The organism is Lelliottia sp. AC1, assembly GCF_023278595.1.
GTDB lineage: Bacteria > Pseudomonadota > Gammaproteobacteria > Enterobacterales > Enterobacteriaceae > Enterobacter > Enterobacter nimipressuralis.
This window is the reverse complement of sequence record NZ_CP025699.1, coordinates 2,278,942-2,740,314: the sequence shown is the minus strand read 5'-3', so window position 1 is coordinate 2,740,314 and position 461,373 is coordinate 2,278,942. Positions and strand designations below refer to the sequence as shown.

448 protein-coding genes, 5 tRNA genes, 1 other RNA gene, 4 pseudogenes and 1 other annotated feature (2 of these 459 cut by a window edge) are annotated in these 461,373 nt (G+C 55.2%); of the genes and pseudogenes, 256 read left to right on the top strand and 202 right to left on the bottom strand.

Annotation, left to right across the window (positions count from 1 at the left end; translation table 11 throughout):
* Together fumA and C0560_RS13095 are read right to left on the bottom strand one after the other, a co-directional pair.
* Positions 1-224: the 5' portion of a class I fumarate hydratase FumA gene (fumA, locus tag C0560_RS13100; protein ID WP_123427498.1), read on the bottom strand. Its footprint begins 1,426 nt before the window's first position; only the first 224 of its 1,650 coding nucleotides appear in the window; the start codon lies at positions 222-224; its stop codon lies off the left edge, out of view.
* A gap of 55 nt (positions 225-279) precedes the next feature.
* Positions 280-1,788, bottom strand: a complete 1,509-nt coding sequence (locus tag C0560_RS13095) for an anion permease (protein ID WP_187469907.1) — start codon at positions 1,786-1,788, stop codon at positions 280-282.
* Between the two features lie 616 nt (positions 1,789-2,404).
* Between C0560_RS13095 and C0560_RS13090 the strand changes: the two genes are divergently transcribed.
* Together C0560_RS13090 and C0560_RS13085 are read left to right on the top strand one after the other, a co-directional pair.
* Positions 2,405-5,182, top strand: coding sequence for a flavocytochrome c (locus tag C0560_RS13090; RefSeq protein ID WP_248858690.1), 2,778 nt, complete (start codon positions 2,405-2,407; stop codon positions 5,180-5,182).
* A 94-nt stretch (positions 5,183-5,276) separates the two neighbouring features.
* On the top strand, positions 5,277-6,242 hold the full coding sequence (locus C0560_RS13085; RefSeq protein ID WP_248858688.1) for an FAD:protein FMN transferase: 966 nt from the start codon (positions 5,277-5,279) through the stop codon (positions 6,240-6,242).
* Here C0560_RS13085 and dcuR read toward each other — a convergent pair.
* Both dcuR and C0560_RS13075 read right to left on the bottom strand, forming a co-directional pair.
* Positions 6,223-6,942, bottom strand: a complete 720-nt coding sequence (gene dcuR, locus C0560_RS13080) for a two-component system response regulator DcuR (RefSeq protein ID WP_100779675.1) — start codon at positions 6,940-6,942, stop codon at positions 6,223-6,225. The genes C0560_RS13085 and dcuR overlap by 20 nt on opposite strands.
* On the bottom strand, positions 6,939-8,555 hold the full coding sequence (locus C0560_RS13075) for a sensor histidine kinase (RefSeq protein WP_102104040.1): 1,617 nt from the start codon (positions 8,553-8,555) through the stop codon (positions 6,939-6,941). Before C0560_RS13075 ends, dcuR begins: the two co-directional genes overlap by 4 nt.
* A 164-nt stretch (positions 8,556-8,719) precedes the next feature.
* Between C0560_RS13075 and C0560_RS13070 the strand changes: the two genes are divergently transcribed.
* The 5 genes from C0560_RS13070 to C0560_RS13050 all read left to right on the top strand — a co-directional run bounded on the left by C0560_RS13070 (position 8,720) and on the right by C0560_RS13050 (position 12,763).
* Positions 8,720-9,583, top strand: coding sequence for an N-acetylmuramic acid 6-phosphate etherase (locus tag C0560_RS13070; RefSeq protein WP_248858686.1), 864 nt, complete (start codon positions 8,720-8,722; stop codon positions 9,581-9,583).
* A 211-nt stretch (positions 9,584-9,794) separates the two neighbouring features.
* Complete coding sequence (gene drpB, locus C0560_RS13065; RefSeq protein ID WP_102104038.1) at positions 9,795-10,064, top strand: cell division protein DrpB; 270 nt, start codon at positions 9,795-9,797, stop codon at positions 10,062-10,064.
* Between the two features lie 48 nt (positions 10,065-10,112).
* Positions 10,113-10,808 (top strand): phosphohydrolase, encoded by a 696-nt coding sequence (locus tag C0560_RS13060; protein ID WP_100779679.1) that lies wholly within the window; start codon positions 10,113-10,115, stop codon positions 10,806-10,808.
* Between the two features lie 49 nt (positions 10,809-10,857).
* Positions 10,858-12,291: a DNA cytosine methyltransferase gene (locus C0560_RS13055; protein ID WP_228483380.1), complete on the top strand. Its 1,434-nt coding sequence runs from the start codon at positions 10,858-10,860 to the stop codon at positions 12,289-12,291.
* Positions 12,272-12,763: a very short patch repair endonuclease gene (locus tag C0560_RS13050; RefSeq protein ID WP_248858684.1), complete on the top strand. Its 492-nt coding sequence runs from the start codon at positions 12,272-12,274 to the stop codon at positions 12,761-12,763. The genes C0560_RS13055 and C0560_RS13050 overlap by 20 nt, the downstream gene beginning before the upstream one ends.
* On the opposite strand, the gene yedA is transcribed toward C0560_RS13050, so the two are convergent.
* Positions 12,735-13,649 (bottom strand): drug/metabolite exporter YedA, encoded by a 915-nt coding sequence (gene yedA, locus C0560_RS13045; RefSeq protein WP_102104035.1) that lies wholly within the window; start codon positions 13,647-13,649, stop codon positions 12,735-12,737. The two genes, C0560_RS13050 and yedA, sit on opposite strands and share 29 nt — an antisense overlap.
* A 177-nt stretch (positions 13,650-13,826) precedes the next feature.
* Here yedA and C0560_RS13040 point away from each other — a divergent pair, with 177 nt between their 5' ends.
* From C0560_RS13040 to dgcQ, 3 genes are all read left to right on the top strand, one after another.
* Positions 13,827-14,738, top strand: coding sequence for a DUF808 domain-containing protein (locus C0560_RS13040; protein WP_100779682.1), 912 nt, complete (start codon positions 13,827-13,829; stop codon positions 14,736-14,738).
* A 78-nt stretch (positions 14,739-14,816) separates the two neighbouring features.
* Positions 14,817-14,999 (top strand): YodC family protein, encoded by a 183-nt coding sequence (locus tag C0560_RS13035; protein WP_100779683.1) that lies wholly within the window; start codon positions 14,817-14,819, stop codon positions 14,997-14,999.
* Between the two features lie 126 nt (positions 15,000-15,125).
* The gene (gene dgcQ / locus C0560_RS13030; RefSeq protein WP_248858682.1) at positions 15,126-16,817 is read left to right on the top strand and encodes a cellulose biosynthesis regulator diguanylate cyclase DgcQ; all 1,692 of its coding nucleotides are present in this window, start codon (positions 15,126-15,128) and stop codon (positions 16,815-16,817) included.
* Here dgcQ and C0560_RS13025 read toward each other — a convergent pair.
* Both C0560_RS13025 and yodD read right to left on the bottom strand, forming a co-directional pair.
* Entirely contained in the window at positions 16,784-17,611 is an 828-nt protein-coding gene (locus tag C0560_RS13025; RefSeq protein ID WP_102104032.1) for a mannosyl-3-phosphoglycerate phosphatase-related protein, read from the bottom strand. The genes dgcQ and C0560_RS13025 overlap by 34 nt on opposite strands.
* Before the next feature lie 293 nt (positions 17,612-17,904).
* Positions 17,905-18,132, bottom strand: a complete 228-nt coding sequence (yodD, locus tag C0560_RS13020) for a YodD family peroxide/acid resistance protein (RefSeq protein ID WP_100779685.1) — start codon at positions 18,130-18,132, stop codon at positions 17,905-17,907.
* Between the two features lie 128 nt (positions 18,133-18,260).
* On the opposite strand from yodD, the gene dsrB reads away from it, so the two are divergent.
* Positions 18,261-18,455 carry a protein DsrB gene (gene dsrB / locus C0560_RS13015; RefSeq protein WP_181826524.1) on the top strand — a complete coding sequence of 65 codons (195 nt, stop codon included), beginning with the start codon at positions 18,261-18,263 and terminating at the stop codon, positions 18,453-18,455.
* 89 nt (positions 18,456-18,544) lie between these two features.
* Here the strand turns inward: dsrB and rcsA are convergent, their stop codons facing one another.
* From rcsA to fliF, 14 genes are all read right to left on the bottom strand, one after another.
* Positions 18,545-19,168 (bottom strand): transcriptional regulator RcsA, encoded by a 624-nt coding sequence (rcsA, locus tag C0560_RS13010; protein ID WP_100779687.1) that lies wholly within the window; start codon positions 19,166-19,168, stop codon positions 18,545-18,547.
* Positions 19,169-19,454: 286 nt separating this feature from the next.
* Positions 19,455-20,249 (bottom strand): flagellar biosynthetic protein FliR, encoded by a 795-nt coding sequence (fliR, locus tag C0560_RS13005; protein ID WP_100779688.1) that lies wholly within the window; start codon positions 20,247-20,249, stop codon positions 19,455-19,457.
* A gap of 8 nt (positions 20,250-20,257) precedes the next feature.
* Positions 20,258-20,527, bottom strand: a complete 270-nt coding sequence (gene fliQ / locus C0560_RS13000; protein WP_039032550.1) for a flagellar biosynthesis protein FliQ — start codon at positions 20,525-20,527, stop codon at positions 20,258-20,260.
* A gap of 10 nt (positions 20,528-20,537) precedes the next feature.
* Positions 20,538-21,275, bottom strand: coding sequence for a flagellar type III secretion system pore protein FliP (gene fliP, locus C0560_RS12995; protein ID WP_100779689.1), 738 nt, complete (start codon positions 21,273-21,275; stop codon positions 20,538-20,540).
* On the bottom strand, positions 21,275-21,649 hold the full coding sequence (gene fliO, locus C0560_RS12990) for a flagellar biosynthetic protein FliO (protein WP_100779690.1): 375 nt from the start codon (positions 21,647-21,649) through the stop codon (positions 21,275-21,277). The genes fliP and fliO overlap by 1 nt, the downstream gene beginning before the upstream one ends.
* A 2-nt stretch (positions 21,650-21,651) precedes the next feature.
* A complete protein-coding gene (fliN, locus tag C0560_RS12985; RefSeq protein WP_100779691.1) occupies positions 21,652-22,065 on the bottom strand; it encodes a flagellar motor switch protein FliN in 414 nt (137 codons plus the stop codon).
* Positions 22,062-23,066: a flagellar motor switch protein FliM gene (gene fliM / locus C0560_RS12980; RefSeq protein WP_100779692.1), complete on the bottom strand. Its 1,005-nt coding sequence runs from the start codon at positions 23,064-23,066 to the stop codon at positions 22,062-22,064. The genes fliN and fliM overlap by 4 nt, the downstream gene beginning before the upstream one ends.
* Positions 23,067-23,070: 4 nt before the next feature.
* A complete protein-coding gene (fliL, locus tag C0560_RS12975) occupies positions 23,071-23,538 on the bottom strand; it encodes a flagellar basal body-associated protein FliL (protein ID WP_100779693.1) in 468 nt (155 codons plus the stop codon).
* 105 nt (positions 23,539-23,643) lie between these two features.
* The gene (gene fliK / locus C0560_RS12970; protein WP_181826523.1) at positions 23,644-24,870 is read right to left on the bottom strand and encodes a flagellar hook length control protein FliK; all 1,227 of its coding nucleotides are present in this window, start codon (positions 24,868-24,870) and stop codon (positions 23,644-23,646) included.
* Entirely contained in the window at positions 24,867-25,310 is a 444-nt protein-coding gene (gene fliJ, locus C0560_RS12965) for a flagellar export protein FliJ (protein ID WP_100779695.1), read from the bottom strand. The genes fliK and fliJ overlap by 4 nt, the downstream gene beginning before the upstream one ends.
* A gap of 21 nt (positions 25,311-25,331) precedes the next feature.
* Complete coding sequence (fliI, locus tag C0560_RS12960) at positions 25,332-26,702, bottom strand: flagellar protein export ATPase FliI (protein WP_100779696.1); 1,371 nt, start codon at positions 26,700-26,702, stop codon at positions 25,332-25,334.
* Complete coding sequence (fliH, locus tag C0560_RS12955) at positions 26,702-27,409, bottom strand: flagellar assembly protein FliH (RefSeq protein WP_100779697.1); 708 nt, start codon at positions 27,407-27,409, stop codon at positions 26,702-26,704. Before fliH ends, fliI begins: the two co-directional genes overlap by 1 nt.
* Positions 27,402-28,397, bottom strand: coding sequence for a flagellar motor switch protein FliG (gene fliG / locus C0560_RS12950; protein WP_100779698.1), 996 nt, complete (start codon positions 28,395-28,397; stop codon positions 27,402-27,404). Before fliG ends, fliH begins: the two co-directional genes overlap by 8 nt.
* On the bottom strand, positions 28,390-30,072 hold the full coding sequence (gene fliF / locus C0560_RS12945; RefSeq protein ID WP_100779699.1) for a flagellar basal-body MS-ring/collar protein FliF: 1,683 nt from the start codon (positions 30,070-30,072) through the stop codon (positions 28,390-28,392). Before fliF ends, fliG begins: the two co-directional genes overlap by 8 nt.
* 228 nt (positions 30,073-30,300) lie before the next feature.
* Here fliF and fliE point away from each other — a divergent pair, with 228 nt between their 5' ends.
* Entirely contained in the window at positions 30,301-30,615 is a 315-nt protein-coding gene (fliE, locus tag C0560_RS12940; RefSeq protein ID WP_100779700.1) for a flagellar hook-basal body complex protein FliE, read from the top strand.
* Positions 30,616-30,894: 279 nt separating this feature from the next.
* On the opposite strand, the gene C0560_RS12935 is transcribed toward fliE, so the two are convergent.
* Positions 30,895-31,482 (bottom strand): DapH/DapD/GlmU-related protein, encoded by a 588-nt coding sequence (locus C0560_RS12935; protein ID WP_248858680.1) that lies wholly within the window; start codon positions 31,480-31,482, stop codon positions 30,895-30,897.
* Positions 31,483-31,692: 210 nt separating this feature from the next.
* Between C0560_RS12935 and yedD the strand changes: the two genes are divergently transcribed.
* Positions 31,693-32,106 carry a lipoprotein YedD gene (gene yedD / locus C0560_RS12930; RefSeq protein WP_123427523.1) on the top strand — a complete coding sequence of 138 codons (414 nt, stop codon included), beginning with the start codon at positions 31,693-31,695 and terminating at the stop codon, positions 32,104-32,106.
* Between the two features lie 45 nt (positions 32,107-32,151).
* Here yedD and amyA read toward each other — a convergent pair whose 3' ends face one another.
* The 4 genes from amyA to fliD form a co-directional block, all read right to left on the bottom strand.
* Positions 32,152-33,639 carry an alpha-amylase gene (gene amyA / locus C0560_RS12925; RefSeq protein ID WP_248858678.1) on the bottom strand — a complete coding sequence of 496 codons (1,488 nt, stop codon included), beginning with the start codon at positions 33,637-33,639 and terminating at the stop codon, positions 32,152-32,154.
* 101 nt (positions 33,640-33,740) lie between these two features.
* Positions 33,741-34,100, bottom strand: coding sequence for a flagella biosynthesis regulatory protein FliT (gene fliT, locus C0560_RS12920; protein ID WP_102104022.1), 360 nt, complete (start codon positions 34,098-34,100; stop codon positions 33,741-33,743).
* The gene (fliS, locus tag C0560_RS12915; protein ID WP_102104021.1) at positions 34,100-34,510 is read right to left on the bottom strand and encodes a flagellar export chaperone FliS; all 411 of its coding nucleotides are present in this window, start codon (positions 34,508-34,510) and stop codon (positions 34,100-34,102) included. Before fliS ends, fliT begins: the two co-directional genes overlap by 1 nt.
* Before the next feature lie 24 nt (positions 34,511-34,534).
* Positions 34,535-35,938, bottom strand: coding sequence for a flagellar filament capping protein FliD (gene fliD, locus C0560_RS12910; RefSeq protein WP_123427527.1), 1,404 nt, complete (start codon positions 35,936-35,938; stop codon positions 34,535-34,537).
* A 239-nt stretch (positions 35,939-36,177) separates the two neighbouring features.
* Between fliD and C0560_RS12905 the strand changes: the two genes are divergently transcribed.
* The 4 genes from C0560_RS12905 to C0560_RS12890 all read left to right on the top strand — a co-directional run bounded on the left by C0560_RS12905 (position 36,178) and on the right by C0560_RS12890 (position 43,073).
* A complete protein-coding gene (locus C0560_RS12905) occupies positions 36,178-37,083 on the top strand; it encodes a flagellin (RefSeq protein ID WP_102104019.1) in 906 nt (301 codons plus the stop codon).
* A gap of 182 nt (positions 37,084-37,265) precedes the next feature.
* Positions 37,266-38,171, top strand: a complete 906-nt coding sequence (locus tag C0560_RS12900; RefSeq protein ID WP_102104018.1) for a flagellin — start codon at positions 37,266-37,268, stop codon at positions 38,169-38,171.
* Positions 38,172-38,354: 183 nt separating this feature from the next.
* Positions 38,355-39,257, top strand: a complete 903-nt coding sequence (locus tag C0560_RS12895; protein WP_102104017.1) for a flagellin — start codon at positions 38,355-38,357, stop codon at positions 39,255-39,257.
* A gap of 174 nt (positions 39,258-39,431) precedes the next feature.
* Positions 39,432-43,073, top strand: a complete 3,642-nt coding sequence (locus C0560_RS12890) for a glycosyltransferase (RefSeq protein ID WP_248858676.1) — start codon at positions 39,432-39,434, stop codon at positions 43,071-43,073.
* A gap of 38 nt (positions 43,074-43,111) precedes the next feature.
* Here C0560_RS12890 and C0560_RS12885 read toward each other — a convergent pair whose 3' ends face one another.
* Positions 43,112-46,666: a glycosyltransferase gene (locus C0560_RS12885; protein ID WP_248858675.1), complete on the bottom strand. Its 3,555-nt coding sequence runs from the start codon at positions 46,664-46,666 to the stop codon at positions 43,112-43,114.
* A 319-nt stretch (positions 46,667-46,985) separates the two neighbouring features.
* Between C0560_RS12885 and C0560_RS12880 the strand changes: the two genes are divergently transcribed.
* The 8 genes from C0560_RS12880 (at position 46,986) to sdiA (ending at position 54,062) form a co-directional block, all read left to right on the top strand.
* Entirely contained in the window at positions 46,986-48,161 is a 1,176-nt protein-coding gene (locus C0560_RS12880) for a DegT/DnrJ/EryC1/StrS aminotransferase family protein (protein WP_248858674.1), read from the top strand.
* Between the two features lie 212 nt (positions 48,162-48,373).
* Positions 48,374-49,093: an RNA polymerase sigma factor FliA gene (gene fliA, locus C0560_RS12875; RefSeq protein WP_100779721.1), complete on the top strand. Its 720-nt coding sequence runs from the start codon at positions 48,374-48,376 to the stop codon at positions 49,091-49,093.
* A 53-nt stretch (positions 49,094-49,146) separates the two neighbouring features.
* Positions 49,147-49,698, top strand: coding sequence for a flagella biosynthesis regulatory protein FliZ (fliZ, locus tag C0560_RS12870; protein ID WP_100779722.1), 552 nt, complete (start codon positions 49,147-49,149; stop codon positions 49,696-49,698).
* 85 nt (positions 49,699-49,783) lie between these two features.
* Positions 49,784-50,584 carry a cystine ABC transporter substrate-binding protein gene (tcyJ, locus tag C0560_RS12865; RefSeq protein ID WP_248858673.1) on the top strand — a complete coding sequence of 267 codons (801 nt, stop codon included), beginning with the start codon at positions 49,784-49,786 and terminating at the stop codon, positions 50,582-50,584.
* Positions 50,585-50,690: 106 nt separating this feature from the next.
* The gene (gene dcyD, locus C0560_RS12860) at positions 50,691-51,677 is read left to right on the top strand and encodes a D-cysteine desulfhydrase (RefSeq protein WP_248858672.1); all 987 of its coding nucleotides are present in this window, start codon (positions 50,691-50,693) and stop codon (positions 51,675-51,677) included.
* Positions 51,678-51,697: 20 nt separating this feature from the next.
* Positions 51,698-52,366 (top strand): cystine ABC transporter permease, encoded by a 669-nt coding sequence (gene tcyL / locus C0560_RS12855; protein WP_181826516.1) that lies wholly within the window; start codon positions 51,698-51,700, stop codon positions 52,364-52,366.
* The gene (gene tcyN, locus C0560_RS12850) at positions 52,363-53,115 is read left to right on the top strand and encodes an L-cystine ABC transporter ATP-binding protein TcyN (RefSeq protein ID WP_107703333.1); all 753 of its coding nucleotides are present in this window, start codon (positions 52,363-52,365) and stop codon (positions 53,113-53,115) included. Before tcyL ends, tcyN begins: the two co-directional genes overlap by 4 nt.
* 224 nt (positions 53,116-53,339) lie before the next feature.
* Positions 53,340-54,062: a transcriptional regulator SdiA gene (gene sdiA / locus C0560_RS12845; RefSeq protein ID WP_100780854.1), complete on the top strand. Its 723-nt coding sequence runs from the start codon at positions 53,340-53,342 to the stop codon at positions 54,060-54,062.
* A gap of 69 nt (positions 54,063-54,131) precedes the next feature.
* Here the strand turns inward: sdiA and C0560_RS12840 are convergent, their stop codons facing one another.
* The gene (locus C0560_RS12840; protein ID WP_100779727.1) at positions 54,132-54,356 is read right to left on the bottom strand and encodes a DUF2594 family protein; all 225 of its coding nucleotides are present in this window, start codon (positions 54,354-54,356) and stop codon (positions 54,132-54,134) included.
* A 468-nt stretch (positions 54,357-54,824) separates the two neighbouring features.
* On the opposite strand from C0560_RS12840, the gene uvrY reads away from it, so the two are divergent.
* The 7 genes from uvrY to C0560_RS12805 all read left to right on the top strand — a co-directional run bounded on the left by uvrY (position 54,825) and on the right by C0560_RS12805 (position 59,635).
* Positions 54,825-55,481, top strand: a complete 657-nt coding sequence (uvrY, locus tag C0560_RS12835) for a UvrY/SirA/GacA family response regulator transcription factor (protein WP_100779728.1) — start codon at positions 54,825-54,827, stop codon at positions 55,479-55,481.
* The gene (gene uvrC, locus C0560_RS12830; protein WP_123427543.1) at positions 55,478-57,310 is read left to right on the top strand and encodes an excinuclease ABC subunit UvrC; all 1,833 of its coding nucleotides are present in this window, start codon (positions 55,478-55,480) and stop codon (positions 57,308-57,310) included. The genes uvrY and uvrC overlap by 4 nt, the downstream gene beginning before the upstream one ends.
* A 56-nt stretch (positions 57,311-57,366) precedes the next feature.
* On the top strand, positions 57,367-57,915 hold the full coding sequence (gene pgsA / locus C0560_RS12825; protein WP_100779730.1) for a CDP-diacylglycerol--glycerol-3-phosphate 3-phosphatidyltransferase: 549 nt from the start codon (positions 57,367-57,369) through the stop codon (positions 57,913-57,915).
* Positions 57,916-58,065: 150 nt separating this feature from the next.
* A tRNA-Gly gene (locus C0560_RS12820) sits at positions 58,066-58,141 on the top strand.
* Between the two features lie 51 nt (positions 58,142-58,192).
* A tRNA-Cys gene (locus tag C0560_RS12815) sits at positions 58,193-58,266 on the top strand.
* 12 nt (positions 58,267-58,278) lie between these two features.
* A tRNA-Leu gene (locus C0560_RS12810) sits at positions 58,279-58,365 on the top strand.
* A 601-nt stretch (positions 58,366-58,966) separates the two neighbouring features.
* On the top strand, positions 58,967-59,635 hold the full coding sequence (locus tag C0560_RS12805; RefSeq protein WP_248858671.1) for a YecA family protein: 669 nt from the start codon (positions 58,967-58,969) through the stop codon (positions 59,633-59,635).
* 59 nt (positions 59,636-59,694) lie between these two features.
* Here C0560_RS12805 and tyrP read toward each other — a convergent pair whose 3' ends face one another.
* A complete protein-coding gene (gene tyrP, locus C0560_RS12800) occupies positions 59,695-60,906 on the bottom strand; it encodes a tyrosine transporter TyrP (RefSeq protein ID WP_194514506.1) in 1,212 nt (403 codons plus the stop codon).
* Positions 60,907-61,088: 182 nt separating this feature from the next.
* On the opposite strand from tyrP, the gene C0560_RS12795 reads away from it, so the two are divergent.
* Positions 61,089-61,328 (top strand): YecH family metal-binding protein, encoded by a 240-nt coding sequence (locus C0560_RS12795; protein WP_123427547.1) that lies wholly within the window; start codon positions 61,089-61,091, stop codon positions 61,326-61,328.
* Positions 61,329-61,358: 30 nt separating this feature from the next.
* Here C0560_RS12795 and ftnA read toward each other — a convergent pair whose 3' ends face one another.
* Both ftnA and yecR read right to left on the bottom strand, forming a co-directional pair.
* Positions 61,359-61,856, bottom strand: coding sequence for a non-heme ferritin (gene ftnA / locus C0560_RS12790; RefSeq protein WP_100779734.1), 498 nt, complete (start codon positions 61,854-61,856; stop codon positions 61,359-61,361).
* A 206-nt stretch (positions 61,857-62,062) separates the two neighbouring features.
* The gene (gene yecR / locus C0560_RS12785) at positions 62,063-62,398 is read right to left on the bottom strand and encodes a YecR family lipoprotein (protein WP_107703339.1); all 336 of its coding nucleotides are present in this window, start codon (positions 62,396-62,398) and stop codon (positions 62,063-62,065) included.
* Positions 62,399-62,452: 54 nt separating this feature from the next.
* On the opposite strand from yecR, the gene C0560_RS12780 reads away from it, so the two are divergent.
* Both C0560_RS12780 and C0560_RS12775 read left to right on the top strand, forming a co-directional pair.
* Positions 62,453-62,797: a hypothetical protein gene (locus tag C0560_RS12780; RefSeq protein ID WP_248858670.1), complete on the top strand. Its 345-nt coding sequence runs from the start codon at positions 62,453-62,455 to the stop codon at positions 62,795-62,797.
* A gap of 81 nt (positions 62,798-62,878) precedes the next feature.
* Positions 62,879-63,517, top strand: a complete 639-nt coding sequence (locus tag C0560_RS12775; RefSeq protein ID WP_100779736.1) for an RpiB/LacA/LacB family sugar-phosphate isomerase — start codon at positions 62,879-62,881, stop codon at positions 63,515-63,517.
* 39 nt (positions 63,518-63,556) lie between these two features.
* Here C0560_RS12775 and C0560_RS12770 read toward each other — a convergent pair whose 3' ends face one another.
* Entirely contained in the window at positions 63,557-64,975 is a 1,419-nt protein-coding gene (locus tag C0560_RS12770) for an MFS transporter (protein WP_248860284.1), read from the bottom strand.
* A 213-nt stretch (positions 64,976-65,188) separates the two neighbouring features.
* Between C0560_RS12770 and azuC the strand changes: the two genes are divergently transcribed.
* Both azuC and C0560_RS12760 read left to right on the top strand, forming a co-directional pair.
* Complete coding sequence (azuC, locus tag C0560_RS12765; RefSeq protein ID WP_014832437.1) at positions 65,189-65,272, top strand: stress response protein AzuC; 84 nt, start codon at positions 65,189-65,191, stop codon at positions 65,270-65,272.
* Positions 65,273-65,380: 108 nt separating this feature from the next.
* Positions 65,381-65,632 (top strand): DUF2766 family protein, encoded by a 252-nt coding sequence (locus C0560_RS12760; RefSeq protein ID WP_015959482.1) that lies wholly within the window; start codon positions 65,381-65,383, stop codon positions 65,630-65,632.
* 71 nt (positions 65,633-65,703) lie between these two features.
* Here C0560_RS12760 and C0560_RS12755 read toward each other — a convergent pair whose 3' ends face one another.
* Both C0560_RS12755 and C0560_RS12750 read right to left on the bottom strand, forming a co-directional pair.
* The gene (locus C0560_RS12755) at positions 65,704-67,047 is read right to left on the bottom strand and encodes an anaerobic C4-dicarboxylate transporter (protein WP_102104005.1); all 1,344 of its coding nucleotides are present in this window, start codon (positions 67,045-67,047) and stop codon (positions 65,704-65,706) included.
* A gap of 148 nt (positions 67,048-67,195) precedes the next feature.
* Complete coding sequence (locus tag C0560_RS12750) at positions 67,196-67,699, bottom strand: non-heme ferritin-like protein (protein ID WP_107703343.1); 504 nt, start codon at positions 67,697-67,699, stop codon at positions 67,196-67,198.
* Positions 67,700-67,912: 213 nt separating this feature from the next.
* Between C0560_RS12750 and C0560_RS12745 the strand changes: the two genes are divergently transcribed.
* The 6 genes from C0560_RS12745 (at position 67,913) to otsA (ending at position 74,722) form a co-directional block, all read left to right on the top strand.
* On the top strand, positions 67,913-68,470 hold the full coding sequence (locus C0560_RS12745) for a DJ-1 family glyoxalase III (protein ID WP_107703344.1): 558 nt from the start codon (positions 67,913-67,915) through the stop codon (positions 68,468-68,470).
* Between the two features lie 316 nt (positions 68,471-68,786).
* Complete coding sequence (gene araF / locus C0560_RS12740; protein ID WP_100780856.1) at positions 68,787-69,776, top strand: arabinose ABC transporter substrate-binding protein AraF; 990 nt, start codon at positions 68,787-68,789, stop codon at positions 69,774-69,776.
* Positions 69,777-69,842: 66 nt separating this feature from the next.
* Positions 69,843-71,357, top strand: a complete 1,515-nt coding sequence (gene araG, locus C0560_RS12735) for an L-arabinose ABC transporter ATP-binding protein AraG (protein ID WP_100779740.1) — start codon at positions 69,843-69,845, stop codon at positions 71,355-71,357.
* A gap of 11 nt (positions 71,358-71,368) precedes the next feature.
* Positions 71,369-72,352 carry an L-arabinose ABC transporter permease AraH gene (gene araH / locus C0560_RS12730; protein ID WP_181826512.1) on the top strand — a complete coding sequence of 328 codons (984 nt, stop codon included), beginning with the start codon at positions 71,369-71,371 and terminating at the stop codon, positions 72,350-72,352.
* Positions 72,353-72,516: 164 nt separating this feature from the next.
* The gene (gene otsB / locus C0560_RS12725) at positions 72,517-73,323 is read left to right on the top strand and encodes a trehalose-phosphatase (RefSeq protein WP_102104002.1); all 807 of its coding nucleotides are present in this window, start codon (positions 72,517-72,519) and stop codon (positions 73,321-73,323) included.
* Positions 73,298-74,722 (top strand): alpha,alpha-trehalose-phosphate synthase, encoded by a 1,425-nt coding sequence (gene otsA, locus C0560_RS12720; protein ID WP_102104142.1) that lies wholly within the window; start codon positions 73,298-73,300, stop codon positions 74,720-74,722. The genes otsB and otsA overlap by 26 nt, the downstream gene beginning before the upstream one ends.
* Before the next feature lie 20 nt (positions 74,723-74,742).
* Here the strand turns inward: otsA and uspC are convergent, their stop codons facing one another.
* Positions 74,743-75,168, bottom strand: a complete 426-nt coding sequence (uspC, locus tag C0560_RS12715) for a universal stress protein UspC (RefSeq protein ID WP_100779743.1) — start codon at positions 75,166-75,168, stop codon at positions 74,743-74,745.
* Between the two features lie 795 nt (positions 75,169-75,963).
* Between uspC and flhD the strand changes: the two genes are divergently transcribed.
* The 6 genes from flhD to cheW all read left to right on the top strand — a co-directional run bounded on the left by flhD (position 75,964) and on the right by cheW (position 81,400).
* A complete protein-coding gene (gene flhD / locus C0560_RS12710; RefSeq protein WP_181826511.1) occupies positions 75,964-76,314 on the top strand; it encodes a flagellar transcriptional regulator FlhD in 351 nt (116 codons plus the stop codon).
* A gap of 2 nt (positions 76,315-76,316) precedes the next feature.
* A complete protein-coding gene (gene flhC, locus C0560_RS12705) occupies positions 76,317-76,895 on the top strand; it encodes a flagellar transcriptional regulator FlhC (RefSeq protein ID WP_100780858.1) in 579 nt (192 codons plus the stop codon).
* Between the two features lie 123 nt (positions 76,896-77,018).
* Positions 77,019-77,906 carry a flagellar motor stator protein MotA gene (gene motA / locus C0560_RS12700; RefSeq protein WP_100779745.1) on the top strand — a complete coding sequence of 296 codons (888 nt, stop codon included), beginning with the start codon at positions 77,019-77,021 and terminating at the stop codon, positions 77,904-77,906.
* Positions 77,903-78,832 carry a flagellar motor protein MotB gene (motB, locus tag C0560_RS12695; RefSeq protein WP_100779746.1) on the top strand — a complete coding sequence of 310 codons (930 nt, stop codon included), beginning with the start codon at positions 77,903-77,905 and terminating at the stop codon, positions 78,830-78,832. Before motA ends, motB begins: the two co-directional genes overlap by 4 nt.
* Positions 78,833-78,836: 4 nt before the next feature.
* Positions 78,837-80,876, top strand: a complete 2,040-nt coding sequence (cheA, locus tag C0560_RS12690) for a chemotaxis protein CheA (RefSeq protein WP_248858669.1) — start codon at positions 78,837-78,839, stop codon at positions 80,874-80,876.
* 20 nt (positions 80,877-80,896) lie between these two features.
* Complete coding sequence (cheW, locus tag C0560_RS12685; RefSeq protein ID WP_095282421.1) at positions 80,897-81,400, top strand: chemotaxis protein CheW; 504 nt, start codon at positions 80,897-80,899, stop codon at positions 81,398-81,400.
* Between the two features lie 83 nt (positions 81,401-81,483).
* Here cheW and C0560_RS12680 read toward each other — a convergent pair whose 3' ends face one another.
* Positions 81,484-82,743: a dicarboxylate/amino acid:cation symporter gene (locus tag C0560_RS12680; protein ID WP_129036081.1), complete on the bottom strand. Its 1,260-nt coding sequence runs from the start codon at positions 82,741-82,743 to the stop codon at positions 81,484-81,486.
* A gap of 433 nt (positions 82,744-83,176) precedes the next feature.
* Here C0560_RS12680 and C0560_RS12675 point away from each other — a divergent pair, with 433 nt between their 5' ends.
* The 11 genes from C0560_RS12675 to cheZ all read left to right on the top strand — a co-directional run bounded on the left by C0560_RS12675 (position 83,177) and on the right by cheZ (position 94,788).
* Positions 83,177-83,746 (top strand): spore coat protein U domain-containing protein, encoded by a 570-nt coding sequence (locus C0560_RS12675; RefSeq protein ID WP_100779749.1) that lies wholly within the window; start codon positions 83,177-83,179, stop codon positions 83,744-83,746.
* A gap of 14 nt (positions 83,747-83,760) precedes the next feature.
* Positions 83,761-84,309: a spore coat U domain-containing protein gene (locus C0560_RS12670; RefSeq protein WP_100779750.1), complete on the top strand. Its 549-nt coding sequence runs from the start codon at positions 83,761-83,763 to the stop codon at positions 84,307-84,309.
* A gap of 16 nt (positions 84,310-84,325) precedes the next feature.
* On the top strand, positions 84,326-85,075 hold the full coding sequence (locus tag C0560_RS12665) for a molecular chaperone (protein WP_107703348.1): 750 nt from the start codon (positions 84,326-84,328) through the stop codon (positions 85,073-85,075).
* Positions 85,051-87,435 carry a fimbria/pilus outer membrane usher protein gene (locus C0560_RS12660; RefSeq protein ID WP_248858668.1) on the top strand — a complete coding sequence of 795 codons (2,385 nt, stop codon included), beginning with the start codon at positions 85,051-85,053 and terminating at the stop codon, positions 87,433-87,435. Before C0560_RS12665 ends, C0560_RS12660 begins: the two co-directional genes overlap by 25 nt.
* A gap of 29 nt (positions 87,436-87,464) precedes the next feature.
* Positions 87,465-88,397, top strand: coding sequence for a spore coat protein U domain-containing protein (locus C0560_RS12655; RefSeq protein ID WP_371923383.1), 933 nt, complete (start codon positions 87,465-87,467; stop codon positions 88,395-88,397).
* Positions 88,398-88,481: 84 nt separating this feature from the next.
* The gene (gene tar / locus C0560_RS12650; protein WP_181826509.1) at positions 88,482-90,149 is read left to right on the top strand and encodes a methyl-accepting chemotaxis protein II; all 1,668 of its coding nucleotides are present in this window, start codon (positions 88,482-88,484) and stop codon (positions 90,147-90,149) included.
* A gap of 43 nt (positions 90,150-90,192) precedes the next feature.
* Entirely contained in the window at positions 90,193-91,794 is a 1,602-nt protein-coding gene (gene tap, locus C0560_RS12645) for a methyl-accepting chemotaxis protein IV (RefSeq protein ID WP_123427562.1), read from the top strand.
* A gap of 20 nt (positions 91,795-91,814) precedes the next feature.
* Entirely contained in the window at positions 91,815-92,681 is an 867-nt protein-coding gene (gene cheR / locus C0560_RS12640) for a protein-glutamate O-methyltransferase CheR (RefSeq protein WP_100779756.1), read from the top strand.
* Complete coding sequence (locus C0560_RS12635; protein ID WP_100779757.1) at positions 92,678-93,727, top strand: chemotaxis response regulator protein-glutamate methylesterase; 1,050 nt, start codon at positions 92,678-92,680, stop codon at positions 93,725-93,727. Before cheR ends, C0560_RS12635 begins: the two co-directional genes overlap by 4 nt.
* 16 nt (positions 93,728-93,743) lie before the next feature.
* Positions 93,744-94,133, top strand: coding sequence for a chemotaxis response regulator CheY (gene cheY / locus C0560_RS12630; RefSeq protein ID WP_095282410.1), 390 nt, complete (start codon positions 93,744-93,746; stop codon positions 94,131-94,133).
* A gap of 10 nt (positions 94,134-94,143) precedes the next feature.
* Positions 94,144-94,788, top strand: a complete 645-nt coding sequence (gene cheZ / locus C0560_RS12625; protein WP_100780859.1) for a protein phosphatase CheZ — start codon at positions 94,144-94,146, stop codon at positions 94,786-94,788.
* A 44-nt stretch (positions 94,789-94,832) separates the two neighbouring features.
* Here the strand turns inward: cheZ and C0560_RS12620 are convergent, their stop codons facing one another.
* The 4 genes from C0560_RS12620 to C0560_RS12605 form a co-directional block, all read right to left on the bottom strand.
* A complete protein-coding gene (locus C0560_RS12620; protein ID WP_248858664.1) occupies positions 94,833-95,969 on the bottom strand; it encodes a fimbrial protein in 1,137 nt (378 codons plus the stop codon).
* A complete protein-coding gene (locus tag C0560_RS12615; RefSeq protein ID WP_248858662.1) occupies positions 95,959-98,514 on the bottom strand; it encodes a fimbria/pilus outer membrane usher protein in 2,556 nt (851 codons plus the stop codon). Before C0560_RS12615 ends, C0560_RS12620 begins: the two co-directional genes overlap by 11 nt.
* 8 nt (positions 98,515-98,522) lie before the next feature.
* Positions 98,523-99,215, bottom strand: coding sequence for a molecular chaperone (locus C0560_RS12610; RefSeq protein ID WP_248858660.1), 693 nt, complete (start codon positions 99,213-99,215; stop codon positions 98,523-98,525).
* Between the two features lie 131 nt (positions 99,216-99,346).
* Positions 99,347-99,952 (bottom strand): fimbrial protein, encoded by a 606-nt coding sequence (locus C0560_RS12605; protein ID WP_248858658.1) that lies wholly within the window; start codon positions 99,950-99,952, stop codon positions 99,347-99,349.
* Positions 99,953-100,437: 485 nt separating this feature from the next.
* Here C0560_RS12605 and flhB point away from each other — a divergent pair, with 485 nt between their 5' ends.
* The 5 genes from flhB to C0560_RS12580 all read left to right on the top strand — a co-directional run bounded on the left by flhB (position 100,438) and on the right by C0560_RS12580 (position 107,038).
* Positions 100,438-101,586: a flagellar biosynthesis protein FlhB gene (gene flhB, locus C0560_RS12600; protein ID WP_100779762.1), complete on the top strand. Its 1,149-nt coding sequence runs from the start codon at positions 100,438-100,440 to the stop codon at positions 101,584-101,586.
* The gene (gene flhA, locus C0560_RS12595) at positions 101,579-103,657 is read left to right on the top strand and encodes a flagellar biosynthesis protein FlhA (RefSeq protein ID WP_248858657.1); all 2,079 of its coding nucleotides are present in this window, start codon (positions 101,579-101,581) and stop codon (positions 103,655-103,657) included. Before flhB ends, flhA begins: the two co-directional genes overlap by 8 nt.
* A complete protein-coding gene (locus C0560_RS12590; RefSeq protein WP_100779764.1) occupies positions 103,657-104,049 on the top strand; it encodes a flagellar protein FlhE in 393 nt (130 codons plus the stop codon). Before flhA ends, C0560_RS12590 begins: the two co-directional genes overlap by 1 nt.
* 261 nt (positions 104,050-104,310) lie before the next feature.
* Complete coding sequence (locus C0560_RS12585) at positions 104,311-105,894, top strand: MFS transporter (RefSeq protein ID WP_100779765.1); 1,584 nt, start codon at positions 104,311-104,313, stop codon at positions 105,892-105,894.
* Positions 105,895-105,898: 4 nt separating this feature from the next.
* A complete protein-coding gene (locus tag C0560_RS12580) occupies positions 105,899-107,038 on the top strand; it encodes a glycoside hydrolase family 105 protein (RefSeq protein WP_248858655.1) in 1,140 nt (379 codons plus the stop codon).
* 41 nt (positions 107,039-107,079) lie between these two features.
* Here the strand turns inward: C0560_RS12580 and argS are convergent, their stop codons facing one another.
* Positions 107,080-108,813 (bottom strand): arginine--tRNA ligase, encoded by a 1,734-nt coding sequence (gene argS / locus C0560_RS12575; protein WP_100779767.1) that lies wholly within the window; start codon positions 108,811-108,813, stop codon positions 107,080-107,082.
* Positions 108,814-109,052: 239 nt separating this feature from the next.
* Here argS and C0560_RS12570 point away from each other — a divergent pair, with 239 nt between their 5' ends.
* Positions 109,053-109,613 carry a VOC family protein gene (locus C0560_RS12570; protein ID WP_102103989.1) on the top strand — a complete coding sequence of 187 codons (561 nt, stop codon included), beginning with the start codon at positions 109,053-109,055 and terminating at the stop codon, positions 109,611-109,613.
* An 85-nt stretch (positions 109,614-109,698) separates the two neighbouring features.
* Positions 109,699-110,442, top strand: a complete 744-nt coding sequence (cutC, locus tag C0560_RS12565; RefSeq protein ID WP_248858654.1) for a copper homeostasis protein CutC — start codon at positions 109,699-109,701, stop codon at positions 110,440-110,442.
* 169 nt (positions 110,443-110,611) lie between these two features.
* Here the strand turns inward: cutC and cmoB are convergent, their stop codons facing one another.
* Genes cmoB through C0560_RS12540 form a run of 5 tightly spaced genes read right to left on the bottom strand, consistent with a single transcriptional unit; the run spans position 110,612 to position 114,187 of the window.
* Positions 110,612-111,583 (bottom strand): tRNA 5-methoxyuridine(34)/uridine 5-oxyacetic acid(34) synthase CmoB, encoded by a 972-nt coding sequence (gene cmoB, locus C0560_RS12560; RefSeq protein ID WP_100779770.1) that lies wholly within the window; start codon positions 111,581-111,583, stop codon positions 110,612-110,614.
* The gene (cmoA, locus tag C0560_RS12555; RefSeq protein WP_248858653.1) at positions 111,580-112,320 is read right to left on the bottom strand and encodes a carboxy-S-adenosyl-L-methionine synthase CmoA; all 741 of its coding nucleotides are present in this window, start codon (positions 112,318-112,320) and stop codon (positions 111,580-111,582) included. The genes cmoB and cmoA overlap by 4 nt, the downstream gene beginning before the upstream one ends.
* Positions 112,321-112,360: 40 nt before the next feature.
* The gene (locus C0560_RS12550) at positions 112,361-112,756 is read right to left on the bottom strand and encodes an MAPEG family protein (RefSeq protein WP_248858652.1); all 396 of its coding nucleotides are present in this window, start codon (positions 112,754-112,756) and stop codon (positions 112,361-112,363) included.
* Between the two features lie 49 nt (positions 112,757-112,805).
* A complete protein-coding gene (locus C0560_RS12545) occupies positions 112,806-113,624 on the bottom strand; it encodes a DUF72 domain-containing protein (RefSeq protein ID WP_248858651.1) in 819 nt (272 codons plus the stop codon).
* Complete coding sequence (locus C0560_RS12540; RefSeq protein ID WP_248858650.1) at positions 113,621-114,187, bottom strand: hydrolase; 567 nt, start codon at positions 114,185-114,187, stop codon at positions 113,621-113,623. The genes C0560_RS12545 and C0560_RS12540 overlap by 4 nt, the downstream gene beginning before the upstream one ends.
* Before the next feature lie 262 nt (positions 114,188-114,449).
* Here C0560_RS12540 and aspS point away from each other — a divergent pair, with 262 nt between their 5' ends.
* From aspS to ruvB, 6 genes are all read left to right on the top strand, one after another.
* The gene (gene aspS / locus C0560_RS12535; RefSeq protein ID WP_100779775.1) at positions 114,450-116,222 is read left to right on the top strand and encodes an aspartate--tRNA ligase; all 1,773 of its coding nucleotides are present in this window, start codon (positions 114,450-114,452) and stop codon (positions 116,220-116,222) included.
* Between the two features lies 1 nt (position 116,223).
* On the top strand, positions 116,224-116,667 hold the full coding sequence (gene nudB / locus C0560_RS12530) for a dihydroneopterin triphosphate diphosphatase (RefSeq protein ID WP_100779776.1): 444 nt from the start codon (positions 116,224-116,226) through the stop codon (positions 116,665-116,667).
* Positions 116,668-116,693: 26 nt separating this feature from the next.
* Positions 116,694-117,434 carry a YebC/PmpR family DNA-binding transcriptional regulator gene (locus C0560_RS12525; protein WP_100779777.1) on the top strand — a complete coding sequence of 247 codons (741 nt, stop codon included), beginning with the start codon at positions 116,694-116,696 and terminating at the stop codon, positions 117,432-117,434.
* Between the two features lie 34 nt (positions 117,435-117,468).
* Positions 117,469-117,990: a crossover junction endodeoxyribonuclease RuvC gene (gene ruvC / locus C0560_RS12520; protein ID WP_015964021.1), complete on the top strand. Its 522-nt coding sequence runs from the start codon at positions 117,469-117,471 to the stop codon at positions 117,988-117,990.
* An 80-nt stretch (positions 117,991-118,070) separates the two neighbouring features.
* On the top strand, positions 118,071-118,682 hold the full coding sequence (gene ruvA / locus C0560_RS12515) for a Holliday junction branch migration protein RuvA (protein WP_102103985.1): 612 nt from the start codon (positions 118,071-118,073) through the stop codon (positions 118,680-118,682).
* Positions 118,683-118,690: 8 nt separating this feature from the next.
* The gene (ruvB, locus tag C0560_RS12510; protein ID WP_100779779.1) at positions 118,691-119,701 is read left to right on the top strand and encodes a Holliday junction branch migration DNA helicase RuvB; all 1,011 of its coding nucleotides are present in this window, start codon (positions 118,691-118,693) and stop codon (positions 119,699-119,701) included.
* A 100-nt stretch (positions 119,702-119,801) separates the two neighbouring features.
* Here ruvB and znuB read toward each other — a convergent pair whose 3' ends face one another.
* Together znuB and znuC are read right to left on the bottom strand one after the other, a co-directional pair.
* Positions 119,802-120,587 (bottom strand): zinc ABC transporter permease subunit ZnuB, encoded by a 786-nt coding sequence (znuB, locus tag C0560_RS12505; RefSeq protein ID WP_102103984.1) that lies wholly within the window; start codon positions 120,585-120,587, stop codon positions 119,802-119,804.
* Positions 120,584-121,339, bottom strand: a complete 756-nt coding sequence (gene znuC, locus C0560_RS12500) for a zinc ABC transporter ATP-binding protein ZnuC (RefSeq protein WP_100779781.1) — start codon at positions 121,337-121,339, stop codon at positions 120,584-120,586. The genes znuB and znuC overlap by 4 nt, the downstream gene beginning before the upstream one ends.
* Before the next feature lie 77 nt (positions 121,340-121,416).
* On the opposite strand from znuC, the gene znuA reads away from it, so the two are divergent.
* From znuA to lpxM, 3 genes are all read left to right on the top strand, one after another.
* A complete protein-coding gene (gene znuA / locus C0560_RS12495; protein ID WP_123427579.1) occupies positions 121,417-122,361 on the top strand; it encodes a zinc ABC transporter substrate-binding protein ZnuA in 945 nt (314 codons plus the stop codon).
* Between the two features lie 15 nt (positions 122,362-122,376).
* On the top strand, positions 122,377-123,696 hold the full coding sequence (mepM, locus tag C0560_RS12490) for a murein DD-endopeptidase MepM (protein ID WP_100779783.1): 1,320 nt from the start codon (positions 122,377-122,379) through the stop codon (positions 123,694-123,696).
* A gap of 118 nt (positions 123,697-123,814) precedes the next feature.
* Positions 123,815-124,786, top strand: a complete 972-nt coding sequence (gene lpxM, locus C0560_RS12485; RefSeq protein ID WP_123427581.1) for a lauroyl-Kdo(2)-lipid IV(A) myristoyltransferase — start codon at positions 123,815-123,817, stop codon at positions 124,784-124,786.
* A gap of 214 nt (positions 124,787-125,000) precedes the next feature.
* Here the strand turns inward: lpxM and pyk are convergent, their stop codons facing one another.
* Complete coding sequence (gene pyk / locus C0560_RS12480) at positions 125,001-126,443, bottom strand: pyruvate kinase (RefSeq protein ID WP_100779785.1); 1,443 nt, start codon at positions 126,441-126,443, stop codon at positions 125,001-125,003.
* Between the two features lie 105 nt (positions 126,444-126,548).
* Positions 126,549-127,418 carry a MurR/RpiR family transcriptional regulator gene (locus tag C0560_RS12475; protein WP_100779786.1) on the bottom strand — a complete coding sequence of 290 codons (870 nt, stop codon included), beginning with the start codon at positions 127,416-127,418 and terminating at the stop codon, positions 126,549-126,551.
* Between the two features lie 358 nt (positions 127,419-127,776).
* Between C0560_RS12475 and zwf the strand changes: the two genes are divergently transcribed.
* From zwf to kdgA, 3 genes are all read left to right on the top strand, one after another.
* Positions 127,777-129,252 (top strand): glucose-6-phosphate dehydrogenase, encoded by a 1,476-nt coding sequence (zwf, locus tag C0560_RS12470; RefSeq protein WP_248858649.1) that lies wholly within the window; start codon positions 127,777-127,779, stop codon positions 129,250-129,252.
* A gap of 233 nt (positions 129,253-129,485) precedes the next feature.
* Positions 129,486-131,297, top strand: coding sequence for a phosphogluconate dehydratase (gene edd, locus C0560_RS12465; protein WP_100779788.1), 1,812 nt, complete (start codon positions 129,486-129,488; stop codon positions 131,295-131,297).
* Between the two features lie 39 nt (positions 131,298-131,336).
* Positions 131,337-131,975, top strand: coding sequence for a bifunctional 4-hydroxy-2-oxoglutarate aldolase/2-dehydro-3-deoxy-phosphogluconate aldolase (kdgA, locus tag C0560_RS12460; RefSeq protein ID WP_102103979.1), 639 nt, complete (start codon positions 131,337-131,339; stop codon positions 131,973-131,975).
* A gap of 79 nt (positions 131,976-132,054) precedes the next feature.
* Here kdgA and purT read toward each other — a convergent pair whose 3' ends face one another.
* Positions 132,055-133,233, bottom strand: a complete 1,179-nt coding sequence (gene purT, locus C0560_RS12455) for a formate-dependent phosphoribosylglycinamide formyltransferase (RefSeq protein WP_248860282.1) — start codon at positions 133,231-133,233, stop codon at positions 132,055-132,057.
* A gap of 179 nt (positions 133,234-133,412) precedes the next feature.
* Here purT and C0560_RS12450 point away from each other — a divergent pair, with 179 nt between their 5' ends.
* Together C0560_RS12450 and ptrB are read left to right on the top strand one after the other, a co-directional pair.
* The gene (locus tag C0560_RS12450) at positions 133,413-134,063 is read left to right on the top strand and encodes a tellurite resistance TerB family protein (protein ID WP_102103977.1); all 651 of its coding nucleotides are present in this window, start codon (positions 133,413-133,415) and stop codon (positions 134,061-134,063) included.
* Between the two features lie 87 nt (positions 134,064-134,150).
* Entirely contained in the window at positions 134,151-136,214 is a 2,064-nt protein-coding gene (gene ptrB, locus C0560_RS12445) for an oligopeptidase B (RefSeq protein WP_248858648.1), read from the top strand.
* Here the strand turns inward: ptrB and exoX are convergent.
* The 3 genes from exoX to C0560_RS12430 form a co-directional block, all read right to left on the bottom strand.
* Complete coding sequence (exoX, locus tag C0560_RS12440) at positions 136,211-136,873, bottom strand: exodeoxyribonuclease X (protein ID WP_100779793.1); 663 nt, start codon at positions 136,871-136,873, stop codon at positions 136,211-136,213. The two genes, ptrB and exoX, sit on opposite strands and share 4 nt — an antisense overlap.
* Before the next feature lie 24 nt (positions 136,874-136,897).
* Complete coding sequence (locus C0560_RS12435; RefSeq protein WP_248858647.1) at positions 136,898-137,554, bottom strand: carbon-nitrogen hydrolase family protein; 657 nt, start codon at positions 137,552-137,554, stop codon at positions 136,898-136,900.
* Between the two features lie 110 nt (positions 137,555-137,664).
* Entirely contained in the window at positions 137,665-137,895 is a 231-nt protein-coding gene (locus C0560_RS12430) for a DNA polymerase III subunit theta (protein ID WP_100779795.1), read from the bottom strand.
* Positions 137,896-138,032: 137 nt separating this feature from the next.
* On the opposite strand from C0560_RS12430, the gene yobA reads away from it, so the two are divergent.
* The 3 genes from yobA to C0560_RS12415 are packed head-to-tail and all read left to right on the top strand — an operon-like array spanning position 138,033 to position 139,635.
* Positions 138,033-138,407 (top strand): CopC domain-containing protein YobA, encoded by a 375-nt coding sequence (gene yobA, locus C0560_RS12425; protein ID WP_100779796.1) that lies wholly within the window; start codon positions 138,033-138,035, stop codon positions 138,405-138,407.
* 1 nt (position 138,408) lies between these two features.
* Positions 138,409-139,281: a copper homeostasis membrane protein CopD gene (copD, locus tag C0560_RS12420; protein ID WP_248858646.1), complete on the top strand. Its 873-nt coding sequence runs from the start codon at positions 138,409-138,411 to the stop codon at positions 139,279-139,281.
* 15 nt (positions 139,282-139,296) lie between these two features.
* Entirely contained in the window at positions 139,297-139,635 is a 339-nt protein-coding gene (locus tag C0560_RS12415) for a YebY family protein (protein WP_100779798.1), read from the top strand.
* 407 nt (positions 139,636-140,042) lie between these two features.
* On the opposite strand, the gene C0560_RS12410 is transcribed toward C0560_RS12415, so the two are convergent.
* Positions 140,043-140,984, bottom strand: coding sequence for a VirK/YbjX family protein (locus C0560_RS12410; protein WP_100779799.1), 942 nt, complete (start codon positions 140,982-140,984; stop codon positions 140,043-140,045).
* Between the two features lie 168 nt (positions 140,985-141,152).
* On the opposite strand from C0560_RS12410, the gene pphA reads away from it, so the two are divergent.
* Positions 141,153-141,797, top strand: coding sequence for a protein-serine/threonine phosphatase (pphA, locus tag C0560_RS12405; protein WP_248858645.1), 645 nt, complete (start codon positions 141,153-141,155; stop codon positions 141,795-141,797).
* Here pphA and C0560_RS12400 read toward each other — a convergent pair whose 3' ends face one another.
* The 5 genes from C0560_RS12400 to yebS all read right to left on the bottom strand — a co-directional run bounded on the left by C0560_RS12400 (position 141,798) and on the right by yebS (position 147,842).
* A complete protein-coding gene (locus C0560_RS12400) occupies positions 141,798-141,989 on the bottom strand; it encodes a YebW family protein (RefSeq protein ID WP_100779801.1) in 192 nt (63 codons plus the stop codon).
* 105 nt (positions 141,990-142,094) lie between these two features.
* Entirely contained in the window at positions 142,095-142,334 is a 240-nt protein-coding gene (locus C0560_RS12395) for a YebV family protein (protein WP_100779802.1), read from the bottom strand.
* A gap of 104 nt (positions 142,335-142,438) precedes the next feature.
* Positions 142,439-143,881, bottom strand: a complete 1,443-nt coding sequence (gene rsmF / locus C0560_RS12390; protein ID WP_248858644.1) for a 16S rRNA (cytosine(1407)-C(5))-methyltransferase RsmF — start codon at positions 143,879-143,881, stop codon at positions 142,439-142,441.
* Between the two features lie 75 nt (positions 143,882-143,956).
* Entirely contained in the window at positions 143,957-146,590 is a 2,634-nt protein-coding gene (locus C0560_RS12385; RefSeq protein ID WP_248858643.1) for a PqiB family protein, read from the bottom strand.
* Positions 146,559-147,842, bottom strand: coding sequence for a membrane integrity lipid transport subunit YebS (yebS, locus tag C0560_RS12380; RefSeq protein ID WP_123427597.1), 1,284 nt, complete (start codon positions 147,840-147,842; stop codon positions 146,559-146,561). Before yebS ends, C0560_RS12385 begins: the two co-directional genes overlap by 32 nt.
* 131 nt (positions 147,843-147,973) lie before the next feature.
* On the opposite strand from yebS, the gene C0560_RS12375 reads away from it, so the two are divergent.
* The 4 genes from C0560_RS12375 (at position 147,974) to htpX (ending at position 152,398) form a co-directional block, all read left to right on the top strand.
* Positions 147,974-148,471 (top strand): GAF domain-containing protein, encoded by a 498-nt coding sequence (locus C0560_RS12375; RefSeq protein WP_100779806.1) that lies wholly within the window; start codon positions 147,974-147,976, stop codon positions 148,469-148,471.
* A gap of 97 nt (positions 148,472-148,568) precedes the next feature.
* Complete coding sequence (gene proQ, locus C0560_RS12370; protein ID WP_248858642.1) at positions 148,569-149,255, top strand: RNA chaperone ProQ; 687 nt, start codon at positions 148,569-148,571, stop codon at positions 149,253-149,255.
* A 19-nt stretch (positions 149,256-149,274) separates the two neighbouring features.
* The gene (gene prc / locus C0560_RS12365; RefSeq protein ID WP_100779808.1) at positions 149,275-151,323 is read left to right on the top strand and encodes a carboxy terminal-processing peptidase; all 2,049 of its coding nucleotides are present in this window, start codon (positions 149,275-149,277) and stop codon (positions 151,321-151,323) included.
* 193 nt (positions 151,324-151,516) lie between these two features.
* Complete coding sequence (gene htpX, locus C0560_RS12360) at positions 151,517-152,398, top strand: protease HtpX (RefSeq protein ID WP_100779809.1); 882 nt, start codon at positions 151,517-151,519, stop codon at positions 152,396-152,398.
* A 54-nt stretch (positions 152,399-152,452) separates the two neighbouring features.
* Here the strand turns inward: htpX and C0560_RS12355 are convergent, their stop codons facing one another.
* Positions 152,453-153,826 carry an MFS transporter gene (locus C0560_RS12355; RefSeq protein ID WP_248858641.1) on the bottom strand — a complete coding sequence of 458 codons (1,374 nt, stop codon included), beginning with the start codon at positions 153,824-153,826 and terminating at the stop codon, positions 152,453-152,455.
* Between the two features lie 178 nt (positions 153,827-154,004).
* Between C0560_RS12355 and kdgR the strand changes: the two genes are divergently transcribed.
* On the top strand, positions 154,005-154,796 hold the full coding sequence (gene kdgR / locus C0560_RS12350; protein WP_100779811.1) for a DNA-binding transcriptional regulator KdgR: 792 nt from the start codon (positions 154,005-154,007) through the stop codon (positions 154,794-154,796).
* A 60-nt stretch (positions 154,797-154,856) separates the two neighbouring features.
* Here the strand turns inward: kdgR and C0560_RS12345 are convergent, their stop codons facing one another.
* Positions 154,857-155,096: a YobH family protein gene (locus tag C0560_RS12345; protein ID WP_123427601.1), complete on the bottom strand. Its 240-nt coding sequence runs from the start codon at positions 155,094-155,096 to the stop codon at positions 154,857-154,859.
* A 161-nt stretch (positions 155,097-155,257) separates the two neighbouring features.
* Here C0560_RS12345 and mgrB point away from each other — a divergent pair, with 161 nt between their 5' ends.
* The 7 genes and pseudogenes from mgrB (at position 155,258) to rlmA (ending at position 160,485) form a co-directional block, all read left to right on the top strand.
* Positions 155,258-155,401: a PhoP/PhoQ regulator MgrB gene (mgrB, locus tag C0560_RS12340; RefSeq protein ID WP_100779813.1), complete on the top strand. Its 144-nt coding sequence runs from the start codon at positions 155,258-155,260 to the stop codon at positions 155,399-155,401.
* 73 nt (positions 155,402-155,474) lie between these two features.
* On the top strand, positions 155,475-155,765 hold the full coding sequence (locus tag C0560_RS12335; protein WP_107703371.1) for a YebO family protein: 291 nt from the start codon (positions 155,475-155,477) through the stop codon (positions 155,763-155,765).
* Between the two features lie 22 nt (positions 155,766-155,787).
* Positions 155,788-156,777: an MBL fold metallo-hydrolase gene (locus C0560_RS12330; RefSeq protein WP_248858640.1), complete on the top strand. Its 990-nt coding sequence runs from the start codon at positions 155,788-155,790 to the stop codon at positions 156,775-156,777.
* 521 nt (positions 156,778-157,298) lie between these two features.
* A pseudogene (locus C0560_RS12325) lies at positions 157,299-157,443 on the top strand (DUF2627 domain-containing protein).
* Positions 157,444-157,455: 12 nt separating this feature from the next.
* Positions 157,456-157,665: a transcription antiterminator/RNA stability regulator CspE gene (gene cspE / locus C0560_RS12320; RefSeq protein ID WP_001062678.1), complete on the top strand. Its 210-nt coding sequence runs from the start codon at positions 157,456-157,458 to the stop codon at positions 157,663-157,665.
* A gap of 219 nt (positions 157,666-157,884) precedes the next feature.
* Positions 157,885-159,603, top strand: coding sequence for a peptidoglycan glycosyltransferase FtsI (gene ftsI, locus C0560_RS12315; RefSeq protein WP_248858639.1), 1,719 nt, complete (start codon positions 157,885-157,887; stop codon positions 159,601-159,603).
* 66 nt (positions 159,604-159,669) lie between these two features.
* Positions 159,670-160,485, top strand: coding sequence for a 23S rRNA (guanine(745)-N(1))-methyltransferase (gene rlmA, locus C0560_RS12310; protein WP_181826490.1), 816 nt, complete (start codon positions 159,670-159,672; stop codon positions 160,483-160,485).
* Here the strand turns inward: rlmA and mntP are convergent.
* From mntP to manX, 5 genes are all read right to left on the bottom strand, one after another.
* Entirely contained in the window at positions 160,482-161,048 is a 567-nt protein-coding gene (gene mntP, locus C0560_RS12305) for a manganese efflux pump MntP (RefSeq protein ID WP_100779818.1), read from the bottom strand. The two genes, rlmA and mntP, sit on opposite strands and share 4 nt — an antisense overlap.
* Before the next feature lie 402 nt (positions 161,049-161,450).
* On the bottom strand, positions 161,451-161,909 hold the full coding sequence (locus C0560_RS12300; protein WP_248858637.1) for a DUF986 family protein: 459 nt from the start codon (positions 161,907-161,909) through the stop codon (positions 161,451-161,453).
* A gap of 54 nt (positions 161,910-161,963) precedes the next feature.
* Positions 161,964-162,815 (bottom strand): PTS mannose transporter subunit IID, encoded by an 852-nt coding sequence (locus tag C0560_RS12295; protein ID WP_154125742.1) that lies wholly within the window; start codon positions 162,813-162,815, stop codon positions 161,964-161,966.
* 12 nt (positions 162,816-162,827) lie between these two features.
* Positions 162,828-163,628, bottom strand: coding sequence for a PTS mannose transporter subunit IIC (gene manY / locus C0560_RS12290; RefSeq protein WP_022648448.1), 801 nt, complete (start codon positions 163,626-163,628; stop codon positions 162,828-162,830).
* A 48-nt stretch (positions 163,629-163,676) separates the two neighbouring features.
* Positions 163,677-164,639: a PTS mannose transporter subunit IIAB gene (gene manX / locus C0560_RS12285; RefSeq protein ID WP_102103961.1), complete on the bottom strand. Its 963-nt coding sequence runs from the start codon at positions 164,637-164,639 to the stop codon at positions 163,677-163,679.
* A 317-nt stretch (positions 164,640-164,956) separates the two neighbouring features.
* On the opposite strand from manX, the gene C0560_RS21035 reads away from it, so the two are divergent.
* Positions 164,957-165,115, top strand: a complete 159-nt coding sequence (locus C0560_RS21035; RefSeq protein WP_371923348.1) for a hypothetical protein — start codon at positions 164,957-164,959, stop codon at positions 165,113-165,115.
* A complete protein-coding gene (gene yoaE, locus C0560_RS12280; protein ID WP_123427611.1) occupies positions 165,103-166,662 on the top strand; it encodes a CNNM family cation transport protein YoaE in 1,560 nt (519 codons plus the stop codon). The genes C0560_RS21035 and yoaE overlap by 13 nt, the downstream gene beginning before the upstream one ends.
* A 6-nt stretch (positions 166,663-166,668) precedes the next feature.
* Here the strand turns inward: yoaE and C0560_RS12275 are convergent, their stop codons facing one another.
* From C0560_RS12275 to pabB, 4 genes are all read right to left on the bottom strand, one after another.
* Entirely contained in the window at positions 166,669-168,267 is a 1,599-nt protein-coding gene (locus C0560_RS12275; protein ID WP_102103959.1) for an EAL domain-containing protein, read from the bottom strand.
* A gap of 189 nt (positions 168,268-168,456) precedes the next feature.
* A complete protein-coding gene (gene sdaA, locus C0560_RS12270; RefSeq protein WP_100779824.1) occupies positions 168,457-169,821 on the bottom strand; it encodes an L-serine ammonia-lyase in 1,365 nt (454 codons plus the stop codon).
* Between the two features lie 183 nt (positions 169,822-170,004).
* Positions 170,005-170,583, bottom strand: a complete 579-nt coding sequence (locus C0560_RS12265) for a CoA pyrophosphatase (protein WP_102103958.1) — start codon at positions 170,581-170,583, stop codon at positions 170,005-170,007.
* A 3-nt stretch (positions 170,584-170,586) separates the two neighbouring features.
* Positions 170,587-171,945 (bottom strand): aminodeoxychorismate synthase component 1, encoded by a 1,359-nt coding sequence (pabB, locus tag C0560_RS12260; RefSeq protein ID WP_248858635.1) that lies wholly within the window; start codon positions 171,943-171,945, stop codon positions 170,587-170,589.
* 61 nt (positions 171,946-172,006) lie between these two features.
* Between pabB and C0560_RS12255 the strand changes: the two genes are divergently transcribed.
* A complete protein-coding gene (locus C0560_RS12255) occupies positions 172,007-172,192 on the top strand; it encodes a YoaH family protein (RefSeq protein ID WP_100779827.1) in 186 nt (61 codons plus the stop codon).
* Positions 172,193-172,197: 5 nt separating this feature from the next.
* Here C0560_RS12255 and C0560_RS12250 read toward each other — a convergent pair whose 3' ends face one another.
* On the bottom strand, positions 172,198-172,542 hold the full coding sequence (locus tag C0560_RS12250; protein WP_107703380.1) for a RidA family protein: 345 nt from the start codon (positions 172,540-172,542) through the stop codon (positions 172,198-172,200).
* A gap of 127 nt (positions 172,543-172,669) precedes the next feature.
* Here C0560_RS12250 and C0560_RS12245 point away from each other — a divergent pair, with 127 nt between their 5' ends.
* From C0560_RS12245 to rnd, 5 genes are all read left to right on the top strand, one after another.
* Positions 172,670-174,580: an ATP-dependent DNA helicase gene (locus tag C0560_RS12245; RefSeq protein ID WP_100779829.1), complete on the top strand. Its 1,911-nt coding sequence runs from the start codon at positions 172,670-172,672 to the stop codon at positions 174,578-174,580.
* Positions 174,581-174,645: 65 nt separating this feature from the next.
* The gene (gene tsaB, locus C0560_RS12240) at positions 174,646-175,341 is read left to right on the top strand and encodes a tRNA (adenosine(37)-N6)-threonylcarbamoyltransferase complex dimerization subunit type 1 TsaB (protein WP_248858633.1); all 696 of its coding nucleotides are present in this window, start codon (positions 174,646-174,648) and stop codon (positions 175,339-175,341) included.
* 37 nt (positions 175,342-175,378) lie between these two features.
* Positions 175,379-175,963, top strand: a complete 585-nt coding sequence (locus tag C0560_RS12235) for a Slp family lipoprotein (RefSeq protein WP_100779831.1) — start codon at positions 175,379-175,381, stop codon at positions 175,961-175,963.
* A gap of 203 nt (positions 175,964-176,166) precedes the next feature.
* Positions 176,167-177,852: a long-chain-fatty-acid--CoA ligase FadD gene (fadD, locus tag C0560_RS12230; RefSeq protein WP_248858632.1), complete on the top strand. Its 1,686-nt coding sequence runs from the start codon at positions 176,167-176,169 to the stop codon at positions 177,850-177,852.
* A 72-nt stretch (positions 177,853-177,924) separates the two neighbouring features.
* Complete coding sequence (gene rnd, locus C0560_RS12225) at positions 177,925-179,052, top strand: ribonuclease D (protein ID WP_100780862.1); 1,128 nt, start codon at positions 177,925-177,927, stop codon at positions 179,050-179,052.
* A gap of 51 nt (positions 179,053-179,103) precedes the next feature.
* Here rnd and minE read toward each other — a convergent pair whose 3' ends face one another.
* Genes minE through minC form a run of 3 tightly spaced genes read right to left on the bottom strand, consistent with a single transcriptional unit; the run spans position 179,104 to position 180,920 of the window.
* On the bottom strand, positions 179,104-179,373 hold the full coding sequence (gene minE, locus C0560_RS12220; protein ID WP_010432714.1) for a cell division topological specificity factor MinE: 270 nt from the start codon (positions 179,371-179,373) through the stop codon (positions 179,104-179,106).
* A gap of 3 nt (positions 179,374-179,376) precedes the next feature.
* Complete coding sequence (minD, locus tag C0560_RS12215) at positions 179,377-180,189, bottom strand: septum site-determining protein MinD (protein WP_100779834.1); 813 nt, start codon at positions 180,187-180,189, stop codon at positions 179,377-179,379.
* Between the two features lie 23 nt (positions 180,190-180,212).
* Positions 180,213-180,920 (bottom strand): septum site-determining protein MinC, encoded by a 708-nt coding sequence (gene minC, locus C0560_RS12210; RefSeq protein WP_102103953.1) that lies wholly within the window; start codon positions 180,918-180,920, stop codon positions 180,213-180,215.
* A 123-nt stretch (positions 180,921-181,043) separates the two neighbouring features.
* Between minC and C0560_RS12205 the strand changes: the two genes are divergently transcribed.
* From C0560_RS12205 to C0560_RS12195, 3 genes are all read left to right on the top strand, one after another.
* Positions 181,044-181,319, top strand: a complete 276-nt coding sequence (locus C0560_RS12205) for a YcgL domain-containing protein (protein WP_100779836.1) — start codon at positions 181,044-181,046, stop codon at positions 181,317-181,319.
* Between the two features lie 47 nt (positions 181,320-181,366).
* Positions 181,367-182,026, top strand: a complete 660-nt coding sequence (locus tag C0560_RS12200; protein WP_181826487.1) for a fumarylacetoacetate hydrolase family protein — start codon at positions 181,367-181,369, stop codon at positions 182,024-182,026.
* Positions 182,027-182,119: 93 nt separating this feature from the next.
* Positions 182,120-182,563 carry a YcgN family cysteine cluster protein gene (locus tag C0560_RS12195; protein WP_100779838.1) on the top strand — a complete coding sequence of 148 codons (444 nt, stop codon included), beginning with the start codon at positions 182,120-182,122 and terminating at the stop codon, positions 182,561-182,563.
* A gap of 43 nt (positions 182,564-182,606) precedes the next feature.
* Here the strand turns inward: C0560_RS12195 and dsbB are convergent, their stop codons facing one another.
* Positions 182,607-183,137, bottom strand: coding sequence for a disulfide bond formation protein DsbB (gene dsbB / locus C0560_RS12190; RefSeq protein ID WP_248858631.1), 531 nt, complete (start codon positions 183,135-183,137; stop codon positions 182,607-182,609).
* 144 nt (positions 183,138-183,281) lie between these two features.
* Positions 183,282-184,820: a Na(+)/H(+) antiporter NhaB gene (nhaB, locus tag C0560_RS12185; RefSeq protein ID WP_102103950.1), complete on the bottom strand. Its 1,539-nt coding sequence runs from the start codon at positions 184,818-184,820 to the stop codon at positions 183,282-183,284.
* Between the two features lie 201 nt (positions 184,821-185,021).
* Between nhaB and fadR the strand changes: the two genes are divergently transcribed.
* Complete coding sequence (gene fadR, locus C0560_RS12180; protein WP_100779841.1) at positions 185,022-185,741, top strand: fatty acid metabolism transcriptional regulator FadR; 720 nt, start codon at positions 185,022-185,024, stop codon at positions 185,739-185,741.
* A 104-nt stretch (positions 185,742-185,845) separates the two neighbouring features.
* On the opposite strand, the gene C0560_RS12175 is transcribed toward fadR, so the two are convergent.
* On the bottom strand, positions 185,846-187,378 hold the full coding sequence (locus tag C0560_RS12175; protein WP_248858630.1) for a SpoVR family protein: 1,533 nt from the start codon (positions 187,376-187,378) through the stop codon (positions 185,846-185,848).
* Positions 187,379-187,701: 323 nt separating this feature from the next.
* Between C0560_RS12175 and C0560_RS12170 the strand changes: the two genes are divergently transcribed.
* On the top strand, positions 187,702-189,000 hold the full coding sequence (locus tag C0560_RS12170) for a D-amino acid dehydrogenase (protein ID WP_102103949.1): 1,299 nt from the start codon (positions 187,702-187,704) through the stop codon (positions 188,998-189,000).
* A gap of 12 nt (positions 189,001-189,012) precedes the next feature.
* The gene (gene dadX / locus C0560_RS12165) at positions 189,013-190,083 is read left to right on the top strand and encodes a catabolic alanine racemase DadX (RefSeq protein ID WP_102103948.1); all 1,071 of its coding nucleotides are present in this window, start codon (positions 189,013-189,015) and stop codon (positions 190,081-190,083) included.
* A 41-nt stretch (positions 190,084-190,124) separates the two neighbouring features.
* Here the strand turns inward: dadX and C0560_RS12160 are convergent, their stop codons facing one another.
* Positions 190,125-191,861 (bottom strand): potassium/proton antiporter, encoded by a 1,737-nt coding sequence (locus C0560_RS12160; protein WP_248858629.1) that lies wholly within the window; start codon positions 191,859-191,861, stop codon positions 190,125-190,127.
* Between the two features lie 97 nt (positions 191,862-191,958).
* Positions 191,959-192,873, bottom strand: a complete 915-nt coding sequence (gene ldcA, locus C0560_RS12155) for a muramoyltetrapeptide carboxypeptidase (protein WP_248858628.1) — start codon at positions 192,871-192,873, stop codon at positions 191,959-191,961.
* A gap of 111 nt (positions 192,874-192,984) precedes the next feature.
* On the opposite strand from ldcA, the gene emtA reads away from it, so the two are divergent.
* The gene (gene emtA, locus C0560_RS12150; protein WP_248858627.1) at positions 192,985-193,596 is read left to right on the top strand and encodes a membrane-bound lytic murein transglycosylase EmtA; all 612 of its coding nucleotides are present in this window, start codon (positions 192,985-192,987) and stop codon (positions 193,594-193,596) included.
* 36 nt (positions 193,597-193,632) lie between these two features.
* Here the strand turns inward: emtA and C0560_RS12145 are convergent, their stop codons facing one another.
* Entirely contained in the window at positions 193,633-194,364 is a 732-nt protein-coding gene (locus C0560_RS12145) for a flagellar brake protein (RefSeq protein ID WP_100779848.1), read from the bottom strand.
* A 207-nt stretch (positions 194,365-194,571) separates the two neighbouring features.
* Here C0560_RS12145 and C0560_RS12140 point away from each other — a divergent pair, with 207 nt between their 5' ends.
* Positions 194,572-194,826 (top strand): GlsB/YeaQ/YmgE family stress response membrane protein, encoded by a 255-nt coding sequence (locus tag C0560_RS12140; protein ID WP_100779849.1) that lies wholly within the window; start codon positions 194,572-194,574, stop codon positions 194,824-194,826.
* Between the two features lie 118 nt (positions 194,827-194,944).
* A complete protein-coding gene (locus tag C0560_RS12135) occupies positions 194,945-197,047 on the top strand; it encodes a TonB-dependent siderophore receptor (RefSeq protein WP_248858626.1) in 2,103 nt (700 codons plus the stop codon).
* A 60-nt stretch (positions 197,048-197,107) separates the two neighbouring features.
* On the opposite strand, the gene C0560_RS12130 is transcribed toward C0560_RS12135, so the two are convergent.
* A complete protein-coding gene (locus C0560_RS12130; RefSeq protein ID WP_248858624.1) occupies positions 197,108-198,805 on the bottom strand; it encodes an alpha,alpha-trehalase in 1,698 nt (565 codons plus the stop codon).
* 415 nt (positions 198,806-199,220) lie between these two features.
* On the opposite strand from C0560_RS12130, the gene C0560_RS12125 reads away from it, so the two are divergent.
* Positions 199,221-200,603: a carbohydrate porin gene (locus C0560_RS12125; RefSeq protein WP_248858623.1), complete on the top strand. Its 1,383-nt coding sequence runs from the start codon at positions 199,221-199,223 to the stop codon at positions 200,601-200,603.
* 11 nt (positions 200,604-200,614) lie between these two features.
* Here the strand turns inward: C0560_RS12125 and C0560_RS12120 are convergent, their stop codons facing one another.
* Positions 200,615-201,571: an AraC family transcriptional regulator gene (locus tag C0560_RS12120; RefSeq protein WP_129034937.1), complete on the bottom strand. Its 957-nt coding sequence runs from the start codon at positions 201,569-201,571 to the stop codon at positions 200,615-200,617.
* A gap of 116 nt (positions 201,572-201,687) precedes the next feature.
* Here C0560_RS12120 and C0560_RS12115 point away from each other — a divergent pair, with 116 nt between their 5' ends.
* Positions 201,688-202,875 (top strand): MFS transporter, encoded by a 1,188-nt coding sequence (locus C0560_RS12115; protein ID WP_100779854.1) that lies wholly within the window; start codon positions 201,688-201,690, stop codon positions 202,873-202,875.
* A gap of 45 nt (positions 202,876-202,920) precedes the next feature.
* Here C0560_RS12115 and gap read toward each other — a convergent pair whose 3' ends face one another.
* From gap to hpaX, 3 genes are all read right to left on the bottom strand, one after another.
* Positions 202,921-203,931: a type I glyceraldehyde-3-phosphate dehydrogenase gene (gene gap / locus C0560_RS12110; RefSeq protein ID WP_248858621.1), complete on the bottom strand. Its 1,011-nt coding sequence runs from the start codon at positions 203,929-203,931 to the stop codon at positions 202,921-202,923.
* Between the two features lie 78 nt (positions 203,932-204,009).
* Positions 204,010-204,990, bottom strand: coding sequence for a GlxA family transcriptional regulator (locus C0560_RS12105; protein ID WP_100779856.1), 981 nt, complete (start codon positions 204,988-204,990; stop codon positions 204,010-204,012).
* 31 nt (positions 204,991-205,021) lie between these two features.
* Positions 205,022-206,410 (bottom strand): 4-hydroxyphenylacetate permease, encoded by a 1,389-nt coding sequence (gene hpaX / locus C0560_RS12100; RefSeq protein WP_123427640.1) that lies wholly within the window; start codon positions 206,408-206,410, stop codon positions 205,022-205,024.
* A gap of 245 nt (positions 206,411-206,655) precedes the next feature.
* Between hpaX and C0560_RS12095 the strand changes: the two genes are divergently transcribed.
* The 19 genes from C0560_RS12095 (at position 206,656) to C0560_RS12005 (ending at position 222,426) form a co-directional block, all read left to right on the top strand.
* Positions 206,656-207,129 (top strand): MarR family winged helix-turn-helix transcriptional regulator, encoded by a 474-nt coding sequence (locus C0560_RS12095; RefSeq protein ID WP_100779858.1) that lies wholly within the window; start codon positions 206,656-206,658, stop codon positions 207,127-207,129.
* A 333-nt stretch (positions 207,130-207,462) separates the two neighbouring features.
* Positions 207,463-208,587, top strand: coding sequence for an amidase (locus C0560_RS12090; protein ID WP_248858619.1), 1,125 nt, complete (start codon positions 207,463-207,465; stop codon positions 208,585-208,587).
* 96 nt (positions 208,588-208,683) lie between these two features.
* Positions 208,684-209,811: an acyl-CoA dehydrogenase family protein gene (locus C0560_RS12085; RefSeq protein ID WP_248858617.1), complete on the top strand. Its 1,128-nt coding sequence runs from the start codon at positions 208,684-208,686 to the stop codon at positions 209,809-209,811.
* 22 nt (positions 209,812-209,833) lie between these two features.
* Positions 209,834-210,193: an IacB protein gene (locus C0560_RS12080; RefSeq protein ID WP_123427646.1), complete on the top strand. Its 360-nt coding sequence runs from the start codon at positions 209,834-209,836 to the stop codon at positions 210,191-210,193.
* A 4-nt stretch (positions 210,194-210,197) separates the two neighbouring features.
* Complete coding sequence (locus C0560_RS12075) at positions 210,198-210,728, top strand: nuclear transport factor 2 family protein (protein ID WP_107703394.1); 531 nt, start codon at positions 210,198-210,200, stop codon at positions 210,726-210,728.
* Between the two features lie 2 nt (positions 210,729-210,730).
* Positions 210,731-212,044, top strand: a complete 1,314-nt coding sequence (locus C0560_RS12070; RefSeq protein ID WP_231275817.1) for a Rieske 2Fe-2S domain-containing protein — start codon at positions 210,731-210,733, stop codon at positions 212,042-212,044.
* Positions 212,044-212,523: an aromatic-ring-hydroxylating dioxygenase subunit beta gene (locus tag C0560_RS12065; protein ID WP_100780863.1), complete on the top strand. Its 480-nt coding sequence runs from the start codon at positions 212,044-212,046 to the stop codon at positions 212,521-212,523. Before C0560_RS12070 ends, C0560_RS12065 begins: the two co-directional genes overlap by 1 nt.
* Before the next feature lie 10 nt (positions 212,524-212,533).
* A complete protein-coding gene (locus C0560_RS12060; RefSeq protein WP_248858615.1) occupies positions 212,534-213,268 on the top strand; it encodes an SDR family NAD(P)-dependent oxidoreductase in 735 nt (244 codons plus the stop codon).
* A 9-nt stretch (positions 213,269-213,277) separates the two neighbouring features.
* Positions 213,278-214,210, top strand: a complete 933-nt coding sequence (locus tag C0560_RS12055; protein WP_248858613.1) for a PDR/VanB family oxidoreductase — start codon at positions 213,278-213,280, stop codon at positions 214,208-214,210.
* Between the two features lie 10 nt (positions 214,211-214,220).
* Entirely contained in the window at positions 214,221-214,715 is a 495-nt protein-coding gene (locus C0560_RS12050; protein WP_100779866.1) for a flavin reductase, read from the top strand.
* 92 nt (positions 214,716-214,807) lie between these two features.
* Positions 214,808-216,064, top strand: coding sequence for an MFS transporter (locus C0560_RS12045; RefSeq protein ID WP_164971771.1), 1,257 nt, complete (start codon positions 214,808-214,810; stop codon positions 216,062-216,064).
* Entirely contained in the window at positions 216,061-216,747 is a 687-nt protein-coding gene (locus C0560_RS12040; protein ID WP_248858611.1) for a 3-oxoacid CoA-transferase subunit A, read from the top strand. Before C0560_RS12045 ends, C0560_RS12040 begins: the two co-directional genes overlap by 4 nt.
* Positions 216,744-217,406 carry a 3-oxoacid CoA-transferase subunit B gene (locus C0560_RS12035; RefSeq protein ID WP_248858609.1) on the top strand — a complete coding sequence of 221 codons (663 nt, stop codon included), beginning with the start codon at positions 216,744-216,746 and terminating at the stop codon, positions 217,404-217,406. The genes C0560_RS12040 and C0560_RS12035 overlap by 4 nt, the downstream gene beginning before the upstream one ends.
* A gap of 10 nt (positions 217,407-217,416) precedes the next feature.
* Complete coding sequence (pcaD, locus tag C0560_RS12030) at positions 217,417-218,196, top strand: 3-oxoadipate enol-lactonase (protein WP_248858607.1); 780 nt, start codon at positions 217,417-217,419, stop codon at positions 218,194-218,196.
* A complete protein-coding gene (locus C0560_RS12025) occupies positions 218,180-219,295 on the top strand; it encodes a muconate cycloisomerase family protein (RefSeq protein ID WP_181826475.1) in 1,116 nt (371 codons plus the stop codon). The genes pcaD and C0560_RS12025 overlap by 17 nt, the downstream gene beginning before the upstream one ends.
* Before the next feature lie 11 nt (positions 219,296-219,306).
* Entirely contained in the window at positions 219,307-219,597 is a 291-nt protein-coding gene (catC, locus tag C0560_RS12020) for a muconolactone Delta-isomerase (protein ID WP_123427662.1), read from the top strand.
* A 38-nt stretch (positions 219,598-219,635) separates the two neighbouring features.
* A complete protein-coding gene (catA, locus tag C0560_RS12015; protein WP_123427664.1) occupies positions 219,636-220,562 on the top strand; it encodes a catechol 1,2-dioxygenase in 927 nt (308 codons plus the stop codon).
* Positions 220,563-220,682: 120 nt separating this feature from the next.
* On the top strand, positions 220,683-221,645 hold the full coding sequence (locus tag C0560_RS12010) for a fatty acid desaturase (RefSeq protein ID WP_248860281.1): 963 nt from the start codon (positions 220,683-220,685) through the stop codon (positions 221,643-221,645).
* The gene (locus C0560_RS12005) at positions 221,638-222,426 is read left to right on the top strand and encodes a phosphate/phosphite/phosphonate ABC transporter substrate-binding protein (RefSeq protein WP_248860280.1); all 789 of its coding nucleotides are present in this window, start codon (positions 221,638-221,640) and stop codon (positions 222,424-222,426) included. The genes C0560_RS12010 and C0560_RS12005 overlap by 8 nt, the downstream gene beginning before the upstream one ends.
* Before the next feature lie 7 nt (positions 222,427-222,433).
* Here the strand turns inward: C0560_RS12005 and C0560_RS12000 are convergent, their stop codons facing one another.
* The 4 genes from C0560_RS12000 to C0560_RS11985 all read right to left on the bottom strand — a co-directional run bounded on the left by C0560_RS12000 (position 222,434) and on the right by C0560_RS11985 (position 226,767).
* Positions 222,434-222,754 carry an AzlD domain-containing protein gene (locus C0560_RS12000; protein ID WP_100779875.1) on the bottom strand — a complete coding sequence of 107 codons (321 nt, stop codon included), beginning with the start codon at positions 222,752-222,754 and terminating at the stop codon, positions 222,434-222,436.
* Positions 222,754-223,494: an AzlC family ABC transporter permease gene (locus C0560_RS11995; RefSeq protein WP_248858605.1), complete on the bottom strand. Its 741-nt coding sequence runs from the start codon at positions 223,492-223,494 to the stop codon at positions 222,754-222,756. The genes C0560_RS12000 and C0560_RS11995 overlap by 1 nt, the downstream gene beginning before the upstream one ends.
* Positions 223,495-223,507: 13 nt before the next feature.
* Positions 223,508-225,784: an FdhF/YdeP family oxidoreductase gene (locus C0560_RS11990; RefSeq protein WP_248858603.1), complete on the bottom strand. Its 2,277-nt coding sequence runs from the start codon at positions 225,782-225,784 to the stop codon at positions 223,508-223,510.
* 146 nt (positions 225,785-225,930) lie between these two features.
* Positions 225,931-226,767: an alpha/beta fold hydrolase gene (locus C0560_RS11985; protein ID WP_102103926.1), complete on the bottom strand. Its 837-nt coding sequence runs from the start codon at positions 226,765-226,767 to the stop codon at positions 225,931-225,933.
* 278 nt (positions 226,768-227,045) lie between these two features.
* On the opposite strand from C0560_RS11985, the gene C0560_RS11980 reads away from it, so the two are divergent.
* Entirely contained in the window at positions 227,046-227,351 is a 306-nt protein-coding gene (locus C0560_RS11980; protein ID WP_123427668.1) for a cupin domain-containing protein, read from the top strand.
* Positions 227,352-227,373: 22 nt separating this feature from the next.
* On the opposite strand, the gene C0560_RS11975 is transcribed toward C0560_RS11980, so the two are convergent.
* Both C0560_RS11975 and C0560_RS11970 read right to left on the bottom strand, forming a co-directional pair.
* Positions 227,374-228,264, bottom strand: a complete 891-nt coding sequence (locus tag C0560_RS11975) for an oxidoreductase (protein WP_248858602.1) — start codon at positions 228,262-228,264, stop codon at positions 227,374-227,376.
* A gap of 142 nt (positions 228,265-228,406) precedes the next feature.
* A complete protein-coding gene (locus C0560_RS11970) occupies positions 228,407-228,892 on the bottom strand; it encodes a DUF2938 domain-containing protein (protein WP_248858601.1) in 486 nt (161 codons plus the stop codon).
* A gap of 71 nt (positions 228,893-228,963) precedes the next feature.
* On the opposite strand from C0560_RS11970, the gene C0560_RS11965 reads away from it, so the two are divergent.
* The gene (locus C0560_RS11965) at positions 228,964-229,374 is read left to right on the top strand and encodes a MerR family transcriptional regulator (RefSeq protein WP_181826471.1); all 411 of its coding nucleotides are present in this window, start codon (positions 228,964-228,966) and stop codon (positions 229,372-229,374) included.
* A 25-nt stretch (positions 229,375-229,399) separates the two neighbouring features.
* Positions 229,400-229,810: an ASCH domain-containing protein gene (locus C0560_RS11960; protein WP_248858600.1), complete on the top strand. Its 411-nt coding sequence runs from the start codon at positions 229,400-229,402 to the stop codon at positions 229,808-229,810.
* Here the strand turns inward: C0560_RS11960 and C0560_RS11955 are convergent.
* Positions 229,803-230,336, bottom strand: a complete 534-nt coding sequence (locus C0560_RS11955; protein WP_248858599.1) for a GNAT family N-acetyltransferase — start codon at positions 230,334-230,336, stop codon at positions 229,803-229,805. The two genes, C0560_RS11960 and C0560_RS11955, sit on opposite strands and share 8 nt — an antisense overlap.
* A 292-nt stretch (positions 230,337-230,628) precedes the next feature.
* On the opposite strand from C0560_RS11955, the gene C0560_RS11950 reads away from it, so the two are divergent.
* Positions 230,629-231,078, top strand: coding sequence for a GNAT family N-acetyltransferase (locus tag C0560_RS11950; protein WP_123427679.1), 450 nt, complete (start codon positions 230,629-230,631; stop codon positions 231,076-231,078).
* Positions 231,079-231,218: 140 nt separating this feature from the next.
* Here the strand turns inward: C0560_RS11950 and C0560_RS11945 are convergent, their stop codons facing one another.
* From C0560_RS11945 to C0560_RS11935, 3 genes are all read right to left on the bottom strand, one after another.
* On the bottom strand, positions 231,219-231,671 hold the full coding sequence (locus tag C0560_RS11945) for an acyltransferase (RefSeq protein ID WP_103946465.1): 453 nt from the start codon (positions 231,669-231,671) through the stop codon (positions 231,219-231,221).
* A gap of 143 nt (positions 231,672-231,814) precedes the next feature.
* Positions 231,815-232,876 carry a membrane-associated sensor domain-containing protein gene (locus C0560_RS11940; RefSeq protein ID WP_370446870.1) on the bottom strand — a complete coding sequence of 354 codons (1,062 nt, stop codon included), beginning with the start codon at positions 232,874-232,876 and terminating at the stop codon, positions 231,815-231,817.
* A 616-nt stretch (positions 232,877-233,492) separates the two neighbouring features.
* The gene (locus C0560_RS11935; protein WP_248858598.1) at positions 233,493-234,353 is read right to left on the bottom strand and encodes a LysR family transcriptional regulator; all 861 of its coding nucleotides are present in this window, start codon (positions 234,351-234,353) and stop codon (positions 233,493-233,495) included.
* 97 nt (positions 234,354-234,450) lie between these two features.
* On the opposite strand from C0560_RS11935, the gene C0560_RS11930 reads away from it, so the two are divergent.
* Positions 234,451-234,957 carry a phenolic acid decarboxylase gene (locus tag C0560_RS11930; protein ID WP_102103914.1) on the top strand — a complete coding sequence of 169 codons (507 nt, stop codon included), beginning with the start codon at positions 234,451-234,453 and terminating at the stop codon, positions 234,955-234,957.
* A gap of 73 nt (positions 234,958-235,030) precedes the next feature.
* Here C0560_RS11930 and C0560_RS11925 read toward each other — a convergent pair whose 3' ends face one another.
* Both C0560_RS11925 and C0560_RS11920 read right to left on the bottom strand, forming a co-directional pair.
* Complete coding sequence (locus C0560_RS11925; RefSeq protein ID WP_100779897.1) at positions 235,031-235,522, bottom strand: DMT family transporter; 492 nt, start codon at positions 235,520-235,522, stop codon at positions 235,031-235,033.
* Between the two features lie 9 nt (positions 235,523-235,531).
* Entirely contained in the window at positions 235,532-235,966 is a 435-nt protein-coding gene (locus C0560_RS11920; RefSeq protein WP_248858597.1) for a DMT family transporter, read from the bottom strand.
* Between the two features lie 99 nt (positions 235,967-236,065).
* Here C0560_RS11920 and C0560_RS11915 point away from each other — a divergent pair, with 99 nt between their 5' ends.
* The gene (locus tag C0560_RS11915; RefSeq protein WP_248858596.1) at positions 236,066-237,004 is read left to right on the top strand and encodes a LysR family transcriptional regulator; all 939 of its coding nucleotides are present in this window, start codon (positions 236,066-236,068) and stop codon (positions 237,002-237,004) included.
* Between the two features lie 167 nt (positions 237,005-237,171).
* Positions 237,172-237,777 (top strand): LysE family translocator, encoded by a 606-nt coding sequence (locus C0560_RS11910; RefSeq protein ID WP_102103910.1) that lies wholly within the window; start codon positions 237,172-237,174, stop codon positions 237,775-237,777.
* Positions 237,778-237,904: 127 nt separating this feature from the next.
* Here the strand turns inward: C0560_RS11910 and C0560_RS11905 are convergent, their stop codons facing one another.
* Together C0560_RS11905 and C0560_RS11900 are read right to left on the bottom strand one after the other, a co-directional pair.
* Complete coding sequence (locus tag C0560_RS11905) at positions 237,905-239,128, bottom strand: MFS transporter (protein ID WP_100779901.1); 1,224 nt, start codon at positions 239,126-239,128, stop codon at positions 237,905-237,907.
* 298 nt (positions 239,129-239,426) lie between these two features.
* Entirely contained in the window at positions 239,427-239,777 is a 351-nt protein-coding gene (locus C0560_RS11900) for a DUF1304 domain-containing protein (protein ID WP_123427687.1), read from the bottom strand.
* A 127-nt stretch (positions 239,778-239,904) separates the two neighbouring features.
* Here C0560_RS11900 and C0560_RS11895 point away from each other — a divergent pair, with 127 nt between their 5' ends.
* Positions 239,905-240,600, top strand: a complete 696-nt coding sequence (locus C0560_RS11895; protein ID WP_248858594.1) for an RluA family pseudouridine synthase — start codon at positions 239,905-239,907, stop codon at positions 240,598-240,600.
* Positions 240,601-240,612: 12 nt separating this feature from the next.
* Here the strand turns inward: C0560_RS11895 and C0560_RS11890 are convergent, their stop codons facing one another.
* The 3 genes from C0560_RS11890 to pth form a co-directional block, all read right to left on the bottom strand.
* Positions 240,613-241,152 carry a DUF2058 domain-containing protein gene (locus tag C0560_RS11890; RefSeq protein ID WP_100779903.1) on the bottom strand — a complete coding sequence of 180 codons (540 nt, stop codon included), beginning with the start codon at positions 241,150-241,152 and terminating at the stop codon, positions 240,613-240,615.
* 131 nt (positions 241,153-241,283) lie between these two features.
* On the bottom strand, positions 241,284-242,375 hold the full coding sequence (gene ychF / locus C0560_RS11885; protein WP_100779904.1) for a redox-regulated ATPase YchF: 1,092 nt from the start codon (positions 242,373-242,375) through the stop codon (positions 241,284-241,286).
* A 126-nt stretch (positions 242,376-242,501) separates the two neighbouring features.
* Positions 242,502-243,086 carry an aminoacyl-tRNA hydrolase gene (gene pth, locus C0560_RS11880; RefSeq protein ID WP_100779905.1) on the bottom strand — a complete coding sequence of 195 codons (585 nt, stop codon included), beginning with the start codon at positions 243,084-243,086 and terminating at the stop codon, positions 242,502-242,504.
* A gap of 272 nt (positions 243,087-243,358) precedes the next feature.
* On the opposite strand from pth, the gene ychH reads away from it, so the two are divergent.
* Positions 243,359-243,634, top strand: a complete 276-nt coding sequence (gene ychH / locus C0560_RS11875; protein WP_100779906.1) for a stress-induced protein YchH — start codon at positions 243,359-243,361, stop codon at positions 243,632-243,634.
* Positions 243,635-243,716: 82 nt separating this feature from the next.
* Here ychH and dauA read toward each other — a convergent pair whose 3' ends face one another.
* From dauA to lolB, 4 genes are all read right to left on the bottom strand, one after another.
* The gene (dauA, locus tag C0560_RS11870; RefSeq protein ID WP_248858593.1) at positions 243,717-245,396 is read right to left on the bottom strand and encodes a C4-dicarboxylic acid transporter DauA; all 1,680 of its coding nucleotides are present in this window, start codon (positions 245,394-245,396) and stop codon (positions 243,717-243,719) included.
* Between the two features lie 123 nt (positions 245,397-245,519).
* The gene (prs, locus tag C0560_RS11865; RefSeq protein WP_003856663.1) at positions 245,520-246,467 is read right to left on the bottom strand and encodes a ribose-phosphate diphosphokinase; all 948 of its coding nucleotides are present in this window, start codon (positions 246,465-246,467) and stop codon (positions 245,520-245,522) included.
* A 125-nt stretch (positions 246,468-246,592) separates the two neighbouring features.
* Complete coding sequence (ispE, locus tag C0560_RS11860) at positions 246,593-247,462, bottom strand: 4-(cytidine 5'-diphospho)-2-C-methyl-D-erythritol kinase (protein ID WP_248858592.1); 870 nt, start codon at positions 247,460-247,462, stop codon at positions 246,593-246,595.
* Positions 247,459-248,070 (bottom strand): lipoprotein insertase outer membrane protein LolB, encoded by a 612-nt coding sequence (gene lolB / locus C0560_RS11855; RefSeq protein ID WP_102103900.1) that lies wholly within the window; start codon positions 248,068-248,070, stop codon positions 247,459-247,461. Before lolB ends, ispE begins: the two co-directional genes overlap by 4 nt.
* 210 nt (positions 248,071-248,280) lie before the next feature.
* Here lolB and hemA point away from each other — a divergent pair, with 210 nt between their 5' ends.
* From hemA to kdsA, 6 genes are read left to right on the top strand one after another with little or no spacing between them, the layout of a single operon-like run.
* Positions 248,281-249,537 (top strand): glutamyl-tRNA reductase, encoded by a 1,257-nt coding sequence (gene hemA, locus C0560_RS11850; RefSeq protein ID WP_107703423.1) that lies wholly within the window; start codon positions 248,281-248,283, stop codon positions 249,535-249,537.
* A 42-nt stretch (positions 249,538-249,579) separates the two neighbouring features.
* Complete coding sequence (gene prfA / locus C0560_RS11845; RefSeq protein WP_100779911.1) at positions 249,580-250,662, top strand: peptide chain release factor 1; 1,083 nt, start codon at positions 249,580-249,582, stop codon at positions 250,660-250,662.
* Entirely contained in the window at positions 250,662-251,492 is an 831-nt protein-coding gene (gene prmC, locus C0560_RS11840; RefSeq protein WP_248858591.1) for a peptide chain release factor N(5)-glutamine methyltransferase, read from the top strand. The genes prfA and prmC overlap by 1 nt, the downstream gene beginning before the upstream one ends.
* Positions 251,489-251,881, top strand: coding sequence for an invasion regulator SirB2 (gene sirB2 / locus C0560_RS11835; RefSeq protein WP_100779913.1), 393 nt, complete (start codon positions 251,489-251,491; stop codon positions 251,879-251,881). The genes prmC and sirB2 overlap by 4 nt, the downstream gene beginning before the upstream one ends.
* A gap of 2 nt (positions 251,882-251,883) precedes the next feature.
* Positions 251,884-252,693 (top strand): invasion regulator SirB1, encoded by an 810-nt coding sequence (sirB1, locus tag C0560_RS11830; protein WP_100779914.1) that lies wholly within the window; start codon positions 251,884-251,886, stop codon positions 252,691-252,693.
* 36 nt (positions 252,694-252,729) lie between these two features.
* The gene (kdsA, locus tag C0560_RS11825; protein WP_100779915.1) at positions 252,730-253,584 is read left to right on the top strand and encodes a 3-deoxy-8-phosphooctulonate synthase; all 855 of its coding nucleotides are present in this window, start codon (positions 252,730-252,732) and stop codon (positions 253,582-253,584) included.
* Positions 253,585-253,655: 71 nt separating this feature from the next.
* Here the strand turns inward: kdsA and chaA are convergent, their stop codons facing one another.
* On the bottom strand, positions 253,656-254,756 hold the full coding sequence (gene chaA / locus C0560_RS11820; protein ID WP_100779916.1) for a sodium-potassium/proton antiporter ChaA: 1,101 nt from the start codon (positions 254,754-254,756) through the stop codon (positions 253,656-253,658).
* Positions 254,757-255,026: 270 nt separating this feature from the next.
* Here chaA and chaB point away from each other — a divergent pair, with 270 nt between their 5' ends.
* Together chaB and C0560_RS11810 are read left to right on the top strand one after the other, a co-directional pair.
* Positions 255,027-255,257: a putative cation transport regulator ChaB gene (gene chaB, locus C0560_RS11815; protein ID WP_100779917.1), complete on the top strand. Its 231-nt coding sequence runs from the start codon at positions 255,027-255,029 to the stop codon at positions 255,255-255,257.
* Between the two features lie 178 nt (positions 255,258-255,435).
* On the top strand, positions 255,436-256,131 hold the full coding sequence (locus tag C0560_RS11810) for a gamma-glutamylcyclotransferase (RefSeq protein WP_100779918.1): 696 nt from the start codon (positions 255,436-255,438) through the stop codon (positions 256,129-256,131).
* A gap of 31 nt (positions 256,132-256,162) precedes the next feature.
* On the opposite strand, the gene C0560_RS11805 is transcribed toward C0560_RS11810, so the two are convergent.
* The 3 genes from C0560_RS11805 to C0560_RS11795 all read right to left on the bottom strand — a co-directional run bounded on the left by C0560_RS11805 (position 256,163) and on the right by C0560_RS11795 (position 258,865).
* Positions 256,163-256,405 (bottom strand): DUF1883 domain-containing protein, encoded by a 243-nt coding sequence (locus C0560_RS11805; protein WP_100779919.1) that lies wholly within the window; start codon positions 256,403-256,405, stop codon positions 256,163-256,165.
* Positions 256,406-256,619: 214 nt separating this feature from the next.
* Complete coding sequence (locus tag C0560_RS11800) at positions 256,620-258,404, bottom strand: methyl-accepting chemotaxis protein (protein ID WP_248858590.1); 1,785 nt, start codon at positions 258,402-258,404, stop codon at positions 256,620-256,622.
* 107 nt (positions 258,405-258,511) lie between these two features.
* Positions 258,512-258,865: a DsrE/DsrF/TusD sulfur relay family protein gene (locus C0560_RS11795; protein WP_100779921.1), complete on the bottom strand. Its 354-nt coding sequence runs from the start codon at positions 258,863-258,865 to the stop codon at positions 258,512-258,514.
* 326 nt (positions 258,866-259,191) lie between these two features.
* Between C0560_RS11795 and C0560_RS11790 the strand changes: the two genes are divergently transcribed.
* Complete coding sequence (locus C0560_RS11790) at positions 259,192-260,598, top strand: YchO/YchP family invasin (protein ID WP_248858589.1); 1,407 nt, start codon at positions 259,192-259,194, stop codon at positions 260,596-260,598.
* Positions 260,599-260,600: 2 nt separating this feature from the next.
* Here C0560_RS11790 and narL read toward each other — a convergent pair whose 3' ends face one another.
* Both narL and narX read right to left on the bottom strand, forming a co-directional pair.
* Positions 260,601-261,251 carry a two-component system response regulator NarL gene (gene narL, locus C0560_RS11785; protein ID WP_100779923.1) on the bottom strand — a complete coding sequence of 217 codons (651 nt, stop codon included), beginning with the start codon at positions 261,249-261,251 and terminating at the stop codon, positions 260,601-260,603.
* Positions 261,244-263,040, bottom strand: a complete 1,797-nt coding sequence (gene narX, locus C0560_RS11780; RefSeq protein WP_248858588.1) for a nitrate/nitrite two-component system sensor histidine kinase NarX — start codon at positions 263,038-263,040, stop codon at positions 261,244-261,246. Before narX ends, narL begins: the two co-directional genes overlap by 8 nt.
* A 310-nt stretch (positions 263,041-263,350) precedes the next feature.
* On the opposite strand from narX, the gene C0560_RS11775 reads away from it, so the two are divergent.
* The 5 genes from C0560_RS11775 to narI (C0560_RS11755) all read left to right on the top strand — a co-directional run bounded on the left by C0560_RS11775 (position 263,351) and on the right by narI (C0560_RS11755) (position 271,788).
* On the top strand, positions 263,351-264,748 hold the full coding sequence (locus C0560_RS11775; protein ID WP_102103890.1) for a NarK family nitrate/nitrite MFS transporter: 1,398 nt from the start codon (positions 263,351-263,353) through the stop codon (positions 264,746-264,748).
* Between the two features lie 380 nt (positions 264,749-265,128).
* Positions 265,129-268,872, top strand: a complete 3,744-nt coding sequence (locus C0560_RS11770) for a nitrate reductase subunit alpha (RefSeq protein WP_100779926.1) — start codon at positions 265,129-265,131, stop codon at positions 268,870-268,872.
* On the top strand, positions 268,869-270,404 hold the full coding sequence (gene narH, locus C0560_RS11765; protein WP_102103888.1) for a nitrate reductase subunit beta: 1,536 nt from the start codon (positions 268,869-268,871) through the stop codon (positions 270,402-270,404). Before C0560_RS11770 ends, narH (C0560_RS11765) begins: the two co-directional genes overlap by 4 nt.
* Positions 270,401-271,111, top strand: a complete 711-nt coding sequence (gene narJ, locus C0560_RS11760) for a nitrate reductase molybdenum cofactor assembly chaperone (RefSeq protein WP_100779928.1) — start codon at positions 270,401-270,403, stop codon at positions 271,109-271,111. Before narH (C0560_RS11765) ends, narJ begins: the two co-directional genes overlap by 4 nt.
* The gene (narI, locus tag C0560_RS11755; RefSeq protein ID WP_248858587.1) at positions 271,111-271,788 is read left to right on the top strand and encodes a respiratory nitrate reductase subunit gamma; all 678 of its coding nucleotides are present in this window, start codon (positions 271,111-271,113) and stop codon (positions 271,786-271,788) included. The genes narJ and narI (C0560_RS11755) overlap by 1 nt, the downstream gene beginning before the upstream one ends.
* 180 nt (positions 271,789-271,968) lie before the next feature.
* Here the strand turns inward: narI (C0560_RS11755) and C0560_RS11750 are convergent.
* From C0560_RS11750 to C0560_RS11730, 5 genes are all read right to left on the bottom strand, one after another.
* Positions 271,969-272,099, bottom strand: a non-coding RNA gene (locus C0560_RS11750) — RtT sRNA.
* A 40-nt stretch (positions 272,100-272,139) separates the two neighbouring features.
* Positions 272,140-272,224, bottom strand: a tRNA-Tyr gene (locus C0560_RS11745).
* Positions 272,225-272,250: 26 nt separating this feature from the next.
* Positions 272,251-272,335: transfer RNA gene (locus C0560_RS11740), tRNA-Tyr, on the bottom strand.
* Positions 272,336-272,491: 156 nt separating this feature from the next.
* Positions 272,492-273,334 carry a formyltetrahydrofolate deformylase gene (purU, locus tag C0560_RS11735; protein ID WP_100779930.1) on the bottom strand — a complete coding sequence of 281 codons (843 nt, stop codon included), beginning with the start codon at positions 273,332-273,334 and terminating at the stop codon, positions 272,492-272,494.
* 47 nt (positions 273,335-273,381) lie between these two features.
* Positions 273,382-273,840, bottom strand: coding sequence for a YchJ family protein (locus C0560_RS11730; protein ID WP_107703432.1), 459 nt, complete (start codon positions 273,838-273,840; stop codon positions 273,382-273,384).
* 115 nt (positions 273,841-273,955) lie between these two features.
* Here C0560_RS11730 and rssA point away from each other — a divergent pair, with 115 nt between their 5' ends.
* From rssA to galU, 3 genes are all read left to right on the top strand, one after another.
* Complete coding sequence (rssA, locus tag C0560_RS11725; protein ID WP_100779932.1) at positions 273,956-274,858, top strand: patatin-like phospholipase RssA; 903 nt, start codon at positions 273,956-273,958, stop codon at positions 274,856-274,858.
* An 88-nt stretch (positions 274,859-274,946) separates the two neighbouring features.
* On the top strand, positions 274,947-275,960 hold the full coding sequence (gene rssB, locus C0560_RS11720; RefSeq protein ID WP_102103885.1) for a two-component system response regulator RssB: 1,014 nt from the start codon (positions 274,947-274,949) through the stop codon (positions 275,958-275,960).
* A 197-nt stretch (positions 275,961-276,157) separates the two neighbouring features.
* Positions 276,158-277,066 (top strand): UTP--glucose-1-phosphate uridylyltransferase GalU, encoded by a 909-nt coding sequence (gene galU / locus C0560_RS11715; protein ID WP_100779934.1) that lies wholly within the window; start codon positions 276,158-276,160, stop codon positions 277,064-277,066.
* Between the two features lie 198 nt (positions 277,067-277,264).
* On the opposite strand, the gene hns is transcribed toward galU, so the two are convergent.
* Positions 277,265-277,678 (bottom strand): histone-like nucleoid-structuring protein H-NS, encoded by a 414-nt coding sequence (hns, locus tag C0560_RS11710; RefSeq protein WP_008502781.1) that lies wholly within the window; start codon positions 277,676-277,678, stop codon positions 277,265-277,267.
* 549 nt (positions 277,679-278,227) lie between these two features.
* Here hns and tdk point away from each other — a divergent pair.
* Positions 278,228-278,842: a thymidine kinase gene (tdk, locus tag C0560_RS11705; RefSeq protein ID WP_100779935.1), complete on the top strand. Its 615-nt coding sequence runs from the start codon at positions 278,228-278,230 to the stop codon at positions 278,840-278,842.
* Between the two features lie 81 nt (positions 278,843-278,923).
* Here the strand turns inward: tdk and adhE are convergent, their stop codons facing one another.
* Positions 278,924-281,605: a bifunctional acetaldehyde-CoA/alcohol dehydrogenase gene (gene adhE, locus C0560_RS11700; RefSeq protein ID WP_100779936.1), complete on the bottom strand. Its 2,682-nt coding sequence runs from the start codon at positions 281,603-281,605 to the stop codon at positions 278,924-278,926.
* Between the two features lie 486 nt (positions 281,606-282,091).
* On the opposite strand from adhE, the gene C0560_RS11695 reads away from it, so the two are divergent.
* The 7 genes from C0560_RS11695 to C0560_RS11665 all read left to right on the top strand — a co-directional run bounded on the left by C0560_RS11695 (position 282,092) and on the right by C0560_RS11665 (position 290,024).
* Positions 282,092-282,739, top strand: coding sequence for a YchE family NAAT transporter (locus tag C0560_RS11695; RefSeq protein WP_100779937.1), 648 nt, complete (start codon positions 282,092-282,094; stop codon positions 282,737-282,739).
* A 771-nt stretch (positions 282,740-283,510) separates the two neighbouring features.
* The gene (gene oppA, locus C0560_RS11690) at positions 283,511-285,145 is read left to right on the top strand and encodes an oligopeptide ABC transporter substrate-binding protein OppA (RefSeq protein WP_102103882.1); all 1,635 of its coding nucleotides are present in this window, start codon (positions 283,511-283,513) and stop codon (positions 285,143-285,145) included.
* A gap of 124 nt (positions 285,146-285,269) precedes the next feature.
* The gene (gene oppB, locus C0560_RS11685) at positions 285,270-286,190 is read left to right on the top strand and encodes an oligopeptide ABC transporter permease OppB (RefSeq protein ID WP_100779940.1); all 921 of its coding nucleotides are present in this window, start codon (positions 285,270-285,272) and stop codon (positions 286,188-286,190) included.
* A gap of 14 nt (positions 286,191-286,204) precedes the next feature.
* Complete coding sequence (oppC, locus tag C0560_RS11680; RefSeq protein WP_102103881.1) at positions 286,205-287,113, top strand: oligopeptide ABC transporter permease OppC; 909 nt, start codon at positions 286,205-286,207, stop codon at positions 287,111-287,113.
* 11 nt (positions 287,114-287,124) lie between these two features.
* A complete protein-coding gene (locus C0560_RS11675) occupies positions 287,125-288,138 on the top strand; it encodes an ABC transporter ATP-binding protein (RefSeq protein WP_107703435.1) in 1,014 nt (337 codons plus the stop codon).
* Complete coding sequence (oppF, locus tag C0560_RS11670; RefSeq protein WP_100779943.1) at positions 288,135-289,139, top strand: murein tripeptide/oligopeptide ABC transporter ATP binding protein OppF; 1,005 nt, start codon at positions 288,135-288,137, stop codon at positions 289,137-289,139. The genes C0560_RS11675 and oppF overlap by 4 nt, the downstream gene beginning before the upstream one ends.
* A 48-nt stretch (positions 289,140-289,187) precedes the next feature.
* Positions 289,188-290,024, top strand: coding sequence for an ion transporter (locus tag C0560_RS11665; protein ID WP_123427706.1), 837 nt, complete (start codon positions 289,188-289,190; stop codon positions 290,022-290,024).
* A gap of 30 nt (positions 290,025-290,054) precedes the next feature.
* Here C0560_RS11665 and C0560_RS11660 read toward each other — a convergent pair whose 3' ends face one another.
* Both C0560_RS11660 and cls read right to left on the bottom strand, forming a co-directional pair.
* Positions 290,055-290,384 carry an HI1450 family dsDNA-mimic protein gene (locus C0560_RS11660; protein ID WP_100779945.1) on the bottom strand — a complete coding sequence of 110 codons (330 nt, stop codon included), beginning with the start codon at positions 290,382-290,384 and terminating at the stop codon, positions 290,055-290,057.
* A 34-nt stretch (positions 290,385-290,418) separates the two neighbouring features.
* Positions 290,419-291,879, bottom strand: a complete 1,461-nt coding sequence (gene cls / locus C0560_RS11655) for a cardiolipin synthase (protein WP_100779946.1) — start codon at positions 291,877-291,879, stop codon at positions 290,419-290,421.
* 143 nt (positions 291,880-292,022) lie between these two features.
* Between cls and C0560_RS11650 the strand changes: the two genes are divergently transcribed.
* From C0560_RS11650 to C0560_RS11630, 5 genes are all read left to right on the top strand, one after another.
* Positions 292,023-292,196 carry a YciY family protein gene (locus tag C0560_RS11650; protein ID WP_087892605.1) on the top strand — a complete coding sequence of 58 codons (174 nt, stop codon included), beginning with the start codon at positions 292,023-292,025 and terminating at the stop codon, positions 292,194-292,196.
* A gap of 122 nt (positions 292,197-292,318) precedes the next feature.
* Complete coding sequence (locus C0560_RS11645) at positions 292,319-292,447, top strand: KPN_01571 family protein (protein WP_221889230.1); 129 nt, start codon at positions 292,319-292,321, stop codon at positions 292,445-292,447.
* A 17-nt stretch (positions 292,448-292,464) separates the two neighbouring features.
* Complete coding sequence (locus C0560_RS11640; protein WP_248858585.1) at positions 292,465-292,875, top strand: Exc2 family lipoprotein; 411 nt, start codon at positions 292,465-292,467, stop codon at positions 292,873-292,875.
* Between the two features lie 66 nt (positions 292,876-292,941).
* Positions 292,942-293,577: a leucine efflux protein LeuE gene (leuE, locus tag C0560_RS11635; RefSeq protein ID WP_100779948.1), complete on the top strand. Its 636-nt coding sequence runs from the start codon at positions 292,942-292,944 to the stop codon at positions 293,575-293,577.
* A gap of 57 nt (positions 293,578-293,634) precedes the next feature.
* Positions 293,635-294,027 carry a cell envelope integrity TolA C-terminal domain-containing protein gene (locus C0560_RS11630; protein ID WP_248858583.1) on the top strand — a complete coding sequence of 131 codons (393 nt, stop codon included), beginning with the start codon at positions 293,635-293,637 and terminating at the stop codon, positions 294,025-294,027.
* 145 nt (positions 294,028-294,172) lie between these two features.
* Here the strand turns inward: C0560_RS11630 and C0560_RS11625 are convergent, their stop codons facing one another.
* Positions 294,173-294,469, bottom strand: coding sequence for a YciI family protein (locus tag C0560_RS11625; RefSeq protein ID WP_100779949.1), 297 nt, complete (start codon positions 294,467-294,469; stop codon positions 294,173-294,175).
* Positions 294,470-294,697: 228 nt separating this feature from the next.
* Here C0560_RS11625 and tonB point away from each other — a divergent pair, with 228 nt between their 5' ends.
* Positions 294,698-295,423, top strand: coding sequence for a TonB system transport protein TonB (gene tonB / locus C0560_RS11620; RefSeq protein ID WP_123427708.1), 726 nt, complete (start codon positions 294,698-294,700; stop codon positions 295,421-295,423).
* Between the two features lie 29 nt (positions 295,424-295,452).
* Here tonB and yciA read toward each other — a convergent pair whose 3' ends face one another.
* The 4 genes and pseudogenes from yciA to C0560_RS11600 form a co-directional block, all read right to left on the bottom strand.
* Positions 295,453-295,851: an acyl-CoA thioester hydrolase YciA gene (yciA, locus tag C0560_RS11615; RefSeq protein WP_100779951.1), complete on the bottom strand. Its 399-nt coding sequence runs from the start codon at positions 295,849-295,851 to the stop codon at positions 295,453-295,455.
* 127 nt (positions 295,852-295,978) lie between these two features.
* Positions 295,979-296,518, bottom strand: a complete 540-nt coding sequence (locus tag C0560_RS11610) for a septation protein A (RefSeq protein WP_100779952.1) — start codon at positions 296,516-296,518, stop codon at positions 295,979-295,981.
* A gap of 31 nt (positions 296,519-296,549) precedes the next feature.
* The gene (locus tag C0560_RS11605; RefSeq protein WP_100779953.1) at positions 296,550-297,293 is read right to left on the bottom strand and encodes a YciC family protein; all 744 of its coding nucleotides are present in this window, start codon (positions 297,291-297,293) and stop codon (positions 296,550-296,552) included.
* 25 nt (positions 297,294-297,318) lie between these two features.
* Positions 297,319-297,405 (bottom strand): annotated as a pseudogene (locus tag C0560_RS11600) (YkgJ family cysteine cluster protein); the annotation flags it as partial.
* Positions 297,406-297,579: 174 nt separating this feature from the next.
* Here C0560_RS11600 and ompW point away from each other — a divergent pair.
* Positions 297,580-298,215 carry an outer membrane protein OmpW gene (gene ompW / locus C0560_RS11595; RefSeq protein WP_248858581.1) on the top strand — a complete coding sequence of 212 codons (636 nt, stop codon included), beginning with the start codon at positions 297,580-297,582 and terminating at the stop codon, positions 298,213-298,215.
* A 57-nt stretch (positions 298,216-298,272) separates the two neighbouring features.
* Here the strand turns inward: ompW and C0560_RS11590 are convergent, their stop codons facing one another.
* From C0560_RS11590 to C0560_RS11575, 4 genes are all read right to left on the bottom strand, one after another.
* Positions 298,273-298,587: a PTS sugar transporter subunit IIB gene (locus C0560_RS11590; RefSeq protein ID WP_107703440.1), complete on the bottom strand. Its 315-nt coding sequence runs from the start codon at positions 298,585-298,587 to the stop codon at positions 298,273-298,275.
* Between the two features lie 141 nt (positions 298,588-298,728).
* The gene (gene yedF / locus C0560_RS11585) at positions 298,729-298,962 is read right to left on the bottom strand and encodes a sulfurtransferase-like selenium metabolism protein YedF (RefSeq protein ID WP_100779956.1); all 234 of its coding nucleotides are present in this window, start codon (positions 298,960-298,962) and stop codon (positions 298,729-298,731) included.
* Positions 298,959-300,170, bottom strand: a complete 1,212-nt coding sequence (yedE, locus tag C0560_RS11580) for a selenium metabolism membrane protein YedE/FdhT (RefSeq protein WP_181826430.1) — start codon at positions 300,168-300,170, stop codon at positions 298,959-298,961. The genes yedF and yedE overlap by 4 nt, the downstream gene beginning before the upstream one ends.
* Before the next feature lie 160 nt (positions 300,171-300,330).
* Positions 300,331-301,278 carry a zinc-binding alcohol dehydrogenase family protein gene (locus C0560_RS11575; RefSeq protein WP_248858580.1) on the bottom strand — a complete coding sequence of 316 codons (948 nt, stop codon included), beginning with the start codon at positions 301,276-301,278 and terminating at the stop codon, positions 300,331-300,333.
* A 73-nt stretch (positions 301,279-301,351) separates the two neighbouring features.
* Between C0560_RS11575 and C0560_RS11570 the strand changes: the two genes are divergently transcribed.
* A complete protein-coding gene (locus C0560_RS11570) occupies positions 301,352-301,804 on the top strand; it encodes a MarR family winged helix-turn-helix transcriptional regulator (RefSeq protein ID WP_123427717.1) in 453 nt (150 codons plus the stop codon).
* A 32-nt stretch (positions 301,805-301,836) separates the two neighbouring features.
* Here the strand turns inward: C0560_RS11570 and trpA are convergent, their stop codons facing one another.
* The 6 genes from trpA to trpL form a co-directional block, all read right to left on the bottom strand.
* A complete protein-coding gene (trpA, locus tag C0560_RS11565; RefSeq protein WP_102103874.1) occupies positions 301,837-302,646 on the bottom strand; it encodes a tryptophan synthase subunit alpha in 810 nt (269 codons plus the stop codon).
* Positions 302,646-303,839, bottom strand: coding sequence for a tryptophan synthase subunit beta (gene trpB / locus C0560_RS11560; RefSeq protein ID WP_100779961.1), 1,194 nt, complete (start codon positions 303,837-303,839; stop codon positions 302,646-302,648). Before trpB ends, trpA begins: the two co-directional genes overlap by 1 nt.
* A 10-nt stretch (positions 303,840-303,849) precedes the next feature.
* Positions 303,850-305,208: a bifunctional indole-3-glycerol-phosphate synthase TrpC/phosphoribosylanthranilate isomerase TrpF gene (gene trpCF / locus C0560_RS11555; protein ID WP_123428160.1), complete on the bottom strand. Its 1,359-nt coding sequence runs from the start codon at positions 305,206-305,208 to the stop codon at positions 303,850-303,852.
* Between the two features lie 3 nt (positions 305,209-305,211).
* Entirely contained in the window at positions 305,212-306,807 is a 1,596-nt protein-coding gene (gene trpD / locus C0560_RS11550) for a bifunctional anthranilate synthase glutamate amidotransferase component TrpG/anthranilate phosphoribosyltransferase TrpD (protein WP_100779962.1), read from the bottom strand.
* Positions 306,807-308,369, bottom strand: a complete 1,563-nt coding sequence (locus C0560_RS11545) for an anthranilate synthase component 1 (protein ID WP_248860279.1) — start codon at positions 308,367-308,369, stop codon at positions 306,807-306,809. The genes trpD and C0560_RS11545 overlap by 1 nt, the downstream gene beginning before the upstream one ends.
* A 25-nt stretch (positions 308,370-308,394) precedes the next feature.
* Positions 308,395-308,489, bottom strand: a sequence feature (Trp leader region).
* Positions 308,466-308,510 carry a trp operon leader peptide gene (gene trpL / locus C0560_RS21030; RefSeq protein WP_107704263.1) on the bottom strand — a complete coding sequence of 15 codons (45 nt, stop codon included), beginning with the start codon at positions 308,508-308,510 and terminating at the stop codon, positions 308,466-308,468. It overlaps the preceding feature by 24 nt.
* Positions 308,511-308,648: 138 nt before the next feature.
* On the opposite strand from trpL, the gene rnm reads away from it, so the two are divergent.
* The 3 genes from rnm (at position 308,649) to rluB (ending at position 311,125) form a co-directional block, all read left to right on the top strand.
* On the top strand, positions 308,649-309,533 hold the full coding sequence (rnm, locus tag C0560_RS11540; protein ID WP_248858579.1) for an RNase AM: 885 nt from the start codon (positions 308,649-308,651) through the stop codon (positions 309,531-309,533).
* Positions 309,530-310,150: an L-threonylcarbamoyladenylate synthase gene (locus tag C0560_RS11535; protein WP_095282224.1), complete on the top strand. Its 621-nt coding sequence runs from the start codon at positions 309,530-309,532 to the stop codon at positions 310,148-310,150. The genes rnm and C0560_RS11535 overlap by 4 nt, the downstream gene beginning before the upstream one ends.
* A 99-nt stretch (positions 310,151-310,249) precedes the next feature.
* Entirely contained in the window at positions 310,250-311,125 is an 876-nt protein-coding gene (gene rluB / locus C0560_RS11530; RefSeq protein ID WP_100779964.1) for a 23S rRNA pseudouridine(2605) synthase RluB, read from the top strand.
* 33 nt (positions 311,126-311,158) lie between these two features.
* Here the strand turns inward: rluB and cobO are convergent, their stop codons facing one another.
* Together cobO and C0560_RS11520 are read right to left on the bottom strand one after the other, a co-directional pair.
* Positions 311,159-311,749 (bottom strand): cob(I)yrinic acid a,c-diamide adenosyltransferase, encoded by a 591-nt coding sequence (cobO, locus tag C0560_RS11525; RefSeq protein WP_100779965.1) that lies wholly within the window; start codon positions 311,747-311,749, stop codon positions 311,159-311,161.
* Entirely contained in the window at positions 311,746-312,507 is a 762-nt protein-coding gene (locus C0560_RS11520; protein WP_231275723.1) for a YciK family oxidoreductase, read from the bottom strand. The genes cobO and C0560_RS11520 overlap by 4 nt, the downstream gene beginning before the upstream one ends.
* Before the next feature lie 254 nt (positions 312,508-312,761).
* Between C0560_RS11520 and sohB the strand changes: the two genes are divergently transcribed.
* Positions 312,762-313,805 (top strand): protease SohB, encoded by a 1,044-nt coding sequence (gene sohB / locus C0560_RS11515; RefSeq protein ID WP_248858578.1) that lies wholly within the window; start codon positions 312,762-312,764, stop codon positions 313,803-313,805.
* A 34-nt stretch (positions 313,806-313,839) separates the two neighbouring features.
* Here sohB and C0560_RS11510 read toward each other — a convergent pair whose 3' ends face one another.
* Positions 313,840-314,091, bottom strand: coding sequence for a YciN family protein (locus C0560_RS11510; RefSeq protein ID WP_100779968.1), 252 nt, complete (start codon positions 314,089-314,091; stop codon positions 313,840-313,842).
* A gap of 399 nt (positions 314,092-314,490) precedes the next feature.
* On the opposite strand from C0560_RS11510, the gene topA reads away from it, so the two are divergent.
* From topA to acnA, 6 genes are all read left to right on the top strand, one after another.
* On the top strand, positions 314,491-317,088 hold the full coding sequence (gene topA / locus C0560_RS11505) for a type I DNA topoisomerase (protein ID WP_100779969.1): 2,598 nt from the start codon (positions 314,491-314,493) through the stop codon (positions 317,086-317,088).
* 184 nt (positions 317,089-317,272) lie between these two features.
* Positions 317,273-318,247, top strand: a complete 975-nt coding sequence (cysB, locus tag C0560_RS11500; protein WP_095282217.1) for an HTH-type transcriptional regulator CysB — start codon at positions 317,273-317,275, stop codon at positions 318,245-318,247.
* Between the two features lie 336 nt (positions 318,248-318,583).
* Positions 318,584-318,724 carry a YmiA family putative membrane protein gene (locus tag C0560_RS11495; protein ID WP_248858577.1) on the top strand — a complete coding sequence of 47 codons (141 nt, stop codon included), beginning with the start codon at positions 318,584-318,586 and terminating at the stop codon, positions 318,722-318,724.
* A 14-nt stretch (positions 318,725-318,738) separates the two neighbouring features.
* Positions 318,739-318,897 carry a hypothetical protein gene (locus C0560_RS11490; protein ID WP_164971785.1) on the top strand — a complete coding sequence of 53 codons (159 nt, stop codon included), beginning with the start codon at positions 318,739-318,741 and terminating at the stop codon, positions 318,895-318,897.
* Between the two features lie 133 nt (positions 318,898-319,030).
* Complete coding sequence (gene ymiC, locus C0560_RS11485) at positions 319,031-319,129, top strand: small membrane protein YmiC (protein WP_331251887.1); 99 nt, start codon at positions 319,031-319,033, stop codon at positions 319,127-319,129.
* A 164-nt stretch (positions 319,130-319,293) separates the two neighbouring features.
* Positions 319,294-321,969 (top strand): aconitate hydratase AcnA, encoded by a 2,676-nt coding sequence (acnA, locus tag C0560_RS11480; RefSeq protein WP_248858576.1) that lies wholly within the window; start codon positions 319,294-319,296, stop codon positions 321,967-321,969.
* A gap of 34 nt (positions 321,970-322,003) precedes the next feature.
* On the opposite strand, the gene ribA is transcribed toward acnA, so the two are convergent.
* Positions 322,004-322,594, bottom strand: coding sequence for a GTP cyclohydrolase II (ribA, locus tag C0560_RS11475; RefSeq protein ID WP_100779972.1), 591 nt, complete (start codon positions 322,592-322,594; stop codon positions 322,004-322,006).
* A 195-nt stretch (positions 322,595-322,789) separates the two neighbouring features.
* Between ribA and pgpB the strand changes: the two genes are divergently transcribed.
* From pgpB to yciH, 5 genes are all read left to right on the top strand, one after another.
* Complete coding sequence (gene pgpB, locus C0560_RS11470; RefSeq protein WP_248858575.1) at positions 322,790-323,557, top strand: phosphatidylglycerophosphatase B; 768 nt, start codon at positions 322,790-322,792, stop codon at positions 323,555-323,557.
* Between the two features lie 148 nt (positions 323,558-323,705).
* Entirely contained in the window at positions 323,706-324,014 is a 309-nt protein-coding gene (locus tag C0560_RS11465; RefSeq protein ID WP_100779974.1) for a LapA family protein, read from the top strand.
* A 6-nt stretch (positions 324,015-324,020) separates the two neighbouring features.
* On the top strand, positions 324,021-325,190 hold the full coding sequence (gene lapB, locus C0560_RS11460) for a lipopolysaccharide assembly protein LapB (RefSeq protein ID WP_100779975.1): 1,170 nt from the start codon (positions 324,021-324,023) through the stop codon (positions 325,188-325,190).
* 186 nt (positions 325,191-325,376) lie between these two features.
* Positions 325,377-326,114: an orotidine-5'-phosphate decarboxylase gene (gene pyrF, locus C0560_RS11455; RefSeq protein ID WP_248858574.1), complete on the top strand. Its 738-nt coding sequence runs from the start codon at positions 325,377-325,379 to the stop codon at positions 326,112-326,114.
* Positions 326,114-326,440 (top strand): stress response translation initiation inhibitor YciH, encoded by a 327-nt coding sequence (gene yciH / locus C0560_RS11450; RefSeq protein WP_123427728.1) that lies wholly within the window; start codon positions 326,114-326,116, stop codon positions 326,438-326,440. Before pyrF ends, yciH begins: the two co-directional genes overlap by 1 nt.
* A gap of 101 nt (positions 326,441-326,541) precedes the next feature.
* On the opposite strand, the gene osmB is transcribed toward yciH, so the two are convergent.
* From osmB to C0560_RS11435, 3 genes are all read right to left on the bottom strand, one after another.
* A complete protein-coding gene (gene osmB / locus C0560_RS11445; protein ID WP_100780870.1) occupies positions 326,542-326,760 on the bottom strand; it encodes an osmotically-inducible lipoprotein OsmB in 219 nt (72 codons plus the stop codon).
* A 265-nt stretch (positions 326,761-327,025) separates the two neighbouring features.
* A complete protein-coding gene (locus C0560_RS11440) occupies positions 327,026-327,778 on the bottom strand; it encodes a DNA-binding transcriptional regulator YciT (protein WP_123427730.1) in 753 nt (250 codons plus the stop codon).
* 66 nt (positions 327,779-327,844) lie between these two features.
* A complete protein-coding gene (locus C0560_RS11435; RefSeq protein ID WP_100779979.1) occupies positions 327,845-328,027 on the bottom strand; it encodes a hypothetical protein in 183 nt (60 codons plus the stop codon).
* A 193-nt stretch (positions 328,028-328,220) separates the two neighbouring features.
* Between C0560_RS11435 and C0560_RS11430 the strand changes: the two genes are divergently transcribed.
* On the top strand, positions 328,221-329,090 hold the full coding sequence (locus C0560_RS11430) for a crotonase/enoyl-CoA hydratase family protein (protein WP_102103841.1): 870 nt from the start codon (positions 328,221-328,223) through the stop codon (positions 329,088-329,090).
* Here C0560_RS11430 and pdeR read toward each other — a convergent pair.
* The 10 genes from pdeR to pspF all read right to left on the bottom strand — a co-directional run bounded on the left by pdeR (position 329,087) and on the right by pspF (position 341,859).
* Positions 329,087-331,078, bottom strand: coding sequence for a cyclic di-GMP phosphodiesterase (gene pdeR / locus C0560_RS11425; protein ID WP_123427732.1), 1,992 nt, complete (start codon positions 331,076-331,078; stop codon positions 329,087-329,089). The genes C0560_RS11430 and pdeR overlap by 4 nt on opposite strands.
* A 320-nt stretch (positions 331,079-331,398) precedes the next feature.
* Positions 331,399-333,333 (bottom strand): exoribonuclease II, encoded by a 1,935-nt coding sequence (locus C0560_RS11420; protein WP_248858572.1) that lies wholly within the window; start codon positions 333,331-333,333, stop codon positions 331,399-331,401.
* Positions 333,334-333,420: 87 nt separating this feature from the next.
* Entirely contained in the window at positions 333,421-334,422 is a 1,002-nt protein-coding gene (locus tag C0560_RS11415; protein ID WP_248858570.1) for a CMD domain-containing protein, read from the bottom strand.
* 164 nt (positions 334,423-334,586) lie between these two features.
* Positions 334,587-335,375: an enoyl-ACP reductase FabI gene (gene fabI / locus C0560_RS11410; protein WP_100779984.1), complete on the bottom strand. Its 789-nt coding sequence runs from the start codon at positions 335,373-335,375 to the stop codon at positions 334,587-334,589.
* Positions 335,376-335,499: 124 nt separating this feature from the next.
* Positions 335,500-336,306: a putrescine export ABC transporter ATP-binding protein SapF gene (gene sapF / locus C0560_RS11405; RefSeq protein ID WP_100779985.1), complete on the bottom strand. Its 807-nt coding sequence runs from the start codon at positions 336,304-336,306 to the stop codon at positions 335,500-335,502.
* A complete protein-coding gene (sapD, locus tag C0560_RS11400; RefSeq protein WP_102103838.1) occupies positions 336,307-337,299 on the bottom strand; it encodes a peptide ABC transporter ATP-binding protein SapD in 993 nt (330 codons plus the stop codon).
* Entirely contained in the window at positions 337,299-338,189 is an 891-nt protein-coding gene (gene sapC, locus C0560_RS11395) for a putrescine export ABC transporter permease SapC (protein WP_100779987.1), read from the bottom strand. The genes sapD and sapC overlap by 1 nt, the downstream gene beginning before the upstream one ends.
* On the bottom strand, positions 338,176-339,141 hold the full coding sequence (gene sapB / locus C0560_RS11390) for a putrescine export ABC transporter permease SapB (RefSeq protein ID WP_107703459.1): 966 nt from the start codon (positions 339,139-339,141) through the stop codon (positions 338,176-338,178). The genes sapC and sapB overlap by 14 nt, the downstream gene beginning before the upstream one ends.
* Positions 339,138-340,778, bottom strand: a complete 1,641-nt coding sequence (sapA, locus tag C0560_RS11385) for an ABC transporter substrate-binding protein SapA (protein WP_100779989.1) — start codon at positions 340,776-340,778, stop codon at positions 339,138-339,140. Before sapA ends, sapB begins: the two co-directional genes overlap by 4 nt.
* Positions 340,779-340,866: 88 nt before the next feature.
* Positions 340,867-341,859, bottom strand: coding sequence for a phage shock protein operon transcriptional activator (gene pspF, locus C0560_RS11380; RefSeq protein ID WP_164971786.1), 993 nt, complete (start codon positions 341,857-341,859; stop codon positions 340,867-340,869).
* A 151-nt stretch (positions 341,860-342,010) separates the two neighbouring features.
* On the opposite strand from pspF, the gene pspA reads away from it, so the two are divergent.
* From pspA to C0560_RS11305, 15 genes are all read left to right on the top strand, one after another.
* Positions 342,011-342,679 (top strand): phage shock protein PspA, encoded by a 669-nt coding sequence (pspA, locus tag C0560_RS11375; protein ID WP_107703462.1) that lies wholly within the window; start codon positions 342,011-342,013, stop codon positions 342,677-342,679.
* Between the two features lie 54 nt (positions 342,680-342,733).
* A complete protein-coding gene (gene pspB / locus C0560_RS11370; RefSeq protein ID WP_100779992.1) occupies positions 342,734-342,958 on the top strand; it encodes an envelope stress response membrane protein PspB in 225 nt (74 codons plus the stop codon).
* Entirely contained in the window at positions 342,958-343,317 is a 360-nt protein-coding gene (gene pspC, locus C0560_RS11365) for an envelope stress response membrane protein PspC (RefSeq protein WP_248858568.1), read from the top strand. The genes pspB and pspC overlap by 1 nt, the downstream gene beginning before the upstream one ends.
* Positions 343,318-343,332: 15 nt before the next feature.
* On the top strand, positions 343,333-343,554 hold the full coding sequence (pspD, locus tag C0560_RS11360; RefSeq protein ID WP_100779994.1) for a phage shock protein PspD: 222 nt from the start codon (positions 343,333-343,335) through the stop codon (positions 343,552-343,554).
* 200 nt (positions 343,555-343,754) lie between these two features.
* The gene (locus tag C0560_RS11355) at positions 343,755-345,452 is read left to right on the top strand and encodes a sugar phosphorylase (protein WP_305884086.1); all 1,698 of its coding nucleotides are present in this window, start codon (positions 343,755-343,757) and stop codon (positions 345,450-345,452) included.
* A 13-nt stretch (positions 345,453-345,465) separates the two neighbouring features.
* Positions 345,466-346,758: an ABC transporter substrate-binding protein gene (locus C0560_RS11350; RefSeq protein WP_123427743.1), complete on the top strand. Its 1,293-nt coding sequence runs from the start codon at positions 345,466-345,468 to the stop codon at positions 346,756-346,758.
* Between the two features lie 21 nt (positions 346,759-346,779).
* A complete protein-coding gene (locus C0560_RS11345; protein ID WP_123427745.1) occupies positions 346,780-347,661 on the top strand; it encodes a carbohydrate ABC transporter permease in 882 nt (293 codons plus the stop codon).
* On the top strand, positions 347,648-348,490 hold the full coding sequence (locus C0560_RS11340; protein ID WP_107703464.1) for a carbohydrate ABC transporter permease: 843 nt from the start codon (positions 347,648-347,650) through the stop codon (positions 348,488-348,490). Before C0560_RS11345 ends, C0560_RS11340 begins: the two co-directional genes overlap by 14 nt.
* Before the next feature lie 28 nt (positions 348,491-348,518).
* On the top strand, positions 348,519-349,571 hold the full coding sequence (locus tag C0560_RS11335) for a zinc-binding alcohol dehydrogenase (RefSeq protein WP_248858564.1): 1,053 nt from the start codon (positions 348,519-348,521) through the stop codon (positions 349,569-349,571).
* Positions 349,572-349,588: 17 nt separating this feature from the next.
* The gene (locus C0560_RS11330; protein ID WP_248858563.1) at positions 349,589-350,377 is read left to right on the top strand and encodes a sugar phosphate isomerase/epimerase; all 789 of its coding nucleotides are present in this window, start codon (positions 349,589-349,591) and stop codon (positions 350,375-350,377) included.
* An 11-nt stretch (positions 350,378-350,388) separates the two neighbouring features.
* On the top strand, positions 350,389-351,447 hold the full coding sequence (locus tag C0560_RS11325; protein WP_181826419.1) for a Gfo/Idh/MocA family protein: 1,059 nt from the start codon (positions 350,389-350,391) through the stop codon (positions 351,445-351,447).
* Positions 351,441-353,711: a glycoside hydrolase family 65 protein gene (locus C0560_RS11320; protein WP_248858562.1), complete on the top strand. Its 2,271-nt coding sequence runs from the start codon at positions 351,441-351,443 to the stop codon at positions 353,709-353,711. The genes C0560_RS11325 and C0560_RS11320 overlap by 7 nt, the downstream gene beginning before the upstream one ends.
* Entirely contained in the window at positions 353,704-354,411 is a 708-nt protein-coding gene (gene pgmB / locus C0560_RS11315; protein ID WP_123427753.1) for a beta-phosphoglucomutase, read from the top strand. The genes C0560_RS11320 and pgmB overlap by 8 nt, the downstream gene beginning before the upstream one ends.
* Positions 354,392-355,474 carry an ABC transporter ATP-binding protein gene (locus tag C0560_RS11310; protein WP_123427755.1) on the top strand — a complete coding sequence of 361 codons (1,083 nt, stop codon included), beginning with the start codon at positions 354,392-354,394 and terminating at the stop codon, positions 355,472-355,474. The genes pgmB and C0560_RS11310 overlap by 20 nt, the downstream gene beginning before the upstream one ends.
* Before the next feature lie 66 nt (positions 355,475-355,540).
* A complete protein-coding gene (locus tag C0560_RS11305) occupies positions 355,541-356,455 on the top strand; it encodes an OmpG family monomeric porin (protein WP_123427757.1) in 915 nt (304 codons plus the stop codon).
* Between the two features lie 35 nt (positions 356,456-356,490).
* Here the strand turns inward: C0560_RS11305 and C0560_RS11300 are convergent, their stop codons facing one another.
* Positions 356,491-357,501: a LacI family DNA-binding transcriptional regulator gene (locus C0560_RS11300; protein WP_248858561.1), complete on the bottom strand. Its 1,011-nt coding sequence runs from the start codon at positions 357,499-357,501 to the stop codon at positions 356,491-356,493.
* A 153-nt stretch (positions 357,502-357,654) separates the two neighbouring features.
* Between C0560_RS11300 and C0560_RS11295 the strand changes: the two genes are divergently transcribed.
* From C0560_RS11295 to C0560_RS11280, 4 genes are all read left to right on the top strand, one after another.
* On the top strand, positions 357,655-359,052 hold the full coding sequence (locus C0560_RS11295) for a YcjX family protein (protein WP_248858560.1): 1,398 nt from the start codon (positions 357,655-357,657) through the stop codon (positions 359,050-359,052).
* Positions 359,049-360,098 carry a YcjF family protein gene (locus C0560_RS11290; protein ID WP_248858559.1) on the top strand — a complete coding sequence of 350 codons (1,050 nt, stop codon included), beginning with the start codon at positions 359,049-359,051 and terminating at the stop codon, positions 360,096-360,098. Before C0560_RS11295 ends, C0560_RS11290 begins: the two co-directional genes overlap by 4 nt.
* Before the next feature lie 106 nt (positions 360,099-360,204).
* On the top strand, positions 360,205-361,752 hold the full coding sequence (gene tyrR, locus C0560_RS11285; RefSeq protein ID WP_248858558.1) for a transcriptional regulator TyrR: 1,548 nt from the start codon (positions 360,205-360,207) through the stop codon (positions 361,750-361,752).
* 52 nt (positions 361,753-361,804) lie between these two features.
* Positions 361,805-362,041, top strand: a complete 237-nt coding sequence (locus C0560_RS11280; protein WP_248858556.1) for a DUF2543 family protein — start codon at positions 361,805-361,807, stop codon at positions 362,039-362,041.
* A 368-nt stretch (positions 362,042-362,409) separates the two neighbouring features.
* Here C0560_RS11280 and tpx read toward each other — a convergent pair whose 3' ends face one another.
* Positions 362,410-362,916 (bottom strand): thiol peroxidase, encoded by a 507-nt coding sequence (gene tpx, locus C0560_RS11275; RefSeq protein ID WP_248858554.1) that lies wholly within the window; start codon positions 362,914-362,916, stop codon positions 362,410-362,412.
* Between the two features lie 95 nt (positions 362,917-363,011).
* Between tpx and ycjG the strand changes: the two genes are divergently transcribed.
* On the top strand, positions 363,012-363,977 hold the full coding sequence (ycjG, locus tag C0560_RS11270) for an L-Ala-D/L-Glu epimerase (protein ID WP_248858553.1): 966 nt from the start codon (positions 363,012-363,014) through the stop codon (positions 363,975-363,977).
* On the opposite strand, the gene mpaA is transcribed toward ycjG, so the two are convergent.
* A complete protein-coding gene (gene mpaA / locus C0560_RS11265; RefSeq protein WP_123427763.1) occupies positions 363,968-364,681 on the bottom strand; it encodes a murein tripeptide amidase MpaA in 714 nt (237 codons plus the stop codon). The genes ycjG and mpaA overlap by 10 nt on opposite strands.
* Positions 364,682-364,865: 184 nt before the next feature.
* Between mpaA and C0560_RS11260 the strand changes: the two genes are divergently transcribed.
* Entirely contained in the window at positions 364,866-366,482 is a 1,617-nt protein-coding gene (locus C0560_RS11260; protein WP_100780014.1) for an ABC transporter substrate-binding protein, read from the top strand.
* A 48-nt stretch (positions 366,483-366,530) separates the two neighbouring features.
* Here the strand turns inward: C0560_RS11260 and C0560_RS11255 are convergent, their stop codons facing one another.
* From C0560_RS11255 to C0560_RS11245, 3 genes are all read right to left on the bottom strand, one after another.
* A complete protein-coding gene (locus tag C0560_RS11255) occupies positions 366,531-366,671 on the bottom strand; it encodes an Ecr family regulatory small membrane protein (protein ID WP_142503374.1) in 141 nt (46 codons plus the stop codon).
* Positions 366,672-366,746: 75 nt separating this feature from the next.
* Complete coding sequence (locus C0560_RS11250) at positions 366,747-367,979, bottom strand: sensor domain-containing diguanylate cyclase (RefSeq protein ID WP_248858552.1); 1,233 nt, start codon at positions 367,977-367,979, stop codon at positions 366,747-366,749.
* 99 nt (positions 367,980-368,078) lie between these two features.
* The gene (locus C0560_RS11245) at positions 368,079-370,208 is read right to left on the bottom strand and encodes a bifunctional diguanylate cyclase/phosphodiesterase (protein ID WP_248858551.1); all 2,130 of its coding nucleotides are present in this window, start codon (positions 370,206-370,208) and stop codon (positions 368,079-368,081) included.
* A gap of 453 nt (positions 370,209-370,661) precedes the next feature.
* Here C0560_RS11245 and C0560_RS11240 point away from each other — a divergent pair, with 453 nt between their 5' ends.
* Entirely contained in the window at positions 370,662-371,816 is a 1,155-nt protein-coding gene (locus C0560_RS11240) for a methyl-accepting chemotaxis protein (protein WP_248858550.1), read from the top strand.
* A gap of 33 nt (positions 371,817-371,849) precedes the next feature.
* On the opposite strand, the gene C0560_RS11235 is transcribed toward C0560_RS11240, so the two are convergent.
* Positions 371,850-372,971, bottom strand: coding sequence for a GGDEF domain-containing protein (locus C0560_RS11235; RefSeq protein WP_248858549.1), 1,122 nt, complete (start codon positions 372,969-372,971; stop codon positions 371,850-371,852).
* A 201-nt stretch (positions 372,972-373,172) separates the two neighbouring features.
* On the opposite strand from C0560_RS11235, the gene zntB reads away from it, so the two are divergent.
* The 3 genes from zntB to dbpA all read left to right on the top strand — a co-directional run bounded on the left by zntB (position 373,173) and on the right by dbpA (position 376,017).
* A complete protein-coding gene (gene zntB, locus C0560_RS11230; RefSeq protein WP_100780017.1) occupies positions 373,173-374,156 on the top strand; it encodes a zinc transporter ZntB in 984 nt (327 codons plus the stop codon).
* A 275-nt stretch (positions 374,157-374,431) separates the two neighbouring features.
* The gene (locus tag C0560_RS11225; protein WP_157809239.1) at positions 374,432-374,584 is read left to right on the top strand and encodes a hypothetical protein; all 153 of its coding nucleotides are present in this window, start codon (positions 374,432-374,434) and stop codon (positions 374,582-374,584) included.
* Positions 374,585-374,643: 59 nt separating this feature from the next.
* On the top strand, positions 374,644-376,017 hold the full coding sequence (gene dbpA / locus C0560_RS11220) for an ATP-dependent RNA helicase DbpA (protein ID WP_248858548.1): 1,374 nt from the start codon (positions 374,644-374,646) through the stop codon (positions 376,015-376,017).
* A 45-nt stretch (positions 376,018-376,062) separates the two neighbouring features.
* Here the strand turns inward: dbpA and ttcA are convergent, their stop codons facing one another.
* The 7 genes and pseudogenes from ttcA to nifJ all read right to left on the bottom strand — a co-directional run bounded on the left by ttcA (position 376,063) and on the right by nifJ (position 382,860).
* Positions 376,063-376,998 carry a tRNA 2-thiocytidine(32) synthetase TtcA gene (gene ttcA / locus C0560_RS11215; protein ID WP_100780019.1) on the bottom strand — a complete coding sequence of 312 codons (936 nt, stop codon included), beginning with the start codon at positions 376,996-376,998 and terminating at the stop codon, positions 376,063-376,065.
* A 49-nt stretch (positions 376,999-377,047) separates the two neighbouring features.
* A pseudogene (locus C0560_RS11210) lies at positions 377,048-377,313 on the bottom strand (tyrosine-type recombinase/integrase); the annotation flags it as partial.
* An 86-nt stretch (positions 377,314-377,399) separates the two neighbouring features.
* Complete coding sequence (locus C0560_RS11205; protein WP_100780020.1) at positions 377,400-377,876, bottom strand: ferritin-like domain-containing protein; 477 nt, start codon at positions 377,874-377,876, stop codon at positions 377,400-377,402.
* 403 nt (positions 377,877-378,279) lie between these two features.
* A complete protein-coding gene (locus C0560_RS11200; RefSeq protein ID WP_102103816.1) occupies positions 378,280-378,549 on the bottom strand; it encodes a hypothetical protein in 270 nt (89 codons plus the stop codon).
* A 127-nt stretch (positions 378,550-378,676) separates the two neighbouring features.
* Positions 378,677-378,802, bottom strand: coding sequence for a hypothetical protein (locus C0560_RS20950; protein WP_256469542.1), 126 nt, complete (start codon positions 378,800-378,802; stop codon positions 378,677-378,679).
* A 34-nt stretch (positions 378,803-378,836) separates the two neighbouring features.
* A complete protein-coding gene (locus C0560_RS11195; protein ID WP_100780022.1) occupies positions 378,837-379,049 on the bottom strand; it encodes a KTSC domain-containing protein in 213 nt (70 codons plus the stop codon).
* Between the two features lie 286 nt (positions 379,050-379,335).
* Entirely contained in the window at positions 379,336-382,860 is a 3,525-nt protein-coding gene (gene nifJ, locus C0560_RS11190; protein ID WP_248858547.1) for a pyruvate:ferredoxin (flavodoxin) oxidoreductase, read from the bottom strand.
* A 268-nt stretch (positions 382,861-383,128) separates the two neighbouring features.
* Here nifJ and C0560_RS11185 point away from each other — a divergent pair, with 268 nt between their 5' ends.
* Positions 383,129-383,395, top strand: coding sequence for a DUF333 domain-containing protein (locus tag C0560_RS11185; RefSeq protein ID WP_100780875.1), 267 nt, complete (start codon positions 383,129-383,131; stop codon positions 383,393-383,395).
* Here the strand turns inward: C0560_RS11185 and hslJ are convergent, their stop codons facing one another.
* The 4 genes from hslJ to C0560_RS11165 form a co-directional block, all read right to left on the bottom strand.
* On the bottom strand, positions 383,396-383,809 hold the full coding sequence (gene hslJ / locus C0560_RS11180; protein WP_248858545.1) for a heat shock protein HslJ: 414 nt from the start codon (positions 383,807-383,809) through the stop codon (positions 383,396-383,398). It lies immediately after the preceding gene.
* Positions 383,810-383,937: 128 nt separating this feature from the next.
* Positions 383,938-384,066: a DUF2474 domain-containing protein gene (locus tag C0560_RS11175; RefSeq protein WP_107703485.1), complete on the bottom strand. Its 129-nt coding sequence runs from the start codon at positions 384,064-384,066 to the stop codon at positions 383,938-383,940.
* Positions 384,066-385,076 carry a cytochrome d ubiquinol oxidase subunit II gene (gene cydB, locus C0560_RS11170; protein ID WP_248858544.1) on the bottom strand — a complete coding sequence of 337 codons (1,011 nt, stop codon included), beginning with the start codon at positions 385,074-385,076 and terminating at the stop codon, positions 384,066-384,068. Before cydB ends, C0560_RS11175 begins: the two co-directional genes overlap by 1 nt.
* On the bottom strand, positions 385,076-386,482 hold the full coding sequence (locus tag C0560_RS11165) for a cytochrome ubiquinol oxidase subunit I (RefSeq protein ID WP_248858543.1): 1,407 nt from the start codon (positions 386,480-386,482) through the stop codon (positions 385,076-385,078). The genes cydB and C0560_RS11165 overlap by 1 nt, the downstream gene beginning before the upstream one ends.
* A 434-nt stretch (positions 386,483-386,916) precedes the next feature.
* Between C0560_RS11165 and C0560_RS11160 the strand changes: the two genes are divergently transcribed.
* The 7 genes from C0560_RS11160 to patD all read left to right on the top strand — a co-directional run bounded on the left by C0560_RS11160 (position 386,917) and on the right by patD (position 394,260).
* Positions 386,917-387,108, top strand: a complete 192-nt coding sequence (locus C0560_RS11160) for a cold-shock protein (RefSeq protein ID WP_100780028.1) — start codon at positions 386,917-386,919, stop codon at positions 387,106-387,108.
* An 81-nt stretch (positions 387,109-387,189) separates the two neighbouring features.
* Positions 387,190-388,599 (top strand): PLP-dependent aminotransferase family protein, encoded by a 1,410-nt coding sequence (locus C0560_RS11155; RefSeq protein WP_100780029.1) that lies wholly within the window; start codon positions 387,190-387,192, stop codon positions 388,597-388,599.
* Positions 388,600-388,892: 293 nt separating this feature from the next.
* A complete protein-coding gene (gene ydcS, locus C0560_RS11150; RefSeq protein ID WP_181826403.1) occupies positions 388,893-390,038 on the top strand; it encodes a putative ABC transporter substrate-binding protein YdcS in 1,146 nt (381 codons plus the stop codon).
* Positions 390,039-390,055: 17 nt separating this feature from the next.
* Entirely contained in the window at positions 390,056-391,069 is a 1,014-nt protein-coding gene (locus tag C0560_RS11145; protein WP_248858542.1) for an ABC transporter ATP-binding protein, read from the top strand.
* A 7-nt stretch (positions 391,070-391,076) separates the two neighbouring features.
* Positions 391,077-392,015 (top strand): ABC transporter permease, encoded by a 939-nt coding sequence (locus C0560_RS11140; protein WP_371923347.1) that lies wholly within the window; start codon positions 391,077-391,079, stop codon positions 392,013-392,015.
* Positions 392,005-392,811 (top strand): ABC transporter permease, encoded by an 807-nt coding sequence (locus C0560_RS11135; protein WP_100780033.1) that lies wholly within the window; start codon positions 392,005-392,007, stop codon positions 392,809-392,811. The genes C0560_RS11140 and C0560_RS11135 overlap by 11 nt, the downstream gene beginning before the upstream one ends.
* A gap of 24 nt (positions 392,812-392,835) precedes the next feature.
* Positions 392,836-394,260 carry an aminobutyraldehyde dehydrogenase gene (gene patD / locus C0560_RS11130; protein ID WP_248858541.1) on the top strand — a complete coding sequence of 475 codons (1,425 nt, stop codon included), beginning with the start codon at positions 392,836-392,838 and terminating at the stop codon, positions 394,258-394,260.
* Positions 394,261-394,339: 79 nt separating this feature from the next.
* Here patD and C0560_RS11125 read toward each other — a convergent pair whose 3' ends face one another.
* From C0560_RS11125 to C0560_RS11115, 3 genes are read right to left on the bottom strand one after another with little or no spacing between them, the layout of a single operon-like run.
* Complete coding sequence (locus tag C0560_RS11125; protein ID WP_095282123.1) at positions 394,340-394,522, bottom strand: DUF1869 domain-containing protein; 183 nt, start codon at positions 394,520-394,522, stop codon at positions 394,340-394,342.
* A gap of 4 nt (positions 394,523-394,526) precedes the next feature.
* Positions 394,527-394,880 carry a DUF1971 domain-containing protein gene (locus tag C0560_RS11120; protein ID WP_248858540.1) on the bottom strand — a complete coding sequence of 118 codons (354 nt, stop codon included), beginning with the start codon at positions 394,878-394,880 and terminating at the stop codon, positions 394,527-394,529.
* Positions 394,881-394,908: 28 nt separating this feature from the next.
* Positions 394,909-395,235, bottom strand: a complete 327-nt coding sequence (locus tag C0560_RS11115; RefSeq protein ID WP_100780036.1) for a DUF1971 domain-containing protein — start codon at positions 395,233-395,235, stop codon at positions 394,909-394,911.
* A 249-nt stretch (positions 395,236-395,484) separates the two neighbouring features.
* On the opposite strand from C0560_RS11115, the gene C0560_RS11110 reads away from it, so the two are divergent.
* A complete protein-coding gene (locus tag C0560_RS11110) occupies positions 395,485-395,658 on the top strand; it encodes a GhoT/OrtT family toxin (protein WP_095284283.1) in 174 nt (57 codons plus the stop codon).
* Between the two features lie 85 nt (positions 395,659-395,743).
* Positions 395,744-396,502: an alpha/beta fold hydrolase gene (locus tag C0560_RS11105; RefSeq protein WP_181826397.1), complete on the top strand. Its 759-nt coding sequence runs from the start codon at positions 395,744-395,746 to the stop codon at positions 396,500-396,502.
* A 31-nt stretch (positions 396,503-396,533) separates the two neighbouring features.
* On the opposite strand, the gene C0560_RS11100 is transcribed toward C0560_RS11105, so the two are convergent.
* The 3 genes from C0560_RS11100 to C0560_RS11090 are packed head-to-tail and all read right to left on the bottom strand — an operon-like array spanning position 396,534 to position 403,037.
* Positions 396,534-398,708 (bottom strand): virulence factor SrfC family protein, encoded by a 2,175-nt coding sequence (locus C0560_RS11100; RefSeq protein ID WP_248858538.1) that lies wholly within the window; start codon positions 398,706-398,708, stop codon positions 396,534-396,536.
* Positions 398,705-401,686, bottom strand: coding sequence for a virulence factor SrfB (locus C0560_RS11095; protein ID WP_123427793.1), 2,982 nt, complete (start codon positions 401,684-401,686; stop codon positions 398,705-398,707). Before C0560_RS11095 ends, C0560_RS11100 begins: the two co-directional genes overlap by 4 nt.
* Positions 401,687-401,690: 4 nt before the next feature.
* Positions 401,691-403,037: an SrfA family protein gene (locus C0560_RS11090; protein WP_248858537.1), complete on the bottom strand. Its 1,347-nt coding sequence runs from the start codon at positions 403,035-403,037 to the stop codon at positions 401,691-401,693.
* Positions 403,038-403,320: 283 nt separating this feature from the next.
* Between C0560_RS11090 and C0560_RS11085 the strand changes: the two genes are divergently transcribed.
* Positions 403,321-404,919, top strand: coding sequence for an ABC transporter substrate-binding protein (locus C0560_RS11085; RefSeq protein ID WP_248858535.1), 1,599 nt, complete (start codon positions 403,321-403,323; stop codon positions 404,917-404,919).
* Positions 404,920-405,028: 109 nt separating this feature from the next.
* Positions 405,029-405,262, top strand: a complete 234-nt coding sequence (locus C0560_RS11080; RefSeq protein WP_102103795.1) for a YdcY family protein — start codon at positions 405,029-405,031, stop codon at positions 405,260-405,262.
* A gap of 3 nt (positions 405,263-405,265) precedes the next feature.
* Here the strand turns inward: C0560_RS11080 and C0560_RS11075 are convergent, their stop codons facing one another.
* Together C0560_RS11075 and C0560_RS11070 are read right to left on the bottom strand one after the other, a co-directional pair.
* A complete protein-coding gene (locus C0560_RS11075; RefSeq protein ID WP_102103794.1) occupies positions 405,266-405,715 on the bottom strand; it encodes a DMT family transporter in 450 nt (149 codons plus the stop codon).
* Positions 405,712-406,230, bottom strand: a complete 519-nt coding sequence (locus C0560_RS11070) for a GNAT family N-acetyltransferase (RefSeq protein WP_248858534.1) — start codon at positions 406,228-406,230, stop codon at positions 405,712-405,714. Before C0560_RS11070 ends, C0560_RS11075 begins: the two co-directional genes overlap by 4 nt.
* A 148-nt stretch (positions 406,231-406,378) precedes the next feature.
* Here C0560_RS11070 and C0560_RS11065 point away from each other — a divergent pair, with 148 nt between their 5' ends.
* From C0560_RS11065 to C0560_RS11055, 3 genes are all read left to right on the top strand, one after another.
* Positions 406,379-406,954, top strand: a complete 576-nt coding sequence (locus tag C0560_RS11065) for a helix-turn-helix domain-containing protein (protein ID WP_100780044.1) — start codon at positions 406,379-406,381, stop codon at positions 406,952-406,954.
* Positions 406,955-407,019: 65 nt separating this feature from the next.
* Positions 407,020-408,057: an NADP-dependent oxidoreductase gene (locus tag C0560_RS11060; RefSeq protein WP_248858533.1), complete on the top strand. Its 1,038-nt coding sequence runs from the start codon at positions 407,020-407,022 to the stop codon at positions 408,055-408,057.
* A 259-nt stretch (positions 408,058-408,316) separates the two neighbouring features.
* On the top strand, positions 408,317-408,985 hold the full coding sequence (locus tag C0560_RS11055) for a GntR family transcriptional regulator (protein WP_100780046.1): 669 nt from the start codon (positions 408,317-408,319) through the stop codon (positions 408,983-408,985).
* Between the two features lie 255 nt (positions 408,986-409,240).
* Here the strand turns inward: C0560_RS11055 and pqqU are convergent, their stop codons facing one another.
* Positions 409,241-411,355 carry a TonB-dependent receptor PqqU gene (pqqU, locus tag C0560_RS11050; protein ID WP_102103789.1) on the bottom strand — a complete coding sequence of 705 codons (2,115 nt, stop codon included), beginning with the start codon at positions 411,353-411,355 and terminating at the stop codon, positions 409,241-409,243.
* A 269-nt stretch (positions 411,356-411,624) separates the two neighbouring features.
* On the opposite strand from pqqU, the gene C0560_RS11045 reads away from it, so the two are divergent.
* Positions 411,625-412,686 (top strand): YncE family protein, encoded by a 1,062-nt coding sequence (locus C0560_RS11045; RefSeq protein ID WP_181826390.1) that lies wholly within the window; start codon positions 411,625-411,627, stop codon positions 412,684-412,686.
* A 116-nt stretch (positions 412,687-412,802) separates the two neighbouring features.
* Here C0560_RS11045 and ansP read toward each other — a convergent pair whose 3' ends face one another.
* Positions 412,803-414,299, bottom strand: a complete 1,497-nt coding sequence (gene ansP / locus C0560_RS11040) for an L-asparagine permease (RefSeq protein WP_100780049.1) — start codon at positions 414,297-414,299, stop codon at positions 412,803-412,805.
* A gap of 429 nt (positions 414,300-414,728) precedes the next feature.
* Between ansP and C0560_RS11035 the strand changes: the two genes are divergently transcribed.
* Positions 414,729-415,712: an aldo/keto reductase gene (locus C0560_RS11035; RefSeq protein ID WP_248858532.1), complete on the top strand. Its 984-nt coding sequence runs from the start codon at positions 414,729-414,731 to the stop codon at positions 415,710-415,712.
* Between the two features lies 1 nt (position 415,713).
* Here C0560_RS11035 and C0560_RS11030 read toward each other — a convergent pair whose 3' ends face one another.
* Complete coding sequence (locus tag C0560_RS11030; RefSeq protein WP_100780051.1) at positions 415,714-416,604, bottom strand: LysR family transcriptional regulator; 891 nt, start codon at positions 416,602-416,604, stop codon at positions 415,714-415,716.
* Positions 416,605-416,715: 111 nt separating this feature from the next.
* Between C0560_RS11030 and C0560_RS11025 the strand changes: the two genes are divergently transcribed.
* On the top strand, positions 416,716-417,114 hold the full coding sequence (locus C0560_RS11025) for a cupin domain-containing protein (RefSeq protein ID WP_100780052.1): 399 nt from the start codon (positions 416,716-416,718) through the stop codon (positions 417,112-417,114).
* Here the strand turns inward: C0560_RS11025 and C0560_RS11020 are convergent.
* On the bottom strand, positions 417,111-418,646 hold the full coding sequence (locus C0560_RS11020) for a methyl-accepting chemotaxis protein (protein WP_248858531.1): 1,536 nt from the start codon (positions 418,644-418,646) through the stop codon (positions 417,111-417,113). The two genes, C0560_RS11025 and C0560_RS11020, sit on opposite strands and share 4 nt — an antisense overlap.
* Between C0560_RS11020 and C0560_RS20945 the strand changes: the two genes are divergently transcribed.
* From C0560_RS20945 to pptA, 10 genes and pseudogenes are all read left to right on the top strand, one after another.
* Positions 418,645-418,779: a hypothetical protein gene (locus tag C0560_RS20945; protein ID WP_255409570.1), complete on the top strand. Its 135-nt coding sequence runs from the start codon at positions 418,645-418,647 to the stop codon at positions 418,777-418,779. The two genes, C0560_RS11020 and C0560_RS20945, sit on opposite strands and share 2 nt — an antisense overlap.
* 324 nt (positions 418,780-419,103) lie before the next feature.
* Positions 419,104-420,105 (top strand): LLM class flavin-dependent oxidoreductase, encoded by a 1,002-nt coding sequence (locus C0560_RS11015; RefSeq protein WP_123427812.1) that lies wholly within the window; start codon positions 419,104-419,106, stop codon positions 420,103-420,105.
* Complete coding sequence (locus tag C0560_RS11010) at positions 420,102-421,223, top strand: M20 peptidase aminoacylase family protein (RefSeq protein ID WP_102103784.1); 1,122 nt, start codon at positions 420,102-420,104, stop codon at positions 421,221-421,223. The genes C0560_RS11015 and C0560_RS11010 overlap by 4 nt, the downstream gene beginning before the upstream one ends.
* Positions 421,224-421,239: 16 nt before the next feature.
* Positions 421,240-423,502 (top strand): annotated as a pseudogene (locus C0560_RS11005) (NtaA/DmoA family FMN-dependent monooxygenase).
* Between the two features lie 9 nt (positions 423,503-423,511).
* Positions 423,512-424,021, top strand: a complete 510-nt coding sequence (locus C0560_RS11000; RefSeq protein ID WP_123427816.1) for a GNAT family N-acetyltransferase — start codon at positions 423,512-423,514, stop codon at positions 424,019-424,021.
* A 9-nt stretch (positions 424,022-424,030) separates the two neighbouring features.
* The gene (locus C0560_RS10995) at positions 424,031-424,954 is read left to right on the top strand and encodes an amino acid ABC transporter permease (protein WP_100780059.1); all 924 of its coding nucleotides are present in this window, start codon (positions 424,031-424,033) and stop codon (positions 424,952-424,954) included.
* Entirely contained in the window at positions 424,938-425,711 is a 774-nt protein-coding gene (locus C0560_RS10990) for an amino acid ABC transporter ATP-binding protein (protein ID WP_248858530.1), read from the top strand. The genes C0560_RS10995 and C0560_RS10990 overlap by 17 nt, the downstream gene beginning before the upstream one ends.
* A gap of 9 nt (positions 425,712-425,720) precedes the next feature.
* On the top strand, positions 425,721-426,608 hold the full coding sequence (locus C0560_RS10985) for a transporter substrate-binding domain-containing protein (protein ID WP_248858529.1): 888 nt from the start codon (positions 425,721-425,723) through the stop codon (positions 426,606-426,608).
* A 37-nt stretch (positions 426,609-426,645) separates the two neighbouring features.
* Positions 426,646-427,263 (top strand): glutathione S-transferase family protein, encoded by a 618-nt coding sequence (locus C0560_RS10980; RefSeq protein ID WP_123427822.1) that lies wholly within the window; start codon positions 426,646-426,648, stop codon positions 427,261-427,263.
* 34 nt (positions 427,264-427,297) lie between these two features.
* A complete protein-coding gene (pptA, locus tag C0560_RS10975; protein WP_012017474.1) occupies positions 427,298-427,528 on the top strand; it encodes a tautomerase PptA in 231 nt (76 codons plus the stop codon).
* A gap of 42 nt (positions 427,529-427,570) precedes the next feature.
* Here the strand turns inward: pptA and C0560_RS10970 are convergent, their stop codons facing one another.
* A complete protein-coding gene (locus C0560_RS10970; protein ID WP_248858528.1) occupies positions 427,571-427,873 on the bottom strand; it encodes a helix-turn-helix transcriptional regulator in 303 nt (100 codons plus the stop codon).
* 160 nt (positions 427,874-428,033) lie between these two features.
* Between C0560_RS10970 and fusA the strand changes: the two genes are divergently transcribed.
* Positions 428,034-430,136 (top strand): elongation factor G, encoded by a 2,103-nt coding sequence (fusA, locus tag C0560_RS10965; RefSeq protein WP_248858526.1) that lies wholly within the window; start codon positions 428,034-428,036, stop codon positions 430,134-430,136.
* A gap of 61 nt (positions 430,137-430,197) precedes the next feature.
* On the opposite strand, the gene C0560_RS10960 is transcribed toward fusA, so the two are convergent.
* Positions 430,198-430,770 (bottom strand): flavin reductase family protein, encoded by a 573-nt coding sequence (locus C0560_RS10960; protein WP_231276481.1) that lies wholly within the window; start codon positions 430,768-430,770, stop codon positions 430,198-430,200.
* Between the two features lie 137 nt (positions 430,771-430,907).
* Between C0560_RS10960 and C0560_RS10955 the strand changes: the two genes are divergently transcribed.
* The 6 genes from C0560_RS10955 (at position 430,908) to C0560_RS10930 (ending at position 438,921) form a co-directional block, all read left to right on the top strand.
* A complete protein-coding gene (locus C0560_RS10955; protein WP_248858525.1) occupies positions 430,908-431,600 on the top strand; it encodes an ABC transporter ATP-binding protein in 693 nt (230 codons plus the stop codon).
* The gene (locus C0560_RS10950; protein ID WP_100780067.1) at positions 431,597-432,565 is read left to right on the top strand and encodes an ABC transporter substrate-binding protein; all 969 of its coding nucleotides are present in this window, start codon (positions 431,597-431,599) and stop codon (positions 432,563-432,565) included. The genes C0560_RS10955 and C0560_RS10950 overlap by 4 nt, the downstream gene beginning before the upstream one ends.
* A gap of 39 nt (positions 432,566-432,604) precedes the next feature.
* Positions 432,605-434,260 (top strand): iron ABC transporter permease, encoded by a 1,656-nt coding sequence (locus C0560_RS10945; protein ID WP_248858523.1) that lies wholly within the window; start codon positions 432,605-432,607, stop codon positions 434,258-434,260.
* A 72-nt stretch (positions 434,261-434,332) separates the two neighbouring features.
* Entirely contained in the window at positions 434,333-435,178 is an 846-nt protein-coding gene (gene nhoA, locus C0560_RS10940) for an N-hydroxyarylamine O-acetyltransferase (RefSeq protein ID WP_248858521.1), read from the top strand.
* Positions 435,179-435,499: 321 nt separating this feature from the next.
* Complete coding sequence (locus C0560_RS10935; protein ID WP_248858518.1) at positions 435,500-436,414, top strand: LysR substrate-binding domain-containing protein; 915 nt, start codon at positions 435,500-435,502, stop codon at positions 436,412-436,414.
* A 326-nt stretch (positions 436,415-436,740) separates the two neighbouring features.
* The gene (locus C0560_RS10930; protein ID WP_248858516.1) at positions 436,741-438,921 is read left to right on the top strand and encodes an autotransporter outer membrane beta-barrel domain-containing protein; all 2,181 of its coding nucleotides are present in this window, start codon (positions 436,741-436,743) and stop codon (positions 438,919-438,921) included.
* A gap of 37 nt (positions 438,922-438,958) precedes the next feature.
* On the opposite strand, the gene narI (C0560_RS10925) is transcribed toward C0560_RS10930, so the two are convergent.
* The 6 genes from narI (C0560_RS10925) to C0560_RS10900 form a co-directional block, all read right to left on the bottom strand.
* Positions 438,959-439,639, bottom strand: coding sequence for a respiratory nitrate reductase subunit gamma (gene narI / locus C0560_RS10925; protein ID WP_181826379.1), 681 nt, complete (start codon positions 439,637-439,639; stop codon positions 438,959-438,961).
* Complete coding sequence (gene narW, locus C0560_RS10920; protein WP_248858515.1) at positions 439,636-440,331, bottom strand: nitrate reductase molybdenum cofactor assembly chaperone; 696 nt, start codon at positions 440,329-440,331, stop codon at positions 439,636-439,638. Before narW ends, narI (C0560_RS10925) begins: the two co-directional genes overlap by 4 nt.
* Entirely contained in the window at positions 440,331-441,875 is a 1,545-nt protein-coding gene (gene narH / locus C0560_RS10915; protein ID WP_248858514.1) for a nitrate reductase subunit beta, read from the bottom strand. The genes narW and narH (C0560_RS10915) overlap by 1 nt, the downstream gene beginning before the upstream one ends.
* Positions 441,872-445,612, bottom strand: a complete 3,741-nt coding sequence (locus tag C0560_RS10910; RefSeq protein ID WP_248858513.1) for a nitrate reductase subunit alpha — start codon at positions 445,610-445,612, stop codon at positions 441,872-441,874. Before C0560_RS10910 ends, narH (C0560_RS10915) begins: the two co-directional genes overlap by 4 nt.
* A 69-nt stretch (positions 445,613-445,681) precedes the next feature.
* On the bottom strand, positions 445,682-447,073 hold the full coding sequence (locus tag C0560_RS10905; RefSeq protein WP_248858512.1) for a NarK family nitrate/nitrite MFS transporter: 1,392 nt from the start codon (positions 447,071-447,073) through the stop codon (positions 445,682-445,684).
* Positions 447,074-447,283: 210 nt separating this feature from the next.
* Positions 447,284-447,850 carry a TetR family transcriptional regulator gene (locus C0560_RS10900; RefSeq protein WP_123427848.1) on the bottom strand — a complete coding sequence of 189 codons (567 nt, stop codon included), beginning with the start codon at positions 447,848-447,850 and terminating at the stop codon, positions 447,284-447,286.
* Positions 447,851-447,965: 115 nt separating this feature from the next.
* Between C0560_RS10900 and C0560_RS10895 the strand changes: the two genes are divergently transcribed.
* Positions 447,966-449,453 (top strand): MFS transporter, encoded by a 1,488-nt coding sequence (locus C0560_RS10895; protein ID WP_123427850.1) that lies wholly within the window; start codon positions 447,966-447,968, stop codon positions 449,451-449,453.
* 45 nt (positions 449,454-449,498) lie between these two features.
* Here C0560_RS10895 and C0560_RS10890 read toward each other — a convergent pair whose 3' ends face one another.
* From C0560_RS10890 to C0560_RS10860, 7 genes are read right to left on the bottom strand one after another with little or no spacing between them, the layout of a single operon-like run.
* On the bottom strand, positions 449,499-450,725 hold the full coding sequence (locus C0560_RS10890; RefSeq protein ID WP_248858511.1) for a Zn-dependent hydrolase: 1,227 nt from the start codon (positions 450,723-450,725) through the stop codon (positions 449,499-449,501).
* The gene (locus C0560_RS10885) at positions 450,722-451,204 is read right to left on the bottom strand and encodes an L-2-amino-thiazoline-4-carboxylic acid hydrolase (protein ID WP_100780087.1); all 483 of its coding nucleotides are present in this window, start codon (positions 451,202-451,204) and stop codon (positions 450,722-450,724) included. Before C0560_RS10885 ends, C0560_RS10890 begins: the two co-directional genes overlap by 4 nt.
* Before the next feature lie 17 nt (positions 451,205-451,221).
* Complete coding sequence (locus C0560_RS10880; protein WP_102103765.1) at positions 451,222-452,379, bottom strand: branched-chain amino acid ABC transporter substrate-binding protein; 1,158 nt, start codon at positions 452,377-452,379, stop codon at positions 451,222-451,224.
* Between the two features lie 27 nt (positions 452,380-452,406).
* The gene (locus tag C0560_RS10875; RefSeq protein WP_123427855.1) at positions 452,407-453,126 is read right to left on the bottom strand and encodes an ABC transporter ATP-binding protein; all 720 of its coding nucleotides are present in this window, start codon (positions 453,124-453,126) and stop codon (positions 452,407-452,409) included.
* Entirely contained in the window at positions 453,119-453,886 is a 768-nt protein-coding gene (locus tag C0560_RS10870) for an ABC transporter ATP-binding protein (RefSeq protein WP_100780091.1), read from the bottom strand. The genes C0560_RS10875 and C0560_RS10870 overlap by 8 nt, the downstream gene beginning before the upstream one ends.
* Complete coding sequence (locus C0560_RS10865) at positions 453,883-454,989, bottom strand: branched-chain amino acid ABC transporter permease (RefSeq protein ID WP_123427857.1); 1,107 nt, start codon at positions 454,987-454,989, stop codon at positions 453,883-453,885. The genes C0560_RS10870 and C0560_RS10865 overlap by 4 nt, the downstream gene beginning before the upstream one ends.
* Before the next feature lie 8 nt (positions 454,990-454,997).
* Positions 454,998-455,948: a branched-chain amino acid ABC transporter permease gene (locus tag C0560_RS10860; protein WP_107703530.1), complete on the bottom strand. Its 951-nt coding sequence runs from the start codon at positions 455,946-455,948 to the stop codon at positions 454,998-455,000.
* A gap of 171 nt (positions 455,949-456,119) precedes the next feature.
* Here C0560_RS10860 and C0560_RS10855 point away from each other — a divergent pair, with 171 nt between their 5' ends.
* A complete protein-coding gene (locus C0560_RS10855) occupies positions 456,120-457,058 on the top strand; it encodes a LysR substrate-binding domain-containing protein (RefSeq protein ID WP_100780093.1) in 939 nt (312 codons plus the stop codon).
* Here the strand turns inward: C0560_RS10855 and C0560_RS10850 are convergent.
* From C0560_RS10850 to yddG, 3 genes are all read right to left on the bottom strand, one after another.
* Entirely contained in the window at positions 457,048-457,488 is a 441-nt protein-coding gene (locus tag C0560_RS10850; protein WP_248858510.1) for a GFA family protein, read from the bottom strand. The genes C0560_RS10855 and C0560_RS10850 overlap by 11 nt on opposite strands.
* A 79-nt stretch (positions 457,489-457,567) precedes the next feature.
* Positions 457,568-458,641 carry a porin OmpC gene (gene ompC / locus C0560_RS10845; protein ID WP_100780096.1) on the bottom strand — a complete coding sequence of 358 codons (1,074 nt, stop codon included), beginning with the start codon at positions 458,639-458,641 and terminating at the stop codon, positions 457,568-457,570.
* A 623-nt stretch (positions 458,642-459,264) separates the two neighbouring features.
* Positions 459,265-460,143: an aromatic amino acid DMT transporter YddG gene (gene yddG / locus C0560_RS10840; RefSeq protein ID WP_123427861.1), complete on the bottom strand. Its 879-nt coding sequence runs from the start codon at positions 460,141-460,143 to the stop codon at positions 459,265-459,267.
* Positions 460,144-460,364: 221 nt separating this feature from the next.
* Between yddG and fdnG the strand changes: the two genes are divergently transcribed.
* On the top strand, positions 460,365-461,373 hold the beginning of the coding sequence (gene fdnG / locus C0560_RS10835; protein WP_248858509.1) for a formate dehydrogenase-N subunit alpha. It continues 2,039 nt past the right edge of the window; the window shows 1,009 of its 3,048 coding nt (coding positions 1-1,009); its start codon is at positions 460,365-460,367; its stop codon lies beyond the right edge, outside the window.

The window sequence follows — 461,373 nt, the reverse complement described above, 5'->3', positions numbered from 1 at the left end:
TTGAGGATCGCCGCAACCTGTTTCTGGTGCGACGGGCGCAGCATAAAGGCCGCATCGTGGAACGCCTGCTGAGCGAGCAGGGTCAGGGCCTCTGGCTCGACCTGGAGAATCTCCTGGCCGTTAAATTCCGCCACGGAGACGTGCTCTTTGGTCAGCAGATAATATTCGGTGTCGTCATGTGCGAGAGGGAAGGGGTTCTGATAGTAAAAAGTTTTGTTCGACATTGCGTATCACTCCATAAAATTAAACCGCCGGAGGGTACCCTCCGGCGGTTATGAATCAGAACATCATGGACATCCACGGATAACCAATCAGCAGCAGGGCCGCCAGGAAGATGGCGCCAAAGATGGTGCCGAGGCGCCAGTAGTCTTTGGTTGGCAGGTAGCCGCTCCCGTAGTAAATCGGGCTTGGGCCGGTGCCGTATGGGGTGATGATCCCCATGATACCCAGAGAGGTCACCATCAGCAGGACGAACACTTCCATGTTAATACCCGGAATGGTGGCGGCGATGGTCAGCATCGCAGGCAGCAGCGCAGTGGTGTGCGCGGTGGTGCTGGCAAACAGGTAGTGCAGCAGGTAGAACGCCAGCAGCAGGACTACCGTTGCGACACCCGGCGAGATACCGCTCATTAGCAGGCCGCCTTCTTTACCCAGCCAGGCGATGAAGCCAGTGGAAGAGAGGCCGTCTGCAAGGGCCACCAAAGTGGCGAACCAGACAAAGGTGTTCCACGCGGCTTTGTTGCCGGTGATATCGTTCCACTCCAGCACGCCGGTCCACAGCATTAGGCCAACAATCAGCAGGGCGGCCAGCGCAGGTTCAATCCACGCGGCGGCGAAAATCCACATCATCAGCGCACAGCAGACAAAGACCAGCAGCAGAATTTCATTGCGAGACAGTTTGCCCAGTTTCTCCAGCTCACGACACGCCCACAGCGGCACTTCGTCGTTGATTTTCACTTCTGGCGGATAGAACCAGTAGGCCAGCAGCGGCATCACCAGAATCAGCAGCACACCCACCGGCAGGAAGGCAATGAACCAGGTGCCCCAGGAGATGTTGATCCCGACGATGCTTTTCACCAGTGCCAGAGCGAGCAGGTTTGGCGCCAGCGCAGAGAGGAACATGGAGCTGGTGATACAGGCGGCGGTGATGGCCACCCACATCAGGTAGGAGCCAATTTTACGCGCACTTGGATCGTTCGGTTTTGAACCATACAGCGGCGGCAGGTTAGCGATGATCGGGTAGATAGTCCCGCCGCTACGCGCCGTGTTAGACGGTGTGAACGGGGCCAGCAGCAGGTCCGCGAAGGTGATTGCATAACCCAGCGTCAGGCTGCGGCGGCCAAGATATTTCACCAGAATCAGCGCCAGACGCCGGCCAAAACGGGTTTTGTCATAGCCCGCGGCAAACATAAAGGCACCGAAAATCAGCCAGACGGTGGAGTTACCGAAGCCGCTTACCGCCCATTTAAAGGAGGCACCTGCCAGCTTGAATTTCGGGTCAGCCAGCTGTTCCGGGCTAAACAGCACCCACTGGCTGCACAGGGCGATGGCGACGACCCCGGTCAGGCCAATCACGGCACCCGGCAGCGGTTCGAAGATCAGACCAACGATCACGCCAACAAAGATAGCGAAGTAGTGCCAGGCATAAGGCGGTAACCCTTCAGGAACCGGCACAAACAGGAGGAGCACTGCGACAATAATGGGCAGTGCCATCATCAGCAGACGTTTGTTGCTTCCGTCTTTTGGCTTGCTCGCCACTGGAGGCGTTACAGCTGTTTTATCATTCATAGGTTTGCTTCTTAAGTTGTCAAAAATTCGGTTTAGCAGAAATAACATCGCGACTTTTTTAATTACTTTGCTTTCTTTAGTTATTTAAAGTGCTTTCAGGTTATTTCTTGAATAGCTATTTAGCGCGCTTTTGGAGGCGGTAAATTAAAAATTGATGATGTTTATATAGTGCGCCTTTAGAGGCCAGTGGAATTGATCGCGATCAATAAAATAGAATTGCAGTGTTATTTTTATCCATATTTTAATAACCCTATTGAGTTATGTGGATATTATCCGTTTGATAGGTTTTATTTGACGGGGTTGATATTTTACGCAAACGATATTAAATTAAAAAGTGCATATAAATCATATGCTTATTTGATCCATCCTCCCGCAAGTAAAGTAATGAAAACGTTAACGGAATTGATATTGTTGTGAACGCGGTATCCTAATATCAATAACACCAATGTAGTAATAATGTTATTGCAGGGATTAAATAGTTTATTAATTAACGTAATAACTTTAGTAACTAAAAATAGCGTTATATTAATACCATGACATCGGCAAAAAAATTAACCAGAACATAATCCGATAAAGAATTCTCAGATTTCAATTTTAAAAGTTTGGAGTTTCTATTATGAGCACTAACGAACGAATTCTTAGTCCTTTCACCTTACCGAATGGTACCGAACTCAAAAACCGTCTGTTGATGGCGCCGATGACCACCTGCACCGGTTATTACGACGGCACGGTGACCAGCGAGCTGGTGGAATACTACCGCGCGCGCTCCGGCAGCATCGGCACCATCATTGTTGAGTGCTGTTTTGTTGACGATCTGGGTCTGGCTTTCCCCGGCGCCATCGGTATCGACAACGACGAGAAAATCGCCGGGCTGGCAAAAATTGCCGAGGCCATCAAATCCAAAGGCTCTAAAGCGCTGCTGCAGATCTACCACGGCGGCCGCATGGTGGACCCGAAACTGATCGGTGGCCGTACGCCTGTCGGCCCAAGCGCAGTGCCCGCACCGCGTGAGGGTGCCGCGACCCCGGTGGCATTAACCGGCGAAGAAGTCGAAGGCATGATCGGGAAATTTGGCGAAGCGGTTCGTCGTGCGATTCAGGCGGGCTTCGACGGCGTCGAAATTCACGGTGCAAACACCTATCTGATCCAGCAGTTTTACTCCCCGAACTCCAACCAGCGCGACGACGTGTGGGGCGGCAGCCGTGACAACCGCGCCAGATTCCCGCTGGCGGTCCTGGACATCACCCATAAAATGGTCCGTCAGTACGCCGACGACGCTTTTATTATCGGCTATCGCTTCTCGCCGGAAGAGATGGAAGTTCCGGGCATCCGTTTTGACGACACGTTGTACCTGCTGGAAAAACTGGCCGCCCGTGGCCTGGATTACCTGCACTTCTCCGTGGGTGCAACGCTGCGCCCGTCCATCGTAGATACGCAAGACCCAACCCCTTTGATCGAGAAATACCACGCCATGCGTTCCGAAACGCTCGCGCAAATTCCGGTGATGGGTGTGGGTGGCGTTGTGAACGCCGCAGACGTTAACGAGGCGCTGGACCACGGTTACGATCTGATTGCTGTGGGTCGCGCGACCATCGCCTATCCGGACTGGACCGACCGCATCCGTGACGGCGAAACCCTGGAGCTGTTTATGGACAGCACCCAGCGCGAAGCGCTGCACATCCCTGAGCCGCTGTGGCGCTTCTCGCTGGTGGAGGCGATGATTCGCGACATGAGCATGGGCGAATCTAAATTCAAAGCGGGTGTGTTTGTCGAAACGGTGCAGGATGACACCAACGAACTGGTGATTAACGTCAGCCTCGAAACCGACCGTATCGCCGACATCGAACTGGCGTCTGGCCCAACGCAGGACGTTGAGTTCATCTCCAGCTTCGAAGAGATCCGCAGCCGCATTCTCGACGCGAACACTCCGCACGTGGACGCCATCACCGGCGCGACCAGCCAGAGTGAAGCCGTGAAAAAAGCGGTATCTAAAGCGATGGTCAAATCGAGTAAAGTGCTGGCGGCAGAAGAGGGCGTCGACCCGAACGCTGCCAAAGCGTTTGACGTGGTGGTTGTCGGCAGCGGCGGGGCCGGTCTGGCGGCGGCGATTCAGGCTCACGACGAAGGGGCAAGCGTCCTGATTGTCGAGAAAATGCCGACCATCGGCGGGAACACCATTAAAGCTTCTGCCGGGATGAACGCCGCAGAAACCCGCTTCCAGCGCGTAAAAGGCATCCAGGACAGCAAAGAATTGTTCTACCAGGAATCCCTGAAAGGCGGCCATAACAAGAATAACCCGGAACTGCTGCGTCGCTTTGTCGAAAACGCACCAGAGGCGATCGAATGGCTGGCAACGCGCGGGATCATGCTGAATGACATCACCACCACGGGTGGGATGAGCATCGACCGTACCCACCGTCCAAAAGATGGTTCTGCGGTGGGTGGCTACCTGATTAGCGGCCTGGTGCGTAACGTCAACAAACGCCACATCGAGGTGATGCTCGATACCTCCGTGAGCGACATTATCGTGGAAAATGGCGAAGTGACCGGCGTACGTCTGACCACCGAAGAGAACGAAACCCTGACCGTGGCCACCCGCAGCATTGTGATGGCGACCGGCGGTTTCAGCGCCAACAGCAGCATGGTCGTGAAATATCGTCCGGATCTGGACGGTTTCGTCACCACCAACCATAAAGGGGCTACCGGTGGCGGTATCGCGCTGCTGGAACGTATTGGCGCAGGCACCGTCGATATGGGCGAAATTCAGATTCACCCGACCGTTGAGCAAAACACCTCGTACCTGATTTCCGAATCTATCCGTGGTGGCGGCGCTATCCTGGTGAGCCAGAAGGGCAGCCGTTTCTTCAACGAAATGGAGACTCGCGACAAAGTCTCGGCGCAGATTATCGCGCTGCCAGAGAAATACGCTTACATCGTCTTTGATGAGCATGTTCGCGCGAAAAACAAAGCGGCGGATGAGTACATTGCCAAAGGCCTGGTGACCAGCGCCAGCTCGCCAAAAGCGCTGGCCGAAACCCTCGGGATGGATTACCACACCTTCCTCGACACCCTGGAGCGCTACAACGGCTTTGTGGAAAAACAGCACGACGATGATTTTGGTCGCACCACTGCGCTGCGCGCCCCGATCAACGAAGGCCCGTTCCATGCCATTCGTATCGCACCGGGCGTGCACCACACCATGGGCGGCGTGACCATCAACACCGAAACTTGCGTGCTGAACGGCGAACACCAGGTCATTCCGGGTGCCTTCGCGGCGGGTGAAGTGGTCGGCGGTATCCACGGCGGCAACCGTATCGGCGGTAACGCAGTGGCAGATATCATTATTTTTGGTACCCTTGCCGGACACCACGCCGCGATGCGCGCAAAACAGTAGTCTCAATGCCCGGTGGCGCTTGCGCTTGCCGGGCACGGTTTTGTCGGCCGGATACGCGCAGCGCCATCCGGCACTCTAACCGAGGAGCGATTCCATGTCTGACGACCATCGTGTCTACAGCTATTCCGCCACACTCATGGGCTCCCCCATTCTTTTGAAGCTCTTTTCGAATAACGAAGCCCTCGCATCTCGCGTGTTTCGCCTCATCAAACAGTACGAAGATCTCCTGACCGTCAACCGCGCACCGTCGCAGGTGATGGACATCAACCAGGCCGCCGGGAAACACCCCGTCAGCGTCAGCCGTGCGGTGTATGAGCTGATCCGCGTCGCGAAGGCCGCAAGCACACTGGAAAACAGCGCCTTCAATCTGGCCATCGGCCCGCTGGTGAAGCGCTGGAAGATTGGATTTCAGGGTGACAGCGTGCCGCCCGCAGAGGAGATCGCAGCGCTAATGGCGCTGACCGATCCGGCTGATGTTTTACTCGACGATTCGGCCAGCAGCGTATTCCTGACCAAACCGGGCATGGAAATTGATCTCGGGGCCATCGCCAAAGGCTACATTGCCGACAGAGTGCGCGATTACCTGCGCAAAGAGGGCGAAACCCTCGGCCTGATTAACCTCGGCGGCAATATTCAGACGCTCGGCGCGCCGGAAGGGGGCTGGTCCCTCGGCATCAAAACGCCTTTCGGCGGGGCCGATGAGCTGGTCGGTACACTGACGGTGGAGAATAAGTCGGTGGTGACATCGGGTACCTACGAACGCTTTTTCGAACGCGACGGCAAGCGCTACCACCATATTCTGAACCCGCGCACGGGCTATCCGCTGGATAACGAACTCGATAGCGTCACCATTATCTCGACGAATTCCATCGACGGGGATATCTGGACCACGCTGATTTACGGGATGGGCGTGGAGAAGGGCTGTGCCGCGCTGCGCGCGCGGCCTGATATTGAAGCGGTGTTTGTCACCAAAACGAAAGAGGTGGTGCTCTCCTCCATGAAGCATTTCCGCTTCACGCTTCTTGATAATCGCTATCGCCTTACTGACAATATTGTTTGAGCAGACCCGCCTGCTCCGGCTGTAGCCGGTAGCGATACACTGGACGCCCCGTCGCACCATAGTGAATGCTGGTGAACAGAATATTAATCTGCGCCAGCCAGATCAGATATTTACGGCACGAAACGCGGGAAATACCCACTGAGTTCGCCAGATCGTCGGTGGAAAACTCGGTGTCGGGATGGGCTTCAATCCACTGGCAAATGGTGCGCAGCGTCTGCGGGGTTAAGCCCTTCGGCAGGCGCTTGCTGTCTGCCAGCTCCGGCGCGCCGCCGTGCAGCAAACGATCCACATCTGCCTGCTCATAATACTGATGCGAGCCCATCAGCTGCTTCTTCTCCTTCCAGCCGTTTAGCGCCTCTTCAAAACGCGGGAACTGGAAAGGTTTGATCAGATAATCCACCACGCCGTAGTGCATCGACGTCTGAATGGTAGTGGCATCGGACGCCGACGAAATCATGATCACATCAATCGGGCGGCCAGAAGCGCGAATCACCGGCAGCAGGTCGAGACCGTTGTCCTGCTGCATATAGACATCCAGCAGCACCAGATCGACAGGCTGTGCAGGATTATTAATCACCGCTTCGGCCTGATTCAGCGTAGAGGCGACGCCGCAGCAGCTAAACCCCTCAACCCGGTTAACGTACAGACGGTTCAGGTCGGCCACCATGGCATCATCATCGACAATTAAGACATTTATCACGCGATTTTCCTCTCGCTATCCCAGGGGATCTGTACAAAAAATTGAGTAAATACACCAGGCTCGGATTCGACGGCAATCTCACCGCCCAGTTTTTCGAGCTGCTGGCGAACAAGGAAAAGCCCCACGCCGCGATTTTCACCCTTCGTGGAAAAGCCCTTCGTAAAAATATGCTCCAGCTGCGCAGGATCGATACCCGGACCGTCATCGCTGATTTCACAGCTGAGCCAGCCATGTTGATAATGCATCAGCAGACCCACTTCGCCCTCAGGCTGGCCGGTCATCGCATCCAGCGCGTTTTCGATCAAATTACCCAGCACGGTAATCAGCACCGTCACCTGTTCCGTATTCGGCGTGTCCGGCACCTGACACTCGTCGGCCAGCGTCAGGGTAAACCCCGCTTCCTTGGCGCGGTTGATTTTACCGAGCAGGAACCCGGCGATGACCGGTGATTTAATTTTATGCTGAATAGCGCCGATATCGGTCTGATAATTCTGCGCGGTCTGAATGACGTACTCTTCGAGCTTGTCGTAGCGCTTCATGTGCAGCAGGCCGAGGATCACGTGCAGCTTATTCATAAACTCATGGGAGTGCGTGCGCAGGGCGTCGACATAGCTCACCATGCCATCCATGCGCTGCATCAGCTCGCGAACTTCGGTCTTGTCGCGAAAGGTGCTGATCGCCCCAATCACTGAATTCTGGCTTCTGACCGGGAAAGTGTTACACAGCAGCAGACGTCCGTTACAGTCGATCTCCTGATCCTGCAGGGCTTTTCCGGTTTGCGACACCCGGCGCAGGGAGGCGAGCATCGGCATGTGGCGCGGCTCATCGGTGCTGCTGGCGGGCAGGAGCAGGATCTGGCGGGCGGCATGGTTAATCATGGTCACGCGCCCCTGGCTGTCGACGGCGATCACCCCCTCTTTCAGAGACTGCAGCATCGCCTGGCGCTGTTCAAACAGGGCGGAGATTTCATAGGGTTCCAGCCCAAACAAAATCCGCTTGAGCAGATGTACCAAACCCCAGGTGCCGAGCGTACCCATTAGCGCGCTGAAGAGCACCGTCCAGATCGCCCCCCAGCGGCTGCGGCTGATCTGTTCATCGACTTTGTTGAGGGAAATCCCGACGGCGACCACGCCAATCTGCTGGTGATTATCGTCGTACACCGGCGTGAACACGCGCAGCGCTTCGGCCAGCACGCCGTGGTTGACCGAGACGTTCTCCTTCCCTTCCAGCGCGGGTTTGATGTCGTCGCCGATAAAGCGTTTGCCGAGCAGGGTGTTGTTCGGGTGAGAGTAACGCACGCCCTGCATGTTGGTGACAACCGCGAAAAGCAAATCGTTGCGGCGAGTGATCGCATCAGAAACGGACTGGATGGGGCTGTTTTCCGGCGAGTGTTGCAGGCCGCGTTTCACATCCGGGCTGTCGGCGAGGGTACGGGCGATGGCCAGCGCGGTATCTTTGACGCCGTCGCGCGTGGCGCGGGTGACCTGCATAAAGTAGAGCGCGAACGTCACCAGCAATACTGACCCAATCACGCTGCACACCATCAGCGTGACAAGGGTATTGAGCTTCATTGGGCGCTTGCGCGTCATGGCTAAAGGCTGCAAATCGCTCATCGAAACCCCGTGGATAATGATAAAGGGGTAATTATCGCTGATGACGGCGCTTTCTTAAAGCGATGTAAAAGCTGACGAATGCTCGCCTTTTCGTGACCCCCCTCGCAGGTCATCCATATAAAACACTTTATAGTGTGGGGGAATTCATAAATAAGGAGCAGTTTATGAGCGTTAAGCTGAACGGTTTGGTCACGGAAAGACGCCACGCGGATACGGCGGATATCGACAGGTTGTCGACCCTGGACATGCTGAATGTGATTCATCAGGATGATAAGTGCATTACCGATTCTATTACCCCCTTCTTACCCGTCATTGCCCGTGTGGTCGATAACGCGGCGGCTACACTGAGCCACGGCGGGCGGCTGTTTATTGTCGGTGCCGGGGCCTCCGGCCGTGCGGTGCTGCATGCGGCGCTGGAGTTTGCGCCGGGCAAACATCCGGTGATGGGGCTTGATGCCGGAGACGGCGCGGGAAACTACGATCGCGGTGTGGCCGATCTGCAGGCGATGAATTTTGGCGATCACGACATGATGCTGGCGCTCTCTGTCAGCGGCAAAACGCCGTGGGTATGGGGGGCGATGCGCCACGCCTGGTCACTGGGATCGCCGGTCGCCATCATTACGCATGACGCACAAAGCGAAGCGGCACAGCTGGCGAGTATGGTCATTGCGCCGCAAACCGGGCCAGACGCGGTAGCGGGCTTTACGAATGCCAAAGCAGGGATGGCGCAAAAACTGATCCTCAATATGATTGCGACGGGATTAGCCGTTCGCACGGGCCGGGTTTACAGCAATATGCGCGTGGATCTGGAAGCAAAAAGCACCAAATGGGCCGAACGACAAATTGCGATTGTAATGGAAGCGGGTGGCTGCACGCGTGCCGTCGCTAAAGCGGCGCTGGAGAGCTGCAATCACCACTGTAAGACCGCCGTGCTGATGGTATTGACCGGTCTGGATGCCTGGCAGGCCCGTGATTTGCTCGAACAGAATAATGGATTTATTCGCGTGGCGTTGCAGGAAGCGCCGTAAATCCAGTGGTGGTGAACAAAAAGGTCGCAGATGCGGCCTTTTGTGTTTTTGAGATTCTGATGATTAATTGCGTGCGATCAACTTAAGGTAAATCCCTTCACCTTTACCGTCGCCTGACGACAAAAACAGTGCCAAAATGTGACTTTATTCACACTTTTGAACGCGCAATGTGAGAGCAGTAACGTCGTTACCGCTGCAGTAAAGGGTAAACATGGAACAGAACACGACTCGAGGCCTGGGAGGCAAGCTCGCCCTGTGGGCGTTTTACGCATTTTGCGGGTACTTTGCCTGGGCAATGCTCCGCTATTTATGGGTGGTCAGCAAAATTCCGTCTGCGCCGGATATGGTTGTCGAGGGCGATTTAGGCTCAACCAGCGGGAAGTGGATCGGTGCGTTTCTCGGTTTTCTGGTGCTCGGGGCGGTGGGCCTGATACTGGGCGGGATCGCCTGGTACACGCGCCCGCGCGGCGACAACGAGTGAATGGCCGACGGAAAATTGTTAAGGTGAGCGTTTTGTGAAGGAGAGAGCATGGAACTTGCCCACTGGCCCCAACGCTACGAAACCTGGTTAACGGAACACCACGCCACGGATGATGCGGCCCATGACATTTCGCATTTCCGCCGCGTGTGGATGACGGCGCAGCGCATGATGGTGGGGCAACCCGTCGACGCGCTGGTCGTCCTGACGGCCTGTTATTTCCATGACATAGTCAGCCTGCCGAAAAATCATCCGGAACGCAGCCACTCCTCGCGGCTGGCGGCGCGCAAAACCCGGCAAATCCTCACTGATTTTTTCCCGGATTTCCCGGCGGATCGCTTTCCGGCCCTGGAACATGCCATCGAAGCCCACAGCTTCAGCGCCGGGATTGCGCCGCAAACCCTTGAAGCCAAAATTGTGCAGGACGCCGACCGGCTGGAAGCACTCGGTGCGATTGGTCTGGCGCGCGTCTTTGCCGTTTCCGGAGCGCTTGGCGTGGCGCTGTTTGATGCCGACGATCCCTTTGCGGATGAGCGCGAACTTAACGACAAACAGTTTGCCCTCGACCATTTCCAGACCAAACTGCTGCGTCTGCCAGAGACCATGCAAACCGAAATGGGGCGCGAGCTTGCGAATCATAACGCGCACTTTTTGGTGCAGTTCATGGCGAAACTCAGCGCGGAGCTGCAGGGCGATTGTCTCGGCAGCGATGCGCAGGTGCTGAGCCGATTCCAGCGCAGTCTGTAGCGTCGAACTATGGTAATCTGTCCCCAGTCTCTTTTGCCCGGTTAAAGGTATGCAGGAAAAACGATCAGTGATACCGCCCGCACTTCTGCTGGCAGAGAAATCCACGGCCACGGTGCAGGCGTTATTAAGCAAACTGCTGACCATCTATGATGCGAAAACGCTGGTCAATGACCTGAATGCGCAAGGTGAAAGCCACTGGAGTCCTGCGATCCTGAAGCGACTGGTCACCAGCGAGCGGGCAGGGCACCGTCTTAGCGAGCGGGAATTCAGCTACCTGCAAAATCTGCTGCCGCGCCCGCCAGCCATTCATCCCAATTATGCTTTCCGCTTTGTCGACTTGTTCGCCGGTATCGGTGGGATCCGCAACGGCTTCGAAGCCATCGGCGGTCAGTGTGTCTTTACCAGCGAATGGAACAAACACGCGGTACGCACCTATAAAGCCAACTGGTACTGCGATCCACATGCCCACCATTTTAACGAAGACATTCGCGATGTGACCTTAAGCCACAAAGCGGGCGTCAGCGATGCAGAGGCGGCGGAGCATATCCGACAAAATATTCCTCAGCATGATGTTTTGCTGGCAGGCTTCCCTTGCCAGCCGTTTTCGCTGGCTGGCGTGTCGAAAAAGAATGCCCTTGGGCGGGCACACGGATTTGCCTGCGACACCCAGGGCACGCTGTTTTTTGATGTTGTGCGGATTATCGACGCCCGTCGCCCGCCGATTTTTGTGCTGGAAAACGTCAAGAACCTGAAAAGCCACGACGGCGGAAAAACCTTCCGCATTATCATGCAAACGCTGGACGAGCTGGGCTACGACGTGGCGGATGCACAGGATATGGGTGCCGACGATCCCAAGATTATCGACGGCAAACACTTCCTGCCGCAGCACCGCGAGCGCATTGTGCTGGTGGGCTTTCGCCGCGACCTGAACCTGAAAGGCAACTTTACGCTGCGCGATATTCCGTCGCGCTATCCGGCGCATCGTCCTTCCGTGGCCGAACTGCTGGAGCCGGTGGTGGACGCCAAATTTATCCTCACGCCGGTGCTGTGGAAATACCTCTACCGCTATGCCAAAAAGCATCAGGCGAAAGGCAACGGCTTTGGTTTTGGCATGGTCGACCCGACCAATCCGCACAGCGTGACCCGCACGCTGTCGGCCCGTTATTACAAGGACGGAGCCGAGATCCTGATCGATCGCGGCTGGGATAAAGCGCTCGGAGAAGTGAATTTTGACGACCCGGAGAACCAGCGCCATCGTCCGCGCCGCTTAACGCCGCGCGAGTGCGCGCGCCTGATGGGCTTCGAATCGCCGCAGGGTTACCGCTTCCGCATTCCGGTTTCTGATACCCAGGCCTATCGCCAGTTCGGTAACTCCGTGGTGGTGCCTGCGTTTGCGGCGGTGGCAAAACTGCTCGAGTCGCGAATTCAACTGGCTGTCAAATTACGCCTGAGCGAGGCCGTCAATGACGGATGTGCACAATAAGGCGACGCGCAGCAAAAACATGCGTGCCATTGGCACGCGTGATACGGCGATTGAAAAACGTCTGGCAGGGCTTTTAACCTACAGCGGCTTTGTATTTCGCGTGCAGGATGCGGCACTGGCAGGCCGCCCTGATTTCGTCCTCGACGATTATCAATGCATTATCTTTACCCACGGCTGTTTCTGGCACCATCACGACTGTTATCTGTTTAAAGTCCCGGCGACGCGCACCGAGTTCTGGCTGACTAAAATCGGCAAGAACGTGGCGCGTGACCAGCGTGATATCACTACACTGATGGCGCAGGGCTGGCGCGTGTTGATTGTCTGGGAATGTGCCCTGCGGGGGAGACTGAAACTCGATGATGCCGCGCTGACCGAACGGCTGGAGGAGTGGATCTGCGGCGGCGGTCAAACCGCGCAGATCGACACAACAGGCATTCACGCGTTTACTGCTTTTCCACCTCACACGGGGTAACGGTCGGTTTCGCCGGGAACAGGTATTTTCCGAGCGTCACCAGTACCACCGCCATAATAATCACCCCCAGCGCTATCCATTCGACGGATGACAGCACTTCTCCCGCAAAGGTCGTCCCCAGCAACACGGCTACCACCGGGTTGACGTAGGCGTAGCTGGTCGCAACGGCAGGGCTGACGTTGCGGATCAGGAACATGTATGAGTTGATCGCGATAATCGAGCCAAAAATTGCCAGATAACCGACCGCCAGGAAACCGGACAGCGTCGGCATCGTAGTCAGTTTTTCACCGCTCACGGCCGAGACGAAAAGCAGCGCCATGCCCGCCGCCAGCATCTCGATGGCACCGGCCATCATGCCGGAAGGCAGTTCCACTCGTGAACCCAGAACGGAGCCAAATGCCCAGCTCAGGGAGCCAATCAGAATCAGCACCGCGCCCCACGGATTACCGCTCAGGTTCCCGCCGCTGTTGAGCAGAACAATGCCCGCCAGACCAATGGCGATCCCCATCCACTCCAGCTTGCGGGTGCGGATGCCGAACAATCGGCTAAAGCAGAGGGTAAACAGCGGTACCGTGGCGACCACCACCGCCGCAATACCGGAGGGGACGTTCTGGTGCTCGGCCACCGTCACACCGCCGTTACCGACGGCCAGCAGCAGCAGGCCGATCAGCGCGGCGTTTAACATCGGGCGCAGCGGTGGGAGTTTATGCCCGCGCAGCAGGAGAAATGTCAAAAGCAGCACACCGGCAGAGAGAAAACGCACGCCAGCCATCATCAGCGGTGGCCAACTCTCCACGCCGATACGAATCACAAAATAGGTCGAACCCCAAATGATGTAGAGCGAAAACAGCGCTCCAATAAGGGGTAATAATTGCCGAAAACGCATAATCCTTCACCGCGATATAAAAAGGTCGCATACAGTAAACGTGAAAACTATCGGGCTGGCGAGTCCTTTAATTGTGTCTTTGATGTGAATTATTTGTTGACTTGAGCTACCTGTTTCAGGGTTTCGCTTTTTGCTCCATACTATTCACTTAATTATCAAAATAAGAAGGATCAGATTTTGGCAGGAAGTAGCTTATTAACATTGCTTGATGATATTGCCACCTTACTGGATGACATTTCAGTGATGGGAAAACTGGCCGCGAAGAAAACGGCCGGGGTGCTGGGGGATGATTTATCCCTTAACGCGCAGCAGGTGACGGGCGTGCGCGCCAACCGCGAGCTGCCGGTGGTGTGGAGCGTGGCGAAAGGGTCCTTTATCAATAAAGTGATTCTGGTGCCGCTGGCTCTGCTGATCAGCGCCTTTATCCCCTGGGCCATTACGCCGCTGCTGATGATTGGCGGGGCGTTCCTCTGTTACGAAGGCGTCGAGAAAGTGCTGCACTCCTTCGGTTCCCATAAAGACGCAGAGACCCCGCAGGCGCGCCAGCAGCGCCTGGAAGCGCTCGCGGCGAAGGACCCGCAGGCTTTCGAGCGCGATAAGGTGAAAGGGGCCATTCGCACGGACTTTATCCTCTCGGCTGAAATCGTGGCGATCACCCTTGGGATCGTGTCGGAATCGCCGCTGCTTAACCAGGTGCTGGTTCTCTCCGGTATCGCGATTCTGGTCACCGTGGGCGTGTATGGCCTGGTGGGTGTGATCGTGAAACTGGACGACATGGGCTATTGGCTGGAGCAAAAATCCAACGCGCTGGCAAAAGCGGTGGGTAAAGGTCTGCTGGTACTGGCGCCATGGCTGATGAAATCACTCACCATTATCGGCACCCTGGCGATGTTCCTTGTCGGCGGTGGGATTGTGGTACACGGTATTCCACCGCTGCATCACGCGATTGAACATTTCTCCGCTGAATACGGAGCGGTGGTGGCAGCGATAGCACCGATGATCGCTAACCTGGTGATTGGCTTCATTATTGGCGCCATCGTGATTGCCGCCGTGAAGGGTATCGAAAAGCTGCGCGGGGTTTCGCACTAATTGTTCCCTGCGTCACTATGCAAAAATGCCATTCCTCGTCTAGATTGAAACAGTTTCACCCTGATACAGGAGGCGGGTATGGTCTTTGTGGTCAGTGATGAAGTTAAGTCAAAAAAGGGTGGTCCACCAATGATTGTCACCGGCTATTCCAGCGGTATGGTGGAGTGCCGGTGGTACGACGGGTACGGCATCAAGCGGGAAGCGTTTCGTGAAGACGAGCTTCTGCCAGGTGACGAACGACAGCGTCGCGACACGGCTTAATCACGCAACGCCCGGCATGTCCGGGCGTTTTTGTTGACTATCGTCCTGCGCAGTGCTTGTCTTAAGATATCGAACCGCGGCGTTGGGTTATAAGCGGATGATGCAAGATTTCAGCAGGGAGTGTCTGTGCAGCGCGATGTCTATAAAGCAAAAAAGCAATTTCTGGAACGGTTACGCCATCATCCGGGAAAAATTGTTAATCTCTGTTTTTTGGTTGTCCTCATTTTTTCTACAATCCTGACCTGGCGCGAAGTGGTGGTGCTTGAAGAGGCGTACATCTCAAGCCAGCAAAACCATCTGGAAAATGTCGCCAACTCCCTCGACCGACAGCTTCAGTTCAGCATTGATAAACTGCTCTTTTTTCGTCACAGCATGGGCGATGCGCTGCAAACGCTGCTCGGCTTTCGCGTGTTGCACGATGCGGTAACCAGCTTCAACCGCCTGCGCACCGACCCCTTCTGGCAGCTGGATGTCGACCAGCAGCGCACCTTACCCATTAGCGGCGTCTCAGACGCGACGGTGGCGCGTACCACCTTATTGGCGCGGGATAATCAGCGCATCGGCAACGAACTCTCCGCCGCGCTGGAGGTGGGGTATTTACTGCGTCTCGCCACCTCGACCACCGGTAAAGAGCGGCGCGTCTCGTACGTCTCGCGGGCGGGTTTTTTCCTCTCAACAGATCCCTCACCGCTCAATCACACCCTGATCTCGCGTTATTACGAGCTGGTGACGCGCCCGTGGTTTACCGAGCAGACCGAGCGGCAAAACCGCGCGCGCGGCGTGCGCTGGTTTATGGCACCGGTATCCGGGGCGCAGGAAGAGCGGGTGATCACCGCCAGCCTGCCGGTCTATCTGGACCACTACTGGTACGGCGTGCTGGCGATGGATTTCACCCTCCCGACCATGAAGCAACTGCTGACGGAAGCCGTCGATAAGCGCACGGACGGGGAGTATCAGCTTTACGACAGCCGCCTCAACCTGATCACCACCTCCGAGCCGCCGGACGGCCTGGTGAATCAGTTTGACGAGCGCGAGCGGGCGCAAATTGCTCACGCCATCGAAGGCGACACGGAAGGGGGAATTCGACTGAATTCGCGCTATGTCAGCTGGGAGCGCCTCGATCATTTCGATGGCGTGGTGCTGCGGGTTCACACCCTGCAAGAGGGCGTTAACGGTGAGTTTGGTAGCATCAGCATTGCGCTGGCCCTGCTGTGGGCGCTCTTTACGGCGATGCTGCTGATTTCCTGGTTGGTGATCCGCCGGATGGTCAGCAACATGTACCGGATGCAACATTCCCTGCAGTGGCAGGCGTGGCACGACCCGCTGACGCGCCTGAACAATCGCGGCGCCTTGTTCGAACGGGCGAAGGTGCTGGCCGAAGAGTGCCGCCAGCAGAAATTGCCGTTCTCCGTGATTCAGATCGATCTGGACCATTTCAAAAGCATTAACGACAGATTCGGCCACCAGGCGGGCGATAAAGTGTTGTGCCACGCAGCCGGGCTGATCGCCAGCGCGTTACGCACCAGCGACGTGGTCGGGCGTGTCGGTGGCGAAGAGTTTTGCGTGGTGTTGCCAGGGGCCACGACGCAGGAGGCGGCAAATGTCGCCGAGCGTATTCGCGCCTGTATCAATCGCAAAGAGATTCTGGTGATGATGAGTACCACCACGCGGATCAGCGCCTCGCTCGGGGTGAGCAGTACGGAGGAGAACGGTAATTTCGACTTCCCGCAGCTGCAATCCATTGCTGATATGCGCCTCTACCTGGCGAAGCAGCAGGGGAGAAATCAGGTGATGTGGCGCGATGCGGATAAGAAATGATCGAGTCCCTCACTCCAGCCTTCCGGTCCCGGTTGGGTGGTGTGATAGACCCGCTCAGGAATGTCATCCTGTAGCTGAATGCCGAAACGGTTAATGCCTTTTACCACCACGGCGTAATCGACGTTGTCGAGCAGGGGGGCGTCATTCGGGCCATCGCCCAGCCCGATGGTGGTGGGAACAAATCCCTCGCGTTTGCGATACTCGTCTATAAGCCAGTTCACCGCCTGATCTTTACCGCCGCGCGCGTCCAGAATGTGCCAGAACCGTGCTCCCTGCACGAACTTCAGGCCGAGCTGGACCAGTTCGGCTTCAAACTGCGTCATACGCTCATCGCTGTCGCGCCAGATAAGGGTAATCGAGGCTTCATGCAGTCGTGCCAGCGCTGAACGCTCGCGGTTAAGGCCGGTCCATTCCCCGATGACCCGTTCATCGACATCATCGAAAGTCGTGAATTTATACCCGGTGCGCTCCCGTATCGGATCAATCAGACGGCGAATCTCAGTGTGCGGTGTCCCGTTAATCAGGCGCGGCGCGTCGGGGTGATCGTCCCAGCGTACGTCGAGCTGAATAACCGCGCCGTTTTCGGCGATAAAGGGCAACCCTTCCAGCCCCAAATCCTGCTGAATTTCGAGCGTTTCGGCGGCCGTTTTGCTGCTGCATAAAATGACCGGGATCTGATGATCCTGCAATTTATTCAGCCAGGACGTGGCGGGGCGCCAGTCATAGGTATGAATATCCAGCAGCGTACCGTCGAGGTCGGTAAAAATCAGCAGCGTCTCCTTAAGTAGGGACATAGCATCTCCTGAAAGGTGTTGTGCCTGAGATTAATCCTAAAACAAATTTTGCATAAGCAGTCCCGATTCCGGAACCGATCCCGCCGACCCGCATGGGGCAAGGGCCGCGATTCATAATCAAAACTGACAGTTACCGTAAATAGCATTTATGAAAGGAATATATCCTTGTCATGCAATTTTATTGGGGATAAGGTAAATCCCACATCAGATTTCCTGGTGTAACGAATTTACAAGTGCTTCTTGCATAAGCAAGTTTGATCCCGGTCATCCCCATGACCGGGATTTTTTTCGCCTCACCGATTCACTTCGCTGACACTGAAATCATGAATGTCTAATTCGAACGCCTCGGCCAGCTCACGGTAGGTGTGATAATCCCGTCCGTCGATGCTTACGCGCGTAGGATCATCTTCCGCACGCTTCACTTCGCTCTCACTGATTTCGTTAATCGCGGCCAGCAGGGCATCGACATCGACGTTCACCTCACGTTTCGCCGTGTCGCTGTACTCTTTCGCGGTCTTCATTCTTCATACCTCATTTCGCCGTTCCCAGCGTTAAGTATAGACTGCCCACAAAAGCGCCATTCACTCTTGCAACCGCTGCCAGTTGCTGCGTTTTGTTCTACACTGGCTCAAAACCACAGGAGGATTTTATGAAGGTCAACGATCGGGTCACCGTCAAGACGGACGGCGGACCGCGCCGCCCAGGCGTAGTACTGGCAGTGGAACAGTTCAACGAAGGCATCATGTATCTGGTGTCGCTGGAAGATTACCCGCTCGGCATCTGGTTCTTTAACGAGATTGGCCACTCTGACGGGATCTTTGTGGAAAAAGCAGAATCTGAGTAAGACGGTGTCGGGTGAGGAGAACTCGCCCGGCCCAAAAACGAAAAATCTCTGGCCAGGCCAGAGATTGATATGTGTGAAGAGTGAAATTATCAGCGCATATTGACAAAAATACCGTTAGTCACATTATCTGTCAGACGAACAACATGATAGATGACCTGTTTATTATGCGTTTTTATTTTCCTTTTAATATTACCCTTATGTGACGATACCGTTTTTGCTTTGATATTCATCTGGTCAGAGATTTGAATTGTGCCTTGTCCCGCCATCCACATTCTCAGCATACTCGATTCAGTACGGCTTAATGATAACGTGGGTAAGTTAAACTCAGCTACACTCTTTGTCTCTTTATTCAAATAATCACCCAAAATGTCATCCAGCGACTCGGGCTTAATTGATTTAGAACTGATTAATAGGTTTTTACGCACTAGCAAATATTCATCGAAATGGATATTTGCAATGGCCATAAAAACAATAAACAGGGTTTTAGGATGTTGATTAATGATCTGCTTAATGTGCTGACTGTTGGCTGGATCGTGAATGAAACAGTCCTCATTAATAAACACCACGCCAGGCTTGTAAGTATCACAAGCGGCTGCAAGTTCGCCAACATCATGAACATCGTTGATGTCTCGCTTTTTAACCCCTCTGCTGGTCAGATACCCGGTTAGCCCTAGCCGGGTGTAACTGCATAAATCCATAATGATCGTTGACATGGCATACCCTCACTCAATGCGTAACGATAATTCACCATCTGCCTGAGAGCTCATAAACAGCCATACGGGATGGAATAAAAGGTATAAACCTGTGAGCAATACAAAGACTTTCAGGCGAACTCACTATCCCGTAAAGTTACGTATAATTTGCCAGGAATCATCTTAAAGTAAAGTAAATGTTGAGTAATGTGAAGGGCATAAAAACAAATAAACCGCACCAGATATATCCTGGTAGATGTTTTTCATGTTTTATTTTAAGAATATCCTTAGAGAGACAATATAAACATCAAGGATTAATATTCTTGGGTAGCTCGTGAACAATATCGGCCAGAAGGTTAAACAGTTCGCCAAATAAATGTTCACAGAAGGGGGCGATAAGTGGCATTAACAAGCCCATCAATATCAGGCCGACGGTTAAGGTGATCGGGAAGCCAATGACAAATACCGACAGCTGCGGCGCCATACGGTTCAGTAACCCGAGCGCGAGGTTAACGGTCAGGAGAAGCGTAATGACCGGCAGCGCCAGCATCAGTCCGTTGAGAAAAATCAGCCCGGCTGCACGGACCAGCGCCATAAACGCATTGCTGTTCACCGGGTTTCCGCCGATCGGCAGCGTGTGGAAGGTATCCACCAGCATCGAAATCAGCCACAGGTGGCCATTGAAGGTTAAGAACAGCAGCAGCGCCAGCATATCGATGATACGCGCCAGCACCGGCATGTTGAGGTGGCTACCCGGGTCAATGAACGTGGCGAAGGACAGGCCCATCTGCAGGCCGATCAGCTCACCGGCGGTACGGATGGCCGCAAACGCCAGCTGCATGGTAAAGCCAATCGCCACGCCAATCAGCACCTGCTGCAGCGCAAGCCAGACGGCCTGCGGGGAGAAAATCGCGACGTTGACCGGCGGGAGATTAGGGGCAATCACAAAGGTAATCAGCATCCCCAGACCAATTTTGACGCGCTTGGGGATCGATTTTTCGCTCAGCACAGGGGCGGTCATGATCAGCGCCATCACGCGCAGCAGCGGCCAGAAATAGAGTCCGAGCCACTGTATAAACTGGTCGCTGGTGAAATGTAGCATTCAGCCGATCAGCCGATGATGTACGGCAGGTTGGTAAACAGGTTGCGCATGTAGTCGAGCAACAGGTTTAACATCCACGGCCCGGCGATGATAATCGCCACGAAAACCGCGATGATTTTCGGAATGAAGGAGAGCGTCATTTCGTTAATCTGCGTCGCGGCCTGCAAAATACTGATGACCAGACCGGTGACCAGCGCCACCAGCAGCAGAGGGGCGGCCACGGAAATGGCGACTTTCATCGCTTCCGTGCCCATCATCATGACCGATTCGGGTGTCATTCGGCTTGCCTCAACTGTAGAAACTCTGCGCCAGCGATCCGACCAGCAGTTGCCAGCCGTCGACCAGCACAAAGAGCATGATCTTAAAGGGCAGGGCAATGGTGGCGGGGGGCACCATCATCATCCCGAGCGCCATCAGCACGCTGGCGATCACCAGGTCGATAATCAGGAACGGGATAAAAATGGTGAAGCCAATCTGGAACGCGGTTTTCAGCTCGCTGGTCACGTAAGCCGGCAGCAGAATGCGCATCGGCACCGCTTCAGGTCCCTGAATCGGGCCGGTGTTCGCCAGGCGAGCAAACAACGCTAAATCCGCTTCACGGGTCTGGCGCAGCATAAATTCTCGCAGCGGCTGAGCGCCTTTTTCGAGCGCCACCTGCATGGAAATTTTGTCTTCACTGAACGGCTGATAGGCGTCGGCGTATATCTTGTCGATCACCGGCGACATAATAAAAAAGGTCAGAAACAGGGCTAATCCGAGCAGCACCTGGTTCGGCGGCGCAGAGGGCGTACCCAGCGCATTTCGCAGCAAACCAAACACGATAATGATACGGGTGAAGCTGGTCATCATCAGGAGAACGGCCGGGATAAAGGTTAGGGCGGTGATAAACACCAGCGTCTGAACCGGCAGGGACCAGCTTTGACCACCACCAGCAATGGGGGTCGAAATCAGACCGGGTAATTGGGCATAGACCGCGGGAGTAAACAGGGCGATGCCTGCCAGCGTAAGGGACAACAAACGGCGCATCAGGATCTCCCGGAACGCTTAAGCAAACTCTTCATAACGGACTGAAAATCCGCTGGACTCTCTGCGTTCTCTGGCACCGTTTCCGGCGCAGGAGGCAGTTTATGCAGCACAGTAATTTGTGATGCCGTCACGCCCAATACCAGGCGCGCATCTTCTACTTCAACGATCACCACGCGCTCGCGCGGGCCGAGCGACGTACTGGCGCTCACTTTAAGACCGCGCGCGTGGGCGGTTTTACCCGCCAGGCCAAAACGTTTAGCCAGCCACGCGACGATCAAAATAAAGGCAATAATACCGAACAGCGCGCCGCTCACCTGGAGCAGCGGCGAGCCGGGAACCGCAGAGGGCTGTGATACCGTTGCCTCAGTTTTCATGCTTAACGGCTCAGACGACGCATACGTTCGGATGGGGTGATGATGTCGGTGATACGCACGCCGTATTTATCGGCTACCACCACCACTTCGCCCTGTGCAATCAGATAGCCGTTGATCAGAATATCCAGCGGCTCACCGGCTAGCCCTTCCAGCGCCACCACGGAACCCTGCGTCAGGCGCAGCAGCTCTTTGATGGTCATACGGCTACGGCCCAGCTCCACGGTCAGCTTGACCGGGATATCCATAATCAGATCGATATCCTGCAGCGTACCGCTGACGTCGCCGCCGCCTATCTGCTGAAAGACCGCGTCCGCCGCGCTTTTGCTCGGGGTTGCCTGTTGCTCGTTTAACGCATCAGCCCACAGATCGTCCAGTGCTCCGCTGTTTTCATCGGACGGATTGTTTATGTCACTCATTTGGGCTGTTCCTCATTCAGCGAATTCAATATCGGATTGATCAAGTGCTCAACGCGTAGCGCGTATTGACCGTTAACGGTGCCGTACTGACTGGTCAATACCGGTACGCCATCCACATGGGCAATTATGCGGTCGGGTTTTTCTATCGGCAGAACATCGCCGGGTTGTAATTTCAGGATCTGGGACAGGCGCAGCGGGATATCCGCAAAGCTCGCCACCAGTTCAAGCTGTGAGTGCTGAACCTGACGCACCAGATTCTCGCGCCAGTTCTGATCTTCATTGCGCGAGTTTTCCAGCGGTGGGTTTACCAGCACTTCACGCAGAGGTTCAATCATGCTGAAGGGCAGACAAATATTAAATTCGCCGGTCAGGTTGCCGATTTCGACGTGGAACGGCGTATTGACGACGATATCGTTCGGCGACGTGGTGATGTTGGTGAATTTGACCTGCATCTCCGAACGCACATACTCCACTTCCAGCGGGTTAATCGCTTTCCATGCGTCGCTGTAGGATTCCAGCGCCAGCTTCAGCATGCGGTTAATGACACGCTGCTCGGTATGGGTAAATTCGCGCCCTTCGACCTTCGTCGGGAAACGACCGTCACCACCAAACAGGTTATCCACCGCGATAAAGACCAGGCTCGGTGAAAACACGAACAGCCCGGTGCCACGCAGTGGTTTCAGGTGAATAAGGTTAAGGTTGGTTGGCACCGGCAGGTTGCGGGCAAACTCATGATACGGCTGAATGCGAATCGCCCCGACGGTGATGTCTGGGCTACGACGCAACAGGTTAAACAGCCCCATACGGAACTGACGCGCAAAACGTTCGTTGATGATCTCCAGCGCCTGCAGGCGCTCGCGCACCACGCGACGCTGGGTATTCGGGTCATAGGGGCGAATATCAGGTTCGCCGCCCAGTCCCGGTAGTGGTTCATCGCTCTTATCGCTGTCGCCATTGAGCAGCGCATCGATTTCCGCTTGAGAAAGAATACTATCGCCCATGTCTTTACCGCAGGATAAATGCTGTGTACAGAACGTCAGTGACTTCCTGCTTAGGTTGACCTGCTACCAGTGGCGCTGCCAGCGTTTGTTTGATGGCCTCGACCAGCTTTTGCTTCCCGTCATCGGTGGCAAGCCCGGAGGCGTCCTGACGAGAGAAAAGCAGTAACAGGCGGCTGCGCACTTCTGGCAGGTATTCGCTCAGACGGGTGCGAGTTGCGTCATCTTTCAGGCGCAGGGTAATGCCGACGTACAGCACGCGATCCGCATCACCGAGGTTAACGGTGAACGTATCCAGTGCGAAAAAGACCGGGGCCGGAGGCGGCGGGGGTTCAGCAACGGCAGCGGCTGACGGCGCCTGCTGTGAACGCCAGTAACTATAGCCAGCGGTCGCACAAGCGGCGAGCGTAATTAACACCAGCAGCGGGACCCAGATGGAGCGCTTGCTTTTTTTGGTGATAGCGGAGTCAGTCATCTGATTCGAGCATCCTGTTTCGGTACAGCTAATACAGTGATTATCCCGTGTCCTGCTTTGGTCAAAGCGTGGAAAAGACGGGGATAATCACGTTACCTCTGGCGTTTAGGCAAAGATGTCTACGGCGCCATTTCCACGTGCTGCGGACTGCAGTGCAGCAGGCGTGACCAGCAATTCATCGTTGTCGTCGTTAAATCCACCCTGCTGACCAGAGCGCGAAGCCTGCTGTTGCTGCTGGGAAGAGGACTGCTGCTGACCGGCAAAGCTCTCACTGCTGATGTTGCTTTGCGACAGCTGAATGCCGTTCTCCGCCAGCTGCGTGCGCAGCATAGGCAGCGCTGCTTCCAGCGCCGCACGCACGTTGCTGTGGGCAGAAACCATCTGCAACTGTGCCTGGTTATCTTCAAGTTTAAGCGAAATTTGCACTTGTCCCAGATCTTCTGGATGCAGGCGCAGTTCAGCGCTTTGCTGACCCTGTTTCGTGAACAGCGTGACGTGCTGACTAACGGCCTGCTGCCATTCGTGTGTCCCCAGCGGCTGGCTGATAACCGGCGCGGGAGCGGCGGCTGCGGCAGGCGGGGCGGTAATACTGCTGGCGAGAATTGGCGCAAGCGTGGAGGTTGGCGCCGTCGCCGAACCGGCACTCGCGACGTCCTGCTTCGCGGCAGAGGCTGCGGCTGCTGGTGTTAACGGCTGCGCGCTGGCTGGAAGAGGGTTACTGTCCGCATCGGCGCTGTTTGCCTGAGTTTTACCGCGAAGCGAAAAATCAGCGACATCCATCAGTGAACTGCGTCCTGAAGCAGGCTGTGTCGCCGTCGGCTGCGTTGCCACTGTATGGGTCTCAACGGCCTGGGCAACGGCCGCCGTCGCCGTTTGCTGATGCGGTAACATCGCCATCAGCGCGCTCAGCCCGGCCAGCTCTTCGTCGTTCAGATCTGTTTTGAGGTCATCTTTTTGCGCGTTCGCGTTCGCCGTCAGCGCTTTCAGCGCATCGCCGTGAGTGGCAGGAATTAACCCGGACACCAGCGTTTGCAGAGGAGCGTCCTGCGCCGTGTCATCGGCCACGAGCTGATCCTGACGTGCCAGCAGAGTGGCGAGTTTCGTCTGGAGAGCGCTATCGCCGTCCTTGAGGATCGCCTCTTTCGACAGCTTGCTGGTGGCGGCTTTCAGGGACGCGAGCGTAATGGGCGCGTCTTTGCCCTGGCCTGCGGTGTCGCTTAACGCACCCGCCAGCAGGGAGAGAAAATCTTGCGCGCCTTCTGCGCCTTTTCCAGTCTGCGTACCGCCGGACAGGTCAGTGTCGGTCATCAGCAGTTGTTGCAGTGTGATCATTCCGGTTTCCTCGTTGATGCGCGCTGGGCAAACTCATCCATTTTTTTCTGATCAAGGCGGTTCTCGGCAAGCAGAGTGGCGGCGGTTTGTCGGTCCTGTAACGTAGTCCAGGCCTGCAGCCGCTGCTTTTTCTCTCGCCAGAAATTCAGTGCCTTATCGACTTTCTGGTCCCACTGGGACAACTGCTGGCGATGCTGCTCGATCGCCTTTTCCAGCGTCTGAATAAACTGCTGATAGTTAATCCAGCGCTGGCTGCCAATGCCCTGTGTCATATCGGTATTGAGGTTGGTGCGATATTCGTGCTGATAGTCGATTAACATCGTCAACTGTTCTTCAGCCTGCTGATATCCGCGTCGCATTGCGCCAAGCTGCAGTGCGGCATCATCAACTTCTTTTTCAGCCAGATCTTTTAGCGTAGCTAATGCGCTGTTTTGCGCCATGATCTTCGCCCTCCACCTGTGTTACACCTGCGGGAATATCAGTTCCAGAGCCTGGATTGAGTCTTCCCAGTCGGCGCGTTCAAAAATACCTTGTTGCAAGAACGCTTCCAGTTGCGGCCAAAGCGTAATCGCCTTGTCCAGCATCGGGTCGCTGCCTTTGGCATATGCCCCCACGCTCACCAGATCGCGGTTGCGCTGGAAGCTTGAGAGCAGTTGTTTAAAGTTACGCACGCGGGCGTAATGTTTTTCGCTGATCAGCGCGGTCATCGCACGGCTGATCGACGCTTCAATATCAATCGCCGGATAGTGGCCTGCTTCGGCCAGACGACGCGAGAGCACGATGTGACCGTCGAGGATCGCACGCGCCGAATCGGCAATCGGGTCCTGCTGGTCGTCGCCTTCGGTCAGAACCGTGTAAAACGCCGTCACCGAGCCGCCGCCGCTAATGCCGTTACCCGCGCGTTCAACCAGCGCAGGCAGTTTGGCAAACACCGAAGGCGGATAGCCTTTGGTCGCCGGTGGTTCGCCGATCGCCAGCGCGATCTCACGCTGCGCCATCGCATAGCGGGTGAGGGAGTCCATAATCAGCAGCACGTGCTGGCCGCGATCGCGGAAATCCTCGGCAATACGGGTGGCGTACGCCGCGCCCTGCATACGCAGCAGCGGAGAGACATCTGCCGGTGCGGCGATGACCACGGAACGTGCGCGGCCTTCAGCACCGAGAATGTTCTCGATAAAATCTTTTACTTCGCGGCCACGCTCGCCAATCAGCCCGACGACAATCACGTCGGCCTGGGTGTAACGCGCCATCATGCCGAGCAGCACCGATTTACCGACGCCGGAACCGGCGAACAGGCCCATACGCTGGCCGCGACCAACCGTGAGCAGGGCGTTGATCGGGCGCACGCCCGTATCCAGCACGTGTTCAATGGCGGTACGTTGCAGCGGGTTAAACGGCTGGGTGATCAGCGCACCGGTTTCGGTGGTATCCGGAGCGGGCAGGCCGTCGAGCGGTTTACCTGCGCCATCGAGGACACGGCCTAACAGCGCCGGACCGAGCGGCAATTGCTTACCGCTGTGCAGCCCGTCGCCGGCATTATTTTTCGCATACACGCGCGCGCCGGGCAGAATGCCTTCCACCTCTTCCAGCGGCATCAAAAACAGTCGCTGGCCGTTAAAACCGACGACTTCACTTTCCACTTCGCGCGTTTCATTGGCGTCCTGACGTTCAATCACGCAGGTCGCGCCGAGAGGCAACTGCAAGCCGGTGGCTTCCAGAACCAGCCCGGTTGCGCGGGTCAGACGCCCGTAACGACGAACCGATGGCAGTTGCGCCATCTTCGTTTCAAAATTGTCGAGCGTGTTGAGCCAGCGCGTAAGACGGGCGGTCATCAGACAACTCCCGGTGCAGCCAGGCGGCACAGTTCCTGCCAGCGCGTGGCGACGCTGGCATCCAGATCGCCTTCGTCGGCAGAGACTTTACAGCCACCGTGATGTAACGACGGATCGCCGCGCAGACGCCAGCCGTGCAGGCTCAGCGTCGCGCCCAGCATCTCTTCGACCCGCTGGAGATCGTCAGGGTGTACGCGCAGCTGAGGTTTACCGCTGAACAGCGGCTCCTGCTGGAGCAGACCCTGGATCTGTTTTATCAGCGCCGAGTTATCCACCACCGGCGTATGACCAATCACCTGACGTGCCGCTTCCAGCGCCATCTGCATCAGGCGCGAGGCGATCACGCTATCCAGCGCGTCGAGGGTATTCTGAAATTCGCTCACCAGCTGCTGCATCCGCGCATGGATCGGCGCCTGCTGCTGGCGAGACTGCTCAAGACCTTGCTCCAGGCCCTGCGCTTTGCCTTCTTCATAGCCCTGCTGGTGGCCCTGATGGCGACCTTCGCTCAGACCGGCGTTATAGCCTTGCTCATGCGCCTGCATTTGCAGCTGCGCCAGCATCTGCGCACGCTGCTCTTCTTCGCTCAGCTCTGGCGCCTCTTCGTCTGGCTCTTCCGTGAGGGAAGGGGCCAGCGCGGGCATAAACTCCGTCATCGGAGGGGCCAGATCGTCAGGAGTCCAGCGCTTCCACGGCAGCTCCTTAGACATACGCATCGTCTCCGCTGCCAATCACCATCTCGCCGGTTTCGGCCAGACGACGAACGATAAGCAGGATCGCTTTCTGCTCGTTTTCCACCTGAGACAGACGAACCGGGCCACGGTTGGCAAGGTCGTCGCGCAGGATATCCGCCGCACGCTGGGACATGTTGCGCAGGAATTTCTCGCGCAGCGGCTGCTCGGCACCTTTGAGGGCGATAAGCAGGGATTCGGAATCCACTTCCTGGAGCAGGCGCTGAACGCTGCGATCGTCGACCTCGACCAGGTTTTCGAACAGGAACATTTCGTCGATAATTTTCTGTGCCAGCTCGCCGTCAAATTCGCGAACGGCGGTAATAACGGCTTCTTCCTGCTGGGTTTTCATCAGGTTGATGATTTCCGCTGCAGTTCTTACGCCGCCCATTTTGCTGCGCTTGAGGTTCTGGCCGTCGAGCAGGCTGTTCAGCACTTCGGTCAGTTCCGCCAGCGCGGCCGGCTGGACACCCCCGAAGGTGGCGATACGCAGCATCACGTCGTGACGCAGACGCTCGTCGAACAGGGCGAGAATATCTGCCGCCTGACCCCGTTTGAGGTGGACCAGAATGGTGGCGATAATCTGCGGGTGCTCGTCGCGAATCAGGTCGGCGGCGCTCTGCGGTTCCATAAAGTTGAGCGTTTCGATGCCGCTGGCGGTATCGCGCGTCTCGAGAATGTCTTCCAGCAGGCTGGCAGCTCGCTCCTCGCCCAGGGCTTTGACCAGGACGGAACGCAGGTAGTCGTTGGCGTTGACGTTGAGGGCAGCAAACTGTTCTGCTTCCTGCTCAAACTCCGCCAGCACTTCCGTCAGCTGCTTGTTAGAGATCTGACGCACGTTCGCCATCGCCGCACTGAGCAACTGCACTTCACGCTGGGAGAGGTGTTTGAACACCTCAGCCGCACGGTCTTCACCGATGGTCATCAGCAGGATGACGCTTTTATCTTTACCGCTTAGATTACTCATCTTCGTTACCCATCCACTGGCGAATCACCAGCGCGACGACGCGTGGATCGTTATCGGACATTTCGCGAATACGCTGGCTCATGACCTCAGCGCCCATGCGCTGGTTGGCACGGCGTTGCTGCATCTGCTCGTCTTTGCTCAGGCGAACTTCAACGGCATCTTCCGTTTCCTGACGCGAATTCATGCTTTCTTGTGCGGCTTTCAGCTGCTCTGCGCGACGGTTGAGCTGTGGACGAATACCTTTACGCCACAGCAGCCACGCCACAATCAGTACCAGTAACCAGCGGCCTGCAGACATCAGCTGATCGATAAACGACTGCTGTTGCCAGAACGGCAGCTCGCCACCCGTTTCGTCGGTCGCCGTGAACGGAGAGTTCACTACGTTCAGGGTGTCACCGCGTTTCTCGGAGTAGCCCATGGCTTCGCGGGTCAGGTCTTCGATCTGCTTCATCTGATCGGTGGTCAGCGGCAGCGGTTTCCCGTCCGGCAGGGTTTTGTAGTTCACCACCACGGCAACGGAGAGACGCTGTACATCGCCAACATTCATTTTGGTGTGGCGAATGGTACGGTCGACTTCGTAGTTGGTGGTCTCGTTACGGCTGGAGTTACGTGGACCCGTGCTGGCCGCCGTCGAGGTGGTCTGCTGTGCATTATTCTGCTGACCGTTCTGCTGATTCGCCGGAGGCGTCGAAATTGGCGCCGCGTTAGCCGGGGCAGGGGTATTCGAGAGCGCACCTGGTACGCCGCCCGGATTCTGGCCGCCGATCTGCTCGGTGGTGTTCAACTGACGGGAACGCATGACCGCCTGAGCCGCATCGCCGTTCGGGCTGTACTGCTCTTCCGTCTGCTCTTTATTGGCAAAATCGATCTGTGCAGTAACCTGCGCGTGGACGTTGCCGGTGCCAACGATAGGGCCGAGGATCGCTTCGATACGGCGCTGGACGCGGCCTTCCACGTCGGTTGCATACTTCAGCTGGGCGTCGTTCAGGTCACGGCTGCTGGTATTGGACTGGGTCAGCAGATGGCCACCCTGATCGACCACGGTCACGTTACCCGGCGGCAGACCAGCTACGGCGCTGGAGACCAGATGGGTAATGGCGCTGATCTGCCCTTCGTCCAGCGCACGGCCGGGTTCGAGAGTGGCGGTTACCGAGGCGGTCGGCGATTTTTGCTCGCGCACGAAGAGGGACGGTTTTGGCATCGCCAGGTGTACACGGGCCGTTTTGACCGGGCCGAGCGTTTCGATGGTGCGGGCCAGCTCACCTTCCAGCGCACGCTGGTAGTTGATCTGCTCGCTAAACTGGCTGATACCGAACTTTTCCTGATCCAGCAGTTCGAAACCGACGGCGCCACCTTTCGGCAGACCTTGCTGGGCCAGACGTAAACGCAGTTCGTGGACTTTGTCCGCAGGAACTTCCAGCGCACCCCCATTATCGGCGAAGCGATAAGGGATGTTCATCTGGGTCAGTTGGGTGACGATAGCCCCGCCGTCCTGATCGGACAGGTTACTATAAAGGGTGCGATAGTCCGGGCTTTTCGCCCACAGGACCATCGCCACGAGAATCGCAATAGCGGCAGCGCCTGCCACGATCAACGGGATTTTAGGGTTCGCGCGCAGGCGGTTCATCCACTCGAGCGATTTATTTTGCGGTGCTGCCGATGCTGTCGCAGTCATAGCGCACCTCGTGGCTCGTTGTGGATAACGTTATTCGTGTAGTGAAACAAAACTGACTCCCGGGTCGGCAAACACGACAAAAGGTCCATATTGATGGCCCTGCCATTATTTGATGATTCGGGATTTTCTATTCGTCAAATAACCTGGTTTTTTAACGCTATTTACCGCCATTATCTCATTGACAAGGTGCTAGTCTTGACCCCGTAAAAAACCATCCAGGGGAGAGTCATGGCAATACAAGGCATTGAAGGGGTGATCAGCCAGTTGCAGGCAACGGCGATGACAGCCCGTAATCAGGACGTTACGGACACACAATCGACGGTCAGCTTTGCAGGACAGCTGCACGCCGCTCTCGATCGCATCAGCGACACGCAAAACGCGGCACGCGCGCAGGCAGAGAAGTTCTCCCTCGGCGAACCCGGTGTGGCGCTGAACGACGTGATGACCGATTTGCAAAAATCATCGGTCTCTTTGCAGATGGGTATTCAGGTGCGTAATAAGCTGGTTTCGGCTTATCAGGAAATGATGTCCATGCAGGTTTAGGTTTTTAGCCTGTTAAGTACGTCTTCTTAATTTCATCAGATCCAAATGTGAGGCATGGGCGGGGTAAATATGTTTATCTTCCCATGCCAGAAAGAAGAGAGTGCAATAATGCACACCCTGGTAACGTCCAATAACCGCATTCATTTTATCTACTGGTGATATTTCACCTGTCGGTAGCAAACTTGTGGATATTGTCAGTTAATCACATATAGCCCTTTGGGCGGTTGCATCGCAGTGCTGAGCCTGTAAAGCAGCTAATCAACCTGCCGAGAGAAACCCTTAAGTCTTTTCTCTAAGTTTCGCTTCGAGTTCAAGCAGTGTCATTTTTCGTTTTTTCAGACGTCTGGCGGGTGATCCAAAATAGACTGACCATGCCTCCGCATTTTTAGAGACCAGTGAATTTGCACCCACTGCGCAACCCTCGCCGAGCGTAACCCCAGGCAAAATAATACTTTGCGAACCAACAATGGCATGTTTACCGATCTCAACGGGCGCGCGTATGACACCGGTAAACTCCTGCGGGACAGTGGGGTTGGTCATCACGGAGCCATCATAATTGTCGCTGGTGGTGTAGATTTTAACGCCCTGGGATAGCCCACTAAAGTCCTGCAACGTTACCCCTGCGCTCGCGAAAATCGCGCTGTAACCTCCGATATGCACCCAGGAACCGATGTGTAAAAAGCCGGGGTCGGCGGCGATAATGGTGCTGAAACCGTCGATGCGAACATTATCGCCAATGGAGATATTTTCTAATCTAATGAGGGTGCAGTTTTTTGCGATGAGGACGTTTTTTCCTACAGAGCCGATGCCGAAGTCCTTAAGTTCATTCTCATTGTAGTAGCCAGGATCGAAGGGATTTTGGCGCAAGATGAAGTTCTCCAGTGGGTATTCGGTGGCAGGTAAAAATTGTCAGTCTGAGCATAACCGCTTAGGGAATCAAACAATCGCATGAGCAGGTGGGTGGGTTCATCGCTGATTGCGCATTTACTTATGTGACACGACTTCAGTGAGCAGAAAGTCTGGCGACATCATGCCTTTAATGCCACAATCTTTTTTTCTTCGCAGGCAGGAAAGATGATGAAAAAAATGATTATGGCTGGCGCGTTGCTGGCATTAACGGGATGTGTGCAGGTCGATAATTATCAGGACGTGATTAAGCATCCTGTTCCCTCAGATCTGGCGGGCTACTGGCAGACCAAAGGGCCGCAGAGCAAAATGGTGAGTCCTGAAGCGATCGCCACGCTGGTAGTGACAGAGCAGGGCGATACCCTGGATTGCCGACAGTGGCAGCGCGTGATTGCGGTGCCGGGTAAAATCATGCTGCGTTCAGATGATTATTACAACGTCACCAGCAAGCTGGATATCTATCCACTCGAACGCGATGGCAACACGCTGGAATACGATGGAATGGAGTTGCAGCGCGTCGATCGTCCAACGGTGGAGTGCGCAGATTACCTGACCAAAAATCCGCTTGAGAGCCAGGTGAAGTGAGTGTTTGCCGGGTAAGCGAGAGCGCCACCCGGCAAACCATCCCCGTTACAGCACATCCTCCATCACCCAGATACTTACGCTGCCGCCATTGCAGGTGAATGTCCCTTCGCCCTCGGCGCTGGTGGTGATCGTCTCTTCGCGATTGCCGAGGAAATCTTTCCAGTTCTTGTTGCCGTAATTATCCCCAAGATTAATCACTTTTTCGCCGTCGTCTCCGTTGGAGAGCACCACGACGCAGCCTGGATCCTCATCCGTCCCGCTGCGGCTGAACGCAATGCAGTTAGGATGATCGAACCACAATGTCTGCACGCCGTGGGCGAAACGCTGGCGGGCCAGGATCAGCTCGTGAAGCTGTTCGATTACCGGCATGTCGATGTGGTAGGTTTCGCCGTCGCCGCCGGTGTCGTCGTAGCTCGCCCCGAACAGATCCGGATAGAACACGCTCGGTACGCCGTTTTCGCGCAATAAAATCAGCGCGTAGGCCAGCGGTTTAAACCAGGCTTCGACCGGCGCTTCCAGGGCCTGCAACGGCTGAGTGTCATGGTTGGCCACAAGCGTGACGGCATGGAACGGGTCGGCTTCAACCAGCGTGCCGGTGAAGATCTGGCTCATGTCATAGTCGCGGCCCTGGCGGGAAGCTTCGTGGAATTTCATTTGCAGCGGGGCGTCGAACAGCATGGTTTTGCCCTCCACCTGATCGATATAGTGCTGCAGTTTGTCGACTTCGTGGGACCAGTATTCGGCCACGATAAACAGCGGTTTGGGGGCCACTTCCTGGACGTGTTCGATCCACTCTTTATAGAACCAGGCCGGAATGTGTTTCACCGCGTCGAGACGAAAACCGTCGCATAGGGTTTGCTCCATCACCCAGCGCGCCCAGTATTTTATCTCCTCCGTCACGGCGTGATTGCGGAAATCGATGTTTTCGCCCATCAGATAATCGAAATTCCCCATCTCATCATCGACCTGATCGTTCCAGCCTTCGCCGGTGTAATCATTGACGATCTTAAAGATGCTGTCCTCGTTGGGGTTTTCGATATGGTCGATACCGCTGAAGCATTTGTAGTCCCAGATAAACTCGGAATACTGCCCGGCGCGAACGGGGAAGGTGTAGCGGGTCCAGGCTTCGCATTCGATGATTTCATCGTCAATCTGGGTGCGATCCTGCTCGTTCACACGCTGCACGCGGATTGGCTCTTTCTCATCCGCGCCCATTTTGTGGTTCACCACCACGTCCAGCAGCACCGCGATCTCATTGCTTTTTAAGGCATTGATGGCTTCGAGCAGCTGGGCTTTATCACCGTATTTGGTGGCGACGGACCCTTTCTGGTCAAACTCACCGAGATCGAAAAGATCGTAAGAGTCGTATCCGACGGAATACCCGCCCGATGCGCCTTTGTAAGCCGGAGGCAGCCAAATCATGTTGATGCCGATCTCGTTGAGATTGGGCGCCAGTGCAGTGACTTCCTGCCACAGCTCACCGCCTGTGGGGTAATACCAGTGAAAACATTGTAATAGAGTGGGGTTTTTCATCTTCCGTGCTCCAGAATGAGGACACAGAGAGTATGGTCGAGAAGAAAAGAATTAGCGGGTGAAATACGAAATTTCATTCACCCGCCAGGGCCACCGTCAATCTAGAGATCGTTGGGGAAAAGGATATTGCCTGATAGACGTCCATAGGTCGCATTAAGATTATGTTGTCGGGAGGTTTGCCCAACCAGAGCTTTTAACTCTTCCATACGCTGATGCAATAACGCTTTGAGTTCCACCTCATTGCTGAGGATCTGTTTCAGAATAGGGCGAATTTGTGCCTGAAGCTGGGGCGCAATTTCGCTTGCATCCTGGTAACGGGTAAGTTTTTCTACGGCCGAAAGGTAATCGACTTCATAAGCAATAAGTTCATCCCAACGCCCAGATTTTGTCAGCACCAGCATCGCGGTGCTGGTGGCTAACAACTGCTGATAATGCTGGAGCAACCCGAGATTGGCATCCATTAGTAATTGTCCCGCACGTTTTGAGAATGTGGGCCTATCTCTTTCCAGGCGTCAGCGATGTTATTCAGTAACTCCACCACTTCATTGATGGCATTAATGTCATTATGAAGATTGGCCTGTAAAAGGCGCCTTGTCATATAGTCGTAAAGACTATCAAGGTTTGTCGCCAGTTCTCCGCCAACTTCATGGTTGATCCCGGACTGCAAACCGTTACTGATAATATTAATTGCTTTGCTCAGCGCCTGCCCTTTACCGGGAATATCCCCTTGCTCAATCAGTATCATGGCTTTTTTCATGGCGCTTAACGCGCCATCAAAAAGGAGTACCACTAACTGATGCGGGCTGGCGCTCAGGACGGCGCTCTCCACGCCAACCTGGGCATATGCCTGAATCCCCGATTTTGTATACATGGTAAAACCTCAACTCATCATTGATTAACTGTTCATGGCGTTGAACTGTTGAGTCAGATAGCTACCGGTGGAATCCATCTGAGAAACAAGCTGGCTCAAGCTGGTAAATTGCGTTTTATAACGTGCCATGGTGGCGGTAATTTGGTCGTTGACGCGATCGTATTGATCCGAAAGCTGTTTCAACGTTTTGTTAATGCCGTCGGTGGCGTTTTTAACGGAACCGTCGGTACCTAAGATACTTTTCAGCAAGTTGCTGGTTTCGGTCGCGAAGCCCGTTGTCTTGCCATCACCCGACAGGAACGAAATCACATCGGCCGATTTCTCGGTGAGCGCTTTATTCAGCTTGGTGCTATCAACGGTCAATTTACCGGTGATGTCCTGCGTAATCCCCAGCTGAGACAGAGTGGCTAAATCGCCGCTACCCTGAGGCGCAGAGAGTTTTGAACGCAGCTGAGTCTGAATACTGCGCAGCGTACCATCGCCCAACAGATCGCCGTTGCTGGTGTCCTGCGCGCCATTACCCTGATCAACCTTGGTATATTTCGTCTGGTTACCAATGGTGGTTTGCAGCGAGTTATACGCGTCCACAAAGGCCTGAACCGCGTCGAGCATCGGCTGGTTATCTTTCACCACCGTCAGCGTTTCTGGGCTGCCTTTATTGGTTTTGGTCAGGTTAAGCGTTACGCCTTCTGGCGCATCGGTAATGGTGTTGCTGCTACGGGTAATTTCAATCCCGTTAATTTTTACGACCGCATCGGAAGCCGCAACCTGCTCGGTCATGACATTGCTTGATCCTGCCGGATCGTAGCTCACGTATTTAGCCAGTTCAGCGTCATCCGTGGTGACGGTCATTTTATTCGTCGTGCCGCTATCACGAGACGTCAGTGCCAGATAATAGCTGTTGTCGTCTGCTTTAATAATACTGGCGGTCACGCTGCCCTGTTTGGCGTTAATCGCGTCACGCACATCAGAAAGACTGGTTTTATCGCTAGCCAGTGTGACGGTCAGCGGATCTTTTTGGCCCGGCTGAGTGATCGTGATCGTGCGCGAACTCATGCTGCTGTCGCCAAGATCGGTATCTTTGCTGGCCACTTTCGGGCTGAGCAAGGATTGTGAAGCGGCTAAAGAACTGACTTCAACTGAATAAGTGCCCGCTGTTGCGCTAGTGGAAAGCGTGGCGCTGAATGCCGAGTTGGTGGTGGACACCTTTGCCTGAGCAATAGCCGAGGTATTTTTTAACGCGTCAGAGGCCGTTTGTAATTTGGTTAACGAAGCCTGAACCACGTTCCACGCAGTGAGTTTTGCTTTATAAGAGGTTTGCTGCGTAGTAATCGGTGTCAGTTTGGTCTGCTCAGCAGTCTGTAAATTGTCATACAACGTACTGAGTCCCAGATTGGTACCTGCGCCGAGCGAACTGATACTTGCCATAACACTTCATCCTTTATTGAGACAATCACTGGATGGTCTATCGGCAGAAACGCAAAAAAGATTAGCGTTAATTTAAAAAAACAATGCGTAAATAAAGGAGGCAAATAATGGGTAGTTTGCGCCTTTAAAAAAATGATCTTTTTTCTAAAGGTTGAGAAAGCGGTGTCGATAATCACATTGACGGCGAGAAAGCCGTAGGCAGACGCCTAAATCTGACAACTAATTCAAAGGAATACACTATGGCTGTTATTAATACTAACACCCTTTCTCTGATGACTCAGAACAACCTGAGCAAATCCCAGTCATCTCTGGGCACCGCCATTGAGCGTCTGTCCTCCGGTCTGCGTATCAACAGCGCAAAAGACGATGCTGCGGGTCAGGCGATTGCTAACCGTTTCACTTCTAACATCAACGGTCTGGGTGTTGCTGCACGTAACGCCAACGACGGTATCTCCCTGGCTCAGACCGCTGAAGGCGCGCTGGGCGAGATCAACAACAACTTGCAGCGTATCCGTGACCTGACCGTTCAGGCGCAGAACAGCTCTAACTCTGCATCTGACATCGACTCCATCCAGGCTGAAGTTAACCAGCGTATGGAAGAAATCAACCGCGTTACCACGCAGACCGACTTCAACGGCATCAAAGTGCTGAACACCGGTACTGGTTCAAGCAGCTACAGCTTCCAGGTAGGTTCTAAAGATAACGAAACTATCGCTATCAACCTGACCAGCTCTGACAGCTTCAACCTGTACAACGCCACTGGCGCAACCTTTGATACCTCTGGTCAGACAATTAACGGTACAGCACGTACCACCAAAGCTGAAGGCTTTGACGTGCTGAGCGGTACAGTGAACTCTACCGGTGGCGTAGATGGCGGCCCACTGGCAGACATCGATGCGGCAATCAAATCTGTTGATAACCAGCGCAGCCTGCTGGGTGCGTCTCAGAACCGTTTCGAGTCCACCATCACCAACCTGAACAACACCGTAAACAACCTGTCTGCAGCGCGCAGCCGTATTCAGGATTCTGATTACGCAACGGAAGTGTCCAACATGTCTCGTTCGCAGATCCTGCAACAGGCTGGCTCTTCTGTTCTGGCCCAGGCCAACCAGGTTCCGCAGACCATGCTGTCCCTGCTGCGTTAATACCCTTATTGATGCAAAAAAAGCGCCGCTTGTCGGCGCTTTTTTCTTTTAGAATCAAATCAAAAACAATAAATAGTTTTAAAACCTAAAGTTTAAAAATGTGGTGTCGATAATCTTTATACAGGCGATGAAGCCGTTGGCACTATGCCAAGCACATGACTCAATTTTGAAGGATACTTACCATGGCTGTGATTAATACCAACACCCTTTCTCTGATGACTCAAAACAACCTGAGCAAATCACAGTCTTCTTTAGGGACTGCGATTGAGCGTCTGTCTTCTGGTCTGCGCATCAACAGCGCAAAAGACGATGCTGCGGGTCAGGCGATTGCGAACCGTTTCACCTCTAACATCAACGGTCTGGGTGTTGCTGCACGTAACGCCAACGACGGTATCTCTCTGGCACAGACCGCTGAAGGCGCGCTGGGCGAGATCAACAACAACTTGCAGCGTATCCGTGACCTGACCGTTCAGGCGCAGAACAGCTCTAACTCTGCATCTGATATCGACTCCATCCAGGCTGAAGTTAACCAGCGTATGGAAGAAATTAACCGCGTTACCACCCAGACCGACTTCAACGGCATCAAAGTGCTGAACACCGGTACTGGTTCAAGCAGCTACAGCTTCCAGGTGGGTTCTAAAGATAACGAAACTATCGCTATCAACCTGACCAGCTCTGACAGCTTCAACCTGTACAACGCCACTGGCGCAACCTTTGATACCTCTGGTCAGACAATTAACGGAACGGCGCGTACCACCAAAGCTGAAGGCTTTGACGTACTGAGCGGCACTGTTGACGCTTCCGGTGCGGTAGATGGTAGCCCGCTGGCAGACATCGATGCGGCAATCAAATCTGTTGATAACCAGCGCAGCCTGCTGGGTGCATCTCAGAACCGTTTCGAGTCTACCATCACCAACCTGAACAACACCGTAAACAACCTGTCCGCTGCACGCAGCCGTATTCAGGATTCTGATTACGCAACGGAAGTGTCCAACATGTCTCGTGCGCAGATCCTGCAACAGGCTGGCTCTTCTGTTCTGGCTCAGGCCAACCAGGTTCCGCAGACCATGCTGTCCCTGCTGCGTTAATACCCTTATTGATGCAAAAAAAGCGCCGCTTGTCGGCGCTTTTTTCTTTTAGAATCAATCAACAAGCATTAAATATTTTTAAAATCTCTAAAGTTTAAAAACCTGTTGTCGATAATGTTTATGTAGGCGATGAAGCCACTGGCGGCATGCCAAACCCATGACTCACTTTGAAGGATACTTACCATGGCTGTGATTAATACTAACACCCTGTCGCTGACGACTCAGAACAACCTGAGCAAATCTCAGTCTTCTCTGGGTACCGCAATCGAGCGTCTGTCTTCTGGTCTGCGCATCAACAGCGCAAAAGACGATGCCGCTGGTCAGGCAATCGCGAACCGTTTCACCTCTAACATCAACGGCCTGGGTGTTGCTGCACGTAACGCCAACGACGGTATCTCCCTGGCGCAGACCGCTGAAGGCGCGCTGGGCGAAATCAACAACAACTTGCAGCGTATCCGTGACCTGACCGTTCAGGCACAGAACAGCTCTAACTCTGCATCTGACATCGACTCCATCCAGGCTGAAGTTAACCAGCGTATGGAAGAAGTTAACCGTGTTACTCAGCAGACTGACTTCAACGGCATCAAAGTGCTGAACACCGGTACCGGTTCAAGCAGCTACAGCTTCCAGGTTGGCTCTAAAGATAACGAAACTATCGCTATCACCCTGAGCAGCTCTGACAGCTACAACCTGTTCAGCACCGCAGGCGCGACTGGCGCAACTGGCGGCATGGTGAACGGCAATGCCCGTACCACTTCTGCTGAAGGTTTCGACGTACTGAGCGGTACCGTCACTTCTGGTGGTACTACCGATGGCAGCCCACTGGCAGACATTGATGCGGCAATCAAATCTGTTGATAACCAGCGCAGCCTGCTGGGTGCGTCTCAGAACCGTTTCGAGTCCACCATCACCAACCTGAACAACACCGTAAACAACCTGTCTGCTGCGCGCAGCCGTATTCAGGATTCTGATTACGCGACTGAAGTGTCCAACATGTCTCGTTCGCAGATCCTGCAACAGGCTGGCTCTTCTGTTCTGGCTCAGGCCAACCAGGTTCCGCAGACCATGCTGTCCCTGCTGCGTTAATTTTCAGACGCGATTCAAAGGCATCTTCGGATGCCTTTTTTTTTGCAATCGAAAGAGATAGCCGCTTTTCTGCCAGCTGTTTTTCGCCTCACATTCCCTCCGGTCACGCACAATAACCTGTTTTCATTTCTGTCTTCTGAACGTTGTGACGTGCAGGCATAAAAAGGAACCAGGATGCAAAGTTACTTACTCAGTGTTGATAAATTCGACGCTTATACCCCCTATACCGTTGAGGTTCTCGACCTGGTCGATTTCTGGTTGTCACAAGGCGCTCGAATTGATCTGTGCACACAATCCGCCGGCAAGGCAATGAAGAGCAAGCTCGATGAGCTGAACACGACAGGGCGTTTTCGTGTCATTACCGAAGACGAGGGTGACATTGATCTGGCTTATGACAGAATCATTATCTGGCGCGGCTTCTTTAGCCAGAAGCTGATGGCCGGGCTGCAGGCGCAGCGTCTGAGCGGCCCGCTGGTCTTCCGCCATTTCAGCGATTATAACGATCTCTATATTCCCTACGGTGTGCAGCTTGAGAATGAGTTGGCCTCTCTGACCTTGGGCCTCTCCGAATTGACCTGCGAACAGCTCAAACTGACCGGGATCCTTGAAGATCAGCTGGCGCTAATGCCCTGGCTCGTTCCCGCACGTTTTATTGACTACCCGAGCGCAACGCGCCCGCCCGAATTAAAACAGGCCTTGTACGTGGCGCCTGAAATGACTGCAGAGGTGTATGAACTTCAGCAGAAGGCAGCGGAGAAGGGCATCACGCTGCACTGGCTGGATGAGAAACAGCAGCTAAACCTCGTTGAACCCGAGTGGTTATCACAGTATGACGCGGTTATTGGCAACGAGTCTTTGGCTACCAAAACGCTGGCACTGGGTATCCCGCTCTTCTTGGCCGTTAATGGCTATGTGGATGATTACCTTAACGCCGATAACATGGCCGCGCATGAGCATAACCATTTTAGCGGTATGTCACTGCGCAACTGCCCGGACAGTGAAGAATGGCTGTCACTGCTTCAAACGGGCTATCCGTCAGCGGCACGCTGGGCGCGAGACAACCGCGCGCAATGTGCGCAAAAGTGGGGCGTTGAAGCGGTGATGGGGCGCATTTTTGCACAGCCCCTGGCCGTAAAATCACCCGTATTAGATGAAAAATCATCTTATGCCCTGACCTTGCACAGAAAAGCTCTCCTCGCGCATCAGTCACTGAAATACTCTATCAGCCGCTGGCTGGAAGACCGGAAAATCAGCCCGGCCCGCCGGGAAGCGCTTTTGGCTATATCCGGTGATGTTCCGGCAGCTGCACGTCTCGGCGTGGTGGTGATTTCACGCGATGGGGATGCACAGGCCTGCGAGCGGACCATGGCCTCTCTGTCAGCGCAATCTCTTCCGGCCTTGAGTGTGGATGTCATTGATGAGGCGGAAGACCTGAATTCACTGTTGAGTGAGCGAGACGCCGACGCACTGCTGGTGATCCCCGCCGGTTTTACTCTGATTGACGATGCGCTGCTGCACTTTGCGGCCCATCGCGTTAAAAACCAGACTGCGTTAGCCCTCTATTGCGATGAGATGATGGTCTCGCCCAATGAAGAGCCGCGCCTGACGCTTCGTCCGGGCACCAATATCGATCTTCTGCGGGCAACGCCTTATACAGGGCAAACCTGGCTTATCAACCGCGAGGCCGCGCTGCAGGTGGGCGGAATTCAGGGGCGTTTTAAGGAGATGGCGCTGATTGATCTGGTCTGGCGCTTTGTTGAAGCGGCGGGACCGGGTGCAATTGACAGGGTGGCTGAAGTCCTGGTTTCAACGGATCGGTTGCCTAAAACGTGGCAAAACGCTGCGGGAGTCATGGCTGAGCACAAGCAGATTGTCACAGAGCATCTTGCGCGTCTGGGCATTGCAGCCACCGTTGAGGAGGGGGAGACTTCCGTTGCGCGCATTCGCTATCAGTGGGTGGAGAAGCCACTGATCTCGGTAATCATCCCGACGCGCGACCACGTAGCCTTGCTGCGTCGGTGCATTGAAAGCCTGATGGAGAAAACCCGCTACGCGCATTATGAACTGCTAATTGTCGACAATCAGTCTGTGGACGCGGATGCGTGCGATTTCCTCCAGCAGCTTGAACGGCTGGGTCTCGATCAAGTTCGGATTCTGCGTCACGATGCGCCGTTTAACTTTGCACAAATCAACAATCTGGCTTCGCAGTATGCACGCGGCGAGATCCTGGTTTTCCTCAATAACGACTGTGAAATTATTGATGGCGACTGGCTGGATGCCATGGTTGAACATGCCCTGCGTCCGGAAATCGCGATGGTCGGCGCGCGTCTGGAATATGCGGATGGTCGCGTGCAGCACGGGGGGTATCTCGCCGGTGTTCAGCAGGGGGTTGGGGTCGCTTTTGAGGGCGCTGAAGGTGATAGCGCTGGTTTTGAAAATTACCTTAAAACGCCGCACAACCTGAGTGCCGTGAGCGCCTCCTGCATGATGGTGAGAAAAGAGGTGTTCTTCGCGCTCAATGGCTTCACAGAAGAGAAATTCCCGCTCTATTTTGCGGACGTGGATCTCTGTTTACGCGCGCAGTCTCTGGGATATCTTAATGTCTGGACGCCTTATGCCCGAGTCAAACATATGGGTGGGGCCACCCGTTTACTCAGCCAGAAGTTCCACGTTCAGGAGCGCCCGTTAGGAGGCGATTACGCAAGGCTCAATCAGGAGTGGGGTCAACGATTACTGGCCGATCCGTCGTACCATCCGCTGCTGCAAAAATCAGGAGTACCTTTCACCCTTAGTGAGAGCACGGCACGTTTCCACGAACCGCTGCCGGGTCGTCCATTACCTGTGGTGCTCGCGCATCATATTAACTGGCAGGGTAATGGACACCATCGCGTGTTACAGCCGTTCAAGGCCATGGAACGTCATACGCTGCTCGAAGGGGGGCTGATAAATTCCGTACCTGGGCTAATGGAAGTGGCGCAACTCCAGCCGGATGTTGTGCTGCTCGAGCTTCCTACGGGAAGTCGTTTCCCGGATGTGATGCAGCAGATGCGCAGTCTCTCTGGTGCGAAAATCGTCGTTGAATACGATGATTACCTCCTGAACCTGCCAATGAAAAATGGCAATAACAGCAAGTTCCCGCAGCACATGGTCAAGAGCCTGCGCAAAATAATGGACAATGCCGACTGGGTTGTGGTGTCGACGGAACCGCTGGCAGAAGCGTATAGCCGTTTCCACTCTGATATTCGTATTGCGCAAAACCGTCTGGCGCCAGACCAGTGGGGACATTTGCAAAGTCAGCGCGGCACTGGCAAGAAGATCCGCGTAGGTTGGGCGGGAGGAAGTTCGCATGCGGGCGATCTGGAGATCCTCTTGCCGATCATTAAAGCGCTGGAGAATGAGGTGGAGTGGGTGTTTATGGGTATGAAACCTAAACATGTCCGCTGTGAGTTCCACCCCGGCGTGCCATTCGAAATGTATCCAGAAAAACTGGCGAGCCTGAATCTGGATTTGGCACTGGTGCCCCTTGAAGTGAACCACTTCAATGAGTGTAAGAGCAACCTGAGGCTTCTGGAGATTGGTACCTGCGGCGTACCCATTATTGCCACTGATCTAGTGCCGTATCGCTGCGGTCTGCCCGTGACGCTGGTAGAAAACCGCTTTAAAAACTGGATGAGCGCGATTCGGGCGCACATCAATGATGCGCAGTACCTTGCCTCCCAGGGCGATGCACTGCGTGAAGCTATTCATCGTGACTGGTATCTGCGTGGTCAGGGGCTTGATGACTGGCGTGAAGCCTGGCTGAGGGATCGGAAGTAACAAAAAAGGCACCCGTGAGGGTGCCTTTTGTTTAAGCGTCAGGGTAGCCAGTCACCCACAAACGTTTCCAAATCATCTCGCCACAGCATTCCCTTGCGTCGAACCTGATCCCTTAACCCATCTCCGGCATTCTCGCGAGCCTGCGGGTCCTCCAGGTAGGCTGAGATCGCCTCAAGCCAGGCATTCGTGGTGTTTTTCACGCGAGTGACAAGATACTCATTTCGCATACTGACATTATTACTGCAAATGACCGGATAACCGCATGCGCCGAACTCCAGCAAACGAATGACGCTGCGATGGCGGTTGTACTGATTATCCGCTAGCGGTTCAAGAACCAGATCAAGATTCAAGGACGCCAGCTTTTGCGGGTAGTGTTCCACATTCACGGCTGCGTGATATTCAGAAACATGAGATCTCAGCGACGGCGGGCAGTATCCCATCAGAACCCATTCCACCCGGTCGGACAATTGCACGATGACTTTATGAATGATTTCAAGATCCGCACTATTTTCGCCATCGCATACCCAGCCAACGCGTGGCTTGTGACCATATCTGTGTTCAATCACCAGATTCCCCCACTGTGCAGACGATACACGAGGCTCGATGAAACGAACGTCGTGATGCCACGATGCACAGGTTTCTGCCAGCATTGCTGAACTGACAATCAGGCGATCCGTATGACGCAAAGTTGCCTGCAGGGCCGCCGTGATTTCCGCAGGCAACGTGTTGCGCAGGAGGGATTTTGCCGGCAGGGCAGGCAGATAATTGTCCAGCGTAAAGACGGTGAACTGAGATGTCGCTTTACGCAGGCGCGCCAGCCATTCCTGCGCTGCGGGTGTGATCGTTTCCTGCAAGATCAGACTTGCAGGGGAGATGCGCGCCATTTCACCGATAGAAGGCGGAACGAAGGGGAGCAACGTCTCGGCGATGGCTTCATCGTGGAGTGACGTCAGCCGATCGAGGAAGTGTCGCTGGTGATGATGCGTCCGATCGGCGGTGATCGCAAGGAGTGTCGGCAGTGGATTCCAGTGCAAGGGTTTCCAGGTTCCCGGCGCATCGACCTGCAGCTGAAAACCGGTGTTATTCAGGGATAAATTAGGGTTGTAAGCCGGATCGTTGGCAATCACCGGTAGCCATTTCTGATACATGGCATCTTGCTCACCCGTAAATCGCTGACGCTTTTTCTCCTGAGTCGCTTTGTCGACGGATTTCTGGCTGACACTGCCCTCATGCATCACGATGGAGTAGGGTGTCCAGACGGTCAGATAGCCCGCTTCACGCACCTTCAGACAGAAATCAACATCGTTGTAGGAGACGCGGAACTGATCCTCGTCCAATCCACCGACCTGCTCGTAAACCGATTTTCGCACCAGAAGGCAAGCGGCTGTCACCACGTTGTAGTTTTGATCGCAGTGCAGACGGTTCATATAACCGGATTTTTCGCTGCTGCTGTCAATAAACGGATGGTCCGCCGGGCCGCGCAACCCCATTACCACGCCCGCATGCTGAATATTCCCGGTTGGATATAACAATTTAGCGCCGGTAATGCCCACTTCTGGGCGTAATCCATGATTGAGCAGATGATCCAGCCAGTTATTCTCAATTACCCCGGTGTCGTTATTCAGCAATACCAGATACTCCCCACGCGCCTCACGAGCGGCCATGTTGTTGATTGCGGAGTAGTTAAACGGATGCGGATAACGTAAAACGCGAATACGCTGTGGATCAATAGTGGAAATACCGTTGAGCCATTCAAGCGCTTCGGGCGTCTCGCTGTTGTTATCGACGATCAGCACTTCATAATTCGGATATCGCGTTTTTTCCAAAAGCGTAGTGACGCAGTGAACCAGCACCGGTAATTGATCTTTGGTCGGGATAATAATAGACACCAGCGGCTGCTGGTCGTGATGATAACGTAATGCGTAAATGCCTGGTCGCGGGGATTCTACCTCCCCCTGAGAATAACCGCGTTGAATAAGATGATGACGCAGTATATTTTTTTCTTCCTCAACAGCGACGTTGAGCTGGCTATGAGCCACGACCAAAGGTTCAGGAATATGTCCCGCAAACTGAATCCCTTTTTGCTCGATCAGGCGCACGATATAGTCAAATTGCCATGCCTGACGGTACGTCTTATTAAAGCCACCGAGGGAGAGTAGCGTGGTGCGTTTAAAGATCCAGTGGCGCGCCATTTCAGAGGGGTTGCTGAGCAGCAAATCGAGGTTAAAGTCCGGGCGCAGGGTGGTACTGGTGATTCGGCTGCCGTCGAAATTCACTTCATCGCAATAGACAGCATCACAGCCTGAAGCCCCCTCAAGGGCCAAATCGAAGGATAACAATCCGCTGGCCAGCAGCTGTTCGCCTGCGTCAAGCACCATAACCCAGTCGTGTGGGCTGGTGTCGAGATAATCATTGATACGGGCAACGGTGTTAAACACGGTTGCGTCTATGGCTGTCGCCGGGAAGCGGCTTTGAGAAACCATATTGCCGACCACAACAGGGTGGACTGTCAGCCCAAAACCCTGCCAGGCTGCCACGCTTTCCAGGGTCCGATCCAGAGCATCGGCTCTTTCCGTGTCACGGATCAAGATACAAAGTGACTGGCTAACCGCTCGTGATGCCTGGTAAGTGGAGGCCAGTTCTCTGTGCTGCGGAAGTAACGTTCTGCTCTCAAGCCACTGAGCAATTTGCGTGTTCTGGTAATCCAGTGCGCTGTTATGCATCGCCTGGCGTAGTGCCTGCACAAGATTCACCTGATGCCACTCTTCAGGCGAGGATGTCGCGGCAATCAAAACGTGCTGATTCTCCTCTTTCGACCCCTTGTACCACCCCAGTTTTTTAATGAGCTGCGGCATCAAGGAATACGTTCTGGCGACCTGTTCCTGCTGCGATTTTGCCATCTGGCTGGTTTGGCCCGCCGAAATTCTAAATGAGGAAAGAGGTTCGCTGATAAAGGCAAGATCGCCTTTGCGGAATAGTTTGATCATCAATGCGACATCGGCAAAATAGGGCATCTCTTCATGATCGATATTAAATAACTGGTCGCCTAAGGCCAGAAGATCGTCGCGATAACAGAGGAAAACACTCGGCTCACCAATAAAATTAACCTGGTAATCGCAGAGGAAAGAGATGAGGTCATTTCCGTTGAGGAGCGTATCGCCACCGAAAGGGAATGCCGTTGCAACAATGTCAGGTAAGATATTTCCAGACTCATCAATACGCGTACGGCGTGAAGAGGCCAATACACAGTTCCTATTGTCCTCCAGTGCTTTCACTAAGCGCGAAATACAGTTCGGGGCAATAAGATCATCGTCATACAAAAATTTGACGTATTTCCCTTTAGCATGGCTCAAGCAGTGAAGAACGTTTCCCATCTCCAGTAAGCGATCGGCATTTTTATGATAAATAATGGGCTTCTTTAGGAGTGGCGATGCTTTCGCGCACGTCACTCGGATAGCGTCATTATCACTGTCATCACAGACGATAATTTCAATGTTCGGCCAGTCTTGTTCAATGGCGCTTTGCAGAGCCTGTTCGAAAAAATCGGCTTTGTAAGCCGGGATAAGAATGCTGACTAATTCATGCTGAGACATATTATTTCTCGTTGTGATTATCATTTCTTCGATGAGATATGCGCGTTTCTAATGCGGGGGCCGTACTTCCCTGAGAGGCCAAAATGTTGAGATGAGTCAGGATTGTCAGCGATGATGAGTTCCCGCACTGGGAGTTTTGCTCATTTTAGCGATGCTGTGCCGCTCTCCATGACGGAAACAGCAGGGCGTTTTGGAGTCTTTTTACCCTATTGGGCCTTTTGGACGGGTAATTAGAATACAAATTGGCGTGTGTTCAAACGATCGTTCCTGTTGCCGCCTTATAAGATATTCATTTCATGACTTATATGCGACGCCAGAAATGAACAACAAAATATTTGTGACAAGTCCTCTGCTGCCTCCCCTGGAGGAGTTCATACCCTACCTGGAAAAAATGTGGTCCAGCAGAACGCTCACAAATGGAGGGAGTTTCCACCAGGAGCTGGAGACATCCCTGGCGAGTTATCTCGGCGTTAAGTATGTCAGTTTGTTTTCCAATGGTACGCTGGCTTTATTGACTGCGCTGCAGGCATTACGCGTGACGGGCGAGGTGATAACCACACCCTATTCCTTCGTGGCAACGTCGCACACACTATTATGGAATGGGCTCACGCCCGTTTTCGCCGATATCGATCCTTTAACATTTAACATTGACCCGGATAAAATAGAGGCGCTGATCACACCTCAGACCACGGCTATTTTACCGGTTCATTGTTACGGTATTCCCTGTGAGGTCGATAAAATTCAGCAAATCGCGGATATTTATGGCCTTAGAGTCATTTATGACGCAGCGCATGCTTTTGGTGTTAAAAATAGTGACGGAAGTGTGCTGAATAACGGCGATTTATCCGTGCTGAGTTTCCATGCGACGAAAGTGTTTAACACCTTTGAAGGCGGGGCGATCATCTCCCACGATTTGAAAACAAAACAACGCATTGATTATCTTAAAAACTTTGGGTTTGCAGGTGAAACCAAAGTGGTTGCACCGGGCATTAACGCCAAAATGAGCGAAGTGAATGCCGCCTTTGGTCTGCTTCAGTTAAAGCATATTGACCGCGCCCTGCTGGCAAGAGAGCAAATTTATCAGCGCTATATGCGTGAGTTGCCATCGGCACCCGGTCTGTCCTGCTATGAATTTACCGGGGAGTATGAGTGGAACTACGCGTACTTCCCGCTGCTGGTGGAAGAAGCATTTCCACTCACTCGTGACGAACTCTATGAAATGCTTAAGGAAGAGGATATTTATGCGAGACGCTATTTTTATCCTCTAATAAGTTCTTTCTCAATGTACCGTCATTTACCGTCGGCAGGGCCTGACGAATTGCCGGTGGCAAATCAAATTGCGGAAAAAATCCTGTGCTTGCCGATCTTCCCCGATCTCACTGACGAAGAGCATGGGAGAATTATTGCGGCACTGCAACGTATAAGTCGGTCTAAATGTTCTGACGATGTAAACGAAAAAAATGTTAACCTGGGTGAATTAGCAATTAATGCTTAACAATTCAGGCGGTTGACTAAATTATACGCGTCATATTTTGCACCAGCCTTCGTCCAGGGCGCGGCCTGGCTCAAAAGCGGAATATGACGCGGCAAAGTGAATAAACCCATTTGTCTAAATAACCCCTCATTTCACCCACTATTCATCCGATTAAAACCCCTCCAGAATCGGATAATAATGCCGATAACTCAATTAACGCAGGGCTGTTTATCGTGAATTCACTCTATACCGCTGAAGGTGTAATGGATAAACACTCGCTGTGGCAGCGTTATGTCCCGCTGGTGCGTCACGAAGCATTGCGCCTCCAGGTGCGATTGCCGGCGAGTGTGGAACTGGACGACCTGCTACAGGCGGGCGGAATCGGGTTACTGAATGCAGTAGACCGATACGACGCTCTGCAAGGAACGGCATTTACGACTTACGCAGTACAGCGTATTCGTGGTGCGATGCTGGACGAACTGCGCAGCCGTGACTGGGTGCCGCGAAGTGTTCGCCGCAATGCCCGCGAAGTGGCACATGCTATAGGACAGCTTGAGCAGGAACTGGGACGCAACGCGACGGAAACCGAAGTGGCGGAGCGGCTTGGCATTGCTGTGGCTGATTATCGCCAGATGTTGCTTGATACCAATAACAGCCAGCTCTTCTCTTATGATGAGTGGCGTGAAGAGCATGGCGATAGCATCGAGCTGGTGACTGATGAAAATCAGAATGAAAACCCGTTACACCATTTACTGGAAAGTAATTTACGCCATCGCGTAATGGAAGCTATTGAAGCTTTACCGGAACGCGAACAGCTGGTGTTAACCCTTTATTACCAGGAAGAGCTGAATCTGAAGGAGATCGGCGCGGTTCTGGAAGTGGGGGAGTCTCGGGTGAGCCAATTGCATAGCCAGGCCATTAAACGCTTACGAACCAAACTGGGTAAGTTATAGGCGATGTATCGCCCGAAAAGTGCCGCACAACGTATTGACAACCAGGAGTTATCATGACGGTGCAGCAATCTAAAAGACGGCCTTTAAGCCGCTACCTAAAAGACTTTAAACACAGTCAGACGCATTGCGCCCATTGCAATAAGTTACTTGACCGTATCACGCTGGTACGTCGCGGCGAAATCGTGAATAAGATCGCGATATCACGCCTCGACACCCTGATGGATGAATCCGCGTGGCAGGAAGAGCAGCAGGAGTGGGTGGCCCTATGTCGGTTCTGTGGCGATCTGCATTGCAAAGAGCAAAGCGACTTTTTTGACATCATCGGCTTTAAACAATTCCTGTTTGAGCAAACCGAGATGAGCCACGGAACCGTGCGCGAATACGTTGTTCGTCTGCGTCGTCTGGGCCAGCATCTGACGGTGCAAAACATCTCCCGCGATCTGCTGAAAACCGGCTATCTGGATGAAAATCTGGAGCCGTGGCTGCCGGCTACCAGCACCAACAACTACCGCATCGCCCTGCGTAAGTACGCGCAATATAAAGCGCAAATGCCAGGTGTGATTAAGCAGAAAGTCTACGCCGGGACAACTTCTGATATATATTAAAATTGAATAAGATGTAGCGGACTCGTGTTTGACGTTATAAACGAAATCCCTACACTACTCAAAAAACCACTATATCGGGGTAACTATGAAATTAGCACTTCTGGGTCGTCAGGCACTGATGGGCGTCATGGCTGTGGCGCTGGTCGCAGGGATGAGCATGAAAACGTTCGCCGCTGAAAATCTGCTGAATAAAGTGAAAGAGCGCGGCACGCTGCTGGTGGGACTGGAAGGGACGTATCCGCCGTTCAGCTTCCAGGGTGATGATGGCAAACTGACCGGTTTTGAAGTTGAGTTTGCTGAAGAGCTGGCGAAGCATCTGGGCGTGAAAGCGTCCCTGAAGCCGACCAAATGGGACGGTATGCTGGCGTCGCTGGACTCCAAACGTATCGACGTGGTCATCAACCAGGTCACCATCTCTGATGAGCGTAAGAAGAAGTATGATTTCTCTACGCCGTACACCGTCTCCGGGATTCAGGCGCTGGTGAAGAAAGGCAACGAAGGCACGATTAAATCAGCCGCCGATCTGAAAGGCAAAAAAGTGGGCGTCGGTCTGGGCACCAACTATGAAGAGTGGCTGCGCCAGAACGTACAGGGCGTGGATATTCGCACCTATGATGATGACCCGACCAAATACCAGGATCTACGCGTTGGCCGTATCGATGCCATTCTGGTTGACCGTCTGGCCGCGCTGGATCTGGTGAAGAAAACCAACGATACCCTGGCCGTAGCCGGTGACGCGTTCTCGCGTCAGGAAGCCGGTGTGGCGATCCGCAAAGGTAACGAGGACCTGGTGAAAGCTGTCGACGGTGCTATTGCCGAGATGCAGAAAGACGGCAGCCTCAAGGCGCTCTCCGAGAAGTGGTTCGGGGCAGACGTCACGAAATAAGTCTTTCCCTGAAAAAAAAGGCGCTTTTAAAAGCGCCTTTTTCATTTCTGGCACTTCAGCGTGCATAATAAAAATAATAAACAAAAACAGCGTCACCGGAGGATCCATGTCACTGCAAAATTTAACGCGTTTTCCGCGCCTCGAGTTTATCGGCGCGCCAACGCCATTGGAGTACTTACCGCGTTTTTCTGACTATTTAGGGCGCGATATCTTTATTAAACGTGACGACGTGACCCCTATGGCGATGGGCGGGAACAAGCTGCGTAAGCTGGAGTTTCTCGCGGCGGATGCGCTGCGTGAGGGAGCGGATACTCTGATCACCGCCGGTGCCATTCAGTCTAACCACGTGCGCCAGACGGCGGCAGTGGCGGCGAAACTGGGGCTGAACTGCGTGGCGTTGCTGGAAAATCCCATCGGGACGCGGGCGGAAAACTATCTCACGAACGGCAACCGTCTGCTGCTGGATCTGTTCAACGTGCAGATCGAAATGTGCGATGCCTTAACGGATCCGGCGGCTCAGCTGGAAGAACTGGCAACCCGCGTCGAAGCGCAGGGTTTTCGTCCGTATGTGATCCCGGTCGGCGGGTCGAATGCCCTGGGTGCGCTGGGCTATGTGGAAAGCGCGCTGGAAATTGCCCAGCAGTGCGAAGGGGCGGTGAGCCTCTCCTCTGTGGTGGTAGCATCCGGTAGCGCCGGGACGCATGCCGGGCTGGCGGTCGGGCTGGAGCAGCTCATGCCGGATGTCGAACTTATCGGGGTGACCGTCTCCCGCAGCACTGCGGATCAGAAGCCGAAAGTCGTCACCCTACAGCAGGCAGTTGCGCATCAGCTCGACGTGCAGGCGAAAGCCGATATTTTGCTGTGGGATGACTATTTTGCGCCTGGCTATGGCACGCCAAACGAAGAAGGGCTGGAAGCGATAAAACTGCTGGCGCGTCTGGAAGGCATCCTGTTAGATCCGGTTTACACGGGTAAAGCGATGGCCGGGCTTATCGACGGCATTACCCAGAAGCGCTTTAAGGATGAAGGGCCGATTCTGTTTGTCCATACCGGCGGAGCGCCCGCGCTGTTTGCTTATCATCCTCACGTTTGAATCACGGGTCGAAAATAATAATGCAAGAAAGTATTCAACTGGTTATTGATTCATTGCCGTACCTGCTGAAAGGGGCGGTGTTTACGCTGCAGCTCAGTCTCGGAGGGATGTTCTTTGGGCTGGTGCTGGGCTTTATCCTCGCATTGATGCGCATGTCGCCGATCCTGCCGATACGCTGGCTGGCGCGTTTTTACATCTCCGTGTTTCGCGGTACGCCGCTGATCGCCCAGCTTTTCATGATCTACTACGGTCTGCCGCAGTTCGGCATTGAGCTGGACCCGATCCCGGCGGCGATGATTGGTTTGTCGCTGAATACCGCGGCGTACACCTCTGAAACGCTGCGCGCGGCGATCTCCTCCATCGATAAGGGCCAATGGGAAGCGGCGGCCAGTATCGGGATGACGCCGTGGCAGACACTGCGTCGCGCGATCCTGCCGCAGGCTGCGCGCGTTGCACTTCCCCCGCTCAGCAACAGCTTTATTAGCCTGGTCAAGGACACGTCCCTTGCGGCGACAATCCAGGTGCCGGAGCTGTTCCGTCAGGCACAGCTTATCACCTCGCGCACGCTGGAAGTTTTCACCATGTATCTGGCGGCTTCGCTGATTTACTGGATCATGGCGACGGTGCTTTCCGCACTGCAAAACTATTTTGAAAACCAGCTTAACCGCCAGGAGCGAGATCCGAAATGAGTGCTATCGACGTCAAAAACCTGGTCAAAAAATTCCACGGACAGACCGTATTACACGGTATCGACCTGGAGGTGCAAGAGGGCGAAGTGGTCGCGATTATCGGGCCGAGCGGCTCGGGTAAAACCACGCTGCTACGCAGCATAAATTTGCTGGAGCATCCGGAAGGGGGCACCATTCGGGTCGGTGATATTACTATCGATACCGGTAAGTCTCTCGGGCCGCAAAAAGGACTGATTCGCCGTCTTCGCCAGCATGTGGGCTTTGTATTCCAGAGCTTTAATCTGTTTCCGCATCGCACGGTGCTGGAGAACATTATTGAAGGGCCGGTCATCGTAAAAGGTGAACCGAAAGAAGAGGCCATTGCCCGTGGGCGGGAGCTGCTGGCGAAAGTCGGGCTTTCCGGGAAGGAGACCAGTTATCCACGCCGTCTGTCGGGCGGGCAGCAGCAGCGTGTGGCTATTGCCCGTGCATTGGCGATGCGCCCGGACGTGATCCTCTTTGATGAACCGACTTCTGCGCTCGATCCAGAGCTGGTGGGCGAGGTGCTGAACACCATTCGCCAGCTGGCGCAGGAGAAACGCACGCTGGTGATTGTCACCCACGAGATGAGTTTTGCCAGAGATGTGGCTGACAGGGCGATTTTCATGGACCAGGGTCGCATTGTCGAACAGGGCCCCGCAAAAGAATTGTTTACGCATCCCCAACAACCTCGCACCCGTCAGTTCCTGGAAAAGTTCCTGACACGGTAGAGATTCTCCTGACTAATTTGCTCCAGAAGGACGTTCTGGAGCAAATTATTCTCCAGATTTGCCTGTTTATAGATGCTTATATTCTATTTATCGACACTGAAAGTGAGGAACATGAAAGTTATTCTCACTTGGGTCGATATTTTATACATATAAATAAGATTTATGTGTTAGGTTATATTCACCATAATAATGATTATCTTTTTCAGGGGCTTCATTCAGTAAGTATGAGGGATACAGACTTTTTCACCTGGCGACGGAATTGCTTCCTGCGATTCCAGCAAATGGGGACGGCGGACGAGGTTTATCAGGAACTTCAGCAACAAACACAGGATCTTGAATTCGATTATTACTCACTCTGTGTTCGCCATCCGGTTCCGTTTACGCGCCCTAAAATTACGGTTCATTCGAGCTATCCGGCTGAATGGATGTCGCAATATCAGTCAGAAAATTATTTCGCCATTGACCCGGTATTAAAGCGGGAGAATTTCATTCAGGGACACCTTCCCTGGACGGATGCGTTATTTTCTGAGGCACAGCCGCTATGGGACGGCGCGCGCGACCACGGTATTCGCAAGGGAATTACGCAGTGTCTGATGCTGCCTAATCACGCGCTCGGTTTTCTCTCCGTTTCTCGCGCCAGTCAGTTTGGCAAAATGATGGACAGCGATGAAATAGAGCTGCGTCTGCAAATGTTAGTGCAAATGGCATTGACGTCGTTGCTGCGCTTTGAGCATGACATGGTGATGCCACCAGAGATGAAATTCAGCAAGCGCGAGAAGGAAATTCTGAAGTGGACGGCTGAGGGGAAAACGTCGGCTGAAATCGCGATTATTTTGTCGATCTCAGAGAATACGGTGAACTTCCATCAGAAGAATATGCAGAAGAAATTCAATGCGCCGAATAAGACGCAGATTGCCTGCTACGCGGCGGCAACGGGATTCATCTGACCACACTTTAGTTGTTCTGCGTGCCAGACACGAAAACGGCTGAATGCAATGCGTTCAGCCGTTCTTTTTTTACTGGCGGTAAGCCTGTTTAATTTGCTTAACCGTATCGGCAAATACATCTGCCTGGCCCTGATCTTCCATCTGGGCGATCTGCTTTTCCATCTTAATGATCACACGGCCCGCGTCAGCCTGGCCCATCGCCTGCAACATAAGTGCCAGCAGTGCTTTCAGACAGGATACTTCCTGCGCCAGTTCTTGGTTATTTTCGGCGGTGGCGAATTCAGGTGTGCTCATTGTTATTCCTCATTACAAAACGGCGCTAGAGCGCGACGATGAAAGTTATGGCGGCGGAGTATACCACAACAGAGAGGAAAAAAAGCAGTGGTTATTTTTTGTTCAATTGTGCGCTTTGTTTATTTAAGTAAACACGTTTTAAGTGTAATCACTATAATGTTTTAACCAGCCTAAATTGTTTATAGCCCGTTCTCTTGCTGTTAATTATTGTTACAAAAATATAAGAGCCGTACTTTCCTGGCGCAGAGGGGCGATCTTTTCGTAACTTTTTGAATACAGCGGCTTAAAAATAACGGTATTTGACTTTTTAAATCCGATTCTCTTTCCACTTGCTGTACAGGCTAATTTCCAAAAACGAGAACGAAATCGAATGACATGCTTTTTAGCGTTTTAAACTTGGGCAGAAAACCGTTAATATAAGCCAAATTAGTAGTCAGTAGCGTTATCCCTATTTCTGGAGACATTCCTTTGATCAACGTTCTACTTGTTGATGACCACGAACTCGTGCGCGCAGGGATACGACGCATACTTGAAGATATAAAGGGTATTAAAGTCGCCGGTGAAGTTTGCTGCGGCGAAGACGCCGTGAAATGGTGCCGTACCCACTCAGCCGATGTAGTTCTGATGGACATGAACATGCCTGGTATTGGCGGCCTTGAAGCCACGCGTAAAATCGCGCGTGCTTACGTGGACACCAAAGTTATCATGCTGACCGTCCACACGGAGAACCCGCTGCCCGCGAAAGTGATGCAGGCCGGGGCCGCAGGCTATCTCACCAAAGGCGCTGCACCACAGGAAGTGGTTAATGCTATTCGTTCAGTGTTCGCCGGCCAGCGCTATATCGCGTCGGATATCGCTCAACAGATGGCGTTAAGTCAGATTGAACCGGAAAAAACCGGATCGCCATTTGCCAGTTTGTCTGAGCGTGAATTGCAGATTATGCTGATGATCACCAAAGGCCAAAAGGTGAATGAGATTTCTGAGCAGCTGAATCTCAGTCCGAAAACGGTGAACAGCTACCGCTACCGTATGTTCAGTAAACTGAACATTCACGGCGATGTCGAACTCACTCACCTGGCCATTCGTCATGGTCTGTGTAATGCAGAGACCCTAACAAGTCAGTGAGCAATGTGTTCGATTCAAAATCTTTCCTGAAAACCGTAACCAGCCAGCCTGGCGTATATCGAATGTATGACGCTGGCGGTACGGTTATCTATGTTGGCAAAGCCAAAGACCTTAAAAAACGTCTTTCCAGTTATTTCCGCACCAATCTGGCCTCCCGTAAGACGGAAGCGCTGGTGGCGCTGATTCAGCAAATTGACGTCACCGTGACGCACACGGAAACGGAAGCGCTGCTGCTCGAACATAACTACATTAAGCTCTATCAGCCGCGCTATAACGTATTGTTGCGTGATGATAAGTCATACCCGTTCATTTTCCTCAGCAGCGACACCCATCCGCGTCTGGCCATGCATCGCGGGGCGAAACATGCGAAAGGGGAGTATTTCGGTCCTTTTCCTAACGGGTACGCCGTGCGTGAAACCCTGGCGTTGCTGCAGAAAATCTTTCCGGTTCGCCAGTGCGAAAACAGCGTCTATCGCAACCGCTCCCGCCCTTGTCTGCAATACCAGATTGGCCGCTGTCTCGGCCCATGCGTGGCAGGACTGGTCAGCGAAGAGGAGTACGCGCAACAGGTTGACTATGTGCGTCTGTTCCTGGCGGGCAAAGACGATCAGGTCTTAACGCAGCTGATTGCGCGAATGGAAAAAGCCAGCCAGGCGCTGGCGTTCGAAGAGGCCGCGCGTATCCGCGATCAAATTCAGGCGGTGCGGCGCGTTACGGAAAAACAGTTTGTGTCGAATACCGGCGACGATCTGGACGTCATTGGCGTTTCCTTTGATGCCGGGCTGGCCTGCGTCCATGTTCTGTTTATTCGTCAGGGCAAAGTTCTGGGCAGCCGCAGCTATTTCCCGAAAGTGCCGGGCGGTACTGAGCTGGGTGAAGTAGTTGAAACCTTCGTCGGTCAGTTCTATTTGCAGGGCAGCCAGATGCGCACGTTGCCATCGGAGATCCTGCTCGATTTTAATCTTGATGATAAAACTTTGCTGGCGGACTCCCTTTCCGAGCTGGCAGGGCGTCGCGTTAACGTTCAGACCAAACCGCGCGGCGATCGCGCGCGCTATCTGAAGCTGGCGCGGACCAACGCCGCGACGGCGCTGACGACGAAGCTTTCTCAGCAATCGACCGTTCACCAGCGCCTGGCGGCGTTGGCTACGCTGCTGAAACTGCCGGACGTGAAGCGGATGGAGTGTTTCGACATCAGCCATACAATGGGTGAGCAAACCGTCGCCTCCTGTGTGGTGTTTGATGCCAACGGGCCGGTGCGCGCGGAATATCGTCGCTACAACATCACCGGGATTACGCCGGGTGATGACTATGCGGCGATGAATCAGGTGCTCCGCCGTCGCTATGGTAAAGCCATTGAAGAGGCCAAAATCCCGGATGTCATTTTGATCGACGGTGGGAAAGGGCAACTGGGCCAGGCGAAAGCCGTTTTCGCTGAGCTCGATGTGCCGTGGGATAAACATCATCCTTTATTGCTTGGTGTGGCAAAAGGAACCGATCGGAAGGCCGGTCTGGAAACACTCTTCTTCGAACCGGAAGGTGAGGGCTTTAGTCTGCCGCCGGATTCCCCTGCGCTGCATGTGATCCAGCATATTCGTGATGAGTCGCACGATCATGCCATCGGCGGACACCGTAAAAAACGCGCTAAAGTGAAAAACACCAGTACGCTTGAGACAATTGAAGGCGTCGGGCCAAAACGTCGACAGATGTTGTTGAAGTACATGGGCGGATTGCAAGGATTACTCAACGCCAGCGTGGAGGAAATTGCAAAAGTGCCGGGTATTTCGCAAGGGCTGGCAGAAAAGATCTACTACTCGTTGAAACATTGAGGGCTCTGTAGCAACATAGAGCTAAATTTTACTGACAACAGACAGTTACCGTCACTATGCGATTTAACATCCCTACGTTGCTCACGCTTTTTCGCGTCGTCCTTATCCCCTTCTTTGTGTTGGCTTTTTACATGCCTTTCACGTGGGCTCCTTTCGCATGTGCGCTGATCTTCCTGGTGGCTGCGGTGACGGACTGGTTTGACGGCTATTTGGCCCGTCGCTGGAATCAAAGCACGCGTTTCGGTGCGTTCCTCGATCCGGTTGCCGATAAGGTGATGGTTGCCATTGCGATGGTGCTGGTGGCAGAGCATTACCACACCTGGTGGGTGACGTTACCTGCGGCGACCATGATCGCGCGTGAGATCATCATCTCCGCCCTGCGCGAGTGGATGGCTGAGCTGGGTAAACGCAGCAGCGTGGCGGTCTCCTGGATTGGTAAAGTGAAAACTACCGCGCAGATGGCGTCGCTGGTGTGGATGCTGTGGCGTCCAAACGCGTGGGTCGAGTGGGCGGGTATCGGCCTGCTGTGGGTTGCAGCGGTGCTGACGCTGTGGTCAATGCTGCAGTACCTGAACGCCGCACGCGGCGATTTGCTTGAACAGTGATCGTTTCGGCGCAATTTTCAGCAAACGATCCTGGGATGCAAAAATAACGTTGACTCACATCGTCATATAAGTAGAATGCAACGCATCGAACGGCGGCACAGTCAGCCGGACGATAATGAAATCAAGTGATTACAAATGACTTGGTGACATGCGGGAATAGCTCAGTTGGTAGAGCACGACCTTGCCAAGGTCGGGGTCGCGAGTTCGAGTCTCGTTTCCCGCTCCAAATTAAAAGCATCGGCAGTTGCGGGTGCTGGTCGAAAGACAACAGATTTACGGCGCGTTAGCAAAGCGGTTATGTAGCGGATTGCAAATCCGTCTAGTCCGGTTCGACTCCGGAACGCGCCTCCAATTTCTTCCCGAGCCCGGATGGTGGAATCGGTAGACACAAGGGATTTAAAATCCCTCGGCGTTCGCGCTGTGCGAGTTCAAGTCTCGCTCCGGGTACCATGGGAAAGCCAAGAATAATCAAAGCAATAAGCAGTGTCGTGAAACCACCCTCGGGTGGTTTTTTTGTTTTTGTCCCTCGCCATCTTCACGCTTCTTACTTGCCCTATTTTCATTCTGGCTGGTGAGCCGAAATATGCTCGGAGATATACAGCATGAGAAAAAAATCCGTGTACGACTCCGGGCTAAAAAGTACTTAAAGAGCGGGGAAGGTTTGAGCATGAAGAATACAGTGAAGAAACAAAGGACCTTCTCTGGTTAGAACCCCGTAAAAACGTATATTTAAGCAATGATTAAATGCCAGTTTAGTATTGGTAATTTACAACATCTAAACAAATACTTTCTGCTTTAATTACCCGTCCTTGATTCTTTAATACGCAGGCATAATATTCATCGGCAATTTTATTGGGGACGTTATTTTGACCGGATAATTTCACCGCAGCATTTCGGGATCAGAGTCTGGCATGTTGTGCTCAAACCCTGCCTCTCACCAAGTGCATAACGCACTTCATGGCTCTGTGTTCTGCCCGCCAGGCACCGGCATTTAAAGAGTCCTCGCCCGAAGTGTGGTAAGCTCCTTTTCTTTTTTTCAGGAGTATCAGTAATGACTGAAGGCCCATTAAATGAAAACGAAATGGAGTGGCTGGAAGAGACATTAATCTCTCACGGTCATGACGATGCGTCTGTGCTTGACGTTTCCGAACTCGACGGCATGCTAACCGCAGTGCTGTCCGGTCCTCTTGTGGTGGAACCCGACACCTGGCTGGTGGCGATCTGGGGCGGTGAAAAACATATACCGCGCTGGAAAAACGATCGTGAAATGCACCGTTTTATCGATCTCTGCTTTAAGCATATGAACGATATCGCCGAGCGCCTGAGCGACTATCCCGACCAGTTCGAGCCAGTTTTTGGCGAGAACGATGTCGAGGGGACCACCTATACCGTGGTGGAAGAGTGGTGTTACGGCTACATGCGCGGAATGGCACTGACCGACTGGTCTACCTTGCCGGAAGAGCTGAAACCCGATCTGGCGGTGATCGCTCTGCATGGTTCGCAAGAGAACGTCGATCTCGTTGAAGCCATGACGGAAGAAGAGTATCAGGCGAGCGTGGACAGCATCCGTCCGGCGGCGATTCGTTTATATAACTACTGGCTGGCGAATCCACAGCAGCCGGAGGCCAAAAAGCCGATCGTCAACGGGACCAAAGTGGGGCGCAACGATCCGTGCCCGTGCGGTAGCGGGAAGAAATTCAAAAGCTGCTGTTTGCATTAATAAAAAAAGGGCTCGCAATGAGCCCTTTAATTACCGCCGGATGCCTGTAGCTCGTCGGTTTATCCCACCTCCGGCAACAGCCCCGCTGCAATCGAAAACTGCACCAGAATCACCACAATCCCGCAGGTAAATACCAGCCCTAACAGCGGTTTTCCGCCCCATACACGGTAACCCGAATCAGGGTGTTGCTGACGGCTTTTCCACGCCAGCAGGGAAGGGAGCAGCAGCGCCAGCACGGCCAGCGCCACACCCGCGTAGCCCAGCGCCATCACAAACCCGCGCGGATAGAACAGTGCGAAGGCCAGCGGCGGAAGGAAGGTAATCAGGCCCGTCTGGATGCGTCCGCTGACGGAGCGTTTGCGCTGGAACAGATCCGCCAGATAGTCGAATAGCCCGAGGGCGACGCCGAGGAAAGAGGTCGCCAGCGCCAGATCGGCAAACAGATGCACTGCCAGCTCAACGTGCGGCGAAGCCACCACTTCACGCAGCGCCTGCAAGAATCCATTCAGACCTGAATGATCGGCCATTAAGCCAATAAACGTTGACGAATCAATGCTGCCCAGAGTCACCAGTTGCCAGAAGATATAGGCGATGAGAGGGATCGCGCTGCCGATAATGAACACGCGGCGCAGTTTACGAATATCGCCATTCATATAGCTGACGATACTCGGCACACTGCCGTGGAAGCCGAACGAGGTGAAAATCACCGGAATGGCAGAAAGCGCCAGCCCCTGTTGCAGGGGAAGGGTAAGCAAATTCACTTTGTGAACGTGCGGAGCTAACAGCGCCAGCATCACTACCAGGAAAACAATCTTGGCGCTGAAGAGAAAGCGGTTAAACAGATCGACCAGCGACGTTCCCACGCATACCACGCCCCCGCCAATCAGCGTAAAGAAGATCACGCCGGTCGCCGGAGAAATAGCAGTGCCAAACCAGTCGTTGACGCTTGACGCGATCAGCTCGCCTGCGCCGCTCATGTAGGCCGCTGTCAGGGCATACATCAGGAACATCATGCTAAAACCCGTAATCCACTGACCGTAGCGGCCAAGATAGCGGGCGGCCAGCGAGCCAAGGCCCGTATCGGCAGGAACGTGCTGATACACCTCAAGCAGCAGTAATGCGGTATAGCACATCAGCGCCCACAGGCAGGCCAGAAGCACCAGCGTGACGCTAAATCCGACGCCCGCGGCGGCCAAGGGCATCGCCAGCATTCCTGCGCCAATCGTCGTGCCAGCGACGATAAAAATACTTCCCAGAGTTCTGTTCTTCACGCTTTCCTCTACCACAACCGCTAATCGCAACCTAATCTGCGGCGCAGAGTAAGGCAAAAGTCGTTACTCGTCAAATCACCGTTACAACCGTTGTAATCATATTTTTACAGTTACAAACCTGTGCCAGCGCAAGGCAGCAGGGCGCATACCTGTTTAGTCTGTGACTTTGATTTGGAGGGGTTATGACATCGATTCACGGACATGATGTGCTCAATATGATGATTGAGTCGGGTAAGCAATACACGGAGCAAAGCCTGGTTCAGGCGATTGATTCCCGTTTTGGCAATAATGCGCGCTTTCATACTTGCTCGGCAGAGAATATGACAGCGGCGGAGCTGGTGGCATTTCTGGCGGCGCGGGGGAAATTTATTCCGGCAGAAGAGGGGTTTTCAACGCACGTAAGTAAAATCTGTCGCCATTAAAAAAAGGGGAGCCAGAAGGCTCCCGAAACTTTATTTCTGCGTGTCGAGAGTCGACAGCTCTTTATCAATAAAGTACAAACCTTCGCCTGATTTACCCGCCAGCGATAATTTATCGAGTACGGATTTAAACAGTTTCTCTTCTTCGTGCTGTTCTGCAACATACCACTGCAGGAAATTAAAGGTCGGATAATCCTGGCCAATCATCGCCGCATGAGTCAGTTCGTTAATTTTCTGGGTGATCAGCTGCTCGTGTTCGTAAGTGGCGCGGAACAGTTCGTCCAGTGACGCATACTCAGCGAACGGAGACGCCACTGGATTAATGCGTGGCAGGCTGCCGGTGTCAGCGAGATAATCGAACAGACGCTGCATGTGCGTCATCTCTTCCTGGGCGTGGCGACGCAGAAACGCGGCCGCGCCTTCAAAGCTGTGGTAGCTGCACCAGGCACTCATTTGTTGATAAAGCAGGGATGAAAAAAGCTCGAGGTTCATTTGTTCGTTGAGCTTATCGATCATTTCAGTTTTCAGCATAGTGCAGCTCCATGGAATTATTTATTAGTCAGTCAGGGCGTCACTATAATTTGTTATTTAATTATTTGCAAAAGGTAAAATAAAAGATTAATTATTCAAAATACGAATGGGAATAAAACGCATTGGCAGTTGTTTATATATTAATGAGAATGGTTTCGCTTCGTATTAAATAGACTGCCAGTGGAAAACTGGCAGCACTATTAATATTACCAGGTTTGCGTGGCTGCGGGATTTACCGCATAGCCCATGCATTTGTACTGGATAGTGACGGTCTGGTTGAGGCAAACCGACCCGCTGAACAAGCTGCAGGTTTTTATCGGCTGACCATAGAAAGAGGCGGTCGCGAAGCCCATGCTCTGGCACTCGCGCGTGGCCGTCCCGTTGGTGACATAGTCATCGTAACGGGCATTCTGGAAAATCGCCTGACCATAATCCAGCCGCACGACGCCGCCTGGCGCATCGGCGCTACTCACCTGCGCCTGACGAGTGACCGTGCAGCCCGCGAGGAGCAGAAATAAACCGGCAACGAATAATCTCTTCATATTTCGCTCTGATTCAATGTAAACACGCTATTTTACCGCCTGCCAGAACGGTCAATGCCGCGAATAGCCGGACGAATTTCCCTCTCTCTTTTCAACGACATGATTTGGTGGGAGAGCCTGTCGAAGATTATGCAAAACGCCAGTGATGCTGGCGGCACGGGGCAAAAACGGCGCTGGCCCGGGAAAGTATCCGCAAAAGGGAGGCGAGGCGGCCGACAGCTCCTTACAGGACGGGTGTTCCTCAAAGGTTCTTTACTGTCTTTCAAAAGCAGTCTAGCCAACGGCTGGAGTGGTGAGCAGGTATTTCTTAACGTTGAGCAACCGCATCTCATTTCTTCTCCATTGCCTGATTATGTGAAGCGGCTTTCGTTTTTTAAAACATTTTTTCAGTTAATTTGAAAATGCGTTTGTTAGATAGTAAGGTTGTCTGGATTCGCTATCTTTGGCGGCAACACCCGCAACGTATTCAGGAGATGAAGAATGAAAATTGCACTGATGATGGAAAACAGCCAGGCTGGCAAAAACGCCACTATCCTCAACGAATTGAAAACCGTCGTTGATGAGAAAGGTTTCCCGGTCTACAACGTCGGGATGAGTGACGAGAACGATCACCATCTGACTTACATCCACCTGGGTATCATGGCCAGCATCCTGTTAAATTCTAAGGCGGTAGACTTTGTGGTCACCGGTTGCGGGACAGGCCAGGGCGCGCTGATGTCGCTGAACATCCACCCGGGCGTGATCTGCGGTTACTGTATCGACCCGGCAGATGCGTTCCTGTTTGCGCAGATCAACAACGGTAACGCGCTCTCTCTGCCATTCGCCAAAGGCTTCGGCTGGGGTGCTGAGCTGAACGTGCGCTTTATCTTCGAAAAAGCGTTTACTGGCCGCAAAGGCGAAGGGTATCCGCCAGAGCGTAAAGAGCCACAGGTGCGTAACGCCGGTATTCTGAACCAGGTGAAAGCCGCCGTAGTGAAAGAGAACTATCTGGATACCCTGCGTGCAATCGATCCTGAGCTGGTGAAAACCGCCGTTTCCGGTCAGCGCTTCCAGCAGTGCTTCTTCGAAAACTGCCAGGACAAAGAGATCGAAGCATTTGTTCGCGGTATCGTAGGCTAAACCGCTATCTGAATGAAAAGCCAGCTGTGCTGGCTTTTTTTATGCCTTGTTCGACACCGCGCTCCCCGCATCTTTCGTCAGCCGCAGAGTATCCACCATCCCCACCAGGCAAATCAGCGCGATAGCGACAAAGGCCAGCCGAAAGCTGATCCCCGGCACGCTTGTCATGCCCAGCAAATCGCCCATTTTCTCGCCAATCCGGATTCCAATCGCCCCGAGAGTGATCCCAAGCCCGACCGCCAGCTGCGTCGCCGTGGAAAACAGCGTATTGGCGTAGCTCATTTGTGCCGATGGTACATCCGCAAAGGCCAGCGTACTCACCGCCGTAAACTGAATCGAACGGAACACCCCGCCCAGATAAAGGATCAACATAATCAGCCAGACCGGCGTCTGCGGTGAGATAAACGCGCAGGCCAGCAGGGACAATACGTTTAGCGCTCCATTTATCAGCAGCAGTTTTCGGAAACCCAGGCGACGTATCAGCGGCGTGGTGGCAGGTTTAATCGTCAGGTTACCGACAAATACTGCCAGCACCAGCAGACCAGAGTGGAAAGCATCCATCCCAAAGCCTACCTGGAACATCAGGGGGAGCAGGAAAGGAACCGCGCTTATGGAGGCGCGAAACAGTGAGCCGCCGTACATCGTGACACGAAACGTCGGAACCTGCATGGCGTCGAGGCGAATCATCGGCCACTGGGCGCGCTGAAAATGGCGCAGAGCATAGATAAGCGTGACCGCCCCCACAACCAAAAGTGCCAGGGTGAGCACCCCTTGTGAATGCTGTGCACCCATCGACTCCATGGCATACACCAGGCTCACCATCGCAATCGTGGTGGCGATAAAGCCGGGCGTATCAAAGGGACGACGTTCATCGTCGTGCAGATCGGGAATGATGCGCAGCGCCAGAATAATCGCCACGATCCCGAGGGGTACATTAATAAAGAAGATCCAGCGCCAGTCGGCGTAGCTGGTAATAAAGCCGCCGAGGGGCGGCCCGATAATGGGTGCCACCAGTGCGGGCCAGGTGAGGGTGGCGATAGCGGTGATCAACTGATGTTTAGGCGTCGTACGCAAGACCGCCAGCCGCCCGACCGGGACCATCAGCGCACCGCCCATGCCCTGCAGCACGCGCATAGCGACAAACTGATCCACCGTGGTGGATAGCCCGCAAAAGACGGAGGCGAGGGTGAAGATCGCCAGCGCCACGGCAAACACTTTACGTGCGCCAAAGCGGTCGGCAATCCAGCCGCTGGCAGGGATCAAGACTGCCAGCGTGATCAGATAGGCGCTGATGCCAATATTTAAATCCACGGCCTGTACGCCAAAGCTTTTCGCCATATCGGGAAGCGCGGTGGCAATCACGGTTCCGTCGAGAAACTCCATAAAGAACGCCCCGGCAACCAGCAGTGCCGCTGGCGACAGCCCGCGGTTCTCCTTTCCGGTGATGTTGTCAGTCATCATTACCCTGCCATATCAAAAAAATTTATAAAAATTTACTGGAACTTATCGATTTCTAAGCTGCGGATTTGTCATGGATTTTTGTAACAATCCCGCAGCATTGCTGATTTTGTAACCGTGATTTGCGTCACATAATCATTGATTTTTGTGACGCTGGTCATATTATATGCGCATAGACAATAACACCTGCATAACACATTACCGGAGCATCAAATGAAACTGCGCAAAATCCTGAAAAGCATGTGGGCTAACTACTGCAATACGTTTAAAGACGTACCGCCAGGCGCAATGTTCTGATGAAAAAAACCTGCTTCGGCAGGTTTTTTTATGCCTGCGTTCGACGAGAGGGAAGATGAAAGGGCTATCGTTTTGCTACTATGGCGCTCTTTATGTAAGGAGCTTCCTATGTCTCAAAATCTGAGCGCCGATCAGGAACTGGTATCTGACGTCGTCGCATGCCAGTTGGTTATCAAACAAATCCTGGATGTGTTAGACATTATCGCGCCGATTGAAGTGCGTGAAAAAATGTCTACCCAACTGAAAAACATCGATTTCACCAGCCATCCTGCTGCAGCGGACCCTGTTACGCTTCGCGCTATTCAAAAAGCCATCGCGCTTATCGAACTCAAGTTCACACCGCAGGGTGAGTCACACTAAAATAAACCGATGTTTTGAATTTAGAAACAAGTTTATGCAAAAGGGCGACAGCAATGTCGCCCTTTTGACGTTCAGAAGAAGGTCTGCACCAGCAGATAGCTGGCAGCACAGGCACAGCTGACGCCGATAAGCCCCGGCAGAATAAAGCTGTGGTTGATGATGAATTTGCCAATTCGGGTGGTACCGGAGCGGTCGAAACCGATACAGGCCAGGTCGCTCGGGTAGGTGGGCAGCACGAAGTAACCGTAGGAGGCCGGGAAGAAAGCAATCAGCATTTTTGGCTCAATGCCCAGCATCAGGCCCATCGGTGCGACGGCGGTCAGTGCTGCGGCCTGGCTGTTTACCAGTTTGGAGACCAGGAACAACACGATGGCGTAAGTCCACGGATGGCTTTTTACTACCCCTTCGAGCGCCATTTTCAGCTCGTCGAGGTGCGCCTGGAAGAAGGTATCGCTCATCCACGCAACGCCGAAGACCGAGAAAATCGCCACCATCCCGGCCTTAAACACCGCACCGTTCGAAATGGCAGAGGCGTTAACCTTACAGGCAATCAGCATCACGGCACCGGCAATCAGCATCATCATCTGGATGACGAGATTCATGGAAAGCGCTGTCATTTTGCCTTTGATTTCAAAGGCAGGACGCAGCTCGGGCAACGCCCCCAGCAGCACCACGACAGCAATGCCGGCGAAGAAAATCCACGTCGACCAGTACGCCTGCTTCGGGAAGCGCTGGTTCATCAGCGTTTCGGTGCTGCCATAGATAAATTCGCGCTGTTTCGGGTCGCTGAGTTTTTCCTGGAATTCCGCATCGTCAGCCAGATCTTTTCCGCGACGCAGGCTCCAGAGTGCGGCAATCATCACCCCAAACAGCGAAGCGGGTACGGAAACGGCCAGAATCTCGAGGATCCCCCACGCCTGGCCGATACCGTGCTGGGCGCCAATAATTGACACCAGCGATACCACGGCAACAGAGACCGGGGACGCTGTAATCGCCATCTGCGAGGCAACAGAAGCAACGGCCATTGGGCGTTCCGGGCGAATACCTTTTTTTAGCGCGATGTCGGCGATAATCGGAAACATGGTGTACACCACGTGACCGGTCCCGCAGAGAAACGTCAGCATCCAGGTGGTAAAGGGAGCGAGGAGGGTGATGTGCTGCGGATGTTTTCTCAGCAGGCGCTCAGCAAACTGCATCATGACATTCAGGCCACCCGCGGTCTGCAGGGTCGCCGCGCAGCCGATCACGGCAAGGATCGTCAGCATGACGTCCACCGGCGGTTTACCGGGCTGGAGTCCAAACACAAAACTTAAAATGAAAAGACCGATACCGCTTATCAGCCCAAGGCCCATCCCGCCGAACCGCGTTCCTACCAGCAGGCAGAGGATAATGACAATAAACTCGATGGTGATCATGAAGCTCCCTCGTCAATCAAAGTGAAATGAAATAAATCATTTCACTTTGTAAGGTTATTGGCTGGGAGCCAGATCTGATTTGTTAAATTTCAATAAAAGCAGTTACTTGGTAACTATTATTTAACAATTGTGGATAACTAGCCGGGCATCAGTGGCGCTGACAGTTCACCAGATTAAGCAGATGCTGGTCAGTCTGCGTCATGCACAGCCCGGCACGCTTCGCGCTGCGCACCTCATCCAGAATGGTTTTCAGCAATAGCCCATCCTGCTGCTGTTCTTTTCTCATATCACGTAAGAAATCAAGCGTGGTGTCATCATTCAGCGCTTTGGCTTCTCCGGCGAGCGTTTTCAGCATGGTACAGCGCTGCTCGTACTCGTCGAGGGTTTTCTGGAATATCTCTTCCAGCGATGAACAGGCGTCATCGGAGATCACACGCGCTTTGACAATCGGATTAGCCCCGGCCTGTTTCATATAGTCAAAGACCCGCATCATGTGGGTGATATTGCATTGCGCCTGGGTGCGCAGAAAGGTGGCGGTTCCGTTGAGGCTGTGCTCTGAACACCAGTCGCTCAACTGCAAATAGAGATTGGAGGCGTTGAACTCAAGGTTCATCTGAGTGTTGAGTTTCTGAATCATTCCTGAAGTTGTCATTATAATATCCTTATTTAGAGGAGGGATGATTAACAACAGAATAAAGCCGTTCTGTACCGTCGTTATGTGACCCACTTTTCATTTCCCGTCATGCAATTAGGAATAATGCCCGTAATTTGTAAAAAGAATGAACTGTGATCCACGCACAGGTTTGGCGGATGACTTCTTGTAAAATGAAACGATGTTTTATCTATTTCATTTATGAGGATCAAAATGGCCAGAGTGGCGGTATTGTTGGCACCAGGATTTGAAGAAGCGGAAGCAATTATCACGATTGATATCTTGCGCCGTATGCATATTGACGTCGAAACGCTGGCCTGCGCGGAGTCGCGCGCGGTGGTGAGTTATCACAACATCCCGATGGTGGCAGACAGCACGCTCACCGAGCGCGCCGATACGCTGTACGACGCAGTGGTACTGCCGGGCGGGCCGCAGGGCAGCGTCAATCTGGCTGCCAGCCAGGAAGTGGTTCGTTTTGTTAAGGCACATGACGACGCGGGCAAATTGATCTGCCCAATCTGCTCTGCCGCGGCGCGCGTGCTGGGCGGCAACGGCCTGCTGAAAGGGCGTCGCTATGTCTGCTCAGGCGATTTATGGGAAACGGTCAACGACGGGGAATACGTCGATGCGCCGGTGGTAGAGGATCAGAATCTCCTCAGCGGCAAAGGCCTCGGCCATGCGTTTGATTTTGCCCTGACCCTGGCCGCCCGTTTACTGGGGGACGAAGCACCGGTTCGCGATCACGCGGATCATATTTACTACGCCTGGTAAATTCTTACGCGGACGCTACGGCGTCCGTATTACAGGGACGTCTTAGCTGACCTTATGGATAATTCTGCTTAATCCCCTCCAATTTGTCCGACAATATCTGCCTTTTTTATGTCATTTATCGCTGAATATATGTACGCAATTACTGTAATTCTGCGGTGTGATGCCGCTCTCTTATGGATGATTAATTTCCCGCTAAAACTATCTCCAGCACCATCACTTATTCAAGGGTGAGCGCTAATACCTTGTTTTACGTCCGATTAAATAAAAAGCACGACACTATACCCTACATAAAAGAATGCTAATGCTGGAGTTAACCATGCACAAATTTACTAAAACGCTGGCGGCCATCGGCCTGGCTGCCGTTATGTCACAATCCGCTATGGCAGAGAACTTAAAGCTCGGTTTTCTGGTGAAACAGCCTGAAGAACCCTGGTTCCAGACCGAGTGGAAATTTGCGGATAAAGCCGGGAAAGATCTCGGCTTTGATGTCATCAAAATTGCCGTACCCGATGGTGAAAAAACGTTGAACGCCATCGACAGCCTGGCGGCCAGCGGCGCGAAAGGTTTTGTCATTTGTACGCCAGATCCGAAACTCGGTTCGGCCATTGTGGCAAAAGCGCGAGGTTACGGCATGAAGGTGATTGCGGTTGACGATCAGTTCGTCAACGCCAAAGGCAAACCGATGGATACCGTTCCGCTGGTGATGATGGCGGCCACCAAAATCGGTGAGCGTCAGGGCCAGGAACTCTATAAAGAGATGCAAAAACGCGGCTGGGACGTGAAAGAGACTGCCGTTATGGCGATCACCGCAGATGAACTCGATACCGCGCGTCGCCGCACGTCCGGTTCGATGGACGCGCTGAAAGCGGCCGGGTTCCCGGAAAAACAGATCTATAAAGTCCCGACGAAATCGAACGATATTCCAGGCGCCTTCGACGCCGCAAACTCCATGCTGGTGCAACACCCTGAAGTTAAACACTGGCTGGTGGTCGGCATGAACGACAACACCGTGCTGGGCGGCGTGCGCGCGACGGAAGGCCAGGGCTTTAAAGCGGCGGATGTCATCGGCGTCGGCATTAACGGCGTGGATGCGGTGAGCGAGCTGTCTAAAGCGCAGGCGACCGGCTTCTACGGCTCGCTGCTGCCAAGCCCGGATGTGCATGGCTATAAATCCAGCGAAATGCTCTACAACTGGGTGACGAAAGACGCTGAGCCTCCGAAATTCACCGAGGTGACGGACGTGGTGCTGATCACCCGCGACAACTTCAAAGAGGAACTGGCGAAAAAAGGGCTGGGCGGTAAGTAATTTGTTGTGATTGCGCCCCTCGATGCGGAGGGGCCAGACGTACACTACTCGAATCACGGAGACGTTATGCAACAGTCTGACCCGTATCTCTCTTTTCGCGGCATCGGGAAAACGTTCCCCGGTGTAAACGCGCTGACCGATATCAGTTTCGACTGCTATCCCGGTCAGGTCCACGCCCTGATGGGGGAGAATGGCGCAGGGAAATCCACGCTGTTAAAAATCCTCAGCGGAAACTACGCCCCGACGACCGGCACGCTGGCGATTCGCGGCGAAGAGATGGTGTTTGCCGATACCACGGCGGCGCTGAATGCTGGCGTCGCTATCATTTATCAGGAGCTGCATCTGGTACCTGAAATGACGGTGGCGGAAAACATCTATCTGGGGCAACTGCCTCACAAGAGCGGGATCGTCAATCGTTCGCTCCTCAATTATGAAGCCGGACTGCAGCTGCAGCATCTCGGGCTGGATATCGACCCACAAACGCCGCTGAAATATCTGTCGATTGGCCAGTGGCAGATGGTGGAAATTGCCAAGGCGCTCGCGCGCAACGCAAAAATTATCGCCTTTGATGAGCCGACAAGTTCGCTCTCGGCACGTGAGATCGACAACCTGTTCCGGGTGATCCGCGAGCTGCGCAAAGAAGGCCGCATCATTTTGTATGTTTCGCACCGTATGGAAGAGATTTTTGCCCTTAGCGACGCCATCACCGTGTTCAAAGATGGCCGCTACGTGCGCACCTTCACCGATATGCAGCAGGTCAATCATGACCAGCTGGTGCAGGCGATGGTCGGACGTGAACTGGGGGATATCTATCACTGGCAGCCGCGAGAATACGCTGCCGAGCGTTTGCGTCTGGAGAGCGTCAAAGCACCAGGCGTGCGTACGCCAATCTCCCTGTCGGTGCGCAGCGGCGAAATCGTCGGTCTGTTCGGGCTGGTGGGGGCAGGGCGCAGCGAGCTGATGAAAGGGCTGTTCGGCGGCACGCGGATCACCGCAGGCCAGGTGTATATCGACGGTCAGCCGGTGGATATTCAGAAACCGGCTCACGCGATCCGCGCGGGGATGATGCTCTGTCCGGAAGATCGTAAAGCCGACGGGATTATTCCCGTCCACTCTGTGCGCGACAACATTAACATTTCGGCACGCCGAAAATTCATTCGTGCCGGATGCCTGATCAACGACAGCTGGGAAAACATTAACGCCGATTACCATATTCGCTCCCTGAATATTAAAACCCCCGGTGCTGAACAGCTCATCATGAATCTTTCCGGCGGGAACCAGCAAAAGGCCATTCTGGGCCGCTGGCTGTCGGAAGAGATGAAAGTCATTTTGCTGGATGAACCGACGCGCGGCATCGACGTCGGGGCCAAGCACGAAATCTATAACGTCATCTATGAGCTGGCAAAACGCGGCGTGGCGGTGTTGTTCGCCTCCAGCGATCTGCCCGAAGTGCTGGGCGTTGCCGACCGCATCATCGTGATGCGCGAAGGGGATATCGCCGGTGAATTGCTACATGAACAGGCGAATGAACAACAGGCGTTGAGCCTCGCCATGCCTAAAGTCAGCCAGGCTGTCGCCTGAGCAAGGAGTGAATGATGTCCTCTGTAACTACCTCTCGCGCACCGAAATCGGCTTTTAGCCTGGGGCGCATCTGGGATCAATACGGCATGCTGGTGGTCTTTGCCGTCCTGTTCCTGGGCTGTGCGATCTTCGTGCCGAATTTCGCCAGCTTCGTCAACATGAAAGGGCTGGGGCTGGCGATCTCCATGTCCGGTATGGTCGCCTGCGGAATGCTGTTCTGTCTGGCGTCCGGCGACTTTGACCTCTCCGTTGCGTCGGTCATCGCCTGTGCAGGGGTGACGGCGGCGGTGGTGATCAACCTGACGGAAAGCCTGTGGATAGGGGTTTTTGCCGGGCTGATGCTGGGTGTGCTCAGCGGGCTGGTGAATGGTTTTGTCATTGCCCGCCTGAAGATCAACGCCCTGATCACCACGCTTGCCACCATGCAAATTGTGCGCGGCCTGGCCTATATTATCTCTGACGGGAAAGCGGTGGGGATTGAAGACGAGCGCTTCTTTACCCTCGGCTACGCCAACTGGCTGGGTCTGCCGGCGCCTATCTGGCTGACGGTGGGCTGTCTGATTATTTTTGGCTTCCTGCTCAACAGAACCACCTTTGGCCGCAATACGCTGGCGATCGGTGGGAATGAAGAGGCCGCGCGCCTGGCCGGGGTCCCGGTGGTGCGTACTAAGATTATTATCTTTGTGCTCTCCGGTCTGGTGTCGGCGGCGGCGGGGATTATTCTGGCTTCGCGTATGACCAGCGGCCAGCCGATGACCTCGATTGGCTATGAGCTGATTGTGATTTCTGCCTGCGTATTGGGTGGGGTTTCGCTAAAAGGCGGCATCGGAAAAATCTCATATGTGGTGGCCGGTATCCTTATCCTCGGCACCGTTGAGAACGCCATGAACCTGCTGAATATTTCCCCCTTCTCGCAGTACGTCGTACGTGGCCTAATCCTGCTGGCAGCAGTGATCTTCGACCGTTACAAGCAAAAGGCGAAGCGCACCGTTTGAGCAAAATCTGGCCCAACTTTTAAGTCTAGTCCTACCTCCCTGCCGCCTGCCAGCAATGCTGGCAGGCGGTTTGCTAAATGGCGAGCAGCGTCACACTGTCTATACTTACATGGCTACTGAGATGTTAAATGTCTGACATCTCGAAAACCGTAAGGAGGATAAGGGTGGCAGACTCGTTAAACGTACCGCCTGCACTGACCGGAGAATTCGCATTCTTTTTCGATCTCGACGGGACTCTCGCCGACATCAAACCGCACCCCGATCAGGTGGTGATACCTGCCGATATTCTCCGGGTGTTACATCAGCTCTCCAGCATCAATCATGGGGCACTGGCATTGATATCAGGGCGCTCAATGGCCGAGCTGGATCAGCTTGCCAGGCCTTACCGCTTTCCGCTTGCCGGTGTGCACGGAGCGGAGCGCCGCGACATCCATGGCAACGCGCATATCGTCTCTCTTCCCGATTCACTGATTCAGTCGCTCACGGTACAACTGACCGCGGCGCTAGAGCATCTGCCGGGAACGGAGCTGGAAGCGAAAGGGATGGCCTTTGCGCTGCACTATCGTCAGGGGCCGCAGCACGAAGCTGCCATCACGGCGCTGGCAACCTCCATCGTCGCGGCACACCCTCAGCTTGCACTGCAGCCGGGAAAATGTGTGGTGGAGATTAAACCAAGGGGCATTAATAAAGGGGAGGCGATCAAGGCCTTCATGACCGAGGCGCCTTTTGCGGGCAGAACGCCGGTGTTTATCGGCGACGACCTGACGGACGAAAGCGGTTTTAGCGCCGTCAATCAGGCCGGAGGGGTATCAATTAAAGTCGGACAGGGTGAAACCTGCGCCGAATGGCGACTGGCGAATGTCGCCAGCGTCTGGCAATGGGTCACCGAAGTCGCTAACCAGCAACAAGAAGAAAAAATAGCGCATAACAACAGGAGAAAACATGATGGGTCGCTTAGTCGTAGTCTCTAACCGAATTGCGCCACCGGACGATAAAAAATCCAGCGCGGGTGGTCTGGCGGTAGGGATTTTGGGTGCCTTAAAAACAGCTGGCGGTTTGTGGTTTGGCTGGAGCGGTGACGTCGGTAATGAAGACCAGCCGCTAAAAAAGGTGACACGGGGCAACATCACGTGGGCATCGTTTAATCTGGGTGAAAAGGACTACGAAGAGTATTACTCGCAGTTCTCGAATGCCGTGCTGTGGCCGGCGTTTCACTATCGTCTGGACCTGGTTAAATTCGAGCGCGATTCGTGGGAAGGGTACACACGTGTCAATGCGCTGCTGGCGGATAAACTGCTGCCGTTAATCGAGGAAGACGATATTTTATGGATCCACGATTATCACCTGATTCCGTTCGCCAGCGAGCTGCGCAAACGTGGGGTGAATAACCGGATCGGCTTCTTCCTGCACATCCCGTTCCCGACACCGGAGATTTTCACCGCATTGCCGCCGCATGAAGAGCTGCTGGAAGGTCTGTGCGATTACGATCTGCTTGGCTTCCAGACGGAAAACGACCGCGTGGCGTTTCTCGATAGCGTCTCCGGTAAAACGCGCGTGACCACCCGCAGCGGCAAGTCTCATACCGCGTGGGGCAAGACTTTCGAGACCGAAGTCTATCCTATCGGTATTGAACCTGATGAAATCGCCGCTGACGCCTCTGGCCCGCTGCCGCCGAAACTGGCACAGCTCAAAAGCGAGCTGAAAAACGTCAAAAACATCTTCTCCGTGGAGCGTCTGGATTACTCGAAAGGGCTGCCGGAACGCTTCCAGGCTTATGAGAGACTGCTGGAAAAATTCCCGCAGCATCACGGTAAAATCCGCTATACGCAGATTGCCCCGACCTCACGTGGTGAGGTGCAGGCCTATCAGGATATCCGGCATCAGCTGGAAACTGAGGCCGGGCGCATCAACGGTCGCTACGGGCAGCTGGGCTGGACACCGCTTTATTATCTCAACCAGCATTTTGAGCGCAAAATTCTGATGAAGGTTTTCCGCTATGCGGAAGTGGGATTGGTGACGCCTCTTCGCGACGGGATGAACCTGGTGGCGAAAGAGTATGTCGCCGCGCAGGACCCGAAAGACCCTGGCGTGCTGGTGCTTTCACAGTTTGCGGGGGCGGCAAACGAGCTGACTTCTGCACTGATCGTCAATCCCTACGACAGCGATGATGTGGCAAATGCCCTCGACAGGGCGCTGACCATGCCACTGACTGAGCGTATCTCGCGCCATGCGGAGATGATGAAAGTGATTCGCGAGAACGATATTAATCACTGGCAGGAGCATTTTATTCGCGATCTTGAGCGGATCACTCCCCGTAGCCGGGAGAGCAATCTGCAAAAAAAGGTCGCAACCTTCCCTAAACTGGCTTAACGAGTCCCCCCTCGGCGGCATCAGTTGCCGAGGGGAACCAGCAGCACGTCCACCTGACTTGAGCTGACAATCGCTTTGGCGGAGCAGGCGGCGCGTGAGAAGAAGCTGTGGTTATGGTTACCGCAAATCACCAAATCGGCCTGCTCTTTGCGGCAAATATCCAGAATATGTTCGCTCAGTTCGCCGGTGGCGATAAAGGTCCGCGCAATAGGATACTGGGCTTTATCCTCTAGCTCCTGCAAAAACTGCTGCGTCTCTTCCTGCAACAGCCCACGAATATCTTCCAGCATCGGTGCGGCCAGCTGGTTATACATTTCCGGCTCGGCCGCCAGCGTAACCAGACTAATCCGCGCATTGAGCGGGCGGGCGATAGAGACCGCTCGCGCCAGCAGCTGATGGCTTTCCGGGGTAACAGCAACGCATACCAGAATGTGTGAGTAACTCATCGCTCACTCCTTTGATGTCCAGAGACAGAGGATTCATCACCATTAGCGCGATTCGTACCGCTTCGCAAGAGGGCAATACGACATTGGTGTGACGTTTATCATAATTATTCATTAATTATTCTTATAAAACGAATAGTGTCATAACCGAGCTTATCAACGTAATAGCGTTACTTAACCAAAACATCCCCCTTTTAATATTGAACCCGTCATCAGATATCCGCCGTTTTTGACCAGCAAGTTATCGTCACGAACAGAAATTTGTTACATTTTTTAATTTTATAACTTCATGATTTTAAATGAAATTAATGATGTGTTACTGACTATGGCTTAATATGTTAAGCAAAAGATCATTAAGGATAATGCTCTCTGGCGAGGAGTAAGCTGGTCGGATAAGCCACTGCATGAGTATTCGTCCATTCAGAATAGAAAAGAGCCTCATTTGGCTAAAAATCAACCAACTTACAAGTCACGCTGATGGATTAATGCCTGCTTATCGCTTAATTTTTGTGACGTAGATCACATTTTTTTTAAAATTTGGGCGGGGCTGCATTGTATGTGGGAAAACGGACGAGTAGAGTTGCCTCGAATTAGGAAAAATCTTAGTTATTTGTAAGTAATGATAAGACGCAATGGTCAGGGATCACCATTTAAAAACCGCGCGTTTTATCCAGTTTAACCTTAATTCGACTATGCATTTTCGCCTTTTCTTTTTTTTTACCGGGGTTTTCTCGGCGACATCACGGGGTGCGGTCTTACCGCATAAAAAATTATAGTTGGTTATTCTGGATGGGAAAAATGCATACATCCGAGATGCTTAAACACGTCTATGACATCAATTTGTCATACTTATTACTTGCACAGCGTTTGATTAGTCAGGACAAACCGTCCGCCATGTTCCGCCTGGGTATCAGCGAAGAAATGGCAACAACGCTCGGTGGATTAACTCTCCCTCAGATGGTCAAACTGGCGGAAACCAATCAGCTGGTATGTCAGTTCCGCTTCGACAGTCATCAGACCATTACGCGTCTGACTCAGGATTCACGCGTTGACGATCTGCAACAGATCCACACCGGGATTTTGCTTTCAACCCGCCTTCTCACCGAAATCAGCCAGCCTGACGACGTGGCCCGCAAGAAAAGGGCTTAATGATGAGCGAAAAAAGCATTGTTCAGGAAGCTCGCGACATTCAGTTGGCAATGGAACTGATCACGTTGGGTGCTCGCTTACAAATGCTGGAAAGCGAGACTCAGCTGAGCCGCGGTCGACTTATCAAACTGTATAAAGAATTACGCGGTAGCCCGCCTCCGAAAGGGATGCTGCCCTTTTCCACGGACTGGTTTATGACCTGGGAGCAAAACATCCACGCATCGATGTTTTGCAATGCCTGGCAGTTTCTCTTAAAGACGGGCTTGTGCAGTGGCGTGGATGCTGTCATCAAAGCCTATAAACTCTACCTTGAACAATGTCCGCAGCCGGAAGAGGGGCCACTTTTGGCGCTGACCCGCGCATGGACGCTGGTGCGCTTCGTTGAGAGTGGATTGCTGCAATTGTCGCGCTGTAACTGCTGCGACGGCAACTTTATCACCCATGCTCATCAGCCAGTAGGTAGCTTCGCCTGCAGTTTATGCCAGCCGCCGTCCCGTGCGGTAAAAAGACGTAAACTTTCCCCGGAAGCTGCCGATATTAATCCACAACTGCTGGATGAACAGATCGAACAAGCTGTTTAACCCGAACGTGTGGGAAAGATTCCAGCAGCGGTAAGAAATTACCGCTGCTTTTTTTTACCCCGCATTCCGGTAACGCCTTCGAACTCAACATCCTGTCATGGTCTCTAGCGGAAGGATGATGTCGTGCTTATCTTATTAGGTTACCTGGTTGTTATCGGTACAGTTTTCGGCGGTTATATGATGACCGGCGGGCACCTGGGAGCACTCTATCAACCGGCTGAACTGATTATTATCGGCGGCGCAGGGGTAGGTGCTTTTATCGTTGGCAACAACGGTAAATCGATTAAAGGAACGCTCAAAGCGCTCCCATTACTGTTTCGTCGTTCAAAATACACCAAAAGCATGTATATGGACCTGCTGGCGCTGCTCTATCGTCTGATGGCAAAGTCGCGTCAACAGGGCATGTTCTCGTTGGAACGTGATATTGAGAACCCGAAAGAGAGCGAAATTTTCGCCAGTTATCCACGTATTCTCGCTGACGCGATGATGCTGGATTTTATCGTCGATTATCTTCGACTCATCATCAGCGGCAACATGAACACCTTCGAGATTGAAGCGCTGATGGACGAAGAGATAGAAACTCACGAAAGCGAATCCGAAGTGCCGGCTAACGCCCTGGCGCTGGTGGGGGATTCACTGCCGGCATTCGGTATCGTCGCGGCGGTGATGGGCGTGGTACACGCACTGGCCTCCGCCGACCGACCGGCCGCAGAGCTGGGGGCACTGATTGCCCACGCAATGGTTGGGACATTCCTCGGTATTCTTCTCGCCTACGGTTTTATCTCGCCGCTGGCAAGCGTGCTACGCCAGAAGAGTGCGGAAACTACCAAGATGATGCAGTGCGTGAAGATCACCCTGCTGTCAAACCTGAACGGCTACGCACCGCCAATCGCGGTGGAATTCGGGCGTAAAACCCTGTACTCCAGCGAGCGTCCATCGTTTGTCGAGCTTGAAGAACACGTCCGCGCTGTGAAGAACCCTAACCAACAGACGACGACTGAGGACGCATGAAAAATCAGTCCCATCCCATCGTCATAGTTAAAAAGCGCAAACACAAAGGCCATGGGGGCGGTTCCCATGGCTCGTGGAAAATCGCTTACGCGGACTTTATGACCGCAATGATGGCGTTTTTCCTGGTGATGTGGCTGATTTCCATCTCCAGCCCGAAAGAGCTGATTCAGATCGCGGAGTATTTCAGAACACCGCTGGCGACGGCGGTGACGGGCGGGCAGCGAATTGCGAACAGCGACAGCCCAATCCCTGGCGGGGGTGATGATTACACCCAGCAAAAGGGTGAAGTGAAGAAAGAGCCGAATATCGACGAGCTGAAAAAGCGCATGGAGCAGGCGCGGTTGAAAAAACTGCGTGGCGACCTCGACCAGCTCATCGAAGCTGACCCGAAACTGCGCGCGCTGCGTCCACATTTGAAAATCGATCTGGTGCAGGAGGGGTTACGCATCCAGATTATTGATAGCCAGAACCGCCCAATGTTCAAAACCGGCAGCGCGGACGTTGAGCCTTACATGCGCGATATTTTGCGCGGTATTGCGCCGGTGCTGAACGGTATTCCGAACCGCATCAGTCTCTCTGGTCATACGGATGATTTCCCGTATGCCAACGGCGAAAAGGGATACAGCAACTGGGAGCTTTCTGCCGATCGTGCCAACGCCTCGCGTCGCGAGCTGGTGGTGGGTGGGCTTGATGAAGGCAAAGTCCTGCGCGTCGTCGGAATGGCCGCCACCATGCGGGTGACCGACCGCGGCCCGGACGATGCCATCAACCGTCGTATCAGTCTTTTAGTGCTCAATCAGCAGGCGGAGCAGACCATTCTGCACGAAAACGCCGAAAGCCAGAATGAGTCACTGGATGATTTAAAACAGCCAGGGGCAGTGCCTTCGGCTGCCGTTCCAACATCGCCACCAGCCAATCCGAGGTGATAGCGTGAGCATGGATATTAGCGATTTTTACCAGACGTTTTTTGATGAAGCCGACGAGTTGTTGGCGGACATGGAGCAGCATCTGCTGGATTTAGTGCCTGAGGCACCGGATTCAGAACAGCTCAATGCCATTTTCCGTGCGGCACATTCCATTAAAGGTGGCGCCGGAACATTTGGTTTTACCATTTTGCAGGAAACTACCCATTTAATGGAGAACCTGCTGGATGAAGCTCGTCGCGGTGAGATGCAGCTCAACACCGACATTATTAACCTGTTTTTGGAAACCAAAGATATTATGCAGGAACAGCTCGACGCCTATAAAAGCTCGCAAGAGCCAGATGCTGCAAGCTTTGAATACATCTGCAACGCTCTGCGCCAGTTAGCTCTGGAAGCGAAGGGCGAAGTCGCTGCACCTGCGGTCAGCGCGGCAAAATTAAGCGTGGTTGATGCACTGGCGTCAGAAGACGCGACCCCGCCTGCAGCCGAAGCAAAGCTGCGCGTGGTGCTCTCACGTCTGAAAGAGAGTGAAGTGAATCTGCTGGAAGAAGAGCTGGGTAACCTGGCGACCCTGAGCAATATCGTTAAAGGCCCCGATAGTTTGGCAGCTACCATTGATGGTGGCATCGGTCAGGATGATATCGTCGCGGTGCTGTGCTTCGTGATCGAAGCCGACCAGATCACCTTTGAAACTGAAACGGCGGCTGCAGAAGCCCCTGTTGAGGTCGCGGAAGTGGTGTCTGCGCCTGACGTGAGCGTGCCAGCGGTGGTTGCCCCGACGCCCGTGCTGAAAGCCGTTCCCGGCGAATCGGCTGCGCCGAACCGCGCTGAACGTGAAAAACCAGCGGCCCGCAGCAGTGAATCCACCAGTATCCGCGTGGCGGTAGAGAAAGTCGATCAGCTGATTAACCTGGTGGGCGAACTGGTGATCACCCAGTCCATGCTGGCGCAACGTTCGAACGAACTGGACCCGGTGACCCACGGCGATCTGATTACCAGCATGGGTCAGTTACAACGTAACGCCCGCGATCTGCAGGAATCGGTGATGTCCATCCGTATGATGCCGATGGAGTACGTCTTCAGCCGCTTCCCGCGTCTGGTCCGCGACCTGGCCAGCAAGCTGAACAAACAGATTGAACTGACCCAGCTGGGGAGTTCAACCGAGCTGGATAAGAGCCTGATTGAGCGCATTATCGATCCGTTAACGCACCTGGTGCGTAACAGCCTCGATCACGGCATTGAATCCCCGGAAAACCGTATTGCGGCAGGGAAATCCCCGGTCGGTAACCTGATTCTGTCCGCAGAACATCAGGGCGGCAACATCTGCATTGAAGTCACCGATGACGGCGCAGGCCTGAACCGCGAGCGCATTCTGGCGAAAGCTCTTTCGCAGGGCATGCAGGTGAATGAGAACATGACCGATGAAGAGGTCGGCATGCTGATCTTCGCCCCGGGCTTCTCGACTGCCGAGCAGGTGACTGATGTGTCGGGCCGTGGCGTGGGCATGGACGTGGTGAAACGTAACATCCAGGAGATGGGCGGCCACGTTGAGATCAAGTCTAAGCAAGGTTCCGGCACCACTATCCGTATCCTGCTGCCACTGACGCTGGCGATCCTCGACGGGATGTCCGTGAAGGTCGCCGACGAAGTATTTATTCTTCCGCTGAATGCGGTGATGGAATCCCTGCAGCCGCGTGATGAAGATCTGCATCCGCTGGCCGGTGGCGAGCGCGTGCTGGAAGTGCGTGGCGAGTATCTCCCGCTGGTGGAACTGTGGAAAGTGTTTGAAGTCGACGGCGCGAAGACCGAAGCGACTCAGGGCATCGTGGTTATTCTGCAAAGCGCGGGGCGCCGCTATGCGCTGCTGGTCGATCAGCTGATTGGTCAGCACCAGGTTGTGGTGAAAAACCTCGAAAGCAACTACCGCAAAGTGCCAGGAATTTCAGCTGCCACCATCCTTGGCGATGGCAGCGTCGCACTGATCGTCGATGTGTCGGCGCTTCAGGGTTTAAATCGTGAACAACGTGTGGCGTACACAGCCGCCTGATTAGTTAAGAAGGTATAAACATGACCGGTATGAGTAATGTAACGAAACTGGCCGGCGAGCCATCAGGGCAGGAATTCCTGGTTTTCACTTTAGGCGATGAAGAGTACGGCATCGATATTCTTAAAGTGCAGGAGATTCGCGGCTACGATCAGGTGACTCGCATTGCCAACACACCTTCCTTTATCAAAGGTGTGACCAACCTGCGTGGTGTCATTGTCCCTATCGTCGATCTGCGCGTGAAGTTTAGCCAGGGTGACGTGGAGTATAACGACAACACTGTGGTAATCGTCCTGAACCTGGGCCAGCGCGTTGTGGGTATCGTGGTCGATGGCGTTTCTGACGTGCTGTCGCTGACCGCCGACCAGATCCGCCCGGCACCAGAATTCGCGGTAACCCTGTCCACCGAATACCTGACCGGTCTGGGCGCGCTGGGCGACCGTATGCTGATTCTGGTGAACATCGAGAAACTGCTGAACAGCGACGAGATGGCCCTGCTGGATATCGCGGCGAGCCACGTGGCGTGATGTGATGCCGGGGAGACCCGGCAGAGAATGGCATTAACAGAGAAAGCCGGGTGAGCGTCAGCGCTACCCGGCTTTTTTACCTCTTACGCTTCCTGCTCAATGAGTTCCGGCTCTTCTTCCAGCAGCCCTTCGTTTTGCGCCAGCATCGCCGTTGCAATTCCGTTGCCCAGCACATTAATTGCTGAACGACCCATATCGAGGAAATGGTCGATCCCCATCAGCAGCAAGATCCCTGCGACGGGAATGTTGAAGCTTGGGATGGTCGCGGCTAATACCACCAGCGCGGAACGTGGCACGCCTGCGATACCCTTGGAGGCCAGCATCAGCGTCAGCATCAGAACGGTGACTTCGGCGAAACTCAGATGAATATTGTAAGCCTGCGCGATAAACATCGACGCAAAGGAGCAGTACACCATCGAGCCGACCAGGTTAAAAGAGTAACCAATCGGCAGAACGAAGGAGACGATATTGCGGGAACAGCCGAAGCGGGTGAGCTGCTCCAGGGTTTTCGGGTAGGCCGCTTCGGAGCTGCTGGTGGTAAACGCGACCAGCACCGGATCTTTCAGCATGCTGACCAGGCGGAAAACCTCTTTTTTCAGCACCATGTATCCTACCGCCAGCAGCACCAGGCAGGTGAGCATAATCGCCACGTAATATCCGCCGATAAAGGAAGCGTAGTTGAGCAAAATCCCCAGCCCCTGAGTGGCGATGACTGACGAGATGGCTGCGAAAATCGCCAGCGGCGCAACGTACATCACATAGCCCGTGACTTTCAGCATGATGTGAGACACCACATCCAGCGCAGCGACGAGTGGGGCATTGAACTTCTCGCCCAGAGACGCGCCGCCGATGCCAAAGAACATCGAGAAAACGACGATTTGCAGAATTTCATTATTCGCCATCGCCCCGACAATACTGGTCGGAATGGTGTGCGACAAAAAGCCCTTCAGTGACATCCCGCTCACTGCCAGCCCGGTGTCGACAGAACCGGCGGGGATCGTCAGGTTCAGACCCGTACCCGGCTGTTCGAGAGTCACAATAAACAAGCCGACCAGAATCGACAGCACGGAGGAGCTGATAAACCACACCATCGCTTTACCGCCCACGCGGCCAATGGTGGAGGTTTCGCCAAGCTTCATAATGCCCACCGTCAGCGTACTAAACACCAGCGGCGCGATAACCATTTTGATCAGTCGGAGGAAAATATCGGTGAGGAGTGTGATGTTGTCTGCCCAGGTCGCGATCGCGTCGGCAGACGCGTACTCGTGAATGGCTGCCCCTGAAAGAATACCCGCCAGCATGAAAATCACGATGAACAACGTGAGTTTGTTTGCACTTGCCACGAAAAAAGACCCTCTGTTATGCGCTTAAGTTTCATCAGTGCGCTGAGTCATATAATTTTTTAATTTCAGCGCACAAATACATTCATCGCATAAATTGAAGTAAAGCGGATACAGATACAACTATTTTTTAAGTTTTATTGATTTTGTTATCTCTATGTGAACGATATATTGTGACCTAAATCACAGTATTATGAATATATCCTCCTGATGCCGACTTTTAAACCTGCCCGGTAAGTAATAACTGTCTGTTTTATATGAAAATAAAGTGTCAATACCGCAAAGGCATGAGACGAAGCGGAGCATGTGGTTGAACCCCGATCCATAAACTAAATTCACAATGAGTGCTCATTGGGAAGGTTAAGTGCTGCTAACGGATTGAGTACTCTCAATAAAATACGAAAAAACGAAGGGCACACTTCCTGGAGGGCTGTAAATGAAAAGTAAACTCCTTCTGATCTGTACGGGCGGCATGCTGGCGTTAGCGGCACATCAGGCGATAGCGGTGACCAGTAGCGGAACCATCGGCGCTACCCTGACGCTAACCAACGGTTGCCTGATCAACGGCTCTCCGACGCAAAACGGTATTAATTTCGGTAGCCTCGACTTCGGGACGCATCCCGCAACCTTCTCCACTCTGACTACCCAGCTTGCGGGGGCCAGCGGCGGGAATACCTTCACCATCCAGTGTACGACCGCCAGTTATACGGTGGCGATCACCGGAAACACCAACTCCACCGCGCCAGGCACCGTCGTCGGTACGCCGGGCACGCCCGCACGTTATCTGGTGAATACCGCCAACACCGCGCAGGGTGTGGCCTATAGCCTGTTTAGCGACAGCGGATTTAATAACATCATTGCCAACAACGCACCGCTCCCGGTGGCTTCCACCGCAGGCGGCGTCGACAGTTACACCCTGTATGGCCGCATCACCGGGGGCGGAAACAGCGTCACCGTGGTACCGGGAACCTATACGGACACCATTAACGTCAGTGTGACCTACTAGTTCAAGCGCCGGAAATGACCGAAGTTATCGCACGTCTGCGAAAAATCGCAGAGGGAAAACTGCGCCTTTTTTTTGCTCTCTGCGCCGGGTTAGTGACGGCGGGAACGGCGCACGCGGTCACCTCGCAGTCGTTTCAGGTGTCGGCGACGATAACGCCCGGCTGCTCGGTGACGACAGGCACCGGTGGGGTGCTCGGTACGCTTAACTTCGGTACGCGGTCGGGCGTCGCCACCGGGCAGGTCAGCACCAGTTTTGTGCCGAACGGATCTTTGTCGATCGCCTGCACACCGAATGTCGCGCTGAGTATGAGTATCGACGGCGGGCAACATTATTCTTCCGTGCGCCGAATGCAGCGCGCCAGCGGCACGGAAATGGTGGCCTACCGGCTGTACAGCAGCAGTTCGCTGGCGGCAAACAGTGAGATAGGGGTCAATCAGGCGGTGCCGGTGACCTATACCAATAGCAACAATATTGCGCTGCCGCTGTTTGGTGTGGCGCTTTTGACAGGGTTTAGCCCTGCCGGAACCTATTCAGATCAACTCACCGTGACGTTGTCATGGTGAAACAGGGAGAAGGGCAATGAAGGCACCAATGATTCGCTATGGCGTACTGGGGATGTGGGCGATGCTGGCCATGATGTCGGGACGGGCCAATGCGGCGGCGACGATTTTGCTCTGGCCGATTGACCCCTGGCTTTCGGCCGACACCAAAGCCACCGAGCTGTGGATCCAGAACCAGGGGAACAGCGCCACCACCATGCAGGTGCGCATTATGCGCTGGAAACAGGAGAACGGATTTGAGCGCTACACCGCTCAGCAGGATGTGGTTGCCAGCCCGCCGATTGTCACTATCGGCAAAGACGGCAAGCAGCTGATTCGCCTGATCAAACAGGGCAACGTTCCGATGGGCGTTGAGCAAGCCTACCGCATTATCGTCGATGAAATTCCCCAGCCTGCTGACAAATCTCAGCCTGAAATTGGCCTGAAAATCCAGATGCGCTACTCCATTCCGCTGTTCGTTTACGGACAAGGCATCCCAACAATAAAAGAGGGGGCGCATCACGCGCTGGCCGATACGCAAAATCTGAGCTGGAAGATTATTCAGGAAGGAGGAAAACCCGCGCTGCAGGTACGTAATCAGGGGGACGTTCACGTCCGTTTAAGCCAGGTGGTGCTGGATAAACGCACCATCGCTGACGGTCTGCTCGGCTATGTTCTCCCGGACAGCACCCGCAGCTGGCCGCTTCCGGCGGGCGTGCATCAGGCAAGCCAGATGAGTGCGCAAATTAATGCCGGGAATACGCAATGGCAGTCGGCGCCCGTCCACTGAAACCGGCGATGATTATCCTGCTTTGTGTCTCGACCAGCGCCTGGGCTGAATCTGGCGATGACAGTTTACCGCCCCCGCCAGATGCGCAGGCGATAAATAGCGAAGCAGTGTTTCAGCTCTCGGTGGTGATCAACCACTATGACACTGGACTGGTGGTCCCCGTCACGCAGCGCAACGGGACCTTTTTTATCTCCAGTGCGGATCTGCTGCGCGCGGGTTTACCGCCGGAGCAGGTGCCCAACGGTGAGGTTGATCTCTCCCGTCTCTCAAAGGTGCGCGTTGAATATGACAGCGCTGCCCAGCGCCTGCTGCTTAACGTCCCCCGCGACTGGATATCGGCCCGCGTTACCCCTTTTAGTGGCCAGCCGACCCAAAGCAAACCGCAGTACGGCAAAGGGGCGCTGCTCAATTACGATCTCTACACCAACCACACGGAGCATATTGGCGGCCAGGCGTCGCTCTGGCATGAGTTCCGCTATTTCAATGAAAACGGATCGCTCTCTTCAACGGGGTATACCCGCAAAAGTTTTGCCGGTGACACGGGCCAGCAGGAAGGGTACGTACGTTACGACACCACGGTGATGATCACCAACGAAGACGACGCCACAACCTGGACGGTCGGAGATGTGATTAGCGATGCCCTGAGCTGGAGCAGCAGCGTGCGCATGGGCGGGATCAGCTACGGACGCGACTTCTCCCTGCGCCCGGACCTCGTCACCTGGCCGCTGCCGGAGTTTTCCGGTGAAGCAGCGGTGCCGACCTCCGTGGATCTGTTTATCAACGGCTACCGCTCCGGCTCCACGCAGCTCCAGCCTGGCCCATTCACCCTGACCAATCTGCCCTACATCAATGGCGCAGGGGACGCCGTGCTGATCACCACCGATGCGCTCGGGCGTCAGGTCAGCACCACGATGCCGTTTTATGTCACCAGCGATCTGCTCAAACAGGGGCTGAGCGACGGGGCGGTGACGCTCGGCAGCCTGCGCCGCAACTACGGTATTGATAATTTCGACTACGGCCCGGCGGCGGGCAGCGGCTCGTATCGCTACGGCTTAACCGACTGGCTGACGCTGGAAGGGCACGGCGAAGCAGCCGAGGAGCTGGCGCTGGGCGGCGCAGGAACCGTGGTGAAACTGGGGCGCTACGGCGTGGTGAATTCTTCGTATACCCACAGCCGGATGCGCGGAGACAATGGCGGGCAGATTAACTGGGGCTATCAGTACAGTACCAGCGCGTTCAGCCTGGCGACGCAGCACTCCCGACGCGATCGCGGCTACGGCAACCTGGCGCTGTACGATCAGCCCACGATCTATGATGAACACGACCAGCCGATCGCCAGCCTCAGTCGCAACACGGATCAATATTCCCTGACCTTTAATCTCGGGGAGTACGGCAATATCGGCGCGGCGTGGATTGGCGTCGAGAGTTTTGATAGCCAAAAAACCGAGCTGCTGAATCTGTCATGGAGCCGCAACCTGTGGGGAAGCAGCAGCATCTATCTCGCCGCCAGCCGCGATCAACAGCGCGGCGACTGGACGGTGGCAATGACCCTGCAAATTCCGATTGGCGAACGCGACAGTGCCGCCGTCACCCTCGAAAACACGCCGGATTCCGGCAGCACCCAGCGCATAAACTACAACCACTCGATGCCGTCCGACGGCGGGCTAAGCTGGAACATGGCGTGGGCCAATCAGTCAAAATCACGCAACTACCAGCAAGGGACGCTGGGCTGGCGCAACAACAATATCGAAGTGCAGGGCGGCGGTTACGGCGAACAGGACATGATGACCTGGTGGGGCGAGGCGATGGGGTCCATCGTGCTGATGGACAACGAGCTGTTTGCGGCCAACAAAATCAACGATGCCTTTGTGGTGATCAGCACCGATGGTCACCCGGATGTACCGGTCAATTATGAAAACCAGCCGGTCGGTAAAACCAACCGCAATGGCTATTTGCTGGTGAGCGGCGTCTCGGCCTACTACCCGGCGAGTTACAGCATCAATACCCTGAATCTGCCCGCCGATACGCGGCTTAAGGAGACGGAGCGCCGGGTGGCGATTCGCCGTCATAGCGGTTTTCTGGTGGATTTCCCAATGGAGCAGGAGCGGGTGGCGAGCGTCATTTTGCACGATCCGCAGGGGCTGGCGATTCCGGTTGGCAGCCAGGTGCGGCGCGCCTCGCGCAGCACGGCGGTGGTCGGCTATGACGGTATCGCCTGGCTGGAAAATCTGACCGATGTGAACCCGCTGGAAGTGATTTTGCCGGAGGGGAAACGTTGCTACGCCACGCTGACGGTGGGCGCCAATCCGGAACATAAACTGCAAACTTTCGGGCCGCTGACCTGCCGGGAGGCCCCGTGAAACGTCTGCTGATCGCCCTGGTGCTCCTGATGCTCTCGGGCGGCAGCTGGGCGGCCTGTACCGTCAGTACCGTCAACGCTTCGTTTGGCAGCGTGACCTCGTTTGCCCTCAGCGGAACGGGCGAAGTTGAAACCACCGGCACGCTGGTGGTGAGCTGCGATGCGATCCTGAATTTACTCACCAATGACTCGGTCACCCTGAACTACACGGCGGCGACCGTCTCGGCCAACAGCCGCGCGACAATGAAACGCACGGACAATGCGGCCATCACCGACGTCATCCCCACGCGGCTGTGCGGGCTGTCGGGCTGTTCCGGCAGCAGCGAAGTGCAGATTGCCAAAGCCTACACCTGGAGTGGCAGTACGCTGTTAAATCTGCTGGGTGCCAAGCAGTACAACATTCCACTCTATTTTCGCACGGTGGCGGGGCAAAACGTGACGGCGGGGCCTTATCAGGTGGTGCTGACCTTTAGCATCAACTACAACGTCTGCTCCGTGGGGGCCGTGGGTTTATGCCTCACGCCACAAACTGGTACGGCGACGACCAGCATTACGCTGAACATGAACGTCACCAACAACTGTAGTGCGATGACCACGCCCAACGTCAACTTTAACAGCGCGCCGCTGGTGCAAAATTTCCCCGCCGTCTCGCAGGCCATTGCTGTCACCTGCACCAAGGGCAGCGTCTATACCATCGGCATCAATAATGGGGCGAACGCCCTCAACGGCGTGCGGCGGATGGTGAGCGGCAGCAACTACATGAGCTACGACATCTATAAAGAGGCGACCACCAACCGCTGGGGAGGCAGCGGCACCGAGCGCTGGACCAGCGCCACCTCATCGCAGCTGAGCGCTGACGGGCTTTTGCGTACCTATAACTACACCGCCAAAGTGCTGACCAGCCAGACTACACCTCCCGCCGGAACCTATAACGACACGTTGATCGTCGACGTCGCATTCTGAAATGACGCTTTTCCCTTTCGCAAATGTAAAGTTCCCTCAGCCTTTGCCGATAACACCGTTAATAAATCTTAGAGAAGGTGTTGTATGTTGAACCGTATCCGCGTTGTCACAATGCTGATGATGGTGCTGGTCATTTTCGCACTTCTTCAGCTTATTTCCGGTGGGCTGTTTTTCTCATCCTTAAAAAATAATCAGCAGAGCTTTGCTGTTTCGAACGATTTACGCCTCCAGCAAAGTGAACTGACGTCGACCTGGGATCTGATGCTGCAAACGCGCATCAACCTGAGCCGTTCTTCTGCGCGCATGATGATGGACCCGAACAACCAGCAAAGCAGCGCGAAAACGGATCTGTTGAAAAACGCCCGCGCAACCCTGGCTGACGCCGCAAAACATTACGACGCCTTCAAAAAGATTACGCCGCTGCCTTCGATGGTAGAGGTGAGCGAGAACATTGACGAAAAATACACCGCCTATGCGGCCGGGCTGACGGAGCTTATCCAGTTCCTTGAGAGCGGAAACATGGACGCCTATTTCGCCCAGCCGACGCAAGGGATGCAAAATGCCCTCGGTAAAGCGCTGGGGGAGTACGCCTCGGCCAGCAGCGAGCAGTATCACACCGCCTTTAACGAAAGTAAGGACGACTACCGCTTTGCCAAATGGCAAATGGCGATCCTCGCGCTGGCGCTGGTGATCGTGCTGGTGGGTGTCTGGTACGGCATTCGCGCGATTCTGCTGAATCCGCTGGGCCGGGTGATTGGTCACATTCGTGAGATTGCCAGCGGCGATCTGACAAAAACGCTGGTGATCTCCGGTCGCAACGAAATCACCGAGCTGGCGAGCAGCGTGGATCACATGCAGCGCTCTCTGACCGATACGGTGACGAATGTGCGTCAGGGTTCGGATGCGATTTACACCGGTACCAGCGAAATCGCCATGGGCAACAACGATCTCTCCTCGCGTACCGAAGAGCAGGCCTCCGCGCTTGAAGAGACCGCCGCCAGCATGGAAGAGCTGACCGCTACCGTGAAGCAAAACGCCGATAACGCCCGTCAGGCGGCACATCTGGCTGAAAGCGCCTCCGAAACTGCCCAGCGCGGCGGCAAGGTGGTCGATGGTGTGGTGAAAACCATGCACGAGATTGCCGGTAGCTCGAAAAAAATCGCCGATATTATCAGCGTGATCGACGGAATTGCCTTCCAGACAAATATCCTGGCCCTCAACGCCGCTGTCGAAGCCGCACGAGCGGGCGAGCAGGGGCGCGGATTTGCGGTGGTGGCCGGTGAAGTGCGCAACCTGGCAAGCCGCAGTGCCAACGCGGCAAAAGAGATTAAATCCCTGATTGAAGATTCCGTTGCGCGCGTCGATACCGGCTCGGTGCTGGTAGAGAGCGCCGGGGAAACCATGACCGACATCGTCAACGCAGTTACGCGCGTCACTGACATCATGGCGGAGATCGCTTCGGCATCCGATGAACAAAGCCGTGGGATTGACCAGGTGGCACTGGCGGTCTCGGAAATGGATCGTGTGACACAACAAAACGCCGCGCTGGTGCAGGAGTCCGCTGCGGCGGCCGCTGCGCTGGAAGACCAGGCGAGCCGTCTGAAGATGGCCGTCTCGGCGTTTCGCCTTACCTCTTCACCTCAAAATACGGTGGCGTCCAGGGCAGCACCTGCCGGGACCGCGCCTGCCGCAAGGGTGAAACACACTCGTGCGTCGGCAGCCGGACAAGAAGAAAACTGGGAAACATTTTGACTGATAGTTAACCGCGGCTGCTGGCCGCTTGATGGGAGCGTGGATGTTAAATCGTATTCGTATCTCGACCACACTGTTTTTGATTCTGATCCTTTGCGGTGTGTTGCAGGTTGGCAGTAATGGATTGTCTTTCTGGGCTTTTCGCGATGGCTATCAGAACTTACAGGAAGTTGAGACGAGTAATCAGCAGCGTTCCACGCTTGCACAAACGCGCGCAGTGCTTCTGCAGGCCAGCACTGCGCTGAACAAAGCGGGCACATTAACGGCATTGAGCTACCCGCCAGACGATATCAAGGCGCTGATGACCACCGCACGGGACAGCCTCAAGCAGGCCGACGCGCAATTTAAAGCCTTCAGTGCGCAGGAAGCGGTAAGCGATAAAGGGAAAGCGCTGAAAGCCGAAATGCAGAAGGGCTATGCCCAGTGGCACAGCGATCTGGATCATCAGGCGACCTGGCTTGAGAACAACCAGCTGTCAGACTTTCTGACCGCGCCGGTGCAGGACTCGCAGGCCGCGTTTGATAAAGGTTTTAACGCCTGGCAGCAGGATATCAATCTGTTCGTCGAAGAGGCGAGCAGCGACAGCCGGGCCAGCTACCACATGTCGGGCGTGATTTTCGCCACCATGGTGATTCTGGCGGCACTGTTGACCGGCGGGGCGCTGCTCTGGTCGCGCAAGATGATCGTATTGCCGCTGGCAATCATCAGCAGCCACTTTGACAGTATCGCTAAGGGCAATCTGGCGCGTCCGGTGGCGGTGTTCGGGAAAAACGAAATTTCCGCCATTTTTGCCAGCCTGAAAGCGATGCAAGGCTCGCTGCGTGAAACGGTGACCGATGTGCGTCAGGGCAGTTATGCCATGCACACCGGAATTTCTGAAATCGCGGCCGGGAACAATGATTTGTCGTCGCGCACCGAACAGCAGGCGGCCTCTCTGGCGCAAACGGCGGCCAGCATGGAACAGTTAACGGCGACCGTCAGCCAGAACGCCGACAACGCCCGTCAGGCGTCGGACCTGGCAAAACAGGCTGCGCTGACGGCGAAAAAGGGGGGCGATCAGGCCTCTAACGTCGCCACGACGATGCAGCAAATCGCCACCAGTTCGCAGAAAATTGGCGACATTATCAGCGTGATTGACGGTATCGCGTTCCAGACGAACATTCTGGCGCTGAACGCCGCGGTCGAAGCGGCACGGGCCGGTGAGCAGGGGCGTGGATTTGCCGTCGTGGCGGGTGAAGTACGTAATCTCGCCAGCCGCAGCGCCAATGCCGCGAAAGAGATTAAGGTGTTGATTGAAGAGTCCGTTTCCCGCGTACAGCAGGGATCGGAGCTGGTTGATACCGCCGCTCACACCATGACGGAGATTGTCACTTCCGTAACGCGTGTGAACGACATTATGGGCGAAATTGCTTCCGCCTCAGACGAACAGCGTCGCGGCATTGAGCAGGTTGCTCAGGCTGTCACGCAGATGGATCAGGTAACGCAACAGAACGCTTCTCTTGTTGAAGAAGCGGCTGCCGCTACTGACCAGCTCGCCAGTCAGGCCGATCATTTGACCAGCCTGGTGGCAGTTTTTAACGTGAAAGAGCAAGTCGAAACAGTAGCAGAAGTCGGGCGGTCGCAGGCCGTGCCAGTTGTATCCTGAAAGTGAATTAAGAAGGCGCTATGACCTCACCAAACCCCTCGGGGCAATCGTCATTATTGCAGCAAATGACCCAGCGCCTCGCGCTGTCCGACGCGCATTTTCGTCGGATATGTCAGTTGATTTACCAGCGTGCGGGGATTGTGCTTGCCGATCATAAGCGAGACATGGTCTACAACCGGTTAGTCCGGCGCTTACGCACACTGGAGCTGGATGATTTTGGCCGATATCTGGGCATGCTGGAGGCCAATCCGAACAGCGCAGAGTGGCAGGCGTTTATCAACTCCCTGACCACTAACCTGACAGCGTTTTTCCGTGAAGGTCACCACTTCCCGGTGCTGGCGGAACATGCCCGCCGTCGTAGCGGGGAATACCGCGTCTGGAGCGCAGCGGCGTCGACCGGGGAGGAGCCGTATTCGCTGGCGATTACCCTTGCCGATACGCTGGGCATGGCGCCCGGTCGCTGGAAGGTCTACGCCAGCGACATCGACACCGAAGTGCTGGAGAAAGCGCGCAACGGCGTCTATCGCCAGGACGAACTGAAAACCCTGTCGCCTCAACAGCTACAGCGGTACTTCATGCGCGGGACGGGGCCGCACGAAGGGCTGGTGCGCGTGCGCCAGGAGCTGGCAAATTGCGTGGAATTTGCTCCGGTGAATCTGCTTGATAAGCAGTACAACGTGCCGGGTCCTTTTGATGCAATTTTTTGCCGTAACGTGATGATTTATTTTGATAAAACGACGCAGCAGGAGATTCTGCGCCGTTTTGCTCCGCTGCTTAAGCCTGACGGCTTACTGTTTGCCGGGCATTCGGAGAACTTCAGCAACCTGGCCCGCGAATTTGTGCTGCGCGGGCAGACGGTTTATGCGCTGAGTAAGGAAAAAGCATGAGTAAGATCAGGGTGTTGTCTGTCGATGATTCCGCGTTGATGCGCCAGATCATGACTGAAATTATCAATAGTCATAGCGACATGGAAATGGTGGCGACAGCCCCGGATCCCCTGGTCGCGCGGGATTTAATCAAAAAATTTAACCCCGATGTGCTGACGCTGGACGTGGAGATGCCGCGCATGGATGGCATTGATTTCCTTGAGAAATTAATGCGCCTGCGTCCGATGCCAGTGGTGATGGTCTCCTCGCTGACCGGTAAAGGGTCAGAGATTACCCTGCGTGCGCTGGAGCTGGGGGCGGTGGATTTTGTCACCAAACCGCAGCTGGGCATTCGCGAAGGGATGCTCGCTTACAGTGAGATGATCGCCGAGAAGATCCGCACCGCGTCACGGGCGAAGCTGGCGGCGCATAAACCCGCAGGCGTGCCTGCCACGCTCAAAGCCGGGCCGCTGCTCAGTTCGGAAAAACTGCTGGTCATTGGGGCCTCAACGGGAGGAACAGAGGCAATTCGCCATGTACTCCAGCCATTGCCGCTCTCAAGCCCAGGTATTCTTATTACTCAGCATATGCCGCCGGGCTTTACCCGCTCATTCGCCGAACGTCTGAACAAGCTGTGTCAGATTAGCGTGAAAGAGGCAGAGGACGGCGAACGCGTCCTGCCGGGGCATGCCTATATCGCGCCGGGTGATAAGCATATGGAGCTGGCGCGCAGTGGCGCGAACTATCAAATCAAAATTCATGACGGTCCGCCGGTTAACCGGCACCGTCCGTCAGTGGATGTGCTGTTTCATTCGGTGGCGAAACACGCGGGGCGCAACGCCGTTGGGGTGATCCTGACGGGGATGGGTAACGACGGGGCCGCCGGAATGCTCGCTATGCACCAGGCTGGCGCCTGGACGATTGCGCAGAATGAAGCAAGTTGTGTGGTGTTCGGCATGCCGCGCGAGGCCATCAATATGGGTGGCGTGAGCGAAGTGGTCGATCTTAGCCAGGTTAGCCAGCAGATGCTGGCGAAAATCAGTGCCGGACAGGCAATACGTATTTAATGAGGAGTAGTTTTTTATGGCGGACAAAGAGCTCAGATTTCTGGTTGTGGATGACTTTTCCACCATGCGTCGTATCGTGCGCAACCTGCTGAAAGAGCTGGGTTTTAATAACGTTGAAGAAGCAGAAGATGGCGTTGATGCCCTGAACAAACTGCAGGCCGGTGGCTTTGGTTTTGTTATCTCTGACTGGAACATGCCTAACATGGATGGTCTGGAGCTGCTCAAAACAATTCGCGCTGATGGCAATATGTCCTCTCTTCCGGTTCTGATGGTGACTGCAGAAGCGAAGAAAGAGAACATTATTGCGGCAGCACAGGCGGGCGCAAGCGGTTATGTGGTGAAACCATTTACGGCGGCGACTCTGGAAGAGAAGCTCGGCAAGATCTTCGAGAAACTCGGCATGTGAGGTGCTGGTGATGATGCAACCTGCTATGAAACCGGTTGAAGAACATTCAGCCAACGAGATTATTGCCCGCATCGGCAGCCTGACGCGTATGCTGCGCGACAGCCTGCGCGAGCTGGGACTCGACCAGGCGATTGCCGAAGCGGCGGAAGCGATTCCCGATGCACGCGATCGTCTGGACTACGTTGTGCAGATGACCGCACAGGCAGCAGAGCGCGCCCTGAACAGCGTGGAAGCCTCTCAACCGCATCAGGATGAGATGGAAAAGGGCGCAAAAGCCCTGAGCAAACGCTGGGATGAGTGGTTCGAGAATCCGATCGAACTGGCCGATGCCCGCGAGCTGGTCACGGATACTCGCCAGTATCTGGGCGATGTCCCTGGACACACCAGCTTCACCAACGCGCAGCTGCTGGACATCATGATGGCGCAGGATTTCCAGGACCTGACAGGTCAGGTTATCAAGCGCATGATGGATGTGATTCAGGAAATCGAACGTCAGCTGCTGATGGTTCTGCTGGAAAACATGCCAGAGCCTGCTGCGCGTCCGAAACGTGAGAATGAAAGCCTGCTCAATGGCCCGCAGCTCGACACTTCCAAGGCGGGCGTTGTCGCAAGCCAGGATCAGGTGGACGATCTGCTGGACAGTCTCGGCTTCTAATCGCGACGGTTTTTCTCAGGCTGCAGCTGCAGCCTGAGAATCACTCAGCGCAAATCCATTTTTACCGTCACGTTCCCTTCAAATTTACCGGGTGCCGGCGTGGCATTCGTGGTGCTTACCGGTGCGGCTTTGATCTTCACTGATCCATTACCCTGCTCATCCATCGTCACCGGAAATGCGTAGCTGCCGTCGAGCTGGACGTCTTTATTGTCGTCTGTGAAGACCCTGACGCCGACGTCATCGCGGTCGAGCATTTTCGCGATCAGCGGATCGCTACTGTCGAGCACCCCCTGATCGGCGCTGAGGGTCATTCTGATGCGATCGTCGTTGCCAACCGCGTTATCGTCGCAGTGATAGGTAATATCCACATTTTTCAACGCATAGTTCATCGGCGGCTGACCTTTTGCCCGAAACTGCTTACTGACAATATTGCCCAGATCAACCTCAATGGTGCTGCCTTCATTGATGGTGCAACTGAGTGGGGCGGAGAGTGAACCACTGAGCCAGATAGTGGAGACCTGCTGGGCATCACCTGGATCACATTTCCCTGTGCCGAAATAGAGACAGGCATAGTTCTGCACCACGGCGGTAGGGGGGATGATCTCTTTGCCAAGAATCGGCTTTTTGACATGAAAGATCACGCCGATAACGTTCCAGCGGAACTGGCGTTTAACCGGAGCGGAATCCTCAGGTCGCGTGCTCTCGCTGCAGACGCTCGCGGTGCCTTCCGTCGCTTTGAATTTCTCTATCGTTTTTGACATCGAGCTCTGAGGCGTGGGGTACTCGTTAATATTGAGTCCCTCCAGGCCGGAACCATCCGGGGAATTACTCGCATCGACATACCCCTTAACGTTAATGTCCAGTTTATCAGTGAGAGCACCGTAGCCACTCGTGCCCTGTGGAAGCGGACTGCCTGCCAGGGTTAATTCATAAATCGTCGTCGATTCCGTCATGTTTTTAGGGCAATCACAGTTGGCTTCCATGACTGTACTTTCCCCGACCAGGTGTTCGGGTATATCCACATCCTGTCCCGCTTTATTGTCGCTGGCGTTGAGATCGCCGTCATAAGCAACGTGATAATCCTGAGGGACAAAGCAGTTGCGCAAAATGGTCGCAGCCTGCGTGGTGACAGGGACGGACAGGCACAGCAGTACCCAGAGGGATTTGGCGTTAATTAACATGTTTTTCTTCCTGCTTACAAAGCGCGCTGACGGAGCGGATACCCGCCGGGTTGGACGTGGCTACTCTCGTGCTAATCGGGACGCTGGCCGTACATTGCTGATCCGCACCCTCGCCCCATTTCACATTTAACTGAACGGTGTCCGAGACCCCGGCGAGATAAACGGTGCCCGTATCGTCGACAATGCCGCTGATGACCGGAGATACAGCGGTGGCGATGGCGGCAAAAGGCACTGTGCTGCCATCGGGGCGCGTGAGGGTAATCAGCGCGCGATAGCCGACATGGGCATCAAAGCTTGCTGTTACGGCGGCGTTACGGGAGGGAATGACCGTGACGGCGGTTTCGCTGGTATCGACATCCTCCGGCAGGCTGGTGGTATCGACGCGGATGCTGTTTTCCTGATAAGGGGTGAGCGATGGGATCACGGCATTTCCCTGCCAGTCAGTCTGAATACCGCGCTGGTTCTGGAAACGTACGCCAGAGGCATGGTTAGCATTGACGATGGCAAACTGGCTACCCAGCGGCTGAGCCAGGGTAATTCCATGAGGGTGGGCGACCACCGCACCGCTCATGCCGTAGCTCAACTGCTGCGATTTGTCGGATGAAGTGTAATACCCGGCGTTCAGATTGGCGTACTGCGAGCGATAGCTGCCGTACAGACTGCTGGTGTCATCGCCGTCATGGTTGGAATGACTTTGCTGCAGCGAATAGTTGAGCCGTTCGTCATCCAGCAGCGTCCCGTTTAGCCCGATGTTTTGCCGCGTGTACCCGTGCTTGCTGTTGCTCAGGTTATAGCTGCTCCAGGCGCGTGGCAGCCATTTGCTCAGCGGGACGCTAAAGCCAAGGGAGACCATCTGATCGCTCTCGTCTTCCTCGGTTTTGCTGTAGGTATAAGCCAGGTGAATGCTGATACTTTCCACCACGGTATTGAGGCCCGCTGAGAGGCTGCGCTCTTTCTGGGACGTCTGCCAGAAGTCCTGCTGATAACCATTGAGATAAAAACTGACGCCAGCAATATTCTGGCTGATGCTGGCCTGAATGCGGTTACGTTTGTTGTACTGGAAGAGCAGATCGTTTTCATGCTGATCGTATTTCTGGTTGGCGTCGGCAAAGCTGTAGTAGCCGCTGGTGGAGTAGCGATAGCTGGCGAGGGTGAAGTTGGTGTCGGTGGTATCAATTTTGCCTGAGTAGAGCAGGCGGTATGACTGCCCGGAACGCTCGGTATGATTATCGAGCTGGGTTTTCGCGGTTGTCACATCCGCCGACACCGTACCGAAACGTCCCAGCGCAACCCCTGCACCGGTATTGACCGCCTGATAGTCCTCTGACGCCGTAACACCGCCAAACAGCGTCATGCTGTTGTTCACACCATAGATCGCGCTTCCCTGCACAAACAGCGGTTCATTCTGATCGCTCCCGCTGTCTGCGCGATAGCGTGCGGCGGTGAATTCATACTTCAGATGTCCAGGTCGCTGCATGACGGCGATGCTGGAGTAGGGCAGGGTGAAATGATGCTCGGTGCCATCGGCCTCTTTGACGGTGACATCAAGATCGCCGCTGTTGGTTGTGGAGTAGAGGTCGTTGATTTCAAACGCGCCGGGGGCAACGTTCTGCTGATAGATCAGATAACCGTTCTGGCGCACCGACACTTCGGCATTGGAGCTGGCAATACCGCGGATAACCGGGGCGAACCCGCGCTGGCTGTAGGGCAGCATCTCTTCGTCCGACGCGATGTTAATGCCGCGATACTGCAGGCTGTCGAATACCTCGCCCTGAGTGCTGCTTTCGCCGCCCGTAAACTGTGCTTTCAGGGCATCAAGATCGTGCTGCACGAAGGTGTTAACCGTGTCCCAGCTGTTGTCGTCGTCGGTTTTGCTCCAGGTGGAATAGTTACGCACGCGCCAGCCGCCCAGGTTCGCGCCGCTGCGCATATTGAGGTACTGATTGCTGGTCGTGTTTTTGTCGCTGTCCTGATTTTGCGAGCCGGAAAACGCGTAATCCGTGAACGCCACCGGCACGCCATCATCCCAGCGGGAAGGGGCGATGTAGTCTCTGCCATTAGCCGCAATGGCGGCCTGCGGAATGCTCAGATGCAGCGTCATGGCGGAAAAGTCGAACGTCGCCGAGGCCTGTGGAATGTATTCTCCTAAAGGCTTAGGGAGCGCAGACGACGCATCCAGAACCGTCAGCGCCGGAAACTTATCAATATCGACGCCCCATTTTCGCAGCATATCAGGGGTCAGCTGCGCCACCAGTTCACCCCTTTTGCCGCCAAGATAAGTAATACTGGCGTCGCCCACACGCAGATCGTTGAGCAGAATGCGGGAAGGGTAAACGCCGGGTAGCTGGGTGTTCGAGTGTGAAAAGAGTGACAGGTCGATATCCTGCTGCGGCAGCTGATCGCCTTCCAGGGCAGAAGGTGAAAAATGGTACTCTCGGGTATGTGCGGCGGATGAAAGCATCAACGCCACGCCGCCAAGGCAACGTACGAGCGCATTTATGCGCCAGGCACGCTGCCTGGAAATAGAAGCGAGTCCTTTGGCCATGGCGTTTCCTATCCCTGACCCAGGGTGGCAATGTATTTGGCGGAAGCGTTGCCATAATCGGTGATGCATCGCCAACTGACCTGGCTGCCAGCCGCACTCTCAGGCACGGGGATCTCCACGATCGACTGAGGCGTGACCATATCGGCTTTCTCAAGCGTTGCGTTACCCAGTTTCAGGTTGTCAAAGGTGATATGAAAAGCCCCCTCGTTGGTCACCGTCAGCGGCTTGCCGTGACGGGAAAAACGCAGGTTTTTGCAGGTTTCATCAGGGTCGCCCTTCAGCCCTTTTGGACGCCAGAACAGCTTGATACGCGTTTTGTAGATCAGGCGTAACACATTCTTATCGTCGTCCTCCGCCGCGGTGGCAGGAATGGTACGAACGTTCATATAAAACAACGACTCTTTGTTCTCGGGGATTGCTGTTCCGTTCCAGGCGATCCTCAGACTTTGTTCTTTCTGGGGCTCAAGACGAAATAACGGCGGGGTGACGATAAAAGGCCCGCGAGTTTTACCGTTTCCCGTATCCGTCCAGGATTGAATCAACCAGGGAAGTTCAGTTTCTTTATTTGTCAGCGGAAGTGAAACCTCCTTTTTACCGGCATCGTAGACGATCCTCGTACGCCCAACCTGGATGCCTGCCGCATGGCTGAATGAAGAAAATATAACAGGTGTCAGTAATAGAATTAGCGGATAAATACGCATGCGTAATATTTGTCCTGATCTAAAATAATGGCTCAGAAGTATGGAGTGAGTTAGGTATTTCTTATAAATGCCCATTCGAGAATATACTTCTTTGCGGAAGTATTGATATCAGGAATGGGCTGGACGGACGATTAACGATAAATAATATTAACCGTCATATCCGCATCGGCAGGGCCGGGTGTGACCTTTTCAGCAAACGATCGATAGCGCGCATTGAAATTGGCGCTAATTGTGTCGGTGGTTTTGGTAGGAAGTTCGATATAGACCTGATCTTCCGCTCCGTCCATTGTGATAAGGTCTTCATCCGCGCCATCAAGGCTCACAGCGATACCCACACCCGTAGCGGCTGTTGCCCCGGCAGTCGTTATCTTGCTGACATCAAGCAGGTTTTTCGTCTTTGTCAGGGTGGTGGCACCGGTAAAGGTCAGTTGAATAGACGGAAGGCCATCACTTTTCAACGGACAATCTTTCAGGGTTATTTTGAAGGGCGTCAAGGGTGACTCAACACCGGGCGCTGTAAATAAAGTCGTGGTATAGGTGCCCAGGGGAACGGTACTGTCTGTACCATCATCGCCGTCAATGACACAGCTTGGCTCAATAATTTCCCCTGTGAAATGAATCTTTCCTGCATTCATTTCTGCAGCGAATGTACTTACTGAAGTCAGCGCCATCAATGCGCCAGAAATAATAGGGTACCTGAGTTTCATAATCAGAACGTCCTTAACAATAAATTCCATGTTGAGATTACTGGTGAAAGTGAACTTAATAAATAACGTTATTTCACACGCCAGTATAAAAGGTATTTGCTTCGGACGGAAGTATGGCTTAATTGATATTATATAGGGTAATTTATTCGAACTTGACTGTAAAGTGTTCACCGGTTTGTGTTATTAAATAATTCTCAGATTAATAATGTTAAGCATGATTACCATTATAAACGTGTTGATATTTATTGTTATTTTGGTGTTATGAGTGCTTTGTGGTTAATCGAGGTAAAGCGTTTGCAAGACGCGTTTAAACAACACAAAAGACGTTTATTTCATTTTATAAACCACATTAACCGTGCGCTGAAAAGTCTAAAATTAGACACAAAATTTTTAAGCCTGGTGAGTTTTGGCCGTTAAACAGGCTAAAAACGGCAAGTTATACAGGCTTTTCCGTCCATTGAGTTGGGTGTGCTCTGGCATGATACGCGTGACGAAATGGGCAGAGAGCGCGCACTGTGGCAGAAGACAGCGACGACAAAACAGAAGCCCCCACACCCCACCGACTAGACAAAGCGCGTGAGGAAGGGCAAATCCCCCGATCCCGAGAGCTGACATCCCTGCTGATTTTAATCGTAGGTGTATGCATTATCTGGATGGGCGGGGAGTCGTTTGCCCGCAGACTGGCGGGAATGCTCTCGGCCGGGCTGCGTTTCGACCACAGTATGGTGAATGATCCCAACCTGATCCTCAGCCAAATCATTTTGCTGATTAAAGACGCGATGATCGCGCTGTTGCCGTTGATTACCGGTGTGGTGATTGTGGCCCTGGTCTCGCCCGTTATGCTGGGCGGCCTGGTGTTCAGCACGAAATCTCTGCAGCCCAAATTTTCCAAACTCAATCCGTTTCCCGGCATTGCCAAAATGTTCTCGGCGCAAACGGGGGCGGAGCTGCTCAAAGCGATTCTGAAATCCGTTCTGATGGGGAGCACCGCCGGGTTTTATCTCTGGCACCACTGGCCCGATATGATGCGCTTGATCAGCGAATCCCCTTTGACGGCCATGAGCAACGCCATGAATTTGGTCGGGCTGTGCGCGGTGCTGGTGGTGCTCAGCATTATTCCGATGGTGGGATTTGACGTCTTCTTCCAGATTTACAGCCATATCAAAAAATTACGTATGTCACGGCAGGATCTTCGTGACGAATACAAACAGATGGAAGGTGACCCTCATGTGAAGGGGCGTATTCGTCAGATGCAGCGCGCGGCTGCGCGTCGTCGCATGATGGAAGATGTTCCGAAAGCGGACGTGATCGTCACCAACCCGACCCACTACTCCGTGGCGCTGAAGTACGATGAAAACAAAATGAGTGCGCCAAAAGTGGTGGCGAAAGGGGCGGGACTTATCGCCCTGCGCATCCGTGAAATTGGCGCTGAACACCGCGTGCCGGTCCTGGAAGCCCCGCCGCTGGCGCGTGCTCTGTATCGTCATGCTGAAATTGGACAGCAAATTCCTGGTCAGCTCTACGCCGCTGTGGCGGAAGTGCTGGCCTGGGTCTGGCAGCTGAAACGCTGGCGTTTGGCAGGCGGTCAACGACCTGTGAAACCTGAAAATCTGCCGGTGCCTGAGGCACTGGATTTTATGAACGAGAAGGACACTGATGGCTAATCTGGTGGCAATGTTGCGCCTGCCCAGCAACATGAAATCGACGCAATGGCAGATCCTTGCCGGGCCGATTCTCATCCTGCTAATTTTGTCGATGATGGTGCTGCCGTTGCCAGCATTTATCCTCGACCTGCTTTTCACATTCAACATTGCGCTCTCGATTATGGTGCTGCTGGTGGCGATGTTCACCCAGCGTACCCTTGAGTTTGCGGCGTTCCCGACCATCCTGCTGTTCACCACCTTGCTTCGCCTGGCGCTGAACGTGGCGTCAACGCGTATCATTCTGATGGAAGGGCATACGGGCGGTGCAGCGGCGGGTAAAGTGGTTGAGGCCTTTGGTCACTTCCTCGTCGGTGGCAACTTTGCTATTGGTATCGTGGTGTTCGTTATCCTCGTTATCATTAACTTCATGGTTATCACCAAAGGTGCGGGCCGTATCGCTGAAGTCGGCGCCCGTTTTGTCCTCGACGGGATGCCGGGCAAACAGATGGCGATTGACGCCGATCTCAACGCCGGGCTGATTGGCGAAGATGAAGCGAAAAAGCGCCGTTCCGACGTTACTCAGGAAGCGGACTTCTACGGTTCGATGGACGGTGCGAGTAAATTCGTGCGCGGGGATGCCATCGCCGGGATCCTGATCATGGTGATTAACATCGTCGGTGGTCTGCTGGTGGGTGTTCTCCAGCATGGCATGGACATGGGCCATGCGGCGGAAAGCTATACGCTGCTGACGATCGGTGACGGTCTGGTGGCGCAGATCCCGGCGCTGGTGATCTCAACCGCGGCGGGTGTGATCGTGACCCGCGTAAGCACCGACGAAGACGTCGGTCAGCAGATGGTCAGCCAACTGTTCACTAACCCGAACGTGCTGATGCTCTCTGCGGCGGTACTGGGCCTGCTTGGCCTTGTCCCGGGCATGCCAAACTTTGTTTTCCTGCTGTTTACTGGCGCTTTGCTGGGGCTTGCCTGGTGGCTGCGTGGACGCGAAACCAAACCGGCAGCTGAACCGGCACCGGTCAAAATGCCGGAAAATAATCAGTCGGTGGAAGCCACCTGGAACGACGTCCAGCTGGAAGATTCCCTCGGGATGGAAGTGGGCTATCGCCTGATCCCGATGGTTGATTTCCAGCAGGACGGCGAGCTGCTGGGCCGTATCCGCAGTATCCGTAAAAAATTCGCCCAGGATATGGGCTTCCTGCCGCCGGTGGTGCACATCCGCGACAACATGGATCTGCCGCCTGCGCGCTATCGCATTTTAATGAAAGGTGTAGAGATTGGCAGCGGCGATGCCTATCCGGGGCGCTGGCTGGCGATTAACCCAGGCACAGCGGCGGGTACGCTGCCGGGCGAACAGACCATCGATCCGGCCTTTGGCCTGGCGGCAATCTGGATTGAAAGTGCGCTGAAAGAGCAGGCGCAGATCCAGGGCTATACGGTGGTGGAAGCCAGTACCGTCGTGGCGACACACCTGAACCACCTGATTGGGCAGTTCTCGGCGGAGCTGTTTGGCCGTCAGGAAGCGCAGCAGTTGCTCGACCGCGTCACCCAGGAGATGCCGAAGCTGACAGAAGATCTGGTGCCGGGCGTAGTAACGTTAACCACGCTGCACAAAGTGCTGCAAAACCTGCTCGACGAAAAAGTGCCGATCCGCGATATGCGCACCATTCTGGAAACCCTGGCGGAACATGCGCCATTGCAGAGCGATCCGCACGAACTCACCGCCGTGGTGCGTGTGGCGCTGGGCCGTGCCATCACCCAGCTGTGGTTCCCTGGCTCCGGCGAAGTGCAGGTGATTGGTCTCGATACGCCGCTTGAGCGTCTGCTGCTGCAAGCGCTGCAGGGCGGTGGCGGCCTGGAGCCGGGTCTGGCAGACCGTCTGCTGGCGCAAACGCAAGAGGCACTGGCGCGTCAGGAGATGCTTGGCGCTCCGCCGGTTCTGCTGGTGAATCACGCGCTGCGTCCGCTGCTCTCTCGCTTCCTGCGCCGCAGTCTGACGCAGCTGGTGGTACTGTCGAATCTGGAACTGTCGGATAACCGTCATATTCGTATGACGGCGACCATCGGAGGCAAATAATGCGTCACTGGCTATGGATTTTACTGTTCCCGATGTTAGCTCAGGCCGCCGGGGAAGGCACCTGGCAGGCGAGCAGTATTGGTATCACCCTGAGCAATCGCGGGGTATCGGCTTCGTCGCGACCGCTTTCCGCCTCAGAACCGGCCTCCGGGCTGATGACGCTGGTGGTCTGGCGTTATCAGCTAATTGGCCCGACGCCTGCGGGCCTGCGCGTACGCCTGTGCTCGCAGACGCGCTGCACTGAACTGGACGGTGAAAGTGGCACCACGCACGCTTTCAATGGCGTGCCTGCCGTTGAGCCGCTGCGTTTTGTCTGGGAAGTCCCGGGCGGAGGACGTCTGATCCCCGCACTCAAAGTCCAAAGCAACGAAGTGATTGTGAATTACCGCTAATTGCCTGCCTTTTCACCAGCCGTCAGCAGAAACTGACGGCTGGCTCCCAAAAAATGACCCCGCCTTTTGATGCAAGAGAAACGCTGTTTTATAAATCAGTGACACGCGTACGGAATCTCTTTGCATTATTGCCATTCGCCCTCAGGCAGTGGCAGAAACAGAAAGGTATCAATAGAACGATACTTTTACTGTAGCCGTGTAAAAACTCCCGGACGAGGTTTGCATACAGGGAGTCTCCCAACATTCAAAGGGTTGACGGCAATGAAAACACGTAAAATTGGACTCGCAAATTACCTCGCCTACGGGTCAGGCGATTTTCTTGGGGCAGGCACAACCGCGCTGACGGCGGCCTGGCTGTTATATTTTTATACGACGTTCTGTGGGCTCTCGCCGATTGAGGCGACCTTTATTTTTGCGGCCGCCAGGGTGCTTGACGCGGTGGTCAGCCCGTTAATGGGCTTCCTGACCGATAACTTTGGCACCACCTGGCTCGGCAAACGCTTTGGCCGCCGTAAGTTCTTTATCCTGCTCGGTATTCCCTGCGTTTTCAGCTACTCGATGATGTGGGTAGGGGATATGGGCTTCTGGTACTACCTGGTCACCTACCTGATCTTCGATATCGTGTACACTATGATTCTGGTGCCTTACGAAACCTTAGTCCCGGAAATGACGGACGATTTCAAACAGAAAACGAAATTCTCCGGCGCGCGTATCTCTATGGCGCAGATGTCCGCGATTCTGGCCTCTTTCCTGCCGGGTATCCTGCTGACTCACTTCGGTAAAGACAACGCGATCTCCTTCTTCTACGCGAGCCTGGTCTTCTCCGTGCTGTGCGCAATGATGCTGACTTTCGTCTGGATCTTTACCTGGGAGCGTCCACGTGAAGAGTGGTCTGAAGCGGCACTGCGCGCAGAAGAAGAGAAGAAAAAACTCAATCTGAGCCAGAGTCTGAACCGTCTGTTTGTCGAGTTAAGCTCAACCCTGCGAGTGAAAATTTTCCGCCAGCATCTTGGGATGTATCTGGGCGGCTATATCGCGCAGGACGTCTTCAACGCGGTGTTCACCTATTACGTGGTATTTGTGCTGATGCAGGAAGCGTCGATGGCGTCGAACTTACTGGGCACCATGGCCATCTTCCAGTTCATCGCTGTAATCGCCATGATCCCGCTCTGCATCCGCTTTGGACCGGCCCCGTCGTACCGCATGGTGGTCGTGCTGTTTGGTCTGGCTTCTATCTCCTACGCGGTGCTCTATTACGCCGGGCTGAGCGACGTCTATTCGCTGTTGCTGCTGATCTCAGCCGTGGCAGGTTTGGGTCGCGGGGGCATCAACTACGTTCCGTGGAATATCTACACCTATATTGCTGACGTGGATGAAGTGATCACCGGCCAGCGCCGCGAAGGGATTTTCGCCGGGATTATGACCCTGACGCGTAAAGCCTCGCAGGCCGGAGCCATCATGCTGGTGGGGATTGTGATGCAGATGTCCGGCTTTGTCAGCGGCCAGAAAACCCAGCCAGCAGAAGTGAGCCACACCATTCTGATGATCCTGAGTGTGGGCACCATTCTGGTGCTGGCCTGCGGTTTCCTGGTCTCCCTGCGCTTTAAACTGAACCTGGAAACTCACAGCACCCTGCGTGAAGAGACCGCCAAAATGCGCGAGTCCGGACACGCGATGCCGGAAACGGCGACCCCGCAGGCCCGCGCCACCGTTGAGCTGCTGGCCGGGATGCCGTACGAATCCTTGTGGGGCAATAACAACATTGGTTATCTGAATCGCAATAAACCGGCGGCACCTTCCCTGAAGGATCGCGCGGTACTGAATTCGACATATCACAGAGGTTAAGATTATGAAGGTTTGGCCTGTCAAACATAGCCCGTTACTGCGTCAGCCTGAGCATTTTATTGCCAGGGATGAACTGAAATCACTGATTGAAAAGGTGACGCACAATCTGGTGAACATCCACGATAAAACCGGCGAATTTTTGCTGCGGCTGGACGACGGGCGCGTGATCGACACCAAAGGCTGGGCGGGATGGGAGTGGACGCACGGCGTGGGCTTATACGGCATCTGGCAGTATTACTGCCAGACCGGTGACAGCCACATGCGTGACATCATCGACGGCTGGTTTGCCGACCGCTTTGCCGAAGGCGCGACCACCAAAAACGTCAATACGATGGCCCCGTTCCTGACTCTGGCGTACCGCTTTGAGGAGACGCAAAATGCCACCTATTTGCCATGGCTGGAGAGCTGGGCAGAGTGGGCGATGAACGACATGCCGCGCACGGCGCACGGCGGCATGCAGCACATCACCCTGGCGGAAGAGAATCATCAGCAAATGTGGGACGACACGCTGATGATGACTGTCCTGCCGCTGGCGAAAATAGGCAAATTGCTCAATCGCCCGGAGTATGTGGAAGAGGCGGTGTATCAGTTCCTGCTGCACGTTCAGAACCTGATGGATCGCGAAACCGGGCTGTGGTTCCACGGATGGAACTACGACGGGCAGCACAATTTTGCCAAAGCCCGCTGGGCGCGCGGCAATAGCTGGCTGACTATTGTCATCCCGGACTTCCTTGAGCTGGTGGATTTGCCGGAGAACAACGCGGTGCGCCGTTATCTGGTGCAGGTTCTGAATGCGCAAATCGCCGCGCTGGCGCAATGTCAGGATGAGAGCGGCCTGTGGCATACGCTGCTTGACGATCCCAAGTCGTATCTGGAAGCATCCGCCACGGCAGGCTTTGCCTACGGGATCTTAAAAGCGGTGCGCAAGCGTTACGTTGGTGCGGAATACGCTGCAGTGGCGGAGAAAGCGATTCGGGGAATTGTGAACAATATTTCGCCGGAAGGGGAGTTGCTACAAACGTCGTTTGGCACGGGGATGGGCAGCGATCTGGAGTTTTATCGCCAGATCCCGCTGACCTCGATGCCGTACGGTCAGGCGATGGCGATTTTGTGTCTGACGGAGTATTTGCGTAAATACTTCTGATAATAAAAAACCCGGCAATTGCCGGGTTTTTTATTTCTGTATTACATACGCTCTACGGTTTCGATCCCGAGGGTATCCAGCCCCAGCTTCAGCGTCTTCGCGGTCAGCTGCGCCAGTTTCAGACGGCTGTTGCGGATCGCTTCGCTTTCGGCGGAGAGGATAGGGCAGTGTTCGTAGAAGCCAGAGAACAGGCCCGCCAGATCGTACAGGTACGCACACATGACGTGCGGCGTGCCTTCACGGGCAACCACCGCCAGCGTCTCTTCAAACTGCAGCAGACGGGCAGCCAGCTGCGCTTCGCGGTCTTCATTGATCACCACGGTAGCATTCGCCAGCGCGCTTTCATCAATGTCGGCTTTACGGAACACAGACAGCACACGGGTATAGGCATACTGCATGTACGGCGCCGTGTTGCCTTCGAAGGCCAGCATGTTGTCCCAGTCGAAGATGTAATCGGTGGTACGGTTTTTGGACAGATCCGCGTATTTCACCGCGCCGATACCGACGGCGGTCGCCAGTTTTTCCAGCTCGTCGGCTGGCATATCCGGGTTCTTCTCGGCCACCAGACGGCGCGCGCGTTCCAGCGCTTCATCCAGCAGATCGGAGAGTTTAACGGTACCCCCGGCGCGGGTTTTGAACGGCTTGCCGTCTTTACCCAGCATCATGCCGAACATGTGGTGTTCAAGCGGAACCGAATCCGGCACATAACCGGCTTTACGCACGATGGTCCACGCCTGCATCAGGTGCTGGTGCTGACGGGAATCGATGTAGTACAGCACGCGATCCGCATGCAGCGTTTCGTAACGGTATTTCGCACAGGCGATATCCGTCGTGGTGTAGAGATAGCCGCCATCCTTTTTCTGGATGATCACGCCCATCGGTTCGCCTTCCTTGTTTTTATACTCATCAAGGAACACAACCGTTGCGCCTTCGCTCTCGACCGCCAGATTTTTGGCTTTCAGATCGGCCACGATGCCCGGCAGCATGGGGTTATAAAGGCTTTCGCCCATCACGTCGTCGCGGGTCAGGGTGACGTTCAGACGGTCATAGGTGATCTGGTTTTGGGACATCGTGATGTCAACCAGCTTGCGCCACATTTCGCGGAAGTAGGCGTCGCCGCCCTGGAGTTTCACCACATAGCTACGTGCGCGCTCGGCGAAAGCTTCATCTTCGTCGTAATGTTTTTTGGCTTCACGGTAGAAACCTTCCAGGTCTGCCAGCGCCATTTCGCCCGCATTTTCCTGCTGCTGCTTTTCAAGATAGGCAATCAGCATTCCGAACTGGGTACCCCAGTCGCCAACGTGGTTCGCGCGAATCACTTTATGGCCCAGGAACTCCAGGGTGCGCACAGCGGCATCGCCGATGATGGTGGAGCGCAGGTGACCGACGTGCATCTCTTTTGCCACGTTTGGCGCAGAGTAATCGACAACGATGGTTTGCGCTTGCGGCTGAGTCACACCCAGACGGTCAGATTTCAGCGCCGCGTCAATGTGACCCGCGAGGAAGGCCGGATCGAGGAAAATGTTGATAAAGCCTGGACCTGCAATCTCAACCTTGTTGGCAATGCCGTTGAGATCCAGATGAGTCAGTACCAGCTCAGCGAGTTGTCGCGGCGGCATGCCCAGTTTTTTAGCCACTGCCATCACGCCATTAGCCTGATAGTCGCCAAACTGTACTTTTGCTGACTGACGAACCTGCGGTTCGCAATCCGCAGGCGCACCTGCGGCAATCAGTGCCTGACTGACTTTTTCGGAGAGAAGAGCCTGAATATTCACCTGGATACCTTACTTTTTTGCTGCGGGGGAGTTGCAACCCGCACCAGTTTGAGAATTTAGGGCCGGAGTATACTGCAAATGCCCTCTGGCGTCAGCATTGCGCAGGCTGAAGAGCGCTCAGAAAACAGGCGATGAAATAGTGCATAAGCATGCAGCAGGAAAATCGTGAAATCTGCGGTTGGTTGCAGGCATCCAACAGAGTAAATTAGCGGCTTTGCGACAGGATAAGAGAACCGCTGATGACGAACTGGCACTCCATTGATGAACTGCATGATATTTCCGCAGATTTACCGCGTTTCACCCAGGCGTTCACAGAACTTGCCACCCGTCTGGGGCTGGATATTGCCCCGCTCGACGCTGATCACATTTCCCTGCGCTGCCATCAGAATGCGACGGCGGAGCGCTGGCGTCGTGGATTTGAGCAGTGCGGTGAGCTGCTGTCAGAAAACGTGATCAACGGGCGTCCCATTTGTCTGTTTAAACTCCATCAGCCGGTCTGCGTGGCGCACTGGCAGTTCAGCGTGGTCGAATTACCCTGGCCGGGCGAAAAACGTTATCCGATTGAGGGCTGGGAGCACATCGAAATCGTGCTGCCGGGCGATCCGGAAACCCTGAATGCGCGCGCACTGGCGCTGTTGTCTGACGACGGCCTGAGCCAGCCGGGTATTTTCGTGAAAACCAGCTCACCTAAAGGGGAGCGCGAGCGTCTGCCAAACCCAACGCTGGCGGTCACCGACGGTAAAGTGACGGTAAAATTTCACCCCTGGACGATCGAGCAAATTGTGGCCAGCGAAGAGTAAGCCGCAAAAGAGTGTGAACTCACGCTAAGTCCGCCCTCTGGCGGCATGGCATGATGGTCTATTACCGTGGATTTTAGGAGGAAGTGTGGCGCTACTGGAGATCTGTTGTTACAGCATGGAGTGTGCTGTGACTGCGCAACAAAACGGGGCCGATCGCGTTGAACTGTGCGCGGCACCGAAAGAGGGCGGATTAACCCCGTCATACGGTGTGCTGAAGTCTGTTCGCGAGGCGGTGACGATCCCCGTTCATCCCATCATTCGCCCACGCGGCGGTGATTTTTGTTATTCTGCGGGTGAGTTTGACGCCATGCTGGAAGACGTCGTCCGGGTACGCGAGCTGGGCTTCCCAGGTCTGGTGATCGGTTTGCTTGATGAAGACGCAAATGTCGATATGCCGCGTATGCGCCAGATTATGGCGGCTGCAAAAGGGATGGCGGTGACTTTCCATCGCGCGTTTGATATGTGCAAAGACCCCATTCAAGCTTTTGAAAATTTAGCAGAATTAGGCGTTGCACGTATCCTGACATCCGGCCAGCAAGCAACGGCGGAAAAAGGACTGCAATTAATTATGGAACTAAAAGGGCATTCCGGTGTTCCAATAATAATGGCAGGTGCTGGTGTTCGAGCCAGCAATCTGAAAACGTTTTTAAACGCAGGGGTAGAAGAGCTTCACAGCTCAGCAGGCAAGTGGACGCCTTCGCCTATGCGATATCGCAATACAGGATTGTCAATGTCGACAGATGCAGAAGCGGATGAGTACTCCCGCTACAGCGTAGATGGAGAGTCGGTTGCGGTAATGAAATCCATGATTGACCAGTTTCACGTGTAGCAACGATTTTTACCGCGCATCATGTCGCCCAATATGATGCTTGCTTGTACCAGGCCCCTGCAATTTCAACAGGGGCCTTTTTTTCACTTTTATATTTTAAGCCCAGCGGCGTTGCCGGGCCTTGAACTGTGTCTTGAGGAAAGGTAGTGCACCTGTTTCGCCAGGGACATTACGGCTTCGTTGCGATCAAGACTGCACGCATCGGCGCGGGATACCCTTCGATGGTTTTGCTGCTGTCGTTCGGGTCGAGGAATTCTGCCAGCGACTCGGTGGTCAGCCATTCTGTGCGACGCTGCTCTTCGGTGGAGGTCACGCATACATCCACAATGCGGATATCGACAAAGCCACACTTCGCCAGCCAGTTCTTCAGCGCCAGCGCGGAGGGAATGAAATAGACGTTACGCATCTGCGCGTAACGATCGCCCGGCACCAGTACCGCGTTTTCGTCACCCTCGATCACCAGCGTCTCCAGCACCAGTTCGCCACCGCTGACCAGCTGATCTTTCAGCTGCCACAGATGCTCCAGCGGCGAGCGGCGGTGATACAGCACGCCCATCGAGAAGACGGTATCAAACGCGTTCAGGGCAGGGAGTTGCTCAATGCCCAGCGGCAGAACGTGTGCGCGCTGATCGTTGCCCAGCAATTTGCGCACCGCTTCAAACTGGCACAGAAACAGCTGCATCGGATCGATACCGACCGCCAGATGTGCCCCGGCGCCAATCATGCGCCACAGGTGATAGCCACTCCCGCAGCCCACATCCAGAATAGTGCGACCGGTCAAATCAGACAGATGGGGCAGAACGCGATCCCACTTCCAGTCAGAACGCCATTCGGTATTAATGTTCAGACCATAAAGAGAGAAGGGGCCTTTACGCCATGGCATCAGATTGCGCATCAGCTTTTCAAGACGCAGCAGCTGTCCTTCGCTCAATGGCTCGGCGCTTTCAGCCGTCACGCTGTGCAGCAGATCCAGTTTGTAGGGCGTCATGTCCGGCAAAAACTCAACGGCATTGCTCCACTGCTTAAACTGACCGTGCAGGGAGTCGCGCTGCCAGGCGGCCACCTGCGCGGGCAGGGTTTCCAGCCAGTGGGAGAGATGGTTTTTGGCGATAAGCTGGTAGAAATTACTGAAGTCGATCATGCGCTGTCCCCTTTCAGTGCCACCAGGGAACCAAAGTTAAAGCACTGGAACCACAGCTCGCTGTGCTCAAAACCGGCGTTATGCAGGCGCGCTTTATGTGCTTCGACGGAGTCGGTGAGCATTACATTTTCCAGCATGCTGCGCTTTTGACTGATTTCCAGCTCGCTGTAGCCGTTAGCGCGTTTAAAGTCGTGATGCATGTTAAACAGCAGCTCGCCGACCTTCGCGTCTTCAAAACTGAATTTTTCCGACAACACCAGCGCGCCGCCGGGATTCAGCCCCTTGTAAATTTTGTCCAGCAACAACTGGCGATCTTCGGGCACCAGGAACTGCAGGGTAAAATTCAGAACCACCATGGAGGCATTTTCGATCTCGATATCGCGAATATCGCCTTCGATGACGTCAACGGGTGTGGGCGCTTTATAAGCATCAAGATGACGACGGCAGCGTTCTACCATCGCGGGGGAGTTATCGACGGCAATGATTTTGCAGCCTTCGTGATGCACATTACGGCGAACGGACAGCGTCGCGGCGCCCAGTGAACAACCCAGGTCATAAACCTGCGTACCGGGTTGAACGAAGCGTTCAGCCAGCATGCCGATCATAGAGATAATATTGGAATAACCTGGAACAGAGCGCTGGATCATATCCGGGAAGACTTCGGCTACCCGTTCATCAAAGGTCCAGTCGCCCAGACTGGCGATAGGCGCGGAAAAAAGCGTGTCGCGATCAGACATAACGTAAAAATCCGGGAAAAATAAAGTGGCGTATTGTGCGCTAATGGAAAGAGAAAACCAACTCCCACGGCATATACCAGAGGTTAGCCAGCACCATCAGCAAAAGCGAACACCAGGTTGCGCTCATGCCGGAACGACGCCAGCGGAACAGGCGTTGGTGAAAACCGTAATAATGCATCAGGCGTCCGGCAATCAGCAGCAAGCCGCAGACGTGAACCATCCAGGTTTCCGCGCCGTCCATCTCCATTAACAGCAGCAGGATCAGTGCAATGGGGATATATTCCACCGCATTACCATGAATGCGGATGGCGCTTTGTAACTCTGAAAACCCACCGTCACCGTAAGAGACGCGGTACTGCATTCTCAGGCGCACAACATCAAACGAAAACTTAATCAGTAATAATGCACCTAACACCGCGTACAGTGCGCTGACCATACAAACTCCCTGTTTTTGGCAGATGGCACTTCTATGATAGGGGCTGATGTCAGAAAAGAGAAGATTGTTGTGGGATAGAAGGCGCAGGGCCGAGGGACGGAACCGCAGCCAGCAAGGCTTGCCAAAGAACATCGACCAGTTCAGGCGCCTGGGCGATATCCGGCGTATGCAGGAAAAGATAGGGGGTCGTCGTTTGCTCCCACTTTGGCAACGTTTGCAGCCACACGGCGAACATATCGCGATTTTGCTGCATGTTGTCGCTGCCGATAAACCGCACCATCGGATTATTCGACGTGACCACCGCATGCACCGGCACTTTCGGTTTTTTGCGCTGGGCATCGATTATGGCTTCGCTGTGCGGGACGGCGCTATGAACAGGGCGACTGTCGAGGATCACCCGATTCACACTGCGCGCATGCAGCCCACGATTGAGGGCTTTTTCCGCCTCGCCCTTGCTGAAAAATTCCGGATGACGGACTTCCACACCGTAGGTGAACTCACGCGGCAGGGCATCGAGAAAATGCCACAGCGCAGGCAGGTCGCGCGGGCCGAAGGTGGCCGGGAGTTGCAGCCAGTACTGACCGATGCGGTTGTCCAGCGGCGACATCCGCTCGAAAAACTCCTCGGTTAAATCCCCGCACTGGCGCAACGCCGCCTGGTGAGAAATGGTGGCCGGGAATTTAAAGCAAAAGCGGAAATCGTCGGTGGTCTGCTCGCGCCAGCGCGCGACGATTTCCGCACGGGGCAGGGCGTACAGCGTTGTATTGCCCTCCACGCAGTTAAAATGGCGGGCATACTCTTCAAGGCTGGTAATGCCAAGGCGCACCCATTTCGGGTGCGACCATTGGGGAAGACCCAGATAGATCATAACGCGTGTAAAATCTCGTCGGTGCTGCGCACGCGACCAATACGCGGGAAGATGTGGACCATGCTGCCCTGATGTTGATCCGCGGAAGCAGCACTGCATGCGTCTTCGGCAATGACCAGGTTAAAGCCCAGTTCCCATGCGTTACGCGCGGTGGATTCCACGCCGATGTTCGTGGAAATACCGCACAGGATAATGGTGTCGATCCCGCGACGGCGTAGCTGCAGCTCCAGATCGGTGCCGTAAAACGCGCCCCACTGGCGTTTGGTGACTTCGATATCGCTATCCTGTTTGCCAAGCGTTTCAGGGTAGGTCCACCAGTTTGCAGGCAGCGCGGCGGCAGGGGCTGTCGCATCCACAGGCTGTTTTAGCGCTTCGGCGAAGTCGGCTGACCAGCCAACGCGCACCATCACCACCGGCGATCCGCTGGCGCGACATTTATCCGCAAGACGGGCGCTGCGGCTGACCACATCTGCCGCGGTATGCGGGCCACCGGCGAACGGCAGGATACCTTCCTGTAAATCGATCACGACAAGCGCGGTTTTGGTGGCATCAAGTGTTAACATCGTTACTCCAGTCAAAAATTAGCGTCCGTTACACCTTACGATGATAAAGGCAGGTCAGATCGGACAATTTTGTTAATTTTTGTGAGAATGCGCAATAAGAGCGCAGCAATCGCGCGTCTGGCAAGCTTCTCTCTTATCGTACGGCGGAATTTCCAGTATAATAGCCGCCTTTTTTCATCCAGTTGTGACATACAGAAAGCTGCGACATAGTAGCCTGTAAATCAGGCGACATTTAGCCTGCGGCTAAATTAAGGGATATCTCATGCGTACAGAATATTGCGGGCAGTTGCGTCAGTCCCACGTTGGACAGCAGGTGACCCTGTGTGGTTGGGTCAACCGCCGTCGTGATCTTGGTAGCCTTATCTTCATCGATTTGCGTGACCGTGAAGGCATCGTGCAGGTGTTCTTCGATCCGGATCGTGCGGACGCGTTAAAGCTGGCCTCCGAACTGCGTAATGAGTTCTGCATCCAGGTCACCGGCACCGTGCGTGCGCGTGACGAAAAAAATATCAACGCCGATATGGCGACGGGTGCCATTGAAGTGCTGGCGTCCGACCTGACTATCATCAACCGTTCAGAATCGCTGCCGCTTGACTCCAACCACGTCAACACTGAAGAAGCGCGTCTGAAATATCGCTATCTGGATCTGCGTCGCCCGGAAATGGCTCAGCGCCTGAAAACCCGCGCCAAGATCACAAGCCTGGTGCGTCGTTTCATGGACGACCACGGTTTCCTCGATATCGAAACCCCGATGCTGACCAAAGCCACGCCGGAAGGCGCGCGCGATTACCTGGTTCCGTCTCGTGTACATAAAGGCAAATTCTACGCGCTGCCACAGTCTCCTCAGCTGTTCAAACAGCTGCTGATGATGTCTGGCTTCGATCGCTACTATCAGATCGTTAAATGCTTCCGCGACGAAGACCTGCGCGCTGACCGTCAGCCTGAATTCACCCAGATCGACGTCGAGACCTCCTTCATGACCGCACCTCAGGTGCGCGAAATTATGGAAGCGCTGGTTCGTGGTCTGTGGCAGGACGTGAAGGGCGTGGATCTGGGCGAGTTCCCGATCATGACCTTCGCAGAAGCAGAACGCCGCTACGGTTCTGATAAACCAGATCTGCGTAACCCGATGGAGCTGGTGGACGTCGCGGACCTGCTGAAAGCGGTTGAGTTTGCGGTCTTCTCTGGCCCGGCTAACGATCCGAAAGGCCGTGTGGCTGCCCTGCGTGTTCCAGGTGGCGCACAGCTCAGCCGTAAACAAATTGATGACTACGGCAATTTCGTGAAAATCTACGGTGCGAAAGGCCTGGCTTATATTAAAGTCACCGAACGTGCGAAAGGCATCGAAGGCATCACCAGCCCTGTTGCGAAATTCCTGAACGCTGAGATCGTAGAAGCAATCCTTGAGCGCACCGGCGCGCAGGATGGCGACATGATCTTCTTCGGCGCAGACAACAAAAAAGTGGTGGCCGATGCGCTGGGCGCACTGCGTCTCAAACTGGGTAAAGACCTGAACCTGACTGACGAAGCCAAATGGGCTCCGCTGTGGGTGATCGACTTCCCAATGTTTGAAGATGATGGTGAAGGCGGCCTGACGGCGATGCACCACCCGTTCACCGCACCGAAAGACATGACGGCGAGCGAGCTGAATGCGGCACCGGAAGACGCAGTGGCCAACGCCTACGATATGGTGATCAACGGCTACGAAGTGGGCGGCGGTTCCGTACGTATCCACAGCGGCGAAATGCAGCAGACCGTATTCGGCATTCTGGGCATTAACGAGCAAGAGCAGCGCGAGAAGTTCGGCTTCCTGCTGGATGCCCTGAAGTACGGCACTCCACCGCACGCAGGCCTGGCGTTTGGTCTGGATCGTCTGACCATGCTGCTGACCGGTACTGATAACATCCGTGATGTGATTGCCTTCCCGAAAACCACCGCCGCTGCGTGTCTGATGACCGAAGCGCCAAGCTTTGCTAACCCGGCCTCTCTGTCTGAGCTGGGTATCGAAGTGGTGAAAAAGGAAGAGAAAAACTGATATGGCATATAAGCGTCCCGTTTCTGTTCTGGTGGTCATTTATGCAGAAGACACGAAGCGGGTGCTGATGTTGCAGCGTCGCGACGATCCCGATTTCTGGCAGTCGGTTACCGGCAGTCTGGAAGAGGGAGAAACCGCGTCGCAGGCCGCCGCGCGCGAAGTAAATGAAGAGGTCACCATTAATGTTGCTCAGGAGCAACTGACCCTGAAGGACTGTCAGCGTACGGTGGATTTTGAAATTTTTAGCCATTTACGTCATCGCTATGCGCCGGGAATTGAGCGCAATACGGAATCGTGGTTCTGTCTTGCGCTCCCCCATGAACGGCAGATCGAGTTCACCGAGCATTTGACCTACCGCTGGGTTGATGCGGCCGAAGCGGCTGCCTTAACCAAGTCGTGGAGCAACCGGCAGGCGATTGAAGAATTTGTAATTCATGCCGTCTGAATTGACGGTTTATTGGAGATATTTTTATGGCAGGTCATAGTAAGTGGGCCAACACCAAACACCGTAAAGCGGCACAGGATGCCAAACGCGGTAAAATTTTCACCAAAATCATTCGCGAGCTGGTTACTGCAGCCCGTCTGGGCGGCGGCGACGCGGGTTCTAACCCACGTCTGCGCGCAGCGATTGATAAAGCACTGTCAAACAACATGACGCGTGACACCCTGAACCGTGCAATCGCACGTGGCGTGGGCGGCGATGACGACGCGAACATGGAAACCATCATTTATGAAGGTTACGGCCCTGGTGGTACTGCGGTCATGGTTGAGTGTCTGTCCGACAACCGCAACCGTACCGTGGCTGAAGTGCGCCATGCGTTCACCAAAACCGGCGGCAACCTGGGTACTGACGGTTCCGTGGCATACCTGTTCAGCAAGAAAGGGGTGATCTCTTTCGAAGCGGGCGACGAAGACGCGATCATGGAAGCTGCGCTGGAAGCCGGTGCTGAAGACGTAGTGACCTTCGACGACGGTGCGATTGACGTTTATACCGCGTGGGAAGAGATGGGCGCAGTGCGTGATGCGCTGGAAGCTGCCGGTCTGAAAGCCGACAACGCTGAAGTGTCGATGATTCCATCGACCAAAGCAGACATGGATGCAGAAACTGCACCAAAACTGCTGCGTCTGATCGACATGCTCGAAGACTGCGATGACGTTCAGGAAGTTTATCATAACGGTGAGATCTCTGATGAGGTCGCAGCGACGCTCTAATGAGCGCGTTTGAACCTCTAACCGGAGACGCGTGATGTCGATTATTCTCGGTATAGACCCCGGCTCACGCATTACCGGTTACGGCGTTATCCGCCAGGTGGGTCGCCAGTTGACCTACCTGGGCAGCGGCTGTATTCGCACCAAAGTTGATGATTTGCCGTCGCGTCTGAAATTAATTTACGCAGGCGTGTCGGAAATCATTACCCAGTTTCAGCCCGACTTTTTTGCCATCGAGCAGGTCTTTATGGCGAAAAATGCTGACTCGGCGTTAAAACTGGGCCAGGCACGCGGCGTGGCGATTGTCGCGGCGGTGAACCAGGATTTACCGGTGTTCGAATACGCCGCGCGTCAGGTTAAACAGACGGTGGTGGGCATTGGTAGCGCGGAGAAAAGCCAGGTGCAGCACATGGTGCGGACCCTGCTTAAGCTCCCGGCAAACCCACAGGCGGATGCCGCCGATGCGCTGGCCATTGCGATAACGCACTGCCATGTGAGCCAAAACGCCATGCAGATGAGCGAATCGAGGCTCAATCTGGCGCGAGGTCGGTTACGATAATCACAAATCAGGCTGGATAAACATCCAGCCTTTTTTTATGATGGCGGAAGTTAATTTAGCATCTCACGCAGGAGCATCATGTGATTGGCAGACTCAGAGGCATCATCATTGAAAAACAACCCCCGTTAGTTCTGCTGGAAGCGGGAGGCGTGGGGTATGAAGTCCATATGCCGATGACCTGTTTCTATGAACTTCCGGAGTCCGGCAAAGAGGCGATTGTCTTTACCCAGTTCGTGGTGCGTGAAGATGCCCAGCTTCTGTATGGTTTTAATAATAAGCAGGAACGCATGCTGTTCCGCGAGCTGATTAAAACCAATGGCGTGGGGCCTAAGCTTGCGCTGGCGATTCTGTCCGGCATGTCGGCGCAACAGTTTGTGAATGCCGTTGAGCGCGAAGATCCCGCTGCGCTGGTCAAGCTGCCAGGCATCGGCAAAAAAACTGCAGAACGTCTGATTGTGGAAATGAAAGACCGCTTTAAAGGGCTGCACGGAGATCTGTTTACGCCGGCGTCCGATCTGGTGCTGACGTCACCGAACGGCCCGACGGATGACGACGCAGAGCAAGAAGCGGTGGCTGCGCTGGTGGCGCTGGGCTATAAACCACAGGAAGCCAGCCGGATGGTGAGTAAAATCGCCAAACCGGATGCCAGCAGTGAAACCCTGATTCGTGAAGCGCTCCGCGCGGCATTGTGAGGTAGAGGATGATTGAAGCAGACCGCCTGATTTCGGCAGCCAGCAATGTTCCAGAGGATGTGGTGGATCGCGCGATCCGCCCGAAACTGCTGGAGGAGTACATCGGCCAGCCGCAGGTTCGCTCACAGATGGAAATTTTTATCCAGGCGGCGAAACTGCGCGGGGATGCGCTCGATCATCTGCTGATTTTTGGCCCTCCTGGTCTCGGTAAAACGACGCTTGCCAATATCGTGGCGAATGAAATGGGCGTGAATCTGCGCACCACGTCAGGCCCGGTACTGGAGAAAGCGGGCGATCTGGCGGCGATGCTGACCAACCTCGAGCCGCACGACGTGCTGTTTATCGATGAGATCCACCGCCTGTCTCCGGTAGTGGAAGAGGTGCTTTATCCGGCGATGGAAGACTATCAGCTGGATATCATGATCGGTGAAGGCCCGGCCGCGCGCTCGATTAAAATCGATCTGCCGCCCTTTACCCTGATTGGCGCCACCACGCGTGCCGGGTCACTCACGTCACCCCTTCGCGATCGCTTCGGGATTGTGCAGCGCCTCGAGTTCTATCAGGTCGCCGATCTGCAATACATCGTTGGCCGCAGCGCGCGCTTTATGGGGCTTGAATTGAGCGATGAGGGAGCCTTTGAAGTGGCCAAGCGTTCGCGCGGTACGCCACGCATCGCCAACCGTCTGCTGCGCCGTGTGCGTGACTTTGCGGAAGTGAAGCACGATGGCACCATTTCACTGGATATCGCCTCGCAGGCGCTGGATATGCTTAACGTCGATGCTGAAGGTTTTGACTATATGGACCGCAAGCTGCTGCTCGCGATTCTGGATAAATTCTTTGGCGGGCCGGTTGGGCTGGATAACCTCGCCGCAGCGATTGGCGAAGAGCGCGAAACCATCGAGGACGTGCTGGAACCCTATCTGATTCAGCAGGGCTTTTTGCAACGCACGCCGCGCGGGCGAATGGCGACGGTACGAGCCTGGAATCACTTCGGGATAACACCCCCGGAAATGCCGTAGTACGCGACCGGGGTAAGTGCCGGATAGCGCCAGGTGTGATCCGGACTACAACGACTCAGGTGTCTCCCCGGTAAGCGCAGCGCGCCACCGGGGGAAATGTTCAGCTGGCCGGTTTCTTCATCATACTGAAGATAAACATCAGCGCCGCACACAGCACCACCGACGGGCCGGCTGGCGTGTCGTAAAACGCCGAGAAGGTGAGTCCACCGGTGACGGCAATGATGCCGACAACTACCGCCACCCCCGCCATCTGTTCAGGCGTACGGGCAAAACGGCGTGCAGTAGCGGCCGGGATAATCAGCAGTGAGGTGATAATCAGCGCACCCACAAACTTCATCGCCACCCCAATCGTCAACGCGGTCACCAGCATCAACAGCAGCTTCACGCGCTGTAATTTAACGCCATCGACAAAGGCCAAATCGGCACTGACGGTCATCGCCAGCAGATTGCGCCATTGCCACAGCAAAATACCGAGAACGATCACCACGCCAATGGCGATAGAGATCAGGTCTTCCGGCGTCACCGCCAGCAAATCGCCAAACAGATACGCCATCAAATCGACGCGAATGTTCGACATCAGGCTCACCACCACCAGGCCAAGCGACAGCGCGCTGTGCGCCATAATCCCGAGCAACGTATCTACCGCGAGGTGAGGGCGCTTCTCAAGCCAAACCAGACCGGCGGCAAGCAGCAGCGTCACGGCAATCACTGCGTAAAACGGGTTCACGTCGAGCAATAAGCCAAAGGCCACGCCCAGTAAGGAGGCGTGCGCCAGCGTATCGCCAAAATAGGACATTCTTCGCCAGACGACAAAAGAGCCCAGCGGACCCGCGGCGCAGGCAAGCATAACCCCGGCAAACCAGCCGGGTAATAACAGTTCAATCATGAGTGTCCATTTCCCCGACGCAGGACAATTCGTCCCTGTAAATCATGGCGATGATTATGGTTATGGCGATAAATGCCCAGCTGTTCTGCTCCACGAGAGCCGAACATAGAGATAAATTCCGGATGCATCGATACTACTTCAGGTGTGCCGGAGCAGCAGATATGGTGATTCAGACACAGCACTTCGTCGGTTTTCGCCATCACCAGATGCAGGTCATGCGAGACCATCAGAACGGCGCAGTCCAGCTCACGACGCAGCTGATCGATAAGATCGTACAGGGCGACCTGGCCGTTCACATCCACGCCCTGAGTCGGCTCATCGAGAACCAGCAGCTGTGGCTTGCTCAACAACGCGCGTGCCAGCAGAACGCGCTGGGTTTCACCACCGGAAAGTTTCTGCATAGGGGCTTCGACCAGATGGCCTGCCTGAACACGTTTCAGAGCGGGGAGAATATCGTCTTTACGCGTGCCTGGACGTAGTCGCAAGAAACGGCCTACCGTTAAGGGCAGCGTGGCGTCAAGATGTATTTTTTGCGGGACGTAGCCGATTCTTAACTTGTCGTCGCGCTTGATGACGCCTGCATCAGGTGCTACCAGCCCGAGAACCACCCGAACCAGCGTCGATTTGCCCGCGCCGTTTGGGCCGAGCAACGTTAAAATTTTGCCGGGTTTGAGGACCAGCGATACGTCAGAGAGGACGCGGCGCTGACCAAAAGATACCGAGATATTTTCAAGAGAAACTAAATTCGTCATGTCAATTTAAGCTTGCAGAAGTCAACGAATGTTATAATATCACATTCCACGCATTCATTACGATCATAAGTTGCATTATGTTACATAAAAATACGCTTCTTTTCGCAGCATTATCCGCTGGCCTTTGGGGTTCAGCAGCACAAGATGTTAACGCCGCCGTTGTCGCTTCGCTTAAACCACTGGGATTCATTGCTTCGGCCATCGCCGATGGTGTCACAGAAACCCAGGTTTTACTGCCTGACGGGGCATCTGAACACGACTATTCGTTGCGCCCATCTGATGTAAAACGCTTACAGAACGCGGACTTAGTGGTCTGGATTGGTCCAGAGATGGAAGCGTTCATGCAAAAATCCGCGAGTAAAGTTCCGCCGCAAAAACAGGTCACCATTGCCGAACTGGCAGGCGTGAAACCGCTGCTCATGAAAGGGGCTGACGACGACGATCACGAAAGTGACCATGACCATGCCAATAGCGAAAAAGGTGACGACCATCACCATCATGGCGAGTACAACATGCATCTTTGGCTCTCGCCAGAGATAGCGCGGCTCTCAGCGGTTGCAATCCATGACAAATTAGTGGAACTTATGCCGCAAAGTCGAGCCAAACTAGACGCCAACCTGAAGGATTTTGAGGCACAATTAGCCGCAACCGATAAGCAGGTAGGTAACGAGCTGGCACCGTTGAAAGGTAAAGGGTATTTCGTTTTTCATGATGCCTATGGCTACTATGAAAAACACTACGGGCTGACCCCGCTGGGTCACTTCACCGTCAACCCGGAAATTCAACCCGGTGCGCAGCGTTTACATGAAATCAGAACACAGTTGGTTGAGCAAAAAGCGACATGCGTTTTTGCTGAGCCACAGTTCAGGCCAGCGGTCGTTGAAGCCGTGGCCAGGGGAACGTCCGTGCGTATGGGAACCCTGGACCCGCTTGGAACCAATATTCAGTTGAGCAAGGCGAGTTATTCGCAGTTCCTCAGCCAATTGGCGAACCAGTATTCGAGCTGCCTGAAAGGAGATTAACGAGGAAGTGAACACGTGCAACAGATAGCCCGCTCTGTCGCCCTGGCATTTAATAATCTGCCTCGACCCCACCGCGTTATGCTGGGGTCCCTTACAGTTCTTACCTTAGCGGTCGCCGTCTGGCGGCCCTATGTGTATCACCCACATTCAGCCCCCATCATTAAAACCATCGAACTGGAAAAGAGTGAAATCCGCTCCTTGCTGCCCGATGCCAGCGAACCTATCGATCAGGCCGCTCAGGAAGACGAAGCGATTCCTCAGGATGAGCTGGATGACAAAACCGCCAATGAGGCGGGTATTCACGAATACGTTGTCTCCACGGGCGATACGCTGAGCAGCGTGCTTAATCAGTATGGTATTGAGATGGGGGATATCAGCCAGCTCGCCGCATCAGACAAAGAGCTTCGTAACCTCAAGATTGGTCAACAGCTGTCCTGGACGCTTACCAACGATGGCGATTTGCAACGTCTGACCTGGGAAGTCTCCCGTCGCGAAACCCGTACCTACGATCGTACCGAAAACGGTTTCAAGATGACCAGCGAAATGCAGCAGGGCGACTGGGTTAACAATGTGCTGAAAGGCAAGGTTGGCGCCAGCTTTGTCGCCAGCGCGCGCGACGCGGGTTTGACCAGCGGCGAAATCAGCTCAGTCATCAAAGCCATGCAGTGGCAGATGGACTTCCGCAAACTGAAAAAAGGCGACGAATTCTCGATCCTGATGTCCCGCGAAATGCTGGACGGCAAGCGTGAGCAAAGCCAACTGATGGGCGTGCGTTTGCGCTCCGAAGGCAAAGATTACTACGCCATCCGCGCGGAAGACGGCAAGTTCTACGACCGCAACGGTACGGGCCTGGCGAAAGGATTCCTGCGCTTCCCGACGGCGAAACAGTTCCGCGTTTCATCGAACTTTAACCCGCGTCGTCTGAACCCGGTCACTGGCCGTGTCGCGCCGCACCGTGGCGTTGACTTTGCGATGCCGCAGGGCACGCCAGTGCTCTCTGTCGGTGACGGTGAAGTGGTCATTGCAAAACGCAGCGGCGCGGCAGGGTACTACGTTGCCGTTCGTCACGGTCGCACCTATACCACCCGCTACATGCACCTGCGTAAGCTGCTGGTTCAGCCGGGGCAGAAAGTGAAGCGTGGCGATCGCATTGCACTTTCTGGCAACACCGGGCGTTCCACCGGCCCGCATCTGCACTACGAAGTGTGGATTAACCAGCAGGCGGTGAACCCGTTGACGGCGAAACTGCCGCGTACCGAAGGTCTGACCGGCAAAGATCGCACCGATTATCTGGCCCAGGTCAAAGAGGTCATGCCGCAACTGCGCTTCGACTAGATTTTTGTCATCTAAAAGCCGGTGCAGAGATGCGCCGGCTTTTTCTTTTGTGCGATACACTCTGCCTCGCTACACTATCTCAAGATTATTTTTTGCTTCACCAGACCCTGGAACCCGCATGGAAACCCAAAAAAACAACAGTGAATACATTCCCGAGTTTGAGAAATCTTTTCGCCATCCGCGTAACTGGGGCGCCTGGCTGGGTGTCTACGCATTTGCGGGCCTTGCGCTTCTTCCGGCATCTTTTCGCGATCCGGTCCTCGGTAAAATTGGCCTGATTGCCGGGCGACTCGGCAAAAGTGCGCGCCGCCGTGCGCAGATCAATCTGTTCTACTGTTTTCCGGAAAAAAGCGACGCGGAACGTGAAGCGATTATCGACGCTATGTTTACCACCGCACCCCAGGCAATGGCGATGATGGGCGAGCTGGCGCTACGCGGGCCAGAGAAGGTCAAAAATCGCGTGGACTGGAAAGGGCTGGAGATTATCGATGAGATGCGTCGCAACAACGAGAAAGTCATTTTTCTCGTGCCGCACGGCTGGGGCGTAGATATTCCGGCGATGCTGATGGCGTCGCAAGGCCAGAAGATGGCGGCCATGTTCCATAATCAGGGCAATAAAATCTTCGACTACGTCTGGAACACCGTCCGCCGCCGTTTTGGTGGCCGTCTGCATGCGCGTAACGACGGTATCAAACCTTTTATTAAGTCAGTTCGCGAAGGCTACTGGGGCTATTACCTGCCGGATCAGGACCACGGTGCCGAGCACAGTGAATTCGTGGATTTCTTTGCGACTTACAAAGCGACGCTACCTGCGATTGGCCGCCTGATGAAAGTCTGCCGCGCCCGCGTCGTTCCGCTGTTTCCGATTTACGATGGCAAAACCCATCGTCTGACCATCGAAGTACGTCCACCAATGGACGATCTGCTGGAAGCCGACGATCACACCATCGCGCGCCGCATGAACGAAGAGGTCGAAATCCTCGTCGGACCGCACGCCGAGCAGTACACCTGGATTCTGAAACTGCTCAAAACCCGCAAGCCCGGCGAGAAAGAGCCGTATAAGCGAAAAGAGTTGTTCCCGAAGAGATAATTTTTGCTACCCATCAGATAACGTTCGGTTTACGCGTACAGGAGGAGTCTTTCTGTACGCGTTGTTACGTCAGTGAGTAGCTCTGGGTTTTCCATTCTCACCATTGGCCGTAAGGGTAGGTTTTAGCTTTAATCAAAAGAGAGAAAAACAGGCAGAGCAAGAAGAGGAAAAAACTGTCGGGAGCGAATCCCCCGACAGTATGGCGTGAATGCAGTTACTCGACAGTCATCACACGCGTGGTGTTCGTTGAGCCGATGGTGCTCATCACATCGCCCTGGGTGACGATCACGATGTCACCAGAGACCAGATAGCCTTTATCGCGCAGCAGATTGACGGCATCGTTGGCGGCTGCAACGCCGTCGTTGGTGCTGTCGAAGTACACCGGCGTCACGCCACGATACAGGGCTGTCAGGTTCAGAGTGCGCTCATGACGCGACATAGCGAAGATTGGCAGGCCGGAGCTGATACGGGATGTCATCAGCGCGGTACGGCCAGATTCGGTCATGGTGATGATCGCGGTAACACCTTTGAGGTGGTTCGCCGCATACATGGCAGACATGGAAATCGCTTCTTCCACGTTATCGAACTGAATGTCCAGACGATGTTTAGAGACGTTAATGCTTGGGATCTTCTCAGCGCCCAGACACACGCGCGCCATCGCCGCGACGGTTTCAGCAGGATATTGGCCCGCTGCCGTTTCAGCAGAGAGCATTACCGCATCGGTACCGTCCAGCACGGCGTTTGCCACGTCCATCACTTCCGCACGGGTTGGCATTGGGTTGGTGATCATCGACTCCATCATCTGGGTCGCGGTAATCACCGAGCGGTTCAGTTGACGTGCACGACGGATCAGCGCTTTCTGAATGCCGACCAGTTCCGGGTCACCGATTTCAACGCCCAGATCGCCACGGGCAACCATCACCACATCTGACGCGAGAATCACATCGTCCATCGCTTCCTGGCTGCAGACGGCCTCTGCACGCTCAACTTTCGCGACAATGCTCGCGTCACAGCCTGCATCGCGCGCCAGACGGCGAGCGTAGTTCAGGTCTTCGCCGCAGCGCGGGAAGGAGACAGCCAGATAGTCGACGCCAATCTGCGCGGCAGTGATGATGTCAGCTTTGTCTTTTTCGGTCAGGGCTTCAGCGGAGAGGCCACCGCCAAGTTTATTGATGCCTTTATTGTTGGAGAGCGGGCCGCCAACGGTCACTTCGGTGAACACTTTCATGCCCTGAACTTCAAGCACTTTCAGCTGCACGCGACCATCATCAAGTAACAGGATATCGCCCGTTACCACGTCAGCAGGCAGACCTTTATAGTCGATACCCACTCGCTCTTTATCGCCTTCGCCTTTACCCAGGTTGGCGTCGAGGAGGAATTTATCACCGATGTTAAGGAAAACTTTGCCTTCTTTAAACGTCGAGACGCGGATCTTAGGACCCTGCAGGTCGCCGAGGATAGCCACGTGACGTCCCAGTTTTGCCGCGATCTCACGGACCTTGTCTGCACGTAATTTGTGATCTTCTGGCGTCCCGTGAGAGAAGTTCATGCGTACCACGTTGGCGCCCGCGGCGATAATTTTCTCGAGGTTATTATCGCGGTCAGTTGCCGGACCTAAGGTGGTAACGATCTTGGTTCTGCGAAGCCTTCTGGACATGTAATACTCCGTTGACTGAAACAACTTTGGTGTTGCGTGAACATAGATTCGGTGCTGTGTAGAAATTACCGAATACCGAAAAAAGTAACAACCTTATAACAACATTTAGGGTACATCGCCCTTAATGAGCAATTCTTTATCAAAACGCGATTCCTTGAGCGCTTCTTTGACACGCTTCAAGTTATCTCTGAATTTCGCGCCACGACGCAGCGTAAAACCCGTGGCCAGCACGTCGATGACGGTTAATTGCGCAAGCCGCGACACCATCGGCATATACATGTCGGTATCTTCCGGCACATCCAGTGTGATTGCGAGCGTTGATTCTCGCGCCAGCGGCGTGCCCGCGGTGGTGATCGCGATCACCATGGCATCGTTTTCACGCGCCAGCTGCGCCAGTTCCACCAGGCTTTTGGTCCGACCGGTGTGAGAGATCAGCACTACCACGTCATCTTCGTTACAATTCATACAGCTCATGCGTTGCAGCACTATGTCATCAGAGTAGATGACCGGGACATTGAAGCGGAAAAATTTGTTCATCGCATCATGGGCAACTGCAGCGGAAGAGCCCAGCCCGAAGAAGGCGATTTTTTTCGCCTGGGTGAGCAAATCGACGGCGCGATTGAGTGATGCTTTATCAAGCGATTGCCGCACATGGTCGAGCGTCGCCATTGCCGATTCAAAAATTTTGCCGGTATACGCCTCTACGCTGTCATCTTCATCGACATTACGATTTACATAGGGCGTGCCGTTTGCCAGACTCTGGGCCAGATGCAGTTTAAAATCGGGAAAACCGCGCGTCTCAAGACTGCGACAGAACCGGTTGACGGTAGGTTCACTGACCCCCGACTCCTGCGCCAGAGCGGCGATGCTGGAATGGATGGCCTGAGTGGGCGAGGCGAGAATTACTTCAGCCACTTTACGCTCGGATTTGCTAAGGTGTTCCAGTTGAAACTGGATTTTTTCCAGCATGTTCATGATGACAAGACACTCATGGGTGGAAGCGATTTCATAAATTGATGAAATCGTGATTCGAATTAGGAAGAATATACCCCTCTGACCTGGTCAAAGGGTAATGAACAACAGCAAATGTTGTTGTTTTTTTTCATTACTTGATCGCGGTCGGGTTTTGGCAACGACCCGGCGGCACAAAGAATCAACGAATTTGTGGTCATTGCTGTCACTGAAGCGTGCAATCATCGAAAAATCGCGTTATCGCACGCGACGTTAAGCGCTAATGGTTTCGGGAATGACGTAAAAGCAGTACAGTGCATTGTAATAAAATTACAACGATATTCTGGCAAAAGCACCAGGATATCCAACTGAGGAGAATGACATGGCGGTAACGCAAACAGCCCAGGCATGTGACCTGGTCATTTTCGGCGCGAAAGGCGATCTTGCACGCCGTAAATTGCTGCCTTCCCTGTATCAACTGGAAAAAGCAGGCCAGATCCACCCGGACACTCGCATCCTGGGTGTGGGCCGCGCTGACTGGGATAAAGACGGCTACACCAAAGTGGTGCGTGAAGCGCTCGAAACATTCATGAAAGAGAAAATTGATGAAAGTTTGTGGGATGCGCTGAGCGGTCGTCTTGATTTCTGCAACCTGGATGTTAACGACACCTCTGCGTTTGGTCGTCTCGGCGAGATGCTGGACCAGAAAAACCGTGTGACCATTAACTATTTCGCGATGCCGCCAAGCACCTTCGGCGCCATCTGTAAGGGCCTGGGCGAAGCCAAACTCAACGCCAAACCGGCGCGCGTAGTGATGGAAAAACCGCTGGGCACTTCGCTTGCGACCTCCCGTGAAATCAACGACCAGGTGGGCGAATACTTCGAAGAGTGCCAGGTCTACCGTATCGACCACTATCTCGGTAAAGAGACAGTACTGAACCTGCTGGCGCTGCGTTTCGCGAACTCCCTGTTTGCCAACAACTGGGACAACCGCACCATCGATCACGTGGAAATTACCGTGGCCGAGGAAGTGGGCATCGAAGGCCGCTGGGGTTACTTTGACCAGGCCGGTCAGATGCGCGACATGATCCAGAACCACCTGCTGCAAATTCTCTGCATGATCGCCATGTCTCCGCCGTCTGACCTCTCAGCAGATAACATTCGCGACGAGAAAGTGAAAGTGCTGAAATCTCTGCGCCGTATCGATCGCTCGAATGTGCGTGAGAAAACCGTCCGCGGTCAGTACACCTCCGGTTTCGCGCAGGGCAAAAAAGTCCCTGGCTATCTGGAAGAAGAGGGCGCGAACAAGTCCACTAACACCGAGACTTTCGTGGCGATCCGTGTCGATATTGACAACTGGCGCTGGGCGGGTGTGCCGTTCTATCTGCGCACCGGTAAACGTCTGCCGACCAAATGCTCTGAAGTTGTGGTCTATTTCAAGAACCCGGAACTGAACCTGTTTAAAGAGTCCTGGCAGGAGCTGCCGCAGAACAAGTTGACGATCCGTCTGCAGCCTGATGAGGGCGTGGATATTCAGGTGCTGAATAAAGTGCCGGGCCTGGATCACAAACACAACCTGCAAACCACCAAACTGGATCTGAGCTACTCCGAAACCTTCAACGAAACGCACCTGGCCGATGCTTACGAGCGTCTGCTGCTGGAAACCATGCGTGGGATTCAGGCGCTATTCGTGCGCCGCGACGAAGTGGAAGAAGCCTGGAAGTGGGTCGACTCCATTACTGAAGCCTGGGCTGCCGATCAGGATGCGCCAAAACCGTATCAGGCAGGTACCTGGGGACCGGTTGCGTCCGTGGCGATGATCACCCGCGACGGCCGTTCCTGGAACGAGTTCGAGTAAACCGGAAGCTAATCCAAACGGGTTATTTTACCGGTAACATGATCTAACACAGATTGTGGCACAATTTTTAATCATTTAAGCTCCACGTGGATTCACCCGTGGAGCTTTTTTTATTACACTGGCTGAAGCGATTTTGCCCCCGAGCTACGGACTGCAAGCGTTTCAGCCTTGTTAATACAAGCGATTCATCTTGTTAACTCCCGAGCCTGGACAGATAAATTAGAGGAGCTTTTATGAATCCTGTATTGTTACGCGTAACACAACGCATTGTTGAGCGCTCAAAAGAGACACGTTCTGCCTACCTCGCCCGCATCCAGCAGGCGAAGACCGACACGGTACATCGTTCGCAGCTCGCCTGCGGTAACCTGGCCCACGGTTTCGCCGCCTGCCAGCCGGACGATAAAGCCTCGCTGAAAAGCATGCTGCGTAACAATATTGCGATCATCACCTCCTACAACGACATGCTCTCCGCACACCAGCCGTACGAACACTACCCGGAAATTATTCGCAAAGCGCTGCACAGCGCTAACGCGGTCGGGCAGGTGGCGGGTGGCGTGCCCGCCATGTGCGACGGCGTAACCCAGGGCCAGGATGGAATGGAACTCTCTCTGCTGAGCCGCGAAGTGATCGCCATGTCTGCGGCCGTAGGCCTGTCCCATAACATGTTTGACGGCGCCCTGTACCTCGGCGTGTGTGACAAAATTGTCCCGGGCCTGGCGATGGCTGCGCTCTCCTTTGGTCATCTGCCTGCGATTTTTGTGCCATCAGGCCCAATGGCGAGCGGTCTGCCAAATAAAGAAAAAGTCCGTATCCGCCAGCTGTATGCCGAAGGCAAAGTGGATCGTATTGCCCTGCTGGAAGCCGAAGCCGCGTCGTACCACGCCGCGGGAACCTGTACGTTCTACGGCACCGCCAACACCAACCAGATGGTGGTGGAATTCATGGGCATGCAGCTTCCGGGTTCCTCTTTCGTACAGCCAGATGCTCCGCTGCGCCAGGCGCTGACCGAAGCCGCTGCGCGTCAGGTCACGCGTTTGACCGGCAACGGCAACGAGTGGATGCCGCTCGGCAAAATGGTGGATGAAAAAGTGGTGGTAAACGGGATTGTCGCCCTGCTGGCAACCGGCGGCTCAACTAACCACACCATGCACCTGGTGGCGATGGCACGCGCGGCCGGTATTCTGATTAACTGGGATGATTTCTCTGAGCTGTCTGAAATTGTGCCGCTGATGGCGCGTCTCTATCCGAACGGCCCGGCGGATATCAACCACTTCCAGGCGGCGGGCGGTGTGCCTGTGCTTATCCGCGAGCTGCTGAAAGGCGGCCTGCTGCACGAAGATGTCAACACCGTAGCCGGTTTTGGCCTGCAGCGTTATACCCTGGAGCCATGGCTGAACGACGGCCAGCTCGACTGGCGCGAAGGCGCGCAGAGTTCTCTCGACGCACAGGTTATCGCCACGTTTGCGAAACCATTCTCACATCATGGCGGCACCAAAGTGCTGAGCGGCAACCTGGGTCGCGCGGTGATGAAAACCTCCGCTGTGCCTGTTGAAAACCAGATTGTAGAAGCCCCTGCGGTGATTTTTGAAAGCCAGCACGACGTGCTGCCCGCGTTCGAGGCTGGCCTGCTGGACAAAGACTGCGTCGTCGTGGTTCGTCATCAGGGACCAAAAGCGAACGGCATGCCAGAATTACATAAACTTATGCCACCACTTGGTGTATTATTGGACCGCTGTTTCAAAATTGCGTTAGTCACCGATGGACGACTCTCTGGCGCATCAGGTAAAGTGCCATCAGCGATTCACGTCACCCCCGAAGCCTATGACGGTGGGTTACTGGCGAAAGTACGCGATGGCGATATCATCCGCGTCAATGGCCAGACAGGCGAGCTGACCCTGCTGGTGGATGAAGCCGAACTGGAAGCCCGTAAGCCGCATATTCCTGACCTGAGCGCGTCGCGTGTGGGAACAGGGCGCGAAATGTTCAGTGCACTGCGCGAGAAACTCTCCGGTGCTGAGCAGGGCGCAACCTGTATTACGTTTTAAGACGACAAGAATTATCGATCTGGCGAGAGAAAAACACTGATGAAAAACTGGAAAACAAGTGCAGAAGCAATCCTGACAACTGGCCCGGTAGTGCCGGTTATCGTGGTGAACAAACTGGAGCACGCTGTCCCAATGGCGAAAGCGCTGGTTGCAGGTGGTGTTCGTGTGCTGGAAGTGACGCTGCGTACCGCCTGCGCGATGGACGCGATCCGCGCTATCGCAAAAGAAGTGCCGGAAGCGATTATCGGTGCCGGTACAGTGCTCAACCCGCAGCAACTGGCGGAAGTGACTGAAGCAGGCGCGCAGTTTGCAATCAGCCCAGGCCTGACTGAGCCACTGCTGAAAGCGGCAACCGAAGGCACCATTCCGTTAATCCCGGGTATCAGCACCGTGTCTGAACTGATGCTGGGTATGGATTACGGCCTGAAAGAGTTCAAATTCTTCCCGGCTGAAGCTAACGGCGGCACCAAAGCTCTGCAGGCGATTGCAGGTCCGTTCTCTCAGGTGCGTTTCTGCCCGACTGGCGGCATCTCTCCGGCGAACTACCGTGACTACCTGGCACTGAAAAGCGTGCTGTGTATCGGTGGTTCGTGGCTGGTTCCGGCCGATGCGCTGGAAGCGGGCGACTGGGATCGCATTACTAAGCTGGCGCGCGAAGCTGTGGAAGGCGCGAAGTAATTTTTTGCCGTGGCGGGTGTGAACCCGCCCGACAAAACCGAAAATACTGGCCGGGCAAACACGCGTTGCCCGGCTTTTTTTATGCTTTCACACTCACGGCTTGCGCCGCATTGACCGCTCGCTCAACCGCTGTTTCCACGCTATCGCCGGTGGCTAACGCCACGCCCAGGCGACGAGTTCCGTCGATTTCGGGTTTACCAAACAGACGCAGCTGCAGACCCGCGCCGACGGCGGCCTCCACATTACCAAACGTGACATTCTGGCTGGTCAGCCGCGGCAAGATCACCGCAGAGGCCGCCGGGCCATACTGACGAATTCCGCCCACCGGCAGCCCCAGAAACGCGCGAACGTGCAGGGCGAACTCCGAGAGATCCTGGGAAATCAGCGTCACCATCCCGGTGTCGTGAGGACGCGGAGAGACTTCGCTGAAAATCACCTCATCGCCGCAGACGAACAGTTCCACGCCAAACAGACCGTAACCGCCCAGCGCCAGCACCACTTTGCGGGCAATCTCCTGCGCGCGCTCCAGCGCCAGCGCGCTCATCTGCTGCGGCTGCCAGGATTCACGGTAATCGCCGTCTTCCTGACGATGGCCAATGGGATCGCAGAAGTGAACACCGTCAACGGCGCTGACTGTCAGCAGGGTGATTTCGAAATCAAACTTCACGACGCCTTCGACGATGACGCGCCCGGCGCCCGCGCGGCCACCCTGTTGGGCATAATCCCACGCCTTATCAAGCGTGGTTTCGTCGCGGATAAAGCTCTGGCCTTTACCGGAGGAGCTCATCACCGGCTTAATGATGCACGGGTAGCCAATTTGTTCGACGGCTTGCAGGAAATCCGCTTTTCCATCGGCAAAACGATAGCTGGAAGTCGGTAGCGCCAGCTCTTCGGCTGCCAGGCGACGAATGCCTTCGCGGTTCATGGTCAGTTTGGCTGCGCGGGCACAAGGCACCACACGCTGACCTTCCTGCTCAAGGGCAATAAGCGTGTCGGTGGCAATCGCTTCGATTTCCGGGACCACAAAGTCAGGTTTTTCCTGTGCAATCAGCGCGCGAAGTGCGTCGCCATCGAGCATATTGATGACATGCGCGCGGTGCGCGACGTGCATCGCCGGTGCATCCGCATAACGATCGACGGCAATCACTTCAATGCCGAGACGCTGGCACTCAATGGCCACTTCTTTTCCCAGCTCGCCAGAACCCAGAAGCATGACGCGCGTCGCGGATGGACGCAAAGCAGTTCCTAAAAGAGTCATCATATCCCCCCCTAAAAAAGTTGCGCGCAGTATAAACGAAAACGTTTGCGTCTGTCTTCCACCAGGCGCAGATGTCCTGAGCGCAGGGGGAAATTTGCGCTTCTTTAGTACGGGCAGACATTTCCTGACATCGCCTCGCATAGGCTGTAACCATAACGAACCGTAGAGTGAGGAATATTATGTCAGGCTGGTTGAATCAACTGCAGTCCATGTTAGGTCAGAAAGCGTCGTCGTCCAGTGAGCAAGGACTGAGCAAGCTGCTGGTGCCGGGGGCGCTCGGCGGGCTGGCGGGTCTGCTGGTCGCCAATAAATCCTCCCGCAAACTGCTGGCGAAATACGGCACCGGCGCACTGCTGGCGGGCGGCGGGGCAATCGCCGGAACGGTTTTGTGGAACAAGTACAAAGACAGAGTACGCACTGCCCATCAGGACGAGCCGCAGTTTGGTCAACAGGCCTCGTCGCTGGATGTGCGCACTGAACGGCTGATCCTGGCGCTGGTGTTTGCCGCCAAAAGTGACGGTCATATCGACGATAATGAACGCGCCGCCATCGAACAGCAGATGCGGGAAGCGGGCGTTGAGGCGCAGGGACGGGCGCTGGTGGCGCAGGCGATTGAACAACCGCTCGACCCGATGCGTCTGGCGCAGAGCGTGAAAAACGAGGAAGAGGCGCTGGAGCTCTATTTCCTGAGCTGTGCGGCCATCGATATCGATCACTTTATGGAGCGCAGCTATTTGAACGCGCTCGGCGACGCGCTGAAAATTCCGCAGGACGTACGCGACGGGATTGAGCAGGATATTAAGCAGCAAAAACAGGCATTACCGGGCTAGTAATATTTGGCGGTTGTCACGTTTCGCTTGCATCGTGCGTGTGTTTTGCCACCCTTATAGGGTGTAAAACCAAAAAGAAAAACTGACATGCTGCCAAAAGCCCTACGCATTCCCAAAGCGATCATCACCCATGGTGATACGCGCATCGATAATTACTACTGGCTGCGGGACGACGATCGCTCGCAGCCGGAAGTGCTTGATTACCTGCATCAGGAAAATGATTACGGCCGAAAGGTGATGTCTTCACAGCAGGCGCTTCAGGACAGCCTGCTCGGTGAAATGGTGGCGCGCGTGCCACAGCGCGATATTTCCGCCCCCTGGACTAAAAACGGCTACCGCTATCGCCATCTCTACGAGCCGGGCAGTGAGTATGCGATTTACCAGCGTCAGTCGGTGCTGAGCGCCGAATGGGATGAGTGGGAGACGCTGCTCGATGCCAATCAGCGCGCGGCGCACAGCGAGTTCTATACGCTCGGTGGGCTGGGCATTTCACCTGATAACACCATTATGGCGCTGGCGGAAGATTATCTGTCACGCCGCCAGTACGGTCTGCGGTTTCGTAATCTGGAAAGCGGAAACTGGTATCCGGAAATGCTGGATAACGTCTCGTCTGATTTCGTCTGGGCGAACGACTCCGAAACTGTCTATTACGTTAAAAAGCACGCCTCAACGCTGCTGCCTTATCAGGTCTGGCGGCACACGGTGGGCACATCTTCAGGCAACGATGAGCTGGTGTACGAGGAAAAAGACGAGACTTTCTACGTCAGCCTGCATAAAACCACTTCGCGCCACTATGTGATTATCTCCCTGGCCAGTGCGACAACCACCGAAGTCCTGCTGCTGGACGCCGAACTGCCCGACGCGCAGCCGCTCTGTTTCCTGCCGCGCCGTAAAGACCACGAGTACAGCCTCGACCATTTCCAGCATACCTTCTACCTGCGCTCTAACCGCGAGGGCAAAAACTTTGGCCTGTATAAAACCAAAGTGCGCGATGAACGCAAATGGGAAGTGCTGATCCCGGCGCGCGAGCAGGTGATGCTCGAAGGTTTCACCCTGTTTACCGACTGGCTGGTGGTGGAAGAGCGCCAGCGCGGGCTGACCAGTATTCGCCAGATCAACCGCAAAACCCGCGAAGTGGTGGGCATAGCCTTTGACGATCCGGCGTATGTCACCTGGATTGGCTACAACCCGGAGCCGGAGTCGTCGCGGCTGCGCTACGGCTATTCGTCGATGACCACTCCCGACACGCTGTTTGAACTCGATATGAATACCGGGCAGCGGCGCGTGCTGAAACAGGCTGAAGTGGCCGGTTTCGATGCCAGCTGCTATCGCAGCGAACACCTGTGGATCACTGCGCGCGACGGCGTGGAAGTCCCGGTGTCGCTGGTGTATCACAAAGATCATTTTCACAAGAGTAAAAATCCGCTGCTGGTGTACGGTTATGGCTCGTACGGCGCCAGCATGGACGCGGATTTCAGCAGCAGCAGGCTGAGCCTGCTCGACAGGGGATTTATCTTCGCCATTGCCCATGTGCGCGGCGGCGGCGAGCTGGGGCAGCACTGGTACGAAGAGGGGAAATTCCTGAAGAAGAAAAATACCTTTAACGACTATCTCGACGTGTGCGACGGGCTGATTGCGCAGGGTTACGGCGATCCGCACCTGTGCTTTGGCATGGGCGGCAGCGCAGGCGGCATGCTGATGGGGGCGGTCATTAACCAGCGTCCCGAGCTGTTTAAAGGCATCGTCGCGCAGGTACCGTTTGTCGACGTCGTCACGACCATGCTCGACGAATCCATTCCGTTAACCACCGGTGAATTTGAAGAGTGGGGCAATCCGCAGGACGAAACCTATTACCGCTACATGAAGGAATACAGCCCCTACGACAACGTCGAAGAGAAAGCCTATCCGCACATGCTGGTGACGACGGGCCTGCATGATTCGCAGGTGCAGTACTGGGAACCGGCAAAATGGGTGGCAAAACTGCGGGAGCTGAAAACGGACGATAATCTGCTGCTGCTGTGTACGGATATGGATTCCGGCCACGGGGGGAAATCGGGGCGATTTAAATCTTATGAAGGGGTGGCGTTGGAATATGCCTTTCTGATTGGCCTGGCGCAGGAGACGCTGCCAGGCCATGTTGCGACAGATTAAGCGTCGTCAAGGTAGTGACGAAGCGTAAGGCGCAGCTCCGGGCTCATGCGGTCAAGGTTATTGTATAACCAGCGCAGATAGCCCGGATCGCGCTCAGCCACTTCGGACACCGGTTTGCCGCGGTATTTACCAAAGGTAAACGTGGTCAGCAGCGCCGGACGGCCGGTAATGGTCGCCATATCATCCGGCGTCCAGCCGGTGGTATTCATGATATCAATGAGCAACGCCGCCGTGATATAGCAGTCATACAGGGCACGGTGGTGGTGCAACCCTTCTGGCGTTTTCACACTGAGCTTACGGGATTTATACAACGCCATATTGCTGTATTTAATCCCCGGCCACGCCCGACGCGCCAGTTTCATGGTGCAAATCCACTCGCCTGGCATCTCCGGCAGCACGCGCCGGTCGAAACTGGCGTTATGTGCCACGTACCACTGGCTGCCGAAATAGTTCGGGATGACATCCTCAATCCAGGGTTTGTCGGCCACCATCGATTCTGTGATGCGGTGGATAGCCATCGCCTGCGCGCTGATAGGGCGGTCAGGCCGAACCAGATGGCTCATGGGGTTGACGATCTGTCCGTCAATAACGTCAACAGACGCCACCTCTACAATCCCGCCCTGAAGGTCACAGGTTTCGGTGTCGATTACACGCAGCATGGCTCACTCCTGGCCGTAAAAACGTTAGCGTAATGGAATGATATCACCTTGCCAACCCTGCTTACCCCATGTTCCGGTTAATAACAGCTCGCCCCGATCCGCGCGAACAATGAGCTGGCCGCTCGAATCCCACAGCGCGCTGTGCCCGTCTGAATTCGCCATCAGTACCGTGATCGCATATCTATGAGCAAAGCGTTGCAGGCGGTCGATGGCGTCTCGCCAGCGCGTTTCGCCTACCGCCTGGCTGCAGGTATACAGCGCAGCCAGCGGATCGATATTCAGCAGCTCCGTTTTCCCCTCAACAATCGTCAGCTGCGGATCGCCGGGGATCAGGCACGCGCCGCTGCCCTGCGGGTAACGCATGGGCTGGCGTTGATTAGGGCAAAAGAGCGCCAGACCTTTCTTACGTGCGCCGTCGGTCTCAAAAGTAATACCTGCAATCACCGTGATCGCCAGGGCATGCGCGGCGTCAACTAGTGGCTGCAGGGCCTGCTCGCTGGGCGGTTCGGGTAAGGTGGTGTTATCTGTGGCAGGGCCGGTCAGTGAAAGCTCAGGGAAAACCAGCAGATTGCACTGCTGGCGGGCAGCAGCGTCGATAAAGCGAAGATGATGCTGCACGTGGGCATCGATGCAGTTATGCCGGGAGGCATACTGCGCGGCGGCAATATTCCATTGGGACATCGTGACTTCCTTATACACTAGTCGCAGGGTTATTGAATATACACCTGAATACTTCAGGGTTTTCTTATCCTGCCATAATCCATGTAAGGAAATGTAACGACGCGCCGGGTTTACTTAACTTTAGGTTCGTACGGCAAACGCGAAAGGGTCACGGATTTCAGGCGATGGGCGATCAAGCGCTCGCGAAACCAGTCGCGCAGATGAGGGGGCTGTTCGCGCTCAACCACTTCGGCGATCACCGGCATGTTATAGCGCTCTTTAAATGCCACGCCCGCAGCGGCGAGATCGACATTCACTTTGTCCATCTCATCCTGGGGGAGGGTAGCCAGATTAATGTTCATTGCCTTCTCCTGTTTATGCGGCGCCAACGTTACCGCGGTTACCCTGCGTTGACAAGCCTGCGCAGGATCGTCCTCGACTCCGATATTATACAGCGTTATCCTCTGTCATATAGACATAACCAAAAGGAATGATTGATATGGTATTCACCGCATCCCGCGCGGCTTGCGCTCTGGCATTTCTGCTTTCCGTCGCAACGGCTCCTGCTGCACTGGCTCATGCCCACCTGAAACATCAGTACCCGGCCGCCGATGCGGCGGTGACGGCTGCGCCGCAAGCGTTGACGCTCAATTTCTCGGAAGGCATCGAACCGAAATTCAGCGGCGTGTCGATCACCGGCGATAAACAGCAGATCGTTAAAACCGGTGTCGTGAAGCGCGCAGAGAATGACAATACCCAGCTGATTGTCCCCCTCGAACAGGCATTAACGCCGGGGACCTATTCCGTGGACTGGCATGTGGTCTCGGTCGACGGCCACAAAACCAAAGGCAGCTATCACTTTAGCGTGAAATAACATGCTGGCGTTCAGTTACGTCGCCCTGCGCTTTGTCCATTTTGCGGCGCTGATGCTGATTTTTGGCAATGCGTTTTACAGCGCGTGGCTGGCTCCCTTTTCCCTGCAACGGCTGATGACGCGCCGCTTCCAGTGGCAGCAAAAGATCGCGGCGCTGGTGAGTTTGGCGACGGCGCTGCTGATGCTGGCTGTACAGGGCGGGCTGATGGGCGACGGCTGGGGTGATGTTATCCAGCCGCAGATCTGGCACGCAGTGGCCAGCACCCGCTTTGGCGGCGTCTGGCTGTGGCAAATCGTCTTTGCGGTCCTGACCGCTTGCGCGGCGTGGATCGCACCTGCGAAAAGCGCGCGTCTGCTGCTGTTGCTTGCTATCGGCCAGTTTATTTTGCTGGCGGGAGTCGGCCATGCGGCGATGCGTGATGGAGTTGCGGGGATCGTGCAGCGACTGAACCACGCGATCCATCTGCTCAGCGCAGCCACCTGGGTGGGCGCATTACTGCCACTCGTCTTTTGTATGCGGCTGGCGAAAGGGCGCTGGCGCGTTCCGGCTATCTATACCATGATGCGTTTTTCCCGCGTGGGACATTATGCCGTGGCGGGCGTGATCCTGACCGGGGTCATCAATATGCTGCTGATCCTCGGGCTGAACTGGCCGTGGCGTACGGAATACGGGCAACTGCTGTTGTTGAAATGTGCGCTGGTGGCGATGATGGTGGTAATTGCGCTGCTGAATCGGTATTTTCTGGTGCCACGATTTCGTCCTGAATCGGGGCGCGAACAACAATTCTTTATCTGGATGACACAGGCTGAGGTGGTTCTGGGCGCGCTGGTGCTGGCAATCGTCAGTCTTTTCGCGACCTGGGAGCCTTTCTGACAAGGTTTAAAACGTATGAAAAAAACAGTCCTTTCTCTCGTATTGCTGGCGTGCGCCGGTTCCGCGTTTGCCGCCCCGCAGGTGATTACCGTGAGTCGCTTCGAGGTGGGTAAAGACAAATGGGCCTTTAACCGTGAAGAGGTGATGCTGACCTGCCGTCCGGGCCATGCGCTGTATGCCATCAACCCGAGCACGCTGGTGCAGTATCCGCTGAATGACGTCGCCGAGAAGCAGGTCGCCAGCGGCAAAAGCAACGGTCAGCCTATCAGTATCATCCAGATTGACGACCCGCAAAACCCGAGTCAGAAGATGAGTCTTGCACCCTTTATCGAGCGAGCTGAGACGCTCTGCTAGTCTCTGCTTTCCAATAAAAAAAAACCGCAGTCTTCTTACAGGAAGTACTGCGGTTTTTTCGTTTCAGGATGCTCGAACGTGAAATTTTCCGGCCACTTTTGCTGCGGACTGGAAAACCTGGCGTCGTCATCTATTCTTAAAGTGTCAGGCGACTTGAGCCTGCATTAATGCCAACTTTTAGCGCACGGCTCTCTCCCAAGAGCCATTTCCCTGGACCGAATACAGGAATCGTATTCGGTCTCTTTTTATCTGCATGAAAGTAAAAGTCTTTTCCTGCTCTCACTCATGACAGATGAGGAACGTCCTGCGCCTCTGATTTAACCATACCACAATCAGACGGGCGAAAGTCCAGCGCTTTTTGGCGGTTTTGTTAAATTTTTGTGCGAAGGCGAACGCCTCCACCCAGATTAAAAGCGAGCGTTAATCGCATCGGCAATTTCATCCAGCAGGCCAAAACGGCGGCGATATTCTGCGCGTTTTTTGCTGGCAATCTCTTCCAGAGATTTACGCTCCATCTGCAGCGGCAACTGCCAGCGGAAGCTGGAGACTTTCTGCCCGTCGATGGAGGCCCAGAATTCGTCGTAGCTGGCGTGGAAATGGCGGCCTTTGCTCAGGCGATAGCGCAGGGCGCGGAAGACGTGCCCTTCGTCGCTGACGCCGTAAATGGATTTTATATCGCTATGAGCGGCGAGGTTAAAAATGACCTCCATCAGCACCCGTTTCGGGAACAGGCCGTGGCAGGCGCGGGTCGCTTTCTTGATCGTTTCACGCGTCACTCCGCGACGTGGACCTTGCAATCCGCCAATGACCAGCGCCGAATGCTCGCCCTCAGGAACCACGCTGAAGGTCAGGCTTGCCAGCAGGGTGTCCTCTTCATCACGCAGCCACAGCGTGCTTTCACCTTCGCGCTCCGCTTTGCTGGCGGATGAGGCATAAACGCTGTAGCGCGCGTCATCTTTGGCCTGGAAGTGAACCACCGGCTGAGCCACCGGATGAGTGAACGCATTGGCCAGACGGGTATCCGGCAGGGCATCGATCCACTCATAGTGGCGGACGATCGCCTCGGCACGCTGATTCGCATTTATCCCGCGCGTAAGGTACTGACGATGGGTTTTGCTCGGCAGGGTGACCTGCGCTGCCAGCAAACGGTCAAAATCGGCGCGATGAGCCAGCGCACTTAGCATGCGGTTTGTCGAAGACCAGAACAGCAGTGAGCGCAGAAAGAACTTAATCCGATAATCGCGCTTTCTCCAGATTGGGCCAGGGATAAGCTGACCCGTTGTCAGAGAGGAAATAATATTGGCAGGCTGTGCCTCTGGCACATCAATTTGCAGGCTGGTGTTCGACACGATGGTGACCTCTTTAGAATTCTGATTCTATTCTAAGGGCCAGGATGTAACGATTTAAGAGTTGCTAAACCTTTATTTCGGCTTCGTTTAATTTCGATTGAAGTTAGCAACATTATGACGCCAGATCCTGAAAATCGGGTATTCGCTATACTTCTTTATGGAGGGGCTATGTACCAAATACTTGATGGTCAACAATGGCGTCATATCTGGGTCGTGAGCGACATTCATGGTTGCTACCACCCGCTTATGGATGAATTAAAACAGCGCCATTTTAATCCCTATGAGGATTTACTTATTTCGGTGGGCGACCTGATCGATCGCGGGCCGGAGAGCGTTAAATCTCTGCAACTTATACGCGAAAAATGGTTTCGCGCGGTGCGGGGGAACCATGAGCAAATGGCGATTGACGCGCTCAGTAATAACGATTTTGCTCTCTGGACCCTCAATGGAGGTATATGGTTTTCCCGTCTGACGAATCCGCAAAAATTAGAGGCCATTACATTGCTCGATGCGTCCCGGCAATTACCGCTTATTATTGAAATAATCTGCACCCGCGGGATAAATGTGGTGGCTCATGCCGATTACCCAGCGGACATCTATCTGCGCGGTAAGCCCGTTAATCAGCACCGTGTGCTGTGGGATCGCTCGCGGTTAACGGGCCTGATGGCGGGCAAAGGTGAAGGGATTAGCGGCGCGGATCATTTCTGGTTTGGACACACGCCGCTTGCGAAGCGCTGTGATTTCGACAATCTGCACTATATCGACACCGGCGCCGTGTTTGGCGGCACGCTGACGCTCGCCCAGCTCCAGTAGCTAAAAGTCACTGTACTCCTGGGCCGGTGTCCAGAAGCTATCGATAAACTCCTCGACAGGGTAACAACCGCCGTGACGAATTCGCTGCTCTTTTTTCGAGGCAACACACTGCATCTCGGTGTTGTAGACATCAATCACGATGTCGTCGCAGCCGCCGTCCAGGTAACAAACAAACAGTACCAGTGCGAACATCTCATCCTCTGAATCTGGCTTCCGAATGGTTAGTGTAGGGGAGGATTTGTCGCAGGGGAAATCGAGGGGCATAAATAACCCGCCTTCGGGCGGGTTCTATTGGCATCAGGCAAGGCGCATGACCCAGGCATCGGACTGCTGATCGTAATGTTCACGGTATAGCACGGAATGTTCGCCATCCAGGATAGCCGGAATGCTGGTGTCAGCGTCCCAGGCATCAAGCTGCATACATAAATCGGGATCGGATTTACAGGGAATGGTTAACGTTCGATCGCCTTGATTATCGCCGCGCAATTCTGCATCGTCGATCTCAAAAGCGCCAATACGCACGCTGGTTTTCGTCATAATGCTCTCCGCAGGTTTGCTGAAAATCTGGTACGACCAGTGTTGTCGCCCATTTTTCAGCGTAGTGCAGGAGAGCAAAAGTGCCAGTGAAAATGTGCTGTTTTTTATTCGCTGAGATCGTTACCGGTAAACAGGCGACCATCACGAACCAGTTCACGCGGGTAGCTGTTCTTCAGGCGTGAGCCGACTTTCTTCGCCAGACCCAGCGGGAAACCCTGGTAAGTGACGATCATTTCGTCAGCCGGTGGCGTCTGTTCCGGGTAGACGTCGCGGCCGCGATACCACTCTTCTGCCTCTTTGTGGGTCAGTGCAAATGTATTGTCGCTACCGGCGAGGGCGATAACGGCCTCATGCTGCCAGCGATAGCCTTTGTTATGCACTTCGGCCAGACGCATGCCGATACGGGAGAAGCGCACTTTGCCAATCAGCGGTTCGATCTCGACCGGGAAGAGCCAGATCTCTTTGTCGCGCTGCCACAGGCGAAGGTTTTCATCCCAGTGAAGGCCAACGTTTTGTGCCGCTTCGGTAATCTGCGCGGTTTCACGGCCCTTTAACGGGGCGAATGGGAAATTGCCAACTTTAAATTTAGGTGCCGGTAAGGCGTCGATCGCCGCTGTTTTACGCAGTCGCGCGACGAAGAACCCTTCGCAGTCGAAAATCTGCGGGAACACGTGCAGGAAACCTTCGGGAGTCAGCGCCGCTTTGGCACCCTCGAAAAGCGCATCCAGTGGCAGGAATTCGACGGCCTGCGGATACTGCTCTCTAAGCCACAGACATACGGATTCGTTTTCATCGCGGTTCAGGGTGCAGGTGGAGTAAATTAGCGTTCCACCCGGGCGCAGAGCGTGAAAGGCGCTGTCAATCAGCTCGCGCTGGGTGGCGGCGATCTCAAGATTGCTGGCGACAGACCAGTTTTTAAGCGCATCGGGATCTTTACGCACCACGCCTTCGCCCGAGCACGGGGCGTCCAGCAGGATGGCATCGAAAGATTCTGGCACGGCGGCACCAAAGACGCGGCCATCGAAGTGGGTCAGGGCGACGTTGCTGATCCCACAGCGGCTGATATTCGCATGCAGAACTTTAACCCTGCTCGCCGAAAACTCATTGGCGAGAATTGCGCCCTGATTGCCCATGCGGGCGGCGATCTGTGTGGTTTTAGACCCTGGTGCGGCGGCCACGTCCATCAGGCGCAGCGGCTGATTTTCGTCGGCAAACAGCGCGGCAACGGGCAGCATGGAGCTTGCTTCCTGAATATAAAACAGCCCGCTTAAATGTTCGGCGGTGCTTCCCAGCGGCAGGGCATCTTCGTCATCACGCTCAATCCAGAATCCTTCCGCACACCAGGGCACCGGCGTGAGTTGCCAGCGGTAGGGCGAAACCAGTGCCAGGAAATCGGCCACGCTGATTTTAAGCGTATTGACGCGGATGCTGCGACGCAGCGGACGCTGGCAGGCGGCGATAAAATCATCCATTGAGAGATGAGCGGGAAGTGCCTCGCGCATTTGCGCCAGGAATTCGTCAGGAAGAAAAGCAGAATGTTGAGCCACGGGCGTACCACAGGGAGTAGATAAGGCGCGCAGTGTACCATAAAGGCTCCGGTGCGTTGACACCGGAGCTGATGATTAACGTGGCAGCGCGGTGCCCCATTCACGCCACTCTTTCGGTTCGCTTTCGAGCAACAGGAAGTGTTTGCCCGGCTGCGCTTTCGGTGCGAGCGGTGTGCCTGGTGGAGTCGCAAAGGCGATCCCGCCGCGAATGAACTGATTAAAGGTCCCGGTTTTCACCACGCCGCCGGTCAGACCGAAATCGAGGGAGTATCCCGATGCCAGCCAGAAGACGGAGTTGTTGCGCACCAGATGCTGGTAGCGCTCGCTGATGCGCAGACCCACCATCACACGATCTGACAGGGTTCCCAGCGTCAGGCCGGTGACGGTACCCACTTCAATTCCACGGAACAGCACCGGCGTGCCGATACTCATTGAACCGGCTTCCGGGACTTCGACCACAATGCTCAGCCCGTCCAGATAACGCGAGTCAGTGATGGTCGCTTCCTGCAGCTCAAAGTCGCGGCGCACGTTTCCGTTACCCGGTTCGACGTTAATGTACGGCTGGAGAATGGTATCAAGATGTTCAACGCCGGCGGCAGAGATCTGCGGTGTCACTACCGAGAAGCGCGTGCCGTTGCGGGCAAAGTTTTGCATGTACTCCGGATACAGCACCGCAGTGGCCTGCACTTCGTTACGCGCGGTAATCAGGGTCAGCTTCTGGAGCTGCCCGATATCAATGCCCAGATAGCGAATCGGCATCCCTTCAGAGAGCTTGCCCGCATCAAAGGCGTGGAGCGTAATCTGGCCGCCCACTGCGCGCGCCGCCGTTTCTGATGGATAGAGAATGCGTTTATCGCCTTTACGCTGATTGGCCCCTGCGCCGCTTAAATTATCGAAGCTGATGGCACCGCGCAGCGCGCGGGAGAGGGGAGAGGCCTGCACGGTCAGGCCGCTGCCGTTAAGCTGCACTTTCGCGCCGCCTTCGGCCCAGAAGACGCTGTTGGCGGTCAGCAGATTGCGGTACTCCGGTTTAATATGCAGTTCGATATCAAACGCGTCGGCGCGTGGGCGCACGGTGATCACTTCGCCCACCTCAAACTTGCGGTACAGCACCACGGACCCGGCCTGCACGTCCGGCAGCGTGTCGGCGCGCAGGGTAAGGGTGGTGGTCGGCATATCGCTCAGGCTGTTTTCAATCGCTTTGTCCAGATTGGCGTACAGCGGATAGCTGTCACGCATCTCACCTTTCTGGCCAGGCAGAATACGAACGCCGCCGTTGATCCATTCGCTGGCGCTGGCCCCGAGGAACTCGACGCCGTCCAGCCCGACTTTAACGTCTAACCGGCTGTTAACCACAAATTTGCTGTCGCCGTGTACCAGATCCCGGTATTGCGGATCGATGGCGACGGAGAAGGTGACGCCTTTTTCCGTCAGCTTGCGTTCCAGAACCTGGCCGACCTGCACGCCGTGCAGAATCAGCGGCTGACCGGCTTCGATACCGTAGCTTTCAGGTGCCGTCAGGGTCAGTGTCATTACACCAGGTTTTTGCAGTAAGGCTTTATCGGCAGGGGCGATAACGAAATTGTTGTTAGGCTGGCCTTCCCCTGGGATCAACTCGAAGGTGCTGCCCGTCAGCAGGCTGCTGATGCTGGCGTCACTCAACGAGATTTTCGGGTTCCGCAGCTCGATGCGCGTTTTTTCACGCAGAAGGTCGACCACGCTCGGGTCCACCGTCATTTCGCCGGTCACGGAGCCGCCAGGGTTCAGCGTCAGTTTGGTGAGCTGGCCCACTTGCAATCCCTGATACATTAACGGCGTTGAACCGGCGTTCAGCCCTTTGGCGTCTGAGAGGGTCAGTTTGACAATGACGCCGCGCTGGCTGTGGGCCAGATCGGCGTACAGCCCGAAGTTATCATCGGCAGTGGCTGCATCAGAGTTCTCCGGTGAGTCGAAGGCGATAGCCCCATTAACCAGCGCCGCCAGGCTTTCGAGCTTCACTTTCGCGCCGCTGAAACTGACGTCGGCATCCACGCCTGACACATTCCAGAAGCGGCTGCCTTTTTTCACCAGACCGGTGAAGCGCCGCTCGATCAGCACGTCGATAGTCACGCCCTGTTTGTTGGGGTTAATGGCGTAGTCATACACGCGCCCAACCGGGATTTTTCGGAAGTAGACGATCGATCCGCTGTTGAGCGAGCCTAAGTCCGGCGAATGCAAGTGGATCATCAGATCGCCATTATTCAGCCGATATTTTGGCTGGGTGTCCAGCGCGGTGAAATGGTCCTGAGGCTCACCTTTACCGGGCATCATGCCGATATAGTTCCCGCCGACCAGCGCGTCCAGCCCGGAAACGCCCGCCAGAGAGGCTTTAGGTGTCACCAGCCAGAACTGCGTATCACTGCGCAGGGAATCTTGCATATCGGCTTTAATACTGGCGCGAACCTGAATTTTGTTCAGATCTTTGCCGAGCCGGATATCCTCGACGGTTCCCACTTCGACGCCCTGGAAGCGCACAGGGGTACGCCCTGCGACGATGCCGTCCGCCGTCTGGAAGTCAATGGTGATGGTATTGCCGCGATCCTGATAGCTCGTCCAGATCAGCCAGCCCGCAATCATCAATGCGATGACGGGCAGCAACCAGAATGGCGAAATGCGGCGTTTTGTTTTAATTCTCGCTTCAGTCGTCGAAGCGGGCGTTTCCTGACTCATGTGCATCCCAAAGTAAGCGGCTATCCAGCCATTCCACTGCAAGAATAGTCAATATCACCGCAGAGCCGAAATAAAAAGCCGCGGGTCCCATGGTAAAAGCGAGTAACTGATCGCGATTGATCAGCGACATCATCAACGAAATAACAAACAGATCGAGCATCGACCAGCGGCCAATCCAGGTCACAAACCGCAGTAACAGGATCCGCGTGCGTAACCCTTGCTCACACTTAAACTGAATGCTGATGAGCAAGGTGAACATAACCAGAACTTTGGTAAAGGGCACAAGGATACTGGCAATAAAGACCACTCCCGCCACGGCAAAGTTACTGCTCGCCAGTGACACAATCCCCGACATGATAGTGTCTTCCTGCCGCGCACCGTTAACGTAAATGATCGAAATCGGTAACAGGTTAGCGGGAAGCAACAGCACGATGGAGGCAATCAGTGCGGCCCAGCATTTTTGCAGGCTCTGCTTACGGCGCAGACGTAACGGAATGTGACAGCGCGGGCAGCGACCCCGTACGTCGGGCAGACCGGTAAAATGACAGCCGAGGCAGACGCGCAGACTGGGATCAGGCCGCGTCGCAGGGCGCTGAGGATAAAAGCGTTCCCAGAGTTGTTCCACATTCAGATGGATCAGCGTCATGATGCTCAGTAATACCAGCGCGACAAAGGCAAACAGGCCGATGCCGGGCTGTAAAAAAGCGTAGTCCTGTACCTTAATCGACGCCACGCCGATGCCGACCAGATAGATATCAAGCATCACCCACTCTTTGAGCTTCTCGAGCATCAGCAGCACCGGGCGGAGATTCATGCCCAGAATATTGCCAAACCAGAGATAAGCAATGGCGGCCACCAGCACTAACGGCGCGCCGACGGTGCAAAACAGCACCATTGCGCCGGTAAGCGGATCGCCCTGCTGGGTCATTTGCCAGATCCCCATCAGCAGGTTTGCGTCGATACGCACGCCGAGCAGGTACAATTTGAGCAGCGGTTCGCCCCAGGCGAAGGGCATCAGCAGGAGCATGGTGACGGCCATCGCCGCCAGACGGGTGAGAGACCAGTCGCGTCCATCGCGAATTTTAGCGTCGCAGCGCGGGCAATACGCACTCTGATGCGATTTCATCTTCGGCAACATAAAAAGCGTATCGCACTGCGGACAACGCTGATAATGTTCACGAGGCAGCGCATCGCTGACCGAGTGGACAGTGATCTTTTTTGCCGGCGTAATTCTTGGAGTATTGAGTGCCATCAGTCGCGCATTAAAGGATTAATTAACGTTATATTAACTCATCTTGGGATTCATCTTGAGAATGAGCGCATTTAATGTTTATTTTATTAGGCTATGCTCTCTTTTTTGTACGACAACCAAGTGATTGATTAATGAACAAAACAGAATTCTACGCGGATTTGAACCGCGATTTCCAGGCATTGATGACAGGTGAGACCAGTTTTTTAGCGACACTGGCCAACACCAGTGCGCTGCTGTTTGAGCGTCTGTCGGATGTGAACTGGGCTGGTTTCTACCTTCTGGAAGGGGAAACGCTGGTGCTCGGACCCTTCCAGGGCAAGCTTGCCTGCGTGCGGATCCCTGTGGGGCGTGGTGTATGTGGAACTGCGGTGGCGCAAAATCAGGTTCAGCGTGTTGAAGATGTGCATGCCTTCGACGGGCACATTGCGTGCGATTCGGCGAGTAACTCCGAAATCGTTCTGCCGCTGACCGTGAAAAATCAGATTATTGGCGTACTGGATATCGACAGCACGGTCTTTGGACGCTTTAGCGCCGAGGACGAACAAGGGCTGCGCGAACTGGTCGCTAATCTCGAAAACGTATTAAACGCGACCGATTATCAAAAATTCTTTGCGAGCGTCGCAGGATAATCAACGGATAACGTAGCATTTACTGATGGCGTCATTATAATGTCGCCTGTTCATGCCTGCGGCTAGTTGGCAACGTCCGTTGTAATCAGGAAATTTCATGGAAAATCAACCTAAGTTGAACAGTAGTAAAGAAGTCATTGCCTTTCTGGCTGAGCGTTTCCCACAGTGTTTCACTGCTGAAGGCGAAGCTCGTCCCCTGAAAATTGGTATTTTTCAGGATCTGGTAGCGCGCGTTGAGGGTGAGATGAATCTCAGCAAAACTCAACTGCGTTCTGCCTTACGTCTTTATACTTCAAGCTGGCGTTACCTTTACGGTATCAAGCTGGGCGCGACCCGTGTCGATCTCGACGGCAACCCTTGCGGTGAGCTGGACGAGCAGCACGTTGAGCACGCACGTAAGCAGCTTGAAGAGGCCAAAGCGCGTGTTCAGGCACAGCGTGCTGAGCAGCAGGCGAAAAAACGCGAAGCTGCTGCGTCAAATGGCCAAGAAGAAGCGCCTCGCCGTGAGCGTAAACCGCGTCCTGCTCCACGTCGTAGTGAGAACAGCGATCGCAAACCGCGTGCTGATAAACCAGCCGCTAAAGCACAGCGTGCGCCTCGCGAAGAACAACGCCACACTCCAGTTTCTGACATCAACGCCCTGAGCGTCGGTCAGGCTCTGAAGGTGAAAGCGGGTAACAATGCGATGGACGCCACCGTACTCGAAATCACCAAAGATGGCGTTCGTGTACAGCTGACTTCTGGTATGTCAATGATTGTACGCGCAGAACACCTGGTGTTCTGAAACGGAGGCCAAGCCTGGCATGAACACTCTTTTTAAGATCACCGCGCTGGCTGGCCTGTTTGCGATAACAGGCCACGCCTTCGCAGTGGACGATATAACGCGTGCGGATCAAATCCCGGTTTTAAAGGAAGAGACCCAGCACGCAACGGTCAGTGAGCGCGTCACTTCGCGCTTCACCCGTTCACATTATCGTCAGTTCGATCTCGATCAGGCCTTTTCGGCTAAGATTTTCGATCGGTATCTGAACCTGCTGGATTACAGCCACAACGTGCTGCTGGCCAGTGATATTGAACAGTTCGCAAAACGTAAAACCGACGTGGGCGATGAGCTGCGCAGCGGTAAACTCGACCTGTTCTACGATCTCTACAACCTATCCCAGAAGCGTCGTTTTGAACGTTATCAATACGCGCTGAAAGTGCTGGAACGTCCAATGGACTTTACCGGCAACGACAACTTTAATCTTGACCGCAGCAAAGCACCCTGGCCGAAAGATGAAGCCGAGTTGAATGCGCTGTGGGACGGCAAAGTGAAATTCGATGAGCTGAGCCTCAAACTCACCGGTAAAGATGAGAAAGAGATCCGCGAAACGCTGACCCGTCGTTACAAATCAGCCATTCGTCGTCTGGCACAGACCAACAGTGAAGACGTGTTCTCCCTGGCAATGACCGCCTTTGCTCACGAAATCGATCCGCATACTAACTACCTCTCCCCACGCAATACCGAACAATTCAACACTGAGATGAGCCTGTCTCTGGAAGGGATTGGTGCGGTGCTGCAAATGGATGAAGACTATACGGTCATCAACTCCATGGTGGCAGGCGGCCCAGCGTCGAAAAGCAAAGCGATTAGCGTAGGCGATCGTATCGTCGGCGTCGGTCAAACGGGCCAGAACATGGTCGATGTGATCGGCTGGCGTCTGGATGACGTGGTCGCGCAGATCAAAGGCCCGAAAGGCAGCAAGGTTCGCCTTGAGATCCTGCCTGCGGGTAAAGGCACCAAAACCCGTATCGTGACCCTGACGCGTGAGCGCATTCGTCTTGAAGATCGCGCAGTGAAAATGTCCGTGAAAACCGTCGGCAAAGAAAAAGTCGGCGTGCTTGATATTCCGGGCTTCTACGTTGGCCTGACAGACGATGTCAAAGTCCAGCTTCAGAAGCTTGAAAAGCAGAATGTCAGCAGTGTGATCATCGACCTGCGTACCAACGGCGGTGGGGCACTGACCGAAGCGGTTTCGCTTTCTGGTCTGTTTATCCCATCGGGTCCGGTTGTTCAGGTTCGCGATAACAACGGTAAAGTGCGTGAAGACGCCGATACCGATGGCGTCGTGTACTACAAAGGCCCGCTGGTGGTGCTTGTCGATCGCTTTAGCGCCTCAGCATCAGAAATCTTTGCCGCGGCGATGCAGGACTATGGTCGTGCGCTGATTGTGGGTGAACCAACCTTCGGTAAAGGCACGGTGCAGCAGTACCGTTCCCTTAACCGTATTTACGATCAGATGCTGCGTCCTGAGTGGCCTGCGCTGGGTTCCGTACAGTACACCATTCAGAAGTTCTATCGCGTGAATGGCGGCAGTACGCAACGTAAAGGCGTGACCCCGGACATCATGATGCCGACCGGTACCGAAGAGACGGAAACGGGCGAGAAGTTTGAAGACAACGCGTTGCCGTGGGACAGCATTAATGCTGCCACCTTCGTAAAAGCGGGCGACATGACCCAGTTTGGTCCTGAGCTGCTGAAAGCGCATAACGATCGCATCGCGAAAGATCCGGAATTCCAGTACATCATGAAGGACATTGCTCGCTTTAATGCCCTGAAAGAAAAACGGAATATCGTTTCGCTTAACTTCGCTCAGCGTGAAAAAGAGAACAACGAAGATGATGCCACGCGTCTGGCACGCATCAACGATCGCTTTAAACGTGAAGGCAAGCCGTTACTGAAAAACCTGGATGACCTGCCGAAGGATTACCAGGAGCCCGATCCGTATCTGGATGAGACGGTGCATATCGCTCTCGACCTGGCAAACCAGGAAAAGAGCAAGCCCGCCGTTCAGCCCGCTCCGGCAAAATAACACCTCAACAGGCACAAGAAATTGTGCCTGTTTTTTTTAGTTCTGCATCCTCCCGTCAGCAAGCCCATAAACAATGTAAAGTTGTGTCTTTCTGGTGACTTACGCCCCCTGAATCCTTGAAAATGGCCACAATACCCATACGATGTGGGTAATCGCATAGTGCGTTTTGTTAAACAGAGGTTAAAAGAAAATTATGATGCGAATCGCGCTCTTCCTGGTCACCAACCTTGCGGTTATGGTGGTTTTCGGGCTTGTGCTAAGCCTGACAGGGATCCAATCGAGCAGCGTTCAAGGTCTGCTGATTATGGCGCTGCTGTTCGGTTTTGGTGGATCGTTTATTTCGCTGCTGATGTCCAAGTGGATGGCACTGAAATCGGTCGGTGGGGAAGTGATCGAGCAGCCACGTAACGATATGGAACAGTGGCTAATGAATACGGTGGCACAACAGTCTCGCCAGGCGGGTATTGCTATGCCGCAGGTGGCGATTTACCACGCGCCGGACATTAACGCCTTTGCCACCGGTGCACGCCGCGATGCCTCGCTGGTGGCCGTGAGCACCGGTCTGTTGCAGAACATGAGCCGTGACGAAGCGGAAGCGGTTATTGCCCATGAAATCAGCCACATCGCCAACGGTGACATGGTCACCATGACCTTGATTCAGGGCGTGGTAAACACCTTCGTTATCTTCATCTCTCGTATCCTGGCGCAGATTGCTGCCGGATTTATGGGCGGAAATCGTGATGAAGGTGAAGAGAGCAACGGCAACCCGCTGATCTACTTCGCTGTCGCGACAGTGCTGGAGCTGGTATTCGGTATTCTGGCGAGCATTATTACCATGTGGTTCTCCCGTCATCGCGAGTTCCATGCGGATGCGGGCTCGGCAAAACTGGTGGGCCGCGAGAAGATGATTGCTGCGCTGCAGCGTCTGAAAACCAGCTACGAACCGCAGGAAGCAACCAGCATGATGGCATTCTGCATCAATGGTAAATCGAAATCGCTGAGCGAACTGTTCATGACTCACCCGCCGCTGGATAAACGTATCGAAGCGCTGCGCAGTGGGGAATACATCAAGTAAGCGAGCAGTATGAGAAAGAAGCCGGGTTGAGCAGACATTGCCGCCCGGCTTTTTTTATGCCTGAGCTCGGGGTTGCGTCACGCGCAGGCCGCTGATAATGGCGGCGATAGTCGCCAGCGTTCCGGCGGTAAACAGGGCCAGATGCGTGCCATTCTGCCCGGCAAGGTTAAACATCAGCGCCACCAGTGCGGCACCAGAGCTTTGACCTAACAGGCGCGCGGTGCCGAGCATTCCACTGGCGCCGCCGCTGCGATGGCGCGGTGCGGCAGTAATGATGGTGTGGTTGTTCGGTGACTGGAACAGACCAAAACCGGCTCCGCACAGCACCATTCGCCAGATAATATCCAGATCCGTTGGCGCAGAAGGCAACATCGCCAGCGCGAATAGCCCGGTTGCCATCACCACCAGTCCTAACGCACCCAGTAAACCCGCATGAACGCGTTCAATGAGATAGCCCGCAAGCGGTGCCATCACCATGGTTGCCAGCGGCCAGGGGGTCAGCAGCAGCCCGGTCTCCACTTCCGTTCGTCCAATCACGCCTTGCAAGAAAAAGGGCAGCGAAACCAGCGCCAGCATCTGGGCGCAGAACGAGCAGATGGACGTCCCGATGGAAAGAGAAAAGAGCGGAATACGCAGCAGATCAACAGGCAAAAGAGGGACGGGCAACGCCAGCTGACGGCGCACGAAAAAGTAGCCGATGATCAGCATCGCAACGATTTCAGCCGCAATGAGCGTGAGCGATTGTCCCTGAGCAAATCCGCTCAGCGCCGTGATCAGCAGACCAAAGGTCAGGGCATTCATCACTGCGCTGGGAAGATCGAAACGTGGCATCGCGCTCTTAGCACTGTTTTCAGGCAAATAGCGCAGGGCAAAGAGCAGGGCGATAATCCCCAGCGGAACGTTAATCAGGAACAGCCACTGCCACGACGCCACCGAGAGAATCGCGGCCGCGATGGTCGGCCCGGCGGCAGACGAGACTGCGACAATGAAAGAGTTAATCCCCATCCCGCGCCCAAGCTGGCGCTGAGGGTATATCAGGCGGATCAGTGCGGTATTGACGCTCATCAGCGCAGCCCCGCCGAACCCCTGCGCAATACGCGCGAAAGTCAGGGTATGCAGCGAGTCGGACAGGGCGCAAAAAAGAGAGGTCAGGGTAAAGACGACCAGCCCGCACTGGTAGACGCGGCGATAGCCGAACATGTCGCCGAAAAACGAGAACGAAAGCAATGAAACTACGATGGCGATCTGGTAAGCATTGACCACCCAAATGGAACTGGCGGGAGACGCGTGCAGGTCGCTGGCGATGGTCGGGAGCGCCACGTTGGCTATGGCACCATCAAGCACCGCCATTGAAATACCAATGATAATGGTCGCGATCGCGCCGTACCGTTGCGGTAAGGGCAAGCCATCAGAGGACAGTTTTTCCATGGGAAATGAAACGCTCAGAGTGATATTATTATCAGAATCACTATTTTAGCACTGTTATTTCGGTTTTATGTCGCAGATTTGTAACGAAGTAAACGCAGATTGATTGCAGCATCTCGGTCACGAATTTATAATAAAAACCGGTTCTGATTTTTATAAAACACTCTCAATGAGGTGATAAATGGCAATCGCAGATTTGGATAAGCAGCCAGATTCTGTTTCTTCCGTGCTGAAGGTGTTTGGCATCTTACAGGCGCTGGGTGAAGAGCGCGAAATTGGTATTACAGAGTTATCGCAGCGTGTGATGATGTCAAAAAGCACCGTTTATCGCTTTCTGCAAACCATGAAATCCCTGGGTTATGTCGCACAGGAAGGTGAATCAGAGAAATATTCTCTGACCCTGAAACTGTTCGAACTCGGTGCCCGCGCGCTGCAAAACGTCGATCTTATCCGCAGCGCGGACATTCAGATGCGCGAGCTTTCACGCTTAACGAAAGAGACCGTCCACCTGGGCGCGCTGGATGAAGACAGCATTGTCTATATCCATAAAATCGACTCTATGTACAACCTGCGCATGTATTCGCGCATTGGTCGTCGTAACCCGCTCTACAGTACCGCCATCGGTAAAGTGCTGTTGGCGTGGCGCGATCGCGAGGAAGTCAAAGAGATCCTTGAAGGTGTGGAATACAAACGCAGCACCGAGCGCACTATCACCAGCACCGAAGAGTTGCTGGCCGTGCTGGATCACGTGCGTGAGCAGGGTTACGGTGAAGACAATCAGGAGCAGGAAGAGGGGCTGCGTTGTATCGGCGTTCCAGTGTTTGACCGCTTCGGTGTCGTCATTGCAGGCCTGAGTATTTCGTTCCCGACGCTGCGTTTCTCTGAAGAGCGTCTGCACGAGTATGTTGCCATGCTGCACACGGCAGCACGCAAGATTTCAGAACAAATGGGTTACAACGACTATCCGTTCTGAATCCGACAATAAAAAACGCCGCTGAAAATGCGGCGTTTCTGTATCTGTGGGTCAATCGACTTATCCGTTATCGACCACTGTCTGGCTTTTGCGCAGAACCGGACAGTTCGATAAACCAATAATTCCACTGTCGCTGTGTAAATATTGCGCGGTGCTGGTGCCTCTGGCAGTCAGATATTTACACTGAATCCCCAGTCCTGCCGCATTTTCTGAGCTCCCCACCAGCACGCCGTATCCCGTCAGTAACAAACCAATCCATAAAATGGCCAGGACAATAATTGTCCGAATAATGATGCGCATGAATGCCTCATTTTTTTTGCTAATAATGCTGTTAAGCGTAATAGTTTTACTCTATGAAACAAGTGCATGATTCCGAAAATTTTCTGATGCAGGTACAGTTAGCCCTTGTTTAAGATAACCGTGATAACCTGGTCATATCAGGTCAAAAGACGGAGTGTGGAGTGAAAAAGTTTCGCTGGGTAATTCTGGTTGTTGTACTGATTGCCTGTGTCATTTTGTGGACACAGACGATCAATGTCATGTGCGATCAGGATGTACAGTTTTTTAGCGGCATTTGCGCAATAAATCAATTCATCCCCTGGTAGTATTCATTTTTCTAACAGATGGTACCCTTCCTCTGCGTCAGTGCTAAAATGGCGTTTTTATTGAGGTGGTAAAATGGGTGAGTTACTGAATTCGGGGCTACTAAACGTAGCCTCACTGGCGATCTCTCTGGTCGTGATGATTATCGGCCTGGCGCTGTGGTTCTTTGTGAATCGCGCCAGTTCTCGCACGGATGAGCAGATTGAACTGCTGGAAGCGTTGCTTGATCAGCAGAAACGCCAGAATGCGTTGCTGCGTCGTCTGTGCGAAGCTAACGAGCCGGAAGAGAAAGAAGTCCCAAAAGCCGCTGAAGCAGTGGTAAACGAAGACGAAGATGATTTCATTCGTCTGGTGGCTGAACGCTAACGGATGAGCGGGGGAGGTGGCTGTGGTCTGGAAAAATCCCTGGTATAACCCCTCCCTGAAACATCATGCTCCCGATGGGTTTCGCAACCTCGACTTTACTGGCCATCAGCCCGGTGACGTCGAGCGGTGGCGCAAGGAGCGCAAAGCGGCGGGATTACCCAAACCGCCCACGCCGGGTTATGACGAATTTATCCGCCAGTGGTGGCAGCCTGCCGAACTGAACGACCGGCCAGAAGATGGCGTCTGGTGGCTGGGTCATGCCAGTGTGCTGCTGCGTTTAAGCGGGCAATATTTGCTGACCGATCCTGTTTTTTCCCGACGCGCCTCGCCGCTCCCCTTTCTTGGACCGCAACGCAAGACACCCCCGGTTTTAACCGTCGACACGCTTCCACACATTGATGCGTTGGTGATTTCCCACAACCATTACGATCATCTCGATTCCGCTACTGTCCGCCACCTGTTGCGGCGTTTCCCTGAACTCACTGTATTTGTGCCGCTGGGCCTCGGCGACTGGTTTCGTCGTCGCGGCGCCAAAAAAATTCTTGAGCTGGACTGGTGGCAGAGCGCTGTGTTTCAGGGGATTACGCTTACCGCCGTTCCGGCCCAGCACTGGAGTATGCGCACTTTCTGGGACAGAAATCGCTCATTGTGGTGCGGCTGGGTATTTGAGGAAGCAGATCAGCGTTTTTGGTTTAGCGGTGATACGGGTTATACGCCAGATTTGCTCGCCATCCCGCAGCGCTTGGGGCAGATTACCGCCGCCGCGCTGCCCGCCGGGGCGTATGCACCACGCTGGTTCATGTCGGCCCACCATATGGATCCGCAATCTGCCATCAAGCTCTGGCAGCAAATGGGAATGCCGCTCGCATTTCCGATCCACTGGGGTGTGTTCGAGCTGGCCGACGAGTCCCTCGACGGGCCGGTGATGGAGCTTACTCAGGCGCTGGAAAATGAAGCGGGGATTAACGACAAGTTTAGAATATTGAAAATTGGTCAATATTTATCCCTGTGATCTAATACCGCCTCGCTGAATATATTCTCTATTCCAACCCTGTCCCTCAGATGTATTTCCATCGAAACGTTTTTCTTGCTTTCTTTTGCACCAGGATGAAAGACGTTTCATTATTTTGGTGCAATACACCAAACTGTCATCTCCGACATATATGATGAAGCCGCACAATTTATAGCCGGTTTATTTCAGTGTAAAACTCAAAACCTTACGTTGATTTCAGCATAACTTTTCGCAAATTGTTCTAACTCAATCATTGCATTCATTAAACTTTCGGCACTGGCTGGATCTATATCAAAGATTGAGCTAAGGTAAAATTGCTTTAGATTACAGGCGCTACGCTGGCGCCTGTCTTGCGGTTCGCTTTGGTCTGTCGGCGGCAGTGCGCGCATGCAGTTGCGCATAATGTCGCAGGCTGAGATCGGAGTTTGTGCGGCGGATCTAGACACGTTTAAAAATGGCTTGCCATAATTATCGTTGTATGTAATAACACGTTTTGGGTCAAACGAGGTACAGTTCTGTTTATGTGTGGCATTTTCAGTAAAGAAGTCCTGAGTAAACACGTTGTCGTTGAATACCGCTTCTCTGCCGAACCTTATATTAGTGCCTCAAGCAGTAATGTCTCAGTTTTATCTATGTCAATGCCTGCGGGCTAAGAAAACAATCTAAGGAATTTTGCAAATGGCAAAGATTAAAGGTCAAGTTAAGTGGTTCAACGAGTCTAAAGGTTTTGGTTTCATTACTCCTGCTGACGGCAGCAAAGACGTGTTCGTACACTTCTCTGCAATCCAGGGTAACGGCTTCAAAACTCTGGCTGAAGGCCAGAACGTTGAGTTCGAAATTCAGGACGGCCAGAAAGGTCCGGCTGCTGTTAACGTAACCGCTATCTGATCGAATCCCTGCTGACTTAGAAGCGCTACGGCGCCTCACACTCAGACATCAAGCCTCGCGTATGCGGGGCTTTTTTAATCCTCTTTTTTCAAAATGTTACCCCGTTCGCTTCTGTTCGTAGTTTGTTGCAAAGCTGCGAGATTAGAAGCATTGTTTTCGCACCTAATGTCACGTTTTTCCCGTTAAATCAGGGCGTTGTTAATCTGACCTGGAGTCCGGGTGAAAAAGAAAACCTCTGATCCTGCCGGAAACTTCACCCCGGCGCGTTTTGTCCTGCTGTGTATCTCCATTTTAGGCAGTCTGGCCTTTCTGCTGGGACGCGTCGCATGGCTGCAAATCATCAAGCCTGACAATCTGGTAAAACAGGAAGATATGCGATCTCTGCGCGAAGTGGCGATTAACGCTCCGCGTGGGATGATCACCGATCGCGAAGGCCGTCCGCTGGCGGTGAGTGTGCCGGTACAGGCCGTGTGGGCCGATCCGAAAACGGTGCTGGCGAAAGGCGGCGTCGGTTTTGATGACCGCTGGCAGGCGCTTGCCAGTGCGCTGCATATTTCGCTGAGCAGCCTGGCTGCGCGGATCAACAGTACCCCTCAGGGGCGCTTTATTTACCTTGCCCGTCAGGTTGACCCTTCTCAGGCGCAGTGGATCGATAAGCTCAACCTGCCGGGGATCAATCTACGCGACGAATCGCGCCGTTTTTATCCCGCCGGGCATGTGGCGGCCAATTTGCTCGGATTCACTAACATCGACGGGCAGGGGATTGAAGGCGTAGAAAAGAGTTTCAACGCGCAGCTGACCGGTAAACCTGGTGTGCGGCGGGTGAGGGAAGATCGCTACGGTCACGTGATCGAGAATTTGACGGAGGTCTCGCCGGTTCCTGCGCACAATATCCAGCTGAGCATCGACGAGCGACTCCAGACCATCACCGAAGACGCGCTGGACAACGCCGTCGCGTGGAACAAAGCCGAGTCGGGCGCGGCGGTGCTGATCAACGTACAAACCGGGGAAATTCTCTCAATGGCGAGTTTCCCGGATTTCAACCCGAATAACAGGGAAGGGGCCACGCTGAATGATTTCCGTAATCGGGCGATCAGCGACACCTTCGAACCGGGCTCAACCGTCAAACCGCTTGTTTTGATGACCGCGCTCCAGCAGGGCCTCGTCCAGCCCGACAGCGTAATTGATACCCATCCCTATACGCTCGACGGCCACCGCATTCGCGACGTCGGCTACTATCCGGAGCTGTCCCTCACCGGCATCCTGCAAAAATCGAGCGATACGGGCGTCTCACGTTTGTCACTGGCGATGCCGATTCAGCATCTGCTGGATACCTATCAGGGCTTCGGTTTTGGGACGTCCACCGGGCTGGGGCTGACCGGGGAGAGCAGCGGCCTGTTACCGCAACGTAAATTCTGGAGTCAGCTCGATCGCGCCACCTTTGCGTTTGGCTATGGCCTGATGGTCACGCCGCTGCAGCTGGCGCATGTGTATGCCACGATCGGCAGCTATGGCCTGGAGCGGCCGCTGTCGATCACGCGTATCGATCCACCGGTTATGGGGCACCAGGTGATGCCGGAAGAGATAGTGCATCAGGTGGAACATATGATGGAGAGCGTCGCGCTGCCGGGCGGTGGCGGGATTAAAGCGGCGGTACGCGATTATCGGGTAGCCATAAAAACAGGTACCGCGAAAAAGATTGGCGATGACGGGAAGTATGTCGACAAATATGTCGCTTACACGGCAGGCGTGGCGCCAGCCAGTCATCCGATGTTTGCCCTGGCTGTGGTGATCAACGATCCGCAAAACGGCAGCTATTACGGCGGGGCGGTCTCTGCACCGGTCTTCAGCCAGATTATGGGAGATGTTTTGCGCATTGAGAACGTTGAGCCGGACGGTTTACCGCCTGATTCGAACCATCTTATCGTGATGCGTTAAGCCAGGCGTTTTATACCAGGGCGAATAGCGGTACACTTTCGCCCTTTGATATTGCCTGGAGTTACCATGTCATTCAGTTGTCCCTTATGCCACGCGCTGCTGACGCACGACGAAAATAGCTATACCTGTCCGCAGGGGCACCGGTTTGACAAGGCGAAAGAAGGGTATGTGAATTTGCTGCCCGTTCAGCACAAACGCTCGCGCGATCCGGGTGATTCCGCTGAGATGATGCAGGCGCGCCGCGCGTTTCTCGACGCCGGGCATTATCAGCCGCTGCGCGACGCTGTCGCTGAGTGGTTCGCCACAATACTTGAGCAGAATGCCACTTCTGTGCTCGATATTGGCTGCGGAGAAGGCTATTACACGGCGGCATTTGCCCAGGTAGCCAGCGAAAAAGGCGCGCAAACAGTCGGCCTCGATGTGTCGAAATCAGCGATCCGTGCGGCGGCGAAGCGCTATCCGCAGGTCACTTTCTGCGTCGCCTCCAGCCATCGTCTGCCGTTTGACGATGCCAGCCAGGACGCCATTATCCGTATTTACGCCCCGTGCAAGGCAGAAGAGCTGGCGCGAGTGGTTAAACCGGGCGGATGGGTCATCACGGTAACGCCAGGGCCGAAACACCTGATGGAAATGAAAGGGCTGATTTACGATGAGGTTCGCCTGCATGCGCCGCATTCTGAACAGCTTAGCGGTTTTACGCTGCGCCACGAGCAGTCATTGGGCTATGAAATGTGCCTGACGGGTAAAGAGGCGGTGGCGCTGTTACAGATGACGCCATTTGCGTGGCGGGCCAAACCGGAAGTGTGGGAAACCTTAGGAAAACAAGATGTGTTCCGCTGCCAGACAGATTTTAGTCTTCACTGCTGGCAGCGCGAGAGTTAACCGTAGAAGTGCGACCAGAGAATTTGTCCGCCAATCCCGATTAAAACAATACCGCCCAGAATTTCGGCTCGCTTACCTAACAGCGGGCCGATAAATCGTCCGACCATCATTCCCAGCGTCGACATAATCAACGTCGCACAGCCGATAGCCAGCGCTGTGGCGATGATATTGACCTGCAAGAATGCCAGACCGACACCGACCGCCATCGCATCCAGACTGGTGGCGATCGCGGTGGTGACCAGCAGCCAGAAGCCGTGGCGATGGATCGGCGCTTCATCTTCGTCGGAATTACCGCGGCAGCCTTCGATAACCATTCGCCCGCCGAGGAACGCCAGCAGAATAAAGGCAATCCAGTGGTTCCACTCCAGCACAAACTGACTGGCGAGCATGCCAAGCGCCCAGCCGATCAGCGGGGTGAGGGTTTCGATAGCGCCAAAGATAAGACCTGTACGAAGGGCTTCTGAGAATTTAGGTTTGTGGAGTGTGGCACCTTTACCGATGGAAGCAGCGAAAGCGTCCATGGACATGCCGAAAGCGAGAAGGATCGTTGCAGAGATATTCATTTAAAGCGTCCAGACCGGGGATATCCATATGACACATCACTGCCCCCAGTAAACAGCAGTTGATGTCTCAATGGTCTCGCCTGATCTCAGTGCACATGAACTGACTGTGCAGAAAGCGATCCGTACGCACCACGTTTTTCAACGAGTATGTTGACACGTACATTTCCCGGGGACGGGAAATCGGCTACTCCCCAACGACGGCGCAACCTTAACATATTTTGAGAATATAAAACAACAACAGGAAGGTATTATTCTATTAATCAATTGATAACGATTTTCATTTAGATTTATTGGTGAGAATAACGTTAAGGAATATAAGTTAATTCTGAAGGGAATATAGCTGTGGCTATATATTGTGCGTGTGAGCTGGAGACAATATATAGCCATTGCTATAATGATAACCTATTGAGTTTTAACCATTAGTTTGTATATTTTCTCAAGGTCATCAATATTTTTCACCCGAATGAGCAACCGGCGCTGCTCTAATTGCATTACCAATACGCCGTCCTCGGATAAATTCATCTCTTTAATACGGTTATATTCTATCCATACATTGGCGAAGAAAAAGCCATGACTTTTGAAGAGGATCTTTGGCACTCTGATCCAGAAGAGATAAATCGCCATTAATGCCAGCGCACATAATAACCATGTGGTTAATAAAGCACCGTGGCTCATCGCATTGTTGTAAATCAGAATGGCGAGAAGACCCGCGAAGATAAACGCATCAACCCGACCGCGTCGCAGAAGAGGGATGGCAAGCATTGTCTCGCCGTGGCGGCGCGGCATGATGAATTCGTCGTAAATGGCGTACGCCAGAAGGGCAACAATAAACAGAACCAGTACGATGTCCGTAACCGTCATTCGTCCTCCAGAATAAAAAACCGGGGGCAAGCCCCCGGCGGATAAAGCAAAAACTTACAGACCCAACAGGCCGATAGCGTAGCCCACGATACCGATGACGAAGAAGCCAACGATAATCCACAGGGCGTTCACTTTCTTACGCAGCAGCCACATACAGGCGAAGGTCAGCAGCAGCGGCACCAGGCCCGGCATTAACTGGTCAAGGATGGTCTGCACGGTGGTCACGCGCGTTTGTCCGTCCTGACCGGTAATGGTCGAGACGACAAGCGGGATGTTAACGTGCGTCCACTTGTTAACCAGTGCCCCCATGACAAACAGGCCGAGAATTGACGCCCCCTCGGTCAGTTTTTGCAGGAAGCCGCCGCCCATATCAGAAACGATATCGACACCTTTGCGATAGCCGTAAGCGACGCCGTAGTAACGGGTAGCCAGACGAACGGCGTTAAACAGAATGAAGAACAGCAGTGGACCGAGCAGGCTGCCGCTCATCGCGATGCCCGCGCCGAGAGCCGCGAAGACCGGACGCACGGTACCCCAGAAGATTGGGTCGCCCACGCCTGCCAGCGGCCCCATCAAACCGACTTTGATACCGTTAATGGCACCATCGTCAATCTCTGCGCCGTTTGCACGCTGCTCTTCCATCGCCAGCGTTACGCCCAGAACCGGAGCCGCAACGTAAGGATGGGTGTTAAAGAATTCCAGGTGACGTTTAATCGCCTGGCGACGCGCTTCGTTATTTTCCGGATACAGGCGTTTGATGGCCGGTACCATGGAGAAGCAGAAGCCCAGCGCCTGCATACGTTCGAAGTTCCATGACCCCTGGAACAGGTTAGAACGCAGGAATACGCCACGAATATCACCCGGAGTGAGTTTTTTCTCAGTGGTAGTTTTTGTCATATCAACCATTTCGCTCACCTGCTAGTCCAGTTCGTTATCGAGATCGTTGTTACCAGCAGCCTGCGCTGGTGCACCCGCGACGCGGTTATATTTCGGGCTCAGCTGGATGTACAGAATCGCCATCACCGCACCAATCACACCCAGAGCAACCAGGTTGAAGTTAGTGAACGCCGCAGTAACAAAGCCGAGGTAGAAGAACGGCATCAGGTAGCCTGCGCGCATCATGTTGATGACCATCGCGTAACCGACTACCACGATCATGCCACCCGCGATGTTCAGACCGCCGGTCACGACTTCTGGAATCGCGTTCAGCATGCTCTGGACTTCGCTGGTACCTACAGAGATCGCCACGATAACCGCCGGGATAGCAATACGCATGGCCTGCAGGAACAGAGAGGAAACGTGGATCCACGAGAGGGCCGTCAGGTTGCCATTATCGGCCGCCTTATCCGCCGCATGCTGGAAGGCCACGGTGATAGTACGAACGATGATGGTCAGAACCTGGCCTGCTGCTGCCAGTGGGATGGCCAGTGCGATACCTGCACCGATGCTTTGGTGACCGGCAATAACCAGAACCGTTGAGATGATAGATGCCAGCGCTGCATCAGGTGCAACTGCCGCACCGATGTTCATCCAGCCCAGGGCGATCATTTCCAGCGTACCACCGATGATAATACCGGTTTTCATATCGCCAAGAACGGCGCCAATCAACGTACAGGCCACCAGAGGGCGGTGGAACTGAAATTCATCAAGTACGGATTCCATACCCGCAATACACGCGACGATGAACACCAGCACAATCTGAAGAGTGGTAATCTCCATTGTACTTCTCCTATAACATAAGCTTTATGTGAAAAATCAGCGCCTGGGTTATTTCCCAACTTTGCCGATCAAATCCATCATTTTCAGTTTCTGATCCGTGGAAACCTTACGGGCTTCCAGCTCAATACCGCGTGCATTCAGCTTATTGAAGGCTTCGATATCTTTTTCATCGACTGAAATCGCGTTATTCACCTGCGTTTTGCCCTGACGGAACGCCATACCGCCAATGTTGACGGAGGTGATCTTCACGCCGCCTTCAACAATGCGCTCGACGTCTGTCGGGTTGGTGAACAGGAGCATCACACGCTCGCCCGCATATTTCGGGTTGTTATACACGCGGATCATCTTGGCGACGTCCACGACGTGTGCGGTAACGCCCGGAGGAGCAACCTGGGTGAGAAGGGTTTTACGCACGTGATCGGCAGCCACTTCGTCGCTGACGACGATAATGCGTTTCACGTTGGTCTCTTTGGTCCAGCGTGTTGCCACCTGGCCGTGGATTAAACGGTCATCGATACGCGCAAGCCCGATCACCATGTAATCGTTCGCGCCCATCGGTTTTGTCGGGACCGCTGCTTTCACTGCCGCTGCGACCGGAGCCGGTTTCTCAACCGGTTGTGCTTTCAACGCTTTCACGCCTTCGCGACCGGTTTCGACTGCCAGAGCGACCAGTTCGTCAAAGCTCGGGTTATCATCGCGGGCCATCAGCGTTTCCACCAGCATCGGGATGTTTACGCCAGCGACAACTTCATGATGCTCTTTATCGACGACAATGCGGCTGGCGGCGTTAAACGGACTGCCACCCCATGTATCAACGAGAAACAGCACGCCTTTGCTGGTATCCAGTTTCTCCAGCTGAGCAGTGTATTTTTCAATCAGCGTTTCAGCGTTTTCGCCAGGGACGAAATCGATCCAGCCAACGTTTTCCTGCTCACCCAACAGCATTTCTGCGGTTTTGAGTAACTGCTCTGCAGCCCAACCATGTGTGCCTATCACAATAGCAATGGTCACTTGCTACCTCCTTTTATTATCATGAATACATCTGCCAGGCAGATGTACTGAGAATCTTCCCCGGCGTACCGAATCGATTCAGATAAAGGGTTAGAGTTAAATTAACGAAGACTTCCGTGAATTATTTTAGATAGTGAAAAAATAATTTATGTGATGAAGATCCGTAATTTAGCTTCACAGAGGAGATTTATCCCAAATGAAAATCGACTCTGTTACAGATCTTTGCAAAGGAAAGTAAATCTTTGCTAAAAAGCCATTGTCTCTGATATGTTTAGCCTCCGTTTAATTACCAGGAGTATAGGGCTACAGCCCACTGTATGGACCGTCACCGACGTCAGTCATCTTCCAGGCCATTTTGCGCCTCGCACGCCGGCGATCCTCGCCACTCGTTGAACATGTCTACCGCCATTTCGCCCACGCTTTCCGGGGCGCCGTTTTGTCATTCCTTTAGCAGGAGCTTGTCATGGAATTCTTAATGGACCCGTCAATCTGGGTGGGATTACTCACGCTGGTTGTTCTCGAGATTGTTCTTGGTATCGACAACCTGGTGTTTATCGCCATCCTTGCGGATAAGCTGCCGCCTAAACAGCGCGACAAAGCGCGTTTAATCGGTCTTTCGCTGGCGCTGATCATGCGTCTTGCGCTGCTGTCCGTTATTTCGTGGATGGTTACCCTGACCAAACCGCTGTTTACCGTCTGGGATTTCACCTTCTCCGGTCGTGATTTGATCATGCTGGTGGGGGGGCTATTTCTGCTGTTCAAGGCCACCACCGAGTTGCATGAAAGGCTGGAGAACCGCCAGCACGACGACGGGCACGGTAAAGGCTATGCGAGTTTCTGGGTTGTTGTCGCACAGATCGTGGTGCTCGATGCCGTGTTCTCTCTGGACGCGGTAATTACCGCCGTCGGTATGGTGAACCACCTGCCGGTGATGATGGCTGCGGTTGTGATTGCGATGGCCGTGATGCTGCTGGCCTCGAAGCCACTGACTCGCTTTGTGAACGAACATCCAACGGTGGTGGTGCTGTGTCTTAGCTTCCTGCTGATGATTGGTCTGAGCCTGGTCGCAGAAGGTTTCGGCTTCCATATTCCGAAAGGCTACCTGTACGCCGCGATTGGCTTCTCGATCATTATCGAACTGTTTAACCAGATTGCGCGTCGCAACTTTATTAAGCAGCAGTCGAATCAGCCGCTGCGTGCCCGTACCGCTGACGCCATCCTGCGTCTGATGGGCGGTCGCCGCCAGACCACCGTCCAACCGGAAAACGCGAACCATAACCCAGTGCCGGTTCCGGAAGGGGCGTTCGTTGAAGAAGAGCGTTACATGATTAACGGCGTGCTGTCGCTGGCCTCCCGCTCATTGCGCGGCATTATGACGCCACGCGGTGAAATCAGCTGGGTCGATGCCAACCTGAGCGTCGATGAAATCCGCCAGCAGTTGCTCTCCTCACCGCACAGCCTGTTCCCGGTGTGTCGCGGTGAGCTGGATGAAATCATCGGTGTCGTGCGTGCCAAAGAGTTGCTGGTGGCGCTGGAAGAGGGCGTTAACGTCGAAGCGATTGCGGCGGCTGCACCGGCGATAGTGGTTCCGGAAACGCTGGACCCGATCAACCTGCTAGGCGTGCTGCGTCGTGCGCGCGGTAGCTTTGTGATCGTCACTAACGAATTTGGCGTAGTACAAGGCCTGGTCACGCCGCTGGACGTGCTGGAAGCCATTGCCGGTGAATTCCCGGACGCCGATGAAACGCCCGAAATCGTGGCGGATGGCGACGGCTGGCTGGTCAAAGGGACAACCGATCTGCACGCTCTGCAGCACACGCTGGGTCTCGATAACGTCATCAACGATGAAGAAGATATCGCGACCGTTGCCGGATTAGTGATTGCCGTGAACGGCCAGATCCCGCGCGTTGGCGATATCATTGAGCTGCCGCCGCTGCAAATCACCATCATGCAGGCAAATGATTACCGCGTAGACCTGGTGCGTATTGTTAAAGAGCAGTCCGCCCACGACGAAGAAGAGTAATCAGGCTTAGCGTAAGGGCATAATCGGAACGATATGCCCATTCCGCGGTGCTGGTGGAGGCGAGCTCTCCGCCAGCCACCGCGGAAAATCTTTCAGCGGCATCGGCCGCGCATACAAAAATCCCTGCAAAATCGTCACGCCGTGATCGCGCAAATAGCGCGCCTGCTCCTGCGTCTCCACCCCTTCCGCCACCAGTTCAAGATTCAGCCGCTGGCCCAGGGCGATAATCATATCCGTCACCGTCGAATTCACCGCATCCGTCCCGAGCGCCGTGGTGAAAGATTTATCGATTTTCAGCACGTCAGGGCGCAGTTTCTCCAGCCAGGAGAGCGAACTGCTCCCGGTGCCAAAATCATCAATCGCCAGTTTGACCTCTTTGCGATGCAGCTCCCGCACAATGCGATAATCCATGTCCAGCAGGGCATCCCGTTCGGTGAGTTCAACAATCAGCTGCTGTTTGGGATGCGCGCTGAACCAGTAGCGGTTCAAATCCTGTAACAACATCCCGTTGCGAAAATGGCTGGCCGCCACATTAATCCCGATATGAAAGCCTTTATTAGCGGGAAAATAGCCAATCTGACGGACGGTTTCTGCGATCACGTAGCGCGTCAGAGGAACAATCAGATTGTGTTCCTCAGCCAGCGGAATAAAAACATCCGGGGAGATCCACCCCTGACGGGGGTTATTCCAGCGCAGCAAGATCTCCACGCCGACGCATTTCTGCGTGCGGGCATTGAGTAACGGCTGGCAAAACAGCTCGAACTCGCGTGCAGCCAGGCCGAGATTAAGCTCCCACGTAAAGCTCATGCGACTGGCGGTGGCAAGCCAGGCGATATAGCCCAGCAGCAGGCTCAACAGCACCGCCAGTGGGAGCTGGGAGGGCAGATTTTTCAGCGCCAGCTGGCTCGCGCCAGGCCCGCTGACGGTAATGGTGAAGGGGAAATGGGCCGAAGACTGACGCAGGATCATCGCGTCATCGGTATAGGTGAGCGTGTCAGTCACATTCTGACCGTAGCGAAGAAATTTATTGCCCGCGCTTAAGCTCACGTCAGTGATCAGCGGAGGCTGCGGCTCAAGCATCATGCGGGTGATAAGCTCGATATTCACAACCTGCATCACGCCGTCTTCGCCGCTGTCAGAGACGGGATACCACTGGATTAAAATCGGGCTGCCTTTCAGCAGCGATTTATCCGTCGACAGCACCAGCTGCGGCTGGCTTGAGGGTAATGCCGGTTGTATCTGCCGGATCGGCACGTCGCGGATGCCAAAAATACTGGAGCAGTAGAGGATCCCGTCTTTGATCAGTCCAATAGAGCGCACGGTTTGCAGAGTTGCAGCCTGTTTTCGTAGCGACAGGTGGATATCAACGCAGGGGGCACCCACCAGGGATTGCAGTTTTTCGCGTCCACTCTCAAGGGGAATAAGGATACTGTCCAGCGCATTCACAGAGTGGTTTGCAAAAGCGTGAATACGGTCCTGATTGACATTACGCTGTGAAATAAACCGAAAGCTCAGGGTCAAAAAGAGCGTAAAAAGCGCCACCAGCACACAGACAATAATGCGGTTTCGGCGATAGCTTTTAATGATCCTTTGCGCAGTTTGCATGAAAAGGACGCTCGATAAGCCGCCAGCACCAGGCGCCGGGGCAACACAGAAAGTGTAGTGGGGAAATGTTAAGGTGACGAGACAGCGGAGAAAATTCGCCCATCCGTTGCAGATGGGCATATCCCCGTCATACGTCACGCCGTATTACACATCCTGCGGCGTGACGTATTCAGGGTACAGTCGAAATGGTTAGTCGCACTGCACCTTGATCGCCAGGCCGCCGCGAGAGGTTTCACGGTATTTGGCGTTCATGTCTTTTCCGGTTTCGTACATGGTCTCAATGACCTTATCCAGCGACACACGCGGCTCGCTGGTGCGGCGCATGGCCATACGCGAGGCGTTGATCGCTTTCACGGAGGCGATGGCGTTACGCTCGATGCACGGTACCTGCACCTGGCCGGCGACCGGGTCGCACGTCAGACCAAGGTTATGTTCCATCCCGATTTCCGCTGCCACGCAAACCTGTTCCGGGCTGGCACCCAGCAGTTCAGACAGACCGGCCGCCGCCATGGAACAGGCTACGCCCACTTCACCCTGACAGCCCACTTCAGCACCGGAGATGGACGCATTCATTTTGTACAAGGCGCCCACGGCACCCGCTGCGAGGAAATAGCGGATGTAAATGTCAGGCGTCACCGGCTCGATAAAGTGATCGTAATAGGCCAGCACCGCCGGAACGATACCGCATGCGCCGTTAGTGGGTGCCGTCACCACGCGGCCACCGGCGGCGTTCTCTTCGTTCACCGCCAGCGCAAACATATTCACCCAGTCGACCACGTTCATCGGGTCGTTGGAGAATTTATCGGTCGTCACCAGCATACGGCGCAGGGCAGAGGCACGACGCGGTACGCGCAGTGGCCCAGGCAGAACGCCCTCGGTGTTGATCCCACGGTCGATACAGGCCTGCATGGTCTGCCACACATTAGCAAAATAGTCTTCGATCTCTTTTTTGCTGTGCAGCGCCAGTTCGTTTTGCATCACCATGCCGGAGAGCGACAGGCCGGTCTGTTTGCAGTAGTCGAGCATTTCCTGCGCAGACTTGAACGGATAAGGGACGTTAACGTCGCCCGCCGTGTCTTTGCCAAAGTGCTCTTCGTCGACGATAAAACCGCCGCCGATGGAGTAATAGGTTTTGCTGTAGATCACTTTGTCGCCGTTGAAGGCGTGGATCTGCATGCCGTTTTCGTGCAGTGACAGGTTATCACTGCGAAAACGCATGCCGTCGTCGTGGGGGAAATCCACTTCATGCTTGCCGTTAGCCAGCAGCAGACGACCGCGTGTTTCAGTGTCGCGGATAAACGCCGGAATGGCGTCAATATCCACGGTGTCCGGCATGTTACCTGCCAGACCCATAATAATGGCGATATCGGTGTGGTGGCCCTTACCCGTTAAAGAGAGTGAACCGTAAACGTCAACGGCTACACGGGTAGTGCTTTCCAGTAATCCTTTTTCGACCAGATCATCGACGAACTGTTTACCGGCCTTCATCGGCCCTACAGTGTGGGAAGAAGACGGGCCAATCCCCACTTTGAACATGTCGAATATACTAATCACTTTCTTACTCCTGACAGGGTTACCGGGGTTCCAGTAACGATGTTATAACTGCGCATAGTGTAAGAGGGAAGTTACAGGTCGGCTGAACTATTCACATGAATTAAACTAATGAATAACCCCTGTTTTGCTAATGGTGCGACGCCCCTCGCAAACCCGAAGAAAAATTCAGAATGTAAAGTATAGTCAAGGCTTCAGGCCGATTTGCAGCGCCAGTTCACGAATAATGCCCGCTGTCATGCCCCAGACAAAATAATGCTGATACCACGACAGCCACACCCGGTGATCGTGTCCACGCCGTTGAATATCAAGCGGATGATATCGGCTCAGTCGAAGGGCTTCTGCCAGCGGCATTTCGAACACCGCCGCCACTTCATCTTCGCTGGCGTGATAGTGCAGATTGGGCGGAATAATCCCGACGACCGGCGTTACCTGAAAGCCGGTCACACTGTCCACCGGCGGTAACACGCCAATCACCTCAACGGATTCTGGCGGGATCGCCACCTCTTCCTGGGCTTCGCGCAGGGCAGCGGCAATCAGTGAGGCATCGGAGGCATCGACTGCACCCCCGGGAAACGCCACCTGACCTGCGTGTTTACGTAAGTGCGACGAGCGTTTGGTCAGCAACAATCCTGGCTGCTCGCGGCGTACCACCGGGATCAACACCGCCGCCTGGCGGCTGTTCAGCGCATCACGATTCACCTGCGGGCGCAAAAGCTGAAAGCGCGACAGAAAATCATCCAGGGTCAGATCGTGGGTATCCAAATGTTAGCTCTCCAGTTGATGCAGGATGCGGTTCACTTTATCAAACGTTTCCTGATATTCCGCGTTTGCCTGGCTGTCGGCCACAATCCCGCCGCCCGCAGAACAGTAAAGCTGCCCGTCGCTGGCGGTCAGGGTGCGGATGGTTATGCTGGTATCCATCGTGCCACACCGGCTCAGATAGCCAATGCTGCCGCACCAGGCGTTGCGGCGATGCGGTTCCAGTTCGTCAATGATCTGCATGGCGCGCACTTTCGGCGCGCCGGTGATCGACCCGCCAGGAAACGCCGCACGGAGCAGATCGCAGGCAGAACGGCTTGCCGGGAGACGCGCGGTAATCGTGCTCACCAGATGATGCACCGCCGGAAATGGTTCCACCACGAACAGCTCGGGAACGCGCACGCTGCCCGACTCCGCGACGCGACCAACATCATTACGCATCAGATCGACAATCATCAGATTCTCGGCGCGATCTTTTGGCGAGGCGGCGAGTTTCTCCGCCTGCAGCCGATCGGCGTCAGGGTCCGTGAGGCGCGGCAGGGTGCCTTTAATCGGGCGCGTCTGGATAGTGCCATCGGCAAGATGAATAAAACGCTCCGGCGAGAGGCTCAGGACTGCGCCCTGTTCCAGACGCAGGAAGGCGCTGAATGGCGCGCGGTTACTGGCGTTCAGGTGCGTAAACGCCTGCCACTCATCGCCCGCGTAAGTCGCCTGAAAACGCTGGGCGAGATTCACCTGATAGCAGTCACCGCTGTGCAGATACGCCTGCACCTGCGCGAACTTCTGCGCATACTCATCCGCGCTCATATTGGAACGCCACGCGGAGGTGAGGGTAAAATCGATGGCCAAAACGGGCTGCTGCGCGTCGAGCCACGCCAGCCGCGCGTCAGCGTCGCTGTGGCTCAGCAGTGAAACCCGTTGTTTATGGTGATCAACAATCACCGCCCAGTCGTACAGCCCTACGGCCATATCCGGCAGCGTAATATCCTTCTGCGCGTGCTCTGGCAGCGTTTCAAATCGTCGGCCCAGGTCATAGCCAAACAGCCCCAGTGCGCCCCCCTGGAAAGGCAAATCAGGATCCGTTGCGGCGCCGAACGGCAGGGCGTTTAGTTCGCGCTCAAGCAGGGCGAGCGGATCGTCAGTGGATGTGACAACGTCACTTGAAGATATCTGCGTAGAATCACCACGGGTCGTCAGGGTGGTGAGCGGATCAGCGACCAGAATATCAAAGCGGCTGTAAGGGTGATCGGCATGTCCGGAGTGCAGCAGCATCGCCCACGGGAGATGGCTTAAGCGCGCAAACCAGAATTCGGCGGCGTCATGACGCCAGGGTAATGAAATGACAGTAGGGGGTAACGGGTTCATGTGTGGCATACTACCGGGCAGCGTGAATTTATTAGCGCAGATAATTTAGCAGGAGTTGATAATGTTTGCAGGTTTACCTTCCCTCAGTCATGAACAGCAGCAAAAAGCCGTCGAGCGTATTCAGGAACTGATGTCCCAGGGAATGAGCAGCGGACAAGCGATTACGACCGTAGCCCAGGAAATTCGCGCCACCCATACCGGCGATCGGATTGTGGCGCGTTTCGAGGATGACGAAGACGACGAATAATCGTCTTACACCGCCGCGATTATCTTGATTTCAACTTTATACTGCGGCTTCATCAGCGTGGCCTGTACCGTACAGCGTACAGGCGCGTGACCCGCTACTACCCACGCATCCCATGCTTTATTCATCGCAGCAAAATCGTCCTTATTCGCCAGGAAAATGGTCGCATCCAGAATGCGGGATTTATCGCTGCCCTGTTTTTCCAGAACCGCGTCAATTTGCGCCAGCGTATTGGCCGTTTGCTCGAACGCATCAGCGTCCAGGTTTTCGGGGACACCCGTGTAGTAGAGCGTCTGATTGTGAATCACAACGTCAGACCAGCGGGCTTCCGCATCAATGCGCACAATTGTCATAAACCTTTCCTCATAAATGGTTTCAGGCCGCAAGACTGCCATAATGTTCCGTCAACGTCTATTTCGACTGGCACAGGAGAGGGCGGGCTGACATAATCCCTGTGCAAAAATACAGTGAGAGAGCAACGTGGCAGACGATTTTTCAGCAGACGGTCAGTTAGCGCAGGCGATTCCCGGTTTTAAACCGCGCGAGCCGCAACGACATATGGCGGAAGCGGTCACCCGCGCCATCAAAAATACCCAGTCGCTGGTGGTCGAGGCAGGCACCGGGACGGGCAAAACTTACGCCTATCTTGCCCCTGCGCTGCGCGCGAAAAAGAAAGTGATCATCTCAACCGGCTCGAAAGCGTTGCAGGATCAGCTCTACAGTCGCGACCTGCCGACGGTGGCAAAAGCCCTGAACTATAAAGGCCGCCTGGCATTGCTGAAAGGGCGCTCAAACTATCTCTGTCTGGAGCGCCTCGAACAGCAGGCGCTGGCTGGCGGCGATTTGCCGGTTCAGACCCTGAGCGATGTGATCATCCTCCGCGCCTGGGCGAATCAAACCATTGACGGGGATATCAGCACCTGCGCCAGCGTCGCCGAAGACTCTCAGGCGTGGCCGCTGGTGACCAGCACCAACGACAACTGCCTCGGCAGCGACTGCCCGCTGTATAAAGATTGTTTTGTCGTCAAAGCGCGTAAAACCGCGATGGATGCCGACGTGGTGGTGGTGAATCACCATCTGTTCCTGGCGGATATGGTGGTTAAGGACGGCGGTTTTGGTGAGTTGATTCCGGAAGCGGAAGTGATGATCTTCGATGAAGCCCATCAACTGCCGGATATTGCCAGCCAGTATTTTGGTCAGTCGCTCTCCAGCCGTCAGCTCCAGGATCTCGCCAAAGATTTCACCATTGCTTATCGCACCGAACTGCGCGACACCCAGCAGCTGCAGAAATGCGCTGACCGGCTGGCGCAAAGCGCGCAGGATTTTCGTATGCAGCTGGGCGAACCCGGCTATCGCGGGAATCTGCGCGAACTGTTAGCCGACAGTAATATCCAGCGCGCGCTGCTGCTGCTCGATGATGCGCTGGAGCTGTGTTATGACGTGGCTAAGCTGTCCCTCGGGCGCAGCGCCTTGCTCGACGCCGCTTTTGAGCGCGCCACGCTGTACCGCACGCGCCTGAAACGTCTTAAAGAGATCAACCAGCCCGGCTTTAGCTACTGGTATGAATGCACCGCACGTCAGTTCACCCTGGCGCTCACGCCGCTGACCGTGGCCGATAAATTCAAAGAGGTGATGGCGCAGAAACCGGGAAGCTGGATATTTACCTCCGCGACGCTCTCCGTGAACGACGATCTGCACCACTTCACCGAGCGACTGGGGATTGAGGAGTCAGATTCACTGCTGCTGCCCAGCCCGTTCGATTATGAAACCCAGGCACTGCTCTGCGTGCCGCGCAATTTACCGCTACCGAACCAGCCGGGCGCGGCGAAACATCTGGCGGCAATGCTCAAACCGATGATCGAGGCCAACAATGGCCGCTGCTTCATGCTGTGCACCTCCCACGCCATGATGCGCGATCTGGCCGAACAGTTTCGCGCCACCATGACCTTACCCGTGCTGTTGCAGGGGGAAACCAGTAAAGGCCAGCTGTTGCAGCAGTTTGTGACTGCCGGTAACGCGCTGCTGGTGGCAACCAGCAGTTTCTGGGAAGGGGTGGACGTGCGGGGAGATGCGCTCTCACTGGTGATCATCGACAAACTGCCCTTTACCTCTCCGGACGATCCGCTGCTCAAAGCGCGCATGGAAGACTGCCGCCTGCGGGGGGGCGATCCTTTTGACGACGTACAGCTCCCGGACGCGGTTATCACCCTGAAGCAGGGTGTCGGGCGTCTGATCCGTGATACGGACGACCGCGGCGTGCTGGTGATCTGCGACAATCGCCTGGTGATGCGCCCTTACGGCGCGACATTCCTCGCCAGCCTGCCACCCGCGCCCCGCACGCGGGACATTAATCGCGCGGTGCGTTTCCTGGCGAACCCAACGGCGGAGTAATTTGTCCTGGAGTGTGCTAAGATGCGCGCCATTTTGTGACTACCCATTGCGAGAGCGCGAGACCCATGCGAATTCTGGCTATTGATACCGCTACAGAGGCCTGCTCCGTTGCCCTGTGGGATAACGGTACCCTCTTTGCCCATTTTAAAGAGTGCCCCCGGGAACATACCCAACGTATTCTGCCGCTGGTGAAAGAGATCCTTCACCAGGGCAACTCCACTTTAACTGAACTCGACGCGCTGGCCTTTGGCCGTGGGCCGGGCAGCTTCACCGGCGTGCGTATCGGCATTGGTATCGCGCAGGGCCTGGCACTGGGCGCCGATCTGCCAATGATTGGCGTTTCCACACTCGCCACAATGGCGCAGGGCGCATGGCGCACCACTGGCGCGACGCGAGTGCTGGCCGCGATTGATGCGCGCATGGGCGAAGTCTACTGGGCCGAGTACACGCGCGATGAGCAGGGCGTCTGGCACGGTGAAGAGACCGAGTCGGTGCTCAAACCGGACGCCGTTGCTGAACGGTTGAAACAACTTTCCGGCGAGTGGGCTACTGTGGGTACAGGCTGGCCAGCCTGGCCGGATATGGCAAATGACAGCGGTCTGACGCTGGTTGATGGTCAGGTGTTACTCCCCCATGCTGAAGATATGCTGCCGATCGCCTGTCAGCTGCTGAGCGCGGGAAAAACCGTGGCCGTTGAACACGCTGAGCCGGTTTATTTGCGAAATGAAGTGGCCTGGAAGAAACTTCCGGGCAGGGCGTGAATCTCAGTAATAAGCACTGAGAAAAGGGAGTCGCATCATGGCGGTTCAAACAAAGGTTGTACGCCTCTTCATAGCGGGCGCTATCGCTGTGGCATTAAGTGGATGTGTCACCGTTCCTGACGCGATCAAAGGAAGCAGTCCGACACCGCAGCAGGATCTGGTGCGGGTGATGAATGCGCCTGAGCTTTACGTTGGCCAGGAGGCACGCTTCGGCGGCAAAGTGGTGGACATCCAGAACCAGCAGGGAAAAACCCGTCTGGAAATTGCGACGGTGCCGCTGGACAGCGGGGCGCGGCCTGTACTGGGCGAACCTTCGCGTGGGCGAATTTATGCAGATGTGAACGGTTTCCTCGATCCGGTCGATTTCCGTGGCCAGCTGGTGACGGTCGTTGGGCCAATCACCGGCACGGTACAGGGGAAAATCGGTAACACGCCGTATAAATTTATGACCCTGCAGGCCACCGGCTACAAACGCTGGCACCTGACCCAACAGGTCATGCTGCCACCGCAGCCTATCGACCCGTGGATGTGGGGACCTCACCCGTACCGTTACGGCGGCTACGGTGGATGGGGCTGGTACAATCCAGGCCCGGCTCAGGTTCAGACCATCGTTACAGAATAACTTACTGTTATTATTAGATAAGAGACAGCGGCTCAGCCGCTGTCTCTGTTTTTTACGGATATAACACAAAAAAAAGAGTGACGCGCTTCGCAACCTTAAATTCGAACAATTAATAAACTGGTACGCTGAGTTAATATAATGTTAACGAACTGTTTATTATCGGGGTTGTGATGACGACGAACACTCATTTCAGAGGTGATGCATTGAAAAAGGTTTGGCTTAACCGTTATCCCGCAGATGTGCCTGCGGAGATCAATCCTGACCGTTATCAATCCCTGGTTGAATTATTTGAGCACTCGGTCGCGCGCTACGCGGATCAGCCTGCGTTTGTGAACATGGGCGAAGTGATGACCTTCCGCAAACTGGAAGAGCGCAGCCGGGCCTTTGCCGCCTATTTGCAGGAAGGCCTGGGCCTGAAGAAAGGGGACCGCGTCGCACTGATGATGCCAAACCTGCTCCAGTATCCGGTGGCACTGTTCGGTATTTTGCGGGCGGGGATGATCGTGGTTAACGTCAACCCGCTCTATACTCCGCGCGAGCTGGAGCACCAGTTGAATGACAGCGGCGCGGCGGCGATTGTGATTGTCTCCAACTTTGCCCATACGCTGGAAAAAGTGGTCGATAAAACTCAGGTCCGCCACGTGATCCTGACCCGCATGGGCGATCAGCTGTCGACCGCCAAAGGGACGCTGGTTAACTTTGTCGTCAAATACGTGAAGCGTCTGGTGCCGAAATACCATCTGCCGGATGCCATCTCTTTCCGCCGTGCGCTGCAGAGCGGCTATCGCATGCAGTATGTGAAGCCGGAAGTGGTCCCAGACGATCTGGCTTTCCTGCAGTACACCGGTGGTACGACCGGCGTTGCGAAAGGGGCGATGCTGACCCACCGCAACATGCTGGCGAACCTTGAGCAGGTGAATGCGACCTACGGCCCGCTGCTGCATCGCGGCAAAGAGCTGGTGGTCACGGCGCTACCGCTGTATCACATTTTTGCTCTGACCATGAACTGCCTGCTGTTTATCGAGCTGGGCGGACAGAATTTACTGATTACCAACCCGCGTGATATTCCAGGGCTGGTGAAAGAGCTGGCGAAATATCCGTTCACCGCCATGACCGGGGTGAACACGCTGTTTAATGCACTGCTCAACAACAAAGAGTTCCAGCAGCTCGACTTCTCCACGCTGCACCTCTCTGCGGGCGGCGGCATGCCGGTTCAGCAGGCGGTAGCCGACCGTTGGGTGAAACTCACCGGACAGTATCTGCTCGAGGGCTACGGCCTGACAGAGTGCGCGCCGCTGGTCAGCGTTAACCCGCATGATATCGATTATCACAGCGGCAGCATTGGTCTGCCGGTGCCGTCAACGGAGGCCAAACTGGTCGACGACGCAGGCAACGAAGTGCCTCACGGTGAGCCGGGCGAACTGTGCGTCAAAGGCCCGCAGGTGATGCTCGGCTACTGGCAGCGCCCGGATGCGACGGATGAAATCATCAAAGACGGCTGGCTCTACACGGGCGACATCGCGGTGATGGACGACGAAGGTTTCCTGCGCATTGTCGATCGCAAAAAAGACATGATTCTGGTCTCTGGTTTTAACGTCTATCCTAACGAGATTGAAGACGTGGTGATGCAGCACGAGGGGGTGCAGGAAGTGGCTGCCGTCGGCGTGCCGTCCGGCAGCAGCGGCGAAGCGGTGAAGATATTCGTGGTCAAAAAAGACCCCTCGCTGAACGAAGATGAACTGATCGCGTTTTGTCGTCGTCAGCTTACCGGTTACAAAGTGCCGAAGCTGGTGGAGTTCCGCACGGAGCTGCCAAAATCGAACGTCGGGAAGATATTACGACGAGAATTACGTGACGAAGCGCGTTCCAAAGTGGACAATAAAGCCTAAGCTTCGAGTGAGTCGCCACCACACGCCGGTTAGCCGGCGTTTTTTATGGGCGCAAACCAGAGAGAAACCGTTTTGAATTACCAGATGATCACTACCAACGACGAGCTGGCAACGCTGTGCAACGTCACCCGCGACTTTCCCGCCATTGCTCTGGATACCGAGTTTGTTCGCACGCGAACCTACTATCCCCAGTTGGGTTTGATCCAGATGTACGATGGCAAAAAAGTCTCGCTGATTGACCCGCTGGGTATCACGGACTGGGCGCCGATGCGTGAACTTCTGCTCGATACCGCCGTGACCAAATATCTGCATGCGGGTAGTGAAGATCTGGAGGTATTCCTCAATACCTTTGGCGTGATGCCGGAACCCCTGATTGATACGCAAATTCTCGCCGCTTTTTCCGGCCGTCCGCTCTCCTGGGGCTTTGCCGCGATGGTGGAAGAGTATACCGGGATTGCGCTGGATAAGAGCGAGTCGCGCACCGACTGGCTGGCGCGTCCACTGACTGAACGTCAACTGGACTACGCCGCTGCCGATGTCTTTTACCTGCTGCCGATTTGCGGCCAGCTAATGAAAGAGGCTGAAGACGCCGGCTGGCTGGATGCAGCGCTCAACGAATGTCGTATGACACAGCAGCGCCGTCAGGAAGTGGTCGACCCGAAAGACGCCTGGCGCGATATCACCAACGCCTGGCAGCTGCGTACCCGTCAGCTTGCCTGCCTGCAACTGCTGGCCGACTGGCGTCTGCGCAAAGCGCGTGAGCGCGATCTGGCGGTCAATTTTGTCGTACGCGAAGAGCATCTGTGGGCGGTTGCGCGCTATATGCCGGGCAGCATGGGCGAACTGGACAGTATCGGATTATCGGGCAGTGAAATTCGCTTCCACGGCAAAACGTTGCTGGCACTGGTCGCCAAAGCCCAGCAGTTGCCGGACGATGAACTGCCGGAGCCACTCTTGAACTTGATGGATATGCCAGGCTATCGCAAAGCGTTCAAAGAGATCAAAGCGCTGGTGCTGGAAGTGGGAACGGAAAACAAGATAAGCCCAGAGCTGCTGGCATCACGGCGTCAGATCAATCAGCTGCTGAACTGGCACTGGAAGTTAAAACCACAGAATGGCCTGCCGGAACTGATTGCGGGCTGGCGCGGGGAGTTGATGGGCGAACGTCTGAAAACCCTGCTGGCAGACTATCCGCAGTAATAAAATTGCCGGGTAAGCGAAGCGCTACCCGGCATTGATACGTTCTTAATGCTATGGACGTGACTCTTCCGCTTCTGGCAGCGTCACGTTCAGCTCCAGAATCGAAATATCCCCATCCTTCTGCTCCAGCTGCACGGTGACCATCTCCGGGTCGATCTGCACGTACTTACAAATCACTTCCAGGATGTCTTTGCGCAGTTGCGGCAAATAGTGTGGTTCAGCATCGCTGCGGCGACGTTCCGCAACGATAATTTGCAGTCGCTCTTTCGCGATGTTGGCGGTGCTTTTTTTCCGCGAGAGAAAAAAGTCCAGTAATGCCATAACTTATCCTCCGAACAGGCGTTTGAGGAAACCTTTCTTCTCTTCTTCAATGAAGCGGAAAGGACGTTCTTCTCCCAGCAGACGGTCAACGGTATCAGCGTAGGCTTTACCCGCGTCTGCCATCGTATCGAGGATCACCGGCTCGCCCTGGTTAGAGGCGCGCAGCACGGATTGATCTTCCGGAATGACGCCAACCAGTTTGATGCGCAGGATCTCCAGCACGTCTTCCATGCTCAGCATGTCACCCTTGTTAACGCGACCCGGATTGTAACGGGTCAGCAGCAGGTGCTCTTTGATCGGGTCCTGACCATTTTCTGCGCGACGAGATTTAGACGCCAGAATGCCCAGAATACGGTCAGAGTCACGTACAGAGGAGACTTCCGGGTTGGTGGTGATAATGGCTTCGTCAGCAAAATACAGCGCCATCAGCGCGCCCGTTTCGATACCGGCAGGGGAGTCGCAGACCACAAAGTCGAACTCCATCTTTTTCAGTTCGTCGAGCACTTTCTCCACGCCTTCGCGGGTCAGCGCATCTTTGTCGCGCGTCTGAGAAGCAGGAAGAATAAAGAGGTTTTCCGTGCGCTTATCTTTAATCAGCGCCTGGTTAAGGGTGGCATCGCCCTGAATGACGTTAACAAAGTCATACACAACGCGACGCTCACACCCCATGATCAGGTCGAGGTTACGCAGGCCGATATCGAAATCGATAACAACTGTCTTCTTTCCCTTCTGGGCCAAACCAGTAGCGATGGCCGCGCTGGAGGTGGTCTTGCCAACGCCTCCTTTACCCGAAGTCACAACAATAATGCGTGCCATAGAAATTCCTTGTTAAAAAGGGATCAATTCAACGGTTGAACAGTCAAAGCGTTCTCTGCGAGTCGCAGGCGTGCCGCTTTGCCATAAAATTCGGCTGGGATCTTGTCACTCAGCCAATATTCACCTGCGATGGAAACCAGTTCCGCCGTCAGATGGGTACAAAATATTTGTGCTTCCCGATCGCCACTGGCACCGGCCAGCGCGCGCCCTCTCATCATACCGTAGACGTGAATATTGCCATCGGCAATCAGCTCAGCGCCAGCGCTGACGTGGCTTGTCACAATCAGATCACAGTTTGGTGCATAAATGCGCTGACCGGAACGAACCGGCACATCAATCATTCGCGTTTTTGTGATAGGAGTAACAGTTTGCGCGGGCGGTGGAGGCGTCGGGGCGGCTTTCGCCGGAGAACGGACGGTTTTTTCTTTGCCTTCAGTCAGAAGGGGCAGACCGGCACGCTCGATTTCATCTTTAAGACGGGCATCTTTGCAGCCGCTAATGCCAACAATACGCAGCCCGGTCGAGGCGACCGCCTGCTGAAGATGCTGCCAGTTCACAGGCGCGTCGAGACCGCTGACATTCACCACCACTGGGGCGTGTTTCAGAAAAGCGGGTGCCTGCGCGATTTTGTCTTCTAACGCCTGACGAATAACCTCGGGTTTTGCATCATGCAAATGAACCACTGATAAGGTGAAGCTACTGCCTTTAAGCTCGATGGGCGTGTTTGACATCCTGGCCTTACTCAATTTGCTGTTAATCGCAGCACATTCGTTGCGATATTCCGAAGAGTATCAGGCATGTTATAGTCACTGGTATATTGAGGCAAGCAACCACCGATAATTCAGAGTAAAAACATGTTTTGTGTGATCTACAGAAGTGCTAAACGCGACCAGACCTATCTTTATGTCGAGAAAAAAGACGATTTTTCCCGCGTACCGGAAGAATTAATGAAAGGCTTCGGTACTCCGCAGCTGGCGATGCTGTTGCCACTGGACGGTCGTAAAAAACTGGTGAATGCCGATCTGGATAAAGTGAAAACCGCCCTGAAAGAACAAGGCTATTATTTACAGCTTCCGCCACCTCCTGAGAATTTATTAAAACAGCATCTCGCAGGTGACGGAAAAAAATAACCCCGGCCAACTCCGTGGGTGACATATCAACCGTGTAGGGGACGAGCATGTATCAACATCACAACTGGCAAGGCGCATTACTGGATTACCCTGTAAGCAAAGTGGTCTGCGTAGGCAGCAATTATGCGAAGCATATTCAGGAAATGGGCAGTGCCGTGCCAGAAGAGCCTGTGTTGTTTATCAAGCCGGAAACCGCTATTTGCGATATTCGCCAGCCGCTGGCGCTACCGCAGGGGCTGGGTTCGGTACACCATGAAGTCGAACTGGCGGTGCTGATTGGCGGCACGCTGCGTCAGGCATCCGAGGATCACGTGCAGAAAGCCATCGCAGGCTACGGAGTTGCGCTGGATCTGACCCTGCGTGATGTGCAGGGCAAAATGAAAAAAGCCGGGCAGCCGTGGGAAAAAGCCAAAGGCTTTGATAATTCCTGCCCGATCTCCGGTTTTATTCCGGCCGCCGAATTCCACGCCGATCCGCAAAATACCCCGTTGAGCCTGAAAGTGAACGGCGAAATTCGCCAGCAGGGCAATACGTCTGACATGATCCATAAGATCCTGCCGCTTATCGCCTACATGAGCCGCTACTTCACCCTCAAGCCGGGCGATGTGATCCTCACCGGTACGCCAGAAGGCGTTGGGCCGCTGCTGAGCGGTGACGAACTGGAAATCGGTTTTAACGGACAATTCGTTAAGACGCGCGTGCTGTAAAATGCCCTTGCCGCTGTTAATCGGCGGCAAAACTTGCATCCACGTGCCAGACTGGTTATAAGGTGCGCTTTCTTTTGACGTGTGGACATCCTTATGAGCGAAACCCCTTTCTGGCAAAGCAAGACTCTCGACGAAATGACCGACGTGGAGTGGGAATCGCTGTGCGACGGCTGCGGGCAGTGCTGCCTGCATAAGCTGATGGACGAAGACACTGACGAAATCTACTTCACCAACGTCGCCTGCAAGCAGCTGAACATCAAAACCTGTCAGTGCCGCAACTACGAGCGCCGTTTCGAGTACGAGCCGGACTGCATCAAGCTGACCCGCGACAATCTCCCGACCTTTGAATGGCTGCCTCACACCTGCGCCTATCGCCTGCTGGCGGAAGGAAAAGGGCTGCCGGACTGGCATCCGCTGCTGACCGGCTCAAAAGCGGCGATGCACGGCGAGCGCATTTCGGTGCGACATATCGCGGTGAAAGAATCCGAAGTGCAGGACTGGGAAGACCATATTCTCAACCATCCCAAACACGCATAAAAAAACCCGCCGAGGCGGGTTTTTTGTTGGGTGCTGTTTGTGCTTATCGACCGAACAAATCGCGTTTTTTCGGTTTGAACAGCTGGGCAATCAGTACCAGCAGTGCCACCACGAAGTAGGCGACGAAAATACCGACCAGCCACTGCGGCATCTCCAGCGTCAGGAATTCCCACTGACGAACAGAGCAATCACCGGAGGCCACAAACACCTGCGGCAGCCACTTGTCCAGCGGCAGCCAGCCTGGGAAGCGGGCGGCAAAATCACAGGTCTGGAACGGGGAGGGATGCAGCTGCATCATGGTGTGCTGCCACGCCAGCTCAATGCCTTTCCAGGCACTGTACAACCAGAGGGCAATCCCGGCATAACGCAGCGGGGATTTTGGCGCAATCGCACCCACCAGCCCTGCACCCATAATACCGAACAGCGCACAACGTTCGTAAATACACAGCACACAGGGTTTCAGCAACATCACATGCTGGAACCAGAGCGCTACCATTTCCAGCGCAAAGGCGGTCAGGGCCATCAATAACCACGCTCCGCGACCGCGAGAGCATTGGTTCAAAAATCGCAACATAATCATTTCCCTGGAACAGGCTTAGAAAGCGCAGTGTAAACCAAAACGATTTTAGCGCCAGATGCTCCTGGCAAAATAAAACGTAATTGGATGTTTATAATGCAGAAAGTCAAACCGGGCAGCGAACCACCCGAATTCAGGGACTTAATGCGCGGCCAGTATACCTATTTGCAACAACCATTGCGTATAAGGAATGAGGGTAAATTTGACGCACAGCAAGCCGACAACGGTTAATACCAGCGTGTAAGGCAGCGCCATCCACACCATCCGACCGTAGGACAAACGAATCAGGGGAGCCAGCGCCGAGGTCAGCAGGAACAGAAACGCCGCCTGTCCGTTTGGCGTCGCCACCGACGGCAAATTGGTGCCGGTATTAATCGCCACGGCCAGCAGCTCAAACTGGTTAATATTAATGGCCCCGTGTTCAAGCGCCGCTTTGGCCTCATTGATATACACCGATCCAACAAACACGTTATCGGAAATAGAAGAGAGCAGGCCGTTAAACAGATAAAAGAGCGACAGCTGAGAGTCGGGTGACGCCTGCAGGACAAAGTCGATAATCGGCGAGAACAGTTGCTGATCGATAATCACCGCCACAATGGCAAAAAACACCGCCAGCAGGGCAGTAAACGGCAGCGCTTCGGTAAATGCCTTGCCGATCGCATGTTCGTCGGTCACACCGGTAAACGACGTCGCCAGAATAATCACCGACAGGCCAATAAGCCCCACTTCCGCCAGGTGGAATGCCAGCGCGACGATAAGCCACACGCCGATGATACCCTGGGCGATCAGCGCCAGTTTTTCCTGGCGGGTGCGCTGGCTGCGGCTTTTCAAATCAAATTCATGCAGCACATCGCGAACCGGGCCGGGCAACTGGGCGCCATAGCCGAAGCTTTTGGTTTTCTCGAGCAACACACAGGTCAGCAGCCCGCAGACAAAGACCGGGACGCTCACCGGCGCCACGCGCAGGAAGAATTCGGTAAAGTTCCAGCCCGCGGCTTTCGCAATAATGAGGTTTTGCGGCTCGCCGACCATCGTCATCACGCCGCCGAGTGCCGTGCCGACGCCCGCGTGCATCATCAGGCTGCGCAGGAACGCACGAAACTGTTCCAGAACGTCGCGCTTCGGCACGTCAATCTGGCTGTCATCCTGCAAATCGCTCTCGGTTTTCGTTGAGGCCACGCGATGATAAATGCCGTAAAAACCGACGGCGACGCTTATCACGACTGCAACGACCGTCAGCGCATCGAGGAATGCGGAGAGAAACGCAGCGGCCAGACAGAAGGAGAGGGAAAGCACCGTTTTGGAACTAATACTCAGCAGCAGCCGCGTGAAGATAAACAGCAGCAGTTGCTTCATAAAGTAGATCCCGGCCACCATAAACATCAGCAGCAGGAGCACTTCCAGGTTAGAGGCCAGTTCGTCTTTCACGCGCTCTGCGCTGGTCATGCCGATAAACACCGCTTCAATCGCCAGCAGCCCGCCGGGGAGCAGGGGATAGCATTTCAGCGCCATCGCCAGGGCGAAGATAAACTCGGCCACCAGCAGCCAGCCGGCCACAAACGGCGAGAAGATAAACACCACAGGGTTAGCGATCAGAAAAATGAGCAGCGTCAGCTTGTACCAGTCGGGTGACTGGCCTAAAAAATTGCGCCACAGGGCGCGTCCGTAAGACATTTCCACCAGAGAGTTCCTTCCTCGCCAAAGTTAAGCAAAACATTATTATACGCACAATTTGCATGAATAACGGCTGTCGACCAGGATGCTGTATTTGATAAAAATGAAACGGTGATCCCTTTTTTCCCGCGTCGCTGCGCTATCTGCCACTGTCAGCCTCTGGTATGATGAGTGAATTAGTTAAAGCTGTGTAATGGAAATCTCACTATGGTCATAAAGGCGCAAAGCCCGGCGGGTTTCGCTGAAGAGTACATCATTGAAAGCATCTGGAATAACCGTTTCGCTCCTGGAACGATTCTTCCCGCTGAACGTGAATTGTCTGAACTGATTGGCGTAACACGTACCACTTTACGCGAAGTTCTTCAGCGTCTGGCGCGTGATGGCTGGTTGACGATTCAGCACGGCAAACCGACCAAAGTGAATAACTTCTGGGAAACGTCGGGTCTGAACATTCTTGAAACGCTCGCCCGTCTCGATCACGAGAGCGTTCCACAGCTGATCGATAATTTGCTGTCGGTGCGCACCAACATTTCTACCATCTTTATCCGTACCGCCTTCCGTCAGCATCCTGAAAAGGCGCTGGAAGTGCTGGCGACGGCGACGGCAGTTGACGATCACGCGGATGCGTTTGCGACCCTCGATTACAACATCTTCCGTGGCCTGGCGTTTGCGTCGGGAAATCCGATTTATGGATTGATCCTTAACGGCATGAAAGGGCTGTACACCCGCATTGGTCGCCACTATTTCGCCAATCCGGAAGCGCGCAGCCTGGCGCTCGGTTTCTACCACAAGTTAAGCCAGCTTTGCACCGAAGGCCAGCACGATCAGGTCTATGAAACGGTGCGTCGTTACGGCCATGACAGCGGCGAGATCTGGCACCGGATGCAGAAAAATCTGCCGGGCGATTTAGCGATTCACGGTCATTAACAGAAAAAGCCTCTCGACTGAGAGGCTTTTTTTGCCCGTATAAAAGGGCCTGAAGCTGAGTCATACGAAAGCCGGGGAAGGTGCGTCGCCACCCGGCAATGCGATTACAGCGTGTTTCCCCGCGCCGGGCAGCGCTCCAGCAGTTCCACGCTCCCGTCCTCGTTTTGCTGCTCCATCAACACGTCAAAGCCCCACAGGCGATGCACATGCTTGAGCACCTCTTTGCGGCCTTTATCCAGCGGCGCACGGTTGTGCGGAATATAGCGCAGCGTCAGAGAGCGATCGCCGCGTAAATCCACGTTCCAGACCTGGATATTCGGTTCCAGATTGCTCAGGTTGTACTGAGAGGAGAGGCGCGAGCGGATCTCACGGTAGCCTTCTTCGTTGTGAATCGCCGATATCTCCAGATAATTATTACGATCGTCATCCAGAACGGTAAAGAAGCGGAAATCACGCATGATTTTCGGTGACATAAACTGGCTGATAAAGCTCTCGTCTTTAAAGTCGCGCATCGCAAAATGCAGCGTCTCCAGCCAGTCGGAACCGGCGATGTCCGGGAACCAGTATTTATCCTCTTCCGTCGGGGACTGACAGATGCGTTTGATATCCTGGAACATCGCAAAGCCGAGGGCATAGGGGTTAATCCCGCTGTACCACGGGCTGTTGTATGGCGGCTGGAAGACCACGTTGGTGTGGCTGTGCAGGAACTCGAGCATAAACCGCTCGGTCACTTTGCCTTCGTCATACAGGTGGTTCAGGATGGTGTAATGCCAGAACGTCGCCCAGCCTTCGTTCATCACCTGCGTCTGTTTTTGCGGATAAAAATACTGACTCACCTTACGCACGATGCGTAAGATTTCACGCTGCCACGGCTCCAGCAGCGGCGCATTTTTTTCCATAAAGTAGAGTAAGTTCTCCTGCGGCTCAGACGGATAACGCCGCGCTTCGGCGATCGTTTTCTCCTCTTCGCGTTTCGGCAGGGTACGCCACAGCATATTCACCTGGCTTTGCAGATACTCTTCGCGACTTTTCTGCCGCGCTTTCTCCTCCTGGAGGGAGATTTTTTGCGGGCGTTTGTAGCGATCCACGCCGTAATTCATCAGCGCGTGACAGGAGTCGAGCAGTTTTTCCACCTCGTCCACCCCGTAGCGCTCCTCGCATTCGGTGATGTATTTACGGGCGAAAATCAGGTAATCGACAATCGAACTGGCATCGGTCCAGCTGCGGAACAGGTAGTTATTTTTGAAGAACGAGTTGTGCCCGTAGCAGGCGTGCGCCATCACCAGCGCCTGCATGGTAATGGTGTTCTCCTCCATCAGATAGGCGATGCAGGGATTAGAATTAATGACGATCTCATACGCCAGTCCTTGCTGGCCGTGCTTGTAGAGTCGCTCGGTCTCAATGAATTTTTTACCGAACGACCAGTGCGGGTAGTTGATCGGCATCCCGACGCTCGAGTAGGCGTCCATCATCTGTTCGGAGGTAATGACTTCGATCTGGTGCGGGTAGGTGTCCAGTCGATACAGCTTCGCCACCCGGTCGATTTCGGCCAGATAGTCATCCAGCAGCTCGAAGGTCCAGTCGGGTCCATCGCTGAGACGAGTGCTGTCCTTGTTCATTGAGTCAAGTGTAGCCATTAGCGCGCCCTCGTTGTTGATAGCTCTCTCTAGTCTGGAGAACCTCTTTTCAAGCATAGAACAACGCGTTGAAAAGCGTGCTGATGCAGAAATTTTTTCTTTGCGATTTCCGATTTTCGATACCGGTGAAAACGGCTGTCTCGCAGAATTTTCTGCTGGTTAAAAAGAACGCGCAGTAAAAGATCCTAAATAAGCGCCATCCCCGCTGGCTGGGGAAGTTGTGAGTTAAGTCACCATAAAAAAGTCGTATGTTGAATAATATTTTCAACTAGGTTATCAATCTGTAATTAGAAGATTGTTCTTTTGCACATAACGGAGTGGCTATGCGTGTTGTCATACTGGGAAGTGGGGTTGTCGGCGTCACCAGCGCCTGGTATTTAAGTCAGGCGGGACACGAGGTGACGGTCATCGATCGCGAACCGGGATCGGCACTGGAGACCAGCGCGGCCAACGCCGGGCAGATCTCCCCTGGCTATGCGGCGCCTTGGGCGGCACCGGGCGTGCCGCTGAAGGCCATCAAATGGATGTTCCAGCGTCACGCGCCGCTGGCGATTAGCCTCGATGGCACGCAATTCCAGCTCAAGTGGATGTGGCAAATGCTGCGCAACTGCGACACTCGCCACTACATGGAAAACAAAGGCCGCATGGTGCGCCTGGCAGAGTACAGCCGCGACTGCCTGAAAGAACTGCGCAACACCACCGGCATCGAATACGAAGGGCGGCAGGGCGGCACATTGCAGCTGTTCCGCACCGCGCAGCAGTATGAAAACGCCACCCGCGATATCGCCGTGCTGGAAGATGCAGGCGTGCCGTATCAGCTGCTCGAAGCCAGCCAGCTGGCGCAGGTTGAACCGGCGCTGGCGGAAGTGGCACACAAACTGACGGGCGGGCTGCGCCTGCCAAATGATGAAACGGGCGACTGCCAGCTCTTTACTCAGCGTCTGGCGAAGATGTGTGAACAGGCGGGCGTGACATTCCGCTATAACACCTCGGTCGATAAGCTGCTGTCAGAAGGCGAAAAAATCTACGGCGTGAAGTGCGGCGACGAAGTGATCAAAGCCGACGCCTATGTAATGGCATTTGGCTCCTACTCCACGGCGATGCTGAAAGGCTTGCTCGATATTCCGGTCTATCCGCTGAAAGGCTACTCCCTCACCATACCGGTGAAAGAGGACAACGGTGCGCCTGTTTCAACTATTCTTGATGAAACCTACAAAATCGCCATCACCCGCTTTGATAACCGGATCCGCGTCGGCGGAATGGCGGAAATTGTCGGCTTTAACACGGAATTGCTGCAACCGCGCCGCGAAACGCTTGAGATGGTGGTTCGCGATCTGTTCCCGCGCGGGGGCTTTGTCGAACAGGCCACGTTCTGGACCGGGTTACGTCCTATGACGCCAGACGGCACGCCGATTGTCGGCCGTACGCCGTTCAAGAATTTATGGACTAACACCGGCCACGGCACGCTGGGCTGGACCATGGCCTGCGGTTCTGGGCAATTGCTGAGCGATTTGATCTCGGGCCGCACCCCGGCAATTCCGTTTGATGATTTAAGCGCCGCGCGCTATCAATCCGGATTTACGCCATCTCGCCCGCAGCATCTGCATGGCGCGCATAATTAACAAGGAGCTGTCATGTCCCGTCCTATTCTGGCTCAGCTGGATCTGCAGGCGTTAAAAAATAACCTGCAGATTGTCCGCCGTGCTGCGCCGGGCTCTCGCGTATGGTCGGTGGTGAAAGCCAACGGCTACGGCCACGGAATTGAGTCCATCTGGAGCGCGCTGAGCGCCACCGATGGTTTTGCGCTGTTGAATCTGGAAGAGGCGATCCTGCTGCGCGAACGCGGCTGGAAAGGGCCAATTCTGCTGCTCGAAGGCTTCTTCCACGCAGACGAACTGCCGCTTTTGGACAAGTACCGACTCACCACCAGCGTGCACAGCAACTGGCAAATCAAAGCGCTGCAAAACGCAAAACTGCATGCGCCGCTGGATATCTATCTCAAGGTCAACAGCGGCATGAACCGCTTAGGTTTCCAGCCCGAGCGCGTACATACGATGTGGCAGCAGCTGCGCGCCCTGAAAAATGTCGGTGAGATGACACTGATGGCGCACTTTGCCGATGCCGAAAAACCGGACGGCATTGCCGAGGCGATGGTGCGTATCAATCAGGCGGCAGAAGGGCTGGAGTGCGCCCGTTCGCTGTCGAACTCCGCCGCCACGCTCTGGCACCCGGAAGCCCATTACGACTGGGTACGTCCAGGCATTATTCTCTACGGCGCGTCGCCGTCCGGCCAGTGGCAGGACATCGCCAACAGCGGGCTGAAACCGGTTATGTCCCTGCGCAGTGAAATCATCGGCATTCAGACGCTGAAAGCGGGCGATACGGTGGGCTACGGCAGCCGCTATCGTGCGTCAGGCGAACAGCGTATTGGTATTGTGGCGGGCGGTTATGCTGACGGCTATCCACGTCTAGCGCCAACCGGCACGCCGGTGTGGGTCGATGGTGTGCGTACCGGCACCGTTGGCACCATTTCAATGGATATGATGGCGGTGGACTTAACCCCATGCCCGCAGGCAGGCATCGGTTCGCCGGTAGAGCTGTGGGGGAATGAGGTGAAAGTCGATGACGTGGCGTCGGCAGCGGGAACGGTAGGCTATGAAATGTTAACGGCACTGGCCCCGAGAGTGCCAGTCGTGACAGTGTAACGTTAAAATGCCGGGTGGCGTTGTTGCCACCCGGCAAAATATCATTCTGAACCCTCGTCCTCCATCGGACGCACGCCCACCTTGCGCACCGCGTTATCCTCTTTCTCGGCCACCGTCCAGATCATCCCGGCAAACTCCACCTGGTCGCCCACGACCGGCGCGGCACCCAGCAGCTGCTGCACAATCTCACCCAGCGTCTGCTGTTTATCGCGATACTCCAGCCCCTCGTCCAGGCCGTAAATCAGAGCCACGTCGGCAAATTTGGCGTTCGCTTCCAGAATAAAATCACCGAAGAACCGCTGATCCAGCGCCACGGGCGGTGACTGGCTGAACAGCTTCCCGAGGGCAGGCAAATCGGTCTCACGACCAATGACGCAGAGAATGTCGCCCTCACGCAGGCGAGTGCTGCCCGTCGGGTGCAGCAGAGCGTTATCGCGAAACAGCGCGGCAATCCGCGTTTCCGTCGGCATATGCAGGTCGCGCAGCGACGCGCCCACGCACCATTTATCGGCGCTCAGCTGGTAGACAAACTGCTCCCACGGGTTTTCCGGATGAATATCCAGCCCCACGCGCGAAACGGGCAGGCCAACCGGTGGCACCACCACTTTGGCTTTTTTCGCCGCCCAGCCGAGGGACGTACCCTGGAACAGCAGCGACACCAGCACCACGAAGAACGCGACATTGAAGAATAGCCGTGAATTATCCAGCCCCGCCATCATCGGGAAGACCGCCAGAATGATCGGCACCGCCCCGCGCAGGCCCACCCAGCTGATAAAAATACGCTCGCGCAGGTTAAACCCACGGAACGGCAGCAGGCCGGCAAACACCGACAGCGGACGGGCGAAGAAGATCATCCACGCCGAGAGGAGCAGCGCCGGAATGGCAATCGGCAGCAGATCGGACGGCGTCACCAGCAGCCCCAGCACCAGGAACATGCCGATTTGCGCCAGCCAGGCCAGGCCATCGAAGTTCTGCAAAATCGCGTGGCGGTTGCGAATCGGGCGATTTCCCAGCAGGAAGCCGCAGAGATAAACGGCGAGAATACCGCTGCCGTCCATCGCCGTTGTCAGGGCGAAAATCAGAATACCGCCGCTAAGCGCCAGCAAAGGGTACAGCCCGGCGGGCAGGGAGATGCGGTTAATCATCTGCTGCAACAAATAGCCGCCGGAAAGGCCGATGATAATCCCGAGGCCAAACTGCTGGAGAATATGCCAGGCAAACATCCAGCTCAGGCCGGATTCATGCTGCTGGATCATCTCAATCAGGGTGATGGTCAGGAACACCGCCATCGGGTCGTTGCTGCCGGATTCAATCTCCAGCGTCGAGCCGACACGCTCGTTCAGCCCTTTGCCGCCGAGGAGGGAGAACACCGCCGCCGCATCCGTCGAGCCGACAATCGCGCCAATCAGCAATCCTTCCATGATATTCAGATGAAACAGCCAGGCGGCCATCACACCGGTCAGGCCGGAGGTGATCAGCACGCCGACCGTTGCCAGCGACAGGGCCGGGCCTAAGGCGACGCGAAACGAACTGGCCTGGGTGCGCATCCCGCCGTCCAGCAAAATCACTGCCAGCGCGAGGTTACTCACCATGTAGGCGAAAGGATAATTATCGAATGGAATCCCGCCGACGCCATCGATGCCCGCGAGCATGCCGATGGCCAGGAAGATAACAAGGATAGGTATGCCGAGACGCGATGAAAATGAACTTAATAAAATACTGCAGGTTACTAATACGGAACCCAGAATGAAAAGACTGATTATCGCTGCGGCATCCAATGTTGTCTTACTCCCACCTCAATGTTGTTGCTGATAATAAAACCCTATCATATTAACGACAAAAACAGCGTTTTATTGAGGTGGTTAAACCGCTTTTTTATGCCTTTAAGACAGGATGACCGCGGAGGGTTAACCGGCTGCCCGCCTGCGAGTGCCATAGCGTCGCCTGAGCGCCCAGCGGCAGGGTGACGGTTTGCTGCTCATGGCCAAACGCCAGCCCGTCGATCACCGGAATGTCGAGGCGCGAGCGCAGGTAATCGATCATGGTTTCCAGCGTATAACCCTCATCGTAATCGTTCGGCGTCGCGCCGCTGAAGCTGCCTAACACAACCGCGCGCTGACGCCCGAGAATACCGGCGTGCATCAGCTGCAACAGCATGCGCTCGACGCGGAACGGATGCTCGTTGATATCCTCCAGCACCAGAATGCCGTCTTCAATTTGCGGCAGCCACGGCGTGCCGATAAGCGACACCAGCATCGCCAGATTGCCGCCCCACATCTGGCCTTCGCACTCGCACTGCGGGCCGTTGCCTTGCCACTCCACGCTAAACGTTGGATTTTTCAAGGCGCGCCAGAAATGCTCCTCGGTAAAACGGTTCAACTCCGGTGCGCCGAAGTTCCCCGCCAGCATCGGCCCGCTAAAGGTGATGACGTTATGCAGGGCCAGCAGACCAAGCTGAATCACGGTGAAATCGCTGTGACCGCAGATCAGCAGCGGGTCCTGCTGCTGGCGTCGGGCAAGCCCGGCCCAGTCGATGGTCTCCAGCAAACGGCTCGCGCCATACCCGCCGCGCACCGCCAGAATAATCTGGTTTTCGCCTTCGAGGGTGACCAGGTCGTTGATATCAGCCACTCTTTGCTGCTCAGTCCCGGCAAAACGCTGCAGACGGCGGGGGATGATCGTCTGATTATCCACCCGATGGCCGGATGCCTCTAAACGCGTTACGCCAAGCCGGGCGGCGTCCTGATTAATGCAGTAGCCGGACGGGGCAACAAGATGAAACTGAGACATGGCAAATCCTTGCTGAATGAGAAACTAAATGCCTATATCATGCCGCCTGTATGCGGTCTGCTTCAAGGGGCGGATGCGTAACCGCGATGATCGGCTATAAGGATAGATGACGTGAAATTGAGATGGTTTGCTTTTTTGATTGTATTGCTGGCGGGCTGTAGTTCAAAACAGGATTATCAAAATCCGCCGTGGAACCCGGAAGTCCCTGTCAAACGTGCCATGCAGTGGATGCCGATCAGCGAAAAGGCCGGGAAAGCGTGGGGCGTCAGTTCGCGACTGGTGACGGCCATCATTGCAGTCGAATCCGGCGGCAACCCGACGCTGGTCAGCAAATCAAATGCAGTGGGCTTAATGCAATTGAAAGCCTCCACCGCCGGGCGTGAAGTCTACCGCTACATGGGCTGGAGCGGGCAGCCGTCCACCAGCGAGCTGAAAAACCCGGAGCGTAATATCTCCATGGGTACCGCGTATCTGAGCATTCTGGAGCACGGTGTGCTAAAAGGCATCGAAGATCCCGAAGTGATGCAGTATGCGCTGGTGGTGTCGTATGTGAACGGGGCGGGGGCGCTGCTGCGAACCTTCTCGTCGGATCGCAAAAAGGCCATCAATGAAATTAACGGCATGGACAAAGACGAATTCTTTGAGCATGTGGTGAACAACCATCCGGCACCACAGGCTCCACGCTACATCTGGAAAGTTCAGAAAGCGATGGACGCCATGTAATGCCCTGGCCGGGCAGCGAGATGCTGTCCGGCGCCTTCAGAGAACCTTATTCGCACGTTCTCGCGCTTCTCGCTCTAACGAGAAGATAATACGTTGAAGCTCCCTTTCGGCCCCAGGCCCGACATTCAGAAAGCGAAAACTGAGTCGTGGTGTGGTGATGGTCTCATTTTTGCTGTCCACCACTTTGCGTTCGCTGATGGCAATCAGCTGCGCATCAAAGTAGAAACGTCCCCAGCCGCCCATATCCAGTTCGATTTGTGAAAAACGCATCCCTTCCACCAGTCCGTCCGGTCGTGGTGTGTCCATCAGTGCGCCCATCCCGCCGAGCGACAGGTCGAACAGGCGAAAGCGAATCTCTTTTTTGTCCGGCATTCTGGCCTTACAAAAATAGGAAGGATGCAGCGGGGCGTTAATCCGAAAATATTCCCGACGCTGGACAAACCACAGGCTCTCCGGCAGCGGGGTGATAAAAGCGGGCAGATTGAGATAATCACCTTGTTCCACATGAGGCAGGACAAACTCAACCTTTGCCCCTTTGGTTTCCGCCATCACAGAAAGATTTTTTGCGCGCAGTACCGCCCGGTTTTCATACTCCTGACTACCGAGGTCGATGACCAGACGCTCCGGAGTGGCTTCCAGAATCTTACTGATAAACTGGTTCGACGCCCAACTGATGCGCACCGGCACTTCGCCCTTGTGCAGGTCGCGTAATACCCCTAATACAGCCAGCGGATTTTGCTTCAGGAACTGCTCACTGTAATTACTCACGCCGAATGGCTCCTCGGTTGTCTGACGGACTGTCCCTGAAGTATCGGCAATGGGCGTCAGAACTTAATACAAACCGGTGATTTTTTTTCAAAAATGAGAGGGAATTAAGTCGGTGAGAAAAAACGGTTTTAGCGCGGTGACCTATACTTAAGTCACTTGCGCGAAACATTTTCAGCGCATGCATTTCATCTGCAAGAGGGCATCGCTATGGGTATTATCGCCTGGATTGTTTTTGGTCTTATCGCCGGCGTGATCGCAAAATTCATTATGCCGGGGCGTGATGGTGGCGGCTTCATTCTGACCTGCGTGCTGGGGGTTATCGGTGCGGTTGTCGGCGGCTGGCTGGCGACCATGTTTGGCGTCGGCGGCAGCGTCAGCGGATTTAACCTGCACAGCTTCCTGGTGGCGGTGGTCGGTGCCATCGTCGTCCTTGCCATTTTCAGACTGCTCAGACGCACATAAACCACTAAAAACGCAAACGGCTCTCCCTGAGGGCCGTTTTTTTTGTCCGCATATTGCTTTGTTAATCGAAATGAGAATAATTGTCGTTCTTTATATCATCTAATAATAAGACGACACTATGAACACCTCGCGTTTTGCAGTATGTGCGTTGGCAGGCGCGGTCACACTGGCGTTGCAGACTTGCGCGTTTGCGGAAGAATCAACCATTCTCGTGACCGGATCGGAACAGGGCAGTCAGCTTCCTGAGTGGACGAACAGTGCCACCAAATCAGCCGTTGCCGAGAGTAAAACCCCGCAGGTCATCAACACCATTTCCGCCACGGAGATCGAACAGCGTCACGCGAAGTCGGTCAACGAAATCCTGCGCTATGCGCCGGGCGTGTCGACGGAAGTGCGCGGCAATACCTCCTATATGAGTGAATATAAGATCCGTGGATTTACCGTCGAGCAGGAGTATTACAACGGTCTGCAGCTGCCCTACAATGTCACCGGGAACACCAAAGCGCGCATCGATCCGCTGCTGATCGAGAGTGTGGACATCCTTAAAGGCCCCGCCTCTGTGCTGTACGGCGGCGGCTCGCCGGGCGGGCTGGTCAATATTCAGGGCAAAAAGCCGCAAAACACCGCGCAAACGGAAGTGGGCTTCAACACCGGGACGCGCAATCTGACAGAGGGCTATCTCGATTCCACCGGGCAGATTGCCGACAGCGACTGGGACTATCGTCTGCTGGGCAAAGCGACGGAAGGCGACGATCAGCCGCACACCACGCGCACGGAAAACTACCTGGTGGCACCGTCCGTGACCTGGCAGCCAGACAGCAAAACGCGCCTGACCCTTGATGCGCTCGCGCAAAACAGCCCGAGCCTGACGCCGTCCAACCCGCTTCCGCTTTCGTATCTGCGTTCCAAATATGCCGATCGCCGCGATTATGCAGGCGACGAATGGAGCGGCTTCAAACAGCGCCAGTGGATGCTGGGCTACAGCTTTGAACACCAGTTTGATAGCGGCTGGGGCTTCAGTCAGAAAGCGCGCTACTTCGACGTGGATACGCACCAGCGCAGCATCTACTCCACGGGGCCAGGCGCAAACGTGTACGAGCTAAATCGCTTTGCTTACACCACCGACGAAGACCTGCAGAGTTTCAACATGGATAACCAGGTCACCAAAACGCTGGAGCTGGGCGACTGGAAGCACCATTTGCTGGCAGGCTTCGACTACCAGAAGCTCAATTCCCACTTCCACTATCGCTATGCGGCAAATACGCCGGGTATCGATATGCGTAACCCGGACTACACGCAGGTCAACGACGGTTCCCTCGGTCTCTACACCGCGCAGAAAAATCGCCTGAGCTATCAGCAAAACGGGTACTACCTGCAGGATCAGATCGAATTCGGCGGGCTGAATCTGCTCGGCAGCCTGCGCTACGACGACTATCGCTCCGTCACCACCGACTATCTGCAAAACGGTGATAAAGCCTGGGTATCGCAGGATCGCGTCACTAAACGTCTGGGGGCGTTGTACGCCTTTGAAAACGGTATCTCGCCGTTTATCAGCTACTCCGAAGGCTTTGCGCCCGTTTCACCGCAGGGCACGCTGACCGCTAAAGACGTCAAGCCAACCACCAGCAAACAGGTGGAAGGCGGGGTGAAATACCTGCTGGAAGAGTATGCGACCACCTTTACCGCGTCGGTGTTTAACATTCGCCAGAAAAATGTGGTCACGACCGATCCGGGCTTCCTGAACTATCGTCAGACCGGTGAAGTGGAATCGAAAGGGGCGGAATTGTCTGCCGTCAGTCGTCCGACGGATAACCTGACGCTGATCGCCAATTACGCCTACACCCACGCGATCAACACGGAAGATGACAAATACCAGGGGAAACGCCCGACGCAGGTGCCAGAAAATGCCTTTAACCTGTGGGGAGATTACACTTTCGACAGCACGCCGCTGAAAGGGCTGAACCTCGGCGCAGGCGCGCGCTACACCGGGCCAATGGAGATCGCGCCGACCAACGATCAGGGTAAACTGGGCGGCACGACGCAGTACGATCTGGCCGCCTCTTATCAGATGGGTGAAGTTCTGCCGTCGCTGGCCGGGCTGACCCTGAAAGCCAGCGCGCAGAACATCACCAACAAAGAGACGTTTACCTGCTACGACGCGACAAACTGCTGGATTGGCCGCGACCGCACGGTTCAGGTGGGGGCGAGCTACAGCTTCTGATTTTCCTTTTATGTCTCACCCTCTCTTGCGTGAGAGGGTGAGAGCACCAGCCGCACAATCCTACTGCGCGGCACTCTTCTGCGCTGGCGCCACATCATCGTTCGCCGCAGGCTGAGTCGCCGGCAGGCTGTCGCACGGTTTCTCTTTCGGACAGACTAAATCGAGCATTTTCAGCGTCACGCCGTTGGTCCACCCGAAGCCGTCCTGCAACGGATACTCACCGCCGCCTCCGCCGGTGCCGGTGGTCGACACATCATATTTCTCCACCAGCTTCTGCTCGCGGTCGTAGGTATGCTGCACGTTCGTCAGGAAGCGCCAGGTGACATCCATCGCCACTTTCTTATGACCGTAGTTTTGCAGCCCTTCGGCCGCCACCCACTGCAAGGGTGCCCAGCCGTTTGGCGCGTCCCACTGCTGGCCGCTGTTGATGGTGGTGGTAGTCACGCCACCCGGTTTCAACAGGCGTGACGCGGTGGCACTCGCCACTTTATCGGCCCGCTCTTTGGAGGCGGCGTTGACGTACAGCGGGAACAGGGCGGCGGCAGTCAGCTGATTACGTACCTTTTTACTCTTCAGATCGTAATCGGCGTACCAGCCCTCTTTGTCGTTCCACAGGTGAGTCTCGATCGCTTTTTGCCGCGCGTTGGCCAGGGTTTCATAGCGATTTGCGCGCTCGGTATCACCTGATTCCTGGCTGGCCTTGGCGAGCAATTTTTCCATTTTGAACAGCAGGGCGTTCAAATCTACCGGCACAATGCTGGTGGTACGAATAGTGCCAAGCTGTTGCGGATCGTCCATCCAGCGGGAGCTAAAGTCCCAGCCGGAGGCGGCAGCGGATCGCAGGTCACGGTAGATTTCCGTCGCCGGACGGTTCGGGTTGTTTTTGGCGGTGGTCACGTCATCCAGCCAGGATTCCGGACGCGGCGTGTCGCGATCGTCCCAGTAGCGGTTCAGAATCGCGCCGTCATCCAGTTTCACCACCCGCTTGTTGGCCTGACCCGGCTGCAGCGTCTCCACGCCCTCCATCCAGTAGGTGTACTCTTTTTCCATCTGCGGCAGATAGGTTTTCAGCGCCTCTTTATCGTGCGTGGCGAGCAGTTCAACCATCAGGGAGAAAAACGGCGGCTGCGAACGGCTCAGATAGTAACTGCGGTTGCCGTTGGGAATATGGCCCCAGGTGTCGATCTCATAGCCGAAGTTGGCCACCATATCGCTGATTTTGTCCCAGTGATCGCTCTCGGCCAGCCCCAGCATGGTGAAATAGCTGTCCCAGTAATAGACTTCGCGGAAACGGCCACCCGGCACCACATAAGGTTTCGGCAGCGGCAGCAGCGAATCCCACTTATCGGCTTTATCGGTGGTGCGCGTCAGCACTGGCCACAGGCCATCAATATGCTCGCGCAGGCTCTGTCCGGCAGGCGGAACGTATTTTTCGCCTTCAGCAGGAAGGGTAAAATTCATCTCGACGAAATGGCGCAGGTCAAATCCGCGTTGCAGATGCTGCATACGGTAATCCGCCAGAATCATCAGGGGATCGCTTTTCGGCACCGCGTCGGCGAAGGTTTTTTGATCGGGGAACAGCTTAGCGCTTTGCACGTCACTGAACAGGGGACCGAGCAGAATATCCGGCGACTGTTTTTGTGTGGAAGGTAACTCATCAGCGAAGCTCAGTGCGGCGACGCTCAGCATCGCGCCCCCCAGTGCCACACGCAGCGCCAGCGGCAGGCGTGCAGGACGGCGCATTTCAGTTCTCGTCATCGGTTTTTCTCCTTTTTATTCTCGCGAGCAGCGTCGCCGCTGCCGTCAATCACCTGAAAACCTTAGACGAATATGGCCGTTTTCGCGTGTCGAATATCCCATTTTTCGCAAAACCAGACACTTTACCCACACAGGAATAATCAGTAATAAAGCGTTAATATATATCTGCTGTTTATTATTTTTATATTCTTAATAAGTAATGTGATTGAATGAGTTCGAATGAATTAAGGCTCTCGCTAATTACAAATGTGATCGCGTGCATTATTTATTGCCGTTTTAATGAAGAAACACTTCTTAGCGATCACATAAATTAAAAAACATAATTAACGGATGAAAAAACGTAATGGAACCGTCGGTCACAATTAGGCGAAATATCGCTGTTTATTGGCCGCAGTAATTCATCAGGAAGGAATCCATGAGAATAAAGTTGATTGTGTTAGCCGTCAGCGTAATTTGCTCGGCGGGAGGATATGCTGCGCAACATGCGCCCACCCTGGAAGAGAAACTTGCACAGCTGGAAGCACGTCTGGAAAAGGCTGAAAGCCGGGCGGAGAAGGCCGAAGCGCAAATTGAGCAATTACAGCAACAACAGACAGTCGTCGCCAAAACAGAGCCGACCGTGACGGTGGAATCAGCCGAGCCGGTCACCGCGTCGGCGTTACCGAAACTGACGCTTTCTGGCTACGGCGATATTAAATTTTACGGCGACGTCGAATTTAACATGGATGCGGCCAGCAGGAGCGGTGCATTAACGTCGATAAAAACCAGTGCGAATAAAGACTGGGCATCGGGAAATAATGAACGCTGGGATATTAACGGGCGTCTGCTGTTAGGCTTTGACGGTTATCGTCGAATGGATGACGGTAATTTTGCCGGATTCTCAGTGCAGCCGCTGGCAGATCTCACCGGCAAAATGAATCTCGATGATGCCGTATTCTTCTTCGGCAATGAGAATAACTGGAAGATCAAAGTCGGGCGTTTTGAAGCCTACGATATGTTCCCGCTCAATCAGGATACCTTTATCGAATATTCCGGGAATACGGCCAACGATCTCTACAGCGACGGCTATGGCTATATCTACATGATGAAAGAGGGCCGGGGACGTAGCGACAGCGGTGGCAACTTCCTGATGAGCAAAACCCTGGATAACTGGTATTTCGAGGTCAACATGCTGCTGGAAGACGGCAGCACGCTGTTCGTCGACAAGCAGTATCACGGCATCAATCTCGATAACGACAAAAACGTGGCCTATATCCGCCCGGTCATCGCCTGGCAGAGCGGACGCTTCTCAACGGCGGTGGCGATGGAGAGTAACCTCGTCAACAACGCCTACGGCTATCGCGATGCGTCAGGGCAGTGGGTCGATCAGTCCGATCGCACCGGTTACGGTTTCACGATGACCTGGAATGGGCAGCAAACCGATCCGCAAGACGGCGTTGTGGTGAACCTTAATACCGCTTATATGGATGCCACGGATGAAACCGACTTTACCGCGGGGACTAACGCCCTGTGGCACAACATCGAGCTGGGCTACATTTACGCCCACAACGAGGTGGATAAATTTAACTCCGCGAATGTGTACGATAACTGCGATAACGACTGCTGGATAACCGATCCGGGCGATTACGATATTCATACCCTTCACGCGTCGTATCTCATCCCGAACCTGATGAATATGAAGAACTTTAATATCTATCTCGGGGCGTACGCCTCCTGGGTGGAAGCGCATCCGAATAAGGGCGCTGATAATAACGACGATCGCTACGGCGGCCGCGTTCGCTTCAAATACTACTTCTGATGCCTCGCCAGTCAGACCTCTTCGGGGGTCTGGCTGGTTTCCCGCAGGGTTCCCGGCGCATGGCCGACGATGCGTTTAAACGCCCGGCTAAAGGCCGCGAGCGATCCATATCCCAGCCGCAACGCCACCGTTTCAATCGCCTGATGTTCATGCCGAATGTACTGAATGGCGAGGCGCATCCTGAGTTCACTCAAATATTTGGCAGGCGTGGTGCCGGTGGCGGATAAAAACCGCTCGGCAAAGACCGAACGTGAAGTACCTGCCTCTTTTGCCAGCTCCGCCACGCTCCAGTTGACGCCCGGCTGCTGGTGCATGGCATAAATTGCACGGCTCAGACGTGGGTCGCGCAGTACCTGCACCCAGCCCGTAGCTTTTCCGCAGCCCGCTTCCACCCAGCCGCGCACAATTAAAGCGGCCACCACATCGGCGAGACGCGCCAGAATCCCGGCGAAACCGACCTGCCGGGTCATGGATTCCCGCTCCATCGCCGCCAGCAGTGGGTGGATCTCCGGCCAGGTCGACATCAGACGGCTCACCATCATCACTTCCGGCATCGCTTTGATCAGGGGCTGCATCCCGCCCAGCTCAAAATCCATACATCCGCTGAATATCACCACGTTTTCGCTTTCCGGGCACGCCTCGCAGGTGATGGCGCACACAGAGTTGCAAATCGGCTCGCTGGGAAATGCCGACACCGGGGTGACAGTGGCATTTTCATCCGACAGCAGGGCGTGGGCATTGCCGTTAGGGATAAACAGCGCATCGCCGCTGCTCAGGGTAAACACCGCGCCGCTCTCCATGCGCAGCACCGCTGAACCGTGGCTGACGAAATGAAACTGCGCCTTGCCGGGGGCCTGGGTGAACGCCACGCCAAAAGGGGCGCTGGCCTCGATGCGGCGGTACTTCACGCCGGAGAGACGCATTCCACGTAAAAGCTCACTGATTAAATCGGGCGACTGAACGGTCATGGGCACAACTCCGGACGAATTATCAATAAGTGAAGATTATATGTCATAGATCGTCCATGGGGAACGCTCTATGCTTTTGCGACGGTTGTCACATTTTTCTAACGGGAGAGCAACAGATGAATTCAACTATCGCGGCGAGCGAGGCCATAGCGCCCGCAAAACCCGCCTGGCGAGCGGTCTATTCACTGGGACTGGGGGTGTTTGGCCTGATTACGGCGGAGTTTTTACCGGCCAGTTTGTTAACGCCGATGGCTGCCAGTCTCGGCGTCAGCGAAGGGATGGCCGGGCAGGCGGTGACCGCAACGGCGCTGGTCGCACTGGTGACCGGGCTACTGATTACGCCTGCCACCAAAAGTATCGACCGCCGCTGGGTGCTGATGTTTTTCTCTGTGCTGCAAATTATCTCCAGCCTGCTGGTGGCCTTTGCGCCCAATTTGCAGGTACTGCTGATGGGGCGCCTGCTGTTAGGTATCGCTATCGGCGGCTTCTGGGCAATGTCCACGGCCACGGCGATGCGGCTGGTTCCGGCCGATAAAGTGCCGAAAGCGCTGGCGGTGATCTTCTCCAGCGTGTCGATCGCAACTGTGGTCGCTGCGCCGCTCGGCAGCTATCTGGGCAGCCTGATCGGCTGGCGTAACGTCTTTATCCTCTGCATTCTGCCGAGCATGCTGGCGCTGCTCTGGCAGCTGTGGGTGCTCCCGTCAATGAAACCGGAGAGCAGCGGCAGTCTCGGGACGTTACTGCGCGTGCTGCGCCGCCCTGGCATGATCGGCGGGCTATTAGCCACGGTGCTGATTTTTAGCGGTCACTTTGCCTTCTTTACCTACCTGCGCCCGTTCCTTGAAACCGTCGGGCAGGCGAGCGTCGAGAGCATTTCGCTGATCCTGCTGGGCTTTGGCCTCGCCAATTTCGTCGGCACCTCGATTGCCGGGCATCTGCTGGCGCGCAATTTACGTCTGACGCTGGCGCTGGTGCCGTTTGCAATGGGCGTTCTGGCGCTGATCATGGTGGCATACGGCCATCTGGCGATGCTGGACGGACTGCTGGTGGCGCTGTGGGGCTTTGCCTTTGGCCTGGTGCCGGTGGGCTGGTCGACCTGGCTTGCGACCACGGTGCCGGACGAAGCCGAAAGTGCGGGTGGTTTGCTGGTGGCGTCGATTCAGTTTGCGATTGGTGCAGGTGCGGCAGGCGGCGGGGCGGTGTTTGACCTCAACGGTGCCAGCGGGGTATTCGCCGGAAGCGGCTTGCTGCTGGTGAGCGCAATGGTGATTGTCTTGATGGGCGTTCGTGTCAAAGCGGAATAACGATTAAAAGCCGGGTGGCGGCGATGTCGCCACCCGACGCGGTTTTTACACCCCTTTGCGATCCATCAGCAGCGCCAGATCGACCAGGCGGTTCGAGAACCCCCACTCGTTGTCATACCAGGCGAGGATCTTCACCATATTGCCGCCGATGACCAGCGTAGAAAGCCCGTCGATAATCGATGAGCGCGGATCGCCCTGATAATCACTCGATACTAACGGCTCGTCGCTGTAGCCCAGAATGCCCTGCAATGGCCCGGCAGAGGCCGCTTCACGAAACGCGGCGTTCACCTCATCCACCGTTACCTCCCGGCTCAGGGTGACCGTCAAATCGACAATTGACACCACCGGCACCGGAACGCGCAGGGAATACCCGGTCAGACGTCCGTCCAGCTCAGGAATCACTTTCCCCAGAGCCTTCGCCGCGCCGCTGGAGTAGGGGACAATCGACAGGGCCGCCGCGCGCGCGCCGCGCAGATCTTTCTCCGGCTGGTCGTGCAGTGCCTGGCTGTTGGTGTAGGCGTGAGTGGTGTTCATCAGGCCATGTTCGATGCCGAAGTGCTGATGCAGCACCTGCGCGGCGGGTGCCAGACCGTTCGTGGTGCAGCTGCCGTTGCTCACCACAAAGTGCTGAGCCGGATCGTACAGCCGATCGTTCACGCCCATCACCACGGTCAAATCGTCGTTTTTACCCGGGGCGGAGATGATGACGCGTTTTGCGCCGCCGCTCTCAATATGCACCGCCGCTTTCTCGCGGTCAGTGAAGAAGCCGGTCGCTTCAATCACCACGTCCACTTCGACATTACGCCACGGAATAGCGGCCGGGTCGCGCTCGCTGAAGACCCTAATCTGTTTGCCATCCACCTGCAGATGATTATCGGCAGCCTCAACGGATACCGGCAGCGTCCCTAACAGGGAATCGTATTTCAGCAGATGGGCGAGGGTTTTGCTGTCCGTCAGATCGTTAATCGCCACGATCTGAATCTCCGGGTTATCGAGGGCGGCGCGTAAGAAATTGCGACCGATTCTGCCGAAACCATTAATACCGACCTTAACCATGATGCACTCCTTAACTGTGGTGTCTGGAGTCACTGTAGTCTTCAGGTGAAATGGCGTAAATGACAAAAAAGGATCAGATTACGCCATTTTGCGGCAGTGGAATCGCTGACGATACTCGCTGGGGGTAAGGTGGAGCTGTTTCTCAAACACCCGGCGCAGGTTGATGCTGCTGCCAAATCCGCTCTGCTCGGCGATGCGGTCCAGCGGCTCGCTTGTCTGCTCCAGCAGCTGACGGGCGGCGGCGAGACGGGCTTCCATCACGTAGCGTGCCGGAGAGGCGCCCGTTTCACGGGTAAAGACGCGGGTGAAATTGCGCGGACTCATGGCCGCCTGCTCCGCCAGTTTTTCGACGCACAGATCGGCCGTGAGATTGTTAAGTATCCAGGTTTGCAATTCGCTGACCGGCCCGGCACTGGCGGATGAATTCAGGTTGTAGCGGCTGAACTGCAGCTGCCCGCCGGGACGGCGCAAATACATCACCAGATCCTGGGCCACGTCTCGCGCCAGGGTAAAACCGTAGTCCTCTTCAACCAGCGCCAGCGTGAGATCAAACCCGGAACTCACCCCGCCGGATGTCCAGATGGGACCATCCTGAATATAGAGCGGGCCGCCTACGACGTTGATGGCAGGCCAGCTTTTTTGCATCGTCTCCAGCAGCCGCCAGTGGGTAGTCGCGCGACGTCCGTCCAGCAGGCCGCTTTGTGCCAGCAGCATCGCGCCGCCGCAAATTGAGGCGATGCGCCGGGCATGGGGCGCGGCCAGATGCAGCCAGTCCACCACGGCGGTGCTCTCCAGCTCGTTCATCCCACGTCCGGTGATGATAATGGTGTCGAGCGGCTCACGCGGATCCAGCTCCGGCAGACGATAGTCCGCCAGCAGGTTTAGCCCGGACTGACCGTGGATCACCTGGTGTGGCTGGGTGGTGGCGATAATAATGCGATAGCGAGGCTGGGCGAGGCCTTCCGGATGGAGCTGGTTGGCCTGCATCAGAATGTCTGCGATACCGGCGGCTTCGAACAACATGCCGCCGTCAGGGACGATAATCAGGATTTTCTTCATGTCCTGAAAAGTATCTTTATTACACAATAAGTCAAGTCGAGAGTGGGGCGGCAGCGTTCTGCGGCTGGGTTTTGCTCATCGGGATCAGCGCAATGATCAGCGCGCCCAGCACCAGGAAACCGGCCACCATGAAGATCCCGGCGTTGAAGTTTCCGGTGACGTCTTTCATCCAGCCCATCAGCAGCGGCCCGAGTGCCGCACCGGTCATCCCGGTGGCGTTAATCACCGCAATCCCGACGGCGCGAGCGCGCAGGGAGATATAGCGATCCGGCGTGGTCCAGAAGATCACCATCGCCGCGAACGCACCTGCCGACGCCATCACAATCCCGGTGAACTGCAGCACCGCCTGCGTGCTGGAGGCGGTTAACATCCAGCCCGCCGCGGCAAACAGATAGGGCAGCAGGGTGTGGATTTTACGCTCGTTCAGGCGATCGGAACGCTTACTCCACCAGACCATTGCCACAATGGTACACACCTGTGGAATGGCACTCAGCAACCCGATGGTGACATTGCTGCTGGTTTCGTTGAAGCTGCGCAGAATCAGTGGCGTCCAGACGCTCAGGGCGCTGAGGGTATTGGTGAGACAGAAATAGGCCACCGTGTAGAGAATAATGATGGGGGTAAACAGTTCGCGCGCCACGCTGCGCTGCGGCAACAGCGACGTGCTCGCGTCCAGCTGCGTTTTGCGGGCAGCGATTTTATCCGCTTCCAGCATCTCCGCCAGGCAGGCTTTGTCATCTTCCGTCAGCCATTTGGCCTTCGACGGGCTGTCATCCAGCCAGAACCAGACCACCAGACCCAACAGCACGGACGGGAAACCCTCCAGCAGGAACAGCCACTGCCAGCCTTTCAGATTCAGCAGGCCGTCCATGTTCAGGATATACCCGGAGGCCAGCGAACCGAGCGCCATGGTGACCGGCATCGCAATCATAAACAGCGCGTTAGCGCGCGCACGATAATGGGCCGGGAACCAGTAGGTTAAATAGAGCAACAGGCCCGGCAAAAAGCCCGCTTCCGCAATCCCGACCAGCATACGCAGCACGTACAGGCTGTTCGGTCCGGTGGCGAACATGGTGGCGGTGGACGCGATCCCCCACACCACCATCAGCACCGCGATCCAGCGTCGCGCGCCGACAATACTCAGCATGATATTGCTGGGAATACCGCAAATGACATACATCACGTAGAACAGGGTGGTCGCGAGGCCAAACATGGTGCTGGTCAGACCCAGATCTTTGCCCATTGTCAGGCCGGCAAAGCCAATGTTGATGCGGTCGAGGTAGGAAAAAACGAACAAAATAAATAAAAACACAATCAGCCGACGGAACAGCTTTTTGATCACGGCCTGCTGGCGAGGGTCCAGAGCGTCGGGCGCAGACGACGGCGGACGCGTCTGCTCCACAGAAGAACGTTCGTTCATGAATAGCTCCACATTGCGATTATTAGAATTAGCGTACAGGTCGGCTAAACGTATAGAAAACAGCCACCGCAACCGTCAATGCAATGTGTAAAAAATGATACGTAATTGTTAATCAGTTAGCATTTTTGAATCATAATGCGATCGGGATCTCTTATACGTTTCAGCACCCGTTCAGATAGGCTTAGTCGCCGCAGATTCGCAGGGTATAATCGTTCACTCTGACGCTTTTTTTGGTAAGGAAACGCATGACAACAATAAAAAATACCCCGGACGGCGCACCTGACGATCCCGCCTTTCATCGCGAAGAGTTTCCGTTCTACTGGATCGTGAATGTGTATGCGCGTTACACGCAAATCATGGAAATTACACTAAAAAAAGCCCAGCTGGATGTTTCTCGCTTCCGGGTGCTGATGGTGACTCACCAGTACGGCAAGGCCAGTATTTCGCAGATTTCCGAGTACGCGATGGCGAAAATGCCCACGGTCACCAAAATCGTCGGACGGCTGCGCGATGACGGCCTGGTCACCACCGCAAGCAGCGAACAGGACGCGCGCGTCACGGAAGTGATGCTCACGGAGGCCGGTCGCAAAAAAGTGGAAGAGGCCTACGCATACACCAGCAAAGTGTTCGAAAAAGGCTTCAAGGGCATGACGGCCAGTCAGGTCGAAAAAATGAATCTCTCCCTGGCAAAGGTACTGGATAACCTCAACGAACTGTGAGGTCAAAATATCCGATGACAAATTTGTGAACTTCGTAGTTTTTCTTTCTAACTCTCTGTAATTTCATCATTAATTTTCTTATGCCGCGCTGAATGCTCAGGGCGGCATTCCTTTCTGATTCCCGCCATTTTGTCTTATTTTTCATCACCCTGAATCAGTAACCTTATTGAAGTAAAGGTTAATTAAATGTTGCACCTACGTAAAATTAACGTGAAAGATTACTTGAATTTTCATCTAATTCTTCCATAGTTGACCTAACGTTAGTCAGGACAAAAAGGCAGCACTGACTGCCCGCCTGAATATGATTCATTTTTTCTGGTTAAGGTATCAATCATGAAGCCAGTTTATGAGATCAATGGTTACGTTGAGCAATTTACCCTCGATGAGGGCGACCTGCGATTTGCGGTCAAAGACACCCTGGATATTGCCGGGCACCCGACCCGCGCAGGCTGCCCGGCGCTGGAAAACGCACCGCTGGCCCGCCAGCACGCCAGCGTGGTTGCGACGCTACTGGAAAACCACTGCCAGCTGACGGGCAAAACCACGCTGCATGAGCTGGCGTTTGGTGTCACCGGGATCAACCCCTGGAGCGGTACGCCGGTGAACCCGCGCTATCCGGCGCTGATTCCGGGCGGTTCATCCAGCGGATCTGCCGCCGTTGTCGCCTCCGGTGAGGTCGATTTCTCCCTCGGCACCGACACCGGCGGCTCCGTCAGAATGCCTGCCGCCTGCTGCGGCGTGCTGGGCTTCAAACCGGGCTACGGCGTGCTCAGCCGTCACGGGGTTTTGCCTGCCCAAAGCTCGCTCGACTGCGTGGGCGTCTTTGCCCGCAATGCCACAGTGCTGCGCCAGGTGATGACCCGGCTTTCCGTCGCCGTGGGGGAACCGCTCAGCGAACTGCCGCCGATGGCCTTCATCTCTGCCGCGTTACCGGAAATCGATAACCGCATTCTCAAGGTACTTGCCGCGTGCGGCGTACGCCCTGAGCAGGCCGGGTTGCCCGCCCTGAACGATGCGCATCGCGCAGGTTTAACCCTCATCAGCCATGAAAACTGGCAGGCCTTCAGCCCGCTGCTGGCGAGCAACGCCGTCTCCGCGGATGTGGCCGCCCGTATTCGCGCCGGGGCAGATATCAGCGCCGAAGCGCTGGCATCAGCTGAACAGGTGCGCAGTGAATTCACCGCACAGGTCGACGCACTGCTGGCAAAAACACCGCTGCTGGCGCTGGCGACACTGCCTGAACTGCCTCCTACCCTTGAGGAGGCCGCCGATCCCCTGAGCGTGGTCAATCTCACACGCCTGGTCCGCCCGTTTAACCTCAGCGGCCATCCGGCCATTACCCTTGCGGTAGATGAACTGCATGGCCGCCCGGTATCGCTCCAGCTGGTGGCTGCCAAAGGCCACGACGGGCTGCTGGTGCAGGCCGTCGAGTGGCTCACCGGACGACGACAACCCTAAACATTCCGTTTTTCTTTGCCTGATGACTCAGTGAGTTCGACTCATTGCGGACGCGCTCGCCCCGCGCACACCGCACAACCCTTTTCGGAGGACGCCATGTCTGCCATCCATGTTCGTGAGGAGCTTGTTCCGCTATTGAGTGATGTTGCGACTCGCAGCGGCGATTTTGAGCATCAACGTCATATCTCTGACGACATCATTACCCGCTTCAAACAGGTGGGCGTCTACCGCGCCCTGGTGCCAAAACAGTACGGCGGAGACGAATGCTCCCCGGCGCAGTTTTGCGAGCTGATTGAGCAGATCTCCACCGCCGACGGCTCGGCAGGCTGGGTAGCCAGTTTCGGCATGAGCCCGTTTTATCTCGGCGCACTGCCGCCGGAAACCCTAAAGGAACTCTATCGCGACGGGCCGGATGTGGTCTTTGCGGGCGGGATTTTCCCGACGCAAAAAGCACGTCAGGCCGACGGCGGCTACCGCGTCAGCGGACGCTGGAGTTTTGCCAGCGGCAGCATGGGGGCCTCGGTGCTCGGCGTCGGGATCTTGCCCGAGGGCGATCAGACCCTGCCGCGCATGGCGGTTCTGCCACGGGCGAGCGTGCAGATCGATCCCGTCTGGGACACCGTCGGCCTTGCCGGAACCGGCAGCCACGATCTGGTGGTCAACGATGCCTTTGTCCCGCAGGAGTGGACCTTCATTCGCGGCGGCGCGCTGAATTTCGACGGGCCGCTGTACCGTTACCCGGTGCTGTCACTGGCGACCCAGGTGCTCTCCGTGGTGGCACTCGGCGTGGCCCGCGCGGCGCTCAACGAAATCTACGCGATCGCCCATCGTCAACAGTCTGTCACCGGCGCACCGCGTCTGGCCGATCGCCAGCAGGCGCAGATGCAAATTGCCCGCTGCGAAGCCGAACTGCGCTCCGCCCGCGCCTGGTTCTATGAGGCCATCGACGACGTCTGGCAGTGCCTGCTGGCCGGGAACGAGGCGAGCTGCGCGCAGATCAACGCCCTGCGACTCTCTTCCACTCACGTCACCCGCGTGGCTGCCGACGTGGCGCGTCAGGCGCTGGCGCTGAACGGCATGGGCGGCGTCACCATGGCCAGCCCGCTGCAACGTTTTGTGCGCGACACCATGGTGATCACCCAGCACGCCTTTATGGGCGATCTCTCGTACCTGAACGCCGGTACGGTCTTTTTCGGCGGAAAACCGCTGCCCGGTTATTTGTGATTTTTAACGAAAGGAGCAACAGATGAGCCAGTCAACAACCTTACGCGTGCTGTTTTGCATCGGCGTAAACCAGAACTTTTTCGACGCCAGCCCGGCGGAAGCCAAACAGGTTTGGGGTGCATTCGGCGTGATGATGAAAGGGATCGAAGAGACCCAGGGCATCCGCGTCATCGGCAACATGGATGACGACCAGCTGATGGTCGGCCCGTCCACTACCGCCCCCTGGACCACCTACGTGCTGGCAGACGCCCAGAAACTGGAAAACGTGGCGGCGGTCTGCAACCTGTTCCGCACCACGCCGGTGGGTGAGGGCGGCTGCAAGCTGTGGAAGTACTGCAAAATCGAAGCCCGCGTGGGCCGTGAACTGATTATTCAGGGCTAAGACCATGAACGCACAGGATGCGCTGCGCTTACAGCAGCTCGAAGACAGCCAGGCGGCCCGCGTGTGTATCAGCGATTACATGCGCCTGTGCGACCAGCTTGACAGCCCTGAAACCGTGCAGTCGATTGGCGCGCTCTTTACCGCCGACGCCTGCTGGGAAGGGCTGGGCGAACCCTACGCCTCGCGGCTCGGTAAACATCAGGGCCGCGAAGCGATTATCACCCTGATGGCGAGCTACGTGCGACAACCCGCCCATTTCGCCATGAACGCGCACTTTCTCTGCTCGGAGGCGCTAAGCCACACGCCGGACGGCGAACTGCGCGGACGCTGGCTAATGCTGCAAACCTCGGCCTTTACCGCCGGTGGCGCACACCTGAACGCGGCGGAAATCTGCGTCACTTTTGCGCGCGACGCGAACGGCATGGCGATGCGCCACTTCACTACCCGCAACCTGTTCAGCCGACCGGTGGACCACTGGCATGCGGCGGATGCGTTACCTGTCCCTGAGAAAAATAACGACGTGCAGGAGAAATAGACATGCAATGTGATCACCTGATAACCATCAAAAACATCGACACTTCGCCGCAGGCGATACCGGACGCGGCAGAGATAGCGGCGCTGGTGCAGTCCGACCGCGTACACACGTCGCTCTACACCTCGGACGATCTGTTCCAGCTCGAACTGGATCGCATCTTCAGCAAGACCTGGGTCTGGGTGGCACACGCCAGTGAAATCCCGGAGACCGGGAGCTTTAAAACCACTGAGCTAGGCACCCAGCCGGTGATCGTGGTGCGCGACCGCAAAGGTAACGTTCACACGCTGCTTAACCGCTGCCGCCACCGCGCGGCGACCGTGTGCGAACACCGCAGCGGCAAAACCAACAGTTTCGTCTGCCCGTACCACGGCTGGGGCTACGCGCTGGACGGCAGCCTGCGCGGCGTGCCGCATCCGGAAAGCTACGCCGACCAGCTGGAAAAAGGCGAACTGGGGCTGATTTCCCTGCGCACGGAACAGTACGCGGGCATGATCTTCGCCACTTTTAACGATCAGATCGAACCGCTGGAAGAGTTCCTCGGCGCGGCGAAAAAATGGATGGACCTGTTTATGAAGCAAGGGGCGGGCTACCCGATTAAAACCGGGCCAGCCCACCGTTTCCGCTTCCCCGGCAACTGGAAAATCCAGCTGGAAAACACCACCGACGGCTACCACTTCCCGGTGGTTCACCGCTCGTTCCTCAGCTCCGTGGATAAGCAGACGGAAGAGATGCTGAATTTCGTTGACGGCAGCGGCTACGTCGAAGATCTGGGCAACGGCCACAGCGTAATGGTGATGATCCCGGAACTGGTGGATCTCGACGCCAACCTCGACGCGCCGATCCCGGAGCGCTTTGAGGCGCTGGCAGAGGCCCTGCGTGCCGACCACGACGAACAGCAGGTGCGCCGTATCGTGCGCGCCGTCGGCGGCTCCGGCTTTAACCTGAATATCTTCCCCAATATCGCCTGTTCGATGGCGTTTTTCCGCGTACTCCAGCCGATTTCCGTGAATGAAACGGAAATACATCACGCGGTGATCACCATGGACGGCGGGCCGGAAATTGCCAACCAGGCGCGTCTGCGTCTGCACGAACACTTCCAGGGGCCGATGGGCTTCGGCACACCGGATGACTCGGAGGCCTGGGAGCGCGTACAGCGCGGGGCAACGGCCGGGGATGATCTCTGGATCATGCTCAATCGCGGGCTGGCGGGAGAGTACCGCACCGACGACGGCCTGCGCAGCGACGTCAGCGCCGAAACCGGGATGCGCGCCGCCTACCAGCAGTGGAAAAAACTGATGACGGAGAGCGAACAATGATGACCCCAGAATCTGAACTCTTTGCCGCCGTGACGCTGATTAACCTTGAGGGCGACTTGCTTGATCAGGGCGAATTCAGCGCCTGGCTGGATCTGTGGCAGCACGACGGTCTGTACGTCGTCCCGATCGATCCGAACGAGACGGATTTCAAAAACACCCTGAACTACGCCTGTGACGATCACCACATGCGCGAAAAACGCGTTCACCGCCTCTACAGCGGGGAGTCGATTTCGACCACGCCGCGCGCACGTACTCTGCGCACGTTGTCGCGTTTTCGTCTGCTGGAATCACAGGACGGCCTGATCGTGGTGCGCGGGGCGCAATCCCTGTGGGAACACCGCAAAGGTCACAGCCGCCATTACGCGGCGGATATCACCTGGCAGCTGCAGCGCGAAGGCGACCGCCTGCGCATCCAGCAAAAGGTGATCCGTCTGGTCAACAGCGACGATGTGCTGCACAGCATCGGCTACATCCTCTGAGGCATCGCTCATGACGCAAACCGTATTAGTGACCGGCGCGGCAGCCGGTCTGGGAAATGTTATCGCGGCGCACCTGCTGGCGCAGGGGTTCCAGGTGGTGCTGACGGACGTTGACGCCGCGCGTGCGCAACAGGCGGCGGACGCTCTGGACCACGACAACCTACTGGCGATCGGGCTGGATATCCGCCAGCCGGGCGACTTCACCCGTGCCCTCGATGCCACGCTCGCCCGTTTTGGCAGCTTACAGGTGCTGGTGAACAACGCCGCGCTGACCCTTGCCACGCCGGTGATGGAGATCGGCGTCGACGAGTTCGACCGGGTGCTCAGCACTAACCTGCGCGGCACCTTTGTCGGCTGCCAGACGATGGGACGCTACTTCGCCGCCCAGGGCTACGGCCGCATTATCAACCTGGCCTCCCTCGCCGGACAAAACGGCGGTACCGCGTCCGGCGCCCATTACGCGGCGTCAAAGGGCGGCATTTTGACCCTCACGAAAGTCTTCGCCCGCGAGCTGAGTCGCTCGGGCGTGACGGTCAATGCTATTGCGCCCGGTCCGATGGATCTGCCGACGGTACACGCCCTGGTGCCGGAAGAAAAAATGGCCGGACTGCTGCAGATGATCCCGGTCGGGAAACTCGGCGAGGCGGAGTTTGTTGCCGAAGCCGTGGCGTTGCTCGCTTCACCGCAGGCGTCGTTTGTCACCGGGGCCACCTGGGACATCAACGGCGGCCTGTTTATGCGCTAAGGAGTTCTCATGCTGACATTACAGGTCATCCGACGTGAACAGCAGGGCGAGGTGGTGCTGCTGACCCTGGCGCGCAGGGATGGAAGCCCGCTTCCGGCGTTTCGCGCAGGCGCCCATATCGACCTGCACCTGAGCGCCGATCTGATTCGCCCGTACTCCCTGTGCAGCGACCCGCAGAACAGCCAGCACTACCAGCTCGGCGTGCTGAAGGAGATCAACTCGCAGGGCGGATCGCGGGCGGTGCATGCCCTGTGCGAAGGCGATGAAATTCAGGTCAGCGAGCCGCGCAACCTGTTTGTGCTGGACGACAGCGCGGCATACAGCCTGCTGATCGGCGGCGGAATTGGTATCACGCCCATGCTGGCGATGGCCGCAGAGCTGCACGCCGCCGGACGCGCGTTCTCGCTGCACTACTGCGCCCGTTCGCGTTCACAGGCGGCGTTTATTCCGCAGCTGGAAAACGCACCGTTTGCCGGGCGAGTGCATCTGCACTTTAGCGATGAGCAGCGCCTGGATCTGGCGGCGGTGCTGTGCGACGTCCCTGACAACACCCACGTCTACACCTGCGGCCCGACGCGGCTGATGGATGCGGTGACCGATCAGGCTAACGCGCAGGGGTACCGCGCTGAGCAAATTCATCAGGAGTGTTTCAGCGCCGAGGTCCAGACCGGCGGCAGCGCGTTTGAGGTGGTGGCGGCAAGTAGTGGGATCACCGTGAAAGTGCTGGAAAACCAGACCATCGTCGAGGCGCTGGCCGGGGCCGGGCTGAAGGTAAATGTGTCGTGCAAGCAGGGGATTTGCGGCAGTTGCCTGACGGACGTGCTGGAAGGCGAGCCGGATCACCGCGACCACTACCTGACCGACGAAGAGAAAGCCGAGGGCGATCAGATCCTGCTGTGCTGTTCCAGGGCGAAATGCCCCCGTTTAGTTATCGATTTGTAAGGAATCACTTATGACACTGCAAACAGAATTTCGTAACGCGATGGCGCAGCTCGGCAGCGCAGTCTCGGTCATCACCACCGACGGCCCGGCGGGGAAATTTGGTTTTACCGCGTCGGCGGTCTGTAGCGTGACGGATCAGCCGCCGACGCTTCTGGTGTGTATGAACCGCAACTCTTACGCCCATCAGCATTTCAAACAGAACGGCACCCTGTGCGTCAACGTGCTTTCCGGCGATCACCAGGGGCTGTCCGGCGTTTTCGCCAACGCCAGTCTGCGATCGGAGGAGCGCTTTCTTCACGACAGCTGGCAGGTGATGAGCAGCGGCGCGCCGGTGCTCAGCTCGTCCGTCGCCAGCTTCGATTGCACCATCGACACCTGTCACGAAGTGGGCAGCCACAGCGTTTTCTACTGCCAGGTGCAGGCGATTCGCATCAGCGAGCAGCCGCGCGGGCTGGTCTACTTCAACCGCCGCTATCACACCGTCGGTGGCGATGTGCAGGCGTAAGCCCACCACAACAAGAGGGGACGCGCGTCATGAGTAATGTCGTCACTGAAAGTACCGCTACCACCGCCACCGGTAGCCAGGACGCGCAGCAGATGCGCAAACTGGTTGTGGCCTCGGTGCTGGGGAATGCGCTCGAGTGGTATGACTTTTTTCTGTATGGCACGGCGGCGGCGCTGGTGTTTGGCCCGCTGTTCTTCCCGGTCGGCGGCGATCCGCTTCAGGGCACGCTACTGGCTTTTTCTGGTTTCGCAGTGGGTTTTCTGGCGCGGCCGCTGGGCGGAATAGTCTTCGGGCATATCGGCGACCGCTACAGCCGCAAAATGACGCTGATCATGACCCTGACGCTAATGGGCGCCACCACCTTTGTGATCGGTCTGCTGCCGGTCTACGCGCAGATTGGTCTCTGGGCACCGCTGTCGCTCATCACCCTGCGCTTCCTGCAGGGCGTGGCGTCGGGCGGGGAGTGGGGCGGCGGCGTGCTGATGCTGAGCGAAAACGCGCCCGCTTCGCGTCGTGGGTACTACACCGCCTGGAGCCAGATGGGCGTCTCCGGTGGGTTCGTCCTCTCGGCGTTCGCCTTTTACCTGGTGCAGCAACTGCCGGAATCGGACTTTATGCGCTGGGGCTGGCGCGTGCCGTTCCTGTTGAGCATCGTCATCTTTTTAGTCGGCGTTTATATCCGCAAAAACATCCGCGAGAGCAAGGCGTTTACCCAGGCGAAGCCGGAAGCGCAGCACGAAAAAATCCCGCTGCTGGTGCTGATTCGCGACCACCCGAAAGCCCTGCTGCAGGCGATTGCTCTGCGCCTGCCGGAGAACGGCGCGTCCTATATCTTCTTTACCTTCTCGGTGGTCTACGCCCGCCATATCGGCATCAGCACCGGGGAGATCATCAGCGCCGTAACGCTCGCGATGCTGGTGGAGTTCTTTTCGATTCTGTTCTGGGGTGCGCTGTCAGACCGCATCGGCCTCAAGCCGGTCTACTACATCGGCGTGATTGGCCTGCTGGTGATGGCGTTCCCGTTCTTCTGGCTGCTCTCCACCGGCACGTACGGCTGGATCATGCTGGCGATGCTGCTCGGACTGCCGTTCTGCCACGGGGCGATGATCGGCACTCAGCCCTGCATCATGAGCGATCTCTTCCCGGTGCGGGTGCGCTACTCCGGCCTGGCGCTGGGGCACGAAGTGGGATCGATATTTTCCGGCGGTCTGGGACCGATGCTGGCGGTGGCGTTGCTGATGGAGTTCAACGCCTCGTGGCCCGTCTCCCTGCTGCTGGTGGTTTACGCGCTACTGGCGTGGATTGCCCTGCGCAGCCTGCCCGGTAACAACAAAGAGGCTCAGGAATGATTGATAAACGGATTGCCACGCTGGAAGACGCAGTGGCGGATATTTTTGACGGCGCGACGGTCATGGTCGGCGGTTTTGGCCCGGCGGGGCAGCCGTCGGAACTGTTGGATGCGTTAATCCGCCGTCGCCCGCGCGGACTGACCCTCATCAGCAACAACGCCGGTAACGGCGACTACGGCCTGGCGGCGCTGCTGAAAGCCGGATGCGTGAAGAAGGTGATCTGCTCCTTCCCACGCCAGGTGGATTCATGGGTGTTTGACGATTTGTATCGTCGCGGCGAGGTTGAGCTGGAGCTGGTGCCGCAGGGCAATCTCGCGGCGCGGATTCAGGCGGGCGGCTCAGGGTTAGGCGGTATTTTTACGCCCACTGGCTTTGGCACCGCGCTTGCCGAAGGCAAAGAGACGCGTCGCATCGACGGCAGAGATTACGTGTTTGAACTGCCGCTCAAAGCCGATTTTGCGCTGATCAAAGCCCTGAAAGCCGACCGCTGGGGCAACCTGGTGTACGACAAAACTGGCCGCAACTTCGGTCCCATTATGGCCGCCGCCGCCCGCTGCACCATCGCGCAGGTGAGCGAGTTTGTGGCCCTCGGTGAACTGGACCCGGAAGCGGTGGTGACGCCGGGCATTTTTGTGCAGCGCCTGATTAACGCGTCCGCCACGTCACTCAAGGAGACAGCGTGAACATATTGACTCACCAACAGCTTGCCGAGCGCATCGCCCGGGATATTCCCGAGGGGGCTTATGTGAATCTCGGCATCGGCATGCCGACGCAGATTGCTAACTATCTTCCGGCGGATCGCGAGATTTTCCTGCACAGCGAAAACGGCATTCTCGGCATGGGGCCGGCGCCTGTGCCGGGAGAGGAGGACCGGGAGCTTATCAACGCCGGAAAACAGCCGGTGACGCTGCTGGCGGGCGGCTGCTATTTCCACCACGGCGACTCCTTCACCATGATGCGCGGCGGGCACCTGGATATCTGCGTGCTCGGGGCTTATCAGGTGTCGGCGGGCGGGGACCTCGCCAACTGGAACACCGGCGCGCCGTCCTCCATTCCCGCTGTCGGCGGGGCGATGGATCTGGCGATTGGCGCGAAGCAGGTGTTCGTGATGACCGAACATCTGACCAAAAAAGGCGAGTGCAAAATCGTTGAGCAGTGTAGCTATCCCCTGACCGGGATGGCCTGCATCGATCGCATTTACACCGATATGGCGGTGATGGATATCACCCCCGAAGGTGTGGTGGTGCGTGAACTGTTTGGCGATGTGACTGCTGAGTATTTGCAGTCCGTGACGCCGGTCGCGCTGTCCTTTGCGCTGCTGACCGACGACGCCACGGCGTAAAGGAGAACACATGGAAATCGAATTCCGCCTTGATGGCCCTGAGGGCGCGCCGCTGCTGGTGCTGTCGAACTCTCTTGGTACCACCTGGGCGATGTGGCAGGCACAACTCCCGGCGCTGACGCAGTATTTCCGCGTGCTGCGCTACAACACGCGCGGACACGGGCGCTCCGCCGTCGGACAGCAGCCCGTCACCCTTGAGCGACTTGGCCAGGATGTGATTGCGCTGCTGGATCACCTCGACGTGGAGCGGGCCTGTTTTTGTGGGATTTCACTCGGTGGCCTGACCGGGATGTGGCTCAACCGCCACGCGCCAGAGCGTTTTCATCGGATTGTGGTCGCCAATACCGCAGCGCGGATTGGGCAGGAGGAGGGCTGGCGGCAGCGCGCGGCACGGGTGCGCGAGCAGGGGATGGCCCCCGTCGCCGAGAGCGCAGCCGACCGCTGGTTTACATCTGCGTTTCGCCACAGCAATCCGGAGGTGGTTTATCCGCTGATCGAACAGCTCGCCGCGACCCCAGCCGAGGGCTACGCCGCCTGCTGCGACGCGCTGGCCGTCGCCGAACTGCACGATGACCTTACGCACATGTCCCGTCCGATGCTGGTGATTGCCGGGGAGTACGATCCGGTCACTACGCCCCGTGACGCCGAGACCATCGTGGTGAATGCACCACACGCGCACGTTCTCATTTTACCGGCGTCGCACCTCTCGAACGTGGCCTGCGCGGCGGCGTTTAACCAGCATGTGACCACTTTTCTCACCGCAGGAGCCGCACATGAGCTTAACCATTGAATCCATCACCTGCTGGCTAGTGGATATTCCGACTATTCGCCCGCACAAACTGTCGATGGCGACCATGGGCTGCCAGACCCTGACCATTGTGCGCATGACCTGCGCCGAGGGCGTGGTTGGCTGGGGGGAGGCCACCACTATCGGCGGGCTGAGCTACGGTGTGGAAAGCCCGGAAGGGATCCGCTCGGCGATTGAGACCTATCTCGCGCCGCTGCTGAGTGGCCAGGCATTCAGCGGCGTGGCGGCCCTTGCGGAGAAGATGAATGCCAGCGTGAAAGGCAACACCTTTGCCAAATCGGCGCTGGAAACCGCGTTTCTCGATGCGCAGGGAAAACTGCTGAATATGCCCGTCAGCAGCCTGCTCGGCGGCGCACTCACTTCCCGTCTGCCGGTGCTCTGGACGCTGGCGAGCGGCGATACCGCCAGGGATATCGAGGAAGGCAAACGCCTGCTGGCGCAAGGGCGGCACAACACCTTCAAACTGAAAATCGGCGCGGGCGAGCTGAACAGCGATATCCGCCACGCGCTGGCGATCAAATCGGCGCTGGGCGAAGAGGTCAGCATTCGGGTGGATGTGAATCAGGCGTGGGATCTGACGAGCGCGATCAAGGGGATGGCGCGGTTACAGGCGGGCGGCATCGACCTGGTCGAGCAGCCAATTCCGCTGTGGGATACCCGCGGCCTGATCGCCCTGAGCCAGCGCTTTAGCCTGCCGATTCTGGCGGACGAGGCGGTGGCCACCGCTCATGACGGATATGCCCTGGCGAGCGGCGGGTTTACCGGCGCGTATGCGCTCAAAATTGCCAAAGCGGGCGGCCCGGCACAGGCCCTGAAGCTGGCGCACGTGGCGCAGGCCGCAGGCGTTGCGCTGTACGGCGGCACGATGCTGGAAGGTACGCTCGGCACGGTGGCGTCGCTGCACGCCTGGTCGACGGTGAAAATGCAGTGGGGCACCGAAATGTTCGGCCCGCTGCTGCTGAAAGATGACATCGTCGTATCCCCCCTCGATTTCAGCGACGGCCAGGTGACCTTTCCGCAAGCGCCGGGACTGGGCGTTGAGATTGACGAAGACAAACTGCGTTATTACGCCAGAAAATAAAGGAGCCTCTCATGCTATTTAAAGTGGAAATGACGGTGAATATTCCCTCCTCGCTGCCTGTCGCACAGGTGGAGGAAATAAAGGCGCAAGAAAAAGCCTATTCGCAGCAATTACAGCGCGAAGGCAAATGGCTGCATATCTGGCGGGTGGTCGGGCAATACGCCAACGTCAGTCTGTTTGAGGTGAAAGATAATCAGGAGCTGCACGACATATTAACCGGCCTGCCGCTTTTTCCTTATATGGAGATTACCGTGCAGGCGTTGTGCGCTCATCCGTCGTCTATTTATTTTGAAAAGTCGTAACAGCGAATAAAAACCTTACCCTACAAGAGGAATACGCAATGTCAGTGAATCCGGCAAAACAAACAGAACTGGAAACGTTACTCGCGATCAGCAGCGGATTAAATGCCACGCAGGGCAACCCGCGTTTTAAAGCGATTATGCATCAGCTGCTCGGCGATCTGTGTCTGACCATTAAAAAGTTTGATATTACCGACGAAGAATTCTGGCTGGCGGTGAACTATTTAAATGAGCTGGGCGAGCGAAAAGAGGCGGCGCTGCTGGCGGCAGGGTTAGGGCTGGAGCACTACCTCGATATGCGCGCCGACGAAAAAGAGGCGGCGGCGGGGAATGACGTCGGCACCCCGCGCACCATCGAAGGGCCGCTGTATGTGGCGAACGCGCCGCTCAGCGAGGGCTATGCCCGCATGGATGACGGCAGTGAGGACGCGGAAACCCTGTGGCTGCACGGCACCATCACCGATCTGGAGGGGAAACCGGTGGCCGATGCCATCGTCGATATCTGGCACGCCAACACCCTCGGCGGCTACTCGTTCTTTGATGCTTCCCAGAGCGAATACAACCTGCGCCGCCGCGTGCAGACCGGGCCGGATGGCCGCTATGCGGTGCGCAGTATCGTCCCTTGCGGCTACGGTTGCCCGCCGGATGGTCCAACGCAAAAACTGCTGAACGGACTGGGGCGTCACGGTAATCGTCCGGCTCACATCCATTTCTTTGTCTCTGCGCCCGGCTTTAAACATCTGACGACCCAGATTAACCTCAATGGCGATCAATATTTGTGGGACGATTTTGCCTTTGCCACCCGCGAAGAGCTGATTGCCGACCCGGTTAAAATTACCGACAGCAAACTGTCGCAAGCGCGTGATATTAACGGTCCCCATACGGAGGTAAGCTTTAATTTCGCGCTGGTGGCAAGTGACGATAGCCAGCAAGAAGAACGCGGGAAACGCGCCCGCGTGAAAGAATAATACACGGCGCATTGTTATCTATTTCTGGCAAAGCATAGCCATTTAAATTCTTTGTTATTTCCGACGTTATCTCACATCTTCGTGGGATAACGTCCTATTACGGAAATGGCATCGAAACAGATGGCTAAACGGTCGCCTTTATATTTACATCCTCAACAACGCGAGACGATTCGCCACCTCTCCCGGAGCTGGCTCTGGCGCAGCGAATTCCCCACCTGGAGCTTGGTGGTTGCGGTCTACGGCGGCTGGTTTGCCACGCTGTTTTACTGGCAAACGCTGGGGCGCCTTCCTGCTACGCTGCTGCTGATCTGGTTTACCGCCTGGTATATGTCCCTGCAGCATGAGTTGATCCACGGTCACCCGACGCGCTACGCGTGGTTTAATCAACTGCTTGGCACGCTGCCGCTGGCCGTGTGGTACCCGTACGGGCTGTACCGCGATTCGCATCTGGCGCACCATAATCATGATCATCTGACCGTGCCGGTGGACGATCCTGAATCCTACTATTTCACCGACGAAAGCTGGGCGAAATTCTCCCCGTGGCGCCGCAAACTGATACACGCGCGCAATACGTTTCCCGGTCGCCTGCTGTTAGCCCCGCTGTTGGATATTGCCCAGACGCTCGCCAGCGCCTGTCGCGCCTTTCGCCATCTGGAACTCAGGAATATGGCGATGTGGCTTGCCCATGGCGCGCTGCTGGTGCCCCTGTTTATCGTGATGGAACAGCTCGGCTTCTCTGCGCTCTGGTTTGTGATCGGCGTGAGTTATCCCGCTCTGGCGCTGACCAAAGTGCGTTCGTTCCTGGAACATCAGGCGGCGGACGACCCGCTGGCAAGGTCTGTTATCAATGAAGCGGCACTGGTGTGGCGGGTGCTGTTTCTCAATCTGAACTATCATGCAGTGCATCACGATCTTCCCGGCGTGCCCTGGTACGGCCTGCGGGCGATCTATCTGCGTGATAAAGCGCAGTATCAGCAGCGCAACCTGCATTTTGTGGTGCGCGGCTACGGGGAATGGCTGCGCCGGTTCTGGGCGAAAGCTGTCGATGTTACCGTCCATCCTGGCGTGAAAAATGATGACTAACACTCTCGCGTTTCCGATGTATGCCGTGAACCCCAGAGACAATGCGCGGCTGTGGCAGGCGGTGGAGGGACTTTTGCAGGCGAGCGGTCTGTCTGTCCGCGACGGGGCCGGAGAGGCGTTGCTCGCGCACTGGTGTAGCCCCGAACTGCTGCTCAGCCAGACCTGCGGTTTTCCGCTGATGACCCAGCTCCCGGAGGTGCAGACGGTGGGCTGTTTTCACTACACCGCGCCCGGCTGCGACGGAATTTTCTACCGCAGTTTTCTTGTTGCACGCGACACGAACAGCGACAAAACGCTGGTCGATTTTCGCGGCCTGCGCGCGGTGTGCAATTCGGTTGACTCTCAGTCGGGCTATAACGCCCTGCGCAACCTGATCGCGCCGTTAGCGGTCGACGGACGGTTTTTCTCTGCAACGCTTCTGAGCGGCAGCCACCGGCAATCGCTGATTACCCTGGCAGAAGGGCGGGCGGATATCGCCGCCATCGACTGCGTGACCTGGGCGCTGTTGCAGCGTCATGAACCCGAATTACTGAAAGGACTCAGCGTGGTGGGTGAAACACCAGCTGCGCCGGGGCTACCGCTGATTACGGCGGGCAGCACGTCAGCAGAAACGCTTTCCCTTCTGCGCGATGCGCTGAAAACCCTGGTGACGGCGCCCGACTATCGCGAGGTGTGCGAGGCGGTACTGATCGGCGGATTCAGTGAGGTTTCGCGCCAGCCCTATTCACTGTTGCTGGACTGGCGCGACGCGGCGGAGAAATCAGGGGTGACGCACCTCTGAGAGGGAATCAGGCTAACAGATAACTCAGCCCGGAAAACGCCACCATCCCGGCGATGACCGTGGCGAACAGGCTGCGGGTGAAAATCCCCGCAACCGCGGCAACGGCTGCCGCCAGCAAAGAAATGCTGATCCCCGACGAAGTCAGCGCCGGTTTGCCTAGCAGCTCGGCGGTGATGATCGCGGCCATGATCGCCGAGGGGATAAAGCTCAGCCACTGTTGCAGGATCGGCGCCAGACGAAAGCGTGAGAGCAGCAGAATCGGCACCGTGCGCATCAGGGCCGTCACGACGGCGCAGGCGACGATCGCCAGTAAAATATTGCGCTCCATTAGTGACCACCTTTATAGAAGAGGCGCAGCCCGAGGGTTGCCAGCGTCGCAGAGACCGATGCGGCGACAATGACCACCACGCTCATGTCCGTGTGGCTGGCGGTCAGCAGCGTGATCACCACCGCCGCCGCGATGCTGAAGGATTCTAGCGCTTTGCGGCGGCTGGCAAACCAGATCATCAGCACCAGCCCGATAAACATCGACACCAGGCTGAAACTCAGCCCTTCCATCAGAGACGGCGGCAGGGCGGAGGCGAGCCAGGCACCCACGACGCAGGCGAGGATCCAGTTTAGCCACGCGGCCATGTTCAGCCCCAGCATCCACGCAAACGGCACTTTGCTCTGATGGCTGCCCTGTTGAACCGCAACGCCAAAGGTTTCGTCCGTCAGCAACAGCCCGCTGACCACTTTTTGCAGGGTGGTGTAATCGCGAAAGAACACGCTCATGGCAGAACTCATCAGCAGATAGCGCAGATTCACCAGGAACACACTCAGCACCACCGAGGCGATTTCCGCGCCCGTGGCCCACAGGGAATAAAAGAGGAACTGGGCGGAACCCGCGTAGAGCGCGCTCGCCAGCAGGGCGGTTTGCAGGGTGGTAAAGCCGGAGAGTGTACCGATGGCTCCCGCAGCAAAACCGATGCTCCAGTAGCCCGGAATGGTGGGCAGACAGGCGGTAATACCCGCGCGAAACTCGGCGTTGGCCTCATTCTCTGGCAACGTTTTGGTTTTTATCAACATCAATAGGTCTCGTTTATAGTGCGCGGATCTCTTTTGATCGCAGCGTTATCCGGACGGGCACGGATTTATAGGACGGTGTTCCGCTGTCTTTGTCAAGATAATCGAGTGGAACCAGTACGTTAGCCTCTGGATAATAAGCACCGACCGTACCAGAGGCAATGCTGTAAGCGACCACGGTGATGTCTTCCAGTTGCTGAACGCTGCCCTGCAACGCGGTGGAAATGTCCACACGATCGCCGTGCTCCAGACCCAACTGCGCCATATCGCCCTCGTTCATAAACAGAATATCGCGGCGGCCAAACACGCCGCGATACCGGTCATCGAGCGCGTAGATGGTGGTGTTGTACTGGTCGTGGCTGCGCAGCGTTACCAGCCGCAGCACGTTGTCACCGACGCCCGGCTGGTTCTCATCGACGCCTTCAAATACTGAGAACATCGCTTTGCCCGTGGACGTCGGCCAGACGCGTTCGGTTGGCGGAAGCGGCATGCGAAAACCACCGGGAATACGGATGCGCTGGTTGTACTGGTCAAAACCGGGGATGGTTTTTTCGATCAGATCGCGGATCAGATCGTAATCCGACACCAGGGTGGTCCAGTCAATGCGGGTGTGAGGCAACGTCGCTTTTGCCAGCCCGGCGACAATCGCCGGCTCTGAGCGCAGCTCAGGCGAGGCAGGTTTGAGCTTGCCGGACGAGGCATGAACCATCGACATCGAATCTTCCACCGTGATGGACTGGCGGCCCGTTTGCTGCATATCCAGCTCTGTTCGCCCAAGGCAGGGGAACAGCCAGGTCTGTTTCGCCGTCAGGAGATGCGTGCGGTTAAGCTTGGTGCCGACATGGACGCTCAGATCGAGGCTGCGCATCGCCGGGAAGGCGCGCGCGTGATCGGGCATGGCGACGGCAAAATTCCCGCCGAGACAGATCATCGCCCTGGCGCTGCCGTTGATCATCGCTTCGGTGGCCTGCACCGCGTCGTGGCCGTGCGCCGCAGGTGGCGTAAAGCCAAACACCTCTTTCATTTTGCCGAGAAACGCCGCCGTCGGTTTTTCGGAGATCCCAACGGTGCGGTTTCCTTGAACGTTCGAGTGGCCGCGCAGGGGGCAAATCCCCGCGCCGGGTTTGCCAATATTGCCGCGCATCAGCAGCAGGTCGGCAATCAGACGCACGTTGGAGGTGCCTTTGTTGTGCTGGGTGATGCCCATGCCGTAAGTGATGATGGTGGCGTTGGATTTGGCATAGGCCTCTGCGACCTGGTGGAGGTCCTGGCGCGACAGGCCCGATTCGCGCTCAATCGACGCCCAGCTTGTCGCCTGGATATCCGCCGCAAAATCATCGAAGCCCTGGGTGTGCGTGGCGATAAAATCGGTATCCAGCGCGTTTTCAAACGCCAGCAGATGTTTTGCGATGCCTTTCAGCGCGGCAGCATCACCGCCCGCTTTCACCTGGAAATAGGTCGAGGCGATATCGGTGGAGCTGTAAGTCGCCATCTCCATCACGCTTTGCGGATCGGCAAACCGCTCCAGCGCGCGCTCACGCATCGGGTTGAGCACGATAATCGGCACCTTGCGGCGGGCCAGCTCGTGCAGCGTCCCCATCATTCGCGGGTGGTTAGTGCCGGGGTTATGGCCGATTGAAATCACAAGCTCAGTGTTATCAAAATCGTCGAGCGACACGGTTCCTTTGCCAATCCCAATGGAGCGCGGCAGACCGACGCTGGTAGCTTCGTGGCACATATTGGAACAATCAGGAAAATTATTGGTGCCCAGTTCGCGGGCAAACAGCTGAAACAGGAACGCCGCTTCGTTGGAGGCGCGACCGGAGGTGTAAAACTCGACCGCATCCGGCGGGAGTTCGCGCAGTATTTCGCCAATGCGTGCAAACGCCTGTTCCCATTCGACCGGGCGGAAGGTGTCGCTCTCCCGGTGATACTCCATCGGGTGCGTCAGACGACCATAGCCTTCGAGTTCGAAATCGCTTTTTGCCAGCAGGGAAGTCACCGTATTTTCGGCGAAAAACGCCGGGGTGACGCGTTTGCTGGTGGCTTCCCAGGTCACGGCTTTGGCGCCGTTTTCGCAGAACTGGAAGGTGGATTTGTGCTCTTTGTCGGGCCATGCGCAGCCGGGGCAGTCAAATCCGTCAGGCTGGTTGGTGCGAAGCAGGGTCGCGGGGGCATCGAGGGTGTCCATCTGCGTGCGAACGGCGATGGCGGTGGCTTTCAGCGCCCCCCATCCCCCGGCAGGACCATCATAGTGCCGGATCCCTGGAACCGAGCGGCGTTTGTTATTCATGTAAGCTCCGACTATGTCGATCGATGGATCAATTCTACACCGTTGGAGTTAACGAAATAACAACAAATAATCATCATTTTTATGATGATTCAAGGCGTGCGGGTGAGAGGGTCGGTATAGCCTGGGCGGCTATACCGAGGGGGGGGTTAGCTGCGAATAAACGCCAGAAGATCCTGGTTAATCAGGTCAGCATGGGTGGTGTGCATCCCATGTGGCAGGCCCGGATAGACCTTGAGGGTGCTGTTGCTGAGAAGCTCGTCCTGAAGCAGGCTCGCATTTTTATACGGCACGACCTGGTCGTCATCGCCCTGCAAAATCAGGGTAGGGACGGTGATAGCCTTCAGATCGTCGGTCTGGTCGGTTTCTGAAAACGCCTTGATACCTTCGTAGTGCGCCTTCGCACTGCCGATCATTCCCTGTCGCCACCAGTTCTGGATGGTGCCCTGTGAGATCTCCGCGCCCTCCCGGTTAAAGCCGTAGAACGGGCCTGTCGCGACATCAAGATAAAATTGTGCGCGGTTGGCGGCCAGCGCCTGGCGGAACCCGTCAAAGACCTCAATCGGCGTGCCGCCCGGGTTCTCCGGCGTTTTGACCATTAACGGCGGTACGGCGCTGATCAACACCGCTTTTGCCACGCGCCCCTGTGGCTGACCATATTTTGCGACATAGCGCGCAACCTGCCCGCCGCCCGTCGAGTGCCCGATATGCACCACATTTTTCAGATCCAGATGTTCCACAACGGCGGAGACATCGGCGGCGTAGTGATCCATATCGTGCCCGTCGCTGACCTGGCTTGAACGCCCGTGGCCCCGGCGGTCGGACGCCAGTACGCGATAGCCTTGCGCCAAAAAGAACAACAGCTGGTTATCCCAGTCGTCAGCGCTCAGCGGCCAGCCGTGGTGGAAGAAGACAGGCTGCGCCTCTTTTGGTCCCCAGTCTTTATAGAAGATCTCAACGTTATCTTTGGTGGTGACAAATGACATGATTGAACCTCTCGGGTGGAGTGAAAGGAGATGGATAATTCAGGTTGATGTGCAAGCAGGTGGCAAATAACAACATCCAAGTCTAGTTGAGAATGTCACCGCGTGCCGGAATTCTGCGGCTGGCTTGATGGCTTCGCTTGTGAAAATGTTCTTCAAATTTAGTCCGTTATCTTTGCTTAGTTAAAATCCAGCAACCTTAACCTGATGAATTTATAACGGTAATTCACCTGCGCATGCTAAAGGTGGTAGCGCCGATCAGACTAAACAGAGAGTGCTCAATGAAAACCTCAATCGCGAGCGTGGTGGCAGACCTGCCGGATGTCTGGCGTTCGCGCGTGCTTGGCACCGTCGGGAACGCCAATATAAAAGTGCTAAAGATGGGCGGGGAGGGACTTCCAACCGAGGCGCATGATGATTTCGACGAACTGCTGCTGGTGCTGGACGGTGAGCTGCCGCTGGTGGTGGACGAACGGCACTTTACGCTGAAAGCCGGGGAGTTCTTTTTTGTGCCAAAGGGGGCGAAGCATTCCGTGCCGGAAGGGAGTTTTGGGGTACTGGTGGTAGTGGACGTGGGGCGGCAGTAAAAGCCCGCCCCGAGCGTTAACGTCAACCCGGCCCTTCACTTCCCGCCGCCAGCAGCGGAACCACAACGCGGCTGATAGGGACAGGAATACCATGCTTATCGCCATAACGCTGGATCACGCCGTTGCGAATATCCCACTCCAGCGGACGATTGGCCTGACGGTCGGCGAGAATTGACGTGCCTAAATCCGCCGGGGCACGATGAAAACCCTCAACGATCTCTTGCGGAACGTTATCGCCGAGCGATGCGCCTTCTGCCCGCGCCACGGCCAGGCATTCGCGCAGGTACGCCAGTGCTAGCTCCGTGATATCTTGCCGCGAGAACATCCCTGCACGGCGGTTCGCCAGCACCATCAGGCCCGCGACGGCATTCTGCAACAGCTTACGCCAGGCGATGGAGACAAAATCCGCTGACAATTCAACCGCGCAGCGCGTCTCACTCAGCGCATCGCTGATCCGTGTTGCCTGCGGGATAGCGGGGAGGGTCAGGCGCGGTTTAGCGCGGAGCCACACGGAGGCGTCCGGCTCGCGCTGAGCCGGGAACCAGACCACCGACGGGACGACCACGGCACCGTTAACGTAAGGTTCGAGCTGCGCTTTTTGCTCAACGCCATTCTGCAACGCACAGACGACGGTGTTTTCATCGCACAGCGCAGCCAGCCACCCGGCGCTGTCAGCGACCTGGGTGGTTTTCACGGCCACAAACACAAGCGCGACCGGGCGGCTGACGCGCGAAGGATCGGTGATGACCGGGCCGGGTACGATGATTTCGCCTTCATCGTGGCGCAACACTAACTGTGGATGAGGGGTGCGTCCGCAAAGAAGGGGCGTTCGGCCCACGTCATGCAGTGCCGCAGCAATGGTGGTACCGATAGCACCTGGGCCAATAAGCGCTACTGAGGGATGTTCAGACATTCTTTGTCCTCCTGAATGGGGCAAGCAGACCTGATTTATCATAATACTCCGCCGGCCCATCGCGTCTAACAGGAAAAAATGATGCCGATTCACATCATTTTGGCGGACGCATGGCGGTCAGGCGTAACGATAAGCCCATCCCTTAAACTCTCATCACGCAGGCCGCGATATAAAGCCCGACGCCGTAAGCCAGATGCGTGAGCACACTGAGCAGACGTGCCAGCCACGGGCGAGGGGTACGTGACGCAGCAATGCCAAAACCCAGCGCAGGCTGCAGAATCAAAAAGGGGGCAAATAACGTTAACAGACCGGCGAGCAGTCCTGTCGAGAGGGAGGGGGTAGTGAACCATTCTGCTCCGTACAGCATCAGCGGCACGACAGCAAAAAGTATCCCGGTGAGATAGTGAAACACCCAGCCCGTCAACAGCTCCCCGCGTAGTGGCGGCGCTGAGACGATCGTGTGATGGCAAAGCGTCCCGCCCGGCAAACCCAAAATCCAGCGGCCTACCAGGGCATAGTTCAGTGGCGGAACCTTAAGAGTGCGTTTCTGAAAGCAGGACCATAGATCCATCACCCCTGTTGCGCCCATCCCCGTTATGACTGTTTTAAGCACCAACATCATATCCATAGTCTTCTCCTTGCTGATGAAATGCTAAGCTGGCAGACAGTGTGCAAGTTAAAGTCAGGTTTAAGTCAACGATGAAAGAACTGGATATCAGAGAAATCGCCGACCTTTCGGGCATTAGCCCCTCGGCGCTGCGCTATTACGAGAAGCGAGGATTGATCCAGCCGGTGGGTCGCAACGGTCTGAGAAGGCAGTATCATGAGAATGTGCTTAATAAGCTGCAGCTGATCACGCTGGGGCAGGCGGCAGGATTTTCTCTGGATGACATTGCAGCGATGTTTGGTGCGAAAGGGACGATCGCAATAGACCGCGAGCAGCTTCATCAGCAATCACTGAAGATTGACAACACCATTCGCAGATTGCAGCTTTTAAGCCGCGGGCTGAAGCATGCCGCACGCTGTACACAACCAGAGCATACCGAGTGCGAGGAGTTCCAAAAAATTGTCTCAAGAGGGCTTCGGCTCGCCCGGTCTGGCAGCCGTTAACTCACTAAATGAGAGGGAAATAATCATGACGACACTAGATGAACTGCAGGTGAAGTATCCGGGAGCAAATGCCTGGCAAATGGGTGACAGCCCTGAGCTGGCGAACGAGCTTGCTTACCTGATTAAAAAAGGGATCAAAACGGCCTCATGTGGCTCTTTCTCCTCGTATCAACAGGAGGAAAATGCGCCCCGAATCGGCAGCTATCACATCGTTCTTGATGGTCAGAATGCACCGGTGTGCGTGATCAGATTGATTTCACTGCGCCTGGTGCGTTTTTGCGATGTGACCGATGAGTTTGCCAGAAAAGAGGGGGAGGGCGATTTGAGCCTTGAGTACTGGCGGAAAGAACATCAGCGCTTTTTCGCCCGCGAAGGGGACTTCTCTGAAGAGATGGAGCTGATCGCAGAGGAGTTTGAGGTCGTTGAGGTTATTTAAGGCGGATTGTGGTTTCCCTGAAAGTCTTACACATCGCTGCACGCCGCGCCGGGTTGAAACCTGTCGCGAGTTCTTCAGCAATCAGGCTTACCAGATGCGGCGGTCGTGCGAGACCTTCTACAATTTCGAAACCTAATGTGGCGTAAAATCGGGCATTAAAAGCGGCCATTTTGTCTGTGGTCAGCGTGGCTCCCGTCAGACCACGCTGCTGACCAATATTGAGAATAGCCTGCATAAGCCGTCTGCCGATACCGTGGCGCTGCCAGGCCGGATGTACATCCATTTCAGCAATGTGCAGCCAGGACTCTTCAACGTTAGCTGCGACAAAACCTACCGGAACAGAATCAGACGTATAGGCCGTAAGCAGCAGACCGTTACGCCAGAAATCGCTCAATTCCTCCAGGCAACATGCGCCCGCCTCGTCTGTTACCGCACCCGCATTACGCAAGGTTTCAAAAGCCGCCAGCTCAATAGCGCGTAGCCTGTCAAAGTCTTCAGGGTGTGCGTGACGGATAGTGAAATCCATGACAAGGTTCTCCATGCGTGAGGTCATTATTTTTACGGTCTTTGATTCGCAATGCACTGGGAATAACGGGGCATTTTTCTGTCCAGAATGGAGCATATCATGATGTTAGCCAGGCTTGCTTCTGGTATGACGCGGACAGGTTAAAGAGCGGGTTGATCCGCTTTGAGCGAGGAACGGACATCGCATCCTCGATAAAGCCAGGGAGCAGCGTTGTCCCATTACCCGTTTCGGCATGATGATTATTCAGGCAGGGTACTTTATGCTGGTTAAACTCCCTTTATAGGATATAACCATGATAACCGTAGAGAAATCAGATCCATTTTCTTCAGAATCTCATCGCTTAACCGAAATGCTGTCCGCTGAACTTGCCGCTATTACTGGCGATAATGGCAAAACCAACTTCACCGTTGAAGCAATGAATGATGACAAAGCATTATGGGTATTGGCAAAGAATGCACATGGGGATGCGATAGGATGCGGCGCAATCCGGCCATTAACTCAAAATACAGCCGAAATTAAAAGAATGTTTTCAGACCAAAGCTTGCCAGGCGTGGGTAGTGCTTTACTTACTTTTCTGGAAACCTCCGCAAAACAAATGGGATATCGCGAGTTGAAACTGGAAACCCGGCATATCAACCGTCGGGCCGTCAATTTTTACGAGAAAAATGGATATGTCCGTATTGAGAATTATGGCCCATATATAGGTAGAGAAGAAGCTGTCTGTTTCGCAAAGGCATTGTGATGATTGTATTTGTCGGCCCTGACTTCCGCTCCTGGCACTAACCTGCCGATAGATTGATCTCACTTGGCTAAGAGCGAGAAGCGGGCGTTAACAGCCTAAGGAGAATATGAGTTTGGGCTAAGAATTTGCAGAGGTGATGCTTAAAGCGTTCTCAAAAGCTGGGCCGGATTACCAGCATACACACCCTTTACCAGCACTGGCTTTGTAACAACGCTACCTGCACCAATCACCGCACCACTGCAAATTTCCGTTGTTAAAATTGTTGCTCCGCTACCCACTATTACTGCGTTGCCTAATACAATATGTATCCAAGTTTCTGCAGAAGCATCAGGACTTCCACACTTGAAAAGATCGTTAGCAAAGGTTACGCCATGGCCTATAAAGCAGTCTTTGCCTAAGGTAACGTTCTCACAGATGAAAGTGTGTGACTGCACTTTAGTTCTGTCGCCTATGACACATCCCTTTTGTATCTCAACAAATGGCCCTACAAAAACATCATCGCCTAGGTCACATTCATAGAGGTTTACAGGCATGACAACTTTTACATTTTTACCTTGTTCAACGTCACGAATCCCGCTTTCAATAATCTTCATATCAACTGAGTCCTTACACGAGATAATTCGGCTCAGAATAGCTTAAAAAGTTTATCTTTACTAAGTAGCTAAACTAACCAGCCCCCAATGATTCGTTCACTGTGATGATTGTAATGTCCGCTCCTGGCACTGAGCGGCTGATTTTACTTTTCCCAACGATTACGCCCCTGTTGTTTTGCCCGATAAAGGGCTTCATCTGCTCTGGCAATAATGCCAGCAGTACTGTCACCGCTTTTGGAAAGGGTAATGCCCATGCTGACTGTCACCATTTCACTAACCTCCGAAGTTGCGTGTGGCAGTGAAGTTTCGTGCAGGTTCGTCTGAATACGTTCAGCAACCTGCGCAGCTTCATTCAGGGAGGATGCAGGCAGCACAATGACAAACTCTTCGCCGCCGTAACGTGCCACCAAATCTGCTGGAGTACGTACCGACCTCTTCATCAGATCGGCTACTTTTGCCAGGCATTCATCTCCAGCCTGGTGACCATAGTGGTCGTTATAGCGTTTGAAATAGTCCACATCGAGCATGAGCAGCGAAAATGGCTCGGCCTGTAGGAGAGCATCATCAAGAAAGTTTTCCATTGACCGCCGATTAGCCGTCCCGGTCAGCGCATCTTGGTGAGCCATAACATCTAGCCGTGCAATAAGCATCCGGTTCTCCTGATAACGTAACCAGGCTTCATCAAACCAGCGTTGTAGTATAAAGCGACCATAAATGAGAATGGCGGTAAGAGTAAGCCAGACCAATAAAAACCGTACGTTAACACCCTGATTAATCTGCACGCTAGCCAGTAGGGCAGTCAGCCATAATGGGGTGATGAAAAGTAACAGGGCCGTTGGATGATAATAAAGCGCTGCCAGCGCGGTGAGCACTAGGATGACACTGAGGGGCCAGGCAAAAGGCAGTTGCCACGAGACGATAAAGTTGTAGCTACAGTAGCTCCACATCAGGCTGATAGTTACTAGCATCGCCATACAAAGAGGTGTAAATCTGGCAGGGAGGCGATAGATGAAAAGTACTAACAGAAGCGACAAACCAATAATGCCACTCGTAATTTCGTCTATAAACGGCAATATTTCAGTGTGTGCGCCGATCGAGCGATCAAAATTACTGATGAGAATATTGCGAAACAAAATGATCAGCGCAAAACTGACATTCACAAATGTGAACCACGGGATACTCACTGATAGCGCCTGACTGACCATATCACTATGGTTCTGCCACATTCTTACACTATTGAAAGTACGGCGCTTATTGTTCGAATGCTGCTCCATTACTGATTGCCTTACAAATGAATAATTACTATCCAGTGTAATATAGGTATCTATTTCATTGCATGAGTTTCAGGCAGAACAATCAGACCAGGTAAGTATTATTTTCCGATTACCTTTCATGTTAACGCATTGCTTCAAGCAAACATTCAAAAGTTACGACAGTAAAATGCTATCCCCCTCTTACCATCACTGCTCCCATCGAAAAGATAACATGTCAGGGTTAACAACGTCTGCTTGTGGCACTAAGCGGACTTTCATATTTCAAACCCATGGATCCCTGAACACCATCAGAATGGCTGCACTACCCGCGACACCTGACAAGGGCAGGGTGTTTCAAAGCAGCCGATAAAGCCGAAGTTGTTCCGCTACGTAACCAGCACACTAATGAAAAGCACCGAGGTACAAAGGTTAGTGTGATGTTGACGTAAAAAGGCACCCCCAGCAAACAGGCAGCCACCCAATAACAAGCTTATATCGTACTGCAACGGAAGTACGATATAAGAATGTAATCAGTCGCTTACAGGCATGCCGCATTTCGCGGTGTGGTTTACAGCGCCTTTTTCAGGGCTGATATCAGGAAACTGACCGGTTCATCGGGCGGAACATCCCGGCGCAGGATGATATGTAATGGCGTGACGCGGTGCGAGCCGTGGCTGAGGGGCAATGGTTGCAGTATGCCTGCTGCCAGTTGCTGGTGGATATAGGCCTGCGGCAGCCAGCCGTAACCAAGACCGGCCACGACAGCGCCTGCCGCCGCATCCAGAGTGGAGAAATCCCAGTTTTGGCTATCCCCTGTGGCCGCTTTCCCGCTATCTGCTATTTGTATCCGTGGCCAGTTGCTGAGCAGTGCTTCGGTCAATGTGCCGGATACCGACAGCAGCGGATGATCGCGATGTGCCACGGCAATAAAATCCACGTTCATTAGCCACTCTCCCCGGCCAGTAATATTTTGCCGGTCGGTCACAATCATCACATCAGCATCGTCCACAGCGGACATGGTGGGGAACATGCTCTCGGTGACTTCCGTTAGCTTCACCCGAATAGTCGGCCAGCGCTGCTGGAATTGTTGCAGGGCAGAGAACAGACGCTCCCGAGGATAGATAACGTCCACCACCAAATTAAGCTGCGATCGCATTCCCTCCTGCAGAGTTGCGGCCTGAGCCTCCACATAACTAAATGTTTTCAGCAGCGGGCGTACCTGGCCCAACAGCGTGGCCCCGGTTGGGGTTAATACCGTACGACGCCCCTCTGGAACCAGCAGCGTCACGCCCAGTTGCGTCTGGAGCTGCGCGAGATTATAGCTAATAGAAGACTGGCTGCGGTGTAGCGTATCGGCGGCGCGGGCAAAGCTGCCAGTAGTGAACACACAGTCCAGGATTGCCCATTGTTCCAGCGTTGTTTTATTCATAATGATTCATTTATTCGATTAATATCATCATAAAATAGCGCTATTCATCAAAATATTAAAGCATTAGACTTGTTTTATCGAACAGAGGAGACCTGAAATGAGCAACTTTGATAAACATGATTTAAGCGGTTTTGTCGGTAAACATCTGGTGTACACCTACGATAACGGCTGGAACTACGAAATTTATGTCAAAAATGAACAAACCCTGGACTACCGTATTCACAGCGGCCTGGTGGGGAATCGTTGGGTCAAAGATCAGCAGGCTTATATCGTCCGCGTGGGTGAGAGTATTTATAAAATCTCCTGGACGGAGCCAACCGGCACGGATGTAAGCTTAATTGTTAACCTGGGGGATAAACTCTTCCATGGCACTATTTTCTTCCCACGTTGGGTGATGAATAACCCCGAAAAAACCGTGTGTTTCCAGAATGACCATATTCCGCTGATGAATCAGTACCGCGATGCCGGTCCGGCTTATCCGACGGAGGTTATTGATGAATTTGCCACTATCACCTTTATTCGTGACTGCGGTGCCAATAATGACGATGTGATTGCCTGCGCGGCGAGTGAATTGCCGGACAATTTTCCAGATAATCTGCGTTAAATAACACCCCGCTAAATTTAAAAGAAACCGGTCACGACGACGGTTTCTTTTTTTTGCTACTCATCCGGGACGTTTATTCGTTAACGGTTGCCTGATGACGCGTTTCTTTAGCCGGTGCAGCTTTGCTTCTGTTGCTGGAGTAGATGAAGAACAGCGCGATACCCAGACAGAGGATGGCACCCAGACGATTCATCGAGAAGGGGATCGCCCCGTTGCCAAGCCAGCCAAAGTTATCAATCAGCATGCTCATTGTCAGCTGACCGAAAATCACCGCAACCGTTGCAACGGCTGTGCCGATACGTTGAACGGCAAAGACCATAATGACGATGTAAGGCACACCAAACATCGCACCTAACAGTTGCCACTTCGGTACATCCAATAGGCTGGTAGCATGTTTAGGCTCAAAGAAGAAAATCAGCAGGGCAGTAATAAGCGCGCCGACGGAGAATGTCAGGAATGCACTTTTGAATACACCCACTTTGCTACCCAGTTGGCCATTTATCGCAGCCTGAATGCTGAGCATTGCACCACCAATAACCGCCAACACAATCATCATAAATGTCATCATTTTTTCTTAACCCCGTGCAACAAGAACCAGCGCCAGTACGATAAAAATCAGCGCGATAATGCGTTTAATGTCAATTTTCCGATGTGGCGTGCCCAGCAGACCAAAGTGGTCAATGATCAGGCTTTTAGATACCTGTCCTGCCAGAATACCTATCATCGTCATAGCGATACCGATTGCCGGGGTAGCGATGGTCAGAATAATGACGTAAACAGGGCCGAGCACCCCGCCCAGTAGGTTCCAGGAGGGTTGCGCGAAAAAGGATGGGCTATTGCGTGGACTGAAAAACAGCATCAGCAAAAATGTCAGGGCCGCACCCACGCCGAATACGCTGAATGTCGCCCATAAATCGCCGACTTCTCCTCCCAGCGGCCCCAGCAGACCAGCCTCTACGGACAGTCCCATTCCGCCCGCGATAACAATTAAAATCAGTACCAGTTGCATAGCAAACTCTCTACGGTTGTCTAAGCGCAGAAGATTACACCTGGCCTGAGATGTGAAAAATGCCATAATTCAGGAAACACCTTTGCAGGATTTGCATCAATGCATGGCGCAGGCAATATCAGTATCCGTTCTCTTTCAATCTTTATAGACGTGTATGAAACGCAGAATTTTTCCGTGGTCGCGCGCCGCGAAGGAATATCGGCTTCGCAGGTTTCACGCGTTATCCATCATCTTGAAGACGCGCTCGGTCAGCAGCTTTTTTATCGCAACACACGCGCGGTTATCCCGACTGAAAGTGGGCACCTTTTTATCCGGCACGCACGCGCCATGGCCGGTAATCTTGAGGATGCGCGTCGTGAACTGGATGAACGTGCGCTGGAGCCTTCAGGTTTAATTCGTATGAATGCCCCAATATTTTTCGGACAGCGACATGTGGCCCCTGGACTACCGGGTCTGACGGCGCGTTACCCCCGTCTGACCATTGAGCTGACGCTGACCGATGATTACATCGATCCACACAGGGATGCCGCTGACGTCATTTTCCGGATTGGCGTTCTGGCTGACTCCTCCTTTCATGCGCGCATTTTCGGGCAGCAGTTTTATCACCTGGCCGCGTCGCCTGCGTATCTGGATAAATACGGTATGCCTGAATGCCCCGAGGATCTCGGACGCCACAAATGCCTTGTCTACAGTGGATCTTCCGGTCCAAACCGCTGGCTGGTTCGCAAGCCAGGTGAGGAGTGGGTGCACTATCCCGTGTCGCCACTGATGTCATCCAATAACGCAGAGACTTTGCTTATTGCGGCTCTGGGCGGGATGGGTATTGTGCTTTTTCCGGACTGGCTGATTGCTGAAAGACTGAAAAGCGGTGAGCTGATCGCGCTACTGACCGATATGGATACCTCTATTAAAACGGAGCCACAGAACATTGCGGCTATTTACCCCCACACCCGCCATCCGCCGCTGAACGTCAGGGCGGTGATCGATTACTATCTTGAGGTGTTTGGTTCACCGCTTTACTGGCAGTCTGAGGGGTAAGTTCAGGCTGGCAATGGAGTACATCCGGCGTCAGTTTTTTCCAGCTTAGAAAGTGAATCGCGGACCTTGAACAGAATCTTGCGGTTGTTGATTACGGTGGCAGTGCAGAGGGTTACGCAGCGCCTCAACTGGCAATCTGTGAGAGTGTCCATTACTATCCAAAATCTATGGATGTGAACATTTTCGGCTTTATGCCAGCACTACTGCCTGTAGCACTGTCCCCCGGCGCAAGCTTCACTCTCGTTATGAACAGTGCTCTGGCTGGTGGTCACAAAGGCCTAATCAGAACGCTCGCCGGAACAGCGTTGGGCATATACACCCATGCGGTTTTAATAGGGCTGGGTGTGACTGCTGTGCTCATCTCGTCCCCGGCAGCGTTTGCAGTGCTCAAAGTTGCCGGAACGGCCTATCTGCTCTGGTTAGGCGCGATGCTTATCCGCAGTGGGATAACGGTCACTACAGACGGGTTTAGGGATTCAAAGCATGTGGTGACGTTAAAAGAGGCGTGGCTTGCGAATGTTTTGAACCCAAAAGCCATCCTTTTCTATGTGACGGTCGTTTCACAGTTCGCCGGGATAAAGGGAGGGGTTAGCAATTACCTGACGCTGGCATCAGTGCATGTCGTGGTGATGAGCGTTTGGCTTTTCTCTGTCAGTCAGACACTGATATTTTCAGTTAAAAAAACGAACCCGTTAATGCTCAAAAAATACGTCAACATTGCTGGCGGGATGTTGCTCATTGCTTTTTCGCTTCATAGCCTGATAAAGGGATAATGCCCACATTTGGCAAAGCGTTGCCGTTATGATTCAGGCCGTCAGCTACGGATGACGAGTGGTTATTGTATAAGTGGGGAGAGATTTACTCCCCACGCTTTATTGACGATGCTACACAATTTCCATTTTAGTTTGTTCTGCGCGGCCTGGTGAACCACAGCCAAATCCCGATACTTCCCAGGCTGAATATGGAAATGCTATAGAGCGCAGTAATGGCACCCACATTATGCGCGATGACACTGGTTATTCCGGTTGAAACAGTAGCGACCAAAACCTGCGCCCGCCATGTCATTGCGCTGGCTTTTGCAACCTGTGTATCTGCGAAGTTTTTAAGTACACCGAAGGTCCCTAAAGCAAACACAATATTAGAGGCCATGTGTGCAATGAAAATTATCACAAGTCCAGCAAAAGGGAATCCGGCGGTTAAAGGCAACAAGAAATAGCTTCCGATGTAGCCGCTCAGGCACAGCAGCAACAGCCCGTTTTTAGTGGAATAGTGCTGCAATTTGCTGGCGTCAAGAATAAGCGGGCCACAAAGTTGTCCGAGGCTTCGCGCAAAAATCAGCGGTAGTGCCAGCCCGGCTGAATCTTGAGGACTAATTTCCTGTGCCAGGGCAGGTAATAGTGCCATTGCCGGAGAACCCAAAGCCGCAAGCGCAGGTAAAAGCATAACGCTCCGTTTTTGCAGAGGAGATAAACATCGCCAGAGTAGCTTTTGGGTGACAGGTGGGGTGTTTTCAGATTGCATCGTGATCGCCTGAAAAACAGAGGCAGATACAAGAAGCAAAGTTATAGAAGCGACAAAGCTCAGAGCATCGATGGCAAGGAGATCTGTTAGAGAAACCCGGTCGAACAGTAAAACGCCTAATCCGGTACCTAATAAAACCTGTGAAGCAAAAAGTAGGGTTTCCATTGCGGTTGCTGCAGGTAATTCTTCATGATGCAACCCGCGTTTGAACAGCAAAGTCAGAGCAGGATAACTCATGCCAGTGAATAGCGCTTCCCAACACTGGACCGCAAGTAAAGCCGGAATATTGTGGTAGAGCAAACCATATAAGGGAAAAACAAGTCCCAGTAGACCGAGTATCTCTGTAAAAATCAGGATTCGGAGGGGGGAAACTGTGTTACACAGCGCCTCTCCCCAGAGACTCCCTATAAAACCAGGCAGCATAGAGAGCATATAAACCAGGGTCAGAGTCGCAGCAGAAGCGTGCCAGTGTAAAAGTTGACCGAAAACGATTACCTGCGTAAGACCATTGCCCAGCGATGACAAGATATAAGCAAAACCAAGGAAGCGCAGCCAACCATGGCTACGCAATGCGCGGATAAGCGCAAGCAGCAAAGTATTCATGCAGAGAGATTCTCATCTTTAATAACATACGCCCACACAACCAACAGGCCATGCGGAAAGTAAAAACTGTTAAAAGACAGAATCCTTACATCGGAGAAATACCCTCATAGAAGCAGATTCAGCACTGTATCACAGAAAAAGTAGACAGCAAGCTGGAAGCCGAAACGTCCGCTCCCTCATATATTCCCATACCGATTTTGAAGTGCTACGCATCTTTATCCGCAACGGTTATCAGGCGGGCGGTGAGACGTAACGCTTTATTGTTCCGGACGGGTAAATTAAACGGTAACGGATGATCTCAACGGGCTATTAGCGCAACGATCGCGGCAAGCGCTGGAAGCGCCTGCACATAAAGTATCTTCCGACTGGCGGTTACCGCTCCAAAAATACCTGCAACTAGTATGCAGATCAGAAAGAAGAATATCACCGAAACACCGCGTTCGCCGAGCCATAGCCCCCAAAGCAATCCCGCCGCCAGGAAGCCGTTGTACAGCCCCTGATTCGCGGCGAGAACGCGGGTTTCGCGCGCAAAATCGGCGCTCAAATTAAAAGCTTTCTGGCCGGTTTTGGTGTTCCACAAAAACATTTCGAGCACCAGAATATAGAGATGGATAACGGCAACGACAGCGACAAGAAGAGTAGCAAACACGGGCGGCCTTACAGGGTGAGGGCAGGTGAAAGGGAGTATAGATAATTCCAGCGGGTGCGGCAGGCTGATTCGCCACCAGGATGAAAATTCGTTATCATCCGCTCCCACTCTTTATCCGTGCAGCCTGATGTCTACGATTATCGATACCTTTATTGCCCCGCCGTGTCTCGACGAGATTGAAATTCTCTATCAGGATGCACATCTGGTGCTGATCAACAAACCGGCGGGGCTGTTGAGCCTTTCGGGGAAAAATCCTCAGAATCTCGACTCGGTGCATTATCGACTGGTGAAGATTTTCCCTGGCTGCACCCTCGTGCACCGCCTGGATTTCGGCACGTCCGGGCTGATGGTGGTGGCCCGCAATAGGGCTATCAATGCGGCGCTGTGCCAGCAGTTTAGCGAGCGTCGCGTGTCCAAGATTTACACTGCGCTGCTGTGTGGGCATCTGGACGATAACGAGGGGGTGATAGATGCAGCGATTGCCAAAGATCCGGCGCTGTTCCCGCTGATGTCGATTTGCGCTATCACGGGCAAGCCCGCGCGCTCTCGCTATCGGGTGATTGAACGTATTTATCAGGAAAGGGAAGGGGCGTTACTGCCGTTGACGCGGGTCGAGCTGACTCCGGAAACCGGGCGCACCCATCAGCTGCGTATTCACTGCCAGCAGCTGGGGCACCCAATTTTAGGCTGCGATCTGTATGGTGGGCTCACGCTGCCAGGTACCGGGCGCACGCCGCGTCTGATGCTGCACGCCAGCGAGCTGCACTTTGTGCATCCCGTGAGCGATGAGTGCATCACGGCGCGTAATGCCAGCCCGTTCTGACCGTAAACGTCATTACCACATCAAATCATCAGGCACTTTGAAATCGGCGTATGGATCGTCCTCGTCCTGCTCTTCCTGACTCAGGGCGCTGTTCAGTACGATACTGTCTGCATCACGCTGGGCGATTTTATCCGCGACGCTTGCCGGAATAATCGCGTACTGACTTTCACTTGCCCCATCCACCACCAGGCGGGCGATGGCGAGACGGCCACTAATCAGCTGCGTCTGCGTCGTTTTATCGACAACGATCTTTTTGATGAGGTTGTTATCGGTGAAGTTGAAATCGATGTTCCCGCGTGACACCACGATGCGGTTCATCTCAATCAGCTGTTTCACCTGCGCTTTAAACTCTTTTGCCAGCGTCGCCTGTTTTTGCTGTTCACTCAGCTGCTTATCACGTTCGAGCTGGGCTTTTTTGTTCTCTTCCACTGCTTCACGCGCCTCGCGAGCCTGTACGCGGGATTTCTTCGCCGTTCTCTGCACTTTGGCCATTTTTTTGCTGGTGACCAGGCCTGCTTTGAGCATCTGCTCTTGTAAGGTAAGTTTTGTCATCTTCGTATCTGAACCTGTTGGAAATTTGCCGGGATTATACCTGTAATTTTATACAAATAAAAAATCCACGCCGGAGCGTGGATTTGATAAGGGTTGTTGTTGCTGATATCTCGTCAGCCAACAAGTTTCATTTAGACGTTAAACAAGAAGTTCATCACATCGCCATCTTTGACGATGTAATCCTTTCCTTCTGCACGCATCTTGCCGGCTTCTTTCGCGCCTTGTTCACCTTTGTAGGTGATGAAGTCTTCAAACGCGATGGTCTGTGCGCGGATAAAGCCTTTTTCGAAGTCGGTGTGGATTTTACCGGCCGCCTGCGGAGCAGTGGCACCGACAGGGATGGTCCAGGCGCGTACTTCTTTCACGCCAGCGGTGAAGTAGGTTTGCAGGTTCAGCAGCTCATAGCCCGCGCGGATAACGCGGTTCAGGCCTGGCTCTTCCAGACCCAGCTCAGCCATAAACTCTTCGCGGTCGGCATCGTCCAGCTCAGCGATGTCAGACTCAACGGCAGCACATACAGCAACGACGACAGAGCCTTCGCCAGCGGCAATTTCACGCACTTTGTCGAGGTACGGGTTATTCTCAAAACCGTCTTCGTTGACGTTCGCGATGTACATGGTTGGCTTCAGGGTCAGGAAGCTCAGGTATTTGATTGCCGCTTTATCTTCTTCAGTCAGATCCAGCGCGCGCAGCATTCCCGCATTTTCCAGCTGCGGCAGACATTTTTCCAGAGCTGCCAGTTCGGCTTTCGCGTCTTTATCGCCGCCTTTGGCTCGCTTCTGCACGCGATGGATTGCGCGTTCGCAGGTGTCCAGATCGGACAGGGCAAGCTCAGTGTTGATAACGTCAATATCGTCAGCCGGATCGACTTTGTTATTCACGTGGATGATGTTGTCGTTTTCAAAACAACGCACCACGTGGCCGATGGCTTCGGTTTCACGGATGTTAGTCAGGAACTGGTTACCCAGGCCTTCGCCCTTGGAGGCGCCTTTTACCAGGCCCGCGATGTCGACGAATTCCATGGTGGTTGGCAGAATACGCTGGGGTTTAACGATTTCAGCGAGCTGATCCAGACGTGGGTCAGGCATCGGCACGACGCCGGTGTTCGGCTCAATCGTACAGAACGGGAAGTTTGCTGCTTCGATACCCGCTTTGGTGAGCGCGTTAAAAAGGGTGGATTTGCCCACGTTTGGCAGACCAACGATACCGCATTTAAATCCCATCTTTAAATCACCTTAATGTCTTGATATTCAACCCGTTAGCATAAACCGATTGAAGAAAAGTAAATAACTTTGCCTATTATACACGTAACCGCCGTCACGCGCGGTAAAAATGGCGTCTCGCGCGGACTACTGCGCTTTAAAGGCGTGTAAACGATTTGTCGCTTTGGTCAAACCTTCTTTGAGCCACACCTCGGTACAGCGCGCCGCTTCGTCTACGGCATCGTCGATAAGCTTCTGCTCGGAAGCGGGTGGTTTACCCAGCACAAAACCAACAACTTTGTTTTTATCGCCCGGATGGCCGATTCCCACGCGTAAACGATGAAAGTTCGGGTTATTGCCGAGTTTGCTGATGATGTCTTTCAGGCCATTGTGACCGCCGTGACCGCCGCCGAGTTTGAATTTAGCGACACCGGGCGGTAAATCCAGCTCATCGTGGGCGACCAGAATTTCATCCGGATTGATGCGATAAAACGTCGCCATCGCCGCCACGGCTTTACCGCTCAGGTTCATGAATGTGGTCGGAACAAGCAGACGCACATCGGCACCCGCGAGGTTGATACGCGAGGTATAGCCATAAAATTTCGGCTCTTCACGCAGGGGGGCACGTAACCGTTCGGCCAGCAGATCGACATACCAGGCTCCGGCGTTATGGCGGGTGGCCGCATACTCTGCGCCTGGGTTGGCAAGGCCGACAATCAGTTTAATCGTCACGTTTCAATTCCTAAAGGTTCCAGATTTGCCGCGTAGTTTACTGTCTGGCGCGCCGCTTGACAAAATTCTGCGGCAGGAAGAGGGGAAATTTGAATAATGACGGGTTTGAATCATTAGAATTTCAAGCTGTTCAGGCGCTTATTTGTAAACTTTTGTCTCGGGCGTGCTCATTATTGTGATCATTCACGCAACTCATAAAAGACCCGTTGTCTATACTTTACACACAAGGATTAGGGACATTTCCCTGCAACCCAAAGTTCCGGAGGTGACATATGAAACGCAGAAACGCTTCACGACTCGGTAACGTGCTTATGGGGTTGGGCCTGTTCGTGATGGTAGCAGGTGTGGGTTATTCTATTTTAAACCAGTTGCCGCAACTTGACCTCCCACAATACTTCGCGCACGGCGCGGTGCTGAGCATCTTTTTAGGTGCGGTTTTGTGGCTGGCAGGGGCCCGCGTGAGTGGCCATGAGCAGGTCAGCGACCGATACTGGTGGGTACGTCATTACGACAAACGCTGCCGCCGGGACCAGCATAAACCTAGTTAGTACACCTGCCGGGTAACCGCAGCGCTAACCAGCCTGCAGAAGATGAATACAAAAACGGCTCCTGATGGAGCCGTTTTTATGCTTAGAGATCCGCTAATGCCGCTTCGCGATTCGGGTAGAACGCCAGGCGCCCCGGAATCGGCTGTACGCCCGCGCGCGCCATGGTGCGCAGGGGCTGGAACTCAAGATTACTCACCCGCAGCTCGCAGCCTTCCGGCAGACGCTTCACAAAGCGCTGGAAAGCATCCAGACCGCCTGCGTCGAGCACCGGGACTGCATCCCATTTCAGCACCACAATCCGCTTCCCGGAAATACGCGATTCCAGATCGCTGAACAAACCTTCCGCCGCCGCAAAGAACAGTGGGCCGATAACGCGCAGCACAAGCACATCCTCCTGCACCTCGACATTCACCGGTGACAGGCGCGTCATCTGCGCAATGCGGCGCATAAACAGCAGCGAGGCCAGCACAATCCCGACGCTGATGGCGATCACCATGTCAAACAGCACCGTCAGAGACATACAGATCAGCATTACGATGATGTCGTCTTTCGGCGCGCGGCGCAGGAGATGCACCACTTTGTGCGCCTCAGACATGTTCCACGCTACCATCAGCAGCAGGGCGGCCATCGCGGAAAGCGGGAGCCACGACAACAGCGGAGCGAGCGCCAGCAAGGCGAGGATCACCAGCAGAGAGTGGATAACCGCAGACACTGGCGAGGTGGCCCCGGCGCGCACGTTGGCCGCAGAACGGGCAATCGCTGCCGTGGCGGTAATGCCACCAAAGAACGGCGCGATAAGGTTACCCAATCCCTGGCCGACCAGCTCACTGTTGGCTTTGTGCTTGGTGCCGGTCATACCGTCGAGCACCACCGCGCAGAGCAGCGATTCAATTGCGCCGAGCATCGCCATGGAGAACGCCGCCGGGAGCAGGGCGCGCAGGGAATTCCAGCTGAGGGTGAAGTCCGAGCCAGGTAAATTCCATGGCAGCACCAGCTGAGGCAGTAGCTGAGGAATGCCGTTGCCCTGGGAGCCATCCGCCAGAATGTAGTGGAACTGCGAGCCGATAGTGGCGACGTGTCCGCCGAGGAGGTTCACCACGCCCATCACTGCGCAGCCCAGCAGCAGCGCGGGAAGATGCCCCGGCAGGCGAATGCCCAGCCGTGGCCAGAGAATTAACGTGCCGAGCGTAACGATACCGATAGCCGCATCGCCCAGATTCGCTGTCGGCAGGGCCATAAGCAGGGCACCGACCTTTTGCAGATAGTGTTCAGGCACCTGTGCGAGCTGCAAACCGAGAAAATCTTTGATTTGCATGGTCCCGATGGTGATGCCGATCCCGGAGGTAAAACCAAGCGTCACGGAGAGCGGGATGTACTCGATCAACCGGCCAAAACGGGCCAGACCGAACAGAATCAAAAATACGCCGGACATCAGAGTAGCAACCAACAAACCGGCCAGACCAAACTGCTGGGAGACCGGGTAGAGGATCACTACAAAGGCCGCTGTCGGACCGGAGACGCTAAAGCGCGACCCGCCCGTCAGGGCGATGACAATCCCGGCAACTGCCGACGTGTACAGCCCGTACTGCGGGGCGACGCCGCTGCCAATCGCCAGCGCCATCGCCAGTGGAATGGCAATAATCCCGACGGTGATCCCGGCGATGACATCACGCAGAAAACGCGATGAGGTGTATTTTTCTTTCCAGCAGGCGTCGATGAGGGCGCGAAAGGGCAGAACATGTGAGGACGCTACGTTTTTCACAATTCTCTTTTTCCGTGAGCACATCATCTGTCATGTGAATGGCAGGTGAAGGAGGTATTAATCATACAAATAGGTAATCAAGACAAAAAAACCCGCCGCAGCGGGTTTTTGGGCCGTGTTCGATTAGTGTTCGAACATCGCAGAGATGGATTCTTCGTTGCTGATACGACGAATCGCTTCGGCCAGCATGCCTGACAGGGTCAGGGTACGTACGTTTGGCAGCGCCTTGATCTCATCACTTAATGGAATGGTGTCGCACACCACCACTTCGTCGATGACGGAGTTGCGGAGATTGTTGACAGCATTGCCGGAGAAGATCGGGTGGGTTGCGTAAGCAAACACACGCTTAGCACCACGTTCTTTCAGCGCTTCAGCGGCTTTGCACAGCGTGCCGCCGGTGTCGATCATGTCATCAACCAGTACACAGTCACGGCCAGCGACGTCACCGATGATGTGCATCACCTGAGAGACGTTAGCGCGCGGACGGCGTTTGTCGATGATCGCCATGTCGGTATCGTTCAGCAGTTTGGCAATCGCACGAGCACGAACCACGCCGCCGATGTCCGGAGAAACCACAATTGGGTTATCCAGGTTCAGCTGCAGCATGTCTTCGAGCAGGATTGGGCTGCCGAATACGTTATCAACCGGAACGTCGAAGAAGCCCTGGATCTGCTCTGCGTGCAGGTCAACGGTCAGAACGCGGTCAACACCGACGCTCGACAGGAAGTCAGCAACCACTTTAGCGGTAATCGGTACACGCGCGGAACGGACACGACGGTCCTGGCGGGCATAGCCGAAGTAAGGAATAACAGCCGTGATACGGCCTGCGGAAGCACGGCGAAGGGCATCGACCATAACAACCAATTCCATCAGGTTGTCGTTAGTTGGAGCACAGGTGGACTGGATGATGAAAATATCACCACCGCGTACATTTTCGTTAATTTGTACGCTGACTTCGCCGTCGCTAAAGCGACCTACAGCGGCGTCGCCGAGGGAAGTGTACAGGCGGTTGGCAATACGTTGTGCTAGTTCCGGGGTGGCGTTACCAGCAAAAAGCTTCATATCAGGCACGAGAAGAACCTCAGGCATGCGTCCAATGGTGGATAACATTCGCCACTAACTGTGCGGGCCAGGCGAACGCTATCCAGGCGGTGTATTAAAGAGCGCGATGCAACGTCTGGAACAGGGTGACGTTGTCACCGAAACTCAGTCTGCGCCAGAATGGCCTGCTGTAGCGGGGAAGTGTTCATCCCACGCGCCACAAAACCATGCAGCCATTCCGGGGCTTGCTCTAGCACCTGACGAGCGGCGAATTCGGTGTCAAATTCAGCAAAAACACAGGATCCTGTGCCAGTCAGGCGCGACGGGGCGTATTCTAACAGCCAGGAAAGCACCGCATCAACCTCGCGAAAACGTTTTCTTGCGATAACCTCGCAATCGTTGCTGAATTCACATTTTAGTAACGTTTCTATTGACCGGACGGGAGTGTTCCGTGGCAACGCCGGATCCTTAAAAATAACTGGGGTCGGAATACTCACACCAGGATGGGCGATCAGATACCATTTCTCCGGTGGATCGACCGGCGTGAGGATCTCGCCAACCCCTTCGGCAAACGCGGCGTGACCGCGAACGAACACCGGCACATCGGCGCCGAGCGAAAGCCCCAGCGCGGCCAGTTCATCAGGCGTTAATCCGCAGCCCCAGAGATGGTTCAATGCAACCAGTATCGTCGCGGCATTGGAAGAGCCGCCTCCCAGACCGCCGCCCATCGGCAGGTGTTTCTCAATATGGATATCGGCACCGCTCCCCGCCGGAAACCTTCCCGAGCCGGCCGCCGCGTTCATCAGCAGCCGCGCGGCACGCACGATCAGATTATCTTCATGAGCAACACCTTCAACGGGCGTCAGCAGGTGAATCTGGCCGTCGTCGCGCAGTTCGATGGAGATCGTGTCGCCATAATCGACAAACTGAAACAGCGTCTGCAGCATGTGGTAGCCGTCAGCGCGTTGCCCGGTGATGTACAAAAACAGGTTCAGCTTCGCCGGAGAGGGCCATTGGCTCATCATTTAACGATCCAGTTATCCATTTTGAGCTTGATACGCTGGCTGCCTTCCGTCAGTTCCATATTGGATGGCAATGCCGGTTTACTCGCGCTGTCATACCCGCCGTACACCACTTTCCAGGTTTTCCCGTTCTGGGTGTAGTTGAGTTCGCTCAGGCGATACTGGTCGTCGAGTTTGTAATCGGTGGCGTCGCCCGGCAGACCGAGGATCCACTGGCGCAGGCTATTAAGCGGAATCGGCATACCGGTCAGTTTGCCGATCATCTCTTCGGCATCTGTCGCGGTGTAGTGCTGGCCTTTGTTATCGGTGATCTGTGCGGTGCCTGGCTGGGCATTCAGCTCCAGTTCAGTGCTGCCGAGCGGGTTCAGCAGCAGCAGGCGATAGCGATCCTGCCCGGTTTGTTGCCAGAAGAAGCGGGCGTACACTTTTTGCTGATCGGAGAGATAAGCGAACGCGCCGCGCGTCTGATACTGGCTTAAATTGCGCACCTCTTGCTGGTGCTGACGCCACTGCGGTGAGTCAGGACTTTTGCCGGGGCCCTTGGGCGGAGTAATCGAGCAGGCGGTAAGAACCAGCGCCGCCAGCGGTAACAAGCGAATGAATCGGGCCATAGTCGTGACAAATCCTTGAGATGCGTTGCAGTTATAACCCTTAATGCTAGCGCCGGGCGGTGGCAGCGTCTACGTTCATATTGTCTTAAATCATGAAATTAGCCGGAAACGGCTATTACTCCGAAAGGGGGCACTCTCTTTTATTGATCTCGCGCATCCTGTATGATGCGACCTGCTAACCTTATTAACGCTGGTACTACTCCCGCTCACATGACCCTTTTAGCACTCGGTATCAACCACAAAACAGCCCCGGTTTCGCTGCGAGAACGCGTTACGTTTTCGCCGGATACGCTCGACCAGGCGCTGGATAGCCTGCTTGCCCAGCCGATGGTGCAGGGTGGTGTGGTGCTCTCTACGTGCAACCGTACTGAGCTATATCTGAGCGTGGAAGAACAAGACAACCTCCACGAAGCGCTTATCCGCTGGTTATGCGACTACCACAATCTGAACGAAGAAGAGCTGCGCAACAGCCTGTACTGGCATCATGATAATGATGCGGTCAGCCATCTGATGCGCGTCGCCAGCGGTCTCGATTCGTTGGTGCTTGGCGAGCCGCAAATACTCGGGCAGGTCAAAAAAGCCTTTGCCGATTCCCAGAAAGGCCATCTCAAAGCCAGCGAGCTGGAACGCATGTTCCAGAAATCCTTCTCCGTGGCGAAGCGTGTGCGAACCGAAACCGACATTGGTGCCAGTGCGGTTTCTGTTGCCTTCGCCGCCTGTACGCTGGCGCGTCAAATCTTTGAATCGCTCTCAACGGTTACCGTGCTGCTCGTCGGCGCCGGGGAGACCATTGAGCTGGTGGCGCGTCATCTGCGCGAACACAAGGTCAAGCAGATGATCATCGCCAACCGGACCCGCGAACGCGCGCAGGTACTGGCAGATGAAGTGGGCGCAGAGGTGATTGCCCTCAGCGACATCGATGAACGCCTGAAAGACGCGGACATCATTATCAGTTCAACCGCCAGCCCGCTGCCTATTATCGGTAAAGGGATGGTGGAGCGTGCGCTGAAATCGCGCCGCAATCAGCCAATGCTGCTGGTGGATATCGCCGTCCCGCGTGACGTCGAGCCGGAAGTCGGCAAGCTGGCAAACGCCTATCTCTACAGCGTTGACGATCTGCAAAGTATCATTTCCCACAACCTCGCCCAGCGTAAAGCGGCGGCGGTGCAGGCAGAGACGATTGTCGAGCAGGAATCGAGCGAATTTATGGCCTGGCTGCGCGCGCAAAGCGCCAGCGAGACGATTCGCGAATACCGTGGTCAGGCGGAACAGGTACGTGACGATCTGACGGCCAAAGCGATGGCGGCCCTCGAGCAGGGCGGCGATCCGCAGGTCATTATGCAGGACCTGGCGTGGAAGCTAACCAACCGGTTGATCCATGCTCCAACCAAATCACTTCAACAGGCAGCCCGTGACGGGGATGATGAACGCCTGACTATTCTGCGCAACAGCCTCGGGCTGGAATAGCGCCACACACCCATTTTCTATTACAAGGTGCATTTTACGCCTATGAAGCCCTCTATCGTCGCCAAACTGGAAGCTTTGCACGAGCGCCATGAAGAAGTTCAGGCCCTGCTCGGTGATGCCGCGACTATTGCTGACCAGGATCGTTTTCGCGCCCTGTCGCGCGAATATGCGCAGCTCAGTGATGTTGCGCGCTGCTTTACTGAATGGCAGCAGGTTCAGGAAGATATTGAAACCGCGCAGATGATGCTCGACGACCCTGAAATGCGCGAAATGGCGCAGGAAGAGTTGCAGGACGCCAAAGCGCGCGCCGAAGAGATGGAGCAGCAGCTCCAGGTTCTTCTGCTGCCAAAAGATCCGGACGATGAGCGCAACGCGTTTGTCGAAGTTCGCGCCGGAACGGGTGGCGACGAAGCCGCGCTGTTTGCTGGCGATCTGTTCCGCATGTACAGCCGCTACGCGGAATCCCGCCGCTGGCGCGTAGAAATCATGAGCGCCAACGAAGGCGAGCATGGTGGCTATAAAGAAGTGATCGCCAAGATCAGCGGCGACGGCGTGTATGGCCGTCTGAAGTTTGAGTCCGGCGGGCACCGCGTGCAGCGCGTCCCGGCGACGGAATCTCAGGGGCGAATTCACACCTCTGCCTGTACCGTTGCGGTGATGCCGGAGCTGCCAGAAGCTGAACTGCCGGATATCAATCCAGCCGATCTGCGTATTGATACCTTCCGCTCGTCAGGCGCGGGTGGTCAGCACGTTAACACCACTGATTCCGCGATCCGTATTACCCACTTGCCGACCGGCATCGTGGTGGAGTGTCAGGACGAACGTTCCCAGCACAAAAACAAAGCTAAAGCCCTGGCGGTGCTCGGCTCACGTATTCGCGCCGCCGAAATGGCGAAACGCCAGCAGGCCGAAGCGTCTACGCGCCGTAACCTGCTGGGCAGCGGCGATCGCAGCGATCGTAACCGCACCTATAACTTCCCGCAGGGCCGCGTGACCGACCACCGCATCAACCTGACGATTTACCGTCTGGATGAGACGATGGAAGGCAAACTCGACTCCCTGATCGAGCCGATCGTGCAGGAATACCAGGCCGATCAGCTGGCCGCGCTGGCCGAGCAGGACTAATGGATTTTCAGGCCTGGTTACGTGCCGCCGTGGGCGAGCTTTCCAGCAGTGAAAGCCCGCGTCGCGACGCCGAAATCTTGCTGGAACATGTCACCGGAAAAGCGCGTACTTATCTCCTGGCATTCGGTGAGACGCTGCTGACGCCTGAACAGGAAGCGCAGCTCGCGGCGCTGCTCGCCCGGCGTAAAACCGGTGAGCCGGTGGCGCACCTGACCGGTGAACGGGAGTTCTGGTCGCTGCCGCTGTATGTTTCAGCCGCCACGCTGATCCCGCGCCCGGACACTGAGTGTCTGGTCGAACAGGCGCTGGCTCGTCTGCCTGACGGCCCGTGTCGCATACTGGATTTAGGCACGGGCACCGGCGCGATTGCGCTGGCGCTGGCGAGCGAGCGCCCCGATTGTCAGGTTACCGCGGTCGACGTAATGCCTGACGCGGTAGCCCTGGCGCAGCGCAATCTTGCGCGTCTGGGTTTCAGTAACGTTCAGATCAATCAAAGCAGCTGGTTTTCCGCCCTGGCGCAGCACACCTTTGAGATGATCGTCAGCAATCCGCCTTACATCGATGAGCACGACCCGCATTTGTCGCAGGGGGATGTGCGCTTTGAGCCGCTCACGGCGCTGGTTGCAGCGAACGACGGGCTGGCCGATATCGAACATATCATCACGACCGCCCGCGAGCACCTCGTGCCCGGCGGCTGGCTGCTGCTTGAACACGGCTGGACGCAGGGGGCAGCGGTCCGTGCGCTGTTTAGTGCGGCGGGATACGCGAGCGTCGAAACCTGTCGTGACTACGGCGGCAATGAACGCCTGACGCTGGGGAAAAAGCCATGAGCGCCTTCAGCGTGTTGATCGCTGTGCATATTGCCGCCGTGGTGCTGACCATCAGCTTTTTCGTGGTGCGCTACTGGTGGCGTTACAGCAACCATCCGCTCATCGACGCCCGCTGGGTGCGCGTTGCGCCGCACTGCATCGACACGGTTTTGCTGCTTTCCGGCGCCGGTCTGATGTGGCTAACGGGCTATCTGCCATTTACTGATAAAGGCGCATGGCTGACTGAAAAGCTGTTTGGCGTTATCATCTACATCGTTTTGGGTTTTATCGCGCTTGGACGTCGTCGTCCGCGCAGCCAGCAGGCCGGTTTTATCGCCTTCCTGCTGGGGCTGGTGGTGCTGTACATCATCATTAAACTCGCCACCACAAGAATACCGTTACTGGGGTAAGTATGAGGTCCTTAGCCGATTTCGAATTTAATAAAGTACCGCTTTGCGATGGAATGGTCCTGATCTCTGAGATGATCCGTGACGATTTCACCTCGCAGTGGGTCTACGATGAGCTGGAAAATCTGGCAAGCCTGGCGCGTGAAGAGATCAGCGAAGCGCGTCCTCAGGACTGGCAGCTGGAAAAACTGATCGAGCTGTTTTACGGCGAATGGGGCTTTTGCGACACGCGCGGCGTGTATCGCCTCTCCGACGCGCTGTGGCTGGATCAGGTATTGAAGAACCGTCAGGGCAGCGCCGTTGCTCTGGGGGCTGTTTTGCTGTGGGTCGCTAACCGGCTGGATATTCCGCTGGTGCCGGTCATTTTCCCGACGCAGATGATTTTGCGCGCGGAGTGGCTGGATGGCGAAATGTGGCTGATCAATCCGTTCAATGGCGACACGCTGGACGAGCACACGCTGGATGTCTGGCTGAAGGGCAATATTAGCCCGGTGGCAGAGCTGTTTAACGAAGATCTCGATGAGGCGGATAACGCCGAAGTGGTACGTAAACTGCTGGATACGCTGAAAGCCGCGCTGATGGAAGAGCGGCAGATGGAGCTGGCCCTGCGCGCGAGCGAAGTGCTGCTGCAGTTCAATCCGGAAGACCCGTACGAGATCCGCGACCGTGGCCTTATCTACGCGCAGCTGGAATGTGAGCACGTTGCCCTCAACGATTTGAATTACTTCGTTGAGCAGTGCCCGGAAGATCCGATAAGCGAAATGATTCGCGCGCAGATCAACTCGATCGCGCATAAACAAATTACACTGCATTAATCTTAATTCCGATTCACACCTGAATAAGGCGATCCTATGAAACAAAAAGTGGTTAGCATTGGTGATATCAACGTGGCAAACGACCTGCCGTTCGTGCTGTTTGGTGGCATGAACGTTCTGGAATCCCGCGATCTTGCCATGCGTATCTGCGAGCACTACGTGACTGTGACCCAGAAACTGGGCATTCCGTATGTGTTTAAGGCCTCTTTTGACAAAGCCAACCGCTCCTCTATCAACTCTTACCGTGGCCCGGGCCTGGAAGAGGGGATGAAGATTTTCCAGGAGCTGAAACAGACGTTTGGCGTGAAAGTGATCACCGACGTGCACGAAGCGTCTCAGGCGCAGCCTGTTGCTGACGTGGTGGATGTGATTCAGCTTCCGGCGTTCCTCGCGCGTCAGACCGATCTGGTTGAAGCGATGGCGAAAACCGGCGCAGTCATCAACGTGAAAAAACCCCAGTTCGTCAGCCCTGGCCAGATGGGTAACATCGTCGATAAATTCATCGAAGGCGGCAACGATCAGGTCATCCTGTGTGACCGTGGCGCAAACTTCGGTTACGACAACCTGGTGGTCGACATGCTGGGCTTCAGCGTGATGAAGAAAGTCTCTAACAACTCCCCGGTGATTTTCGACGTGACTCACGCGCTGCAGTGCCGCGACCCGTTTGGTGCAGCCTCCAGCGGCCGTCGTGGTCAGGTCACCGAGCTGGCGCGTGCCGGTATGGCGACCGGTCTGGCCGGTCTGTTTATCGAAGCGCACCCGGATCCAGCCAACGCGAAATGCGACGGCCCATCCGCGCTGCCGCTGGATAAACTGGAGCCGTTCCTGAAACAGATCAAAGCGATTGACGATCTGGTGAAGAGCTTCGATGAGCTGGATACCAGCAACTAATCTCTGAGCAAATAAAAAACCCGCCGCGGCGGGTTTTTTTGTGTCTGGCGGCGCGGCAATGGCGCAGAACGTCAGGCAAATATCGTCATCAGATAGGCGATAAACAGCGCCAGATGCGCAGCGCCATTCAGTACGTTAGTGCGTCCGGTTGAGAACGAGATCTGGCACAGCAGCAGCGACGCTACCATGACAATCATCTCTGGCGCCCCCAGCGCAAAATGCAGGTCATTGCCGGTCATAAAGGCAATCAACGTCACCACCGGTACGGTAAGTGAAATCGTCGCCAGCACCGAGCCGAAGAACAGATTCATGGCGCGCTGGACCTGGTTATTCAGCACCGCTTTCAGGGCACCTAAACCTTCCGGCGAGAGAATCAGCAGCGCTACCAGGAAGCCGGTAAAGGCCACAGGCGCGTTCAGCTCTGTCAGCAGGGTTTCCAGCGGGTTCGCGTTCATCTTGGTGACGGCGATAACCGCAATCAGATGTACGATCAGCCAAACCGTGTGCCACAGGCTGCTGTGCGCTGACGGCTTACCGTGATGCGGGTCATCGTCGTCGCCGTCGTCTTCGTGCTCATACACGAACAGGCTCTGGTGCGTTTTGGTCTGAATCAGCAGGAACACGCCGTACATCGCGGCGGAAATCAGGGCAACCAGCAGCGCCTGACCGGTGGTGAAATTCGCACCCGGCAGCGCCATCGGGAAGACAAGCACAATAACCGCCAGCGGGAAGAGGGCGATCAAATACTGTTTAATGCCAAACAGATTCATATATTGGGTGGCAAATTTCCCCCCGCCCAATAACAGCGAGAAGCCCACCAGGCCGCCGGTAACAATCATAATGATCGAATAGAGCGTATCGCGCATCAGCGTCGGTGCGGCGTCGCCCGTCGCCATCAGTGCGGAAATCAGGCTGACTTCGAGAATAACGACGGAAAGACTTAAAATCAGAGAGCCATAGGGTTCACCCAGGCGGTGAGCCAGAACATCGGCGTGGCGTACGACGCTAAATGCGCTGGATAAAATACCAATAAGAGCAAGAATGTTAATTCCAACGACCACTGGCAGTGACTGACTACTTCCCCAGAAGAGCAGCACAGCCAGTGCCACAAGCGGGAAAATAAGCGACGTCTCCTTGTGGCGGGTCTTAACCGCCTCATGCGTTGTTGTCATGTGATACTCCGTCAATGCAGGTGTTTGTAATTATAGAATGAAATTGCAGGCCATTAAACTAACAGAAAACCGTTAATTACCAGTGATGTTTTACTTAATTTTACGTCACAGTAGCGATTTTTCTCAAACTGCCCGTAAAAACGTTTTTAATCTAAATACAGTCTAAATAACAGTGTATTAAGTTAATTAATTTCACACAATTGTCATTTTGACTGGCAGGGAAAACAGCCATCGACCACACTTATCTTTTTGACCAAAAAGAGGTGAATCATGCCCTACAAATCGAAAAGCGACCTGCCCGACAGCGTTCAGCATGTCCTGCCTGCCCATGCACAGGATATTTATAAAGAGGCGTTTAACAGCGCCTGGGATCAATATAAGGATAAAGAGGACCGTCGCGACGATGCGAGCCGCGAAGAGACTGCCCATCGTGTCGCGTGGGCGGCGGTAAAACATGATTATGAAAAAGGAGAAGATGATAAATGGCATAAAAAGAAATAGTCGCCTTATGATTAGCCGCCTCTGTTTTGACTTTTCCGGCTGTTGAACTTTCGTTGTATTGCAACTGGCCTGTGAATTGCTTATCGTTTATTGACTGCTGTCAAAATGAGCAGAAAACGAAATGCCGGGAAGGCGCAACAAGATGTCGCAAGGAAGCATGCAGTGGCGGAGGTGGAAAGTGTTAACGCGTGATTTCTTAATGAAGGCAGATTGTAAGACGGCATTTGGTGCTATTGAGGAATCGCTTCTCTGGTCGGCTGAACAACGTGCAGCGTCGCTCGCGGCGACGATTGCCTGTCGTCCGGATGAAGGCCCGGTATGGATATTTGGTTATGGTTCGCTGATGTGGAATCCTGCGCTGGAGTATGTGGAATCCGCAACGGGCACGCTCCCAGGATGGCACCGCGCATTTTGTCTGCGCCTGACTGCCGGACGTGGCAGCGCCTGTCAGCCTGGCCGAATGCTTGCACTAAAAGAGGGCGGGCGCACCACCGGTGTGGCCTATCGTCTGCCAGACGACACCCTCGAAGAGGAGCTGGCGCTGCTGTGGAAGCGCGAAATGATCACCGGCTGCTACATGCCGAGCTGGTGCAAGCTTGAACTCGACGACGGTCGCACCGTCAACGCGCTGGTGTTTATCATGGACCCGCGTCATCCTTTGTACGAATCCGACACCCGAACGCAGGTGATCGCGCCACTTATCGCCGCTGCCAGTGGTCCGCTGGGTACCAACGCCCAGTACCTGTTCTCCCTCGATCAGGAATTGACGCGTTTAGGGATGCAGGATGACTGCCTGAATGAGCTGGTCGCTAAAGTGAAAGCATTAATTGAGGGGGATCCCCGCGAAGCGTCATTGCGTCCGGGTTTTGCCTGAAAAGAGACGCCCGGCTCGCCGGGCGTAAAGGTTATGCAGCGACGTAGCTGACGGAGTGCTCCAGCGACTGACTGTGGCTGTCGATCAGTACATCCCAGGTGCCGGTATAGGGCACCGTTAACCACGCATTGTCTTTATTCTGCACGCTTAAAATATCCGCCTGCGACGACTTCTGCGCTTTAGCGCTCATCAAATGAATATGACAGCGCTCTGAGCAGCGCACCACCACCGTATCCCCGCCAAACAGCTTCAAACTTGTTTTTACCAGTGCCATCTCTTTACCCCATAGTCCGGAAACAACGCTCTCCCTGCGGTTAATCCTGAGCGTGATGTTGTTCACAATTCACTCATTGCATAACACCAAAGGGGAAGGCAGGGGATGCTGATTTTGATCAAAAAATGGCATAACGTTTAAACAAAAATGACAAAATGCCTGAAAGGGTTCAGCTGGCGCGTATTTGAACAGGCCAATACGCGCCGGAAGAAAATTATATGCGGAAATGTCCTGCCGTTTCAGCAAGGTCGCCCGCCTGGCTTTGCAGGGCGCTCGCCGCGGCGGCGGATTCCACCACCAGTTCCGCGTTCTGCTGCACCATTCTGTCGAGATGGGTCACGGCGTGGTTGATCTCATGAATGCCTTTCATCTGCTCGCTGGTGGCGATGGTGATTTCACGCATAATCCCAGAAACGCTGCCGATGGTGGAGCGGATCTCGTCCATGCTCTCCCCGGCCAGATGCACGTAGCGGGAGCCGGTCGCTACGCTGTGGGCGGTTGAGTCGATCAGCGTTTTGATCTCTTTGGCCGCCTGCGCGCTGCGGCTTGCCAGGCTGCGAACTTCCCCGGCCACCACCGCAAATCCGCGCCCCTGTTCGCCCGCACGGGCCGCTTCTACGGCGGCGTTCAGCGCCAGGATGTTGGTCTGGAAGGCGATCCCGTCAATGACGCTGGTGATATCACCGATTTTGGCCGACGCCACTTCGATAGACTGCATGGTCGTGATGGCCTGAGACACCACTTCGCCGCCGCGTGAGGCCGCAGCCGACGCTTTGCTCGCCTGATCGTTGGCTTCTGCCGCGGATTCGGTGGACTGGGTGACGGAGGCGGTAATCTGCTCCACGGCGCTGGCGGTTTCACGCAGGCTGGAGGCCGCCTGCTCGGTACGTCCCGAGAGATCCTGGTTGCCCGCCGCGATTTCGCGCGCGGCGTTTTTGACCGAGGAGCTGGCGTCGCGCAGCTGCACCATTACTGTCGACAGCTTATCGCTGAAGGCGTTAAAGGCCTGGGCGATTTCCGCCACTTCGTCCTGGCCGTTATCCGGCAGACGCTGAGACAGATCGTTTGTTCCGTTGGCGATGGCGTGCATCGCGTCGCGGATATTCGACAGGCGCTTGAGCAGGCGGGCAATAATGAAGTGAACAATCGCACCGCTCAGCAGCACCAGAATCACCAGTGACAGCCCCGAGGCTTTCAGCAGAGAGCGCATCCCGGAGGTGGCATCGTTACTGTCGAGGGCGACGACTAACAGCCAGTGAGTCCCCGCCACCGGCGTAGCGATAAAGGTTTTCTCCGCGCCGGCCAGGGTGCCGTCGAGTTCCGTGCCTTTTTTCAGCGCGTTAATATCGACGCCGTTGATGGCTTCATTGAAGGGTTTGAGTGTCAGAGCCGGATCGCTGGCGGCAATCACTGTACCGTCGCTGTCAATCAGCAAACCGCTGCTGGCAGGCGTCGGGTGAATACCGCGCACGTTAGCCACCACGCTATCCATCGCCACATCCCCGGCGACCACCGCTTTCAGCTCGCCGTTTTCTTTCACCGGCACGGCAAAGGTCACCACCAGTTTACCGGTTCCTGCATCCACGTAGGGCGCAGTAACGACAGGGGCATCGGCGCTGACGACCTGCTGATACCACGGGCGCACGGTGGGATCGTAATCCGCCGGGACGCCTGCGGGGTCAGAGAATTTTGCCGTTTTGCTGGCATAGCCGACGTAGACGTTGGTGAAGCCACCGGCCTGTGCCAGTTGCTTAAACACCGGAACCGGATCGTCGCTCAGCGCTACGGATTGCGCAGAGGCGATCACCGTCAGCTTGCTGTTAACCCAGTCGGCAATGGCGAGATTATGGCTGGCACTGGTGCTGGCTAGAATATCGCGCTGCGACTGCTGGTTATCCTGCCGCGTGACCTCGAAGTTAATAATGGTATTCAGAAGAAGGGCGACAACCAGACAACCTGTTGTCGCGGCGATGATACGGGCACGGATTGATCTTAACATTCACTGTGTACCTGCTGAGTTGACTTAAGTAGCCTATCGGCAACCCAGCCGGTAACTTGATGGTGCAACCGCGTCCATAAGTAAAAAATATGTTTACGTGTTTATTATTAAAAAGTTAATACTTTATCGGCGGACAGGGTCCACTGCGCCAGTTCCACCAGGGTGCCAATCTCAACGCCGTCAATCAGCGGCAGGGCGGTGATCCCACGCCCGTCGGTGCAGGTCTTACACAGTTTCACGGGCACATTCTGGGCGGTGAGGATCTCCAGCATCTGCTGAATGTTATAGCCCTCTGCCGGTTTTTGCCCTTTCAGCCCGGCGGTGACGGCGTCGGACATCAGAAACAGACGCAGCTCCAGTTCGCTCTCCTGATCGCGCAGGGCGATGGCGAGACGCAGGCTGTTGAACAGGGATTCACTGCCGTAGGCCGCGCCGTTGGCGACGATCACAATTTTCTGCATGGTAACTCCTCAGTGCAATAAGGCACGGATAGGGCTTAGTCCACGGGATAACATTGACCCCGCAGAGTAAGCATGACGAATTTCAATGGCGGGCCACCCGGTGCCATCGAAGGGGGAACAGCATCAGCGGTCTTGCGCATATGCTACCGCGCGAGCGCAGTGCGTTAAACATCTGGCTGTGCGCGCCGGGAAAACGGTACGCGGTGGAGTGTAAAGCCAGCCTCTCGGGATATTCCTGAAATTGCCCTTAAGGCTGCAAAAATGTCCGGAACGCGTTAAGGTTAGCACTGTATTAACTTGCGATCTGGATCACAGTTACGACATTCATGATGGCTTCACCACACATTCGCGCGCTGCTGTTACTCCTCCTTATTCCGGCCGGAGCCGTTTCGGCTGCCTCCCGTTCTTTTGAAGATCAGGCGAAAAACCCCTTTGATAATAACGGTGATGGCCTGCCGGATCTCGGGTTGGCTCAACCCTCCGGTGAGAGTGAAAAACATCTGGCGGAGATGGCGAAAGCCTTCGGTGAAGCAAGCATGACCGACAACGGCCTGACCACCGGTGAGCAGGCGCGCCAGTTTGCATTCGGTCAGGTGCGCGACGTGGTCAGCGGAGAAGTGAATCAGCAGATCGAGTCCTGGCTGTCGCCCTGGGGTAATGCCAGCGTCGATTTGCTGGTGGATGACGACGGCAAATTTACCGGCAGCAGCGGCAGGTGGTTTATTCCCTGGCAGGACAACAACCGCTATCTGAGCTGGAGCCAGCTCGGGCTGACGCAGCAAACCGATGGGCTGGTGAGTAATGCGGGCATCGGCCAGCGCTGGGTCGCGGGGAAATGGCTGCTGGGTTACAACACCTTTTACGATAATTTGCTGGATGAGAATTTACAGCGCGCCGGGCTGGGTGCCGAAGCCTGGGGCGAAAACCTGCGCTTATCGGCAAACTACTACCAGCCGTTCGCCGGCTGGCGCGACAGCTCCGACGTACAAGAGCAGCGGATGGCGCGGGGCTATGACGTGACGGCCAAAGCCTGGCTGCCGTACTTCCATCATTTCAATACCAGCGTCAGTTTCGAGCAATATTTCGGTGATAACGTCGATCTGTTTCGCAGCGGCACCGGGTATCACAACCCAATGGCGGTAAACCTCGGGCTGGATTACACGCCTGTGCCACTTCTGACGTTTTCGGCGGCGCACAAGCAGGGCGAGAGCGGTGTCAGCCAGAATAATCTTGGCATGAAACTCAACTATCGTTTTGGCGTTCCGCTGAAAAAACAGCTCTCGTCGGATGAAGTGGCGACTACGCGCTCCCTGCGCGGAAGTCGCTACGATTCGCCGGATCGGTCCAGCCTGCCGGTGATGGAGTTCCGCCAGCGCAAAACGCTGTCGGTCTATCTGGCGACGCCGCCGTGGGATTTGCATCCGGGTGAAACCGTGAATCTGAAACTGCAAATCCGCAGTACCCATGGGGTGCGTCGTCTTCACTGGCAGGGCGATACGCAGGCGTTAAGTCTGACTTCGCCGCCGAATGCGAGCAGTAGCGATGGCTGGAGTGTGATACTTCCTGCCTGGGATGACCGCGAAGGCGCGACGAACCGCTGGCGGCTGTCGGTGGTGGTCGAGGATGAAGACGGGCAGCGTGTCTCTTCCAATGAGATCACGCTCTCTCTGTCGCCACCGCTGCTGGCAGTGCCGGATGACGATCCGAGATGGAAACTGCTGCCGGACGAATAAAACTAGAAAATACGCTCCTGATGAACCCAGACGGCCGCTTCAACGCGGGACTTGAGCTTCATTTTCTTGAGCATATGTTTGACGTGCACTTTGACCGTACTTTCCGTGATATCCAGACGACGGGCGATCATTTTGTTCGGCAGGCCCTGAGCAATCAGTTTCAGAATGTCGCGCTCGCGCGGAGTCAGCTGGCTCACATCGCGATCGGACGTCGCGCGGTTGGCGCGCAGGCTGGCGGCGAGCACCGGCGTTAAGGCTTCACTCAGTACCATTTCACCTGCGGCGGCCTGTTGCAGTGCTTTCAGCAGATCTTCCGGCTCCATATCTTTGAGCAGATAGCCATCTGCGCCGCGTTTCAGCGCGGTGACCACATCTTCTTCATGGTTGGACACGCTAAATACCACGATGCGCCCGGAGAGGGACTTTTCACGCAGTTTATCCAGGGTTTCCAGGCCGTTCATGCCCGGCATATTGAGATCGAGCAGGATCAAATCAGGATCGAGTGACTCGGCAAGTTCAATACCCTGTTCGCCGTTGCTGGCTTCGCCCACGACGGTGATATCTGCCGCCATGCTGACAAGTTGTTTTACGCCGGTGCGCAGCATCGGATGATCGTCGATCAACAGGATGGTTGCCGGTTCCTGATTAGTCATGGTTTTCTCCTTCGGAAGTGATTAGAGGCTTTTCGGGAATAAAGGTCACTACGACTTCAGTGCCGCCAGACTCTCCCCGGCGAACCTGGCAATCCCCACGCAGGCTTTGCGCGCGGTCTCGCATAATAATTAACCCATAGTGGTTGGTGCGTTCAGCGTTTTCCGGCACGCCGCGGCCGTTATCCAGAACCGTCAGTTTCACCTGATTATCATGGTGCGTAACGGTCACCGTCACTGCCGTCGCGTCGGCGTGCTTGAGTGCATTGCTCAGGGCTTCGCGGGCGATTTGCAGCAGATGAATGGCCTGATGGGAAGGGACAAAACGCGGCGGCAGCTGGTAGTCCAGCTTCACCGGGAAGCCCAGCCGGGCGCTAAATTCCTGACAGCTCGACTCTAACGCCGGGCGTAAACCCGGCTCGTTGAGCTGTAAACGGAAGGTGGTCAGCAGTTCGCGCAGCTGCACCCAGGAGGTGTTCAGCTCGTTGCGAATCTGACTCAATAATTCTTTGCTGGTGGGTGGCAGGGCGTCGTCCTGCATTTGCAGGCAGCTGACCTGCATTTTGATACAGGAGAGCGACTGGGCTATCGAGTCATGCAGCTCGCGGGCAATGGTCGCGCGCTCCTCCATGACGATCAGCTGCTGCTGCTTTTCCTGATGGCGATCCAGCGCCAGCGTCGCCGTGAGCTGCTCGACCAGCGTATCGACCAGCTGCTGCTGATCGTGGCTCAAATGGCGGCCGGTCGGCAGCGTGGCCAGCAAAATGCCGTACTGAGTGTGGTTGTCCGCGAGACGCCATTTCAGGGTTGTGCCGCTGCTGGCGGGCGTTGGTAACCCGCGCGGGCACAGGTGGCACCCTTTGTCATCGCAGGTCATATCCGACTGACAGGTGAATTCCTGATGGTTCTCTTCGTCTTCAACGTCATAGACCCGAAGTTCAATGTCATGCAGCAGGGTCAGATTTTGCAGGCCGTTAAGCACCGGGGAGAGGCGCTCGCAGAGCGGAACTTGAGAGTGCAGGCGGCGATTCGCCTGCCACAGGAACGAGAGGATTTCGTTTTTTTGCTCCAGCCCGGCGGTTTTTTCCTGTACGCGTTTTTCCAGCACCGCGTAGCTTTCGGCCAGCTCGCCGGACATATCATTCAGCGCCTGACCGAGCATCGCCATTTCGTTGCGTCCGCTGATGTGCGCGCGCTGGGTGAAATCACGCTGAGTGACGGCACGGGCCACGGCCAGCAGTTGCTTCCAGGGATAGAGCAGGCGAGCGCGCAGCCAGACGATGGTAAACACCAGCAGCAGCGCCATAAAAACAGCCATTACGCCGTGGACTGTGACCACGCGCTCAATACGCATTTCGGTGGAGGAGTCGAAAGAGGAGACCAGCGTGTCGATGCGCGCCACAAAACTCGCCACATCACCGGCCACCGTATCAGGACTGTGCGCTTGCTGCAGTCCGGGTTTGAGCTGACTGTGCCAGTAGCCCTGCAGCGCGTTAAGCTGTTTAGTCTGACCATCGCGACGGGCGGCGATTTCCAGTTCCGGGCTAAATGCGGTACGCTCCATCTCATCCAGCAGAGGCTTGTCTTCCGCCGTCAGCGGCACTGCCGCCAGCAGGCGATAACTCTGCATACGCAGGGAGCCTGCCTCGTTAATGGCATGCGCGCTACCCTGAACGCCCTGTACCAGCCAGCCAGAGATCGCCATGCCGGTCACACCAATAGCGGTGGACAGCAACACGATAAGGGCCAGCTGATTAACCAGCGTCAGCGGAGAGAAGAGTCGTTTTAACATGGGCTTGCCGGGCTCCTGATTTTGCCTGCCTCCAGGAATGGCGCTATTTTCATGCATACCCTGGAGTATACCCATACCAACAAAGGATTACTCCTAAATTGCCGCAGGGGTAATGGCCAGGGGGAGGGGGGACCGGCAAACCGTCAGCGCCGTTAAAAAACCACACCTTTTTTGCCGAAATCATCTACTCACTAAGAGTCATGGCGTTTTTTTGAGCGTCTGACAGTCAACTTTTCCTTTGATTTATATCAACTTACCGCCTGCTTAAAACCCTAATGTTTGCAGCATCATTCGATAATCAGAGGTGTCTATGAGTCACTCATCCGCCCCGGAAAGGGCATCCGGTGCTGTTATAACAGAATGGCATCCGGAAGATCCGGCGTTCTGGCAACAGCGTGGTCAACGTGTAGCAAGTCGTAATCTGTGGATTTCTGTTCCGTGTTTGTTGTTGGCATTCTGTGTCTGGATGCTGTTCAGTGCTGTGGCGGTGAACCTGCCGAAAGTAGGCTTTAACTTCACGACCGATCAGCTGTTTATGCTGACCGCGTTACCTGCGCTTTCCGGCGCGCTGCTGCGTGTTCCTTACGCGTTCATGGTTCCGCTGTTTGGTGGTCGTCGCTGGACGGCGTTCAGCACCGGTATTATGATCATCCCTTGCGTGTGGCTGGGTTTTGCAGTGCAGGATACGTCTACTCCGTTCAGCGTGTTTGTCATCATCGCGCTGCTGTGCGGTTTTGCCGGGGCTAACTTTGCCTCCAGCATGGCAAACATCAGCTTCTTCTTCCCGAAACAAAAGCAGGGCGGCGCGCTGGGTATTAACGGCGGCCTCGGGAATATGGGCGTGAGCGTGATGCAGTTGATCGCGCCGCTGGCGATCTCTATGTCTATCTTTGCTGTCTTCGGCGGCACCGGTGTGGAACAGGCAGACGGTTCTAAACTGTTCCTGGAAAACGCGGCGTGGATTTGGGTGCCTTTCCTGGTGGTCTTCACGCTGGCGGCCTGGTTCTTTATGAACGATCTGTCCGCGTCTAAAGCGTCGCTGAGTGAGCAGCTGCCGGTTCTGAAACGCGCCCACCTGTGGATCATGGCACTGCTGTATCTGGCGACTTTTGGCTCCTTTATCGGCTTCTCCGCAGGTTTTGCGATGCTGTCGAAAACCCAGTTCCCGGACGTGCAGATCCTGCATTTTGCCTTCTTCGGTCCGTTTATCGGCGCTCTGGCACGCTCTACCGGCGGGATGATTTCCGACCGTCTGGGCGGGACTCGCGTCACGCTGGTGAACTTTATCCTGATGGCGGTTTTCTGTGCGCTGCTGTTCCTGACGCTGCCAACCAACGGCCAGGGCGGTAACTTTATCGCGTTCTTCGCGGTGTTCATGGGGCTGTTCCTGACGGCCGGTCTGGGGAGTGCTTCGACCTTCCAGATGATCTCCGTGATCTTCCGTAAGCTGACCATGGATCGTGTGAAAGCGCAGGGCGGTACTGAAGAGCGCGCGATGCGTGAAGCCGCAACCGACACCGCAGCGGCACTGGGCTTTATCTCAGCGATTGGCGCGATCGGTGGCTTCTTTATCCCGAAATCATTCGGCATCTCTCTGGAGCTGACCGGCTCCCCGGCGGGTGCGATGAAAGTCTTCCTTATTTTCTATGTCGCCTGCGTGGTGATCACGTGGCTGGTATACGGCCGGAATACTAAGAAAAATAAGTAAGTTTGATTATCCGTTTACGCGGCCTCAGTGCCGCGTTTTTTTTATCCTGTATTTAGTTACAACATACTTGTTGGGTGTAGTAACGGGAGCCGGGGTAACACTGTGATCGCCATCGCCTTGCAGCGGTATCTACCCCTTAATACCTAAGATGTTAAAAAAAGCGGGGCCATAAGAAGGATAAATATAAAATATCTATAAATAACAGATAGTTAAAAAATTAATTTTTCTACCGCTTTGGTGGTATTTGCCCTAATCCCCTGAGTTACAGAGCCCGCTCGCCTTGATCGTTATCAATTCCCGCCATCTTTCATAGCGTTACCTTCGCTGCAAATCAGCAATGTCGATTTAGAGAGCCACAGGCTCCACACAGGAGATACCCGATGAGCAAATTTTTGGACCGGTTTCGCTACTTCAAGCAGAAGGGCGAGACCTTTGCCGATGGGCACGGTCAGGTTCTGGAAACCAACCGGGACTGGGAAGATGGATACCGTCAACGTTGGCAGCACGATAAAGTCGTTCGTTCTACACACGGTGTAAACTGCACCGGTTCCTGCAGCTGGAAGATCTTCGTTAAGAACGGTCTGGTCACCTGGGAAATGCAGCAGACCGACTATCCGCGTACCCGCCCGGATATGCCAAACCATGAACCGCGCGGCTGCCCGCGTGGTGCGAGCTACTCCTGGTATCTGTACAGCGCTAACCGCCTGAAATACCCGCTGATGCGTAAACGCCTGATGAAGATGTGGCGTGAAGCGAAAGTGCAGCACAGCGATCCGGTTGATGCCTGGGCCTCCATTATTGAAGACGCTGATAAAGCGAAAAGCTTTAAACAGGCGCGTGGACGCGGCGGTTTTGTTCGTTCCTCCTGGCAGGAAGTGAACGAGCTGATTGCGGCCTCCAACGTCTACACCGTCAAAACCTACGGCCCGGACCGCGTGGCAGGCTTCTCGCCAATTCCGGCGATGTCGATGGTCTCTTACGCCTCGGGCGCGCGCTACCTGTCTCTCATCGGCGGGACCTGCCTGAGTTTCTACGACTGGTACTGTGACTTACCGCCAGCCTCTCCGCAGACCTGGGGCGAACAGACTGACGTTCCTGAATCCGCGGACTGGTACAACTCCAGCTATATCATCGCCTGGGGCTCTAACGTGCCGCAGACCCGTACTCCGGACGCCCACTTCTTTACTGAAGTACGTTACAAAGGCACCAAAACCGTTGCCGTAACGCCGGACTACGCCGAAATCGCGAAACTGTGCGATCTGTGGCTGGCACCGAAGCAGGGTACCGATGCCGCGATGGCGCTGGCGATGGGTCACGTCATGCTGCGTGAATTCCACCTCGACAAACCAAGCCAGTATTTCACCGACTACGTGCGTCGCTACACTGACATGCCAATGCTGGTGATGCTCGAAGAGCGAGACGGCTACTACGCGGCGGGTCGTATGCTGCGCGCGGCGGATCTGGTGGATGCGCTGGGCCAGGAAAATAACCCGGAATGGAAAACCGTCGCCTTCAACAATGAAGGGGATATGGTCGCGCCGAACGGCTCCATCGGTTTCCGTTGGGGTGAAAAAGGCAAATGGAACCTCGAGCAACGTAACGCGACCACCGGTGATGAGACTGAACTGCGCCTCAGCATGCTGGGCAGCCAGGACGATATCGCGGAAGTCGGATTCCCGTACTTTGGCGGCGAAGGTTCTGAACACTTCAAGAAAGTGGAGCTGGAAAACATCCTGCTGCACAAACTGCCGGTGAAACGTCTGCAACTGGCTGACGGATCGACCGCACTGGTGACCACCGTTTACGATCTGACGATGGCCAACTACGGTCTGGAACGCGGTCTGAACGACGAAAACTGCGCAACCAGCTACGACGACATCAAAGCGTATACCCCGGCGTGGGCAGAGCAGGTGACGGGCGTGCCACGCGCACAAATCACCCGTATCGCGCGTGAATTCGCCGACAACGCTGACAAAACTCACGGTCGTTCGATGATTATCGTCGGCGCGGGCCTGAACCACTGGTATCACCTCGATATGAACTATCGTGGCCTGATCAATATGCTGGTGTTCTGCGGCTGTATCGGTCAGAGCGGCGGCGGCTGGGCACACTACGTGGGCCAGGAAAAACTGCGTCCGCAGACCGGCTGGCAGCCGCTGGCGTTTGGCCTCGACTGGCAGCGTCCGGCGCGTCACATGAATAGCACCTCCTATTTCTACAACCACTCCAGCCAGTGGCGTTACGAAACCGTGACCGCGCAGGAGTTGCTGTCGCCAATGGCGGATAAATCCCGCTATACCGGACATCTCATCGATTTCAACGTGCGTGCAGAACGCATGGGCTGGCTGCCCTCTGCGCCACAGCTGGGCACTAACCCGCTGCGCATCGCAGAAGAAGCGAAAAAAGCGGGTATGTCACCGGTCGATTACACCGTGAAATCCCTGAAAGACGGCTCGCTTCGCTTTGCGGCGGAACAGCCTGAAAACGGCAAAAACCACCCGCGTAACCTGTTTATCTGGCGTTCCAACCTGCTCGGTTCGTCCGGTAAAGGTCACGAATACATGCTGAAGTACCTGCTGGGCACTGACCACGGTATTCAGGGTAAAGATCTGGGCAAACAGGGCGGCGTGAAACCTGAAGAAGTCGAGTGGAAAGACAACGGTCTCGACGGCAAGTTGGATCTGGTGGTGACGCTGGACTTCCGTCTCTCCAGTACCTGTCTCTACTCCGATATCGTGCTGCCGACGGCGACCTGGTACGAAAAAGACGACATGAATACGTCGGATATGCATCCGTTTATTCACCCGCTGTCTGCGGCCGTTGACCCGGCGTGGGATTCCAAAAGCGACTGGGAAATCTACAAAGGCATCGCCAAAAAGTTCTCAGAAGTGTGCGTAGGCCACCTGGGTGTGGAAACCGACGTAGTGACCCTGCCCATCCAGCACGACTCCGCCGCCGAACTGGCGCAGCCGTTGGATGTGAAGGACTGGAAAAAAGGCGAATGCGACCTGATCCCAGGTAAAACAGCGCCGCACATCATTCCGGTGGAGCGTGATTATCCTGCCACCTACGAGCGCTTTACCTCTATCGGCCCATTGATGGAGAAAATCGGTAACGGCGGGAAAGGCATCGCCTGGAACACCCAGAGCGAAATGGATCTGCTGCGTAAGCTCAATTACACCAAAGCAGACGGCCCGGCAAAAGGCCAGCCAATGCTGAACACGGCAATTGATGCGGCAGAGATGATTCTGACTCTCGCACCGGAAACCAACGGTCAGGTGGCGGTAAAAGCCTGGGCTGCACTCAGCGAGTTTACCGGTCGTGACCACACGCACCTGGCGCTGAATAAAGAAGACGAGAAAATCCGCTTCCGCGATATTCAGGCCCAGCCGCGCAAAATCATCTCCAGCCCGACCTGGTCTGGTCTGGAAGATGAGCATGTGTCCTATAACGCCGGGTATACCAACGTTCACGAGCTGATTCCGTGGCGTACCCTTACCGGCCGTCAGTCCCTGTATCAGGACCACCAGTGGATGCGTGATTTCGGTGAAAGCCTGCTGGTTTACCGTCCGCCAATCGACACCCGTTCGGTGAAAGAGGTGATGGGCGAGAAATCCAACGGTAACCCGGAAAAAGCGCTGAACTTCCTGACGCCGCACCAGAAGTGGGGTATCCACTCTACCTACAGCGACAACCTGCTGATGCTGACTTTAGGTCGCGGTGGGCCAATTGTCTGGATGAGCGAAGTGGATGCCAAAGATCTGGGCATCGTGGATAACGACTGGATTGAAGTGTTCAACAGCAACGGTGCGCTGACGGCACGTGCGGTGGTAAGCCAGCGTGTGCCAGCCGGGATGACCATGATGTACCACGCGCAGGAACGTATCGTGAACCTGCCGGGTTCTGAAATCACCCAGCAGCGCGGCGGTATCCATAACTCGGTGACGCGTATCACGCCAAAACCGACTCACATGATCGGCGGCTATGCGCAACTGGCGTACAGCTTTAACTACTACGGTACGGTCGGCTCTAACCGCGATGAGTTCGTGGTGGTGCGTAAGATGAAGAATATTGACTGGTTAGATGGCGAAGGTAATGACCAGGTACAGGAGAGCGTAAAATGAAAATTCGTTCACAAGTCGGCATGGTGCTGAATCTGGATAAATGCATCGGCTGTCATACCTGCTCAGTCACCTGTAAAAACGTCTGGACCAGCCGCGAAGGCGCGGAATACGCGTGGTTTAATAACGTAGAAACCAAGCCGGGCACCGGTTTCCCGACCGACTGGGAAAACCAGGAAAAATGGAAAGGCGGCTGGATCCGCAAGATCAACGGCAAACTGGTGCCGCGCATGGGTAACAAAGCGCTGCTGCTGGGTAAAATCTTCGCTAACCCGCACCTGCCGGGCATCGACGATTACTACGAGCCGTTTGATTTTGACTACCAGAATCTGCACAACGCGCCAGAAGGGAAACATCAGCCGATTGCCCGTCCGCGTTCACTGATCACCGGCCAGCGTATGGACAAAATCAGTAAAGGTCCGAACTGGGAAGACGATCTGGGCGGTGAATTCGAGAAACTGTCGAAAGATCAGAACTTCGAAAACATGCAGAAGGCAATGTACGGTCAGTTCGAAAACACCTTCATGATGTATCTGCCGCGTCTGTGCGAACACTGCCTCAACCCGGCGTGTGTGGCGACCTGTCCGAGCGGTGCGATCTACAAACGTGAAGAGGACGGCATCGTCCTGATCGACCAGGACAAGTGCCGCGGCTGGCGGATGTGCATTACCGGTTGCCCGTACAAAAAGATCTACTTCAACTGGAAGAGCGGGAAGTCCGAGAAGTGCATCTTCTGTTATCCGCGTATCGAAGCGGGTATGCCGACCGTCTGTTCTGAAAGCTGCGTAGGCCGTATTCGTTATCTGGGCGTGCTGCTGTATGACGCGGATGCGATTGAGACCGCCGCAAGCACCGAGAACGAGAAAGATCTCTATCAGCGTCAGCTGGACGTGTTCCTCGATCCTAACGATCCGAAAGTGATTGAGCAGGCGCTGAAAGACGGTATCCCGCAGAGCGTGATTGACGCCGCACAGCAGTCGCCGGTGTACAAAATGGCGATGGACTGGAAGCTGGCTCTGCCGCTGCACCCGGAATATCGCACGCTGCCGATGGTCTGGTACGTGCCGCCGCTGTCACCGATTCAGTCCGCTGCCGATGCGGGTGAGCTGGGCAGCAACGGTATTTTACCGGACGTGGAAAGCCTGCGTATCCCGGTTCAGTACCTGGCGAACCTGCTCACCGCAGGCGATACCCAGCCGGTGCTGCTGGCCCTGAAACGTATGCTGGCGATGCGTCATTTCAAACGCGCGGAAACGGTCGAGGGTGTGATCGATACCCGCGCGCTGGAAGAGGTGGGTTTAAGCGAAGCCCAGGCGCAGGAGATGTACCGCTATCTGGCGATTGCGAATTACGAAGATCGTTTCGTGGTGCCGAGCAGCCACCGTGAACTGGCGCGTGAAGCCTTCCCGGAGAAGAGCGGTTGTGGCTTTACCTTTGGCGACGGTTGCCACGGTTCAGACAGCAAATTCAACCTGTTTAACAGCCGTCGCATTGATGCGATGGATGTGACCAGCAAAACGGAGCCGCACCAATGATTGAACTCGTCATTGTTTCGCGTCTGCTCGAGTACCCTGATGCTGCCCTGTGGCAGCATCAGCAGGAACTCTTTGATGCACTCGCGTCATCAGAAAATCTGGATAAAGAAGATGCACAGGCGCTGGGTATTTTCCTGCGCGATTTACTCACTCAGGATCAGCTGGATGCGCAGTCTGACTACAGCCAGCTGTTCGACCGTGGCCGTGCGACTTCGCTGCTGCTGTTCGAACACGTTCACGGTGAATCCCGCGATCGTGGCCAGGCGATGGTTGACCTGATGGCGCAGTACGAAGCTCAGGGCTTGCAGTTAGACAGCCGCGAACTGCCGGATCATCTCCCGCTTTACCTGGAATATCTGGCTCAGCTGCCGCGTGAAGAGGCGCTGGGCGGTTTGCAGGACATCGCGCCGATTCTGGCATTGTTAAGTGCGCGCCTGAAGCAGCGTGAAAGCCGCTATGCGGTGCTGTTCGATCTGCTGGTGAAACTGGCGAATACCGCCATCGACAGCGATAAAGTGGCGGAGAAAATCGCCGATGAAGCGCGCGATGATACCCCACAGGCGCTGGATGCGGTCTGGGAAGAAGAGCAGGTGAAATTCCTTGCTGATCAGAACTGTGGCGAGTCAGAAATCTCGGCTCACCAGCGTCGTTTTGCCGGAGCTGTCGCCCCGCAATATTTGAATATCTCTAACGGAGGACAGCACTAATGCACTTCCTGAATATGTTCTTCTTCGATATCTATCCTTACATTGCGGGTACCGTGTTCCTGGTGGGCAGCTGGCTGCGCTACGACTACGGCCAGTACACCTGGCGTGCAGGCTCCAGCCAGATGCTGGATCGCAAAGGGATGAACCTGGCGTCTAACCTGTTCCACATCGGGATTCTGGGGGTGATTGCAGGCCATGCCTTCGGGATGCTGACACCGCATTGGATGTATGAAGCCTGGCTGCCGCTGGACGTGAAACAGAAAATGGCGATGTTTGGCGGCGGTGCTGCGGGCCTGATGTGTCTGGTGGGCGGTCTGCTGCTCCTCAAACGCCGTCTGTTCAGCCCTCGCATCCGTGCGACCACGACAGCTGCTGATATTCTGGTGATGACGGTGCTGGTGATTCAGTGCGCCCTGGGTCTGGCGACGATTCCTTTCTCTGCCCAGCATATGGACGGCAGCGAAATGATGAAACTGGTTGGCTGGGCGCAGTCTGTGGTGACCTTCCACGGCGGGGCGTCCGCGCATCTCGACGGCGTGGCATTTATCTTCCGCATGCATCTGGTGCTGGGTATGACGCTGTTCGTGCTGTTCCCGTTCTCGCGCCTGGTGCATATCTGGAGCGTGCCGGTCGAGTATCTGACGCGGAGATATCAGATCGTTCGCGCACGTCGCTAAGCGGCGCATGCTGAATGAAAAAACCCTGCTTCGGCGGGGTTTTTTTTCGCCTCTTGAAACGAATTACCAAGAGAGAAGAGCAGGTGTGTGAAAGTCGGTTAAATATTTAATGGGAAAGAATAGGTGGACGAAAATATGAAATATTGTGCGAACAGAAAAGTTGGGATTTGGTCTGAGAAATGGTGGCGGGGGAAGGATGACTCAGCGCGTTGCGCTTCGCCCTTCGGGTCGTTGCCTGCGGCAACGCTTTCTCGCTACGCTCGAATCGAACCTTAGTCGAAGCTTCTCATCCTTCCCCAATGGGAATATGAAATATTCTGCGGATAAAAAGTTTGGATTTAATCTTCGAGATGGTGGCGGGGGAAGGATTCGAACCTTCGAAGTCGATGACGGCAGATTTACAGTCTGCTCCCTTTGGCCGCTCGGGAACCCCGCCAGGGGTATAATGCTTGAGAGTTGATATGGTGGTGGGGGAAGGATTCGAACCTTCGAAGTCGATGACGGCAGATTTACAGTCTGCTCCCTTTGGCCGCTCGGGAACCCCACCACGGGGTAATGCTTTTACTGGCCTGCTTCCTGCTGGAAGCGGGGCGCATCATATCAAATGACGCGCCCCTGTAAAGCATTCCTTTGATGAAAACGATTCGTTTGTCTGCTTTTTGCCCGTAAAGGCGCAAAGCTAATCAATTCATTTCACAAAGGATTAAAGAATAATCGTTCTGTTGCCGTAAACGAAGACACGTTGGGCGAGCACCTGATACAGCGCGCGGCTTAACACGTTCTTCTCGACGTCACGTCCGGCACGCATCATGTCTTCCGCCGTGTAGGTGTGATCGACGTGAATCACGTCCTGCATGATGATCGGGCCTTCATCCAGGTTGTCGTTTACATAGTGGGCGGTTGCACCGATGATCTTCACACCACGCTCGTAGGCCTGGTGATAAGGACGCGCACCAATAAACGCCGGCAGGAACGAGTGGTGAATGTTGATGATCTTGTTCGGGAAGCGGGAAACGAATGATGGCGTCAACACGCGCATGTACTTCGCCAGCACCACGTAGTCCGGGTTGTGCGCTTCGATGGCCTGAGCCATCAGATCGTCGTGCTCTTCGCGGGTGTGGCCTTCATGGCTCACCAGCTCGAACGGAATATCAAAACGCTCAACCAGAGTGCGCAGGGTATCGTGGTTGCCAATTACCGCAGCAATTTCGACGTCCAGACCACCGTAATTGGCTTTCATCAGCAGATCGCCCAGGCAGTGGGCCTCTTTGGTGACCAGAATCACCACGCGGCGACGCCCGGCAGGGGTCAGTTCACGGATGGAGTTTTCCGGTAACGCGCCATCGAGATCGGCGAGCAGGGTGGTGTCGTTGAAGATCCCTTCCAGTTCGGTGCGCATAAAGAAGCGGCCGGTGCGGTGATCTACAAATTCGTTGTTCTGCACGATGTTCAGTTCATGCTTGTAACAAATGTTGGTGATACGGGCGATCAAACCCTTCTGGTCCGGGCAAATGGTACGCAGTATTTTGCGTTGTAATGATTGCATCGCGAGGAAATCCTGTTGAGTGTTTGCTTGTTATTTGTGGTCAGGCGTTATTGCCCGCAACACTTTTTAAATTTTTTACCTGAACCGCAGGGGCAGGGGTCGTTACGACCAAACTGCGGACGAGTACCATCAATATAGTACCACTGTCCGCCCTCCAGTATGAACCGGGAGCGTTCGATGATGGCGCCGGGCTTATTGTGCTCGATAAATCGGGCAACAAAGCTGACAAAACCTTCATTGGGCGTGCTGCCGGGGGCGGTTTCATACTGCGTCAGGCCGAGCCATTGCGTATTGGCGAATCCGGCTTCAATTTCCTGGCGGAAGTCAGCGGCGTGGCACGAGGGGTGCCAGGTTTTAATCAGGTAGTCTGCGTCTTTGATCACAAAAGCAGCATACCGGGAGCGCATTAGGTGTGATGGATCGGGTGCAACCTGGTTGCCAGAAAGATATCGCTGGCAACATAGGCTATACTCGAGGGCGCTACCACAGGGGCAGAGTTGAGACACAATTCTCTTCCTGGAATAAAAAAGTCACGGCGTTTATACGCCCAGGTGGCACTATGTTAACTGAGCAGTAGCGATGACGCTACGTTAGGAATCCAGGGGAAGTCAAACAGGGCTAATGAGAAAGGTAAAAATTGGTCTGGCGCTGGGATCAGGTGCAGCCCGGGGCTGGTCGCACATTGGCGTGATTAACGCGCTAAAACGACTGGGTGTCGATGTTGATCTTGTAGCAGGGTGTTCAATTGGTTCGCTGGTGGGTGCCGCCTACGCGTGCGGTAAAATGCCGGAACTTGAAACGTGGGTGCGTTCCTTTAGCTACTGGGACGTACTGCGCCTGATGGATCTTTCATGGCAACGCGGCGGCCTGCTGCGCGGTGAGCGCGTGTTTAACCAGTTCCGCCAAATCATGCCGTTGGATGACTTCAACCATTGCCAGATGCCATTTGGTGCCGTGGCAACCAATCTCAGCACGGGCAGGGAAATCTGGTTCACCGAGGGTGATATCCACCTTGCCGTTCGTGCATCTTGCAGTATTCCTGGCCTGATGGCACCGGTTCCTCATAATGGCTACTGGCTGGTGGATGGCGGCGTGGTCAATCCCATACCGATCTCGCTGACCCGCGCGATGGGCGCTGATATTGTTATCGCCGTCGATTTGCAGCATGACGCCCACCTGATGCAACAAGATTTAATGCCGGTGAATCTCCAGAACGACGAAACGGAAAACGAAAAGCTTGCCTGGCACAAGCGCCTGCGTGAGCGTTTAGGGCGTGCGACGACGCGCCGGATGGTCTCCGCGCCGACGGCAATGGAGATCATGACCACTTCTATTCAGGTACTGGAGAATCGCCTGAAGCGAAATCGAATGGCGGGTGATCCTCCGGATATTCTGATTCAGCCATTCTGTCCGCAAATATCAACACTCGACTTCCATCGCGCAGATGCGGCGATCGCCGCCGGAGCACTGGCTGTTGAGAAAAAAATGGACGAACTGTTACCTTTGGTGCGAGCGACAGCTTAGCCCTTTTTTGAAGACTTCAGCAAAATCTGACAGGCGGTAGTACCAATAGCATGCCACTATTGATTTATCGTCTGCCAGAGGAGAGACCATGACACAGCCATTGGCAGGAAAACAGATTCTGATAGTCGAAGACGAGCCCGTTTTCCGTTCGCTGATGGATTCGTGGTTAAGTTCGCTGGGCGCAACGACCATACTGGCCGTTGATGGGGTGGATGCGCTGGAAAAAATGGCGTCAGCCAAGCCCGATCTGATGATTTGTGATATCGCGATGCCGCGCATGAACGGGCTTAAACTGGTGGAGCATCTGCGCAATGAAGGTGACCAGACGCCTATCCTTGTGATCTCCGCCACCGAGAATATGGCCGATATCGCCAAAGCGCTGCGTCTCGGCGTGCAGGATGTCCTCCTGAAGCCGGTAAAAGATTTGAACCGTCTGCGGGAAACGGTTTTTGCCTGCCTCTATCCGAATATGTTTAATTCCCGCGTTGAGGAAGAAGAGCGCCTTTTCCAGGACTGGGATGCACTGGTCAGTAATCCCCATGCTGCTGCTAAGCTTTTACAAGAACTTCAGCCACCGGTTCAGCAGAATATATCGCATTGCAGAATTAACTATCGACAACTTGTTGCCGCAGATCAGCATGGCCTGGTGCTTGATATTGCACCGTTATCGGATGTTGACCTGGCATTTTATTGCCTCGATGTGACGAGAGCGGGTGATAACGGGGTATTAGCGGCATTATTATTGCGGGCATTATTTAACGGTTTGTTACAAGAACAGCTCTCCCATCAGGGGCAACGACTTCCTGAATTAGGGGCATTGCTGAAACAGGTGAACCATCTTTTCCGTCAGGCCAATTTGCCGGGACAGTTTCCGCTGTTAGTCGGTTATTACCATAGCGAATTAAAAAATCTCATTCTGGTCTCTGCGGGTCTAAACGCCACGCTGAATACCGGTGAGCATCATATTCAGGTCAGCAATGGTGTTCCTTTAGGAACGCTGGGTACGACTTATCTTAATCAAATAAGTCACCGCTGTGCGTCCTGGCAGTGTCAAATTTGGGGCGCAGGTGGGCGTTTACGCTTAATGTTGTCCACGGAATAAGCAGTTGAATTTTATTCGTCAGATAGCTTTACCTTCGTTTTAACGGCAGTGCTACTATCACTGCCAGTTTGATACGTATTTATCCTAATTGATGGGTAACGTGCCCTTTTCAGACCCGGTTTACTGAACGAGACTGATATACTTGTCGCGTTATTCAATGCATAAAGTTCAAAACTTGAACAGTTCAGGAGATTTCAATGGCTGCCCTAAATTCGAAAGTTACAAAGGCCGTTATCCCGGTAGCGGGATTGGGAACCAGGATGCTACCGGCCACAAAGGCAATTCCGAAAGAAATGCTGCCTTTGGTCGATAAGCCATTAATCCAGTATGTCGTCAATGAATGTATTGCTGCCGGTATTACAGAAATTGTGCTGGTGACCCATTCGTCCAAAAACTCTATCGAAAACCATTTCGATACCAGTTTTGAACTTGAAGCCATGCTGGAAAAACGCGTTAAACGTCAGCTGCTGGAAGAAGTTCAGTCAATCTGCCCACCTCACGTGACCATCATGCAGGTGCGTCAGGGGCTGGCTAAGGGCCTGGGACACGCGGTGCTGTGCGCACATCCGGTTGTCGGTGATGAGCCGGTCGCGGTTATTCTGCCAGACGTGATTCTCGATGAGTTCGAATCAGACCTCTCTCAGGACAACCTCGCCGATATGATTCGTCGCTTTGACGAAACCGGCAGCAGCCAGATCATGGTTGAACCTGTTGAAGACGTGACTGCGTATGGCGTTGTGGACTGCAAAGGCGTTGATCTGAAGCCAGGTGAGAGTGTGCCAATGGTCGGTGTGGTTGAGAAGCCAAAAGCCGATGTGGCGCCGTCTAACCTCGCGGTTGTTGGTCGCTATGTGCTGAGCGCAGAGATCTGGCCGCTGCTGGCGAAAACCCCTCCGGGCGCTGGCGACGAAATCCAGCTGACCGATGGCATTGATATGCTGATCGAAAAAGAGACCGTTGAAGCCTACCACATGAAAGGCAAGAGCCATGACTGCGGTAATAAACTCGGTTATATGCAGGCTTTCGTTGAATATGGTATTCGCCATAACTCACTGGGCGAAGAATTTAAAGCCTGGCTGAAAGAGACCATGGGTATTAAAAACTAATCTGCCCCCTGTGATGGTCGAAACCGGTGTGAGTCTTACTCCACCGGTTTTTTTATGCCTGTTACCGGCACCGAGGGTATGTAAGGAAGTTGGCGCTAATAGATGTAGCTATATGACGGGGTGTAAGAAGATATCTCGGCGGTAAATTACAGGCATAAAAAATCCCGTATAAACGGGATTTTTCTGAAGGCGGGGTGATTAATCCTTGATCAGGAAATCGTCCAGTTGTTTGCCTTGCTCATCCATGGCTTTCTTGATTACTGCTGGGGTACGGCCCTGGCCAGTCCAGGTTTTAGTTTCACCGTTCTCGTCAACGTAGCTATATTTAGCCGGGCGAGCAGCGCGTTTAGCTTTAGTACCGGTCTTAGCAGCAGCCATGCTGTTCAGTAATTCGTTTGGATCGATACCATCTGCAATCAGCATTTCGCGATATTGCTGCAGTTTACGAGTGCGTTCTTCGATTTCAGCAGCAGCAGCGCTTTCTTCTTCACGACGTTCGTTTACAACAACTTCTAATTTTTCCAGCATTTCTTCCAGCGTTTCGAGGGTGCATTCTCTTGCCTGCGCACGAAGAGTACGGATGTTGTTCAGAATTTTAAGTGCTTCGCTCATTGTAGTAATCTCAAACTTATATTGGGTTGGTTTGTTGTCCTAATAATAGAGTGATAATTTCAGATGTGCAATAGGTCGGAATGTAAGGAATTCAAAAAAGAGTTAATATCTGGCGCTATTATTAATGACGCTAACTTAAATTTCATTACGCCAAAGACAGATTTGATATCCCTGCTAATGGGATAAACTGATGGCCAGAGTGTTTAGTTTTGTGACAAATCTCTAACCGCTTATAGTTACCCCGGATAAATATCAACCTTTTGTATTACTCCCATAATGCCGTTTAACCGCACCGATAGTTAATAAATACTGAATTTTAAAGCCAGCTGACTCCACTATAAAAATCAGGATTTGCTTAAGTTGAAATGTCAGGGTTTATGAGGTCCAGGTGTGATTACTGCCTGTTTTAACATGCTATTTTCTCATTTCGTCCGGAACCTGACTTTACTTCTCAGGCTGAGTCTGTGCGTAGCGTCGCTGAGAAAGGGGGAAAAATAGGGTACAATCAACCATCGGGAATATTACACATTGATTAGGGTTTAACGACCAATGGCACAACTATATTTTTACTATTCCGCAATGAATGCAGGGAAGTCCACGGCGCTCCTACAGTCCGCTTATAACTATCAAGAAAGGGGTATGCGCGCTATCGTCTACACCGCCGAGATTGACGATCGCTTTGGTGCCGGAAAGGTGAGCTCGCGTATCGGCCTGTCGTCGCCTGCAACGCTGTTTAATAAAGAGACTGACCTGCTAAAAGATATCGGCACAGAACACGCGCAGAAGCCGGTACATTGCGTTCTGGTGGACGAGAGCCAGTTCCTGACCCGCGAGCAAGTCCATGCGTTATCTGAAGTGGTCGATCAGCTGGATATTCCCGTGCTTTGCTATGGTTTACGCACCGATTTCCGCGGAGAGCTGTTTATTGGCAGCCAGTATTTACTGGCGTGGTCAGATAAGCTGGTGGAACTGAAAACTATCTGTTTCTGTGGCCGTAAAGCCAGTATGGTGCTTCGTCTTGATCAGGAAGGGAAACCTTACGCAGAAGGGGAGCAGGTGGTGATTGGTGGCAACGAGCGTTATATCTCGGTATGTCGCAAGCATTATAAAGAAGCGCTGGTTGTCGGCTCACTGACGGCAATTCAGGAAAATTCTCGCCGATAACAGCTTATTCCCCTTTGTCTGTAGAGTAATCATCAGACATAAAAAAACCCGCCGAGGCGGGTTTTTTATTGGGCTAAGCAATTAAGCGTTTTTCTTCACTTTCTTGTCAGCTTTCAGAACAACAGGTGCTTCAGTTTTCACTGCAACAGCGTTGTCTTCGTGGAACTCACGGCCGTAGTAGGTATCCAGCAGAATCTGTTTCAGCTCGGAGATCAGTGGGTAGCGCGGGTTCGCACCAGTACACTGGTCATCGAAGGCATCTTCAGACAGCTTGTCAACGTGTGCCAGGAAGTCAGCTTCCTGAACGCCCGCTTCACGGATTGACTTAGGAATACCCAGTTCAGCTTTGATGCTGTCCAGCCATGCCAGCAGTTTCTCGATCTTCGCAGCGGTACGGTCACCAGGAGCGCTCAGACCCAGGTGGTCTGCGATTTCAGCGTAGCGACGACGAGCCATTGGACGGTCGTACTGGCTGAATGCAGTCTGCTTGGTTGGGTTGTCATTCGCGTTATAGCGGATAACGTTGGAAATCAGCAGGGCGTTCGCCAGACCGTGAGGAATATGGAACTGAGAGCCCAGCTTGTGCGCCATGGAGTGACATACACCCAGGAAGGCGTTAGCAAACGCGATACCTGCGATAGTCGCGGCATTGTGCACACGCTCACGAGCAACCGGGTTTTTAGACCCTTCGTTGTAAGACGCTGGCAGGTTTTCTTTCAGCAGTTTCAGAGCCTGCAGTGCCTGACCGTCAGAGAACTCAGATGCCAGTACAGAAACGTAAGCTTCCAGGGCGTGAGTTACTGCATCCAGACCACCGAATGCACACAGTGATTTCGGCATATCCATCACCAGGTTGGCATCTACGATAGCCATGTCTGGAGTCAGCGCGTAGTCAGCCAGTGGGTATTTCTGACCAGTTGCGTCGTCGGTAACAACCGCAAACGGAGTCACTTCAGAACCGGTACCGGAAGTGGTGGTGACGGCGATCATTTTCGCTTTCACGCCCATTTTCGGGAACTTGTAGATACGTTTACGGATGTCCATAAAGCGCAGCGCCAGTTCTTCGAAGTGCGTTTCTGGGTGTTCGTACATAACCCACATGATTTTCGCGGCGTCCATTGGGGAACCGCCACCGAGCGCGATGATCACGTCTGGTTTGAAGGAGTTCGCCAGTTCCGCACCTTTACGAACAACGGTGAGGGTTGGATCAGCTTCTACTTCAAAGAAGACTTCAGTCTCAACGCCAGCCGCTTTCAGAACAGAGGTGATCTGGTCTGCATAGCCGTTGTTGAACAGGAAACGGTCAGTCACGATGAGCGCACGTTTGTGGCCATCAGTAATCACTTCATCCAGCGCGATTGGCAAAGAGCCACGGCGGAAGTAGATAGATTTCGGAAGTTTATGCCACAACATGTTTTCAGCTCGCTTAGCAACGGTTTTCTTGTTGATCAGGTGCTTAGGACCAACGTTTTCAGAGATGGAGTTACCACCCCATGAACCACAACCCAGAGTCAGGGAAGGCGCGAGTTTGAAGTTGTACAGGTCACCGATACCACCCTGAGAAGCCGGGGTGTTAATCAGAATACGTGCGGTCTTCATTTTGTCGCCGAAGAATTTCACGCGTTCTGGCTGGTTGTCCTGGTCGGTGTACAGACAAGAGGTATGACCGATACCGCCCATTGCCACCAGTTTCTCTGCTTTGACCACAGCGTCTTCGAAGTCTTTCGCACGGTACATCGCCAGAGTAGGGGACAGTTTTTCGTGTGCGAAAGGTTCGCTTTCATCAACCACTTTCACTTCACCGATCAGGATCTTAGTGGTAGCGGGTACGGTGAAACCTGCGAGTTCAGCGATTTTGTATGCTGGCTGACCAACGATGGCGGCGTTCAGTGCGCCATTTTTCAGGATGATGTCCTGAACCGCTTTCAGCTCTTTGCCCTGCAGCAGGTAGCCGCCGTGGCTTGCGAAGCGCTCGCGCACCGCATCATAGACAGAATCAACCACAACAACGGACTGCTCAGAAGCACAGATAACGCCGTTATCGAAGGTTTTGGACATCAGGACAGAAGCGACAGCACGTTTGATATCAGCCGTTTCGTCGATAACAACAGGGGTGTTACCTGCGCCTACGCCGATTGCTGGTTTACCAGAGCTGTATGCTGCTTTAACCATGCCTGGGCCACCGGTGGCCAGGATCAGGTTAATGTCCGGGTGATGCATCAGTGCGTTTGACAGTTCAACAGAAGGTTGGTCAATCCAGCCGATCAGATCTTTTGGTGCACCCGCAGCGATGGCAGCCTGCAGTACGATGTCAGCGGCTTTGTTAGTCGCATCTTTAGCACGTGGGTGTGGGGAGAAGATGATGGCGTTACGTGTCTTCAGGCTGATCAGAGATTTGAAGATCGCGGTAGAAGTCGGGTTAGTTGTCGGAACGATACCGCAAATGATACCGATAGGTTCTGCAATGGTGATGGTACCGAAGGTGTGGTCTTCAGCCAGCACGCCACAGGTTTTCTCATCTTTATAGGCGTTGTAGATATACTCAGAAGCAAAGTGGTTCTTGATCACTTTATCTTCTACGATACCCATACCGGATTCGGCAACGGCCATTTTAGCGAGAGGGATTCGAGCATCTGCAGCAGCCAGTGCGGCGGCGCGGAAGATTTTATCAACCTGTTCTTGGGTGAAATTGGCATATTCACGCTGGGCTTTTTTGACGCGCTCGACGAGTGCGTTCAGTTCAGCGATATTAGTAACAGCCATAATGCTCTCCTGATAATGTTTAAACTCTTTTAGTAAACCAGCGCTCGATACGACAACATTATAGACGAGGTGCCAGTACTTGCTTAACACACAGTAAAACAAAGGTTTAGTCTCGTTTACTGTTAACGCTTTGCACTAACTTACTAAAAGAGCCTGACTTTAGCATCATCCCTTTTTGTTTCTTTCTCTCCCTTTTGGTGTCACCCAGATTACTCACTTCTGAGTACGAAAAACATGATCTAAATCAATTTACACCGAAGCTGATACCTTTCAGCACGGGTATTTCGCACAATCATATCAAGTGTTAAATAATTACAAAAGTAATGGAATCAAAACTATCATTGCTTACACAAATACATAACACATGAAAATCATAGCGTTTTGGCGCAGATTTCTGGTGAAGTATGCTGATAAAAAGCGTATCTTCAGCGCGGTTTTTATCCCTTTATTCTGTCGCCTGGGCCATGCTGATTTACGGAGCTAACTGTGACCCCATTGCTCTTTGATTTTTCTACCTATTTTAAGTTTTTTATCGGGTTGTTCGCGCTGGTGAACCCGGTCGGGATCATTCCTGTCTTCATTAGCATGACCAGTTACCAGACGGCGGTTGCCAGAAATAAGACCAACCTGACGGCAAACCTGTCGGTGGCCATCATTTTGCTGACGTCGCTTTTCCTCGGTGATTCGATTCTGCAAATCTTTGGCATCTCCATCGACTCCTTCCGTATCGCCGGCGGCATCCTGGTGGTGACTATCGCCATGTCGATGATCAGCGGTAAGCTGGGTGAGGATAAACAGAACAAGCAGGAAAAATCAGAAACGGCGGTGCGCGAAAGCATTGGCGTTGTGCCGCTGGCGTTGCCGTTGATGGCCGGACCGGGGGCAATCAGCTCGACCATCGTCTGGGGAACCCGCTACCACAACTGGGTGCATCTGGTTGGCTTTTCGGTGGCGATTGCGCTGTTTGCCCTCTGCTGCTGGGGCGTTTTCCGAATTGCACCCTGGCTGGTGCGTTTGCTGGGGCAGACTGGCATTAACGTTATTACCCGTATTATGGGCCTGTTGCTGATGGCGCTTGGGATAGAATTTATTGTGACCGGGCTAAAAAGTATTTTCCCTGGGTTACTAAATTAACGTTTTCATATGAAAGAGCGGAGCCAGTGGCTCCGTTTTTTTTCGTGATTATCAGCAAATCATATAAATAAAGTTGAAAACTTCACAAGACATAATAAATTCTGCTAATAAATCTGTTTTCTTACATTTCAGTAACTTAGTTTTATCCTTTCACACGACCTGAACATAAACCGCGCAAACACTCTGTTATTTTACTCACACGATACTCTGGGGCTTGCTGTGCGATAACTGAAATGATATTAGTAATTTCAACATTCCCCTAGACGAATGTGCTAAATAATAATCAGTTGTTAAATTTTTGTACAAAAACCCGCCGAGGTGACCACAGCACAGCGGTTGGCGAGAGGAACCTCTCTATCACATTGAATATTTGGTAGTTTCTTTACCTTTGATGTGTGGCAGGACGCCCCCCAGAAAAACGGGACTCCCCGTAAAAGAGAATTGCTTAACAAATTTGCAAAATGTATTGGCGCGAAATTAAGCCATTTGGTACTTTCCGGCCTTATATTTTGCCAACGCACTTTTCCAGATGAGAATGATTTTCAAATATAACGCTCATCTCAACGAGACATCACACGCCTCAAAACAGGGGAGGCGTGTTAAGAATCGACGCAAGGCGGCCAAACGAGCCACCAGTAATAAGTACAGTCGGTGATAGCAAGAAGTAAACGACCTGACAGCAGCTAAACTCCTGCGTTGTTCAGGACCCCTTAGGGGAAATAAACAGGCTGGCATAAAACCAGTAATTATAATGAGTGGAGTATCAACACAATGTCCATCATCACAAAAAAAAGTCTGATTGCCGCAGGAATTTTCACTGCGCTAATCGCAGGTAATATGGCAATGGCTGCTGATGTACCTGCAGGTGTCACACTGTCAGAAAAGCAAACCATGATCCGCAACAATGGCGCCGAGCCACAGTCACTGGATCCGAACAAAATTGAAGGCGTTCCTGAAGCAAACATCAGCCGCGACCTGTTTGAAGGCCTGCTGATTACCTCCACCAAAGACGGTCACCCGATCCCGGGCGTAGCTGAATCCTGGGATAATAAAGACTTTAAAGTCTGGACATTCCACCTGCGTAAAGACGCAAAATGGTCCAACGGTGAACCTGTCACCGCACAAGATTTCGTATACAGCTGGCAGCGTCTGGTGGATCCCAACACCGCATCCCCGTACGCCAGCTATCCGCAGTACGGTCACATCCTGAACGTTGATGAAATCATCGACGGCAAAAAGAAACCATCTGAGCTGGGCGTAAAAGCGGTTGATGACCACACGCTGGAAGTGACCCTGAGCGAACCTGTTCCATACTTCTACAAACTGCTGGTTAACCCGGCCATGTCACCGGTCAACAAAGCCGCTATCGAAAAATTCGGTGAGAAATGGACTCAGCCAGCGAACATCGTGACCAACGGTGCCTACAAGCTGAAAGACTGGGTGGTTAACGAGCGTATCGTGATGGAACGTAATACCAACTACTGGGATAACGCGAAAACCATCGTCGATCAGATTACCTATCTGCCGATCTCGTCTGAAGTCACCGACGTAAACCGCTACCGCAGCGGTGAGATCGACATGACCTATAACAACCTGCCGATCGAACTGTTCCAGAAACTGAAAAAAGAGATCCCGACCGAAGTTCACGTTGACCCGTATCTGTGTACTTACTACTACGAAATCAACAACCAGAAAGCGCCATTCAATGACGCTCGCGTACGTACCGCGCTGAAACTGGGTCTGGATCGCGACATCATCGTGAACAAAGTAAAAGCGCAGGGCGATCTGCCTGCGTTCGGCTACACCCCGCCATATACTGACGGTGCAAAACTGACCAAACCAGAGTGGTTCTCCTGGACTCAGGAAAAACGTAACGAAGAAGCGAAAAAACTGCTGGCTGAAGCAGGCTACACCGCTGATAAACCGTTGACGTTTAACCTGCTGTACAACACCTCCGATCTGCACAAAAAACTGGCCATCGCGGCTTCCTCCATCTGGAAGAAAAACCTGGGTGTGGATGTGAAGCTGGTGAACCAGGAGTGGAAAACCTTCCTGGATACCCGCCATCAGGGCAACTATGACGTGGCGCGTGCGGGCTGGTGTGCGGATTACAACGAACCGACTTCCTTCCTGAACACCATGCTGTCTGACAGCTCCATGAACACCGCGCACTATAAGAGCCCGGCCTTTGACGCGATCATGAAAGATACGCTGAAAGTGACTGACGAAGCGCAGCGTACGGCACTGTACGACAAAGCGGAACAGCAGTTGGGTCAGGATTCTGCGATTGTACCGGTTTACTACTATGTAAACGCGCGTCTGGTGAAACCATGGGTTGGCGGTTATACCGGCAAAGATCCGATGGATAACATCTACACCAAAGATCTGTACATCATTAAGCATTAATGGCAAACCGTGGGGCAAAGTTATTTGCCCCACCGTGTCTTAATTCATCGCACAATATACACGGCATCATTCAGTAACGACTGAACGAGCTTGTGTAAAAGGCACACGCCAGAAGGTACGGGCAATGTTGAAATTTATCCTACGTCGCTGTCTTGAAGCGATACCGACGCTTTTTATTCTCATTACGATTTCATTCTTCATGATGCGACTCGCACCAGGTAGTCCGTTTACCAGCGAGCGCGCACTGCCGCCAGAAGTCATGGCGAACATCGAAGCCAAATACCATTTAAACGATCCTATCTCCACGCAGTACTTCAATTATCTGAAGCAGCTGGCGCAGGGCGATTTTGGTCCTTCGTTTAAATATAAAGACTATTCCGTTAACGACCTCGTCGCATCGAGCTTCCCCGTGTCGGCTAAGTTAGGCGCAGCGGCGTTTATTCTGGCCGTTGTCCTGGGGGTCACCGCAGGCGTCATTGCCGCGCTGAAACAAAACACCCGATGGGACTACACGGTAATGGGGATCGCCATGACCGGGGTAGTTATCCCGAGCTTTGTGGTGGCACCGTTACTGGTGATGATATTTGCCATCACGCTCAAATGGCTGCCCGGAGGCGGCTGGAACGGCGGGGCGCTAAAATTCATGATTCTGCCAATGGTGGCGCTGTCTCTGGCCTATATCGCCAGTATCGCGCGTATTACCCGTGGTTCGATGATTGAAGTGCTCCACTCCAACTTTATTCGTACCGCGCGGGCAAAAGGCCTGCCGATGCACCGCATCATTCTCCGTCATGCGTTAAAACCTGCGCTGTTGCCTGTGCTCTCCTATATGGGCCCTGCGTTCGTTGGGATCATCACGGGTTCCATGGTCATTGAAACCATTTACGGCCTGCCGGGTATCGGTCAGCTGTTTGTGAATGGTGCCCTGAACCGTGACTACTCGCTGGTGCTCAGCCTTACGATCCTGGTCGGTGCACTGACCATTCTCTTTAACGCCATTGTCGATGTGCTGTATGCCGTTATCGACCCGAAAATTCGCTACTAGCGCTGGAGCACGCCATGATGTTGAGTAAGAAAAACAGCGAGGCGCTGGAAAACTTCACTGAGAAACTTGAAGTCGAAGGGCGCAGCCTGTGGCAAGATGCCCGCCGTCGCTTTATGCATAACCGTGCGGCCGTCGCCAGTCTGGTCGTCTTGATCTGTATTGCCCTGTTCGTGGCCTTGGCCCCGATGCTGTCGCAGTTCACCTATTTCGATACTGACTGGGGCATGATGTCCAGTGCTCCCGATATGGTTTCCGGCCACTACTTTGGTACAGACTCCTCCGGGCGCGACCTGCTGGTGCGCGTGGCGATCGGTGGCCGTATCTCTCTGATGGTCGGTATCGCTGCGGCGCTGGTAGCGGTGATCGTCGGCACACTTTACGGCTCGCTTTCCGGCTACCTCGGCGGCAAAGTGGATTCCGTGATGATGCGTCTGCTGGAAATCCTGAACTCCTTCCCGTTTATGTTCTTCGTTATTCTGCTGGTGACCTTCTTTGGACAAAACATCCTGCTGATCTTCGTGGCTATCGGGATGGTTTCCTGGCTGGATATGGCGCGTATCGTGCGCGGCCAGACCCTGAGCCTGAAGCGTAAAGAATTTATCGAAGCAGCCCAGGTGGGCGGTGTCTCCGTCAGCGGGATTGTGGTGCGCCATATCGTGCCAAACGTGCTGGGCGTGGTCGTGGTGTACGCATCACTGCTGGTACCCAGCATGATCCTGTTTGAATCCTTCCTGAGCTTCCTCGGTCTGGGTACCCAGGAGCCGCTGAGCAGCTGGGGCGCATTGTTAAGCGATGGCGCAAACTCCATGGAAGTCTCTCCGTGGCTGCTGCTGTTCCCGGCTGGTTTCCTGGTGGTAACCCTGTTCTGTTTCAACTTTATCGGCGATGGCCTGCGTGATGCCCTCGACCCGAAAGACCGTTAAGGAGTGCCGCGATGACTATTATTGAAACGGCAGCTGCGCCACAGGCGCAAAAGCAGCAAAACGTGCTGCTGGATGTCAAAGATCTGCGCGTCACCTTTAAAACCCCGGATGGCGATGTTACCGCCGTCAACGATCTGAATTTCGATCTGCGGGCCGGTGAAACGCTGGGTATCGTCGGTGAATCCGGCTCCGGTAAATCGCAAACCGCCTTTGCGCTGATGGGGCTGCTGGCACCGAATGGCCGCATTGGAGGAACTGCCTCCTTTAACGGCAAAAACATTCTGAATCTGCCTGAGCACGAGCTGAACAAGCTGCGCGCAGAACAGATTTCGATGATATTCCAGGACCCAATGACCTCGCTGAACCCGTACATGCGTGTGGGCGAGCAACTGATGGAAGTCCTGATGCTGCATAAAGGCATGAACAAAGCCGAAGCGTTCGAAGAGTCGGTCAGAATGCTGGATGCAGTCAAAATGCCAGAAGCGCGTAAACGCATGCGCATGTTCCCGCACGAGTTTTCCGGTGGGATGCGCCAGCGCGTGATGATCGCCATGGCGCTGCTGTGTCGGCCAAAACTGCTGATCGCCGATGAACCCACCACCGCGCTGGACGTGACCGTTCAGGCACAGATCATGACCCTGCTGAACGAACTGAAGCGTGAGTTCAACACCGCCATCATCATGATTACCCACGATCTCGGCGTCGTGGCCGGCATTTGTGACAAAGTGCTGGTGATGTATGCCGGTCGTACCATGGAGTACGGCAGGGCGCGCGATGTGTTCTATCATCCTGCGCACCCGTACTCTATCGGCCTGCTGAATGCGGTTCCGCGTCTCGATGCGGAAGGCGAATCCTTGCTGACCATTCCCGGCAACCCGCCAAACCTGCTGCGTCTGCCGAAAGGCTGCCCGTTCCAGCCTCGCTGTCAGTACGCGATGGAAATCTGCAACAGCGCACCCCCGCTGGAAGAGTTTGCACCAGGCCGCCTGCGCGCCTGCTTTAAGCCGCATGAGGAGCTGGTATGAACGCCATTGACGAAAAAAGAAATGTCCTGCTCGAAATCGCTGACTTAAAAGTGCATTTCGACATCAAAGACGGCAAGCAGTGGTTCTGGCAGCCGTCGAAAACCCTGAAAGCCGTCGATGGCGTCACCCTGCGTCTTTATGAAGGGGAGACCCTGGGCGTGGTCGGCGAGTCCGGCTGCGGAAAGTCGACCTTTGCCCGCGCCATTATCGGCCTGGTCAAAGCGACGGACGGCAAAGTGGCCTGGCTTGGCAAAGACCTGCTGGGAATGAAGCAGGAAGAGTGGCGCGCGGTGCGCAGTGACATCCAGATGATTTTCCAGGATCCGCTGGCCTCCCTGAACCCGCGTATGAACATCGGCGATATCATTGCTGAGCCGCTTCGCACCTATCATCCGAAAATGCCGCGTCAGGAAGTTCGTGATCGCGTGAAAGCGATGATGATGAAAGTGGGCCTGCTGCCGAACCTTATCAACCGCTATCCGCACGAGTTCTCCGGCGGTCAGTGTCAGCGTATCGGTATTGCCCGCGCGCTGATTCTGGAACCGAAGCTGATTATCTGTGACGAACCGGTTTCAGCACTGGACGTGTCGATACAGGCGCAGGTGGTGAACCTGCTGCAGAAATTGCAGCGTGAAATGGGGCTGTCGCTGATCTTCATCGCCCACGACCTGGCGGTGGTGAAACACATCTCCGACCGCGTGCTGGTGATGTATCTTGGCCATGCGGTGGAGCTGGGCACCTATGATGAGGTCTATCACAACCCGCTGCACCCTTACACCAAAGCGCTGATGTCTGCGGTGCCGGTTCCCGATCCGGATCTGGAAAAAAATAAAGTCATCCAGCTTCTGGAAGGGGAGCTGCCTTCGCCGATCAACCCGCCGTCTGGCTGTGTGTTCCGCACGCGTTGCCCAATGGCGGGGCCGGAATGCGCGCAAACCCGGCCTGTTCTGGAAGGAAGTTTCCGACATGCGGTTTCCTGCCTGAAAGTAGACCCGTTATAATCGCAAGGGCTGACATGATGTCAGCCCTTCTTCTTTTGCGAGGTTAACGTGTCGATATCCGTTTCTTCTGTCCGGCGTAAGACCTATCGCCTGCTATTCGATCCTAACACCCGCTCCGGGCGTCGCTTCGAAGGATTGTGCGGCCTGTTTGCGCTTCTCAGCGTATTCATCATCTTTATTGAATCCGGTCTGGGGACGCAGTATCACCTTACGCTCGATGAATGGCATCTGTTCGTCTGGCTGGAGCTGTTTGTCACCCTGATATTTACCCTGGAGTATTTCCTGCGCCTGTTCAGCTGGGCAAATCCGGCGAAATATGTGTTCAGCTTCTGGGGGATTATTGATTTAGCGACGATTCTGCCGCTGTATGTAATGTGGCTGTGGCCTGAAATCAGCATCAATTATGTTTTTGCGTGGCGAGCGATGCGCGCCATCCGCGTGCTGCGCGTCCTGAAACTGCTGCGTTTTATGCCGTCTTTACGCGTGTTCTGGAAAGCCATTTATAGCGCCCGCCATCAGCTGATCCTGTTCTATTCGTTTATCGCGATTGTGATGGTGGTTTTCGGCGCGCTAATGTATCTGATTGAAGGGCCGACTTACGGTTTCACCACGCTGAATGCGTCGGTGTACTGGGCGATTGTCACCGTGACGACCGTGGGCTACGGGGATATTACCCCCCACACGCCGCTCGGCAGGATCGTGGCATCAGTGCTGATTTTGATTGGTTACTCGGTGATTGCTATCCCGACCGGTCTGATTACCACTCACATGAGCGCGGCATTTCAGAATCGTCAGCAGCAGCGTAAGTGCCCGAGATGCCAGCAGGCGAGCCATGAGCATAGTGCGCGGTTTTGTAATCGCTGCGGGAGTGAACTACCGGACTAAATAAAAAAGGCTGCCATCGCAGCCTTTTTGTTATTCGCGCCAGAGGATGTGGCACAGCTTGTGATCTTTTTCCCGGCACAACAGCACGCGGGCAAAAATGTCGTTAATCTCGCCGCCGTCAGTATCGGCCAGCCCAATCACCACTTCGGCGAAGAAGTCCGGGTTGAGGTCGAAATCGACGTGCTCGGCCCAGTCTTCGGACGGGTCAAACAGCTCTGCGCCGCCGCGCTCTTCAAATTGCAGATTGAAGAGGATCACGTCTGCGGGATCGAGATTGTCCATCGCCAGTTCGAGAAAAATGTCGTAGGCCTGCTCAAGGGTTTCGTCTTCAGTCAGGCGATTGTTCAGATCCATTTCCATGATGATTACCTGTTAAAACATCGTTGGGCACGTTTTACAGCAACGGACTAAAGAAGTAAAACAGTCGTTCGGTGATCCGCTGCCACAGCGGACGTTTCATCCACAGATGCGCATCCAGCAGGCGCGAGCGGGAGATATAATCGTCCTGCACCGCCGCCAGATCGCCACCAAAACCGACGTCATCAATCACCAGTGTAATTTCAAAATTGAGCCACAGGCTGCGCATATCCAGATTCACCGTGCCGACCAGGCTCAGTTCGCCGTCGACCAGCACACTCTTGGTATGCAGCAAGCCCCCTTCAAACTGATAAATTTTGACACCCGCTGCCAGCAGCTCGCTAAAGAAGGCCCGGCTGGCCCAGCCCACCAGAACCGAATCGTTTTTACGCGGCATAATAATACTGACATCCACTCCGCGCTGTGCGGCGGTGCAAATCGCATGGAGCAGGTCGTCGCTCGGGACAAAATAGGGCGTGGTCATGATCAGATATTCACGCGCAGAATAGGCCGCCGTGAGCAGCGCCTGGTGTATTAAATCCTCGGGAAATCCAGGCCCGGAAGCGATGGTGTGAATGGTATGGCCGCTCTCTTGCTCAAACGGCATGATGTTAGCGTCGGGCGGCGGCGGCAGAATGCGTTTGCCGGTTTCGATTTCCCAGTCGCAGGAGTAAACAATCCCCATCGCTGTGGCAACCGGGCCTTCCATACGCGCCATTAAATCGACCCACTGACCCACGCCAGAGTCCTGTTTAAAGAAGCGCGGATCGACCATGTTCATGCTGCCGGTGTAGGCAATATAGTTGTCGATCATGATCATCTTACGATGCTGGCGTAAATCCATGCGGCGCAGGAACACACGCAGCAGATTTACCTTCAGTGCTTCGACAACTTCAATGCCGGCATTACGCATCATGGTCGCCCAGGGGCTACGGAAGAACGCCACGCTGCCGGCGGAATCGAGCATCAGACGACAGTGAATACCCCGGCGCGATGCCGCCATCAGCGATTCCGCTACCTGGTCGGCCATTCCGCCGGGCTGCCAGATATAGAACACCATCTCGATATTATGTCGGGCGAGCTGGATATCGCGGATCAGCGCCTGCATCACATCGTCGGAGGTAGTGAGTAACTGCAGCTGATTGCCTTTGACGCCGCCAATTCCCTGACGACGTTCGCAAAGTTTGAACAATGACGAGGCGACGCTGCTGTTCTCCTGGGCGAAAATATGTTTGCAGGATTTCAGATCGTTCAGCCATTTTGCCGTCGACGGCCACATGGCGCGCGCACGCTCGGCGCGGCGCTTACCCAGGTGCAATTCACCAAAGGAGAGATACGCGATAATTCCTACCAGCGGCAGGATGTAGATGATCAAAAGCCAGGCCATGGCAGAAGGGACGGCCCGGCGTTTCATCAGGATGCGAAGCGTCACACCTGCGATCAGCAGCCAGTATCCCAGAATGACCAGCCAACTCACCACGGTGTAGAAGGTTGTCATAAATAAAAAATCCTTTTGAAAGCGTATTGTTATGAGTGTACGCATCAGAATTGATCTGGCAAATAAAAAGGGTGGGTAAAAGCGCTGGTTTACCGTGGGCAGGGGTTTATAATGGCGTCTCTGTTAAGGAAAGAGTTGTAGACATGAAGCGCAGCAGAACGGAAGTAGGGCGCTGGCGCATGTTGCGACAAATGAGTCGTCGTAAAGCCCGCTGGCTTGAGGCTCAGTCCCGCCGCAATATGCGTATCCACGCCATCAGAAAATGTGGACTAAGCCATCACCGTAATGCACTGGTGTTTGCCGTTCGCGATCTCTGAGTACCCTGAAGGCACCGTGACAGGTGCCTGATGTTTCCCGCATAACTATCAATTTTCGCAGTATCCTTCGCCCCCTGTTGTCCAGATATAATTCACTTACATAACGCATTGAATAAAAACAGATGAATCCATTCCTGTGGGTACTGGTTGTGCTTTTTGCGCTGGATGCGCTCAGGGAAAGTTTGGGATTGTCATCATTTTCAGGGCTGGTTGATTTTGCCGGTGCCGTGATGATGCAGTGGAACATATAAAAGGGAAATAAAAAGGGATGAACAGTAAATACCTCGCCGCACTCATGGCCGTGACGGCCCTCGTCGGATGCGCCAACAGCAAAACCGCACCTGAAAGACACGCTTATTACTTCGTTTCTCATCAATCGAATTTTGTCGGTGGAAATTTCGCCAGTAGCCAACAGCTCAATTATCGTCTGAATGTGCCGCAGTTTCGCGAGCTCTACGAGCAGGGCAAAACGGACCGCAAAGCGGGGCGCACCCTGGTGGAAGCCAATGAGTATGCGCAAAGTATCCGCGATCAGGTGCTGAAAGGCGTCAAAACTAATAACAGCTTTACGGGTAATAAGAGCGATCAGTGGTCATCTGATATGGAAGAGAAAGATGCGAAGCTGTTCGGGAATGAGCTGGCAGCGTCTTATCTTGACGGGTATAACGGCGTACAATAGCGAAAGTTAACCCTGAAATGCCGCTTAGCTGCGGCATTTTCATTTATTTGATAAAAGGAGCGGGTGGTGTTTGCGGAGTTTGGTGTTCTCAATTTCTGGACTTATGTTGTGGGTGCTTTCTTTATTGTGCTGGTGCCTGGCCCGAATACGTTGTTTGTCTTAAAAACTGGCATCGGCCACGGGGTGAAAAAAGGTTATCTCGCCGCCACGGGAGTTTTCATCGGTGATGCGGTACTGATGTTTCTGGCGTGGGCGGGTGTCGCTGCGCTGATTCAGACCACACCGGTGTTATTCAACATCGTCCGCTATCTCGGTGCGCTCTATCTGCTGTGGCTGGGCGGCAAAATGCTCTGGTCAGTGATGACGCATAAAAATAGCGCGCAAGCCGGGGGAACGGAACCCGCGAGCATGATCATGAAGCGCTCGCTGGTATTGAGCCTGACCAATCCTAAAGCGATTCTGTTCTACGTCTCATTCTTCGTACAGTTCATCGACGTCAGCGCGAAAAACACCGGGACCTCTTTCCTGATCCTCGCGACCACTCTTGAGCTTATCAGCTTTATGTATATGAGTTTCCTGATCTTCTCCGGCGCGTTTGTCACCCGCTACCTGAAAACCAAAAAGAAACTGGCGAAGCTGGGAAATGGCTTGATCGGTTTGCTGTTTGTGGGCTTTGCGGCGCGACTCGCGTCATTGCATTGAGAACCATCGTCCCGCCAAACGTGAAAGCGGTTGGCGGGACGATATTAAAGGTTTCACATGAATAAGATTCTTATGCTCGCCATTCTGATAAGCCTGGTCTCGGGCTGCGCACCGTTACATCCGTCCGGATGCCATAAAACCACCGCAACGGGTGATTGCAGTTCCGGCCGCTGGGATGACAAGGATGAGTGGGGCGCACAGGCGCGAGCCATCAGAGATGCCATCAATAACCAACTTGTTGATCCTCAGCGCTGGAAAGGAAAACAATGCAGGTTGCACATCCAGTTTGCAGAGGATGGCACGGCGTTAAACATATCGACCAGCGACGGCAATAAAGCCTATTGCGAAGCACTCAAATCCGCAGCCCAGAAAGCTAAGTTCCCGGCATTCACCAATCCCGAAGTATATCGAGACTTCCGCAGAGCCGGTTTTAGTATGCGCGGGGAGTGAATGAGGTGAGGGGGATTACTTTTTTCCTGTCCTGTTGAGTCATGTAAAAAATAAAAGCCCCGCACACACTGGCGGGGCTTTTGGTATCAATGCAATCGTGATGACGATATAGGAAAAGCGCCTGCGGGAGCCTTCCCCCCTCACCTCAAAACACTTTCTTGAACGGTCTGACGGTCACTTTCTCATAAACCCCTGCCGCGACGTACGGGTCTGCTTCGGCCCAGGACTGTGCAGCTTCCAGCGATTCAAACTCCGCAATGACCGTAGAACCGCTAAAGCCAGCCGCACCGGGATCGTTGCTATCCACTGCGGGCATCGGGCCGGCGGTCAGTAATTTTCCTTCGTCATGTAACAGTTGCAGACGCGCGAGATGGGCAGGGCGCACGGAAAGTCGTTTTTCCAGAGAATCGGCAACATCTTCAGCGTAAATCACGTAAAGCACGGCGGAGCTCCTTAGCCATAAAAAGTGTCAATTACGTTATGTGAAAGCATCGATGACTGCAATGTACAATGTAAAGATAACGACCTTGTTAAAACCATAACAAAGATGCGCCTTTTTTGGCCTTGCGAGCAGTTAAATCGCGAGAAGATGGAGTGTCTTATTGAATATGATTGCTATTTGCATTTAAAATCAGGGTCTGGTTTTTTAACTGTAACGATTATGACTTCGATGACCCTCGATTTACCTCGCCGCTTTCCCTGGCCGACGCTACTGTCCGTTGTGATCCACGGCGCTGTCGTGGCGGCGCTGCTCTACACTTCGGTTCATCAGGTTATTGAAATGCCAGCACCTGCGCAGCCGATTTCTGTGACGATGGTGTCGCCAGCAGACCTGGAGCCGCAGGTGGTTCCGCCTCCGCCGGAGCCGGTTGTCGAGCCTGAGCCAGAACCCGAACCTGAAATTGTTCCGGAACCGCCGAAAGAAGCGCCCGTGGTGATCCACAAGCCGGAGCCAAAACCTAAGCCGAAGCCAAAACCGAAGCCGGTGAAAAAGGTCGAGGAGCGTCCGAAGCGTGAAGAGCGTCCGGTCGAACCCCGCGCGGTGCAGTCAACCCAGAACACCGCACCCGCGAAACCGGTCATGAATAGTTCGCCGACGACGACGAAGCCGGTGGTGTCTGCTCCTTCTGGTCCGCGCGCGATGAGCCGCAATCAGCCGCAGTATCCTGCGCGTGCACAGGCCCTGCGTATTGAGGGGCGTCTGCGTGTGAAGTTTGACGTGACCGCGGATGGCCGTGTCGATAACGTCGAAGTGCTCTCGGCGCAACCAGCAAACATGTTCGAGCGAGAAGTGAAAGCCGCGATGCGTAAATGGCGCTACGAGCCTGGCAAGCCGGGGAATGGACTTATCGTTAACATCGTCTTCCGCCTGAACGGCGGGGCGCAGATGGAATAAACAAGAAAGCCTCCAGATGGAGGCTTTTTTTATACCTGTGGCAGTGGGCGAGGTTTGCCCTGATTGTCCACCGCGACATAGATAAACAGCGCTTCAGTCGCCTTGTAGCGCTGGCCAATCGGCTCGGAAGAGACCTTCTTTACCCAGACTTCAATGTTGATCGATATCGACGTGTTACCGCGTTTGACGCAGCGTGCGTAGCAGCACACAACATCACCCACTGCGACCGGACGCAAAAACGTCATCCCGTCGACTCTGACCGTCACCACGCGGCCATGTGCGATCTCTTTTGCGAGGATCGCGCCTCCCATGTCCATCTGGGCCATTAACCACCCGCCAAAGATGTCACCGTTCGCATTGGTGTCGGCAGGCATAGCAAGTGTGCGTAAAACCAGTTCGCCCTGAGGGGCGTCATTCGTTGTTGTCATTGTTTCTTAAGCTCGTTACGGAAGACGACAGGCGGGATGCTACTATGATTTACAGCTGGTGGGAAATACGAAAAGCAGACGGTCGGGAAGAGAAAAGACCAGACAGCACGCTGCCTGGCCTTCAATTTTAGTGCTTATCGTCCTGAGGCATATGGCGATAGATATACACACCGCTGAGCAGCGTGAAAATCAGCGTCAACGCCGTCAGGCCAAAGACCTTGAAGTTGACCCAGATATTCTGCGGCAGCCAGAACGCAATGTAGATATTCGCCAGCCCGCAGAGGATAAAGAACAGCGCCCAGGCGATATTCAGGCGCGACCACACTTCCTGAGGAAGGGTGATCTCTTTGCCGAGCATGCGCTGAATCAGCGGTTTATTCATCACCCACTGGCTGAACAGCAGCGCACCCGCGAACAGCGCGTAAATGACCGTCACTTTCCATTTGATAAATTCATCGTTATGGAAGAACAGGGTTAATCCCCCAAACACCGCCACCAGTACAAAGGTGATCAGCGCCATTTTTTCGACTTTACGGTAACGCACCCAGCTGTAAATCAGCACCACGGCCGTCGCGACGATTAACGCGGCTGTGCCGGCATAGATGTCGTAGAGCTTGTAAAACGCGAAAAACACGACCAGCGGTAAAAAATCAAGAAACTGCTTCATTCTTCGATTCCATTATCTGCTTTCAGGGAAACTATTGGCGAATCAACATATACAGGCGGAATAAATAGACCAGCAACACGGCTGAAATCAGGTTACTCAGCGTGTTTGCAACCACCGCGCCGACGTTTGGCGTCAATACCGCAAAGTTTGGTGCAAACAGCAGCAGCAGGGTTTTGGCCAGCAGCCAGCTGATCACCGCCGGGGCCACCAGGCGCATATTTGCCCATGCCAGTTTTACACTGCTGCGCATGGCTGTAAATATTCCCATCTTGTCCTGCACCAGCATCACCGGGGCGAACGAGAGGATAATTGCCAGCAGTACACCCGGCACGACCACCAGCATCACCCCAATCTGCACCAGCATGGTGGTCAAAAAGATCAGGATGAACAGTTTAGGCAGTACCGGCGCGCTGGCACCGATGGCGCGCAGGGCGCTGACGCGATGTCCCGCAGAAATGAGCTGAACCATCAGCAAGACACCGCCCGCCAGAATCGCATTACCGATCAAACCCGAAAAGGTCGATGCCGCAGAGGCGCGCAGCAAAATCTGCTGCTGTTCTGGCGTCATGTTCTGAACCAGATCAAACAACCCGCCGCTGCCGGCGAGATGATCGCCCTGGCTCAGGGTGGCAATTTGATCATCACTCGGCGAAAACGCATGGCCAAGCACCACCGTGATAAACGCGCAAAGCAAGGCGATCAGTAAAAAAGTAATGAACTGATTGCGGAAGAAATTCCCCGTGTCACGGTAGACGGACTTCGCCGTGATAGACATGCACTCTCCTTGAGTATTGCAGGTATTAATAAGCGGGCAATTGTACCCTGGATAACTCTGTCGTGGCAGCACCATGACTTGTATGGAAAAGCATATCTTTGTAAAGCCTTGGTCATTTTGCAAAATTGACCTGAGACGAGGATATGCGTGTCGGTTTGCACGGCAAAAATTAATCTGGATCAATGAATGTTAAATTACCAGACCAAGTGTGATCTGAGTTAGATCACTTGTTACTTATTTATGAGTATATTCACCGCGCCAATAAAACCACAACGATGGAGCGGATATGAAAAAGTTAGCAGTGGCAGCCCTGATCTTAAGCAGTATTTCTGGCGGTGCGTACGCACATGAAGCGGGCGAGTTCTTAATTCGTGCGGGTTCGGCAACGGTTCGCCCGACAGAGGGATCGGACAATGTGCTGGGGAGTCTGGGCGGCTTTAACGTCAGCAACAATACCCAACTGGGCCTGACGTTCACCTATATGGCAACGGAAAATGTCGGTATTGAACTTCTGGCGGCAACGCCATTCCGCCACAAAGTCGGCACCGGTCCGACGGGAAATATTGCAACGGTTCATCAGCTCCCGCCAACCCTGATGGCGCAGTGGTACTTCGGTGATGCCAGCAGCAAAGTGCGTCCGTATATCGGTGCAGGTGTGAACTACACCACCTTCTTCGACGAGAAGTTTAACGATACGGGTAAAGAGGCCGGTCTTTCCGATCTGAGTCTGAAAGATTCCTGGGGTGCTGCGGGGCAGGTCGGGCTGGATTATCTGATCGACCGCGACTGGCTGCTGAACATGTCCGTCTGGTATATGGATATCGACACCGACGTGCGCTTCAAGGCTGGCGGCGAACAGCAGAGCGTCCATACGCGCCTGGACCCATGGGTGTTTATGTTCTCGGCGGGTTATCGTTTCTGATCGCTTCAACGCTCGTAAAAAACTGGTCGTACTGCGGCCAGTTTTCATTGATCAACGCTATGCCACCAGCTCCGGCATATGCTTAAGTACAAATTCCAGCACCTTCTCACCGTCCAGTGAGGCAAACGGATAGCTTTCGATAACCGTGATCGGCTGGCCTTCACCAATCACTGCCCGTAATTCTTCAAGCTTATATTGAATGTGCGGCGCGACCAGGAAGGCGTCAAAAGCCGGGGCGACGCTGGCGAAATTATCCAGCCCGACGGCGCTTATCAGCAGTTTCATTCCGCGCGCATCAGCAGCATGCTGCATTTTCCTGGCAAGCGACTGGGCGGTATTGCCGAACAGACAACATATCAGTAACTTTTTCATCAGATTATCCTCATGGAAACTGTGGATACAGTATTCTTCGCGATAAAAAGAAAATGAGAGCTAACGCAACGTGTTGGTTGTTTTTTCATCGGCAAAGCGGAGGGAACAACGTTCCCGCTGGGGAACGTTGTGAGAGGGGCGTTACTTCTGAATCAAATAGCGTATGGTCGGGCCGTCCTGCTGAATATCCAACACGGTGTAGCCGTGATTTTTGGCATCCAGCGGAATGTTATTGATCGATTGAGGACAATCGCTCACCACCTCCAGAATTTCCCCTTTCTTCAGTTGCGGCAGGGCTTCGAGGGTGGCGACGGCCGGGTACGGACAAGGTTCGCCAACCATATCGAGGCGATAATCAGGGACAATTTGCGTCATGCCACATTCTCCTGTGTTTCAGTGTTACGCGCGGTGCGACGAAAGAATCGTTTCTCCTGGGCGATAACCAGTAAAAAGGCGATCAACAGCAGGGCGTAGGTGACCAGCAGCCCGCCCAACGGACCAAAGGTGTTCAGCAGATTGACCTTATCCCAGCTGGTGGCGAGTGCAGGCGAGAGATCGTCCCAGTAATAGGCCAGAATAGTCGAGCCGATGACGTTGCCGAGACCCACCCACCAGTAGTGAACCTGTCCTTCCACGGCACGGTACATCCAGCCGGTTTCGCATCCACCCGCCAGCACAATACCGAAGCCAAACAGCAAACCGCCAATCACCGCATTCGGGCCGGCCCACATGATTTTTGGCTCCACGCCCAGCTGCACATAGCTGAAAATACCGATGGCGCTGACTGCCATTCCGGCAATGATCGCTTTTGCCATCATGGTGCGCCCGGTGATCCACATATCGCGGAACGCCGAGGTAAAGCAGATCTGCGCGCGCTCAATCAGCAGCCCAAAGCCAACGCCAAACAGCATCGCCAGCCCCAGTTTTGGCTGATTAAATGCGGTACACAGTGCCCACGCAATCATCGCGAAAAAGACCAGCATCCCCAGACGGAAACGGCGTTTCGCCTGATCCGGTTTTTGCGTGAGCGGGGAGGCGGCGCTGACTTTGGTCATTTTGACCGGAATGCGGAAGATAGGCAGCAGCGTGAAACGCGCGCCAAAGTAAGACCCGATGGCGGTCGCCACGGCGAAAAACCAGGCATGCAGGGAAAACTGAGGAATACCCGTGAAGAAGGCCGCCAGGTTGCACCCCATCGCCAGACGCGCGCCAAACCCGGCGATAATCCCGCCCGCGATGGCCTGCGCAATACGAATACGGCTGCGGGGCATACGCAGTTTGACGTTATTGGCCCATAGCGCCGCCGCAAAACAGCCGCCGAACATACCGATAATCATCATCCCGTCGATGCGGGTGAGCGGGGTGCCCTCCAGATGAATCAGCTTAAAATAACCCCACTCTTCGGCATGCACGCCCGCCAGCTGCAAAAGCTGTCCGCCCCAGCGGGTAAATTCACCCGTGACCGCCCAGAAGGTGCCGGTAATGCCGAAATAGTAGGTAGAGAGGATACCCGCAGCGATGACTGCAGGAACAGGGGACCAGAACTTAATCAGATAAGCCTGTTTGAAGTGTTGCCATGACATGTGTAAACCTCTGAACTCAGAAGGATTTAAAACGGCAGAGAGCCGAAAAGAAGGGGGATCATACTCTTACGATCCAATTTGAAAAGTGTCGTCCACCCAAAAGCTCGACCCGATCAATTTTGTCCTCACCCTTAAGTCGTAGAGGCTCTGCCGTTTGCCATCAGTTCATCACAAACACCGTGCGTTTTTTGCTGTCATCCTGTGACCATGCCTGAGCGACATCTTCCAGCCGTGCCCTGGTGGTGGCAATCGTGAATCCACCGGGAACCGCCCCCTGAAACATCTCACCCGTGGCCTGAATGAGCTGTGCCAGCGACAGGCTACCAATCCCGCTGCCCATTAACTGAATCGGAGAGGCGCGCAGTACCGCGCTCGGCAGCGCAATTTCCGCGCCGGAAAGTGAGCCGACCTGAACAAAACGCACCGGCGTCAGCCCCGGCGTATGCTTTGCCAGGGCGTAGAGAATAGCGAGCGCGCTCTGCCCCCACAGATAGTCGATCACCACATCAATCTGCTGGGCCGCCTGGTCTGCAAACGCCTGTCCGATGCGCGCGTTATCGTCATTCAGCAGTATGCTCACATCCGCATTAAGGCGGGACAGTGCCTGCGGATTGCGGCCCGTAACGATGATTTTCCCGGCGCCACGGTAGCGGGCAATTTGCACCGCAAGCTGCCCGGCACTGCCCGTGGCCCCGTTGATAAGCACGGTCTCACCTGGCTGAAACTTCGCGCGCGTCACCAGTGCGGCCCACGCCGACATCCCCGGATTCGCCATCGCGGCGGCGGTGGCATCGTCCAGCCCCTCAGGTAAGGGAATACAGAGATTCACATCGACTGGGGCAAACTCCGCCATGCTGCCCCAGGGGGACGGCGGAAACGCAAAATAGATGCGCTGACCTGCTTCGGTGACGCCCGTTCCGTCGATTCCGGCGATAAAGGGCAATGTGCCGTCAAAACTGTAGTGCTTACCGGAGGCCCGGCTTTTCACCACATGGCTGATTGCCGAGGCGGTAACGCGAACGAGGTGCTGGCCTGGCTCAGCGTGGGGTGTTGCGAAATCGGCGTAAACCGGCCCAGCGAGCGGATCATAAACAACGGCTGCTTTCATACACTTTCTCCTGTTGTCAAATATGTGTAAAATGCACATATCTTTTAGAGCACTATACTCGCCAGGAAAATATATGCAATATGCACATAAATACGATGTCACGGATTTTCACGGCGCGCTGCTGGATATCATGGGCGTAATGAATCAGCCGCAACGCGACAATACCTTGCTGTCGGAGGCGGGCGTTTCGCTGGATCAAATTTTGTTCCCGTTGCTCATCACCATCGACCGCTACGGCCCGTTGGGCGTGGTCGAGCTTGCCGACAGGCTGGGGCGCGATTACACCACTGTCAGTCGCCAGGTTAAACGTCTGGAGGCACAAGCACTGGTGCAGAAAAAGCCAGGCGCGACGGATAAACGGGTTTCCGAAGTGACCACCTCGGCGCAAGGAAAGGCGTTAACGATGAAAATCGCGCAGGCGCGTATGACGCTGATGAACCAGATTTTCAGCGACTGGCAGGAAGACGAGGTGGGGAGTCTGTTTCGGCTGGTGCGCAAATACGCGGACAGTATTAAAGGGGAATAACCGTCTGGAGGGTCACCAGACGGTCAGAACACTCAGCCCTTGCGCGTCGCCGCTTTCATCGCGGTGACGAAGTCGCGCAGTTCAGTCAGCATCTGCTCAGGCTTATCGACGTTGCGCTCGATAATTTTCACAATCGCCGATCCGGAGATAGCGCCTGCGGCATTGGCATCAATCGCTGCGGTGACCTGCTCTGGCGATGAGATTCCGAAGCCCTGCAGCGGAGGGGCGGCGTGATATTCGGCCAGTTTTTCCACCAGATGATGCAGGGGCAGCGCCGCTTTGTTTTCCGCACCGGTAACGCCCGCGCGCGACAGCAGATAGGTATACCCGCGACCGTAAGAGGCAATCTGGCGCAGCAGTTCGTCATCGGCGTTTGGCGGGCAGATGAAGATCGGCGCGACGTTGTGACGCATCGCCGCCTGACGGAACGGTGCAGACTCTTCTACCGGCACATCGGCGACCAGCACCGAATCAACGCCCACGCGTGCACATTCGGCGTAGAAATTATCGATACCTTTGCTGAAGACCAGGTTGGCATACATCAGCAGGCCAATCGGAATGGTCGGATGCTTCTGGCGGATTGCCGCCAGCATCTCAAAGCACTGGGTCGGGGTCACGCCTGCGGCAAAGGCGCGCAGGGTGGCGTTCTGAATCGTCGGGCCATCCGCCAGCGGATCGGAGAACGGGATCCCCAGCTCCAGCGCATCGGCACCCGCAGCAATTAAGGTGTCGATAATTTTCAGCGACTGCTCCGGGCCTGGATCGCCCAGCGTGACGAAGGGAACAAACGCGCCTTCCTTGCGGGCTTTCAGTTCAGCAAATGCGTTATCGTAGCGTTCCATCAGATTTCCCCTCGTGCTTTCAGAATATCGTGAACGGTGAAGATATCTTTATCACCGCGACCGGAAAGGTTAACCACCAGCAGTTGCTCTTTTTCCGGGTTTTCTTTAATCATCTTCAGCGCATGAGCCAGCGCGTGAGAAGACTCCAGCGCCGGGATAATCCCTTCGTTGCGGCACAGAGTTTTAAACGCTTCCAGCGCTTCGTCATCGGTAATCGAGACATAATCCGCGCGACCGATGCTGTTCAGATGCGCGTGCTGCGGCCCGACGGACGGGAAATCCAGCCCGGCGGAGATAGAGTAAGACTCCTCAATCTGGCCTTCGTCGGTTTGCATCATCGGCGACTTCATGCCGAAGTAAATCCCTACGCGACCATGTTTCAGCGGCGCACCGTGCTCGCCGGTTTCAATGCCGTGACCCGCAGGCTCGACACCGATCAGGCCCACACTTTCGTCATCAATAAAATCAGCAAACATGCCGATGGCGTTGGAACCACCACCGACGCAGGCGATAACCGCATCCGGCAGACGACCCTCTTTTTCGAGGATCTGCGCTTTGGTCTCTTCCCCGATCATGCGCTGGAATTCACGCACGATGGTCGGGAACGGGTGTGGGCCCGCAGCGGTACCAAGCATGTAGTGCGCGGTATCGTAGCTGCCAGACCAGTCGCGCAGCGCTTCGTTACAGGCATCTTTCAACGTGGCGGAGCCGCTGTGTACCGGGATCACTTCGGCACCCATCAGACGCATACGGAATACGTTCGGCGACTGACGCTCTACATCCTTCGCCCCCATGTAAATACGGCATTTCAGGCCGAGCAGGGCGCTGGCGAGCGCTGATGCCACGCCGTGCTGGCCTGCACCGGTCTCGGCGATGATTTCGGTTTTGCCCATCCGCTTGGCAAGCAGCGCCTGGCCCAGCACCTGGTTGGTTTTGTGCGCGCCGCCGTGGAGCAGATCTTCACGCTTGAGGTACAGGGTGGTTTTTGTGCCTTCGGTCAGGTTACGGCATTTGGTCAGCGCCGTCGGGCGACCCGCGTAGTTTTTCAGCAGGTCGGTAAATTCCGCCTGGAAGGCCGGATCTTTCTGCGCGCTGACAAACGCTTCTTCAAGCTGGCGCAGGGCAGGCATCAAAATCTGCGGCACGTACATGCCACCAAACTCACCAAAATAGGGATTTAATAAAGTTGTCATTTGCTCTTCCTTAATATGCACGCAGCGTCTTGAATACCGAGGCCAGCTTACTGGCATCTTTGATACCCGGCTGAGACTCCACGCCAGAATTGAAATCGAGACCCGCACAGCCTGCTTTCGCGGCTTCTACGCAGTTATCAGGGCTTAATCCACCCGCCAGCAGGACGTTGTCCAGCTTCTCACCGTTCAGCAGGGACCAGTCGAAGCGAACGCCGGTTCCGCCCTGGCCGTTATCCAGCACATATTTATCGACATGCTGGAGATCGCGTGGAGGCAGCGTGTCGCTCACGCTTTGCGCTTTCCAGATTTGCACCTGCGGTGCCAGTGCCTGGCGAAGTTCATTGATGTACGCCTGACCTTCGTTGCCGTGCAGCTGCACGGCAGTCAGCGATAAGTTTTCAGCTTTGGCGGCGACGTCCGAAACTGGCGCATCGCGGAACACGCCAACATAGCTCAGCGGAGCAGCGGCAATCACCTCGCGGGCCTGATCTTCCGTTACTACTCGCGCAGACGAGTCGACAAAAATCAGCCCGCCGTAGACGGCACCCGCCTCGAGGGCGGCGGCGGCGTCCTGAGGACGCGTCAGCCCGCAGACTTTGTTCTCACCTAACAGCACGCGGCGAACGGCGGCATTCAAATCGTCGTGGGACATCAGCGCCGAGCCGATCAAAAAGCCGTTTGCAAAATGGCTCAGCTCACGAACCTGGGCATAAGTATTGATGCCCGATTCGCTGATAACGGTGACGCCAGCCCCGAGACGTGGCGCCAGCTGGCGCGTGCGGTTCAGGTCGATGGAGAGATCGCGCAGGTCGCGGTTATTGATGCCGACGACTTTGGCTTTCAGCGCAATGGCGCGTTCCAGCTCCTCTTCGTTGCTCACTTCCGTCAGCACACCCATATTCAGGCTGTGGGCGACGGCGGCCAGTTGTCGATACTGCTCGTCATCCAGCACGGAGAGCATCAGCAGGCAGGCATCGGCCTGATAAAAACGCGCGAGCCAGATTTGGTACGCATCAATAATGAAGTCTTTGCACAGAATCGGCTGCGGGGCAATCTGGCTGACAATCGGCAGAAAATCAAAACTGCCCTGGAAATATTTCTCATCCGTCAGCACCGAAATGGCTGACGCATGGTGTTTGTAGACCCCGGCAATACGCGCGGGATCGAAGTCGTCGCGGATCACGCCTTTCGATGGCGAGGCCTTTTTGCACTCCAGGATAAACGCGGTGCGCGCGCCCTGCAGGGCATCATAAAAACGGCGCTGACTGGGAACCACGTCATTCTGGAAACTGGCCAGCGGCTGCTGCTCTTTGCGCGCTTCTACCCAGATGGCCTTATCGGCGACGATTTTCGCTAAAACGGTCTGCATCATTTACCCTCTTGCCGCAAGTGCGGTAACGCGGTCGTAAGCTGCGCCGGAGCGCAATACGGCCATGACTTTTTGTGCGTTAGCCTGTAAGTCTTCTTCGCCGTGCAAACGCATCAACATTGCGACGTTGGCGGCGACAGCGGCCTCATGGGCGGCTTCACCTTTACCTTGTAGCAAGCGTGTCAGAATGTCACGGTTTTCTTCCGGGGTGCCGCCTGCCAGCTGTTCCTGATGATAGGGCGTCAGGCCAAAGTCGGCAGCGTCCAGCTGATAGCTCTGAATTTCGCCGTCGCGCAGCTCGGCAACCAGCGTTGGCGCATGGAGCGACACTTCATCCATTCCGCCGCTATGGACCACGGCCGCACGCTGATAGCCCAGCACGCGCAGAGTTTCCGCAATCGGCAGTACCAGTTCCGGGCTGTAGACGCCAATCAAAGCCAGCGGCGGATGCGCCGGGTTGATCAACGGCCCCAGCACGTTAAACAGGGTGCGGGTTTTCAGCTGCTGACGGACCGGCATCGCGTGGCGGAAACCGGTGTGATATTTCGGCGCGAACAGGAAGCAGACACCCAGATCGTCCAGCGCTTCACGGGAACGTTCAGCGTTCATGTCGAGGTTAATCCCGAACGCGGCCAGCAGATCGGAAGAGCCTGAGCGGCTGGAGACGCTGCGGTTACCGTGTTTCGCCACTTTCATGCCGCAGGCCGCCGCCACAAAGGCGCTGGCGGTGGAGATATTAATGCTATTGCTGCCGTCACCGCCGGTGCCGACGATATCCGCGAACGCATAATCCGGACGCGGGAACGGGGCGGCGTTTTCCAGCAGGGCGGTCGCCGCACCGGCAATTTCCTGCGGCTGCTCACCGCGCACTTTCATGCTGACCAGCGCGGCGGCCAGCTGTTCTGGCTTCAGCTCACCGCGAACCACCGCAGAGAAAAGCTGGTGGCTCTCCTGCTGGGTCATCGTCTGGGCCTGATAGAGTTTTTCCAGAATCGGCTGCAGCGTGTTGGTTTGCTCCAGCTTCTGCAGTGCCCAGTTGAGGGTCTGCTCCAGTAGGCGCGCGCCGTTAGAGGTCAGAATCGATTCCGGGTGGAACTGCAGGCCGCAGACGCGATCGGCGTCGTGACGCACGGCCATTACCATTCCTTCAAAAGAGGCGTTGATCGTCAACCCCGCCGGAATATTGCTGCCGACCAGCGAGTGATAACGCGCGACCGGCAGCGGGTTTGGCAGCCCGGCAAACATCGCCTGGCCGTCGTGTTCAATGCTGGAGGCTTTACCGTGCAGAATTTCACCCGCCTGGCCGACGTATCCGCCGTACGCTTCCACAATCGCCTGATGCCCAAGGCAGATGCCGATAATCGGCAGTTTGCCGCGCATACGGGTCAGCAGCTCAGGCATACAGCCCGCTTCGCTCGGTGCACCCGGGCCAGGAGAGAGCATCAGCACCGGGTTTTGCATGGTTTCCAGGCGCTCAATCAGGGTTTGCGCCGGAACATGATTGCGGTAAATCACCACGTTATGCCCGTTTGCACGCAGCTGGTCTGCCAGGTTGTAAGTAAAGGAGTCGATATTATCGAGCAGCAGAATGTCAGCCATCAGAAAATCTCCTGTGCGTGGTGTGCGGTGGCAATGGCGCGCAATACCGCGCGAGCTTTACTGCGAGTTTCGTCAGCTTCAGACTGCGGAACAGAATCGAGAACAATGCCTGCGCCAGCCTGGACGGTGGCAATGCCATCTTCCACGTAGGCGGAGCGGATGACGATACAGGTGTCCAGATCGCCGTGCGCGGTGAAGTATCCCACGGCACCGCCGTAGCTGCCGCGACGACGGCCTTCGGCTCCGGCAATCAGCTGCATTGCACGGACTTTCGGCGCGCCGCTCAGGGTGCCCATATTCATGCAGGCACGATAGGCGTGCAGCGCGTCGAGGTCATGGCGCAGCTCGCCAACCACACGAGACACCAGGTGCATCACGAAGGAGTAACGGTCGACTTTAGTCAGATCCGCGACATAACGAGTGCCAGGCGTACAAATGCGCGCCAGATCGTTACGGGCCAGGTCGACCAGCATCAGGTGTTCGGATAACTCTTTATGATCCGTACGCATCTCAAGCTCAATGCGGCTGTCGAGATCGCGATCTAAGGAGCCATCAGCACGACGACCGCGCGGTCGTGTACCGGCAATCGGATAAATTTCAATCTGGCGGCTAGGCGCGTCATATTTCAGCGAACTTTCTGGCGACGCCCCGAACAGGGTGAAATCGTTGTCCTGCATAAAGAACATGTACGGGCTTGGGTTGCTCTTCTTCAGCACGTCATACGCGGCCAGCGGAGACGGGCACGGCAGCGAGAAGCGGCGCGATGGCACTACCTGGAAAATCTCACCGGCGCGAATCGCTTTCTGCATCTGACGCACAACGGCACCGAACTGGTCATCTGTCTGGTTCGTTTCACACTGCATATGATCGATACGCTGGACCGGCAGCGCCGTCGGCTCTTCGGTCATCTGCTGCTGAAGCTGTTCGATACGCTGCGCCAGACGCTGTTTTTCCGAAACCGAAGGGGTGAACAGGCTCGCCTGAATGCGGGTGTACTTTTTCTGATGGTCAATCACCATCAGCGTTTCCGCCAGATAGAAGCAGTAATCCGGGCAGCGATTGCCGTGTTCTGTTTCAGGCAGGTCTTCGAAACCGGCCACCAGGTCATAGGCAAACAGCCCGCCGAAGAACATCGCTTCGCGCTCATTCTCAGGCACTTCGACCAGGTTTTGCAGCAGGCGGAAAGCGTCAAACACGGAGAGGGAGCAGAGACGCGCGTCTTCGTCCAGCAGCTGGCTGACCGGCGGGAAATGCAAAATGCGTGTTTCCGGGCGCTGTTCGTTTTCGATACCCGCAGGCAGTGCCGCATCAAGCAGCGGCAGCAGGGCGGCACCGTTCTCAGACAGTGCTTTAATAGTGACGGTGTCACCTAATGCGGTAATGCGCAGTGCGCTATCAACCAGCAGCAGGCTTTTCAGATCGTCTTTACTGTCGATGTCAGCAGACTCGAGCAGCAGGGTGGCCGGGCGTGCACCGCACACCTGGTGGAATAAGGCGGTAGGGTTGTGGCGATACACGGCTTCGCAGGTCAGCAACTCAAGGTGTGTTTTAGCGGTTTGCATATTGTTGTTCTCATTAATTCTGTTCATAAAAAAGCCCGCATCGTGGCGGGCCTGGTATCTGTTTGCAATTTGCAGACGAGTGACACTGCCCGAGGATCAGGAAGTGCGCCACCAACCGTGCAGAGAAAAATGTGCTTTCATTTTCAGATACCTTCTTGAGTGAACTTGCGTACTAGTTAACTAGTTCGATGGCGTATTGTCAACCCCTGATTTCAGAATTTGCGCTTAAGCCGTTATCATAGCCCTCTGTTATACGATAAACCTGTGATGGAAACCGCTTTGAGCGAGACAAAATACGCCGTGATTTATGATTTACACAGCCACACCCAGGCCTCTGATGGCCTGCTGACGCCCGAAGCGCTGGTTCACCGCGCGGTAGAAATGCGTGTAGGTACGCTGGCAATAACCGATCACGACACCACGGACGCCATTCCGGCGGCACGCGCGGAGATTGCCCGCAGCGCGCTGCCCTTGACGCTGGTATCCGGCGTAGAAATCTCCACGGTCTGGGAAAATCACGAAATTCATATTGTCGGCCTGAATATTGATATCGAACACCCGGCCCTGTGTGCGTTCCTCGAAGAGCAGAAAGCGCGCCGCAATCAACGCGCGGAACTGATTGGCGAGCGGCTGGAGAAAGCGCAGATTCCCGGCGCGCTGGAAGGGGCACGACGCCTTGCTAACGGCGGCGCTGTGACGCGCGGCCACTTCGCCCGTTTTCTGGTCGAAGCGGGTAAAGCGAATAACTTTGCCGATGTCTTCAAAAAATATCTGGCACGCGGTAAAACCGGTTACGTTCCGCCACAGTGGTGTACAATAAAACAAGCTATTGATGTCATTCATCATTCTGGCGGCAAGGCGGTGCTGGCCCATCCAGGGCGGTATAACCTTTCGGCTAAGTGGCTGAAAAGACTGCTGGCGTACTTCGCCGAACAGGGTGGAGAAGCGATGGAAGTTTCCCAGTGCCAGCAGGCACCCAATGAGCGTAGTCAGCTGGCGACCTATGCGCGTCAGTATGGTCTGCTTGCGTCGCAAGGCTCTGATTTTCATCAGCCTTGTGCATGGATTGAGCTGGGGCGTAAGCTCTGGTTACCCGCAGGCGTGGAACCCGTCTGGGCACTTTGGGAGCAGCCGCAGCAACATATTGAAGAGAGGGAAGCATGAGTCAATTTTTCTATATTCACCCGGATAACCCGCAGGCGCGCCTGATCAATCAGGCGGTTGAGATCGTTCGCAAGGGCGGTGTGATTGTTTATCCGACCGATTCCGGCTATGCGCTGGGCTGCAAAATCGAAGACAAAGGGGCGATGGAGCGTATTTGCCGCATCCGTCATCTGCCAGACGGGCATAACTTTACCCTGATGTGCCGCGATCTTTCGGAAATTTCGACCTACGCCTACGTGGACAACGTCGCCTTCCGTTTAATCAAAAATAACACGCCGGGCAACTATACTTTCATTCTGAAAGGGACCAAGGAAGTGCCGCGCCGTCTGTTGCAGGAAAAACGCAAAACGATCGGGATGCGCGTGCCGTCGAACCCGATTGCGCAAATGCTGCTTGAGACCCTCGGCGAACCGATGCTGTCGACCTCTCTGATGCTGCCGGGCAGCGATTTCACCGAGTCCGACCCGGAGGAGATCAAAGACCGTCTGGAGAAACAGGTAGACCTGATTATTCACGGTGGCTACCTCGGCCAGCAGCCGACGACGGTCGTTGATTTGACGGAAGATGCACCAGAAGTGATTCGTGAAGGCGTGGGTGACGTAAAGCCTTTCTTGTAAAGGTATAAGCGGCTATACTACGCGGCCATCAAAACAGCGGTAGACCGCTATTTTGACCCTAATTCGACGCCTGTGAAGGCGACACCTGAAGGATGCTCAATGAGCGAAAAATTACAGAAAGTGCTGGCGCGTGCTGGCCACGGTTCACGCCGTGAAATCGAAACGATTATCGAAGCGGGTCGCGTCAGCGTTGACGGCAAAATTGCCAAGCTGGGTGACCGCGTTGAAGTCGTTCCGGGGATGAAGATCCGTCTCGACGGTCATGTGATCTCCGTGAAAGAGTCTGCTGAACAGATTTGCCGCGTGCTGGCTTACTACAAGCCGGAAGGCGAGCTGTGTACACGTAACGACCCGGAAGGCCGCCCAACCGTCTTTGACCGTCTGCCAAAACTGCGCGGTGCGCGCTGGATTGCGGTAGGCCGTCTGGATGTGAACACCTGCGGTCTGCTGCTGTTCACCACCGACGGTGAACTGGCTAACCGCCTGATGCACCCAAGCCGTGAAGTGGAACGTGAATACGCTGTGCGTGTATTCGGCCAGGTTGATGAAAATAAACTGCGTGACCTGTCGCGCGGCGTTCAGCTTGAAGATGGTCCTGCAGCGTTCAAAACCATTAAATTCACCGGTGGTGAAGGGATCAACCAGTGGTATAACGTCACGCTGACGGAAGGTCGTAACCGTGAGGTTCGTCGTCTGTGGGAAGCGGTTGGTGTGCAGGTGAGTCGTCTGATTCGCGTGCGCTACGGTGACATTCTGCTGCCGAAGGGGATTCCGCGCGGTGGTTACACCGAGCTGGATTTGACCCAGACTAACTACCTGCGTGAACTGGTGGAACTGCAGCCAGAAACCACGACCAAAGTGGCGGTTGAAAAAGACCGTCGTCGCGTGAAAGCGAATCAGATTCGTCGCGCGGTGAAACGCCACAGCCAGGTGAGCACCTCTCGCCGCTCTGGCAGCCGTAACAATAACGGCTAAAAATAAACCCGGCGGCTGCCGGGTTTTTCTTTTCTAGTAGTCGATACCAATTTGCGCTTTTATTCCAGCGTCAAACGCATGTTTGACCGGGCGCAGTTCGCTGACCGTATCGGCCAGCTCCAGAATATCCCGATGGCAGCCACGTCCGGTCACAATGACCGTCTGGTGGACAGGGCGATTTTTCAACGCGTCCAGCACCTCTTCCAGGGGCAGATAGTCATACGCCACCATGTAGGTAATCTCATCCAGCAGGACCATATTCAGCGTCGGATCGGCCAGCATCCGTTTTGCGTGTTCCCACACGGCGAGGCAGGCGGCGGTGTCGCTTTCACGGTTTTGCGTGTCCCAGGTAAAACCGGTCGCCATGACCTGAAATTCAACGCCGTGCGGCTCCAGCAGATTACGCTCACCGTTTGGCCATTCGCCTTTGATAAACTGAATCACACCCACTTTCTGACCGTGGCCGACAGCGCGGGTGGCGGTGCCAAAGGCTGCCGTGGTTTTGCCTTTTCCGTTGCCGGTAAACACAATAACAATGCCGCGTTCTTCCTGCGCGGCGGCGACTCGGGCATCGACCTGTTCTTTCAGACGCTGCTGGCGCTGCTGATGGCGTTCTTCACTCATTGCGAAATCCCTGGCTTACGGCCCGGCTGGGCATCAAATGTCATACCGGTTTTACGGCGGCTGTCGTCGCCCATCAGCCAAAGATAGAGCGGCATAATCTCGGCGGGGGTTTTGAGCTTTTGCGGATCTTCCGTGGGGAACGCGCTGGCGCGCATGCCCGTGCGCGTGCCGCCTGGATTAATGCAGTTGACGCGCAGATGGCGGGTCTGATACTCCTCGGCCAGCACCTGCATCATCCCTTCGGTGGCAAACTTAGACGCGGCGTAAGCGCCCCAGTTGGCTCGCCCCTGACGCCCGACGCTGGACGAGGTAAAGATCAGCGATCCGGATTCAGATTTGAGTAATAAAGGAAGCAGCGCCTGGGTGAGGAAAAAGGTGCCGTTAACGTTAACCTGCATCACCTGCTGCCAGATCTGCGGGTCCTGCTCATCCATCGGACGCACTTCTCCGAGCAGACCGGCATTGTGCAGCACACCGTCCAGGCGCGGGTAGTGCGCGGCGATACGCTGTGCAAGCTCCGCGCAGGAGTCCGGCGTACAGGTCAGTAAATCGAGGATATACCAGCGCGGCGTCTCTCCGCTGGCGTCACTAATCTCTTGCGCCACGCGGCGCAGCTTTTCTTCATTCCGACCGAGTAGCACCACCTGCGCGCCGTGGCGGGAGTAGGTGAGTGCCGCTTCACGGCCAATGCCGTCGCTGGCACCGGTCACCAGGATGATGCGGTTTTGCAGTAGATCTTTTTGTGGTTGATAGTGCACGAATACTCCTGTGGCGCATGACGGGCCTGCGGCGCCTGCTTTTCTTTCACTTTTTGGCTTTATGCCCGAAACGGCGGGTGATTTCAATCAGTCTACAGGAGAGAAGGCTTCTGAATTAACAATTTGCAACGATTTCAGCCACAAGAAGACATTCTGGAAAGCGCCTCGCAACGGTATTGTCGTATGCGAGACGCCTGGCAAAGGCTGTTGTACACTGGTCGTGAAAGATTCGTGGTTAAATCAAGGTGGAACACGTGGAATTACTTTCTGAGTACGGTCTGTTTTTGGCCAAAATCGCGACGGTGGTGATCGCTATAGCGGTGATTGCAGTGCTGATCGTGAACCTGACGCAGCGTAAGCGTCAGCGTGGTGAACTGCGCATTACCCGCTTAAGCGAGCAGTATAAGGAGATGCAGGAAGACATGTCGGTGGCGCTGCTGGATGGACATCAGCAGAAACAGTGGCATAAGGCGCAAAAGAAAAAGCTAAAGCTTGAAGCCAAAGCGGCAAAAGTGAAGGCGAAACAGGATCATCAGGAAACAACGAAACCACGGGTCTATGTGCTGGATTTTAAAGGCAGTATGGATGCCCATGAAGTTACTTCACTTCGCGAAGAGGTCACGGCGGTACTGGCGGTCGCAAAACCTCTGGACCAGGTCGTTCTGCGCCTCGAAAGCCCCGGTGGAGTGGTGCATGGCTACGGTCTGGCCGCCTCACAGCTCCAGCGCCTGCGTGAAAAACAGATTCCGCTGACGGTTGCAGTGGATAAAGTCGCAGCCAGCGGTGGCTATATGATGGCCTGTGTGGCCGATAAGATCGTAGCCGCGCCCTTCGCTATTCTCGGCTCGATCGGGGTGGTGGCGCAGATCCCTAACTTTAATCGTTTTCTAAAAAATAAAGAGATCGACATCGAGCTGCACACCGCCGGGCAGTATAAGCGCACCCTGACCTTGCTGGGCGAGAACACGGAAGAGGGCCGACAGAAATTCCGTGAAGATCTCAACGAAACGCATCATCTGTTTAAGGACTTCGTTAAACGGATGCGTCCGTCGCTGGACATCGAGCAGGTAGCGACCGGTGAACACTGGTATGGCCTTCAGGCGCAGGAAAAAGGGCTGGTAGATGAAGTGGGTACCAGCGATGACCTGCTGTTGAGCCTGATGGAGGGCCGTGAGCTAGTGGGCGTACGCTATACTCAACGTAAGAGAATGCTCGACCGCTTCACAAACAGCGCCGCCGAGAGCGCGGACCGCTTGCTGTTGCGTTGGCTACAACGCGGACAAAAACCGCTGCTGTAAACAAAAACGCGAGGCATTTGCCTCGCGTTTCGCGTTAATCGACCAGGTGATATTTCTCTGAGAGCGCATGGGCCAGGTATTTAAACATGTTAAATACCGCCGTGCTCTTAGGGGTGGGTAACCCTTGCTCATCGAGATAGTATTCGCCGCTGAACACCAGCACGCCGTTACGTTGCTCAACGCCGGTGGCTTCGATACCGGCCAGGGTATCTTCGTGTTCACGAATCAGTTTGTTGGCTTCGACAAGCAAAGTCTCACGATCGATAGGTTGGGTATTTTGCTGCATATTCCACTCCTTAAACAGTGGCAATAGTCTACGCCGGACGCGCACCCTGGGCAAATTTTCCCTGTTTTTCGCGGGGCTACGTGCCTGGCGCAAAGCTGGCACGATTTGCTTTTGCATGCTAATAAAGTTGCGTAACAGATTTTATCAGGTAGAGTGTGCGCTTTCGTCATTCTGGCAACAGAATTGCTTGACATTCGACCGAAAGCTCGTCGCATAGTCATTTTGATAAGAGTGAAATGCCCGATAACTCAATCACCTGGACAGGTTCTGCTGTTGTCCGGTAGGAAGAAAGGGGTTGATATCCCCTGGCGTCGTCGCAATATCAACAACGCGTCGCCAGCGGAAGGGAAATCAACATGCGGCGTATTCCTGGAAGAATTAAATTAGGTAAAGGTGAATATGGGTAAAGCTCTCGTCATCGTTGAGTCCCCGGCAAAAGCCAAAACGATCAATAAGTATCTGGGTAATGACTATGTGGTTAAATCCAGTGTTGGTCACATCCGCGATTTGCCGACCAGTGGCTCAGCCAGTAAAAAGAGCGCAGACTCTACCTCCACCAAAGGGGCTAAGAAGCCTAAAAAGGATGAACGTAGCGCGCTCGTCAACCGTATGGGTGTCGATCCCTGGCACGAGTGGGAAGCACAGTACGAAGTGCTGCCCGGCAAAGAGAAAGTCGTTAATGAGCTGAAGCAGCTCGCCGAAAAAGCTGACCACATCTATCTCGCAACCGACCTTGACCGCGAAGGGGAAGCCATTGCATGGCACCTGCGGGAAATCATTGGTGGTGATGAATCACGATACAGCCGTGTCGTGTTTAACGAGATTACAAAGAATGCGATTCGTCAGGCGTTTGAAAAGCCGGGCGAACTGAATATCGATCGTGTAAACGCTCAACAGGCGCGTCGTTTTATGGACCGCGTGGTGGGCTACATGGTTTCGCCACTGCTGTGGAAGAAAATCGCGCGTGGCCTTTCCGCTGGACGTGTTCAGTCCGTAGCGGTGCGTCTGGTCGTCGAGCGTGAGCGCGAAATCAAAGCGTTTGTGCCGGAAGAGTTCTGGGAAATCGACGCGAATGTTGCAACGCCAGGCGGTGATGCACTGCCGCTGCAGGTGACCCACGAAAAAGACAAACCGTTCCGTCCGGTTAATCGCGATCAAACTATGGCGGCGGTTGCGCTGCTGGAAAAAGCCCGTTACCAGGTGCTGGATCGTGAAGACAAACCGACGAGCAGCAAACCGGGCGCGCCTTTCATTACCTCCACGCTCCAGCAGGCGGCCAGTACGCGTCTGGGCTTTGGCGTGAAGAAAACCATGATGATGGCGCAGCGCTTGTATGAAGCGGGTTACATCACTTATATGCGTACCGACTCAACGAACCTGAGCCAGGACGCCGTAAGCATGGTGCGCGACTACATTAGCGATAATTTCGGCAAGAAATACCTGCCGGAAAGCGCTATCCAGTATGCGAGCAAAGAAAACTCTCAGGAAGCGCACGAAGCGATCCGTCCGTCCGATGTGGCTGTCGAATCCGAAGCCCTGAAAGACATGGAAACCGATGCCCAGAAGCTGTATCAGCTGATCTGGCGTCAGTTCGTGGCCTGCCAGATGAACCCGGCGAAATACGACTCTACAACACTGACCGTAGGCGCAGGCGATTTCCGTCTGAAAGCGCGCGGCCGTATCCTGCGCTTTGACGGCTGGACGAAAGTCATGCCAGCACTGCGTAAAGGTGATGAAGATCGTACGCTGCCAGCGGTGAACAAGGGCGATGAGCTTTCGCTGACGGAACTGATCCCGGCCCAGCACTTCACCAAGCCGCCTGCGCGTTTCAGTGAAGCGTCACTGGTGAAAGAGCTGGAAAAACGCGGTATCGGCCGCCCGTCCACCTATGCGTCGATCATCTCGACCATTCAGGATCGTGGCTACGTTCGCGCTGAGAACCGTCGTTTCTACGCTGAAAAAATGGGTGAGATCGTGACAGATCGTCTGGAAGATAACTTCCGCGAGCTGATGAACTACGATTTCACCGCGCAGATGGAAGACCGCCTCGACCAGGTGGCTAACCATCAAGCTGAATGGAAGAAGGTGCTCGACAGCTTCTTCGGCGATTTCACCCAACAACTGGAGAAAGCTGAAAAAGCGCCAGAAGAGGGCGGAATGCAGCCGAACCAGATGGTCCTGACCAGCATCGAATGCCCGACCTGTAGCCGCCAAATGGGTATCCGTACCGCGACTACCGGCGTGTTCCTCGGCTGTTCTGGCTATGCCTTAACGCCGAAAGAGCGCTGCAAAACCACCATCAACCTGGTGCCTGAGAACGAAGTTCTCAACGTGCTGGAAGGTGACGATGCAGAAACCAACGCGCTGCGTGCGAAACGCCGTTGCCAGAAGTGCGGTACGGCGATGGACAGCTACCTGATCGATCCGAAGCGTAAATTGCATGTCTGCGGTAACAACCCGACCTGCGATGGTTACGAAATCGAAGAGGGCGAGTTCCGCATCAAAGGCTATGACGGCCCGATTGTGGAGTGCGAGAAGTGTGGTTCTGAAATGCACCTGAAAATGGGGCGTTTCGGTAAGTACATGGCGTGTACCAACGACGAATGTAAGAACACGCGTAAGATCCTGCGTAACGGCGAAGTGGCTCCTCCTAAGGAAGATCCGGTTCCGTTGCCAGAACTGCCGTGTGAAAAGTCTGACGCATACTTCGTGCTGCGTGACGGTGCTGCGGGCGTGTTCCTCGCCGCCAACACCTTCCCGAAATCGCGTGAAACCCGTGCGCCGCTGGTGGAAGAGCTGTACCGCTTCCGCGACCGTCTGCCAGAGAAACTGCGTTATCTGGCCGATGCGCCGCAGCAGGATCCGGAAGGCAATAAGACCGTTGTCCGCTTTAGCCGTAAAACGAAGCAGCAGTACGTCGCTGCCGAGAAAGAGGGTAAAGCGACCGGCTGGTCTGCATTCTTCGTGGATGGTAAATGGGTTGAAGGTAAGAAATAATCTTTTCTTCCTGTGACTTACCTGAAAGGGCCGGACTTCCGGCCCTTTTTTATTGGTCGTTATTATTTTTTGTTCCGTACTATACACTCGGGCTATAAATGATATAGTGGTTATAGTTAACCCCTTTCTTATTATTAAATCGTCTTAAGCGATTATCCCTGTGCGCTAAATCGGATGGTCAGGCATGAAACTACAACAGCTTCGTTATATCGTTGAGGTGGTCAACCACAACCTTAACGTCTCTTCGACCGCAGAAGGTCTTTATACGTCTCAGCCCGGCATCAGTAAGCAGGTGCGTATGCTGGAAGATGAACTGGGTATTCAGATTTTTGCCCGCAGCGGTAAGCATCTGACGCAGGTCACTCCGGCCGGTCAGGAGATTATTCGTATCGCCCGCGAAGTGTTGTCGAAGGTTGATGCAATTAAATCCGTTGCCGGTGAACACACCTGGCCCGATAAAGGCTCGCTTTATATCGCCACCACCCATACGCAGGCACGTTACGCGCTGCCAGGGGTGATTAAGGGCTTTATCGAGCGTTACCCGCGCGTCTCGCTGCATATGCATCAGGGCTCGCCTACGCAAATCGCGGAAGCGGTCTCAAAAGGTAATGCCGACTTTGCTATTGCAACCGAAGCGCTGCACCTCTATGACGATCTGGTGATGTTGCCTTGCTACCACTGGAATCGTTCGATTGTGGTGACGCCGGAACATCCGCTGGCAGGAAAGGGATCGGTCACTATTGAAGAGCTGGCACAGTACCCGCTGGTGACTTACACCTTCGGCTTTACCGGACGTTCTGAGCTCGACACCGCGTTTAATCGTGCAGGGCTGACGCCGCGCATCGTCTTCACCGCCACCGACGCCGATGTTATCAAGACTTATGTGCGTCTGGGATTAGGCGTGGGGGTGATTGCGAGTATGGCCGTAGACCCGGTCTCTGACCCGGATCTGGTACGCCTTGACGCCCATGATGTCTTTAGCCACAGCACCACCAAAATCGGTTTCCGCCGCAGCACCTTCCTGCGCAGCTATATGTATGATTTCATTCAACGCTTCGCGCCACACTTAACCCGTGATGTGGTGGATACCGCGGTAGCGTTACGGTCGAATGAAGATATTGAAGCGATGTTCCAGGACATTAAGCTTCCGGAAAAATAATCACACCCGGTATCTTTCCTTCCGGAAAGATACCGAAATAATGTCTTAAAGCTAAATTAGAATTATCATCATCCCCATTCTCTGCCGCATATAACCGCATAAACGTTATAAGTTTAGGGTTAAACTGTCGCAAATTTGCGACAAAAGTAGAAAGTAAATTCCCGCTACGCAAATTCCTCGTTTCAATTATTTATTTCTGGTCAAAAGATTAATTAATTCCCTGGAAACGATCGTAAATTCACTGGCTTTTCGACTAAAGTTTCTTTAGGATTTATCTCAACTCATGATTACTTGTACCGATTGTTTGGTATCGAAATGATAAGCGAAGTCGATTGTATGAGGTTAGCAATGCCGTCAGGAAGTGTAGATCCGCAAAGGGACCCAGCGCTTAAGCGTAAAGCCTGGCTGGCGGTATTTCTTGGCTCCGCCCTGTTCTGGGTGGTGGTAGCGTTACTGGTCTGGAAATATTGGGGATAGCGATGGCAGTTCACATGCGTACTGAACCGGTTAAAAAGATGTGTCAGCCAGGTGACAACGGCCATAAAGCACGTAAAGAGCCTGTAACGGTCGTTCCGGCATCCTGGAAGCTCTCCGCACAGCAGCAAGCCTTTATTGATACGTTCGCAGAAGACGAACCCAAAAAACAATAATTGATAATACGGTTAGCCTGCGAATATCAGGTGAGAACCGAGTACTTTTGTACTCTTTAATAAATACACATCAGCAATAAAGAACGGGGAGTACCCCAAGTTACCACAGAAATATAAAGCCTGGTGTCAGATGATGAATACCCTACAAAACATGAAATACTGGTCCTGGATGGGGGCTTTTACCGTATCCGTCCTGTTCTGGGCGCAGCTAATCTGGCTGGCCTTAAACTAAATAGTAAAACCTCGCTCCGGCGAGGTTTTTTGTTTTCATCTCTCTTCATCGATAATCCCGATTTATCAATTCGGGTTGTTATCAAAACGTTACGACATCTTTGTGTTATCTTTAATTACAGCCCCGATGATTGTCGGGGTATCCCTGTCATTAAGGAGGAGCTTATGTCGTTAACCCTACGCGAAGCCAGTAAGGACACGTTGCAAGCCGAGAATAAGACCTATCACTACTACAGCTTGCCGCTGGCCGCCAGGACACTTGGGGACATCGCGCGCTTACCCAAGTCACTGAAAGTTTTACTGGAAAATCTCTTACGCTGGCAGGATGACGAGTCTGTCACTGCCGATGATATCCACGCGCTGGCGGGGTGGCTGAAAAACGCCCACGCCGACCGTGAAATCGCCTATCGTCCGGCGAGGGTATTGATGCAGGACTTCACCGGCGTACCGGCAGTGGTGGATCTGGCGGCGATGCGCGAAGCCGTTAAACGTCTCGGCGGCGATACCGCCAAAGTGAACCCGCTTTCTCCCGTCGATCTGGTGATTGACCACTCCGTCACCGTTGACCATTTTGGCGATGACTACGCTTTCGAAGAGAACGTGCGTCTGGAGATGGAGCGCAACCACGAACGCTATGTATTTTTGAAATGGGGCCAGCAGGCCTTTAGCCGTTTCAGCGTCGTACCGCCCGGCACCGGGATTTGCCATCAGGTGAACCTGGAATATCTGGGTAAAGCGGTGTGGAGTGAGCTGCAGGACAAAGAGTGGATCGCTTATCCCGATACGCTGGTCGGGACCGACTCGCACACCACGATGATCAACGGACTTGGGGTTCTGGGGTGGGGTGTCGGCGGCATTGAAGCCGAAGCCGCGATGCTTGGACAGCCCGTCTCGATGCTGATCCCGGATGTGGTGGGCTTTAAGCTGCTGGGCAAGTTGCGCGAAGGGATTACCGCCACAGACCTGGTGCTGACCGTCACCCAGATGCTGCGTAAACATGGCGTGGTCGGCAAGTTTGTTGAATTCTACGGCGACGGTCTGGACTCTCTACCGCTGGCCGATCGTGCGACCATCGCCAACATGGCACCTGAATACGGCGCGACGTGCGGCTTCTTCCCAATCGATGGCGTGACGCTGGAATATATGCGCCTGAGCGGGCGTAGCGACGAGCAGGTGGCGCTGGTCGAGGCCTATGCCAAAGCACAGGGGATGTGGCGCAATACGGGCGATGAGCCGGTCTTCACCAGCACGCTTGAACTGGACATGAATGAAGTCGAGGCGAGCCTTGCTGGGCCAAAACGCCCGCAGGATCGCGTCGCGCTGCAAAACGTGCCGAAAGCCTTTGCCGCCAGTAACGAGCTGGAACTTAATAACGCGCAAAAAGACCGTCACCCGGTCGATTATGTTATGAACGGGCATCAGTATCAGCTGCCTGACGGTGCAGTGGTCATTGCGGCCATTACCTCCTGTACCAATACCTCCAACCCGAGCGTGCTGATGGCGGCGGGTCTGCTGGCGAAAAAAGCAGTAACGATTGGGCTTAAACGTCAGCCGTGGGTCAAAGCGTCGTTAGCGCCGGGGTCGAAAGTAGTTTCGGACTATCTGGCGAAAGCCAAACTGACGCCATACCTCGACGAGCTGGGCTTTAACCTGGTGGGATATGGATGCACGACCTGTATCGGTAACTCAGGACCGCTACCGGACCCCATCGAGCAGGCGATCAAGCAGGGCGATCTCACGGTGGGTGCCGTGCTTTCGGGTAATCGTAACTTTGAAGGCCGTATTCATCCTTTGGTGAAAACCAACTGGCTGGCCTCTCCGCCGCTGGTGGTCGCCTACGCTCTGGCAGGCAACATGAACATTAATCTGGCCAGCGATCCTCTCGGCCACGATCGGAAAGGCGAGCCAGTGTATCTGAAAGATATCTGGCCGTCGGCGCAAGAAATTGCCCGCGCCGTGGAGCAGGTTTCCACCGAGATGTTCCGCAAGGAGTATGCCGAGGTGTTTGAAGGTACGCCGGAGTGGAAAACCATCGAAGTGGAACGGTCTGACACCTACGGCTGGCAGAGTGATTCCACCTATATCCGACTGTCGCCATTCTTCGATGACATGGAAGCCCAGCCGAAACCGCTGGTCGACATCCAGGGCGCGCGCATTCTGGCGATGCTGGGGGACTCCGTCACCACCGACCACATCTCTCCGGCGGGCAGTATTAAACCCGACAGCCCGGCAGGGCGTTACCTGCAGGGGCGTGGCGTTGAGCGTCGCGACTTTAACTCCTACGGCTCCCGTCGCGGCAACCACGAAGTGATGATGCGCGGTACGTTCGCCAACATCCGTATCCGCAACGAAATGGTGCCGGGTGTTGAGGGCGGAATGACGCGCCATCTTCCTGGTAGCGAAGTTGTGTCGATCTACGATGCAGCGATGAAATATCAGAAGGAAGGCACGCCGCTGGCGGTCATTGCCGGTAAAGAGTATGGCTCTGGCTCAAGCCGTGACTGGGCAGCGAAAGGGCCGCGTCTGCTGGGCGTGCGGGTGGTGATTTCGGAATCCTTCGAACGTATTCACCGCTCGAATCTGATTGGGATGGGGATCCTGCCACTGGAGTTCCCGCAGGGCGTGACGCGTAAAACGCTGGGATTAACGGGGGAAGAGCGGATTGATGTTCGCGATCTGCAGAACCTGAAACCGGGGGCGACCGTTCCGGTACAGCTCACACGCGCGGACGGTAAAACCGAAGTGCTCGATTGCCGCTGTCGTATCGACACGGCGACGGAACTGACCTACTACCAGAATGACGGCATTCTGCACTATGTGATTCGTAATATGCTGAACTAACGGCACTGGCCCGGCGTAAGCCGGGCCAGATTTTTTACTCGCTGAGAAGATGACCCATCTTCGCGGCTTTGGTATCGAGGTAATGCGCATTTTTCGGGTTACGGCCCACAATCAGCGGCACTCGTTCCACGATATTGATCCCGGCTTCGGTAAGGATCTCCACTTTGCGCGGGTTGTTCGTCAGCAGACGCACTTCATCCACGCCCAGCAGTTTGAACATATCCGCACACAGGGTGAAATCGCGTTCATCAGCGGCAAAGCCGAGCTGATGGTTGGCTTCGACGGTATCGTAGCCCTGATCCTGTAGCGCATAGGCGCGGATTTTATTCAGCAGACCAATGTTACGACCTTCCTGGCGATGGTAGAGCAGCACGCCACGGCCTTCTTCGGCGATATGAGAAAGCGCCGCTTCGAGCTGGAAACCGCAATCACAGCGCAGGCTGAACAAGGCATCACCCGTCAGACACTCGGAATGGACACGAGCCAGTACCGGTGTTTGCCCTGAAATGTCGCCAAACACCAGTGCGACGTGGTCCTGTCCGGTTGCCAATTCTTCAAAACCCACCATCAGGAAATCGCCCCATGGGGTTGGCAGATTGGCTTCTGCCACGCGTTTAAGCTGCATGTGATTCTCCAGAGTATGCTGACACGTTTCGTGTCAGTCGCCCTTCGGCTTTAGTATCTCGCTATTTTGCCACAAGCCGACGGCGTTCACCTAGCTGAGGGCATACTATACGGACGTTAAACGCACAATCCGACATTTTCACGAATTGCGATAAATTCAGTTATGATTGTTGAGCTTAGCGAAAAAGGAGAGAACATGCTTTCAATTGCCCGCCGCACGGCTGCCGGTGCCGCCATTTTACTCATTATGCCCGTCGCGGTATGGATTTCGGGCTGGGCCTGGCAACCGGGACATAACAGCGCGTGGCTGAAAGCGCTGTACTGGCTGACGGAAACCGTTACCCAGCCGTGGGGGATCATTACCCACGGGATCCTCTGTGCGTGGTTTTTATGGTGCCTGCGTTTTCGGCTGCGTCCGGCGATCATGCTGTTTGTCATTCTGGGTGGGGCAATCGTCGTTGGCCAGGGGATTAAGTCCTGGGTCAAAGATCACGTCCAGGAGCCGCGCCCCTTTGTGGTCTGGCTTGAAAAAACGCATCATATTCCGGTAGATACCTTCTACAATTTAAAGCGTAAAGAGCGCGGGCATCTGGTGAAAGATCAGCTGGCTGAAGCGCAGGAAATTCCGAAATTTTTACGCAAACACTGGCAAAAAGAGACCGGTTTCGCGTTCCCATCCGGGCATACCATGTTTGCGGCCAGCTGGGCGCTGTTAGCCGTCGGTTTACTCTGGCCGCGTCGTCGTACCGTGACCATTGCGATTTTACTGGTCTGGGCGACGGGCGTAATGGGCAGCCGTCTGCTGCTGGGGATGCACTGGCCGCGGGATCTGGTGGTGGCAACGCTTATCTCATGGCTGCTGGTGACGTTCGCGACCTGGCTTGCGCAACGGCTCTGTGGACCACTGACGCCACCGCCGGAAGAGAACAAAGAGATCGCGCAAAGAGAGCATGAAGAGGGCTGATGGTTGAAATTCGCCGTTTAGCCCACAAATCATCATGGACCCTATCACTTTTTCCGTTTCGCGCTTGCGGCTAAAATGGTAGTTTATAAGGCTGATTGCGGCGAGTTGAACAGACTTTATTCGCTTAAACCACATAACGGGACGTCATGTGAAATATCTACTCATATTCTTACTGGTGTTAGCGATTTTTGTTATTTCGGTCACGCTGGGTGCGCAAAACGATCAACTGGTGACATTCAACTACCTGCTGGCGCAGGGCGAGTATCGCGTATCGAGCTTGCTTGCTGTTTTATTCGCCGCGGGGTTTATCATCGGCTGGCTGGTTTGTGGCCTGTTCTGGCTGAAAGTTCGTGTTTCTCTGGCGCGCGCCGAACGTAAAATCAAACGTCTTGAAAATCAAATTGCGCCTGTGAGCGACGTGCCGGTAAATACTGGTGTGCCGGTCGTGAAGGAATAAACGAATATGCTGGAGTTGTTGTTTCTGCTTTTGCCTGTAGCCGCAGCCTATGGCTGGTATATGGGCCGCAGAAGTGCGCAACAAAATAAGCAGGACGAGGCAAACCGGCTTTCCCGTGACTATGTGGCGGGGGTTAACTTCCTTCTGAGCAACCAACAGGATAAAGCGGTAGACCTGTTCCTCGACATGTTAAAAGAGGATACCGGTACCGTTGAGGCGCATCTCACCCTCGGAAACCTGTTCCGCTCGCGTGGCGAGGTCGATCGCGCCATTCGCATCCACCAGACATTGATGGAAAGCGCTTCTCTCACCTACGATCAACGTCTGCTGGCAGTCCAACAGCTGGGCCGTGATTACATGGCCGCCGGCCTTTACGATCGCGCTGAAGACATGTTCAGTCAGCTGGTGGATGAAACCGATTTTCGCATCAGCGCTTTACAGCAACTCCTGCAAATTTATCAGGCAACCAGCGACTGGCAAAAGGCCATCGATACCGCAGAACGTCTGGTGAAGCTCGGGAAAGACAACCAGCGCGTTGAAATCGCCCATTTCTACTGTGAGCTGGCCTTACAGCAGATGGGTAGCGATGATATGGACAAAGCCATGTCGCTGCTGAAAAAGGGCGCATCTGCCGATCGTAACAGCGCACGTATCTCCATTATGATGGGGCGGGTGTTCATGGCGAAAGGCGAGTTTGGCAAAGCCGTCGAATGCCTTTTGCGGGTGATCGATCAGGATAAAGAGCTGGTCAGTGAAACCCTGGAAATGCTGCAAACCTGTTATCAGCAGCTTGGGCGTCCGGATGAGTGGGTGAGCTTCTTACGTCGCTGCGTCGAAGAGAACACCGGTGCGACGGCGGAGCTGATGCTGGCGGATGTCGTGGAGCAGCACGAAGGCAACGATACCGCCCAGGTCTATATCACCCGTCAGCTGCAGCGTCACCCGACCATGCGCGTCTTCCACAAGCTGATGGACTACCATCTGAACGATGCAGAAGAAGGGCGCGCGAAAGAGAGCCTGATGGTGCTGCGTGACATGGTTGGCGAACAGGTGCGCAGCAAGCCGCGCTATCGCTGCTCAAAATGCGGATTTACCGCCTACACGCTCTACTGGCATTGCCCTTCTTGCCGTGCCTGGTCAACCATTAAGCCGATACGCGGTCTGGACGGGCAGTAATTTTTTAAAACACTGCATGTTAGTTACAACATACTCTTTACGTTTTATGACCTGTTTAACTCCGTGCGGTCTGCCGTCATGCAGGACGGTAAATCGATTCTGTCAATTTCTGACGCCGACAGGTAGAATGCTCGCCGTTTATCTATCCCGCGCCGCTGCGGCGCCCATAGACGAAAAGGGCTGGTCATGACGTCTGTTGCATCCTCTTCTTCCCGCGTAGTTACCGAATCTCCTGTTGTTGTTGCACTCGACTATAACAATCGCGACAGCGCACTCGCGTTTGTCGATCGCATCGACCCACGCGACTGCCGTCTGAAAGTCGGCAAAGAGATGTTCACCCTGTTTGGACCGCAAATCGTGCGCGACCTGCAACAGCGTGGCTTCGAGGTATTTCTCGACCTGAAATTCCATGACATCCCAAACACCACTGCCCACGCGGTAGCAGCTGCGGCTGAACTGGGCGTCTGGATGGTGAACGTGCATGCATCAGGCGGGGCGCGAATGATGACCGCCGCTCGCGAAGCGCTGGTGCCGTTTGGCAAAGACGCACCGCTGCTGATTGCCGTTACCGTACTCACCAGTATGGAAGCGAGTGATTTACGGGATCTTGGCGTGACGTTGTCACCGGCTGAGCACGCTGAACGCCTGGCGCGCCTGGCGCAAAATTGCGGGCTGGATGGCGTGGTCTGTTCCGCTCAGGAAGCCGTGCGTTTCAAAGCTGAACTGGGACAGGCATTCAAACTGGTTACTCCGGGCATTCGTCCTCAGGGCAGTGATGCGGGCGATCAGCGCCGTATCATGACGCCAGAGCAGGCGCTGGCGGCAGGCGTTGACTATATGGTGATTGGTCGTCCGGTCACGCAATCTGCCGATCCGGCGCTAACCTTAAAAGCAATTAATGCATCTCTGGGTAAGGGGGCGTAATGAGCGATTCTAACAGTCGTCTGGTCTATTCGACGGACAGTGGCCGTATCGATGAGCCAAAAGTGGCCGTGCAGCGTCCGAAGGGCGATGGCATTGTGCGCATCCAGCGTCAGACCAGTGGTCGTAAGGGCAAAGGCGTCTGCCTGATCACCGGCATTGACGAGGATGACGCAGCGCTGGCAAAACTGGCCGCAGAGCTGAAAAAGCGATGCGGATGCGGGGGCGCGGTCAAAGACGGCGTAATCGAAATTCAGGGCGACAACCGCGAGTTAATTAAGACACTGCTCGAAGCCAAAGGGATGAAAGTCAAACTGGCAGGGGGCTAAAATAATAAGCCACGGTATTTACCGTGGCTTTTTTCTTGGTGCGTAAGTCAGAAAATTGCGTTCTGAATTAATCAAATCAAACAGTGGCTATTTAATATATCTTATTTACCGACCTGATGGCCGATAACACCACCTACGGCGGCACCACCTAATGTACCCAGCGTGCTACCATCGGTTAAGACTGCACCACCGAGAGCACCGGCACCTGCCCCGATCGCGGTGTTACGGTCACGTTTAGACCAGTTAGAACATGCGCTCAGAGACATTGCGAGGGTTACTGCCAAAACAGCTGCGGCTAATTTTTTGCTGGTTAAATTCATCATACTTTCTCCTGAATTATTGATTCACGGAAATAAGCTATCTGTAAGTATAGTCAAATGAATACTTCAGCGTCATATTCCATGAAACCTGGTCGCGCAGGTGTTACACAATCACGCAGGTGATAGTCACTTCCTGTTATATCGCTAATAGTAATTTTAAGTTTTTGGTATCGAAACGACAGGTAAATAATCTTAAAGGGATGTTCAGAATTATCTCAGATGCCAGAATAGGCTATGCGCCCGCAAAGACGGGCGCAGGAGAGGGTCAGCCAGAGTGTTTGACGATATCGACGGTCAAGCCGTCGCGCTGCAGTTGCTCGCGGTGCGCATCGCTCAGACGTTCATCGGTAATGACACGGCTAAAGCGGGAGATCGGCCCCATCATATAGGGATGCACCGCGCCAAATTTCGAGCTGTCTGTCAGCACAATGGCTTCACAGCCTTTTTCCAGAACCGCGTTTACCACATCGGAACGCATCATATCGCGGCCGGTAAAGCCGGTTTCCGGCTGCCAGCCGTCAATCCCGATAAAGGCCTTGCTGAAGTGAACCTGCTGAACATACTGACGCGTCAGCGGCCCGACCATGCTTTCGCTTTTTTTCTGGTAGATACCGCCCAGCAGAATCACCTCGCATCGCGTCTCTTTCAGCAGATGGGCGATATAGCTGCTCACGGTAATGATCGTGATGTCTTTCTGCTCCGCGAGTGTACGGGCCAGCAGGGCGTTGCTGCTGCCGTTCTCGATAAACACGGTTTCACCGTTGTTGACCAGCGAGGCGGCAAACTCCGCCAGTTCACGCTTTAGCGCGAAATTGGTCATCATGCGCGTTTCAACGTCTTCACTGTCCAGCGGTACGGCGTAACCGTGAGCACGGCGCAGATAACTCTGTTTTTCAAGCAGATTCAGATCCTGACGAATAGTGACCTCTGAAACGCCGGTCGTTTTGGCCAGCTCGACGACACTCACGCGTCCTTTGTCGATCACCATCTGCAGAATGATTTGTTGTCGGGAATTCATAGCATCCATATAAACGCGGCGAGCGCCGCGGGTTGAAAGTACGACAAAACGAAAAAGGGGTAAAGGTTACACTTCCCAGGGGGCTTTAGACGGGTCGGGATCGGGCGAATGGCCCATACCGTTCTGCGCCAGTAATTCAGATTTCAGGATCTCAAGATTACGGATCGCGGAGTGGTAATCGCCAGCGACCAGAATATCCAGCACCGTATCAATACGTTGTGCCACTCTCTGCGCGTCAACTTCAGACATCATCTCACCCTCAGAACGAAAAGTTAATAATTTCAATGATGCAGAAATTGCTTCCAAAAGAGAAGGGAAAAAATGCACTAACCAAATTACATAAATGAAAGTGATAAATTTATCCCTCCGCATACAGACGAGTTGGGTGGTGGATTAGTCTAAAACTGCGCGCAAGGCGCTTTTTTATATGAGGAATTAGACTATGACAGTCATCAACCAAGCAACCTGCAAACTGTTCACCGATCCTGAACGTTTTACCCAACTCGCTGGCTATTACGAGGAGGAGCGGCGCACCGTATGGATGCTGCTACGCGCCCAGCCGCGTCCTTGCTTTAATCACGCATTAATTGAGGAGATCATGAATATGTCCTGGCTGGTGCGGCAATCCGGTTTTGCCGTCGATTTCTGGGTTACCGGATCACTGGTTCCGGATATGTACAACACGGGAGGGGATTTACGCTTCTTTGTGGAGTGCATTCAAAACGGACGCCGCGAAGCGTTACGCGCCTACGCTCGCGCCTGCGTCGATTGCGTTCACGCGGCGTCGCGCGGGTTTGATACAGGCGCCATCACGCTGGCGATGGTGGAGGGCAGCGCGCTCGGCGGGGGATTTGAGGCCGCGCTGGCACACCATTTTGTGCTGGCGCAGCGCGATGCGCGGCTGGGCTTTCCGGAAATTGCTTTTAACCTATTCCCCGGCATGGGCGGATATTCGCTGGTCGCCCGCCGCGCAGGCATGAAGCTGGCCGAGGAGCTGATCTACCGAGGCGAGTCGCACACGGCGGAGTGGCACGAGCAATTTGGTCTGGTGGATGTGTTGTTTGAGCCGGGGCAGGGATACGTATCGACACGCACGTTCATCGATACCTTACAGCCGAAGCTGAACGGCGTTCGGGCAATGCTTCGCGCCCGTCAGCGTGTACTGCGGCTGCCACGCAGTGAGTTAATGGATATCACTGAGGACTGGGTGGATGCGGCGTTCTGCCTGGAGTCGAAAGACATTGCTTATATGGAACGTCTGGTGATGCTGCAAAACCGTCATAATGCGGCGGGCATGCGCAAAGCCAGTTAACGCATTTTCTTCGCCTGATAACGCTTGAGCCAGCGCTCGAATGCGGCAGCGGGCATCGGCTTAGCAAACAGAAAACCCTGCCGTTCGTTGACGCCGTTCTTGGTCAGAAAGGCGTCTTCTTTCGCGCTCTCCACACCTTCGGCGATGACCTGTAAATTCAGCGCCTGAGCCACGGCCACAATGGCGCGCACCAGCGACTGTGAAATCGACTGCTTATGGATATCGCGCACAAACACCTGGTCGAGCTTAATGGCGTCAATCGGGAAGCGGGCCAGCTGGGACAGGGAGGAATACCCGGTGCCAAAGTCATCAAGGTGAATTTGTGCCCCCAACTGACTGAACTGTTGGATCACCGACAGCGCCAGCTCCTCGTTTTCAATCAGGCAGCTTTCCGTCAGTTCCACATCAATCGGGCAGTATTCGAAATGAAGATCTTTCAGCGCCTGCTTGAGATCGCTGAAGATCGTCTGGTCCGCGAGCTGTCGCGCAGAGACGTTCACCGCCACCCGCAGGTTGATGCCTTTATCACGCCATTTCGCGACCTGACGCACCACGTCGAGCATGACCCAGCGCCCGAGGGGGACAATCAGCCCCGACTCTTCGGCGTAGGAGATAAACTCCAGCGGCGGGATCAGCCCGCGCTCTGGCGACTGCCAGCGCACCAGCGCCTCAAGGCTGCGCACTTCGCCGCGCCAGGTTATTTTCGGCTGGTAGTGAATCAGCAGCTGATCGTTATCCAGCGCTTTGCGCAGGTTCGTATCCAGCCACAGGTATTCGAATACCCGCTGGTTCATTTCTGGCGAGAAGACGCAGAACTTGCCGCGTCCGCTCTCTTTGGCCGTGTACATCGCCGTATCGGCGTTGCGAATAATGCTTTCGCGATCGGTGCCGTGCTGCGGCGCCAGGGAGATCCCCAGCGAACAGCCGGTGTAGATTTCGATAAGACCGATGCGGAAGGGCTGGCGCAGACGCGTCAGGATGCGCGAAGCCATCGCCTCAAGGGTGCTTTGTGAGGTGTTGGTCGCCAGCACGATAAACTCATCGCCGCCGAGACGCGCCAGCACCTGGCCCTCTTCCAGACAGCTTAAAATCGCAAGGGCGACCGCCTGCAGCAGCTGATCGCCAAACATATGCCCGTAGGCATCGTTCACTTTTTTAAAGTTATCGAGATCGAGATACACCACGCCGACCTGAGCCTCGCCGCGCGTATCGATCGCGTCGCTGATCAGCTCATGAATGGCGTTGCGGTTGGGGAGGCCGGTAATGGTGTCGGTATTGGCCAGCACGCGCAGACGCTCCTGCGCGCGGCGTTCTTCAGTGATATCCGTGCCGGAACAGATAAGAAAAATTTCATTTTTCCCGCTGCCGCTGTGGACGAATTTGTTTCTGAACAGAAACAATCGTTGGCCTTTTCGGGTCTTGATCCAGCGCTCGACTTCGTAAGAACTGCCGTTACGGAAAAAACCGGAAATATTTCGTTTAGATGCTGCCGCTTCGCTGCGGCTCATGAACAGCTTAAAGACGTTTTGCCCGATCACTTCCTGCTCTTTCATGCCGGTATATTCTTCGCTCAGACGATTAAAGCGCTGAATATTGCCCTGCTGATCGAGGATCACAATTACCGAGTTAGCTTCAGAAACCACCTGTTCGGCAAAGGATAACCCCTGTACCAGGTCGCGAGCGACGGAAGGGGTGTCGTTCCAGGCAGAGGCCGTACCTGCCCACTCTTTTTTGTTGATTTTGCGCCCCACCAGATGGACGGGAACATCGGAGCCGTACAGGGAAAGGGTCAGGGTGATGCTGGAGGTAATAACGGTGAGCTGACGAATCAGTTCTGCTTGATCATCGCTTAAGGCGATGACCTGGGTCGTGTCCGAGTTTTCACTGGCGGCGAGATGGAGAGCATTACTGTCCGCTGTAAGACGCCACCAGGGGCTGTGTGTGCCCATGTAACGAAACAGCAAATTATGCTCCAGATCGTCAATCATGTTTTCTCCCGGACCTGCTCAATGGCGCAAAATTATGCATTTGCATTCGACTTTTCCGTAGTGACACAGCGGCATAACCGAGCTGAACTTATTGTTTTTCCCTACATTCTTATATTAAAACGAGAAGTGATAAAAAGGATACACGTGGATAAAAATTCCCGTAACCAAAGATGACGGTCTTCTTTTACTGTAGATAATTGTGATTGTTTTTGTGGGCTTCGAGAGGAATATATTAAGAAAAAGTGATGAATACACGATTTAGCAAGGGAAGAAAAATGTCGGCGTTCCCAAAAAGAAACCGCCGACATATTTAAGGCTTATCAGGCAACAGGGCGCGCGATAATACTGCGGGTTTCCATGCGCACTTCAGCAATATTGACATCAATCACATCGGTGACTTTGTAAACTGTCTCACCTTTGATCTGCACCGCGCCATTTTCCTGGCTGCAGGTCAGTTCATCGCGAACCGCATGCAGGAACGGGGCAGGGATAAAGGCAACGGCGCCATTGTCCACCAGACGCACGCGCATACCGCCGCGGCTAACGTCAATGATCTCTGCCGCAAAACGGGTCTCCGTTCCGGCTTTATCATTCAGGAAGCGTGCGTACAGCCAGTCACCGACATCGCGTTCAGCCATGCGGTTCAGGCGGCGTCGCTCTGCCATCTGGATGGTTGTCTCATCCTGTGGACGGGCGATGGTTTCACCCTTGATGATCGCTTTCAGCAGACGGTGGTTCACCATGTCGCCGTATTTACGAATCGGTGAGGTCCAGGTCGCGTAAGCGTCGAGACCGAGGCCAAAGTGCGGGCCAGGTTCGGTGCTGATTTCGGCGAAGGACTGGAAGCGACGGATGCGGCTGTCAAGGAAACCAGACGGCTGCGCGTCCAGTTCACGGCGCAGTTTGCAGAAGCCATTCAGCGTCAGCACTTCCTGCGGATCGACGTATACGTCATGCGTTTTCAGCAGGGCAGCCAGCGCTTCGGTGTTCGCCGGATCAAAACCGGTATGAACGTTGTAAATGCCAAAGCCTAATTTGTCGCGCAGCACACGGGCGGCACAAATGTTGGCGGCAATCATCGACTCTTCAACGATGCGGTTAGCGATACGACGCGGTTCAGCAACGATATCCAGCACTTCGCCTTTTTCGCCCAGTACAAAGCGGTAATCCGGACGATCTTTAAACACCAGCGCATGGGTTTTACGCCATTCGCCACGGCTCAGGCAGAGGCGCTGCAGCAGGGTAATTTGCTGAGCAATCGCTTCGCTTTCCGGCTTCCAGCTGCCGGTGTTCTCCAGCCAGTCGGAGACATCGTCATACGCCAGCTTCGCTTTGGATTCGATGGTCGCGGCGAAGAATTCGATATCGTCTTCAATCGTGCCGTCTGCGGCAACGGTCATGCGACAGGCGAGTACCGGACGGACTTCATTCGGACGTAGAGAGCAGAGATCGTCGGAGAGTTCACGCGGCAGCATCGGGATATTGAAGCCCGGCAGATAGTTCGTGAACGCGCGAATTTTCGCTGAGTCGTCCAGCTTGCTGCCTTCAGCAATCCAGGCGGTCGGATCGGCAATCGCGACGGTCAGGTGCAGTTTGTCGTCACTGCCTTCTTCGATATACAGCGCATCATCCATGTCCTGGGTGCTGGCGCTGTCGATAGTGACAAAGTTCAGGGCGGTCAGATCGCGACGCGCCAGGCCTTCATCCATCATCTCGGTCGCAACGCCGTTTGGCGCCTCTTTTTCCAGATTATGACGGGCAAGCGTTACCCACCACGGCACGAAATGATCGTCGCTGTAGGTAATAAAATGAGTCAGTTCTGCGTAGAAACCGCGATCGCCTTTCAGCGGATGGCGACGCATCTGGGCAACGGCCCAGTCACCTTCTTTAAAATCGTGTTCAACGCCGCGTTCTGCGCGGCAAGGGATAGCATCTTTGAGCAGCGGATGGTCCGGCACAATAGACAGACGATCGTCTTTGCGATGCACTTTACCGACAAAACGGGTCAGGAAAGGTTCGATCAATTCTTCTGGCTCGGCGGATTCACGATCTTTTTCGGTGTGAATCACTGCCGTCACACGATCGCCGTGCATCACTTTTTTCATCTGCGGAGGCGGGATGAAATAGCTTTTCTGTGCATCGACTTCCAGGAAGCCAAAGCCCTTTTCCGTGGCTTTTACCACCCCTTCAGCGCGTGGCGTCTGGGAATGCAGTTGCTGTTTAAGCTGCGCTAGCAGCGGGTTGTCCTGAAGCATAGTGTTCTATTTTCGTGGCCATTGAGCGGCTGACAGTTTTACGCGAATCTCACTGCTACAGCAAGCGCATTTAGGGATTGTGCAGGGTTATTGGCCCTTGCTTAGGGCGATTTTCAGGCGGTTAATCCAGCCCAAAAAAGCACTCCAGGTCAGTAAATGGATGGCGTCGACGGCGGGAATACCCTCTTCAATAAGAGGGGAAAATTGCGCGGCGCTAAAGCGATCGGGAGAGCGGCTCAACAGTTCGGTCGCGGCAAGCACAGACGCCAGCGCGCGATAGCGCGAATTTGCCGCGTACATATCGCTTTGCAGGAATTCACCCACACATTCGAGCAGCGCCGGTTCGTGGCACAGGACTGGCGTTAATTCACGTAACAGCGGCTCTGCCTGCCAGCGGGAGAGCGATTCCAGCTGCTGAGCGGTAGCATAACGTAACTCTACGCCCGGGAAAATCGGCTCCCACGCGTTCATATCCACATCAGGAATCAGCGCATGCGGCGGAATATGGTGCCCAGGCAGCCAGCGCACAGGGTGCCCCAGCAGTGCCTGAAATGCCGCTACCACGCGGGCCTGAAAACCGATAAAGCCAATAATCTGATTGATGACAATGACGTCGTAGGTCGTCAGGCCGACCTCATCGAGCTGCAGCTGCGCTTTGCCATCGATAATATCCGGCGAACTGGCCAGCTGGCGGGCGTACTGGGTGATTTGGGCGAGGCGTTGATTACTTTCACGCGAGGAGTCAGGGCCGGGAAGTGGGGCGAGCAGAGCGGCATAGTGGTTACACAGTCGCTGAACACCACAGGCCTGCGCCACGGTCAACGCGGTGCTCAGGCGGTCATAGGCGCTGAGCGTGTGCAGGCGATTCACCGCGATATGCAACGGGAACAGTAAGTTGCACAGCGCACGCGCCGGTTTCAGCCAGCTTTCGCACGGGGTCACAATCTCTGTGGGCAAGGCTAAATCGAGCAGAAAACGATCGTCGACATGAGCGGCCTCGGGAACCAGCGGCAAAACATCATCCCGACAGTGATTTGTCTGGGTCTCGTGATACCAGTGGCCTTTGCCGGTAAAGCGGCGTTGTTCCATGTGCGTTCCTTGATCTCAAATGGCGATCAATATCCTGGCGCATGGCTTTCAGTGCGAAAAATATTGTTAGGTGATAACAAATAGCGGAACGGAATAACGACGGGGAAAAGGGCGGTTCTGGCGGGAGAAACACTCTCTTCCCTTGCGGGAAGAGAGTGAAACACTTATTTGATTTCCAGCTCGTTCATTGCCGCGATGTTGAAACCGCCGTCAACGTGAACCACTTCGCCGGAAATACCCGCAGAGAGGTCAGAGCACAGGAAGGCTGCGGAGTTACCCACGTCTTCGATGGTGACGGTACGACGAATCGGCGTAACCGCTTCGCAATGCGCCAGCATTTTACGGAAATCTTTGATACCGGATGCCGCCAGCGTACGGATTGGGCCAGCAGAGATACCGTTAACACGCACGCCTTCAGGACCCATCGCGTTCGCCATGTAGCGCACGTTAGCTTCCAGAGAGGCTTTCGCCAGGCCCATCACGTTGTAGTTAGGGATAGCGCGCTCAGCACCCAGGTAGGACAGGGTCAGCAGAGCGGAGCCTGGGTTCAGCATGGTGCGGCAGGATTTAGCCATCGCCACAAAGCTGTAAGAGCTGATGTCGTGAGCGATTTTGAAGCCTTCACGGGTTACCGCATTCACGTAGTCGCCGTCCAGCTGATCGCCCGGTGCAAAACCGATTGAGTGAACGAAGCCGTCGAATTTCGGCCAGACTTTTGAAAGCTCAGCAAACATGCCATCGATGCTTTCGTCTTGTGCAACGTCGCATTCCAGAATGATGCTGGAACCCAGCTGCGCGGCGAACTCTTCAACGCGGCCTTTCAGCTTGTCGTTCTGGTAGGTGAACGCCAGCTCAGCGCCTTCGCGGTGCATAGCCTGTGCAATGCCGTAGGCGATGGACAGTTTGCTGGCAACGCCAGTCACCAGAATGCGCTTACCGGAAAGAAAACCCATAGCTTAGATCCTTATATTCATTGTTATGGCGAACGCCCTCTCATCGTGGCGATCGTCGTTAAAACGCGGCGATAATAGCACGTGTCGCGTTCAGAGTTAATCCGACCACTTTATATGGCCGGTGTCATTTATCCTTGCGCCAGGCATCAGCCGTCAGCGCCTCACCGAAATGCCCGGCGATCAGGCGCTTGGTCAGGTCGTGCAGCGGGGAGGCCAGCACATCGGCGGTGCTTCCGCGCTCCACCACTTCACCCTGATGCATCACCAGCACCTGGTCGCTAATGTGTTTCATCATTCCTAAATGCTGGGTCACATAGATATACGAAATACCCTGTTTCTCCTGCAATTCAAGCATCAGGTTGATGAGCTGTGAACGCATCGACATATCGAGTGATGCCAGCGCTTCGTCGGCGATAATCACCTTCGGGCGCAGGATCAACGCGCGCGCAAGCCCGAGACGCTGTTTCTGCCCCGGTGCCAGCATGTGCGGATAATAGCTGACGTGGTCGGGCAGCAGGCCGACCATGCGCAGCGTTTCGATAATACGTTTACGCCGCTCTTCTGGCTCCAGGTCGGTATTCAGTCGCAGCGGGAAATCCAGAATCTGCGAGATACGCTGACGCGGATTGAGCGACGTCGACGGGTCCTGGAAAATCATACGAATGCGCTGACTGCGGAACGAATAGTCGCCAAACGACAGAAAATGGTCGTCGATCAGCACATCACCCGCCGTCGGCTCGACCATCCCCGCCAGCATCTTCGCGAGCGTAGATTTCCCCGATCCGTTTTCGCCGATAATCGCCAGCGTCTGCTTCTCGCGCAGGGTAAAGCTGAGAGGCTTCACCGCTTCGACAGTTTGACGATGAAACAGTCCCGTGCGATAGCGAAAGGTCTTACTCAGGTTGCGAACTTCCAGCAACGTTTCGACCATTTACTCTCTCTCCATGTTCAGCGGGAAATGACAGGCGTACAGATGGTTTTTCGCGCCAGTCAGACGAGGCGTTTCAATGCATTCGCGCTGGGCGTACGGACAGCGAGGGCCGAGTCGGCAGCCAATGGGCAGCGACTCCAGCAGCGGGATGGCGCCCGGCAGGGTGTTCAGTCGGCTTTTATGCGGCATTGCGCTGCCAAAATCCGGGATCGCGCGAATCAGCGCCTGGGTATACGGATGGTGCGGCGTCGTCACCAGATCTTCGCTGATGGCCGTTTCTACCGTCTGACCGCAGTACATCACGTCGATCTTGTCCGCCCATTTGCTCAGCATCTGCAGGTCATGGCTGATGAGCAGAATGGTGGTGTTGTTGTTCTGATTCAGACGCGACAGCAGGCGGAAAATCTGCGCCTGGGTGGTCGGCTCCATGGCATTGGTCGGCTCATCGGCGATCAGCAGGCGCGGCTGGTTGGCAAGCGCAATGGCGATCATCACCTTCTGGCACTCACCGTCCGTCAGCTCGTAGGGGAAACTGCGCATCGCATCTTTATGGTCTTTAATCCCCACGCGGTGCAGCAGCTCAATCGCGCGGCGTTTGCGCCAGCCGACACGCTGCCACCAGCGGCCTTTATAGGTCCAGCCAGGGATATTCTGCATTAGCTGTTTCCCGACGCGTTCCGACGGATCGAGACACGACTGCGGCTCCTGGAAGATCATCGACACGTTATGACCCACCAGCTTGCGCCGTTCGCGAGGCGACAGGCGCAGGAGATCGATATCGTCAAAACGCATACGGTCTGCGGTCACGCGCCAGTTATCTTTGGCGACACCGCAGATCGCTTTCGCGATCAGGCTTTTACCTGAACCGGATTCGCCCACCAGCCCACGGATTTCACCCTCGGCCAGGGTAATACTGATGCGGTCGACCGCTTTCACCCAGCCTTCGCCGGTCTTAAATTCAATGGTCAGATTGCGGATATCAAGTAACGGCATTATTGCACCCCCGCATTAATTGCGCGGCGAATACCGTCGCCCAGCAGGTTGATCAGCAGCACGCTCACCATAATGGCGGCACCGGGCAGCATCACCGTCCACGGCGCGACATAGATCAGTTCGAGCGCATCACCGAGCATTGCCCCCCATTCAGGCGAGGGCAGCTGCGCGCCGAGATCGAGAAAACCGAGCGCGGCAATATCCAGAATCGCCATCGACAGGGCGCGGGTGATTTCGGTCACCAGCCCCGAGGCGATATTCGGCATCACCGCGAACCACAAAATATTCAGCGTAGTGGCGCCATCAAGACGCGCCGCCACCACGTACTCTTTTTCCAGCTCATCATGCACCATGCTGTAAACCGAGCGTACCATGCGCGGCAGCAGCGCCAGCCAGACGGCAAACATCGCATGGGACAGGTGCGGCCCGGCGAACGCCACCACGATAATCGCCAGCAGCAGAGACGGGATCGACAGCAGGGTATCGAGAATATGGTTCAGCACCGCCGAACGCAGGCCGTGCGTGGCACCCGCAAACACGCCGAGCGCCAGGCCAAAGAAGGTCGCGGCGAACGTGACGACGAACGCGCCGCCGACGGTCGGGGCCGCGCCACTTAACAGGCGACTCAGCACATCGCGACCTAAATCGTCCGTGCCCAGGAAGAACGACACTTCGCCGTAGCGCGACCACGACGGTGGCAGCAGCTGATAGCCGAGGAACTGCTGATCAAGCCCGTAAGGGGCAAACCAGCCGCCAAAAATACAGAGCAGCGCCAGGCCGCCACAGCCGTACAAACCGATCATCGCTGTGGTGTCGCCGTAGAATTTGCGCCATACGGTACGGACTACGCCGGGCGTGCGCTTCTCCCGGTATACGCTATCGTAAGGCATACGATTCCTTATGTTTCAGCGGGTTGGCCATCGCACCCAAAATGTCAGAAATCACGTTCACGATAATCACCAACGAACCGATCACCATCACACCGGCAGATATCGCCGCATAGTCTTGCTGACGAATGGCGTTGATCATCCAGCGGCCCAGACCCGGCCAGCTAAACACCATTTCGGTAATCATCGCCAGGGTCAGCATGGTGGAGAATTGCAGCCCCAGGCGCGGAATGACCGGCGGAAGGGCGTTATGCAGGACGTGACGACGTAAAACCGTCAGGCGAGAGAGGCCACGAGTGGCAGCCGCTTTCACGTAGTTTTGCTCAAACACATCGATAGTGCTGGTGCGCATCAGGCGAATCACTTCCGTGGTTGGCGCGACCGCCAGCGTCAGCACCGGCAGCACCATGTGGCGCAGGGTACTGATGATCATTTCGTGACGCCAGACGGAGTCAGAAAGCCAGGCGTCGATAATCGCAAATCCGGTGACGGTTTTGACGGTATACAGCAGATCAAAGCGGCCCGAGACCGGCAGCCAGCCCAGCGTAAGAGAGAAGAACAGCGTCAGCAATAGCGCCAGCCAGAACACCGGAATCGAGAAGCCAAGCAGCGCGAGGGCGCTAATTAGCTTATCCTGCCATTTATTGCGAGTGATCCCCGCCAGCATCCCCACCGGAATGCCCACCAGCAGGGCAAAACCAAAGGCCAGAATGCACAGCTCCATGGTCGCCGGGAACACCTCTTTCAACTGCTCAGAGATCAGCTGGCCGTTAATGCTGGAGACACCAAAGTCCCAGTGCAAAACGCCGTTAAACCAGAACAGCCAGGCATCCCAGAAGGACGATCCCTGCAGCGGGGCATGGGGCGTGAAATAGCTCAGGCTAAAGCCGATAAAGGTCAGAAAAAACAGCGTCACTGCCAGCAGTAACAGACGGCGTAAGGTAAAAATAATCATGGTTTTTTCACCTCATCTTGTTTCTCACGCGACACGCCTGCGAACGAAGCGTTGCCGAATGGGCTGAGCACCAGACCTTTAATATCATAGCGATAGGCCTGCAATCGCAGAGAAGAGGCCAGCGGTAACACCGGCAGTTCGCGGGCCAGAATGTTCTGCGCTTCGTCGTAAGCCTCAATGCGCGAGGCCAGTTGCTGGGACGACAACGCTTTTTGCAGCACCGTATCAAATTCACGGTTACACCAGTGAGCGTAGTTGGTCTGGGAACGAATAGCGGCACAGCTCAGCAGCGGGCGGAAGAAACTGTCGGGATCGTTACTGTCCGTCGACCAGCCAGAGAGCGTCAGATCGTGATTCATATCCATCAGGCGCGCCTCCTGGAAGCGGCCTTCGACGGGGACGATCACCACTTTCACGCCGATCTGAGCCATATCCGCCTGGATCAGTTCCGCCGTTTTTAATGGACTCGGGTTCCACGCCTGCGAACTGGTCGGGACCCAAAGCTGCAACGTGAGGTTGGTCGCGCCCAGCGCTTTAAGCTGCTCGCGCGCTTTAGCCGGATCGTATTCGGTAATTTTCGCTTCGTTGTCATAGGCCCAGGACGCACGCGGCAGAATCGACGCCGCCGTTTCAGCGGTACCGTAATAAATAGACTGCATCAGGCGCTGGTTATTGATCGCCAGTGCGAGGGCATGACGCACGGCGGGGTTATTCAGCGGCGGCTTATCCGTATTAAAGGCCAGATAAGCGATATTCATACCGGGGCGCAGGGTCAGACGTAAGCGCGGATCGTCGCGCAGTATCGTCAGCTGGCTGGCGGCAGGCCACGCGAGCACATCGCATTCGCCGGTCAGGAGCTTGGACAATCTGCCCGTTCCGCCGGAGCCGAGATCGACCACCACCTGCGGCATCAGCGGCGTGCCGCGCCAGAAGTGTTCGTGACGTTGTAACCGAATATACTGACCAGCCCGGTATTCCGCCATCTGGAACGGACCGGTGCCGACCGGCTGGCGGTCGAGCAGCTCCTGATGATCCACTTTTGTCAGCTTATCGGCGTACTCCGCCGACATGACCGACGCATAGTGGGTAGCCAGGTGCCATAAGAAAGAGGCGTCAGGGCGCACCAGACGAAACTCCACCGTCCGGCTGTCCAGCTTACGCACGTCTTTTACCGTATCGGCAAACTGCAGGCTGTCGAAATAGGGGAAACTGCCGCCGTTGACGTTATGCCACGGGTGATTGCGGTTAAAAATACGCTGGAAGGTAAACACCACATCATCGGCGTTTAGCTTGCGGGTCGGTTTAAACCACGGCGTCGACTGAAACGCCACGTCGTCGCGCAGATGGAAACGGTAGGTTGCGCCGTTATCAAGCACTTCCCAGCTTTCGGCAAGCTCCGGCACCAGGCGGTAGGTATAAGGGTCAACATCGAGCAGGCGATCGTAAAGCTGTGCGGCGAGGGTGTCGACAATCAGGCCGCTGCCTGCTTTTTGTGGGTTCAGGGTGTCGACTTGCCCGTTCACGCAATAGACAAAACCACTGTCGCGAATATCAGGAAGCGCAGTCTGTTCGGGCGCAGCAAAGACCAGGCGGCTAAACAGACCGAGTGCAATCAGGGACGATAAAACCAGACGCATAATTTTCAGGGTTTTAAGATTCGATCTGCAAAGTGTATCGCACTTCCCCCTGATTCGTAAAAATGTCTGCAGGTAAGTGCCGATAATGTCAGCGCATTTGATGCTTTTTGAGCAATGCCCTTAATTGATGGTAGGTCAGACCCAGCAGTTCGGCTGCCTGCTTCTGGTTATATTTTGCCTCTTTCAGGCTCAGTTCGAGCAACTGGTGTTCCTGTTTGTGCTGAAACTGGCGCAAATCGAGCGGCAGAGAAGGGGTATCGGCATGCGGCGTCGGTTCTGGCTTTGTCGGCGCGGCGCGGTAAAAGGGATCGATAATAATGTTATCCAGCTCAGTCTCACTGCTGGCGTGGCGATACACTGAACGCTCCACCACGTTTTTCAGCTCACGAATATTGCCCGGCCAGCGGTAGTCCAGCAGCGTTTCCCGCGCATAATCGCTAAAGCCGGGGAACAGCGGCATTCCCAGCTCGCGGCACATCTGAATGGCGAACTGCTCGGCCAGCAGCATGATATCGCTGCGGCGCTCGCGCAGGGGCGGGAGCTGTACCACGTCAAAGGCCAGACGATCGAGAAGATCCGCGCGGAATTTTTCCTCCGCCACCATTTCCGGCAAATTGGCATTGGTGGCGCACACCAGGCGCACATTCACCTGCAACGGCTGACTGCCGCCCACGCGCTCCAGCTCGCCGTACTCAATCACGCGCAGCAGTTTTTCCTGCACCAGCATCGGGGCGGTGGCCAGTTCATCAAGAAACAACGTCCCGCCGTCTGCACGCTCAAAACGTCCGGGGTGGCGTTTTTGCGCGCCGGTAAAGGCCCCCGCCTCATGGCCGAACAGCTCCGTATCAAGCAAATTCTCGTTCAGCGCCGCGCAGTTTAAGGAGATAAACGGCCCGTCCCATCGCCCGGACAGATAATGCAGACGGTTGGCGATAAGCTCCTTCCCGGTGCCGCGCTCACCGATAATCAGTACCGGCTTATTGAGCGGGGCCAGACGCGAAACCTGCTCCAGCACCTCAAGAAAACTGTTCGCTTCGCCCAGTAAATTGTCTTTGTAATCAGCCATGATGAAATTAACCACTCGTTAGCGATATTCACCAGGTGAGAGTAGGATGTCCGTGATGTAAAATCAACCACAATCATATAAATCAATAAGATAAAAACTTGGCACGGGAATTGTATTAGCTCATCAGCAGGGCATCGCCCGATAACAGAAATGTGAGGATTGAATTATGGGTATTTTTTCTCGTTTTGCCGACATCGTGAACGCCAACATCAACTCGCTGCTGGAGAAAGCGGAAGACCCGCAAAAGCTGGTGCGTCTGATGATTCAGGAAATGGAAGACACGCTGGTTGAAGTCCGTTCCACCTCTGCGCGTGCGCTGGCTGAAAAGAAACAGCTGTCACGTCGTATCGAGCAGGCTACCGCTCAACAGAGCGAGTGGCAGGAAAAAGCGGAATTGGCGCTGCGTAAAGATAAAGACGATCTGGCCCGTTCGGCGCTGATCGAAAAACAAAAGCTGACCGACATCGTTGCGACGCTGGAGCATGAAATCACGCTGGTGGATGAAACGCTCACCCGCATGAAAAAAGAGATCGCCGAGCTGGAAAACAAACTCAGCGAAACGCGTGCTCGCCAGCAAGCTCTGACGCTGCGCCACCAGGCGGCCAGCTCATCCCGCGACGTTCGCCGTCAGTTGGATAGCGGTAAACTGGATGAGGCGATGGCGCGTTTCGAATCTTTTGAACGCCGCATCGACCATATGGAAGCCGAGGCCGAGAGCCACAGCTTTGGCAAACAGAAAACGCTGGATCAGCAGTTTGCCGATTTGAAAGCGGATGACGAAATCAGCGAGCAACTTGCGGTGCTGAAAGCCAAAATGAAGCAAGACAACCAATAATAATGAATGCGGCACCTCCGCGTGCCGCAACGCATCGTAAGACAAGGAGACCCTATGAGTGCGCTGTTTCTGGCTATTCCCCTGACCATTTTCGTGCTTTTCGTTCTGCCGATCTGGTTATGGCTGCACTACAGCAACCGCTCTTCCCGGGGCGAGCTCTCGCAAAGCGAGCAGCAACGGCTGTTGCAGCTCACCGATGACGCGAAAAAAATGCGTGAACGCATCCAGGCGCTCGAATCCATTCTGGACGCTGAACATCCAAACTGGAGAGAGAATTAATGGGCGGACTGAATTTAAATAAAAAACTGTGGCGTATCCCCCAGCAGGGGATGGTGCGCGGCGTGTGCGCCGGGCTGGCGCGCTATCTGGATGTGCCAGTGAAACTGGTGCGTGTGGTCACCGTGCTGTCGATCTTCTTTGGTCTGGCATTCTTTACCCTGGTGGCGTACATCATTTTGTCCTTCGTGCTCGATCCGATGCCGGACAGCGCCATGTCATCGGAAGATGCGCCGAACAGCAGCGATTTGCTCGACTCGGTGGATGCCGAACTGGCCTCAGGCGAGAAGCGTCTGCGCGAAATGGAACGTTATGTCACGTCCGACACGTTCACGCTGAGAAGTCGTTTTCGTCAGCTTTAACAGAGAGATAAAAATATGAATCGCAACTGGCAGCAGGCCGGTCAGAAAATGAAACCGGGCCTTAAAATTGCAGGCAAATTCGTTTTATTGACCGCGCTACGTTATGGCCCGGCAGGTGTGGCGGGTTGGGCGGTGAAATCTGTTGCCCGGAAACCGATCAGAATGTTACTGGCCGTGGCACTGGAGCCGCTGCTCAAGAAGGTCGCAGGCCGTTTTTCCCGTCGTTATTTTTCCTGACACTTCCCTCATTTAATGCCTTCTCTCATCGCGAGAGAGGGCATAAGCCCCGTTTTGAATACCATTATCATTGTTTCATCCTTTCTTTGCGTTAGCTCACATTAATGAGCAGAGCCGCTTTTTATTTGCACTTTTGAACCCTGAGGTTCGTTGACAGAAATTTTTATGGGGAGTAGATTGCTTTCCGTGGGACCGCTACCATGGAAAACAACATGAACAATAAAATAACGCATTTAATTAATCTTATTTATGGCGATTCTTTTTCTTATAAGGATTTTAGTATTTTTCAGGAAAAGATAGGAAACGCACGGAAGGTTATTAGTCATCAGCGTAAGGCGAACTGGGATGAAAAGGATGTGGTATTAATTACCTATGCCGATCAGTTTCAAAATCGCAACGAAAAAGCGCTGCCTGTTTTTACGCGATTTTATAATCGCTGGCTTTCTGATTCATTTTCTCACGTCCATCTTTTGCCTTTTTATCCGTGGTCTTCGGACGACGGATTCTCGGTCGTCGATTATCACCGCGTTGCGCCAGAAACAGGTGAGTGGGGCGATGTGGCTGAGTTAAAAAAATCAACGAATCTGATGTTTGATTTTGTCTGCAACCATATGTCAGCCAAAAGTGAGTGGTTCAACAATTATTTAAACCAGGTTCCCGGCTTTGAAGAATTTTTTATCGCCGTAGACCCGGCAACGGATTTATCAGCCGTAACCCGTCCGCGCGCACTGCCGCTGTTAACACCGTTCACAATGGCAGAGGGCACGGTGCGCCACCTGTGGACCACCTTCAGCGAAGACCAGGTTGACCTCAACTTTGCCAGCCCGCAGGTCCTTATCGCCATGGTCGATGTGCTTCTGAAATATCTGGCTGAAGGTGCCGATTACATCCGTCTGGATGCGGTCGGGTTTATGTGGAAAATTCCAGGAACGACCTGTATTCATCTGGAGCAAACTCACCGCCTGATTCAGCTGTTCCGCGCGATCACCGAAGAGGTTGCGCCCGGTACGGTCATCATCACTGAAACCAATGTCCCCCATAAAGACAACATTTCGTACTTCGGCGATGGCACCAATGAAGCGCAGATGGTCTATCAGTTTTCACTGCCGCCGCTGGTGCTTCACAGCGTGCATAGCCAAAACGTTGAGGCCCTTTGCCAGTGGGCGCAGCAGCTTAAGCTGCCTTCATCGAAGACCACCTGGTTTAACTTCCTCGCCTCCCACGACGGTATTGGCTTGAACCCGGTGCGTGGGATTATTCCTGAGAGCGATATTCTGGCACTGGTCGAAAAACTGCAGCATGAAGGCGCGCTGGTAAACTGGAAAAACAATCCGGACGGCAGCCGCAGCCCCTATGAAATTAATGTGACTTATCTGGATGCATTAAGTCGACAAGACAGTTCAGATGACGAACGTATTGCCCGGTTCCTTCTGGCTCATGCCGTGTTATTAAGTTTTCCAGGCGTGCCCGCAATTTATATTCAAAGCATTATTGGCTCTCGTAACGATTATGATAACGTTGAGCGGCTGGGGTATAACCGGGCGATAAATCGGCGGAAATATCACGAGGGTGAAATTGATAACGAGCTGGAATGTCATAGTAGTCTTAGATACAAAATTTATACTGCATTAAAAAATATGCTTTCATTGCGGCGTCAGCAAAAAGCATTTCATCCTGACAGCACAGCATTTTATGACGCACCGAATCAGCATGTTCTTAGAATCATTCGTGTAGCAGATAATGGTGAGCGGATCGCGGCGCTATTTAACTTTAATGAGCATGCGCAAATTATTTCCTCGGGAATTCACTCTGGGGTGGAATTACTTACGGGAACGCCTGTTAACGGAGATTCTGTAACCCTTAATCCGTGGCAGGTTATGTGGATTAAAGAAATCTAAAAGGACGATAAAAATGAAGATGCCTAAAATTGTGCTGTTATCAGCACTGGTTTCGTGCGCCCTGTTGTCAGGCTGTCGGGATGACAACAATAAAGTAGTCGCCATTGAATTCATGCACTCGTCGGTGGAGCAGGAGCGCCAGGCGGTAATCACTCAACTTATTGAACGCTTCGAGAAAGACAACCCGTCCATCAAGGTAAAACAGGTTCCGGTGGAAGAGGATGCCTATAACACCAAGGTGATTACGTTGGCCCGTACAGGCGCTTTGCCCGAGGTGATTGAAGTCAGTCACGACTACGCCAAAGTGATGGACAAAGAACAGCTGCTCGACCGCGATGCCATCAGCGCCGCGATTGGCGCTGTCGGTGAAAACACGTTCTACGACGGCATTCTGCGCGTGGTGCGCACGGAAGACGGTAAGGCGTGGACAGGTGTTCCGGTTAGCGCGTGGCTTTCCGGCGTCTGGTACCACAAATCGGTGCTGGCCGCTGCGGGGATTCAGGAGCCTGCGACCTGGGAGCAACTGCTCAAAGCCAGTCAGTCCCTGAATCACCCCGAGAAAAAACAGTACGGTATCGCCTTACCGACGGCGGAAAGTGTCATGACCGAACAGGCATTCTCTCAGTTTGCGCTTTCGGGTGGTGCGAACGTCTTCGATGCGAAAGGGGATGTGGTCATCAATACGCCAGAGATGGCGAAAGCGCTGGCGTTTTATCGCGATCTGTCGGCTACCACCATGCCGGGCTCCAACGATGTGATGGAAATTAAAGACGCCTTTATGAACGGCTCCGCGCCAATGGCGATCTACTCCACCTATATCCTTCCTGCGGTATTTAAAGATGGCAACCCGGCCGATCTCGGGTTTGTTGTCCCGACGGAAAAATCCTCGGCGGTTTACGGCATGGTGACGTCACTGACCATCACCAACGGGCAAACCGAGGAAGAAACCAAAGCGGCAGAAACCTTCGTCACCTGGATGGAGCAGGCTCAAAACGCAGCCGACTGGGTGATGATGTCGCCGGGTGCGGCGCTGCCGGTCAACAAACGGGTGGTGGATACCGCGTCGTGGAAAAACAACAACGTCATACAGGCGTTTGGTCAGCTTCCGTATGAGTTGATAGCCCAGTTTCCCAACGTTCAGGTCTTTGGTGCTGTCGGCGACAAAAACTTTACGCGTATGGGCGACGTCACCGGTTCGGGTGTGATCAGTTCGATGGTGCATGACGTGACGGTCGGGAAGAAAGATCTCTCCACCACGTTAAACGATAGCCAGAAGCGTCTGGCCGATCTGATTTCACAACGATAGGGGCGCACCGCGAAGGGAATTATGAAGAGGTTGTTTACTGGCCGTTCCGATCTGCCTTTCGCCATGCTGCTGTTGGCCCCCAGCCTGATATTGCTGGGGGGCCTGGTAGCCTGGCCGATGATTTCAAATGTCGAAATCAGTTTTTTACGCCTGCCGCTGAATCCGCGTATCAGCGCCACCTTTGTCGGTCTGGATAATTATATCCGGATTCTGGGGGATTCCGCGTTCTGGCACTCATTGTGGATGACCTTCTGGTATACGGCGCTGGTGGTGCTTGGCAGCACTGGCCTGGGTCTGGCCGTGGCGATTTTCTTCAATCGCGAGTTTCGCCTGCGTAAAACGGCGCGTTCACTGGTGATCCTCTCGTACGTCACACCGTCCATCTCGCTGGTGTTCGCCTGGAAATACATGTTCAACAACGGCTACGGCATCGTGAACTATCTGGGCGTTGATGTGCTGCACCTGTACGACCAGGCACCGCTGTGGTTTGACAACCCCGGCAGCAGCTTTGTGCTGGTGGTGCTGTTCGCTATCTGGCGTTATTTCCCGTACGCATTTATCTCGTTTTTAGCGATTTTACAGACCATCGATAAATCGCTGTACGAGGCGGCAGAGATGGATGGTGCGAACGGCTGGCAGCGTTTTCGGATCGTGACGCTTCCCGCGATCATGCCGGTGCTGGCAACCGTGCTGACGCTGCGGACCATCTGGATGTTCTACATGTTCGCGGACGTTTATCTGCTCACCACTAAGGTCGATATTCTCGGCGTCTATCTCTACAAAACGGCGTTTGCTTTTAACGATCTGGGGAAAGCGGCCGCCATCTCAGTGGTGCTGTTTGTGATTATTTTCGCCGTCATCCTGCTGACCAGAAAAAGGGTAAACCTCAATGGCAACAAGTAAACGCACCCTCAGTCGTGTCGGTTTTTACGTCGGACTGGCGCTGTTTCTGCTCATCACGCTGTTTCCGTTCTTCGTGATGCTCATGACCTCGTTCAAAAGTGCGAAAGAGGCGATTTCTCTGCATCCGACGATCCTGCCGCAGGCATGGACGTTGCAGCACTATATCGACATCTTTAACCCGCTGATTTTCCCGTTTGTGAACTATTTCAGGAACAGTTTGCTGGTCTCCCTGAGTTCGTCGGTTATTGCGGTATTCCTCGGGACGCTCGGGGCCTACGCGCTGTCGAAACTTCGCTTTAAAGGGCGGGCCACTATCAATGCCAGCTTCTATAGCGTCTATATGTTCTCCGGGATTTTACTGGTGGTGCCGCTGTTCAAAATTATTACCGCGCTCGGCATTTACGACACCGAACTGGCGCTGATCATCACAATGGTGACTCAGACGCTACCGACGGCTGTTTTCATGCTCAGAAGCTATTTCGACACCATACCGGACGAAATTGAAGAAGCGGCGATGATGGACGGGCTAAACCGTCTGCAAATTATCTTCCGTATCACCGTCCCGCTTGCCATCTCCGGCCTGGTCTCGGTGTTTGTCTATTGCTTCATGGTGGCCTGGAACGACTACCTGTTTGCATCGATTTTCCTCTCAAGCGCCAGCAACTTCACATTGCCGGTCGGCCTGAACACGCTCTTCAGTACGCCGGACTATATCTGGGGCCGCATGATGGCCGCGTCCCTGGTGACGGCATTGCCGGTGGTTGTGATGTATGCGCTTTCTGAACGTTTCATAAAAAGTGGTTTGACCGCCGGTGGCGTAAAGGGCTGAGGCGGCCTGTTTTTAACAAGGAGTAGTCATGAAAAAATTAGTTGCGACAGCGCCGCGCGTAGCCGCGCTGGTCCAGTACGAAGATCGCCCTGTGGCGGCAAATGAAGTCAAGATCCGTGCCCGTTACGGCGCGCCAAAGCACGGAACAGAAGTGGTCGATTTCCGGGCGGCAAGCCCCTTTATTGACGAAGAGTTCAATGCTGAGTGGCAACTCTTCACACCGCGTGCTGAAGGCGCTGCGCGTGGTATCGAGTTCGGCAAATTCCAGCTGGGCAATATGATCGTCGGGGACATCATTGAATGCGGCTCAGAGGTCACGGATTACCAGATCGGGGATTCCGTTTGCTGCTACGGGCCGCTTCAGGAGACGGTAATCGTCAATGCCGTTAACAACTACAAGCTGCGTAAAATGCCGCAGGGCGCATCCTGGAAAAACGCCGTCTGCTATGACCCGGCACAGTTCGCCATGAGCGGGGTACGTGATGCTAACGTTCGCGTCGGAGATTTTGTGGTGGTGGTAGGGTTAGGTGCCATCGGGCAGATCGCTATCCAGCTGGCAAAAAAAGCGGGTGCATCCATTGTGATTGGCGTTGACCCTATCGACCGCCGCTGCGACATCGCCCGTCGCCACGGCGCGGATTTCTGCATCAACCCGATCGGCAATGACGTTGGGCTGGAGATTAAACAGCTCACCGGAAAGCAGGGTGCCGACATCATTATCGAAACCAGCGGCTTCGCCGATGCGTTGCAATCCGCACTGCGCGGATTGGCTTACGGCGGAACCCTCTCTTATGTCGCATTCGCGAAACCCTTTGCCGAAGGATTCAACCTGGGCCGCGAAGCGCATTTCAATAACGCGAAGATCGTCTTTTCACGCGCCTGCAGCGAGCCGAACCCTGAATACCCGCGCTGGAGCCGTAAACGCATCGAAGAAACCTGCTGGGAGCTGCTGATGAATGGCTACCTCAACTGCGACGATCTGATCGATCCGATCGTGAGCTTCGAAACCAGTGCGGAAAGCTATATGACGTATGTCGATAAGCATCCGGAACTGAGCATCAAAATGGGCGTGACTTTTTAAGCAAGCGAGAACAAAAGATGAAAATTGCAACACAAAATCAGGCCTTTTTCCCGACCAATATTCTTGAAAAATTCGAGTACATCAAGGCAATGGGTTTTGATGGCTATGAAATCGACGGCAAGCTTTTGGTTGATAATTTGGCGGAAGTAAAAGCCGCCATAAAAGCGACCGGGCTGCCAGTGACCACCGCCTGTGGCGGCTACGACGGCTGGATCGGTGATTTTATCGAAGAGCGCCGTCTGAACGGTTTGCAGCAAATCGAACGTATTCTTGAAGCGCTGAGTGACGTGGGTGGAAAGGGCATTATCGTGCCTGCGGCCTGGGGGATGTTTACCTTCCGACTGCCGCCGATGACCTCGCCGCGCAGTCTGGATGGCGATCGCAAAGCGGTCAGTGCCTCCCTGCGCTGGTTAGATGACGTAGCGGCGCGTACCGGAACCCTCGTTTACCTTGAGCCGCTGAACCGCTATCAGGATCACATGATCAACACGCTGGCGGATGCGCGTCGCTATATCGAAGAAAATGCGCTCAAGCACGTGCAGATTATCGGCGATTTCTACCATATGAATATCGAAGAGGATTCTCTGACCGGCGCACTCCACGATAATCGTGACAGGCTCGGGCATGTTCATATCGCCGACAATCACCGTTATCAGCCTGGCAGCGGCACGCTCGATTTTGCTGCGCTGTTTGACCAGCTCCGCGCCGATGATTATCAAGGCTACGTTGTATATGAGTGCCGCGTGCGCGCGGAGGATCCGGCCAAAGCCTATCAGGCTTCGCTCAACTATTTACGTGACTGCTGAGGATGACGAGCGTGATGAGTGCTTCTACACCTTTGCCTCTGCGCGTCGCCATCCTTGGCGCCGGGCAGGTTGCAGACAAAGTGCATGCCTCGTATTACGCCACGCGCAGCGATCTGCAGATGGTGGCTGTCATGGACAGCCGCCTGGATCAGGCGCAGGCATTTGCTGAGCGCCACGCTATCGCAGGTGTGTATCAGGACGCGAGGTTGATGTTGCAGGAGGCAAAGCCTGACATCGTGAGCGTTTGCTCGCCGAATCGTTTTCACTATGAACATGTGATGGCGGCGCTGGAGGCGGGTTGCCACGTGATGTGCGAAAAGCCACCCGCTATGACCCCTGCGCAGGCAGACGAGATGCGTCTGGCGGCCCGGCATGCTGGAAAAGTGCTGGCCTACGATTTTCACCATCGTTTCGCGCTGGATGCGCAACTGCTGCGTGAAGCGGTCCAAAACGGCACCTTTGGCGAGATTTATGTCACCAGCGCGCAGGCGTTACGTCGTTGCGGTGTTCCCGGCTGGGGTGCCTTTACCAATAAGTCGCTACAAGGCGGTGGGCCATTGATTGATATCGGCATCCATATGCTCGATGTGGCGATGTACGTGTTGGGGTTCCCGGCGGTGAAACGCGTGACAGCACACAGTTTTCAAAAGCTGGGCACCACTAAGCATTGTGGACAGTTTGGTGAATGGGACCCCAAAGGCTATACCGTTGAAGATGCGCTGTTTGGCACTATTGAGTTTTGCAACGGGGGGATCTTACGTCTCGATACGTCGTTTGCCCTTAACATCCGCGAGAAATCGATCATGAACGTCTCATTTTGCGGTGAAAAAGCGGGCGCAACATTATTCCCGGCGCATATTTATGACGACGTGGGGGGCGAGTTACAGACGATTTTAAGCCGCGACGACGCGGACGATCAACGCCATTTACGCAGCATGGAAGCATTTGTGCGCCATGTGCTGGGCGAGCCGGTCATGATTGCCGATGCCGAGCAGGGGCTGGTGATCCAGCAGCTCGTGGCGGCGCTCTATGAATCGGCAGAAAAACGGGAGAGCGTGGAATTATGCTGAACCTCTCTCGTCTTTCAGAACCCACGTTCAGCCCGCACAGTCTGAACAAGTACGCGTCGATCATGGCCTGTGGCAATGGCTATATGGGCATTCGCGCCAGTCATGAAGAGGACTATACGCAGCAAACGCGCGGCATGTATCTGGCAGGGGTTTACCACTGCGCAGGGCGCAACGAAACGAAGGAACTGGTGAACCTCCCGGATGTGCTGGGGATTGAACTGCAGCTGGACGGCGAACATTTTTCGCTACTGGCAGGTGAGCTTCTCTGCTGGGAGCGTGAGTTAGCGTTCTCTAACGGCGAGCTACGTCGCAGCCTGGTCTGGCGTTCAACCAGGGGAAAACGCTTTCGCATCGACAGCCGCCGCTTTGTCTCACTGGATCAGCTGCCATTGGTGGCGCTGCAATTTTCCGTCACTCCCCTGGACGGCGCTGCGCACATCAGCTTCTCGACGGGAATCGACGCGACGCAAACCAACAGCGGTCGACAGCATCTGGATGAAACCTCTGTTCAGGTGTTTGATCAGCATTTCATGCAAGGCGTGTATGAAACTCAGGATCGCTCGACTGACGTCGTGATCTCCGCGAGCTGTCAGCTGGATACCCCGAGTGAAAACTGTTTTACCGCCAAAAACCGGCGTCTGAACTGCCACCATACGCTGGAGGCAGAAGAGGGGCAGAAAGTTATGCTGGAGAAAATCGTCTGGATAACCCATCGCCACGATAAAGCACTTGAGCAGTCTGCCTTTGCACAAAAAAGCCTGGCCGAGCTAAAACTTTGCGCGGAGCAGGGCTACGACGCATTGCTGGAACAGTCTGCACTTGCCTGGGACACGCACTGGCAAACCAGCCGCGTTAGCGTGCAGTCCGACGATCCTCAGGATCAGCTCGCCCTAGACTACTCGGTCTGGCATTTGACGGCCATGACGCCTGCGCACAACGAGCGTTGCAGTATCGCGGCGAAAGGGCTGACCGGCGAAGGCTATAAAGGCCACATTTTCTGGGACACTGAGATCTTCCTGTTACCGTTCCACCTCTTTACGCGGCCGCAAACGGCCCGCAGCTTGCTGCGTTATCGCTGGCTGAACCTTGCCGGAGCCCGTGAGAAAGCACAGCGAAACGGCTGGGCGGGAGCGCTGTTTCCGTGGGAGAGCGCAGACAGCGGACAGGAAGAGACGCCTGAATTCGCGGCCATCAATATACGCACCGGCCTGCGGCAAAAAGTGGCGTCGGCGCTGGCGGAGCACCATATCGTCGCCGATATCGCCTGGGCCGTCGTGGCCTACTGGCAAGCGACGCGAGACAGCGACTTCATGCGCAATGAGGGGCTGGCGCTGCTCATGGAAACCGCGTCGTTCTGGATATCGCGGGCCACAGACGTGAATGGCCGGCTTGAGATCCATGACGTTATCGGCCCGGACGAGTATACCGAGCATGTGAACAACAATGCCTTTACCAACTATATGGCCTGGCAAAACGTCCATGATGCCCTGACGCTGATGGAACACTTTAATCGGCAGGACGATGCGTTTACAGAAGCGGCGCAGAAATTCCTGGCACGGCTGTGGCTGCCTTCCGCTGATGAGCAGGGGGTTATCCCGCAGGATGACACCTTTATGGCGAAACCTGCGATAGATCTTCGCCGTTATAAAGCGCAGGCCGGCAAGCAAACCATTCTACTGGATTACTCCCGCGCGGAGGTCAATGAAATGCAGATCCTCAAGCAGGCGGACGTGGTGATGCTCAACTATCTGTTGCCAGATAAGTTCGACCGCAAACAATGTGCGGCGAATCTGGCCTTCTACGAGCCGCGCACGATCCACGACTCCTCATTGAGTCAGTCGATTCACGGCATTGTGGCTGCTCGCTGCGGTGATACTGCCCGCGCCTATGCGTTCTGGCGAGCGGGTGCGGCGATTGATCTGGGTGACGATCCTCACAGTTGCGACGATGGGATCCACGCCGCCGCAACGGGTGCAATCTGGTCGGGCGTCGTTCAGGGCTTTGCAGGGATGCAGATTATTGATGGCGAATTGCATCTGACGCCGCAACTGCCGGCACACTGGCAGCGACTGCAATTTTCTCTTCAGTGGCGTGCTGCACGCCTTGATATTCTGGTTGAGGGCGTATCAGTGACGCTGCGTTCCAGTGCGCCGATTGCAGTGACGCTTTGGGGGAAAACACACCACCTTTTAGCCCTTGAAACGCGCACTGTTGATTTACCTGAATTTGGGACCGCTACCACGGAGGGCGGCAACAATGTTTAAGGCGGTGATTTTCGATTTAGACGGGGTGATTACCGACACGGCGCATCTGCATTTTCTGGCCTGGCAGAGCGTGGCGTCAGAGATAGGCATCCCGATTGACGAGGCGTTCAATGCCGGGCTGAAGGGCATTAGCCGGACGGACTCACTCGCCCGTATTTTGCGCCACGGTGGAATGGAAGAGGCGTTCAGCCAGAAAGAGCGCGAGCAACTGGCGCAGGCCAAAAATGCGCTGTACGTCGAATCGCTTAAGGGGTTAACCCGCGATTCACTTCTGCCGGGTATTGCGCAGTTGCTGACGGAAATCCGCGCGAACAAGGTGCGCATCGGGCTGGCGTCGGTCTCCCTTAATGCGCCCACGATCCTCCAGGCTCTGGGGATCGCCAGCGCTTTCGATTTTTGCGCCGACGCGTCGCGCATTCAGCTCTCGAAACCGCATCCTGACATTTTCCTGGCGGCCTGCGCAGGATTAGGCATCACACCGGAGCAGGCGATTGGGATTGAAGATGCGCAGGCGGGTATTGAGGCAATCAATGCCGCAGGCATGCTGTCGGTTGGGATCGGCGGCGAGTTATCTGGCGCAGATTTAACACTTTCTTCCACGGATGAACTGTCCTGGCCGCGTTTATCCGATTTCTGGCAGGCCATGCGCGGCCATAACGGGCATCACTTAAGGGGGCATAATGGCTCAGCTATCGCTTAAACATATTCAAAAAATCTACGACAACCAGGTTCATGTGGTGAAGGATTTCAGCCTCGAAATCGCAGATAAAGAGTTTATCGTCTTTGTCGGTCCGTCGGGCTGTGGCAAATCGACGACTTTGCGCATGATTGCCGGGCTGGAGGAGATTAGCGCGGGTGAGCTGTTTATCGACGGGGTGCGGATGAACGATGTTCCGGCCAAATCGCGCGATATCGCAATGGTGTTCCAGAACTACGCCCTGTATCCGCATATGACCGTCTACGACAACATGGCGTTTGGTCTGAAGATGCAAAAAATAGCGCCAGCGGTCATTGAGGAAAGGGTCAGCTGGGCGGCGCAAATTTTGGGGCTGCGTGATTATCTGAAGCGAAAACCCGGGGCGTTATCCGGTGGCCAGCGCCAGCGTGTGGCACTCGGAAGGGCGATTGTGCGCGAGGCGGGAGTCTTCCTGATGGACGAACCCTTGTCCAACCTCGATGCCAAGCTGCGTGTGCAGATGCGTGCAGAGATCAGCAAGCTGCACCAGAAACTGAACACCACCATGATTTACGTGACTCACGATCAAACGGAAGCCATGACCATGGCGACGAGAATTGTGATTCTCAAGGACGGTTATATTCAGCAGGTGGGCGCACCGAAGCAAGTCTATAACGAACCGGCCAATATGTTTGTTGCTGGTTTTATCGGATCACCGGCCATGAATTTTATTCGCGGGGCAATTGATGGCCGTTATTTCGTCACTGAAACGCTGCGTCTGGCGATCCCCGAAACGAAACTCGCTGTGCTGAATGCGATGGGGTATCAGCGCAAGGCAGTGGTCTTTGGCATCCGGCCCGAAGACATTCTCACGTCATCAGGCATCCCCATGGACATCACAGCCAAAGTCAGCGTGGCCGAACTCACCGGAGCAGAGTTTATGCTCTACGCCACAGTGGGGGGGCATGAGCTGGTTCTGCGCGCCGGCGCGGTCAACGATTACCGTGCCGGGGATAACCTGGCCATTCAGTTTGAAATGGATAAATGTCACTTCTTCGACGCTGATAGCGAAATAGCGCTGAGATAAAAGATTTCGTTGCCGGGAATTTTCTTTCCGGCTTTTTTAGTCGTTATTTTATAAAGGAATATACAAATGAGTACTCTACACAGAAGTGCTGCGCTTTTATTATGCGCAGGGGTAACGTGCGCCCAGGCGGCTGACAATCAAGAAAAATGGCACTTTAATATAGGTGCTATGTATGAGATTGAAAACGTCGAAGGGCAGGGCGAAGATAAAGATGGATTATATGAACCTTCCGTCTGGTTTAATGCCACCTGGGACGCATGGACTATTTCACTGGCCATGTATCAGGAAGGTCCGGTGGATTACAGCAGCATGACACGCGGGACCTATTTTGATCGCCCGGAATTTGAGCTGCGCTATCGTATTATCGGCAGCGACGATTTCACCCTCGGTTTGACCGGTGGCTTCCGCAATTATGGCTACCATTTTAAAGATGAACACGGCGCGAAAGACGGCACCGCCAATATGCAGCGCTATAAAATTCAGCCGGACTGGGATCTAAAACTTAGCGATGACTGGCGTTTTAGCGGCTGGTTTGCGATGTATCAGTTTGCCAACGATCTTGAAAAAACCGGTTATTCCGACAGTCGTGTCGAAACCGAAACCGGATTTACCTGGACCATCAACGAAACCATTTCGGCTAAAGCGAACTACTATTTAGAGCGCGGGTTTAATATGGACGGCGGCCGGAATAACGGTGAATTCTCGACGCAGGAAATTCGAGCTTATTTACCGATTTCGTTAGGGAACACCACGCTGACGCCGTATACCCGAATTGGTCTGGATCGCTGGTCGAACTGGGACTGGCAGGACGATCCTGACCGCGAAGGGCATGATTTTAACCGCCTGGGTATGCTCTACGCGTACGATTTTATGAATGGATTATCCATGACGCTGGAATACGCGTACGAATGGGAAAATCACGACGAAGGCAAAAACGACCGCTTCCACTATGCGGGCGTCGGCGTGAACTACGCATTCTGACGGGGTGACTGCCAGGGGCTTTGACGCCCCTGGATTCAGCGAAGCGAGGGCGTTTCAGAGAGTGCCGTGTCAACAATGACCTGGCGTGGTGCCTCTTTTCCGGCGATACGTTTGAACAGGACATCGCAACTCTGTTCGCCCAACTGGCGGGTAGGGATTTCGAAGCCAGCCGGTGCAGGGGTCAATATCAATGACAGCAACGGATCCGTATAACCGGCGATCGCCAGCTGTTCCGGGATCATCAGGTTTAATTCATCCGCTGCGCGATACAGAGCGAGAAGTTTCATACTGTCCGTGGCGAAAACGGCACGCGGTGGGTGTGCTGAGGAGAGTAATTGACAGGCCGCGTCCAGCGCACTTTCGTGGGTATATCCGCCGTCGACAACCCAGTCAGCATTAAAGACAATGTTGTGTTTTTCGAGGCTGGCTTTATAACCCGCGAGACGGTCGATTGAGACGTGGTAATCAACGGGCGCATGCAGACAGGCGATTTTGCGATGGCCATTGCGAATAAACGTATCGGTTAACGTCATACTGCCGTGGAAATTATCCGTATCGACTGAATAGATATTCTGGAAATCGCCTTCGACTTTACCAATTACTACGACGGGAATGCCATAGGTATCAAGCCGTGGGAAAAAAGATTCATTGGCCGGGGAACTGAGCATAATAATTCCCTTAACCATTTTTTGCTTAATTTTATTTTCGCATTTCTGCAAATCATCTTCGCTACTTTTCGACGTTTGAAGAATAACGTCAAAACCTTCCTCTTCGGCTTTTTCCGTAATGGTATGTAACACGTCAGAGAAAAAAGGATTACCGGCTGTGGTCTTGGCTGAACGCGTGGAAATAACCATGATCGCGTCAAAACCTGAAGAGGTCAGGGCACGGGCCAGCTTGTTGGGTTGATAATTTAATTCATCAATCGCTTTTTGCACTTTTTCAAGTGCTTCCGGGGAGATATTTGTTTGCTTGTTTAGAACCCTGGACACGGTTGATTTTGATACGCCAGCAACACGTGCAATATCATAAATGGTGGGTGACATACACCTTACAACTCCATGATAGCGGTAGTGGGATTATATTACGGGAGAAAAAACGGGAATGACAGTGACAATGAATTGAAAATCAACGATCTGCCCCAATTTATTGTATTCTGAAGCTGATATCAGCGGTCTTCGGGGCAAAACAGGATGGCGATGAAGCGACTTAAAAACGAATTCAACTCACTGGTTAACCGTGGCGTAGACCGCCATTTGCGTCTGGCGGTGACGGGACTTAGCCGCAGCGGGAAAACCGCATTTATCACCGCGATGGTCAACCAGCTTCTCAACTTACACGCCGGAGCGCGCCTGCCGCTGCTGAGTGCCGCGCGCGAAGAGCGTCTGCTCGGCGTGAAGCGTGTACCGCAGCGCGACTTTGGCATTCCGCGTTTTACCTATGACGAAGGGCTGGCACAGCTGTACGGCACGCCACCCGCCTGGCCGACGCCGACGCGCGGTGTGAGCGAAATCCGTCTCGCGCTGCGCTTTCGTTCTAACGAATCCGTATTACGCCATTTTAAAGACACGTCCACGCTCTATCTGGAAATTGTCGATTATCCCGGCGAATGGCTGCTCGATTTACCGATGCTGGCCCAGGATTATCTGAGCTGGTCGCGGCAAATGACCGGTCTGTTGCAGGGCCAGCGCGCGGAGTGGTCGGCAAAATGGCGCGAACTCTGCGCGGGGCTGGACCCGCTGGCACCGGCGGACGAAAACCGTCTGGCGGCGATTGCCCAGGCCTGGACTGATTATCTTCATCAATGCAAACAGCAGGGGCTGCACTTTATTCAGCCGGGCCGGTTTGTGCTGCCGGGCGAAATGGCGGGCGCGCCCGCGCTGCAATTCTTCCCGTGGCCGGACGTCGATGGCTGGGGCGAATCCAAACTGGCGATGGCGGATAAACACAGTAACGTCGGGATGCTGCGCGATCGCTTTAACTACTACTGCGAGAAAGTGGTGAAGGGGTTCTACAAAAATCACTTCCTGCGCTTTGACCGCCAGATTGTGCTGGTGGACTGCCTGCAGCCGCTCAACAGCGGGCCGCAGGCCTTCAACGATATGCGCCTGGCGCTCACCCAACTGATGCAAAGTTTCCACTACGGGCAGCGAACCCTGTTCCGCCGCCTGTTTTCGCCGGTGATCGATAAGCTGCTGTTTGCGGCGACCAAAGCCGATCATGTGACGGTCGATCAGCATGCGAACATGGTCTCGCTGCTGCAACAGCTGGTGCAGGATGCCTGGCAAAATGCGGCGTTCGAAGGGATCAGCATGGATTGCCTGGGGCTGGCAGCGGTTCAGGCCACGCAAAGCGGGCTGATCGACGTCAATGGCGAGAAAATCCCGGCCCTGCGCGGCAACCGTCTTAGCGACGGCGAGCCGCTGACCGTCTATCCCGGCGAAGTGCCCGCTCGTCTGCCGGGGCAGGCGTTCTGGCAAAATCAGGGTTTTCAGTTTGAGGCGTTTCGCCCTCAGGCAATGAATGTCGACCAGCCGTTGCCGCACATTCGCCTGGACGCGGCGCTGGAGTTTTTAATAGGAGATAAGCTGCGATGACCGAACCTTTAAAGCCACGCATCGATTTTACCGGCACGCTTGAGCAGGAGCGGGCCGAAGCTTTCAAAGCGGCTCAGGCTTTCAGCGGTCCGGAGGCCGAGAAATTTGCGCCTGTCGTCGCCGATGAACTGCTTGCGGACGAAGGGCAGGCAGAAGCGGTGGTCGAGGCGGCGCTGCGGCCCAAACGCAGCCTGTGGCGCAAAATGGTGATGGCCGGGCTGACGCTGTTTGGCGTGAGCGTGGTCGGACAGGGCGTTCAGTGGACGGTGAATGCCTGGCAAACTCAGGACTGGGTCGCCCTCGGCGGCTGCGCGGCAGGGGCGCTGATCGTTGGGGCGGGCGTGGGCTCCATTGCCACCGAGTGGCGTCGCCTGTGGCGACTGCGCCAGCGCGCCCACGAGCGCGACGAAGCCCGCGATCTGTTGCACAGCCATGCCACCGGAAAAGGGCGCGCCTTCTGTGAAAAACTGGCCAGTCAGGCCGGAATCGACCAGTCGCATCCGGCGCTACAGCGCTGGTATGCGGCGATCCACGAGACGCAAAACGACCGCGAGATCGTCACGCTGTACGCCAATATCGTGCAGCCGGTGCTCGATTCCCAGGCGCGGCGGGAGATTAGCCGCTCGGCGGCGGAATCAACGCTGATGATCGCCGTCAGCCCGCTGGCGCTGGTGGATATGGCCTTTATCGCGTGGCGAAATCTGCGGCTTATCAACCGAATCGCCACGCTGTACGGTATCGAGCTGGGCTATTACAGCCGTCTGCGCCTGTTCCGCCTGGTGCTGCTGAACATGGCGTTCGCCGGGGCCAGCGAACTGGTGCGTGAAGTGGGGATGGACTGGATGTCTCAGGATCTTGCCGCGCGATTGTCCACCCGCGCGGCACAGGGGATCGGTGCGGGTCTGTTAACCGCGCGTCTGGGGATCAAAGCCATGGAATTATGCCGCCCCCTGCCATGGATGAATGACGATAAACCGCCTCTCGGGGATTTCCGTCGTGAATTGATTGGCCAGTTGAAAGAGACATTGAGCAAAAAACCGCAGTAAACGCTGAAGAATTCACCTCGCTGTCAATATTTGTTGACAGCGAGCTTCCAGCCAGACGATATCTGACATATCATTTTAAGGTTACTGGCTAAAGAGTGAATTTCCCATGCGTCTGGAAGTGTTCTGTCAGGACCGTATCGGCCTGACCCGCGAATTACTCGATCTCCTTGTTTTGCGTGACATTGATTTGCGCGGCATCGATATCGACCCTATCGGGCGAATTTATCTCAATTTTGCCGAAATCGAATTTAATACCTTTAGCAGCCTGATGGCGGAAATCCGCCGTATCGCTGGCGTTACGGATGTGCGTACCGTGCCGTGGATGCCGTCAGAGCGCGAGCATCTGGCGTTAAGTGCGCTGCTCGAAGCGATGCCTGAACCGTTTTTATCCCTCGATCTGAAAGGCAAAGTGGAGCGCACCAACCAGGCGAGCTGCCAGCTGTTCGGCCAGAGTCAGGAAAAACTGAGCAACCATCATGCGTCGCAGCTGATTGCCGGTTTCAATTTCCAGCGCTGGCTCGACAGCAATCCGCAGGGCACGCACAGCGAACATGTGGTGATCGGCGGCCAGAACTTCCTGATGGAGATCACCCCGGTGCATCTGCGCGGTGAGAATGACGTCAGCGTGCTGACCGGCGCGGTGATCATGCTGCGTTCGACCATCCGTATGGGGCGCCAGCTGCAGAATCTCTCCAACCAGGATGTCGGCGCGTTCAGCCAAATTATTGCCGTTAGCCCGAAAATGAAGCATGTGGTCGATCAGGCGCGTAAGCTTGCGAATCTCACCGCGCCGCTGCTGATCACCGGCGAAACGGGAACCGGTAAGGATTTACTGGCACATGCGGTTCACACCGCCAGCCCACGCGCGGCAAAACCCTATCTGGCCTTGAACTGCGCGTCTATTCCGGAAGATGCCGTTGAGAGCGAGCTGTTCGGCCACGCGCCGGAGGGCAAAAAAGGCTTCTTCGAGCAGGCCAACGGCGGCTCGGTCTTGCTGGATGAGATTGGCGAGATGTCGCCGCGGATGCAGGCTAAACTGCTGCGCTTCCTCAACGACGGCACTTTTCGCCGCGTCGGGGAAGATCACGAGGTTCACGTTGATGTGCGCGTCATTTGCGCGACGCAGAAAAACCTCGTCGAACTGGTGCAAAAAGGCGTATTCCGGGAAGATCTCTATTATCGACTGAATGTTCTGACCCTGAATATTCCGCCGCTTCGCGACTGTCCGCAGGACATTATGCCGCTGACCGAACTGTTCGTGGCGCGCTTTGCCGACGAACAGGGCGTGCCGCGTCCGAAGCTCTCGGCGGATTTGGGGTCGATGCTGACGCGCTACGGCTGGCCTGGCAACATTCGCCAGCTGAAAAACGCCGTCTACCGTGCGCTCACGCAGCTGGAAGGTTATGAACTGCGCTCGCAGGACATTCTGTTGCCGGATTACGATGCGGGAACCGTGTCGGTTGGCGAAGAGGCGATGGAAGGCTCGCTGGATGACATCACCAGCCGTTTCGAGCGCTCGGTGTTGACCCAACTTTATCGCAACTATCCGAGCACCCGTAAACTGGCGAAACGCCTGGGTGTGTCACACACGGCCATCGCCAATAAGTTGCGTGAGTACGGTCTGAATCAGAAGAAAGCGGACGACCAGAACTGAGAAAATCCCGCGCGGGCGGGGGTTTTGCTATCCAAACATTAAGGCTTAATTTATGAGCAATGAAATACCATTAAAGTTTTATGACATCGCGGATGAATATTCAAAGGAATCCGCAAAGCCCGTCAGCGAAGCAGAGCGCGACGCGGTGGCCTATTATTTCCAGTCGCTGATCACGCGTTTAATGAATAACGAGGAGATCAGCGAAGAGGCGCAGAGTGAGATAGCCCGGGAAGCCGGAATCGATGAAACGCGGATCGATGAGATCGCAGAGTTTTTGAATACGTGGTGATGATCGCGTTCTAATATCGCCGTATTGAGTGCGATGTTCGCATGCTGCGCGACGCTGGCGTCGGACATCCGCATCTCGCTCAGGGGAGTCATCTCAATGAGCGAGATGCGGCTCAGAAAGATTTACATCCTCCTCAGATTTTATAACTCACGCCTTGCAAAACCGCATCCAGTTACCAAACGGATCATACCCTTCCAGAATTTTCCCCCACGCCTGCTGTACGATCTCGAGTCGTCCACAGTTAAGTTCATCCCGCAACCGTTCGATAGTGTGCACAGGGACAAAGAGTATCGTTTCTGGGCAGACGTCAGATAAAAGAAAGCCCCGCATCAGCGAGGCTTTGAAAATCCGAGCACTGAGCGATGTCGTTACGCTTTCAGCACATCCAGCGCAGCGGTGTAGTCTGGCTCGTTGGTGATTTCGTTGACCAGCTCGCTGAAGATGACGGTGTCGTTTTCATCGATTACCAGGACTGCACGGGCAGCCAGGCCTTTCAGTGGGCCTTCTGCGATACCTACGCCGTAGTTTTCGAGGAAATCAGGGCTACGCAGGGTAGAAAGCGTGATAACGTTGCTCAGACCTTCTGCGCCGCAGAAACGGGACTGGGCGAACGGCAGATCCGCGGAAATGCACAGCACCACGCTGTTGTCGACTTCGGTCGCCAGCTGGTTGAATTTACGCACGGACGCAGCGCAAACGCCGGTGTCGATGCTTGGGAAAATGTTCAGGACTTTGCGTTTACCGGCGAACTGACCCAGTGTTACGTCAGACAAATCTTTTGCCACGAGGGTAAAAGCCTGTGCTTTGCTGCCTGCCTGCGGAATGGAACCTGCAACAGAAACCGGGTTGCCCTGAAAATGAACGAGTTGTGACATAGATATCTTCCTGTTTACATATAGTTAACGTCGCGGCTAGTGTATGACAACAGCGGATAACACGGCAAACCTATTTTTCCCTACAGGAGTGAGTGATGAGAACCGTCAAGGTCTATGAAGAAGCGTGGCCACTGCATACCCCGTTTGTGATCTCTCGCGGTAGCCGTAGCGAAGCCAGCGTAGTCGTCGTCGAGATTGAAGAAGACGGTGTGAAGGGCGCGGGCGAATGCACACCTTATCCTCGCTACGGCGAGAGTCTCGCGTCGGTGATGGCGCAGATCATGACTATCGTTCCTGAACTGGAAAAGGGGCTGACACGCGAAGCGCTGCAACAGGCGCTGCCGGCGGGTGCGGCGCGTAATGCGGTCGACTGTGCGCTGTGGTCGCTGGAGGCGCATCGGCAGAATCATACGATCAGCGACTCGCTGGGCGTGGTACTGCCGCAGACCATTGTGACGGCGCAAACGGTGGTGATCGGCGAGCCTGCGCAGATGGCGTCAAGTGCTAAAGCGCTGTATGAGGCCGGGGCGCGGTTGCTGAAAGTGAAGCTTGACGATCATTTGATTAGCGAGCGGATGGTGGCGATCCGCAGCGCGGTTCCGGAAGCGACCCTCATTGTCGATGCCAACGAATCCTGGAAGAATGAAGGGCTGGCCGCGCGCTGTCAGCTGCTGGCTGATTTGGGCGTGGCGATGCTGGAGCAGCCGCTGCCGTCGGCACAAGACGCCGCGCTGGAAAACTTTATCCACCCGTTGCCTATCTGCGCCGATGAGAGCTGCCACACGCGTGACAGCCTGGCCGGGCTGAAAGGGCGCTACGAGATGGTGAACATTAAACTTGATAAAACGGGTGGATTAACCGAAGCGCTGGCGCTTGCGAAACAGGCACGGGCTGACGGGTTCGCGCTGATGCTTGGCTGTATGCTCTGCACCTCAAGAGCCATCAGCGCCGCACTGCCGCTGACAGAGCAGGTGAGCTACGCCGATCTTGATGGACCCACCTGGCTCGCCGTGGATGTCTCACCTGCGCTGAATTTTACCACCGGGACGCTTCATCTCTGAGATTGCCAGCGCAGCAGGCCGGTCATCGCTTTCAGGTATTTCTCGCTCGCTTCATCAGAGGAGACGGGCGGGAACTCGGCCGTGATGCAGTGCAGGCCGAGGTCTGCACACCAGCTGCCAAACGAGCCTGGCGTTTCGTATCCGACGCTGGTGACCAGCGGCAGCGCGAAGGCGTCAGCCAGCCACTCGCCTAACTCCGTATGGCGTGGATCTTCGATGCAGGCCAGCGGATCGTGAAACGACACCACCCACGCCGGTTGAAGATGATGAATGAGCTGGCACAGCCCCTGGGTTTCAGGCTCTGAGCCGGGTTTTTCACCGGTGAGGAGCACCACGTCACGCTCGTCCGCCGCGCTGTTCCAGCGATAAACCGTCTCTCCCGCTCGCCAGTTGGCCGCCGGGAAATTGCGGTTCAGATCGACGCCGCGCGCATTGGCCCGCAGCCCTAACTGGCACCCGTCCGGATTGACCGTTAACACCACGTGATGACGACGCAGATCGGGTGCCAGCGTACGCAGCGCGCAGGAGAGGGTGACGATGGAGGAGTTCTCATCCCCGTGCGTCCCGGCGATGATAAGCCCGCTGTGGCGGTCGGCCTGCGGGGCAGGAAACCAGATCAGCGGGGCACCCAGAAATGAGCGGCCATAATGTTCCGTTCCGGGCGGGAAAGCGCCACGTTCCGTTCTTGGGCGGGTAAGTGACATATGAAATCCTGATAGCGAGTTCTTTATAGCCAGTGTTGTGTAAAACACGCGCTTAATCAAATAGTTTCACGGGGCGGAGAAACTGATCCGATCTCAACTTTCCGCGCGAAGGTGTTTGCATTTCTCTGTTCTGAAACAAATAATTACGCATCTGCTTGTCACCCATCATTCCAAAGGGGATCTCATGAAGCATCCTGTTTCGCTGCTCTGTACTGCGCTGTGGCTGTGTGGACTCACTTCTGTTTCTTATGCAGCTGATATTCCTCAGGGAACGAAGCTGGCGGAAAAACAGGAACTGGTCCGCCATATCAAGGACGAACCCGCCTCGCTCGATCCGGCGAAAGCCGTCGGTTTGCCAGAAATTCAGGTGATCCGCGATCTGTTCGAAGGGCTGGTGAATCAGAATGAAAAGGGTGAACTCGTCCCCGGTGTCGCGACAAAGTGGCAGAGCAATGACAACCGTATCTGGACATTTACCTTACGCGACAACGCGAAGTGGTCAGACGGTACGCCGGTGACGGCGCAAGATTTTGTCTACAGCTGGCAGCGCCTGGTGGACCCGAAAACGACGTCGCCATTTGCCTGGTTTGCGGCGCTGGCGGGGATCACTAATGCCCAGAGCATTATCGACGGCAAAGCCCAGCCTAATACGCTCGGTATCACCGCCGTGGACGCCAAAACCCTTCGCGTACAGCTTGATAAACCGCTGCCCTGGTTCGCCAATCTGACTGCCAGCTTTGCATTTTATCCGGTGCAGAAAGCCAACGTTGAGAGCGGAAAAGAGTGGACTCGCCCAGGCGCACTGGTGGGCAACGGTGCCTATGTTCTGAAAGATCGCGTGGTGAATGAGAAGCTGGTGGTTGAGCCGAATACGTCGTACTGGGACAATGCCCAGACGGTACTGAAAAAAGTGACTTTTATTCCAATCAACCAGGAGTCATCGGCCACTAAACGCTATCTGGCGGGGGATATTGATATCACCGAATCCTTCCCAAAAAATCTCTATCAGAAGCTGCTCAAAGATATTCCGGGGCAGGTTTATACGCCGCCGCAACTGGGCACCTATTATTACGCGTTTAACACTCAGAAAGGGCCAACGGCCGATCAGCGTGTGCGACTGGCCCTGAGCATGACCATCGATCGTCGGATTATGGCGGAGAAGGTGCTCGGAACGGGCGAGAAACCGGCGTGGCACTTTACGCCGGATGTGACCGCTGGCTTTACGCCAGAAAAGTCACCGTTCGAGCAGATGTCGCAGGCGGAGCTGAATGCGCAGGCCAAAATGCTGTTACAGGCTGCCGGATACGGCCCGCAGCGACCGCTGAAACTGACGCTGCTCTATAACACTTCAGAAAACCACCAGAAAATTGCGATTGCGGTGGCGTCGATGTGGAAGAAAAACCTCGGCGTGGATGTGAAGCTGCAGAATCAGGAGTGGAAAACCTATATTGATAGCCGCAATACCGGCAACTTCGACGTGATCCGCGCCTCCTGGGTAGGGGATTACAATGAGCCGTCCACTTTCCTGTCACTGTTAACATCCACACACAGCGGCAACATTTCGCGCTTCAGCGATCCGGCGTACGACAAGATTATCAACCAGGCGACGCTGGAAACGACGGCGAAAGCGCGCAATGCGGATTACAACGCGGCTGAGAAAATCCTTGCCGAAAAAGCCCCGATCGCGCCGATTTATCAATATACCAACGGTCGCCTGATTAAGCCGTGGGTGAAAGGGTATCCGATAAATAACGCGGAAGATGTGGCGTATAGCCGGACGATGTATATCGAGAAGCATTAATATGAATAACAAGGCCCGTCTGAGAACGGGCCTTTTTTGATTCGTCAGTCAGGGCGCGTCAATCGCCGGGTAGAGGCTGCTTTCCAGATACCCCACCAGGTGCCACATCTCACCGCTAAAAATAAACCATAAGCCAAATATAATAACGCTGAGAATAATTAGGATGAGTATGACTTCTGTTTTCCCCATAGCAAAAGTGACCCACCTGACCGCTGTTAATTCGAGGGGGGCATTGTAGCGGGGCTTTAATCAATACTCCAGTTTTCAGGCGGCGAGCACTTTATTGCGGCCATTGTTTTTGGCGCGATATAAGGCGTCGTCTACGCGTTTTAACAGATCGTCGATGCTCTCGTCCGGATTATGTCGCGCGACGCCAATACTCACGGTAAAGCGGGGCAGGCCGGGGATGACAATGCGCGCCACTTCAGCACGAATGGTTTCGGCCACCTGCATCGCAGCCTCGAGCGTGGTACGCGGCAGCAGGATCACAAACTCTTCGCCGCCCCAGCGAAACACAAAATCGTCTTTACGGCTGCAGGCTTCGAGCATGCGCGACAGGGAAATCAGCACCTCGTCGCCCCTGGAATGGCCGAATACGTCATTAATATTCTTGAAATGATCCATGTCGACCAGTAACAGGCTGAACTGCTGCTGGGCGGGCAAATGGGACGGATGAGTCTGTTCAGTGAGGAGATAAAACTGTCGACGATTTAGCAGGCCAGTCATGGAGTCCCGCAGGGCGGCGTGCTCCAGCTCGTGCTCAAGCCTTTTTTGCTCGGTGATATCGTGAACGATGCACAGCATTAATTTGTCGCCGTAAATCTCAATCGGACCCGCGTACGTTTGCACGTGGCGGGTGGAGCCATCGGCCAGCCGGTGGACAAAATTAAGGGGCTTATGCCCGCCGGGAAGACGGGCGATCTCCGTCATAATCGGCAGGATATCGCGCCCCAGGGTGTTAATTTCCCATGTGTGTTTTGTGCACATGTCATCGTGGCTGTAACCGTAAAAATTGAGGGCCGCCAGATTCGCGTCGACAATTTGCCCGTCACGCGCGGTATCTATGAGCAGCATGGGCGCACTGTTAGTCTGGAAAAAGCGGGCGTAGAAACCCTGTTTTTTACGCTGGTAGTTGGCAGAGCGGCTCGCTTTCAGGCCGGAGGGGGCCTGGGAAATCAGCCCTTCAAACACAATGATTTCACCCGCACTTTCATGCTCGGTGAGGGACAGGCGACAGCTCAGGGTGGTTTCCTGATCGTTGCGCCAGACGGTCCAGATTTCGACAATTTCCAGCTCGGATTTGAGATCAGGAACGTACATTGCCAGCTGCTGCTGTGCACTGGCGGAATAAGCGCCCTGACGCATGTCATTCAGCGTTTTATTACCCATCATGTCGCTCGCCGCACTATTGGCGAAAATAACCTGCTCAGAGACGGGTGAGACTAACCAAACCGGTGTTTTGACGAAATTCAGCGCATCAAAGCTGTGTGGCAACATAGAGTCTTCCCAGTCATCGGCAGCCAACGCTCATGAAATTTGCGGTATCACGGTTATACACACGTGGGCATATTTCAAAACATACTCCACTTCATCACATCAGGCATGATTTTTTTGTGAATGAAGTGGGGGTTCTATTTGATTTTTACCAATTGGAATAATTTGTTTGTCAGATTTATTCTGTAATACCAGCCACGGCACCTGTTCTGCAGGAAGCGGGCGGGAAAAATAATAGCCCTGCAGATAATCACATCCCAGATTTGCCAGCATTTGCTGCTGTTGTTGGGTTTCAATACCTTCGGCGACCACCACCATATCCATGGTCCGGGCAACGTGGATAATGGTTTCGACAATCTTTTTGCTTTTATCGTTTTCCCGCATGCTATCAATAAAACTTTTATCTATTTTAAGCTCTTTAGCCGGAAGCACACTCAGCATCAGCAGGTTAGAGTATCCGGTGCCAAAGTCGTCGATGGAAACGGTAAAACCGGCGTGGTTAAACATATCTAATAATTCAATGCTGCGTTCCAGGTTTTTCAGGGCCGTGCTTTCGGTGACTTCGAGGATCAGTCGTGAAGGTTCGAGATTGTATTTCTGCATGGTGCCGGAAATCACCTCGAATATATCCTGTTGCTCAAACTGAATAGGGGACAAATTAAACGACAGCGTCCACTGGCTGAATCCCTGTTCCGTCCAGAAGCGCAGTTGTCTGCAGGCCTGATCAATGGCCCACACCCCCACCGGAATGATTAATCCTGTTTTTTCCAGCGATGGCAGGAATACGTTCGGCAGCAGCACACCCTGTTCAGGATGGTGCCAGCGCAACAAGGCTTCAAAGCCGTGAATCTCATTCACTGCGGCGTGGTAGGTGGGCTGATACCAAAGCTCAAACTGCTCGCGTTCCAGCGCCTGGGTGAGATCCTGCAGGAAAGACGGCTCTGCCGAGATGCTTTTCGACATCTCCGGGCGATAAATCGCCCAGCCGTTGCGCCCTTCCTGTTTAATGTGATGCATCGCGGCATCGGCTTTAAATTTCAGCTCGTGGAGGGTTTCACCGTGCTGAGGATAGAGGCTCACGCCAAGGCTTAAGGTGATATTCAGCGCGTGGCCGCCAATGGCGAAAGGGCGGCGAATATCGTCGAGCAGGGTCGTGGAGAGTTCGGTAATTTTCTCGTCATCGCAGTCGGGCAGCAGCAGGATAAACTCATCGCCGCCGAGCCTGGCGAGACTCATTCCCAGCGTCAGCCGGGCGGTAATGCGCTGCGCGACGCTTACCAGCAGTTCATCGCCAACCTGATGCCCCCAGGCGTCGTTCACTAGTTTGAAATGGTCGATATCCAGAAACATTACCGCAAACTGTTTTTTATTCAGCAGTGAGCCGTGCAGGCAATCCTGCAGGCTGAGATCCATCTGCGTGCGGTTGGCTAGCCCGGTAAGAGCGTCAAAGCGTGCTTTACGCTCCAGCTGGGTGTTGAGCTGGCGCAGGTTTTCCGTCAGGCGATGAGTGCGAAAATGGGAGTCCACCAGCGAGATAATCAGCATGATACCCAGTAGCACGAGTGTGGTGGTAGAGACCCAAATTGACAGCCCTAACTCGCTCACTCCGCCCGGCATCATGTGCGCGGCGTGCTGAAAATTGGCTGCGCTCATTCCCGTGTAATGCATCGCGCAAATGGCAACGCCCATCACCACGGCCGCGGCGACGCGGTTGATAAACACGCCTTTGTGCCGCCGGCGCAGGTGAAAGGCAAGCCAGAGAGCGGCACCCGAGGCGACAATGGCGATTGCGACGGAGATCGTCACGAGGGTCATGTTCCAGCGAATGTCATCACTTAGCATCAGCGCCGCCATCCCGGTGTAGTGCATGGCCACGACGCCTGCGCTAAGGATCAGCGTGGAAAACAACCAGCGAAAAAAGGAGAGAGAATCACCCGGAACGGCAATATTAATGGCGCTGGTGGCCGCGACAATGGCGATGCCCAGTGAGCCGACGGTAAGCCAGACGTGATAACTCATGTCGATCGGCATTTTCATCGATAGCATACCGATGAAATGCATTGACCAGATACCTATCCCCAGCGTGACGCCCCCGGCCATGCGCCACCAGAGAGCGGCTTTGCGGCTGGCACCCGATATTTTGCCGGCGCTGTCGAGCGCCACAAATGAAGCGATAAACGCCACCAGGAATGAGATGGCAATGAGAACGGGGTCCCAGGACACATCGAGCATTATGCAATCCCACGCTAAAAAGTCGTTATTGAGTTCATCCGGTGCGTGACTCATCACCGCCGAGGCTTACTCTAACTAATTCCAAGATTAGTTGCTTATCAAAAATCAACAACAAACGCGTTATTTTTACGTGCAGGAACGCATCGAAGATATATTCTCTCATTAATGACTTAAGTAGCGCTACATGATTTTAATCAACAGTAGCATTCGCTCTTAATAAACTTTGCGTTAATATTTAATCATCTGTTTGCTAACTATTGTTGTCACAAAGAAAATAGGGGTGAAAAGAATAAAGCGCTCATGGTTGAGGTTAAGCTGATTCTGTGTACTGACTTAAGGTAAATTTACGGCATCCGGAGGTGAATAATAAATGCCACTTAAAATGTGGTGGAAAAAGAAAATGCGAATGCTATAACCAATATACCTCCTCCGACTTGTTGTATGGGATCAATTATGCTTAGAAATATTAGCGTAAGAACCTTTATTATATATTTTCTGCTGGTCGTGCTTTTAATCATTGATGGTTTAGTTTGGACTTTATCGGAAAGTACAACGCTTTTTATCGCAGTAAATATTATTAATGTGCTTGCGGTCATGTTGCTGTGGTCCTACATGACAAAATATCTTGTGACGCCGATCAACACTGTGAAAACAAGTATCGAAGAGGTCACCTCAGGCAATCTTGCCGTTTCTATCCCCGAGTTTGGCAATAACTGTGCGGGGCGTTTAATTCCTGGGATCAACAGCTTATCCAGTAACATCGCCACGCTGGTGCGGGAAATACGCGCCTCGTCGCAAACCGCGATGACCCTCTCAGAACAACTCTCCTCACGCAGCGCGGAATTGTCGGTGAAGACAGAGCAGCAATCCGCTTCACTTATTCAGACCGCTGCCAGCATGGAGCAGATGGCGGCCAGCACCCGTAACAACGCCGATAACACCCGTCTTGCCAGCGAGCGTGCGAACCACGCGACGGTGCAGGCGCGCAAAGGTGGCGAGCTGATGGGGCAGGTGGCAAATAATATGCAGTCGATTACGGAATGTGCGCAGCAAATGACGGAGATCATCTCACTGATCGACGGCATTGCGTTCCAGACCAATATTCTGGCGCTGAACGCGGCGGTCGAGGCGGCAAGGGCTGGGGATCACGGCAAAGGTTTCTCCGTGGTCGCCGGTGAAGTGCGTAATCTTGCCCATCGCAGTGCAGAGGCGGCGAAAAGTATTAAGTCGCTGATCGACGTGACGAGCAATAACGTGACGCAGGGCGTGACGGTGGTAGCGGAAGCCGAGAAAAATATGCACGAAATCGTCAACGGTTCCGGGCATGTCAGCAAACTGATGGATGAGATTTCGGCGAGTACGTCTGAACAGGAAAAAGGGATTTCGCAAATCACGCAGGCGCTGTCTGAGCTGGAGCGTGTGACGCAAAGCAACGTGGCGATGGTGGATGAACTGTCAGGCTCCTCCGATGTGCTGAAAAACCAGGTGATTGAGCTTCAGACGCGCACCCGGAATTTCAGGCTGGAGGGCGGCTCGCAACCTGACTGGCAGGAGAGTGTGCGCCAGGAGCACAGTGCCTTTCCCCGCCACGCAGAACACTCATACTGACTGATTGACTGGAAAAGCCTGGTTCGCCAGGCTTTATACTTTGTAGCGGTTACGTCCTGCCTGTTTCGCCTGATACAGCGCTTTGTCCGCCCTCGCTATCAGTTCCCGTGCGGTCACGCCGGGTTTCCATAACGCCAGCCCCTGGCTCACCGTCACGCGGTCGCTGACGGGAGAACCCGCGTGAGGAATATTCTGCGCCTGAAGCACCGCCGCAATATTCTGTGCAGCCGACTGTAACGCCTGCGAGTCCGCATCGGGCAGAAGCAAAACAAACTCCTCGCCACCAAAACGCCCGATAATGCCGCTTGAGGTCAGCGCGGCGGATTCCAGTGCCCTGGCGATGGCCATCAGGCACAGGTCGCCTTTTTGATGTCCGTAATAATCGTTATAAAGTTTAAAGTGATCGACATCGAGCATGATCAGCCCAAAGCTGTTTCCATCCTGCTGATGGCGCAGGATGGCCTGATCCATCTGCGCTTCAAATGACCGACGGTTCGCAATCCCGGTGAGCGGGTCGTTGTTGGCCAGCAGGCCCAGGCGTTGAATCAAATCCGCATTTTCCTGCTCGCGGCGCAGGGCGAGCAGAAACCAGCTGTTGAGAATACGTCGGCCTGATTCAATCAGTCCCGCCAGCAAAATCCACTGCAATCCATTCATGACCGTGAGGCCGTTGCGGTAAAAAAGTGAGGTAATCAGTATCGTCAGCCAGACCGGCAGAATAAAGCTCAGCAGGACTTTGGGATCAAAGTAGAGTGAGATCAGCGCTGTAAACAGCAGTAATGCGGCAGAGGGGAAGATGATGCGCAGATCGTTGCTGACGATCAGGACAAAGAAACAGCCCGCCCAGCACAGACTGAGGGCCACCACGGTCCACTTTGCTAACGTACCGAGCCACTGTGCGTTTTGCAGGGGGGCCATTCGCATGATGAATAATACGGCGGCGGAGAGGGTCAGGTCGGCCACCATCATGGTTTCCAGCACTGCCGCAGGGTGGTGGAAAAGGACCTCTGACTCGAAGGCGGAGAAATAGTTACGCCCCAGGATGAAAGAGGAGAACAACATATTTACCCACAGGAACCATGTCACACTGGTTTTAATGGCAATGGTCCGCATTTCTGCAAGACGAACATCGAAGGCCGCACAGGGCTTTTTCATCGTCACACTCGTAAAAGATACATTTAAAAACAAAATGGCAGCATTTCTGTAACTCTACTGTTTTGCATCTTTCTGTCCAGTGGTTAGAGTAGGAAAAGGGTTAATTCATGAGCAAATTCAGCGCTATGCTGTCGGTAGATGTTGAATAACCTTTCGGGAAGGCTAGACTGACGATGTTCATGACAAAAAGGGGGAGTCACTGTGGAAGGCATTAAGGGATCGGACGTTAATGTTCCGGATGCGGTATTTGCGTGGCTGCTGGACGGTAAAGGCGGGGCGCGACCCCTTGAAGATGACGATATTATCGACAGCGAGCACCCCTGCTGGTTGCATCTGAACTACACCCATCCGGACAGTGCGCAGTGGCTGTCATCGACGCCGCTGCTGCCAAACAGCGTGCGCGACGCGCTGGCCGGGGAGAGCCTGCGACCGCGCGTCAGCCGTCTCGGGGAGGGCACGCTGATTACGCTGCGCTGCATCAATGGCAGCACCGACGAGCGACCGGATCAGCTGGTCGCCATGCGTCTTTATATGGATGAACGTCTGATTGTCTCCACCCGGCAGCGCAAAGTGCTGGCGCTGGATGATGTGGTCAACGATCTGAAAGAGGGGACCGGGCCGGTCGACTGCGGCGCGTGGCTGGTCGATGCCTGCGATGCGCTGACGGATCACGCCAGTGAATTTATCGAAGAGCTGCACGATAAAATTATCGATCTCGAAGATAACCTGCTCGATCAGCAAATTCCGCCGCGCGGTTATCTTGCCCTGCTGCGTAAACAGCTCATTGTGATGCGTCGCTACATGACCCCGCAGCGTGATGTCTACGCGCGGCTCGCCAGCGAACGTCTGCCGTGGATGAACGACGATCAGCGACGTCGTATGCAGGATATCGCCGATCGGCTCGGGCGTGGGCTGGATGAGATCGACTCCTGTATTGCGCGAACGGCGGTAATGACCGATGAAATCGCGACGGTGATGCAGGAGTCACTTTCGCGCCGGACGTATACCATGTCGTTAATGGCGATGGTCTTTTTACCCAGCACGTTTTTGACCGGGCTGTTCGGTGTGAATCTCGGAGGCATACCGGGCGGGGCATACCGGTTCGGCTTTTCCGCTTTTTGCATCATGTTAGTTGTTTTGATTGGTGGTGTTGCGTGGTGGTTGCATCGCAGTAAATGGTTGTAAATTTACACATTTTCAGGCGTTTTCTGGCTTCAAAACGCGTTTTTGTTTGAGCGAAGTCAATAAACGGCTACCCCGTTCGGTGCAGTATTACTCCCGCAGGTGAATGCAACGTCAAGCGATGGGCGTTGCGCTCCATATTGTCTTACTTCCTTTTTTGAATTACTGCATAGCACATATTGATTCGTACGACGCCGACTAAATTAGTCGGCTTTTTTTTGCCTCCAGAATCTCAGCGTCTACCCTAAAAGGGTCACCCCGATAAACTGGAGGGAAACATGAGCTATCTGCTTTCACTGCTTTACACGCAACTGTCGGTACCTGACTCGATACCCATCGATCCGGTGCCTGTCCCCGATCCGATTCCCCGTCCGCAGCCAATGCCCGACCCGCCGCCGGATGAAGAACCGATTAAATTGTCGCATCGGTAGCGCAGATCTGCGAGGATACGCGCCAACTGACTGTGATTTTTTTACCTTGAGAGTACATTGTGACCGCTTTTTCTACGCTGAACGTTCTGCCTGCCGCCCAACTCGACAACCTTACCGAGTTGGGATATCTCTCGATGACCCCTGTACAAGCTGCCGCGCTTCCGGCGATTCTGGAAGGACGAGACGTTCGCGTGCAGGCTAAAACCGGCAGTGGAAAAACGGCCGCCTTTGGCCTGGGATTGCTCCAGCAGATTGATGCGGGCCTGTTCCAGACGCAGTCCCTGGTGCTCTGTCCGACGCGCGAGCTGGCGGATCAGGTTGCAGGGGAGTTACGTCGTCTGGCGCGCTTCCTGCCTAACACCAAAATTCTGACCCTCTGCGGCGGCCAGCCGTTTGGTGCGCAGCGCGACTCGCTGCAACATCCGCCTCACATTATTGTCGCCACGCCTGGCCGTCTGCTCGATCACCTGCAAAAAGGCACCGTTTCGCTGGATGCCCTGCAAACGCTGGTGATGGATGAAGCGGATCGCATGCTGGATATGGGCTTTACCGATGCCATCAATGAAGTGATTCGTTTCGCGCCTGCGACGCGCCAGACGCTGCTGTTTTCCGCAACCTGGCCAGAAGCGATTGCGGCAATCAGCGGACGGGTGCAGAACAACCCGGCTACCATTGAAATCGACGCGGTGGATGCGCTGCCGTCCATCGAACAGCAGTTCTACGAAACCTCGCAAAACGGCAAAATTCCGCTGCTGCAAAAGCTGCTGAGCAAACATCAGCCGGCCTCCTGCGTGGTGTTCTGTAATACGAAGAAAGATTGCCAGGCCGTCTGTGACGCGCTTGACGAGGCGGGGCAGAGTGCGCTCGCCCTGCATGGCGATCTGGAACAGCGCGACCGCGATCAGACGCTGGTGCGTTTCGCCAACGGCAGCGCACGCGTGCTGGTGGCAACGGACGTGGCAGCGCGCGGCCTGGACATCAAATCCCTGGAGCTAGTGGTTAACTACGAGCTGGCGTGGGACCCGGAAGTCCACGTTCACCGTATTGGTCGTACAGCGCGCGCGGGCAACAGCGGTCTGGCGATCAGCCTGTGCGCACCGGAAGAGGCGCAGCGCGCCAACATTCTGTCTGAAATGCTGCAGCTGAAACTCAACTGGATGCCTGCTTTGGGTAGCGTCAGTCTCACGCCACTGGCCGCTGAAATGGCGACTCTGTGCATCGACGGCGGCAAAAAAGCCAAAATGCGTCCCGGGGATGTATTAGGCGCGCTGACCGGGGATATCGGACTCGAGGGTGCGGATATCGGCAAAATTGTGGTGCATCCGGCACATGTCTATGTAGCGGTGCGTCAGAAAGTGGCGAATAAAGCATGGAAACAGCTGCAGGGCGGGAAGATTAAAGGCAAAGCCTGTAAGGTGCGTTTGCTGAAATAAGGCACAAAGAAAAGCGTCTCAGAGAGTCTCTGAGACGCCAGAGTATTACTTCACTTCCAGAACGTTCAGTCGCATTTCATCCAACTGAGACTCATCTTCTTCCGGCTGCCAGCCCGCAGGCTGCATCGGGATCTCTTCGCGGTCGAACGCCAGATCGCCACCGTTCACCACTTCCGCACCGTGCTTAATGCCTTTGAAATCGAACAGTTCAGTATCACACAGGTGAGAAGGCACAACGTTTTGCATCGCGCTGAACATGGTCTCAATGCGGCCCGGATAACGTTTATCCCAGTCGCGCAGCATATCGCCAATTACCTGACGCTGCAGGTTCGGCTGCGAGCCGCACAGGTTACAAGGGATGATCGGGTATTCGCGCGCCTGCGCAAAACGTTCGATATCTTTTTCACGACAGTAGGCCAGCGGGCGAATAACGATGTGTTTTCCGTCGTCGCTCATCAGCTTCGGCGGCATCCCTTTCATTTTGCCGCCGTAGAACATGTTCAGGAACAGGGTCTGCAGGATATCGTCGCGGTGATGGCCGAGAGCGATTTTCGTCGCGCCCAGCTCGGTGGCGGTGCGATACAGAATACCGCGGCGCAGCCGCGAACACAGGGAGCAGGTGGTTTTCCCTTCCGGGATCTTTTCTTTGACGATGCCGTAGGTATTCTCTTCGACAATCTTATATTCGACGCCCTGTTGCTCAAGGTATTCCGGCAGGATGTGCTCCGGGAAGCCAGGCTGTTTCTGATCAAGATTGACCGCCACCAGGGAAAAGTTCACCGGTGCGCTTTGCTGCAGATTGCGAAGGATCTCCAGCATCGTGTAGCTGTCTTTACCGCCTGACAGGCAGACCATAATGCGGTCGCCTTCTTCAATCATGTTGAAGTCTGCAATGGCTTCACCGACGTTGCGGCGCAGGCGCTTTTGCAGTTTATTCAGGTTGTATTGTTCTTTCTTATTAACTGATTGATTATCTTGCATTTATACTTTACTCAAATATCAAATGGGGCACCAGTGGGACAAAACCATTTTAACGCGCCAGCGTCATGAGGCGCATTTCGACCTGCTCGCTGTTCACTACTTCTATCCATGAAGCATAGATTTCATACACCCTCTGCGCATTTTCGTGCCCCATCTGATTGGCAATAGAAGACGGGTTAGCGCCTGCTGATAGCAACCAGCATGCGAAAGTGTGCCGTGTATGGTACGGATTGCGGCGACGAATGCCAGCACGTTTTACAGCAGAAGCGCATCGCGCCCCGATACGGCCCGTGAGGAGTGCGGTTTCTGAGTACCAGGCCATACCAAACCTCAGGCCAAAAAAAGGCCTGCAGGCGTGCTTAACGCACAGCGGCAGGCCGATTATTTACCAACAAACGAATTTAGGGCTGCTGATCAGCAATCACCGTCAATTTTTCGTCAGTGGCTTTCTCTTCCTTGAGGGTTTCTTCCAGCAGCCTTGCCGCATCTTTGTATCCCAGCTTTTTAGCAAGAGCATGCAGTGTGCCGTAAGTGGCGATTTCATAGTGTTCCACTTTTTGGGCGGCGCCAATCAGACCCGCATCGCGGACCGGCCCCGCTTCGACGGAGTCGATGATTTCCTGCGCTTCTTCTGCCAGCCCTTCAAGGGCATGGCATTTCATGCGCTTGATTCGCACACCTTCTGTGCTTTCTACCAACTGATCTAGCCGTTCAATCTGGCCGTGGGTTTCTTCAAGGTGCTGATTAAATGCAGCAATCAGTTTGGGATCTGTCGCCGCCCGCGCCATTTTAGGTAACGCGCGGGTGATTTGTTTTTCTGCGCTGTAAATATCAGAAAGGTCATGAATGAATAAATCTTCGAGAGTCTTGATTGTCATTAAATACTCCTCTCACAATTCGACTTGTGAAAAAGTGATGCGCATCATTCACGCAGTCTTTAAGGGTAGCTGTTATTTAGGGTAGGGGGCGCATAGAAAGGAATTAGCAATAAAATGAGAAACTTCCTGGCGGAGGCGTAAATTCAAAAACAGGAGAATGTTAAATATATTATATGCTAACGTTTGAGGGGGAAATACCTCGGATGAAATGACAATCTCTACCGGGATAATAAAGGCTGAATTAACAATCACTCAGAGGCTATCGACAGTGATAAATAAAACGTAAGCGCTGAAGTCACATCAATTTGCTGGATCACGGGCATGTGTTTTTAAGGCCATCACCATGAGCAGACGCATAATGACGGCGTTATCCCGCAAGCATCGTAAAGCAAAGCAGCGTTGCTTACCCCACCTGGCCTGATTTTGCCAGCAGTGCTAAAACTCTCTCCGTCACCTTATCTTCATATCCTTCCTGCTCGGGATGGTTGAACTTAACCAGTGGTGCCGAGCTTTTTTCCTCCTCGTATGAAGTTGAAAGAAGGCCAGGATTGCCACTCATGTTATTAATTACCGAGGATAAAACAGTGATGGCAATCTTTGATGCGTGAAGGTCTATTTGTAGCTCATTAATTGTCTGCTCAAGGGTTTCAACGCGTTCGTTTAAGTCAGTCATTTGATCTCCTGATTATCGAGAAGGCCAGTGTTCAATTGAATTTGCGCATACACATTCAATTTTAGCCTAAGCGGAGAAAGAGACAGCCAATGTCTGATATCTATTAAAACTAACAATAAAAGGCGTGTTAATCCGCATCCAGTGCCTGCAGTAATTCACTGAGATGACGCACGATATCGCCGAAATCAAAAATTAATGCCATCCACAGACAGGTTAGCAAAATCAGAGCAGCCCATGATAAGCGGGTAAGCACGGAAGAAATCCTTTCACGTGGATAGGGATAAGGCTCAGTATACGGTGATTTCCTTAAACTTCCCCTTTACGACGCCATCATAAAAACGACCTTTTGATACGACCTGCAAAAAATCGTTATAGACGCGTACCGGAACCTGCTGATACCGCAGCGTCCGACGATCGAGAAAGCGGATTTCCAGCGTGGCGCTGCGTTCATCATAGCCAATGGAGGCGATACGTGAAGACCTTACAGGATGATGGACCATGATGATTTGTCCCTTACAGCATAAAACAGGAGATTTATCATCTAACAGCAGGGGCGAGCGTGCAAGTGGGTGACGCGTAACACGGGGTGGAAAAATAATTGCAGTGAATGTAATTCATTGAACTATATAAATTAAAAATTATTCTTTCCTGTTAGTTGACGGTAAACTTTAAACCGTTATATGCCTTTATGATTCTTCATCCGTTAATGCACTGAGAGTGTTTTACTGAGCTATCATCCAGAATTGACAGGATATGCCCGGAGCTGATGCTCCGGGCTTTTTTTTATCACTCGCTGGTCGATTTCTCGCCTTTTCCTGCCATCTGCGCCAGGAAGTCATAGCGTTTTTGCAGATCCGCCGCCGCGTCCTTCCACAATTGCTCGGCCACTTCTGGCTGCTGGGCATTGAGACGACGGAAGCGTTGCTCCTGCATCAACGTTTCTGCCAACGCATCAGACGGAGGACGTGAGTCCAGCGCCAGCGGCAGTTTCCCTTCATCGGCACGACGTGGATCGAAGCGATAGAGCGGCCAGAACCCGGTCGCCGTCAGCTGGCGCATCTGATCGTGGCTCAGCGCCAGATCGTAACCGTGCTCTTCACAAGGGCTGTAAGCGATGATCAGCGACGGCCCTGGATAGGCTTCCGCTTCCTGTATCGCTTTCACCGTCTGGTTGAGCTGCGCGCCAAGCGAAATCTGTGCGACATACACATGACCGTACATCATCATGCTGACGCCCAGGTCTTTACGCGCTTTGCGTTTACCGTGCTCACCAAACTTGGTGACGGCCCCCAGCGGGGTGGCTTTAGACGCCTGACCGCCGGTATTGGAATAACACTGAGTATCGAGCACCAGAATGTTCACGTTTTCCGTCAGGCTAAGAACATGATCCAGCCCGCCGAAACCAATGTCGTACGCCCAGCCATCACCACCAATCAGCCAGATCGATTTTTCGACCAGCGCATCGGCGTCGGTTAACAGCTGCTGTGCGCCTTCCACGCCCTGAAGATGCTGACGCAGTTCTGCCACCTGCTCACGACGCAACTCTGGTGTGGCGTCGCTGTGCAGCGCTGCATTTAATTCAGCAGGAAGCTTATCGGCAAACTGTTCCAGCAGACGCATCACGCGGGCGCGGTGCTGATCGACCGTCAGACGGAAGCCCAGCCCGAACTCGGCGTTATCTTCAAACAGAGAGTTTGCCCAAGCCGGGCCACGGCCATTGGCATCGGTGGTATACGGCGTAGAAGGCAGGTTACCGCCGTAGATAGACGAACAGCCGGTGGCGTTCGCGATCAGCATGCGGTCGCCGTAAAGCTGGGTGAGCAGCTTGATGTAGGGCGTTTCACCACAGCCGGAGCAGGCGCCCGAGTATTCAAACAGCGGCGTAATCAGCTGGGAGGTACGGATATCGATACGTTCGAGCTTGCTGCGATCGATTTCCGGCAGGCCGAGGAAGAAGTCGTAATTCACTTTCTCTTCTTCAACGTGTTCCAGGCGCGACATCATATTGATGGCTTTGATTTCCGGATTCTGGCGATCTTTCGCCGGGCATACTTCGACGCACAGATTACAGCCTGTGCAGTCTTCCGGTGCGACCTGCAGCACGTACTTCTGCCCACGCATATCGCGGGATTTCACATCCAGCGAGTGCAGGCTGGCAGGGGCATTTTCCATCTCTTCCGGAGAAACTACTTTCGCGCGGATGGCCGAGTGTGGACAGGCCGCGACGCAATGGTTGCACTGCGTACAGAGATCTTCCTTCCAGATCGGGATCTCTTCGGCGATGTTGCGTTTTTCCCAGCGGGTAGTGCCCACCGGCCAGGTGCCGTCCGGCGGCAGGGCGGAGACGGGCAGGGCATCGCCCAGACCCGCCAGCATTGCAGCGGTCACGGTTTTAACAAAATCAGGCGCGGCGTCAGACACCACTGGTGGCCGGTTTGCACTGGCGGTATTCACCGGCTGAAGCGGGATCTCAGAAATAGACTCTCGTGCCAGAGCCAGCGCTTGCCAGTTTCGCTCCACCAGATCCTGCCCTTTGCTGCTGTAGCTTTTGGCAATGGCGCCCTGCAACGCGGTCAGCGCGCTGTCGCCCGGCAGAATATCCGTCAGGTGGAAGAAGGCCATCTGCATGACGGTGTTAATGCGTGCCGCCAGGCCGCATTCACGGGCAATTTTCGCCGCGTTGACGGTAAACAGACGGGCTTGTTTCTGATTCAGCACCGCCTGCACTTCCTGCGGCAGTCGCGACCACACTTCGTCAGCATTGTACGGCGTGTTAATCAGGAAAATTCCGCCCGGTTTCAGGCGTTCGGCCATCTGATATTTGTCGATAAACTGCAGCTGATGACAGCCAACAAAATCGGCCTGCTCAACCAGATAGGCGGAACGAATCGGTTTTTCGCTGACGCGCAGGTGCGAGACGGTCAGGCCGCCCGCCTTTTTGGAGTCATAAACAAAATAACCCTGGGCATACCACGGCGTGGAGTTACCGATGATTTTGATATTGTTTTTGGTGGCAGAGACGCTACCGTCACTGCCCAGACCGTAAAACAGCGCTTCCAGCTTCGACGTCGACGGCAGGGTGTTTTCTGGCAGCAGCAGCGACAGGTTAGTCACATCGTCATAAATACCGACCGTAAAGCGCGGTTTCGGTTTTGCGGCGCTCAGCTCATTAAAGACTGCCAGCACGCAGTCAGGCCCGAACTCTTTCGACGACAAACCGTAGCGTCCGCCGATGACGCGCGGCAGCGTTTCGCGCTCACCGCTGTTGAAGGCTTCGGCCAGGGCCGTCATCACATCCAGATAGAGTGGTTCTGCGTGCGCGCCCGGCTCTTTGGTGCGATCGAGTACCGCAACGGAACGGACGCTTTCCGGCAACACGGACAACAGATGCTTCGCAGAGAAGGGACGGTACAGACGTACTTTCAGCACGCCAACCTTTTCGCCGCGAGAAAGCAGCTCGTCGACGACCTCTTCACAGGTGCCAATCGCAGAGCCCATCAGCACGATAACGCGCTCGGCCTGCGGGTGGCCATAGTATTCAAACGGCTTATATTCACGCCCGGTGGCCCCCGAGAAATCACTCATCGCCTGCTCAACGTGATCATAAACCGCGTTGTACCAGGGGTTGGTGGCTTCACGGGACTGGAAATAGGTGTCGGGGTTTGCGGAAGTGCCGCGAATAACCGGATGCTCCGGATTCAGCGCGCGTGCGCGGTGGGCATCGATCTCATCCTGCGGCATCAGCTCCAGAATCGTGTTGTCCGACAACGGGACGATTTTATTGATTTCGTGAGAAGTGCGGAAACCATCGAAGAAATGAATAAACGGCACCCGGCTTTTTAGCGTCACGATGTGGGAAATCAGCGCGAAGTCCTGGGCTTCCTGCACATTACTGGCACACAGCATGGCGCAGCCCGTCTGACGGACCGCCATCACATCCGAGTGGTCACCGAAAATCGACAGAGCATGGGTGGCAACGGTACGCGCTGCCACATGCAACACGAACGGCGTTAACTGCCCGGCGAGCTTATACAGCGTGGGGATCATCAGCAGCAGACCCTGCGATGAGGTGAACGACGTCGAGAGCGCACCTGTTTGCAGTGCGCCGTGAACCGCTCCGATAGCACCGGCTTCCGACTGCATCTCGACGACCCGGGGAACATCGCCCCAGACGTTTTTTAGCCCGTTGCCCGCCCAGGCATCAGCCTGTTCCGCCATGGTCGAACTTGGTGTAATGGGGTAGATGGCGATAACTTCGCTGGTGCGGAACGCGACGGACGCGGCCGCGCCATTACCGTCAATAGTGATCATGTGACACCCTTACATTGCGCAAAAAAGAGGGACCCGTGAAACGTCGACGAGTCCTGATAGTTATATCCCTATTTTAGCAAAGGTCAGGCTTTCCGATTTTCGCTTTTGTGTCCTGGCTATTCTTCGCATCAATGTGTAGATCAAGTTTCTGGCAAAAAAATCGCAAGAATTTGTTTCTCAGGTGCATAAATACGCAGTTCCGCTCTCGACGGGGCGGCGCAGGGTGCCTATTATGCTTAGGTTTCGCAATTTGTATGGGGAAGAGAGAATGCGTTCAGCGTTTTGGGTAGGGTGTGCGGCATTACTGTTGTCTGCGTGCAGCAATGAGCCGGTTCAGCAGGCGACGGCGGCACATGTTTCACCGGGAATGAAAGCGGCAATGTCCAGCTCCGGGCAGGCCAGTTGCGCAATGGTGGGCGGATCGTTGTCTGTCGCTCGCCAGCTTGATGGCTCGGCTGTCGGGATGTGTGCGTTGCCTAATGGCAAACGCTGCAGTGAGCAGTCGCTTGCCGTAGGGTCATGCGGTAACTACTGATTAGTCTGCGCGTTTAAACATCAGCGTTTTATCTGCTGTCGCCAGCGTCAACTGATTTTCCGTCAGATCGACCTGCGCGCCTTTGCGCAGCATATTGCCTATCGTCGCATCCAGCTCGTTAAGCTGCTGATCGGTGCAGAGTTTGCGCGTCATCGCCATGGCTTTGACCTTCAGCTCGCCTTCCGATAATTTGCCTTCGCCGCTAAAGCGGTTGCACATCACGCCGGAAACAGCCATTTTCTCGCCAAAGCGTAATTCCGGTGGCACCGCGGTGGGTTTGACCGCCGCGCCGTTTACGCTCTCCAGCACAAAACGGTGCCCTTCGAGTTGGCCTGACTGGACAGACGCCTTTCCGGGATTAACACAACCTGCCAGCGCCAGGGTCACCAGGCTTAACGCCACGAGCTTTTTCATATTGCTTCTCAAACTATAAATCCGATAAATATATGTGAATATCTTTAACGATACCCTCCCGTTTGTCATGGGTGTTTATCTGAAAGTGCCGAAAGCCGGGCAGGGATATCCACCCGGCTATCAAAACGTTAGTGCGATTTAAAGCCTGCGGCAGTCATCAGGATGCGGAAGAACATCCCCACAGCAGCCAGTGCCAGCACGCTGCCTCCCCAAATAATGACTAACCACATCAGGCGTTTCCAGACCGGCTGTTGCATCAGTGATACCCCTCCCCATGTTGCACTTTTCCGCGAAACACGTAGTAGCTCCAGAACGTATAGACCAGAATAATCGGGATGATCAGCAGGGCGCCGACCAGCATAAAGCCCTGGCTTTGTGGCGGGGCTGCGGCCTGCCAGAGCGTGATGGACGGCGGAATAATGTACGGCCAGATGCTGATCCCAAGCCCGCTAAATCCGAGGAAAATCAGCCCCAGCGTCAGCACAAACGGTGCGTTGTGGCTGTCGCTATCGTTCAGTTTTTTCCATGCCCAACCGCTCAGTGCGAGGACCAGCAAGGGCACCGGCAGCAGGAACCACAGATTGGGCAAGGTAAACCAGCGCTCGGCGATTGCCGGGTGCGCCAGCGGCGTCCACAGGCTGATGACCGCGATAACCACTAACAGCGTCAGCAGCAGCTTTTTAGATACCCCGCGCATTTTCCCCTGCAGCGGGTTTTCACTTTTCATCACCAGCCAGGTCGCGCCGAGCAGGGCGTACGCCACTGTCAGACCCACGCCACAGAACAGATTAAAGAGCGTAAACCAGTCAAATGGCCCGCCGCTGTAGGCGCGCTCGGTCACCGAAAAACCGTTAATCACCGCGCCAACCACCACGCCCTGGCTGAAGGTGGCAAGAATGGAGCCGCCAATAAAAGCTTTGTCCCAGAAAGGCCGGTGTGCGGGCGTCGCTTTAAAACGAAATTCAAAGGCCACGCCGCGGAAAATCAAGCCGATCAGCATCAACGTGAGTGGGATGGTCAGGGCATCGATAATCACTGCGTAAGCCAGCGGAAACGCACCGAAAAGCGCCGCCCCCCCGAGCACCAGCCAGGTTTCATTCCCGTCCCAGACCGGGGCGACGCTGTTAACCATCACGTCGCGATCGTCTGCGTCGCGGGTGGTAGGAAACAGAATGCCGATGCCTAAATCGAAGCCGTCCATGACGATATACATCAGCGTGGCGAAGACGATAATCACAAACCAGATAATGGAAAAATCGATGCCCATTATGGTTTCTCCTTAATCACGAATTCAGTGCTGGCGGCAGAGAGCGGGCGAGCCGGACGGCCATCGTTTTCGGTCGGGAAGGATTCGTGTTCCTGCGGACCTTTTTTGATAAGCCGCACCATGTAGCTGTAGCCAACGCCGAACACCGAGGTATAGACGACAATAAAGGCCAGCAGGCTTACGCTCATATGCAGATCGCCATGGGCAGATACCGCATCTGACGTGCGTTGCAGACCATAAACGACCCATGGCTGACGACCCACTTCGGTGGTGACCCAACCGGCAAGGATGGCGATCAGGCCGGACGGTCCCATCAGCAGAGCGAACCACAGGAAAGGACGCGAGGTATAAACGCGCTGTCTGTAGCGCAGCCAGACGGCGACAACGCCTAGCAGCAGCATCAGCATTCCCAGCCCCGCCATGATGCGGAATGACCAGAAGACGATGGTCGAGTTCGGGCGATCCTCTTTCGGGAAATCTTTCAGCGCTGGCACCTGTTTATCCAGGCTGTGCGTCAGAATCAGGCTGCCGAGCGCCGGGATTTCCAGCCCATAGCGGGTGCGCTCTTGCTCCATATCTGGCCAGCCAAACAACAACAACGGTGTCGGTTCACCGGGTGGGTTTTCCCAGTGACCTTCAATCGCCGCAATTTTGGCGGGCTGATGTTTTAACGTATTCAGGCCGTGCATATCACCGACCATCGCCTGAATTGGCGCGACAATCAGCGTCATCCACAGCGCCATGGAAAACATGTGACGAATAGCGGGCGTATTGTTACCGCGCAGAAGATGCCAGGCCGCTGATGCACCCACGAACAGGGCGCTGCTCAGGAATGCCGCAATGGACATATGGAACAGGCGGTAGGGGAAGGAGGGGTTAAACACCACCGCGAACCAGTCGACCGGGACCACTACGCCGTTGACGATCTCATACCCCTGAGGGGTCTGCATCCAGCTGTTGGACGCCAGGATCCAGAAGGTCGAAATAATGGTGCCCAGCGCCACCATGCAGGTGGAAAAGAAGTGCAGCCCCGGCCCGACTTTGTTCCAGCCAAACAGCATCACCCCGAGGAAACCGGCTTCGAGGAAGAAGGCGGTCAGCACTTCGTAGGTCAGTAGCGGGCCGGTAATACTCCCCGCGAACTGCGAAAATCCGCTCCAGTTGGTCCCGAACTGGTAGGCCATCACCAGCCCGGACACTACGCCCATACCAAAGTTGACGGCGAAAATTTTGGACCAGAAATGGTACAGCGTGCGCCAGACGGGGTTTTTGGTCTTCAGCCAAAGCCCTTCCAGCACCGCCAGATAGCTGGCGAGACCAATGGTGATCGCCGGGAAAATAATGTGGAAGGATACGGTAAAGGCAAACTGTATCCGCGCCAGATGAAAAGCATCTAAACCAAACATGCACAGCCTCAATGTCAATCGGTGTGGTGTTATGGTATAGGGGGCGGAATCGAACTATCAGAGGCAGAAATTTGAAATTTATGTATAACAGTTCGCGAAATAGATGGGCTTTAGTCATCTGATATAGTGAACAGTTAAGCGCGACTGGCGCATAAAGCCGTTAAACGTTCAGAGCATAAGAATTTTATTTTTATGAGTTTTCTTCATTAAAGGGGTTGTTTTGTTCTCTCAGTCATGCGTTAATGGCTCCTCGGTTTGATACCCAAAAAAATATCTGACGTCGTTTCAAAGCATTTCTCATCACGTTGTGCCTCTCCGCAGCCTCTTGGGTCTTCTCTTTACACTCTGACACTCCGATTAGTTTTGTCTCAGACCATCATTGCCTTGAAAGGCCCAATTTGTTATTCACGTATTTACGTGTTCTGGAGATTCATATGGTTTCTTATATCCATTTTCGCTGCCCATGCTGTCATGGCTCGCAATACCGCACATCCGTTTTTGATGTGTCTGAAAAAAACCCACACGGTGCGAAATGCATTTTCTGCAAATCGTCCATGATGACCTTTGACCATCTGGCAACGTCCGCGCCATCTGAGCGTGCACACCTCAGTCATCGTCCGTCATAACACCGCATAAGCTATAACAGTTCATTAAAACTGCCAATTTTCTCCTGCTGATATACTATGGTGTGAAGCAAGGAGAGAACGATGAAAAAATATCAGCGCCTGGCGCAGCAAATCATTTCGCAAATCGAACTTGGCGTGTGGTTGCCGGGAGATAAACTACCGTCGTTGCGTGAGCAAGTTGCCAGCAGCGGCATGAGTTTCATGACCGTCGGTCATGCCTATCAAACGCTGGAAAGCCAGGGGCGAATCGTTGCTCGCCCACAGTCGGGATACTACGTTGCTCCACGCCCGATAAAGCAGCAGCCTGCGCCACCGGCGCAGGTGATGCGCGACGAAGTGGTCGATATCAATACCTATATTTTTGATGTCCTGCAGGCCAGCCGCGACCCCTCTGTTTTACCCTTTGCCTCCGCATTCCCCGACCCGCGGCTTTTCCCGCTTCAGCAGTTGAACCGCTCCCTTGCCAACGTCAGCAAAACCGCAACCGCCATGAGCGTGATTGAAAACCTGCCCCCGGGTAACGTCGATCTCCGCCACGCTATCGCCCGTCGCTACGCGCAGCAGGGGATGAATATTTCGCCGGAAGAGATTGTGATTACCGCCGGTGCGCTGGAAGCCCTCAATCTGAGTCTCCAGGCCGTGACCGAACCCGGTGACTGGGTGATTGTCGAAAACCCCTGTTTCTACGGTGCACTTCAGGCGCTGGAAAGGTTAAAGCTCAAGGCGCTGTCGATCGCCACCGACGTGCGCGAAGGGATCGATCTCAACGCCCTCGAGCAGGCGCTGAACGACTATCCGGTGAAAGCCTGCTGGCTGATGACTAACAGCCAAAATCCCCTGGGCTTTACCCTCAGCGCCGAGAAAAAAGCCCATCTGGTGGCGCTGCTGACGAAACATAACGTCACCTTGATCGAAGATGACGTCTACAGCGAGCTCTATTTTGGGCGCGAAAAACCGCTGCCCGCAAAAGCCTGGGACCGCCAGGATATGACTTTGCACTGCTCATCTTTCTCGAAATGTCTGGTCGCTGGTTTTCGTATCGGCTGGGTCGCAGCGGGCAAACATGCGCGCCGCATCCAGCAATTACAATTGATGAGCACACTTTCGACCAGCTCCCCGATGCAGCTTGCTCTTGTGGATTATCTCGCCACCAAACGTTATGACGCCCATCTTCGCCGTCTGCGCCGCACGCTGGCCGAGCGTAAGCAGCAGGCGTGGCAATCGTTAATGCGCCATCTGCCGGCGGAAGTGAAAATTCACCACAACGACAGCGGCTACTTTTTGTGGCTGGAACTGCCTGCACAGCTGGACGCCGGGCTGCTCAGTGAGCAGGCGCTGGCGCACCATATCAGCATCGCGCCGGGCAAAATGTTCTCTACTTCCGACGTCTGGACGCCGTTCTTTCGCTTTAATACCTCCTGGGCGTGGGGGGAGCGAGAAGAACAGGCTGTAATCCAGCTGGCGAAATTAATAAGCGTCATGCTGAAATAAGCGAAAAGGCTTATTTACCGCACGCGTAATATCCTCGTATAAATAAACAATGCTTATCCTGTGACCGGTGCCGGGTTTATTCCCGACTGCCGGTCATAGGAAATCTGCATACCGCCGCTCGCCGCTAACTCCTTGTCTATAATCCACTTAACAGGGAATGCGCCCTCTGTCACAACCTGATGAAATTTCCAAAGCCCGCAGGGTGCGGCACATTTGCGCAGTCTACGTTTATTAAGGGAGATATTTTTACGGCACGGCTGCCGCCAAATTTCATTGCGACAGGAGTAAATCAAATGAGCAAAAAATTTGCACGCAGCAGCCTGTGCGCGCTCGGCATGACCATCATGACCGCGCAAGCCGCAGAGCCGCCGAAAGAGATCGGCAAAGGCGAGGGAAGGCTGGATATCATCGCCTGGCCGGGATACATCGAACGCGGCCAGACGGATAAAAATTACGACTGGGTCACCCAGTTTGAAAAAGAGACCGGCTGTGCGGTAAACGTCAAAACGGCAGCCACCTCCGATGAGATGGTCAGCCTGATGGCAAAAGGGGGCTATGACCTGGTCACCGCTTCCGGCGATGCCTCGTTACGTTTGATTATGGGGAAACGCGTCCAGCCCATTAATCCGGATCTGATCCCCAACTGGAAAACCCTTGATTCGCGCATCGTGAAAGGCGAATGGTTCAACGTTGGCGGCAAAGTCTACGGCACGCCGTATCAGTGGGGACCGAACCTGCTGATGTACAACACGAAAACCTTCCCGACACCGCCGGACAGCTGGGCGGTGGTCTTTAAAGAGCAAAATCTCCCGGACGGCAAAACCAACAAAGGCCGTGTACAGGCCTACGATGGTCCGATCTACATTGCGGATGCCGCACTGTTCGTCAAAGCCACGCAGCCGCAGCTCGGCATTACTGACCCGTATCAGCTCACCGAAGCGCAATACGCAGCCGTACTGAAAGTGCTGCGTGACCAGCACGCGCTTATTCACCGTTACTGGCACGACACCACGGTTCAGATGAGCGACTTCAAAAACGAAGGCGTGGTGGCATCGAGCGCATGGCCTTATCAGGCTAACGCCCTGAAAGGGGAAAACCAGCCTATCGCGACGGTCTTCCCGAAAGAGGGGGTAACCGGCTGGGCAGACACCACCATGTTGCACGCCGAAGCCAAACATCCGATGTGCGCCTACAAGTGGATGAACTGGTCGCTGACACCAAAACTGCAGGGCGATCTGGCGGCGTGGTTTGGCTCTCTGCCGGTGGTGGCTGAGGGCTGTAAAGCCAGCACGCTGCTCGGCGAAAAAGGTTGCGAAACCAACGGCTATAACGAATTCGACAAAATCATGTTCTGGAAAACCCCAATTGCAGAAGGCGGAAAATATGTCCCGTACAGCCGCTGGACGCAGGATTACATCGCCATCATGGGTGGCCGTTAATCGCCCGGGAGCAGACCATGACGTACGCAGTTGAGTTTAACGACGTCTCCCGTTTGTACGGCGACGTACGGGCGGTGGATGGCGTCACCATTGGCATTCGCGACGGCGAATTTTTCTCCATGCTGGGGCCTTCTGGCTCCGGCAAAACTACTTGTCTGCGCCTGATTGCCGGGTTCGAGCAGTTGAGCGGCGGGGCGATCAAAATCTTCGGCAAAGAGGCGAGCGAGCTACCGCCGTGGGAGCGCGATGTGAACACCGTGTTCCAGGATTACGCCCTGTTCCCGCATATGTCGATCATTGAAAACGTTGCCTACGGGCTGATGGTGAAAGGCGTCGATAAAAAGAAACGCCAGTCACAGGCGCGCGACGCGCTGGAAAAAGTGGGATTAGGGTTTGCGGAAAAGCGTAAGCCCTCTCAGCTTTCCGGCGGGCAGCGCCAGCGTGTGGCGATCGCCCGCGCGCTGGTTAATGAACCGCGTGTGCTCTTGCTCGACGAACCGCTCGGTGCGCTGGATCTGAAACTGCGCGAGCAGATGCAGTTCGAGCTGAAAAAACTGCAGCAGGAGCTGGGGATCACCTTTATTTTCGTTACCCACGATCAGGGCGAAGCGCTGTCGATGTCCGATCGCGTCGCCGTGTTTAACAACGGGCGAATTGAACAGGTCGATACCCCGCGCGAGCTCTATATGCGCCCGCGCACGCCGTTCGTCGCCAGCTTTGTCGGCACATCCAACGTGTTTGATGCCGCCGTTGCAAAACAGGTTTGCGGCATGGAGGGAATTTATTCGCTGCGCCCGGAACATATTCGCCTCAATCAGAGCGGCGATGTTCAGGTACAGGGCGTGGTGCAGGCGGTGCAATATCAGGGCGCGGCAACGCGGTTTGAGCTGCGTCTCGCCGATGGCGCAAAATTGCTGGTGAGCCAGGCGAATCTGAGCGGCGCGAATATCCCTGTGGATGTTGCCCCAGGGCAGCAGGTGCTGGCCTCCTGGTCGCGCGAGGCTATGGTGCCACTGCATGAGGAAAGGTGAGATGGACATGAGCGTTTCACCTGCACCGTCCTCCCGTGGCCCGGTCAGCCGGATCACGACGCTGCTCTGGCGCAAACCGTCGCTCGGGCTGTTCCTGCTCCTGCTTGGGCCGCTGATGTGGTTCGGGATTGTCTATCTCGGCTCGCTGCTGACCCTGCTGTGGCAAGGTTTCTACACCTTCGACGATTTCACCATGTCGGTGACGCCGGATCTGACCTTTGCGAACATACTGGCACTTTTCAACCCTGCCAATTACGACATCATCCTGCGCACCTTGCTAATGGCCATTGCCGTCACGATTGCCAGCGCGATTCTGGCCTTTCCGATGGCGTGGTACATGGCGCGCTTTACGCGCGGTAAATGGAAAGCTTTTTTCTATATCGCGGTGATGCTGCCGATGTGGGCGAGCTACATCGTTAAGGCCTACGCGTGGACGCTATTGCTGGCAAAAGATGGCGTCGCGCAGTGGTTTCTCGGCTATATGGGGCTGGAGCCGCTGCTGATGTCAGTGCTGACGCTGCCAGCGATTGGCGGTAACACGCTGTCGACGTCCGGCCTGGGGCGCTTCCTCGTCTTTGTCTATATCTGGTTGCCGTTTATGATCCTGCCCGTCCAGGCGGCGCTGGAACGCCTGCCGCCCTCGCTGTTACAGGCGTCAGCCGATCTGGGCGCGCGCCCGCGCCAGACTTTCCGCTACGTGGTGCTGCCGCTGGCCATTCCTGGCATTGCGGCCGGTTCGATTTTTACCTTCTCGCTAACGCTGGGGGATTTTATCGTGCCGCAGCTGGTCGGCCCGCCGGGTTATTTCATTGGCAACATGGTTTATGCGCAGCAGGGGGCGATCGGCAACATGCCGATGGCGGCGGCGTTCACCTTAGTGCCGATTGTGCTTATCTCACTCTATCTGGCGTTCGTGAAACGTCTGGGAGCGTTCGATGCACTCTGAACGCGCGAACGTGTTCCTGAAACTGGCGGCCTGGGGCGGGGTGATCTTCCTTCACTTCCCACTTCTGATTATCGCCATCTATGCTTTTAATACGGAAGATGCGGCGTTCAGCTTCCCCCCGAAAGGGCTGACCCTCAAGTGGTTTAGTGTGGCGGCATCAAGAAGCGACATTATCGATTCAGTGACACTGTCACTTCAAATCGCGTCGCTCTCGACGGCCATTGCGCTGGTGCTGGGGACGCTGGCGGCGGCGGCACTCTGGCGCAGCGAGTTTTTCGGCAAAAACGCCATCTCGCTGCTACTTCTGTTGCCGATTGCGCTTCCGGGGATCATCACCGGTCTGGCGCTGCTGACGGCGTTTAAAACCATCAATCTCGAGCCGGGCTTTTTCACCATCGTTACCGGTCACGCGACCTTCTGCGTGGTGGTGGTGTTCAACAACGTCATCGCTCGCTTCCGGCGCACCTCATGGAGCCTGGTCGAAGCGTCGATGGATTTAGGTGCCGACGGCTGGCAAACCTTCCGCTACGTCGTGCTGCCGAATTTAAGCTCTGCACTGCTGGCGGGAGGAATGCTGGCGTTTGCACTGTCGTTCGACGAAATCATCGTCACGACATTTACGGCGGGACATGAGCGTACGTTACCGCTGTGGTTACTCAATCAGCTTGGACGCCCGCGTGATGTGCCCGTCACTAACGTGGTTGCGCTACTGGTGATGCTGGTAACGACCATTCCGATTCTGGGGGCCTGGTGGCTAACCCGCGACAACGAAAACGTGGTCGAAAGCGGGAAATAACGTTGATTTCAACAGGACAATGCTATGCAAACTCAACTGCTGATTAATGGTGAACTGGTCACCGGCGAAGGCGAAAACCAGCCGGTTTACAATCCTGCCACGGGCGAGGTACTGCTGGAGATCGCCGAAGCGTCTGCCGCACAGGTCGACGCTGCCGTGCGAGCCGCCGACCGCGCCTTTTCAGAATGGGGCCGAACCACGCCGAAAGCGCGTTCCGAATGCCTGCTGAAACTGGCCGATATGATTGAGGAACATGCCGACACATTCGCGCGCCTCGAATCGCAAAACTGCGGCAAGCCGCTGCACTGTGTCATCAACGACGAAATCCCCGCAGTCGTGGATGTGTTCCGTTTCTTTGCCGGTGCCGCTCGTACGCTGAATGGACTGGCGGCGGGAGAGTACCTCGACGGCCATACCTCCATGATTCGCCGCGATCCGGTGGGCGTAGTGGCGTCCATCGCGCCGTGGAACTATCCCCTGATGATGGCGGCGTGGAAGCTGGCTCCGGCGCTGGCCGCCGGAAACTGCGTGGTGATCAAACCTTCAGAAATCACGCCGCTGACCGCGCTCAAACTGGGGGAACTGGCAAAAGAGATCTTCCCGGCAGGGGTATTAAATGTATTGTTCGGTCGCGGCAAAACCGTTGGCGACCCGCTGACGGGGCATGAAAAAGTACGCATGGTCTCCCTGACCGGTTCGATTGCCACCGGCGAGCACATAATCGGCCACACGGCATCGTCGATTAAACGCACCCATATGGAGCTGGGGGGTAAAGCGCCTGTCATCGTCTTTGACGATGCTGACCTCGACGCGGTTGTCGAGGGCGTGCGGACCTTCGGTTTCTATAACGCGGGCCAGGACTGTACCGCTGCATGCCGGATATACGCGCAAAAAGGCATTTACAACGCTCTGGTCGAAAAGCTCGGTGCGGCGGTGGCCACGCTGAAAACCGGCGCGCCGGATGATGAATCCACCGAACTGGGGCCGCTCAGTTCTGCGGCGCATCTGGCGCGGGTCTGCCAGGCAGTGGATGCAGCCAAAGCGCTCGGACACGTCAACGTGGTGACCGGGGGCAATAAAGTGGACGGCGCAGGGTATTACTTCCAGCCCACGCTGCTGGCGGGAGCAAAACAGGAAGACGCCATCGTCCAGCGCGAGGTGTTTGGCCCGGTGGTCAGCATGACGGAGTTCAGCGATGAAGAGGAAGTTCTGGCCTGGGCCAATGACTCGCAGTATGGTCTGGCGTCATCGGTGTGGACGAAAGACGTGGGGCGCGCGCATCGTCTCAGCGCTCAGCTGCAATACGGCTGCACCTGGGTGAATACCCATTTCATGCTGGTCAGCGAAATGCCGCACGGCGGCATGAAGCTATCCGGATACGGCAAAGATATGTCGGTGTATGGCCTGGAGGATTACACCGTGGTCAGGCACGTCATGATTAAACACTAGCGTCATTTACGCCCGGTAGCGCTGCGCTTATCGGGATTAAATCGTTGCCGGGTCAGGCGTCATCGCCACCCGGCAGTGTCTACCAGCCACAGACATCATGCTCATTTTCCGTGTCATACGCGCGCACGGTATTGACCAAATCTTTCACAACATCGGCTGCGACATCGGGAATTAACAGCTCCATTGGGGCCTGTGTCTCGTAATCGACCGACACGCCGTTGCTGTTATTCGTGACGGTGACGGTATACGTTGCCTTGCCCATTTTCTTACCCCTTATGTGTATTAACGACTTTTCCCAGGCCCGCGCCTTTAAGATTTGCCTGCGGATCGGCGAAGAAATCAATACTGAAGTAGGTATCGTCGGTCAGAAGCTCAATGCGGTGCCATTTTTGCGGTGGCGAAATGCCAAAAGAACCCGCTTCGATAATCAGTTCAAGATCGGGTTCAGTGGCTTGCGCATCCGGGAATCCATAATATTTCACCGCGCCCTGCATAACAGACAGGCGGCCATACACGCCCGCTTTGGTGTTGTGATGGGTGAACAGGGCCTTCGGTGCGGAGTCTTTGTTCCAGAATGGAGTGGCGCGGGTGTGAACAAAATTTTCAGGAATACGTAGCATAATAAGTTCCTTACGGGCGTTTAAATGCTCAAAGAGATTTCAAAACTTCCGGTTCAACAAAGAAATCGACGTTAAAAATCGTATCGTCAGTCATCGTTTCAATGTGATGCCATTTTTCAGGCGGAAACACGCCGAAATGGCCTGCCTTGATGATGAGTTCGCTGTCAGGGACCGGCGTGAACTCGTCGGCATAACCTAAGTAACGTATCGCTCCCTGACTTACCGACAAACGGGGATAAACGCCCGGTCGCGTGCCTTTATCAAGATGGCGCTGGAAAATGCCAGCAGGGGCGGTGTCCTTGTTCCAGAAAGGGGTGGAACGGGTATGAATACAACTCTGCGGAATGCGTAACATAGTTTCTCCCTCTAAAGCCTGCTGTTATTACACCACTTTTCGGGCACAATCATTGTGCAAAATGTGCATATAAGATGCAACTTTAAAGGGGTAGGAAAAGGGGTAACTCAGGCGGGGAATTAACGTCTACGAAATACTTCATTGTTATTAACCATGTGATTTTAGTGGTTAATCTGTAACATTAAAACTTGATCTGTATCAATATATGACGCATATTGCGCGCGGTTATTTATCGATCGAGTGCACAGAATGACGCTTTATCAAAAGATGTTGGTGTTTTACGCAGTCATGGCAGCAATATGCGCCCTGATTACCTGGTTCCTGTCGAAAGACCGTAAACGCATTCGGTTTTTGAGCGCGTTTCTGGTGGGCTCGACCTGGCCGATGAGCTTTCCTGTGGCACTGTTGATCTCGCTTTTCTGAAGCACGCTTCCAAAATTTAAAGACAAAATAGCATTCCGCTACGAGTGACTGTATAAATACACAGTGTGTCGACAAAGGAGTGCTTATGAACAGTTTTTACTCGCAGCAAGCCTGCTGCAATGTGCGCTGGCAGGACCTCCCTGGTTCTGGCGATCCCGTGGTCTTTATTCACGGCCTCGGCTGCGCCTCTTCGTATGAATATCCCCGCGTCGTCTGCGATCCGCAGTTTGGTGCGCGTCGGGCCATTCTTATCGACCTTCCCGGCAGTGGCTATAGCGACAAACCTGAACACTTTCTCTATCGCACCAGCGATCAGGCGAAGGTCGTTGTCGAACTACTGAACCATCTCAATATTGACGCATTCTGGCTCTATGGCCACAGCATGGGCGGCAGCATCGCTATCGAAACCGCCGGTCTTACCGAAAACCGTATTCGCGGGCTGATTGTCTCTGAACCCAATTTTCATGCGGGAGGAGGCATGTTCAGCCGCGCGATTGCCGCGCAGAGTGAGGCCTCATTTATTGAAACTGGCTATCACACTATGCTTGCCGCCGAAGCGTCTGCGTGGGCGGGGTGTCTGCGCAGTAATGCACCTTATGCCGTCTGGCGCGGTGCCGCGTCTCTGGTTGCGGGCGTTACCCCTGACTGGAGCGCACGCTTTTTGGCGCTGAAATGTCCGGTCACGCTGTTGTTTGGCGAACTCTCGCTGCCAGATGCCGAGGCCGAAGAGATGCGTCAGCAGGGTGTCCAGATTCTGATGATCCCTGCCGCCGGGCATTCCATGTCGTGGGAAAATCCTTCCGCGCTGGCGCGCGCGCTTTCAGATTGTGTCTCAGAAGAGTGACAGCCCGCGCCTTTGCAGGCTGTCATTAGGATTAACGCAATATCGATTGTAACGCCTGACGTGCGGCGGGCTGGATATCATGCGGGTGCTGATAGCCAATGTTCTCAATCGCGCGGGTATAAAGCGCGACCAGCCAGTCGTACACGTACACCGTGGCGGCGTGAACCGGCTGCTCACCCAGTTGCGTCAGTCTTGGCGTTGCGCTGCTGACGACAGGCGTCACGAAGATGGCCTGGCCTTTACGCACGCGGCTTGCGGGGCGAGTCGCCGCAGGTGTTTCAGCGTAGCCCAGCCAGCCGATGAAGTTACCGATGGCCGCATGGAGTTGTGCGGCACTGCTTTTATCGGCTTCTACGATGCGCTGTAACTGTTGCGGCAGATTCAGACGGTAGCTACTGATCACCAGCGTATCGGCAATCTGGGGGAGTGCAGCAACGTCCAGCCCCAGCCTGTTCGCGGCGGCTTCGTTACGGCTCCACTGGCGCAGATGGTTGATCCAGACACGATGCGCCAGACGCGCTTTATCTTTGGTCTGGAAGACCTCATGGCCTTCGCTAGCGTTGTCGGCAAAGAGATCAATCGCGTCGGTGAACAAACCGTTAACCTGCTCTTCGCGGGGCTGCTGAACGGTAAGCAGCGTTTCGAAGGCTTTCAGCGGTGGCAGCAGCCCTTCAAGCAATTCGCCATGGCGGGCTGCGCTGGATTGTAGCGTGCGCACCATCGCTTCAGCCTGAGTGCGTTGTGCATCAGGCTCAACGGCCATCGGCGCGAGATAGCTTTGCATCAACGCACGAAGCTCGCGTATCTGAGCGTTCTTCAGCGCTTGCAGGCGAGACTGGCGTTGCGTGGCAAGCGTTGCCTGCGACAGCCACTCCACCACGCGCTGCATGCTGTGCGTGTCGAGAGCCTGTAACGTTCCCCAGCGCTGGCCCGGTTTGCCGAGCAGGTGCTGCACCGCCTCATCCAGATTCTGTTTGGTGAGGAATCGCGCGTCGTGCGGCGTAATGGCCCATACCAGGCCAGGCAGGGCGGACTCTTCCGTCGTCTGGGTATCTTTCACCCAGTTCAGCAAGGTTTTTGCCGTTTTTGCCGTTTGCTCGTGGCGGGCGGTAGCGTTGCAAATCACCAGCACGTCGGGCTGCATCTGCTGGCGATAATGCTCCAGCAGCCATGTGCATTTGGCCTCTGCAAGCGGCGAGAGATCGGTCTCCGATGGTGCGGGAATATCAATAATATCGACGTTATCCAGCACACCGTTTTCAGCGGGCAGGACCAGTTCGCGTGTCAGGAATGCCAGCACGTCGACGGGAATGCTAATGGCATTCAACATCTCGCCATTATTCAGCGGGTGCAGCACGGCTTCCTGTGCATCTGGTGCGGTGAACTCTGCGCGAGTGAGGAACCCTTCGCTGGGCAGGCCGAAATTATCGACCAGCAAACTCAGCGGTGCCGCCAGCTGGCGGGAGTGGCTGGTCTGATGCAGCACGTGGGCCAGTTTCAGCCACTGTTGGGTCAGTTCCTGCTGCTCACCCCACAGCAGCGACCAGACGCTGGCGCGAGTGCTTAAATCGAGGGAGGGGATCAGCTGCGCAAACTGATGCCACAGGCTATCGTCCATCTGCTGTTCAGAGGCGGGAACGGTGCTGCGCCAGTAGCGGGCAATGGTCGCCACTTCCTGGGCGGTGATCCCCGGAACGCCTTGCGGCTGGCGCAGGGCACGCCATTTTTCGACACGCGCTTCAATCACCGATTTTTCTACCGGGCGAATCAGCGTGTGCAGCGTGGTACGCGCAATAAACAGCTGGACCAGCTCGGCTTCCGTGACCAGGCTCAGGCGCAGCGGGAAGGCATCGTCGCTGACATCACTGGAGCGCGGCGTGAAACGTACGGCCATGTTCGTCAGGCCATGGCCGGGGTTGATATGGGAAAAATAGTCAAAGGTGCGCTGGCCGGGAGAAACATCCAGCCGACCGTTTCCGCTGCCGCACAGTGACGCCAGCAGATGCGCTTTGGCAGCCTGCGAATGGCCGTAAAGGCCAATGCTGCTGTGTCCGGTCAGGGCGCGGTCAAGCACCTGTCCGCGTGCCTGCGCGCAGGTGAGGCGGGCCAGCAGGGCGTCAGCATCGTTATCCAGCATCGGGGCATGCAGGCGCGTGTCGTTGATCCACTCGATTAACGCCTGAGAGGTGGCAGTCATCGCTGTCATTTGAGATATACGCTCCCGCTGTCGATCCAGTAGTGGCTTCCGCTATGACGGCGGTCGGCCAGGGTATTCAGTTTAAACGTTAAGGCGTCAGGCGGCACCGGTGTCCCGTCCTGGAGCCAGGCGTCGCTCAGCTCAAACGACTCCGGGCCTTCGTGTTTCGTTCCGCCGCGTAGCTGCAGGCGCACGTTCAGCACGCCGTCTCCGGCGATGGCTTTTGCCAGCTCTGCTGAGTTAATGCTCAGCGTATAGAGCGGTGTGGCGGGCCAGCGTGCGTTAGCCAACTGACGGAAGCCGAGCGTCACGTTACCGCGTAGCGGAAAGTGCAGTCGCGCATCCAGCTTCGCGCCCGGCTTATCGAGGTCGATGTCCTGATACCAGACGTTCTCTTCGCGCAGCGTGTTGACCGTATTATCCAGCACGCCGAGATAACGCACGGTGGAATAGGCACCGATGTCGGCAGCTTTGAAATTAAAGCGCGGCAAACGCAGGTCCAGGGCGAGGCTGCACAGCATCGCGCCGACGGCAGCCGTAGATTTTGGATTACCGATACGGCCCTGCTGGCTAAACGGATACCACTCATGTACGCGGTATTTATCCAGCCAGACGATGCGGTTGACCGGCACCGGCTGCAGGTGGCGAATCAGCGCTTGCACCCCAGGCAGACAGCCAGGGCGCCCGGTGATCAGCAAAATATCGCAGGCATAATGGGAAATCGCTTCGCACACGGCATGCAGCGGAGCGGCCAGCGTAAACTGGCCCGCCAGCATCGCGTCCTGCATTTCCTGGAAGTTCACATGCAGCGGAACCGCAAACAGATCGAACGCTGCCGAACCGGCGGGCAGCGCGTGGTCGATCGCCTGTTGCAGATAGTTCATCACGTTGCGGGTCGGCTGCTGTTTTAGCAGATCGCCGAAGGTGGCGTGTAAACCCGCCAGCGGATCGTCGATATCGCTGCTCTCCCAAGCGGCGAGGATCCCGTGCCCAATCGGCATAAACAGCTGCAGCGCCGTCTGCTGGCGTAGCACTGCCTGAGTATCAATGCGCCCGGAGTCGCCAAACAGCGAAGCCATCAGCAGAGAAGCATCGGCGATACCGGATTTTTGCAGCTGCGTTTGCAGGGCGGGCAGGACGTAGCGCTGGATCACGTCCAGCAGCGTGTCGTCGCCCGCCACTTTAAATCCTTCGCGGAACAGCAGCTGCGGGGTGATTTTGACATTGTTGCCAGAGCCGTCATCCAGCTGATAGTGGGTAATCGCCATATCAGTAGTGCCACCGCCAATATCGATGGAGGCCACGCGCAGCGAGCGCCCAGGCTGTGCGCCCGGCTCTACTTCGCGGTCCGGACGGGCGAGAGAGGCGAAGAACGCTTCTGTCTGGCCGCCGAAATGGGAAATGGCTTCGTTGTACAGCCACACGAGCTGTCCGCAGCTGGCTTCGTCCCACTCCATCTGGATAGCGGGAACCGGAACCACGCTCTTATCCTGCTGCTTGCGGCTGGCAAAATCGTCATCCTGCGGGTGCCAGCCCATCGCTTTCCAGACGATGGCGATGGCTTCAAACATGCGGCGGCGGAAAATCTCGCGCTCCTGTTTCGGCATCGCCGAGGGCAGGGTCAGGATCAGGGTACGCAACTGGCGTGGCGAGGCCGGGAAACCCAAACGCAGACGCGTGGCGACGCTGTTGATCTGGCCGAGAGCCTGAGCGAGGAGTTCGCACAGCATGTGCGTCATCAGCGTGCTGCGGCTGTACTGCGGTGAGAAGACCGGCAGACGTTCATCCGGCGGCAGGGTGAACAGCGGCTGCCCGTCATCGTTCATCAGGTTCATCAGCGGGAAGGCGGTTGCCAGCGGTTCCCGCTGGGTTTTGGCATTCATGCTGCTAAAGCGCCAGTCCTGAACTGTCGGGGTTTCATCCCACAGATAGCGACGCGGGCTGGAGATCCCGCTGTTGCCCTCAGTGCCCAGACGCTGCATCGCCAGTTTGCGCGCTTCATCGCCCACGCGCACGATTGAAGGCCAGACAAACGCATCTTCGCGGCCACTTTCAACGGAGAAGTGCTGCTTGCCAAAGCGGGCTTCAGAAAACTCAAGGCGGCTAGTAAATAGCGGCTCATTCAGGAACTGCGGTTCGCTTAAGGAGCGCACCTGCAGTTCGGCGGTCTGGCGTAAGCCGTCATTGGCATCGCCGTGATCTTCAATGATCACGCCGCAGGTGTGGGTGTTGCCGACATCGAGGATAAGATCGACCGGAATGGCGGGCGTACTCAGGGTGTGAGTAACAAATTTCACTTCCGGAACGGCGATCTGCTCGCCCAGCATAGTCATCAGGTTGAGCCAGTGGGCCTGATATTCAAAACCGCGCATCGCCTGGTGCAGGTCGCGCTCGGAGCGGTTTTCGACGCTGGTGGCGTAGCCGCTGAATGCCTCCCGCAGCCAGCCGTCAATCCAGGTCTGATCGAGAAAACTCAGCACCTCGTCGTCGCGCCAGGCCAGCGCAAAACGGGTGCCGTTCAGAATATCGTTTTCGACTGGTGACAGGCCCGGCGTGGCGTGATCGGCTATCTGGCTGTCCAGCGCGAACGTGACACGGTGGGTGTTACCCGCGCTGTCCGGCGTCTCAAGCTTACGCACCTGCGCGCGCGCCCAGTTATCCGGGCCGTCAACAAAGGTACGCGGCGGATTAAAGCGTAAAAAAGGCACCGGAAGCCAGACGCCATCCAGCACCGCCAGGGACTGATGCAGGGTAAACGTGCTTTCCGGTTTCACCACTTCAGGTTGACCGCCGCGTGCAGCGGGCAGGGTGTAGCGGCCATTGACCAGATCGTAATTGAGGCGCAGCAAAGGGCCATTGGCGGTTTTACGCACGAACCGGCCCAGACTTGCCGTGTCCTGTGGCGTCAGGCCAAAATCAAGAAACTGTACGCCGCTGTTCGCAATCAGCGTGACGCTTTGTTTGTAGTCGCAAAGATTTACCAGCATAGGATCAGGCACCTGCTTTCTTGAACGTCAGCGGAACGACGGTTTTGGCATCATAACGGGCAGTACACTCCGCCACGTCGTTAGTCCCGGCTTTACAGGCGATTTCCGGCATCGGGTAGCGCGAACCATCCGTGCAGCGGGCATTGCCGCGGCTCTTAATCATCAGTTCGCCGTTGCTGTGAAGGCCCGAGAAAATGTCGCTTCGACAAATAACGTTATCGCCCTGAACCACACGAGCGGTCCCCTTGTTGTTCTGAATTTGATAACGCAGTGACGGTGCTTTCCCGGTGATCGGATCTTTCACGTCCAGCATGGCGCGCCAGGTGCCGTTGAGGAATTTCGTTGAGCCGGTTTTTACCTGAACGGCGTCCATCACCATGGCATCTTTAGGGATCGCGGAAATTAGCACCGGTTCTGCGACCGGGGCCGGTGCAGGTTCTGCGGCTTTAACCGGCAGGATTTCGGCCTGGTGCAGCGGCAGGTTCATCGCCATCTCGACCGCCGGTTTTACCGGTTTCGGGGCAATAACAATCGGTGCCGGAGCAGGTGTTGCGACAGGCTCGGCAGAAGGCGCCTGTTTTGGCCACAGCAGCGGAGTCGCGATGGCCGCGACAATCACGGCCGCCACAGGCAGAGACCAGAGCGGAACGCGGCGTTTTTTGCCTACAACCACAGGCGCAGGTTCTGCGGGCGCGGACACTTCAGGCATCACCACGGGCGCAGGCTCAGCGGAATAGAGGTCGTCCTCTGTCACACGAACCACAGGCGGTGGTGCGATGAGCGGTGCGTCGGCTTGCTCAAACACAATCGCCGGGGCGGGTTCTTCAGGCTCAGGCTCTTCAACTGGCGCAGGCATCGGCTCAGGCTTGAGGGATTCACGCAGGCAATCCAGAACATCCTCGCGCGCGTTTTCATTGAGATTCACAAAACCCCAGAACGCGATAACCGGCTTGCCGTCGACGAGGAACAGGAAATTTTCGCCGGGGAACTGGAATGCTTTTGAAAGCAGGGAACCAAACAGCTGTTGTGCGGTTTTAGGCGACTGGAGGCTCTTTTTGCTCAGCGATTCAACGCTTGAGAGGGTGTTCTCCAGATAGCGCAGGGCGCGAAAACGTGCGTCTTCATCGGCGGCATTCCAGCCCAGAACGTCACCGTCCACCGGTGAATACCAGTCGACACGGTCGCCGCCGTCGTTCACCTGCGGGATCGCCAGACAATCGACGATCGTCTGCTGTTTGCGCAGACGCAGCGCTTCACGGATTTGTAGTGCTGATTCAAATACGGCCTGTCCGCCGCCGCCAACGGCCTGAAAATCATCGAGATTGCCGCTGCGTAAAAGTGTTTTTGCCACGATTTGGTCCTGTAGACTTCTTCACCCCATTACTTTAACGAAATCGTTTTGCAAGCAAACGGACGAGGAGACGCTAAAAGCGGCGATTTCTTAGCGGATAGAAAGGTGCATTAGTGGTTGACGAAACAGCACACTTAAGGCAAATCACCGGGCGATGGCTGGCTGTTAAACCAGCGAAATTAATGGCTTTAGAATATCCTGATAGTGTTTCGTTATTTGCCACCCGCTCAGGGCTGTGCTGTTATTGACGTTCTATATATAAAAATCAAAAAGGCTTATAACCATGACCACAGGGAAAAAGCTGCTCGCGCTTGCGCTGAGTACACTCTTACCGGCAAGCGCTGCCTGGGCGGCAAACACAGATACGATCATTTACTGCTCTGAGGCGTCACCGGAGTCGTTCAACCCGCAAATCGCCAGCTCCGGCCCGTCATTCGTTGCCAGCTCTCAGGTGCTTTATAACCGTCTCATTAATTTTGATCCGGTCAAAAATACTCCGGTTCCGTCGCTGGCAGAATCCTGGACTATCTCTCCGGATGGCAAAACCTATACGTTTACGCTGCGTAAAGGCGTGAAATTTAACAGCAACAAATACTTCAAACCGACCCGTGATTTTAACGCCGACGACGTTATTTTCTCGGTGCTGCGTCAGAAAGACCCTAAGCATCCGTATCACAACGTCTCCCAGGGTAATTACGAATATTTCAATGACGTCGGACTGGATAAGCTGATCCAGGAAGTCAAAAAAGTCGATGATTACCATGTGCAGTTTGTGTTGAGTGAGCCGAACGCGGCGTTCCTCGCCGACTGGGGAATGGATTTCGCCTCGATCCTGTCAGCCGAATACGCAGACGCTATGCTCAAAAAAGGGAAGCCGGAAAACGTCGACACCTGGCCAATTGGTACCGGCCCGTACGTGCTGCAGCAATATAAAGTTGATTCTCTGATCCGCTACGTTGCTAACCCGACTTACTGGGACGGCGAGGTGCCAACAAAGCATCTGATTTTCTCGATTACGCCGAACGTTGAAACGCGCCTCGCGAAGCTGCAAACCAACGAATGCCAGATTATCCCTGCGCCATCCCCGGTTCAGTTTGACGTGATTAAGAAGAATAAAGATCTGACGCTGCATTCCGTTGATGCGCTGAACGTCGGCTATCTGGCGTTTAACACCGAGAAAAAACCGTTTGATAACGTGCTGGTGCGTCAGGCGCTGAACTACGCGACGGATAAAACGGCCATTGTTAACGCCGTGTTTATGGGTTCCGGTACGGTCGCTAAATCACCGATTCCGCCGAACATGCTCGGTTTTAACAAAGATTTGAAAGACTACAGTTACGATCCGGAAAAAGCGAAAGCGCTGCTGAAGCAGGCGGGGCTGGAGAAGGGCGCAGAAGTGACCCTGTGGTCGATGCCGGTTCAGCGACCGTACAACCCGAACTCCAAACGCATCGCGGAGATGATCCAGAGCGACTGGGCGAAGGTGGGCGTGAAGGCGAAAATTGTCTCTTACGAGTGGGGCGAGTATCTGTCCGGAATGCGTAAAGGCGAGCACGACAGCGCCCTGTTTGGCTGGATGTCAGATAACGGCGACCCGGACAACTTCGCCGATGTGCTGCTCGGCTGCAACAGCATCAAGACCGGCTCGAATGCCGCACGCTGGTGTGACAAAGGGTATAATGACCTGGTACAAAAAGCGAAGCTGACCAGCGATCCGGCGAAGCGTGCGGCGCTGTACAGCCAGGCGCAGGAGATTTTCTACCAGCAGGCACCGTGGATTGCGCTGGCAAACGGCAAAACGTTCTACGCCACACGCAGTAATGTGACCGGGTATAGCGTTAGCCTGATGGGCAGTGATTTCTCCAAAGCGAAGCTGAACTAGCCAGATGCCCGGTGGCGTTGCGCTTACCGGGCCTGCTGGACAGTGTATGTGTTAGCCGGGTAAGGCAATGCCGCCGCCCGGCGATATGACTCGATGGCAAGGAGTGACAATGTCACATTTAGACGACGTGATTGCGCGCGTGGATGCCGCGGTGGAAGAGAGTGTCATCACTCACATGAATGAACTGCTCATCGAACTGAGCGAAGACAGCGAACTGAGCCGCGAAGATCGCTACGCTCAGCAGCAACGTCTGCGTAACACCATTGCGCACCACGGCAAGCAGCATAAAGAAGAGGCCGACGCCCGCCACGACCAGCTGACCAAAGGCGGCTCGATTCTGTAAACGTCAGAACTGGCGCCTGGCAACCAGCCAGGCGCCAATCACCAGCAGCACCGCACCGCAGACCGGGCCAATCAGCGCCCGCAGCGGGATCCCCTGGCTTTTCAGTACGTCCATCACCAGCCCGCCAATCAGCTGACTGGCGACCAGCACCGCAATCGTGGTGGCTGCACCGACATACTGATAGCCGCTGATGCTGGCAAAGACAAAAAATGACCCCAGCAACCCAGGAATGAGCGTCCACCAGCGTATCGTGGACGCCAGCTCGCTGAAGCCCGCCACGCCGTTTTTAATCAGTAATATACTGACAAACAAGACGATACCGACCAGTGAGTTCAGCAGCATGGCGATCAAAATCGTCGATGACGACTGGGTGATGCGCACCATCAGCGTGTTTTGCACCACCAGACCGATGCCGGCAGCCACCAGAAAGACCAGCGTTAGGGATTGGTTCATCCGATCGCGTCCGGTTCGTGGCGATCGTCGAGCTGGAGCTGCATAAAGGTCAGATCCAGCCAGCGGCCAAATTTGGTGCCCACCTGCGGCATCTGCCCGGTAATGACAAAACCGAGGGTATCATGCAGATGAATGGAGGCCTGATTTTGCGCTTCGATGCCCGCCACCATCACGTGTTTGCCGATGGCGCGCGCTTCAACGATCAGCGTTTTCATCAGTTCGCGGCCAATGCCTTTACCCTGATGGTCGGGATGAACGTAGACCGAATGCTCCACCGTATGGCGGAAACCGTCAAATGCGCGCCAGTCGCCGAAGGAAGCATAGCCTGTGACCACGCCGTTCTCTTCGCTGACCAGCACCGGATAGCCCATCAGCGTGCGCGCTTCAAACCAGGCAATACGGTTTTCCGTATCAACGGTGGTGTCGTTCCAGATTGCTGCAGTATGCAGCACCGCGTGGTTGTAAATCTCGCCGATGGCGGCGCAATCTTCTTTGCTGGCGTGACGGATAATCATCGGAACCTCGGGATCGGTTGTTCACTATAGTGGTACGTATTGCTCACAATATTACACAAATGCCGCGCCAGACCGCTACGGCATAAGACATATTTTTTTGTTATGACAACGGCATTGAAATCGGGTCCATACACTATAGTATGACGTCATGAACACTATGCCAGACGATATGAATCAACGGATTAGCGCGCGAATTCGGGTGGAACGCGAATCGCGCGGTTGGTCGCTTAGCGAGCTTGCTGAGCGGGCAGGCGTGTCACGCGCCATGATCCACAAAATTGAACGCAGCGAAAGCAGCCCGACCGCAACACTTCTGGCGCGGCTGTCGGGGGCGTTCGGTATCAGCATGTCGACGCTCATCGCCCGCGCTGAGATGCAGGAAGGCAAGCTGCTGCGCTTTGCCAACCAGCCGGTGTGGCGCGATCCGCAAACGCATTATCTGCGCCGCCACGTTTCACCGCGTACCGACTTGCCAATCGATCTGGTTCAGGTCGAACTCCCCGGCGGCAGCGATGTGCCGATGCCCGCGTCATCCTACGCGCTGGCGCGTCAGCTTATCTGGTTACAGTCCGGTGAACTGGTGTTTCAGGAGGGCGATACCCGCCATGAAATGCAGGCCGGAGATTGTCTGGAGCTGGGGCCACCTAACGACTGCCGCTTTATCAATGAGACGCAAAACCCCTGCGTGTATCTGGTGGTGCGCCTGAATCAGTCTGGCTCGTAATGATAAGGCAGTTGTCGGCAACAGGCGCTAGTCTCTAAGGACATTTGCGTAATAAGGAGCGATCCATGAGTCAATCTGCAAACACAAACCGCCGCCTGGTGCTGGCGTCTCGCCCACAGGGTGCGCCGGTCGCGGACAATTTTCGTTTAGAAGAGCAACCGATCCCAACGCCTGCGGACGAGCAAGTTTTGCTGCATACCGTCTGGCTGTCACTCGACCCGTACATGCGTGGCCGCATGAGCGATGCGCCGTCCTATTCGCCGCCGGTTGAAATTGGCGCGGTGATGGTGGGCGGCACAGTCAGCCGCGTTGAGCAGTCGAACCACTCGAAATTCAAAGCGGGCGAGTGGGTGCTGGGCTACAGCGGCTGGCAGGAGTATGAACTCTCTGACGGCACGGGCTTGGTCAAACTCGGCGATGAGGTGAAACAGCCATCCTGGGCACTCGGCGTGCTGGGAATGCCCGGTTTCACAGCCTACATGGGGCTGCTGGATATCGGCCAGCCGAAAGAGGGCGAGACGTTAGTGGTTGCAGCGGCAACCGGCCCGGTTGGGGCGACCGTCGGGCAGATCGGCAAAATCAAAGGCTGTTATGTGGTCGGCATTGCGGGTGGCGCGGAGAAATGCCGTCACGCGGTTGAGGTCCTCGGGTTTGACAAGTGTCTGGATCATCGCGCGGACGATTTTGCCGAACAGCTGGCACAGGCCTGTCCGAAAGGCATCGATGTGTACTACGAAAATGTCGGCGGTAAAGTGTTCGACGCGGTACTGCCGCTGCTGAATACCTCGGCGCGCGTGCCGGTGTGTGGGCTGGTGAGCGGGTACAACGCCACCGGGCTGCCGGACGGGCCAGACCGTCTGCCTCTGCTGATGGCGACGCTGCTCAAGAAACGCATTCGCATGCAGGGCTTTATTATTGGCCAGGATTACGGCCATCGCATTCAGGAGTTTCAGGATGAGATGGGGCGCTGGATCAAAGAGGGCAAAATTCAGTATCGCGAGCAGGTGATCGACGGGCTGGAGAATGCACCTCAGGCGCTGATTGGCCTGCTGGAAGGCAAAAACTTTGGCAAAGTGGTGATACGCGTCGCGAAGGATAACTAATGGTACTCATTATGGCGGGAATCCCCGCCATAATATATTCTTAAAGTTTGACTATAATGTCTTTAATAATACCAGCATAGCTATCGGCCATACCGGATTCGGTGAGCCGAGGGCAAAAAAAATGCATAAATTTTGGTTCTTGAATTTTTTAGCGTCATTCCAATACCAGTGTGAAGATACAGGATATATCGACAGGCACTCGTTCAGGTCAAAACGAGTGGATGAATAGCGCTTATTTTTTAAGCTGAAGGAAATGCACATGCTTGAATTGGAACATTTAGAAAAAGCACAACGCCTGAGCCTTACGATGCAAGTTGAGGTGAGCCTGAAAGGGGCGTTGATTGCCGGAGCGCTCAAACCTGGCGCCAGGCTTATTACCAAAGAGATTGCGGATAAATTAGGCACCAGTATTACTCCAGTTCGCGAAGCGCTTTTACGGCTGGTTTCCGCCGGAGCCCTGCATGCCACACCGGCACAGGCTTTTCTGGTACCGGAGATCACCCTCGATCGCTATACAGAAATAAACGCCATTCGTAAGCAATTAGAGTCAATGGCGGTTGCGGCAGCCTGTGAAAAAATGACAGACAGCAAGCTGCAGGAATTACGCGATCTGGCAGAGAAATTCCACGCTGCAATGCGTAACGGCGAGGCGCAGCGCGCCCTGCATGCCAATCGTGCGTTTCGCTTCAGGCTGTATGAATGCGCCCAGATGCCCACATTAACGGCGATGATTGAGCAACTTTGGGTGCGTATTGGCCCCTGCTTCAATTATCTCTACGAAGATGTACACGACATTTCAAAATACTCGTATCGCTACGATGAACTGCTGGATGCGCTTGAGCGCGGCGATGCAGTGGCCTGTGATAAAGCGATTGATAAACTCATTGACGGATCGACGGCGCTTTTATTGCAGCAGTATTTTAGTTAAGTAATAGTTTAATCACTTTACACTTTTCTAATATAACTATTCCCTGCTTTAACTATTTCCCGGAAGAATTGCTCCTCCGGGAATGTTATTTTCCGTTCATTCTGGCTGTCCCGACAGAAAAAGAGACTGACTGGTTACGCTCTCTGATAAAAGGGGAGTGAATTGTACAACGGCGTCGAAAATCCGCGTGCAAAAAAATCCCGCCCTGGTCAGGCGGGATTGGTTGCTATGCTCATTCATCGTCGGATTGCGATTTTACTCAAAGCGATATGACACGGACATCCCCACGCCGTAATTACGCCCCGGAGCCGGTTCGTAGTAGCGGCCGTTGGATTCGTTAACGATGACCGATCCGACATACTCCTTATCGAACAGGTTATCGACGCGCCCGAAGACGTCCATTCCCCAGTTGCCGTAGTTAAATTTGTAGCCCGTATTCAGGCCGACCACGGTGTAGGAAGGGGCTTTGGCGGTGTTTTCATCGTCCGCCATGATATCGCTCATATAGCGCACATCGGAGCCTGCGTACCAGCCTTCTTCCGGCTGCCAGCCAAACGACGCGTAGCCCATATTGCGGGCGATGCCCGGCATACGGTTACCGTTACAGTCGGCGTCGGAGCAGACGTTGGTGCGGTACGTTGCATCCAGATACGTCCACGCCATTTTCAGCTTCCAGTTCTCGGCAAACTGCTGATCGAGGGAAAGCTCCACGCCCTGACGACGCGTTTTCCCGGCGTTTTTATAGCTTGTACGGCCGCCGGAACTGGCGTCTACCACAATCTCATCATCCGTATCGGTGCGGAAAAGCGCCGCCGTCAACAGACCATTGCCGACGCGGGTTTTGCTGCCCACTTCGTAAGTATTGTTGGTGGAGGGTTTCAGGCCGAAGTTCAGCCCGCTTTGATTTCCGGAACGGTAGGAGAGTTCGTTGATGGTCGGCGTTTCAAACCCACGGCCTGCCGCAGCGTAGACGTTCCACCCATCGGTGATGGCGTATTTTAAAGAACTGGCAGGCAGCCATTTGTGGTAGCTCGCGTCGCCGCTGTCATCCCCGTTGGCACCTTGCACGTAGTGATCGTTGGAGTCAAACCACACGGAGCTGTAACGCACGCCCGCATCCAGGGAGAGTTTTTGCGTCAACTGCCAGCTGGTCTGCAGATACGGGTCGACGTTCCACATCAGGTTACGTTCGTTGCGGCGTTTATCGCCTTTCACACCGTATTCCGGCACGCCGTTGTTCATGACGAAGTTCTCGTAACCGCGACGATCTTCGCTCATGTTTTCGTAGTTCAGCCCGGTGGTGAAGGTCACGGGCACCAGCAGTTCGCCGCGATGCGTCCAGCGGGTGTCCACGCCCTGATAGTGGCGCTGCATATCGATCACACCGCCGGAGTGGGTCTCTTTCAACTGCGGCTGATAGGGAATTGACTGATACTGCGTCATTTCACGCTCACCGGCGTACATCATCACGCTGAGATCGTCCTGCTCCGTCAGCTGGCGCTCGTAGCGCAGGCCAGCCTGGGTCTGCTTGATGGTTTTGCGCGTGTTGTACTGATCGGCGCGCGGCGACTGACGCGGGTTATCGCGCCACTCCTGGTAATCCAGTCCGCCCGGATCGTTAGCTTTCATGTCGACGCTGTTGAAAATCAGCGTCAGTTTGCTGGCATCATCAATGCGCACGCCCAGTTTGGCGTTCGCCAGATTTTTACGCGCGCCGCTGTGGTCGCGATAGCCCTTCGTCGTGAAACGGGTCGTCGACACCGTGTAATCCACATCGCCCGCATGGGTGCCGTCACCCATTGCGCCGGTGGCTTTCAGGCCGTAGCGCCAGGTGCCGTAGCTGCCGTAATAGCTGCTCGCTTCAATGGTCGGCGGCTGCTGGCCGGTCTGGCTGGCGATATTGATCACGCCGCCGGAGGCATTGCCGTACAGGGCAGAGAACGGACCGCGCAGCACTTCGACGCTGTCGATGCTGGAGAGATCGATATTTGAAGTCTGCCCCTGGCCGTCCGGCATGGTCGCCGGAATGCCGTCGACGTACATGCGAATACCGCGCACGCCGAAGGTGGAGCGGGCACCGAAGCCGCGCATGGAGAGCTGCAGGTCCTGAGCGTAGTTCTGCCGGTTCTGAATTTGTAAACCTGGCACGCTGCCGAGCGATTCAGAAAGGTTGATGCGTGGCGCGGCCTGACGCATGTCATCCCCGTTCACGACGCTAACCGCGGCAGGGGTATCGAGTTCAGAAACGGTCTGCGGCGTGGCGCTGACGATCATCGTTTGTTCTTGTGCAGCCAGTGCCGCTGCGGGGGCAAAGATCGTCGGCATCCACAACAGGGTGAGCGTGGCCTGACGGGCAGAAATGATTTTCATGAATAAAGAGCCGGTTGATGAAGAAAACGAACCAAATGGAACACATGTGCGTATGGTAAATCTTTTGTAAAGGTTTTGAAAACTTTAACAGCACGTTGCGTTAACAGAAGTGTAGATAAAAACGAAGCGGGGCGCGAAACGGGAAACAAAGGCTCCACATTCAGGTGAATAATGATTACTATTCTCAACAATAAAATAGGATGAAGCGATGACTTCGTCTCAGGGAAGCAATGTCGGCATTACACATTTTTTTATCAAAGGGAGTCGTCATGTCATTACGTCATCTGTGCTCACCGCGTCTGCGTGGTTCTCTGCTGTTGGGTTCACTGCTGGTAGCGGGGTCGTTTAATGTTCATGCTGCAGAAGAGATGCTGCGAAAAGCGGTGGGTAAAGGCGCTTACGAAATGGCGGTCAGCCAGCAGGAAAATGCCCTGTGGGTTGCGACCACGCAAAGCCGCAAAACGGATAAAGGTGGCGTGGTTTACCGTCTTGATCCCGTCACACTTGAAGTGACGCAGGCCATTCATAACGATTTAAAACCGTTCGGCGCCACCATCAACAATGCCACTCAGACCCTGTGGTTTGGTAACACCACCAACAGCGCGGTAACGGCTATCGACGCCAAAACCGGCGAAGTGAAAGGGCGCCTGGTGCTTGACGATCGCAAGCGCAGTGAAACCGTGAAGCCGCTGCAGCCGCGCGAGCTGGTCGCCGATGACACCACCAATACCGTCTATATCACCGGTATCGGCAAAGAGAGTGTGATTTGGGTAGTGGATGGCGAAACCCTGAAACTGAAAGAGACCATTGCTAACACCGGCGCATTCAGCACGGGTCTGGCGCTGGATGCGCAGGCAAAACGTCTCTACAGCACCAACGCCGACGGCGAGCTGATCACCATCGATACGGCCACCAACAAAGTGCTGAGCCGCAAAAAAGTGCAGGACGACGGGAAAGAGCATTTCTACCTGAACCTGAGCCTGGATACCAAAGGGCAACGCGCGTTCCTGACCGACTCCAAACAACCGGAAGTGCTGGTGGTGAACCTGAAGGACGCAAGCGTGATCGAGAAAATCGCTGCCCCTGAATCGCTGGCGGTGCTGTTTAACCCGACTCGCAACGAAGCTTACGTGACGCACCGCGAAGCGGGCAAAGTCAGCGTGATCGACGCGAAAACCTACAAAATAACGAAAACCATTGATACGCCAACCTTCCCGAACAGCCTGGCGCTCTCCGCTGACGGCAAAACGCTGTATGTGACGGTGAAACAGAAATCTACCCGTCAGCAGGAAGCCACCCAGCCTGACGACGTGATCCGTATCGCACTGTAAAGCGAGTGTGGTAGCGCCGCGTAAATCTGGCGCTGTGGGGTAAAAAAAGGAAGGCCCAGGCCTTCCTTTTTTATTGTTGCCGGGAGGCGGTGTCGCCTGGCCCGGCCTGTAAAATCTTAACGCGACGTCTCTTCAATCAACGGCGCGTCGTGCTGCACATCATCCGCCAGTACCGGCGCGGTGCTGTGGATTTCGTTTACACGCTTACGCACGCCAAACCAGCCAGCAACCAGCAGCACCGCCAGCAGCGGAATGGTGGCGATGGTGTAGGTGCCGTTTGGATAGTCAAACGCCATCAGCACCAGCACGCTTAACAGGAACAGCAGGGTCAACCACGAGGTCACCGGTGCGCCCGGCATCTTGAAGCTCACATCCGCCGCTTTACCTTCCTTGATCGCTTTGCGCAGGCGCATCTGGCAGACCACGATAAACGCCCAGGAGGCGATAATGCCGATTGCCGCGACGTTCAGTACGATCTCAAACACCTGAGATGGCACCAGATAGTTCAGGAACACGCCAAAGACATACACCACCAGCGTTGCCAGAATCCCCGCGTACGGCACCTGCTGTTTGCTCATTTTCGACATGAACTTAGGCGCAGAACCGCCCATCGACATGGAGCGCAGGATACGGCCCGTGGAGTACAAACCGGAGTTCAGGCTCGAAAGCGCGGCGGTCAGTACCACGATATTCATGATGCTGCCCACGTAAGGCACGCCGAGCTTGGAGAAGAAGGTCACGAACGGGCTTTGACCCGCCTGATAAGCATTCCACGGCAGTAACAGCACCAACAGTACCACCGAGCCAACATAAAACAGACCGATACGCCAGATGACGCTGTTGATCGCTTTTGGCACCATGGTCTGCGGATCTTTACATTCACCCGCCGCGGTACCGACCAGTTCGATAGAGGCGAAGGCAAACACGACGCCCTGGACCAGCACCAGCGCAGGCAGCAGGCCGTGCGGGAAGAACCCGCCGTTATCCGTTATCAGATGGAAGCCGGTTGCGCCGCCGTCGAGCGGTTTACCGCTGCCGAGAAACACCGTACCGACCACCAGGAAGATCACAATCGCCAGGACTTTCACCAGCGCGAACCAAAACTCCATCTCGGCGAACCACTTCACGCCAATCATGTTCATGGTGCCGACAATCGCCAGCGCGCCAAGGGCAAACACCCACTGCGGCACATCGCCAAACGCGCCCCAGTAGTGCATATACAGCGCGACCGCGGTGATATCCACGATCCCGGTCATCGCCCAGTTGACGAAGTACATCCAGCCCGCCACATAGGCCGCTTTTTCGCCGAGAAACTCACGGGCATAGGAGACAAAGCTGCCGCTGGAAGGGCGGTGCAATACCAGCTCGCCGAGCGCACGCAGAATAAAGAAGGAGAAAATACCGCACACCAGATAGACCAGTGCGAGAGCCGGGCCAGCCATTTGCAGACGCGCGCCTGCACCGAGAAACAGCCCCGTACCGATAGCGCCGCCGATGGCGATCATCTGTACCTGACGGTTGCCCATCGCCTTGTGATAGCCCTCTTCGTGAGAGTTCAACCAGCGACGTTTCGCAGCGTGATGATCGGCTGCGTTTTTATTGCTTGTTTTCATTGAGATACCTGTTTACCTGTCTGAATCATCTTAGGGATGCCCGTACATGGCTGTCAGCAGACCAAACGATTGCTTCTGCGCAGCCAGATGTCGCCTTTCCAGTCATTCTGCGTATGGATAAGGCAAAACATGGCGAAGCATCCTACCCGCAATCCATAAGCGACGCAAAATATAACCGGTCTGAAAGTGATACGGATCGAATGAAATGGTGTGGTCAGAGCAGACGAGGATCACAACATGCTGAATAGTGACCAGTTTGCAGAGAAAATGACCCGTTAACTGCTGCTTTAATCATCAGGCGTGCTTAATAGTTGCGCAATGGCGTTGATGAACTGAATTCATAAGCACAAGCTTTTCTGCGCTGTAGTGCTCATGAACCACTCCCTCTACAGTAAAAGCGTTAATCACGAAAACCCATGAGGAAAAGCGATGCAACAGCGACAACTCGGACAAAATGGTTTAACGGTTTCCGCACTGGGGCTGGGGTGTATGGGCTTAAGCTTCGGTTACGGCCCGGCGACGGACAAGGCGCAGGCCATTGCCCTCATCCGCGCAGCGGTAGATCGCGGCGTCACCTTTTTCGATACCGCCGAAGTTTATGGCCCGTATATTAACGAAGAGGTGGTCGGCGAAGCGCTGGCACCGGTGCGCGACAAAGTGGTGATTGCGACCAAATTTGGTTTTGACTGCGATCAGCCGGGCCAGGTACTTAACAGCCGCCCTGAACATATTCGCGCGGCGATTGAAGGATCGTTAAAACGCCTGAAAACAGAGGTGATTGACCTCTATTATCAGCACCGCGTCGATCCGGACGTGCCGGTGGAAGAGGTCGCGGGAACGATTGCCGATCTGATTGCCGAAGGTAAAGTAAAACACTTTGGCCTGTCAGAAGCGGGCGTCGACACCATTCGCCGCGCGCATGCGGTCTGCCCGGTCACCGCGCTGCAAAGCGAATATTCCCTGTGGTGGCGCGAGCCCGAGCAGGCAATTCTGCCGCTGCTGGAGGAGTTAAACATCGGTTTTGTTCCGTTCAGCCCGCTGGGTAAAGGCTTCCTGACAGGGGCGATCAACGCCCAAACCACCTTCGACAGCAGCGATTTCCGCAACGTGGTGCCGCGCTTTAGCGAAGCCTCACGGCAGGCCAACCAGCAGCTGGTTGATCTGGTGCAGCGCCTGGCCGCCGAGCAGGGCGTGACAGCGGCGCAAATCGCGCTAGCGTGGTTACTGGCGAAAGCGCCGTGGATTGTGCCGATTCCGGGTACCACCAAACTGCATCGTCTGGAGGAGAACCTCGGAAGCGTGAACGTGACGCTGTCACAAGAAGCGCTCGCCCGTATTAATGAGGCGCTGGCGAGCATTGATGTGGTCGGCGATCGCTACCCGCAGCACCTTCAGGCGCGCGTAGGCAAATAAGTTAGGTCTTACGCAGGGCGTCGACCAGCAGCGAAAATGCGGTGGTGTGCTGGCGGCGGCTCGGGTAGTAAAGGTGGTACCCGTCGAAATACGGGCACCATGCCTGCAGGGCCGGGATCAGTCGGCCCTTCGCAATGGCATCCTGCACCGTATCTTCCGGCACATACGCCAGCCCCAGACCTGCCTCGGCGGCATCAATCCGCTGCGGCAGGTTATTTAACGTCAACTGACCCTCCACTCGCACGCGTATTTCTCGCCCGTCTTTTTCAAATTCCCAGGCATACAGCCCGCCAAGGGTAGGCAGGCGCATATTGATGCATGAATGGTTTGCCAGCTGCTCCGGCGTTTCTGGCATGCCGTGGCGCGCAAAATAGTCTGCCGAGCCCACCACCGTCATCCGCATATCCGGCGCGATGCGCACCGCAATCATGTCTTTGGCGATCTGTTCGCCGAGGCGCACGCCCGCATCAAAACGACCATCAACGATATCCGTCAGGCCGTTGTCGACGGTGACCTCAACGTGAATATCCGGGTATTGCAGCATAAAGGGTTTCAGCACCGGCCACAGCACTGCCGACATGGCGTGCTCACCGGCGGTAATGCGAATGTTCCCGGCGGGTTTGTCACGCATCTCGCGCAGGGCCGTCAGTTCCTGTTCGATCTCCAGCAGGTGTGGGCTTAAGCGCATAAAAAGCTGCTCGCCGGCTTCGGTCGGGGCCACGCTGCGGGTGGTGCGCGTGAGCAGGCGCATATCCAGACGCGCTTCAAGATTGCGCATTGCGTGGCTCAGTGCCGACTGCGACACGCCAAGCTGGGCAGCGGCGCGGGTAAAGCTCCGCTCGCGAGCGACTACCATAAACGACAACAAATCGTTGAAATTGTCTTTCAGCACGGCGAGGCTCCCGATATATGAATTTGGCTCATGGTTCCTTTCTGATTATGCAGTCTAATGCTGCTCACTGGTTTGCGCTACTGTTAACGCATCAGCAAAACAGGAGACAACATGAAAATTATCCGAAGTGGTTCGTTACCCTCAGCCCGTGGCCCGGAAGCGTGGTTTAGCGGAACCGTGCGCATTGATGCGCCGTTTCAGGCAACGGAACCTGCGTCCGTCGGCGGCGCGACGGTAACTTTCGAGCCGGGTGCGCGCACCGCCTGGCACACCCATCCGCTGGGACAGACTCTGATTGTGACGCAGGGGCGCGGCTGGTTACAGGAGTGGGGCAAAGACGCCGAGGCGCTGAACCAGGGCGATATCGCCTGGATACCGCCTGGTGTAAAACACTGGCACGGGGCCAGTTCACAGACCGCGATGACACATATTGCCATCGCCGAATCCGTGAACGGCAGCCCGGTGGAGTGGCTGGAAAAAGTGAGCGACGAGGAGTATCAGGGGCGTTAACCGCCAAATACCGCAATCGCCTGTTGCAGCCGTGTGGTGCGCTCCGTCAGATGATTCGCGGCGCGGGTGACGTTATCGACCATCCCCGTATTGTTGTGGGTCATCACGCCGATACGGGAAATGGACTCGTTGATCAGCGTCAGGGCCAGCGTCTGTTCCTGCGTCGCATGGCCAATCTCTTTGATCAGCGACGTCACCTGTAACACATTGCCAATCATCGCCGTAAGGTGGGTTTCGGTCTGTTCGACCATTGCCACACCGGCGTTGACGCTGGCGACGTTCTTCTCGATCAGCGTTTTGATCTCTTTCGCCGCCGAGGCCGAGTGCTGCGCCAGATTACGCACTTCGGCGGCCACGACCGCAAAACCACGGCCCGCTTCGCCCGCGCGCGCCGCTTCTACGGCGGCGTTGAGCGCCAGAATATTGGTCTGGAAGGCGATTCGGTCGATCACACCGATAATATCGACAATCTGACTGTTATCTTTTGAGACCGACTGCATCATGCCGATGGTCTGCTTCATGGCGGTCTCGCCGCTGTGGGCGCTGCTGCTGGTGCGGTCGGCCATATGGATTGCTTCCCCGGCGGTTTGCGCGGTTTGCTCTACGGCGCTGGCAATCTCCTCCACGGCGGCAGCGGTTTGCTGCAAATCATCAGCCGTCTCTTCAGAGCGCGCCTGTAACGCAGCACCTTCTTTTGCCACCTGCTGGCTGATGGTGCTGATCCCGGCAATTTGCGTTCCGACGTCATCGACCAGAGAATTTAAATTCAGCCCCGACTGATTGACCAGGCGCATCATCATGCCCACGTCATCGACACGATCAAAATGAAAATAAGCGGGTTTTCGCCCGGAAACGACCTGTTGCATCTGGCGGACAATCTTTTTAAGAGGGCGGCAAACCTGCGCATTCAGATATAACCCCAGCGCAATAAAGAGCGCCAGCAGCCCAGCGATTTGCATCACTCCTTTCGGTAATAAAAGGGATACCAATAACGAAAGCAGAGCGGTGACGGCAATACCGTAATTGACTCTTTTTGCCGTGCTTATTTTTTTAAAGAGTGAAAGAAAAGAGAATAACCCGCGACGAACCAGTAAGCCTTTATAAAAACGATGCCGGGTAAGCTGGTTATTTCTGACCCGCTGATAGAGATGTTCAGCGGCGTCTATCTCATCGCGCGGGGGGATATTTCGCACGGAAATATAACCGGTCAGCGTTTCGTTTTGATACACCGGCGTGACGTTGGCACGCACCCAGTAGTGATCGCCGTTGTGGCGGCGGTTCTTGACCAGCCCGGTCCAGCTCTGACCCTGCTGGAGCGTAAACCACATATCCCCAAAGGCGTCAGGCGGCATATCCGGATGGCGAATGACATTGTGCGGCTCGCCAATAAGATGTTCTTCTTTATAGCCGCTGGCTTCAATAAACGCAGAGTTGGCATAGGTAATATGGCTCTGCGTATTGGTGGTCGACATCAGCGTCGACCCTTCGTTAAGTAAATACTCGCTTTGTGTAACAGGAGTGTTATTTCTCATGAAAAACTCCATGGTGATGTCAAAAAAACAGAAAAGCCGCCCGAAAAATATTCAGGCAAGACAAAAGTTATTGTTGTGTTTATTACGGCCTGCGCATTCTTCCACAAAACAGGGTGAACAAGAAAGCACCTGAATTAACTATTTTTTATCTATTAAACATTGCTTATGTAATGAATTTGCAAAAAAAAGAGTGCCGCCATTTTTAATGGCGAATGAAATTCTCTCCTTAAGTTAAATATTAAGTGAAATATGAATAAACCACGGAAATTGAACTCCCGAAATACACTTTCGTTAACATGGACAGATCGCGGCGGCTAATCTGTTCTGCACGATAGGCTTATGAACAGAAGGGGGATGCATTTCTGATTTCCGGCAAACTAAATGTAAATTAATTGTTTCTCAGAGGTGAAATCCCCCTTTAATAATGGCGACATGTTAAGTCAAACGAGAACACAACATGTCCTGGCGAATCAGCATTCTGGATAAAAGCCCTGTGGCGGTGAACGAAACGGCCGCCGACGCGCTGGCGCGTACCCTGAGTCTGGCAAAACAGGCCGAAGCGCTGGGTTTTCACCGCTTCTGGATTGCCGAACATCACAATACCGCGCAGCTGGCCAGCCCCTCGCCTGAGCTGCTCATTGCCTGGATTCTGGGACAAACCAAACACATCCGCGTCGGCTCTGGCGGCGTGATGCTGCAACATTACAGTCCGTACAAAGTGGCGGAAAACTTCAACGTGCTGGCGTCGATTGCCCCTGGCCGCGTCGATTTGGGCGTCGGGAAAGCGCCCGGCGGTTTGCCGCTCTCCACGCGCGCGCTGCAACAGGGGCTGCATCAGGACGAAAAGGGGAGTTTTGCCGATCAGCTGACCCAGCTCGATCGCTGGCTTACCCCATCAACTGACGTGCAGGACGACAGCGTCAAAGCCACGCCATTGCCCTCTGCGCCCGCGGAAAAATTCCTGCTCGGCGCAAGCGTTGAAAGCGCGCAGCTGGCGGCGAAACTCGGCTGGAATTTTGTCTTTGCCGCCCATCTCAACGGGGATGTGAATCTCCTGCACGACGTGCTGGAAACCTGGCGCACTCACAGCGCGCTTAACGCCATCGTGGCGGTTCAGGCGATCGTCGCCCCGACTCAGGCGCAGGCCGATGCGCTGGCGGAAAAAGTGGAAGTGTGGGGCGTTGAGCTGGCGAACGGCCAGCGGGTAACGGTCGCCAGCGAAGAGCAGGCCTATGCCTTTGCGCGACAGGCCGAAAGCGAACCGCTGCGCATTGCCCGCCGCGCCCAGTCGCTGATCAAAGGCACGCCGGAATCGGTGCTCAATGAACTGGAAAACCTGCACCAGACCTGGGGTATCGACGAATTTATTATTGATACGCCCGTGGCGGACGGACTCGCCCGCACGCAATCCCTGCGCTTACTGGCGCAGGCCAAATTTGCCGGGGAGGTGCTGGTATGAGCCTCGGACAACAGCTGATCGACTGGCGCCGTGAACTGCACCGCCATCCTGAACTGTCAGGACAGGAAGTCGAAACCACCGCCCGTCTGCGCCAGTGGCTGTCGGGGGCCGGGATCACCGTGCTGCCGTACGATCTCCAGACCGGGATCGTCGCCGAAATTGGTCAGGGCCAGAAACAGATTGCCCTGCGCGCAGACATCGACGCGCTGCCGATTGAGGAGCGCAGCGGTGTGGAATTTAGCTCGCAAAATCCGGGCGTAATGCACGCCTGCGGTCACGATATTCACACCAGCGTGATTCTGGGCGCAGCGTTGCAACTCAAAGCCCGCGAAGCCACGCTGCCGGGGCGGGTGCGCATTCTGTTCCAGCCCGCCGAAGAGAATTTTGGCGGAGCGAAAAGCCTGGTCCGCGCCGGTGCGCTTCAGGATGTCAGCGCGATTTTCGGTATGCACAACGAACCCGGTTTACCGGTGGGGGCCTTCGCCACGCGCGGCGGGCCGTTTTACGCCAACGTCGACCGCTTTGTGATCCGCGTGACCGGTAAAGGGGCGCACGCCGCCCGTCCGCACGAAGGCTCCGACGCCATTCTGCTTGCCAGCCAGCTCGTCACCGCCCTGCAAAGTGTCGCCAGCCGTAACGTCAATACGCTGGATTCCGTGGTGCTGAGCGTGACGCGCATCGAAGGCGGCAACACCTGGAACGTACTGCCTGAGAGCGTGGAGCTGGAAGGGACGCTTCGCACCCATCGCATTGAAGTGCAGCAGAACGTCAAAGCCCGTGTAGGCGAAATCGCTGCCGGTTTTGCCAGCGCCTTTAACGCGCAGATTGATATCACCTGGTACGCCGGACCGACCGCGCTGGTGAACGATGAACGCTGGGCCGATTTCGCCACCTCCGTGGCGCGCGAAACGGGTTACGAAACGCAGCACGCAGAGCTGCACATGGGCGGTGAAGATTTTGCCGTCTATTTGCAGCACATTCCCGGCGCGTTCGTCAGCATTGGCAGCAACAGTCCTTTCGGTTTGCACCATCCGGGTTTTAATCCGGACGAGGCCTTAATCGAACCCGCCGCGCACTATTTCTCGCAGCTTGCAGAAAAAGCATTACATCAAATTTAACCAGTAAGGGGTGACTATGTCTGCAACACGACAATTGCGTCTTGGAACCATATTGCATGGCGCATCGGGAAATATGTCCGCCTGGCGTCATCCGGCAGCCGTGGCTGATGCCAGCATTAATTTTAATTTCGTCAAAGAGACGGCGTTAAAGGCGGAAGAGGGGAAACTCGATTTTTTATTCGTCGCCGATGGACTTTATATTAATGAAAAGTCGATCCCGCATTTTCTGAATCGCTTTGAGCCGTTAACTGTTTTATCCGCTCTGGCGAGCATGACTTCGCACCTGGGGCTGGTCGGAACGCTGTCGACCTCTTACAGCGAGCCGTTTTCCGTCGCGCGGCAGTTTGCCAGCCTCGACCATCTGAGCAACGGGCGCGCGGGCTGGAACGTGGTGACCTCGCCGCTGGAAGGCTCAGCGAAAAACTTCTCCCGCGAAAAACACCCCGAGCACGCACTGCGCTATCGCATCGCCGATGAGTATCTCGACGTCGTGAAAGGGCTGTGGGACTCCTGGGAAGAGGACGCCTTTGTGCGCAATAAAGCGAGCGGGCAATTCTTTAATCCGCAGAAATTACACACGCTGGATCACCACGGTGATTTCTTCCAGGTCGCCGGGCCGCTGAATATTGGCCGCACACCGCAGGGCCGCCCGATTGTGTTTCAGGCGGGGGCCTCGGAAGACGGCAAAAAACTGGCGGCAAAACATGCCGACGCCATATTTACGCATCACGAGACCCTGGACGAAGCCAAAGCCTTTTATCGTGACGTGAAATCTCAGCTGGAATTAAACGGCCGCCGCGCTGATGAACTGCATATTTTCCAGGGCGTGAGTGTGATTGTCGGAAAAGATGCCGCAGACGTGGAAGAGCAGTATCAAACCACCGCCGCGCTGGTGTCGATAAACGACGCGCTGAATTATCTCGGACGCTATTTCGAGCATCACGATTTTAGCCAGTATCCTCTCGACGAACCTTTCCCGGATATCGGCGAATTAGGGCAAAACAGTTTCCGCAGTACCACCGATGAGATCAAACGTAACGCCCGCGAGCGGAACCTGACGCTGCGCCAGGTGGCGCTGGAAGCGGCATCCCCGCGCCCGCGTTTTTCCGGCACCGCGGAAGAGGTGGCCGATGGCCTGCAGCAGTGGTTCGACGCCTACGCCGCAGACGGTTTCATCATTCAGGGCGGTACGCCAGACACCTTCCCGCGCTTTGTCGATCAGGTGGTGCCGCTCCTGCAGGCTCGCGGACTGTTCCGCACCGACTATCCGGGCACCACGCTTCGCGAAAGTCTGGGGTTAGACCAGCCAAAAAATCAGTTCACACAACAATAAGAGAAAACACGCTATGCAGAAAACCTCGCTCGTTCTGGCGCTCGCGCTGGCCTTTACCCCTGCCGTCTGGGCAGAAAATGTGAACATTAACGGCACCGGTGTGAGCATCGAGGCCAATAAAACGCCGGTGAACACCGTCAAAAACGGCGATGCCGTGGCGCAACTGCCGAAGGATTATCGCTTTGCGGTGCCGGGGAAATTCACCGTTGCCGTGGCGGGGCTGAACCAGCCGCCGCTTACCGTGTTCTCCGATGACAACAAAACCCTGCTGGGCAGCGAAGTGGATGTTGCGCGTCTGGTGGCCGACAGCCTCGGGCTGGAGCTGAACGTGGTCCCGACCTCCTGGGAGGACTGGCCACTCGGCGTGGCATCCGGAAAATATGACGCGGCGATCAGCAACATCACGGTGACCAAAGAGCGCAAAGAGAAGTTCGATTTTGCCACCTACCGAAAAGACTCCCTCGGTTTCTACGTCAAATCGACCAGCCCGATTAAATCCCTTGAGAAGGCTGAAGACATCGCCGGGCTGCGCATTATTGTCGGCTCCGGTACCAATCAGGAAGCGATCCTGCTGGCGTGGAACGCGGAAAACCTCAAAAAAGGGCTAAAGCCGTTCACCCCGGTCTACACCAAAGACGACGCGGCGCAAACCCTGGCGTTGCAGTCCGGGCGGGCTGATGCGTTCTTCGGGCCGAATGTGATTGGCGCGTGGAAAGCGGCCCTGACTGGCAAAACCAAACTGGTGGGCAGCGTGGATGGCGGCTGGCCGAAAGCGGCGCACATCGCCGTAACGCTGAAAAAAGGCTCCGGGCTGGTAGAACCGGTGCAAACGGCGCTCAACGGTGTGATTAAAAACGGGGATTACGACAAGGTGCTCAACCGCTGGGGCGAAGGTGTCGAGCGTATTCCGAACTCAGAAGTGAACCCGGCCGGGCTGGGCGACTAAGGAGGTCACATGAGCGATCTGTTTCGCGACGTTTCGCCGGAAGATGCCGATCTTCAGCCCATCATTGACGGGCTGTTCGGAGAGTACGCCGCCCGCTACGGCGACTACTTTTCCAAAGACGCAGAAATCGAACTGACCGAGTGGTATCTGCCGCCGCAGGGGCTGTTTATCGTGCTTGAGCGCGACGGCGAGATCATCGCCACCGGCGCGTACAAACCCTTTGACGCGCACACCGCCGAGATCAAACGCATCTGGACAAACAAAACGCTGCGCCAGCAGGGGCTGGCCGCGCGCGTGGTGCAGGAGCTGGAGCGCAGGGCGGTGCTGGCGGGGTACAGCGGTATCTATCTCACTACCGGTTTTCGTCAACCGGAAGCGGTGAGGCTCTATCTAAGCCAGGGCTACGCGCCGCAATTCGATCTCGAACGCGATCCGGAAGAGTACAGCCAGCCCCCCTTTGACGGGCGTCTGCGCTTCACCAAAACGCTGGTTCGCGAAGCGTTCAGTAAATCCGCATGAGGAACGACGATGAACAACAACGTTGAAACCATCAAAGTGGTCCCGGCGCGCTATCCCTGGCGCACCGTCGGAGCGATTGCCGCGCTGTTTGTGCTGGCGGTCGTCGTTCAGTCGGTGGCCTTTAATCCGCGCTGGGAGTGGGGCGTGTTTGCACGCTGGTTCTTCGATCCGGTGATTCTGGAAGGGGTGGGCCAAACCCTGCTGCTGACCTTAATCGGCACGGCGTTAAGCGTGGTGCTGGGCGGCATGTTAGCGCTGGCGCGACTCTCTTCGTCGTGGCTGTTAAGCACCCTGGCGTTTGGCTACATCTGGCTGTTCCGCTCACTGCCGCTGATTGTGGTGCTGATCATTCTCTACAACTTCTCGTATCTGTACGACACGCTCTCCCTCGGCGTGCCTTTTACTCAGATAACCTGGGGCAAATTTGAGACCATCAACGTGCTGGGGCAGTTTTCTACCGCCGTGGTTGGCCTGACGCTGGTGCAGAGCGCTTACACCGCTGAAATCATTCGCGGCGGCTTTTTAGGCGTCGATCATGGTCAGTACGAAGCGGCTGCCGCGCTGGGCCTGCCGGCCTGGCGCCGCACGGTGCGCATTATTCTGCCGCAGGCGCTGCGCACCATTTTGCCGTCCGGGTTTAATGAGATTATTAGCCTCGCCAAAGGCACCGCCATGGTGTACGTCCTGGCCATGCCGGAGCTGTTCTACACCATTCAGATGATCTACAACCGCACGCAGGAAGTGATCCCGCTACTGATGGTTGGTGCGGCCTGGTATCTGGTGATCACCACCGTGCTGTCGGTCATTCAGCATGTGGTGGAGCGCGGTCTTGCCCGCAGCGAACGCCGCTCGGCGGTGAATCAGTCTCGCGCCAGTCAGCGCACCCGTTCCGTTACCCCATCACAGGAGCCTATCCATGCCAGCCTCTCCTGAAGGACATATTTCGATTACCGGCGTCAGTAAATTCTTTGGTCGCCATAAGGCGCTGGATAACGTCTCGCTGGAGATCCCGCCCGGTTCGGTGACGGTGATCCTCGGCCCGTCCGGCTCCGGTAAATCGACGCTGCTGCGCACCATTAACCACCTGGAGCGCGTCGATGAAGGCTTTATCCAGATTGACGGAGATTACATCGGCTATCGCCGTCAAGGCGACAAACTCTATGAGCTGAAAGAGAAAGAGATCCTCAAGCAGCGCGTCAACGTCGGCTACGTGTTCCAGAACTTTAACCTCTTCCCGCATCTCACGGTGCTGGAAAACCTGATTGAAGCGCCGATTGCGCATAAGCAGCTGAGCCGTAAAGCGGCGTTAGAGCGGGCGTACGGCCTGCTGGATGTGGTCGGTCTACGTGAAAAAGCCGACGCCTGGTCGCGTCATCTTTCCGGCGGCCAGCAGCAGCGCATCGCCATTGCCCGTGCGCTGGCCCTGCGCCCGCGGGTGATGCTGTTTGATGAGCCGACGTCGGCTCTCGACCCGGAACTGGTGGGCGAAGTGCTGGACGTGATCAAAAAACTGGCCCGATCCGGCACTACGCTGGTGGTGGTGACGCATGAGATCGGTTTTGCCCGCGAAGTGGCGGATCAGGTGGTGTTCATGGTCGATGGCAAAATTGTCGAGCAGGGCAGTAGCGACGAGGTATTAAACCGTCCGTCCCACGCCCGAACGCGTCAGTTCCTGTCGAAAGTGCTGTAAGGAGAGGGTATGAAATACGGATTGCTGGCGCTGCTGGGCGTCGTTTCAGTGAGCCAGGCCAGCATTGATTTAAAGGCTAATGAACAGCCGCTGCCGGTGACGGTGGATCAGGCGGCGATCGCGAAGATCCCGCAGGGCTATAAATTTGTCGAGCCGGGTACGCTGACGGTGGCCATTTCTGCCCTTAATTCGCCGCCGCTGGCGCTGCTTGCCAGCGATAATCGCACCCGCATTGGCAGCGATCCGGATATCGCCCGGCTGCTGGCGGGGAGTCTGGGGTTAAAACTGAAACTGGTACCGACCGCCTGGGAAGACTGGCCGCTCGGGATCAGCTCCGGGCGTTACGACGTGGCGCTGGTGAACATTGCGGTGACCGAGCAGCGTAAAGAGAAGTTTGATTTTGCCACCTATCGCGTCGATTCACTGGCGTTTTCGGTGAAATCCACCAGCGACGTGCAGACGATCAAAAACGCCGAAGATCTGGCGGGTAAAAAGGTGATTGTCGGCTCCGGCACTAATCAGGAGCGCATTCTTCTCGGCTGGAACGAGGAGAACAAAAAGGCCGGGCGCGAGGCGGCGCTGCCGGTCTATCTGACGGATGACGCTTCCGGCAATTTGTATATTCAGTCCGGGCGTGCGGATGTGTTTTTCGGCCCGCAGTCAGTTTCTTCCTATAAAGCGGCGCTGACGGGCAAAACCCGGGTAGTGGGGCTTGGGCCGAAAAAAGCCTATGTTGCGACCACCACCAAAAAGGGCAACGAACTGGTGTATGCCCTGCAGGCCGCGCTCGATGGGGCGATTCAGCGTGGGGAGTATCAGCAGGTGCTGGCGCGCTGGGGTGAGCAGGGCGAAGGCGTCGCGCGCTCCGAAGTCAATCCGCCGGGCATCACCTACTGATGTTCTACACTTAGAATTTGTTCTGAGTGGGGGCAGTATGATTAACGTGTATGGCGTACCCGGCTGGGGATCTGCAATCAGCGAAGTAATGCTAACCCTGGCCGATATTCCCTATCGTTTTATCAACGTCGAAGGGTTTGATTCGCCAGGCCCGCAGCGCGCTCTGCTGGAGAAACTCAATCCTTTGTGCCAGGTGCCGACGCTGGAGCTGGAAAATGGCGCAGTGATGAGTGAAACGGCCGCCATCGGCCTGATGATTCTGGACCGTTGCCCGGAACTCGCCCCACCCGTGGGCCATCCCGACCGGGCGCAGTTTCAACGCCTGCTGATCTGGCTGGTGGCCAATGTCTATCCTACGTTTACCTACGCCGATTACCCTGAACGCTGGGCGCCGGACGCACCGGAACAGCTGCGCGAAAATTGTATCGCCTGGCGTAAGTCGCTCTACCTGTGGCTGGATAATCATCTTAAAGCCGCGCCCTATGCGCTTGGCGAGCAGCTCACGCTCATTGACGTCTATGTTGCGGTGATGCGCACCTGGGGCCCGCGCCACGCGTGGTTTGCCGCCAATACGCCGCGTATCACCGCCATCGCCGATGCTGTCTGTCAGCGGCCAGAACTGCACAAGGTGTTAAAGGCGAACGAAATTATCTGATAAGTTGAAACGCTCACAACAACAGGAGCCTGCAATGCCACACGTTGATATCAAATGTTTTCCCCGCGATCTGAACGATGAACAAAAAACCGCCCTGGCGGCGGATATCGCGGAGGTGATTATTCGTCATTTTAACAGTAAAGACAGTTCAGTCTCCGTTGCCCTGAATCAGGTGCAGCAGGAAGACTGGAAAGCGCAGGTCTGGGATACGGAAATCGGACCGAAGCTGGATGAACTCATCAAAAAGCCTGGATATTCGATGTAAGATTTAGGCCGGGTGGCGTCTGCGCTTACCCGGCATAAAACGCTACCCCATCACCCGCAACAACGTATCCAGCAGCCCCGGAAAGCGGGCATCCAGATCTTCTCTTCGAAGCGAAATCATATTCTCGCGTCCCTGCGGGCGTTGCCAGATCACGCCGCTATCGCGCAGCACGCGCCAGTGGTGGGTCATGGTCGATTTGGCGATGTCTTCCGGGCGCAGGGCGTTGCAGCTCATTTCACTGCCATCGGCGAGCAGGCGGAGGATCTCCAGTCGCAGCGGGTTACCGAGGGCTAACAGCACATTTTCCAGCGTGATTTGTTCAGGTTCGGGGTGGTTGGCGATCATAGACTTCCTGGGTTAGCGGGAAGGTGAGCTATCTTAATGATAGGCCCATCCTTAAAAAAATAGTTCGTATATACTCGTACAATAGGACTATTATAGCAGACGAACACACAGACGACCATTCCGGTCGTTCTACTCAAGTCAAACTGACTAAGGATTTATCATGCCCCGACCCATCCCTCTTGAGCGTTATCGCAACATCGGTATCTCCGCGCATATCGATGCCGGTAAAACGACCACCACCGAGCGCATTCTGTTTTACACCGGAATGAGCCACAAACTGGGTGAAGTCCACGATGGCGCGGCAACAACTGACTGGATGGCGCAGGAGCAAGAGCGCGGGATCACCATTACGTCCGCGGCGGTGAGCTGCTTCTGGCCCGGTATGGATCGTAATTTTGAACCGCATCGGATCAACATTATCGACACCCCAGGGCACGTGGATTTCACCATTGAAGTGGAACGATCCATGCGCGTGCTCGACGGTGCGGTGATGGTTTATGACTCCGTCGGTGGCGTCCAGCCGCAGTCGGAAACCGTCTGGCGCCAGGCGAATAAATACCACGTCCCGCGCCTGGCGTTCGTCAACAAAATGGACCGCCCGGGAGCCGATTTCTTCCGCGTGGTGCAGATGATGATTGATCGCCTGAAGGCCAACCCGGTGCCGATTGTCATCCCTGTTGGCGCGGAAGAGCACTTCAGCGGGGTGGTCGATCTCATCAAAATGCGCGCCATTTTGTGGGACGATGCCACCCAGGGCATGACCTTCAGCTATGCGCCGGTCCCGGACGATTTGCTGAGCACCGCCAAAATCTGGCGGGAAAAAATGGTCTCGGCCGCCGCGGAAGCCAGCGATGCGCTGATGGATAAATACCTGGAAACGGGCGATCTGGATGAAGCGGAGATCATCGACGGGCTGCGCATACGCACGGTCAAAGGTGAAATTCAGCCGATGCTGTGCGGCAGTGCCTTTAAAAACAAAGGGGTACAGCGCATGCTCGACGCGGTGATCGAACTGATGCCATCGCCCCTCGACGTGCCGGCTATTGATGGCGTGGATGATAAAGGGCAACCAGCGGAGCGTCACCCGAGCGACGACGAACCCTTCTCAGCGCTGGCGTTCAAGCTGATGACCGACCCGTACGTCGGCCAGCTGACCTTTATCCGTGTCTATTCCGGCGTGCTGAGAAAAGGCGATGCGGTATATAACCCGGTGAAAGGGAAGAAAGAGCGTATCGGGCGTATTGTGCAGATGCATGCCAACGACCGTCATGAGGTCGATGAACTGCGCGCGGGCGATATCGCCGCCTGCGTGGGGCTGAAAGATGTCACGACGGGCGATACCCTGAGCGATCCGGATCACCTGATCACCCTGGAGCGTATGGAGTTCCCGGACCCGGTGATTTCTCTGGCGATTGAGCCGAAAACCAAGGCCGATCAGGAGAAAATGGGGATCGCGCTGCAGCGCCTGGCGGCTGAAGATCCGTCGTTCCGCCTGCACACGGACGAAGAATCCGGCCAGACGATTATCTCCGGGATGGGCGAGTTGCACCTGGAAATTATCGTCGACCGCATGAAACGCGAGTTTGGCGTTGAAGCGAACATTGGCCGTCCACAGGTCACCTACCGCGAAACCTTGCGTAAAGCGGTGAAAGAGATCGAGGGCAAATTTGTCCGTCAGTCCGGCGGTAAAGGGCAGTACGGCCACGTCGTGCTAAGCCTTGAACCGCTTGAGCCAGGCAGCGGCTTTAAATTTGAAGACGCCACCAAAGGCGGCGTTGTGCCGCGCGAGTACATTCCGTCCGTGGAAAAAGGCTTGCGTGAAGCCATGAACAACGGCGTGCTGGCGGGTTATCCGGTGGTAGACGTGAAAGCGACCCTGACTTTTGGTTCGTACCATGACATCGACTCCTCGGAAATGGCCTTCCGCATGGCGGCGATCTTCGGCTTTAAAGAGGGCGCGCGCAAAGCGGACCCGGCGATTCTGGAGCCGGTGATGCACGTGGAGGTGGAAACGCCGGAAGAGTACGCCGGGAACATCATGGGCGATCTCTCTTCCCGTCGCGGCATGGTGCAGGGCATGGAAGAGCGGTTCGGCAGCCAGATTATTCGCGCTGACGTCCCGCTGGCAGAGATGTTTGGTTACGCGACCACTCTGCGATCAATGTCGCAAGGGCGTGCAACCTACAGCATGGAGTTCCACCATTACGCCGAAGCGCCGCGCAACGTGGCCGATGACATTATTGCCAGTCGCGCGAAAGGCTAGCGCAGCCCGTTAAGCAGGAAAAATGCCCGGTAAACCGGGCCGACAAAATCAGCGCCGGAATTTATTCCGGCGCTTTTACGATCTTCCCGCTCGTGACAAAGGTTCCTGCGCCCAGGTGATGCAGCGTATTCAGTTTCTCCTCATCAAACTGCCAGCGTCCGGCGACAAACGCGCGTGAATCCGCTGCCGCAGCCACCACTTCGCCAAACAGCGTATCGTATTTTTCCGCCGCTGAGGTCGCAGGGAGTAAGCGACACTCCATCCACGCCAGACACCGCTCCTCTATCACCGGCAGGCCCAGCACCGGGCCGCTGACTGCCGGAATGCCATAGGCGTTAAATTTATCCTCATCGCGACCGCTGACGCTGCCCACGGCGTAGGTCCAGTTTGCGGCGGCGACGCCCGGAATGACGATACCAAACATGCCGCTGCGCTCGATCAGTTCGCGCGACCACGCGCTTTTATCCACCACAATCGCAATGCGCGGTGGTTCGAATTCGACGGGCATCGACCAGGCCGCGGCCATCACGTTGCGTCTGTCGATTTGCTCATCGCGGCTGGTGATAAGCACCGTCGGGCCGTGATTGAGAAGGCGGCTCGCATGTTTTAATTCAACGGGACGGAAATGGTTCACAGGAACTCCTCATACAGGGGCAATACGGCATTAAACGGCTGAAACGCAGGTGAAATCAAGCTGCAACATGCGTGTCATGCGTTCGTCATACAGGCTCCCTACAGTGGCGAACACGAAATCCCAAAGAGGATAACAAGATGTACAGCACTATCACGCTCAACGGCGTGTCGTACGCGTTTGGTGCGAACACCGTGTTAAATCAACTCGATCTGCATATTGATGCGGGTAGCGTCGTCGCGCTGCTCGGCCCGTCTGGCTGTGGGAAAAGCACACTGCTGCGACTGCTCGCCGGGCTTGCACAGCCCGCACAGGGCGAAATCTTCTTTGGTGACCGACGGGTGGCGAAAGCAGGCTGGTCGCTGCCGCCGGAAGCCCGTGACATCGGCATGGTCTTCCAGGATTACGCCCTCTGGCCACACATGACGGTGGCCCAAAACGTGGCCTTCCCCCTGAAAATGCGCCACATCCCGCGTCGTGACATCGGCACGCGCGTGGCGCAGGCGCTGTCACGGGTTGGCTTAAGCGATTTTGCCGACCGCAAACCGGCGGGGTTATCCGGCGGCCAGCAGCAGCGGGTAGCACTCGCCCGGGCGATCGTCGCCGAGCCGCGCGTGCTGCTGTTCGACGAACCGCTCTCCAATCTCGATAGCGAACTGCGCGAATCACTGTGTCATGAGATGGCAACGCTTCTGCGCCAGCTCGGGACGACGGCCATCTATGTTACCCACGACCGTCGGGAGGCAGAACTTCTGGCCGATCGCATCGTGCATTTGTCTGCAGGCAGCGTCGCTGCCGATCGTTTGATTTCATCCTCAGGGGAGTTCGCATGAAAAGGTCATTTGCCGTTACTAAAGGAGTTTTTCTCGCCATGGCGCTATCTTCCGTCATGATGTCCAGCGCCCACGCGCTGACCGTCTACACCGCAGGGCCAGGATCGCTGGCCAAGAATCTGGCAACCGGATTTGAAAAGAAAACCGGGGTGAAAGTGGATATTTTCCAGGCGACCACCGGCAAAGTCATGGCGCGTCTGGAGGCCGAACAGGCCAATCCGCAGGCGGATATTTTGATCTCCGCCTCATGGGATACGGCAGAAGATCTGCACCAGCGCGGCTGGCTGTTACCGTACCAGAGCGCGAATGCGCAGCACGTGCCGGCTACGCTGAAATCCACGGATTATGTCGCCCAGGGCGTGTCGGCGCTTGGCATCGTCTGGAACACCAAAAGCGGCACCCCGGAGCCAAAAGAGTGGCAGGATCTGACCACCGATGCGTTCAAAGATAAAGTCACCACGCCCGATCCGGCGCTGTCAGGCGCATCGCTCGACCTGCTGATCGGGCTGCAAAATGGCATGGGCGACAACGCCTGGACGCTGTTTGATAAGCTGAAAAAGAACGGCATGGTGGTCAGCGGCCCGAACGCGCAGGCGGTGACGCCGGTGATGCAGGGGGCGAAAGCGGCGGTATTTGGCGCGGTTGACTATGTCTCTTACGGCAATATCAATCAGGGCGAATCGCTTAAAGTCATTTTCCCGTCCAGTGGCACGGTGATCGCGCCGCGTCCGATGATGATCCTTAAATCCACCGCCCATGCCGACGACGCCAAAGCGTTCGTCGATTACGTGTTGTCGCCGGAAGGCCAGACGATGGTCGCCGATGCCTGGCTGATGCCCGCGCGCGACGATGTTCAGGCTAAACGTCCGCTGCTCAATGAGCTGAAAATCCTGCCGACCAAAAGCGAGGGTAGCAGCGAGCGCAGCGATATTCTCAAGCGCTTCAACACGCTTTTCTCCCTGTAATTCATTCGACGGGGGCAACCCCGTCTTCAGGATTGTCTCGTGAATCAACGATTTTTATCCGTGATGACGCTGGCGCTGCTGGTGATTCTGGTGGCGTTTCCGCTCGCGTTTATTCTCCTTCAGGCGGTATTTCCGCAGTTCAGTGCCGGATCGTTTTCCGGCGCGTTTGGCGGGGTAAAAGCGCTGTTAGCTGAGCCGCAGCTCCCCGGCATGCTCGGTGGCACGCTGCAGATTGCGCTCGGCGTGGCGCTGGTGAGCGCGCTGATCGGCTTTCCCCTCGGCGTGGCACGCGGGCTGTTTAATCTGCCGCTGCCGCGCCTGTGGGATCTGCTGTTTCTGATCCCGTTTTTAACACCGCCCTATATCGCGGCGCTGTCGTGGATGCTGGTGCTTCAGACCAACGGCTATTTGCAGCAACTCACCGGGATTTCCCTTAACGATCTGCTGTTCAGTAAAACCGGGATTGTGCTGGTGATGGCGCTGAATATTTTCCCGGTGGTTTACTTTGCCGTTTCGCGCAGTCTGCTCGCCAGCGGGCAGCGTCTGGCGCGGGTCGCCCGCGTTCATGGCGCCAGCGCGGGCAGGGCGTTCTGGCACATCACTCTGCCGATGCTTTCCCCGTCCCTGGCAGCCGGGATGCTGCTGGCTTTTACCCTGGCGATTGAGGAGTTTGGCGTTCCGGCGGCGCTGGGAACGCGCGCGGGCGTAGTGATGCTGACCACCGACATCGAGAAAAAACTGGCCGACTGGCCAATCGATCTTTCGGGGGCGTCGATGCTGTCGGTGGTATTAGTCGCCATCGCCCTGTGCGCCTGGGGCGTGCAGAAAAAGCTGACCGGTCAGCATGATGTCACCAGTATCACCGGTAAACCGACGGAAAACATGGGCGCGGAGGCAGGGCGCTGGACGCTGCCGATGGTGGCATTCATGGCGCTGGTAGGAATAATTGCGGTGGTGTTGCCCGGCGCATCGATGGTGTTGTCGGGGATGTTGGGCACGTTATCGGGCGGCGTGACGTTCTCTAACGTGACGTTGTCACATTATATCGCGCTGTTTAGCCAGCAGGGTGACGCCCTGGCGGCGCTGGGAACCAGCCTCTCCCTGGCATTCGGCGCGGCCTGCATTACCGGGCTGCTTGGCTTGCTGGCGTCGTGGCTGGTTGTGGTGCAGAAGATTACCGGGCGCGGCCTGATCGATGCGCTCTCTCTGATGCCTGCGGCGCTGCCCGGTGTGGTGGTCGGTGTCGGGTTGATCCTGCTGTGGAACCAGCCGTTCTGGGTAATTTCACCCTACAACAGCTGGGCGATCCTGTTGCTCTCCTACTGCTGTTTACTTCTGCCGTGGCCGGTGCGCTATGTCGGGAGCGCGCTGCGCCAGCTGGGCGGCAATCTTGAATCCGCTGCGCGCGTGCATGGTGCATCGGCGTTTCAGGCGCTGCGCTTTATCGTGCTGCCGCTGGTCTCCCCGGCGCTGCTGGCGGCGATGCTGATGGTCTTCGCCATTGCCTCGCGGGAGCTGGTAACGTCGCTGCTGCTTGCACCAGCTGGCACCCAAACCGTCTCGGTGTTTATCTGGCGTCAGTTTGAACAGGGCTCCGTGGGGCAAGGGATGGCGATGGCGACACTGACGCTAGTGACCGGGCTGGTGCTGATGCTCACGGCGCTTCGCATCATGCAGCGCGGCGCGGCCCGATAAAAAGCACTTTTACACCAGTGGGCAGGCAAAAATAGTTTATAAACAGGGAATATCTCTACAAGGAACTTCACTATGTCCCCATTTCTGAGCGCCTATTTTGCCCGCATCGGCTGGCAGCAGCCGGTTTCCGTGGATATCGACACCCTGCGGGCGCTGCATTTGAGTCACAACTGCGCGATCCCGTTTGAAAATATTGACGTGGTGATGCCGCGCGAAATCCAGCTCGACGATCAGAGCGTGGCAGACAAACTGGTTTCGGCGCGTCGCGGCGGATACTGCTTTGAGCAGAACGGGCTGCTCGAGCGCGTGCTGCGCGAAGTCGGTTTTGAGGTGCGCAGCGTGCTGGGCCGCGTGGTGCTGGCGAATCCGCCGCAGATGCCGCCGCGCACGCACCGTTTGCTGCTGGTTGAACTCAACGGCGAGCGCTGGATTGCGGACGTCGGATTCGGTGGACAGACGCTGACGGCGCCGATTCGCCTGATCGCCGCAGAAGAGCAGGCCACGCCACACGGCGTCTATCGCCTGATGAACGAGAACAACGACTGGGTGTTGCAGTTCCGTCATCACGAGCACTGGCAGTCGATGTACCATTTTGACCTTGCGACGCAGTATTTCACCGATTACGTGATGGGCAATTTCTGGTCTGCTCACTGGCCTCAGTCGCACTTCCGTCACCACCTGCTGATGTGCCGACACCTGCCGGACGGCGGTAAACTGACTTTGACCAATTACCACTTTACCCACTGGCAGGGTACCCGCGTGGCGGAGCAGATTAACCTGCCGGACGCCAAAGCGCTGTATACGCTGATGCAGGAGCGATTTGGGCTGGGCGTGGATGATCCGAAACACGGTTTTTCGCTGACCGAACTGACGGCGGTGATGGCCGGGTTTGATACGCATCCCGATGCGGGGAAATAGACTGAAAAGGGGCGAAAGCCCCTTTTTTTAATTGACGCCAAACACTATTCCATTATCCAGGTAATATTTTCGTGCAGACTATAATCCATATTTATTTTTAAATGACTTTAGTGTGTTGGATTAAAAATAAAATAAAGGTATGTCTTTTATGCCATTGCGATGCAAATAAAGCATCACCGGTGCAATTTACACTGCCGCAGAATTAAAATAATATCCCCACTCAATGCAAGGGCGTGAATTTAAAGGCGACGTATCAGCCTATAGCACCATACATCCGCTGCTATAATTTAACGCTTATCCGTTGCTGTGCTGAGGATTCAGATGCGTCATCTGCCGAAAATTAATCAGCTAAAAAATCTTCGTGCGATTATTCAGCACGGGAGCATACGTTCGGCAGCGGAGGCGAATCATCAGACACAATCTGCGATGACCCGCAGCATACAGGAGCTGGAAAAAACCCTGGGTGTGGTGCTGCTGGACAGAACCGCGCGCGGCGCTTTGCTTACCGAGGCTGGCCGCATTTTTGAACCGCGAATGAACCTCGTGCTCAACGAGCTGGAACGCGCCGTTGATGAGCTTCGCCAGCAGGAGAGTGCGGCCCAGGGCGTGGTGATGTTTGGCTGCTCACATCTGCCAGCCTTCGGGATCATGCCGGGTATCATTGAGCGATTTCAGGCCCGTTATCCGCAGGCGACATTAACGGTGATCGAAGGGCAGCTGTCGGAGCTGTTGGCATCGCTGCGTCTGGGGAGGATGGACTTTTTTCTCGGTATCGTCACCCCCGATATTGCCCTGCAGGAGTTCAGCGAAGAGCTGCTGGGTAGGGCGAAATTTTGTGTTTTTGCCCACAGGGATCATCCCTTGTCACAGGCGCGGTCGCTTGCAGAACTGCGCAATGCGAAATGGTATCTCCCCATTGCCAGCGCCGGTTTTTTTAGCGCCATTGAGAGCGTGGTTTTTCCTGACGGCAAAGGCCCTGAAGCCTCTGTTCTGTATGGCGATTCCACCACTATTGCCGAACAGCTTATTTTGGGCGAGGGCTATCTTTCCGTGGGCCCGCAGGCCATGCTGGCGCTTCCGTGGTTGAAAGATAAGTTATGTCAGATAAATGTCGAGGAGATCCTGCCCGACGGAAAATACAGTTTGATCTACCGCCAACAGCAAACGCTCACACCCGTTGCAAAATTACTGATGAATGATATCCGTCACACATTTATAAAATATTTACCTGGTTAGCTATAATTACTTCTCCTGCTGGTGTTTTACACCAGCACACTAAAGGTCAGATTATGTTTATCTATTTTTCCCGTCCGCGGTGGGTTAATGCTGCTTCGCGCATGCCGACTATTATCTCTTTTTCGATAAACCTGCTTCTCCTGCTTATTATTATTCCGATATCGGTTTCTGTTCAGGCGATTGATAATATTACTCAAGGGCAAATTATTACCGTTCCTGGCGATGCAGGTTCACCGGCGACGGCGCTTAATTTTCATATTAACGGAACGTTAAATATAGGCGTGAGCGGGGGCGAGACGGGCATTGTACAAAGTTATAGCGGCTTTGTGGCGTCAACTGCGGATTCAGAAGGTCACGTGGTGGTGACGGGCGACGGTTCTCACTGGGATAACACCAGTTTCCTCTATGTCGGGGTCGGGCATACGGGTCACGGAACCTTGCTCATTCGTGATGGCGGTTTGGTGACGAATCTCTCCACCGGTTTTATCGGTTTTAATGCTTTGTCATCGGGCACGGTCGAAGTCACCGGGCCGGGCTCCACCTGGAATACCGCCAATAGCCTGGGGATTGGCCGCGACGGAGCGGGTACCTTGATCGTCGCTGATGGGGGCGTCGTTAATGCCCGCACGGTCACGCTTGGGCAAAACGCGGGGGCAAGCGGGGTGCTGATTATCGGAGGTGAGGCCTCGCGCGCGCCGGGCACCGTTGTCGGGGATCGGATTACTGCCGGAGAGGGTTACGGCCACATTATTCTTAATCATAACGCCACGGACTACGTATTCGACAGCACCCTGAATGATGGGCTGGATAATGCTGAAGGCGCGGGCACCGGATTGGTCGGGAATATCTCGATCGACGCTGTTAACGGCAGAACGCTGTTTAACCGCGATCACGGTGATTTTACCGGGCTGCTACAGGCGCAGGAAAATGGCGTGATAAGCGTCAACGGCGATATGTCTGGTGCGACGGTGTCCCTGCTGTCGGGCGGCACGCTCGAGGGCATCGGGCGCGTCGGGAGTACCACCAATGCAGGAACGATTTCGCCGGGCAACTCCATCGGCATCCTGACCATTGACGGGGACTATCACGGCGACGGTGGCAGAGTGCTGATGGAAAGTGTCCTCGGCGGCGATGATTCCCCCGCAGATCGGCTGCTGATTACCGGCAGCGCGTCGGGCAATACCACGGTTGAGATCGTGAATCTCGGTGGCGAAGGGGGATTCACGGAAAACGGTATACCCCTGATTTTTGCCGCGCAGCAATCGGACGGCGAGGCGTTTACGCTTCACGGTGATTTCACCACGACCGACGGTGAGCAGGCGGTGGTGCATGGCGCGTATGCCTACACGTTTCGCACGCTGGAGTATGGGCAGGGGCGCTGGTGGTATTTGACCTCGGATCTTGCCGATCCACAGTCACCGGTCGCGCCGGTGCCTGAAGTGCCCGATCCCGAAACCCCTGTGCCCAATCCGGTCACGCCGGGTTTGCCGGTGTTCCCTGTCATCCCTGAAACGCCGGATGAAAATGTGCCGCAGCGTTACCATCCTGGGGCGGCCCTCTATGAACAGTATCCGCAGATCCTCGCGGAACTGAATCGCGTTCCTACCCTACAACAGCGCGTGGGGGATCGCTACTGGGTGGACGGCGTTGCGCCGCAAACAGAAAGTGCGCCTGGCGCCTGGGCGCGTATTGAAGGTACGCGTACGCACAGTGAGCCGGTCTCATCCACGACTGATGCTCAGCGTACAACCACGCTCTGGAAACTACAGACCGGGCTGGATGTGCCAGTGCATGAAAACGCGCACGGATTGCTGACGGGCGGCGTGAACTTTAGCTATGGCAAGGCGGATGCGGATATTCGTGCTTACTCTGGCAAAGGCAGTATCAACACCACCGGTTACGGCCCTGGGATGACGCTGACCTGGTACGGCAATAACGGTTTTTATGTCGACGGGCAGCTGCAAATGATGTTTTTCGACAGCGATCTGGATTCCGACACGATCGGCAAACCGCTGACATCGTCCAATAAAGGGAACGGCTACGCAGGCTCCGTCGAAACGGGCTGGCGTCTCGATTCCGGCACCGGTTTTGCGGTTACGCCGCAGGCGCAGCTGATCTGGTCGCGCGTGGATTTCGACAGTTTTGAAGACAGGTTCGACAGCAAGGTGTCACTCAGCGAGGGGAACAGTCTGCTTGCGCGTCTGGGTGTCAGCGGCGATCGTCGCGACGAATGGCAGGCGCAGGACAAAACCCGGACACGCTCGTTGCTGCAAGTTACGCTTGATGTGTATCAGGAGCTGGGCGATGGCCGCTCTGTGGATGTCGCTGAGGTCAACTTCGCATCGCGCGATGCGCGGACGCAAATTGCGACGGGCGTTGGCGGGACGCTGGCGTGGAATGACGGGCGCTATGAGGTGTACGGCAACCTGGGCGTTCAGGCGAGTCCGCATAATCCATCCGATAACTACGGGGCAGGCGGGAATATTGGGGTGCGCGTCAAATGGTAATGTCCCCGTCTGGAGTGACGGGGAGGGTTTAGTTTACTCAGCGGCGCGATCTCACCACCTGATAGCGCCGCGTAAGGTACTCCACCGGCGCACTCCAGACGTGAACCAGCCGGGTGAACGGGAACAGCAGGAAGATGGTCATTCCAAGCACCAGATGGACGCGGAAGATGTAGGCCACGCCGTCGAGATGCGCGGAAGCACCGCCGTGGAAGGTGACGACCGCCTGCGCCCAGTCGACCAGTTTCAGCATTTCGCTGCCGTCGGGGTGTTGTGCGGAGAACGGAATCGTCGCCAGACCGAGAATACACTGCAACAGCAGCACGCAGAGGATCAGGATATCCGCCGTGGACGAGGTCGCGCGGATACGCGGATTGGTGAGGCGTCGCACCAGCAGTCCCGCGCCGCCGATCAGCGTCAGCACGCCGCAGACGCCGCCGAGGATCATCGCCATCAGCTGTTTTTGCGACATCGGCAGGAACCACGAATAGACCCAGTGCGGCGTCAGCATCCCGAAGGCGTGGCCGAAAAAGATCCCCAGAATGCCGATATGGAACAGATTCGACCACAGCACCATGCCGCGCTTATCGAGCATCTGGCTGGATGACGCGCGCCAGGTGTACTGCCCGTAGTCGTAGCGCAGCCAGCTTCCCAGCAGGAACACCGTCCCGCACAGATACGGGTAGATATCGTAAAAGAAGACGTTCAGAAAGTGCATCATTTCGGGCCTCCGGCGCTGACGTCCACGTACTGAGGCGCGACGTCCTGGCTAAAGCGTCGTTGATATTGCTGCATCGGCGAGCTGTCGCACGCCGTGGCGTTGTCCTCAATAAACTTCACCTGTTCCTCTTCCCACACGGCATCCAGCGCCTGACGGGTGTCATCGCGCTGTTCTGTTGCCACCTGCTTGGTGACACTGTCACTTGTTAGCTTGCTGGCGGCGAGCAGAAGCAGGGCGTCGAACAGCTGATACTGCGGGACATCGCGCTGTTTTAGCCGCCCGCCGATCAGGGCCAGAATCGGCGCAACGTTTTGCAGCCCCTCGCGCGCCTCATCGTCAGGAATAAGACTCAGATACTCCAGATAGAGCGGAAGATAATCCGGCAGTTCGCGGCAGTCGAGCTGTAAACCGGCTTTCTCGTACTGGCTCATCAGATCGACCATCGCCTGACCGCGATCGCGGGATTCGGCGTGAACATGCTCGAACAGCAGCAGCGAGGTGGCCCGTCCGCGCTCAAACACTTCACACCACTGGGCCTGTTTATCCAGCAGCGCCGCGCCAAGATGCTGCTGCGCAAACGGCAGCAGCAGCGGGGCATCTTGTGCGATCAGAGAAAGGGCTTCATCGCGGCTCTCCCATAGCGCCTCGTCAGGGTATTCAATGAGCAGGGCGATAATTTTAAGAATTCGCATTACTCTCCCTCCCCGTGTTCACGCACCTCGGAGATATTAATGGCGTCGATGCGCTGGCTGTTGAACAGGTTGAATTTGGTGTCGGAGCCGTGACAGCCGTCGCCGAAGGTAAAGCCGCAGCCGTTTTTCTCCGGGAAGGCGTCACGCGCCATTTCACGGTGGCTGGTCGGGATCACGAAGCGGTCTTCGTAGTTGGCAATCGCCAGGTAGCGGTACATCTCCTCCACCTGTTCCACGCTCAGGCCCACTTCGTCGATGGCGCGCGTATCGGTCACCCCTTCGACGGTTTGCGAGCGTTTGTAGTGGCGCATCGCCATCATGCGTTTCAGGGCGCGCAGCACCGGGCCGGTATCGCCCGCGCTCAGCATATTCGCCAGATACTGCACCGGAATACGCAGGCTTTCGACGGCAGGCAGAATGCTGTCGGTCTGTGGCAGCCCCCCCGCATCGGCGTAGGACTGAATCGGTGACAGCGGCGGCACATACCAGACCATTGGCAGGGTACGGTATTCCGGGTGCAGCGGCAGGGCCAGTTTCCAGTCCATCGCCATTTTGTAGACCGGCGAGCGCTGCGCCGCGTCGATCACGTTCTGCGGAATGCCCTGTTTCAGCGCTTCCTCAATCACTGCCGGGTCGTTCGGGTTCAGGAACACGTCGCACTGACGCTCGTAAAGATCCGTTTCGTGCTCGGTGCTCGCCGCTTCTTCGATGCGGTCCGCGTCGTACAGCAGCACGCCAAGATAACGAATGCGCCCGACGCAGGTTTCCGAGCACACGGTCGGCTGGCCGGATTCGATACGCGGGTAGCAGAAGATGCATTTTTCAGACTTGCCGCTCTTCCAGTTGAAATAGATTTTTTTGTACGGACAGCCGCTGATGCACATGCGCCAGCCGCGGCATTTGTCCTGGTCGATCAGGACGATGCCGTCCTCTTCACGTTTGTAGATGGCGCCGCTCGGACAGGTGGCGACACAGCTCGGGTTGAGGCAGTGTTCGCACAGGCGCGGGAGGTACATCATGAAGGTGTTTTCGAACTGGCCGTACATCTCCTTTTGCATCTTGTCGAAGTTACGGTCGCGGGCGCGTTTCTCGAATTCGCCGCCGAGCAGCTCCTCCCAGTTTGGGCCGCCGACGATTTTGTCCATCCGTTTGCCGCTGATCAGTGAGCGCGGGCGAGCGGTAGGGAGATGATCGCCCTCCGGCGCGCGGTGCAGATCCTGATAGTCAAAGGTGAAGGGTTCGTAATAGTCGTCAATGCCCGGCAGCGACAGGTTGGCGAAGATTTTCGACAGCACGCCCACGCGTCCACCGAGGCGCGGCGTGAGTTTTCCGGTGATGCCACGCACCCAGCCGCCTTGCCACTCCTCCTGATCTTCCCAGTTTTTCGGATAGCCAATGCCCGGTTTGGTTTCGACGTTGTTAAACCACGCGTACTCCATCCCTTCGCGCCCGGTCCAGACGTTTTTGCACGTCACGGAACAGGTATGACAGCCAATGCACTTGTCGAGATTCAGTACCATGCCGACCTGTGAGCGTATTTTCATTTTTTCGCCTCCTGTACCTGATCCCGACCTTCGCCATCCAGCCAGTTAATGTTTTTCATCTTGCGGATCATGATGAACTCGTCGCGGTTCGAGCCGACGGTGCCGTAGTAGTTAAAGCCGTAGGCCAGCTGTGCGTAGCCGCCAATCATGTGCGTGGGTTTTGGGCAGACGCGGGTGACGGAGTTATGAATGCCGCCGCGACGTCCGGTCACTTCTGATCCCGGTATGTTCAGAATGCGCTCCTGCGCGTGATACATCATGGTCATCCCTGGCGGCACGCGCTGGCTCACCACCGCACGGGCGGTGAGAGCGCCGTTGGCGTTGAAGGCTTCGATCCAGTCGTTGTCTTCAATGCCTAACTCTCTGGCGTCCGTTTCGCTGATCCAGACGATCGGCCCGCCGCGAGACAGGGTTTGCATCAGCAGGTTTTCGCTGTAGGTGGAGTGGATGCCCCATTTCTGGTGCGGCGTCAGGAAGTTGAGCGCTTTTTCCGGGAAGCCGTTCGGCGGAATTTCTCGCATGTGTGTCACGCTGCGGGTATCAATCGGCGGACGGTAGGCCACCAGGCTTTCACCAAATGCGCGCATCCACTGATGATCCTGATACAGCTGCTGGCGACCGGAAAGGGTGCGCCACGGGATCAGCTCGTGAACGTTGGTGTACCCGGCATTGTAGGAGACGTGTTCGCTCTCAATGCCAGACCAGGTGGGGCTGGAGATGATTTTGCGCGGCTGGGCCTGGATATCGCGAAAACGGATTTTCTCGTCTTCTTTGTTGATCGCCAGATGAGTGTGAGTGCGCCCGGTAAATTCGCCGAGGGCTTTCCAGGCTTTTACCGCCACATGGCCGTTGGTTTCCGGGGCCAGCGCGAGGATCACCTCCGAGGCATCAATGGCCGTATCAATCAGCGGTCGCCCTTTGGCCGGGCCGTCGAGCTTGACGTAGTTCAGCTTTCCGAGGAAATCGACTTCATCCTGGGTGTTCCACGAAATGCCTTTTCCGCCGTTGCCGAGTTTGTCCATTAATGGCCCCAGCGACGTAAAGCGCTCGTAGGTTTCCGGATAGTTGCGCTCAATGACGGCGATATTCGGCGCCGTTTTGCCAGGAATCAGATCGCATTCGCCTTTGCGCCAGTCCTGAATATCAAAGGGCTGGGACAGCTCCGCCGGGGAGTCGTGCTGCAGAGGCTGCAACACCACGTCGGTTTCGGTGCCCAGATGCCCGACGCAGACGTCGGAAAAGACTTTGGCGATCCCTTTGTAGATTTCCCAGTCGCTGCGGGACTCCCATGCCGGATCGACGGCGGCAGATAGCGGATGAATAAACGGGTGCATATCCGACGTATTCATGTCGTCTTTTTCATACCAGGTGGCGGTCGGCAGGACAATATCCGAGAAAAGACAGGTGCTGGACATCCGGAAATCGAGGGTCACCAGCAGGTCGAGCTTGCCTTCGATGGCGGCCGTTTGCCACTCCACCTCCTCCGGTTTAACGTCGTCTGTGGAGCCAAGATCGTCGCCCTGAATCCCGCTTTCGGTGCCGAGCAGGTACTTGAGCATGTACTCGTGGCCTTTCCCGGAGGAGCCGAGCAGGTTCGAGCGCCAGACAAACAAATTGCGTGGATGGTTTTTACCGTTGTCCGGCTGTTCGCAGGCAAAGCGCAGATCGCCCGATTTCAGCGCCTGAACGGTGTAATCCTGCGCCGACATCCCGGCAGCATCGGCGCGCGCTTTGATGTGCAACGGGTTAAGCGAAAGCTGCGGTGCAGAGGGCAGCCAGCCCATCCGCTCGGCGCGCACGTTAAAGTCGATCAGGTGGCCGGTGAATTTGGCGCTATCCGCCAGCGGCGAGAGCAACTCCTGAGCGGTGAGTTTTTCATAGCGCCACTGGCTGGCGTGGTTGTAGAAGAAGGAAGTGCTGTTCATCTGGCGCGGCGGGCGGTTCCAGTCGAGGGCAAACGCCAGCGGCAGCCAGCCGGTTTGCGGACGCAGCTTCTCCTGGCCGACATAGTGCGACCAGCCGCCGCCGCTTTTGCCGACACAGCCGCAGAAGACCAGCATATTGATCATCCCACGGTAGTTCATGTCCATGTGATACCAGTGGTTCACGCCCGCACCGAGAATGATCATCGACCGTCCATGGGTTTTATGAGCGGTATCGGCGAATTCACGGGCGATCTGTTCAATATGGCGACGCGGCACACCAGTGATCTGCTCGCCCCAGGCCGGGGAGTAAGCTTTGATTTCGGCGTAATCTTTTACGGCGTTGTCATCTTCCAGGCCGCGATCCAGTCCATAGTTCGCCAGAATCAGATCGTAAACGCTGGCGACCTGTTGCTGACGGCCATCGGCGAGGGTGAGGGTTTTCGACGGTACTTTGCGGATCAGCACCGGGTCCTGCTTCACGCTGCGAAAGTGCGGGTTTTCATTGCCGCCGAAGTAGGGGAACGCCACATTCGCGACCTGATCGTGGGTGATGAGCAGCGAGAGCGTCAGCTCGGTCTCCTGGCCGGCAGCCAGCGGCTCCAGGTTCCATTTGCCTTTTTCACCCCAGCGGAAACCAATCGAGCCGTTTGGCGCTACCAGGCCACCGGCGATATCAAAGGCGACGGTTTTCCATTCCGGGTTATTTTCCTCACCCAGTCCGTCGGCCAGATCCGAGGCGCGCAGCATCCGGCCAGGGACCAGGCTGCCGTCGTCCCGCGCATCCAGCATCACCAGCATCGGCATGTCGGTGTAGCGGCGGCAGTAGTTGAGGAAGTATTCGCTCGGGTTATCGAGGTGGAACTCTTTGAGGATCACATGGCCCATCGCCATCGCCAGGGCGCTGTCGGTGCCTTGCTTCGGTGCCAGCCACTGATCGCTCAGCTTGGCGACTTCCGAGAAATCCGGGGTAATGGCGATGGTTTTGGTGCCTTTGTAACGCACTTCGGTGAAGAAGTGAGCGTCCGGTGTGCGCGTCTGCGGCACGTTCGATCCCCAGGCGATAATGTAGCTGGAGTTGTACCAGTCGGCCGACTCCGGCACGTCGGTCTGCTCGCCCCAGGTCATTGGCGAGGCGGGCGGCAAATCGCAGTACCAGTCGTAAAAACTCAGGCAGGTGCCGCCGAGGAGTGAGAGATAGCGCGTACCGGCGGCGTAAGAGACCATCGACATCGCCGGGATCGGCGAGAATCCGGCGACGCGATCCGGGCCGTAATATTTGATTGTCCAGACGTTCGCGGCGGCGATCAGCTGGTTGAGTTCTTTCCAGTTAGAGCGGATAAAACCGCCGTGGCCGCGCGCTTTTTTGTAGCTGCTGGTCTTTTGCGGATCGCTCATGATGGCATTCCACGCCAGCACCGGGTCGCTGTGCTGGCCGAGCGCTTCGCGCCACAGTTCGATCAATTTCCGCCGCACCAGCGGGTATTTCAGGCGGTTGGCGCTGTAGAGATACCAGGAGTAACTCGCGCCGCGCGGGCAGCCGCGGGGTTCATGATTGGGCAGGTCAGGACGGGTGCGGGGGTAGTCGGTCTGCTGCGTTTCCCAGGTCACCAGGCCGTTTTTGACATAGATTTTCCAGCTGCAGGAGCCGGTACAGTTAACGCCGTGGGTGGATCGCACGATTTTGTCGAATTGCCAGCGCTGGCGGTAGCTGTCCTCCCAGTCGCGGTTGGTGTGCATCACCTGCCCATGGCCGTCGGCGAAGGTGTCGCCTTTTTGTTTGAAATAACGAAAGCGATCCAACAATTTACTCATGACGTTTCTCCTGACGGGGCGACGCCCACCCCGTGGTTACACTGCTCACAAAAGTGTTGAACGGAATAGTTATGATTTGACGTGTTTCTGCCGACGGCCATACACCAGCCAGGTGACAAACACGCAGACGATATAGAACACCAAAAAGACCTTCATCGCGCCGACGGGGGAACCGGTCATCGCCAGCGAGGTACCGAAGGCTTTAGGAATGAAAAAGCCGCCGACCGCGCCGATGGCGGAGATAAACCCGAGCGCCGCCGCGGTATCAGACACCGCTTCCTGCTGGGCTTGCTCTTCCGAGCCGCCGCGCAGTTTGACGTTATATATTGTGATCTGGCGGAAGATCACCGCGATCATCTGGAAGGTGGAGCCGCTGCCTAAACCGGCGGTCAGGAACAGGCCCATAAACACCAGATAGAAGGCGGTGAAATTGCCGGAACCGGAGCCGGGGAGCGTCAGGAACAGCAGGGCGCTGAAGGCGGCCATCAGGATAAAGTTCACCAGCGTTACGCGCACACCGCCGAGTTTGTCCGACACCACGCCACCCGCCGATCGCGCCAGCGCTCCGATCAACGGGCCAAAGAAGGCGAGGTGGAGAATGTTCACATCAGGGAACTGGGTTTTGGCGAGCATCGCAAAGCCTGCGGAGAAACCAATAAAAGAGCCAAACGTCGCCAGATAGAGCAGGCTTAGCAACCACAGGTGCGGCTGTTTCAGCACCGGCAACTGGCTGGCAATCGAGGCTTTCGAGCTGGCAATATCGTTCATGCCGAAAAAGGCGGCGAGAGTGGCAATAATCAGTAGCGGCACCCAGATCCACGCGGCGTTAGCCAGCGACAGCACAGAACCGTCATCCTGCGGTACGCCATGGACGCCGAGAAACGCAAACATCGGCAGGAAGATCACCGCCGGAGCCACCATTTGCATCACGCTGACGCCGAGATTACCCAGCCCCCCGTTAATGCCCAGCGCGCTGCCTTGTTTTGCTTTCGGGAAGAAAAAGCTGATGTTGCCCATGCTGGAGGCAAAGTTCGCGCCGGCAAATCCGCACAGCAGGGCGATGATGATAAACACCCAGTAGGGCGTGGCGCTATTCTGCACGGCGATCCCCAGCCACACGCAAGGAATAATCAGAATAACGGTGCTTAATATTGTCCAGTAACGTCCGCCAAATATCGGCACCATAAAGGAATAGGGCACGCGTAATATTGCACCAGAAAGAGAAGGTAAAGCGGTTAACATGAAAAGCTGATCGGTGGTGAAATTAAAGCCGACTTTATTGAGATTGACCGCAACCGCGCTGAATAACATCCACACGCAGAAGGCCAGTAGCAGACAAGCGACGGATATACAAAGATTGCGTCGCGCGATGTGTTTACCTTTATTCTCCCAAAATGCCGCGTTTTCCGGTTTCCAGTTATTTAAAAGATAATGATTATTCTTCTCACTTTGTTGTGACATATCGCCCTCGTACTTACCCGTAAAAACAGAAAAGAGAAGTGAAAACAGTCAGATGGATGACGTTATACGATTAAGGTTTTTGGAATTATTCAGATGCTTCTGAAAGGATAGATAAGAAAGCGAATCCCTGAGTTTACGAGAGGAGAGATGATTCGCTTTATGTGTTACTAATTGTAAAAAATCGCGGTTTTGAATACTCAATTAGGAGTATTAAAACAATTCCAGAGAAATTAATTTATCAAGATGTTTATTAAATGCGTCGTCATCCATTTCGGGCATATTTAACACGTAGATACCGTCCAGTCCGCAGACTAAACCTATCAATCGCCAGGCGATATTTTCGGGGCGGTCTGAGAGTGTAAATACCTTTTCTTCGGCACCCTGACGGATAATGGCGACGGTATCCTGATGCCACATTTCCATGGTCATCACATAGGCGCTTTTAATGTCCGGATCGCGGCTCGCGAGGATCTGCGCTTCCCGCCACAGACGAATATAAGGCTCGAACATACCCTCATCGCTGCCGAGCATGGCGCGCAGACGATGGCGACAGTCGCCCACCACCTCGGCATCGAGCAGTTCGCGGATCAGACGCACGAAGGCCAATGCTTTCAGCTCTCCGGCGCTGGCGAAATGGTGATGGACCTGGCCGGAGGCAATACCCGCTTCGCCTGCAATGCGCCGCACCGTCATGGCGCTGAACCCTTCGTTTAACGCGACGCGCATCGCGGCCTGCAGGATATCTTCCCGCCGTTCATCCTTGCTCAAATAGCTCATGTTCTCTCACTCTCAATGGCGACGAAACGAGTGTAACAAAAAGCTGGACACGCGTTCAACTTTCCGTAGGATCGCATCCTGGACACGTGTCCAGATTAGTGTGAAAGGGAAATTTATGTTTCAAAGGTGGTTAGCGTTAGTGATTATCGTGCTGGTGTATATTCCGGTCGCGATTGACGCAACGGTACTGCATGTGGCCGCGCCAACGCTGAGTATGACGCTCGGGGCCAGCGGTAACGAATTGCTGTGGATTATTGATATTTACTCGCTGGTGATGGCGGGCATGGTGCTGCCGATGGGCGCGCTCGGGGATCGTATCGGCTTTAAAAAGCTGCTGATGCTCGGCAGTATCCTGTTCGGACTGTCGTCACTGGCGGCCGCGTTTGCCCCGTCCGCGGCATGGCTGATTGCCGCCCGCGCGACGCTGGCGATTGGTGCGGCGATGATTATCCCGGCGACGCTTGCGGGGATCCGCACGCTGTTTGTCGAAGCGCGTCATCGCAATATCGCGTTAGGTGTCTGGGCTGCGGTCGGTTCCGGCGGAGCGGCGTTTGGCCCGCTGGTGGGCGGCCTGCTGCTGGAGCACTTCTACTGGGGATCGGTATTTTTGATCAACGTGCCGATCGTGGTGATCGTGGTGGCACTGGCGGCGCGTTTTGTGCCGAAACAGCAGGGACGCCCGGAGCAGACGCTGAACATTTCGCACGCGTTAATGCTGATCGTGGCAATTCTGCTGCTGGTTTACAGCGCGAAAACGGCGCTGAAGGGCACACTTTCACCGGCTATCGTGGCGACAACGTTGCTCACAGGTGCGGTGATGCTGTTCATCTTCGTGCGTATTCAGCTGCGAGCCAGCAAACCGATGATCGACATGCGCCTGTTCTGCCATCGCATTATTTTGAGCGGCGTGGTGATGGCGATGACTGCGATGATCGCGCTGGTGGGCTTTGAACTGCTGATGGCGCAGGAGCTGCAGTTTGTGCACGGTTTTACGCCGTTTGAGGCGGGCATGTTTATGTTGCCGCTGATGGTCGCCAGCGGTTTCAGCGGGCCGATTGCGGGCGTGCTGGTCGGAAAACTCGGGTTGCGGCTGGTCGCGGCAGGCGGCATGGGGCTAAGCGCGGTGAGCTTTATCGGGCTGTCGATGCTCGATTTCAGCACTCAGCAGTGGCAGGCATGGAGCCTGATGGTGCTGCTCGGTTTTAGCGCCGCGAGTGCGCTGCTGGCATCGACTTCCGCGATCATGGCCGCCGCGCCGAAGGAAAAAGCGGCCGCGGCAGGGGCTATCGAAACAATGTCCTACGAGTTAGGCGCGGGTCTTGGGATCGCGATTTTTGGCCTGATGCTTACCCGCAGCTTCTCGGCCTCTATCGAGCTGCCGCAAGGGCTGAGCGCCACGCTTGCCGACAAAGCCTCTTCGTCGATTGGTGAAGCGGTCAAAGTTGCGCAAGAACTTACGCCGACGCTGGCAGACGCGACGATTGAAGCCGCTAAAGCCGCGTTTATCACCTCGCACAGCGTCGCCCTTGGCAGCGCCGGTGCCATGCTGATGATACTGGCGTGCGGGATATGGTTTAGTCTGGCGAGGGTGGAGCAGAAGTAAAAAACGCCCGGTAGCGTTGCGCTTACCGGGCATTTTTTTGGCGAATCATTTCTCCTGTGCCGCACTCAGTACACTGTGCAACAGGACATTCGCCCCTTTCTTAGACCACTCCGGCAGAATGTTTTCCGCTTCGTTGTGGCTGATGCCTTTTTCGCAGGGAATAAAGATCATGCTGGCCGGGGCGATTTTGCTGATATAGCAGGTGTCGTGCCCGGCGCCGGAGACCATCGCTTTTGATGAATAGCTGAGGGCTTCGACCGCTTTTTCACTGCGCATAAGACACTGCTCGTCGAAGGCGATAGGCGCGTAGTCGAAGATTCGTTCGACCTTTGCCGTAACCCCTCGTGTGGCGAGACCTTGCGCCGCCTCACGCAGCGCGGCTTCCATCGCTTCCAGCACGTCGCTTTGCGGATGGCGGAACTCCACGCTGCACACCACACGCGACGGGACGACGTTGCGCGAATTTGGGGTTATCTGCGCCATGCCGATGGTCGCGCGGCCGTCCGGTTTGTGCTGATAACCAATCTCTTCAACCATCAGCGCCAGTTCAGCGAAGGCGGTTAACGCATCGCGACGGCTGTGCATCGGCGTCGTCCCTGCGTGCGCGGCAAAACCGTCCAGCGTCAGGGTAAACCAGCGCTGGCCCATCGCGGCGCGCACCAGTCCGATATCGATAGCCTCATCTTCCAGAATCGGTCCCTGTTCGATATGCAGTTCATAGCAGGCGTGAAGCGGAAACGCGCGCGCAGGCACGGTGCCGCGATAGCCGATAGCCTCCAGCGCTTCGCCTACCGTTATGCCTGCGTTATCCGTACGGGCGAGGGCGTATTCTTCGCTAAATTGCCCGGACCAGACGCCGGATGCCAGCATCGCCGGGGCGAAACGCGCGCCTTCTTCGTTCGTCCAGTTCACCAGCACGATGTCGCGCTCGGTTTCCACGTGATGATCGTTGAGGGTGCGCAGAACTTCCAGCCCGGCCAGCACGCCGTAGATCCCGTCGTAATTTCCGCCCAGCGGCTGGGAATCCACATGCGAGCCGGTCATCACCGGTGGCAGGGCGCGGTTTTTCCCGGCGCGGCGAATAAACATGTTGCCCATGCTGTCGACGTCGCAGGTAAAACCCGCTTCCCGCGCCCAGTCGCGCAGCAGGTTGCGGGCAATGCGATCTTCGTCGCTCAGCGCCAGACGCGTTACGCCACCGGCGGGCGTGCCGCCGATCTGCGCCATCATCCCGAGCGTGGACCAAAGCCGCTGCGCATCGATGTGGATCATGCTTTGTCCTTTTTCGTGTGGTAGCGGAAATCACAGCATTTTCCGCCCTGCATGATGGTGGTGGTGCGCGTCAGTTCGACGTCAGGCGCGTAGCCGACGATGAATTTCTCATCGCGGGCGCACGACAGCAGGTGACCGATCTCGCCCAGCCCCATTTCGTGATACATCTCGGCATAACGACAGCGGGTGACGTTATAGTTGTACTGCTGGTCGTCGGCGTCGATCACTTTCACGTCCAGCGCGTTGTCTTTCTCCCAGAGATATTGCAGGGCGATAAAACTCTTCACATCCGCGCCGTTCGGCTCCTGACGGGCAAAATGTGCCCCCGCGTCAATCGCCGCCTGTTCGATGGCTTCCCCAATTACCGCCTGGGCGCGGGCTTTCCCTATCTCGCGCACCAGGATTTCGTAAATAGGTTTAATAATTTCTGCTTCTATTTTGCGGCGGGCGAGAATGCCCAGCTCATTGTTATCACTCATCACATTGCCTCACTGCGTTACTTCGTTTTTGCGCCGCCCAGAACGGTTTGCGGCTGCCATTTGCCATCGACCACTTTGTAGACGGTAAAGGACGGGGATTTCAGATTGCCCTGTGCGTCAAAGGCGATCTGTCCGGTGACACCGGAATAGCTGATGGCGCGCAGGGCGGGCAGATATTCAGCCGGATCGACAGAGTTGGCTTTTTCCATGGCGGCAACCAGCACGCGGGTGGCGTCATAGGCGAACGGCGCATGCAGTTCGATATGGGTGTGGTAGCGCGACTGATATGCCTGCTCAAAGGCTTTACCGCCCGGCATCTGATCGACCGGCAGACCTGGCTCCAGCGCGACAACACCTTCGCCTTCTTTCTGTGCCAGCTGCAGGAACGTCTGGCTGACAAAACCGCCTGCGCCCATCAGCGTGGCGTTCATGCCCAGCTGTTTGATACGACGCGCCAGCGGAGCGGCCTGGCTATCGACACCGCCGAAGAACACCAGATCGGCGTTTTTGCTGCGAATGGCGGTTAAAACGGCGCTAAAGTCCACGGTTTTATCGTCAACGTACTGGCGGTCGACGATCTTCACACCCTGCGCGTCCAGCGATTTGATAAATTCATCCGCCAGCCCCTGGCCGAACGCGGTACGGTCGTCGATCACCGCAATGCGTTTGGCTTTCAGTGTTTTCACCGCGTATTCGCCGGCGAACTGACCACCGTCATCGTCGTGGCCCATCACGCGGAAACTGGTGTCAAAACCCTGTTTGGTATAGGCGTGGCCGGTGGCGACGGGCGCTACCTGGGCGATACCGGCGTCGTGATACACCCGCGCTGCGGGAATGCTGGTGCCGGTATTCCAGTGGCCGACTACGCCCGCGACGCCGCTATCGACCAGACGCTGAGCAACAGCCACCGCGGTGCGCGGATCGGACTGGTCATCTTCGGACTGCAGTTTAAAGGTCACGGCTTTGCCGCCGATGGTTGGATGCTGTTTGTTGATATCGTCAATCGCCAGCTGTGCGCCGTTCTCCAGATCTTTGCCGATACGTGCCGACGGGCCGGTGAGCGGGCCTGCAAGGCCGATGACCACGGTTTCGCTTTCCGCCGCCCATGACGCGGAAGAGGCAAAACCACTGAGCAGAAGAGCGGCGCTGAGCGCACTGATTTTTACGGTTTTCATTATATTTCCCTGGTGTTGGTTGGTGTGTTAAACGGGCATTTCGCCCAAATAAATTTGTGCAATCTGATCGTCATTGAGCATCGCTTTCGAGTCGCCGTGATGCACAATGCTGCCGCTGTCCATCACCCAGGCGCTATCCGTCACTTCCAGCGCCAGCCGGGCGTTTTGTTCGATCAGCAGCAGGGCCACGCCGCGCTCACGCAGCCCTTTGATTACCTGAAAAATATTTTCGACCATCTTCGGTGCCAGCCCCATGGACGGCTCATCGAGAATCAGCAGGCGCGGCTGGCTGAGCAGGGCGCGGTTCAGCGCCAGAAGCTGCTGTTCACCGCCCGAAAGCAGCCCGGCGAGCTGATGTTGACGCTCACCGAGGCGCGGGAAACGGTCGAAAATCTCGTCCATTTCGGCTTTCACATTGGCCGTGTCGCGCCGCAGCCAGGCTCCCATCTGTAAATTCTCCAGCACCGTCATGCGCGCAAAGATGCCGCGACCTTCCGGAACCATCACCAGCCCGTCGCGAAGCAGTGCTTCGGCTTTGCGTTTACGCACCGGCTGGCCGTTAAACGCAATAGTGCCGCCGAAGTTCTCCAGCCCGGTGATGGCGCGTACGGTTGAGCTTTTTCCCGCGCCGTTAGCGCCAATCAGCGTCGCTTGTTCGCCTTTTTGCAGGCTGAACGACACATCGCGTACCGCCTGAATCCCGCCGTAATGCACGTCCAGACGTTCGACTTTCAGTAACTCAGACATGGGCGTTGCCTCCAAGCCAGGCGGCGATCACCGCCGGGTCACGCCGAACGGTGTCGGGTGTGCCGACGGCCAGCGTTTTGCCGTAATCAAGCACCGTCAGGCGATCGCAGATACCCATCACCAGCTTCACGTCGTGCTCAATCATCAGCAGGGTTTTGCCATCGTCACGAATGCGGATGAGCAGTTCGCCAAGGGCGTTTTTCTCAGCCGCATTCATGCCAGCGGCCGGTTCGTCGAGGGCCAGCAGCAGCGGGTCGGTCGCCAGCGCGCGGGCGATTTCCAGCCGACGCTGATGCCCGTAGGCCAGATCGCAGGCGCGATAATGGGCGAATCTGGCGATACCGGTGTACTCCAGCCAGTGCCAGGCCAGCTCGCGGGTTTGCGCTTCTTCGGCGCGCGCCCGTTTGTGACGCGTAAGCGCGGCCCACAGGCCGTTGCGGGTGCGCACATGGCGCCCGACCATCACGTTTTCCAGTACCGACATCTCATTAAACAGACGCACGTTCTGGAACGTGCGGGCGATCCCGGCAGCCGTTACTTTGTCGATCTGCTTCGGAAAATAGGGCTTATCGGCAATCGAAAACTCGCCGCTGTCCGCCGGATACAGACCGGTAATGAGGTTAAAACAGGTGGTTTTCCCTGCGCCGTTAGGGCCGATCAAACCGTAGATTTCGCCCTGATTGATGGAGAGCGAAACATCGTCCACGGCGGTCAGGCCGCCAAAGCGTTTAGACATATTGCGAACGGTGAGCAGGCTCATGCCTTGACCTCCTTGTGGCGAACCGGCCAGATCCCGGATGGGCGCAGCAGCATCACCAGCACCAGCGCCAGGCCGTAGAACAGCTGACGCAGGATTTCCGGGTCGATCAGCACGGTGCCGAACAGTGCCTGCTGAACGGGCGCGGCCTGGCTGCGCAGGATCTCCGGCAGGGCGGTGAGCAGCACTGCGCCGAGGATCACGCCGGGGATGTGGCCCATCCCGCCGAGCACCACCATCGCCAGCACGGCAATGGATTCCTGAAGGGTGAAGGATTCCGGCGACACGAAGCCCTGGAATGCGCCAAACAGCGCTCCCGCCACGCCGCCAAAAGAGGCACCCATCGCAAAGGCCAGCAGTTTGTAGTTACGCACGTTGATGCCCATCGCGCGGGCCACGTCTTCGTCTTCACGAATGGCGTGCCATGCGCGGCCAATGCGCGAATGTTGCAGGCGCAGGCAGACAAAAATAATCAGCACGATCACCAGCATCAGCAGGTAATACCACAGCCACAGGGCCGGGACTTTCATGCCAAACCAGTGGTATACGCCGCTGAACTTCAGGCCAAACAGATTGAGCGTATCGACGCCGGTAATGCCTTTTGCGCCGTTGGTGATGTTCACCGGACGGTCGAGGTTACGCATCAGAATGCGGATGATCTCTCCAAAACCGAGGGTGACAATCGCCAGATAATCGCCGCGCAGTTTGAGCGTGGGCGCGCCCAGAATAATCCCGCACACCGCCGCGACCAGCGCCGCCAGCGGAATAATCAGCAGATAAGAGGTGTGCAGCCCGTCCGGGAACCAGACGGCGAGAAGAGGGAACGTCTCCAGCAGATGCGGGGACGCCAGCAGTGCTGCAAGATAGGCGCCGACGGCATAAAACGCGATGAAGCCCATATCCAGCAGGCCGGTGTAGCCCACGACGATGTTCAGCCCGAGCGCCAGCATGATGTACAGCAGAGCGAAGTCGATCACGCGCACCCAGTAGTTGCCGCCGAGCTGGCTTGCCACCACGGGAGCAATCAGCAGGGCGAGGACGAACAGGGTCATGCCGGACCAGAAGCGGCGCTGTGAGACGGGTGCCTGTAATGATGTTGTTGTCATAGTTTTCCCTACGCCCTGTGCGCCACGCGTTCGCCCAGCAGACCGGCCGGGCGGAACACCAGCACCAGAATCAGCACGATGAACGCAAAGACGTCCTGGTAGTTGCTGCCAAACACGCCGTGGGTGAGTTCACCCAGATAGCCCGCGCCCAGCGATTCAATGATCCCAAGCAGGATCCCGCCGATCATCGCACCGCGAATATTGCCGATGCCGCCCAGAACCGCGGCGGTGAACGCTTTAATGCCGGGCAAAAAGCCCATCGAGAAACTGGCGTTGCCGTAGTTACTCGCCATCATTACGCCTGCGAGCGCGGCGAAGATGCCGCCGATGGCGAAAGTCAGCGTGATAATGGCGTTGGGATTGACCCCCATCAGCGTGGCCACGCGCGGGTTTTCCGCCACCGCGCGCATCCCGCGCCCGAGACGGGTGTATTCCACAAGCAGCCACAGGCCGATCATCACCGCCAGTGCCAGCGATACCGTGACAATGCCGGTGACGGTAATGATCGCCGGGGGATGGTTCGCACTGCCGGAGGTGACGGCAATCGCGTCCATCGGCAGGATTTGTGGGAACATCAGCGGGTTGCGGCTCCAGATAATCATCGCCACGGTTTGCAGTAACACGGAAACGCCGATCCCGGAGATCAGCGGTGCCAGACGCGGCGCGTTGCGCAGGCGTCGATAGGCGAAGCGCTCCACGGCCATCGCCAGCAGGGCGCAGACCGCCATGGCGACAACCAGCGCGAAGCCGAGCTGTAGCAGCTGTGGCATATGCGGGAAGGTGCTGTTCAGCGCGTTCAGGGCCGACAGCGTGGTAAGCGCGCCGACCATCAAAATGTCGCCGTGGGCAAAGTTAATGATGCGCAAAATGCCATACACCATGGTATAGCCCAGCGCGATCAGCGCGTAGATGCTGCCCAGCATCACGCCATTAATCAGTTGTTGTATCAGTGTGTCCAACGTTATTACCCGACAGATTGCTCTTTCAGCGGGTAACATCCAATAATTGAATTAAATTGTAAAATACGCATATATTATTTCTTATGATAATTCGAGATTGATTTATCGCGATGATTTTAAAGAGAATAGTTAAACGTCATCTGAGCGAAATTACAGCCCTAAAATCAACATATGAATAAAACAGAACAATCACTGCAGCTGCCTGCCTATGCCGAAAGCCGTCTGGCGAACGATCCGCCCCTGCGTGCCGTGCGCGCCTTTGAGGCGATTGCCCGGCTGGGGAGCGTGACGCTGGCCGCGCAGGAGATGGCGATCTCGCCGTCTGCCGTTAGCCATCAGCTCAAGGTGCTGGAAGGGTATCTGCAAATGCCGCTCACAGAGCGCCAGGGGCGCAGGCTGGTCCTGAGCCAGCAGGGACGCGACTATTACCGCTCTATTCGCGCGGCGTTCAACGTGCTGCGTCAGGCGACGGAGCACCTGGTGGAGCAGGCCCAGACCCGTCAGGTGACCATCAGCCTGATTCCGCTGTTCGGCATGGGCTGGTTTATTCCGCGCCTGCCTGCGTTTATGCGCGCCAATCCGCAGACGGAAATTAACGTGGTGTATGCCAACCATCGCAACTATCTGAGCGATGCGTCGGATATGTCGATTCGCTTTGGTAACGGCCAGTGGGCGGGGTATCAGAGTGAAAAACTGATTTCAGGCCAGATGGTGCCGGTGTGCAGCCGGGCGTTTTTACGCGTTCACGGCCATATGGATACGCCGGAACAACTGCTCCAGATGCCCCTGCTGCACGATGAAGAGCGCAGCACCTGGCAGCAGTGGTTTATCCAGCAGGGCGTTAAACGGCCTGCGCGCAAGAGCGGCCCGCTGTTTGAGGATGGCTTACTGACGCTGGCGGGTGTGCAGGCCGGACTGGGCTGCGCGTTAATGCGCGAGCCGCTGATCGCGCCCTATCTGGAGAGCGGCGAGCTGGTGAAAATCTTTGATGCGCCAATCGATGACGGGCGCGATTATTATCTGTGCGTCCGTCAGGATTCGGATATGACCGAAGATGGCAAGTTGCTGCAAGCCTGGCTCAGGCGCGCGGCGGTCAGCGCTACGGTGTAAACGAGCAGTTTTTATCCTGCGCTTCGATCTCGGTGCCGCTGAATCGGGCGTATTGTCCGGTGAGTCGCCAGAACGCAGGCTGCGTTTCGGTGTAGATCTCGGCGGCCAGAACCAGGCGACGGCGTTCATCTTCACTCAGCTCAAGCAGCGTCCAGGGGACAAAATAGCGGCCAGTGGGGGTAAGCTCAAACCACAGCGGGCAGCCGCAGCCGGGGCAGAACCAGCGTTCGCCGCGCACAGACGACGAGAAGTGCGAAGGGGAGATCGAACCGTCTTCCACGATGGGTTCGCCCTGAGTTTCCAGATACATCGCGATGCCGCCCGACCATTTCTGACACATCGTACAGTGACAGGCGTAGACGTCGAGGGCCTCGATGTTGACGCTAAAGTGGCTCATTCCACACAGGCAGCGTCCGGTATAGAGGTGCATGGCGTACTCCTTTATCACGCCAGTGGACTGCGATAAAAAAAGCCAGCCACGAGGGCTGGCTTTTTTAACAGACAAACACTTAGAACTGGTAAGTCAGACCCAGTGCAACGATGTTGTCAGTGCTCACACCAGCAGCTTTGGTGAAGGCATTGTCGTCAACCAGGTTGATTTTGTAGTCAACGTAGGTGGACATGTTTTTGTTGAAGTAGTAAACGGTACCGACTTCAATGTATTTCACCAGATCCTGGTCACCGTAAGAACCGATGTCCTTACCTTTGGACTGCAGGTATGCCAGGGAAGGACGCAGACCGAAGTCGAACTGGTACTGAGCAACCGCTTCGAAGTTCTGAGTTTTGTTCGCAATGTAACCGTCACCGAAGTTGGTCATGTTGCGGGTTTCAGAATAGGTGGTTGCCAGGTAGATGTTGTTCGCATCGTATTTCAGGCCAGCAGCCCAAACTTCTGCGTTTTCGCCGCCTGCGTTCAGGTTGCTTGCAGCGCGAACCTGGTTGTCAGTACGGTCAGATTTCGCATAGGTCGCACCCACGCCGAAACCGTCGATTTCATAGGTAGAAGACAGACCCCAGCCATCGCCGTTCGCGGTGGTGATATCACGGTCGTCGTTTTTACCCTGGTACTGTGCAGCAAAGTTCAGACCATCAACCAGACCGAAGAAGTCTGCGTTACGGTAGGTTGCAACACCGGTAGTACGGCCAGTCATGAAGCCGTCAGTCTGAGTCCAGGTGTCTCCGCCGTATTCTGGCAGAACGTCGGTCCATGCGCCGATGTCGTAGGCTACGCCGTAGTTACGACCGTAGTCGAAAGAACCAAATTCGTTGAATTTCAGGCCCGCGAACGCCAGACGAGTTTTGTTGCCTTTGTCGCCGTTGGATTCGTCGTTGTTGCCTTTGAACTCATATTCCCACTGACCGTAACCGGTCATCTGGTCGTTGATCTGAGTTTCGCCTTTGAAGCCCAGACGCACGTAAGTTTTGTCGCCGTCGTTGCCAGCGTCGTCAGAGAAGTAGTGCAGACCTGTTACTTTACCGTACAGATCCAGTTTGTTACCGTCTTTGTTAAAGACTTCAGCCGCGTTTACCGCGCCTGCAGCCAACAGAGTAGTCACTGCCACTGCAACTAATTTAAGTTTCATTTTAATAATCCTTATAATTTTCTTTTGGGCATTTCCTGAGCCATTAATAAACGATTTCTAAACGAGGTCGTTCGTCAATGGCATGCTATTTTTAGAAATGTTGTAGCCGCATTTCAATAATAAGTTTCAATTTATTGCTGATAATTTCAATTAGTGTGACCGGTATCTGATAAAACGGCCAATATTCCGCAAATTTGATTATTTATTATTCGCTAATTGAGTGTTTTCTAATATTTATAGTTATTGCCAATATAATTATCGATGGTTTTAATTTCATTGCGAAATTAAGCGTAATTATAGATGAATTACCGCAATTTAATGAAGGGTGATAACGAAGAATCAAACAGTTATGAGACATTTGCTGTGAGAACAGGCGAGCATTACTGAAATATTCAGTCATAAACTATTGCGTGTTCGGCTATATCCAGGGCGATTAATAGCCATTTATTAATCCCAGAGGGGTGTCAGTTTATGTCAATAAGAATGTAAGAAGACGTTACGAGCGCGGGGAATATAAACAGAGATTAAATGTAAACACTATGTGAAAAATAGATAATGTGACGCAAGATCACATTTTATTTGTGCAGATAAAACAGAAGGGGGAGATTTCCCCCTAAATAGAATTATTTTCGGGTGGCGTACCAGCACAGCAGCGAGCCTGCGCAGACCATTAACGCCCCTTGCCAGAAGGAAAAAGAGAGCGGGGCGTTAAGCAGAACAGCCGCCAGCGCCGCGGACAGCACCGGGGTGAAATAAGAGACGGTGGCGAGCACAGAAACATTGCCATGCAGAATGCCGATATTCCACGCCGCATAGCCAAATCCGAGGGCAATTCCGCACATGAGCAGTTTGATCACCACCGGCACGCTGAATATCATTTCCGGCTGATCGCTGAACAGATATTTCAGCCACAGCGCCAGCGCGGTGAGTAACACGAACAGCGTAATGCCGTTCTGTCCTTTAGCGTATTTGCTGGTAACAGTGCAGTATGCCGCCCAGATAAACGCGCCAGCAAACGCCAGCCCATAGCTCAGCGGGTTGGAGATCACATTGGCGGTTATTTCGTCGATATGCAGACCCTTCTCACCGCCTAATACCCAGCAGACACCGAACAAGGCCAGCAATAATCCCGGCACAATCCACAGAGTCGATTTCTGCCCATTGAACAAAATGGCAAACACAATCGTCAGGCTCGGCCAGAGATAATTCACCATCCCCACTTCGATAGCCTGATGACGGTTACTGGCGTAGCCCAGCGAAAGGGCGAGACATATTTCATAGCTCACAAACAGCACGCTGCCGGCAATAAGATAGCGCGGTGAGAAGCGTCTGATAGTCGGGAATCCCACGGTGACTAAACAGAGTAAACCGCTGAGGGTGTAGATCATTGCCGCACCACCGACAGGCCCCAGTCCTTCGCTCACGCCGCGAATTAATCCCACCATGGTGCTCCACAGCACAATCGCGGCCAGCCCAATCAATGTTGCTCTTTTTCTGTCCATTGCTTTCCCAAACGCCAACGAAATTCAGGGGCAAATTTATAGCACTCTTTCCCGCGTTTTCGCGAATCAATCTACAAACCGCTAATCCCAAAGGGTTAAGCAAAGCCGCCAGAGCGGACTATTTAGGGGGCGAAGATCGAGGAGATTGATTTGACGCAAAAAAATCAGGGGCTTTGCTGCTAGTTTGCGGCGCGAGTCTCCTACAGATAACGAGGACAGCAATGGACGTCAGCCGCAGAAAGTTTTTTAAAATCTGCGCGGGCGGTATGGCCGGAACAACAGCTGCTGCGTTGGGCTTTATGCCTAAACTCGCGCTGGCTCAGTCGCGTAACTATAAACTGATGCGCGCCAAAGAGATCCGTAACACCTGCACATACTGCTCCGTGGGATGCGGGCTATTGATGTATAGCCTGGGCGATGGCGCGAAAAACGCCAAAGAAGCGATTTACCATATTGAAGGGGATCCGGATCATCCGGTGAGCCGTGGGGCACTTTGCCCGAAAGGCGCGGGCCTGCTGGATTATGTCCACAGCGACAACCGCCTGCGTTACCCGGAATACCGCGCGCCTGGCTCTGATAAATGGCAGCGCATATCCTGGGACGATGCCTTTACCCGCATCGCCAAATTAATGAAAGACGACCGTGACGCCAATTTCGTTGAAAAGAACGAGCAGGGCGTGACCGTGAACCGCTGGCTTTCCACCGGGATGCTCTGCGCATCTGCGGCAAGTAATGAAACCGGCATGCTGACGCAAAAATTTGTGCGCTCACTTGGCATGCTGGCCGTCGATAACCAGGCGCGCGTCTGACACGGACCAACGGTAGCAAGTCTTGCTCCAACATTTGGTCGCGGTGCGATGACCAACCACTGGGTTGATATCAAAAACGCCAACGTCGTGGTGGTGATGGGCGGTAACGCCGCTGAAGCCCATCCAGTGGGATTCCGCTGGGCGATGGAAGCGAAAAATAACAACGATGCGACGCTAATCGTCGTCGACCCGCGCTTTACGCGTACGGCATCGGTGGCGGATATCTATGCGCCGATTCGTTCCGGTACGGACATCACGTTCCTGTCTGGCGTGCTGCTGTATCTGATTGAAAACAACAAGATCAACGCCGAATACGTTAAACACTATACCAACGCGAATCTGCTGGTGCAGGACGACTTTGCCTTTGATGACGGGCTTTTCAGCGGCTATGACGCTGAAAAACGTCAGTACGACAAATCCT

Coding starts and splice junctions, on each gene's coding strand:
- yedF (WP_100779956.1), bottom strand. CDS start 298,962: ATGACGCAAATTGTCCCTGATTATCGCCTCGATATGGTTGGCGAACCT.
- C0560_RS12130 (WP_248858624.1), bottom strand. CDS start 198,805: ATGACGAGAACTGAAATGCGCCGTCCTGCACGCCTGCCGCTGGCGCTG.
- dcyD (WP_248858672.1), top strand. CDS start 50,691: ATGTCACTGCAAAATTTAACGCGTTTTCCGCGCCTCGAGTTTATCGGC.
- C0560_RS11070 (WP_248858534.1), bottom strand. CDS start 406,230: ATGATTATCCGTCACGCCAGCAAAGAAGATTGCGCCGCCATCGGCGAG.
- C0560_RS11280 (WP_248858556.1), top strand. CDS start 361,805: ATGAGCAATGAAATACCATTAAAGTTTTATGACATCGCGGATGAATAT.
- C0560_RS12885 (WP_248858675.1), bottom strand. CDS start 46,666: ATGTCTCAGCATGAATTAGTCAGCATTCTTATCCCGGCTTACAAAGCC.
- C0560_RS13075 (WP_102104040.1), bottom strand. CDS start 8,555: ATGAGCGATTTGCAGCCTTTAGCCATGACGCGCAAGCGCCCAATGAAG.
- C0560_RS11675 (WP_107703435.1), top strand. CDS start 287,125: ATGACTATTATTGAAACGGCAGCTGCGCCACAGGCGCAAAAGCAGCAA.
- fliL (WP_100779693.1), bottom strand. CDS start 23,538: ATGACTGACTCCGCTATCACCAAAAAAAGCAAGCGCTCCATCTGGGTC.
- pdeR (WP_123427732.1), bottom strand. CDS start 331,078: ATGATTGACGATCTGGAGCATAATTTGCTGTTTCGTTACATGGGCACA.
- galU (WP_100779934.1), top strand. CDS start 276,158: ATGGCTGCCCTAAATTCGAAAGTTACAAAGGCCGTTATCCCGGTAGCG.
- pyk (WP_100779785.1), bottom strand. CDS start 126,443: ATGTCCAGAAGGCTTCGCAGAACCAAGATCGTTACCACCTTAGGTCCG.
- C0560_RS11415 (WP_248858570.1), bottom strand. CDS start 334,422: ATGGAACAACGCCGCTTTACCGGCAAAGGCCACTGGTATCACGAGACC.
- C0560_RS11225 (WP_157809239.1), top strand. CDS start 374,432: ATGAGCTATCTGCTTTCACTGCTTTACACGCAACTGTCGGTACCTGAC.
- C0560_RS12250 (WP_107703380.1), bottom strand. CDS start 172,542: ATGACAATTGTGCGCATTGATGCGGAAGCCCGCTGGTCTGACGTTGTG.
- fliG (WP_100779698.1), bottom strand. CDS start 28,397: ATGAGTAATCTAAGCGGTAAAGATAAAAGCGTCATCCTGCTGATGACC.
- drpB (WP_102104038.1), top strand. CDS start 9,795: ATGGAACAGAACACGACTCGAGGCCTGGGAGGCAAGCTCGCCCTGTGG.
- cheR (WP_100779756.1), top strand. CDS start 91,815: ATGACCTCACCAAACCCCTCGGGGCAATCGTCATTATTGCAGCAAATG.
- trpD (WP_100779962.1), bottom strand. CDS start 306,807: ATGGCTGACATTCTGCTGCTCGATAATATCGACTCCTTTACTTACAAC.
- C0560_RS10970 (WP_248858528.1), bottom strand. CDS start 427,873: ATGATCGCCAACCACCCCGAACCTGAACAAATCACGCTGGAAAATGTG.
- C0560_RS11055 (WP_100780046.1), top strand. CDS start 408,317: ATGCTTGAATTGGAACATTTAGAAAAAGCACAACGCCTGAGCCTTACG.
- proQ (WP_248858642.1), top strand. CDS start 148,569: ATGGAAAATCAACCTAAGTTGAACAGTAGTAAAGAAGTCATTGCCTTT.
- C0560_RS11800 (WP_248858590.1), bottom strand. CDS start 258,404: ATGTTAAGATCAATCCGTGCCCGTATCATCGCCGCGACAACAGGTTGT.
- C0560_RS11575 (WP_248858580.1), bottom strand. CDS start 301,278: ATGAAAGCAGCCGTTGTTTATGATCCGCTCGCTGGGCCGGTTTACGCC.
- tcyL (WP_181826516.1), top strand. CDS start 51,698: ATGCAAGAAAGTATTCAACTGGTTATTGATTCATTGCCGTACCTGCTG.
- C0560_RS12805 (WP_248858671.1), top strand. CDS start 58,967: ATGACTGAAGGCCCATTAAATGAAAACGAAATGGAGTGGCTGGAAGAG.
- sapC (WP_100779987.1), bottom strand. CDS start 338,189: ATGCCTTACGATAGCGTATACCGGGAGAAGCGCACGCCCGGCGTAGTC.
- tcyJ (WP_248858673.1), top strand. CDS start 49,784: ATGAAATTAGCACTTCTGGGTCGTCAGGCACTGATGGGCGTCATGGCT.
- C0560_RS12050 (WP_100779866.1), top strand. CDS start 214,221: ATGACACTGCAAACAGAATTTCGTAACGCGATGGCGCAGCTCGGCAGC.
- C0560_RS12760 (WP_015959482.1), top strand. CDS start 65,381: ATGTCTCAAAATCTGAGCGCCGATCAGGAACTGGTATCTGACGTCGTC.
- adhE (WP_100779936.1), bottom strand. CDS start 281,605: ATGGCTGTTACTAATATCGCTGAACTGAACGCACTCGTCGAGCGCGTC.
- cydB (WP_248858544.1), bottom strand. CDS start 385,076: ATGGGCATCGATTTTTCCATTATCTGGTTTGTGATTATCGTCTTCGCC.
- C0560_RS12540 (WP_248858650.1), bottom strand. CDS start 114,187: ATGTTAACACTTGATGCCACCAAAACCGCGCTTGTCGTGATCGATTTA.
- C0560_RS10855 (WP_100780093.1), top strand. CDS start 456,120: ATGAATAAAACAGAACAATCACTGCAGCTGCCTGCCTATGCCGAAAGC.
- purT (WP_248860282.1), bottom strand. CDS start 133,233: ATGACTCTTTTAGGAACTGCTTTGCGTCCATCCGCGACGCGCGTCATG.
- C0560_RS11430 (WP_102103841.1), top strand. CDS start 328,221: ATGACAGTCATCAACCAAGCAACCTGCAAACTGTTCACCGATCCTGAA.
- C0560_RS12615 (WP_248858662.1), bottom strand. CDS start 98,514: ATGGCCAAAGGACTCGCTTCTATTTCCAGGCAGCGTGCCTGGCGCATA.
- C0560_RS11140 (WP_371923347.1), top strand. CDS start 391,077: ATGAGCGTTTCACCTGCACCGTCCTCCCGTGGCCCGGTCAGCCGGATC.
- C0560_RS12745 (WP_107703344.1), top strand. CDS start 67,913: ATGGCCAGAGTGGCGGTATTGTTGGCACCAGGATTTGAAGAAGCGGAA.
- C0560_RS12105 (WP_100779856.1), bottom strand. CDS start 204,990: ATGAAGAAAATCCTGATTATCGTCCCTGACGGCGGCATGTTGTTCGAA.
- C0560_RS12660 (WP_248858668.1), top strand. CDS start 85,051: ATGGCAGTCGGCGCCCGTCCACTGAAACCGGCGATGATTATCCTGCTT.
- kdgR (WP_100779811.1), top strand. CDS start 154,005: ATGGCAATCGCAGATTTGGATAAGCAGCCAGATTCTGTTTCTTCCGTG.
- sirB1 (WP_100779914.1), top strand. CDS start 251,884: ATGAGGTCCTTAGCCGATTTCGAATTTAATAAAGTACCGCTTTGCGAT.
- C0560_RS11995 (WP_248858605.1), bottom strand. CDS start 223,494: ATGTTGATAAAAACCAAAACGTTGCCAGAGAATGAGGCCAACGCCGAG.
- gap (WP_248858621.1), bottom strand. CDS start 203,931: ATGGTTAAGGTCGGTATTAATGGTTTCGGCAGAATCGGTCGCAATTTC.
- copD (WP_248858646.1), top strand. CDS start 138,409: ATGCTGGCGTTCAGTTACGTCGCCCTGCGCTTTGTCCATTTTGCGGCG.
- C0560_RS12665 (WP_107703348.1), top strand. CDS start 84,326: ATGAAGGCACCAATGATTCGCTATGGCGTACTGGGGATGTGGGCGATG.
- narJ (WP_100779928.1), top strand. CDS start 270,401: ATGATTGAACTCGTCATTGTTTCGCGTCTGCTCGAGTACCCTGATGCT.
- rluB (WP_100779964.1), top strand. CDS start 310,250: ATGAGCGAAAAATTACAGAAAGTGCTGGCGCGTGCTGGCCACGGTTCA.
- mntP (WP_100779818.1), bottom strand. CDS start 161,048: ATGAATATCTCTGCAACGATCCTTCTCGCTTTCGGCATGTCCATGGAC.
- prc (WP_100779808.1), top strand. CDS start 149,275: ATGAACACTCTTTTTAAGATCACCGCGCTGGCTGGCCTGTTTGCGATA.
- tar (WP_181826509.1), top strand. CDS start 88,482: ATGTTGAACCGTATCCGCGTTGTCACAATGCTGATGATGGTGCTGGTC.
- C0560_RS12120 (WP_129034937.1), bottom strand. CDS start 201,571: ATGACCGTTCAGTCGCCCGATTTAATCAGTGAGCTTTTACGTGGAATG.
- oppB (WP_100779940.1), top strand. CDS start 285,270: ATGTTGAAATTTATCCTACGTCGCTGTCTTGAAGCGATACCGACGCTT.
- C0560_RS11940 (WP_370446870.1), bottom strand. CDS start 232,876: ATGGTCAGTCAGGCGCTATCAGTGAGTATCCCGTGGTTCACATTTGTG.
- C0560_RS11255 (WP_142503374.1), bottom strand. CDS start 366,671: ATGGGGAAAACAGAAGTCATACTCATCCTAATTATTCTCAGCGTTATT.
- C0560_RS12005 (WP_248860280.1), top strand. CDS start 221,638: ATGACTAACACTCTCGCGTTTCCGATGTATGCCGTGAACCCCAGAGAC.
- C0560_RS11330 (WP_248858563.1), top strand. CDS start 349,589: ATGAAAATTGCAACACAAAATCAGGCCTTTTTCCCGACCAATATTCTT.
- C0560_RS12125 (WP_248858623.1), top strand. CDS start 199,221: ATGAGAATAAAGTTGATTGTGTTAGCCGTCAGCGTAATTTGCTCGGCG.
- C0560_RS11165 (WP_248858543.1), bottom strand. CDS start 386,482: ATGTTTGGTTTAGATGCTTTTCATCTGGCGCGGATACAGTTTGCCTTT.
- dadX (WP_102103948.1), top strand. CDS start 189,013: ATGTCCCGTCCTATTCTGGCTCAGCTGGATCTGCAGGCGTTAAAAAAT.
- C0560_RS12045 (WP_164971771.1), top strand. CDS start 214,808: ATGCGCAAACTGGTTGTGGCCTCGGTGCTGGGGAATGCGCTCGAGTGG.
- C0560_RS11185 (WP_100780875.1), top strand. CDS start 383,129: ATGCGTTCAGCGTTTTGGGTAGGGTGTGCGGCATTACTGTTGTCTGCG.
- C0560_RS12450 (WP_102103977.1), top strand. CDS start 133,413: ATGTCAGGCTGGTTGAATCAACTGCAGTCCATGTTAGGTCAGAAAGCG.
- flhA (WP_248858657.1), top strand. CDS start 101,579: ATGGCTAATCTGGTGGCAATGTTGCGCCTGCCCAGCAACATGAAATCG.
- C0560_RS11945 (WP_103946465.1), bottom strand. CDS start 231,671: ATGAAGATTATTGAAAGCGGGATTCGTGACGTTGAACAAGGTAAAAAT.
- flhC (WP_100780858.1), top strand. CDS start 76,317: ATGAGCGAAAAAAGCATTGTTCAGGAAGCTCGCGACATTCAGTTGGCA.
- C0560_RS12620 (WP_248858664.1), bottom strand. CDS start 95,969: ATGTTAATTAACGCCAAATCCCTCTGGGTACTGCTGTGCCTGTCCGTC.
- oppF (WP_100779943.1), top strand. CDS start 288,135: ATGAACGCCATTGACGAAAAAAGAAATGTCCTGCTCGAAATCGCTGAC.
- C0560_RS11890 (WP_100779903.1), bottom strand. CDS start 241,152: ATGACAAAACTTACCTTACAAGAGCAGATGCTCAAAGCAGGCCTGGTC.
- topA (WP_100779969.1), top strand. CDS start 314,491: ATGGGTAAAGCTCTCGTCATCGTTGAGTCCCCGGCAAAAGCCAAAACG.
- hns (WP_008502781.1), bottom strand. CDS start 277,678: ATGAGCGAAGCACTTAAAATTCTGAACAACATCCGTACTCTTCGTGCG.
- yciH (WP_123427728.1), top strand. CDS start 326,114: ATGAGCGATTCTAACAGTCGTCTGGTCTATTCGACGGACAGTGGCCGT.
- C0560_RS11980 (WP_123427668.1), top strand. CDS start 227,046: ATGAAAACCTCAATCGCGAGCGTGGTGGCAGACCTGCCGGATGTCTGG.
- C0560_RS12300 (WP_248858637.1), bottom strand. CDS start 161,909: ATGACGGTTACGGACATCGTACTGGTTCTGTTTATTGTTGCCCTTCTG.
- C0560_RS11115 (WP_100780036.1), bottom strand. CDS start 395,235: ATGTTACGCATTCCGCAGAGTTGTATTCATACCCGTTCCACCCCTTTC.
- C0560_RS11160 (WP_100780028.1), top strand. CDS start 386,917: ATGGTTTCTTATATCCATTTTCGCTGCCCATGCTGTCATGGCTCGCAA.
- C0560_RS11110 (WP_095284283.1), top strand. CDS start 395,485: ATGACGCTTTATCAAAAGATGTTGGTGTTTTACGCAGTCATGGCAGCA.
- chaB (WP_100779917.1), top strand. CDS start 255,027: ATGCCCTACAAATCGAAAAGCGACCTGCCCGACAGCGTTCAGCATGTC.
- catC (WP_123427662.1), top strand. CDS start 219,307: ATGCTATTTAAAGTGGAAATGACGGTGAATATTCCCTCCTCGCTGCCT.
- osmB (WP_100780870.1), bottom strand. CDS start 326,760: ATGAATTTAACCAGCAAAAAATTAGCCGCAGCTGTTTTGGCAGTAACC.
- edd (WP_100779788.1), top strand. CDS start 129,486: ATGAATCCTGTATTGTTACGCGTAACACAACGCATTGTTGAGCGCTCA.
- fliZ (WP_100779722.1), top strand. CDS start 49,147: ATGACGGTGCAGCAATCTAAAAGACGGCCTTTAAGCCGCTACCTAAAA.
- C0560_RS12580 (WP_248858655.1), top strand. CDS start 105,899: ATGAAGGTTTGGCCTGTCAAACATAGCCCGTTACTGCGTCAGCCTGAG.
- rcsA (WP_100779687.1), bottom strand. CDS start 19,168: ATGTCAACGATCATTATGGATTTATGCAGTTACACCCGGCTAGGGCTA.
- exoX (WP_100779793.1), bottom strand. CDS start 136,873: ATGCTGCGTGTAATCGACACCGAAACCTGTGACCTTCAGGGCGGGATT.
- C0560_RS11795 (WP_100779921.1), bottom strand. CDS start 258,865: ATGCAGAAAATTGTGATCGTCGCCAACGGCGCGGCCTACGGCAGTGAA.
- tsaB (WP_248858633.1), top strand. CDS start 174,646: ATGCGAATTCTGGCTATTGATACCGCTACAGAGGCCTGCTCCGTTGCC.
- fliP (WP_100779689.1), bottom strand. CDS start 21,275: ATGCGCCGTTTGTTGTCCCTTACGCTGGCAGGCATCGCCCTGTTTACT.
- fliD (WP_123427527.1), bottom strand. CDS start 35,938: ATGGCAAGTATCAGTTCGCTCGGCGCAGGTACCAATCTGGGACTCAGT.
- C0560_RS12475 (WP_100779786.1), bottom strand. CDS start 127,418: ATGAACATGCTGGAAAAAATCCAGTTTCAACTGGAACACCTTAGCAAA.
- zwf (WP_248858649.1), top strand. CDS start 127,777: ATGGCGGTAACGCAAACAGCCCAGGCATGTGACCTGGTCATTTTCGGC.
- C0560_RS12355 (WP_248858641.1), bottom strand. CDS start 153,826: ATGGAAAAACTGTCCTCTGATGGCTTGCCCTTACCGCAACGGTACGGC.
- C0560_RS11930 (WP_102103914.1), top strand. CDS start 234,451: ATGAGCAACTTTGATAAACATGATTTAAGCGGTTTTGTCGGTAAACAT.
- C0560_RS10875 (WP_123427855.1), bottom strand. CDS start 453,126: ATGTCTGAGTTACTGAAAGTCGAACGTCTGGACGTGCATTACGGCGGG.
- fabI (WP_100779984.1), bottom strand. CDS start 335,375: ATGGGTTTTCTTTCCGGTAAGCGCATTCTGGTGACTGGCGTTGCCAGC.
- C0560_RS13050 (WP_248858684.1), top strand. CDS start 12,272: ATGACGGATGTGCACAATAAGGCGACGCGCAGCAAAAACATGCGTGCC.
- kdgA (WP_102103979.1), top strand. CDS start 131,337: ATGAAAAACTGGAAAACAAGTGCAGAAGCAATCCTGACAACTGGCCCG.
- C0560_RS10950 (WP_100780067.1), top strand. CDS start 431,597: ATGAAAAGGTCATTTGCCGTTACTAAAGGAGTTTTTCTCGCCATGGCG.
- sirB2 (WP_100779913.1), top strand. CDS start 251,489: ATGAGCGCCTTCAGCGTGTTGATCGCTGTGCATATTGCCGCCGTGGTG.
- uspC (WP_100779743.1), bottom strand. CDS start 75,168: ATGAGTTACTCACACATTCTGGTATGCGTTGCTGTTACCCCGGAAAGC.
- yoaE (WP_123427611.1), top strand. CDS start 165,103: ATGGAATTCTTAATGGACCCGTCAATCTGGGTGGGATTACTCACGCTG.
- C0560_RS10980 (WP_123427822.1), top strand. CDS start 426,646: ATGATTAACGTGTATGGCGTACCCGGCTGGGGATCTGCAATCAGCGAA.
- C0560_RS12075 (WP_107703394.1), top strand. CDS start 210,198: ATGAACGCACAGGATGCGCTGCGCTTACAGCAGCTCGAAGACAGCCAG.
- C0560_RS11100 (WP_248858538.1), bottom strand. CDS start 398,708: ATGACAGCGATGACTGCCACCTCTCAGGCGTTAATCGAGTGGATCAAC.
- C0560_RS11570 (WP_123427717.1), top strand. CDS start 301,352: ATGCAATATGCACATAAATACGATGTCACGGATTTTCACGGCGCGCTG.
- araF (WP_100780856.1), top strand. CDS start 68,787: ATGCACAAATTTACTAAAACGCTGGCGGCCATCGGCCTGGCTGCCGTT.
- C0560_RS11955 (WP_248858599.1), bottom strand. CDS start 230,336: ATGGATTTCACTATCCGTCACGCACACCCTGAAGACTTTGACAGGCTA.
- C0560_RS12070 (WP_231275817.1), top strand. CDS start 210,731: ATGCAATGTGATCACCTGATAACCATCAAAAACATCGACACTTCGCCG.
- C0560_RS12025 (WP_181826475.1), top strand. CDS start 218,180: ATGAGCTTAACCATTGAATCCATCACCTGCTGGCTAGTGGATATTCCG.
- ftnA (WP_100779734.1), bottom strand. CDS start 61,856: ATGCTGAAAACTGAAATGATCGATAAGCTCAACGAACAAATGAACCTC.
- fliQ (WP_039032550.1), bottom strand. CDS start 20,527: ATGACACCCGAATCGGTCATGATGATGGGCACGGAAGCGATGAAAGTC.
- C0560_RS12590 (WP_100779764.1), top strand. CDS start 103,657: ATGCGTCACTGGCTATGGATTTTACTGTTCCCGATGTTAGCTCAGGCC.
- fliR (WP_100779688.1), bottom strand. CDS start 20,249: ATGCTACATTTCACCAGCGACCAGTTTATACAGTGGCTCGGACTCTAT.
- C0560_RS11965 (WP_181826471.1), top strand. CDS start 228,964: ATGAAAGAACTGGATATCAGAGAAATCGCCGACCTTTCGGGCATTAGC.
- C0560_RS11320 (WP_248858562.1), top strand. CDS start 351,441: ATGCTGAACCTCTCTCGTCTTTCAGAACCCACGTTCAGCCCGCACAGT.
- nhoA (WP_248858521.1), top strand. CDS start 434,333: ATGTCCCCATTTCTGAGCGCCTATTTTGCCCGCATCGGCTGGCAGCAG.
- C0560_RS11155 (WP_100780029.1), top strand. CDS start 387,190: ATGAAAAAATATCAGCGCCTGGCGCAGCAAATCATTTCGCAAATCGAA.
- C0560_RS12055 (WP_248858613.1), top strand. CDS start 213,278: ATGCTGACATTACAGGTCATCCGACGTGAACAGCAGGGCGAGGTGGTG.
- C0560_RS13035 (WP_100779683.1), top strand. CDS start 14,817: ATGGTCTTTGTGGTCAGTGATGAAGTTAAGTCAAAAAAGGGTGGTCCA.
- ansP (WP_100780049.1), bottom strand. CDS start 414,299: ATGAAAACAAGCAATAAAAACGCAGCCGATCATCACGCTGCGAAACGT.
- ptrB (WP_248858648.1), top strand. CDS start 134,151: ATGCTGCCAAAAGCCCTACGCATTCCCAAAGCGATCATCACCCATGGT.
- cmoB (WP_100779770.1), bottom strand. CDS start 111,583: ATGATCGACTTCAGTAATTTCTACCAGCTTATCGCCAAAAACCATCTC.
- C0560_RS12585 (WP_100779765.1), top strand. CDS start 104,311: ATGAAAACACGTAAAATTGGACTCGCAAATTACCTCGCCTACGGGTCA.
- C0560_RS12605 (WP_248858658.1), bottom strand. CDS start 99,952: ATGGAATTTATTGTTAAGGACGTTCTGATTATGAAACTCAGGTACCCT.
- patD (WP_248858541.1), top strand. CDS start 392,836: ATGCAAACTCAACTGCTGATTAATGGTGAACTGGTCACCGGCGAAGGC.
- C0560_RS11290 (WP_248858559.1), top strand. CDS start 359,049: ATGACCGAACCTTTAAAGCCACGCATCGATTTTACCGGCACGCTTGAG.
- C0560_RS12135 (WP_248858626.1), top strand. CDS start 194,945: ATGAACACCTCGCGTTTTGCAGTATGTGCGTTGGCAGGCGCGGTCACA.
- C0560_RS11305 (WP_123427757.1), top strand. CDS start 355,541: ATGAGTACTCTACACAGAAGTGCTGCGCTTTTATTATGCGCAGGGGTA.
- C0560_RS11960 (WP_248858600.1), top strand. CDS start 229,400: ATGACGACACTAGATGAACTGCAGGTGAAGTATCCGGGAGCAAATGCC.
- trpA (WP_102103874.1), bottom strand. CDS start 302,646: ATGGAACGCTACGATAACGCATTTGCTGAACTGAAAGCCCGCAAGGAA.
- C0560_RS12775 (WP_100779736.1), top strand. CDS start 62,879: ATGAAAATTGCACTGATGATGGAAAACAGCCAGGCTGGCAAAAACGCC.
- fliT (WP_102104022.1), bottom strand. CDS start 34,100: ATGGATGCCAATCTCGGGTTGCTCCAGCATTATCAGCAGTTGTTAGCC.
- C0560_RS11135 (WP_100780033.1), top strand. CDS start 392,005: ATGCACTCTGAACGCGCGAACGTGTTCCTGAAACTGGCGGCCTGGGGC.
- C0560_RS11420 (WP_248858572.1), bottom strand. CDS start 333,333: ATGCTTCAGGACAACCCGCTGCTAGCGCAGCTTAAACAGCAACTGCAT.
- ispE (WP_248858592.1), bottom strand. CDS start 247,462: ATGATGAGCCAATGGCCCTCTCCGGCGAAGCTGAACCTGTTTTTGTAC.
- cheZ (WP_100780859.1), top strand. CDS start 94,144: ATGATGCAACCTGCTATGAAACCGGTTGAAGAACATTCAGCCAACGAG.
- C0560_RS12655 (WP_371923383.1), top strand. CDS start 87,465: ATGCTCTCGGGCGGCAGCTGGGCGGCCTGTACCGTCAGTACCGTCAAC.
- C0560_RS11970 (WP_248858601.1), bottom strand. CDS start 228,892: ATGGATATGATGTTGGTGCTTAAAACAGTCATAACGGGGATGGGCGCA.
- C0560_RS10890 (WP_248858511.1), bottom strand. CDS start 450,725: ATGATCCACATCGATGCGCAGCGGCTTTGGTCCACGCTCGGGATGATG.
- fliJ (WP_100779695.1), bottom strand. CDS start 25,310: ATGGCGCAAAACAGCGCATTAGCTACGCTAAAAGATCTGGCTGAAAAA.
- hemA (WP_107703423.1), top strand. CDS start 248,281: ATGACCCTTTTAGCACTCGGTATCAACCACAAAACAGCCCCGGTTTCG.
- sdiA (WP_100780854.1), top strand. CDS start 53,340: ATGAGGGATACAGACTTTTTCACCTGGCGACGGAATTGCTTCCTGCGA.
- pgmB (WP_123427753.1), top strand. CDS start 353,704: ATGTTTAAGGCGGTGATTTTCGATTTAGACGGGGTGATTACCGACACG.
- C0560_RS12295 (WP_154125742.1), bottom strand. CDS start 162,815: ATGGTTGATATGACAAAAACTACCACTGAGAAAAAACTCACTCCGGGT.
- C0560_RS10870 (WP_100780091.1), bottom strand. CDS start 453,886: ATGAGCCTGCTCACCGTTCGCAATATGTCTAAACGCTTTGGCGGCCTG.
- C0560_RS10990 (WP_248858530.1), top strand. CDS start 424,938: ATGCCAGCCTCTCCTGAAGGACATATTTCGATTACCGGCGTCAGTAAA.
- pspA (WP_107703462.1), top strand. CDS start 342,011: ATGGGTATTTTTTCTCGTTTTGCCGACATCGTGAACGCCAACATCAAC.
- fliO (WP_100779690.1), bottom strand. CDS start 21,649: ATGAAAACTGAGGCAACGGTATCACAGCCCTCTGCGGTTCCCGGCTCG.
- ttcA (WP_100780019.1), bottom strand. CDS start 376,998: ATGCAAGATAATCAATCAGTTAATAAGAAAGAACAATACAACCTGAAT.
- C0560_RS10935 (WP_248858518.1), top strand. CDS start 435,500: ATGCGTCATCTGCCGAAAATTAATCAGCTAAAAAATCTTCGTGCGATT.
- lpxM (WP_123427581.1), top strand. CDS start 123,815: ATGGAAACCCAAAAAAACAACAGTGAATACATTCCCGAGTTTGAGAAA.
- C0560_RS12570 (WP_102103989.1), top strand. CDS start 109,053: ATGACGAACTGGCACTCCATTGATGAACTGCATGATATTTCCGCAGAT.
- narI (WP_248858587.1), top strand. CDS start 271,111: ATGCACTTCCTGAATATGTTCTTCTTCGATATCTATCCTTACATTGCG.
- cobO (WP_100779965.1), bottom strand. CDS start 311,749: ATGAGTGAAGAACGCCATCAGCAGCGCCAGCAGCGTCTGAAAGAACAG.
- tpx (WP_248858554.1), bottom strand. CDS start 362,916: ATGTCACAACTCGTTCATTTTCAGGGCAACCCGGTTTCTGTTGCAGGT.
- C0560_RS11915 (WP_248858596.1), top strand. CDS start 236,066: ATGCATGGCGCAGGCAATATCAGTATCCGTTCTCTTTCAATCTTTATA.
- tonB (WP_123427708.1), top strand. CDS start 294,698: ATGACCCTCGATTTACCTCGCCGCTTTCCCTGGCCGACGCTACTGTCC.
- ycjG (WP_248858553.1), top strand. CDS start 363,012: ATGAGAACCGTCAAGGTCTATGAAGAAGCGTGGCCACTGCATACCCCG.
- C0560_RS11805 (WP_100779919.1), bottom strand. CDS start 256,405: ATGGCACTGGTAAAAACAAGTTTGAAGCTGTTTGGCGGGGATACGGTG.
- C0560_RS12085 (WP_248858617.1), top strand. CDS start 208,684: ATGTCTGCCATCCATGTTCGTGAGGAGCTTGTTCCGCTATTGAGTGAT.
- pspC (WP_248858568.1), top strand. CDS start 342,958: ATGGGCGGACTGAATTTAAATAAAAAACTGTGGCGTATCCCCCAGCAG.
- oppA (WP_102103882.1), top strand. CDS start 283,511: ATGTCCATCATCACAAAAAAAAGTCTGATTGCCGCAGGAATTTTCACT.
- C0560_RS12545 (WP_248858651.1), bottom strand. CDS start 113,624: ATGATCTATCTGGGTCTTCCCCAATGGTCGCACCCGAAATGGGTGCGC.
- pcaD (WP_248858607.1), top strand. CDS start 217,417: ATGGAAATCGAATTCCGCCTTGATGGCCCTGAGGGCGCGCCGCTGCTG.
- C0560_RS20945 (WP_255409570.1), top strand. CDS start 418,645: ATGAAAAACTCCATGGTGATGTCAAAAAAACAGAAAAGCCGCCCGAAA.
- C0560_RS12040 (WP_248858611.1), top strand. CDS start 216,061: ATGATTGATAAACGGATTGCCACGCTGGAAGACGCAGTGGCGGATATT.
- prfA (WP_100779911.1), top strand. CDS start 249,580: ATGAAGCCCTCTATCGTCGCCAAACTGGAAGCTTTGCACGAGCGCCAT.
- pspB (WP_100779992.1), top strand. CDS start 342,734: ATGAGTGCGCTGTTTCTGGCTATTCCCCTGACCATTTTCGTGCTTTTC.
- kdsA (WP_100779915.1), top strand. CDS start 252,730: ATGAAACAAAAAGTGGTTAGCATTGGTGATATCAACGTGGCAAACGAC.
- C0560_RS12375 (WP_100779806.1), top strand. CDS start 147,974: ATGAACAAAACAGAATTCTACGCGGATTTGAACCGCGATTTCCAGGCA.
- C0560_RS13060 (WP_100779679.1), top strand. CDS start 10,113: ATGGAACTTGCCCACTGGCCCCAACGCTACGAAACCTGGTTAACGGAA.
- C0560_RS11000 (WP_123427816.1), top strand. CDS start 423,512: ATGAGCGATCTGTTTCGCGACGTTTCGCCGGAAGATGCCGATCTTCAG.
- lapB (WP_100779975.1), top strand. CDS start 324,021: ATGCTGGAGTTGTTGTTTCTGCTTTTGCCTGTAGCCGCAGCCTATGGC.
- yodD (WP_100779685.1), bottom strand. CDS start 18,132: ATGAAGACCGCGAAAGAGTACAGCGACACGGCGAAACGTGAGGTGAAC.
- minD (WP_100779834.1), bottom strand. CDS start 180,189: ATGGCACGCATTATTGTTGTGACTTCGGGTAAAGGAGGCGTTGGCAAG.
- C0560_RS11775 (WP_102103890.1), top strand. CDS start 263,351: ATGAGTCACTCATCCGCCCCGGAAAGGGCATCCGGTGCTGTTATAACA.
- acnA (WP_248858576.1), top strand. CDS start 319,294: ATGTCGTTAACCCTACGCGAAGCCAGTAAGGACACGTTGCAAGCCGAG.
- C0560_RS12115 (WP_100779854.1), top strand. CDS start 201,688: ATGAATTCAACTATCGCGGCGAGCGAGGCCATAGCGCCCGCAAAACCC.
- C0560_RS11075 (WP_102103794.1), bottom strand. CDS start 405,715: ATGAACCAATCCCTAACGCTGGTCTTTCTGGTGGCTGCCGGCATCGGT.
- narI (WP_181826379.1), bottom strand. CDS start 439,639: ATGATGCACTTTCTGAACGTCTTCTTTTACGATATCTACCCGTATCTG.
- C0560_RS12755 (WP_102104005.1), bottom strand. CDS start 67,047: ATGATCACCATCGAGTTTATTGTCATTATCCTCTGCCTGCTGGTAGGA.
- C0560_RS11205 (WP_100780020.1), bottom strand. CDS start 377,876: ATGACAATCAAGACTCTCGAAGATTTATTCATTCATGACCTTTCTGAT.
- yedD (WP_123427523.1), top strand. CDS start 31,693: ATGAAAAAAATGATTATGGCTGGCGCGTTGCTGGCATTAACGGGATGT.
- cls (WP_100779946.1), bottom strand. CDS start 291,879: ATGACAACCTTCTACACCGTGGTGAGTTGGCTGGTCATTCTGGGATAC.
- C0560_RS21035 (WP_371923348.1), top strand. CDS start 164,957: ATGGACCGTCACCGACGTCAGTCATCTTCCAGGCCATTTTGCGCCTCG.
- pqqU (WP_102103789.1), bottom strand. CDS start 411,355: ATGAAAATCATTTCTGCCCGTCAGGCCACGCTCACCCTGTTGTGGATG.
- C0560_RS12200 (WP_181826487.1), top strand. CDS start 181,367: ATGTATCAACATCACAACTGGCAAGGCGCATTACTGGATTACCCTGTA.
- C0560_RS13025 (WP_102104032.1), bottom strand. CDS start 17,611: ATGTCCCTACTTAAGGAGACGCTGCTGATTTTTACCGACCTCGACGGT.
- C0560_RS11990 (WP_248858603.1), bottom strand. CDS start 225,784: ATGAATAACAAACGCCGCTCGGTTCCAGGGATCCGGCACTATGATGGT.
- C0560_RS11630 (WP_248858583.1), top strand. CDS start 293,635: ATGAATAAGATTCTTATGCTCGCCATTCTGATAAGCCTGGTCTCGGGC.
- sapB (WP_107703459.1), bottom strand. CDS start 339,141: ATGATTATTTTTACCTTACGCCGTCTGTTACTGCTGGCAGTGACGCTG.
- azuC (WP_014832437.1), top strand. CDS start 65,189: ATGAAACTGCGCAAAATCCTGAAAAGCATGTGGGCTAACTACTGCAAT.
- fadR (WP_100779841.1), top strand. CDS start 185,022: ATGGTCATAAAGGCGCAAAGCCCGGCGGGTTTCGCTGAAGAGTACATC.
- C0560_RS11920 (WP_248858597.1), bottom strand. CDS start 235,966: ATGCAACTGGTACTGATTTTAATTGTTATCGCGGGCGGAATGGGACTG.
- tap (WP_123427562.1), top strand. CDS start 90,193: ATGTTAAATCGTATTCGTATCTCGACCACACTGTTTTTGATTCTGATC.
- C0560_RS12550 (WP_248858652.1), bottom strand. CDS start 112,756: ATGGTCAGCGCACTGTACGCGGTGTTAGGTGCATTATTACTGATTAAG.
- C0560_RS10905 (WP_248858512.1), bottom strand. CDS start 447,073: ATGTCACAACAAAGTGAGAAGAATAATCATTATCTTTTAAATAACTGG.
- rssA (WP_100779932.1), top strand. CDS start 273,956: ATGAGAAAGGTAAAAATTGGTCTGGCGCTGGGATCAGGTGCAGCCCGG.
- hslJ (WP_248858545.1), bottom strand. CDS start 383,809: ATGAAAAAGCTCGTGGCGTTAAGCCTGGTGACCCTGGCGCTGGCAGGT.
- ompC (WP_100780096.1), bottom strand. CDS start 458,641: ATGAAACTTAAATTAGTTGCAGTGGCAGTGACTACTCTGTTGGCTGCA.
- C0560_RS11095 (WP_123427793.1), bottom strand. CDS start 401,686: ATGCTGGTAAATCTTTGCGACTACAAACAAAGCGTCACGCTGATTGCG.
- yedE (WP_181826430.1), bottom strand. CDS start 300,170: ATGTCATGGCAACACTTCAAACAGGCTTATCTGATTAAGTTCTGGTCC.
- C0560_RS11145 (WP_248858542.1), top strand. CDS start 390,056: ATGACGTACGCAGTTGAGTTTAACGACGTCTCCCGTTTGTACGGCGAC.
- yecR (WP_107703339.1), bottom strand. CDS start 62,398: ATGAAGAGATTATTCGTTGCCGGTTTATTTCTGCTCCTCGCGGGCTGC.
- otsA (WP_102104142.1), top strand. CDS start 73,298: ATGGGTCGCTTAGTCGTAGTCTCTAACCGAATTGCGCCACCGGACGAT.
- lolB (WP_102103900.1), bottom strand. CDS start 248,070: ATGGCCCGATTCATTCGCTTGTTACCGCTGGCGGCGCTGGTTCTTACC.
- C0560_RS13085 (WP_248858688.1), top strand. CDS start 5,277: ATGTCTGACGACCATCGTGTCTACAGCTATTCCGCCACACTCATGGGC.
- pspD (WP_100779994.1), top strand. CDS start 343,333: ATGAATCGCAACTGGCAGCAGGCCGGTCAGAAAATGAAACCGGGCCTT.
- ruvC (WP_015964021.1), top strand. CDS start 117,469: ATGTCGATTATTCTCGGTATAGACCCCGGCTCACGCATTACCGGTTAC.
- C0560_RS11175 (WP_107703485.1), bottom strand. CDS start 384,066: ATGCAACAGCCGGTCTGGAAACGCCTGATGTGGTTAGTCATTATTTGG.
- pyrF (WP_248858574.1), top strand. CDS start 325,377: ATGACGTCTGTTGCATCCTCTTCTTCCCGCGTAGTTACCGAATCTCCT.
- C0560_RS11985 (WP_102103926.1), bottom strand. CDS start 226,767: ATGTCATTTGTCACCACCAAAGATAACGTTGAGATCTTCTATAAAGAC.
- C0560_RS12415 (WP_100779798.1), top strand. CDS start 139,297: ATGAAAAAAACAGTCCTTTCTCTCGTATTGCTGGCGTGCGCCGGTTCC.
- C0560_RS12275 (WP_102103959.1), bottom strand. CDS start 168,267: ATGCAAACTGCGCAAAGGATCATTAAAAGCTATCGCCGAAACCGCATT.
- C0560_RS12900 (WP_102104018.1), top strand. CDS start 37,266: ATGGCTGTGATTAATACCAACACCCTTTCTCTGATGACTCAAAACAAC.
- C0560_RS11120 (WP_248858540.1), bottom strand. CDS start 394,880: ATGCTACGTATTCCTGAAAATTTTGTTCACACCCGCGCCACTCCATTC.
- pptA (WP_012017474.1), top strand. CDS start 427,298: ATGCCACACGTTGATATCAAATGTTTTCCCCGCGATCTGAACGATGAA.
- C0560_RS11350 (WP_123427743.1), top strand. CDS start 345,466: ATGAAGATGCCTAAAATTGTGCTGTTATCAGCACTGGTTTCGTGCGCC.
- C0560_RS11790 (WP_248858589.1), top strand. CDS start 259,192: ATGATGGCTTCACCACACATTCGCGCGCTGCTGTTACTCCTCCTTATT.
- C0560_RS13095 (WP_187469907.1), bottom strand. CDS start 1,788: ATGAATGATAAAACAGCTGTAACGCCTCCAGTGGCGAGCAAGCCAAAA.
- C0560_RS12610 (WP_248858660.1), bottom strand. CDS start 99,215: ATGCGTATTTATCCGCTAATTCTATTACTGACACCTGTTATATTTTCT.
- znuB (WP_102103984.1), bottom strand. CDS start 120,587: ATGATTGAACTGTTATTACCCGGCTGGTTTGCCGGGGTTATGCTTGCC.
- yciA (WP_100779951.1), bottom strand. CDS start 295,851: ATGACAACAACGAATGACGCCCCTCAGGGCGAACTGGTTTTACGCACA.
- C0560_RS12395 (WP_100779802.1), bottom strand. CDS start 142,334: ATGACGAAAACCAGCGTGCGTATTGGCGCTTTTGAGATCGACGATGCA.
- C0560_RS12770 (WP_248860284.1), bottom strand. CDS start 64,975: ATGACTGACAACATCACCGGAAAGGAGAACCGCGGGCTGTCGCCAGCG.
- C0560_RS12840 (WP_100779727.1), bottom strand. CDS start 54,356: ATGAGCACACCTGAATTCGCCACCGCCGAAAATAACCAAGAACTGGCG.
- ribA (WP_100779972.1), bottom strand. CDS start 322,594: ATGCAGCTTAAACGCGTGGCAGAAGCCAATCTGCCAACCCCATGGGGC.
- C0560_RS11045 (WP_181826390.1), top strand. CDS start 411,625: ATGTCATTACGTCATCTGTGCTCACCGCGTCTGCGTGGTTCTCTGCTG.
- C0560_RS11640 (WP_248858585.1), top strand. CDS start 292,465: ATGAACAGTAAATACCTCGCCGCACTCATGGCCGTGACGGCCCTCGTC.
- rlmA (WP_181826490.1), top strand. CDS start 159,670: ATGTCATTCAGTTGTCCCTTATGCCACGCGCTGCTGACGCACGACGAA.
- C0560_RS12635 (WP_100779757.1), top strand. CDS start 92,678: ATGAGTAAGATCAGGGTGTTGTCTGTCGATGATTCCGCGTTGATGCGC.
- C0560_RS12400 (WP_100779801.1), bottom strand. CDS start 141,989: ATGTTCGCACTGGTACTGTTTGTTTGTTACCTGGACGGCGGCTGCGAC.
- C0560_RS11895 (WP_248858594.1), top strand. CDS start 239,905: ATGTCTACGATTATCGATACCTTTATTGCCCCGCCGTGTCTCGACGAG.
- C0560_RS11245 (WP_248858551.1), bottom strand. CDS start 370,208: ATGCTCGATGTGTCCTGGGACCCCGTTCTCATTGCCATCTCATTCCTG.
- C0560_RS11510 (WP_100779968.1), bottom strand. CDS start 314,091: ATGCAGCAAAATACCCAACCTATCGATCGTGAGACTTTGCTTGTCGAA.
- fliH (WP_100779697.1), bottom strand. CDS start 27,409: ATGTCTAAGGAGCTGCCGTGGAAGCGCTGGACTCCTGACGATCTGGCC.
- motB (WP_100779746.1), top strand. CDS start 77,903: ATGAAAAATCAGTCCCATCCCATCGTCATAGTTAAAAAGCGCAAACAC.
- C0560_RS12080 (WP_123427646.1), top strand. CDS start 209,834: ATGAGCCAGTCAACAACCTTACGCGTGCTGTTTTGCATCGGCGTAAAC.
- C0560_RS10880 (WP_102103765.1), bottom strand. CDS start 452,379: ATGAAAACCGTAAAAATCAGTGCGCTCAGCGCCGCTCTTCTGCTCAGT.
- narL (WP_100779923.1), bottom strand. CDS start 261,251: ATGACTAATCAGGAACCGGCAACCATCCTGTTGATCGACGATCATCCG.
- C0560_RS11490 (WP_164971785.1), top strand. CDS start 318,739: ATGCGTACTGAACCGGTTAAAAAGATGTGTCAGCCAGGTGACAACGGC.
- fliE (WP_100779700.1), top strand. CDS start 30,301: ATGGCAATACAAGGCATTGAAGGGGTGATCAGCCAGTTGCAGGCAACG.
- C0560_RS11060 (WP_248858533.1), top strand. CDS start 407,020: ATGAGTCAATCTGCAAACACAAACCGCCGCCTGGTGCTGGCGTCTCGC.
- C0560_RS12525 (WP_100779777.1), top strand. CDS start 116,694: ATGGCAGGTCATAGTAAGTGGGCCAACACCAAACACCGTAAAGCGGCA.
- nifJ (WP_248858547.1), bottom strand. CDS start 382,860: ATGATCACTATTGACGGTAATGGCGCGGCCGCGTCCGTCGCGTTCCGC.
- ymiC (WP_331251887.1), top strand. CDS start 319,031: ATGAATACCCTACAAAACATGAAATACTGGTCCTGGATGGGGGCTTTT.
- pgsA (WP_100779730.1), top strand. CDS start 57,367: ATGCGATTTAACATCCCTACGTTGCTCACGCTTTTTCGCGTCGTCCTT.
- C0560_RS11335 (WP_248858564.1), top strand. CDS start 348,519: ATGAAAAAATTAGTTGCGACAGCGCCGCGCGTAGCCGCGCTGGTCCAG.
- hpaX (WP_123427640.1), bottom strand. CDS start 206,410: ATGAACGAACGTTCTTCTGTGGAGCAGACGCGTCCGCCGTCGTCTGCG.
- sapA (WP_100779989.1), bottom strand. CDS start 340,778: ATGCGTCTGGTTTTATCGTCCCTGATTGCACTCGGTCTGTTTAGCCGC.
- flhD (WP_181826511.1), top strand. CDS start 75,964: ATGCATACATCCGAGATGCTTAAACACGTCTATGACATCAATTTGTCA.
- C0560_RS11610 (WP_100779952.1), bottom strand. CDS start 296,518: ATGAAGCAGTTTCTTGATTTTTTACCGCTGGTCGTGTTTTTCGCGTTT.
- C0560_RS12010 (WP_248860281.1), top strand. CDS start 220,683: ATGGCTAAACGGTCGCCTTTATATTTACATCCTCAACAACGCGAGACG.
- cysB (WP_095282217.1), top strand. CDS start 317,273: ATGAAACTACAACAGCTTCGTTATATCGTTGAGGTGGTCAACCACAAC.
- trpB (WP_100779961.1), bottom strand. CDS start 303,839: ATGACAACTTTATTAAATCCCTATTTTGGTGAGTTTGGTGGCATGTAC.
- araH (WP_181826512.1), top strand. CDS start 71,369: ATGATGTCCTCTGTAACTACCTCTCGCGCACCGAAATCGGCTTTTAGC.
- C0560_RS12345 (WP_123427601.1), bottom strand. CDS start 155,096: ATGCGCATCATTATTCGGACAATTATTGTCCTGGCCATTTTATGGATT.
- C0560_RS10910 (WP_248858513.1), bottom strand. CDS start 445,612: ATGAGTAAATTGTTGGATCGCTTTCGTTATTTCAAACAAAAAGGCGAC.
- C0560_RS11085 (WP_248858535.1), top strand. CDS start 403,321: ATGACCACAGGGAAAAAGCTGCTCGCGCTTGCGCTGAGTACACTCTTA.
- C0560_RS10955 (WP_248858525.1), top strand. CDS start 430,908: ATGTACAGCACTATCACGCTCAACGGCGTGTCGTACGCGTTTGGTGCG.
- C0560_RS12795 (WP_123427547.1), top strand. CDS start 61,089: ATGACATCGATTCACGGACATGATGTGCTCAATATGATGATTGAGTCG.
- C0560_RS12675 (WP_100779749.1), top strand. CDS start 83,177: ATGAAAAGTAAACTCCTTCTGATCTGTACGGGCGGCATGCTGGCGTTA.
- C0560_RS10985 (WP_248858529.1), top strand. CDS start 425,721: ATGAAATACGGATTGCTGGCGCTGCTGGGCGTCGTTTCAGTGAGCCAG.
- narW (WP_248858515.1), bottom strand. CDS start 440,331: ATGCGAATTCTTAAAATTATCGCCCTGCTCATTGAATACCCTGACGAG.
- fliF (WP_100779699.1), bottom strand. CDS start 30,072: ATGACTGCGACAGCATCGGCAGCACCGCAAAATAAATCGCTCGAGTGG.
- tyrR (WP_248858558.1), top strand. CDS start 360,205: ATGCGTCTGGAAGTGTTCTGTCAGGACCGTATCGGCCTGACCCGCGAA.
- fliN (WP_100779691.1), bottom strand. CDS start 22,065: ATGAGTGACATAAACAATCCGTCCGATGAAAACAGCGGAGCACTGGAC.
- minC (WP_102103953.1), bottom strand. CDS start 180,920: ATGTCAAACACGCCCATCGAGCTTAAAGGCAGTAGCTTCACCTTATCA.
- yebS (WP_123427597.1), bottom strand. CDS start 147,842: ATGGCACTCAATACTCCAAGAATTACGCCGGCAAAAAAGATCACTGTC.
- narX (WP_248858588.1), bottom strand. CDS start 263,040: ATGTTAAAACGACTCTTCTCTCCGCTGACGCTGGTTAATCAGCTGGCC.
- C0560_RS11250 (WP_248858552.1), bottom strand. CDS start 367,979: ATGTTGCCACACAGCTTTGATGCGCTGAATTTCGTCAAAACACCGGTT.
- C0560_RS12890 (WP_248858676.1), top strand. CDS start 39,432: ATGCAAAGTTACTTACTCAGTGTTGATAAATTCGACGCTTATACCCCC.
- znuC (WP_100779781.1), bottom strand. CDS start 121,339: ATGACGAATTTAGTTTCTCTTGAAAATATCTCGGTATCTTTTGGTCAG.
- mpaA (WP_123427763.1), bottom strand. CDS start 364,681: ATGTCACTTACCCGCCCAAGAACGGAACGTGGCGCTTTCCCGCCCGGA.
- C0560_RS12140 (WP_100779849.1), top strand. CDS start 194,572: ATGGGTATTATCGCCTGGATTGTTTTTGGTCTTATCGCCGGCGTGATC.
- C0560_RS11240 (WP_248858550.1), top strand. CDS start 370,662: ATGCTTAGAAATATTAGCGTAAGAACCTTTATTATATATTTTCTGCTG.
- C0560_RS11080 (WP_102103795.1), top strand. CDS start 405,029: ATGTCACATTTAGACGACGTGATTGCGCGCGTGGATGCCGCGGTGGAA.
- C0560_RS11310 (WP_123427755.1), top strand. CDS start 354,392: ATGGCTCAGCTATCGCTTAAACATATTCAAAAAATCTACGACAACCAG.
- C0560_RS12205 (WP_100779836.1), top strand. CDS start 181,044: ATGTTTTGTGTGATCTACAGAAGTGCTAAACGCGACCAGACCTATCTT.
- C0560_RS11195 (WP_100780022.1), bottom strand. CDS start 379,049: ATGGTCCATCATCCTGTAAGGTCTTCACGTATCGCCTCCATTGGCTAT.
- C0560_RS11660 (WP_100779945.1), bottom strand. CDS start 290,384: ATGGAAATGGATCTGAACAATCGCCTGACTGAAGACGAAACCCTTGAG.
- C0560_RS11065 (WP_100780044.1), top strand. CDS start 406,379: ATGAACACTATGCCAGACGATATGAATCAACGGATTAGCGCGCGAATT.
- C0560_RS10895 (WP_123427850.1), top strand. CDS start 447,966: ATGTTTCAAAGGTGGTTAGCGTTAGTGATTATCGTGCTGGTGTATATT.
- rssB (WP_102103885.1), top strand. CDS start 274,947: ATGACACAGCCATTGGCAGGAAAACAGATTCTGATAGTCGAAGACGAG.
- C0560_RS12095 (WP_100779858.1), top strand. CDS start 206,656: ATGACAACAATAAAAAATACCCCGGACGGCGCACCTGACGATCCCGCC.
- C0560_RS12170 (WP_102103949.1), top strand. CDS start 187,702: ATGCGTGTTGTCATACTGGGAAGTGGGGTTGTCGGCGTCACCAGCGCC.
- aspS (WP_100779775.1), top strand. CDS start 114,450: ATGCGTACAGAATATTGCGGGCAGTTGCGTCAGTCCCACGTTGGACAG.
- C0560_RS11605 (WP_100779953.1), bottom strand. CDS start 297,293: ATGTCTATCACGGCGAAGTCCGTCTACCGTGACACGGGGAATTTCTTC.
- tdk (WP_100779935.1), top strand. CDS start 278,228: ATGGCACAACTATATTTTTACTATTCCGCAATGAATGCAGGGAAGTCC.
- ompW (WP_248858581.1), top strand. CDS start 297,580: ATGAAAAAGTTAGCAGTGGCAGCCCTGATCTTAAGCAGTATTTCTGGC.
- C0560_RS11495 (WP_248858577.1), top strand. CDS start 318,584: ATGAGGTTAGCAATGCCGTCAGGAAGTGTAGATCCGCAAAGGGACCCA.
- chaA (WP_100779916.1), bottom strand. CDS start 254,756: ATGACAACAACGCATGAGGCGGTTAAGACCCGCCACAAGGAGACGTCG.
- C0560_RS12235 (WP_100779831.1), top strand. CDS start 175,379: ATGGCGGTTCAAACAAAGGTTGTACGCCTCTTCATAGCGGGCGCTATC.
- manY (WP_022648448.1), bottom strand. CDS start 163,628: ATGGAGATTACCACTCTTCAGATTGTGCTGGTGTTCATCGTCGCGTGT.
- C0560_RS11435 (WP_100779979.1), bottom strand. CDS start 328,027: ATGTCTGAAGTTGACGCGCAGAGAGTGGCACAACGTATTGATACGGTG.
- yedA (WP_102104035.1), bottom strand. CDS start 13,649: ATGCGTTTTCGGCAATTATTACCCCTTATTGGAGCGCTGTTTTCGCTC.
- C0560_RS11650 (WP_087892605.1), top strand. CDS start 292,023: ATGAAGCGCAGCAGAACGGAAGTAGGGCGCTGGCGCATGTTGCGACAA.
- ldcA (WP_248858628.1), bottom strand. CDS start 192,873: ATGTCTCAGTTTCATCTTGTTGCCCCGTCCGGCTACTGCATTAATCAG.
- C0560_RS12750 (WP_107703343.1), bottom strand. CDS start 67,699: ATGACAACTTCAGGAATGATTCAGAAACTCAACACTCAGATGAACCTT.
- purU (WP_100779930.1), bottom strand. CDS start 273,334: ATGCAATCATTACAACGCAAAATACTGCGTACCATTTGCCCGGACCAG.
- amyA (WP_248858678.1), bottom strand. CDS start 33,639: ATGAAAAACCCCACTCTATTACAATGTTTTCACTGGTATTACCCCACA.
- minE (WP_010432714.1), bottom strand. CDS start 179,373: ATGGCATTACTGGACTTTTTTCTCTCGCGGAAAAAAAGCACCGCCAAC.
- oppC (WP_102103881.1), top strand. CDS start 286,205: ATGATGTTGAGTAAGAAAAACAGCGAGGCGCTGGAAAACTTCACTGAG.
- fusA (WP_248858526.1), top strand. CDS start 428,034: ATGCCCCGACCCATCCCTCTTGAGCGTTATCGCAACATCGGTATCTCC.
- C0560_RS11340 (WP_107703464.1), top strand. CDS start 347,648: ATGGCAACAAGTAAACGCACCCTCAGTCGTGTCGGTTTTTACGTCGGA.
- fliM (WP_100779692.1), bottom strand. CDS start 23,066: ATGGGCGATAGTATTCTTTCTCAAGCGGAAATCGATGCGCTGCTCAAT.
- pphA (WP_248858645.1), top strand. CDS start 141,153: ATGTACCAAATACTTGATGGTCAACAATGGCGTCATATCTGGGTCGTG.
- C0560_RS10885 (WP_100780087.1), bottom strand. CDS start 451,204: ATGAGTGATAACAATGAGCTGGGCATTCTCGCCCGCCGCAAAATAGAA.
- cspE (WP_001062678.1), top strand. CDS start 157,456: ATGGCAAAGATTAAAGGTCAAGTTAAGTGGTTCAACGAGTCTAAAGGT.
- C0560_RS10865 (WP_123427857.1), bottom strand. CDS start 454,989: ATGACAACAACATCATTACAGGCACCCGTCTCACAGCGCCGCTTCTGG.
- C0560_RS11440 (WP_123427730.1), bottom strand. CDS start 327,778: ATGAATTCCCGACAACAAATCATTCTGCAGATGGTGATCGACAAAGGA.
- C0560_RS11020 (WP_248858531.1), bottom strand. CDS start 418,646: ATGAGAAATAACACTCCTGTTACACAAAGCGAGTATTTACTTAACGAA.
- C0560_RS11300 (WP_248858561.1), bottom strand. CDS start 357,501: ATGTCACCCACCATTTATGATATTGCACGTGTTGCTGGCGTATCAAAA.
- znuA (WP_123427579.1), top strand. CDS start 121,417: ATGTTACATAAAAATACGCTTCTTTTCGCAGCATTATCCGCTGGCCTT.
- C0560_RS11035 (WP_248858532.1), top strand. CDS start 414,729: ATGCAACAGCGACAACTCGGACAAAATGGTTTAACGGTTTCCGCACTG.
- C0560_RS12060 (WP_248858615.1), top strand. CDS start 212,534: ATGACGCAAACCGTATTAGTGACCGGCGCGGCAGCCGGTCTGGGAAAT.
- nudB (WP_100779776.1), top strand. CDS start 116,224: ATGGCATATAAGCGTCCCGTTTCTGTTCTGGTGGTCATTTATGCAGAA.
- pgpB (WP_248858575.1), top strand. CDS start 322,790: ATGCTTTCAATTGCCCGCCGCACGGCTGCCGGTGCCGCCATTTTACTC.
- C0560_RS11910 (WP_102103910.1), top strand. CDS start 237,172: ATGGATGTGAACATTTTCGGCTTTATGCCAGCACTACTGCCTGTAGCA.
- C0560_RS11925 (WP_100779897.1), bottom strand. CDS start 235,522: ATGACATTTATGATGATTGTGTTGGCGGTTATTGGTGGTGCAATGCTC.
- dsrB (WP_181826524.1), top strand. CDS start 18,261: ATGAAGGTCAACGATCGGGTCACCGTCAAGACGGACGGCGGACCGCGC.
- tcyN (WP_107703333.1), top strand. CDS start 52,363: ATGAGTGCTATCGACGTCAAAAACCTGGTCAAAAAATTCCACGGACAG.
- C0560_RS12385 (WP_248858643.1), bottom strand. CDS start 146,590: ATGAGTCAGGAAACGCCCGCTTCGACGACTGAAGCGAGAATTAAAACA.
- trpCF (WP_123428160.1), bottom strand. CDS start 305,208: ATGCAGACCGTTTTAGCGAAAATCGTCGCCGATAAGGCCATCTGGGTA.
- dsbB (WP_248858631.1), bottom strand. CDS start 183,137: ATGTTGCGATTTTTGAACCAATGCTCTCGCGGTCGCGGAGCGTGGTTA.
- fliI (WP_100779696.1), bottom strand. CDS start 26,702: ATGACCGCCCGTCTTACGCGCTGGCTCAACACGCTCGACAATTTTGAA.
- C0560_RS12905 (WP_102104019.1), top strand. CDS start 36,178: ATGGCTGTTATTAATACTAACACCCTTTCTCTGATGACTCAGAACAAC.
- pabB (WP_248858635.1), bottom strand. CDS start 171,945: ATGAACCCGTTACCCCCTACTGTCATTTCATTACCCTGGCGTCATGAC.
- C0560_RS11295 (WP_248858560.1), top strand. CDS start 357,655: ATGAAGCGACTTAAAAACGAATTCAACTCACTGGTTAACCGTGGCGTA.
- ruvB (WP_100779779.1), top strand. CDS start 118,691: ATGATTGAAGCAGACCGCCTGATTTCGGCAGCCAGCAATGTTCCAGAG.
- C0560_RS11345 (WP_123427745.1), top strand. CDS start 346,780: ATGAAGAGGTTGTTTACTGGCCGTTCCGATCTGCCTTTCGCCATGCTG.
- C0560_RS12430 (WP_100779795.1), bottom strand. CDS start 137,895: ATGAACATTAATCTGGCTACCCTCCCCCAGGATGAGATGGACAAAGTG.
- C0560_RS12175 (WP_248858630.1), bottom strand. CDS start 187,378: ATGGCTACACTTGACTCAATGAACAAGGACAGCACTCGTCTCAGCGAT.
- prmC (WP_248858591.1), top strand. CDS start 250,662: ATGGATTTTCAGGCCTGGTTACGTGCCGCCGTGGGCGAGCTTTCCAGC.
- C0560_RS11010 (WP_102103784.1), top strand. CDS start 420,102: ATGAGCCTCGGACAACAGCTGATCGACTGGCGCCGTGAACTGCACCGC.
- narH (WP_248858514.1), bottom strand. CDS start 441,875: ATGAAAATACGCTCACAGGTCGGCATGGTACTGAATCTCGACAAGTGC.
- yddG (WP_123427861.1), bottom strand. CDS start 460,143: ATGGACAGAAAAAGAGCAACATTGATTGGGCTGGCCGCGATTGTGCTG.
- C0560_RS10900 (WP_123427848.1), bottom strand. CDS start 447,850: ATGAGCTATTTGAGCAAGGATGAACGGCGGGAAGATATCCTGCAGGCC.
- C0560_RS12090 (WP_248858619.1), top strand. CDS start 207,463: ATGAAGCCAGTTTATGAGATCAATGGTTACGTTGAGCAATTTACCCTC.
- C0560_RS11015 (WP_123427812.1), top strand. CDS start 419,104: ATGTCCTGGCGAATCAGCATTCTGGATAAAAGCCCTGTGGCGGTGAAC.
- C0560_RS11105 (WP_181826397.1), top strand. CDS start 395,744: ATGAACAGTTTTTACTCGCAGCAAGCCTGCTGCAATGTGCGCTGGCAG.
- fliK (WP_181826523.1), bottom strand. CDS start 24,870: ATGATCACACTGCAACAACTGCTGATGACCGACACTGACCTGTCCGGC.
- C0560_RS11235 (WP_248858549.1), bottom strand. CDS start 372,971: ATGAAAAAGCCCTGTGCGGCCTTCGATGTTCGTCTTGCAGAAATGCGG.
- C0560_RS10995 (WP_100780059.1), top strand. CDS start 424,031: ATGAACAACAACGTTGAAACCATCAAAGTGGTCCCGGCGCGCTATCCC.
- C0560_RS11950 (WP_123427679.1), top strand. CDS start 230,629: ATGATAACCGTAGAGAAATCAGATCCATTTTCTTCAGAATCTCATCGC.
- C0560_RS11200 (WP_102103816.1), bottom strand. CDS start 378,549: ATGACTGACTTAAACGAACGCGTTGAAACCCTTGAGCAGACAATTAAT.
- C0560_RS13070 (WP_248858686.1), top strand. CDS start 8,720: ATGAGCGTTAAGCTGAACGGTTTGGTCACGGAAAGACGCCACGCGGAT.
- C0560_RS12780 (WP_248858670.1), top strand. CDS start 62,453: ATGCCGCGAATAGCCGGACGAATTTCCCTCTCTCTTTTCAACGACATG.
- C0560_RS12895 (WP_102104017.1), top strand. CDS start 38,355: ATGGCTGTGATTAATACTAACACCCTGTCGCTGACGACTCAGAACAAC.
- C0560_RS11125 (WP_095282123.1), bottom strand. CDS start 394,522: ATGGGCAAGGCAACGTATACCGTCACCGTCACGAATAACAGCAACGGC.
- C0560_RS12435 (WP_248858647.1), bottom strand. CDS start 137,554: ATGTCCCAATGGAATATTGCCGCCGCGCAGTATGCCTCCCGGCATAAC.
- C0560_RS12670 (WP_100779750.1), top strand. CDS start 83,761: ATGACCGAAGTTATCGCACGTCTGCGAAAAATCGCAGAGGGAAAACTG.
- C0560_RS11905 (WP_100779901.1), bottom strand. CDS start 239,128: ATGAATACTTTGCTGCTTGCGCTTATCCGCGCATTGCGTAGCCATGGT.
- C0560_RS12880 (WP_248858674.1), top strand. CDS start 46,986: ATGAACAACAAAATATTTGTGACAAGTCCTCTGCTGCCTCCCCTGGAG.
- C0560_RS12255 (WP_100779827.1), top strand. CDS start 172,007: ATGTTTGCAGGTTTACCTTCCCTCAGTCATGAACAGCAGCAAAAAGCC.
- C0560_RS11260 (WP_100780014.1), top strand. CDS start 364,866: ATGAAGCATCCTGTTTCGCTGCTCTGTACTGCGCTGTGGCTGTGTGGA.
- C0560_RS13055 (WP_228483380.1), top strand. CDS start 10,858: ATGCAGGAAAAACGATCAGTGATACCGCCCGCACTTCTGCTGGCAGAG.
- yobA (WP_100779796.1), top strand. CDS start 138,033: ATGGTATTCACCGCATCCCGCGCGGCTTGCGCTCTGGCATTTCTGCTT.
- C0560_RS11770 (WP_100779926.1), top strand. CDS start 265,129: ATGAGCAAATTTTTGGACCGGTTTCGCTACTTCAAGCAGAAGGGCGAG.
- C0560_RS12195 (WP_100779838.1), top strand. CDS start 182,120: ATGAGCGAAACCCCTTTCTGGCAAAGCAAGACTCTCGACGAAATGACC.
- C0560_RS11535 (WP_095282224.1), top strand. CDS start 309,530: ATGAGTCAATTTTTCTATATTCACCCGGATAACCCGCAGGCGCGCCTG.
- fliS (WP_102104021.1), bottom strand. CDS start 34,510: ATGTATACAAAATCGGGGATTCAGGCATATGCCCAGGTTGGCGTGGAG.
- cheW (WP_095282421.1), top strand. CDS start 80,897: ATGACCGGTATGAGTAATGTAACGAAACTGGCCGGCGAGCCATCAGGG.
- C0560_RS13090 (WP_248858690.1), top strand. CDS start 2,405: ATGAGCACTAACGAACGAATTCTTAGTCCTTTCACCTTACCGAATGGT.
- C0560_RS11545 (WP_248860279.1), bottom strand. CDS start 308,369: ATGCAAACCGCTAAAACACACCTTGAGTTGCTGACCTGCGAAGCCGTG.
- C0560_RS11975 (WP_248858602.1), bottom strand. CDS start 228,264: ATGTCTGAACATCCCTCAGTAGCGCTTATTGGCCCAGGTGCTATCGGT.
- cmoA (WP_248858653.1), bottom strand. CDS start 112,320: ATGTCTGATCGCGACACGCTTTTTTCCGCGCCTATCGCCAGTCTGGGC.
- C0560_RS12000 (WP_100779875.1), bottom strand. CDS start 222,754: ATGGAGCGCAATATTTTACTGGCGATCGTCGCCTGCGCCGTCGTGACG.
- htpX (WP_100779809.1), top strand. CDS start 151,517: ATGATGCGAATCGCGCTCTTCCTGGTCACCAACCTTGCGGTTATGGTG.
- C0560_RS11645 (WP_221889230.1), top strand. CDS start 292,319: ATGAATCCATTCCTGTGGGTACTGGTTGTGCTTTTTGCGCTGGATGCG.
- C0560_RS11590 (WP_107703440.1), bottom strand. CDS start 298,587: ATGAAAAAGTTACTGATATGTTGTCTGTTCGGCAATACCGCCCAGTCG.
- araG (WP_100779740.1), top strand. CDS start 69,843: ATGCAACAGTCTGACCCGTATCTCTCTTTTCGCGGCATCGGGAAAACG.
- C0560_RS12335 (WP_107703371.1), top strand. CDS start 155,475: ATGGGTGAGTTACTGAATTCGGGGCTACTAAACGTAGCCTCACTGGCG.
- sapF (WP_100779985.1), bottom strand. CDS start 336,306: ATGGTCGAAACGTTGCTGGAAGTTCGCAACCTGAGTAAGACCTTTCGC.
- C0560_RS10850 (WP_248858510.1), bottom strand. CDS start 457,488: ATGCACCTCTATACCGGACGCTGCCTGTGTGGAATGAGCCACTTTAGC.
- C0560_RS12065 (WP_100780863.1), top strand. CDS start 212,044: ATGACCCCAGAATCTGAACTCTTTGCCGCCGTGACGCTGATTAACCTT.
- ychF (WP_100779904.1), bottom strand. CDS start 242,375: ATGGGATTTAAATGCGGTATCGTTGGTCTGCCAAACGTGGGCAAATCC.
- narH (WP_102103888.1), top strand. CDS start 268,869: ATGAAAATTCGTTCACAAGTCGGCATGGTGCTGAATCTGGATAAATGC.
- C0560_RS11355 (WP_305884086.1), top strand. CDS start 343,755: ATGGAAAACAACATGAACAATAAAATAACGCATTTAATTAATCTTATT.
- cheY (WP_095282410.1), top strand. CDS start 93,744: ATGGCGGACAAAGAGCTCAGATTTCTGGTTGTGGATGACTTTTCCACC.
- ychH (WP_100779906.1), top strand. CDS start 243,359: ATGAAACGCAGAAACGCTTCACGACTCGGTAACGTGCTTATGGGGTTG.
- C0560_RS11935 (WP_248858598.1), bottom strand. CDS start 234,353: ATGAATAAAACAACGCTGGAACAATGGGCAATCCTGGACTGTGTGTTC.
- catA (WP_123427664.1), top strand. CDS start 219,636: ATGTCAGTGAATCCGGCAAAACAAACAGAACTGGAAACGTTACTCGCG.
- sapD (WP_102103838.1), bottom strand. CDS start 337,299: ATGCCGTTACTTGATATCCGCAATCTGACCATTGAATTTAAGACCGGC.
- C0560_RS11025 (WP_100780052.1), top strand. CDS start 416,716: ATGAAAATTATCCGAAGTGGTTCGTTACCCTCAGCCCGTGGCCCGGAA.
- ydcS (WP_181826403.1), top strand. CDS start 388,893: ATGAGCAAAAAATTTGCACGCAGCAGCCTGTGCGCGCTCGGCATGACC.